Here is a 461,373-nt window from a genome sequence, read left to right on the forward strand (position 1 = left end):
GATAACCCAGGGTTATCAAACGGAACGTCCTGGCGCCCGATAAACAACAGTGTTCCAATAGCGGCATGAACCCTCTCCCTGACAAGCGCGACCTGGTCGACGCCGCCGGCCAGTTCCACCCACCCGCGCCGGATGCGCGCATCGTCTGCCTGGTGCCTTCGATTACCGAACTGCTGTGCACGCTCGGCCTGGCCGGCAAGCTGGTCGGCCGCACGGGCTTTTGCATCCATCCGCACGAGGTGGTCGCGAGCATTCCCAAGGTCGGCGGCACCAAGGACGTCAACGTCGAGAAGATCCGCAAGCTCGCGCCGACCCACGTGGTGGTCAATATCGACGAGAACGAAAAGCCGACCGTCGAGCGCCTGGCCGAATTCGTGCCGCACGTGGTGGTCACGCACCCGAATGCGCCGAGCGACAACCTGGCCCTGGCGCGCCTGCTGGGCGGCATCTTCGGGGCGCAGGAGGCGGCCGAACGCTGGTGCGCGGCGTTCGAGGACGCTCATGCACGCCTGCGCGCGGACCTCATCGACACGAACTCGCGCGCACCCGCGCCCGCGCCCGCGCGAACGGTCCTGTACTGCATCTGGCAGGATCCGTGGATGACGGTCTCGAAAGACACGTACATCGCGAACATGCTGGCTGAGCTCGGCTGGCAGGTGCCGCACCTTGGGGAGTTGCGCTATCCGCGCTTCGACTGGTCGCAGGCGCTGGTGGACGGCCTGGATGCGGTATTGCTGTCGACCGAGCCGTACCGCTTTACCGAGGCGCATGCGGATGCGCTGGAAAAGCAGATCGGGATTCCGGTGCTGCTGGTCGATGGCGAGATGATGTCCTGGTATGGCAGCCGCGCGCTGGCGGGCTTGGACTACCTGCGCGAATTGCGTGCGCAGGTCGAAGGCCAGGCCGGCTCGGTCAGCTGACCATGCCGGCCCGGCCGGGGCATTACGCGTTGTCGGTCAAGCCCTTGTACGACTCGGGAGCGACGTCCTCATCCATCGGTTTCGGTTCGCGCTTGTTCTTGTCGTTCAGGCGGCCCAGCGAGTGGTCGAGCGCGCGCTGCAGCTTGCTGGCGGCGTTCGAGATCGACAGGTGCAGGTTTTCCGCGTGGGCGTGCACCACCACCGGCGCGTAGCCGGTCACGCGCGCTTCCATCATGCAGCCGTTGCTGCCGTCTTCCTGCTTTTGGCTGTTTTCGTTGCTCAGGTGAACGTCAACGCGGCGGACGTGGTCGCCGAAACGGCCGATGGCCGATTCGACGGCGTCGCGCACGCGTTCGTCCAGGCCTTGGTGACGGTCGATAGTGTTGTCAGTATTGATATTGATTTCCATATATTCCTCCAATGTGGTGCCATTGGGGCCGATGTTACACGCTTTGCATGAAAACGCGCGTCCAGTAGGGTGCGCTCGGCCTCCAGGCTGGCAATTCGGCGAGGAATTCAATGGCTCATCAGCTATTCACCAGGCTGGCCGCGATGTTGACCGACAGCCCCAGGATCACCAGGTTGAAGAAGAAGGACAGCAGGCAGTGGCCCAGCACCAGCTTGCGCATGCCGCGGTTCATGATCTGCACGTCCGAGGTCTGGACCGCGATCGACAGCGTGAACGAGAAGTACAGGAAGTCCCAGTAGTTCGGCTGCACGTGGCCTTCGGGGAACTTCAAGGGCAGCGTGTTCTTGTTGGCCGTGTAGTATAGGTGGGCGTAGTGGAAGCAGTACATCACGCCGACCAGCAGCCAGGAGCCGATCACGGTCAGCGCGGTGAAGGCGTAGCGCAGCGCCGCCTGGTGTCCCGATGCGTCCTTCATGTTCGACAGTTCGGACACGATCGCGTACACCGAGAACATGGCGCCGATGATGACCGCGGTGAGCACCACGCCGCCGGTTTCGTCCTGGCGCTCGGCGATCGAGCGCACCTGGCTGTGGTCGGCGCGGATCATGGTCCAGCCCATCGTCATCAGGTAGGCCCAGGCGCCGCTGTTCCAGCCCATCAGGGCGCGCTGCAGGCCGCTATGCTGGCCCGGCGCCAGCAGGGCCACCGCGATCCCGAGCAGGGCCGCGGCCAGCAGGTAGGGACGGCTGCGGATGAAGCGTACCAGCCAGTTGTCCTTGTGACGCTCGCCGCCGCGGTTACGTTGGGGGATCGGATTGTCCATGTCAGCCGGCCTTTTGCGCGGCTTCTTCGGCCGCATGGTGGGGGAAACGGTCCATCCGCGACAGGACCGTGAACAGTTTCATCCAGATACCGGTGACGGCCAGCGTGGCGGCGCCGCCGATGACGATCGCGCGCACCAGGCCGAACCAGCTGGCGGTCAGGCCCGATTCGAATTCGCCCAGCTCGTTGGACGCGCCGATGAACACCGAGTTGACCGCGCTGACGCGGCCGCGGATCTCGTCCGGCGTCTCGTACTGCACCAGCAGATGGCGGATGTAGACGCTGACCATGTCGCCGCAGCCGAGCAGGAACAGCGCCACCAGCGCCACCGCGAACTGGCCCGTCAGGCCCATCACCACGGTGGACAGGCCGAACAGCGCGACCCCGCCGAACATCCACTTGCCGACGTGGCGCTTGATCGGCCAGAAGGCCAGCGCGATCGAACACAGGGTGGCGCCGGCGCCGGGCGCGGTGCGCAGCCAGCCCAGGCTGGTCGGGCCGGCGTGCAGGACGTCGTGCGCGTAGGCCGGCAGCAGGGCGGTGGCGCCGCCGAACAGCACCGCGAACAGGTCGAGCGAGATCGCGCCCAGCACGATCGGGCGCGACCAGACGAAGCGGATGCCCTCGAACAGCGTGTGCCAGCTGACCGGCGCCGTGCTGCGCGCCTGCGGGGCGCTCTTGGTGCACGACATCAGGATCACGGCGAGCACCAGCAGCGTGCTCGATACCGCATACACGACGTTCGGGCCGAAGCGGTATATCAGGCCGCCCAGCACCGGACCGAGGATGATCGCCACCTGCATGCTGGAGGAGGCCAGCGCCACCGCCTGCGAGAAGTCCTTGGTCGAGACCAGGTTGCGCAGCACCGCCTGCTGCGCCGGCATCATGAAGGCGCGTGCGCTGCCATAGATGACCAGCACCGCGTACACCGGCCACACCGTGTGGCTGCCGGACAGCGTGAAGCCGACCAGCAGCAGGCTGCACAGCAGCTGGGTGGCCTGGCAGGCGATCACGATGTTGCGGCGGTCGTGGGTATCGGCGACGTGGCCGGCCCACAGGATCAGCACCAGGAAAGGCGCGAACTGCGCCAGGCCGATCAGGCCGAGGTCGAACAGGCTGTGGGTGATCTGGTAGACCTGCCAGCCGACCGCCACGCTCTGCATCTGGACGGCGAGCGTGCCGAGGAAGCGCGAGGACAGGTAGAACGAGACGTTGGGGATGCGCAGGACGCCGAGGCGTCCCGTGGAAGAAGGCACGGACATAGAAATGGAGAGGTGGCAAGAATGCAAACTCCATTGTGCCCGAACTATTCGATATACGCTGTCTTGACAGGGCCAACGTAATGCAGCGGTAATGCGCGGACGGCGTGGCCGCCCGCGCTGCGGCGTCCGATCACGCCGCGGCGGCCCTTATGGCTTGACGAAGCGGAGCGCGAACTTGTCGTCCGGCGCGCCGTTCATCTTGAAGAAAGGCTGGTCGCGCGGGTCGGACGGGGCGCGCAGGTAGTCGCTTTTCGCGTCGACCTTGAAGCCGGCGCGCGTGAATTCCTCGACCACGCTGTCCTCGTCGATGCGGTGCAGGGTCTTGGTCGCCGACAGGCCGCTGCCTTTCTTGGCGGCGTTGTCGATGACGACCACATGGCCGCCCGGCTTGAGCGCGTCGAACAGGTGCTTGTCCATCGCCGCCCGGTCGGTCGGGGTGTTGACGATGTCGTGGTAGTTCATGTTGATGGTGATGAGGTCGAGCGGCGGCGTGCCCTTCGGGATCGGGTCGTCGAAGCTGCTCACCACGGCGTGCAGGTTGGCCACCGTGTTGTCGGCCAGACGCTCGCTCAGCTTGGTGTTGGGCTTGGTGTTCTGGGCCCAGACTTCGCCTTTCGGGCCGACCGCGGCGGTGAGCAGCGCGGCGGTGCTGCCGCCGGCCGAGACCAGGTCGAACGCCTTCATGCCGGGCTTGACCTGGGCAAAGGCGAGGAATTCGGCCGGCTTGCGGCGATCGTCGTCCTTGCGGTCGTCGCCGTTGCGGATCGGGCTGTTGATGGCGGCGGCGTACGGGCCGGCCGGCGCGCTGGAGGCGGCGGCTGGCTGCGTGGCCGACTGGGCAGAGACGCCGCCGGCCGCGAGGGCGGTGCACAGGGCGAGCAGCACTGGAGCAAAGACGGGAGCGAAGACGGGAGCTGAGCGAAGCGAGGTAGGCATGGTTGACCCTTGTTGGTTGTCGGGAAGCCGGCCGGCGCCGGCGCGGCTCCACCATACCTCAAAATCGCGTCGCTATACGGCTGTGACCGCGCTTTGTTACGGCTGGGCGGCGTCGGCCTCGGTGGTGAAGGCGTCGGCGTAGAACTCGTCCGCCGGCAGGCCGCATTGTCCGACGTAGTCGCGCCGCGCCGAATCGACCATGACGGGTGCGCCGCAGGCGTACACCTGGTGCTGCGACAGGTCGGGGATGTCCTGCATCACGGCCGCGTGCACGTAGCCGGTGCGGCCGGTCCAGGCATCTTCCGGCAGGGCGTCCGAGATCACCGGCACGTAGCTGAACCAGGGCAGCTCGCGCGCCCACTGTTCGCACAGTTCGTGCATGTACAGGTCTTGCGGACGGCGTCCGCCCCAGTAGAGTACGGTCGGACGTTCGGAACCCAGGTGGATCATGTGCTCGACCAGTGCCTTGACCGGCGCGAAGCCGGTGCCCGATGCCAGCATCACGATCGGCTTGTCGGAATCCTCGCGCAGGAAGAAAGTGCCCAGCGGCCCTTCGAAGCGCAGGATGTCGCGCTCCTTCATGGTCGAGAACACGTGGTCGGTGAACACGCCGCCGGGCAGGTGGCGGATGTGCAGCTCGAGCGGCCCGCTGTACGAGGGCGCGTTCGAGATGCTGTAGGCGCGCCGTTTGCCGTCCCTGAGCAGGAATTCGAGGTACTGGCCGGCGCGGTAGGCCAGCGCCTCGTTGGCCGGCAGCTGCAGCGTCAGGACGACGACGTCGGGCGCGGCGCGGCGGATGCCGGTCACGCGGGTCGGCATCTTGCGGATCGGGTATTCGGTGCTGCCGCCGACTTCGCGCGCCTCGATCACCAGGTCGGACTGCGGCACGGCGCAGCAGAACAGCGCGTAGCCCTGCAGCTTTTCCTGGTCGGACAGGGCGCGCGGCTGGTGCGGCATGTGGCGGATCGTGCCTTCGACGACCTTGCCCTTGCAGGAACCGCAGGCGCCGTTCTTGCAGCCGTAGGGCAGCCCGATGCCATGGCGGATCGCAGCCGCGAGCACGGTGTCGTCCTGCTCGCACTCGTAGTGGTGGCTGCTGGGCTGGACAGTGATCTGGAACGTCATACAATCCTCGGAATGAAAATCTTCAAAAACAAAACTCTTGGGCTCGGCAAGCCGCGCCTGCTCGTGGTCGGTTGCGGCGACGTCGGCATGCGCCTGCTGCCGTATGTGGCCGGACGCTTCCGTGTCTTTGCGCTGACCAGCCAGCCTGAACGGCGGCAGGCGCTGCGCGCGGCCGGGGCGATCCCGATCGTGGCCGACCTCGACCGCCCGCGCACGCTGGCGCGCCTGAAGGGGCTCGCGCAATACGTCGTGCACCTGGCGCCGCCGCCCGCGCAGGGCGCGTTGGATTTGCGTACACGCAATTTGACCGCCATTCTACCCGAGGGGGCGCGCGTCGTTTATATCAGCACCACCGGCGTGTACGGCGACCGCGCCGGCGCCTTGACGCCGGAAACCACGCCGGTGGCGCCGCGCAACGCCCGCGCCGGGCGCCGCGTCGACGCCGAACGGGTGCTGCGCGCCTGGGCGCTGGCTTCGAAAGGAAAGGTCGCGATCCTGCGCGCCCCGGGCATCTACGCGCTCGATCGGCTGCCGCTCGAGCGCCTGCAGCGCGGCACACCGGCCTTGCACGCGCAGGACGACGTGTACACCAACCACATCCACGCCGACGACCTGGCGCGCCTGGTCGCGCTGGCGCTGTTTCGCGCATTGCCCGGCCGGGTCTACAACGCCTCCGACGACACGCGCATGCGGATGGGCGAGTACTTCGACGCCGTCGCCGATGCATATGGCCTGGCGCGTCCGCCGCGCCTGGCGCGCGCCGAGCTGGCGGCGGCGGTGTCGCCGATGCTGCTGTCGTTCATGTCGGAGTCGCGCCAGCTGGTCAACAACCGCATCAAGCGCGAGCTGCGCGCGCGCCTGCGCTACACGCGGGTGGAGGATTTCCTGGCGGAGCAAATAGCTGGCCGAGGGAAATAAGAACGGCTTAAGAAAACGATAACGGGCCTGCGTATGATTCGATTTCGCCAAAGAGCGGTTGAAATTACAAGACGCCGTCCCCAAACCTACCGTATGTCCCGTTATCCGAAAGTTGACCATGGCCTTCAAACTCATCCCTGACGTCGCTGCCTATGACCCGAACCGGGTCCTCGACGCCGTCATCAAGAAACTCAAGCTCAAGAACGACGCCGCGCTTTCGCGCGTGCTGGAAGTCGCCCCGCCGGTGATCAGCAAGATCCGCCACAACACGCTGCCGATCGGCGCTACCATCCTGCTGCGCATGCATGAGGTGTCGCATTTCAGTATTCGCGAGCTGCGTGCGCTGATGGTGCGCCAGGATGGCGGCTCGCCTGCTGCGGCTTGAGGCGAAATGAAAAAAGCCCGTCCTGCAAGGGACGGGCTGGCATGAGCGGCTGATGTCAGGCACGCAGCGCGGATCGGCTGCGCTGGGGCGGAACGGTGCTGGCGCAATACGCGGCGCTGGCGCTGTGTTTCAAGCTTTTCCTGGGCCCGGACTGGCGCAGTAGGCCATAGCCTGTGCCTGCTCATCGAGCGTGGCGGGATAAGCCTCGGCAAAGCTGGCTTCGTACAGTTCACGCATGCGATTGCCGCTGTCGAGGCGGACCTGCTGGCCGTCGCTGCCACGCATGCCGACATAGGGCGAGTAGTGCAGGAAGTAGCCGAACACCTGTTCACAGTCGGCGGCGTACTTCATGGTGTCGAGGATGTGGTAGTGCCAAAAAGAGGTCGACGTCCATTGACGGTGCAATATACGCATCTGGGAACAGCTTCATCACGCACAGGAAACGACGGTATTCTTTTTTCACGGCATTGGCTTTATCCAGGCTCCAGCCGTCTCCCGAGTTCACGTGCATCAGCTTGCTTTTGATCCGGGTCAAGTCGAGTTTCGTGACTGCCATATTTGCTGTGGTAAACCCGTCATTCGCGTTCATGCTTCTCCTTGTCAAACACTGCCAACGTGATTAATCCTCGGTTATGGCGTTTCAACATGAGTGAACGAAGGAAGCGCTATCGGAGCATCGGTCTGTTCCTTTGGTCATTCCTCCATTTTTTGCGTCAATTCGGCCGCGTCCATTATTGGTCCTTTTTAAGGTAATAGACAATGGTAGCCAAAAACCTACTTGATTTATAAGCTTGCGCAATGTCAATTTGCGTTAAGCCAATAGTGGATGAGCGGATCAGAGAATCCGAGAAACTACGCTAGCAAAAATATGTCGATCCGGCGGAAAAAGGACGCGGATCGTGCGATGAGTGAGGTAAATGTCGCGAAACCAGCAATAACGGAATGGATACAGATGGCTACTCGATCAAGTCATGCGTTCCATGACGCGCTGGGTGCGTTGCCGCTTGCGCGTGTTGCGTGCCGCGTGCGCCGGGCGAATCAGGCCGGCCTGGTAGAGCACAGCATGTCTATCCCCATCGCACTGAAATTCGATCGACCAATAAAAAGGCCCGTCCTGGAAAGGAACGGGCCAGTTCGATGCGGCCGGCAGCGGAGAGCGATCTTATCGGATGATCGACGTTCGCAGGTTCGCGATCAAGCCTGAAGCGCCAATCGGGTGTGCTGGACGGGCTGGTTCAAGTGCTTGCCGGGGCCGCTCGAACAGTAGGCGATCGCTGCCGCCGGGTTCAAATGCTTGCCGGGACCGCTCGAGCAGTAGGCGATCGCTGCCGCCGGGTTCGAATGCTTGCCGGGGCCGCTCGAGCAGTAGGCGATCGCTGCCGCCGGGTTCGAATGCTTGCCGGGACCGCTCGAGCAGTAGGCGATCGCTGCCGCCGGGTTCGAATGCTTGCCGGGGCCGCTCGAGCAATAGGCGATCGCTGCCGCCGGGTTCGAATGCTTGCCGGGGCCGCTCGAGCAATAGGCGATACCTGCCGCCTGGTTGGCGTGTTGGCCGGGGCCGCTGGAGCAGTAGGCGGTGCCGGCGACAGATGGCGTGATAGCCTCGAGCGAATCCGGGTAGGCGTCGCCAAAGACGCTTTCATAGAGTTCCTGCATGCGCTTGCCACTGCTCAGGCGGTATTGCGCGTCCTCTTCGGAGCCGTCCATGCCGACGTAGGGATAATGGTGCAGGAAGTAGCCGAACACTTGTTCGCAATCGGCGGCGTATTTCATTGTATCAAGGATGTGGTAGTGCCAGAAGGTGTCGACATCCACGATCGGTGCCGTGTCCTCGTTCGGAAATAGTTTCATCAGGCACAGGAAACGGCGGTATTCCTTTTCGACGGCGGCAGCCTTGTCCAGACTCCATCCTTCTCCCGATATATGCATCAGCTTCATTTTGATGGGTTCCAGATCGAGTTGCATTACGGCGTTGAGCAGGTCGTTGGCGTTCATGATCATCCTCTGTAGTTGATGTCTTGTATTAACTGCTTCCCTAGTTTTGGTAATGGCTCATCAGGCCATCAGCTAACGCATATTTACTTCTTGAATGATGACGTCAAGTGACATTTGCTGAGTTCTTGACGTGCGTTGCATATAGTCAATGTATTGTATACAACTAATACGGTTATTGATATTTTTCAATCTTTCAACGAGGTCAGTAAAGTCCTACAAAATGTGATGTGCAATCACATCATTGATTTCGGGCAAGAGGCAAAAGAGGGAAGTTGTAAGGTAAAAATGGCTTGATCGCACATGCTTTTTCTTCAGATGACGGCTGAGCCGGCGCTGTGCGCCTGCTGGAGGGACAGGGAGTAAGGCGGGCTGTCGACGACCGGCGCCGATACGATGACGGTCGTGCCGGCGCCGGGCTCGCTGAACACGGCGCAGGTGCCGCCCAGGATCACGATGCGCTCTTCGATCCCGACCAGGCCGAACGAGCCGAATTTGTTACGCACGCCCGGCGGCAAACCGCAACCGTTGTCCTTGACGCTCATCGACAGCCAGCCCGCGCTCAGGCGCAACTCGACCACCACCTTGGTCGCGTGCGCATGACGCACGACGTTGGTCAGCGACTCCTGCAGGATACGGAAAAACGCGGTGGCGCAATGGTCGGGTAATTCAATCTCGCCATGATCGTCGCGCACCTCGCATTGGATGCCGGTGCGGCGCTGGAATTGGTCGACCTGCCATTCGACCGCGGCCGACAGGCCCAGGTCGAGCACGGTCGGACGCAAATCGTTGATGATCTGGCGCACGCTCTTGATGATGGTGTCGATCTGCTGCAGCGTTGCGCGTGCGCGCGCATGCAGGATGCGGTGCGTGGGCCCGGTGCGCGAGGCCAGGATCTCCGCCTCGATGCGCAGCGCCAGCAGGTTCTGGCCGAGGTCGTCGTGGATCTCGCGTGCGATGCGTTTGCGCTCGAGTTCCTTGATCTGGTAGGCGTGATCGGCCAGGCGGCGCAGCTTCTGGTGCGACAGCTGCAATTTGTTCTGGCTTGCGCGCAGCTCGCTGGTCATCTCTTGCGCGAGCTGGAGGGCGGCGCGACGCGACGAGGTCAGGGTGTGCAGCAGGGCATACAGCAGCATCGTGCCGATGAAGCCGAAGACCATGATCAGCTTTGGGTAATAGATGTCGAACTCGGTATAAAGTGCGGACTTCGGCACGCTGTACACGGTTTTCCAAAGCCGGCCATTGAAGTTGATTGGCAGCGTGACGGAAAATGTATCGTCGCCGCTATCCAGCGCTGGCTTGGGATTGGCGGCAGAGCCGCGACTGTCAAATAAGGTTTGCACGTATTTGATCGGATGCCCGTCATAATCGAGGCGGGGCCCCACGTTGAAAAGGGTCATGCGCACGCCGGAAATCGGCATCTCGTCGAGCACGCCATGCAGCAATTTGGGAAGGCTGAACGCGATTCCGAGCGAGCCGATATAGGCGGCCCGGCGTTGTTCCACGGTGTCATGTGCAGCGCCAGGACGGTAGACCGCAATGCGCATGCCGAGGTGGGCGTCATTCGGTCTGGAGAGCGGAGGAATCGGTGTGCCGGCGGCTTGCACGGTACCTTCGTCGCGCTCGATCCTCAATTGGTCTCCGAAACTGAGATTGGCCATCAGATCGACGCCATAGTGGCCGGGACTGAACAGATCAGGTTCGATGTAATAAACGACCAGGTAGGCAGGACGAATGCCACGCGGAGTGATATCGAGCGGCTCGGTGGAATGGGTAAAAGCTTGCATGTCCTGCCGCAGTCTGGTCACGAATGCCTGTTTCTCTTCATCGGTCACGTAGACGGCGACATTGAAATTGTCAAACGCAGGGTAGTGCTTTTTCAAGTCGAGGCGACAAACGTATTCGTGGAACTGGCGGTGCGAAAAGTTGTGTGAACTCTGGATCATGCTGGCAGTGCGCCGCAGCAGGTCGGTATAGGACTTGACGCGCAGGGCGATCACGTTCTGTGCATAGGCAGCATCGTTGACAAAGCGCTGGCGCGCATCGCTCTCGATCGAACGGTCCATGACGACATAAGCCAAGCCCCCGATTACGGACGATAACAGCACGCCGGTCCAGAACGAGAGCCGGGTGATCAAGAACGCGTCTCGCAATAACGTCGACATTGGAATTCCTGATGCGTGATTCGGCCATAACTGCCGTTGCAATATTGATTATTCGAACGTACGAAATTTGGGTAAGCCGCGAACCTAGCTGTTCTTATAGTTGCAGCGGAAGATGAATTTCGGTCAGGGGGCGCAGACCCAATCCTTCCTGTCAGATGACGGCCGAGCCGGCGTTATGCTCCTGATGGTTCTGCAGAAGATGGCCAGGCGCATCGAGCACCGGCGCCGATACCATGACGGTCGTGCCGGCGCCGGGCTCGCTGAATACCGCGCAGGTGCCGCCCAGGATCATGATGCGCTCTTCGATCCCGACCAGGCCGAACGAGCCGAATTTGTTACGCACGCCCGGCGGCAAACCGCAACCGTTGTCCTTGACGCTCATCGACAGCCAGCCCGCGCTCAGGCGCAACTCGACCACCATCTTGGTCGCGTGCGCATGACGCACGACGTTGGTCAGCGACTCCTGCAGGATACGGAAAAACGCGGTGGCGCAATGGTCGGGCAATTCAATCTCGCCATGATCGTCGCGCACCTCGCACTGGATGCCGGTGCGGCGCTGGAATTGGTCGACCTGCCATTCGACCGCGGCCGACAGGCCCAGGTCGAGCACGGTCGGACGCAAATCGTTGATGATCTGGCGCACGCTCTTGATGATGGTGTCGATCTGCTGCAGCGTTGCGCGTGCGCGCGCATGCAGGATGCGGTGCGTGGGCCTGGTGCGCGAGGCCAGGATCTCCGCCTCGATGCGCAGCGCCAGCAGGTTCTGGCCGAGGTCGTCGTGGATCTCGCGTGCGATGCGTTTGCGCTCGAGTTCCTTGATCTGGTAGGCATGATCGGCCAGGCGGCGCAGCTTCTGGTGCGACAGCTGCAATTTGTTCTGGCTCGCGCGCAGCTCGCTGGTCATCTCTTGCGCGAGCTGGAGCGCGGCGCGACGCGACGAGGACAGGGCGTGCAGCAGGGCATACAGCAGCATCGTGCCGATGAAGCTGAACGCCATCATCAGCTTCGGATAGTAGGCGTCGAGTTTCGTGTACAGGGCAGTCTTGTGCACACTGTAGATGGCTTTCCACAGGCGGCCGTTGAATTCCAGCGGCAACGAGACGGAAAATACATCGGCGCCGGTGTCGAGAGGAGGACTTGGATCGCGCACGGTCCCGTGACTGTCGAACAGCGTGAGCAGGTGGCCCGGGTTATCGAGGTTGGGCGGAAGAGGGTGCCAGGTATCGTGCAGGGTCATTCGCAAGGGCGCGAGCGAGATTTCTTCCATCACGCTTTTCAGCAGCTTGGTCACGTTGAGTGCAATACCCATCGAACCACGGTAGGCAGCACGGCGTTGCGCGACGTTGTCAAGCGGCATACCGATCCGATAAACGGGCATGCGCATGCCCAGGTAGGTCTCGTTCGGGTGGGACATGTGCGGGACCGGCGTGCCACTGGACTGTAAGCTGCCTTCGTCACGCTCTCGCGACAGCATATCGCCGAAATAGGGATTGGCCAGCAGGTCGAATCCGTACATTGCGGGAACCTGTGCCTGCGGCTCGATGTAGGCAACCGCGAGATAAGCCGGACGGATGCCCGGCGGCAGGATATCGAGATCGGCAGCCCGCGGCCCGAGGAAGCCCTTTTCCGCACGTAGTTGGCGAACGAAGGCCTCGCGTTGGTCGGCGCGTACATAAGTCGCAAAATTGATGAAGTCGAGCGCCGGATAGTCCCTGGGCAGATTCAGTCCCTGCACGTATTCGTGGAACAGGGTCTGGGTCAGGCTGTCCGAGCTTTGCATGGCGCTGGCGCTGCCGCGCAGCAGGTCGGCGTAGGACTTGGTGCGCACTGCGATCACGCTTTGCGCGTACTTCGCGTGGTTGAGGAAACGCTCCTGCGCATCGCTTTCGATCGAACTCGCTGTCGCAAGATAGGCCCCGCCGCCGACGATGGACGACAGCAGCAGTCCGGTGCGGAACGAAAACCGGGTGAGTGAAAATGCGTTTCTCAGTACTGTCAACATCACCATCCTGAGCTTGCAGTAGTCATCCACTGCAACTTACGCACTTCGGATGTGCAGCGAACCTATCTATCCAACTAGTTGTGGCTTTGCGGGTTCCGGACAGGTGTAAGATGCAAGCCAAAAAAAAGCCCGGCAGGCACCGGGCTTCGATGGGCAGGGGACTTACTTGCCCCAGCTGTCCTTCAGCGTCGTGACGCGGTTGAACACCGGCTTGCCCGCTTGCGAGTCGACCCGGTCGGCCACGAAATAACCGTGGCGCTCGAACTGGAAGCGCTCGTCCGGCTCGGCCTGGGCCAGGCCCGGCTCCAGATACGCGGTAACGGTTTCCAGCGCGTTCGGGTTGAGCACGCTCATGAAATCCTTGCCGCCGCCGTCCGGCTGCGGGTCGAGGAACAGGCGGTCGTACAGGCGCACTTCCGCTTCCAGGGCGTGCGTGGCGCTGACCCAGGTGATGTTGCCCTTGACCTTGTAATTGTCGGCGCCCGGCGTGCCTGATTTCGAATCCTCGAAATAGTTCACGTGGACCGCGGTCACGTTGCCGTCCGCATCCTTGTCGAAACCGGTGCACTCGGCCACGAAGCCGTACTTCAGGCGCACGCGCGCGCCCGGCTTGTCGGCCGTCGGCGGGGTGAAGCGGAAGTAACCCTTGGTCGGGGTTTCCATGAAGTCTTCCTGCTCGATCCACAGCTCTCTCGTGAACGGGAACGAACGCTGGCCCATTTCCGGATGGTGCGGGTGGACCGGCGCGTTGCACTCGACCGTCTGGCCTTCCGGGAAGTTATCGACGATGAGTTTCAACGGGCGCAGCACGGCGATCGCGCGCGGGGCCTTCGGATCGAGGTCGTCTCGCAGGGATCCCTCCAGCGTGCTCATGTCGATCCAGCCGTCGGCCTTGGACACGCCGATGCGCTCGCAGAACAGCTGGATCGATTCCGGCGTGTAGCCGCGGCGGCGCAGGCCGACGATGGTCGGCATGCGCGGGTCGTCCCAGCCGCTGACGACGCCGGTGTCGACCAACTGGCGCAGCTTGCGCTTGGAGGTGACGACGTAGGTCAGGTTCAGGCGCGCGAACTCGTACTGGCGCGGCACCGGGCGTTCAAAAAAGCCGCCCTCGGCCAGCGTGTCGACCAGCCAGTCGTAGAACGGACGGTGGTCGGTGAACTCCAGCGTGCACAGCGAATGCGTGATGTTCTCGATCGCATCCGAGATCGGGTGCGTGTAGTCGTACATCGGGTAGATGCACCACTTGTCGCCGGTGCGGTGGTGATGCGCGTGGCGGATGCGGTACAGGGCCGGATCGCGGTTGGTCATGATCGGCGAGGACATCGCGTCTTCGCTCATCTTGGCGCGCAGGATGTGGGCGCCGTCCGGATATTTGCCGGCCTTCATGTCGCGCAGCAGCTGCAGCGATTCCTCGGCAGGGCGGTCGCGGAATGGCGAGTTGGTGCCCGGCGTGCTGAAGTTGCCGCGGTTTTTCGCCATCTCTTCGGCGCTCTGGCTGTCGACGTAGGCCTTGCCGGTCTTGACCAGGTACTCGGCCATCTCGTACAGGCGGTCGAAGTAGTCGGACGCGTAGTGCAGGTATTCCTGGCCGCCTTGCTCCCAGGTGAAGCCGAGCCACTTGACGCTGTCCATGATGGTGTCGACGTATTCCTGGTCTTCCTTTTCCGGATTGGTGTCGTCGAAGCGCAGGTGGCAGCGGCCGAGGTAGTCGCGCGCCAGGCCGAAGTTCAGGCAGATCGATTTGGCGTGGCCGACGTGCAGGTAGCCGTTCGGTTCCGGCGGAAAGCGCGTGATGACCGAAGGCATGCCTTCGCGCTTGTGGGTGCCGGACGCGAGGTCGGATTCGACGATCGCGCGCACAAAGTTCGACGACAGGGGCGGGACGCCCGCCGTGGCATTCTTGTCGTTGCTCATGAAATGGTGTTTTGGATGGGTAATATTCCGCGCATTTTACCGTAGATGGGCAGCCCTCAGGAAACCAGCCGGCGCTATGTTGGCAAGCGCACGGTCCGCGCCGATGCGCCATCCGATACTTGGGGCTAGCGACGCTGCCTGTCAAGATGTCGTTTTCTATAGGATAATCTCGCCCTTACCGTTGTTTTCGGCCACTGCCGGGGAGTTCCAATTGGAAAATTTATACGCGATCCTTGGTGTCGCGCCCAACGCCACGGACGACGAGATCAAGAAGGTCTACCGCTCGCTCGCGATGCGCTACCACCCGGACCGCAACCAGGCCCCGGGCGCCGAGGCGCGCTTCAAGGCCGTCACCAAGGCTTATGAAGTCCTGTCGGACCGCGCGCAGCGCGCCGAGTACGACCAGAGCGTCAACCACCGCATCGTGCTGGACGCAGAAGGCGAGGCCTTCGAGCTCTGGCGCTCCTTGTTCGCCCTCAACGGCGTGAATCTACAGACCTGATTTTCAGATCCGAATTACAGACCGACTACGAGCCCAACATGAAAAAAGTACATCCCGAATTCGCATTCCAGTCGCGCGAACTGGAAGGCCAGATCGAAGGCACCCTGGGCGACCCGCCCAACCGCAAGAACTACGACATGATGGTGCAGGCGCTGGTGTCGGAATACGCCAACGGCGACGGCCTGGACGACGTCAACATGATGGCCTTCGCGCTGGTCGATTGCATCCGCTTCACCGACCCGAAGGGCCTGGTGCGCGAAGCCGTCGACTATGAAGGCAACGGCGATCCCGCGCGCGTGTTCGCGATGGCCAATTGCGGCGACGATGGCGAAGGGAAGGCCATGTACGAGGCCATCTGCGCCAACCATCCGGAGCTGGCGCGCCAGGCGATCGTGACCGCCTTCCTGTACAAGAACCAGCAGCGCTGGGAAGACGACGACCAGTCGCTCGACCAGCTGGCGCGCGACGACGAGGGCGACGACGACGAGCTGGATGAAACCGCCGTCGGCGACGATTTCACCCAGATCTTCGACCAGGAAGGCGGTGAGCGCGAATGAGCGACGACGACAAATCCGGCGACAACAAGGCCAACCTGCCGGCGCTGACCAAGCAGGTCGGCGACCTGGTGCTGGCCGGCTCGCTGCAGCACGCCGAGGAAGCGCTGTCGCACGCCGCCGACGAGCACGGCGACTACGCGGTGGCCGAGGTGCTCTCGACGCTGCCGCCGCAGGTCACCGCGCTGCACCTGGCCGGCTTCGACGGCGCCAAGACCTCGCTGGCGACGCTGCTGGTGCCGCCCAAGGCCTGGGCCGAGAGCCTGGCCTACATCGCCGCGACCTGGCCGGACAACATGATCGAGGACGACCCCGAGCGCATCGCCGAGGGCCTGTTCAACCACATCCACGCCGTGGTCTACGCGACCGACGACGAGGAGCGCCGCCGTGAGCTGCTGAGCGAGGCATCGAGCACCGACTTCGGCGCCACCGCCTTCGGCATCCTGTGGTCGCTGGCGCCGCACGAGATCCTGGAAACGGCGCGCGAGATCAACGAGCGCGGCCCGCACGCCAACATCCACACGACGTCGGACAGCGACGTCGTGCCGCTGGCGATCGACCTGGCCAAGGCCAGCGAGGATGGCTGGCAGCGTTCGCTGCTCGAGCTGTTCCCGCAATTTCGCAATACCCATGACCTGGCCGACCTCGAACTGCCGGACGATCCGGACGAAGAGACGGAGTTCGAACAGCGCGACACGCGCGAACTGCTGTACCGCCTGCGCAAGCAGGTGCCGTCGGTGCGCAGCCAGCCGCGCCGCAGCAGCCGCCGCAGCCTGGGCACGGACATCTTCTCGTGAGCGGCGCCTCCATGCTGCCAGCGATCGTCATCGAAAAACCGCCGCGCCTGGTGCGCGCGATCAGGCTCATCCCCGGCAAGGCCGACGCTGAAGAAGCGGCGGCCCTGGCCGACGAGCTGTCCGGCATCACGGCGATGGTGGCCGAGAAGTTCACCAACGACCGCACCGCCGAAGGCATCCAGCGCGCCCAGCTGCTGACCATCGGCGGCGTCTCGCTCGGCCTGGAGCACCTGCTCGAGGACGAAACCGACGATGCGGTCGGCGACGAAGCCGCCATCGGCCTCCTGGTCTCGGAAGGCGCGGAGCTGGTGTTCCAGCAGGGCTTCCGCCTGATCAAGGAACTGGCGGCGATGCCGGAAGACACCCTGGTCGGCGAATACGACGCCGACCCGGTGTATTCGCAGCGCCGCCTGAAGGAGCTGTTCGTCGACATCTGCACGGCCGACCCCGGGGAAACCTGGTCCGGCTGGCAGCGCTACCTGGGCCAGCTCGAGCAGCGCCAGCAGGTGCAGGCGATCGTGCGTGCGGCCCAGTGGCTGCGCCGCCACCATTGGGACGGTGCGATCAAGGACCCGGACATCAACGCCGAGGGCGTGATCGCGCTGGCGATCGTGTTCGGCGTCGAGGGAACCGGACGCATCGTCGCGCGAACCGGGCAGAAGGAGTTCGAGCGGCTGGTCCAGGACGTGCGCAAGAAGTGGAAGGATGGCGCGCCCGACTTCGAGAGCGGCTGGGCGGCCCTGCTGGAGGCGATTCCGGCGCCGCACAAGGCGATCGTGGCCGAGCGCATCGACAGCTACCGCAACAGCCTCCTCATCAAGCACCTGGCCGACAAGACGCCGCTCAAGCAGCTGGTCGTCGAGCTGGAAAACTTTGCCGGCTCGGAGCTGGACGCGGAGTATCCGTAACAAGCGTTCTGGTGCGGGCCTGTATGGACAGGCTCGTCATCGATCGGCGTTATCATAAGGCGGTCTGTTCCTGGATTCCCTTATGTCGCACCCCCGGTCTCACACCCGCATCGCCGCCGGCAGCCCGGCATTCCGGCGCATCAACCGCGCCATGGTCTTCGGCGGCTTTTCCACCTTCGCCCTGTTGTACTGCGTGCAGCCGCTGATGCCGCTGCTGGCCCACGAGTTCCGCCTCACCCCGGCCCAGAGCAGCCTGGCGCTGTCGGTCGCCACCGGGGCGCTGGCGGTGTCGCTGCTGGCCTCCAGCGTGCTGTCCGAGCGCTACGGCCGCAAACCCCTGATGGCCGCGTCGATGTCCTGCGGCGGCGTGCTGACGCTGCTGGCCGCGTTCGCGCACAACTATCCGCAGCTGCTGGTGCTGCGCTTCCTGCTCGGGCTGCTGCTGGGCGGGATGCCGGCGCTGGCGATGGCTTACCTGAGCGAAGAGATCGAAGGGCCGTCGCTGGGCCACTCGATGGGACTGTACATCGGCGGCAGTGCGTTCGGCGGCATGGCCGGACGCGTGCTGTCGTCCGTGATCAGCGATTTCTACGACTGGCGCATCGCCATGGGCGCGATGGGCGTGGCGGGGCTGTACGCGGCCTGGGAATTCAACCGCAGCCTGCCGGCTTCGAACAACTGGCGGCCGGGGGAGGGCGGCGTGCGCGCCCTGGTCAGGGGCACCGCGCAACACATGCGGGATGCCGGGCTGCCCTGGCTGTTCACGCTGTCGTTCCTGCTGATGGGCGCGTTCGTGAGCATGTACAACTACATCGGCTACCGCCTGCTGGCGCCGCCGTACGCGCTGCGCCAGAGCGCGGTCGGGGCGCTGTCGGTGCTGTACCTGCTGGGCATCTTCAGTTCGGTCTGGGCCGGCAAGCTGGCCGACCGCCTGGGCCGGCGCAACGTGCTGTGGATGGTGATGGCGGCGATGCTGGCCGGCTTGCTGCTGACGCTGGCGCCGTCCCTGATCCTGACCGTGGCCGGCATGGGCCTGTTCACCTTCGGCTTCTTCGCCTCGCATTCGGTGGCCAGCAGCTGGGTCGGACGGCGCGCACGGCCGCCGCAGGCGCTGGCTTCGGCGCTCTACCTGTTCTTCTATTACCTCGGATCGAGCGTGGTCGGCTGGCTGTCGGGCGTGATCTGGAGCCATGCCGGCTGGAGCGGCGTGGTCGGCATCCTGGGCGGCGTACTCGGCCTGGCGATGCTGGTGGCGCTGCGCCTGCGTTCACTGGCGCCGGCCGCGCCGCCGCCGACACCGGCGGCGCCCGAGGCGCAGTGATCCCGCTTACTTGAGCTTGGCGGCCGCCTCGCGGTAGCGCGCCGCGTTCGGGACCTGGGTCCAGTGCGGCGGGGCCGGGTCGTCGGCGATCGCTTCCAGGCCGAGCGCCACCATGCGGTCGACGCGCGCCATGTTCTCGTAATCGACCTTCGGCCACTTGTCGTCCTTGCCGTGGTAGTCCGGGAACTCATAGGCCACCGACAGCGTGTGCGCCGGGACGCCGGCATCGGCCAGCGACTGGTTGTCGCTGCGTCCGAAATAGGCGTCGCTGGCCTGCGGATGCTTGACCAGCCTGACGCCGACCTTGTCGCCGGCGCGCTGCAGCGTGCTCGCCACCGTCGAGTAATCGAAGCCGGTCAGGTTGGCCATGTTCACGTGCGGGCCTTCGCTGTCGTCGGTGCGGCCGATCTGTTCGAGGTTGATGCCGGCCACGGTGTCCTTGAGCGGGAAGACCGGGTGCTTGCCGTAGTAGCGCGAGCCGAACAGGCCGAGTTCCTCGCCGAAGAAGGTCATGAAGACGATGCTGCGCTTCGGATGCCGCTTCTGCGCCGCCAGCGCGGAGGCAATCTCGATCACCGAGACCGTGCCGCTGCCGTCGTCGTTGGCGCCGTTGTAGATGTCGCCGTTGCGGATGCCCAGGTGGTCGTAGTGCGCGCTCAGGATCACGTAGCTGTCCTTGAGCTTGGCGTCGCTGCCGCGCAGCACGCCGACCACGTTGCGCAGCTTGACCGGACGCGTGGTCGGGGCCGGCACGTTCAGGCTTACGGTGACGCCGTTGGCGGCCAGCGCCGTGGCGGCCTGGGCGTCGTACAGGACGATGGTAGGGCGGGGCGCCGCGGGCTTGGCGCCGTCCTGCGGCAGCAGCCAGCCGTTGACGCCGCTGCCCTGCTTCTGGCTGGCGTCGACCAGGACCAGCAGCGCCGGCTTGCCGCTGAACTTCTGCAGCGCGCCATACGCGGCGCGGCGGTCCGCCGGCAGCGTCAGCACCAGCACCTTGCCGTCGGCGCGCGCCGCATTGGCCATCGCCTCGTCCCAGGGCAGGGCCACGACCGGCGCATCCTTCAGGTTCAGGCCATCCTGCAGGCGCAGGTCGAGCGCGCTCGCCGGCACCTCGAACGCCTTGCCCATGCCGTGCACGGCAAAAGCGAAGCGGCTCATGTCGCGCTCGGCGTAGGTCCAGGTCGAGGTCTGGAAATAGCCGTCGTCGCCGGCCGGTTCCAGGCCGGCGCGGCGGAACTGGGCGGCGATGTATTCGGCCGCCAGGTCCTGGCCGCGCGACGGGGTGGCGCGGCCTTCGAGCAGGTCCGAGGCCAGGAAGGACAGGTGGCCGCGCAGCGAGTCGGCGCTGATGCGGCTGACGATGGCGTCGGCGGCCGGATCGGCGACGGCTTTCGTGGCCGGTTCGGCGGCCTGGGTGGACGACGCCAGCAGCGCCAGCGCGAGCGAGGGAAGGAAGGAACGCATGCAAGAACTTTCGTGGCGAAAAGGAAAGGCACTATTGCATGCCAAAGTGAGCGGGTCAACTCCAGGGCAGGCCTGCGTTGAATTCGTCAATTTTGCGCGCTCCCAGAGGGGAAGTTACCAACTCGTGGATACCGTTCGTGCGACGTCCGGTCGCGATCGGGGCTACCATGGAGTCACTGTTGCGCGTTCATCAATGTGCTAATCAGCATCAATGAGCATGAACGAGCGCGCTTTTGTTCCATTACGTGTCATCAATGCAAAGGAGTACGCCATGTTGCAAGCAAACGAAATCCAGCAGCGATTCACTCAAATCCAGCAAAGCATCCAGGCCGCGGAACAGGCCTGCCGTAGCGGCGACGCCCCGGACGAGATCCGCAACGTCATCGAAAAACTGTCGCAGCAGTCGCAGCAGGCGCAAAGCGTCGTGCAGGGCAGCGACCAGCAGCAGATGGTGCAAGCCATCGACAGCCTGGAATCGATCGGCGACGAAGCCAAACGCGTCAGCCGCTCGCTGCCGACCATGCCGGCCGAGCTCGAAACCGCCGTCACCCGCGTGCACGCGGAGCTGTCCGACCTGAAGCACCAGCTCCACTAAAAGGCCTCATAAACCTACTGCGCGTTGCATTTTCGGCCTGCGATGCTCGCCGTACCGGATGTACGGCTGCGCTTCTCGGCCGAAACTGCCGCCGCTCGCTACGGTTTCTGAGGCCTTCGATGCTCTACTACAGGGCAGGAGGTAAGGACCGTAACTGGTTTTTGCAAAGCCGGCCGCTTTGGTCGGCTTTGCCGCATCTGCGCCCAGCCTCAAAGCACCCCACGCGAGCGCAACGCCGCGATCTCTTCCTCGTCCTTGCCCAGCAGTTCGCGCAGCACCTCATCGGTGTGCTGGCCCAGCAGCGGCGGCGCCCCTGTGCTGGTGCTGGCCAGCGTCGACATGCGCACCGGGCTGCGCACCAGTTTCACCTTGCCGGCGCCCGGATGCGGCAGCTCGACCTGCACGCCGCGCGCACGCACCTGCTCGTTGTCGAACACTTCGTCCAGGCTGTTGATCGGCCCGCACGGCACGCCGACCGCCTCCAGCCGCGCGATCCATTCGTCGCGCCCGTGCTGGCGCACCATGGTCTCCAACAGCGGCACCAGCACGTCGCGGTGCTTCACGCGCAACGGATTGGTGGCGAAGCGTTCATCATGCGCCAGCTCGGGCCGGCCGCCGGCTTCGACGAACTTGCGGAACTGGCCGTCGTTGCCGGCCGTGACGATGATGTGGCCGTCGGCGCAGGCGAAGGTCTGGTAGGGCACGATGTTGGCGTGCGCATTGCCCCAGCGCTGCGGGCGCTTGCCGCTGTTGAGGTAATTGCTGCCGACGTTGGCCAGCATCGCCACCTGGGTGTCGAGCAGCGCCATGTCGATGTACTGGCCTTCGCCGGTGCGGTCGCGGTGGGTCAGCGCCGCCAGCACGGCGACGGTGGCATACATCCCGGTCATCAGGTCGGTCAGGGCCACGCCGACCTTTTGCGGGCCGCCGCCCGGCACGCCGTCGCGCTCGCCCGTGACCGACATCAGGCCGCCCATGCCCTGGATCAGGAAGTCGTAGCCGGCGCGGTGCGCATACGGCCCGTCCTGGCCGAAGCCGGTGATCGAGCAATAGACGATGTCCGGCTTGATCGCCTTGAGCGACTCGTAGTCCAGGCCGTAGCGCTGCAGCTGGCCGACCTTGAAGTTTTCCAGCACCACGTCGCAGTGGCGCGCCAGTTCGCGCAGCAAGGCCTGGCCCTCGGGCGCGGCGATGTCGACCGTGACCGAGCGCTTGCCGCGGTTGGCCGACAGGTAGTAGGCGGCTTCACCGGTCGGCTCGCCGTCGCGGTCCGGTGCGTAAGGAGGCCCCCAGGCGCGCGTGTCGTCGCCCGCGCCGGGACGCTCGACCTTGATCACGTCCGCGCCGAGGTCGGCCAGGTTCTGCGAGCACCACGGCCCGGCCAGCACGCGCGACAGGTCGAGCACGCGGACGTGGCCGAGCGCCTTGGGCATGGCGGTGGGATTGGCGGTCATCGTGTCTCCATTGGCTGTTTGTCATGGCGACGATTATACGGCCGCGCCCGCGCCGCCGATTTGCGCTTATTGCCCCTCGCCGCCGGGCATTTCGAGCGCGGCGGCGAACAGTTCGCGCTCGTCGTCGACGATGCGGTCGACCAGGCGCTCGTCCAGGCCGATCGCTTCCAGCACGAAGGCCGACAGCTGCAGGCTGGCTTCCAGGGTCTCGGGCACGACCACCGTGGCGCCGGCCAGGCGCAGGGCGCGCGCATGCTTCTCGTCGCGCGAGCGTACGAACAGGCGCGCGTGCGGGAACTCGCGCCGGATCCCGCGCACCGCCTGCAGCGCGGAGGCCGGGTGGTCCATGGTCAGCACGATCGCCGGGGCGGTGTCGGCATGCACGTGGCGCAGCAGTTCGGGGCGCTCGGCGTTGCCGAAGAAGACCGGCACGCCATCCTTGTGCAGGCGCGCCGCCAGCCTGGCGTTGTTCTCGAACGCGACCCAGGGAATGCCCTGGCTGTCGAGCAGCTTGGCCAGCTGCTGGCCGACGCGCCCGAAGCCGGCGATGATCACCCGGCCCGGGGCGCCGTCGCCGACATCCGCGGCGGCGTCGGCATCGTGCGCGGCCTGGCGCGCATGGTCGGCGTTCTCCCAGCGCTCGCCGATCGTGCGCCCGATGCGCGCCAGCAGCGGCGTGACGAACAGCGACAATCCGACCGCCAGCATTACGCGCCCACCCAGCGCCGCGTCGAGCAGCTTGCTCGAGACCGCGTAACCGACCACGATGAAGGCGAATTCGCCGCCCTGGCCGAGCAGCAGGGCGCCCTCGATCGCGCGGCCCCAGTTCAATCCGCCCAGGCGCAGCAGCGGTGCGATGACAAAACCCTTGACCAGCACCAGCAGCGCCAGCGCGGCGCCCAGCCACAGCGGCGCCTGGATCACCTGCAGCGCGTCCATGCCCATCCCGACCGTCATGAAGAACAGGCCCATCAGCAAGCCCTTGAACGGCTCGACCATCAGCTCGACCTCGTGCTTGAACTCGGTCTCGGCCAGCAGCAGGCCGGCGATCAGCGCGCCCAGCGCCATCGACAGCCCGGCCATGTGCGACAGCGCGGCGATGCCGAAGGTCGACAGCAGGATCAGCGCCATGAACACGTCGGGCTGGCGGTGCCGCGCAAAGGCGCGAAACAGCGGATGCACGACGCGTCCCCCGGCCAGGTAGATCAGGGCGATCGCGCCGGCCGCCTTGGCCATCGCCAGCAGCGCCAGCACGGCGATGTTCGGACCGCCGTCGCTGCTGCCCCGGCCCAATGCGCCGATCAGGATCAGGATCGGCACCACCGCCAGGTCCTGCAGCATCAGCAGCGCGAACGCGGCCTGGCCCAGCGGCGTGCCGGTCTCGTGGCGCTCGCCCAGCAGCTGCATCACCACCGCGGTCGAGGACAGCGAGAGCACCAGGCCGAGTACCAGCGCCGCGTCCATCTTCTGGCCGAGCAGCAGCCAGACCGCGCCGCCCAGCAGCGCCGCGCACGCGGTGACCTGGGCGCTGCCGACGCCGAACACCATCCTGCGCATCGCCCACAGGCGCGCCGCCGACAGCTCCAGGCCGATCATGAACATCAGGAACAGCACGCCGAGTTCGGCCAGCATGGCGACGTTGTCGTTGTTGGGGAAGGTCAGCCGGCCGAGCAAGGGAAAGTCTTGCGCCAGGCGGCCCAGCCCGAAGGGGCCGAGCAGGGCGCCGGCCGCGAGGAAGCCGAGCACCTGGTTGATGCGCAGGCGCTGCAGCAGCGGGATCAGGATGCCGGCGAGGCCCAGGAACAGCAGGACCTCGCGCAGGAAGGGGAATGCGTGTTGCTCTTGCACGGAACGGCCTTGGACGAAACACAATCCCGGCCATTGTATACGGATATTTACAAAGTATTCATGCCGATCGATACCGCCGGACGATGAAGACGGACGCCCCGCCGTTCGGGGCGGGGCGTCCGGCCGCGCGTTCCGCGCGTCTTACGAGCCTTGCGCCTGGAACGCTTCCGGCGCCGCTTCCTCCATCTGGCGCTCGCCGCCGGCCTGCGGCTGGCGCGATTCCATGGTGCGGATCAGCTCTTCCATTTCCGGGTCATGCTGGTTGCGCAGCTCGAGGTAGCGGCTCAACGCATTGTCCAGCGCGGGGAGCAGTTGCCCGCGCTCGCTGCGCAGCGGGACGCTGCCCGGACGGGGGGCGCTCGAGCCGAGCTCCGCGCCCGCCACCGCTTGCAGCGAAACGGCGTCGATGCCGGCGGCGTCGGCCGCCTTCTGCGCCAGTTCGGCCCAGCTGACTGCGCCGGCGTTGGCCAGGTGCCAGATGCCGGATTCGGCGTCGATGGCGAGGTCGAGGCAGGTGTGCACCAGGTCCGGCACGTAGGTCGGCGAGACCACCTGGTCGGCGGCGGCGCGGAACGGCTCGCCGCGCTCGAAGGCCTGCAGCGCCAGCGTGACGAAGTTGTGCTTGTCCCAGGGCCCGAAGAAGGCGCTGGTGCGCACCACCAGCGCGCCCGGGTGCCTGTCCAGCACGCGCTGCTCGGCGTCCGCCTTGCTGCGGCCGTAGACGTTGAGCGGCGCGGTGGCGTCGCCCTCCACATAAGGCTGGCCCTTGGCGCCGTCGAACACCAGGTCGCTCGAGAAGGTGGTCAGGTGGATGCCGTGGCGCGCGCAGGCGGCGGCCAGGATCGCCGGGCCGATCGCGTTCTCGCGCAGGCAGCGTTCGACGTCGCCCTCGGCATCGTCGACGCGCACGTAGCCGGCGGTGTTGATCACGGCCCAGGGACGATGCTGCGCCAGCGCGCGCTCGACCGACTCGGCATCGGTGATGTCCATGTCCTGGCGCGACAGCAGGCGATAGGCCAGGTTGCGCTTGCGGCAGATGCGGGCAAAGGCGCGGCCCAGCGTGCCGGAAGCGCCGGTGATCAGGATCGGCGCGGCGTCCTTGCCGACCAGGGTGTGGCCGTCGGCGGTGATCGAGCCGACCGCGTCCGGGGTCGCGACCGGCTGGCACAGGAAGCGGTCCGGACGGCGCCACCAGCCCTGGCCGCGCAGCACCGGGTGCGACAGCGGCGTGCCGGCGGACAGCTCGCGCATCATCCGCGCGAGCGCGGTCGGGCGCGGCTGCGGCGCGCGCACGTCGAACGGCCCCGGCTCGTAATAGCCGCGGTTCTGTGTCACCAGGCTGTTCCAGTCGAACGAGCCGAGCAGCGACCACACGGTCACGGCGCGCAGGTCGACGCCGCTCTCGCGCGACTCCTGCGCCGCTTCCCAGATCTCGAGCAGCCAGCGCAGCTGGTCTTCACGGTTGGCGTCGATGTGGGCTTCGGTGATCGCGAGCGGAATCCGGTAGCGGTCCCAGACTTCGGACAGCAGCGGCGCGATGCCGGCGGTCGCGGTCGCGAGCGCGCGCGAGGCTTCGATGTCGGCGCAGGGGATGCCGTTGGCCACGCCGCGGTGATGCGCCGGATAGCGCTCCGGACGGTGATCCAGCCAGCGCTCGCTGGTGACGTAGTAGTTGACGCCGATGATGTCGGGCGGGCAGGTGTTATCGCGGAACCACAGGAATTCTTCGGCCGGGATGCCGGTCTTGATCAGGTAATTCCACAGCGCGTGCTCGGGCCCGACCATGCCGCACAGCAGGTCCCAGGCCAGCCAGCGGCGCTCGTTGTAGAACTCGGCGACCTTGGCCATCTCGGGTGTGCTGTAGGTCTTGCCGAGGTCGTCGGTCTGAACCAGCTTGGCATTCGGGTTGACCGCGCGGATCGCGCGCATCGACAGCACCACGGCGCGGCATTGCACCAGCAGCGCTTCGATGAAGGTGCGATCGTCGCGGCCGTGCGGGTACCACACGCCGTACAAGCCGGCGAAGCGGGCGGTGGTGCAGGGTTCGTTGACCGGGGTGTAGTACTCGAGCCAGGGGTAGCGCGCGGCCACCGCGCCGGCGTATTCGGCCAGCTGTTCGGGGAAGGCCGGGTCGACCAGGCTGGTGTGCTTCGGGCCGCTGCCGTGGTGGACCAGCCCGGCGATCGGCGTGACGCCGCTGGCGCGCAGCGCGTTCAGGCGCTCGTCCGGCCAGGACCAGTCGGCCTTGTCGACGCCGTCCGGGGCGGTGCGCTCCCAGATCACCGGATAGCGGATCGCGCGGATGCCGAGCGAAGCGAAACGTTCGATGTCGTCCGCGCGTTTGGCGTGGCCGTTGCGGTCGAGCTGGTGGAAATACGTGTCTTGCACGCGGTTGGTGGTGCATTCGAGTCCGCCCCAGAGTTCCAGCGGGCGGGTTGGGCTGTTCGTGCTCTTCGTTGAATCCATGAAATCACCATTTTATTAGTTTTATTGCAACAAAAAATCCGTGGGAGCTCCCGAGTGGTCTATGAAACGGGAGAGCTTGGCGTTGCGGCCGCGGTTGACAGCCTTGCTTCAACCTGCAACCATGCCGTCCATGAATTTTTCGTATCCACATCCCGTCGCTCCGACTTGGTGGCGCTGCTGACAGCGCGGCCGGGACGAGCTACTGCGGATGTAGTTTTCCTTTAAACGCCGCCTCGACTCCGAGCGGCGTTGGCATGGCGGATCGAGGCAGAACCAGAGAAACTCGATGAGTCTGCAAACCCCTACCACCACGCCCATCATCCTGACCGGCGACCGTCCGACCGGACCGCTGCACCTGGGCCACTACGTCGGCAGCTTGCGCAACCGCGTCGCTTACCAAGATCAATATCGCCAGTTCATCATGCTCGCGGACGCCCAGGCGCTCACGGACAATATGGATGACATAGGTAAGGTACACCGGAATGTTGTCGAGGTGGCGCTCGATTACCTTGCCGTAGGGATCGACCCGGCCAAATCGACGATCCTGATCCAGTCGCAGATTCCGGAGCTGGCCGAGTTGACCTTTTATTACCTGAATCTGGTAACCGTCGCGCGCCTCGAGCGCAACCCGACCGTCAAGGCCGAGATCGTGCAGCGCGGCTTCGAGCGCGACATCCCGGCCGGCTTCCTGACCTACCCGGCCAGCCAGGCCGCCGACATCACCGCGTTCAAGGCCAGCATCGTGCCGGTCGGCGACGACCAGATCCCGATGATCGAGCAGTGCAACGAGATCGTGCGCAAGTTCAACCGCACCTACGGCCAGGACAAGGAAATCCTGGTCGAAGCCAAGGCGATCGTGCCCGAGGTCGGCCGCCTGCCGGGCACCGACGGCCGCGCCAAGATGAGCAAGTCGCTCGGCAACACGATCAACCTGGGCGCCTCCGCCGACGAGATCCGCGCTGCGACCAAGATGGTCTACACCGACCCGCTGCACCTGAAAGTGTCGGACCCGGGCCACCTGGAGGGCAACGTCGCCTTCATCTACCTGGACGCGTTCGACACCGACAAGGAAGGCTTGGCGGAAATGAAGGCGCATTACGTGCGCGGCGGCCTGGGCGACTCGATCGTCAAGAAGCGCCTGGAAGGCATTCTGCAGGACATGCTGGCGCCGATCCGCGCCCGCCGTGAAGAGTTCGCCAAGGACAAGGGGCAGGTCATGCAGATCCTGAAGGAAGGCACGTTCAAGGCGCGCGAAGTGGCGGCGCAAACGATGGACGAGGTGCGCAAGGCGCTGGGGCTGTCCTACTTCTAAAGGGTGGCGGGTATCGCTTGGGGATACCTGCGGTAGCGCAAAGCATTGCCCTTGAGATTTCGTAGTGTCGGCGGCCTTTGTTGGTGGCAACCTGCGGTTTTTGCCACCACGGAGGTCTCGACATGAACAAGGGTTTGCGTTTGACCGAGCGCTGGATGCAGCTGGCCTTGTGGCTGGTTGCCTTGCTGTTCGCGGGTTTCCTGATCGGCCTGGGCGGGAAAGTCGTCGACAACCTGGCCGATGTCGAGCCGGTACCGCCTGCCGAAAGCCTCATCGAGCCAGCCAGGCTGGCCGTGGTCAAGGCGCAGATCGAGGCCGCCGACCAAGCCAAGGACGCGGCAACCGAGGCCGTGCAACAAGCCGAGCATGCGCACCAGGTCGCTGCGTCGAACACAGCGAGCGCACGCCAAGCCTTCGATAACTGGATCGCCACGCGCCAGGCAACCCTGCGTCCCGAGCAGGACAACGAGTTGATAAAGCGCACGCGTGATCTCGACAAGCTGGTCGCGGCGGAGCGCGTTGCACTTGCGGCGGTCCAGGCGCAGAAGAAGGCGATGCTGGATGCATCGGAAGCGAAGGGGCATGCGTACGATGCCTATCGAGTGCTCGAGGAGCCTGCCGAGCAGCAAGCACATGCGATCGCGCAACGTGCCGCGCGCAAGGTGTTTTATTACCGGGTCAGCGTCACGCTGCCGCTGCTGCTCGTCGCCGGCATCCTGTTCAAGTACAAGCGCAATGGCATCTATTGGCCCTTTACATGGGGCTTCATCTTCTTCGCCCTGTTCGCGTTTTTCGTCGAACTCGTGCCCTATCTGCCCAGCTACGGCGGCTACCTGCGCTATGGCGTCGGGATCGTGCTGACGGTGGTCGGCGGACGTCATGCGATTCGCTGGCTGCAGGGCTGGCTCGAGCGCCAGCGTGCGGCCGAAGCGCTTCCGGATGCCCAGCGCCGCCGCACCATGCGCTACGACGTCGCGATCCAGCGTATCGGCAAGAGTGTCTGTCCGTCGTGCGAACGCCAGACCGATTTCAAGGACATGCATATCTGCCATTGCCCGCATTGCGGCATCGGTCTGTTCGACCGTTGCCCGGCGTGCAGCAGCCGCAAGAACGCGTTCGCGCGCTTCTGCTTTTCCTGCGGCACACCGGCCAACGCCAGCCTGGCGGACTGACGTTCGGCCGAAGCCATCGGCTGATCGCTTTAGCGGATGGCTTCGGCCGAACGCATCAGCCCTGCAGATCCGCCGGCACCTTGCCGCCGTTCTGCGCCAGCTTGGTCATGACCTGCTTGTGCAGCCAGATGTTCATGCTGGCCGAATCGTTGGTGTCGCCGCTGTAGTGCAGCTCGGACGCCAGTTCCTTGCGCGCCTGCAGGCTGCTGTCCAGGTTGAGCAGCTTGAGCAGGTCGACGATCGAGGTGCGCCAGTTCAGCTGCTGGCCCGATTGCTGCTGCATGGTGGTCAGGATCTGCTCGACGTCGACCGGTTCGGCCGGCGCGGCGGGCGTTGCTGCAGGTGCCGGTGCGGCGGCCGGCGCGGCGGCTGCCGTCGGTTGCTGTTGCGGCGCGGCTTGCGGGGCCGAAGCCTGCGTCACGGCCGGATGGTGGGACGGGAAGATTTTGTGGAAGATGTCGCTCAGCATACCCATAGGGTTCTCCTTGTTGGTTCGATTCGTTGATGATTCGTTGATTATTGACGCTGCATGCCCTGGGCCATGTGGCCGAGCGCGATCGCCAGCGCGGCGCCGCCCAGTGCCTTGACCAGGCTCGGGTGCTCCGAATAAAAGTCGCCCATGCGTTCGACGATGCCGGGGTTTTGCTGCTGGGCCTGCTCGGCCAGCTCGCGCACCGCCGACGGCGGGATCTGCTGGGCCTGCTCGGGCGAGATGCGCGCCTGGTCGGCACCGGCCAGGTTGCCCAGCGAGCCGCCGGCGATGCGCGACAGGATGGCCGGACCGACGTTGGCGATCAGCTGGTTCAGCATGCCGGCGCGCTGGTCCGGGCTGCCGTTGTTGAACAGGTGCTCGACCATGTTGCCGAACGGCGGGGTCTGGTCCGAGCGCAAGGCTTGGGTCACACCCTGCGCCAGGTCGCCGCGCGGGGCGTTCTGCGCCACGCGGTCGAAGTCGTCCGAGGCCTGGGTTTGGTTGACGTTGTTGGCGCCGCCCAGGTATTGCTGCAACAGGTTTCCTAAATCAAAGCCCATGATCGCTCCTTGTTCGATGAGACAGTCGAATGGCGAGGGTAGGGCTTCGCGCCGATTCGCTCCGTACGTCAGCTAACCGTCCGGCCCAGGCGGCGATTCCCCATGGACACTGTCGATGGACACATTAACCGGTAGCACGTAAGCTTGCCGCCATGATTCCTTTCCTGCCGGTCTTGCTGTTCCTGTGCGCGCTGCTGGGCGCGATCCTGGCCGGGCGCCTGCCGCCCGCGTTGGCGCTCGTCTACCTGCTCGCGAGCGCCGTCTGCTTTGCCGTGTACGCGCTGGACAAGTCGGCGGCGCGGCGCGGCGAGCGGCGCACGCCCGAGCGCACCTTGCTGCTGCTCGGCCTGGCGGGCGGCTGGCCGGGCGCCGTGCTGGCCCAGCAATGGCTGCGCCACAAGACGCGCAAGCAGCCATTCCAGAACCTGTTCTGGCTGACGGTCGCAGCCCACCTCGGCCTGGCCGGGGCAGTCGCCTGGAAACTCTAAGGAGCGGCCATGTGGCGCTATCCCCATCACATCCTGGCGCACCGCGGCGGCGGCACGCTGGCCCCGGAAAACACGCTGGCCGGCCTGAAGGCCGGGATGGCGGCGGGCTTTTGCGCGGTCGAGTTCGACGTCATGCTGGCGCGCGACGGTGTCCCGGTGGTGATGCACGATCCCTGGCTGGGGCGCACGGTGCCGGGTTCGGGCAACGTCTACGATTACGACGCCCACGAGCTTGCGCAGATGGATGCGGGCAGCTGGTTCTCGCGTACGCACCATGGGGAACCGGTGCCGCTGTTCGTCGAATTCGCCCAGTACTGCAAGGCGCAAGGCATCTGGATGAACATCGAGATCAAGCCGGCCGCCGGCTTCGAAGAGGAGACCGGCGCCCTGGTCGCGCGGCTGGCACAGGCGATGTTTGCCGACGAGCTCGCCAGCGGCCAATGGGACCGGGTGCCGCTGCTGTCCTCGTTCAGCGCGGTCTCGCTCGATGCGGCCCGCGACGCTGCGCCGATGCTGCCGCGCGCCGCCCTGATGGAACGGCTGGCGCCCGAGTGGCGCGAGCGCGCGCAGACGCATGGCGTGGTGGCGCTGCACGTCAATCACAAGCAGCTGACGCAAGAGCAGGTGATCCAGGTCAAGACGGCCGGCTATGGGCTGTTCTGCTACACGGTCAACACACCCGCGCGTGCACGCGAACTGCTGGGCTGGGGCGTGGACGCCTTCTGCACCGACCGCATCGACCTGTTCACGCCGGATTTCGCCTAAAAAATTGGCAAATGTGTATCGCCGGGTGGACGGCACAGCCAGCAACCGTAGGCTATAATCGATTTTCTCTATATAGCATGCTGCCTGATTCCGCCCCTACGACATGAAATCCACCGAAATACGCGAAAAGTTTCTCAAGTTCTTTGAGTCCAAAGGCCATACGATCGTCCGCTCCAGCCCGCTCGTGCCGGGCAACGACCCGACGATGCTGTTGACCAACAGCGGCATGGTGCAGTTCAAGGACGTGTTCCTGGGCCTGGATACGCGTCCGTACAAGCGCGCTACTACCGTGCAGCGCTGCGTGCGCGCCGGCGGCAAGCACAACGACCTGGAAAACGTCGGCTACACCGCGCGTCACCACACTTTCTTCGAAATGCTGGGCAACTTCAGCTTCGGCGATTACTTCAAGCGCGATGCGATCAACTTCGCCTGGGAACTGCTGACCAAGGTCTACCAGCTGCCCGCCGAAAAGCTGACCGTCACCGTCTACTTCGAAGACGACGAAGCCTACGACATCTGGGCCAACGAGATCGGCGTGCCGAAAGAGCGCATCATCCGCATCGGCGACAACAAGGGCGCACGCTACGCATCGGACAATTTCTGGCAGATGGCCGACACCGGCCCGTGCGGCCCGTGCACCGAAATCTTCTACGACCACGGCGCGGACATCTGGGGCGGCCCCCCGGGCTCGGCCGAGGAAGACGGCGACCGCTTCATCGAGATCTGGAACCTGGTGTTCATGCAGTTCAACCGCGACGAAGCCGGCGTCCTGACCCCGCTGCCCAAGCCGTCGATCGACACCGGCATGGGCCTCGAGCGCCTGGCCGCGGTGCTGCAGCACGTGCACAGCAACTATGAGATCGACCTGTTCCAGGCACTGATCAAGGCCGCCGCCCGCGAAACCGGCACCACGGACCTCGAGTCGAAGTCGCTGCGCGTGATCGCGGACCACATCCGCGCATCGAGCTTCCTGATCGTCGACGGCATCATCCCGAGCAGCGAAGGCCACGGCTACGTCCTGCGCCGCATCATCCGCCGCGCGCTGCGTCACGGCCACAAGCTGGGCCAGACCAAGCCGTTTTTCTTCAAGCTGGTCGACGACCTCGATATCGAGATGGGCGACGCCTACCCGGAACTGCGCGAAGCGAAAGAACGCGTCAAGCAGGTGCTGAAGGCCGAGGAAGAGCGTTTCGGCGAAACGCTGGAAAACGGCATGAGGATCCTCGAAGCCCAGCTGGCCAAGGATCCGAACAACCTGGATGGCGCCACCGCCTTCACGCTGTACGACACCTACGGCTTCCCGCTCGACCTGACCGCCGACATCTGCCGCGAGCGCAACGTCACGCTCGATGAAGCCGGCTTCACGGCTGCCATGGAGCAGCAGAAGAAGACGGCCCGGGCCGCCGGCAAGTTCAAGATGGCGGCCGGCGTCGAGTACGCGGGCGAAAAGACCAAGTTCGTCGGCTACGAATCGCTGGTGCATAACACCCACGTGCTGGCCCTGTATGCGGGCGGCGTGTCGGTGCAGGAACTCAAGGCCGGCCAGGACGGCATCGTGGTGCTCGACACCACCCCGTTCTACGCCGAATCGGGCGGCCAGGTCGGCGACAAGGGCGTCATCAAGACCGGCGAAGGCCTGTTCGAAGTCGAAGACACGCTCAAGATCCAGGCCGAAGTGTTCGGCCACCATGGCGTGCTGCAATCGGGCGTGCTCAAGGTCGGCGACACCGTCGACGCCCAGGTGGACGAGGTCAAGCGCGCACGCACGATCCGCAACCACTCGGCGACCCACCTGATGCACAAGGCGCTGCGCGAAGTGCTGGGCGGTCACGTGCAGCAGAAGGGTTCGCTGGTCGATCCGGACAAGACCCGCTTCGACTTTTCGCACAACGCCCCGATGACGCTTGAACAGATCGCCCAGGTCGAAGCCATCGTCAACCGCGAGATCCTGGAAAACCACGCGACCCAGGCCCAGCACATGTCGATGGATGACGCCATCAAGCATGGCGCCATGGCCCTGTTCGGCGAAAAGTACGGCGACACCGTGCGCGTGCTCGACATCGGCTCATCGAAAGAGCTGTGCGGCGGCGTGCACGTGAACCGCACCGGCGACATCGGCCTGTTCAAGATCGTGTCCGAGTCGGGCGTGGCCGCCGGCATCCGCCGCGTCGAAGCCGTGACCGGCGAAGGCGCGCTGGCCCTGGTGCAATCGATCAACCGCAAGCTGAACGAAGCCGCCGGCGCCCTGAAGACCAGCCCGGACGAACTGCCGGGCCGCATCGCCCAGGTGCAGGACCAGGTCAAGTCGCTGGAAAAGGAAATCGCCACACTGAAGTCGAAGCTGGCCGCAGGGCAGGGCGACGAACTGGTGGCCAAGGCCATCGACGTAAACGGCATCAAGGTGCTGGCCGCAACGATGGAAGGCGCCGACGTGGCCGGCCTGCGCGAGACGATGGACAAGCTGAAGGACAAGCTCAAGACCGCCGCGATCGTGCTGGCCTCGGTCGCTGACGGCAAGGTCAGCCTGATCGCCGGCGTGACCGCGGATGCGACGAGCAAGGTGAAAGCCGGCGAGCTGGTCAACTTCGTCGCCAAGCAGGTCGGCGGCAAGGGTGGCGGCCGTCCTGACATGGCGCAAGCCGGCGGTACCGATCCGCAGGCGCTGCCGCAGGCATTGGCCGGCGTGGCGGACTGGGTCGGCGAACGCGTCTCCGCGTAAGTCGATCCTCGCATAGAGGATAGGCCGGGGTAGGTGGCGCAACAGCGTCAACCACTCCGGCCTTTTCAATGTCGTCAAGCTAAGTTTCGGTTGGTCAATAGCTTGCCGTTGTTACAACGCAACATATGTACCATATTTTGGTGCGGCGCGTCATAATCCTGTAATTGGAGTACTATGCGGGCATCTGCCCCACCATTTAGCAGGCAATCGATGAGCGAAACTACAATCGACACCGGCACCATCGAAATCCGCAAGGATCTCGATGCGCGTGGCTTGAACTGCCCGCTGCCGATCCTCAAGGCCAAGAAGGCGCTGGCCGAACTCGCCAGTGGCGAAGTGTTGCGCATCGTCGCAACGGACACCGGTTCGGTGCGCGACTTCCAGGCTTTTGCCAAGCAGACCGGCAATGCGCTGCTGGCGCACACCGTCCTCAACGGCGAATTCACCTTCTGGCTTCGGCGCAAATAAGCGGCCCCAGCACGAGCGTTCGAGCAATCGTTTTACCGCGCCGGCGCAAGACTGGCGTTGCCAACTGATCAAGTAGTGAAACAACACCCGACGGGGCAGCTTCATGGCTGCCCCGTTTGTTTTGTGGCCGCCATGTGGCGTCGCACGATTAGGGGCCTCCCTCTAAAGTAAAACCGCACAGAAATCGCACGATCGTGCTTTAATTCTGTGTTGAAGCAGTTTTGCTCTTATAATTCGGAGCATTTTGGTCAGATTCACTCCATTTTCAAAGGCACACTATGAAAGTCCTGGTACCCGTCAAGCGCGTGGTCGACTATAACGTCAAGGTCCGCGTCAAGTCCGACGGCAGCGGCGTCGATATCGCCAACGTCAAAATGTCGATGAACCCGTTCGACGAGATCGCCGTGGAAGAGGCGACCCGTCTGAAGGAATCCGGCAAGGTGACCGAAGTCGTGGCGGTGACCTGTGGCGTGACCCAGGCCCAGGAAACCCTGCGCACCGCGATGGCGATCGGCGCCGACCGCGGCATCCTGGTCGAGACCGGCCCGGAAATCGAACCGCTGGGCGTGGCCAAGGTGCTCAAGGCCCTGGCCGACAAGGAACAGCCGCAGCTGATCATCCTCGGCAAGCAGGCGATCGACGACGATTCGAACCAGACCGGCCAGATGCTGGCTGCGCTGCTGGGCTGGCCGCAAGCGACCTTCGCTTCGAAAGTCGTGCTGGAAGACGGCAAGGTCACCGTGACACGCGAAGTCGACGGCGGCCTGGAAACCGTGGCGCTGAGCCTGCCGGCCATCGTCACCACCGACCTGCGCCTGAACGAGCCGCGCTACGTCACCCTGCCGAACATCATGAAGGCCAAGAAAAAGCCTCTGGAAAACGTCAAGCCGGAAGACCTGGGCGTCGACGTGGCCCCGCGCCTGAAGACCGTCAAGGTCGCCGAGCCGGCCAAGCGTTCGGCCGGCGTCATGGTGCCGGACGTCGCGACCCTGGTGCAGAAGCTGCGCACCGAAGCCAAGGTCATCTAATAAAGAATATCAAGGACACATCATGGTCGCACTCGTCATTGCAGAACACGACAACGCCACGCTGAAAGGCGTGACCCTGAACACCGTGACCGCGGCCGCCCAGTGCGGCGGCGAAGTTCACATCCTGGTCGCCGGCAGCAATTGCGGCGCCGTCGCCGAGCAAGCCGCCAAGGTCGCCGGCGTTTCGAAAGTGCTGGTCGCCGATGCGCCGCATTTCGCCGATGGCCTGGCCGAAAACGTCGCCGAGCAGATCCTGGCCGTGGCCGCCCCGTACTCGCACATCCTGGCCCCGGCTTCGGCCTTCGGCAAGAACGTGCTGCCGCGCGTGGCCGCCAAGCTGGACGTGGCGCAGATCTCGGAAATCACCAAGGTCGATTCGCCCGATACCTTCGAGCGTCCGATCTACGCCGGCAACGCGATCGCCACCGTGCAATCGACGGATAACGTCAAGGTGATCACCGTGCGCGGCACCGGCTTCGACGCCGCCGCGACCGAGGGTGGTTCGGCTGCGGTGGAAACCGTGGGCGCCGTGGCCGATTCGGGCAAGTCGTCGTTCGTGGGCCGCGAACTGGCCAAGTCGGACCGTCCGGAACTGACCGGCGCCAAGATCGTCGTCTCGGGCGGCCGCGGCATGGGTTCGGGCGACAACTTCAAGATCCTGGAGCCGCTGGCCGACAAGCTGGGCGCCGCCATGGGCGCCTCGCGCGCAGCCGTCGACGCCGGCTACGTGCCGAACGACTGGCAGGTCGGCCAGACCGGCAAGATCGTCGCGCCGACGCTGTACATCGCGGTCGGCATCTCGGGCGCCATCCAGCACCTGGCCGGCATGAAGGATTCCAAGACCATCGTCGCGATCAACAAGGACCCGGAGGCGCCGATCTTCTCGGTGGCCGACTACGGGCTGGTCGGCGACCTGTTCGAGGTCGTCCCGCAGCTGGTCAAGGAACTGGGCTGATCGGCCTCCAGGTGGGTTGCATGCCCGTCCACCTGGGTCAAACATGCCGTTGCCCGGTGTCGCCGGGAGCGGCGTCCGCGCAGGCGGGAATCCATGCCGGCGTGCCATCGCGCGACAAGGGTTTCCGCCTTTTTTGCGCCTTGTGTTTGACGTTTACGTAAACTGAAGAACGAGGAGACCCCCGTGAGCTACAACGCCCCCCTGAAAGACATGCTGTTCGTGATGAACGAATTGGCCAATCTGAACGAGATCAACCAGCTGCCCGGCTGCGAAGATGCGACCCCGGACACCGTCGAGGCGGTGCTGGAAGAAAACGCCAGGTTCTGCGGCGAAGTCATCGCCCCGCTGAACCATCCGGCCGACAAGGCGCCGAGCTTCTGGCACGACGGCCAGGTCACCACTTCCAAGGGCTTCAAGGAAGCCTTCCGCGCCTTTGCCGACGCCGGCTGGCAGGGCGTGCAGCACCCGTCGGAATTCGGCGGCCAGGGCTTGCCCAAGCTGGTCGCGACGCCGTGCATCGAGATGCTGCACGGCGCCAACCTGGCGTTCGCCCTGGTGGCGCTGCTGACCGATGGCGCGATCGAGGCGCTGCTGACCGCCGGCACCGATGAACAAAAGGCGCGCTACATCGAGCCTTTGATCACGGGCCAGTGGACCGGCACCATGAACCTGACCGAGCCGCAAGCCGGTTCCGACCTGGCGGCGGTGCGCACGCGTGCGGTGCCGCAAGGCGATGGCACCTATAAAGTGTTCGGCACCAAGATCTACATCACCTACGGCGAGCACGACATGGCCGAGAACATCATTCACCTGGTGCTGGCGCGCACGCCGGATGCGCCGCCGGGGGTGAAGGGCATCTCGCTGTTCATCGTGCCGAAGTTCATGGTGAACGACGACGGTTCCCTGGGCGAGCGCAACGATGTGCATTGCGTCTCGATCGAGCACAAGCTCGGCATCAAGGCCAGCCCGACCGCGGTGCTGCAGTTCGGCGACGGCGGCGGCGCGATCGGCACCCTGGTCGGCGAAGCAAACCGCGGCCTCGAGTACATGTTCATCATGATGAACGCGGCCCGCTTCGGCGTCGGCATGCAGGGCGTCGGCCTGGCCGAGCGCGCCTACCAGCAAGCCGCCGCTTTTGCCAAGGAGCGCGTGCAGTCGCGCGCGGTCGAAGGCTCGAGCGGCCCGGTGGCGATCATCAACCACCCGGACGTGCGCCGCATGCTGATGTCGATGCGTTCGAAAACGGAAGCCGCGCGCGCGCTCGCGTACGTGGGCGCGTCCCTGTCCGACCTGGCCCACCATCACCCCGACGAGGCGGCGCGCAAGGAAAACCTGGCGCTGTACGAATACCTGGTCCCCATCATCAAGGGCTGGTCGACCGAGATGAGCGAGCAGGTCGCGCGCGACGGCGTGCAGGTGCATGGCGGCATGGGCTTCATCGAGGAGACCGGCGCTGCCCAGCACTACCGCGACGCCAAGATCCTGACCATCTACGAAGGCACGACCGCGATCCAGGCCAACGACCTGGTCGGGCGCAAGACCGTGCGCGACGGCGGCGCGGTGGCCCGGTCGCTGATCGAACAGGTGCGCGCCACCGCGGCGGCGCTGGGCGATGCACAGGGCGGCGCGCATGGGGCCGACCTCGGCGCAATCGGCGCCCAGCTGGAGCAGGGCGCCGCCGCCCTGGCCGCCGTGGTGGAGTTTGTCGTGGCCAACACCAAAGCCGATCCACGCGCCGTGTTCGCCGGCAGCGTGCCGTACCTGAAGCTGGCCGGCATCGTACTGGGCGGCTGGCAGATGGCGCGCGCGGCCCTGGCGGCACGGCGCAAGCTCGATGCCGGCGAAGGCGACGCCGCTTTCTACCGCGCCAAGATCGCCACCGCGCGCTTTTTCGCCGACCACGTGCTGGCGCAGGCGGACGGCTTGCGCCATGCGATCGTGGCGGGCAGCGCAGGCGTGCTGGCGCTGGACGTCGAGCAGTTCTGAGCGGCGCCTGGCGCTGGCGGACGAAGCGGCCTGCGGGCCGCTTTTTTATTGGCTGTGTTCGCGTTAAGTCGACGTTTTAGCCTACCTTGACTGAGCTTGACGTACCGCAGCACACAGCCATTGCGCTGGTGTCTCCAATTCGTGTGCATCGAGTAGCCGCTGCCAGCCGGAATAGTTCGCCAGGTAACGACTGGCGACACCCTTGAAGCGCATCAGCCAGCTTTTGAAACGGCTGTGCCAACCATTGACGTTCTGGAGATGGATCGCGCCGCGTGCACGCCGGCCCGCGCGCAGGTTGACGGGCGCGTGCGTGATCCCGGTCTCGGCGGCGAAGCGGGCATACGCCGCTGCACTGTCGCTGATCAAGAGCACGTCTGGAGAAAGCACGGGTGTCAGGCGCGAGCGCAATTGTGCTGCCGTCACGGGACCGCGGCCGGTATGAAAGTCCAGCGTAAGCCCACTGCGATCGCGCACCACCAGCAGGCAGTCGTGCTCGCGGTTGATGCCGCGCCGGCTGGCCGCGCCGCCGCGTCGCCGGGGCGGACGCGTCAACTGGCGCGCGCCCTTTTGCGATTCGAGGCGATAGGTTTCGTCGGCTTCGACGATCGCCGACAACGTCGACGGCCGATGGCGCGCGGCGCCCGGTCCGAACCGGTGGCGCCAGCGAAAACTCGTGGTTCGGTGCACGCCGGTGTCGCGCGCGGCCTGGCGTACGGTACGCGACTCGAGCATGCACTGGAGATAGGGCAGCCAGCGCTCGCGCTTGCGCAGCCGCGCCAGCGGCGTGCCGGTGAGGGCATTGAAAGAGCGGGCACAGCCGAGGCAGCGAAACCGTTGCAAGCCGCTGGCGCGGCCGCAGCGGTGCAGCCGCACAGCGCTGCAATGCGGACAGGGCCGGCCTGCCGCGGCCGCTTCGACCAGCGCCAGGCACTCGGTCGGGTCGCGGATGCCGGCGATCCAGGCGCGCAATTGCGCCAGCTCGCTGCTGGACAATGTTGCGCCAGAAAGCAGGGCGAACAATTCGCTGAAGGTGGGCCGTTGCATCGTCACTCCCGATGGGCTAACTCGACAATGCGTAAGACTTCGGCAACGCCGTTTGGTTCACTTAACTAACGCGAACACAGCCTTTTTATTGACCGCATGCATCGGTGCCGCCGCATTTTCCCCATCGCTCGTCATCCGGCGAAGTCTCCTCCGGCAAATTGTTGTGCCATGCAGACCGCTTTGCGCGCATGGGCCCGCACTTGAGCTTCCTTAACCTTCCCGCTTACCCGCGATGACTAGAATCGCTCATCTTTGACCGAGGAGCGACGATGTTTTCGATGAAGCCGAGCAGTGTGCTGCAGATGACGATCACTCTGGCGATGCTGTCCGCGCTGGGCGCCTGCGACTACGAGATGCACACGCACGACGGCTCCGGGGTGGTCCACATCGAGACCCACAAGGAAAGGAATTTCACGCTGGCGCAGTTCTTCGCCGGTGGGGCCAGCCCTTGGGCGCGAGCGCGGTCGCCGGCTTGCCGGGCGCCTCGACTTTCTACGTGATCGACAAGGAAAAAGTCACGCGCTTCACCGGCGACCCGGCCACGCTGGAATTGGCGGCGCACCGCGAAATCGTGATCGTCACCGGCATGGCGCCGACCCAGGTGCGGCGCTACGGCTGGAACAATAGCGGCTTGTGACGCGGCTCAGGACGCGCCGTGAAACCGCTCAGCCGAAGGCGCCGCCCGTGAACAGCAGGTCGAACAGGCGCGAGATGGTGGCGATCAGCAGGGTGGCGCCGACCAGCATCGTCAGCACCAGCAGCAGCACCAGCACCCAGTGCGAGCGCGACGCGTGGGCCGTGCCGGCGTTGTAGGCGGCGTCCCATTTCTCGTCCGGTGTCAGGCCGATCACCAGCGCCTCGATGTGGGCGACGATCGTGGACACCAGGATCGGCAGCAGCACCCAGAACGGATTCGGGCCGCGGCCGACCCCGTAGATGATGCCGGCGAGCGGCAGGCTGCAGACATGCAGCAGGCCGAGCCGGTCGACGCTGCCCTTGAGGTAGAAACGGTGCGCGCCGACCGCGCCGAGCAGGAAGGCGAGGGCGGTGGCGAGGGTCTTGTTCTTGTGTCGCTTCATTGATGTCTTGTTCGATGTCTTATGCGCGATGTCGGATGCGGATTGTTGTTGTGTAAAGGGCACGCCAGTATCGGCGAAAACGCCTGGGCTCGCACCTGATTTCGCGTTCCCTGGCAGCGGTGGCCGTGCGAGCAGGTAGCGCTGCGGGATTAAATCAGCGATAATGCGCAATTCGGCCGGACCGCGCGCCCAGGTTTGCTGGTTCGTAGGTTAACGCTTGCCCTCATGCGGCATGGCGCGCTATAATCGCCGGCTTTCTCCGTCCAATACAACTTTTGGAAATATTATGGTCGTTATTCGTTTAGCTCGTGGTGGTGCCAAGAAGCGCCCGTTCTACAACATCGTCGCAACCGATTCGCGCAACCGTCGCGACGGCCGCTTCATCGAGCGCATCGGCTTCTACAACCCGATGGCTTCGGGCGCCGCACAAGGCCTGAGCATCACCGCTGAGCGTCTGGCTTACTGGCAAGGCGTTGGCGCACAGCTGTCGCCGACCGTTGCCCGCCTGGTCGCTTCGCAAAAGGCAGCTGCCTAAGCACAAGGTAAGTCAGTTTGACCGATTCAGCAGACGTACCCGCCGACCTGATCCAGGTCGGCTACATCACCGGCGCCTACGGGCTCCGGGGCGGCATCCGCGTGACGCCGCATTCGACGGACGCGGATGCGCTGCTGAGCGTCAAGACCTGGTGGCTCGACAAGCCGACCCTGCGCCCCGTCCAGGTGCGCATGGCCAAGCAGCACAGCGGGGACATCACCGCGACGCTGGTCGACGTCACCGAACGGGACGTGGCCGAAGCGCTCAAGGGCGCGACGGTGCAGGTATCGCGGGGCGACTTTCCGGCATTGCCGGAAGACGAGTATTACTGGACCGATCTGATCGGTCTGGATGCGGTGAACCTGCAGGGCGAAGCCCTGGGCAAGGTCATCGACATGATGAGCAATGGACCGCAATCGATCCTGCGCATTCTGCCGGCAGTCGAGCCGAGTGCGGACCCGGACGCGCCGGAGGCCAAGGCCGAGGAGCGTCTCGTGCCGTTCGTCGATGCCTTCGTCAAGACGGTCGACCTGCAGCAGAAACGCATTACCCTGGACTGGGGACTCGATTATTGACCCGGTCCGCATGAAGCGAGGTCCCGATGCAGTTTGACGTCGTGAGCTTGTTTCCCGAAATGTTTGCCGCGTTGACGCAGTCCGGGGTGACCCGGCGCGCGCACGAGCAGGGCTTGTGGCAGTTGTCGATCTGGAATCCGCGCGATTTCACGACCGACCGTCATCGTACCGTGGACGATCGCCCTTATGGCGGCGGTCCCGGCATGGTGATGCTGGCCAGGCCGCTCGAAGCGACGATCAATGCGGCAAAGCAGCGCCAGATCGACTTGGGGCTGCCCGCGCCGCGGGTGGTGTTCATGTCGCCGCAAGGCAAACCGCTGACGCACGAACGCGTGATGGCCCTGAAGGACGAGCCCGGTCTCGTCGTCCTGTGCGGCCGTTACGAAGCGGTCGACCAGCGCCTGCTCGACCGCGTCATCGACGAGGAAATCTCGCTCGGCGATTTCGTGCTGTCCGGCGGCGAGTTGCCGGCGATGGCGCTGATGGATGCGGTGGTGCGGCACATCCCCGGCGTATTGGGCGACGATGCCTCGGCGGTCGAAGACTCGTTCGTCGACGGCTTGCTGGATTCGCCGCATTACACGCGTCCGGAAGTCTACGAAGGCGAGGCCGTGCCGCCCGTGCTGATGGGTGGCAACCACGCCGAGATCATGAAGTGGCGCCGCCAGCGACAGCTGGAGGCGACCGCGAAGAAACGGCCTGACCTGCTGGACAAGGCGCGCAGCGCCGGTCTGCTCACCAAGGCCGACGAAAAGTTTTTGGCAAGCCTGGAAGGGCCTGCCATTTAAAGGCGGACGCAAGTCCGCATGTTCAACCCCATCCTCTACCGGGCAACCAGTACAGCGCCGGCAAGATGGCTACAGGAGTCCCAAATGGATCTGATCCAGCAACTCGAGCAAGAAGAAATCGCGCGCCTCGGCCGCAACATCCCTGATTTCGCACCGGGCGACACCGTCGTGGTCAGCGTCAACGTCGTCGAAGGCAACCGCAAGCGCGCCCAGGCATACGAAGGCGTCGTCATCTCGCGTCGTAACCGCGGCCTGAACTCGAACTTCATCGTTCGCAAGATCTCGTCGGGCGAAGGCGTCGAGCGTACTTTCCAGCTGTACTCGCCGCTGATCGCTTCGATCGAAGTCAAGCGTCGTGGTGACGTGCGTCGTGCGAAGCTGTACTACCTGCGTGAGCGTTCGGGCAAATCGGCACGTATCAAAGAAAAACTGCCGAACCGCAAGGTCGCTGCCGCTGCTGCTGAGTAATTGCCGATTCGACGGGCTGGTTCCTGGCAATGGGACTCAAGCTCATCGAGCTCGTTCAGCAAAATGTGGTATGAAAGGGCATCCTCCGGGATGCCTTTTTCTTTTGGAGTCTGTCTTTTGGCAAAACTGCACATCGATCCCCAGCGCTTGCCCGTCGACGCCATCGCGGGCGAACCGGCTTTGTCACACGAACGCCTGAGCCCGGACTGGCTGCGCGAGCGCCTGGCCCGTCCGCCGGCCTGGGAGCCGGAACTGCCGGAAGACTTGCGCGAACGTTTTCCGAACCTGCGCCACGCCGCCGTGCTGGTGCCGATCGTCGAGCGTCCGTTCGGGCTGACGATGCTGCTGACCCAGCGCACCGCGCACCTGAGCGCCCACCCCGGCCAGGTCAGCTTTCCCGGCGGCCGCACGGAAGAGAGCGATGCCTCGCCGGTCGAGACCGCGCTGCGCGAAACCGAGGAAGAGATCGGCCTGGACCGGCGCCACGTCGAGATCATCGGCGCCTTGCCCGAACACGTCACCGCCTCCGGCTACCTGGTCCAGCCGATCGTCGGCCTGGTGCAGCCGCCGTTCGAGCTGACGGCAGAATCGAACGAAGTCGCCGAGATCTTCGAGGTGCCGCTGTCCTTCCTGATGGACGGCATGAACCACCAGCGCATGTCCTTCGAGCTGCCGAACGGCGCCGGGCGGCGCAGCTTTTATGCGATGCCTTACGAGCGCTTCTTCATCTGGGGCGCGACGGCGGGGATGCTGCGCAACCTGTTCCACTTGCTGCGGGCTTGAACAGCGCTGGCGCGCTACCCGCGCGGCGTCGCCAGCGTGCCGGTCACCGGTCCATTGCTTCTCTCGGTCCTCTGCGCTATCGTAGCGGGAAATGAAGTATGGCAATAAAGCAAGCGCGCCCGACGCGCTCGATACCAAGGACCGTGCATGACCTTCTTTTCCATTCTGTGCGCGCTGCTGATCGAACAGCTGAAACCGCTGCGCGCAGATAACCAGATCTACGCCGAGATCAAGCGCTTCGCGATGCGCATCGAGGCCTGGTTCAACGCCGGCCACGCCAGCAACGGCCGGCTCGGCTGGTTCCTCATGGTCGGCGGCCTGATGCTGCCGACCGCGCTGATCTACGGCGTCCTGCTGCACTACGGCTGGGTCTTCGCGGCCTTCGCCTGGAACATCCTGATCGTCTACCTGACGCTGGGTTTCCGCCACTACAGCCACTATTTCACGACGATCCAGTTCGCCCTGAACGCCGGCGACGACGCCACGGCGCGCACCTTGCTGGCCGAGTGGGCCAAGATCGACACCGTCGGCATGGACAGCGGCGAAATCGCACGCCTGGCCGTCGAAAAGTCCTTGATCACGACCCACCGCAATGTATTCGGCGTGTTCTTCTGGTTCCTGATGCCGCTCGGCCCGGCCTGCGCCGTCATGTACCGGGTCTCGGAATACCTCGCGCGCGCGTGGAACGAGCCGGACCACATGCGCAACGAAGCGTTCGGCGAATTCGCCGCGCGCGCGTTTTACTGGATCGACTGGATTCCGGTGCGCCTGACCGCGATCGCCTTTGCCGTGGTCGGCAATTTCGAGGACGCGATCTATGCCTGGCGCAATTTCGCCCATCGCTGGAGCGACGAGTCGAAAGGCATCATCCTGGCCGCCGGCGGCGGCGCCATGGGTGTGCGCCTCGGCACTCCGCTGGAGACCGCATCGCGCTACGTGACCCCGGACGCGGCCACGGTCGACCTGTCCAGCGCCGAGGCCGACGTGCTGCCGGGCGAGGAACCGAGCGTGCGCGCGTTGCAAAGCACCGTCGGCCTGGTCTGGCGCGCACTGTTATTATGGATGCTGCTCCTGCTGCTGCTCTCGGGCGCGGTCTTGCTGGGCTGAACCGCACGGAGACATGCACTTAGTTGTCACTAAGTTCATGTCTCCTAGACAGGTCTCGTCCGCAGGTCTTCTATAAGATATAATACCCAGGTCGTTCTCATCCACGCTTCATGTTTCAGTACGCTGCACTATGGCCGAGTCACCGCAAAACGGGAAGGAACACGCCGACGAGTTCGTCATCCTCGGCGTCACAAGTCAGGGGCGGCAATTCCGCCCGAGCGACTGGGCCGAGCGTCTGTGCGGGGTCATGTCGTGCTTTCGTCCCGAAGGCAGCGGCGGCCGCAATGCCTACATGCAGTTCTCGCCCTACGTCTACCCGACCGTCATGAACGGCGTCAAAGCCGTCGTGGTGAACAACGCGATCAAGAATGTCGAGCCGCTGGCTTACCACTTCGTGGTGAATTTCGCCAAGGACAACGACCTGCAAATCATCGACGACGCCACTGTCGTTCCCCCGCCACCCGGCGACAAGAAACCGGCTGCGTGAGCGGCGCCTGCGTCGCTGATGCCTCCCTAAGCACGACGACTTTGATCTGACACAAACTCCTATCACCTGCCTGCGAAAGCATGATCGTCCGCACACGGAGGTCGAGATGGAAGTCGGGAAACTTTGCACCCTGGACACAGTCTGCTGTACGCGCGACGAAACCGTGCAGGGCGCGGCCCTGCTCATGCACAAGCATCACGTCGGCGACCTGGTCGTGATCGACGAACCCGACGGCGAGCAGTGACGCAAGCCCCGCGGGTAAGCGGGCCCTAAGTCTCGCCATGTCTTCGTCTGTTACCATGTCCTTCAAGACATAACGGACGAAGTCACATGAGCTTGAGGTTTTTCCAGCGCGGCCTGGCCGCCTATGCCGTCGTTACGGCTGTATCCTGCGCAACCTTGACCCAGGCCTGGGCCGGCGACGCGCCCACCGCGCCGCCCACTGCAACGCTCCCCAAAGGCGTCACCCTCGGCCCCTCGGTCGAAGGCATCACCGAATACCGCCTGCCGAACGGCTTGAAAGTGCTGCTGTTCCCGGATTCCTCGCGCCCGACGATCACCGTCAACGTGACTTACCTGGTCGGCTCGCGCTTCGAGAACTACGGCGAAACCGGCATGGCCCACCTGCTCGAGCACATGATGTTCAAGGGTTCGCCCAAGCATCCGGACATCACGCGCCAGTTCCAGGACCGCGGCATGCAGTTCAACGGCACGACGTCGTTCGACCGCACCAACTACTACGAAGTCTTCCAGGCCTCCCAGGACAACCTCGACTGGGCGCTGCAGATGGAAGCCGACCGCATGACCCATTCCTTCATCGCCAAGAAGGATCTCGATTCCGAGATGACGGTCGTGCGCAACGAATACGAAAACGGCGAGAACTCGCCGACGTCGGTCTTGATGAAGCGCATGCAAAGCGTCGCCTACGACTGGCACGCCTACGGCCGCTCGACCATCGGCAACAAGAGCGACATCGAGAACGTCAAGATCAGCAACTTGCAGAACTTCTACCACCAGTATTACCAGCCCGACAACGCGGTGCTGCTGGTGGCGGGCAAGTTCGACGCGAACCAGACCCTGCGCACGATCGGCAAGCTGTTCGGCGCGATCCCGAAACCGACGCGCAAGCTGCCCGAGTTCTGGACCGTCGAGCCGACCCAGGACGGCGACCGCAGCTTCACGGTGCGGCGCCAGGGCGACGTCCAGATCGTCGCGGTGGCGTATCACGTGCCCTCGAGCCTGCACGACGATTCCGACCTGCTCAGCTTCGCCTCGACCATCCTGGGCGATTCGCCCACCGGCCGCCTGCACCACCTGCTGGTCGACAGCGGCAAGGCCAGCGACGTGTTCGCCTTCGGCCAGACCGGCTACGCGCCCGGCCTGCAGTACTTCGGCGCCGTGATCAAGAAGGGCGAGCCGATCGAGCCGGTACGCGCAGCCTTGACCGATGCGGTCGAAAGCTTCGCCAAGAACCCGCCCACGCCGGAGGAAATGGAACGTACCCGGCGCGGCTACCTGAACAGCATCGAACGCAGCCTGGACGATCCGCAGCAGGTCGGCCTGGCGCTGTCCGAAGAGATCGCGCTGGGCGACTGGCGCCTGTTCTTCGTCGGGCGCGACCGCGTCTCGACCATCAAGGCCGACCAGGTCGCGGCGGCGTCGGCGCGCTACTTCAAGCGCGACAACCGCACGACCGGCACCTTCCTGCCGGACGAGAATCCGCAGCGCGCGACCGTGCCGCCGGCCCCGGCAGTCGCCAGCCTGCTCAAGGACTTCAAGCCGCAAGCGTCGAGCTTGAGCGCCGAGGACTTCGATCCGACCCAGGCCAACATCATGAAGCGCACGACCTTGACGACCGCGGGCGGCGTGAAACTGGCGCTGCTGCCCAAGAAAAACCGCGGCCAGACCGTGACGGTCGACCTGCGCCAGCACTTCGGCGACGAGCAGAATCTGTTCGGCAAGGGCGCGCTCCCGGGCCTGACCGCCGCCATGCTGATGCGCGGCACCACCCAGTACAATCGCGTGCAGCTGGCCGACGCCTTCGACAAGCTGAAAATCGCCGGCAGCCTGACGCATTTCCAGACCACGCGCGAAAACCTGCCGGAAGCGCTCAAGCTGGTGGCCCACGTGCTCAAGGAGCCGAGCTTCCCGGCCAACGAATTCGAGCAGCTGCGCCAGCAATCGCTGGTCGGGCTCGACGCCAGCCGCAGCGAGCCGACCACGGTGGCCTCGCGCGCGCTCAACGAACACTTCGATCTGTATCCGAAGGGCGATATCCGTCATGAAACCACGCTCGCGGAAGACGTCGCCGACCTCAAGGGCGCCACGCTCGAGCAGGTGAAAGCCTTCCACCGCGACTTCTACGGCACGGTGCCGGCCGAGATGGCGGTCGTCGGCGACTTCGATGCCGGCACCATCGTGCCGCTGATCGACTCGCTGTTCGGCCAGTGGAAAGCCCCGATGCACGTGGCGCCGGTGACGCGCAAGTTCGCCGACGTCAAGCCGATCCATGAAGTGCTGAACACGCCCGACAAGGAAAACGGCTTTTATACGGCGCGCATGAACCTCGACCTGAACGTCGAAGACCCGGACTATCCGGCGCTGATGCTGGCCGATTACATCTTCGGCGGCGGCGGGCTGAAATCACGCCTGATGGACCGCATCCGCCAGAAGGATGGCCTGTCCTACGGCGGCGGTTCCAACCTGGCGCCGGGCGACATCGACCGCGCCGGCCTGTTCGCGATCAGCGCGATCGCTGCGCCGCAGAACCTGGCCCGGGTCGACGCCGACGTGCGCGAAGAACTGGCGCGCGTGCTCAAGGATGGCTTTACCGCGGCGGAACTCACGGGAGCAAAGTCGGGTCTGATGCAGCAGCGCATCCAGAACCGGGCCGAAGACGGCGCACTGGCGGCCGGCTGGACGTCCTACCTGTATCGCGACCGTACTTTCGAATGGTCGGCCGACTTCGAGCGCCGTTTGATGGCGGTGACGCTGCCGCAGTTGAACGCCGCATTCCGCAAGGCGATCGATCCATCCAGGATGTCGGTCGTGATGGCGGGCGACAAATCGAAGATGAAGCCCTGAAAAGCAACAGATGAGCAACGCCGAGCCCTCGAAAACTGGTCAATGCCCGGTCCTGACGCTATGATGTTGCCTATGAGCAGCATTGCTTTTATGCAGCAAACATTGCGTCGGGATATTGTAAAGGAAGCATGATGAAGGGCATGACCAAGGCAACGCCGAGTGAACCCGCGTTCGCCGGCAAAGTGGCGCTGGTGACCGGCGCCGCGAGCGGGATCGGACGCGCGACGGCGCTGGCGTTCGGGCGCGCCGGCGCCAGCGTCGTCGTGGCGGACACGTCGGTGGACGGCGGCCACATGACGGCGGCGCTGATCGTCGAGGCGGGCGGCAAGGCGCTGTTCGTGAAGACCAACGTGACGGTGGCGGCCGAAGTCGAGGCGCTGGTCGACAAGGCGGTCGCGCACTACGGCCGCATCGATTGCGCGGTCAACGGCGCCGCCACCGAGGAAGAATACCTGCCGCTGGCCGAAGGCGAGGACGAGCAGTTCGACCGCATCATGGGCGTCAACGTCAAGGGCGTCTGGCTGTGCATGCGCGCCCAGCTGCGCCAGATGCTCAAGCAGGAAGGCGGCGGCACGATCGTCAACGTGGCCGACGTTGGCGGCCTGGTCGCCGCCCCCAACCGCGCGATCTATTCGGCGTCCAAGCACGCCGTGGTCGGCCTGACCAAGACCGCGGCCGTGGAATACGCCAAGGATGGCATCCGCATCAACAGCTTGTGCCCGGGCGCCGTGAAAACCCCGCTGCTCGCGCGCATGCTCGAGCGCGAGCCGGGCCGCGACAAGAAGCTCAAGGCCGCGCACCCGATGGGCCGCATCGCCGATGCGTCGGAAGTCGCCAACGCGGCGCTGTGGCTATGCTCGTCGCAGGCCTCGTTCGTCACCGGGCACCAGCTGGCGATCGATGGCGGCTTGACGGCGATCTGAACGTTGACGGTCATTTCCGCCTTTCAATGGTAGGCTGTCAGAAGCCCACTCTTGCATTGCCGGACCGGAGGAACTGCCGATGACCATCAAAGTCTACCGCTATGCGCAGCACGCGCCCGAACAGGACGACACCCTGGCGCATGCCTATGCGACGATGGATTTCATCGTCCTCAACAAGCTGACTGCCGTACCGGACAGCGCAATGGACGTCGATCCGGCGCACGTCGATGCGGACGGGCGCTACCTCGGGCTCAACGGCGGCCAACCCGGCTGATACGGGCGCGGATCAGCGCTGCCCCGGCGTCGGCGCCTGCACGCGCGCCTTCCACTGCCCACCCTTGCCGGTCCAGTAGCGCAGCGCCGAGCCGAACGTCGCGCTCACGTAGAACAGCGCGATCAGCGGCAGCAGCGGCGCCCACAGGAGCGACCTGCGGTAATAGCGCAGCATCGGGGCGTAGGCGATGGCCATCAGCAGCCACGCGGCCCAGGCCGGCCATGCCGGCGCGTGCAGCGCCAGGCCAGCCAGTGCGAACAGCGGCGGCGCCAGGTAGATCACGAACATGCCCACCAGCGTGCCCGCCAGAAGCAATGGCGAATACCGCAATTGCGTGAACGCCGTGCGCGCGATCATGTTCCAGATCTCGCGCCAGGAATCGTAGGGCCGCAGCGACACGCTCGCGTCGGCCAGGTCGAGCCGGATCGGGCGCGCCATCCCTTTGCCGTGGCGATGCTTGATGCGCGCCGCGAGGCTGCAATCGTCGATGAGTTCTTGCCGGATCGATTCGATGCCGCCGGCTTCGACCAGGGCCGCACGCCGCACCAGCATGCAGCCGCCGGCCGCGCCCGCCGTCGCCTTTTTCACGTTGCCGACCCAGGCGAACGGATACAGCTTGGCGAAGAAAAACACGAAAGCCGGGATCAGCGCCTTTTCCCACGGCGAATCGCAGCGCAGGCGCACCATCAGCGACACCAGGTCGCGGTCTTCCAGGATCGTGCGCGCGACCAGCTGGGCGGCGGCGTCGCGCGGATGGTGGATGTCGGCGTCGGTCAGCAGCAGGAAATCGGCCTTCAGGCCGAGCGTCTCGATCGCTTTGATACCCTGCGACTGCGCCCATACCTTGCCCGACCAGCCGGGCGGCAGCGGCTCGGCTTTCAAGACGCTCAGGCGGTCCGCGCGGCCGAGTGCGCGCGCCTCGGCCTGGGCGGCAACGGCGGTACCGTCCGTGCTGTGGTCGTCGACGACGATGACGTGGAAAGGCCCGGATAGTCCTGCGCCAGCAGCGAGCCGACCGCGCGCCCGATGACGTCGGCTTCGTTGCGCGCCGGGACCACCGCCACCAGCGCCGGCCAGGCGCCGCTTCCCGAGGCCGCAGGGCGGCCGACGGCCGCGATGTCAGCCGCAGCCAGCGCCGGCGCCGGCCGCGCGCGCCAGAAGCCGCCGCGGGCGAACAGCAGGACGAGCCAGATCAGGAGGGACAGCCAGGCGATAAGTAGCATGCGATCGAGGTAGCTGGGATGATGCGGTCACTGGACTGTGTCTTTTGCCTTGTCCAGGGCTGCGCTCACTTTACGGTTGTTCGGATAACGCTTGCGCACGACAGCTTCGTCGCGGTCCAGCCGGTCGCATTTCAGGTCGCGCAGCGCTTCACGGATTTCCTTTTTCCGATCGGCGTCGTAGCCTTCCTCGCCGCGCCAATGATTGCAGTCGACGATGCGCCCGATCAGAGCGGCCACGTCCTGCGGCTGGCCTCGCGTCAACGCGTCCACGGCCTCTTGCCCCTGGGCGCCGGACTGCAGCCCGGCGGCGCAGGCGAAAAGGCAGGCGAGCAGACAGGCAGGGCGACGCATCGTTGCCTTATTTCCGGCCCGGCCCCTTGGCCTTGCCCGCCTGTGGCCCGGCCGAGCGCGCCTGCTGCTGGCGTTTCTGCTGGTGCTGCTGGGTCGCGACGCGGTTTTGCTTGGCCTTGAACAGCGCCACCGCGTCCTCGCGCGCGCGCGTGAGGGTGCGCATGTCGGGGTGGTCGTCGTGCGGCGAAAAGTACTCGGCATCCTGGGCGTCGACCACCAGCTTGATGGCGGCCTCGTCCTCGAGGTCGTAGAGCTCGGTGAGCAGGGTGGCGACTTCGTCGAGGTAGGCTTCGTAGGTCAGTTGGGTCATGGGCTTGGTCAGGGTGAAAGTGAGGTGGATGCCAGCGCGGCGATGCGTGCGCCGATCCAGGCGTGCGTGCGCGCGGTGATCCGCTGCGCCATCGGGATCGGGAAGTGGATGACGCCGTGCGGCACCTCGGGCAGCAGGTGCAGCTGGACGTTGACATGCGCGTCGGCGTGCGCGCCGTCGTGGGCGTTGGCCGTGCGCCAGCGCGCCGCCATTTCGATGCTGTCGTCGCGCAGCGGGTCGAGCTGGCCGGCGAACAGCAGCGCGGGCGGCAGGCCGGACAGGTCGCCGAACAGGGGCGAGAGCGGCGCCTGGCGGCGCTCGGCGTCGGTCAAGCCGGGCGTGAGCATGCGCAGGCTTGAGACCATGCCGGGGCCGTGCAGCACCAGCGTGTCGGGGCCGGCGCTGTGCACGCTGGGTGTGCCGGCCAGGTCGTACACGCCGTAGTAGAGCACCGCGCCGGCGATGCGCGCCAGCAGTTCGGGCCAGGCTTTCAGGCGCAGCAGCGTGGCCGCGGCGAGGTGGCCGCCGGCCGATTCGCCGACCAAGAACACCGGCAAGCCGTCGAATCCGCCGAAGCTGTCACCAAGGCCGCCTTGCAACAGCCAGCGCGCCGCCGCCAGGCAATCGTCCATCACGTGCTGGATCGGCGCGCGGGTGGCCAGCCGATAGTCGACCGAGACGACCGCCACGCCGCAGGCCTGCACCAGCGCCATGTTCAGGGCGTCGTTCATGCGCGCATTGCCGATCACCCAGCCGCCGCCGTGGTAGTCCAGCACCACGCCGCGCGGTGCACCGGCCGGGCGCAGTACCCGTACCGGCACGCGCAGGGCGTCCATCGTCGCGGTCATCGATTCGACCTGGATGCCGGCGCGCGCGACCTTGCGGTCGGCATTGAACTGCGACAGCCGCATCAGCGCCTGGATCAGCATCGGCGTGAAGCGGTTGCGGACCTTGAAGCGCGGCGCGTGCGCCAGCTTGCGGTTGAACTCGCGCGACGCCTGCAGGGTGGCCTCATCGATGTCCATGGCGATCTCCATGCTAGACGGCGCTCAGCTCGGCGACGAAATCGTACATGTCGCCGCGGAAGTAGGAGCGGCAGAACTCGACCGCCTGGCCATCGCGCAAAAAGCCGAGGCGCTCGACGCACAGGCCGGCGTCGCCTTCCTTCGATTGCAGCAGCCTGGCCTGCTCGGCGTTGAGCAGCAGGGCCGACAGGCGCTGCAGCGCGCGCACGGGGCGGTGGCCGGACGCTTCCAGCGCCTCGTACATCGAGCTGTCGACCGCGTCCAGCGAGGGCAGGGCAAACGCGGCGATCGTCGCGTATTCGATGCACATCGGCATGTCGTCGGCGTAGCGGATCCGGTTGAAGCGGTACACCGGCGCGCCCGGCGACAGGCGCAGGCGCAGCGCTTCTTCCGGCGTCACGGTGCCTTCGGAGCGCTTGATCCAGACGCTTTTCGGAGTACGGCCGCGTGAGCGCATGTCCTCGGAAAACGAGGTCAGCTTGGCGAAGTTCTTTTCGATGCGGGTGTTGATGAAGTTGCCCGAACCCGGGCGGCGCACCAGCAGGCCTTCCTCGACCAGGCCGTCGATGGCCTTGCGCACGGTGATGCGCGAGATGTCGAGTTCGCTGGCCAGCTGGCGTTCGGCCGGCAGCGCCTCGGCCGGGCCGTACACGCCGCGCTCGATCAGCTCGCGCAGCGCGCGCTGCAGCTGCTGGTACAGCGGCAGGTGGCTGGTGGCGGACAGGTTGTGCATCAGCTGCGCGAGAGGCGACATCGGCGGGAGGGTGGTGGCGTGATCGAGGCGCAGATCATACCAAAAAAGGACCGCCTGCTCCTTGTCGCCCCGGCGCCGGCTTCCGGCACTGGCTTCCGGCGCTGACTTCGGGCTCTTACTTCTTGCGCGGATTGCCCATCCCGCGGTTGGCCGGCAGCGACTTGCCCGAGCGGATGTCGCGCACCGCCGTGCCCACCGCGCGCGCCACGTTGCGCACTTCTTCCTGGAAAGCGGTGTCCTCGTCCAGCGTCTCGTGGCTGTCGGCGTACGAGCCGTAATAGCCGACGAAGCGGTCCAGCTGCGAGGTCGGGCTGGCCGAGATCAGGCCCATCCAGTCGAGCCAGTCGGACAGCGAGCGCCGCGTCGATTCGATGCCGGCCACGTCGCCGTGCACCACCAGGCCGTAGGCGCGGCCGGCCAGGTGCTTCGGATAATCCCAGTTTTCCTCGAGCGCCTTGGCCTCCTCGGCTTTCTTGCCGTGGGTCGAGCTGGGGTCGGGGTTGCCGCCGTCGGCGCAGACCAGGCGGTCGATCATCAGCTTGAGCGTGGCCGGCACCTGGTACCAGTACACCGGGGTCAGGATGATCACGCCATGCGCCGACACCCATTTCTCGTAGATCTCGTTCATCCAGTCGTTGTTCTGGTTGAGCGAGTGGTTCGGGTAGCAGCTGCACGGCCAGTGGCACAGCGGCATGGCGGTCGAGGCGCAGGCCTTGCACGGGTGGATGTGGCGGTCGTAGTCGGAGGTCAGCAGCGAGAGGTCGAGCAGGTCCGGCTCGAAACCCTCGGCCAGCAGCAGTTCCTCGCACAGCTTGGACAGGCGCCAGGTTTTCGAGATCTCGCTCGGGCAGCTGCCGTCGTTGCGCGCCGAAGCGCAGATGATCAGGACGCGGCTCTGGGTGTCGCGGTCCATCTGGCGCGCGGCAGCGGCTTTCAGGCGGTCGCTGGCTTCTTTCCACTCGACCGAGAGATCGTAGTCGGGATCGGCGGCGCCGGGCCCGGCCTTGACGGTGACCGGCGACTTCTCGGAATTGACGTAGTTTTCCCAGGCCACCTGCTCGACCGCGGCGAGTTCCTTGCCGACTTTTTCGAAGCTGGGATTGAAGAAATTGCGCGAGAAAACCAGGCGGAATTCGTCGCGGTTGAGTTTGGCGGGCGCTTGCCCTTTGCGTACGGTGCTCATGCCGGCCTTTCGATAGGGATATCGACCGATTATCGGCCCGGGCATTGGAACAGCGCGTTAGGGAACTAACATTGATAACAAAAAAGCGGTTCAGGCCGCGAGACCTGAACCGCTTCGATGATGTCGCTGAGGAAGATCAGCTGGCCGAAGCGCCGCCCGTGTTCGGGTGGTTCAGCAGGATGATCCAGCAGCGCGCGATGTCGGCCGCGCCGCCCTTGCCGGTGACGCCCTGGAAGGTCTGGATCGCCTTGTCCTTCTGGCCCGCGCGCGCGTAGGCCATGCCCAGGCGCAGCTTGGCTTCGTCGGTCGACTTCAGGCTGCCCTTGGCGATACCCTGCTCGATGAAGGGGATGCCCTTGTCGAACTGGTCCATGGTGACGTAAGCCCAGCCCAGGTTGACCAGGCCGGCGCCGGTCTTCGACTTGGTGGCCGAGGCTTCGCCGCTGGCGATATTCTTGGCGTCGCTGGCGGCTTCCTTGGTGGCGCGGTCGCGCAGCTGGCGCTCGGCGGCGGCGCCCGAACCGGTGCCGAGCACGTTGGCGGCGAAGCCGGCGTCCATGACCTTCTTGGCTTCGGTCGGGAAACCGTCCTTCAGCGCCAGTTCGGCCAGGTCGGTGTACACCTCCGGCGACATCTTCTTGACCGCGGCGAATTCGAGGCGCAGCGTGTCGGTGTCGAAGCTGCGGTCATAGCCGGCCTTGCGCAGCACGGCGCGGTTGATCAGGTCGCTCCAGTAGTCGTCGTTCGGGTAGTAGGTGGCGAGCAATTCCAGGCCGCGCATGTAGGCGGCATCGTCCTTGGCCTTGTTGGCCGACGATGCGTACATGCGCAGTTCGGCGTCGGCCGGGGTCTTGCCGGCCTTGACTTCGGCGTCCAGCTGCGGGCCCTGCATCTTGACCACGGTGGCGTAGTCGCCGCTGAAATAGTACGAACGCATCAGGCCGTTGTTGACCTGGTCGGTGTTCACGCCGCTGGCTTGCAGCTGCTTGTACAGCTCGATCGCCTTCGGATAGTTCTTGGCGTTGTAGTAGGTGGTCGCCAGCGCCAGCGTGAAGTTCGGCTTTTCGGCGTCCGACAGCTTGCCCGAGGCGAGCACGGCTTCCAGGGCGCTCTGCTGCATCTGCTCGTTGTTGGTCGCGGTGCCCAGCGACAGCTTCATGCGGTTCACCACGTAGGTTTCATACGGGGTCTTGTCCGCGATCGCGTCGGCCTGGGTGATGCGGCTCTGCACTTCGGTGTAGTTCTTGGCGTCCATCAGCGGCTTGATCGTGGCCGGATCGAGCAGCTTGAGCAGTTCCGGACGCACGCCGTCCGGCTTCGGCTGGGCGGCGCCATTCGCGGCACCCGGGGCTTGCGGCGCGGTCGGGATGGTGGCGCTCTTCGATGCTTGTGCGGCGGCGGTCTGCGTCAGGGCAGGGGCAGCGTTCAGGCCGATGGCGGCGAGCATCAGGGCGAAGCGGGCAAGACGAATCTGGGACATGTCAAATCCTCTATTGGTGGGGCCGTTTGATCCTGGCCCCGATACGTTCGTAAAAATGATAGTTGGCAATTTTGCCAACATAATCAAAGCGTGCATTTTGCCATAAAGCGGCAGCACCGGGCGCGACGATTGTGACGCAAGCCGGACTGTCCGGGATGGGTCGTTACAATGCGTTACCGCCGGACGGCCAGGGTGGCGGTCGGCGCTGTCAAAAGCCGGGCACCGGGCAGCGGCCGTCGGCCTCGATCTCGCCGGCCAGCCAGGCGTTGACCGCCTCAAGCGCGGGCGGCGCGAAGCCGTAGGTCATCAGGGCCGGTGCGTCGATGTCGAGCGCCTGGTAGGGGTTCCACAGCGCCAGGTGCAAATCGGGCTTGAAGGTCGCGCGCGCATGCGGACCGTAGCGGCGGCGCGAGGTCGATGCCAGTAGCGTGAAGCGGCCATCGATGGGCAGTGCGCTCCAGTCGAAGGTCTCGGCGTCCTGGAACGTGACGAGTTCGACGTCGTACAGCTTGCCGAGCGACGCGGCGATCGCGCTTGCCGGCACGCCCGCTTCCGAGACGCCGTCGCTGACCACGTCCTGGCGCGCCAGCAGGCGCACGCGCGCACGCGCGGCGGGGCGCCGCGGCTGGCCCAGCGCGCTCAGGGCGCGGCGCCAGGCTTGCGCCATCAGCGCGCGATCCTCGGGCTCGGTCAGGTAAGGCCGGGCGGCCGCTGGATAGCGCGCGGCCAGGCGGTCCAAGCGCTCCAGGCGCAGCTGGACCTCGGCCAGCGGCAGGCGGCCGTCGGCGATGGCCGCGGCGATCGCATCGAGCGTCGCTTCCTGGCTTTCGCGGCTGCCGATCGCCATCACCATGTCGGCGCCGGCCAGCAGCGCGTTCACGGCCGCTTCGCCGACGCCGTAGCGGTGCGCGATCGCGTGCATGTCCATGCCGTCGGTGATGATCACGCCGTCGTAGCCCCATCGATCGCGCAGCAGGCCGTGCAGGATCGGGCGCGACATCGTCGCCGGATTGGCCGCATCGAGCGCCGGATAGACGATGTGCGCGGTCATCAGCGCGGGCGCCGTCGGCAGGGCGGCGCGGAACGGGGCGAACTCGAAGCGCTCCAGCTCGGCCAGCGGCTTGGCCACCGTCGGCAGGTCGCGGTGCGAGTCGACGTGGGTGTCGCCGTGGCCGGGGAAGTGCTTGACGCAGCAGGCCACGCCTTGCTCCAGGCTGCCGTCCATCCAGGCCTGGGCCAGCGCGCCGGCGCGCTCCGGATCGGCGCCGAACGAGCGCTCGGCGATGACCGGATTGAGCGGGTTGTTGTTCAGGTCCAGCACCGGCGCGAAGTTCCAGTTGAACCCCATCGCCGCGAGCGCGCGCGCCACCGCCGCGCCGACCTCGTGCGCCAGTTGGGCATCGTCGGCCGCGCCCAGCGCCATGGCCGACGGCGGCGGCGGCACCCACAGTGCGCGCACCACGGCACCGCCTTCCTGGTCGAGCGCGATCAATGCCTGCGGCCCCATCGCCTCGCGCAGCGCGCCGGTGAAGCCGGTCAGTTGCGCCGCGTCCGTCATGTTCTGGCGGAACAGGCAGGCGCCGCGGATGCCGTTGGCGCGGATGAAAGCGGCCGTGTCGGCGTCCAGCGCGGTGCCGAACAGGCGGATCATGATCAGCTGGCCGGCCAGCCGGCGTGCATGGTGCATCGTCATAAATCGTTTATCTCATTTCAGCGCATGTGCGCTCAGCGCCGGCTCCAGCCGGCATCTTCCAGGGCGTTGGCCGGATCCTCGAGGCTCCAGCGGTCGGCCGTCAGGCGCACGCCGTTGACGTGGTCGGCCTCGGGCGACACCAGCCACAGCAGCGGGGCCGCGACGATGTCGGCGCGCAGCAGCTTGGAACGCACCTCCTGCGGCAGGCCGGGCGGGATCATGCCGGTGTCGGTGGCGCCGCCGGGCAGCAGGGCATTGACGGTGATGCCGCTGCCTTCCAGGTCCTGCGCCCAGATCACGGTTTCCGACTCCAGCGCCGCCTTGGACGGGCCGTAGGGCGAGAAGCCGCGGCGGCGCATGGTGTCGTGGTTCATCGAGATGTTGACGATGCGGCCCCAGCCACCGGCCAGCATGTGCGGCACGACGGCGCGCGCCATCAGGAACGGGCCGTTGACGTTGGTGTCGATGACCATGCGCCAGGTGTCCGGCTCGACTTCCCAGAAGCGCGTCGGCTCGGTCAGGAAGCGCTCGCTGACGTATTTCATGCCGCGCCCGGCGTTGTTGACGAGGATGTCCAGGCGCCCCCAGCGCGACATCGCCAGCGCGGCCACGCGCTCGCAGTCGGCGGGCGCGCCGACGTCGGCCTGCAGCGCCAGCACGCGTTCCTCGCCGCATTCCGCGTTGGCGTCAAAGGCGACGCGCTCGACTTGCGCGCTTTCCCTGGCGGCGGTGGCGATCACGCGCGCGCCGGCGCGGGCCAGCGTCAGCGTCATTTCGCGGCCCATGCCGCGGCCGCCGCCGGTGACGACGGCGACGCGGCCGGTGAGGTGTTGTGTATCCATGGCGGGCTCGGTTGGCTCAGTGGCTCAGTGGGCTCAGTTGGTCTTGGTGACCTTGCTCAGGTGGCGCGGCTGGTCCGGATTCAAGCCGCGCGCCTGGGCCAGTTTAGCAGCCATCACATAAAAGGTCTGGATCGCCACGATCGGGTCGAGATCGGGGTTGTCCGCCACCGGCAGTTCGAGGTCGCGTCCCGCCACGTCGGCGGGCGCCGCCAGCAGCACGCGCGCGCCGCGTCCGCGCATCTCCTCGGCCAGCGCAACCTGGGCCGCCTGGGCCGGGCCGCGCGTGGCGAACACCAGCAGCGGGTAGCCGTCCTCGATCAGCGCCATCGGTCCGTGCTTGATCTCGGCGCCGGAAAAGGCTTCCGCCTGCAGCGCCGAGGTCTCCTTGAACTTCAGCGCCGCCTCCAGCGCGATCGGAAAACCGATGCCGCGTCCGACCACCATGATGTTGCGCGCCGGGGCCAGCACGTCGATGGCGGCCGACCAGTCCACCTGGGTGGCGGCGCGCAGCGCGTCGGGAAGACGCGCCAGGCCATCGCGCAATGCGTCGTCGTCCTGCCATTCGGCGACCAGGCGCGCGCCGGCGGTGAGACTGGTGATGAAGCTCTTGGTGGCGGCCACGCTTTTCTCCTTGCCGGCGCGTAGCGGCATGGCCCATTCGGCGGCCTGCGCCAGCGGCGAATCGATCTCGTTGACCAGTGCGACCGTGGTGGCGCCGCCCTCGCGGAAGTAACGGATCGGCTCGACCACGTCCGGGCTCTGGCCCGATTGCGAGACCGAGATCGCCAGCAGGCCCTCGCTGGCCAGCGGCGCCTTGTACAAGGTCACCAGCGACATCGGCAGCGAGGTCACCAGGCGGCCCAGGCGCGCCATGATCAGGTAGGCCAGGTAGCCGCAGGCGTGGTCCGAGCTGCCGCGCGCGACCGTCACGGCGTTGTGGAAGCTGGTCGAGCGCAGCGTGGCGCCGAGCTGGGCGTAACGCCCGGTGTCGTCGGCGAGCTGTCCGGCGACGCAATCGGCGGCGGACAAGGCTTCTTCAAGCATCATCGAGTTCAACGGCTTCTCCTTCGATCGTGACGGCTTTGAGATTGAGGTTGCGGTCCAGGACCACGAAGTCGGCGAAGCAGCCCGGGGCCAGGCGCCCGCGCCGCGTTTCGCCGAGATAGTCGGCGGCGTTGGTCGACACCCGGCGCGAGGCGTCCGCCAGGTCCAGGCCGATCGCCACCAGGTTGCGCAGCGCCTGGTCCATGGTCAGCGTACTGCCGGCCAGGGTGCCGTCGCCGAGGCGCACGCCGCCCATGCACTTGTGCACCACCTGGCGGCCCAGCATGTACTCGCCATCCGGCATGCCGGCGGCGGCGGTCGAATCGGTCACGCAATACAGGTGCGGGATGCAGCGCAGCGCGGTCCTGATCGCGCCCGGGTGCACGTGCAGCAGGTCCGGGATGATCTCGGCGTATTGCGCATGCGCGAGCGCGGCGCCGACCATGCCGGGATTGCGGTGATGCAGGCCGGGCATGGCGTTGAACAGGTGGGTGAAGCCGTGCGCGCCGTGTTCGAGCGCGGCGACGCCGTCTTCGTACGAGCCGGTGGTGTGGCCGATCTGCACGCGCATGCCGGCGTCCGCCATCCGGCGCACCAGCTGCAGGTGGCCGTCCATCTCCGGCGCCACCGTCACCAGGCGCAGCGGGGCCTGGGCGTCGAAGCGTTTGACTTCGTCGAAACGGGCTTCGCGCGCGAACGGCGGCTGGGCGCCCAGCTTGCCCGGGTTGATGTACGGGCCTTCCAGGTGCACGCCGAGGATGCGCGCCTCGTTGCGGCCGCGTTCGCGGCAGGCGGTGCCGACCGCGGCCAGCGCGCGGTCGATGTCTTCCAGCGGCGCGGTCATCGTGGTGGCCAGCAGGCTGGTGGTGCCGTGGCGCGCGTGCAGGCGTGCGATCACGTGCGCGGCGTCGCCGCCTTCCATCATGTCGCGCCCGCCGCCGCCGTGCACGTGCAGGTCGATGAAGCCGGGCAGGATGTAGTCGTCGCCGTTGGACGCGGGGTCCGCAGCATCGCCTTCGATGGCGGCGATGGTGTCCGGTTCGCCCGGCACGCACTGCAATCGGCCGTGGATCCAGCCGTCCGGGGTGAGGATGTTGCCTTTCATTGCGGATCCTTGTCCAGTTCAAGCCATATCATCTTCAGGGCGCCGGCAGCCGAGTCGCCTTCGGGCGCGCGCGCGCGCGCGGCCAGGGCCGGCGGCAGCCAGTCTCGCAGCGCCCCGCCGAGGCCGCCGCACAGCGCCAGCGGCAGCGTCCCGGTGGGGTCGAGCGCGTGCGCGACGGCGCCGATTTCCTCGCCGGCCGCCTGCAGGATGGCGCGTGCGGCCGGGTCAATCGCATGGTGCAGCGCGAGCGGCGCCAGGGTGGCGTAATCGGTCTGGGTGGCGCGGCCGAGCCAGACCTGGATCGCGTCGCGGTTGCCGCCGCAGGCTTGGATCACGGCGTGGGCGAACGGGCCCGGGGCGGCGCGCCCGTCCAGCACTTTTTGCGCCAGGCCGATGGCGCGCAGGCCGATCCAGCCGCCGCTGGCTTCGTCGCCGGCCGGGAAGCCCCAGCCGCTGACTTCGTGGCGCGAGCCGTCCGGCCGCCAGACCTCGCCGACGCTGCCGGTGCCGATCGCGACGATCGCGCCCGGCCGGCCGCCGTGCGCACCCATCAGCGTGGTGAAGCCGTCGGACTCCAGCCGCAGCGCGCCGTAGCCGGGATCGGCGGCGGCGAATTCGCGCGCCCATGCCTTGTTGTGCACGCCCGCCAGGCCGAGGCCGATGGCGATGCGCGCCGGCGGCGGCGGTTCGACGCCGGCCGCGCCGAACGCCTTGGCGACGCCGTCCCGCACCGCGGCCCAGGCCGGCGCGATACCGAGGCCGAGGCCGGACGGGCCGCTGGCGGCCGTGGCCAACTCCTGAACCTGGCCTTGCGCGTCCGCGCGCGCGAGACGCACGCGCGTGCCGGTGCCGCCGCCGTCGACGCCGACGAGATAATCGATGGATGAAATGCGCATGCGTGCCCTTGTGCCTGGAAGGTCAGGGCACTATAGGAGCGCGGTGTAGGGTTGTCAACAGGTATTTAACTGGTATTGATGGCGGGTAGGAAGATGACAGTTTTGTGACGGAGTCTCTCGAGGTTGCGTGCAATACGACACCGTGGATTGGTATTTCAACTGGTATCGTAGAGCCGCGCTCTAGTGGTTGCCGCGCCCGTGCAGCATCGGTACGTGGCACGACCCTGGATGCACACGCAACGCGCTGCTTGTCGTTCATGGGCCGGCCCGGGCAAAGACCGTTCAAACCGGCCGCGCGGCGGCGATGCCGGCCACGATCAGGTCGATCCCGGCCAGGAAATCGGCGCGGTCGTCGTGTTGCGCCAGGCGTGCGGCGGCGGCGCGCGTGAAGGGAAAGGCGTGCGCATCGAGCGCCGACCATTGTCCGGCCACCTCGGCCAGGAAATCCTCGCGCACCAGCGCGTGCGTGCGCGCGAACTGCGCGTTGGCCGCGTTCTGGCCGGCCACGCCGAGTACGTAATGCAGCAGCGTGGAGGCCCCGGTCCACAGCGCATCGGGCGGCACGCCGAGCGCCTGCACCTGGCGCCCGATGCCTTCCATGATGCGCACCATCGGCATCTTGCCGGGACTGCGCATCAGCGCCGCGCCGATCCAGGGGTGAAGGTCGAGCGCATCGAACAGCCCCAGGCCGATCGCGCGGATCGCCGCGCGCGCGGGCGCGCCCGCGCGCGCCTCGGCCAGCGTCGCGGCCACGATGGCGTCGCAGGCGGCGCCGACCAGGTCGTCCTTGTCGGCGACGTGCCAGTAGATCGCTCCGGCGCCGGTGGACAGCCGTTCCGCCAGGGCGCGGAAGGTCAGGCCGGCTTCGCCGCTCTCGTCCAGCAGCGCGATGGCGGTATCGATGATGCGATCGCGCGAAAGCGACGATTCTCCCCGTTGGGTACGGCGTGTGTTGGTGACCATGGCCCATCTTGACACGGATGAGAAGCTGTTTCAATATGAATGGAACGCTGTTCCATTGAGGTCATCAAGGAGAAACCATGGCACCATCGATCGCGATCATCGGCGCGGGACTGGGCGGTCTGATGCTGGCGCGCGTACTGCTCGTCAACGGCATCGCCGCCACCATCTACGAAGCGGAGGCGTCCGCGCAGGCGCGTGCGCAGGGCGGGATGCTCGACATCCACGAATACGACGGCCAGCGCGCGCTGGCGGCGGCCGGTCTGCTCGACGAATTCCGCGCCATCGTCCACGCCGGCGGCCAGGCCACGCGCGTGCTCGACCGCCACGGCACCCTGTTGTTCGACCAGCCGGACGACGGCAAGGGTGGGCGGCCCGAGGTGCTGCGCGGCGAGCTGCGCCGCATCCTGCTCGAATCGCTGCCGCGCGGCGCGATCCAATGGGGGCGCAAGCTCGCGAGCGCGACCCCGCTGGACGACGGCCGCCATGCGCTGGTCTTTTCCGACGGCACGCACGCGATGGTGGACCTGCTGGTGGGCGCCGACGGCGCCTGGTCGAAGGTGCGCCCGCTGGTGTCGGATGCGCAGCCGGTCTACGCCGGCACGGGCTTCATCGAGACCTGGATGTTCGACGTCGAGCGCCGCCATGCCGCCAGCGCGCAGGCGGCCGGCGGCGGCGCGCTGTTCGCGATGGCGCCCGGGCAGGGCATCTTCGCGCACCGCGAGCCGGACGGCGTGCTGCATGCCTACCTGGCGCTGAACCGGCCGCTCGCGTGGTTCGACGCCATCGATTTCGGCGATGCGGTGTCGGCCCGCGCGCAGCTTGACGCCGAATTTGCGGACTGGGCGCCGCCGCTGCGCGCGTTCATCACCGACAGCGACAGCAGCCTGGTCCCGCGCCCCATCCATGCGCTGCCGATCGGACACCGCTGGCCGCGCGTGCCGGGCGTGACGCTGCTCGGCGATGCGGCCCACCTGATGCCGCCGTCCGGCGACGGCGCCAACCTGGCGATGCTCGACGGCGCCGCGCTGGCGCAGGCAATCGCCGCGCACCCGGGCAAGCTCGAAGCCGCGCTGAGCGAATATGAAGCCGCGCTGTGCCCACGCGCCACCGCCGCGGCCGAGGGCGCCGTCGAGGTGTTCGACGCCTGCTTCGGGGCACGTGCGCCGGACAGCCTGCTTGAATTCTTTGCACGGTCGGAGGACCGCCCAGCGCAGTCCCCCAATGTCGGCGCGACGTAATCTGTGTCACAGCATCGGTGCGCGATCTGGACGCGGGTGGTGGGCAGCTTGTTGCAAACCATTAACGATATATGGACGGCAACGGACGGCGGGGGTAAGCTTGCTGGATCATTAGCTCTTTGACCACGGAGGTGCGCAAGGACATCGACAACGGCGACTGCAAGGGCGCGGTGGCGGCCCTCAACCGGGGCCTGGCGGCGCACTATCCGGAAATGCAGCTGCTGGCCGGCAGCCTGTACGAAAACGGCGTGTGCCTGAAGCCCAGCTGGGACCGCGCGATCAACTTCTACACGCAAGCCTACAAGAATGGGCAGGAGGAGGCCGGCTACCGCCTGGCCGCCGGTTTCGCCGCGCCGGAGCGGTCCGACGTCGCCTCGGCGCTGTGGTGGGCCAGCCGCGTCAAGCTCAATTACGGCGGGTGCGTGCCGACCGGGGACGCCGCCAACGATCCCGACAAGTTCCTGGCTGACGTGAAGACCTGGTCGGACGAGCGCATCGGCATCTGCGCCTACGAGGTCGGCGTCATGGCCACCATCGCCGCCGAAGTCCTGTATCCGGTTCAGGCCAGCCAGTGGTCCACGGACGGCAAAGTGCTGATCACGTTCAAGCCGGCCGTGCCGCGGGTCGACCTGACCCTGAACGGCACCGAAACCCACGCGTTGTACGGCGTGTTCAACGGCGACCGGCTGTGGGAGCAGGACGACCGCGCCGCCGGAAAGGCCTTCATCAAAAGCGTGCGTACGGTGGCCGATCGGGCGCTCAAGCGCTACCCCAAGCCGGACGGCATCCGGTCCGACTTGCCCGACGTGTGCTTCGAGATGCGCTTCGGGATGACGGACGCGAACCTGCCGCATTTCCACTGAACCGCGCCGCGTTCATTCCCCGGTGTCGTCGGCGCCGCCCAGCCAATCGCGCCCGCCGGCCTTGAGCGCGGCCTCGATCACCTCGGGCGCAAGGCTGTAGACCGTCGCCCAGGTGGCGCGGCCGTCGGCGGCATTCGATGGGAAGCTGGCGGTCTCTATCGGCCAGTGGTACTTGCGCTTGAGGGCGCGGACGATCGCGGCCAGCGTGATGCGGCCGCGCAGCGGTTCGGCCCCGGCCTGATCCTGATTGGACAACAGGACCGCCAGGACGGCGCCGCGGGCCGTGCGCCGGCCGGGGAAGAGGGGAAGTTTTTTGGTCGATGTGCGTGGCATGCGGCCATTCTAGCCGCAGCCACGCAGCGCCGGGTCACGCTGCTTGCAGGGCGGCGATGCGTTCCTCGGTCGACGGGTGGCTGGCAAACAGCGAGGCCACGCCGCCGCCCGCGATGCCGGCCGCCGTCATGTTCTTCGGCAGGCTTTCAGGGCCATTCGCAGCATGCGCCAGGCCGTCCAGGCGGCGCAGCGCGGCGATCATCGGACGCGCCGTGCCGAGCAGCTGGGCGGCGCCGCGGTCGGCGCGGAACTCGCGGCGGCGCGAGAAGTACATGACGATGATGCTGGCCAGGACGCCGAACAGCAGCTCGCAGACCAGCGCCGTGATGCCGTAGGCCAGGCCGGGACCGGCGGACTCGTTCTCGTCGCGGCGCAGGAACTGGTCGACGAAATAGGCCACCACGCGCGCCAGGAAGATCACGAAAGTGTTCACCACGCCCTGGATCAGTGTCAGGGTCACCATGTCGCCGTTGGCCACGTGCGAGACTTCGTGCGCCAGCACCGCTTCGACTTCATCGTGCGTCATCGATTGCAGCAGGCCGGTCGACACCGCGACCAGCGACGAATTTTTCGTGGCGCCGGTCGCGAAGGCGTTCGGCGCGCCTTCGTAGATCGCGACTTCCGGCATCGCGATGCCGGCGCGCCGGGCCTGCGCAGCCACGGTGTGCATCAGCCAGGCTTCGGTCGCGTTGGCCGGCTGCTCGATTACGCGCGCGCCGGTGGTCCATTTGGCGATCGGCTTGGACAGCCACAGCGAAATGAAGGCGCCGCCGAAGCCCATCAGGCCGGCGAAGGCGAGCAGCATGCCCAGGTGCAGGCCGCGTGCGGTGAGGTAATGGTTCACCCCCAGCAGGCTGGCCGACACGCTCAGCACGAGCATGATGGCCAGGTTGGTGGCGAGGAAAAGAAGGACGCGTTTCATGATTGGACTCCGTCAAAATGCGATGCGGTCGAATGGCCGCATTTCTATGACGGTAGGATAGGGCAGAGCGGGGATCGGAAAAAGCGAAGTTTTTGGAAGATTAACTTCGTAATTTACGAAGTCATCGTTGAGGCGTGCTTTCCTTCCTTGCTTTCCGGTCGACCCTATCCATACACTGGCGCCGGCGCGCCGGCTTTCTTAATGGCTGGCGCCGCTTTCGTTCATTGGATTGGAGTCGTGCATGCTGGATGTACCCAGGTTGTTGATGGTGGTGGGTGGTCTCGGACTGGCGCTGATTGGCGTGCGGCGCAAGGACCGCGTGGAAATCGGGCTCGGCCTTTGTTTCATCGGCAGCGCACTGGCCGGCCAGCTGGCGATGTCGAACGAGATCTATGCCTGGATTCAGTTGCTGTTCGTGATCGGGATGGCGGTGCTGCTGGTGGTGAAATTACGGGCTTCGAAAAAACGGAATCGGGATGATGGGAATGTGAAATAGCGGGCGAGACATGACTCGCAACCGGAAGTGACGTGTCCGGTGGCCGATGTCCGCCATCGGCTGACGCCGGATGGCGTGCAGCAGCCCTGGCGGCGTACCGGCGGCGCCGGCCGAAGCTGCTGCACCTTTGCTTGCAGCCGGAAGCTTAGCGCTGCGGCTCAGGCGTGGCGCCGTCTGCCGTCTTCTTCGGCAGCGCCTTGCGGATCTTCGCCACCATCGATGCGGTCACCGCGGGCGCGTGGTTTCCCCAACTGCCGCGCACGAAAGTGAGTACGCTGGCCACCTCCGCGTCCGACAGCCGCGCTCCGAACGCGGGCATGGCGAATTCCGTCGGCGCCGTCGTCGTGCCCGGCATTGCGCCGCCTTGCAGGACGATGCTGATCAACGAACTCGGGTCGTTCGCATTGACGGTCGGGCTGAGCGCCAGCGTGGGGAAGGTTTCCTTGTAACCCTTGCCGCTGGTGCGATGGCAGGCTGCGCAATTATTCAGGAAGTCGAGCGCGCCTTCGCTTTTGTCGGCGCCCGTGCGGAGTGCCTGGTAGGTGGCGTTGCTGTAGGCCGGCGCGGTTTGCCCGGCCTGCACGGGCTTGAGCGTCTTCAGGTAGCTCGCGATCGCATGGAGGTCGGCGTCGCTCAGGTGCTGGGTGCTGTTTGCCACCACGTCGGCCATGCCGCCGAAGGCCGCCGAGTGGCCGTTGCGGCCACTCTTGAGGAACTGCACGATGTCCTGCTCCGACCAGGCGCCGAGGCCATCGCGCACGTCGCCGCGCAGGTTGTTGGCGAGGTATCCGTCGACGATAGCGCCGGCCAGGAAGTCGCTGCTCGAATCGGTGAGCGATTTTTCCTGCAGCGTCACGCCGCGCGGCGTATGGCAGGCACCGCAGTGGCCGAGACCTTCGACCAGGTAACGGCCGCGTGCGACCTGGTCGGCGGCGGCCGGTTGCGGCGCGCTTGGCGCCACCGCCGGCGCGAACTTGGCGCGCCAGACGCGCAGCGGCCAGCGCATCGACAGCGGCCACGGGATGCCCACGGCGCGGTTGGGTGTCGGCTGGGCCGCGACGCCGTGCATGAAATAGGCGTACAGCGCCTGCACGTCGGCCGGCTGCAATTTTGCATAGGACGGGTAGGGCATCGCCGGGTACAGCGAGACGCCGTCCTTGCGCACGCCATGGCGCAGGGCCTGGTCGAAATCGGCCAGCGTGTAATCGCCGATGCCGTGCGCCTTGTCCGGCGTGATGTTGCTCGAGTAGACCGTGCCGATCGGCGTGGCCAGCGCCAGACCGCCCGCGAACGGCTTGCCGCCGGCGGTCGTGTGACAGGCGATGCAGTCGCCGGCGCGCGCCAGGTAGGCGCCGCGCTGGACGAGTTGCGGGTCGGCGCCGGCGGCGACATCGGCGGCGCGGCTGGCGCTTGCCCCGAATACGAGTGCCAGCGCCGCGGCGGTCATTGCGATTCGTTTCATCGGATTCATGTTCGTCATGCCTGCACCAGCGGACCCGGGTTTTTCAGATACTGCTCGCGGATGGCTTTCGCCGACCAGTAGGCCAGGGCGGCGAGCAGGCCGGTCGGGTTGTAGCCCATGTTCTGCGGGAAGGCGCAGGCGCCGTAGACGAACAGGTTGGGCACGTCCCAGCTCTGCAGGTAACGGTTGACCACACTGTTGCTCGGGTTCGTGCCCATGATCGCGCCACCGGTGAGGTGGGTCGATTGGTAGGGACGGGTGTCGTACAGCTTGCCGCGCTTGAGCACCGACTTGAACACGTTTTCGGCGTTCATCGCGTGGCCGACGGCTTCCATCTTGCCGCTGACGTGCTCCATCATGTTGAATTCGTTCTCGTGCCAGTTGAAGGTCATGCGCAGCAGCGGCTGGCCGTTGCTGTCACGGTAGGTCGGGTCGAGCGACAGGTAGGCGTCGCGGTAGGCCATGACGGTGCCGGACAGGGCGACGGTCAGGTAGCGCTGGTAGGTGTCCTGGATGGCGGCCTTCCATTCGGTGCCCCAGGTCGCGCTGCCGGGCGGGGTGGGCGCTTGCTTGATGGGGCGGCCGCCGGTACGGATGTGACGTACGCTCGCACCGCCGAGGAAGCCGAGCGGGCCATGGTCGAACTGGTCGCCGTTCAGGTCGTCCATGGCGACGCCGCCGGCGCCCGAGCCGATGAAGGGATTCAGTTCCGTGCCCTTCGGCAGCAGGACGTTCATCGCACCCTGGAACTGGTACGCCAGGTTCTTGCCGACGACGCCTTCGCCGCTGACCGGATCGTAGGGCTTGCCGATACCGGACAGCAGCAACAGGCGCACGTTATGCATCTGGAACGCGGTCAGCAGCACCAGGTCCGCCGGCTGTTCCACCTCGCGTCCCTGGGCGTCGATGTAGGTCACGCCGGTGGCGCGCTTGCCGGAGGCATCGAGGTTGACCTTGATGACCGTCGCGTGGGTGCGCAGCTCGAAGTTCGGCTTTTTCGTCAGTACCGGCAGGATCGTCGTCTGCGGCGATGCCTTGGCATACATGTAGCAGCCAAAATCCTCGCAGAAGCCGCAGAAGTTGCAAGGGCCGAGACGCACGCCATACTGGTTCGTGTAGGGCTGGGACGCGTTGGCCGCCGGCGCGGGAAAGGGGTGGAAGCCGACGTCGCGCATCGCCTTCGCGACCATCGTCGCGCCGTAGTTGTAGGGCAGCGGCGGCAGCGGAAACTCGGCGCTGCGCGCGCCTTCGAGCGGATTGCCGCCGTCAACGATCTTGCCGTTGATGTTGCCGGCCTTGCCGGACGCGCCCATCATCTGCTCGACGGTGGTATAGAACGGTTCCAGTTCGGCATAGGTCACGCCGTGGTCCTGGATCGTCATCTCCTTCGGGATGAAGTTCTTGCCGTAGCGGTGCTCGTAGTGGCTGCGCAGTTCCAGCTCTTCCGGCAGGTTGCGGTAGATCATGCCGTTCCAGTGGAAGCCGGCGCCGCCGACGCTATTACCCAGAAGAAAAGATCCGTGCTGGCGGTAGGGAACGGCCACGTCGTTGATGCCGTGGCGGACCGTCACGGTCTCGCGCGACAGATCCTGGTAGAGGGCGCCGCGCACGCCGTACTTGAGTTCGTCGACTGCCTTCGGGTAGGGCGTGTCGCGGTCGGTGTCGCGCGGTCCGCCGCGTTCCAGCGCCAGCACGTGCAGGCCCTGTTCGGTGAGTTCCTGCGCCAGGATGGCGCCGGTCCAGCCGAAGCCGACGGTAACGACGTCGACTTTTTCTTTTTTGATCGCCATGTTCAGCCTTTTGCTCCGGAAATCGAAACGGGGCCGTACGGATACTTGGCGCCATGTTGCTCCACCCAGTCGGCGTAGTCGGCGCGTGCGCCGGGGAAACCGAGCATTTTCCAGCCAGCCATGTGCTGGTTGCCGCCGTAGATCGGATCGGCAAAGTAACCTTCCTTGGTGTTGGTCAGCAGGAAGCTGAAGAAGGTCTTGGCGGGCAAGGTGTCGAACTTGATGGTCGCCTTGTCCATGCCTTTCAGCACTTCGGCGCGCTTGTCCTTGTCGAGTTCGGCAAACGGCTTGCCATACTGCTTGCGGCACCAGTCGTCGCAGGCCGCGATGCCGTGACGGTAGATATCGCGCGGCGCCAGGCTGAGCTGGTAGCCGAGTTCCGGGACTTGGTCCGTGTGGAAAGGACCTTGCATGTACCATAGTTTGCCGAAACCATATTCGGTTTGCATCTGCCGGTCGATGAATTCGGGCACGCCGGTCTCGATCGCGCCCGCGCCGAACTGGTCGGAAGGAATGAGCAGGTCGACGGCTTTAAGCACAAAGGCCCATTCCTCTTTGTTGAAGTAGGAAGGCTCGTATTGACGAGCGCCGGCCTGGCTGGCCTGATGGGCCGGCGCACAGCCGGACAAGCTTGCCGTCGAGGCGGCGCCACCGACGGCTGTCGCCGGAACGATGGAGAAGACCTGCCGCAGGAAACGGCGGCGAGGTACGGGCTTCGGGTCTTGGGACATAATATTCCGTTCGAAACTTCTCGACAGGATGGTCGAGGTGGGAGGCACGCCGCCATTCGTCACGCGCGATCGCCCGCGGGTCAATCGGGTAGTCAAAACCTGTTGACCGGCACCGTTGATGGCGCGAGGGTTTCAAAAACATTTCTGAAACACATGTATATATGATTACTCAGAACTTACACGGTTGCAAGTTCAATATCTATTGTGCTCTGTATGGACGGAAATGCCGGGAAACGAAATAGAGATTCCGGACAGCCTGGAAACCGCAGTGAGCCGCAATGCAGGCACCGGCGTACTGACGGTCTCATTTGTCCGCTACGGCACAGCCGTGGCGGGACAACGAGCGCAGCCTGTTCGTGCTATGGTTGCCACAACATTGGCTTCGATAGGGTGAACGAGCATGAATTTCAGCCTGAACTTTTTTGAACATAACGTATCGGTCGCCGAAGACACCTGGACTGCTTTATCGACGACCGGCAGCGATGCGTCGCTTGCGAGCGTCCGCGCCGTGATTCAGGGTGTATTGGAACGTGACGGAACTTTTACCGTGGAAGACAGCAACGACCAGGTCGTGCGGCGCATCGAGACGCCGTCCGAGTTCGAAGGTTACATGCAGGAGATCGAAATGCAGCGCAAGCAGTTTCAGCAGGACCAGGCCTAGTATCGGCGCCGAAACTCAGCGCGGATCGGCAGGCAGCGGCGCCCAGCCGCCGCTACGGCCATCGAGCAGCGTAACCGGCGCTGCCGCCGCTTCCTCGGCCGGGACGTCATCCAGGCAGGCCATGCTCACCGCGACGTAGTCTCCCCAGCGCGGCGACACACCCGTGTGAAACACACGCACGCCGCACACCGAGCAAAACCGGTGCGCCTCGGTGCGCGTATTGCAGCGGTACGTCGACAGCGACTCCGCGCCCGCCAGCAGGCGAAACGCCGAGGCGGGCACGATCGCCACCCAGCTGCGCTGCTTGGTGCACAGCGAGCAGTTGCACTGGATCGTGCCTTGGCCGAGATCGAGGTCGGCCGCGAAGCGCACCGCGCCGCAATGGCAGCTGCCGTGACAGGTGCGCAGCGCAGCCATGCGCTCAGCGCGCCGCCGACGCCGAAGCGGACGCCGAAGCCGCCTGCACCACCGGCAGCTCCACGAAGCTGGTGTGATACACGCGCTGGGTCGCCTTCTTGTAATCGGCAGGCTTGGCGAAGAAGATGTTCTCTACGTACGTCTGCGGATTGCGGTCGTACAGCGGGAACCAGCTCGACTGCACCTGCACCATGATGCGGTGGCCCGGCAGGAACACGTGGTTCGCGGTCGGCATGCCGAAGCGGTAGGACAGCGCCTTGTTGGCCGCCAGCGGCTTCGGCGTGTCCGGACCTTCGCGGTAGCGGCCGCGGAAGATGTCGGCCGACACCATCAATTGGTAGCCGCCCATCGCCGGCTGGCTGCCCACCTGGTCGGGGTAGACGTCGATGAGTTTGACGACCCAGTCCGAATCCGTCCCGCTGGTCGAGGCGACCAGGTTGGCGACCGGCTCGCCGCTGATTTTTACAGGTACGGTAAGCACGTCGGACGTGAAGGTGGCGACGTCGGTGCGGCCCGAGGCTTCGCGCTGGTCGTCGGCCAGCCAGCGCGGCCAGGTCTGGCCCTTGGCTTCGTCGTAGCCGTAAGGCGGGATCGGACGCTGGCGGAACGGCACCGGTTTCGACGGATCGGACACGTATTCCTCGAAGCCTTTATCGTCGCCCGAGCCGCCCAGCACAGCCTTGGCGCCCGCAGCCAGGTGCAGCGCCACTGGCTGGATCGTGCATGCGCGCGCGTCCGCGCAACCGCTCGGCCACGACGACAGCTGGCGCCATTTGTTGGTGCCGGTCTCGAACGCGGTGACGGTGGCGATCTGCGGCGCCGACGTGTCGTCCTTCAGGTAGCGCGCGAGGAAGGGTTTGAGCACTTCCTGGCGCCAGTACAGCGACGTGTCGCTGCCGAAGCGCAGCGTGCCCAGCGTGCTGCCGTTCTCGATCGCGCCGCCGTGCACCCACGGCCCCATCGCCAGGTGCACCAGGCCCTTCTGGTCATGCGGCTTGATCGCCTTGTAGACCGCGATCGCGCCGTAGATGTCTTCGGCGTCCCACAGGCTGTGCACCAGCAGCGTCGGCACCGTCACCGGCTGCCGGGCCAGGATCTTGTCCATCGCCTGCTGCTGCCAGAAGCTGTCGTAGCTCGGGTGCGCCGTCAGCTTGCGCCAGAAGCCGCTTTGCTCCAGGCCGCGCTGGCGTCCGAGTTCGCCGGCCGACCCGGCGCGCATGTACATGTCGTAGTCGTCGTAGTTCGAGGTGTACCACTTGGCGGTGTTACCGCGCGTGACCACCTGTTCCATCACATACGACATGTTGATCTGCCTGAAGGCGCCGTTGTGGAACCAGTCGTCGCCTTTCCAGCCGTCGACCATCGGGTTCATCGGCACCGCCACCTTGAGCGCCGGGTGCGGATTCACCAGCGCCATCAGCGGCAGGAAGCCGTCGTAGCTGATGCCGATGATGCCGACCCGGCCATTCGATTCGGGGATGTTCTTGACCAGCCAGTCGATCGTGTCGTACGTGTCGGTCGAGTGGTCGACCGGGGTCGGGTTCAGCGGACCGTGCAGCGGGCGGTTCATCACGTAGTCGCCTTCGGAACCGTACTTGCCGCGCACGTCCTGCACCACGCGGATGTAGCGCTCCTCGGTGATCACGTCGGCCGCGTTGTCGTAGCCGGTCAGGATGGTCTCCAGGTCCGAGCTGCTGGCCTGCGAGACCTGGGCGCTGGCGTCGTACGGCGTGCGGGTCAGCAGGATGCCGGCATGCTTCGCGCCCTTCGGGATCACGATGACGGTGTTCAGGCGGGTGCCGTCGCGCATCGGGATCATCACGGTGCGCTTGACGTAGTTGAAGTCGGCGGTCGGGCCGACGAATTCGGCCGGGGTCTCGGACGGCAGGGCAGGGTATTGCGGGGCGGGCGCCGCCGCGGCCGGGGCGGGCGCGGACTGCGGCTGGGCGGCGTCCTGCGCGTGCGCGAGGCCGGCCAGGGCCAGGGCGATCGGCGCCAGCGCGGCGGGGACGATACTGGACTTGATGCGGGCGAGGGACTTCATGGGCGGCTTGGTCCTGATCAGGGTTTGGTTTTTTTGAGAAGATTTCTGCGTCGATACATTAGCACAAGGGCAAGCCCGCAGTATTCGCAGCGTAATTTGGAGTAAAGCCTCGAAACCGCAGGCGCCGCCCGGTGTATAGTGAAAATATTTCTTTTCACATCCTCGCGAGGAGAACCATGTCCACGCTCACCGTCCGCAAACTCAACGTCGACCTGTCCAAAGGCTTCGAGCGCTACTGGCTAGCCGGCGACGTCTACCGCACCGCCTTCATGAACGCCTTGTCGATGAGCTTTCCGCTCGGCGAGCAGATGTTCATCGACAGCGTGCGCGCGGTGCCGCTCGAGACATTGCCGGACGCCGCGCTGCGCGCCGAGGTCAAGGACTTCGTCGGCCAGGAGGCCAGCCACCGCTTCGTGCACCAGCAGTACAACAACCAGCTAGCCAGGCAGGGCTACGACTACACGCTCGAACCCTCCGTCAAGGTGCGCGTCGGCCGCATCGCCAGGCTGCCGGTGCTGGACCGCCTGGCGATCACCTGCGCGCTCGAGCACTACACGGCGATGCTGGCCGACTTCGTGTTGCGCCATCCCGGGTTCTTCGACGGCGCCGACCCGCAGATGCGCACGCTGTGGTCCTGGCACGCGGCCGAGGAGACTGAGCACAAGGCGGTCGCCTTCGACGTCTACCAGGCGGCCGGCGGCGGCTACGCCAGGCGCGCGCTGTGGTACCTGCACGTCAGCGTGATCTTCTGGCTCGACACGATGCGCCAGACCCACTACAACCTGGCGCGCGACGGCCAGCGTTTCAAGCTCGCCAACTGGGCCAGTGCGGCGCGCACCTGGTTCGGACGCCGCGGCCTGGTGTGGAACCTGCTCAAGCCCGGCCTGGACTACCTGTCGCCGCGCTTTCACCCTTGGCAGCATGACAATCGCGCGCTGCTGGGCATGTGGCTGGAGCGCAACGACGACAGCTTCCGTGCGATCGGCAGCACGCCGTCCTGAGCCCGCCAGCGGGACGCGAGGGGCGCGCGGGTGTCATAATGCACGTCCATCGGAGGAAAAACATCGTGATTCGTTATCTGGGCACGCGCAAGAATGCGGAAGGCGCGGCTGTCTATGTATTCATCGTCAACGGACTGGAAAAGGAAGTCCGCGAGCATTCGCTCAAGCAGCATCCCGGCTGCTACGAGGCGCTGCCGGCCAGGGTGAAGGCGCAGATCGCGGCCAACCGGGCCTGGCTGTCCAAGTTGTGAGGCCGGCGCGGGCCTTCCTGCTTGCCCCCATGCTGGCCGGCGCGCTGGCCGGTATGCTGACGACCTCGGGCATCGTCTCGGCCCAGACCGCCAGCGGCAAACCACCGTCGACCTTCGGCCCCGTCATCGGCGCGGCGCTGCTGTGCCACGACCAGCTCGACAACGCCTATTTCTATCGCTACCTGCAGACCTCGTTCGGCCCGCCCTACAAGCACGCCGGCGGCGCGTACTGGTTTCGCACCGACGACGCCCAGCTGTGGGGCGCGCCGGTGTCCGAGGTGATGGTCAGCGACGACACCAGCGAACTGGTGTTCGTGGCGGCGGTGGCCGACGTCCCGCCCGACGAACTGGAACAGGCGATCCGCAAGTCGGCCGGCCTGGCCCATCCGGCGGCGGATGCATCCGCCTATCCTTTGCGGATATCGGCACCCGGCAGTACGATCGCCTATTACAATGCGAAAAGCAAAATATACTGTGCGAAGTTCAAGCCGCTGCCGCAGGCCAACCGCTGATCGCTGACCACTCATCGCAGACGAATGTACGTCGACTATTTCAATCTAAAGCAGGCCCCTTTCTCGATCGCGCCGGACCCGCGCTACCTGTTCATGAGCGAGCGGCACCGCGAGGCGCTGGCCCACCTGCTGTACGGGATCGGCAGCGGCGGCGGGTTCGTGCTGCTCACCGGCGAGATCGGCGCCGGCAAGACCACCGTGTGCCGCTGCTTCATCGAGCAGGTGCCCGCCAACTGCCGCCTGGCCTACATCTTCAACCCGAAGCTGACGGCCCTGGAGCTGCTGCAGACGATCTGCGACGAGTTCCGCATCGACTTGCCGGCCGGGGAGCGGATCGGGGTCAAGGGCTACGTCGACGCCATCAACGCCTACCTGCTGGCCAGCCACGCCCAGGGCAACAACAACGTGCTGGTGATCGACGAGGCGCAAAATCTCTCGGCCGAGGTGCTCGAACAGCTGCGCCTTTTGACCAACCTGGAAACCAGCGAGCGCAAGCTGCTGCAGATCATCCTGATCGGCCAGCCCGAGCTGCGCACGATGCTGGCGCGGCCCGAACTCGAACAGCTGGCCCAGCGCGTGATCGCGCGCTACCACCTGGGAGCGCTGTCGGCGCAGGAAACCGCGGCCTACGTCGGGCATCGCCTGGCGGTGGCCGGTGCGCATGCGGCCACGCCGATTCCCGCCGCGCTGGCGCCGCTGATCCACCGCCTGACCGGCGGCGTGCCGCGCCGGATCAATCTGCTGTGCGACCGCGCGCTGCTCGGCGCCTACGCCGAAAACAGCGCGCAGGTCACGCCCAGGATCCTGCGCCGCGCCGCCCAGGAAGTGTTCGCCGACGACGCCGCGCCCGCGCGCGCGCCAGTGCGCTGGCCGCTGGTCGCAGGCGGCGTGCTCGCCGGGGTGGCGATCAGCGCGGCGGCCTGGCAGGCAGCGCCGCGTGGACCGGCGGCCGCTTCGGGTGTCGTGCAGGCGGCGCCGGCATCGGCTGCGGCAACGGGCAACGCCAGGACCGTGGCATTGGCCAAGCCGGCCGCGCACGCGAGCGCCAAGCCTGCGGCCACGCCGCCCGCCGCCGCTGCCGCTGCCGATCCTGCGCCGGCCCAGCCGCTGGTGCTGGCCAGCCAGGACGACGCCCTGCGCGCGCTGGCCGGCCTGTGGGGCCAGGCGCTGCCGGGCGGCGAGCCGTGCCAGAGCGCGCCGCGCTTCGGCCTGCGCTGCTACCAGGGCCGCGGCGGGCTGTACGAACTGCGCCTGCTGGACCGCCCGGCCATCGTCGCGCTGCACGACGGCCAGAAGGTCGGCTACGCGCTGTTGTCGAACCTCGACGCCGATGGCGCCACGCTCACCGCCGGCGGGCGCCACGAAAAGGTCAGCCTGGGCGCGCTGGCCACGCGCTTCGATGGCGAATTCACCACGCTGTGGAAGGCGCCGCGCGCATTCCGCGATGAAGTCAAACCGGGCGACACCGGGCCGGACGTCGACTGGATCGCCGCGCGCCTGGCGCAGATCAACAAGAGCGCGGCGCCTGCAAGCGCCCAGCCGCTCGACGAACCGACCCGGCGCCTGCTGCGCGCCTTCCAGGCCGGCCAGAACCTGAAGGCGGATGGCGTCGCCGGTCCGCGTACCTACATGCGCCTGAACCAGGTGAGCGGCGTCGACGAACCGCGCCTGCTGGCCGGGGGAAAATAATATGTCCTATATCCTCGAAGCCCTGAAGAAGGCGCAGGCCGAACGCCAGCTCGGCAACGCGCCGACCATCCACGCACCGCAGCCGGTGCAGGCTTCCGCCGCTGCCGGTAACGAGCTGGCGGGCAGCCGCAAGCCGCTCTTGCTCGGTGTCGGCGCCGGCGTGGTCGTGGCGCTGGCCGGCGCGGCGCTGCTGTGGCATCGGGCGCCGGCGCCCGGGGTGCAGGTCGCGCAGGCGCCGCAGGCGGTGGCCGCGGCGCCATCGGCGGCCTCATCGGCGCCAAGCTCCACGACCTCATCGGCGATGCACCCGGCGCCATCGGCCGCCGGCGGCACCGCCGCGGCCACGCTGGCGGTACGTGCACCGGAATCGCTGCCTGCGCCGCTGTCCGCGCCGCCGCGCGCGGCGCAAACGCGCGCAGGCGCGCCCGCGTCGCCGCCGGCTGGAGCCGTCGGTGGCGCCGATGCGCGCAACGCCGCGCCGGCGCCGGTCAATGCCGCCCCGGCGCCGCTCCAGGCGCAGGCCGCGCCCGCCGCCCCGGTGTCCGCACCCGCGGCCGCGGCCGAAGGCAGCCTGCCCTTGCTGCAGCAGTTGCCCGAGTCGGTCCGGGCGCAGATCCCGCGCGTGAGCTTCGGCGGCTATATGTATTCGGCCAACCCGGCCGACCGCCTGGTGCTGGTCGACAAGGGATTGCGCCACGAAGGCGAGGAGGTCGGGCCGGGACTGGTGCTCGAGAAGCTGCTGCCGCACGCGGCCGTCATGAATTTCCGCGGGGTGCGCTACCGTGTCGCGTACTGAATCGCCGCTTACTGAAGAATATTGAAGAATCGAAGATGGAAGTTGCAGAAGTTGCAGGCGTTATAAAAACGCCCGTGCTGGGGGTGATCGGCTGGTCGGGCAGCGGCAAGACCACGCTGCTGGAATACCTGGTGGCCCAGCTGGCCGGGCGGGGCGTGCGCGTCAACGTCGTCAAGCACAGCCACCACGACATCGTGCTGGAGCCGCCGCACAAGGACAGCGCGCGCCTGCGTACGGCCGGCGCGGCCGAGGTGATGATCGCCTCGCCGTACCGCATCGCCATCATGCGCGAGCTGCGCGGCAACGAGGAGCCGCCGCTGGCCGAACTGCTCGAGCGCCTCGCGCCGGCCGACCTGACCCTGGTCGAAGGCTACAAATGGGAGCCCCTGCCCAAGCTGGAAGTGTTCCGGCCGGAAGTCGGCAAGGCGCCGGTGTACCCGGACGATCCGCACATCGCCGCGGTGGCGTCGAACGCGCCGCGGCCGGCGCAGCTGGCGGCGCACGTGGCCTGGCTCGATCTCGACGACCCGGAAGCCGTGCTGCGCTGGGTCATGGGACGGATCGCATCAATCGCCTAAAGTTCGCGCGGGTATTGACGTTAACGGTGGATCACCCCCAACAGGAGAGCAGCATGGACGTCACCGGTATCGCCAAACTCGCCACCAGCATCGCCGACACCGGCTTGCGCCAGGATGTCAGCATGACGATGCTCAAGAAAGCCCAGGACATCCAGTCCACCACCGCAACCCAGCTGCTGGCCGCGCTGCCGCCGGTGACGCCGGCGCAGAACCTGCCGCCGCACCTGGGCAACCACATTAATACGACTGCCTGAGCCCGACCGCCCGGACACCGGCGCCCGAGCGATCCGCAAAAAAATTCGCGGCCGCTGTCAACAGGCGCTCCCGTCGACGCGTTATCGCACCACGTACCCGGCGCACCGGGGCAGGCCACATAATCGGAATCGCAAGGAAACAGCGCGCTTCGTTGCGATTCCAGCCGCTCCAGCCCTGCCATATCGCTGTCGCGCATGCGCGCGCAGTCCACAAGGCCGCCCCTCGCCGGTGTACGAACCCCGCCCGCCGGGCGGACCGATCCGAAGCGGCTCCCCCCGCACCGATTCCACACCGATGTTAGTATTGCGGGCGCGCATGCCTACGTGCAGCTCATCAACAGGAGAAACCATGAATAAACGTCACGCACTGATCGCCGCCGCACTCGCGAGCGTGTGCGCGGCCAACGCTTCGGCCGGCGGCCAGATGGATACGCAGGGCAAGAGCGACCAGGACAAATGCTATGGCATCGCCAAGGCCGGCCAGAACGATTGCGGCACCGCCGTGCATGGCTGCGCCGGCATGGCCGCGACCGACAGCGACCCGGGCGAATGGAAATACGTGCCGAAGGGCACATGCGACAAGGTCGGTGGCAAGCTCAATCCTCCCCAGCAGCAGGACAAGCCGGCAGCGCAGACCGCGCCGGGTGCGCAGGTCGAGTCCCAGGGCCGCTGAACCGCTGAGCCGCTTCATCCCCGGACATACGGCAGGCAACCCATGACCATGCCCGAGACCCGGGCCACGGGCGGCATCGACACCGGCAACGCCATCGGCATCGGCATCGGCATCGGCCTGCGCGCCCCGCACTACCGTGCCTTTCTCGAGCGCCGGCCCAAGGTCGGCTGGATCGAAGTCCACAGCGAAAACTACCTGGCGCGCGCCGGCTGGGACTGGCACGTGCTGCGCACGCTGCGGCGCGACTATCCGGTCAGCCTGCACGGCGTCGGCCTGGGGCTGGGCTCGGCGCACGGCTTTTCCGACGACCACCTCGCGCGCGTGCGCGCCCTGGTGCGTGCGATCGAGCCCGCCCTGGTGTCGGAACACCTGAGCTGGGGCGCGTTGCGCGACCGCCAGCTGAACGATCTGCTGCCCATGCAGCTGGACCGCGCCGCGCTCGGCCTGGTGGCGGCGCGCATCGGGCGCGTGCAGGACGCGCTCGGCCGGCGCATCCTGATCGAGAACGTCTCGGCCTACCTGCGCTTTCGCGGCGACGCGATGAGCGAGGCCGAGTTCCTGGCCGAACTGGTGCGCTCCACCGGCTGCGGCGTGCTGCTGGACGTGAACAACCTGTACGTGAACGCGGTCAACCATGGCGAGGATGCGCAGGCCGCGCTGCGCACGCTGGCGGCGCTGCCGCCCGGCAGCGTGGGCGAAATCCACCTGGGCGGCCACCTGGACGACGACGGCCTGTTGATCGACCACCATGGCGACCGCGTCGCCGCGCCGGTGTGGGACCTGTACCGCACCGCCCTCGAACTGCTCGGCCCGACGCCGGCGCTGATCGAGTGGGACAGCGCGCTGCCGCCGCTGGCCGTGTTGCTCGAGGAAGCGGCCGCGGCGCGCGCGATCGAGGCGCAGGTGCGGGGCGGGGCGGCGGCCGGGGTGGGCATCGTGGCGGTCCATGCACAAGAAGGCGGGCCGGCGCAGCGTGCCGGGCAGGCGGCGCCCGCGCCCGCGCCGGCGGCGCGATCCGGTATCGCCGGGCCTAGCCGGGAACACGCCATGCACGCCGCGCCCGCATCGGCGCATGATCACGAGCACGTCGCCCGCTGGCAAGCCGCCTTCGGCGCGGCGCTGTTCGACGCCGGCGCGTCTGCAGCCCTGGCGCCGCTCTTGAAAGGTAGGCCGTCGCGCCTGGCGATCTATCGCGGCAATCTCGGCGCCCACTGGAGCCGCGCGCTGACGGCCAGCTACCCGGTGCTGCGCCAGCTGGTCGGCGACGATTTTTTCGAAGCCCTCGCGCGCGCGTACGGACGCGCACACCCGTCGCTGGACCCCGACCTGAACCGTTTCGGCGCTGCGCTGCCGGCCTTTCTGGACAGCTTCGCGCCGGCCGCCGCGCTGCCGTACGCGCCGGACCTGGCGCGCCTCGAATGGCTGGTGCACGAAGCCGGCTATACCCCGGATGCCGACGCCGACCCCGGCATCGATCCCTCTGCCGTCTTGCAGACGCTCACGCCCGAGGCTTTCGAAGCGGCGCGCGCGGGCCTGCATCCGGCGCTGCGCCTGCATGCCTCGCGCTGGGATACGCCGGCCCTGTGGCTGGCGCACCAGGAGCCGGATGGCGCGTTCCCGGCGGCGGTCGACGCGCCCGGCCACGCGCGCGTGCTGCGCGCGCACTGGCAGAGCGAGGTCAAGCCGATCGATGCGGCCGAACACGCGGCGCTGGCATGCCTGGCTGCAGGCGGCACCTTCGGCGCCGCGTTCGACGCGGCCTTTGCGCTGGACGAGGCGTTCGACGTCGGCGCACGCCTGCGCGACTGGCTGGGGGCGCGGGTCGTGATCGAGGTCAGTGCGGGGTGATGGCAGGGCAGGGCGCCCGGCCTCGGCGACAACCGGGGTAACACTGCGCGGCGCGGCGCAGCGCAGCGCCATGCGGCGCGCCCCGCGCTCAGTGATAGCGGAAGGCGCGCAGGATGCGGGCTTCGCCGCTGTCGTCGTGATGCAGTTCGTTGGCGGCGCGCGTCGCTTCCATCATGCGCGACAGCTGTTCCTCCTCGAAGCGCGCCAGTTCCTCGTTGGCGGTATTGAGCGCCGTGGCCAGCTTGGCCCGGGCGTTCTGGTACACGACGCCGGTGTAGTGGTCGGTGTTCTTCAGCAGTTCTTCCGCGTTTTCGATGACGAGACGCAGATCGCCGATCAGCCTTTGCTGCGTCATGGAGCTGTGGTCTGGGGTTTCCATCTTCCTCACCTTAAGCCGTATGTTACGTCTTCAATATAGAGAAGGAGGACTGCCCAAGTTTGTCAGTGCGCAAACCTGATCCCTAGGGTTGGGAACGGCTAACGCAGTGCGCCTGCAGGGTTCGCCACATGCACCCCGAGTACGCCGCATTGCAGCATCAGTGCAGTATCAGCGCACCGTGATCTTCACGTCGCCCAGCGTCACCACCTGGCCGGCGCGGATCTTGGCAGTCTTGCGCAGTTCCTTCTTGCCGTCGACTGACACCGCACCGCTGGCAACGACGTGCTTGCCGGCGCCGCCGCTGTCGACCACGCCGACGAGCTTGAGCAGCTGGTTGAGTTCGATGAACTCCGATGTCAAATCGAAAATTGTTGTTTGCATTTTATCCTCGGTCAAAAATAGGTGCCGTACTGTTGGGTTTGCTTGTGCGGCGCCGTAAAAACAGTCGTCCCGGCGCAGGCAGTGCCTGGGCCGGGACGACGTATCAAGCGCTGACGGTCAGCTCGGGTCAGCTCGGCTCGGCTCGGCTCAAGCCGGGCTCGGCCGCGTCATCTCGATCGGCACGATCCACTGGTCGAACTGCGCCTCGTCGAGGAAGCCCGACTGCAGCGCCGCCTGGCGCAGCGTCAGTCCCTCGTGCTGGGCCGTCTTGGCGATCTGCGCGGCGCGATCATACCCGATATGCGGGGCCAGTGCGGTCACCAGCATCAGCGACTGCTCCATCAGTTCGCCGATGCGCTTGCGGTTCGGCTCGATGCCCTGGGCGCAGTGCTCGTCGAACGAGCGCATGCCGTCGGCCAGCAGGCGCGCGCTCTGCAGGAAGTTATGGGCGATCATCGGCTTGAACACGTTCAGCTCGAAGTTGCCCATCGAGCCGCCGACGCTCAGGGCGACGTCGTTGCCCAGCACCTGGCAGCACAGCATCGTCATCGCCTCGCACTGGGTCGGGTTGACCTTGCCCGGCATGATCGAGCTGCCCGGCTCGTTTTCCGGGATCGTGATCTCGCCCAGGCCCGAGCGCGGCCCGGACGCCATCCAGCGCACGTCGTTGGCGATCTTCATCAGCGCCGTGGCCAGCGTCTTGAAGGCGCCGTGGGCGGCGACCATGGCGTCGTGGCCGGCCAGCGCCATGAACTTGTTGGGGGCGGACTTGAACTGCAACCCGGTGCGCGAGGAGATCTCGGCGGCGATGCGGTTGGCGAACTCGGGATGCGCGTTCAGACCGGTGCCGACCGCGGTGCCGCCGGCGGCCAGCAGCAGCAGGCCCGGCAGCGCCGACTTGATCGCGTGCTCGGAAAATTCCAGCTGGGCGACGTAGCCGGAGAATTCCTGGCCGAGCGTCAGCGGGGTGGCGTCCTGCAGGTGGGTGCGGCCGATCTTGACGATGTCGGCGAAGTCGCGCGACTTGACCTCGAGCGTGCCGCGCAGCCTGGCCAGCGCCGGCAGCACTTCTTTTGCCGTGGCGATGGCGGCGGCCACGTGCATCGCGGTCGGGAACATGTCGTTGGACGACTGGCCCATGTTGACGTGGTCGTTCGGGTGCAGCAGGCGCGCTTCGCCGCGTTCGCCGCCCAGCAGTTCGGAGGCGCGGTTGGCCAGCACCTCGTTCATGTTCATGTTGCTCTGGGTGCCCGAGCCGGTCTGCCAGACCGACAGCGGGAATTCGGCCGGGTGGCGGCCTGCCAGGACCTCGTCGGCGGCCTCGATGATGGCGTTGGCCTTGTCCGCCGGGAGCTTGCCGAGCGAACGGTTGACCGCGGCGGCGGCGCGCTTGACCTGGGCCAGCGCGGCGACCAGCTCGGGCGCCATCTTCTCGGTCGAGATGTGGAAGTGGTGCAGCGAGCGCTGGGTCTGGGCGCCCCACAATTGGCCGGCCGGCACCTCGATCGGGCCGAAACTGTCCTTCTCAATCCTGTTTTCCATACAAGGTCCTGTGGTGTCGATAGGTTGGGTCGATAAGTTGGTGGCGCGTGCGCTAAAGAGTGTACCGCAATGGCCGTTAACGACGCTGAGGCTTCGAATTCACCTATTTATGCAGCGCCGCATCCCTTACTTTCTCATCCTGCCGATCGCCATCGCCGCCGCCGGCGTTTCCTGGGCTACCGCCGCCGGTGCGGCCGAGCTGGGCGACGCCAGGGTGTCGTCGCACATCGGCCAGCAGCTGGTCGCCGACATCGAGCTGACCATGCTCGAGGATGCGCACGCGCCGGTCCAGGTGCGCCTGGCCGATCCCGAGGTCTACAGCGGCGCCGGGATCGCGCTGCCGCCGGCGCTGTCGACCTTGTCCCTGTCGGTGATGCGGCGCGACGGCCGCCAGTTCCTGCATGCGACCACGCTGCGCCCGGTCGACGCCGACCACCTGCACCTCTACCTCGAATTGCTCGACCACGGCCAGCGTGTGGTGCGGCTGGCGACGCTGTGGCTGACGCCGGATCCGCGTCCGGCGCCCGCGTCCGTGTCTGCGTCCGTACCTGCGCCCGTACCTGCGCCGGTCGCGGCCCCGGCGGCCGCGATCGCGCCTGCGGCGGCGTTCGCCCAGGCGGGCGGGCCTGCGCACGTGTTCACGCCCGCGCACGCGCGCGGGACAGGGGCGGCGACGCCGGCCGCGCCATCCGCGCCGGAGGTCGCGCCGGCGCGGCGTTCGCGTCCCAGCGAAGCGCCGGCAGCCGACGCCGGCCCGGCATCGGCACGCGCATCCGAGCCTGCACCGGTGCGGGCGCCGCATGCGCCGCTCGCCTTGCCGCTGCCGCTGCCAGCGCCGGCGCCGCTGCACAGCGCCGTGCCGGCCGCCTGCGCGCCGCAGGATGGCGGCGCCCAGTCGTGCGCCGCTCTGGGCGCCAGGAATGCCGAGCTGCGCACTCGCATCGGCCATTTGGAAGAGCGGGTGAAAGGCTTGCAGGCGCGCCTGGGCGTGACGCCAGGCGTGGACGGCCCCAAGCCGGCAGGTGCAGGTGCAACCCCAGCGGCAGCGGCAACGGTAGGACACCTGGCCCCCACGCCGATACCGGCGCCGGCGCCGCACGGCCCCGTCAAGCCGGACACGACCGCCACTCCGCCCGCCGAAGCCAAGCGCGAACCGAAGCCCGAGCCGAAGCCCGAGCCCCAGCCCGAACCGAAGTCCGAACCCAAGCCCGAGGCCAAGCCGGCTGCGCCGCCCGGTCCCAAGCCGATCTCCTCGATCAAGCCGCTGGTCCCGCACAAGCCCAGGACCGCGCCGGCCGACGACGACCTGCCGCTCGGCGCGATCGGCGCCGGGCTGGCGCTGCTGGCGCTGGCCGGCGCCGGCGTCGCGCTATTGAAGAAAGCGCGCGCCAAGCGCGCGCGCAATGTCGACATCCCGGGCGAGCCGGGCCTGCTGGACAAGCTGCGCCGGCGCTTGCGCAAGGGCGCCGGTGCTCAGCCGGCACCCGCCGCCAGGGCTGAACCGGCGGACGCGGCGGTCGTCGAGCCGAGCCTGGAATAAGTTGCGCCGATGACAAAAATAATCCCGATAAACACTTGTCAACGACGAATCATTCTGGGTTATACTCATCCGCATGTGATCGAAAAAATCACGAAAAACGGGTCAGGATCCGGCGCAGCCACCACCGATGGCGTGGCGCGGACACCGGATGACCGCTGAATAAGCGCCTGTCCCCGGAAGCGGTCCGCTTGCCTGCCATGTGCATGCGGACGCCGGATGCAACCGGCAAGAGGCGACGCCAGGGGATGCCTGGTGATCGCTCTCCCCATTCCAAAAAGCCCGCACAGACGATCGTCGTGCGGGCTTTTCCATTTGTCCCCATGTGTGTTGCCCTTATGGTCGAGTTGTCGTTACCATGAGGGTCGGCTATCGATCGACGAAGGAGGGGACATGAGCGACACGCCATTCGGACGCTTGCAGCGCGCCGAGCCGGGAAACGAGCAGCGGGCCGAGACCCTGGACGACGCACGGGGCAGCGCCGGCGCCGAGGTCCGCGCTGACGTCCGCGCTGACGTCCGGCCCGAAACCCGCGGCGACATCTTTTCCGAGCACTGCCCCTCGCGCGACGTGCTGCGCCACGTGACCGGCCGTTGGGGCGTATTGCTGCTGGCGGCCCTGATGGACGGCGCGCAGCGCTTCGGCGAGCTGCGGCGCCGGGTCGGCGGGATCAGCGAAAAGATGCTGGCCCAGACCCTGGTCTGGCTGGAGCAGGATGGCTTCGTGCAGCGCATCGTGCATGCGGCGGCGCCGCCGCGCGTCGAATACCGTCTGACGCCGCTGGGCGAGGAAATCGGCCGCCGCGCGCGGGCGCTGGCCGACTGGATCGAAGGGAATCTGTCCGCGATCCAGGCCGCGCAGCGCGAGGTCGCGGCCAAGGGATAGACGCGGGCATGAAAAAACCCGCTTCGACTTGCGTGGAAGAGGGCTGGTCGGGGCGCCGGCGCAGGCCGGCTGGCGCAAGCTTCAGTGCGCGGCCATCGCGCGATCGAGCTGGCCATGCCACGGCTCGGTGATCTCGCGCACGGCGCGGTCGTTGGCCATCATTTCCTTGAGCAGGTCGATCTTGCGCTTGCGCTGGGCGCCTTCCAGGGCCGGGACGCCGGCGCGGGCGCCTGCGGCCTGCAGCGCGCACTGGGTTTCCAGCTGGGCCAGGCGGTTGAAGTCCCCGTCGTGTGCGGCAAGCGCCATGCGGCCGCTCAGGGCAGCGATATTTTCATACATATCAAGGACTTCGTTGGACGTCATGTTCGCACCGGGAGTGAAGATTTACGGCCGGATTACCGGGTATCTAAGCACTTAACGGCTGGGCTTTCGGGAACTTTAGGGTTTTCTGAAAATATTTTGAAGTTTTTTCGCGAGCGCCAGTCTGGACATTCGTACAATATCGGGATTCTTATAACGCGACTTATGACTGAAGGGACATCAATGACTATTCGCTGGACCCCCATCAAAACCGCCATCGTCCTGGCCCTGTACGGCGCATCGTTCGCCGCCGGCATGGCGGATGCCGCGCAAGCGGCCCAGTCGGCGCCCGCCGCGCCCGCCGCCCAGCAAGCTGCACCGGCGGCACCGGCTGCACCGGCGGCACCCCAGGCCGCCGCGGCGCCGAAAGCCGCACTGCGCCCCGGCGACGATTTCTTCACCTGGGCCAACGGCGACTGGCTGGCCAAGACCGAGATCCCGGCCGACCGCTCCGGCTGGGGCGCGATGGCCAGCCTGGCCGAGGACACCAACCAGCGCATCGTCAAGCTGATCGAAGACACCGCCGCAGACAAGAAAGCCGGCGGCGAGGCGCGCAAGGTGGCCGACTTCTACACCACCTACATGAACGAAGGCCAGATCGAGTCGCGCGGGGTAGCGCCGCTCAAGCCGCTGCTGGCCAACATCGACGCGATCAAGGACAAGGCCGGCCTCACGCGCGCGCTGGGCGAGACGCTGCGCGCCGACGTCGACCCGCTCAACAACACCAACTTCCAGACCGAGAACATCTTCGGCCTGTGGGTGGCGCCGGGCCTGCACGATCCGGCGCACAACATGCCCTACCTGCTGCAGGGCGGCATCGGCATGCCGGACCGCGCCTACTACCTCGACAACAATCCGAAGATGGCCGAGCTGCGTACCAAGTACCAGCAGTACATCGCCACGATGCTCAAGCAGGCCGGCTTCGCGGATGCCGAAGCGCGCGCGGCCAAGGTGTTCGCGCTCGAAGTCGACATCGCCAACAGCCACGGCACGCGCGCCGATTCGGCCGACGTGCTCAAGGCCGACAACCTGTGGACCGTGAAGGACTTCGAGACGAAGGCGCCGGGCATGGACTGGAAAGCCTTCTTCAAGGCCGCGCACCTGAGCGACCAGGGCAAGTTCATCGTCTGGCACCCGAGCGCGACCGTGGGCGAGGCCGCGCTGGTCAACAAGATCGACCTGGCGACCTGGAAGGATTACCTGGCCTTCCACCGCATCAACCAGATGGCCAGCGTGCTGCCGAAAGCCTTCGCCGACCAGAAGTTCGATTTCTACGGCAAGGCGTTGAGCGGCACGCCGCAGCAGTCGGCGCGCTGGAAGCGTGCACTGGGCGCCACCAACGGTGCGCTCGACGAGGCGGTCGGCAAGATCTACGTGGCCAAGTACTTCCCGGCCGAGAACAAGGCGCGCCTGCAGCAGATGGTGGCCAACATCGTCGACGCTTTCGGCAAGCGCATCGACAAGCTCGACTGGATGGCCCCGGCCACGCGCGCCCAGGCCAAGGAAAAGCTGAAGGTGCTGTACGTCGGCGTGGGCTACCCGGACAAGTGGAAGTCGTATGCCGGCCTGAAGGTCGTGCCGGGCGACGCCTTTGGCAATGCACTGCGCGCCGAGGAGTTCTACACCGCCCGGCAGATTGCCAAGCTGCGCCAGAAGCCGGACCGCACCGAATGGTCGATGCCGCCGCAGCTGGTCAACGCCGTCAACCTGCCGCTGCAGAACGCGCTGAACTTCCCGGCCGCGATCCTGCAGCCGCCGTTCTTCGATCCGAAGGCGTCGGACGCCGCCAACTACGGCTCGATCGGCGCCATCATCGGCCACGAGATCAGCCACAGCTTCGACGACCAGGGCTCGCAATTCGACGCCCAGGGCCGCCTGCGCAACTGGTGGACCAAGGAAGACGGCGAGCACTTCCAGCAAGCCACCGCCAAGCTGGTCTCGCAGTACAACAGCTACAAGCCGTTCCCGGACCTGGCCGTCAATGGCCAGCTGACCCTGTCCGAGAACCTGGCCGACCTGGCCGGCCTGTCGGCCGCCTACGATGCCTACAAGGCCTCGAGCGCCAAGGATGGCGGGAAGGACAGCGCCAAAGCCGCCGGCGAAGAGGGCGACCGCCAGTTCTTCATCGGCTATGCGCACAGCTGGCGCACCAAGATGCGCGAAGCGGCCGAACGGCGCGGCATCCTGACCGACGGCCACGCGCCGCCGGAATACCGCACTGCGACCGTGCGCAACATCGACGCCTGGTACAAGGCCTTCGACGTGCAGCCGGGCCAGGCGCTGTATTTGCCGCCGGAGGAGCGCGTGCGCGTCTGGTAAGCATGTCCCCGCGCGTGAGTGCGCCATGACAAACGGGTGCCGGGCTAGAATGGTCCGGCACCCGTTTTGCATGGAGGCGGTCATGAACGAGTCATTCCGCACGCACGACTTCCACGGCGATTTCGAAGAAATCTCCCGGCGCACGCTGCATCACTACGACCGCGTCGCGCAGCGCTTCTTCCACGGCACCGTCGACCACGACGTCAGCCAGAACATCCATGCCCTGCTGGAGGCGATCGACGCGCCGGGTCCGCTCACCATCCTCGACTTCGGCTGCGGCCCGGGACGCGACCTGAAAACCTTCAGCGCCCTCGGCCACGTCGCGATCGGCCTGGACGGCAGCCGCAACTTCGTTGACATGGCGCGCGAATACAGCGGCTGCGAGGTCTTGCACCAGAACTTTCTCGAGCTGCGTCTGTCTGAAGGGTTGTTCGACGGCGTGTTCGCCAACGCCTCGCTGTTCCACGTGCCGCGCAGCCTGCTGCCCGCGGTGCTGGAAAAGCTGCACGCGGCGCTCAAGCCCGGCGGTGTGCTGTTCAGCTCGAATCCGCGCGGCGACAACCAGGAAGGCTGGCATGGTCCGCGCTGGGGCTGCTTCCACGATTATCCGGCGTGGGAATCCTACCTGGTCGGGGCCGGTTTCGTTCCGCTGCGTCACTACTACCGCCCGAGCGGCTTGCCGCGCGAGCAGCAGCCCTGGCTGGCGAGCGTCTGGCGCAAACCTGAAGCCTGACAACGACTTTTATATTTGTGTTAATCGCCGAACAGAATCATTGCGATGGCAAGCTTAATATGAAGTCATACCGCATGCAGTCATGCAGCGGATTTAAACCGATAGGAGATTCAACATGAACAGCGACCAAATCAAAGGTAAGGCCAAAGACATCGGCGGCAAGATCCAGGAAGAAGTCGGCAAGGCCGTCGGCAGCTCCGAGCAGCAGGCCAAGGGCCTGGCCAACCAGGCCGAAGGCAAAGTGCAGGAAAAATACGGTGATGCCAAGGACGTTCTGAACTCGAACTCGTCCGACACCGTCGATCGCGGCAACCGCTGATCCTTGTAGTCCATTCTGCAGTGCCCATAAAACAGCCGCCGCGTGCGGCTGTTTTTTTGCTTGATGACCTAGGCCGCGTCGCGAGACGTCAGCACCCGGTCCACGATCCCATATTCCGCCGCCTGCTGGGCCGGCATGTAATTGTCGCGGTCCGAATCCTTCTCCACCTGCGCCAGCGTTTGTCCGGTCCGTTCCGCCAGCAGGCTGTTGAGCCGATGGCGCTGGTAGATCACTTCGCGCGCCTGGATGTCGATATCCGAGGCCACGCCCTGCGAGCCGCCGTGCGGCTGGTGGATCATGATGCGCGCATTCGGCAATGCATAGCGTTTGCCGATCGCGCCGGCCGCCAATAAAAACGAACCCATGCTGGCGGCAAAGCCGGTGCACAGCGTCGACACATCCGGTTTGATGAACTGCATGGTGTCGTAGGCCGCCATCCCGGCATACACCGATCCGCCCGGCGAATTGATGTACAGCGAGATATCCTTGTCCGGATTGTCCGATTCCAGAAACAGCAATCGGGCGACGATCAGGTTGGCCGATTGATCGGTCACTTCGCCGACCAGGAACACAACGCGCTCCTTCAGCAGGCGCGAATAAATGTCGAAGGCGCGTCCGCCGTGTCCGGTCTGTTCGACAACGGTGGGCACCAGGCCCAGGCCTTTTGGAAAATGTGAAGTCATGCTCGTCCTTTCGCGGTAGAGTGGAATCGCTGTGCCGATTCACTGTCCGCTTGACGTTTGCAGGGCGGCACGACGTGACGCCGAAAATAAATAGAGCCGCCTTGTCACATCCGCACGCCGCCGCACGTCAAGCGAGCATCCGATCCCTATCCGCTCTTGCCAGGAGACCACGATGCGCCGTATGCCAGATGCGCACGACTTGCACGACCCGGGCTGCGCCTTGTTCGAGCAGCTGCGCCCGCGCCTGACCGCGATCAGCCGCCGCATCGTCGGCAGCGATGCCGACGCCGAGGACGTTGTTCAGGACTGTTTCCTGAAGTGGCATGGCGCCGAGCAGGCATCGCTGCAGACCCCGGCCGCCTGGCTGACGACGGTCGCGCAGCACGGCTCGATCGATGTGCTGCGCCGGCACCTCGCGCGCGCGCGCCGGCGCCTGCGCGAGGCCGGGCCAGAGGACGCGCCGTCGAACGAAAAGCTGTGCCGCGAACTGGTGCGCCAGTTCCAGGCTGCCATCAACGGGATGGACGTGCCGACTGTGGTGACGCTGCTGGCCGATGAACAGCCAGTGTCGGTGCTGGACGCGCCGCGCGTGCCGGCGCAGGCGTGCGCGAACGATGGCGTGTATGCGCTGCTGCTGGCGGCTTAGCGATCGACGCGCGCAGCCAGGGGATTCGTCGTTTCATTGGACACTGACGCCAGTCATTGCATCGATTTGGGTCGATGGGGATCACATCAGCGACTTCTGGTTTGCATCCTTGATTGACCGTCTATCCTAAACAGATGTCATTCAGGAGGTGCAAAGTGAAGCGCATCTTGTTCAACAAAGCCTCGTTCATCCTGGCTGCAGTTGCAGTATTCCTTTTTGGAATGCTGCGCGATCCCGACATGGCCAATGCCGACGATCTGGACACCCAGCCGGTGGCGCAAGACCGCATGCCGGGTTACCAGTGCCTGCACGACGCTGAACAATCCAGTCGCCTGACCGAAGCCGACATTCGCAAGCTCAACCCGCCTGCGGAAGAATGGGTCGCCACGTTTTGACGGAGCAGTGGGCTGCAGCGTCAGATCACCATACCTTCCACCAGCGTTTTGCTGTCCCGGGATCGGCGCCGGAATCGGAAGCCGGTTCTGCGCTGGATGCGGTATCCGAACCGGATGGCCGTCCAATCGGATGCAGCGGTTCGTCGTAATCGAATTTGAGTGTGAAACGCGTGCCCTCGTAGCGCAGGACCGCTTCACGCCAGCGGTCGCCGTTCTTCCACATCAACACCGCGAGTTCTTCGCACAAAGCCTTGAGGTGTTCGCTGATCGACGCGATGTTGTTGGACCAGGCATTCTTGAGTGAGTATGCCAGCCAGTTGCCGTCGTACTGGATCGTCAGCGTGCCCGATTGCCGGTCATGCGGCGAACAGGCGACGCATTCCGCTGTCACCTGTTGAATCCCGTGGTCGATTGCGTGGCGTACCCGCTCGTCCCGGGCGGGCAGCTCGGGGGCCAGGTTTTCCTCACGCCCGTCCAGCAGCAGGATTGCGCCGGCGGGAACGCGCAGACGCTCGAGCAGGTCGCGCAAGCGCGGCAAGGCGCTGTCGAGGTCGACGACGCCGATCACCAGGACGTCATCCTCGTCTTCCAGGATGTCCACGTCGAGCACCATGCCCTCGAGCGCCGGTTTCAAGAGCGCGTCGATCGCCGCTTTGACTTGCCAGCGGTTTTCCGGACACGGCATGCCGTAGTCGCGGTCGCGCAGGATGAGGCGCAGGCGCGGCCGGTCTTCGAGCATGGCACGCAGGGCGGCATCTGGATGGATGTCGTTCATGGCGCGTCAACCGGCGACACGGCGGCGGGTGACGCCGGCACTGCGCTTTGCGAGGAGGTCGTTCATGCGAGAGAGGAAGGATGCAAAACGTCATCCTATCAACTTCTCAATTAATTTCCAATAGGTAATATTTATGACATTCGGTGCAATGCGCATTTACGATGGCCGCGGCTGCGCATGCCCGGACGTGTCCTTGTCGTGCGGCTCCGAATCGTCCGAGCGGTCGCCCAGGATGTCCTCGACGTACAGCATGTTGACCAGCTTGACCAGCACCGCCGTCAAGGGTGTCGCCAGCGCCACGCCGGCAAAGCCGAACAGGGTGCCGAAGATCAGCTGCATGATGATGGTCAGCGCCGGCGGCAGGTTGACCGAGCGCGATTCGATCACCGGCAGCAGCACGTAGCCGTCCAGCATCTGGATCGCCAGCAGCAGCAGGCCGGTGTACAGCGCCAGGTCGGTGCTGGTCGAGAGCGCGATCAGCACGGCCGGCACGCCGCCCAGGATCGGGCCGACGTAGGGGATGAAGTCCATCAGGCCGGCGATGATGCCCAGGATCAGGCCGAGCGGCACGCCCAGCATCGTCAGGCCGGTCGACAGGATGGCGGCGACGATCAGCATCGAGGCGCCCTTGCCGAGCAGCCAGCGCGCCAGCGAGGTGCCGATGGTGTCGAGCACCTCGCCCGCGCGCGCGCGCCGCGGCTGCGGGATCAGCTTGATGAAGCCGTGCGTGTAGACGCGCGGCGAACTCGCAAAATAGATGCCGACCGCGATGATGATCACGATGTTGGCCAGCGTGCCCAGCACGCCGCCGAACAGCAGGCCGGCGTCCGGCGCGAAGCGCTGCAGCGAGCCGACGATTTCCTTGGTCGACGGCATCTGCTGCGCCACGTGCTGGAGCATCGGATGCGCCTTGACCATGTCCTGCACGCGTTCGATCGAAGCCGGCAGCTGCTTGGCCAGCGCGCTCGACTGCTCGGCGATCTGCGGCGCCATGGCCCAGCCGCCCAGGCCGATCACGGCGACCAGCAACAGCAGTACGACCACCAGCGCCAGCTGGCGATTGATCTTGAGACGGTCGCGCACGATCACGCTCAGTTCATACAGCAGCACCGAAAACAGGATGCAGGCGAAGATCAGCAGCAGGGCGTCGGCGGCGAACCAGATCGCGGCGCCGAGCGCCAGGAACAGCACGGTGATGCCTTCGATCATGACGACGCGGCGCATCAGGTTGCGCTGCGGCGGCGTTGGCCCGAGCGTGCTGGCGGGCGCGGAGGAAGGGCCGGACTCGAGGCCGGGTGAAGGTAGGTGTTGGGAATCGTTCATGGATAAAATGTTATCAGTTCTCGTGCGCAACCGTCGCGCGGCATCAGGTATTGCCGCACAGCCCAGCTTATGTGCGTGCGCTAACTGAGCCGTACGAAATTTTTTCTTACCATTGAGTCAAACATGAGCAGCGAGCCCCCACCGGGTAAGCGCATTGACTTCAATCGATACAAAAGGAGATCACCATGAATTCGGATCAAATCAACGGCAAGCTGAAAGACATCGGCGGCAATTTTGCGGACAAACAGTAGTGTGTGTCAGTTGAACCTTCATCCAATACTGGCCTTCCCCCATCGTCACGGACACTTCCGTTAGGCGCATTTTAGATTTTCAAACTGTACCGGGCTGATGTAGCCGATAGTGGAATGACGCCGGCGTGGATTGTAGAACCTTTCGATATAGTCGAACACATCGGCACGTAAATCATCCCTGGTCCGGTAGTGCTTTTTGCTTAAGCGCTCAGTCTTGAGCGTCGAGAAGAAACTCTCCATTGCAGCGTTGTCCCAGCAATTACCGCGTCGACTCATGCTGCAAACGATGCCGTGAGACTCGAGCAAGCGCTGGAAATCCTCACTCGTGTATTGCGAGCCCTGGTCGGAGTGATGCACCACTGCGCGAGGACGACCGCGTCGGAAAATTGCCATCAGCAGAGCATCCATCACCAGTTGTGCCGTCATCGTCGGCTGCATCGACCAGCCCACCACACGCCGCGAATACAGGTCGAGGACAACAGCGACAAACAGCCAGCCTTCGCCAGTCCACACATAAGTAAAGTCGGCCGCCCATTTCTGGTTCGGCCCTGTCGCTTCAAACTGCCGGTCCAACAGATTCGGCGCGATGGCGTGGACTGGCGAATCGAGCTGTCCTGGCGCACGACGTCGCTTGTGGCGGGCCTTGATGCCGGCCGCTTTCATCAGTCGCGCTACGCGGTTCTCGCTGCAGGACAAACCGGCGTCGATAAGGTCTCGCACTACCCGCGGTGAACCATATGTGCCATCGCTGGCATCAAAGCTGTGCTTGATTGCCTTGAGAAGCTGGGCATTCTCGCGTTCATGCGCACTTGCAGGCCGTCCAAGCCAGTCGTAAAAACCGCTGCTCGATACGCCGAGTAGACGGCACATCATTCGCGTTGGCCAGATGGTTCGATATTTGGCGATGAAGCCGTACTTCACTTGAGGTCGGCTGCGAAGTAGCCGAGCGCCTTTTTTAATATGTCGCGCTCCGTCTTGACCTTCGCCAGCTCGCGTCGCATACGCTCGTATTGCTGGGCCGACACTTTCTCGCTCCGGACGGCGACCTCTGCATCGACGTCGGCATCTCTGCACCACCGTCCCAGCAAATTGGCGCCAATGCCAAGGTCACGGGCTATCGCCGCCTTGCTCGCACCAGGCTGGCCTACCAGCTTGACTGCTTCGCGCTTAAACTCTTCTGAAAATACCCGTCTTTCACGTGCCATGTAATACCTCCGATAGGGACATCATACCTATCGAAAGTGTCCGTCGTGGTGGGGGAAGGCCAGAAGTAACCTATGACTACGGAGACGGTGCAGTAGTTTCCGGATGGGTGTACACCCGCTATCTGCAGAAATTTCGTCGATAGTTTCCTCTAGCGGCTCTAAACCCGAAGGTCGGCGACGGCTAGTTGGTCTTCCGTAAGGCGAATGATAACCGCCGGCGACTACCGCGATGTTATTTGGCGGCCGATTAACCAATGAGAAAGCCGGTGTTCTCGAGAATGCCAAACCAGCATAGTGCTCGACCTGGTCGTCCAAGCTTTACCAAGAACGAGTCCCCGCATTGAACGCGAACGTTATTCCATTGTCGTCGTCAAGGGCTCTGCCCTAAGTGATGCTCCTGCTTGTACCATCCTAGGATTTTTCATGTCTCATAGCCGTAGCCGCAAGATGCGTCGCAAGTTCAAAGGTTTTTCGTCACGCTCAGTGTATCTGCTCGTCAGATAATCTGTACGGTCTCGCCAAGTGCGCATGAGCTGCGCGGCATTTACCGGCCACTAGGAAGCAAGTGGCGGCACTTGACCTTCGGCCGCCTGCACCCGGTTTCGCCCAGCGTCCTTAGCGGCGTACAGCGCGCTGTCGGCGGCTGCCAGCAGCTCGTCAGCGCTGCTGAAGTTCACAGCATCCGTGCTAGCGACGCCGAAGCTAGCAGTCACAATGGAACTTGCATTAGAAGACGCGTGCGGAATGCCAAGCGCCTCTACCTGCCGGCGCATTTTTTCTGCGACTAGCAGGGCACCGTCGTGACCGCAGTCGAGAAGCGCAACGAATTCCTCGCCTCCGTAGCGAGCAACTACATCACTCTGCCGGTTCAAACTGTCCTCAATCGCTTGCGCTACCTCACGCAAGCAGGCGTCGCCCGCCTGATGACCGTAGCGGTCGTTGAAGAGCTTGAAGTAATCGACATCGATGAGCACCAGCGATAATGGTGCACCACTACGACAGTGCTTACTCCAATCATGCTTGAGCATCCGTTCGAACATCCTACGGTTACCAATTCCGGTAAGAGCATCGCGGGAAGCCAAGTCGTCTAACTGGACGTTCTGCTTCCGTAGGATTGATTTTTCGATAAGAGCCCGGTAAGCGATGAATAGTGTTGCCCATATAAGCGCAAGCATCCCGGCGATAATCGTCGCCAAGCGCATCGAGCGAGTCTTCCAGTAAGCAAATGCAGCTTGTCGTTCGATTCCGACAAAAATTACAAGGTCGAGGTCAGGCAGGGCTCTATACGCCGCAAGCCTTCGCTTGCCATCCATTTGTGAGGTCGAGTCATACGTGCCAGACGGTGCATGCGGCAGCAGCTTAGTAAATATCGAGCTCCGTGCATTGCTCTTCCCGACGTACTTGGCCATGCCTGGATTCCGTGCTACGAGGCTTCCATCGTTCCTGTAGATGCCGACCGTTGGCGCGACTGAAAAGCCGAACAGTGAGTAGAAAGAAGTGAGCTGGCTGGTGTCCATACCGACCGCGACAATTGCGAGCAGATTTCCCTTCTGGTCATACACTGCTTTCGAGATAGTGAAGAGAATTGGCGAACCTGGGATTCGAGCAACGATAGCCTTGTCGATGTATCGCTTGTGCGTATCTTTCGCTTGCCGAAAATAGTCTCGGTCGGAAACGTTCGTTTTAACAAGAGACATTGTTCTCGTTTGCGCAACGACGTTGCCGCCCGGGTCGACAATCCAAATTTCACGGCAACCGATAAGAGTCCTGCAATACGAGCTCAGTAGCTTCCAGCGGTTGGGTTCACGAAGGTTCGCCAGTGGACCTGCTCCCTCAACGACAGTTGACACTGCGTCAAGGGTCTCATCGACATACGTAACGGTATCCCGTGTGTGCCGCTCAACAACGCGAGTGATGTCGGCTGCCGTTTCGTATCGTCGCTCCTCAGTATCTTGATAGTCAAGGAAGACTTCTACTGCCGTGGCGCCAACCGCGACGAAGGTGATGAACAGGGCCAGCAGCCCCAATCGAAATTTACGTGCGCGTCTCATCAAGGGGGCCACATCTCTCGCAAAACACCACCCCTGGGGCAGAGGAGGCCCGATTCTACCCGAGCGCTAGCTTTGCATCCGGAAATCTATCTCGGTCATCCTCGCCCAGACCGCTGTATCGCTGACACTGCAAGAAGCAGACATTGTTGCCATGATGATTGAAACGGGTGGTGCGCCGGTGTTCTGCCCCCAACAAAACGTAAATCAGATATTAAAGTGTTTGTATCGCAACGAACACCCCGAGTACACTTAACAAACAGCAATACTTCATGTGCGCTCGCCGTAGGCCGCTGGCAGAGCGGTGCTGTAAGCGCGTGTCGAGTAGTCCTTAAACGTTTTTCTTGCCTCAGGCATCAGCCACCGCGCCTAATCCATTTTCTAAAGAAGCAACGAATGCAATCCGACATCGCCGACGTCGTCACGTCTCGCTCAGCAAGCGAAACTGTTCCTAGCCTTAAAATCGAGATTACTGCAGACCCGACGACCGGCTACGCGGCGATTCAGAACAACATCCCGGTCATCCGGTCGATTACCGTTCTAAACACGGGGTCAGAAGCACTTCGCGATGTCGAGGTTGATGTTTCATGTTCACCTCGCTTTGCCATGGGGGTGAAGCTGAAGTTCGACCTGTTGGCATCTGGGGAAGCTCGAACCATCTCTCCGGTTGACCTGCAGCCGGAACATGCTTACCTGAGCCAGCTTGACGAGTCTGAGAGAGCAACAATATTGGCTAAGGCCGTGCTCAGTGCGGAGCAGGTAGCTCAAACCAGCCGACCTATCGAAGTGTTGGCGTACGACCAGTGGGCCGGGACTCGTTCCCTGCCTGAGCTGCTCGCCGCGTTCAGTATGCCGAACTCACGGGTTGTCGACCGTATCGTTTCAAACGCTTCAACGTTACTTCGTGGTGCGTCGGAAAGCCTCTCGATGAACGGCTATCAGTCGAAGAATCGAGCTAACGTCTGGAAGCAGGTTTCGGCAGTCTATAGCTCGATTCTGGCAGAAAAACTGCACTACTCGAACCCTCCAGCGTCCTTCGGTTCGGATGGCCAGAAGATTCGGACTCCGGAGCGAATCCTCGACGGTAAAGTGGCGACTTGCCTGGACACTGCAATGCTGTTTGCATCGTGCTTTGAGCAGGCGGGTTTGCACCCGGTGGTACTCTTCAAGGAAGCTCATGCTTGGGTTGGAGTCTGGCTAACTGAAACCAGTTTCCCAACCCCCGTCATCGACGATGTCCAGTCGGTTCGCAAACGTGTTAAGTCTGGCGAATTCATCGCCTTTGAGACGACGGGTGTTGCAGGGGGAAACAATCCTTCATTAAGGTGGGCCAGCAGCACGGCTGAAGAGTACCTGGCCGATGGGGGAAGCTTCCTTTACGCGGTAGACATTCGGCGTGCACGAGAAGTGCAAATCCGTCCGCTGCCTTCGCGCTCGACGGTTGTCGAGGTTGCGCCGGCAGATGTGAACATCTCGCTCCCTTCAATCGAAGATGTGCCGCCTCTGCCGCCGCTTGACCCTGCCGTTATCCAGGTCAATGACTCGGCAGTGCCAGACACGCCAGAAGGGCGTCTATCGCGTTGGAAAAGCAAATTGCTCGACCTTACACTTCGCAACAGGCTTCTGAACTTCAAGCCGGCTAAATCTAACTTGCGTGTTATCTGTCCCGACCCAGGTGCGCTCGAGGATGTCCTCTCAGAAGGTAAAGAGTTCAAAATTCGACCGTTGCCGTCCGTCATGGTAGGCAGTGACAACCGGGATGCGGCAGTGTTTTCCGCGCGCACTGGCAACGCGCCGCTGGACGCCATCGCGGCAGAGGCTTTAAGCCGTCGCGAAATCATTGTCGACGCTACGGAAGAGACGCTTGACGCTCGGCTCCTTGAGATATTCCGCACAGCTGGAACCAGCTTGGAGGAGGGCGGTGCGAACACGCTATTTCTTGCATTTGGACTCCTACAGTGGCAGGAAGAAAAGGATGCCGAAGTCCAGCATCTGGCGCCGATACTCTTGATACCTGTGACGCTAACGCGGCAGTCGGTTCGTAGCGGCTTTCGCTTGACTCGACACGATGACGACGCGTTGGTTAACCCGACGCTCGTGCAGAAGCTTTGGCAAGACTTCGAGATGAAGCTGCCTTCGTTTGACGTGCTGCCTTTGGATGAGAAAGGCATCGACGTTCCCAAAATCTTGCAGGTCTTCCGCTTGGCAGTGGGTGAGCTAAAGGGATGGGAGGTCAAGGACGAAGTCCACCTGGGCATCTTCTCGTTCGCTAAATATTTGATGTGGAAAGACCTGCAGGACCGTCAAAAGCAGCTTCTGGAGAACCCGGTCGTCGCGCACTTGGTCAACCATCCAGGAAAGGCGTTTGCTGACAGCGAAATCGGGTATGAGGCTTCTACTCTCGACAGCACGTTTCGACCGCAGGACCTCTTTGCTCCACTGCTATCTGACTCATCACAGCTTCGTGCAATATGTGTCGCGAGTGAAGGTAAGAACCTCGTGGTGGAGGGGCCACCCGGCACTGGTAAAAGCCAAACAATCACGAACCTCATCGCACACCTGTTGGCTTCCGGCAAAACCGTGCTGTTCGTGTCAGAAAAAATGGCCGCGCTTGAGGTCGTCCATCGGCGACTGAACTCGCTCGGCCTCGGCGCCTTCTGCTTTGAGCTGCATTCGTCAAAAGCCAAAAAGTCAGAGGTACTGAAGCAGTTGGGCGCGGCGCTTGACGCCAGCGGCAATCGGACGGTCAAGGACTGGGAGGCTGAAGCAGAACGGCTTTCTAACCTTCGCACGGAACTTAACGGCTTAGCACAGGCACTGCATCGAATTCATCCGAATGACCTTACAGTCTACGACGCGATAGGTATTTGTGTTCGGTATGGCGATACGACGCCGGCAACGTTGAGCTGGCCGGACTTGAACGCCCACAGCCGAAAAGACCTGGACGAACTTCGACAAATATCGCGACGAATGGCGGCACTGGGTGCGCAGATTTCTGAGATGCCGGCACATCCACTGGCGGCGATTAGGAAAACCGACTGGACCCCAAGTTGGCAATCGACCTTGCTCGATGAGGCTGCGGAATTAAGCAGAATGGCAGCTGCATTGCAGGAAGCCTCGAAGCCAATTTTGCGCAAGATTGGACTGGCCGAGGTTGGTCTGTCGATGACTGAGCTCGGGCTTCTCGACCAACTGGCCGACACACTCATTCTAGCTCCGAAAGTGCCTCTGGGCGTCGCGCGAGCAGCCCACGATGAGGCGAGCCGAGCCCGGCTCTTGTTCTTGAGTCAGCACGGGCTAGCACGTACCCAGGCATGGGAAACATTAGACGGCAAGTACCGTGAGGATGTCACTTCGCTCAGCGCTGCAGAACTGCAGCTCCAATGGGCGGCAGCGCAAACAACTTGGTGGCCACGAAATTGGTTTGCCAAGCGAGCGGTGCTTAATCGCTTGAGGCTGTATCGAAACGACGGTGTTCGTCCGACTGAGGCAGAAGTGGGTGACATGGCTGCCTCGCTTGCGCGCATCAACGCGGAGGACAAAGTCATTTTGCCTCTTGCAAGCGAGGCCCAGCAGCTTCTTCAAGAACACTTCGTCGGAGAGAAGACTGACTGGGCGTCGGTTGGAGAGAATCAGGAATGGGCGGCAGCATTTGCGGACGTCGTTAGCCGGCTAGTAGGTCGGGATGATGAGGTAGCGAAAGCCCTAAAAGCCAACCTTGAAAACCTTGTAACGGATGGGCGTGCAACACTCAAGCGTGACGGAGCAGTTGGAAGCGCATTGCTCAGTTACCGCGACGCCTACCGTGAGCTCGTCGACCAAGTACATAAGCTGGTGGTAACTGCTAACTCGGCCGTGGGCCTCGGCCTTGACTCCAACGAAGACGGCTTTTTGCCAAGGTTGCAGAGCATGCTGCAGGGGTGGAAAACCTCGGCTAGGCAGCTGCAGCCCTGGAGCTTGTGGCAGCGCGTTCGCTCGGATGCCATAGCACATGGTTTGCTCGGGCTGGTATCGCCTTTGGAAGCCGGCGAGGCCGCAATGAGTGACGCAGCTGAGTTTTTTGAATTCAGCTACCAAAATTGGTGGCTTAAGAAAGCGGTAGACGCTGAAAATGTTCTCTGCACTTTCTCGAGCGCCGACCATGATAGAAAGATTTCTGAATTTCGGCAGGCTGATGAGCGTTTCCAGGAGCTGTCGCAGCAATACATCGTCGCGAAGCTCTCTGGGAAAATTCCGTCGAGCGCGGGTGTCGAACCTGGCGCTGATTCAGAACTCGGCAAGTTACGTAGGGAACTACAAAAGCAACGCAAACACACGCCGATTCGCCAGCTCATGCAAAGCCTTCCAACGCTGCTTCCCAAGCTCAAGCCTTGCATGCTGATGTCGCCGCTGTCCGTCGCGCAGTACTTAGACCCGGCCCATGCTCAGTTTGACGTCGTAGTTTTCGACGAGGCATCGCAGATTCCAGTTTGGGATGCAGTCGGTGCGATTGCACGAGGTCGACAGCTTGTCTGCGTGGGTGACCCTAAACAGCTTCCTCCAACAAACTTCTTCAATCGTGTCGACGATTTACAAGAAGTGGCAGGGGACGACAGCATCCAAGACCTCGAGAGTATTCTTGACGAGTGCTTAAGTATCGGTATGCCAAAGCTCAGCCTCACCTGGCACTACCGAAGCCGTAATGAGAGTCTCATCACGTTCAGCAATGTGACATATTACGATAATGAGCTCGTAACGTTTCCTTCGCCGACGACCAGAGATGAAGGCGTGCGATTTGAACACGTGCGAGGGGTATATGACCGCGGCGGGTCGCGTACAAATCGTGCTGAGGCTGACGCTATCGTAGCCTCAATTGAGAAACACTTCCAGAACTCAGCGACCAATAAACAGACGCTAGGGGTTGTGACGTTCAATCAGGCACAGCAGAACCTCATCGAAAAGCTGTTAGACGCGCGCCGGCGGATTTCGTCGACACTTGACCAAGCGATTGCGTCCACGGCTCGAGAGCCGCTGTTTATCAAGAACATCGAAAATGTACAAGGTGACGAACGCGACGTTATCTATTTTTCGATAACGTATGGCCAGGATGCAGCCGGCAAACTGAACATGAATTTCGGTCCGCTGAACCTTGAGGGTGGCCATCGTCGCCTGAACGTTGCGGTGTCGCGCGCCCGTCAGAACGTGGTCATATTCAGTACATTGCTGCCTGAGCAAATCGACTTGTCGAAGGTCCGCGCGGCAGGTGTGCGCGACCTTAAGAACTATCTGGACTTTGCACTGCGCGGCCCACGTGCCTTAGTCGAGCAAAGCACTCCTACAGGCATGGAGCCGGACAGTCCATTTGAGCGAGAAGTCATTTCCGTATTACGCAACAAAGGATGGGTAGTGCACCCCCAGGTCGGGGTTTCGGGCTACAGGATAGACATTGGCGTCGTAGACCCGCGGGCGCCCGGCCGGTACCTCTTAGGGGTCGAGTGCGATGGCCGTACCTATCACTCAGGCGCGACCGCGCGAGACCGCGACAGACTGCGTCAGTACGTCTTAGAAGGGCTCGGGTGGGAGCTTTTCCGCATTTGGTCGACAGACTGGTGGCTCAACCCTCAAGAGCCGATACGAAAGCTAGAGGCGAGGCTCGCGCAACTGCTGTACACCGACGAGCCGTCCCAAGATGCAGGCAACTTGGAAGAGGTCCCCTCGGCGCCTGTCGAGCCAGATGAAACTGCCCTGGAGGAGCCGGCTGAAGCGTCGGCATCATCCGAAGTCGAGCGGCCACAGGCTCTCGTAGAGTATCGCGTAGCTGAGCTTGAGGTGATGGATGGTAACGACTTCTACGCTGCTTCTTCCGCAACCACACTGCGTTCTCAGCTTGTACAGATTATCAACGAAGAGGGGCCGGTAGCTAGTCACATCGTTTTCAAACGAGTAGCACGTGCTTGGGGTCTATCGAAAACGGGCCGGCGGATTCAGGAGGTCCTTACCAACCTAGTTCCCTTAGATATCGTTAGGACTGAAGAGGAAGGTACGACGTTCTATTGGCCTCAAGCTAGCGAGTCAATCGACTGGACAGGTTTCCGAGTGCCCAATAGTAATGCTGAGTCTAAGCGGTCATTAGACGAGGTCGCGCCCCAAGAAATCGCTAACGTCGCGTCTTTTCTGATATCCCAGCAGGGGGGTATGTCATTAGACGGACTTTCGCGTTCTATTTGCCGTCTCCTGGGAATTTCGCGTACATCAGCTGATGCCGAACGCCGCGTTGCAAGTGCGTTAAAACTGGAGTTGGCGACGTCCCATTTTGCTGTCGTTAATGGGATGGTTCAACCCCGTGCAGTACATTAGCAGCGTTGGTCCTTCGTAGGTTATCAAATTGCCATCTGCGAATGTCGGAGGACATTTGGGGCAAACATACTCATGTCTGATTTCAACAGGGACTATGGGTAGTCTGCAAGGGGGGAGCGTCTTGATTTACTATCTCATCCTATCGGTCCCCAAAGGCGGCCGCTGCGTTCAACACATCGACCAGGCGACCCTGCCTCAGGGCGCCTAGTGGTGTGGTACCGAGCACGTTCGATTTAGTCGTGAAAAAGCTGTATTTAGAAGCGCCGGGAAGTGCTCCGAGGGATTTCGTCACTTTCTCAAGCGCGCGGCGGTCGAAATCTGGGTCAGCGTAGAAGGTTGGGTAGTAATTTTCACCGGACGGTCCGACCAACGCCAACAGCCGGTGTGACTTCACTGCTTCGCTCACTGACTGCCGGCGAATCTTGAGTGCGTCTTGAAGCTCAGCCGAAGTAATGAGCTCTTTACGTTCGATGCGAGAGGCCAGCGCCGCGGCTGACCCGGCACGAGATTCCAGCATGAAAGCTTCGCCGTCGACTTTCGATTTCTTGGTAGCCATCGGACTCGGCTTGCGGGTCAGAGCTGCGTCAAGGTCTTTGTCGAATTGAGCATCAGCTGCCTCGTCAGTCTTGGGTCCGACCTTGCCACGACCCGGCGCCAAGCCGTCGCGCAGCGTGGTGCGCAAGCAATCATCCCGACACGGAAAAATGCCAAGCCATGGAAGGACGAACGTCCGGGGGCAAAAGCGCGTAATGCCATCCTCGCAGCCACGTGCCGCCTTGGTCGCAAAATATGGAAGAAGTGGGCGGGCTATCATCGACGCAGTCTTGTTGAAACGAAAATGCGCTGCTTCAAACTATTTGGCGAGAGGGTGATGGCTCGCGACTTCGACCGGCAGGTAGCAGAGCTGCAGGTTCGGGCGGCCATCCTGAATCGCTTTACTCGCCTTGGCACGCCCACGACGGTGACCATGCCATAAATCCGTCTCGGGTTTGGGGTATTACGTGCTCAAATTATTCGTGCAACAAAGCCTAATCGAGCCTGACATTAAAATTCGCAACGGCTACCGGACCTGTTTCTGATGAGTTACATTATGCCCCCGCCGAGCACATGCCCTCTCGATGGACTTTTCGAGCAAGAACCGCCGGCATTCGTTGTTGCGGAGCAGTAAATACATTTCTTGGGTCCGTTATCCACGACGTGGCTCTTCGACGGACTTTTGGAGCACGAGCCCCCGCCGTTACAGCTGGCTCCGCAAAATATACACTTGCCGATGGTATAGACAACGTGTCCCCCTGAGGGACTCTTAGTGCATGAACCGCCCGCGTTCGTAGATGCTCCACAATACTTACATTTCCCCATTTTCGCCTCTGTGTCATTGCAGCGTTCAAACGCTACGCCAAATACTAAAGATGGTATGTTACCTGTATTTCCACAAGGAAATCTATCTTATTTCCACGGTGCTTCGTGAAAATTTAGTTCAAGGCCCGCAAGCTCTGTTTACAGTGGCGCCTCGGCAAGCCTGAACTAGTAACTGTTGTCGCGAAAGCAAAAGGGCGTAGTGGAGTTGCTACCGATATCAATATACGCGTGCTGTGCTTCACAGGTTGCACATTCGGGCGAGAAATCCGCGCAGTGAAGAAATGTGGTTTAGCTTGGGCTTGGGACGTCTGGACGCTCGACGGAAACGCTTAGTGGGCAGGGAAAGCGCTGTAGCCCTGTCCGCAGGCGTGATTTACCAGTGCACGCGTCAGCTAGGTCTTGCGACACGCCGGTTGGGCTAGTGACCAACACGTCCTGTTCGTCGGACAGCAATTGGCTTGTCAGCAGTCGTTCGAACAGTACCCTCTTAAGTCGACGCGCGTGGCGTAGTCCGTGTCTTCGGCAGCCATGTTGGGCTTTAGCTTGGCGCGCTCCAGGCGCAGGACCAGCGTCTTGCCACCGAGTTTGGTCGCCTTGTGGCCCACTGCCAGGTCAAGCCATTCTTCGAAGCCAAGACGGGCTAGGTCCAGCATGGGCTGTGCGGCGAAGGCGCGTGTCATGCCGAGCAGTTTCAGCAAGGTCAACTTGTCGTGGGTTTGGGTGATGCAACACGGGTCATCCTCCATGAAGCGATGAGGCTGTGTCTAAATACACCTTTGCTCCAAAAAACATTTCCACAAAGAAATTGTTGGGCTTATAATGTTGAGTGATGGCCGGTCAGCCAAAGATGTAACTTATAAATCAGCGCACTTGAGGATTGGATACAGATGATTAATGTAAAGGTAAAGTACCAAATTAAGGTCAAAGGCAACTCCCTTATGACTGTCGGACCAACTACCATCCAAGCCAAAGCGAAAACAGAGAGCGCTGTGATGGAAGCGATACGTAAACATGTTTATGCGGAAACTCGTCCTGTTGAGAGTATTGTGATACTTAGTATCCTTTAAGCGTTGAAGTGCTAATTATTAAATAGCTCCCATAACTATTAATTAAGCCAGATATGGCAAAACTTACCTTAAAAATCAGGCAGGATATTGAAGTAAATAAGATTGACAGCGTACTCGAAGTTTCTGGGAACGCTGGTAAATTGGGTGACCTTGCATTCAGTAAGGGAGGCGTTGACTGGTGGCCGGCCGATAGTAAGGTGAACTGTCAATCTTTTACATGGGCCCAATTGGCTGGGTTACTGACCGCTAACGGTACTAAAAAGCGGAAGGACAAACCTAAGTGACTTAAAAAGCGGGCTGCTATAGAGCAGTCAGAGATTTGAACAGCGACAACAAAGTAGATTACGAAGATGCAAAAATCACTATCAAGCTCTGCGAGGTTGCTGGGGCCACCGCTGCAGAGCTTGGCCAACTGGACAGAAATGCCCTTCAATCTTCACTCGTCACGGATGCAACTGCCGGGGCCGTCGTGTGCGGCGTCACGTGTCCATTATTCGGATTCCGATAATAAGCACTATGACCTGCACAACGGTTGGTGCCGCTCGGTGTCTACAAAGTATCGGGAAGAAGTGAACTGCCGTTTTGCGGACTTCTGACGTGGAAAGCGCAGTAGCAGTCCTTCAGCATGAAGTGCAACGCAAGCTCGGCTGCTGCATGCTACGCCTGCAGCAGTACGAGCGTCTCCTGAAGGCAGTCCTCCCAAGTATGGCCGTCGCGGGTCCGCCTGAGCAACTCCAAGCTGTGCAGGGCAAGCAAGCGCTCAGCATGCGTAACAGGACTTTAGGTTCGTTAGTAGGAATGTTCACCGAGCAGCACCTGACTGCGGCCTCGGCAGACATCCAAGTCGGACCAGATGAGGACACAGGTGCCAACGGCCAGACTTCTGATGCGTCCTGGGCCAGCATACGCTTCACAATCTCGATGTCGCCTGAGCGTCACGCGCAAACCAAGGCGGGACTTGTTGAACTCGTTAATTTGCGCAACGACTTAGTCCACCACCTCATCGAACGTTTCGACATTTCCGACGCAAGTGGCTGCCGTGCCGCATCCAGCCACTTGGACAGCTGTTACCAGCGAATTGATGGCCACTGCCAGCTCCTGAAAACTTGGGCTAGTAACTTAGGTGAGTTCAGGACGCGCGTCTCTTCACTCGTACAGTCAAAGGCTTTTGAAGATGCCTTCGTACACGGCGCCAACCCCGACGGCTCGGTATGTTGGACAAGGAGCTCGATAGTTGAATGTCTGCGCAACGCAGAGGCAGCTTACCAAACCGACGGCTGGACGCCGCTTGATGCTGCGATAACGTTCATTTCGAAGGAACACCGAGACCAGACACCTAGAAAATATGGCTGCAGGACTTGGCGACAGGTCTTGAAGAAATCAGGGCTGTTTGAACTCCGGAGCAGCGCCAGTCCAGTTGGCAAAAGAGGACAGACTTGGTATCGCAGTCAAACGGCGCCACGCTGAGACTAGCAACGACTATCGCCGCGGACCACCTAATTAGCTGCCTCAGATTTTGTCGTACGTTTTTAAAATTGAATCGCCAGTTCCGTGGTACTTAATATCTGATTCGAATGACCAACATGACTTCGAGCACAATGTACGACCAGCAGTTTTCCCGAATTGGTCACTTTCAACTGTACCCTGAGTTATACCCTTGGGTCGGCCAATCCTTTCATAAGCATTGCCTTCGGATTCTCGTGCTAGGGGAGAGCCACTACTTGGACCGGGCCAGCGACTATCATCACGATGCTGCCGGGTGGTATGCCGGCATTGACATCCAAGGGAAACCCGACAGGACTTGGACAATCACGCGCAATATTGTCGCCAACGGTCTCGCAAATCAGTGGAAGGAGAAGTCGAAAACCATTTATCGCAACATCGAAGCCGCTGCAGTTGATGCCGGCGTTGGCACATCAAAGGCAGACTCTCCTTTTCACAGCATGGCCTTCATGAACTACTTCCAGCGACCAGCGCAAGTCTCGGGGAAATCTATTGTGGTTTCGGCGCTCGATAAAAGCCATAGTTCGATGGTGTTGAACACTGTCCTGGAGATTCTAAGTCCGCAGATTGTCATTTTTTGTAGCGTCCTGGCATGGAGAGCCGCAAGGGAGTCAGTTCAAGGACACCAACACATTCGATTCGCTTTTACGCCGCATCCAGCTACTCGTTGGTGGCACACTCCCATGCGCAAGTACAAGCACAAGAGTGGTCGGCAAATCTTCATCGAGGCTTTGCAAACGGACTGCCGAATTGCCGGAAGACCAGCGTAGGGGCTTTTGGAACAGTCAAGTCAATTAGAAATTTTGATGACGGGCCCCTTTGCATATTACGTGGCGACGAGCCCTCACCAAAGCTGGGCAGTTGGAGCTTCGGAGCGCCGCGATTCCCGGTGGGACGGGGGTGACTCACTATCAGCTGTGCTAAAAGTCGGCACTCGAGGCGAAGCAAGTCGTCAGTATGAATAAACTTCAACCAGGCAAACGCCCAGCCTTCGAAAGCTCTTCAATGGCTTCAAATACTCTACACAACCGAGTCGACCCTTGGGGCCGATTGTGCGCAGTCCCATCTAGGGGAACCCTGATGGGAAACCGTGGCATCCTTCACGATGATGAAAACAGAATCGTTAGGCCTTGGGCTCACAAGGGGTGGGTAACCTGCCTGCTTGAGTTCAAAGGTATCAAGCGGCCGAAGCCGTTTTCGAAAGGGAATTACTCCGAGCTTTTTTTCCTCGACGAAGCGACAGCCTTTGCGGCGGGACATCGGCCGTGCGCGTACTGCCAGCGGGTGCGGCACTTAGAGTTTAAGGACGCGTGGCTACGCTCGAACGTCGAGCCAGAACATCGCGCCTCGACCTCTATGCCCGATATTGACAAAGTCCTGCATGCTGAGCGTGCAATTTCTGGCGGTGGCAAAGGGACGTACGATGCACCGCTGGCTGAGCTGCCCCAAGGTGCGATTTTCGAGCACGAAGAAATTGCCTACCTTGTCGCTACGGATAGTTATCTGCCTTGGTCGTTCGAAGGGTACGGCACACCGTATCGTATTGACCCGAGAGCAACTGTGAAAGTACTCACGCCGCGCTCTGTCGTTCGAGCCTTTACAGAAGGCTTTATGCCGAAACTTCACCCGTCCGCAACTGCAGCAGCGTTCTTGTAACTACAAGCACACCTTGGGGTCAGACGCGTCGCAGACTGGCACCTCCTCTCAACAATGCTGTTTCCAAAAAGAACAAAATACCAGTCATAATCAGGTCTTCTGCACCACGGTTAAGAATTCCAAATGCTTGACGATATCAAGAAAACACTATGGGCGACGGCTGACAAGCTGCGCGCGAACATGGACGCGGCCGAGTACAAGCACCTCGTCCTCGGCCTCATTTTTGTGAAGTACATCTCCGACACCTTCGACGCACGTCGCGTCGAGCTGACGAAGCGGTTTGCCGACGAGTCTGATGAGTACTTCTTGCATGACTCCGATGCCGAGCTGGTTGCAGAGGAGCTGGAAGACCGCGACTACTACAAAGCGGCCAACGTGTTCTGGGTGCCCGAAGCAGCACGATGGGAGGCGTTGCGCTCGGCAGCTAAGCAGGTAGACATCGGCAAGCGCATTGACGAAGCGCTGACCTTGATAGAAGCAGAAAACCCCAAGCTCAAAGGGATTCTGGACAAGCGCTATGCGCGGGCGCAGCTTCCGGACGGGAAGCTGGGCGAGCTAGTCGATTTGATTTCCACCATCGGTTTTGGTGACAACCCCAACGTTGCTCGCGACGTCCTGGGGCAGGTGTACGAGTACTTCCTCGGCATGTTTGCAAGCGCCGAGGGCAAACGCGGCGGGCAGTTCTACACTCCCGCAAGTATCGTGAAGACCTTGGTCGCCATCCTCAATCCGCACAGCGGCCAGGTATACGACCCCTGCTGCGGGTCGGGCGGCATGTTCGTGCAGTCCGAAAAATTCATAGAGGCTCACGGCGGGAAGCTAGGTGACGTGTCTATTTACGGGCAGGAGGCCAATCCTACGACTTGGCGCTTGGCTGCAATGAACTTGGCCATCCGCGGGATTGACTTCAATCTTGGTAGAGAGCCAGCAGACACATTCACACGTAATCAGCACCCAGACCTACGGGCGGACTTCATCTTGGCCAACCCACCGTTCAACATCAGTGATTGGTGGCACGGCAGCCTGACTGGTGACCCTCGGTGGCTCTACGGGGACCCGCCGCAAGGCAACGCGAACTATGCTTGGTTGCAGCACATGCTGTACCACCTCAAGCCGACCGGGCGTGCCGGCATCGTGCTGGCGAACGGTTCCATGAGCTCCAGTCAGAACAATGAAGGCGTGATTCGTGCTGCGATGGTCGATGCCGATGTCGTCGAAGTGATGGTAGCGCTGCCAGGCCAGTTGTTCTTCAATACACAGATTCCAGCTTGTTTGTGGTTCTTAGTCAAGAAGAAGACCCATCGTAAGGGCAAGGTGCTGTTCATTGATGCCCGTAAGGTCGCTACGATGATTAGTCGTGTCCAGTCCGAGCTGAGCGACGAGGTGATTGAGCGCATTGCGAACGTTGTTGCGGCTTGGCGCGGTGAACCGGATGCGGATGAATACCAGGATGTTGCCGGCTTCTGCCGCAGCGTCAAACTGTCCGAAATTGCTGAGCACGGCCACGTGCTTACGCCTGGTCGCTATGTCGGCGCGGAAGAAGTCGATGACAACGATGAGGACTTCGCTACCAAGATGCGGCAGCTTACTGAGAAGCTGGGCGAGCAGATGGCTAAAGGAGCGGAGCTGGACCAGTTGATTCGCAAAAAGCTAGGGGTGGTCGGCTATGAGTTCTGAGTGGACCAGCGGCAAGCTCGGCGACTTCATAGAGCTAAAGCGCGGGTACGACCTCCCGCAAGCAAAACGTCTAAAGGGTTCAGTCCCCCTCGTTTCCTCATCTGGCATAAGTGACGAGCACAATGTCGCGATGGTTAAAGGGCCTGGCGTTATAACCGGACGATACGGAACAATTGGTCAAGTATTCTATGTTGAGGATGACTTTTGGCCTCTCAACACTACTTTGTATGTTCGTGACTTCAAGGGAAACCATCCGAAGTTCATTCAATACTTTTTGAGGACCATCGATTTTCAAGCTTACTCTGACAAAGCAGCGGTTCCTGGCATAAATAGGAATCACCTGCACGAAGCGTTAGTGGTGATGCCATCCCTAACCGAGCAAGAGAATATTGCACAGTTTCTAGGCGCGCTGGACGACCGCATTTCCCTTCTAGGTGAAATCAACACCACGCTCGAATCCATCGCCCAAGCCTTGTTCAAGTCTTGGTTTGTCGATTTCGACCCGGTTCACGCCAAGGTGGAAGGTCGCGTTCCTGAAGGCATGGATGAGGCTACGGCAGCGTTGTTTCCAGATGGGTTCGCGGAGTCGGAAGTGGGGCAAGTGCCACAGGAATGGAGTGTAGTGTCGCTATCAACGCTAATGGACATTGCTGGCGGTACGCAACCCCCAGCGAATGAATTCATTGGGAATATGCGAGACGGCTATGTTCGACTTATTCAAATTCGGGACTATGAAACCGACGCGCATCTTACATATGTTCCGTTGACGCCGAAGTTGAAAACTACGTCAAGAGAAGACGTGATGATTGCAAGGTATGGTGCGTCGGTGGGGAGAATCTGCTGGGGGCTTGAAGGCGCATATAACGTTGCATTGGTGCGAGTAGTTTGTGAATTGCAGGCTCGCGAGTTCCTTCGAACATATTTGATGTCAAATGTTTTCCAAGCTAGGCTAGCCGCCCTAAGTGGCAGAAGTGCCCAAGCAGGGTTTAACAAGGGCGATATTGCAAGTTTCAAGCTGGTCTCACCGACAAAAGAATTGCTAGCAGCTTACCATCGCGCCGTCTGGCCTATGCGGGAAACTATTTTGCACAACAGACAGCGTGTCGGAATCCTGTGTACTCTGCGCGACACACTACTGCCTCGTCTCATTTCTGGCCAGTTGCGCATCTCCGAAGCAGAAGCACAAATTGACGCTCTTGCAGCCTAAAGCGATACGATGACCGAAGACCAACTCGAACAAGAAGTGGTAGGCTGGCTGCACGACGTCGGCTACATCAATCTCTATGGGCCCGATATCGCTCATGACGGCCTTCAGCCTGAGCGTATCAGCTACCAACAGGTTCAGTTGGTCTATCGCCTACGCGAAGCGATTCAGAAGCTAAACCCAACTATTCCGGTTAGTGCTCGGGAAGACGCGTTGAAGCAGGTTCTCGACTTGAGCATCCCGTCGTTGTTGTCGGCTAATCGGTATTTCCACAAGCTTCTGGTCGGTGGCGTACCGGTCCAGTATCAACAGGACGGCGAATCAAGGGGCGACTTTGTGCGATTGATTGACTGGGCGAACCCTGAGCGCAACGAATGGCTGGCGGTGAACCAGTTTTCCATCAAAGGTTCGCACCATACCCGTCGTCCCGACATCGTCTTGTTCGTTAATGGTCTTCCTCTGGTGCTCATCGAGCTCAAGAACCCCGCTGACCAGAAGGCTGACATATGGAAGGCCTACGACCAGATACAGACGTACAAAGAGCAAATCCCGGATGTGTTCCAGTACAACGAAGTGCTCGTCATCTCCGATGGCACCGAAGCACGCTTAGGTTCGTTGTCGGCCAGCGGCGAGCGCTTCATGGCCTGGCGCACCATTGATGGTGTGACTTTGGACCCGCTGGGCGAATTCAACGAGCTACAGACCCTGGTGCGCGGCGTGCTGGCGCCGGCCTACATCCTAGACTATCTTCGCTACTTCGTGCTTTTTGAAGATGACGGCCGCCTTGTCAAGAAGATTGCGGGCTACCACCAGTTTCACGCGGTGCGCTCAGCCATAGGTCATGTCGTAGCTGCGTCACGGCCTGGCGGTACGCGCAAAGGCGGCGTAGTTTGGCATACCCAAGGAAGCGGCAAGAGCATTACCATGACCTGCTTTGCAGCTCGTGTAATGCAAGAGCCCTTGCTGGAAAATCCGACCATTGTTGTCATCACTGACCGCAATGACCTGGATGGGCAGCTCTTTGGCGTGTTTAGCCTAGCTCAGGACCTATTGCGAGAGCAGCCAGTGCAGGTTAGTACTCGCCAGGACCTGCGCGCCAAACTGGCGAATCGTCCGTCAGGCGGCATCGTGTTTGCCACTATCCAGAAATTCATGCCAGGGGAGGACGAGGACACATTCCCTGTACTTTCCGACCGACACAACATTGTGGTGATTGCCGATGAAGCGCACCGAACTCAATACGGATTCGAGGCGAAGCTGAAAGGTAAACCCGGCCACGAAACGTACCAAGTTGGCTACGCTCAGCACCTGCGTGACGCACTTCCTAATGCCACGTTTGTGGCGTTTACCGGTACACCAGTCAGTAGCGAAGACCGCGATACCCGGGCAGTATTCGGGGACTACATCTCGGTGTACGACATGCAGCAGGCTAAGGAAGATGGCGCCACCATAGCCATTTACTACGAATCCCGTCTGGCTAAGCTAAAGCTGAAAGAAGAAGAGCTGCCGCACATTGACGACGAGGTCGACGAGCTAGCTGAGGACGAAGAGGAAAGCACCCAGTCCAAGTTGAAAAGTCGCTGGGCTGCGCTCGAGAAGGTCGTCGGGGCTGGGCCCCGGGTCGCCAGCGTGGCAGCTGACTTAGTTGCACACTTTGAAGAACGCAGTAAGGCCCAGTCAGGTAAAGCCATGGTGGTGGCGATGAGCCGTGACATCTGCGTGCATCTGTACGACGAGATTGTGAAGCTTCGTCCTGAGTGGAATGACAAAGACCCTGAAAAGGGCGCTGTCAAGATTGTCATGACCGGCTCGGCAAGCGATAAAGCCTTGCTGCGTCCACACATCTACAACGGCCAGGTAAAGAAGCGCCTTGAGAAGCGGTTCAAAGACCCGGCGGACCCGCTGCGGTTGGTTATTGTCCGGGATATGTGGCTCACCGGCTTCGATGCCCCCTGCGTCCACACGCTGTATGTAGATAAGCCAATGAAGGGCCATAACCTGATGCAGGCCATCGCCCGCGTGAATCGGGTATTCAAGGATAAGCAAGGCGGCCTTGTTGTCGACTACATCGGCATCGGCAACGAATTGAAGGCGGCGATGAAGGAGTACACGCAGTCGAGCGGCCGCGGGAAGCCAACCGTGGATGCTCGCGAGGCCTACAGTGTGCTGATGGAGAAGATGGATGTCCTCAGGGGGATGCTGCATGGCTTCGACTACAGCGACTTCCTGACGGCCGGGCATAAGGCGTTAGCAGGAGCTGCCAACCATGTGCTCGGCATCAAGGACGGCAAGAAGCGCTTCGCAGACACAGCTTTGGCAATGAGTAAGGCGTTTACCTTGTGCTGCACCTTGGATGAGGCCAAGGAAGTACGTGAGGAAGTTGCGTTCCTCCAAGGTGTGAAAGTCATTCTGACCAAGAAGGACCTTACTGCCCAGAAGAAGACTGATGAGCAACGCGAGCACGCCATTTGTCAGATTATCAATTCTGCTGTCGTGTCTGAGAGTGTGGTGGACATCTTTGATGCAGTTGGGCTGGAAAAGCCGAACATAGGACTGCTGTCGGACGAATTCCTAGCGCAGGTCAAGAATCTGCCCGAAAAGAACCTGGCGGTAGAGCTGCTGGAGCGTCTCTTAGAAGGTGAAATCAAGAGCCGCTTCGCCAGCAATCTGGTTCAGGAGAAGAAGTTCTCTGAACTCCTTTCCAACGTGGTGACTCGCTACCAGAATCGTTCGATTGAAACGGCTCAGGTCATGCAAGAGCTGGTTGAGATGGCAAAGAAGTTCCGCGATGCCGCCAGTCGCGGAGAGCAACTAGGCCTAACAGACGATGAAGTCAAGTTTTACGATGTCTTGGCGACGAACGAATCTGCTGTTCAAGAGCTGACCGATGAGACACTGAAGAAGATTGCGCACGAACTCACTGAGAACCTCAGGAAGAACATCACCGTCGACTGGTCAGCGCGAGAGAGTGTTCGGGCTACTTTGCGTCTAATGGTTAAGCGGGTTTTACGGAAGTACAAGTATCCACCGGACCGGCAAGAGGTCGCGGTAGAGCTGGTGTTAAAGCAGGCGGAGGCGTTGGGGGAAGTTTGGGCTTAATTCCGTTTTAGGACGGAATTCCCGCATCCGATAGGGGCCTTCAGAGGTGCGATTCAAAATAGATGAAGTACCGGAAGTTGCCTGTTCGGCTGATATCGCATGTCTTAGTTAAGAAACTTAGAAAATATTAAAAAAGTATGAAACTTTGTGTCCTTCATCTTAGTGATATTCATTTTCACACTACCGGAAACCCGGTCCTCGAACGAGCTTCTGCAATCGCGGCTTCGGCGTTTTCGGCTGCACGCAGCGCAGATGCTTGCCTTATCGCCGTAACTGGCGACATTGCCTTTTCGGGCAATTCGCTAGAATATCAGGTTGCACGTTATTTTTTCGATGAAATAAAGCGAGAAATTTCGAGCGAAACGGGGCGTCCCGTGTATGTTATTTTGGTTCCTGGTAACCACGATTGCGCGCTGAAGCCGGTTGACGAGATTCGCGAAATCGTGATACAGCAGATGGTCCAGAAGCCGGAGCTCGCTGAGAAGACGCAAATAATTTCTCAGTGCGTGGCGGTGCAGAAAGAATTTTTCGCCTTCCGCGAAGCTATTGGCTTTCCTAGTCCTTTATTCGATGAGCCGCAGTGGTCAGAGTACGAGCTGGACGTTCTAGGAGAAAAAATTCGTGTTTCCGCAGTAAACGCGGCTTGGATGTCACGTCTTCCAGAAACCCCAGGGAATCTGTTATTCCCAGTACGGCTATATGAGGGACAGTTATCTGCGCCGTCCGATTTGCGTTTGGTAATGCTCCACCAGCCTTACCACTGGCACCAACAACGTTCCTACCACGAGATGAAAACGTTACTCCGGCGTCATGCGACGGCGGTGCTAAATGGCCATGAGCATGTCAGCAATTCTGGCACGGTCGATGATACATTGTCTGGGAACTCGTTGTACTTTGAGGCAGGCGCCCTTCAGCCACATGAATCTGGCCTGGAGCCACAGTACGCAATTTACCAGTTCGACACAGACAACCACAACGTCGCTATCACTCGTCTTGTAATAAAGTCCAATGAAATCACAGAGGTCAACGCTACCGAGATTCGCGACCTCCCTTCGGCAAGCGATAAGAACAGCGCCCTCATCGAGTTTCGTTCCGAATGGCTGGCAGATTTGGATAACCCTGGTGGTTATTTCACGCATGCTGACAAGCAGAATGTTCTGATTGATGATATTTTCGTTTACCCGGACTTAAAGGATTGGGGTAACGATGAAGCAGGGAAGGTACTGAACTTCTCTTCTGAGCGCTTGCTGAACCAAGTACATGAAAGCGGAAAATTTCTGCTGTTGGGTGAGGAACGTGCCGGCAAAACGACGCTGCTGCACGTTTATGCTAAGCAGTTAATGAATGCCGGCTTCGCTCCCGTTTATGTTAGGGCGACTGATATGAGCAATGTACGTCGCGCCGACGATGTCGGCGCCCGACTTGCTCGCTCAATTGAAAAGCAATACACTTCTCCCCGTTCATTAGACGGATTGCCGAAAAACAAGCGCGTCCTTTTGGTGGACGACATCGACCATTTCAAGTCTGGTGTCGCTGCGATACCCGTGTTTCTGGAATATGCCGAACAGCACTACGGCAGTATTGTCATGACTGCCGATAAGGCTTTCGAAGCCACGGCCTTGGCCTCCCATACAGCGAGCGAGGCATTTGGTCGGTTCCCAAAATTCGAAATTCTTAGGTTTGGGTTGAAGCTTCGTCACCGCCTCATCAAAAAGTGGTGTGGGATGAGCCAGCTTACATCGTTGGCTGAACTGGACAGGCGTGTTGACCATGCTGAAAATATCGTCAATTCGGTAATTGGCCGGAATCTCGTACCGCAGCTGCCTATTTATCTTCTAATCTTGTTGCAGAGCTGCGACCAGCACCAACAGGGAGAAATTCAGAACAGTGGTTTTAGTCATTATTATCAGTTCCTTATCACTCGCAGCTTGGGACAAGTGGGGGTCAAACCGCAGGAAATTGACGAACATTACAATTACCTTTCGCACCTTGCTTGGTTTATGCAAAGTAAGGAACTCCGAGAACTCGACATCGAATATTTCCGGGTCTTCAACAATGAGTTTTCTGCCACATTTACTTCCGTGGAGCTGCAGGCTCGTTTGCGCTTACTGGTGGAAGCGAGGGTGCTCAGCAAACGGGGCGATTGCTATAGTTTCGCCTATCCCTACGTGTATTTCTTCTTTGTGGGGAAATACCTGTCAATGAAGATTTATACCGACCCTAAGGTCGAGGCCTGGGTCGTTGAGGCGTGTTCGAAGCTGTACGTCCGCAGTAATGCAAATGCAGTCTTGCTCCTAACTCACCACGACAGTAATCCGTGGGTCATCAAGAAAATTGCGGAGGTGATGAAGAGTTGCTTCCACGAGAAGAAGCCGATGGAGCTGAATGGTGACACTGGCGCGGTTAATAAGTTGGTGACCAATGCGTCGCAGCTTGTATTAAAGGCTTCCAGCGTCGACAAGAACCAAGAGGAACTCCGCGGCCTGAACGACGAGATTGATAAATCTGAGGATGAGGTGCCTGATGCTTGTCCTGACGAAAACGGTGAATTGGCTTTTGTTGCAAAGTTCACACTTCTCTTCAAAACTGCAGAAATATTGGGGCAAATTCTCAAAAATTACTATGGCTCCTTGGAAAAGCCGTTCAAAGCCGAACTATTGCGTGAGGTTTTCGATGGACCGCTACGTGCGCTGGGGCTCCTGCTAGAGGCAATTGATGAAGATATGGAGGCCTTTGTCTCTTACATCGGAAATGTCGTTTTGAAGGATGATAAGAGCCTTTCGCTGGAGGGCCGGTCGCAGCTGGCGCGCAAGACGTCGTTCAATATCCTAGGATGGCTGGGTACCAGTGTCGTAAGTGCATCGGCCTACTTTGTCGCGACGGACAAGTTGAGAGAAGATGTTGCCGCGTTAGTGCGAAGCAACCCCACAGTTGCATACCGTTTAATTGACATGGGTACCCGTCTCGTACGTCCAGGCCATATGCCGCTCGAAGAAATCGACAAGTTGGCGAAAGAACTGAAGGATAACCATTATGCGTTTGGAATTCTTCAGGCGCTCGGGGTGAACCATCTGTATCAATATCACACGGACGCGGCTGAGAAACAGCGTCTGTGTAACATACTTAAAATCTCGATGGACGGAGCAAAGACGATTGAGCTCCAAGGACGTGACACGAAACTAATTTCCAAAAAATGAACTTATGTCGATTTGCTTGAGGCAGATGCAAATTTAAGTCAGTAAATAGCGTGAGAGAGAGCAAGAACGATGAGAACTTTACCTTACGCCGGGAGCGACGGCGATTCCGTGCCCATTGCTGTCGGTGACCGCACAAATGTCTTGCAACGGCCCTTGCGGCCCGCAAAGGATGACCTTGAGTCGGTCCGCGACTACGCGCAGCGCGCCTTTGGTGAGGCCCTCGGTTATTTCGCTCAGATGCAAGGCGACGAAACACGCACAACCGGAGCCGCCCAAATGCTTGAGGACATAAACTGGCTTTCGGCCAGGGCTGAACAGTTGCAGGATGCCTACTTGTACATAGCGGTAGCTTCAGCGTGGCGAAACTTTGCATCATGGTACCGCCACAAACGCCGAGGGGAGGACAAAGGTGCAGCCCTACGACAGGCCGCCGCAATGGTGGAAAAGGCTCTGCAGCTGAGGCTAGACGATATCGAAATGGTTAGCCGGCTTGCTTGGCTCCTTTCAGCGTCACCGGAGGTTCGGGACTTGGCTCGTGCGAGACAGTTAGGACTCGAAGTGCTCGCAAGGGGACCGCATCCGCTAATGAAAGCAATGCTTGACGGGCTTGACCGTAAGGAGGGAAATATCAAGCTTGACGAAAATTTTGCCTATCACGAAATGCAATATATCCCGTTTGGTTACTTTATTATTGAGCAGAAGAAGTGCCGTGAATTGTTGCGCCAAGCAAAGCGATTAAATGAGGTGATGTTGATGACTCCGGCTCTCGAACACATGTATCGACTGGGGTTGATTCATGATTGCGCGCGGGAAGTGGACCTGATGAAGTATCGTGACCCCATTACGTCGGAGACAAAAATGAAAAAACTCCGGCATGTCGCTAAAAGCGTTGCGCAGTATTCTTACTCTACCCACGGCCGAATTGCAGGGCGCTCGGAAAATCTGTCATTTATTTCTCCCAAAGACTACCGTTATTTTGTCAGTGCGTATGGCGAGACGGACAAAATCATTAATGCGATGTCGTTGGTGGAATAACGTTGTTCGCAGCGAATCAACTTCAGTTCAGAGCCCGCTGGATACGGTGTTTAAAGCGCCGGACGTAAAGTAAGCAAAATTGGACGTCGCCTACTTCGCCTCAACCGCTTCGAGCGCGGATGCCTCATCCGAGAATCCGCAGTCGAGCAGAACGCTCTCGCAGAACACAGCAACGGTCGTCAGTGGTGCGTTTAAGCCCTTTGAGTCTTGAGCATACCGAATGGCCTCGTCGCCGTTTCCATCTGGGCTCATGCCTTGGCGCCCATTATCCTGTAATGCGGCAACTCGTCGTGACGGCCAGTGACATAAATCGCGCTTAGGCACGTGGTCGTGCTACCTGAACGCCCTTGCGGGTGCGAGCGCACTTGTATTGCTATCGGGCAATCTTCACTTGGCGCCCCGGCCGGCAGTCGGGAACGTGCCAATTTTTGTCCGAATCTTGACCCATGTGTTCAGCTAGTCCCGTTGTGTAAGCGTCTAGTTTCACTCGACGCCGATATCAACAAGCTTATCGGGTAACTCCTTCAATGACCCACCGATGTTGACGCACGTCAACTGATAGAACTTGCGCATTTGTCCATCTCAAGAATATACTGTACGGATATACAGTGATATTGTGACAAGGACGCCATGCTAACTCACTCACTTGCCGTAACCGACTTAGCACACGACGCTCTTCACGATGCCATGCGCAACGTGTGGCGCGCAAGTGAACTGGCAGTGTCGAGAGCTACAACATGCTCGACAGGCGATGAAGACCTGGACAGTGAGCTACCAAATCGCGGATGGCCTCGGTCGTCGTTGGTAGAACTCCTAGTGCAGCAAGCCGGCATCGGCGAAATCCAGTTACTTAGGCCAACGCTTAAACGCCTTTCCGCAGATAGGCGGATAGCGCTCGTGCAGCCACCGTATTTACCTCAGGCGATGGCACTACGGGAGTGGCAGTTCAATGAGAAAAACATTTTCTGGGTTCGGCCAGAGACCTCAGCCGATGCGCTGTGGTCGACAGAGCAGATTTTGAAGAATGGCTCATGCGGCGCGGTCGTGCTGTGGCAGCGAGATATCCGGCCTGAAGCCCTGCGGCGCCTGAACTTAGTGGCGCAAGGGGCAGACACGTGGTTCTGGCTAATTCGGCCGCTGACACATTGTTCTGATGCGTCGCCCTCGCCACTCAGACTTGCTTTGAGGCCGGCGATTGGCGGGGTCAGCGTGGACATCGTCAAACGACGCGGCCCGCACTGCGACGCTCCTATTTTCGTACCTCTGGAAGGCCTGCCGGCTGGCCGCAAGCACCTGGACACTGAACATGAAACTAATGTTGTGCGTGTACCTGCCGTTACTACCGCTCGAAGCGTTGCGGCCGCGTTGGTCTGAGCCTGGGGCGTACGTCGTCGTCCATGACGGTGTCGTATGCTCACGGTCACTCGAGGCAGCGCAGGCAGGCGTTCATGTTGGTATGCGGGCAGCCGGAGCAGCTGCTGTTGCACCTTCAACCATCCAGCTTGAGCGCAAGCTGGACCTGGAGCAGCAGAGATTGGATGCTGTGGCGATGGCTCTAATGCAGTACACGCCGGAGGTGACGTTTCTAGACGCGGAAAGTGTTTTGCTGGATGTCACCGCGAGCCTTCGCCTTTTCAACGGACCTGTTGAAATCTGCCATCGAGTTATAAAAAGCGTGTCGACACTGGGATTCAATGCTCAGCTCGGCGCGGCGCCGACTGCTAAAGCTGCTTGGCTCTTTGCGCGACAGCAGCGGGTAAAGCAGGTTGTTCTGCGAAGGCGTGCGCTATCAAACGATACGACGGAGCGCTTTCTCAATCGCCTACAGGTAGAACTACTGCCGTCAACTCGCCAGCATCACGCATGGTTCGATGGCATCGGAGCGCGGTCACTAGGCGCTCTCCGCCGACTGCCTAGGGCAGGCCTGATACGGCGTACCAGCAAAGACCTTGTTCACGACTTGGACTGCGCATATGGTTTGACGCCCGAGCTACATAAGTGGATTCAAACTCCCGATGTGTTTTCGGCGCGCATCGAGACGTTCGAGAGGGTTGAGCATGCCGATGCATTGCTCGACGGCGCGAAAGGTCTCCTGCTTCAGCTGATAGGTTGGCTGACTTCGCGCCAGCTCGCGGTGCGCCGCTTTACGCTCGCTCTTGAACACGAGCGCGGACGGGCCGCGGTCGCGCCAACGTTGTTGGAGGTCGCGCTAGCTGAACCTGCCTGGCGCGACGAGCATCTCGTCCGGCTACTGAAAGAGCGTCTAGCGAAAACCGAGCTCAAAGCCCCAGTCATCGCGGTCCGGTTGGAAGCCAACGACGCTGAGCCGATGCTGCCCGCTAACGCAACTTTGTTCCCTGAGCCGGGCGGTACGCCTGCAGATTTCCGACGTCTGCTTGAACTACTCACTGCACGCGTCGGCGCCGACAACGTAATGGTGCCAACGGCCGTTGACGACTACCGGCCGGAAGTGTGCAATAGCTGGACCGCAGCAACGGCGAAGCTTCCAAAGGCAGATAGTGCCGATATCCAGGAGGGAAGGCCGTTCTGGATGCTAAAGAAGCCAATCGCTTTGGTGATGCGGAACGAGCGGCCTTTTTACGGTAGTGAGCTACGCATGATGAGCGGGCCAGAGCGGCTCGAAGCGGGCTGGTGGAACGACGAACTCGCACTACGGGATTACTACGTCGCTCAAGCGGCTGACGGCACGTGCTACTGGGTGTATCTCGAGCGTACCGCTGAGGCCCGCTGGTATCTGCATGGGCTGTTCGCATGACAGCCAAACAGACAAGTGCGACGACACTGCCGCAGTATGCGGAGCTGCAAACCTACTCGCATTTCTCATTTCTTAAAGGGGCTTCGTCGCCCGAGCATCTTGTTGAGCGCGCGCACGAGTTAGGCTACGCGGCCTTAGCGCTTACTGACGAATGTTCGCTTGCCGGCGTGGTCAAGGCCCACATTCGGGCCAAAGAGCTCGGGTTACCGCTAGTCATCGGCAGCCAAATGGTTGTTACTCCAGAAGATGGGTCTCCAGCGTTCTGGCTCATCATCTTGGCAATGACAAAAAATGGGTATGGCAACCTCAGTGAACTCATCACGACAGCACGCATGAGGTCAGAGAAGGGCACATATCTCATCCATCCGCGAGACATAGCTGCGCCGGTCGGAGACCTCGTGCATCTTCGTGGTCTGCCAGATTGCCAGGTAATCCTGGCGCCGCGATACAACGCCCCCTTAGAGGAAGTAGAACGCCAAGCCGCTTGGCTCGTGCAGTGCGCACCGGGACGAGCGCGAATCGCGCTGTCACTGCATCACCGCGCCAAGGATGAAAATCACAAAGCGATGGTGAGAGCAGTCGCTGAAGTCTACGGACTTCCGATAGTCGCAACAGGTGACGTCTGCATGCACGTGCGCTCGTACAAGCCAGTCCAAGACGTGATGACCGCTATCCGCCACGGACTGCCAGTTTCCGATTGCGGCTACCGGCTCTTTCCAAACGCCGAGCAGCACCTTCGCTCTATCGTTCGCTTGGCCAACCTGTATCCTCGCGAAGCCCTCGAGGAAGCTGCGCGCGTAGCAAGGGTTTGTACGTTCTCGCTGGACGAGCTCCACTACGAATACCCGCACGAGCTAGTGCCCGAAGGCGAAACAGCGACTAGCTACCTACGAAGCGAAGCTTACATTGGCGCTCACTGGCGATATCCCAACGGAGTTCCCGCAAACGTCGTTGAGTTGCTTGAGCGCGAACTTGAGCTCATCGCAGAGATGCAGTACGAACCGTACTTCCTGACTGTCTACGATATCGTCCGGTTCGCCCGTTCGAAACATATCCTCTGTCAGGGACGCGGCTCTGCAGCGAATAGCGCTGTTTGTTTTTGTCTCGGCGTCACCGAAGTCGACCCCTCGCGAGGCACCTTGCTGTTCGAACGATTCATATCTAAAGAGCGGAACGAGCCGCCCGACATCGACATCGACTTCGAACATCAGAGGCGAGAAGAGGTCATTCAGTACGTCTACGCTAAGTATGGGCGCCTGCGCGCCGCGCTTACTGGCGTCGTCATCTCGTATCGGCCGAAGAGCGTTGTGCGCGACGTCGGCAAGGCGCTGGGAGTAGACCTATCGATTGTCGACAAGGTCGCCAAGGTTAGCCACAGCTGGAGCGGCACTGCCGGCCTAAAGGAACGTCTTGCTGCATGCGGCTTTGGCCCGGAGTCTAGCGTCGCAGACAAGTGGGCACACCTGTCAGAAACGCTGATGCGATTTCCTCGGCACCTGAGCCAGCATCCGGGTGGGTTTGTCATCTCGCACAATAAGCTGTCACGCCTGGTACCCATCGAAAATGCGTCGATGGCGGAACGCTCAGTCATCCAGTGGGACAAAGATGATATCGATGCGGTTGGACTGCTGAAGGTCGACATCCTGGCGCTCGGAATGCTGTCCTGCATTCGACGGACGCTCGAGCTGGTATCGGACCAGCGGGGTTCCCGTTTCGAGCTTGCCGATGTCCCTGCAGAGGACCCGGCCACGTACGAGATGATTTGCAAGGCAGACACCGTAGGCGTCTTTCAAATCGAATCCCGCGCTCAGATGAGCATGCTTCCGCGGCTACAGCCACGAACCTTTTACGACCTGGTCATCGAAGTGGCAATCATCCGACCTGGCCCTATTCAAGGCGGCATGATTCATCCGTTCCTCCGCCGGCGCCAAGGAATCGACCCCATCTCATATCCAGGCCCCCAGATTGAGTCCGTGCTCAGCCGGACACTTGGCATTCCCATCTTCCAGGAGCAGGTCATGCAAATTGCCATGGTCGCAGCGGGATTCTCAGCTAGTAAGGCAGACGCGCTGAGGCGCGCGATGGCGGCTTGGAAGAGAAAAGGAGGTCTGGAACAGTTCGAGGATGACCTCATGGCGGGCATGGCACAGCGGGGCTACACCGTGGAGTTCGCTACCTCAATCGTTGGCCAGATACGAGGTTTTGCTGAGTATGGCTTTCCAGAGTCGCATGCTGCTAGTTTTGCCCTTCTTGCGTATGCCTCTAGCTGGCTCAAGTGCCATGAACCGGAAGCCTTCCTATGCGCGCTGCTCAATTCGCAGCCTATGGGCTTTTACTCATCAAGCGCTCTCGTTCAGGACGCGAAGCGCCATGGTGTCGAGGTACTGTCCGTCGATGTCTGTGCCAGCGGTTGGGAGTCAAGCTTGGAGCCGCGCGAGAACAAGCGACCGGCCGTGCGACTTGGCCTCAATGTCATTGAAGGTATGGAACAGGAAGCCGGACTAAGGATTGAAGAAGCGCGCCTAGTGGAGACTTTTCGCGATGCGAGAGACCTAGCTACTCGGGCAAGCTTGAACGCCGGGCACCTCAACGCGTTGGCAGGCGCAAACGCGTTGGCTGCATTGTCCGGCAACCGCCGCCAGGCGCTGTGGCAAGCAGTCGCCAGCGTTCCGGAAAAAGGGCTGCTGAGGCCGGCTGAGATTGTCGAAGAATTCGTGGCGCTCGATGCGCCGACGGAGGCTGAGAATGTCGCTGCAGACTACCGCAGCATTGGTCTGACGCTTGGGCGGCATCCACTGTCGTTCCTGCGTGAACGCCTGTCGGCAATGAGGTTCATCCCATCAGATGTGCTTTATGGGTTCGCGAACGGACAGCTTGCACGCGGCTGCGGCATCGTAACCGTGCGGCAGAAGCCGGAAACCGCTAACGGCGTCGTGTTCATCACAATCGAAGATGAGGCAGGCACGGTCAACGTCATCTGCTGGTCCAGTTTGGTCGAGAGCCAGCGTCGGGAAGTGTTGGGCTCCCAACTGCTCGGCGTCTACGGTGTATGGCAGTGTGAGCACAACGTGCGGCATTTGGTGGCCAAAAGGCTGGTTGACCTTACGCACTTACTCGGCGACCTTTCAACGCGAAGCCGAGACTTTCACTAGCAGATAACGTTTTGTGCAGCTAGGCTTGCCTTCTACTAACCACATCATTGTGGCGCAAAACAACGCGCGCACGACTATAGGGCGTCCGACCCATGGCGCCTTAATACACCCTCGAACGCGCATTAACCGGTTAGTTTACCTATTTCAATATCCTCCTTGCCCGAAGCAATAATTGCTCCCAATTTAATCGCGATGTCATCAACGAACCGTTTTGTGGCAGGGGGAGCTTTTGTTACCTCAAGCTCGCGTTTAAGGTTTAATAAGTCGTCGAATAGGCGGTCTGCAGCATGCAATCGGTCTATGGCTGCGTCGACACCACCCCAAACGTTAATTTCCTTCCATGCAAGGTCAATGTAATTCCAGAGACTTTCAATTGAACCATGGCCAGTTTTGGTCGCCACTCTTTTAAGAATCGACTCATAGTCTGTTTTGGTCATGAGTTGAGCCGTCTTCTTAGACGAAGCCATGAATTCTTTAAGGTGGACGATAACCTCGTACGTGATAAACCTATGCCGAAACATGCTCAGACATGCCTGAATGTCGCTGAAACCTGCTGCCACGACCAGCCGCGCAAAGTCGCGTTCGAGGGAGGACTTTTTAATGGGACGCCCGCTGAGGCCAAGATACAATGCATCCGAAGGCACCACTAACTGCCCATTTCGCTCTAGCTCCGCGCAGTATCTGGTGCGGGAGGTAAGATACCTTTGAAAAACGGCGGCGTCCTTCAGAGTAATAGGGAAGTTTCGCAGCGGAGCGTTCTCACGTCTACGCTTTTTGGTAGGAATAAGCAGTCGTTTCGACTGCAGCACGTGCAAATGTTCGCGAAGGCTCATCTCTACCATTTCCGAGGGGCGCAGACCTGTTCGCTTCATGAGCCACACCATGAAATGCCGCCGGCTGCGAATGTACTCAAGATGCGCAATCAATAGACTAGGGCGGTTTCGGTAGCGCCGCAGAAACTTTTCCGATTGCGCATCCAACACGCTGAGTGAATCGATGCATTGCTCAATCGCCTCAATTACTGGTAATGCAATTGGCCTTTTGGGGTCCGCACTCTCCGGGGAAGGCATTGCACGATGCGTATAATAAAATTCTGAACGTCGGCGTTTGTATTTTTGATTTTCAATTCGTTCGACGATAATGCTGGGTGATACGGTGGCGACTCCGATTAACGGAGCGGCCGTCGCTAGGACAAATTTTTCTTGGTACCATAAGAGAAATCGGATGGTGCGACTAAGGATTTTACGAACCGTATTATTATTTCTTGCTCGTTGCATCTCGCGGCGGATAGATTTTTCTTTCTGAAGCTCAGCTGAGAAGTCAAAGATATGAACGTCTGCGATTTTTGCTATCGACAATTTTTTGTTGTAGCAATAACGTACTAAGTGACTAAGTTCGCTAGCAATGGTTTTTAGTGAGTCGCCTGTCGTGAGGTGTGCAATGTCCAAGAAATACATGTTGAGCGCGTCGCACGGACTTCCATTGGGCCAATGCATAAACGGATACGAGTTAATATGCTGGCTCGAGATATGCGGACCATCCGGCATCGGTATTACAGAATATGGAACGGCAACCGCTCTTGATTTGAATAATTGCGACGACATTATTTCTCGCGATTGCGTGGCCACGCTAATAGAACTGCGCTATCCCCGCCAGAATTTTCGCTGGGGGAAGCGAACAAAGAACCATAGAGTATATGATGGTCCTCGAGAAGATTAAACAGTCGCAATCGCGTCGCGTCGTCGATAGTGGCCACTTTGATAAATGCGTTGACTTTTCCAAAAAGGTCTAAGTATGCCTTAGAGCGGAAGATGTTCTGGCGTTCGACTGCCTGCAGTCGGCCTTCCAACTCTTCTTTATGCTCATTTTGCCGAGAAGCTTTTGCTTCAGCAGACCGCCCTCGCTGTGTGCCTTCAAGAAGTGTTTTCAGGCTAGTTCGCAAGTCGTCAAAATAGTGGAAGCCATCGACCTTCTTATCCCCATCCCGCGAGTACAGTTCACGGGTCAAAGATTTCAAGGTGTTGAGAGATAGTGGTTTAATTTTGGAGCCATGAAGAGTCAATGCGCAAAACGTACGCTGTCCCCCCATTGTCTTCGCTACGGATTGGCTAATTTTCTCTGGCGACTTTAAACCTGTAACAAGTAGGTCGTGTCGAGCCTTTACATTTTCTATATTTTGAGCTTTCCTTTGGTAAGCGCCCAGTTTATTCATTGCACAGTTTCCCGTAGGACGAACGATATGTTGATACCTACGACTTCCGTTGCACTGTTTTCAGCGTAAATGGAATGCGGCTCAAGTACGAAGCCTTCTGTCTCTCTCAAGACGACAACGTAATCAGTCCATTCTGACTCTGGAACCAGTGATAGCGACTGTACATGGAAGTGGTCGAGAACTGCCTCATAGAGGGCATCGAGTCCAGGTTCAACAGAAGATTGATTACCGTCTGCCGACTCTAAGGTTCTTAAGCGGTCAATAGCATATTCTGCCTCCAGTTTAGGCAACTCCTCGCCTGGAAACTCCCGCTCGATGTACGCATAGACGTGAGCAGCGTCAGTGTGCCCGGCAATCCAACGTGCGGCGTCGAGCACATCATATTTTCCCGACCAGAACAGCAGAAGCAAAAACCACTTACGCATTTCGTGGATGCGCACGTACCACCGGCGGCCAAGATGGTCCGGGGCAAGACCCACATAGTCGCAGAACACATCAAGATGGTCGTTTAATAAACTTGGGTCAGCCACACGAGCTCCATTGCCTTCGCGCTTCGGAAGGTAAAAGAGATTGTCCGAAATTTTTCGGGTATCGCCGAAACATGCAACTAACCCTTCACCAACCTTCTGCAACAGCTGAATCGCTTTTGCTGTTATCACCGGGATAGGTCTATCAGCATCTTGGTAGGCCTCGCCTTGGTTGCTCTTTCCTAACGTAAAGTGGAGTAGGTAGCCGTTGGCATCCAAGCGCAAACAGTCGCGTTTTAAATGCGTAAGTTCGTTCTCCCGCGACGGTTTCATAAGGGCGATGCAAATGATGCATGCCCCAACTAAAACTCGCAAGGCCTCGTCAAGGGTCGGCTCGCTGCGCAACTGCTGGAAATCGCCATCAATTACGAATTTAGTGAATTTCCTAATGCCCAGAACAGTGCTGATAGAGTTTTCGGTTCCGTTATCGTTAACTTTAAATTGACATCCTAAATTAGCGCATGCGTCATCAAACGCAGCAGGAGCAAGAAGGCTCCATTGACTGTTGCGTTGAGCAGAAACCACTGCAATATAATACTCTACAAGAGCATCACCAAAAACATGAACAAATCGCATGGCCTGGTTAAAGTAGGCTAATCCAATGTCCATAGGGATGAATTTGTGGTGCGTTGATTGACGAGTAAGCTGTTCAGCGTTTTTTAATGCACTCTTAACAGAAATTAGTGAAGGTTCCGGCAGCAAATCAGGGTCGTGTCGATGGGCTGAAAGAATGGTGCTGAGCCCACTGGCCACGGAAAGCAGCGTCTTCTCAGAGCTTTTGGAGTCAACAACCTCTTGAATTGTCTTCGTTTTGTGGCTGGGCTTTTCTGTCAGTTGGAAGATATTTACGAGAAGCGGGCCGAACTGTAAATCTGGCTCAAACTGCCGACAGAACGCATTCAGCTTCAAGCTGCCTCGCATAGATTCCACGGGCTCGCTTATGCTGTCGGCTAATCGCTCTCGCTTCAAGTAAGCCTTGTTGATGTATGCTCCCTGTCTCGGCTTGCCGTAATACCCATTTGTTGTTAACCAATCTGTGATGTCAGACCGAATGGTTGATGGAAGCCTATAGGTCGATTCAAAGAGATACTGTGGGCAGGGGGCGTTATATTTGTTCTTGTAGAAATATGCAAGGAGCCGCTGTGGAACCTGCTGAGCTTCTGCCCAAGCACCCTCAGCTATCGCTCGAAGTAATGAATCAATTGCAAACTGGTCGACGAGTTTGAAGCCGAATTGCTCTGGGTAAAATTTGGATTCATGCAGTACTAACCAACGTGTTAGCTGCAGCAAAACAGAGACAACTGCTTTCCAAATCACTGGTGCCACAATATTGCTTATGTGGCCGGAGCGAATAAGAAAGGCTATGCGCTTAGTTAAAGTGAGAAGCTTGTAATACTTTTTGTCTGTCAAGTAGCTTCCGTTCGGCAGACGCATTGCCCAATTGACCGTAACTACGTTACGCCAAGTTCCTTCTATCATCTCTTCACGGCCACGATTTGTTGTGGCCCACTCTACTGCATTAAAGTCAGATAGTAGCCAAGGCGCTTTAAATTCTCCTGAATACGGTCTGGCTAGCTGTTTTGCGGTAGCTATCGCTAGTAAAATGACCTTGCGCTCGTTGTCGCCAATACCCTCAGGAAGTAGGGGGGCTGGTAGATTATCGATTAACAATGCTAGGTCAGACATTTTAACTCTGCCATTTTTTACTAAGGGTGAAGCGAGAAAACTTTGTTGCCAAGGTTATCTGCTCAGTTGTGGCGCGCTCGTGCATTAAACGTAAGCGACCCAGGTCGAGCAGCTCACGCATACTGGCTGCTATATCGTCATTCTCACATGCATGCCGGATTAGACGCGCAAGGTCCACAAACTGGACAGGAGCGAGTTTGGTTTGTGAGTCCACAACGACAAGTTCCGCTGGCGTTAAGTTTTTCACTACAAAATCGCTAAACGCATATAGGTAACTTAGACCCTTTGATGATAATTTAATATTTAAAACACTGTCACCAATAGGCTGCTTTAAGCTGGTGTCTGTCAGCTGGCCATTTAGATTAAGTCGCGTCTGAACTTCTTTTGCCAATAGAGTAGAGTTTCCCGGATATTCCAGCACCAACTGCGCAATAAAATGCTGCAAGGCGGCGACCGATTTGAAATCCGTTACCTCGAGCAAATAATCCGCGCCATGGGCTGCGAGAACAATTAACGTGTTTTGGAAACGCCGGATGATTCGCGTATTCCATGCGCGGAGTAAGGCTGGTGGTAGGTAATGCTCTAAAACGACACGCGTTGTATTCCCGAGGCGCCGGCTCATCTCCTGAATTGACCCGCTTTCAAACCAGCGGAGTACGCCCATCGTAGTGCGGATGCGGCGGTAGTCGAAGCTTCCTTCAGTTAAGCCTTGCTCAGCTAGAACTGGGTATAAACGGATTAAACTGTGACCTACACTATCGCTGTTTAAGTGTCGCGCGGAGGGTGCCAATGGTCCTAATTTTCCACCTTGGCCGCAGCCGAGGAACAGGTAGCGCCAGCCTTTGTGGCCTGCGCGCCGAAGCACTTTTCGCACAGGGGCAGTCCAGGCAAGAATGTCCATCATGAGTTGCTGGGCGACCGGAGTCAAAGCTACGGATTTCCGTCGACCAGCTCGCGGTTTATCTAAGCTCAGAATTGATGACTGAGCGTTGTCAGTGATGAGCAAGTGCGATTTACCTCTCGAGTTCAGTAGTCTGGCGCTTTGAAGTGCATCAGAAGTGAACTCTGGATGCTCGATTGTCAATAAACAGCAGGCGGCGGCAGCGTCTAACGAGGATAAAATGCCGGCAAAACGGTAGAACTGGCCCTTCCCGGTCAGTTGGTCGAATGCGTGTGACGGCATCGCCGTATGGTGGGCGAGAGCTCCGAAACCGCCCTTGTCAAATGTTCTTTGCGCAAAGAATTTGGAGTCCAGAAGAGACTGAATTGATACGCAATCTTGGTTGGCACCGCTCAGAAGCAGTGATTGAGTAACAGCCAGTGCCCACGCATGACCGCGAGGGTGAGCGTTGCTTGCTAGGAGAGTGGGACTTCCGCCCCGAAGTTGTTGCGAACGTACACCGGTCTGTACTGCCTCCTTAAACTCATCTGTATGGACCGTAGACCTGAGCTCTGCGCCAGACCTCCCGTCACTCATCAGAGCATCCCAATGTGCCTGGCACGTCTGCTGAATCACACGCACTTTCTCGCGACAGGCGCGTTCAATAGTGTCTAGGTATTCCGCTGCAGGCGACGCGAATTCGATACTAGCCAACAGTTTTTGAGGTGGAGTGCCGACGGGGGCAGTGGTCATAGTACGCTCACCCAGTAGTCGCTCACTACCAGCCGCACTTTGAATCCGCTTTAACCGAGCAGACGGGATTTTTACATCGCACGGAATCAGTTCGTCCAACATCCAAAACTCGAAAACACCACTGACGAGCGTACTCCAGTAGCGCATCCTTGTAGTTACCGAGGCCATCGACCAGCTCGTGTCAATGAGGTAGTACTGGAAAAAGCACAGTAAGTACAGCTGCCACTCGTTAGAGGTACGTGGAAATGTTGTACCTGCAGTTCGAAAATATGTCAGGAGAGGGCGCAAGACATGGCTAAGGTAGTTGCGTTGTGTCGTTGGTTGATGACCAAGCGCTTGTCGAGTTATCGCACCGCAGATGCAATCTAGCGTTGCTTCGGTAAGATTTATCTCTGCTGTCGAAAAATTGACATTAGACTCGGCCTCACGTTTTGGGTTGTTGAGAAAAAACGTAATGCTCTCTTTGCTAATTTCGTAACGCATTTAGCAAGAAACTCCAGACGACTTAAGGGTGCCTCGTGGAGTCGGAGCCGATGCCAATTCACATACCGCAGATTGCATAAGTCTTGCCCGTGTTGTTCTATCAGGACCATTCGAGTTTTTAACTCGGCCGTTTTTTCTACCGCGTTACGATACATCGAGGCCACATCACAGTCAATCAAAACGTGAGAAAAACTGAACAAAATCAATGACTTGCGAATTTTTGCTATAGTAATCAACACTGGCTGTAACGCGCAGCCGGCAGCAGTTAGATGCTGCCCAATCTTGATGAAGCGCTAACCCTGGTGCCATCGCTTTCGCTAAGTGGCCAGATGGTCGGTTGGGAACCCTTCTTTACATCCTCCCAGTGTCAACAAAAGGGTATCAATTAATCCTCTTACAACGCGGCAGAGTAGCTAGTCTTGCTTGGAGACGAAGTCCTATTTCGGTTACTTGACACGTTCGGTATGTCGGTAAAATCGTTAGATTCAGGAAGAAGCCGGCAAGCTGGTCGGCAGCTCGGAGCAGCAAGTCAAAGGCCTGCAAAACCAGGTCGAAGGCAAGACCCAGGAAAAGCTGGGCGACGCCAAGCAGACCATCCACGACGCGACCAAGTAAATCGCGTGATCGTGTGATGGCGGCATGACGGCCGCCAAATGAAAAACAGCCGCGGGTGCATGCACCACGCGGCTGTTTTTATTTGGCAGAGACCAGTCTTACTGGGTCTGTTCCGGATGCAGGTTCTTCTTGAAGAACGCCTCGATCATGCCGTACACGTGACGCTGGCCCGCGCGCGAGGAAATGCCGTGCTTGGCGCCCGGGTAGGTCATCAGCTGGAATTGCACGTCGCGGTTGACCAGCGCGTCGATCAGGCGCGTCGAGTTGGTGAACAGCACGTTGTCGTCGGCCATGCCGTGCACCAGGAACAGCGGCGACTTCAAGCCGTCCAGGTGGGCCAGCACGCCGCTCTGCTCGTAGGCCTTCGGGTTGCTCTGCGGCGTCGCCCCGACGAACTGTTCGGTGTAGTGGGTGTCGTACAGCGCCCAATCGGTCACCGGGGCCACCGACACGCCCATCGCCAGCTTGTCCGAGCCCGCTTCCAGCAGGCGCAGCGTCATGAAACCGCCATAGCTCCAGCCGAACACGCCGACGCGCTTCGGATCGACGAAGGACTGCTTGGCCAGCCAGTCGACGCCGGTCAGCTGGTCTTCGACTTCATGCGCACCCAGGTTGCCGTAGATGACGTCGGTGAACACGCGCTCGCGGCGCGAGGAACCGCGGTTGTCCAGCGTGAACACCACGAAGCCTTGCTGCGCCATGTACTGCTTGAACAGGTTGCCCCAGCCGCGCGTGACCTGCTGCGAGTGCGGGCCGCCGTAGACGAACAGGAACACCGGGTAGCGCTTGGCCGGGTTGAAGTTGGCCGGCTTGATCATCGAGTAGTACAGCGCCTGGCCGTCGTGCGCCTGGATCGTGCCGAATTCGGTCGGCAGGTGGTTCGCCATGTACTTGGCGTACGGGTGGCTGGCGTTGAGTTCGTTGTGCTCGACCCACTCGACCATGCTGCCGTCGGCGCGGCGGATCGAGGTTTGCGGCGGCGTATTCGGGTCCGAGAAGGTGTCGACGAAGATCTTGCCGTTGGCGGCGAAGCGGTCGTCGTGCCAGCCGTCCTGCTTGGTGATGCGCACCGGCTTGTCGGCGTTGCTGCCGTCCAGGTTCAGCACGTAGGTCTGCTTGTCGATGACCGCATCCTTGTTGGAAGCGATGTAGATCTTGCCGGCGGCTTCATCGATGGCCAGCACGTTGTCGACGCCCCATTCGCCGCGCGTGATCGGGTGCAGCAGCTTGCCGTTCATGTCGAACAGGTACAAGTGCTTGCGGCCGCTGCGCTCGGACGCCCAGACGAAGGCGTTCTGCTTCTTGAGGAAGCGCAGGTCGTCGCCCAGCGCGACCCAGGTCGGCGAGGTCTCGGTCAGCAAGGTGCGTTCGGCCAGGGTGTTGCCGTCGACGGCGACCAGGTCGAGGCGCTTCTGGTCGCGCGACTGGCGCTGGAACACCAGCGTCCTGCCGTCCGCGCTCCAGTCGGCGCGCACCAGGTAGATGTCCTTTTCCGGGCCGAGGTCGACGGTTTTCTGCGCGCCGGTGGCCGGGTTGACGATCTTCAAGTCGACCAGCACGTTCTTGTCGCCGGCGGCCGGGTAGCGCTGGTCGATGACGTCGGTGCGGTCGGCGAAGATCTCGAAGCGGCGCGCCACCGGCACCGGCGCTTCGTCATAGCGCTTGTAGGCGATCGTGGAATCGTCCGGCGCCCAGTAGTAGCCGGTGCGCTGGTCCATCTCTTCCTGCGCCACGAACTCGGCTTCGCCGTTGTGCACGGTGCCTTTGCCGTCCGTGGTCAGCTGGCGTTCCTGGCCGTTGGTGAGATCGATCACGAACAGGTTCTGGTCGCGCACGAACGAGACGTAGCGGCCCTTGGGCGAAATCTTCGGATCGGCGACGTTGCCCGACGCGACCTTGCGCGCGGCATCCGGATGGGCGACGTCGACGAGGTACAGGTCGCCGGCGATCGGCACCAGCAGGCGCTTGCCATCGGGCGACCAGCTGTAGCCCAGGATGCCGGACAGGCTGGCGGTACGCGCGCGTTCGCGCCGCGCCTTTTCTTCCAGCGACAGGTTTTCGTTCGGGACCAGCTGCTTGGAGTCGACCAGGCGATGCGTGGTCTTGTCCTTCATATTGTATTCCCACAGGTCGAGCTGGAACTGGTTGTCCGGCCGGCCGCGCAGGAAAGTGACGCGTTCGCCGTCGGGCGACACGGCCAGGTTGCGCACGCCCGGGCCGGTCAGCGCCGGGTCGGCGTGAATGCGGTCCAGGGTCAATTGATCCGCGCAAGCGGGCGCGGCTGCCAATGCGGCGGCCAGAAGACTGATAAGAAGGCGCATGGAAGGTCTCGAGGGAAGGAATTAATTTTATGCAACTAGCGCACGATACCAGAGTCCCTCGGGGAATGCTGTACATACACTTCGGGGCTGGCGTCGAAACTTGTATGTATGAAATTACAATTGATTACAAAACATGGATTATCAGTAATGTATAGACAGGCAAATTCATATATTATTGATTCGTCGCCAGTATCTGGCGAAGATTGTTTAGTTCTCTCCACAGGGTTTGCCGATGGACTTGTCCATCGGCATTTTTTTTATTTTTCGCGCACGCGCGCGCAGGCGAGCCGATGCAGGGTCCAGGCCAGCAGCACCGCCGCCACCGTCAATCCCAGCACCAGGCCGATCCAGAAGCCGGTGGCCGCCATCGGCTGGGCCGGCGACCATGGGAACCAGCGCGGCGCCAGGCCGAGGATCCAGCCGACCGGCAGGGCCACGCCCCAGAACGCGATCATCTGGATCACCATCGGCGCGCGCGTGACCTTGTAGCCCCGGATGCTGGAGGCGGCGGCCACCTGGGTCGAGTCCGACAGCTGGAACAGGGCGGCGAACAGCAGCAGCATCGCGCAGGTCGCCTGCACCGCCGCGTCGGAGGTATACATCGCCGCGATGTGCCAGCGGAAGATCGCGATGAAGATCGCCGACAGCAGGCCGAATGCGATGCACATGCCGGTGCCGACCCAGGCCACGAAGCGCGCCTTGACCGGATTGCCTTCGCCCATCGACTGGCCGACCCGGGTCAGCGCACCGATGCCGAAGCTGAGCGGCACCATGAACACCAGCGACACGAAGTTCAGGGCGATCTGGTGCGCCGACACCTGCACCACGCCGAAGCGCGCGACCAGCAGGCTGACCATGCCGAAGGCGCTGACTTCCGCGAAGTGGGTCACGCCGATCGGCAGGCCGAGCTTGAGCATGCTGCCGATCTCGCCCCAGTTCGGCCCTTCCCAGTGCGTGAACGGATACGTGAGGCGATACGCGGACGCCTTGCGGATCCACAGCACCATCGCGCCCAGCATCAGCCACATGCCGGTCGCGGTCGAGACGGCGCAGCCGAGCGCACCGAGCTTGGGCAAGCCGAAACTGCCGAAGATGAACAGGGTGTTCATGACGACGTTGTACAGCAGGCCGCAGATGGCGATGACCATGATCGGCTTGGTCTGGTTGATGCTGGTCGTGTAGCCGTACAGCGCGCGGTAGCAGGCGAAGGCCGGCATGCCCAGGCTGATGATGTGCAGGAAGGTCTTGGCGCGCTGGGCCACCGCGGGGTCCAGGCCAATGTGGTCGAACAGCAGCGCGCATAGGTTGGCCGCCACGCAGCCGGCCAGGCCGACGCCCAGGCCCAGCCACAGCGATTCGCGCACCGAATGCGAGATCTTGTCGAAGCGGCCGGCGCCCATCTCGTGCGAGACCACGGAATTGACTGCCATCATGACGCCCATCACGGTTACCAGGATGATCGACCAGACCGAGGTGCCGAGCGACACGGCGGCCAGCTCGGCCGCGCTGACGTGGCCGGTCATCGCGACGTCCGCCACGCCCATGCCGACCGTCGCCAGCTGGCCGACCAGCATGGGCCAGGACAGGCGCCACAGGGTCGCCACTTCGAGTCGGATCGGGGATTGCGAATGGCTTGCGGATACGGTGGACGTCATGGAAGATCGATGGTTCGGGTTGCGCTCGAAGACCTGCGATTGTACTGCCTGATTGTCAAGGCCGTAGCGATGTTGACCCAGGGCGCGCGTCGTGCCGCCGTCTGCTATAGTCTTCGGTCCGTCCAACTTGTCTTCGTCGCATTGTCCGCTTATGAGTAACTTCTGGAGTCCCCGCGTCCGCGAACTGACGCCTTACGTGCCCGGCGAGCAGCCGCGCATCGAGCGTCTGATCAAGCTCAACACCAACGAAAACCCGTATCCGCCTTCGCCGAAGGTCATCGCCGCCATCGCCGCGGAGAACGACGAGCGCCTGCGCTTGTATCCGGACCCGCAGTCGCTGCGCCTGACGCAAGCGCTGGCGGCCTATCACGGTGTCGCCGCGGACGAGGTGTTCGTCGGCAACGGCTCGGACGAGGTATTGGCGCACGCCTTCCACGCGTTTTTCCAGCAGGATAAGCCTATCCTGATGCCGGCGATCAGCTACAGCTTTTATAAAGTGTATTGCCGCCTGTTCGGCATCGAGGCCGACTTGCAGCCGCTCGACGCCGCCATGCGCGTCGATCCGGCCGGGTACAAGTCGCCGTGCGGCGGCGTGGTGATCGCCAACCCGAACGCGCCGACCGGTATCGCGCTGTCTCTGGCCGAGATCGAGGAAGTGCTGCAAGCCCAGCCGGAGCGCGTGGTGCTGATCGACGAAGCCTATGTCGACTTCGGCGCCGAGTCCGCCGTCAAGCTGGTGGCGCGCTACCCGAATTTGCTGGTGGTGCAGACGTTTTCGAAGTCGCGCGCGCTGGCGGGTTTGCGCGTCGGCGCCGCGTTCGGCCAGCGCCACCTGATGGAAGGCCTGGAGCGGGTCAAGGACAGCTTCAATTCCTATCCGCTCGGCCGCCTGTCTGTGGCGGGCGCCGTGGCGTCGCTCGAGGACGAGGACTACTTCCAGGCGCGCCGCGCCCAGCTGATCGCCACGCGCGAAACCCTGGCCGGCCAATTGCGCGAGCTCGGTTTCACGGTGCTGCCGTCCAGCACCAACTTCCTGTTCGTCAGCCATCCCAAACGGCGCGCCTTTGATCTGGCCCAGGTCCTGCGCGTGCGCGCGATCCTGGTGCGCCATTTCAGCACCCTCGAGATCGAGAACTACCTGCGCATCACGATCGGCACCGACGAGGAATGCGAGCAACTGCGCAGCGCGCTGGCGGAGATTTTGGCGCACTGAGCGGGTCCAGCCACGGCCTCACCCGACCAGTGCCAGCGTGGGTGAGCCGTTGTGGCGGGACGAGGTCAAAAGTTCGATCGTGCCTTGTATCTGGTCGATCGAAAACGGCTTGGCCAGGATGTCGTCGAACGGCTCGGCATCGTCCAGGATCATGTCCTGACCGGTCACCAGGACCAGGGCGGTGTTGGCGTAAGTCGCGCGGATCACCCAGGCAAGCACCTGACTGGAGTGGAGCTCGAAATAGCCCCGGCCGATGAACACGATGTCGAATCCGCATTGTGCCAATGGTTCGAACGCGGCGTTGGGCCACTGGACCGCGACGATCGTATGCCCTTGTGACTCGAGCATGGCTTGGATCGTGAGGCGGACCGCATCGTCGCGCTCCACGATAAGAACCCGTTTCGATCGCATGTGTGAATCCGTTTGTTGCGGTGAATCCATGCTAATGAATGTTGGTTACAGCAGCAATGGGTTTTGCGCTGAAACAAGGATAAATCGGAGATATTCGTAAATACGTGTCGATTCTGATGCGTAATAACATCGAACCCCATATTTCGTTTCCTGAGCAACAATTCGGTTGATAGTTGAAAAGCAAGCCCTGCACCGCCACATAGGGCGCAACACTCAACTCACCGATCCAGGAGCAAGCTCGTGGAATACAAAGACTATTACGCCGTCCTCGGCGTCGACAAGACGGCGACCCAGGACGAGATCAAGAAGGCATACCGCAAGCTGGTCCGGCAATACCACCCGGACGTCAGCAAGCACAAGGACGCCACCGAAAAAACCGCCGAAATCAACGAAGCCTACGACGTGCTGGGCGACGCCGAGAAACGCGCCGCCTACGACGAACTGGGCCGCGGCCGCCGCGCCGGCGAGCAGTTCACGCCGCCGCCGGACTGGGGCTCGCAGTTCGACTTCGGCGGCGCCGACGCCAACGATTTTTTCGCCGACCTGTTCGCCCACGCCGGCCGCGGCGCCCGCAGCGGTGGCGGCGCACGGGGTTTCGGCGGCGGCATGGGCGGCGCCGGTTTCCAGATGCGTGGCGAGGACATCCACGCCGCCATCGCGATCGATTTGCGCGATGCCTACCAGGGTGCGTCGCGCACGATCAGCCTGCGCGTGCCGCAACAGGATGCGCAAGGGCGCACCGTGATGCAGGACAAGACGCTCAGCGTGACGATTCCGAAAGGCGTCACGCCCGGCCAGCAGCTGCGCCTGGCGGGGCAGGGCCATCCGGGCATGGGCGGCGCCGGTCCGGGCGACCTGTACCTCGAAATCCAGCTGAACGAGGATGCGCGCTTCCGCGTCGAAGGCACGCACGTGTATGAAAACGTGCCGGTCGCGCCGTGGGAAGCGGCGCTGGGCGGCAGCGTGTCGGTGCCGACGCCCTCGGGCGCGGTCGAAGTGACGATTCCGCCGGGATCGCAGAGCGGCCGCAAGCTGCGCCTCAAGGGACGCGGCATCCCGGTCGCGCAGCCGGGCGACTTGTACCTGATCCTGGACGTGGTGCTGCCGCCGGCCTCGAGCGAGCGGGCGCGCGCGCTGTACGAGCAAATGGCGCGCGAGATGGCCTTCAATCCGCGCGAACAGATAGGAGCTTGAGACGATGGCCGATAACAAGAACCTCATCACCGGCGTACTTCTGGAGGACGTCGCCCTGACCCTGGAAGAACTGGCGCGCGCCTGCGAGGTGGCGCCCGACTGGGTGGTGCGCCACGTGCGCGCCGGCACGCTCGGCAACGCGGTCGCCGTGCAGGTCACCGAATGGCGCTTCGCCAGCGCCGACCTGGTGCGTGCGCGCCGCCTGCTGCGCGTCGAGCGCGACTTCGACGCCAACGAAGACCTGGCCGCGCTGGTGGTCGACCTCGGCGACGAGGTGCGGCGCCTGCGCACCCGGCTGCGCGCGCTCGGCTTCGAGGGGTAAGCACCAGGCCTGACCCGGCGCGCGACCCGGTTTTCGATTGCGCGCCGGGCTCAGGCAGCTTTGCTGCTTTGCGATAGAATCAATCAAAATCATTGAATCTATGCGCAAGCTACCCAGAACCGCCACCGCCCCGTTTTGCCCGTCCGAAGTCTCCGGCACCGTCAACGTCCCTGAGAGCTTGCCCCTATGGAGGAAGATCCTGCGTTTCGCAGGTCCGGGATTGCTTGTTTCCGTTGGCTACATGGACCCGGGCAATTGGGCAACTGCCATCCAGGGCGGGTCGCAGTTCGGCTACGACCTGCTGTTCGTGGTCGTGCTGTCGAGCCTGGCCGCGATCGTGCTGCAATGCCTGAGCATGCGCCTGGGGATCGTCACCGGGAAGGATCTCGCCGTGCACTGCCGCGAGCAGTACGATCCGCGCCTGAACAAGGTGCTGTGGCTGTTCGCCGAACTCTCGATCATCGCCTGCGACCTGGCCGAGGTGCTGGGCTGCGCGCTCGCCTTCAAGCTGCTGCTCGGCGTGTCGCTGCCGACCGGCGTGGCGCTGACGGCGCTCGACACCATCATCGTGCTGACCCTGAAGGGACGCGGTTTCCGCCAGCTGGAGGCGATCGTGCTGGGGCTGATCGCGACGATCGCGGTCTGCCTGTTCTCGGAACTGGCGCTGATCCGGCCCGACTGGCACGCCGTCGCCGCCGGCGTGGTGCCCTCGTTGCAAAAGCTCGAGCCGCGCGACGCGCTGTACCTGGCCATCGGCATCCTCGGCGCGACCGTCATGCCGCACAACCTGTATCTGCATTCCTCAGTGGTGCAGACGCGCGTCATGCCCTTCGACGTGATCCGCAAGACCGAGGACAGCCGCGGCCGCCTGGCCGAAGCGATCAAGCTGTCGCGCATCGACACCATCGTCTCGCTGGCGCTGGCGCTGTTCATCAACGGCGCGATCCTGGTGCTGGCCGCGGCCGCGTTCTACAAACCGGGCGGCGGCGGCGTGATGGAGATCGACCAGGCCTACAGCCTGCTGGCGCCGATCGCCGGCACCGCCTTCGCGGCGATCCTGTTCGGCCTGGCGCTGCTGGCCTCGGGGCAGAGCTCGACCTTCACCGGGACGATTGCCGGCCAGGTCATCATGGAAGGCTTCATGAAGTGGAAGATCCCGTGCTGGCAGCGGCGCCTGATCACGCGCGCGCTGGCGCTGGCCCCGGCGATGATCGGCGTGCTGACCTTGGGCGAGCACGCGGTCGGGCGCATGCTGGTCGGCAGCCAGGTCGTGCTCAGCATGCAGCTGCCGTTCGCGATGTACCCGTTGATCCGCCTGACCGGCAAGCGCAGCCTGATGGGCGGTTTCGCCAACGCCTGGTGGACCTCGGCGCTGGCATGGTTCCTGTTCGTCGTCATCAGCGCGGCCAACATGTGGATGGTGTGGCAGGCCATCGTCGACTGATGCCCGGACGATGCCGCGTTTGATATCGCGTTTGATATCGTATTGACATCGCATGCGCGCGCCGCTTCCCTGCTGGCGACGCTACAATCGGTATTCCAGGCTTGATTACTTATCATCGATATCAAGGCGACGCCGACCTCGTCAACGGCAAGCGCATGACCAGCTGGCCGACGCTGCAGATGGACTTGCAGAACGCGGGCGCCGAATGGGTCGACGAACAGGTCGTGGTCGACGGCAAGCTGGTCACCAGCCGCAAGCCGGACGACATCCCGGCCTTCAACCAGGCCATCCTGAGCGAGCTGCAGGGCGCGTCGCAAGCCAAGCACTAACGGACGCGGGCGGGAACTTCCTGAAAACGAAAGATGCCATGGACGACTTAGCGTTCGATCAAAGCTCGTGCTGATCAGCACTGGCAGAGTGATCGACAGTTGTCCCAGCAGCTTGACGTTTTCTGCGGAGGTCCCATGGAAAAGAGGAAGATCGCGCGTTCCATTGCGCTCGGGCTCGTGCTCGGGTTGGCGCTCGGTGCAGGACGCATCGACGGCGCGCGCGCGGCGCCATTGCCGTTCGGCGCCCAAATCACGTTCGGCGACAGCCTGTCCGACGTCGGCAGTTACACGGTCGGCGCGGTGGCGGCCGGTGGCGGCGGCAAGTTCACCGTCAACGGCAACGCCTTCGCCCGGCATCCCGAGCTCACCGGCCAGGTCTGGCCCGAAATGGTCGCCGCGCTGGCCGGCCTGCCGCCGCCGTGCGCGGCCCAGACCGGGCTGCTCGGCGATCCCGACCTTGGCCTGTTCGCGCCGGTCCTGAACCACCCGGGCTGCTTCGATTATGCGCAGGGCGGGGCGCGCATCGTCGACCCGATCGGACCGGGCAACGTCGCGGCGGGCTCGCCGATCGGCGAACTGACGGTGCCGGTGGCCGGCCAGGTCGCCAGCCACCTGGCCGCAGCCGGCGGCCGCTTCCAGGGCAACGAACTGGTGCTGGTGATGGCCGGGGCGAACGACGTGGTGACGCAGTGGCGCCAGCTGGTCAAAGGCGCCAACGACGCGGTCCGCGCCGCCGGCACCACGGGAACCGCGGCAGACGACGCGCGCATCGCTTACTGGAGCGCGAACCGCCCGGCCGCGCTGGCCGCGATGAGCAGCGCCGGCAACCAGCTCGCCGCCATCGTCCAGCAGCAGATCGTCGGGCTGGGCGCCAACTTCGTGGTGGTCAACAACGTCCCCGACCTGTCCGGCACCCCGCTTGGCGGCATCCAGGCGCCGCCGCTGCGCGCACTGGTGCAGGCGATGGTGCAGAGCTTCAACGCGGCGCTGAAAGCCGGGCTCGATCCGCTGCCGCAGGTGGTACAGGTCGACGTGTTCGCGCTCAGCCAGGACGAGCTGGCCAATCCTGCGGCGTATGGACTGACGAATACGACAGCGCCGGCCTGCGGGCCGAATGCGCTGGACGGCAATTCGCTGGCCTGCAACGTCTTCAACGTCTATCCGAACGTCGACATCAGCCACTTCCTGTTTGCCGATACGGTGCATCCGACACCGTATGGGCATTGGCTGATTGCGACCAGGGTGGCGGCGGCGATGGCGGGGCGGGGGTGGTTGTGAGGCTTCGGCGGTAGCCACCGCGTGGTTGCGGCCTGATTGGGCCCGGACTTCGGCGACATCAGGGCACGATCGCTGCGCGATCGCTTGAACGGGCGAATCGGAGAGCCTTTGCGCTTGCAAGCGCAAAGTCGCTTCGCCGGCTCGCCGCATGCGGCGAGAAACCCCGGCTACGCCCCTCGTCCGTTCCGGACGAGGATTCGATTCATCGGGTCTCATGCAGGTATTCAAAAACAAAGCCCCACCAGGCTTGCGCCTGGCAGGGCTTTGTTTTTGAATACTGGTGGAGGCGGAGGGAATCGAACCTCCACCATCTCGTCTGATAACCCGTTGACTGTACTGGGCGCGCGTTCCGGTCAGGCTCAACAAAGGTGTCCCGGTTGGGACACCTACTTGGGATTTTAGCATCGCCAGCGTCAGCGCTGGTCATGAACGGTCTAGCCCCTGAAGTTTATTGCTTCAGGGCCATTTTTTCCTTATATAAGATATGGCGGCAAAACGTTCCCAGTTGATGAACGGTAGCCCTTCGCGTGGACCTTATGGTTCTAGGGGTTTTACTTTTGAGGAGGGCGGCGGCGCCGCGAGCGGGAACCGCGATTCGGTGCGCCAGCGCGGGATTTCGTTTCACCAGGTCCGCGTTAGGTCAGCATTGGGTCAGCAACGTCTGTTCGTGAAACAGGTATAGGTTGTATGTGTAGTTATTAGGATTTTTCGGTGCTCTCACTATGAGAACCGGGGATCAAACGTCTATTTTTCATTCCAATTTTGTGTGAAAAACTGGGTGAGGTCGTGCAGCCGGTTGCGTACCAGCTGGTTCAGTTCGGCGTCGGCGGTGGTGTGCGTCGAGTGTTTGCGCAACTCGGGGTGCCCACCGTTGCGCGGCTTGCCGGCGTGCTTGCCAGTGTTGTACCGGCGATAGGCATGCAGCCCAAATGGGTAGAGCGAGATCATGTTCCGGTCGCGTCGGGTTGCGTGCTGCACCAGCTGCGCCAGTTCTGGTTTCATGTTGGCGATCAGGTCGGGCAGCGGCTTGAACTGGCGGAAGTGCAGCAGGTGCCCGAAGTCGCCAAAGTCGAGCGCCGCCAGGTCGTCGACGGTGTTGATGCCGTACTGATGCAGCCCGACGCCCTGTAGCGTGAACTCGACGCGCGCGCGGTGCTGGTCGCGTGGCAAGGTTTGGTCGCGGTCGGTGATCTTGTAATAAACGCGCCAGGCCAGCGGGTCTAGCTTGTTGTTGATGTAGAGCGTCCGGCGAGGGTCTGGCGTGTCGGTGCTGTCCAGGTGTTCTGCCCGCTTGGTCGGGCCGACCAGACGGTGAGAGGTGCCGCCCGCCGCTTCAAGAGACGTTTGCAGGCGCGCCACCAGCAGCGGAAGGTACGCGCGTGCCTGGTCGTCTTTCGGGTAGAAGTCGAGCGACACTTCCAGCAGCTTGACGAGTGCCGGGCCGACCAGGGTGTGACGTTGATCAAGAGCCGCCAGGGCCGCGCGCACGGTGTCGACGGTCCGGCAATGGTCATCGTTCAGTCGAACCAGGAACCGGGTTGTGGCGCCGCTGGCGTCAGCGTCGATGGAGTCGATGTACGTCCGCTTGCCATCGCCGAAGTGGTCCGCCAGGGTGCGCTGGAGCCACTGAAACTGGGTAGGGCGGGCGGTTTCAATCTCAAGCGCCAGCCAGTCGACGACCGCTTGCGTGCAGTACGCCGCCCGGATGGAGCGCAATACGGTCGACATGATCAGACAGCCAGATAGCCCGCCGTGGGCGTGAAGGTCGAGCGGGCCACCAGCAGCTTGCGCGTGTACCAGGGCCGGGTGTCACCTGGGAGCGTATGCGCGGTCTTGACCAGGTGCGGCACGCCGCGCACGGTGCCGGGCGTGGCCTTGCGTACAGCTTCGATGAAGGCTTCGACGTCGGGCACGGCGTACATTGGGCGCCAGGCGCCCCGGTGCTTGCCCATGCACTTCGGCAGGAGAGTGCAGCCCTGCACCTTGGTTTTGCCGCGCCGCATGTCGGCGAGCGCGTCTTCCCATGCCCGATCAGGGCCGAGTTCCATTCGCAGTTTGTAGGCGACTTCCGGTGCCGGGATCACGTTGAATTTCATGGTCGGCTCCAGTGGTCAATTGGGAGCGTGGAGCACAAAGTTCAGGCCCCCGGCGATTCTGTTCTTGACCACGACGAAATCGGCGCCGTGCTCATCGAAGCCGAACAAAACCTCGAAGCCACCGAAATCCGAGCCGCCTTGCACCTTTGCGCGCTTCAAGGTTGCGTTCAGCAGCTTGTCGTCCATCGTGCCGCTGTTGCGCATCAGGGCGTTGGCCTCCTGGAGCGCCAGCTGTTCGGCGCGGTCCTGGAAGTCCGGCATGATCGTCGCGCCGAGCAGGCCAGCCATCGCAGCTTCACGCACGGCGGCGGTCTGGTTGTCGTCGCCGTCGACGTTGACAAGGACGTTCCGGCACCACTCTTGCCAGCTTTGCCCGCGCTCGTGGGCCAGGAACTCCACCGCGTGCCAGGTCGGCTGGTCCAGCTTGATTGACGCCCGCTTGCCAGTGGTCACGGTTAGGGTTCGTTGCGAAATGGATGACATATTTGCTCTCCAGTAAGTGAAAGCAAGAGCATGCTCCAGTTCACATGTGCGAGCCAGAAAATTACCAGCTTCTTTTTGTAATGTTAAAAAACGACCGTTTTTCAACATGTTCAGGTAGGGATGCCGCGCACTGTTGGAAAAATAGGGCTTGCACTTTCTAACAGGGGGGTGATATTCTGACATCGTTTTCTAACATGTCTAAAACTTAACGGGAGCAGCAAATGGCCACCTTCGGATACACCCGCGTCAGCACCAAAGAACAAACGGTCGAGAACCAGCGCCATGAGATTTTGGCCGCTGGCCACCAGGTCGACTTCTGGTTCGACGATGCAGGCGTGTCGGGCAAGGTGTCGGCCATGCAGCGCCCCCAGTTCGCCGCCATGCTCGGGAAAATCCGTGACGGTGAGACGCTGGTCGTGACCAAGCTCGACCGCCTGGGCCGCGACGCGCAGGACGTCGGCGCGACGATCAAGCAGCTGGCCGCGCGCGGCATCAAGGTCGTCGTGCTCCAGCTGGGCGGCGTCGACCTGACCAGCGCGCCCGGCAAGCTCATGCTGACCATGCTGGCCGCCGTCGCCGAAATGGAGCGTGATTTGCTGGTCGAGAGGACCCATTCGGGCCTGGAGCGCGCGAAGGCCGAAGGCAAGACGCTCGGGCGCCCGGCCAAAACGACCGACCAGCAGCGCCAGGAAATCAAGGCCGCGCACGGCGCCGGAACGTCGGTGAGCGCGCTGGCGCGTGAGTACGGCATCAGCCGGGCCAGCATCTTGAACATCGTGGCGTAGTCGACGCCGCAGACTTGACTAGATCGACGTCTGGTTCGCAAACGAGGCCTGTAGGCTTCGTTCGTGTTTTGAGTGACGCAGACTGCGTACGAGCGCAGAAAATGGCGCCAACGGCCGATTTTGGGCCTTGCCGGGCCTGTTGGAGCTGGGCTCGAGCGCCAGCTGTTCCTGGTGGGCGGGTTTTCAGGTAGTCACCGATCTGGGTCGAGCCTGGCGCCGCGTCTTAAAATGGCGTAGGCTCGTCTAACGATCTAATGCGCAGCTACATCAAGTGTTGGCACTAATCACTAGACTAACGCCACGCAATTAAAGCCGCGCATGCCGCTGGGACTTCGGGGTACGCTGGCGCGTGAGTACGACATTAGCCGGACGAGTATCTTGAACATCGTCGGAGAGTGCATCGTATAGGTCTACTCCTGCCGACCAGCGAAAGAGCAAACCCGACCTATAGCAGGGAACGCAATACAAGCGCATAACAGCTGGCTAGACAATGCTTTACTGCACAGCTTGTTTAATCAGTCAATTAACTATGGATATCATGTCAGCGCGCTTCGAGCACTTCTCGTATTTTCAAAGGAAGCTGAAGGAAGTTCTCAGCAATGGCGGTAGAGAAGGGTAGATTACATTCGCTCAGCTGACTTGCCATAAATCTATCTGCGCGAAAGATGTCGACATAAGGTAAATAGATAGCTTGATAAATATCTGGAAAATCGCTGTGCGATGGCGCACGCGGTGGAGAGTGCAAAACTGAACGGTGACCCACCTGTATTGCTAATCTAATTGAACAACTGGTGCCGGGTGCGACCTGCCACGGATCAATCATTGATCTCGGCACGATTCCCATACTGTGGGCAACTTCGGTGGCAATTTTCCCAATGCGTGCGTCCATGACCTTCTTTGTTACTTGAGAGGGAGAGGGTAGAGATTTTTTTAACGTGCTACCTAAACCGCTATCAGGTGTAATCAAATGATCGAACTGGCGACGTGCCTCAAGTAATGTGCTTTTGAAATTTTCGCCCGACTTGCGCACGTGCTTTAACAAATCCGATGCAGCTGACCATTCTCTCTCATGCCAATGACCAAATATCACAAGGTCAGTTACTGAATCTTGCACCGCCTTTAGAGCGTCATTACGGGAAGCCTTTCCTAACATATAGCGTTCGAATACGCGTGCGGCATCAATAGAAAGCGGTAATTTTTTTGCGAGTTCAGCTATGTCTCCATTGTAGAGTTGCGTTAGCTCTGTATACGCGTGCGAAGTCGGCTTGCCACTTTTCGAGTATTTCCGTCGAGCTGCCCGGCTCAAATTTTCCAGCTCGGCCATGATAATTTGCTCAACATTGGGAACGATTTCAGAAACATCAAAAGATGAAGGAATCCACGTACCATCACTGCGTACAACACTAACGCTGTCCAAGCTATTTTCTTCTGACAGCTCATTTCTACAAACATCAATTGGATGCGTTACGCAGTTTTTCCCACAAAGCTCTTTAATCGTCCTAAGTCTACCAATTGCTGCAGGAATCGCGCTGGGCGAGATAGGAGCGGCTTCCAATACATGTACCTCGCTGAAATACATGTTAATTACACCTTCGTTGCGCTGCCTGACCAAGTAATCCCGCACCTGCGCGTATTCGGGAGATTGCTTTGAAAGATCACTTAACTTCGAAAAATCACTACTGTCGAGATAGATTTTAATTGGTCGCATTGCTTTAAAGGTCAGGCTGGGTTCATAAAAGATTGGCGCGCTTAATGGCCGCCCCTGGCCGGTTTAGGCTTCGTTAAACCCAGTGTAAGACGTATATTGAGCTAACGACAAGCAGAAGTTTGGAGGCGATGCGAATGACACATCCACTGTGTTTCGAGACCCCAGCTTAACTAAGTGCACTGGGGCACAGATCGGGGTCTGTAGACATTGTTTGAGTTGGAGACTGGCCGCCTACGTCTGAGCGCAAAAACTCGCTATACAAGCGATTTTGCCCGGGTGGCTTGCTTAATTCGGGGAGCATGTGCCAGTCGTATTCATCAGACGAGTGGCTTGTTTACGGTGCGCACTCGACTTCGCGCGCGTGCTAAAGCTTCTCGCACGTCGACCAAGGTCGAGCGCAACTTTTTCAAGCCAGCATAGTCAAGCACGCCGTCGTATCTGAGCGTGTCAATGGCGCGCTTGCGATCGGCGATGCTGAAATCGTTTTTGATGTCGCCGTACGTGTCGTGCACGTCATCGCCGGGAGTGTGTCCGACCACAACCATACTCAGTTCCTTCGCTATGCCCGCCGTACGCATACGGCTGACTGCACCATGACGGAAGCTATGGAATACGAGCGCAGGGTCGTCTAAGCCGACCCGGTTACAGTACCGGGCGAACTGCTTTGACGCGGCCTGGCCGGGGCCATCGCGCCCGCCAATTAGTTCAGGGAACAACACACTACGTCCAGCGTGGCGGACTGTTTGCAAGTAGTCGAGTAACCCTAAGCTAATCAGGGAATCATGAACTGGAACAATGCGGCGCCCGGCATCGGTTTTTACTCGTTTCTCACGACGGCCATCCGTCTCGTCGCCGTCGCCGTTGTCCGTCACATGAAAACAAGCGATGCCGTCGCGCGCACCGACGTCGGCAAGCGCTAGCTGCGCGATTTCGTTAATGCGCATGCCGCTGTGTAAGCCGATTAGAGGCAACCAATACATGTAGGGGCTTTGTTGACGGCCTTGCGCGTACGTTGTCGGGCTGAACAGCGTGCGCAGCTCGTCGTCTGTGAACGCGCGGCGCTGCACCTTCCTTGACCGCGCCGTGATGCGCACGTTGCCCATCAGCTCGAACGGCGGCTTGCTGCCCTCGCGCCGGAACGCCCACTTGAGGAAATTGTTCGTGCGCTGGGCAGTGTTCTTGGCGCTCTGCGCGCTAAGCTTTGCCACGTCGAGGGAAACCATATCGTCGATGCTCAGGCCACGCGCCGCCGCGATCTTGGTGCGGTTCGTCGGTATCTCACTGATCGTGTCTTCAAAGCGGTTCTGGTCGGTCACGGCCAGGGTGCTAAGCGGCTTGTCGCCGACGATGTCGACGAACAAGGCGATCGCCGCGCGATACGATTCGAGCGTTTTCTCGGTCGGTTTGTTGGCCGTGAGAACGTGCGACAAGTACGGCTCGATGTAGTCGGACAGAAGCTTGGATGCATGGCTGACCGCGAGCGCGGGCGTAACTTCAATTGGACGCTCGGCCGGGGCGTTTAACATGGCCGCCATCGCCTGTACCGCTGACTGCACCATTGCCGGAGTGTCGCCAGGCTCAGTGGTTATCTTGCCTTTCGGGCGCCGGAACTCATCAAGGCTGAGTTCCATAATCATGCCGACCTTCGGGACGGCGTTACTGGATCGTTTTTTGGTCGCGCACATTGAGTCTTCCCTAAGCTGGCGAAACAAGTTTTTGAACGACAGCGCCAGCGTCTGGGCCGATAGTGCAGCGTCTATAACTTTCGCCGTATCGAGCGAGCGGTACACCTCGGCCTGGCCGAAGTGTACGCGCAGGTCAGCAGGGATAGCAATTCGGAAGTAAAGGATGCCGCACCGGTTGCGGTGAAGATGTGAGGGTAGGCGTATAGGCATGGTTTCGGGGTTCTGGTTTGGGACACCGGAGACCGAAACACGCGCTAGAAAAGAAAAAGCCGTTGACGAATCAACGGCTTAATCAGAATTATGGTGGAGGCGGAGGGAATCGAACCCTCGTCCGCAAGCACTCTACAGACAGTTCTACATACTTAGCACTATCTTTTAATTTAACCAGTACAACGGGGATGTGCACCCTTTGTACAGGCTAGTTACCTTAAATTTCGGAAGCGACCAAGTAACCCGATCGATTCCTAGCCTCTGTAAATGACTCTACGAGCCTTGCGGCACACCCCAGAGGCGAGGTGATGTAGAGCTAGCAGCGATTAGGCTGCGAGTGCGTACGAGTTATCGTTTGCAGTTATTGATTTCTGGATGTATTTACGAGGTAACCAGTCCTCGGTATGCCCTGCGCTGCTTTGCAACCCACGTCGAAACCAGGTCGCCCCCCAACGAAAGAACCATCATTGTACCCCAATCCGGTACGAAGTGCAGATACGTCAGGACCCGCACGATTGACCGGGGTGAAGCAGATGGATGCGCTTCTGTGCTGCCATATGCGGCGCGGATCCCGGTTTTCAAGACCGCGCCGCATGTTTTGCCAAATCGACCGGTCAGCGGCCCTGGTTGGCGATCTGGTTGCCCAGGAAACCGCCGCCGATGATGCCGGCCACCGTTGCCAGCTTGCGGCCGTTGCCGCCGCCGACTTGGTTGCCGATCAGGCCGCCGACCACGGCGCCGGTGCCGATCGCCACGTAGTTCGGCTGGGCCGGCGCCGGTTCGTAATAGGCCGGCGCATCGTTGCGTGCGTAGCTGGTGTGGTGCACGGTCCTGTGAACCGGCTTGGCCGGCACCGGCACTTCCTTGATCACGGTTTTTTCGATCACCACCGGGGCAGGCTGGACGCTGGCGACTGGCTGCGCATAGTTCACCGGCATCGGCTGGGCCTGCGCGAGCTGCGCCGGCTGGGCGTAGGCGGCTTGCACCGGCTGCATCGCCGGCGTGTAGCTGACCGGCGCGCCGGGCAGGGCGGCCTGGGCCAGCGTAGCGTTGCCCGGTACCGCCTGGGCGGTGGCGACCGGCGCCTCGGGCGCACCATGCGAGCTCGGCAGCATGCCGGTAATCGCGGCCGTGCCAGCCAGGCTGACGACGATCACCGACACCGCGGCGGCGGCCATCAGCGGGTGGATGCGATTGGTGGTCTTGGTGGTTTCCATGTCTCTGCTCCTGCAGTGTTATGCGTTGTGCGTTGTCTTGTGCTGCAGGGGTAGATTAACCAGCCCGCTGGGGCAGAGATAGACGGGCGGCTGTATCAATCGTAAATATGTGTAAGTGCCGGGCGGAAAAGATGGATGTGGCGTCGCCGTGTCGCGCAAGCGCTACGCTGATCAGTTCGCGACCAGCGAGGCCAAGCCCCTCACACGCGAACGTCAGGTAAATTGCAACTAACCGACAAAGGAGCCGCAAACGCGACACAAACCAGCCACCAAGCCGGGCGGCGGTAACCTGATACCAGCCAACGAAACCCGAGCCGCGGTACAGCAGCCCGGAACAGATCAAACCGCCTCTGCCGCCCGCACCGACGCCACCACGGCATTCAGCGTCGCCAGCAGATCCGCCGGCGTATCGAGCTGGAAATCCGCGCCCCAGGTCGACGGGTCGATCGCCCCGCAATACCCCCAGTTGCAGGCCACGGTCACCATGCCGGCGGCGCGTCCCGCTTCGATGTCGCGCAAATCGTCGCCGACGTACCAGCAGTGGGCCGGATCGATGCCCAGCCTGCGCGCTGCTTCTAATAGCGGGGCAGGATGCGGCTTGGCGTGCGGCGTGGTGTCGCCGGAGACGATGCAGCCGGCATGCGCCAGGCCGATCTGCGGCACCAGCGGATCGGTGAAGCGCATCGGCTTGTTGGTGACGATGCCCCACTCCATGCCGGCCGCGCGGATGCCCTCGAGCAGCTCATTGACGCCGTCGAACAGCGTGCTGTGCACCGCCATCGCCGCCTGGTAGCGGTCGAACCAGGCCAGGCGCAGGTCTTCGTAGCCTTCGTCGCCGGGCGCCAGGCCGAAGGCGGCGCCGATCATGCCGCGCGCACCGGCCGAGGCGGTCGGACGCAGGATGGCGTACGGCGTCGGCGCCAGTCCGCGCTCGGTGCGCAGCACATTGACGGCCGCGGCCAGGTCGGGCGCGGTGTCGGCCAGCGTGCCGTCGAGGTCGAACAGGATGGCGCGCGGCGCGCTCAGGCGGGAAGGAAAGTTCATAAACGGCTGATGGAGTACGCGTTGGAGCGGTATCAAAGTGGCTTGCTGCAGGCGACCATGTAGTTCACGTCGGTGTCCTGGTTCAGCGAATAAATCTTGGTCAGCGGATTGTAGGTCAGTCCCTTCAAGCCGTCGACCACCAGGCCTGCCTCGCGCGCGTAGTTCGAGAGCTCGGCCGGGGTGATGAACTTGCCGTAGTCATGGGTTCCGCGCGGCAGCATGCGCAGTACGTACTCGGCGCCGATGACCGCGAACAGGTAGGCTTTCGGGTTGCGGTTGATGGTCGAGAAGAACACGTGGCCGCCCGGCTTGACCAGGTTGAACGCGGCGCGCACGATCGCGGCCGGGTCCGGCACGTGCTCGAGCATCTCCATGCAGGTGACGACGTCGTACTGGCCGGCTTCCTCGGCCGCCATGTCCTCGGCGGCGATCAGCTTGTAGCGCACCTCGACACCGGATTCCAGGCTGTGCAGGTCGGCGACCTTCAGCGCTTTCTTGGACAAGTCGATGCCGGTGACCTTGGCGCCCTTGCGCGCCATCGATTCGGCCAGGATGCCACCGCCGCAGCCGATGTCGATCACGTTCTTGCCCGCGAGCGGGGCGCGTGCGTTGATCCATTCCAGGCGCAAGGGATTGATGTCGTGCAGCGGCCGGAATTCGGACGTCGGGTCCCACCAGCGATGGGCCAGTTCACTGAATTTCTGGATCTCGAGAGGATCGGCGTTGGTCGTCGTAGTCATAGGTCGGAATAATAGCGGAAATGCCGTAGCGCGACGGCTGGGCCCGAAAAATAAAGAACGCTTCTCGGCCGCGCGTGCGCGTCCGAGGCAGATAAGTCGACAGGCGTAAAAAAACCCCGCCGCAGCGGGGTTTTCTCGATGCAGGCGCCAGCTTACTGCTGCTGGGTGCTGCGGGTACCGACGACTTCGATCTCGACGCGGCGGTTCTTGGCGCGGCCGGCGGCGGTCGTGTTGTCGGCGACAGGCTGCTTCTCGCCCTTGCCTTCGGTGTAGATGCGGTTCGATTCCACGCCCTTGCCCTGCAGGTAGGACTTGACGGCTTCGGCGCGGCGCACGGACAGCTTCTGGTTGTAGGCATCGGTGCCGACCGAGTCGGTGTGGCCGACGGCGATGATGACTTCCAGGTTGATGTCCTTCAGCTTGCTGACCAGGTCGTCCAGCGATGCCTGGCCGGCCGGCTTCAGCACGGCCTTGTCGAAGTCGAAGAAGGCGTCGGCCGAGTAGCTGACTTTTTCCGAGGTCGGGACCGGAGCCGGAGCCGGGGTCGGGGCCGGGGTCGCTTCAGCCGGCGGCGGTGGCGGTGGCGGCGGTGCGACGCACTTGCCGTTTTCCAGGTGCTCGGGCTCGACGCACAGCGGGGCGTCGCAGCCGGGGACCGCATCGGCCGGGGTCCAGTAGCCGGTACGCCAGCACAGGCCGAAAGGATCGCGGGCCACGACGCCGCGGGCATCCTGCACGTAGGCGCTGTAAGGCTTCGGAGCCTGGATGTCCGTGGTCAGCGGCGCATACGGAGGCGCGCTTTGCGCCGATGCGGTGCCCGCTACCGCTGCCGAAGCGGCGAGCATGAGGGTTGCCAGTTTATTCATATTTTTTATTCCTTTCGGTAAATTCTTCGCGATGTGAAACCGTGCAGGTCATCACTCCGAGTAGGCAAAATAATAACATTCGTCTTGGATGACCGCCGCACTGTTGCGTCTGGTTCCACATTGTGAAACAAGCAATTAACTTCTCGGCCATTTTGCCACATACGCTACAGCCGCACGACCGCCGGCCGCTCAATTACGGTGCATGGGTTTTGCCGCGTTGTTTCTGCGCAACAACGTGTAGTGAGCGATGCGCAAGCTTGACGAATGTTTATGACAAGCATGTGTCATAAAGTTAAGCGTGCGTATTTTTCAACCATTGGGATTGCCTACGATTACGCTCCTATATAAGGCGCGTGGTAAAATCTCTCTCTTAAACAACCCTAATCGACCACGAGCAGCCGACCCGCAATGGATCAATTTGCAAAAGAAACAGTTCCAATTTCATTGGAAGAAGAGATGCGCAAGAGCTACCTCGATTACGCCATGAGCGTGATCGTCGGCCGCGCTCTGCCGGACGTGCGCGACGGCCTCAAGCCGGTGCACCGCCGCGTGCTGTACTCGATGCATGAAAGCAACTACGTGTTCAACCGCCCGTACGTGAAGTGCGCACGCGTGGTCGGCGACACGATGGGTAAGTACCACCCGCACGGCGACGCCTCGATCTATGACACGCTGGTGCGCATGGCGCAGGATTTCTCGCTGCGCTACACCCTGGTCGACGGCCAGGGCAACTTCGGTTCGATCGACGGCGACAGCGCCGCGGCGATGCGCTACACCGAGTGCCGCCTCGACAAGATTTCGAACGAACTGCTGGCCGACATCGACAAGGACACCGTCGACTTCCAGCCGAACTACGACGGCAAGGAAAAGGAGCCGACGGTCCTGCCGACCCGGATCCCGAACCTGCTGATCAACGGTTCGTCGGGCATCGCGGTCGGCATGGCCACCAACATCCCGCCGCACAACCTGTCGGAAGTGATCAACGGCGCGCTGCACGTGCTGCGCAACCCGGACTGCACGATCGACGAGCTGATCGAGCTGATCCCGGCGCCGGACTTCCCGACCGCCGGCATCATCTATGGCGTCTCGGGCGTGCGCGACGGCTATCGCACCGGCCGCGGCCGCGTCGTGATGCGGGCCAAGACCCACTTCGAGGAATACGGCCGTGACGGCGGCCGCGTCGCCATCATCGTCGACGAGCTGCCGTACCAGGTCAACAAGAAGTCGCTGCTCGAGCGCATCGCCGAGAACGTGCGCGACAAGAAGCTGGAAGGCATCTCCGACATCCGCGACGAGTCCGACAAGTCGGGCATGCGCGTGGTGATCGAGCTCAAGAAGGGCGAAGTGCCCGAGGTGGTGCTGAACAACCTGTACAAGCAGACCCAGCTGCAGGACACCTTCGGCATGAACATGGTGGCGCTGGTCAACGGCCAGCCCAAGCTGCTGAACCTCAAGCAGATGCTGCAGTGCTTCCTGTCGCACCGCCGCGAAGTGGTCACGCGCCGCACCGTGTTCGAGCTGCGCAAGGCGCGCGAGCGCGGCCACATGCTGGAAGGCCTGGCCGTGGCGCTGGCCAACATCGACGATTTCATCGCGATCATCAAGGCCGCGCCGACCCCGCCGGTCGCCAAGACCGAGCTGATGCAGCGCGCCTGGGATTCGTCGCTGGTGCGGGAGATGCTCAACCGTACCGAAACCGGCGCCGCCGGCGGCATCGACGCCTTCCGTCCGGAGCACCTGCCGAAGCACTACGGCATGCAGGAGGACGGCCTGTACAAGCTGTCCGACGAGCAGGCCCAGGAAATCCTGCAGATGCGCCTGCAGCGCCTGACCGGCCTTGAGCAGGACAAGATCGTCAACGAGTACAAGGAAGTGATGGCCCACATCGCCGACCTGCTCGACATCCTGGCCAAGCCGGAGCGCGTCACCCAGATCATCGTCGACGAGATGGGTCAGATCCAGACCGACTACACCGCCAACGGCAAGGACGTGCGCCGCTCGGCCATCGAGCACAACGCCTCCGACCTGGAAACCGAAGACCTGATCACGCCGCAGGACATGGTCGTGACGCTGTCGCACACCGGCTACATGAAGTCGCAGCCGATCTCGGAATACCGGGCGCAAAAGCGCGGCGGCCGCGGCAAGCAGGCGATGGCGACCAAGGACGAGGACTGGATCGACCAGCTGTTCATCGCCAACACGCACGACTACATGCTGTGCTTCAGTAACCGTGGCCGGATGTACTGGCTGAAGGTGTGGGAAGTGCCGCAGGGTTCGCGCGCCTCGCGCGGCAAGCCGATCGTCAACATGTTCCCGCTGCAGGACGGCGAGAAGATCACCGTGATCCTGCCGCTGTCGGGCGAGAACTCGAGCTTCCCGGAAGACCATTACGTCTTCATGGCGACCAGCCTCGGCACCGTCAAGAAGACGCCGCTGCGCGACTTTTCCAATCCACGCAAGGCCGGCATCATCGCGGTCGACCTGGACGACGGCGACGTGCTGGTCGGCGCCGCGCTCACCGACGGCAAGCACGATGTGATGCTGTTCTCGGACGCCGGCAAGGCCGTGCGCTTCGACGAGAACGACGTGCGCCCGATGGGCCGCACCGCGCGCGGCGTGCGCGGCATGAACCTGGACGAAGGCCAGAACGTGATCGCGCTGCTGGTGGCCGAGAACGAGCAGCAGTCGGTGCTCACGGCCACCGAGAACGGCTTCGGCAAGCGCACCCCGATCGGCGAGTACACCCGCCACGGCCGCGGCACCAAGGGCATGATCGCGATCCAGACCACCGAGCGTAACGGCCGCGTGGTGGCCGCGACCCTGGTCGAGGAAAAGGACGAGATCATGCTGATCACCACCGGCGGCGTCCTGATCCGCACCCGCGTCGCCGAGATCCGCGAGATGGGCCGCGCGACCCAGGGCGTGACCCTGATCGCGGTCGAGGACGGCACCAAGCTGTCCGGCCTGCAGCGCGTGGTCGAGAGCGACATCGAGGAAGTCGAGCTGGAGGCGGCGCCGGAGTAATTCCGCCGCTCCGAAACAAAGGCCTGCACAGTCGATGTGCAGGCCTTTTTTGTTTTTGCTGCGCTGCGGTGCAAAAATGGCCGGGAAGAGGATTTTTTGCAAGTTTCGTGCGAAAATCGGTAGTGCCCCACCGACCATGCCAAGGAAGACCGTGAAAACAACCCTCGCCGCCATTGCCTTCTTCGTGACCTGCGCGCCCGCTTTTGCCCAGAGCGCCGCGCCGCTGCCGTCCGCCGACCCGCAAGTCGTCGCGGCGACCCGGCAGATGCTGGCGACCATGAAGGTGCGCGACACCATGGCGGCGACCATGCGCCAGATCGAAATGCAGATGCCGGCGCAGGTCAAGTCGTCGGCGACGATGACGATCAAGAACAATCCGAAACTGAACGAGCAGCAGAAAGACGAGGCCCTGCGCAAGCTCGACCAGGATCTGCCGAAGATCAGCGCGCAGATGCACACGGTATTGGGCGACCCCACGCTGATCGACGAGATGATCACGGAGATGGTGCCGCTGTACGCCGAGACCTTTACGTTGGACGAGATCCGTCAGCTGACGGCGTTTTACGCGTCTCCGGTCGGGCAAAAGACCCTGGAAGTGATGCCGGCGCTGATGGGCCGCGGCATGGAAATCGGCAACCGCATCATGATGCCGCGCATGCAGAAGATCATGACGCAGAACGCGCACGTCGCGGCTGGCCAGTGAGGACGCAGGTACGATGACCCAGGTTTCACACCCAGTATTCAATTTCTCCGCCGGTCCGGCGGTCCTCCCCAAGGAAGTCCTCCAGCAAGCCGCCGCCGAAATGCTGGACTGGCATGGCAGCGGCATGTCGGTGATGGAGATGAGCCACCGCGGCCCCGAATTCATCTCGATCTACGAGCAGGCCGAGCTTGATCTGCGCGAACTCCTGGCCGTCCCGGCCAACTACAGGATCCTGTTCATGCAGGGCGGGGGGCTGGGCCAGAACGCGATCGTGCCGCTCAACCTGGCCGGCCGCGCGCCGCAGCAGCCGGCCACCGTCGACTTCGTGCAGACCGGTTCCTGGTCGAGCAAGTCGATCAAGGAAGCACGCCGCTACGTGAACGTGAACGTGGCCGCCTCCAGCGAAGCGAACGGCTTCACCGCCGTGCCGCCGCAATCCGAATGGAAGCTGACGCCGGGCGCCGCTTACCTGCATGTCTGCACCAACGAGACCATCGACGGCGTCGAGTTCAACTTCGCGCCGAGCGTGCAGGGCGACGTGCCGGTGGTGGCCGACATGTCCTCGCACATCCTGTCGCGCCGGATCGACGTGTCGAAGTACGGCGTGATCTTCGCCGGCGCGCAAAAGAACATCGGCCCGGCCGGGCTGACGCTGGTGATCGTGCGCGACGACCTGCTCGATGCCGCGCTGCCGATTTGCCCGGGCGTGTTCAACTGGCGCGCCGTGATGGAAGCCGACTCCATGCTCAACACCCCGCCGACCTATGCGATCTATATCGCCGGGCTGGTGTTCGCGCACCTGAAAAAACTGGGCGGCGTGGCCGAGATGGAACGCCGCAACATCGAAAAAGCGCGCCTGCTGTACGCCGCGCTGGACGCCGACGATTTCTACAAGAATCGCGTGGCGCCGGAATATCGCTCGCGCATGAACGTACCGTTCTACCTGCGCGATGAAAGCCTGAACGACAAGTTTTTGGCCGGCGCCAAGGCGCGCGGGCTGCTGCAACTGAAGGGCCACAAGTCCGTCGGCGGTATGCGGGCATCGATCTACAACGCGATGCCGATCGAGGGCGTGCAAGCCCTGGTCGATTATTTGAACGAGTTCGCGGGCCGTTGATCATCGACGGCGGCTCGCAGGCGCCTGCGCGTGCGAGCCGCGAATGACCGGGTCACGAACGACCATCATGAGCAGACAATGACAGACAAACTCCAACCCCTGCGCCAGCAGATCGATGCGATCGATGCGCAAATCCTCGACCTCCTGTCCCGGCGCGGCAAGATCGCCCAGGAAGTCGGCCACGTGAAGGCCGAAACCAACGCGCCGGTGTTCCGCCCCGAGCGCGAAGCGCAGGTCCTGCGCAAGGTCGCCGACAACAACCCGGGCCCGCTCAGGGACGGCGACGTGCAGACCATCTTCCGCGAGATCATGTCGTCCTGCCGCGCGCTGGAAAAGCGCGTGACGGTGGCCTATCTCGGCCCGACCGGCACCTTCAGCGAGCAGGCCGTGTTCCAGCAGTTCGGCAGCGCGGTCGAAGGGCTGCCCTGCGTGTCGATCGACGAGGTGTTCCGCGCCACCGAGGCCGGTACCGCCGACTTCGGCGTGGTCCCGGTCGAGAACTCGTCCGAAGGCGCGATCAACCGCTCGCTCGACCTGATGCTGTCGACCACCAGCATCATCAGCGGCGAAGTGTCGATCCCGGTCCACCACAGCCTGATGACCAGGACCGGCAGCATGGACGGCGTCACTGTCGTGTGCGCGCATTCGCAGGCGCTGGCGCAGTGCCAGGCCTGGCTCAACCTGCACCACCCGAACGTCGAGCGGCGCGCCGTCGCCTCGAACGCCGAGGCGGCCGTGCTGGCCAGCCAGGACCCGACCGTGGCGGCGATCGCCAGCGAGATGGCGGGCGAGCAGTACAAGCTGGGCGTGGTGCAGGCCCACATCCAGGACGATCCGCACAACCGCACGCGCTTCGTCGTGATCGGACGCCAGGCCACCGGCCCGTCCGGACGCGACCGCACCTCGCTGGTGCTGGCGGTGCCGAACAAGGCCGGCGCGGTCTACAACCTGCTGGCGCCGCTGGCCAAGCATGCCGTCTCGATGACGCGCTTCGAATCGCGCCCGGCGCGCATCGGCACCTGGGAGTACTACTTCTACGTCGACGTCGAGGGCCACATCGCCGACGCGAACGTCGCCGCCGCGCTGGAAGAGTTGAAAGACAACGCCGCATTTTTCAAGGTTCTAGGCTCCTACCCCGTCGGCCTGTAGTGGGGATCTCGATAAACCTACTGCGCGTCGCATTTTCGGCCTGCGATGCTCGCCGTACCGTCAGTACGGCTGCGCTTCTCGGCCGAAACTGCTTCCGCTCGCTACGGTTTCTCGAGATCCCGTTAAGCTAACTGTTTTTAAATTGATTGTAGAAAAATTATGTCGCAATTCGGTCCCGATTACGTCCGCGCCATCGCCCCTTACCAGGCCGGCAAACCCATTTCCGAAGTCGCGCGCGAGTTCGGCCTCGACGAGGCCAGCATCGTCAAGCTGGCCTCGAACGAAAACCCGTTCGGCGTGCCCGACTCCGCCAGGAAGGCCATGGCCGAGGCGGCCGCGGAACTGGGCCGCTACCCGGACGCCAGCGGTTTTGAACTGAAGGCCGCACTGGCCAAGCGCTACGACGTGCCGGCCGACTGGATCACGCTCGGCAACGGCTCCAACGACATCCTCGAGATCGCCGCCCATGCCTTCGTGCAGACCGGCCAGTCGGTGGTGTTCTCGCAGTACGCGTTCGCGATCTACGCGCTGGCCGCGCAGGGCGTGGGCGCGCGCGGCATCGTCGCGCCGGCCAAGGGCTACGGCCACGACCTGGATGCGATGCTGGCAGCGATCGAGCCCGATACGCGCCTGGTCTACATCGCCAACCCGAACAACCCGACCGGCACCTTCATTCCGGCCGCCGAGATCGAAGCTTTCCTGTCCAGGGTGCCGGCCGGCGTCGTCGTCGTGCTGGACGAGGCCTACAACGAATACCTGGAGCCGAAGGACCAGTTCGAGTCCGCGCAATGGGTGCGCAAGTACCCGAACCTGATCGTCTCGCGCACCTTCTCGAAGGCCTACGGCCTGGCCGGCCTGCGCGTCGGCTTCGCGATCGCCCAGCCGGTCGTGACCGACCTGATGAACCGCATCCGCCAGCCGTTCAACGTCAATTCGCTGGCCCAGGCCGCCGCCATCGCCGCGTTGACCGACAAGGCCTTCCTGGAGAAGGGCGCGCAGAACAACCGCGAAGGCTACCGCCAGCTGACCGCTGCCTTTGATGAGCTCAAGCTCGAGTACGTGCCGTCGTATGGCAACTTCGTGCTGGTGAAAGTCGGCGAGGACGACGGCGCCGGCGCGCGCGTCAACCTGGCGCTGCTCAAGCAGGGCGTGATCGTGCGCCCGGTCGGCGCTTACGGCTTGCCGCAGTGGCTGCGCATCTCGATCGGCCTGCCGGAAGAGAACGCACGCTTCGTGGACGCACTGCGCGAAGCCCTGAAGGCAGCGCTGCGCTGATGTTCGACAAGGTCGTCATCGTCGGCGTCGGGCTGATCGGCGGCTCGTTCGCGCTCGGCCTGAAGGCGGCGGGCGCCGTGCGCAACGTGGTCGGGCTGGAGAGATCGAGCACGGCGCTCGCGCGTGCGCGCGCGCTCGGCATCGTCGACCAAGCCAGTACCGATCCGGAACAAGCGCTGCAGGGCGCCGACCTGGTCCTGCTGGCCGCGCCGGTCGCCCAGACCGAAACGGTGCTCAGGCAGCTCGCGCCCTGGCTCGAGCCGCATACCATCGTCACCGATGCCGGCAGCACCAAGTCGGACGTGGTCGCGAGCGCGCGTGCGGCACTGGGGGAGAAAATCGGCCAGTTCGTGCCGGGCCACCCGATTGCCGGGCGCGAGTCGAACGGGCCGGATGCGGCGCTGCCGGATCTGTTCCGCGGCAAGAAGACGGTGCTGGCGCCGCTGCCGGAGAATCCGCCCGCCATGGTCGAGCGCGTCGCCGCGGCCTGGACGCTGTGCGGCGCGGTCATCCACCGTCTCGGCGCCGAAGAGCACGACCGCGTGTTCGCCGCGGTCAGCCACCTGCCGCACCTGCTGGCCTATGCGCTGGTCGACGACATCGCCAACAAGGCGCACGCCGACCTGCTGTTCCAGTACGCCGCCAGCGGCTTTCGCGACTTCACCCGCATCGCCGGCTCGTCGCCGGAAATGTGGCGCGACATCAGCCTGGCCAACCGGGAAGCGATCCTGGGCGAGCTGGATGCCTATCTGGCACAATTGGTAAATATACGCGCGCGCCTGGCCGCCGCGGACGGCCCGGCGCTCGAAGCCGTGTATGGCAATGCCCAGCGCGCGCGCCGCGCGTGGATCGAAGCCATCGAGGCGATGGAGCCCACTGCGACTGCAGAATCCGGAAAATGAAATGACAGAATCCAAACACTACCCCCAGCACATCGACCTCGAACCCGTGATGCATGCGCGCGGCACCGTGCGCCTGCCGGGCTCGAAGAGCATCTCCAACCGCACGCTGCTGCTGGCCGCGCTGGCGCAGGGCGAAACCACGATCCACGGCCTGCTGGCGTCGGACGACACGCTGGTGATGCTCAAGGCGCTGCAGGAGCTGGGCATCGGCTGGCGCCAGCTCGACGACCATACCCACGTGGTGCAGGGCGGCGGCGGGGCGTTCCCCAACCAGAAAGCCGATCTGTTCATGGGCAATGCCGGCACCGCGATCCGTCCGCTGACCGCGGCCCTGGCCGTGGTCAAAGGCGACTACACGCTGCACGGCGTGAGCCGCATGCACGAGCGTCCGATCGGCGACCTGGTCGAGGCCCTGAACGAAGTCGGCGCGCGCATCGAGTACACCGGCAACCCCGGCTACCCGCCGTTGCACATCCGCCCCGGCCAAGTCGAAACGCGCCGCATGTCGGTGCGCGGCAACGTCTCGAGCCAGTTCCTGACCGCGCTCCTGATGGCGGCGCCGCTGATGGCGCGCACCCAGCCGCTCACCATCGAGGTGGTCGGCGAGCTGATCTCCAAGCCCTACATCGAGATCACCCTCAACCTCATGCGCCGCTTCGGCGTCCAGGTCGACCAGGACGGCTGGTCGGCGTTCACCGTGCAGCCGGGCCAGCAATACAAGAGCCCGCGCAGCATCCGGGTCGAAGGCGACGCCTCGTCGGCATCGTACTTCCTGGCGGCCGGCGCGATCGCCGGCGGTCCGGTGCGCGTGGAAGGCGTGGGGCGCGACAGTATCCAGGGCGACGTGCGCTTCGCCGACGCGCTCGAGCTGATGGGCGCGACCATCACCCGCGGCGAAGACTGGATCGAGGCGCGCGCCGACGCGCCCCTGAAAGCGATCGACGCCGACTTCAACCACATCCCGGACGCGGCGATGACGATCGCCGTGGCCGCGCTGTACGCCGACGGCCCCAGCACGCTGCGCAACATCGCCTCCTGGCGCGTGAAGGAAACCGACCGCCTGGCGGCCATGGCCACCGAGCTGCGCAAGCTCGGCGCGACGGTGGAGGAGGGGCCGGACTACCTGCGCGTGACACCCCCCGGCGAACTGTCGCCGGCCACCATCGACACCTACGACGACCACCGCATGGCGATGTGCTTCTCGCTGGCCTCGCTGGACGGTCAGGCGCGGCGCGGCAATGCGATGCGCATCAACGATCCGAAGTGCGTGGCGAAGACCTTCCCGAATTATTTCGAGACCTTCGCTTCGATCGCCAAGGACGAACTGTTCTGACTAACTAAGACAAGCATGTCAAATTCGACCATCCCCGTCATCACCATCGACGGACCGACCGCCTCCGGCAAGGGCACGGTGGCCCACAAGGTCGCCGACAAGCTGGGCTACCACCTGCTCGATTCGGGCGCGCTGTACCGCCTGACGGCGCTGGCGGCGCTGCGCCGGGGCGTCGACCTGCGCGACGAGCATGCGCTGGCCAAGACCGCCGAGCACCTGACGGTGCGTTTCAACGGCGACCGCATTTATATGGGCACGGAAGAGGTTTCGCACGCGATCCGCGCGGAAGACGTCGGCAACACGGCGTCGAAGATCGCGGCGTTGCCGGCGGTGCGCCAGGCCCTGTACGCCCTGCAGCTGAGTTTCCGAGAGACGCCGGGCCTGGTGGCCGACGGGCGCGACATGGGCACCGTGATCTTCCCCGGAGCCAAGCTGAAAGTGTTCCTGACAGCAAGTGTTGAGGCACGTGCGCAACGCCGGTATAAGCAATTGATTGACAAAGGATTTTCTGCTAATATGGACGATCTGCTGGCGGATTTGCAGGCCCGCGACGCGCGCGACACACAGCGCGCCGTGGCGCCGCTGGTCCCGGCAGAGGGGGCGCACCTGCTCGACACCTCGCGCATGACCGTGGACGAAGCGGTCGCGCAAGTGCTCGAATGGTACGCACACGCATGACGTAGGTGCCCGGCCGTGCTTCATTGCACGCTGGGTGGGTTTCAACTTGACCCAGTTCAGATCGCGTATGGTCGATCTGCTGGCTAACTTCAAAAATCTCATGGCTACTGCAGCAAATCAAGAAATGGGCGGTATGGAAAGCTTCGCAGCACTCTTCGAAGAGTCGCTGTCGCGTCAAGACATGCGTTCGGGCGAGGTCATCTCGGCTGAAGTCGTGCGTCTGGATCACAACTTCGTGATCGTCAATGCCGGCCTGAAGTCGGAAGCCTTCATCCCCATCGAAGAATTCAAGAATGACCAGGGCGAACTGGAAGTCAAAGTCGGTGACTTCGTTTCCGTGGCCATTGAATCGCTGGAAAACGGTTTCGGCGATACCATCCTGTCGCGCGACAAGGCCAAGCGCCTGGCATCGTGGCTGGCGCTGGAAAAAGCAATGGAGTCGGGCGAGATCGTCACCGGCACCGTGAACGGCAAGGTCAAGGGCGGCCTGACCGTCCTGACCAACGGCATCCGCGCATTCCTGCCGGGTTCGCTGGTCGACACCCGTCCGGTCAAGGACACCACCCCGTTCGAAGGCAAGACCCTGGAATTCAAGGTCATCAAGCTGGACCGCAAGCGTAACAACGTCGTGCTGTCGCGTCGCGCCGTGATCGAAGCCTCGATGGGCGAAGAGCGCGCCAAGCTGATGGAAACCCTGAAAGAAGGCACGGTCGTGACTGGCGTCGTCAAGAACATCACCGACTACGGTGCGTTCGTCGACCTGGGCGGCATCGATGGCCTGCTGCACATCACCGACCTGGCATGGCGCCGCGTGCGTCACCCGTCGGAAGTGCTGACCGTCGGCCAGGAAATCACCGCCAAGGTCCTGAAGTACGACCAGGAAAAGAACCGCGTCTCGCTGGGCGTCAAGCAACTGGGCGACGATCCGTGGACCGGCCTGTCGCGTCGCTACCCGCAAGGCACCCGCCTGTTCGGCAAGGTCACCAACCTGACCGACTACGGTGCGTTCGTGGAAGTCGAGCAGGGCATCGAAGGCCTGGTGCACGTCTCGGAAATGGACTGGACCAACAAGAACGTGGCCCCGAACAAGGTTGTCCAGCTGGGCGACGAAGTCGAAGTCATGGTTCTGGAGATCGACGAAGAGCGTCGCCGTATCTCGCTGGGCATGAAGCAGTGCAAGGCCAATCCTTGGGACGACTTCGCGGTCACCCACAAGAAGGGCGACAAGGTCAAGGGTTCGATCAAGTCGATCACCGACTTCGGCGTGTTCATCGGCCTGCCGGGCAACATCGACGGCCTGGTGCACCTGTCGGACCTGTCCTGGACCGAAGCCGGCGAAGAAGCCGTGCGTCGCTTCAAGAAGGGCGACGAGCTGGAAGCCGTGGTCCTGGCCATCGACGTCGAGCGCGAGCGTGTCTCGCTGGGCGTGAAGCAGCTGGAAGGCGACCCGTTCAACAACTTCGCATCGCTGAACGACAAGGGCACCCTGGTCACCGGCACCGTGAAGTCGGTTGAGCCGAAAGGCGCCGTCATCGCGCTGAGCGAAGAAGTCGAAGGCTACCTGCGCGCTTCGGAAATCTCGCGTGACCGCGTGGAAGACGCCGGCACCCACCTGAAAGTGGGCGACAAGGTCGAAGCCCTGGTGATCAACATCGATCGCAAGGCACGCAGCATCCAGCTGTCGATCAAGGCCAAGGACAACGCCGACACCCACGAAGTCATGCAGAAGCTGGCTTCGGACAACAGCGCCGCTTCGGGCACCACCAGCCTGGGCGCACTGTTGAAGGCTAAGTTCGATAAAGGCTAATTCCTTAGGGAAGCGCAGATGACCAAGTCCGAGCTGATCAACCGTCTGGCCGAGCGTTATTCGCAGCTGGTCGCGAAAGACGCCGAGTTTGCCGTCAAGACCATTCTCGACGCGATGACCAACGCCCTGGCGACCGGGCAGCGCATCGAGATCCGCGGTTTCGGCAGCTTCGCGCTGAACAGCCGGCCGCCCCGCATCGGACGCAACCCCAAGTCCGGCGACAAGGTGATGGTGCCCGAAAAACGGGTGCCGCATTTCAAGCCGGGCAAGCAGTTGCGCGAACGGGTCGACGCGATGGTCGGGCAACCGATCATCGAGGACTGAAGTCGTCTGCGACGCAGACAGAAACGGCGTCCCCGCGGGGATGCCGTTTTTTTTCGCCTTTTGAAATCTCCTCCCAAATGTGCGACACTGCGCGTTTGTAGCTTTGCGGCAGGCCTGCTGATGAAATTCGTATCGACCATCATTGGATGTATCCTGTTCGTCCTGTTTTTCAGCTTCGCGCTGAAAAATACGCACCAGGTCGACCTGCATTTTTTCCTGAACTACGAAGTGCGCGGCCCGCTCGTGCTGATGCTGCTGGCATTTTTCGTCGCCGGCGCCTTTCTCGGCATCGTCGCGGTCACGCCGACCGTGTTCCGCCATCGCCGCGAAAGCTCGCAGCACAAGAACACGATCCAGGCGCTGCAGAGCGCTGCCGGCACCGTGTCCGGCGCCCCGCAACCGGATGGCGTGAGCCAGCGCAACGAAGCGTAATCGAGCTGAACCCGGCCGTACTCAGCGCGGCAACAACGAATAAGAACATATGGAATTTGAAATCTGGTGGCTGCTCGGCATCCCCGTCTTTTTCGCCCTCGGCTGGATCGCCGCACGGGTCGACATCAAGCAACTGGTCTCGGAATCGCGCAGCCTGCCGAGCGGTTACTTCAAGGGTCTGAACTTCCTGCTCAACGAGCAGCCCGACAAGGCCATCGACGCCTTCATCGAGATCGTCAAGCTCGATCCCGAAACCGCCGACATGCATTTCGCGCTCGGCAACCTGTTCCGCCGCCGCGGCGAGACCGAACGCGCCATCCGCGTGCACCAGAACCTGCTCTCGCGTCCCGACCTGCCGATCGAGCAGCAGGTGCACGCCCAGTATGAGCTGGGCATGGACTACCTGAAGGCGGGCCTGCTGGACCGCGCCGAGGAAACCTTCAACCTGCTGGTCGACACCCAGTACGGCGTGCAGGCGCGCCGCGCGCTGCTCGAGATTTTCCAGCGCGAGAAGGAGTGGCGCCGCGCGATCGCCGCCGCCCAGGGCCTGCAGGAATCCGGCGCCGGCGCCCACCACAAGGAAATCGCCCAGTTCTATTGCGAGCTGGCCCAGGACCAGCTGGTGCAGATGCAGCCGGAAGAGGCCAAGGCCCTGCTGGACAAGGCGCTGCAGGCCGACCGCAAGAGCGTGCGCGCCACCATGCTGTACGGCGATGCCCTGGTGGCCCAGGACGACATCGAGGGCGCATTGAAGACCTGGCGCCGCGTCGAGCAGCAAAGCGTGCCCCACGTGGCGCTGGTCGCCAGCCGCTTGATGGACGGCTACCGCAAAGTGGGTCGCGCGCAGGAAGGCGTCAACCTGCTGCGTTCCTACCTCGAAGAAGCGTCATCCATTGATCTGATCGAGGTCGTGTTCAAGGCCGTGATTGAACTCGACGGCGTCGACGCTGCCAAACAGCTGGTGGTGGAAGAGCTGCGCCGCAACCCGACCCTGCTCGGCCTGGACAAGCTGCTCGAGGCGCGCCTGATGGACGCCCCGGCCAACGTCTGGGAAGAGCTGTCGATGGTAAAAAACCTGGTGCACGGGTACACCCAGAAGCTGGCGCGTTACCAATGCAGCCATTGCGGCTTCAAGGCGCGCCAGTATTATTGGCACTGCCCCGGATGCAACCGGTGGGAGACCTACCCGCCGCGACGCACCGAAGAACTGAATGTCATGAACTAAGGTCCTGAAACAATGAAAATTACGATTATCGGCACAGGCTATGTCGGCCTCGTGACCGGCGCATGCCTCGCGGAACTCGGCAACGACGTGTTCTGCCTCGACGTCGACCAAAGCAAGATCGACCTGCTCAACAACGGCGGCATCCCGATCCACGAGCCGGGCCTCGAGGAAGTCGTGGCGCGCAACCGCGCAGCCGGCCGCCTGCAGTTCTCGACCGACGTCGCCGCCAGCGTCAAGCACGGGCAGCTGCAGTTCATCGCGGTCGGTACCCCGCCCGACGAAGACGGTTCCGCCGACCTGCAATACGTGCTGGCCGCCGCGCGCAACATCGGCCGCCACATGGACGGCTTCAAGGTCATCGTCGACAAGTCCACCGTGCCGGTCGGCACCGCAGACCGCGTCGCGGCCGCGGTGCGCGAGGAGCTGTCCGCGCGTGGCGCGGGCCATGAATTCTCGGTCGTGTCCAACCCCGAGTTCCTCAAGGAAGGCGCCGCGGTCGAGGACTTCATGCGCCCGGACCGCATCGTGATCGGCCTGGACGACACCCCTGCGGGCTCGCGCGCGCACGAGCTGATGAAGCTGCTGTACGCACCGTTCAACCGCAACCACGAGCGCACCTACTGGATGGACGTGCGCTCGGCCGAATTCACCAAGTACGCGGCCAACGCGATGCTGGCCACGCGCATCTCGTTCATGAACGAACTGGCCAACCTGGCCGACCGCGTCGGCGCCGACATCGACGCGGTGCGCCATGGCATCGGCTCGGATCCGCGCATCGGCCACAGCTTCCTGTACGCCGGCGCCGGCTACGGCGGCTCGTGCTTCCCGAAGGACGTGCAGGCGCTCGAGCGCACCGCGCGCCAGTACGACCAGGACCTGCTGATCCTGCGCGCCGTGGAGGCCGTCAACGACCGCCAGAAGACCGTACTCGGCCGTAAGGTCGTGGCGCGCTTCGGCGACGACCTGGCGGGCAAGCGCTTCGCGGTCTGGGGCCTGGCGTTCAAGCCGAACACCGACGACATGCGCGAAGCGCCGTCGCGCGTGCTGCTCAAGGAACTGGTCGAACGCGGCGCCACCGTGGCCGTGCACGACCCGGTCGCGATGGCGGAGGCCAGGCGCGTGCTGAAGCTCGACCTGAACGAAGGACAGCTGGCGCGCATCGAATTCAAGGACGTGCCGATGGCGGCGCTGGACGGCGCCGAGGCGCTGGTCATCGTCACCGAGTGGAAGGCCTTCCGCAGCCCGGACTTCGAGCAGATCAAGTCGCGCCTGAGGAACCCCGTCATCATCGACGGCCGCAACCTGTTCGAGCCGGTCCAGATGACCAACCTGGGCATCGAATACCACGGCATCGGCCGCTCGGTCCTGACCAGCAAGTGAGACCCGGATGAGCACTGCCAACGTGAAAGACATCCCGAGCCGCCTGCTGCCGACCGACAGCTATCGCCACGCCGAGGCGCCGCCGCTCGAGAAGGTCCGCCTGCTGGTCGTGGGTGACGTCATGCTCGACCGCTACTGGTTCGGCGACGTCTCGCGCATCTCGCCGGAAGCGCCGGTGCCGGTGGTGCGCATCGAGCGCCGCGAGGAGCGCCTGGGCGGCGCCGCCAACGTGGCGCGCAACGCGGCCGCGCTGGGCGCGCATTGCGGCCTGCTGGGCGTGGTCGGCGCCGACGAAGCCGGCGACCAGGTCGAGCGCATCCTGCACGAATCCAGCATCCACAGCTACCTCAAACGCGATGACGCCATCTCGACCATCATCAAGCTGCGCGTGATCGGCCGCCAGCAGCAGATGGTGCGCATCGACTTCGAGGAAGCGCCCACCGAAACCATCCTGCGCGACAAGCTGACCAGCTACAAGGCGCTGCTGCCGGACTACGACGTGATCGTCCTGTCCGATTACAACAAGGGCAGCCTGGTCGACGTGGCCGAGATGATCCGCGCCGCGCGCGCGGCCGGCAAGACCGTCATGGTCGACCCGAAAGGCGACGATTTCTCGCCCTACGCCGGCGCGACCATGCTGACCCCGAACAAGTCGGAACTCAAGCGCATCGTCGGCAGCTGGAAGAACGAGGAACAGCTGACCGAGAAGGCGCAGAACCTGCGCGTCGAGCTCGGCCTGGAAGCGCTGCTGCTGACGCGCTCGGAAGAGGGCATGAGCCTGTACACCGGCGACGAGGTGCTGCACGTGCCCGCCGACGCGCGCGAGGTGTTCGACGTCTCCGGCGCCGGCGACACCGTCATCGCCACCATGGCCGCGATGCTGGGCGCGGGCGCGCCGCTGGCCGAGGCGCTGGCCACCGCCAACCGCGCCGGCGGCATCGTGGTCGGCAAGCTCGGCACCGCCACCGTCACCCGCGACGAGCTGTTCGCCCACCGCCGGCGGACTGACGATTTGCAGAGTTAACCTCTGCAAATCGAGCAGAGTTGAGCTCTGCAAATCGAGCAGAGTTGACCTCTGCAAACCGAGCGCGGGCGTTTGCGCATCCTCAAACGCCCGCCGTCAACCCGGCCATACCGGCGTCCGTTATCACATCAGGTCGGCACCATGCCGCCCGCTTTCCAACACGACGGAGATAACGAGATGATCAAGAAACTGATGCTTGCAGTTGCTGTCCTGGCCGCTTCGATGAGCTGCGCGTTCGCCCAGGTGGACGTCAACAAGGCCGATGCCTCGGCGCTCGACGGCGTCAGGGGCGTCGGCCCCGCCACGTCCAAGCTCATCCTGGATGCGCGCACCAAAGGCGGCGATTTCAAGGATTGGGCCGATTTCGAAAAACGCGTCAAGGGCGTGGGCGAAAAGCGCGCCGCGAAGTTGTCCAAGGCCGGCCTGCAGGTGAACGGCAAGTCGCTGGACGGCGCCCCGATGGACGCTGACGGCAGCGGCGCCGGCGCCAAGTCTGCCGCCAAGCCGGCCAGGGGCGCCAAGGGAGCCGCGGCACCTGCGGGCGCCAAGGCCGCTTCCTGAGTCCAGCCAGCCTTCGGACTGCCACCCCGGCTCAGGCTGGGGTGCATATCCAACTTCCAGCATCGGAAACCACCTGTCGCCCGACCTTCGGGGCGACGGCGTTTGTACTGGCCGCCGGCATGAACGGGTGTACCGTACGCCGTGGCGCGTCTCGGATTAGAATGGCGTTTTCGAGTCAGCAAGGAAGTAAGCACAATGGCATACAAGACCATCGAAGACACGATCGGCAATACCCCGCTGGTGCAGCTGGTGCGCATCCCCGGGGCCGACGCGGCCGCCCGCAATAACATCATCCTGGGCAAGCTCGAGGGTAACAATCCAGCCGGTTCGGTCAAGGACCGCGCTGCGATGTCGATGCTGCGCGGCGCCGAAGCGCGCGGCCAGATCAAGCAGGGCGACACGCTGATCGAAGCGACCAGCGGCAATACCGGCATCGCGCTGGCGATGGCGGCGGCGATCCGCGGCTACAAGATGGTGCTGATCATGCCGGACAACCTGTCGATCGAGCGCCGCCAGAGCATGGCCGCCTACGGCGCGCAGATCGTCCTGACCCCCAAGACCGGCGGCATGGAATACGCGCGCGACCTGGCCGACCAGATGCAAAAGGACGGCAAGGGCATCATCCTCGACCAGTTCGCCAACCAGGACAACCCCCGCGCCCACTACGAGACCACCGGCCCCGAAATCTGGCGCGACACCGACGGCCGCGTCACCCATTTCGTCAGCGCCATGGGCACCACCGGCACCATCATGGGCGTGTCGCATTACCTGAAGGAGCAGAACGAGGCGATCCGCATCATCGGCGCGCAGCCGGAAGAGGGTTCGTCGATCCCGGGCATCCGCAAATGGCCCGAGGCCTACATGCCGCGCATTTTCGACAAGGCGCGCGTCGACCAGGTCGAAAGCGTGAGCCAGGCCGCAGCCGAGCAGATGGCGCGCCGTCTGGCGGCTGAAGAAGGGATTTTCTGCGGCATTTCCGCCGCCGGCGCCTGCGAAATCGCATTGCGCGTTTCGCAGACTGTGGAGAATGCGACGATCGTGTTCGTCGTATGTGACCGCGGCGATCGTTATCTGTCGACGGGTGTGTTCCCCGCCTGATCGGCCATCACTGCATCCGGCACAGCGCTTGGGCGCCGGAGCGTTTCACTACCTGTCCTCGTTGCGAGGAAAAACGATGGGCGCGGCGGCGCATGGCCGCCGTCAGCCCTGACACCATGATCAATCTGCCAGGCCGGACTTGTTGTCCTTGTCCTTCGGCTTGAACTGCTTGTCGCTGATACGGAACTTGGCGCGACGGTCGCCCATCAGGTAGCGCAGGTCGCGGATCGAGAGGTCGCTGACTTCGTGCATGCGGATCAGCAGCGAAGCACCGACCGGCAGGCGGTGGTGGCGAATCTTCGAGATCACCGGCGGCGCCACTTCCAGGGCGCGCGACAGGGCTGCGTCGTTCTTCAGGCGCAGGTTCTCGATCAGGGTATCGAGCAGGCGGTTCGGGTTGTACTGCAGCAGTTCGTCGTTTTCCGAATCGCTGTTGATGTCGATGCCGACTTGGTTGGTCATGATGTCAAAATCCTTATCTGGTTTACAGTGCTCGCGGGGATTTCGATTCTCAAAAAGAGTTTCGAAAATTTCTACTAAATTATATAACAAAATTTAATTTAGTACTTAAGAGCAATAAAATTCAAAGGCTGTCGTTGATGTCGTTGTCTTCTCGCAACAATAGCCACAATGCAATTCTCTCACAAACTCACTGAAAAAATAATTGTTTTTTATTTAAACTTAAGTCTAAAGCAATTAACAATGCGTCGCCGCACGCTTCATCATTGAGTGTGGGAATGACAACTTGTGAGGGGGTATCGCGTCTACGGCGATGTTTCTACGGAGAACTGCCAAGCTGATTTCTGCATACCCCTGGGGGGTATATTATTGCTCAGCTCACAACAACACGGGTGAAATGTGATAACTCGGTTACAAATAGATACAAACTTTCTACGATATCAATAGCCGCCATCGCGGGCGCTGCGAACCGCACGGCCCAGCTCCAGTACCGACATGGCGTAGAAGTAACTCCGATTGTATTTTGTAATAGCAAAGAAGTTAGCATTCGCAACCCAGTACTCGGTCGGGTCGGCGCCGTTTTGCAGGTCGACCAAGCCGTACAGGCGGTTATCCGGCAGGCTGCCCGCCACCGCGACGCCGGCGCCGGCCAGCTCGTCGGGACGGTAGCGCGCCTCCAGGCCGCCGCCCAGCAGGCTTTGCCAAGCCTGGCTCGGCGCAACGTTGGCCGGCACCGCCGCCGGGGCGGTGTTGTCGCGTTCCCAGCCGTGCTGGACCAGGAAGTTGGCGACGCTGCCGATCGCATCGGCGGCCGAGTTGCGCAAGTCGATGACGCCGTCGCCATCGAAGTCCACGCCGAATTTCAAAATATTGCCCGGCATGAACTGCGGCATGCCGACTGCGCCGGCGAACGAGCCCTGCAGCGAAAACGGATCGATGCCTTCCTTGCGCGCCAGCAGCAGCGTGCTTTCGAGTTCATCGCGGAAGAACGCCTTGCGGTCAAGCTGGTTGGGCGCCTCGGGGTAGGCAAAAGCCAGCGTGGCCAGCACGTCCATGATGCGGAAGCGCCCGGTGTCGCGGCCATAGATGGTTTCGACGCCGATGATGCCGACGATCACCTGGGCCGGCACGCCGTAGGTGCTTTCCGCGCGCGCGAGCGCCTCGGCGTTCTCGTTCCAGAAGCGCACGCCGGCGCCGACGCGGATCGGTTCGATGAAGCGCGCGCTGTAGGCTTGCCAGTTCTTCGGCTTGCCCGGCGGGGCCGGCTTGACCAGCTGGACCGCCGAGTCGAGGTAGCGCAGCTTGCCGGCCACGGCATCGAGTTCCTCGCGCGTAAAACCGTCGCGCGCGGCGATCTCGTCTTCGAAGTCGCGCACCGCCTGCCACTGCGCCAGGCCGATGTCTTCGCCGTCGTAGTCGATGCCGGGACGCGCCGCGGCGGCCTGCGCCTTGGCCTTGATTTTGTCTTTGGCGGCGGACTTCGTCTTGGCCTTGGCGGCGACGGCGGTTTTGCCGCCGTGATGCGGCGTCGAAGCGAGGGCGGGGAAGGCTTGCGCGGCGAAGGCCACGGCAAGCGAGAGGGAAACGAAGGCTTTCATCGAACTCGGGACAGCAAATCTTTCAGGGTCGGGACCAGCGCCGGCGGCACGGCAGGGCCGGCTTGCGGGCCGTAGCGATACGCGCTGTAGCGGCGCAGGAACTCGCCGGCCGCGCTGGCGCTCTCTGGCGCAACAGCGGAGGCAAGCCCTGAGGCGACCCCGGCGCCATCATGCGCTGTTGCGGGCGCTGCGGCACAGGCTGCAATGCGCGCCGCGTAGGCAGTCGGACCTTCGTCGGCCGCGCGCGGCAGGCCGAGCTGGCCGAGCCGCTGGCATAGCGCCGAGTATAGCGCATCGACCGGATCGACCCGGCGCCGCAGCGACAATTTTCGGGCGCCCAGCAACAGCAGCACGGCGGCCACGGCCGCGGCCAGCGCCGGCCAGCGCAGCAGCGTGTGCTGGAGCCGCTCGACCAGGTCGTGCTGGCGCGCCGGGTTGTAGTTCAGCACCCACTGGTTCCAGCCGTTGTTGGCGGCGCCGATCGCGTAATGCACCTTGGCCAGCAGCGAATCGGGGCTCGGCTGCATCAGGCGGCCCAGCCGACCCAGCCCGGGGAGGCCGAACGGCGCCGGCGGCAGCGCTTCGGACACGCTGCGCTGCACGCGCTCCGGCGCGGCCATCGCGGTCGGATCGACGCGTACCCAGCCGCGCTGCGGCAACCAGACCTCGGCCCAGGCGTGGGCGTCGGACTGGCGCACGGTCAGGTAGCCGTCGAGCGGATTGAGCTCGCCACCCTGGTAGCCGGTCACCACGCGCGCCGGCACCCCGGCCGCGCGCATCAGGAACACGAAGGCGCCGGCATAGTGACCGCAGAAGCCGGCGCGGGTCTGGTACAGGAATTCGTCGACCGCGTCATCGCCCAGCAGCGGCGGCTGCAGCGTGTAGACGTAGCCGCCGGTGGCGAACTGGCGCAGCACCAGGTTGACGCGCCGCGCCGGATCGGCTTCGCGCCGCAAGGCCTGGCCGGCCGCCAGCGCGCGCGGGTTGCGCCCGTATGGCAGCAGCAGCCACTCGGCGGCGTTGTCGAGCGTGTCGACCGCCTGCAGGCTGAAGTCGGTGTACGAGGCCATGTCGTAGCGCACGCGCTCGCCCACCGGGGCGTCGGACTGGATCTCCAGCTCCTGGCTCAGGCTGACCAGGTGGCCAGGCAGCATCGGCAGCGATTGCGGCAGCTCGAGCGCGAACAGCCAGCGCGTATTGGACGGCTCGAGCGTCACCTGGTAGTGGCGCGGGGCGCCGCGCACCGAGATCGACATCGGCTGCGGCCGCTGGCGGTGCGGCAGCGGATGCACGCGGGTCCAGGTGCGCCCGTCGTAGCTGCCCAGCACCGGGCCGCGCCAGTACAGCTGGCGCTGCGGCGGCGGCGCGCCGTCGAACTTGACGCGGAACGCGACCTCCTCGGACTGCGCCAGGTCCGATATCTGGCCGGGAGACATGCTGTCGGACAGGCCGGTGTGCGGACCCTGGGCGTCCTGCGGCATGCCCCACAGCGGGCCTTCGATGCGCGGGAACAGCACGAAGGCGAGCGCCGCCAGCGGCAGCGCCAGCAGCAGCGTGCGTGCGCCCATCCACAGGCGCGTGCGCAGGGGCGGGACGGCGCCGGTCAGCTGGAACGACATCTGCGTGGACAGCAGCAGCGCCAGCGAAGCCAGCATCAACAGCGCGGTGCCGATCCCCTGCGAATAGAAGAAGTTGGTCAGCACCAGGAAGAAGCACAGGAAGATCACCACGAACAGGTCGCGCCGCGCGTGCATCTCGAGCATCTTGAGGGCCACCAGCAGCACCAGCATGGCCACGCCGGGATCGCGCCCGAACAGCGTGTGGTAGCTCTGGTGCACGCCGAACATCGCCAGCGCCGCCACCGGCACCAGCACGATATTGCGCGGCATGCGCCGTCCGCGCAGCGTCAGCGTGGCGCGCCAGGCCAGCGTCGCGCCGCACAGCAGCGACACCCACGGCGGCAGGTGCGCCGTATGCGGCAGCAGCACCAGCACGGTGCTGGCGATCAGCAGCAGGGTGTCCTGCTTGTCGCGCGAGAGCGGCGTCGACATGCGCAAGAACGGCAGATTCAGCGCTTTCATTCGGCGTCCTCCGCGGTGCCGTACAGCGCCAGCGCGCGCAGGCAGGCTTCCTGGTGCGCGCCGCCCAGCGCCGGGTTGAGGCTCAGGTGTCCGAGCCGGAACGCGTAGGGCAGGGCGCGCTGTTCGGCGTCCAGCACCCAGCGTGTCATGCGCGACAGGCGCAGCTCGAGGTCGAGCTGGGGTGGGAGGGCGTCGAAGTCGAGGAACAACTCGTCGATCGCGCCGCCGTCGAACTGCTTGGTGACCAGCTGGCCGCCATAGGCCGGATCGAGGCGCGCGATCTGGCGCCAGGCAAGGTGGCGCAGCGGGTCGCCCGGCTGGTAGCTGCGCACGCCGCCGAAGTTTTCGTAGTTGTCGGCGTTGACGGTGTTGCTCAGGCCATCCGGGCTGGGCCGGCCGCCCAGCGGCAGCGGCGGCGCCTCCTGCTCGGGGAAGGGATAGACCAGCGCGCGGCTGTCCGGGCGCCAGTAGCTCCAGGCGCGGAACAGGCCGAGCGGAAAACGCGTCACCAGCTTCACGCGCGGCGCGCGCATCCACCCGCGTGCGCGCGAGGGTGCCGAGAGCAGCACGCTGGCGCTGGCGCCGCCGGCGACGTCGGCCGGGTGGCGCGGCTCGGGCGCGCCGTCGAAGTCGACCCAGACGGCGTAGCGGTCGAGCGCCGTGCGGTTGACCAGCTGCAGTTCGAACGACGCTTCCTCGCCGGCGAACACCGTGGGGGCGCGACCCGGACGCAGGCGCAGGTGCGCCAGGTTGCGCCAGGTGGCGACCATGTCGACCACGCCGCAGGCGGCGGCGACGAAGGTCAGGCCGAAACCCAGGCCGAGGCTGTAGTTGATCGAGCCGATCAGCAGCGTCAGCAGCAGCGCGCCAAAGCCCAGGCCGGCGCTGGTCGGGAGGATGTAGACGCGGCGCTGGCCCAGCACGACCTCGCCGCCGTCGCTCGCGGTGGCCTTGCTGCGCCAGACGCTGCGCTTGCGGTCGAACCAGCGCGCGCGCCCGCGCGCCGCCCTGGCTTCGGCGGCCGCATCGGCGTTCCTGCTGGCCGGCGCGGTGAGCGGCTCGGCGATCGGTTCGGTGGCGGCGTCGCTCATGGATCGCACGACGGGATCAGACCGGCACCGACTTCTGCAGCTGCAGCACCAGGTCGCGGCTGGCCATCGCCGCGCCCTGGGCCGATTTCAGGGGCCGCAGGCGGTGCGCGCACACCGGCACCAGCAGCGCCTGCACGTCTTCCGGAATCACGTGGTCGCGGCCTTCCAGCGCGGCCCAGGCGCGCGCGGCCTGCAGCAGGGCCAGCGTGGCGCGCGGCGACAGGCCTTCGGCGAACAGCTTGCCCGAGCGCGACGCCTGGGCCAGCGCCTGCAGGTAGTCGATCAGCGCGCTTGACGCGTGGATCGAACGCAGCGAGCGCTGGGCATCCATCAGCTCTTCCGGCCGCATTGCCGGCTGGATCGTGCGCAGCATGGCGCGCCGGTCCTCGCCCATCAGCAGGGCGCGTTCGGCGCTGGCGTCCGGGTAGCCGAGCGACAGGCACATCAGGAAGCGGTCGAGCTGCGATTCGGGCAGCGGGAAGGTGCCGATCTGGTGCGCCGGGTTTTGCGTGGCGATCACGAAGAAGGGCTCGGGCAGCGGCCGCGTGACGCCGTCGGCGCTGACCTGGCGCTCTTCCATGGCTTCGAGCAGGCCGGACTGGGTCTTGGGCGTGGCGCGGTTGATCTCGTCGGCCAGCAGCACCTGGGTGAAGATCGGGCCGGGATGGAACACGAAGCCGTTCTGCTCGCGCTCGTACACCGAGATGCCGGCGACGTCGGCCGGCAACAAGTCCGAGGTAAACTGGACGCGGTTGAACTTCAGGCCCAGCGTCAGCGCGAGCGCATGCGCCAGCGTGGTCTTGCCGACTCCGGGCACGTCGTCGATCAGCAGGTGGCCGCCGGCCAGCATGCAGGTGAGGGCGAGGCGCACCTGCTGGTCCTTGCCCACCACGATCTGACTGACCTGGCGGGCGGCGGCGTGCAATTTGTTGAACATGAATGCGGTCCTGTCTGGTTCGAGTAGGGCAACGGTAAGGCGAGGGTAAGGCGAGACACGGGGCATTGCTGCGCCGGCTGGTCGCGCATGGTAGATTAGCACCATGGGAAACCATTTTATTCACGCATCAACATGCTTTGCCGACGATTCTATGCGAGAACGGCCGCGCCGGGCATACGGATGAGCAAGCCAGGATACGCATCACGATGAGCACCGCGATCTACAGCCACCCCGACTGTCTTCTGCACGAGATGGGCGATTGGCACCCGGAAGCCCCGGCGCGCCTGCGCGCGATCGAGGACCAGCTGATCCTGGCGCGCCTGGACGGCCTGATCGAGCGCTGCATCGCGCCGCTGGCCGACGAGGCCGCGATCCTGCGCAACCACACGCAAGGCGCGCTCGACCTGGTGCGCGACAACCTGCCGGCGTCCGGCCATTACCCGCTCGACGGCGACACCCTGCTGTGCAAGGACAGCTACCGCGCCGCCCTGCGCGCCGCCGGCGCCGCCGTGGCCGCGACCGACGCGGTGATCGCCGGTTCGATCGACAACGCCTTCTGCGCAGTGCGCCCGCCGGGCCACCACGCCACGCCGGATACGCCGATGGGCTTTTGCCTGTTCAATAACGTCGCGATCGCGGCCCGGCATGCGCTCGAGGCGCACGGGCTGGAGCGCGTCGCCATCGTCGACTTCGACGTCCACCACGGCAACGGCACCGCCGACGCCTTCCGCGACGATCCGCGCGTACTGATGGCCAGCTTCTTCCAGCATCCGTTCTATCCCTACACGGAGCCGGAGCCGCTCAGCCCCACCTGCGTCAACATTCCGGTGCCGGCTGCTACCTCCGGCGACGTCGTGCGCAAGCTGGTCGATGACCACTGGCTGCCGGCGCTGCACGCCTTCCGTCCGCAGATGATCTTCGTCTCGGCAGGCTTCGACGCCCACAAGGAAGACGACCTGGGCGGCATGGCGCTGGTCGAAGCCGACTATGCCTGGATGACGCACCGCCTGGTCGAGGTCGCGCGCACGCACGCGGGAGGGCGCATCGTCAGCTGCCTGGAAGGCGGCTACAACCTGTCGGCGCTCGGACGCAGCGCCGTGGCCCACGTCAAGGCGCTGGCGGAACTCGACTGAATTCGCCGGCCGGGCCCGAACCGGCGCGGCGCGGCGCTATCTAATCTCCACGACGACAACCCGTGGAGACATCATGAGATTGCTGCGCACCCTGGCCGCGCTGTGCCTTGCCGCATTCGGCGGCATCGCATCCGCCACCGACTACACGCTGTGGATCAATGGCCGCGGCGGCGGCGCCATCGTCGGCAACTACAACGACTGGAGCTACTGGGGACCGGCCTCGGCGGCCGCCGGCGTCAATCCGAAATCGGTCAACTGGGACGGCCGCAACAGAACCGCGACCCAGAGCGTGCACATCCGCGACGCGCTCGACTGCTTCTGCACCGGCGCCAACTGGTGCACGGTCGCCACCCACAGCGCCGGCGACCTGATGATCGGCTACGTGCTGGCCAACTACGGCGGCTCGCTGCGCCTGGCGCGCAACACGGTGGCGGGCGCCGATGGCGTCTGCGGCTCGGCCGGTGTCGGCGTGCAGACCGGCTGGAACATCCGCTCGGTGCGCTCCGCGGCCGGTTCCGGCGGCGGCTCGGAACTGGCCGACGCCGGCGCCTGGGCCACTTCCGAACCGCTGGTGCAGGACCTGAAAACCACCACCGCGCGCGCCATGTACAACCACAACGAGACGCGCGGGATCTGGTTCTACATGTACGCCGGCGCCAAGGGCGCGCTGACCTCGGCGATCCTGCCCGGCCAGGACGACGGCGTCGAGGCCTACCACAGTGCCGGCGCCGTCTCCGGCAGTTCCGGGCGCTCGCTGTGCAATCCCGGCGACTGGTTCTGCAAGGACCTGACCCTCGGCACGGCGCCCAACCAGGGCGGCAGCACCAAGTGGAATTTTCACTCGGTGGCGTTCCGCGACGACCGCGAGGATTACGACCATCACCTGAACGGCAACTGGGAAGGCATCGTCGGACTGATGCGGGCGCGGATCGCCAGCGGCGGCGCGCCTTGAGCAGATCAAGGCGAATCGCGCTGCCGCTGGCGATCCTGGCGGCGCTGCTGGTGGCCGCGTGGGCGCTGTTCTGGCATGAGCCCGCGCCCGCGCGCACCGCCGCGCAGGCGCGCGCGCAAGCCGAACACGCTTTCTTCGCTCCGGTGCAAGGCGGCGCCGGCCTGCCGCTGCCGGACGGGCGCGCCCAGCGCCGGCGCGCGCTGCTCGGCAATGTTCAGCTGGCCGACCACACCTACTGCAGCTACCGCCAGAGTACGCAATACCCGTTCAATTCGCGCCCGATGTCCGAAAACGCCGACCGCGCCAATCCCAACGCGCCCGTCACCGAGATGCGCCCGATGCACCTGCAGGACGGCGGCGCCAATCCCGCGGTGCAGCTGCAGACCTCGCAATCGCGCGTCTACATGGCGGCCAACGAGGCGGTGGCGTTCTCGATCCGCGCGGTCGACGCGAACGGCCGGACTCTGCCGCTGGTGATCACGCGCGCGCTCGCGCAAGGCATCACCTACGCCGGCACGCGCGCCTCGAGCCAGGTGTCGGTGCCGTTCGTCGACGATGGCAGCGGCGCCGACCCGGTGCCGAACGACGGCGCCTTTGCCGCCATCCTCGCACCGGCCCAGAGCGGCCTGGCGGGCTTTGCCGGCACGATCCGCACCGAGGTGCGCTACAGCGTCGGCGGCAAGAACGGCGCGCTGCTGTTCGACGTGATCTACACGCCCGAGCTGCCGGCGGTCTGGTCCGGCGCGCCGCGCGAAGCCATCGAAAACGGTTCGCTCGAGTTCCTGCTGCCCGCCGAGGTGCGCATGCCGGGCCGCTACGTGATCGAAGGCCGCGTCGACGATGCGAAAGGACGACCCTTCGCGCTGCTCACCTTCAACGATGTGCTCGGCCCCGGCCCGAACGTCGTCAAGCTGGCCGTGTTCGGCAAGCTGATGCGCGACCAGGACGCGGCGCTGCCGCTGACGCTGCGCGACGTCGACGGCTACCTGCTCAAGGAAAACGCCGACCCCGACCGCGCGATGCTGCCGCGCCTGGAGGGCAAGGTCTACACCAGCAAGGCCAGCTCGAACAAGGGTTTCTCGAGCGACGAGTGGCAGAGCGAGGAAAGGACGCGCTACCTGACCGAGTACGCCAAGGACGTCACGCAGGCGAAGAACGCGCTGGCGCGCTTCGATCCGTTCGCCCCTTTGCCGGCGAGCGAGTGCGCTTTCAAGGCGCCGTAGACGTTGCAAACAGCTGGCATGGCGTGTGCGAACGCGACAGTACAGGGCTTGCCGCCGACATCTGCCGGGTCTGGGGAGGCGCAGCAGCGTAAAATAGCGTTTTGCATGCAGATTTGAGATAAGAAATGTCGATTCAATGGTTCCCGGGCCACATGGCCGCCGCCCGCAAACAGGCGGCGGAGCAGATGGAAAATACCGATGTGGTCATCGAGGTCCTCGACGCGCGCCTGCCGCAGGCGAGCAGCAACCCGATGGTGGAAGAGCTGCGCAAGTTCCGCCAGCGCCCCTGCCTGAAGGTGCTCAACAAGACCGACCTGGCCGACCCCGCCGTCACCGCGCAGTGGGCTGCCTGGTACGACGCCCAGCCGGGCGTCACCGCCTACCCGATGACGACCAAGAAGCCGTCGGACGTGGCCAGGATCCCCGACCTGTGCAAGCAGCTGGCCCCGCACCGCGGCGTGCCGACCAAGCCGCTGCGCATCATGATCATGGGAATCCCGAACGTCGGCAAATCGACGCTGATGAACGCGCTCTTGAAGAAGCGCGTGGCCAAGGTCGGCGACGAGCCGGCCGTGACCAAGGCCCAGCAAAAGCTCTACCTCGACAAGTTCACCGTGCTGGTCGACACCCCCGGCATGCTGTGGCCGAAGATCGCCATGGACAGCGACGGCATGATGCTGGCCGCCAGCCACGCGGTCGGCACCAACGCCGTGATCGAGGAAGAAGTCGCCGAGTTCCTCGGCACGCTGCTGCTCGAGCGCTACCCGCACCTGCTGCGTGAACGCTACGGCATGAAGACGGACGGCATCGATGGCTTCGGCGTGATCGAAGGCGTGGCGCTGCGCCGCGGCTTCCGCGTGCGCGGCGGCGAATTCGACTACGAAAAGGCGGCGCACGTGTTCCTGCAGGATTATCGCCAGGGCGCGCTGGGGCGCATCAGCCTCGAGACCCCGGAGACGCGGGCGGCGGCGCTGGAGCAGCATCGCATCGCGATGGAAGAGAAGGCGCGGATTGCGGCCGAGAAGGCGGCGGCGAAGGCGGAAGAGGCGGCGCGCGGGAAGCGCGGTACGTGATGGAGCCTTGATAAACCTACTGCACGTTGCTGAGGCGGTCTGCGATGCTCCGCTACGGCGGACCGGCCGTACCGTCGGTACGTCTGCGCTTCTCGACCACCTCTGCGGTCGCTCGCAACGGTTTTCCAGGGCCCGTTAATCAGTCGGTCTGCCCGAACCTGAAGCTGGACACCGTCAACGCCCCAAAAAAACTATCCTCGTGATACACGCACGCGGCCGCTTCCTGCTCGGCCGCCCCGAGCGCCACCCACAGCGGCACCAGGTGATCCTCGCGCGGGTGCGCGACGCGCGCGTGGGGCGCGGCGCTCCAGTCCAGCATCGCCTGCTCGCGCTCCGCTGGCGACAATTCCAGCAACGCATACTGCAGCCAGGCGTCGAAGTTGTGCGAGGCCAGGGCGCCACCCGGGCCGAACTGGCGCAGGTTGTGGAAGGACAGGCCGCTGCCGATGATCAGCACGCCCTCGTCGCGCAGCGGCGCCAGCGCGCGGCCGGCGGCCAGGTGGACGGCCGGGTCGTAGCCGTGGCGGATCGACAGCTGCACCACCGGCATGTCGGCCTCCGGATAAACCGGTGCCAGCATCGAAAAGGTGCCGTGGTCGAAGCCGCGCTCCGGATCCAGGCCGGCTGGCAGGCCCGCTGCGTTCAGCAGCTCGGCAACCCGCGCCGCCAATACAGGATCGCCCGGCGCCGGGTACTGGATCTGGTAAGTGTGCGGCGGGAAGCCGCCGTAGTCGTAGATCATGCCGGGCCGTGTGCCCGACGACACCATGAAGCCGTCGGTCTCCCAGTGGCTGGTCACGACCAGCACGGCCTTCGGGCGCTGCCCGACCTGGCGCTTGATATCGACCAGCGACGCTTCCAGCTTGTCGTAGGCCTGGCCGTACTGGGCCTTCATCCACGGCCAGGGGCCGCCTCCGTGCGAGACGAAATAGGTGGGCAGGCGGGTGGACATGGTCGCTCCTTCAGTGATCGGAGCGGCCATGGTAGCTGATCCGCTGTTCAACCGTGCGGCGCGATCCACACCCGCTTGTCGCGCGCCAGCGCCATCAGCGCGAACAGGCGCGCGCTGCGCGTCCAGCCGAGCACCAGTACACCCAGCTGGGTCAGCACGATCGCGCCCAGCGTGCCGCCACCGCCCAGCGCGGGCACATGCAGGCGCGCCAGCGCGATCAGGCTTGCCGCCGCCAGGCCGAGCGCGGTAGTGATGAAGTAGGTGCCGAGCACCGCCAGCGGACGGCGCACCAGCAGCTTGCTGCCGTGCCACCAGGCCAGCCAGGCCGAGCGGCGGCGGCGGTCGTTGCCGAGCAGGGCGCGGCCGTTGTCGACGGTGGCGTGGGCCAGCAGCAGCAGCACCGCGCTGATGCCCAGCGCGACGTGCGAGGCGTGCACCGCGTCGCCTTCCAGCAGCGCGGTCTCGGCGCTCTTGCTGGCCAGGTGCGTGACCACGCCGGCGAGCACGGCGGCGATGCCGAGCGGGACGATCGCCACGATCAGCATGCGCAGCATGCGGCCGTAACCTTGCGCACCCGACGCCAGCAGCGGCAGGAAGCCGAGCCGGTCGCGCGCGCGCGCGGCCGCAAGGGTCATCGAGGCCAGCAGCGGCGACAGCAGCAGCGTCAGCAGCGCGGCGACGATGGCGCCGGCGCCGAGCGCGCTGGCGTAGTGCTCGCGCGCGCCGGTCATCAGGTCGGACACGGCCAGGCCGTCGAGCGCCTGGGCCAGCCGGGGCGCGTAGATCGAGTGGTCGAGAGAATCGCCCAGCATCTGCCACATCGGCAGGCTGGCGACGAAGGTCGGCAGCGCCAGCAGGAGCAGCCACCACAGCAGCAGGCGCCATTGCAGGGCCGAGCGGATCGCCGCGACGACGGTGCGCAACGCGGTCGGCCGGCGCAGGTTGCCGGCGTGGTGCGGGGCCATGGAGGGGGTATCGAGGGTGTGCAGGCTCATCATACGCTCGCGATCAGGGAGAACAGGGCTTCGACGATGGCCGAGAAATCCCAGCCCCAGCGGCGCGACGCGCTGGCATCAAGCTCGACGGTGCGGCTGTCGTTCAGTTTGCTGACGTCGAGGTAGTGGATGCGCTGCGGGTCGAGCTCGGCCGACACCGCCTTGGCCGGCTTGATCCAGCTGAACTTGTGCCAATTCTCGCTGGCGTCCCAGCGCACGATCTCGCTGGTGCCGTCGGCGAATTTCACGAGCAGCGTCTGCGGCACGCTGGCGCCATTGCGGCGCACCGTCACTTCGGTGCGGAACGGGTAGGGGCCCGTGCCTTCGGCCGCCTTCGGATGCGCCTTCTTCCAGTCCTCGCGCGCCTTGTCGATGCGCTTGTCGAGGTCTTTCTGCTTGTCCTCGACCCAGGCGCCGCCGACCTGACGGGTGCCGGGCAGCGGCAGTTCCTCGCGGCTGGTGAGCGCCGCGATGCGGTCGTCGACGCGGGTGGCGGCGGTCACCTGCTGCGCGAACACCTGCTCGACCGCGGCGCGCTGGCCGGTGACTTCGGCCAGGGTCTCGCGCAGGTCGGCGATGCCCGGGTGGCGGAAGTGCCAGCGGCGGTAGTACTCCTTGAAGGCGCGCTCCATCGGCTCCTTGCCGATGCGCGCTTCGAGGTCGCGCATCGTGACCGCGGTACGCGAGTAGACCGGGCCGATGTCCTGCAGCCGGTCCCAGGCGTTCTGGCCGAGCGGGTCGGCCGGCTCGAGGCGAGGCATGCCGCCGCGCTCCATGGCGAAGGGCGTGACCGCGGGCGCGAAGCCGATCTTTTTCAGGAAGGGGGTGGCGAGGTGGAGGTCCTGGCCGCGCGCGCGCAGCATGCGCAGGTCCCAGTACTCGTTCAAGCCTTCGTCCAGCATCGGCTCTTCGAACTCGTTCGAGGCCAGCAGGCCGTAGAAGTAGCCGTGGCCGAATTCGTGGATGGTGACGAAGTCGAGTTCGAAGCGCGTGGCCGTGTCCGGGTCGGCGTTGCGATAGCCTTCGGCGGTGAAGAAGGTCGGGTATTCCATGCCGCCGGCTTCTTCCGCGTTGTAGGGCGGGATCACCACGGTCACGGTCTTATAGGGATAGGGACCGAGCGTGTTGGAGAAAAAGGTCAGCGAATCCTTGGTCGCCTGCAGCGCCGGGCCGGCGCTGGCCGCGTACTCGGGCGGATACAGCACGGTGATGTTCACCTTCGGGCTGCCGGGGCCGGTCCAGGTGTCGACGATCGGCTTGGCGGTGCGTTTGTCGGCGGTCCAGGCGAAGTCGTGCACGTCGCCCTGCACGAAGCGGCGCGTGACCATGCCGTTCTTTTCGACCGGGGCGCCTTGCAGTTCGCCGACGGCGCCGACCGTGTACGCCTTGGGCGTGGTCAAGCGCACGTCGTACAGGCCGAAGTCCGCATAGAACTCGGAATTCAGGTGGAATTCGTGCACGTTCCAGCGCGGGGCGGTGGCGCCGCGCTCGCCCGGCAGTTCCAGCACGCCGATCTTGGGGAACCACTGGCCGACCAGGTGGAAGCTGCCGAAGTAGCCGGTGCGCGCCATCACGCGCGGCAGCTGGGTGCGAAAGTCGATGTCGAGCAGCGTCGATGCGTTAGGCAGAACCGCGGCCGGCAGGTCGAAACGGACCACGGTGTGGTCGCTGGCCGGGCCGTTGTCGGGGTGGACGAACATCCACGGCACCGGCGCGCCGCCCTGGCTGACGCGGTTCAAGGCGATGTGGCCCCATTCGCCTTCCTTGATGTCGACGCCGGAGCGGAACTGGCTGTCGCGCACGCGCTTCTCGGTCAGGAAGGTCGAGCCCATCCCTTCGAAGGCGTTCATGTACAGGTGCAGGTAGACGCTTTTCACCGGCACGTTGCTGCGGTTGCGCCAGGTCAGCTTTTCGCGGCCGTCGACCACGTGCTTGTCCGGGTCGAGGGTGGCGTCGATGTCGTAGCTGACCACGCGGTCCGACAGCGTCGCTTCCTGGCCGGTGCGCGCGCCGCCCCAGGCATCCGGGCTGCTGGGCACGCTGACCACGGCGGCGTCGGGCGCGGCCAGTGCGATGCCGTCCGGCGACTGGGCCGGCAGCTGTGCCGGTACGGTGGCCGGGGGCGCCGCGGATGGGGCGCCGCCCTGGGCCAGCAGGTCGGCGGTAACCGCCCCGCCGGCTGCCAGCAGGACGTACACGGCGCCCGCTTTGATTCGCTTGAAACGCAATCTCATTCGCAAACCCCCAAACAAAGATATTGTTATCGCGACACTATATGCGAGATTGCTGCAAAGTTTCCAAAATTTACGTGAATTGACGGCGAAAAAGCGCAACACCGCCGGCCCTCCGGCTTGGCAAGGTTATAATTGCCCGGTTCTGGTGCCCGCGTGCGCGTTCTGCGCGCGCAGCCTCATCAATATAGTGAGCGGGAAACACGGCGCGCCGCCCCACGGGCGAACGCCAACGTGTGCTGCCCCCGCAACGGTAAGCAAGCGCCGCGCGTCGTATGCGGCTGGCCGTTCCGACGACCACTGTGCGCAAGCATGGGAAGGTGGAACGGTCCGTCTTGCAAGCCCGGATACCGGCCAGGACAGGGGGAAGCGGCTTCATGAAGGAAGCGCTTCCGTTCGAGCCAGCATGCGGGGACGCGCGCCGGCCAACTTGTCACTTGTAAAGCATCCAATGAATTCTGCTGTTGCCACCGGCGCCAAGCCGGCCATCAGGCCGCTCGCGCTGGCCTGCGCCATCTCCATGTCCATCCTCGCAGCCCAAGCCGGCGCCCAGGATTTGGCCCCCTCGTCGGCCCCATCGACCGTCGTCGTCACCGGTGCGCGCTTCCCGGGCGATGCCGCATCCACGCCGATCGGCTCGACCGTGATCACCCAGAACGACATCCGCCGCGCCGGCGTGAACGACGTCAATGCCGCCATCCGCAAGATCGGCGGCGTGTTCGGCCGCCAGAGCCTGGACGGCTCGCCCGACTTCGGCCTCGACCTGGGCGGCTTCGGCACCAACAGCGCGCAGAACATGGTGATCTTCGTCGACGGCGTGCGCCTGAACGAGAACGAGCTGTCCAACACCGTGCTCTCCACCATCCCGATCGACACCGTCGACCACATCGAGATCACGCGCGGCGGCAACAGCGTGCTGTTCGGCGAAGGCGCGACCGGCGGCGTGATCCAGATCTTCACGCGCCGCGCGCAGCAGCCGGGCCTGCACGGCTCGGTGTTCGCGGAAGGCGGCCAATTCCACGAGCACGACGTGCGCGCCGCGCTGTCGCAAGTCACCGGACCGATCGCGGCCGACCTGTCGGTGATGCGCCAGGGCACCCAGAACTACCGCGCCAACAGCGCCTTCGACCAGGACAGCATGAGCCTGGGCCTGCAGACCCGCTTCGAAGGCGGCCGGGTCGGCATCCGCGTGGAAAGCGCGCGCCAGGATTCGCGCCTGCCGGGTTCGCTGACCCTGGCCGAGTTCGAAGCCGATCCGCGCCGGACCAAGACGCCGCTCGACTTTGGCGCGCTCAATACCGACCGCATCACCGCCTTCGGCGAAGTCCGCGCCGGCGACGTCGACCTGGCCGCCGAGCTGTCGCACCGCGAGCGCAACGCGCGTTCCAACTACCTGTCGACCGACTACCCCTCGGTCGGCGCCTACGACAGCCGCCAGGACCAGCTCTCCCCGCGCGCGCGCTGGCGCACGCAGGTGGCCGGCATGGGCAACGAGCTGGTCGGCGGCATCGACCTGATCCGCTGGAAGCGCAAGACCACCTCCGACTACTCGCTGGCCGACGCCAGCCAGAGCTCGAAAGCGGTCTACCTGCACGACGCGCTGCGTTTCGACCCCGCCCACGACGGCCGCCTGGCCATCGGCGCGCGCCACGAACTGTTCGACAAGGACTACAGCGATGCGCTGTCGCCCGGCTCTGCGCAAAGCACCGCGCAGTCGCAGAACGCCTGGGAAGCCCAAGCCAGCCTCAAGCCGCTGCCGCTGCTGGAAGTCTACGGCAAGGCGGGGCAGAGCTACCGCGTGGCCAACGTCGACGAAAACAGCTACACCGCCAACGGCGCCATCCTGAAGGGACAGACCTCGCACGACGTCGAGCTGGGCGCCAGCGTCGGCGACGAGGCACGCAAGCTGACCCTGCGCGCCTTCCGCCACAAGCTGGACAACGAGATCTTCTTCGATCCGACCCCGACGGCGTACGCCCCGTTCGGCGCCAACACCAATTTGGATCCGACCGAGCGCGAAGGCTTCGAGCTCGACGGCGAAGCCCGGCTGGCCGCCGGCTGGCGCGCCACCGCCCACCTGCAGCACGTGGTCGCCCGCTTCACCGATGGCCCGAACGCCGGGCGTGAAATGGTGCTGGTGCCGAAGAACGTGCTGACCGTGCGCCTGGCCTGGCAGCCGACCGCCAACCAGACCGTGGACGCCGGTGCGCAATTCGTCGACCACCAGCGCTACGGCAGCGACTTCGACAACAGCTGCCCGGCGCACGTGCCCGGCTACGCGACGCTGGACGCGCGCTATGCGCTACAGCTGAACCGCTGGGAACTGGCGCTGTCAGGGCTGAACCTGGCCGACCGCCATTATTTCAGCAATGCGTTCGGTTGCCAGGACGGCATTTATCCGAGCGATGGGCGCCAGATGAAGCTGTCGGTGCGTTACGCGTTCTGAGCCCGAACGGGGGCAAACTAAGCCAGGACTAAGGCGGAACGCATAAAAAGTGGTAATCTCGCGGTCGTTTCCCAACTTAACACCACCAGAAGGATTACTATGCGTGCCCTGCGTTTCGCCCTGATCGCCGCCAGCCTCGTCGCCAGCACCGCGTTTGCCTCGCCGACCGACCCGAAAAACGGTGTCGAGTACGTGACGCTCGCCCAGCCGCAACCGGTGCAGCAGGTCGGCAAGAAGGTCGAGGTGATCGAGTTCTTCATGTACCACTGCCCGCACTGCAATCGCCTGGAACCGTCGTTCGAGCAGTGGGTCAAAAAGCAGGGCGACAATATCCTGCTCAAGCGCATCCCGCTGCCGGCCCAGGGCGCCAACGATCCCGAGGCGCACCTGTACCTGACGCTCGAAGCGCTGGGCCGCCTGGGTGACATGCACCAGAAGGTGTTCAACGCCGTCCACGTCCAGCACGTCCGCCTGTTCGACGACAAGGCGATCATCGACTGGGTGTCCAAGAACGGCGTGGACCAGAAGACCTTCCTGAACGCATGGAATTCGTTCGGCGTGATGACCAGGCTGCACCGCCTGCCGCAGATCGTGAACGACTACAAGATCGACGGCGTGCCGGCCGTGGTCATCGACGGCAAGTACATGACCTCGCCGTCGGTGCTGCAGGGTTCCCTGAAGGTCAACGACGAGATGCAGCTGTTCCCGGCAACCCTGCAGGTGATGGACGTGCTGGTGGCGCGGGCGGCCAAGACCAAATAACCCTTAACGAAGTCGAGAAGAGCAAGCGATGAGCAATGTCGAAGGCAAGATCCTGCGGATCTACGACAAGTCCAAGCCGGAAGACGAGGATTTGTACGAGACCAGCCACGTCAACCACTGGGCCTGGGGCCTGGCGGTGCTGCTGCTTGGCGTCGTCTTCTGGCTGTGCGTCGCGCTGGTGAACGCCGAAAACCAGCGCTACGCGATGATGACGAACAAGTGCCCGGATCCGGTGTTCGCCGGCTCGATCGACAAGCAATGCCTGGTCACCGTGCGTTCGCGCGATCACTGGTGGGAACACCTGGGTTACGCGATCACGCACGTGTCGCCGGAAGGCCCGCCGAAGCCGCCGGTGGTGCGCCGTCACTGAGCCGTCACTGAGCCGTCACTGAGCCGTCACTGAGCCGCCGCCCGGTTCTTCACTCAGCCATCCGTTTCATCTATCCTTCGGTGGACCCCACCACCGAAGGATGATTCATGCGTTCTCTGCATTCTCTGCGTTTCGCCGCCGCCGGCCTGTGCCTGCTGGCTGGCTCCGCCGTCTTCCACACCACATCCGCCTCGCCGTCCAACCCGGCCAACGGCATCGACTACATCACGCTGGCCCAGCCGCAGGCCACGCAAGCGGCCGGCAAGAAGGTCGAGGTGATCGAGTTCTTCATGTACCACTGCCCGGTGTGCAATGCGCTCGAGCCGCAGCTCGAAGCGTGGGCAAAGCAGGAAGGCGAGCGCATCCAGCTGCGCCGCATCCACATTCCCTTGCGCGGCGCCAGCGATCCCGAAGCGCACCTGTACCTGGCGCTGGAAGCGATGGGCAAGCCGGACGCCATCCATGGCCAGATCTTCGACCTGGTGCACAAGCAGCACGTCAATCTGCATGAGGATGGCGCCATCCTCGACTGGATGGGCAAGAACGGCGCGAGCATCGGCGTCGATCCGGCCAAATTCCAGGAGGCCTGGAATACCTTCGGCGTACAGACCCGCCTGCGCCAGCTGGGCAAGGTGATGGCCAGCTACCAGGTCGAGTCGGCGCCGACGCTGGTGATCGACGGACGCTACCAGACTTCGCCGGCCACCGTGAGCGCGCACTTCAATCCGCCCGACCGCAACGACCTGTTCAAGGCCACGCTGGAGGTGGCGGACGGCCTCGTGACCAAGGCCGCGCAGGCGAAGTAGCCGAGCCGCCCTGATTCACTGCGCCAGCACGCCGTCCGGCAAGCGCATCACGAAGCGCGCGCCGCCCAGCGGAGAGCCCTCGACCGCCAGGCTGCCGCCGTGCAGCACCACCGCCTTGCGCGCGATCGACAGGCCCAGCCCGAAGCCGCCGGTGGCGCGGTCGCGGCTGCGGTCGAGCCGGTAGAAAGGCTCGAACACGCGTTCGCGCTCGGCCTCGGGGATGCCGGGGCCATCGTCGTCGACCGCGATCTCGACCATGCCGCCGACGCGCTGGGCGCTCAAGGCCACCTGGCGTGCGGCGTACTTCTGGGCGTTGCGCAGCAGGTTGCCGAGGGCGCGCGCGAGCAGCCGGCGCTCGCCGTCCAGGCTGCCCAGCATCGGGCCGAGGTCGACGTGTAGCTGCGCCGGCGGCGGATGCAGGGCGCCGGCGCATTCGCGCAGCAGCGGTTCGAGCTCGAACAGGGCGCGCTGCGGTCCGTGCGCGTCGTCCAGCTTGCTCATCGACAGCAGTTCGGTGACCAGGCCGTTCAGTTCCGCCAGGTCGCCTTCCATCGCCGCGATGCGTTTCACCAGCTGCGGGTCGGGCATGCGCTCGGCCAGCAGCTCCATGGCGAACTCGAGGCGCGCGATCGGCGTGCGCAGCTCGTGCGACACCGAGTGCAGCAAATTCTTCTGCGATTCCAGCAAGCCCTGGATGCGTTCGGCCATCGCGTTCATGCGCTCGGCCAGCGGGTAGACCGCCTCGGACGGGCGCATGTGCGCGCGCGCGGACAGCTGGCCGGCGCCGAACTCGTCGGCCACGCGCGACAGCCGCTGCAAGGCCTGCCAGTGCGCGCGCGACCACAGCGCGATCGGCACCAGCAAGGCCAGCGCGACCACGACGTAGCGCAGCACTTCCATCGCCAGCGCCTGGCCGAGATCGATCGGCAGCCTGGACACGCGCAGCACCTCGTCGTCGCTGCCGATGTAGCGCTGGCCCGCCAGGTCGACGCGGCGCAGGAACGCCTTGTGCGACGGGTCGAGCACGATCTCGCCGCGCGCCAGGGCGGTGCGCTGGCGCGTCGACAGCGCCTCATTCACCTGGGACAGCGGCACCAGGTCGAACTGGGCGTCCGACACTTCGCGCACCTTGTTCAGGCGCACCAGCCATTCGTCGGGCGGGGCACGGTCGACGTACTGCTCGAGCAGGAAGATCTGGGCCGAGGCCTGGCGCCGCGCGATGTCGTCGAGCGGATCGCCGAACAGGCGCGCGAACAGGAAATAGATCACGAAGGTGGCCGCCGTGATCGACAGCATGACCAGCACGAAGAAGCGGAAGAACAGGCGGTTCACGTCACGGCCCCGCCGCGCCGGCGTGATAAAAAAATAATGGTTCCGTTTTGATCATGACCGAAATTTTAATGGAGTGTCCGGTCAAAAAACCGCGCCTTACAAATTGACGACAATTGGCCGACATTCCTCGGCGGATTTGGCGGCGCCGGCTGGGTAGGATGTGTTCATCAGGGTTTTCCGTTTGCCCACCTGATGCGCAAGCAGGGTGGGCTTTTTTTATTCCGACAGGGCAGAGGTGTGAATGCTCGAACGCAAGCACGTAAAATGCTGTGTTCCGCAATCCTTTGCCTTATGACATGAACAAGCCCCTCTTCGTTTCGCTTGCCGTGCTCTGCACCCTGGGTTCGATGTTCGCTTGCCGCGCCAGCCGCGCCGAGACGCCTGCGCTCAATCCGATGCCGGACGGCAGCCGCGACATGTATGCGGGCCTGGGCGTGCAATCGGCGCCGCGCTACGATGGCACCGGGGTGCGCCGGGTACGCGCGCTGCCGGTGCTGCAGGTCGAATGGAGCAACGGGCTGTTCGTGTCCGGCATGAACGCCGGCTGGCACCTGTCCAGCAGCCCGACGCTGGAATACGGCCCCTTGCTGGGCCTGGTCCCCAGGCGCGATGGCGGGGGCGACGGCAACACGGTGGGTGGAGTCGGCACGTTCGCGCGGGGGCCGCTGTTCAGCGTCCTGAAGCGCTCACCGAAGGGCCTGGACGGCATGGACGAGATCGGCGCGCGCCTGCAGGCCGGCGCTTTTGTCAACGTCTACCTCGACCCGCAATGGCGCCTGAGCGCCAGCCTGTCGTACGGCTCGGGACGCGAACGCGACGGCGCGCGCCTGACGATGGACGTGCAGCGCCTGGCGGCGGCGATCGGCGAGCGGCACCGGGTATCGCTGGTGGCTGGCGTCACCGCTGCCAACCGCAACGACAACGTGAGCTATTTCGGCGTCAGCGCCGAGGAATCGCTGCGCAGCAGGTTCGACGAGTACGCGCCGGGCGGCGGCCTGCAGGATGCGCACCTGGACGCGCGCTGGAACTGGAGCTGGTCGCCATCGTGGATGCTGGCCACCGACCTGCGCGCCAAGCGCCTGCTCGGCAGCGCCGCCCACAGCCCGCTCGTCGAGCGGTCCAGCAACTTGACGGTCTCGACCGCCATCGCCTACCGTTTCTGAGATGCGTTCAATCCGCCCCATCGTCGCTTCCCTCGCTCTGCTGCTGGCGGCCGGCGCGATGGAGCTCGCGCGCGCGCAGGCGCCTGCGGGGGCGGGCGCGTGGGCGAGCTACCGCGACGCCTACCGCGCGATGGTCGTGTTCGAGAAATACGGCGGGCCGAAGAATCTGCTGCAAAGCGAGCTGGAAGTGCAGAGCGCCGATCCCGGCCCCGGGGCGCAGCCCTTGCAGCTGGTCTTGTCCGGCAAGGCGACCCAGCTGATGCTGCCGCTGGATGCGCTCGGTCGCACCGTGTTTCCGCTGCAAAAGGCCGCCTACGACGAAAACGCCGCGTTGGCCCTGAACCGCAAGGGCGTCGATTTTGCGCTGCGCCCGCGCGTGACGATCGCGCCGCGCGCCGACGGCCTGTACGACGTCGCCGAGCTGCTCGAAGCCTGCCGCCAGGCGCTCGGCTTTGCGCGCTGGGTCGACGCGTCGCAGCGCGCGCGCCAGTGCGCCGGCGTGCGTTTCGTGTATCCCAAGAAGACCGACGTCGGCGCGCGCCTGCGCCGTCCCGACGGCAGCGAGCTGCCGCTGCAGGTCGCGAATGGCGCGGCGTTTGCGGGCGACATCGACGACGCGTTCCCGGTCGTGACCCTGCGCCTTCCCGCCGAGCGCGGCCAGGTCATGGCCTACCACGCGCCGCTGGCGATCGTGCCGCTGTTCGAGTAACCAGCATTGAGCCACCGGTTCCTCAGATGCGATGCATCGGCCGCTTGCAACAATGAAGTCTGCGGCCGAATCACGCAGACAGTGCAATTTTCTTCGTAATCTCGATCAACTCGGCCTCGACTTGATTCAGTGAGACCTCGAGATGCCTGGATATAGGCGAGTCCACGAAAGTTTGAGCGACTTCAAATGTGTCGATCATCGGAACGATGCTGTTCAGCTTCGAGAAGTGACCAGCGACATATTTGGCAAATCTGGCGGAAGCTCAGCGAAGCTGGCTTTGCCCGGGCGGCTGCATCATCGCGCGCACCGTGGCGTCTTTTTGCAGCACGAAGTCCTGGCCCGCCAACACGAAGTTGCTGGTTGGCTGGATCACCTTGACGTTGACGAACACGGCGTCGGGCGTCTCGGCGTAGGAACCGACGACCACGGCCTGGGCGTCGTGGGTATGCGCCACCTCGCCGATTTCGCGCGTGAGCATCAATTCGCCCTGGTTGCGTTTCAGGTACACGCTGTTGCGCAGTTTCATTTCAAGCATTTTCAGCCCACCTTGCGCGAGCCGGGTCGAGACCTGCTCCGACACCAGCCGCCCGAGCGTCGAGGTCTGCTCGAGCGCATCGATGTTGACGATGGTCGCCATGATCAACGGCTTGTCGTCGGACAGCTTGCCTTTCAATTGCGCCAGCAAAGCATCGGCCGCGGCGTAATTGGCACTGACGACCGCATTGGCTGGCTGCGCCGGAGAGTAGCCATCGTCCTGCCTCTCGTATGCGCAGGCCGTCAGCATCAAGGGGACGAGCAACAGGGCAAGCGCTTTCTTAACGCACTTCATTTCGTCTCCCCGGTTACCGCGAACGTTTTCACCGGCTGCGCCGGCGGCAGGGGCACCGTTTCATACAGCCAGCGGTCGCTGTCGACCGTGTAGTACACCGAGGTCTGGCGCGCATAGTAGCGCTGGTCGTCGGACACGGCCACGGTGACGATGATCTCGGTTTTCGGCGTGTCGCTGGACGAAAACTGGGACCGGAACCAGGCATACGCATCCTCGCCGAAAACGGCGGCCGTAGCCAGGCCAAGGGCGCTGTGGTGCACTTCCGTCAGCGCCCATACGCCGGCAACCAGGGCGGACCGCTCTCCATGGTACTTGTATTGCGGGCGATCGCCGGAAAACGCAACCACTTGCGTGTCGACTTCAACCTTCAAGGCATCGCGCGGCGTCTTCGCCACGACGTATCCGCCATTGACGAGCGAGGTCATCAGTTGGCCGGCGACCGCACGGTTGAAGGGCGTGTCCTGCAGCGGCTGCACGTACAGGGCCCCGCGCGGGCCGTTGTTAAGCGTCGGCACCAACTGCTTTTCGATGTGTTCAGTAATTGCCGTCCAGTGCGCCGCAGCCTGCAATTTCTGCTGCTGGCTGGTCGGGAAATGGGTGGCGACCGGGACTGGGCTGTAAGGGGTGGCGCATCCCGTGGCAAGCACGGTCACACCGACTATCGCCGCGATGCGGCCAAGCTGTTCTCTCATCTTCTGCGATCTCGTTGCCGCACCGGCGAGCCTGGTGCCTGAAGCCGAAACTCTAGCATGTCAATTTCCTCAATGCAATTTTTTGCAAAGAGGGTGAGGATGGGACACAACATCATTCACGTCAGTTTCCTGAGCTGCCGGCGCTACCATGGGCACGCGGGCGTCGAGAAATGATTGCTGTCCTCGTCAGTGCCATGCCGACGGCGAGAACAAATAGCCTTCGCCCCACACCGTCTTGATCTTTTCCGAGTTCGCATCGTCGAACTTGCGGCGCAGCTTGGAGATCGAATTGTCGATGCTGCGATCGAGCCCGTCGAACTCGATGCCGCGCATCTTCTTGAGCAGCTCGTCGCGCGAGAGCACGCGGCCGGCTGCCTCGGCCAGCACCAGCAGCAGCTTGTATTCGGTGTTGCTGAGCACGCAGGGCTGGCCGCGCCAGCTGACGCTGCGCTCGGTGGTGACGATGCGCAGGGCGCCGAATTCGAGCATGCGCGTATCCATGCCTCCCTTGGGCTGGGCGCGCCGCAACAGGGCGCGCAGGCGCGCCAGCAGCACGCGTGGCTGGACCGGCTTGTTGACGAAGTCGTCGGCGCCTTGCTCCAGGCCGGACACTTCGTCGTAGCTGTCCTCGCGCGCGGTCAGGATCAGGATCGGCACGTCGGACACGTCGCGGATCTGGCGGCACACGACCATGCCGTCCATCCCCGGCAGCATCAGGTCGAGCACGACGATGTCGGGCGCCGCCGCCTTGAAGTGCTCGAGCGCGACGTCGCCGCGCGTGACCAGGTCGACCGAGAATTCATAGCCGGAGAGGTATTCCGTCACCAGCTCCGCCAGGCGCGGATCGTCTTCCACCAGCAGTACGCGATACATGGGCTTCTCCTTGACCGGCTATTGTATAAGAGCAAATGTCAACGGAGACCGATTGCCGCCCGGCGACGACAAATCGAGACAGTTTTCAGACAAAGCGTCGCGGCGTGCTCACTGTGTGCCGCCGGCTTCGTCGGATTGCGCCCGGGTGGCGCCCATCGCTTCGTTGATGGCGGCCACGATGGTCGGCAGGCTCGACGCGTCATAGCCGCGGAATACCTGGACGATCCTGCCGTCGCGCCCGATGATGACCATGTGCGGAATCCCTTTGACGCCGTAGGCTTTTTGCGCCTTGTCGTCGGGGTCGTAGGCCGCGACGAGCTCCATTTTGCCGATCGGCCGGCGCACCTTGTCGAACACGTCGCGCTCTTCGGTGTTCACGGCGATGACCTGGACCTTGCCCTTGGCCGCTTTCTGGATGTTGGCCAGGATCGGCAGCTCCTTCATGCAGTAGCCGCACCAGGTCGCCCAGAACGACATCACCACGGCCTTGCCCGCATACTGGCTGAGCTGGACCGGCTTGTCGTCCGAGTTTGCGCCGACGTAGTCGGGCGGGACGTCGCCCGCGGCGGGCGCGCCGGGCGCCGCAAGCGCGGTGCCGACGGCGGTGCACAGCAGCAGGGTGGCGGCGCAGCGGCGCAACAGGGAAGATGGGCGCATCGATCGTGTCCAGAGAGAAATGGGACTTCAGTCTAGACAGCGATGTGGAACATGTCCAGACAAATGTTGCTAGATTGAGAACTGTGGAGGATGGAAAATCTGTCGCTGGTTGGACAAAAACGTCAGTGCATGAACCGTGTTGTCACCTGCTGTCATCTCCTGTGCCGGTAACTGCGCTCTTACAATATTCGCTGATTGAATTGTTCAATGTTCCCCGCTAACACCCATCGATGGCAACTTTGTTGCTGGTGTCGAGCATTGTTCCATCGCCATACTTCTCAATCACCGGATCCAGGTTTTCGGGCGCATGAAGGATTGCAGGGCCCCTCGAACACGCTTGCCGCGTCAGGTACGCCGTCAAGCCCTCGGCCTGAATTTCTGGCGGGATCGCTGCCTGCATTTCCTCCAGCAATTCAACAGCCGCTGTCACGATCCATCCGACCGAGCGGAATTTGGGGCTGACGATCTGAATATTCTGCGAGTCGGTCTGGTCGAAGAAGCCGTGCTGCAATTTGTGCCGCACATAGGAAAGCGCAGTAATGCCACTTATGATGCGTCGCTCCAGATAGGCCGGGCCTTCCTCGTCATCGTAGCGAACGACATTGTCCGGGAACTCGTAGCCCTCGGCTTCCAGCAGCGTCTCGGCGATGATGGCTGGCAGTAGCGGCCGCCCATCTTCGTGGCCGACTTCGAACAGCAGAATCTTCTTGAGTTTCTTGATTTCTTTCTGCAACTCGGTATCGGATTTTTGAACGGCGATCGTCGCCAGATAGTCGTGGATGAAGCGGTTGGACGTCCCCATGAATTCGTGCCTGCTCATGTCTGGATGGGCTTGCAAGAATCTGTCATCCATATCGAGCATCTTCCATGCGTGGTTCAGGTCATGGATGAGAAATTCAAGCGGCGATTGCCAGAACTCATCGACATACACGGGGTCGGTCGACACGCCGACCAGGTAGAGGCCGGTGCCCCGGACCTTAAGGAGGTCGGTCGCAGAGATGTTATCGAAGGTCGGAATGATGATGGCTTCCGGTATCCGACCCATCAGGCTTTCGTAGCGGTACCAGTAATGCCTCTGAAAGTGAGTGCTCAGGTGTTTTCTGGTGCGCCATACCACGTCGAAGAAGGCGACAGCTTCGAACAAGACGCGCAAGGTCGGCGCATACGGGCACATCGGTCCATTCTCGATCGTGACATGATGAAGCTTGTGCAGCACCTGGTTGCGCAGGATCTCGAGTGCCGCATTGCCGCGGCAACTTTCATCGATCGTCGGGGACATCATCTGGCTGCGGACGTAGTCGACGACCGGCAAGAGTTCGATGACCGGCGTGTCCGGCCTGTCGTTATTCCGGCGGAACCGCGCCCTGATGCCACGGTACACGTCCAGCGGACTCGTTACCGTTTTGCGGATCCATTCGTGATGAGAAACGCCTTCGGTCTTCGTGAAATTCTTTGCCAGGAGCGCGGCAACAATCTGCTTGTGATGTCGAAAAGCGAATGTGCCTTGTTTCGTGTCGGGCGTGGTAACCAGGCTCTGGGCGATCCATCGGCCCTGAACCCCATCCGTATCCGGGATTTCGACCAGGAAGCCGATTGTGTCGACGATATGGCGTGGATCCGATGGGGCGGTAATGTCCCTGAGATGATCGCGAAACCCGTTCGATATGGTCCTGTCCATGTAGACGCGGGCTTCCTGGCCAGTCTCGGTGGCGGAAAAATAGTATTTTCGTCCCTTGCGTTCCGAGATTCCATAACGGATGGTGGCTGCTCGCAGGACCTTTGATGCGGTAATCCTTAGCGCGGCAAAAATGTTGCCAGGAATTCCGATGTCGTTCAGCTCGTCTTCGTCCTGGAGCAAGCCGCCCGGCAGCGCCATGCCTGTTGGGAAAAAGGTCCGGTCCAGGATCAGAAATTCCTTTTCGCTCGGCCCTTCGCGCATGACAAGTACGTCGACGGTCCTGCGAACGAGGGTGCCCTGTTCAATATGGTCCTTTGCTCGCGTCTTGAGCGCTTGATCGGAGAGCAGTGCAGCGATCACCGCGGATCGAGGCTCGATGTTCAGATATCTGGCGATGTCGACTTCGATACGATTCTTGCGAATCGGGTCACGCAGCCGATGGAACCAGTAGAGCATGTACATCAGCGACTCGGCATACAGCGTTGCCGGAAAACTCTGCGTATCGAGCGCCACCCGATAGCGGCCCAGTATGTCGAGGACGATTTCAGTCGAGATGTCGGCATGTTCCGCCGAACAAGAAGGCGACGGCGTTGTTCCTGAAACTTTTCCAGTATTCTGCAACCCAAGTCGCGGCGCGGGCGCGTCAAGTGCCATTCCATCTTCCCCAATGTCGTAGTCGTGTCGAAACTCGTCGACAGCGTTGCGAAGCTCGGCAAGCACTTACTCTCCCTTTGAACAGGGAAAAGCCGAACTTTAGTTCACGGTGCTGTCGCGCTTAGTATGCCCAAGAAGCAACTGAACTGCTCGAAGATTTTGTTTGGCGGCAATCGTAATGATCCAAGACGTTTTCGCGCGACCTTCGCTTGCCGTGAGAGCAACGTGCCCGCTGACACAAAAGAAAACGGCGAGCCCGGATGCGATCCGGACCCGCCGTCGGGTCGTGCTGGCCGGCGGGACGCCGGCCCATCAAATTACGCCGATCAGCCCTTGACCGACGCCAGCGCAGCGTTGAAGGTCGCGCTCGGACGCATCACGGCTTGCACCTTGGCGGTGTCCGGCTTGTAGTAGCCGCCGATGTCGGCCGGCTGGCCTTGCACCGCCAGGAGTTCGGCGACGATCTTCTGCTCGTTCTCGGCCAGGTTCTTGGCCAACGGCGCGAAGAAGGCGGCCAGTTCGGCGTCTTCGGTTTGCGCGGCCAGTTCCTGGGCCCAGTACATCGACAGGTAGAACTGGCTGCCGCGGTTGTCGAGCTCGCCGGTCTTCGGCGACGGCGACTTGCGGTTGTCCAGCAGCTTGCCGGTGGCGGCGTCGAGCGTCTTGGCCAGGATCTTGGCCTTGGCGTTGCCGGTCTTGATGCCGAGGTCTTCGAAGCTCACCGCCAGCGCCAGGAATTCGCCCAGCGAATCCCAGCGCAGGTGGTTTTCTTCGGTCAGCTGCTGCACGTGCTTCGGCGCCGAACCACCCGCGCCGGTCTCGTACATGCCGCCGCCGGCCATCAGCGGGACGATCGACAGCATCTTGGCGCTGGTGCCCAGTTCCAGGATCGGGAACAGGTCGGTCAGGTAGTCGCGCAGGATGTTGCCGGTCACCGAGATGGTGTCGATGCCGCGCCACACGCGCTCCAGCGTGAAGCGCATCGCACGCACCTGCGACATGATCTGGATGTCCAGGCCGGTGGTGTCGTAATCCTTCAGGTAGGTCTGGACCTTCTTGATCAGCTCGGCTTCGTGCGGACGGTAGGCGTCCAGCCAGAACACCGCGGTCATGCCCGAGTTGCGCGCGCGCGTGACGGCCAGCTTGACCCAGTCGCGGATCGCCGCGTCCTTGGTCTGGCACATGCGCCAGATGTCGCCCTGTTCGACGTCCTGGCTCATCAGGACTTCGCCGGTGGCGATGTCGACGATGTTGGCGACGCCGTCTTCGGCGATCTCGAAGGTCTTGTCGTGCGAGCCGTATTCCTCGGCCTGCTGGGCCATCAGGCCGACGTTCGGCACGGTGCCCATGGTGCGCGGATCGAACGCGCCATGCCATTTGCAGAAGTTGATGATCTCCTGATAGATGCGGGCGAAGGTCGATTCCGGCAGCACGGCCTTGACTTCCTTCAGGCGGCCATCGGCGCCGTACATCTTGCCGCCGGCGCGGATCATGGCCGGCATCGACGCGTCGACGATCACGTCGTTCGGCGAGTGGAAGTTGGTGATGCCCTTGGCCGAGTCGACCATGGCCAGCTCGGGCTGGTGTTCCTGGCAGGCGTGGATGTCGCGGATGATTTCTTCGCGCTGCGATTCCGGCAGCTTCTCGATCTTGTTGTACAGATCGGCCATGCCGTTGTTGACGTTCACGCCCAGGCTGTCCAGCACGTCCTGGTGCTTGGCGAAGGCTTCCTTGTAGAAGGTGCGCACGGCGTGGCCGAACACGATCGGGTGCGAGACCTTCATCATGGTTGCCTTGACGTGCAGCGAGAACATCATGCCGGTCTTCTTGGCGTCTTCGATCTCCTTCTCGTAGAAGGCGATCAGGGCCTTGCGGCTCATGAACATCGAATCGATGATCTCGCCGTCCTTCAGCGCCACTTTCTGCTTGAGCACGACGGTCTGACCGCTCTTGGCGACCAGTTCCATGCGGACGTCGCGCGCCTTGTCCAGCGTCATCGACTTCTCGCCGTGGTAGAAGTCGCCGCTGGTCATGTGCGACACGTGGGTGCGCGAGGCCGGCGACCATTCGCCCATCGAGTGCGGGTTCTTGCGGGCGTATTCCTTGACGGCCTTCGGCGCGCGGCGGTCGGAGTTACCTTCGCGCAGGACCGGGTTCACGGACGAGCCGATGCACTTGCCGTAGCGCGCCTTGATGTCTTTTTCTTCGTCGGTCTTCGGGTCGGCCGGGTAGTCGGGCAGGTTGTAGCCCTTGCCCTGCAGTTCCTTGATCGCCGCCTGCAGCTGGCCCACCGAGGCCGAGATGTTCGGCAGCTTGATGATGTTGGCTTCCGGGGTCAGGGTCAGCTTGCCGAGGTCGGCCAGGGTGTCCGGCACACGCTGCTCCGGGCTCAGGCGGTCCGCGAAGTTCGCGAGGATACGCGCGGCGACCGAAATGTCGCTCTCTTCGATGGTGATGCCGGCCGGCTTGGCAAACGTGCTGATGACGGGCAGGAAGGCGTGGGTCGCCAGCAGCGGCGCCTCGTCGGTTAAGGTGTAGATGATGGTCTGATCACTGCTCATGCGCTTTTCCTCGGTGTTCGCGAAGGGTTCGGGTACTGTTGTCCTGGTGCCAAGTCTTCTATAAGACATAAGACGGCGCTATATTATGCACGACCTTTCGAGCGGACACCACCTTTACGTGGCCGGCATCCGGGGATGATACGCCGGACCGGGGCGAACCGGTGCGAAATCGGCGCTCGCGCGGGCACGCGCGGGGGCGCGGGGGCGTGCGCGTCAGCGCGCCGGTGCGCGTGCGGCGTACGCGGTGAGGGCGGTGAGGGCGGCCGCCGCCAGCAGGATCGCGGCGCTCGCCGCGAAGGTGGCGCGGTAGCCGCTGCCGTCGAACAGTACGCCGCCCAGGGTCGAGCCGAGCGCGATCGAGAGCTGGACCACGGCCACCATCAGCCCGCCGCCGGCTTCGGCATCGTCGGGCAGCGTGCGCGCCAGCCAGGACCACCAGCCGACCGGCGCCGCCGTTGCCACCAGGCCCCACAGCGCCAGCAGTCCTCCGGCGACGCCAGCCTGCCCGCCAAAGCCGACCAGGCACAGTGCGATCGCCGCCATCAGCACCGGAATCACGGTCAGCGTGCGGTACGGCCCGTCCCGCAGAAAGCGGCCGACGCCCACCGTGCCGACGAAGCCGGCGATGCCGAGCACCAGCAGGATCGTCGACAAGGTGCGCAGGTCGACGCCGATGACGGTTTCCAGGAAGGGCCGGACGTAGGTGAACAGCACAAACTGGCCCATGAAGAACAGCCCGACCGCCAGCATGCCCAAGCGGACCACCGGCCGCCGGAGCAGCGCGAGCACGTTGCCCGAGCCTGTTGGCCGCGCCGTCGTCGAGACATTTGCGCGCAGTGGCGGCATGCTGATCCACTGCCAGGCCAGCGCGGCCAGCGCCACCGGCGCCAGGCAATAAAAGGCGCCACGCCAGCCGATGATGCCGCCGAGGTAGCTGCCCAGCGGCGCCGCCACGATGGTCGCCAGCGCATTGCCGCCGTTGAAGATGGCCAGTGCCTTCGGCACGCTAGCCGGTGGCACCAGGCGCATCGCCACCGCCGCCGACATCGACCAGAACCCGCCGACCACGACGCCGATCAGCGCGCGCCCGACCAGGTACATGGCATAGCTGTGCGCCGCGCCGATGACCAGGCCGGAGAAGCACATCAGCGCGGTCAGCCCCAGCAACAAGGTCTTGCGGTCGAGCGTACCGGCCAGCGCCGGAATCGACAGGCTGGTCAGCACGGCAAGCGCGCCGGAGATGGCGATGCCGTAGCCGGCCAGCCCTTCGCTGACGTGCAGGTCCGCAGCCAGCGGCGTGAGCAGGCTGACGGGCATGAATTCGGAGGCGATCAGGGCAAACACGCACAGCGTCATCGCGAACACGGCGCTCCAGTGGGCGGGTGCTGCGGTGGCGCTTGCGTGGCGGGCGGGAAGGTCGGGAGATTGGATGGTCATGACAGGCATTGTCCCGGACCCGGACCACCATGATAAGTGCGAGCAATCTGGATGCGCTTGTGAGAAAATTTCAGCAATGAGCATTGCTAAAATTGCCAAGATAGATGATCTGCAAGCTTTCGTCGCGGTGGCGCGTGCGCGGAGCTTCACCAAGGCTGCCGTCCAGATCGGCGTCACACCCTCGGCTCTGAGCCACACGATGCGTGCGCTCGAGGCGCGGCTGGGTTTGCGCCTGCTGTCGCGCACGACGCGCAACGTGGCGCCGACCGAAGCCGGTGAGCGTCTGCTGCGTTCGCTCGCGCCGCTGTTCGACCAGATCGGCCTTGAGGTCGAGGCGCTCGGCGAATTGCGCGACAAGCCGGCCGGCACGATTCGCATCACCTGTACCGACGATGCCATCGAGCTGTACCTGCGGCCCAGGCTGGCGCAATTCCTGGCCGACTACCCCGACGTGACGCTGGAGTTCATGGTGGACTACGGCTTTACCAACGTCGTCGAAGAGCGCTTCGACGCCGGCATCCGCCTGGGGGAGGCGATCAGCAAGGACATGATCGCCGTGCGCATCAGTCCGGACTGGCGCCTCGCGGTGGTGGGTTCGCCAGACTACTTCGCGCGCAATCCGGCGCCGCAGACGCCGCAGGAGCTGACGCGCCACCGTTGCGTGAATATCCGGCACCGGCCGGCGGGCGCGATCTACGCCTGGGAATTCGAGAAGGATGGCCATGCCTTCAGTGTGAAGACCGAAGGGCAGCTGGTGTTCAACAGTGTCGTGCATATGCTCAACAGCGCCGTCGACGGGATCGGGCTGGCGTATGTGCCGCAGCAGCTGGCTGCGCCTTACCTGGCGGATGGGCGCTTGGTGGAAGTGCTGGCGGACTGGTGCCCGTACTTCGAGGGCTTTCACTTGTATTACCCGAACCGGCGCCAGGCCTCGCCGGCGTTTGCGGCGTTCGTCGACGCTTTTAGATACCGGGACGGGGCCTGAAGCGACGGCGCAGGGCGGCGCATTGCCCGCGCCCTGCCGGTTCAGCCTGGCATCTCACCCGGGCGGGTTGCGCTGGCTGCTCGCGATGTCGCCGACCAGCACGGCGGTCATGTTGACGATCCGGCGCACCGTTGCCGATGGCGTCAGCACCTGTACCGGCTCGGCCGCACCCAGCAGGATCGGACCGATGGCCACATTGTTGCCCGCCGCGACCTTCAACAGGTTGTAGGAAATGTTCGCCGAGTCGATGTCGGGAAGGATCAGCAGGTTCGCATCGCCTTCGAGCGTGGACGCCGGCAGGTACTTGCGCCGCAGCGCCGCGTCGAGCGCGACGTCGCCGTGCATCTCGCCGTCCAGTTCGAGCTCAGGCGCGCGGGCGCGCAGGATAGACAGCGCTTCGCGCATCTTGCGGGCGGAAAGCGCATCGCTCGTGCCGAAATTCGAGTGCGACAGCAGCGCGACCTTGGGAACGATGCCGAAGCGCCGGACTTCCTCGGCCGCCAGCAGGGCGATCTCGGCCAGTTGCGCGGCGCTCGGGTCGACGTTGACGTGCGTGTCCGCGATGAAGATCTGCCGGCCCGGCAGGATCAGCGCGTTCATGGCCGCGTAGACGGTCGAGCTTTCCTTCTTGCCGATGACCTGGTCGATGAAATGCAGGTGGCGATGGGTGGTGCTGATCATTCCGCATAGCATGCCATCCGCTTCGCCTTTACGCACCAGCATCGCCCCGATCAGGGTCGTGCGGCGGCGCATCTCGAGCCGGGCCATCTGCTCGGTGATGCCGCGCCGGCACATCAGATCATGATAGGTCGTCCAGTAATCGCGGTAGCGCGGATCGCGGTCGGTATCGACGATCGTGAAGTCGCGGTCTTTCGCCATGCGCAGGCCGAGCCTGGCGATGCGCTCCTCGATGACCGCCGAGCGGCCGACCAGGATCGGTTGCGCGATGCGCTCGTCGACCACGATCTGCACAGCGCGCAGCACCCGCTCGTCCTCGCCCTCGGCGAAGACGATGCGCTTTTCATCGGCGCTGGTGGCGCGCGCCGCCTCGAATACCGGCCGCATCATGCTGCCGCTGTGATACACGAACTGTTGCAGGTGCTGTGCGTAAGCCTCGAGGTCGTCGATCGGTCGCGTCGCGACGCCGCTTTCCATCGCGGCCTGCGCAACCGCAGGCGCGATCTCGACGATCAGGCGTGGATCGAAAGGTGTCGGGATCAGGTAGTTCGGACCGAACGACAGGTCGCCGGTGCCGTAGGCAGTCGCCACGATGTCGCTTTGTTCCTGGCGCGCCAGGTCGGCGATCGCATTCACCGCTGCGATTTCCATTTCGCGCGTGATCGTGGTCGCGCCGGCGTCCAGCGCGCCGCGGAAGATATAGGGGAAGCACAGGACATTGTTGACCTGGTTCGGGTAGTCGGCGCGCCCTGTTGCGAGGATGGCGTCGGGCCGTGCTTCCAGCGCCGCCTCCGGCAGGATTTCCGGCGTGGGATTGGCCAGGGCCATGATCAGCGGCCGGCTTCCCATGCGCTTGACCATGTCCGGCTTGAGCACGTTCCCAGCGGACAGCCCGAGGAAAATGTCGGCGCCTTCGATCACTTCGCCGAGGGTGCGGGCGCTCGTCTGGCGCGCATAACGGGCCTTGTTCGTATCCATCAGCTCGGTCCGGCCCTGGTACACCACGCCTGCCAGATCGGTCACGAAGATGTTGTCGAGCCTCATGCCGAGATCGACCAGCAAGTCGAGGCAGGCCAGGGCGGCGGCGCCGGCGCCGGACGCGACCAGATTCACGTCCTCGATCCGCTTGCCGACCACCTTCAGCCCATTGGTGATCGCCGCGGCGACGACGATGGCCGTGCCGTGCTGGTCGTCATGGAATACCGGGATCCTCATGCGCGCCCGGCATTCGCGTTCGACGGTAAAGCAGTCTGGCGCCTTGATGTCTTCGAGGTTGATGCCGCCGAACGTCGGCTCGAGCGCGGCGATGATCTCGACCAGCTTGTGCGGATCCTTCTCGTCGATCTCGATATCGAAAACGTCGATGCCGGCGAATTTCTTGAACAGTACGGCTTTCCCCTCCATGACGGGCTTGGAGGCCAGCGGTCCGATGTCGCCCAGGCCCAGCACCGCCGTGCCGTTCGAAATCACGCCGACCAGGTTGCCGCGCGCCGTGAAGCGTGCCGCGCTCAAAGGATTGGCGACGATCTCTTCGCACGGAAAGGCGACGCCCGGGGAATACGCCAGCGACAGGTCGCGCTGATTGAGCATCTGCTTGGTCGGGACGGTGGTCAGCTTGCCCGGCCTGGGGAACTCGTGGTAGTCGAGTGCTGCCTGGCGCAGCACGGAGGCTTCGGTCGTCATGATGGTCTTCTCGTCGATGGTGGGTGGATCGGCATGGCGCTCGAGACTGCTAATTGCCCAGCGAAGCGGCGGACTTGGCCGGGGCTTCGGCAGGGTTGTCTTTCGGGGCGTCGACAGGCAGTGCCGACCCGCGCTCGAGCACGGCTCTTGCCTGCCGGAGGTCGAGCACCTTCTCCCAGCGCGCGACCACGACGGTGGCGACGCCATTGCCGATCAGGTTGACGATGGCCCGCGACTCGTTCAGGAAGCGGTCGACCCCCAACAGCAGCACCAGTCCCGCCACCGGGATCTTGTGCATCGACGCCAGCGTGGCGGCCAGGGCGACGAAACCGGCACCCGCGACGCCCGCCGATCCCTTGGACGTGAACAGCAATACGCCGAGCAGGATCAGCTGGTCCCACAGCGACAGGTCGATGTTCATGGCCTGGGAAATGAAGATCGCCGCCATGGTCAGGTAGATCGCCGTGCCGTCGGCGTTGAACGCATAGCCTGTCGGCAGCACCAGGCCGACCACGGGTTTCGGAATGCCCATGTTCTCGAGCTTGACCAGCATTTGCGGCAGCACCGATTCGGTCGACGCCGTGCCGAAAGTGACCAGGAGTTCGTCCTTGATATAGCGAAGGAACTGAAGCAGCGACAGCCCGCACAGGCGCATCACGATACCGAGCACCACGAACACGAAGATGGCCGAGGTCAGGTAGAGGCAGAGGATCAGCTCGCCGTACGAGGCCAGCGTACCGATACCATATTTTCCGACCGTGAACGCGACACCGCCGAAGGCGCCGATCGGGGCAACATACATCGCGATACGCACGACACCGAACATCCCCTGCAGGAACATGTCGAGCATGTCGACGAACGGCTCGACCGGCTTGCCCAGGCGCGCCAGGGCGACGGCCAGCAATACCGAGAAAAAGATGATCGGAATCATGTCGCCATTCGCGAACGCCCCCACGACGCTGTTCGGGACGATGCTCATGAGGAAGTCGATCGCACCGCCGTGCTGGTGGGCTTTCTGCGTATAGCTTGCGATGGCTCCCGCATCGATATGCGAGGGATCAATGTTCATGCCGCTGCCCGGCTTGAACAGGTTGACGATCAGCAGGCCGATGGCCAGGGCGAGGGTCGAGGCGAATTCGAAGTACAGGATGGCCTTGAGGCCCACGCGTCCCGCTTCGTGGACGTTGTTCATACGGGCGACGCCAACGACGATCGACGCGAAGATGATTGGCGCCAGCAGCATCTTGATCATCTTGATGAACAGGTCGCCCAGCGGTTTGGCCTGGGTGGCCAGGTCCGGCATGTAGTGTCCGAGCAGGATGCCGGCGATGATGGCGATCACGACCTGCACGTAGAGTTTGGAGAGGTATTTCCCGGCTAGAGTGGATCGCATGCTTGTCTCCTCGTGCGACTTTTTATGCTGAACGACATGGGGCCGCAGCGACGGTGCCGACAGGCGCCGTCGCGGTGATCCTTCCCTGTCGATGGATTTGCTCGGCCTCGCCTCTTTTGTACAGGGCGCTGCGGCCGGATGTCGATTAGCTCGACAGCTTCTGCATCTCGGCGTACAGGTCCGCCTTGCCCTCGAAGCCGATGCCCGGCAGGTCCGGCATGGTGATGTAGCCGTTGTCGACCTTGACGCCGTCCGGGAACCCGCCATACGGCTGGAACAGGTCGGGATAGGACTCGTTGCCGCCCAGGCCGAGGCCGGCCGCGATGTTCAGCGACATCTGGTGGCCGCCGTGAGGGATGCAGCGGCTCGGCGACCAGCCATGTTCGCGCAGCATGTCGAGTGTGCGCAGGTACTCGACCAGGCCGTAGCTCAGCGCGCAGTCGAACTGCAGCCAGTCGCGGTCGGCGCGCATGCCGCCGTAGCGGATCAGGTTGCGCGCGTCCTGCATCGAGAACAGGTCTTCGCCGGTCGCCATCGGGTTCTTGTAGTAGTTGCGCAGCGTTGCCTGCAGTTCGAAGTCGAGCGGGTCGCCCGGTTCCTCGTACCAGAACAGATCGTATTGAGACAGCGCCTTGGCGTACTGGATCGCGGTGTCGAGGTCGAAACGGCCATTGGCGTCCACCGCCAGCTTCTGGCCATCCTGCAGCACCGACAGGATGCTGTCGATGCGGCGCAGGTCTTCGTCGAGCGAAGCGCCGCCGATCTTTTTCTTGACCACCGTGTAGCCGCGGTCGATATAGCTGCGCATCTCGTCCTTGAGCTTTTCGTGGTCCTGGCCGGGATAGTAGTAGCCGCCGGCCGCATACACGAAGATCTTGCGATCGGGCGTGCCGTTGCCGTAGCGGTCAGCCAGTAGCTGGAACAGCGGCTTGCCCTCGATCTTGGCGACCGCATCCCAGATCGCCATGTCGATCGTGCCGATCGCTACCGAGCGCTCGCCGTGGCCACCCGGTTTTTCGTTCTTGAACATCGTCGCCCAGATCTTGTGCGGATCGAGGTTGGTGCCGGCGTCGTCCACCAGCGATGCGGGATCGGCTTCGAGGATGCGCGGAATGAAGCGCTCGCGCATCAGCGTCCCTTGGCCGTAGCGGCCGTTCGAGTTGAAGCCGAAGCCAACCACTGGCTTGCCGTCGCGGATCACGTCGGTGACCACGGCGACCAGGCTCAGCGTCATCTTGCTGAAGTCGATGTAGGCGTTGCGGATCGGCGAGCTGATCGGGACGGTTTTTTCACGGATTTCTAAGATTCTCACGGGGGGCTCCTGAGGACAATCGCATGACATGGATGCGACCAAGTTTCGGAAAGCCATAGATTAAGACGCAAAATGATGCCTATAATTCGCCAGCATTCAATTATGAAATGAGTTAAGGTGAAGAACGAACCCACTTCCGACATGCAGTTCTTTATTCTCGTCGCCAAGCACGGCAGCCTGGCGGCGGCGGCGCGGGCCATCGACCTGACACCGCCGGCGGCCACCAAGCGCTTGGCGACGCTCGAAAGCCGGTTGGGCGTACGGTTGCTGAACCGGACCACGCGCACGCTCAGCCTGACCAGCGAAGGCGAGACCTATCTGCAGCATGCGACGCGCATCCTCGCCGAAATCAAGGAAATGGAGGACATGGTCTCGCAGGGCCGCTCGACGCCGCGCGGCCTGCTGCGCGTCAACGCGACGCTGGGTTTCGGGCGTACGACGATCGCGCCGCTGGTGTCCGCGTTCACGGCGCGCTATCCGGAAGTCGAAGTCCAGATGGAGGTGACGGACAGGCCGATCGACCTGGTCGAGACAGGCTTCGACCTGGCGATCCGGTTCGGGGCGTTGCCAGACAAGCGGCTCAATGCGCGCAGGATCATGTCGAACCGGCGCTTCCTGTGCGCTTCGCCAGGCTACCTGGAGCGCCACGGCACCCCGAACAGCCTGGCGGACCTGGCCACTCACCGCTGCATCATCCACCGCCAGAATGACGACGCCTACGGCATCTGGCGTTTCATGCACCATGACCATAGCGAAGTGATCAAGGTGCACGGCATGCTGTCGAGTAACGATGGCGATATCGTGCTCGGTTGGGCGCTGGACGGTCACGGCATCCTGATCCGGTCCGAATGGGACTTGGCCAGGTACCTCGACAGCGGACGGCTGAAAATCGTCTTGCCCGAGTTCGAACTGCCGACGGCGGACCTGTTCGTCTACTATCCCAGCAAGCGCAACCAGACGATTCGCGCGCGCGCGTTCATCGACTTTCTCGTCGAGCAGTTCCAGGGGCCCGAGGATCGTCCGGGCGGACGTACGAAAGGACGCGAGCACTCTGGCAAGGCGCCTTGAATATCGGGGCCGCCGCTTATACACCACTACGGCTTTCCGGTTATTCACTCAAGGTGAAAAGTCAAATAAATCTCACCAATACTACGTTCGCGGCTCAGGTCATATATATTGGTCCAAATGCGATTGATGCACATCAGTCATTTTTACTTGGACGATAGGGTAGCCCGAGACGGCACCTGTCTGGACAACGTTAACGAATAACGAAGCGGGCCAAGCCCCAACAAGGAGACACAGCTTGAAAAAAATAGCATTGATCGCGCTCAGCCTGGCTGCAGCGGGCGTTCACGCGCAATCCAGCGTGACGATCTATGGCATCGCCGATGCCGCCATCGTCGGCGAAAGCGGCGGCAAGACCAGCATGACCAAGGTCACCAGCGGCGCAGCGTCAGCCTCGCGCCTGGGCTTTCGCGGCAGCGAAGAGCTGGGCGATGGCATGTCGGCATTCTTTACCCTCGAGACCGGCGCCAAGATCGATACCGGCGAACTGGACGCAAGCAACACCATCTTCAACCGCCAGGCCTTCGTTGGCCTGAAGACGGAGGGCGGCTCGGTTGCCCTGGGCCGTCAGTACACGCCTTATCACCTGGCGCTGATCCAGGCGGTCGACCCGTTCGGCACCGGTTACGCCGGCACTTCCAAGAACCTGTTGCCGGACAATGGCACCAATGTCCGGGCCAGCAACAGCGTGACCTATTCCTCGCCCAGCGTGAGCGGGGTGAACGTCGACCTGTTCTACAGCGCGGGCGAGCAGTCGGAAATAGCGGCGGGACGCCAGTTTGGCGGCGGTATCAACTATGCAAAAGGCCCGCTGTCGTTGCGCCTCATTTACAACAGCAGGAACACGGACGTGGCGGCGACCGGGGTGAACCATGATCTCGGCCGCAACCTCCTTCTGGGCGGTAACTACAAGTTCAAATGGTTCGCGCTCTATGCGGGGTTCGAAGTGGACAAGGGCTACAACAGCGCACCGCTGGGCAATCCGAACAATCCGTATGGCGGCGTGGCGCCGACGGCGTCTACCGATGGCCGCGATCTGCTGCTCGGCCTGAAGGCGCCGCTCGGTCCGGGTACGCTCATGTTCTCGACCCAGTACAAGGACGACCGTACCCACTTCAACCAGGACGCAAGCGAATGGGGCATCGGGTATCTGTACAGCCTGTCGAAGCGCAGCGGGCTTTATCTGGCGTATGCCCATATCAACAACAGGAACGGTGCCGGGTACACGGTCGCCAACAATACGGAAGCAGGCACCGGCGACAGCGCCTTCAACCTGGGCATACGGCATACTTTCTGAGCCTGTTTCTGAGCCTGTTTCTGAGCCTGTTTCTGAGCCTGTAAACGGGAACAGCCCGCAAGAGCGGGCTGTGGATCAGTGACTGGTCGTCACTTGCGATTACGCGAAGTTCTGGTTCACGAAGTCCCAGTTGACGATGTTCCACCACGACTCGACGAACTTCGGACGGGCGTTGCGGTAGTCGATGTAGTAGGCGTGTTCCCAGACGTCGCAGGTGAGCAGGGCCTTGTTCTCGGTGGTCAGCGGGGTGCCGGCGTTCGAGGTGTTGACGATGTCGACGGTGCCGTCGGTTTTCTTGACCAGCCAGGTCCAGCCCGAGCCGAAGTTGCTCACGGCCGATTTCTGGAACTCTTCCTTGAACTTGTCGAACGAGCCCCACTTGGCGTTGATGGCGTCCAGCACCGGGCCGGTCGGCGCGCTGCCGTTCGGGGTCATGCAGTTCCAGAAGAAGGTGTGGTTCCACACCTGGGCGGAGTTGTTGAACACGCCGCCCTGCGATTTCTTGATGATCTCTTCCAGGGGCATGTTCTCGTACTCGGTGCCCTTGATCAGATTGTTCAGGTTGGTGACGTAAGCCTGGTGATGCTTACCGTAGTGGAACTCCAGGGTCTCAGCGGACATCGTCGGCTGGAGGGCGTCCTTGGCATACGGCAGCGGCGGCAGAGTGTGTTCCATGTCTTGTTCCTTGATTGGTTGGAAACGGGTTGGTTCTTCCTAAGCGGCGCTTATTCTAAACCGTATGCGTGAAGGTTGCATGTCTGGCTTTACGAAACGATCAGAGCCGGTCCTGAACGCCCGCCACGCTGACCTCCGCGCTGCCTTCGGCCAGGCGCACCAGCAGCACGTCGCGCGGCTTGATCTGACCCGGCGACGTGAGCACCTTGCCCTTGGCATTGCTGACGATCGCGTAGCCGCGCTCGAGCGTGCGCTGCGGGTTGAGCAGCTCGAGCTGGGCGGCCAGCGCGCTCAGGCGCTCGCGCCGCTGGCGCAATATCGCCGCCATGCTGGCCGCCAGGTGGCGCTGGTCAGATGCGAGCTGGGTGCGGATGCTGCGCAGGTCCGGCCGGTGGCGCGCCCAGCGCTGCTGCAGCTGGGCCAGCAGCACGCCCTTGCGGTTGAGCGGGCCGCGCACCGCGTGGGTCAGGGTGCTGGCCATGCCGAGCAGGCTCAAGCGCTGGTTGGCGATGCGCGAGGACGGGCTGACCAGGCGCCGGCCGAGGTTGTCGAGTCCCTGGCCGGCGTCCCCCAGGATGCGTTCCATGGCGCGCTGCAGGTCGCCGGCGTCGGCGCGCAGCGAGGACAGCCAGTCGGTGCGGGCGGTCGCGGCCAGCTCGGCGGCGGCGGTCGGCGTGGCCGCGCGCAGGTCGGCGGCGAAGTCGGCGATGGTGAAGTCGGTCTCGTGGCCGACGCCCGAGATCACCGGCATGGGCGCATCGGCGATCGCGCGCGCGACGACTTCTTCGTTGAAGCTCCACAGGTCTTCGATCGAGCCGCCGCCGCGCGCGACGATCAGCACGTCGACCTCCGCGCGCGCGGATGCGGTGCGGATGGCGTCGGCGATTTTGTCCGCCGCGCCCTGGCCTTGCACCGGCGCCGGATACAGCACCACGCGCACGTGCGGCGCGCGCCGCCTGAGGGCGGTCAGCACGTCGCGCAGCGCCGCCGCCTGCAGGCTGGTGACGATGCCGATGGCGCGCGTGAACAGCGGCAGCGGACGCTTGCGCTCCTCGTCGAACAGGCCTTCCCGGGTCAGCTTTTCCTTCAGGCGCATGAAGGCTTCGAACAGGGCGCCGACGCCCGCGCGGCGGATCGCCTCGACGTTGATCTGGTAGTCGCCGCGCGCGCCGTACAGCGTGACCAGGGCGCGCACCTCGACCTTGTCGCCTTCGCGCGGCGTGAAGCCGGCGTACTGGGCGCGGCCGCGGAACATCACCGCGCGCACCTGGGCCGCGTCGTCCTTCAGCGTGAAGTACCAGTGGCCGGAAGCGGCGCGGGTGAAGTTCGACACTTCGCCGGCGATCCAGACCAGGGGGAAGGAGCGCTCGAGCAGGCGTGCGACCTGCTGGTTGAGGCTGGTTACGGTGAGGACCGGAGGCGATGCATAGGCCGGATCGGCGTCGTCGGAGCTGAACATAGGAATGCGCTGGTGTGAAGCTGTCCACAAAAACAGGAGCGTCACGGATGAGGCGCGCTTCTGCGGTAAAACTGCAAATAGCTTTTGTAAGCCACTGATTTTTAATAAAAAAACACTATGCCCGATTTCGATGCAGAAATAAAATTTCCTTACGGATCAAAGACTTCGGTGTCGTCATGCGTACTTGGCCACAATCTTATCCACAGAATTTGTGGGAAAGTGGATAAGCTCATCTGTTTAAAAATCAAGCAGCGTGTGTTTTATTATGGAAATCAAGGACTTGCCCTGCAGTTCTGGCTTTTGCTCACATTGTTTTCCACAATTAATGTGCAAAGCTGTCTCGGCGACCTGCATCAAGCGCGGCGCGTAAGCGCTGTGTATGACCCCCGCCGACATGCCTAAAAATGCTGCAGTGAGAAAAAATCCTTCAATTTCAACAGCTTGGGTAAAGCTCAATCTCCTTGCTAACAATCTTTTCCACAAAATTTGTGAAGAAGCGCCGAATGCGGAATCAGTCAGCTTTTCATCAAACCGATGAGCGCCAGCTTGTGGGTAACCCTTCCGCATACTCTGGGCAAGAACCGCACTATACCAGCAGGGCAGGGCGCAATACCTGTGAAGCGTCGCGAACGTGGTTGCTTAAAACGGAGGCATGACGGCGATCTTCTTGCAGAATCAATGACTTAACCCACAGTTTAGAGGCTTGCGCACATTGTTTTCCACAATTAATGTGCATACCCACGCGACATAACAAAGTTCAGCCGCAATTCTTGTTTATTTGATACGATCAGTGTGTTCCGCATCGGGAAACAGGAATGTGCTTCAAAAATGTGCAGGGGGAATTTTCCCTTATAAATCAAAGCGCATAGTCACAGCCGCGCACCTTGCGCACAATTTTGTCCACAAAATTTGTGCAGAAGCTCGGTGCGGTCAGGCCGTTTGTAGTCGGATGAAACGCTGCCGTTTTTTTAATCTTGAAATTTTCCTGCTGTAAATCAATGGCTTAGCGGCGGGTAGGGGGTTTAACCCCATCTTTATCCACAGAAATTGTGGGCAACTACATGCCGGCAACATCCCAGAATTTTGCAGTTGAGAAACCTCCTGCGCGTCTGCCGTGTTTTTGCGCAAGCAAAAATATCCTTTAAGAATCAAAGGCCTTTCCAATAGGAAGCACCCTTGCACACACTTTTATCCACAGAAAGTGTGCAGAACTCTACTTGCCGCAAAGCTGGCAACACGTTACATTGCGCAATCTCAACCCGCTTGATTTTTTACCTATTCAGGAGTCCCTCTTGCTCGCCATTCTTCAAGCCGCCGGCTGGCCCATCTGGCTGTTGCTGATTGCCTCGATCATTGCCCTGGCACTCATCATCGAACGCCTGATCTATCTGCGCCGGGAAAAGATCCTGCCGCGCCAGTTGCTCGATGAAGTCATCCAGGTCTACCGAGGCGGCCGCGTGACCCCGGACATCATCGACAAGCTGCAGCAGAATTCGCCGCTGGGCGCGGTGCTGGCCTCGGCCCTGCGCAACGTCGACGCGCCGCGTGAAGTGATGAAGGAATCGATCGAAGAGGCGGGCCGCGGCGTCGCCCACATGCTCGAGCGCTTCCTGACCACCCTTGGCACGATCGCTTCGCTGGCGCCGCTGATGGGCCTGTTCGGCACCGTGGTCGGCATGATCGAGATCTTCGGCGCCCAGAACGCCAGCGGCACCAACCCGGCCCAGCTGGCGCACGGGATCTCGGTGGCGCTGTACAACACCGGCTTCGGCCTGGCGATCGCGATGCCGACCCTGGTCTTCTACCGCCACTTCCGCGCGCTGGTGGACAGCTTCATCATCGACATGGAGCTGCAGGCGGTGAAATTCGTCGACGTCGTCCACGGTGCGCGCAAATGATGGACTTCCGACGCGGCCGCAAGCGCGAGGATCCGGAGATCAACCTGATCCCCTTCATCGACGTGCTGCTGGTGGTGCTGATCTTCCTGATGGTCACGACCACCTACAGCAAGTTCACCGAACTGCAGATCACGCTGCCGACCGCCGACGCCGAAAAGGCGGTCGAGCGCCCGTTCGAGATCAACGTGACGGTCGACGCCAAGGGCAACTACACGGTCAATAACGTGCCGGTGTCGTTCCACGGCGTCGACGGCCTGGCCGAAGACCTGAAGCACGCGGCCGCCACCGGTCCGGACGGCCAGCCGCTGGCGCAGCCGGCGCGCGACCCGGTCATCATCGTCAATGCCGACCAGTTCGCGATGCACCAGATGGTCATCAACGTGCTGGAAGCGGCGCGCCTGGCGGGCTACGACAAGCTGACGTTTGCGGCCCAGACGGGCGGGCAGAAGTAATACCGGCCGGCGCGTCGGCGCCGGCCTTCGTTTTCATGGCATCTTCCCTCGAATCCACTCTCACCCGCGCCTGGCTGCGGCGCGGGCTCCTGGCCTGCGCCTTGTGGCCGGTGTCCATCCCGTTCCGCCTGCTGGCGGCCCTGCGGCGCGGCCTGTTCCGCGCCGGCGTGCTGAAGTCCGAACGGCTGCCGGTGCCGACGGTCGTGGTCGGCAACATCTTCATCGGCGGCACCGGCAAGACCCCGCTGACGATCTGGCTGGTCGAGCAGCTGCGCGCGGCCGGCCTGCGCCCAGGCGTGATCTCGCGCGGCCATGGCAGCGCGGCCGCCCATCCGCGCGAAGTGGGCGCGACCGCGCGTGCGCGCGAGGTCGGCGACGAGCCGCTCCTGATCGCGGCGCGCACCGGCTGCCCGGTGGTGGTGGGGCGGCGCCGGGTCGAGGCCGGACGCCATCTGCTGGCGCTGCATCCGGAGGTCGACGTGATCGTCGCCGACGACGGCCTGCAGCATTACGCCTTGCGGCGCGACGTCGAGATCATCCTGTTCGACGGCCGCGGCGCCGGCAACGGCTGGACGCTGCCGGCCGGTCCGCTGCGCGAGCCGCCGTCGCGCCGGCGCGATTTCACAGTGGTCAATGCGCCCGACCTGAGCCCGGCGCTGGCGCGCGCCGTGGGCGGGGAGCCCTGGCAGATGCGCCTGGCGGGCGACGTCGCCGAACGCCTGAGCGATCCGGCGCAACGCCTGCCCTTGAGCGCGTTCAAGGACCAGCGCGTGCTGGCCGCGGCCGGCATCGGCAATCCCGGGCGCTTTTTCGGCATGCTGCGCGCGGCCGGGCTGGAGGTGACGGAACAGGCGCTGCCCGACCACCACGACTTCCTCGACGATCCTTTCCGCAGCGCCGATGCCGATGTCATCCTGATCACCGAGAAGGATGCAGTAAAATGTCGGCAACTTGAAAACATTAACAACGATCTGCGCCTGTGGGTCGTGCCGGTGGCTGCGCGGATCGATCCCGCGCTGGCTGCCCAAATCGTGGAGAAATGTCGTGGACGCCCGACTGCTTGATATCCTGGTCTGCCCGTTGTGCAAGGGACCGCTCGAATATGACAAGAAAGCGCAGGAACTGACCTGCCGCCCGGACCGCCTGGCGTATCCGATCCGCGACGGCATTCCGATCATGTGGGCCGACCAGGCGCGCAAGGTCGAGCCGAGCATCTGAGGCGGCGCTGAACGCATGAGATTCGCATGAGCTTCGTCGTCATCATCCCGGCGCGCCTGGCGTCGACCCGGCTGCCGAACAAGCCGCTCGCCGACCTGGGCGGCAAGCCGATGGTCGTGCGCGTGGCCGAGCGCGCGCGCGAATCGGGCGCGGCGCGCATCATCGTCGCCACCGACCACGCCGACATTTTGGCGGCCTGCGCCGCGCACGGTATCGAAGCCTGCATGACCCGCGCCGACCATCCGTCGGGCACCGACCGCATCGCCGAAGTCGCGCGCACGCTGGCGCTGCCCCCGGGCGCGGTGGTGGTCAACCTGCAGGGCGACGAGCCGCTGATCGACCCGGCCCTGCTGGCGGCCTGCGCCGCGCGCATCGACGCCGCCACGCCGATGGCCACCTGCGCCCATCCGCTCTCGAACGTGGACGAAGTCTTCAACCCGAACGTGGTCAAGGTCGTGCTCGACAAGCTGGGACGCGCCTTGTACTTTTCGCGCGCGACGATTCCCTGGCATCGCGACGGCTTCGCGCGCGACCGCGCGACCCTGCCGGCAGGCTATGCGCCGCTGCGCCACGTCGGCCTGTATGCATACAGCAACGCATTCCTGCAGCAGTATCCGCAGCTCGAGCCGGCCCCGCTGGAAGCCATCGAAGCGCTCGAACAATTGCGCGTGCTGTGGCACGGCTACCCGATAGCGGTGCACGTGACGGACTCGGCGCCGCCGGCCGGCGTCGACACGCCGGAAGACCTGGAACGCGTACGCCATTACTACACGTCTTGATCCTGCTGGAAACTTTGTGGCAGGCGGCCTGCGCTACATCAAGCGGCCTGTAGATAAGGGCCGCGCAGTGGCATTGGGCCTGCCTTTTATGGTAAGTTTCGGGTCAAGCTAGTCACATTTGCATCAAACTAAGCATTAACAAAACTATTAGGAATCCTTCATGCGTCTCATTCTGTTAGGAGCCCCCGGTGCCGGTAAAGGTACCCAGGCGAATTTCATCAAAGAAAAATACAACATCCCCCAGATCTCCACGGGCGACATGCTGCGCGCGGCGATCAAGGCTGGCACCGAGCTCGGCCTGGCGGCTAAAAAAGTGATGGACGCAGGGCAACTGGTGTCGGACGACATCATCATCGGCTTGGTGAAGGAGCGCCTGAAGGAAGCGGATTGCGCCAGTGGCTACCTGTTCGACGGCTTCCCGCGTACGGTCGCGCAGGCCGACGCCATGAAGGACAGCGGCGTGAACATCGATTACGTGCTGGAAATCGACGTGCCGGACGAGATGATCCTGGAACGCATGACCGGCCGCCGCAGCCACCCGGCCTCGGGCCGCGTCTACCACGTCAAGTTCAACCCGCCCAAGGCCGAGGGCGTCGACGACGTGACCGGCGAGCCGCTGGTGCAGCGCGAAGACGACAAGGAAGAAACCGTCGCCAAGCGCCTGTCCGTCTACCACAACCAGACCGAAGTGCTGCTCGGCTACTACAACAAGTGGGCGCAATCCGGTCTGCCGGGCGCGCCGAAATACCGCAAGATCTCGGGCGTCGGCCCGGTCGAGCAGGTGCGCGACGCCGCCTTCGCGGCGCTGTCCGAGTAAGTTCTATAGGTAGTTCGAGGCGATGCGGTCTTCACCGCACGCCTCCGGCTCCGGATGACAGCAAGCCATCCGTCCAGTTTTCAGATCACTAGTCGTCACAGCAGGGCTGGGCCCGTGTTGAACCGGTTTTTTGATCAAGAAACGAGGGGGACGATATGGCAGTCACGCAGTTCATCTTCGCCGTCGCCTGCGGCGTCATCGCCGTGTTCTATGGCCTGTGGTCGCGCAGCCGGGTGCTGCTCCAGGACCCGGGCAATGCCCGCATGCAGGAAATCTCGCTGGCCAAGCCGGCGGCGCCGTCGGTTGACGCGCCGGCGGCGCTGCCGGTCGCCGCGGCGCCAGGCGTGGCGGAGGGGGCCAGGCCGCCGGGGCGTTGACGCCGCGCGCCGCCCTCACGCGGGGATGCGCGCGGACTCACGCCCGCGTGCGGCTAGCGCCCTGCAGCCTCGCGCAGCGCCGCCTCGAGCGAGTCGATGTCCGAATCGCCCGGGTAGTGCTGGCCGTTGATGAAGAAAGTCGGCGTGCGGTCGGCGCCGTCGTGGCGGCCGCGCTCGATGTCGCCGTGCACCCGCTGGCGCAAGCGCCGTTCCTGCACGTCGTCGCGGAAGCGCTCCATGTCCAGGTCCAGGCTTTCGGCCAGCACGGCCAGGTCCTGCGGCTCGAACACCTGGCGCTGCTGCTCGAACAGGCTGTCGTGCATTTCCCAGAACTTGCCCTGCTGGCCGGCGGCTTCGGCGGCCTCGGCGGCCAGCTCGGCCAGCGGGTGCAGGTCGGACAGCGGGAAGTTGCGGTACACCAGGCGGATGCCGCCGAGCTGCTCGCCGATCCCATCGGCCAGGTCGCTCAGCGCCGCATGGGCGCGCGCGCAATAGGGGCATTGGAAATCGCCGTACTCAATCAGCGTCAACGCGGCGTTCTCGGGACCGCGCACGTGTTCGTCCGGTCCGATCTCGTCAACTCGTTTCATTCGTCCTCCTGTTCATGATGAGGGAATGATGGCATGTCGGGCGGATCGTCGCCGCAACGTTCGAATAGGCAATTTATTTTCAGAATGACATCCATCGATGCGCCGTAATTATCCGCGCTGCGGTACAGTAGCGTCATCCGCTGCGCCGCACCATCGCTGGCGCTGCACGCATTTATCACGATTTCACTACCAACCTTTCTATTCACTTTATGGAGTTCAACATGATTAGCTATCAAGGAAGAATGGGCGCCGCCGCCCAGGGCCCCGAGCCGAACCTGCCGCAGCGCCAGGACAGCGCACAGCATGCCGTCCAGCTGTCCGACCCGGACGAGCTGCGCCGCGCCTTCCTGCTGTACGGCACGGCCGGCCTGACGCTGCGCAGCGAGGAAGCGTCCACGGCCGCCTGAGTCACCGGGGCAAACGGCCGCGTCGCAGGCGCGGTCGTCACCTCAAGGCGAACCTGTCACCTCAAGGCGAACCCCGATCGCGCTGCGATTGCGGTTCGCCTTTCCACATCATCACGCCAAACGGCGCGCCCGCCAGCGTCTCATCCAAAGCATCTCATCCAAATACGCACATCCGCCTGGCCTCGTCGCGCAGCCACGACCGGAAGTCCGGGTGGGCGATCGCGATCAGCGCCTGCGCGCGCTGGCGCGCCGGCTTGCCGCGCAGCTGGGCCACGCCACACTCGGTCACCACGTAGTCGACGTCGTTCTTGCTGGTGGTCGCGTGCGTGCCCGGCGACAGCGTCGGCACGATGCGCGACACCGTGCCGTCCTTGGCCGTGGAGGGCAGCACGATGAACGATTTGCCGCCGCGCGAGCGGTTGGCGGCGCGCATGAAGTCGACCTGGCCGCCGGTGCCGGAATAGGGCAGGTGGCCGATGCTCTCGCTGCCGCACTGGCCGAGCAGGTCGACCTGCAGGCTGGCGTTGATCGTCACCAGCTTGTCGTTCCGGCCGGCGACGTAAGGGTCGTTGGTGAAGTTCGACGGGTGCATCTCGAGCATCGGGTTCTGGTGCATGAACTCGTACAGGCGGCGCGAGCCGAGCGCGAAGGTCGCCACCATCTTGCCCGGCAGGAGCGTCTTCCTGCTGTTGTTGACGGCGCCGGCTTCGACCAGCTTGAGGATGCCGTCGCCGATCATCTCGGTATGGATGCCGAGGTCGCGCTTGCCCGTCAGCTGCATCACCACCGCGTCCGGGATGCCGCCGTAGCCGATCTGCAGCGTCGAACCGTCGTCGATGTGCTCGGCGACCAGGCGCCCGATCGCCTCCTGCACCGGGCCGATGGCCGGCAGGCCGACTTCCAGGATCGGATCGATGCTTTCGACGATGGCCGTGACTTGCGACACGTGCACGTGGCACTGGCCGTGGGTGAAGGGCACGTGCGGGTTCACTTCCAGCACCACGGCGCGCGCCTTGGCGATTGCGGCCATCGTGTAGTCGCAGCCCAGGCTGAGCGCGAAGTGGCCGGAGGCGCTCATGGTTGATGCCATCGCGAACACCACGTCGGCCGGCATCAGGCCGCGCTCGATCAGCGCCGGGATCTCGGAAAAATAATTGGGGATGAAGTCGCACCAGCCGCCTTGCCCGCCGCTGCGCGAGGCGCCCCCGAAAAACAGGGCGGCGTGGCGCACGTGGTCGCGGCATGCCGGCTCGAAGTAGCCGAACTTGCGCATCGCCAGGATCTGCGCGACCTTGACGTCGGCAAAGCGCCGGTGATGTTCGGACAGGGCGCCCAGCAGCGTGGGCGGTTCGCCGACGCCGGTCGGCACGACGATCATGTCGCCGTCGCGCACGTGATCGAGGGCGGCCAGCGCGCCGGCGCGCCTGGACTCGTACAGTTGCGGCGCAGTTTGCATCGCCGTCTCCTGATTTTATCGTCGGATGCTGCACTGATCTCCAGCATAGCAGAGGCGTAGACGAGCGGCGAGGGGAGGCGGCAACGCGCCGGCTCAGGTTGGGGCGGCGGGCATCGCGCCGAACAGCGCCGCCGCGAATGCCGGCAGGACCAGCCGCAGGAAGGCCTTGCGGGCCAGCGGCGAGCAGCGGATTGGGCAGGATGTCGATAGAGCCCAGGCGCGCGCCGGCCTGCGCGGACGCGGCCGATAATGGAGCCATCGAATGCAGGAGGAACGATGAAACGGACCGCATTACCGAGCGCACTCGCGCTCGCCGCCCTGACCGCCGGCGCCTGCCTGCCGGGCCTGGCGCAGACATCGGCACGCGCCGGCGTACAAACCGGCACGCCCCCGCCACGCAGATGACGCCGCAGGCCGGTGCGCCGACGCCGCAGCAGGCGCAAAAGGCACAGGAAAATCGCAGCGACGCCGAAGCCTACCTGCAGCGCGCGGAAGCGGCCGCCACCGGCAGCAGCGGCAGCGCCAGCGCCAACCTCGACGCCGGCATGCCCGGCCAGGCCAGCGGCGCCAGCGCCGGCGGCAGCACCCGCGCCGGCACGCCGGCGACCACGCCGAGTGTCCCCACCGCCGACGCACCCCCGCCGTATGGCCCGGTGCTGCAAGCGCGCCAGCCGCAGGCGGCCGATCCGGCACGCCGGAACGGGGCCACGCAGCGATAAGTGCTTGCGGCGCCGGCCGTCGGTGCAAGGCGCCCGCGCGCGGGCACGGCCGATAATGGCGTCATCGAACGCAGGAGTCGAACCATGAGACGGACCGCATTCCTGGGCGCATTCGCATTCGCGCTCGCCGCGCTGAGCGCCGGCGTCTGCCTGCCGTCCCCGGCCCAGGCGCAGGCAGCGACGCAGATACCGCCGCAGCCCGGCGCGCCGACCGCGCAGCAGGTGCAAAAGGCCCAGCAGAACCGCAGCGACGCCGAGGCTTACCTGCGGCGCGAGGAAGCGGCCGCGACCGGCAGCCGTACCCAGGCCACCGACCGCGCCAACCGCAATGCCGGCGTTCCCGACGAGGCTGCCGGCGCCAGTGCCGCGGGCAGCACGCGCGCCGGCACCCCGGCCACCACGCCGACGGCGCCGAGCGCCGACGCACCACCCGCCTATGGCCCGGTCCTCGATCCGCGCCAGCCGCAATCGAACGATCCGGCGCGCAGGCACCCGGCCGAGGTGCACGACGAGGCCGACGCCGGCGCCAACCCGGCGGTGCTGCAGCAGCCGCCGCAGCAGGGACCGAAGCGCAACAACCCGCAGGCGTCGCGCCGCCATCCGGCCTGGCAGAACGCCGCCGAGCCGATGGCGCCGCGCCCGCTGCGCCGAAGCGGCGTCGACGAGCGCGCCGCGGCCGCCAGTCCCAAACCGGTGCCGGCCCCGGCCGCCGCCCCACAGCCGGTGGTGCCGAGCTCCAGCGCGCTGAACGGCTGCATCGGCGGCAGTTGCACCGATGCCGCCGGCAACCGCCTTAACGGGATAGGCCCCAGCGGGATAGGCCCCAGCGGGATCGGAACCAGCGGGATCGGCAGCGGCGGCAACGCCGGCGTCAGCGCCAGCGGGCGCCTGTGCAACCGCAGCGGCGCCACGGTGCAATGCTTCTGAGCTGATGCGGCGCAGCACGTGGCGCATGGTGTTTCCGGCAAAGCCGGGCTACAATCGTCGAGATTGACGTTTACGTAAACTGTGCAGGCAGCGGCGCGACGTCGACAACAACGAGGAGACACCATGCAAATTCAAGACAATGTATTCATCGTGACCGGCGGCGCGTCCGGCCTGGGCGCGGCCACCGCGCGCATGATCGTCGACAACGGCGGCAAGGTCGTGCTGGCCGACGTGCAGGCCGAGGCCGGCGAAAAGCTGGCCGACGAGCTGGGCGAAGGCAAGGCACGCTTCGTCAAGTGCGACGTCACGCAGGAAGCCGACGGCCAGGCGGCCGTGGCCGCGGCCCAGCAGATGGGCCTGCTGCGCGGGCTGGTCAACTGCGCCGGCGTGGCGCCCGCCATCAAGACCGTCGGCAAGGACGGCCCGCACCCGCTCGACGCCTTCCAGAAGGCCATCAACATCAACCTGGTCGGCACCTTCAACATGTGCCGCCTGGCGGCCGACGCGATCGCCAAGCTCGATGCGCTCGCCTACGACGAACGCGGCGTGATCATCAACACCGCCTCGGTGGCGGCCTTCGACGGCCAGATCGGCCAGGCCGCCTATGGCGCCTCGAAGGCCGGCGTGGCCGGCATGACGCTGCCGATGGCGCGCGACCTGTCGCGCAGCGGCATCCGCGTGATGACGATCGCCCCCGGCATCTTCGAGACCCCGATGCTGATGGGGATGCCGCAGGAAGTGCGCGACGCGCTCGGCAAGATGGTGCCGTTCCCGCAACGCCTCGGCATGCCGCAGGAGTACGCCCACCTGGCGCGCGCCATCATCGAAAACGTGATGCTCAACGGCGAGACGATCCGCCTGGACGGCGCGATCCGCATGCAGCCGAAGTAAGCCGCGCTGCTCGCGCCGGCGGCATTTGTTGTACGATGCTCTGTGCTAACTGGCGTGCGGCTATGGCCGCGCGCTAATTTTTTGCCCGGAGAATCGAATGAAGTTGAAGTTGCTCGCCCTTGCCGGCGCCCTGTGCGCGCTCGCCCACGCTCCCGCTTTTGCCCAGGACGCGTCGCATTCCTCGCTGCAGCAGGCCCCCGAAGCCGCCACCGGCTACACCGAGAAGTCCGGCTGGACCGCGCGCAAGTACATGGTCGCCGCGGCCAACCCGCTGGCGGTGCAGGCGGGCTACGAGATGCTCAAGAAGGGCGGCACGGCGATCGACGCCGGCATCGCGACGCAACTGGTGCTGACCCTGGTCGAGCCGCAATCGTCGGGCATCGGCGGCGGCGCCTTCCTGGTCTATTACGACGGCAAGAAGACCCATGCCTACGACGGTCGCGAGACCGCACCATCGAAGGCCGACGAGCACCTGTTCCAGCACGCCGACGGTTCGCCCATGTCGCGCACCGAGGGCATCGTCGGCGGTCGTTCGACCGGCGCGCCGGGCGTGCTGCGCATGCTGGCGCTGGCCCACCGCGCCAACGGCAAGCTGCCCTGGAAGACGCTGTTCGAGCCGGCGATCCGCCTGTCCGAGCAGGGCTTCAAGGTCAGCCCGCGCCTGCACAGCCTGCTGGAGGGCGATCCCTTCATCGGCAAGGACCCGACCGCGCACGCCTACTTCTATGGCCCGGACGGCAAGCCGTGGCCGGTCGGGCACGTGCTGAAGAACCCGGCGCTGGCCAAGACCCTGCGCGAGATTGCCGCCGGCGGCGCCGACGTGTTCTACACCGGCCACATCGCACGCGACATCGAAGCCAAGGTCAAGGGCCACCCGACCAATCCGGGCCTGCTCACGGCCGCCGACATCGCCGCCTACCAGGCCAAGGAGCGCGACCCGGTGTGCAATGACTACCGCAGCTACGAGATCTGCGGCATGCCGCCGCCATCCTCGGGCGGCATCGCCGTGGCCCAGATGCTGGGCATGTTCGAGAACTTCGACATGAAATCGCTGGGGCCGGCCGACGGCCTGCTGCCCGGCACCCAGGCCGTGCACATGTTCTCGGAAGTAGGGCGCCTGGCCTACGCCGACCGCGACCGCTACGCCGCCGACACCGACTTCGTGCCGCTGCCCGGGCGCGGCATCCCGGCGCTGCTGGACAAGAACTACCTGGCCGAGCGCGCCAAACTGGTCGATCCGGAGCGCTCGATGGGCGTCGCGCCGGCCGGCCATCCGCCGGGCGTGGAGACGGCCTGGAACTGGGGCCTGGACAATTCGATCGAGGCCCATTCGACCTCGCACATCGTGGCGGTCGACCAGTACGGCGCCGGCCTGTCGATGACCACCAGCGTCGAGGACGCGTTCGGCTCGCGCCAGATGGTCGACGGCTTCATCCTCAACAACCAGCTGACCGACTTCTCGTTCGACTCGCGCGACGCCAGCGGCCCGATCGCCAACCGCGTCGAGGCCGGCAAGCGGCCGCGCAGCGCGATGAGCCCGACCATCGTGTTCGACAAGCAGACCGGCAAGTTCGTCGAGGCGGTCGGTTCGCCCGGCGGCCCCCTGATCATCAACTACGTGGCCAAGGTGCTGGTCGGCACGCTCGACTGGGGCCTGAACATGCAGCAGGCGATCGCGTTGCCCAACTTCGGCAGCCGCAACGGCCCGACCGAGCTGGAAGCCGGGCGCTTCCCGGACAGCGAGATCGAGCAATTGAAGGCGCGCGGCCACAAGATCCGCATCGGCGAGCAGACCTCGGGCCTGCACGGCGTGGAGCGGATCGACATCCATGGGGTGCCGATGTGGTTCGGCGGGGCGGATCCGCGCCGGGAAGGTATCGCCAAGGGCGACTGAGGGGTGGTGGGGGCCTCGGCAAACCTACTGCGCGTCGCATCTTTGGCCTGCGATGCTCGCCGTACCGTAAGTACGGCTGCGCTTCCCTGCCAAACCTGCTTCCGCTCGCTACGGTTTTCCGAGGCCCCGATACAACGCGGAAAATTTCAGAAACGACAATTTTTCGAGCCATAACCGACGGATTTTGTTAATCTTGCCGGGTGGACATTGAACAACAAGCTGATACACGCCCCGGCGCCCGCCGGCGCCACCTGAACCTGCTGGCGGCGCTGGCGATCGCATGGCTGCTTGCGCTGCTGGCCTGCGCGCCCGCGCGCGCGGAGACCGCGCCGACGCCGCGTTTCGAGCAGCTGTCGGTCGACGACGGCCTGGCCCAGGAATCCGTGCTGGCCATCGTCCAGGACCCGGACGGTTTCATGTGGTTCGGCACCCAGTCGGGCCTGTCGCGCTACGACGGTTACCACTTCACCAACTTTCGCAACGTCATCGGCGACCCCAAGACGCTGGTCAACAACTGGGTGCGCGTGCTTTACGTCGACCCCAAGGGCCGGCTGTGGATCGGCACCGACGGCGGCCTGGACCGCTACGAACCCGCAACCGGCACCTTCAGCCATTTCCAGCCGGACGAGCCGGTCAAGCGCGGCAACGGCAACCGCCACATCGCCGCCATCATCGGCGACGGCCGCGACGGCCTGTGGCTGGCCACCAACGACGGCCTGCAGCACTTCGACATCGCCAGCGGCCGCTTCGCGAGCTGGCACCACGTGCCGGGCGTGGCGGCGAGCATCGCCTCGGACAAGGTGAGCGCGCTGGCGCTGGGCCCGGGCGGGCGCCTGTGGATCGGCACCTCGGCCGGCCTGGACAGCCTGGATCCGGACCTGATGCGCTTTCGCCACCACCCGTCGCTGCGCGGCGGGAAGTACGACGTCATCCAGTCGCTGCTGGCGGACGACCAGCAGGGCCTGTGGGTCGGCAGCCTGGGTGGCCTGGACCGCCTGCCGCTCGGCCAGAAGGGCCAGCCGCGCAGCTTCGGCGAGGCGGAGGGGATCGATGCCGGCGAGATCCAGGTGCTGTACAAGGACGCCGCCGGCGAGGTCTGGGCCGGCAGCCAGGACGCCGGGCTGTTCCGCTGGCAAGACGCCGAGGGCCGCTTCAAGCATCACGGGCACCGCATCACCGACCCGTTCAGCCTGGGCGACAGCCACGTCACGGCGCTGTACGCCGACCGGGTCGGCACGTTCTGGGTCGGCACCTGGTATGGCGGCGTGTCGCGCACCGACATGGGCAACAGCGGATTCACCCGCATCGTGCGCGGGGTCGATGCGCCGATTACGCTGGAAGACAACAAGGTGCGCGGCATCGCCGCCGGCGCCGATGGCCGCCTGTGGCTGGCCAGCCAGGGCGGACTGCACCTGTTCGATCCGGCCGGTGGCGAGGAAAAGACCTGGCGCCTGGCGCCGGTCGACAAAGGCGCGACCGGCGCCGCGGCGGCGATGACGGTCGCGGTCGGGCCGGACGGCGCGGTCTGGGGCGGCACCCACAATGGCCTGGTGCGGCTCGATCCGAAGACCGGCAAGCTGACGCGGCGTGCGCTGGCGCCGGACAGCGTCGACGCCGGCAACGTGCGCAACCTGCTGTTCACGCGCGACGGCACGCTGTGGGTCGCCACCCGCGGCGGCCTGCACAAGCTCGACCCGGCCGGCCGCCTGACCACCTACCAGCACGACCCGGCGGTCGGCGCCAGCCTGGCCGACAACGTGGTGCGCCCGATGCTGGAAGACAGCCATGGCCGCATGTGGGTCGGCACCTTCGACGGCCTCGACCTGCTGGACCGCGCCACCGGCAAGTTCCGCCACTTCCGCCACGACCCGCTCGATCCGGCCAGCCTGTCCAACGACGAGGTGCACTACCTGCTCGAAGACCACAAGGGCACGCTGTGGGTCGGCACCGCGGTGGGCCTGAACCGGATGGTGATCGGCAGCGATGGCGCGCTGCGCTTCCAGCGCTACACCAGCCGCGACGGCCTGGCCGACGACGCGGTCGCGGCGATGCTCGAAGACGAGGGCGGCGACATCTGGGTCAGCACCTCGAGCAGCGTGTCGCGTCTCGATCCGGCCAGCGGCGCCTGGCGCAACTACAACTCGACCGACGGCACCATCGAAGGCTTCTACTTCGACGCCTCGGCCTACCGCGCGCAGGATGGCACGCTCTACTTCGGCGGCAACAACGGCATCACCGCCTTCAATCCGCGCGCGCTGCACGACAACCGCGTCGCGCCGCGCGCCGTGATCACCGGCCTGCAGCTGTTCGGCCAGCCGTGGCAGCTGCGCCACCCGGGCTTGCTGCCGGGCCCGATCGAACGCCTCGGGGAAATCACCCTGAGCCCGGAAGACTCGATGTTCACGCTCGAGTTCTCGGCGCTGCACTTCGCCGCGCCGGGACGCAACCGCTTCGCCTACCGCCTGGTCGGCTTCGACCAGGACTGGATCGGCGCCGACGCCACCAAGCGCTTCGCCACCTATACCAACCTCGACCCGGGCCGTTACGTGTTCCAGGTGCGCGCCGCCAACAAGGACGGCGTCTGGAGCGACAGCGCGGCCAGCATCGCGATCACCGTGCTGCCGCCGTACTACAAGACCTGGTGGTTCCGCGCCGTGTGCGCTCTGCTGGTGGTCGGCATCGCGTATTTTGCCTACCGCCTGCGCCTGGACGGCCTGCAGCGCCAGAAGGACATGCTGGAGTACCAGGTCAGCGCCCGCACCGAGAAGATCGAGCAGCAGAACCGCCTGCTCGAGCGCCAGACCCACGAGCTGCGCGAGCAGCAGCGCCAGGTCCGCCGGCGCACCGACGAACTGGCCCAGGCCAACGGCGCGCTGCAGGAGAACGAGGAGCGCCTGTACCTGGCCAAGCAGCGCGCCGAGGACGCCACGCGCCAGAAGTCCGAGTTCCTGGCCAACATGAGCCACGAGATGCGCACCCCGCTGGCCGGCGTGATCGGCATGCTCGGCTTCGCGCTGCGCGACGGCGGCCTGCGCGACGCGACCCGCGAGCAGATCCTGCGCGGGCAGGGCAACGCCCAGTCGCTGCTGGCGATCATCAACGACCTGCTCGACTTTTCCAAGATCGAGGCCGGCAAGCTGACCATCGAGAACATCGACTTCGCGCTCGACGAGACCATGGGCCACGTGGTCACGCTGTTCGAGGAGCAGGCCGGGGCGCACAGCGTCGGCTTCGCGGTGCACCTGGACGACGACCTGCCGCGCTTCGTGGTCGGCGACCCGACCCGGCTGCGCCAGATCCTGGTCAACCTAGTCGGCAACGCCTTCAAATTCACCCGCAGCGGCAGCGTCACGGTGCGGGTCGAGCGCCGCGCCGAAGACCAGCAGGATCCGGCCCGGCGCAACATGATCCGCTTCTCGGTCGAGGACACCGGCATCGGCATCGAGCCTTCGGCCCTGCCGCGCCTGTTCCAGAAATTCGAGCAGGCCGACGCCACCACCACGCGCCGCTACGGCGGCACCGGGCTCGGGCTGGCGATCTGCCGCCAGCTGGTCGAGCTGATGGGCGGCAGCATCGGCGCCATCAGCACGCCGGGCGTCGGTTCCACCTTCAGCTTCGTGCTGCCGCTGGCCGACGGCGTGCAGCCGTCGACCGTGATCGACGCGCCGCGCGAGCCGCACACCCATCGCCTGCGCGTACTGTGCGCCGAGGACTACCCGACCAACCAGATCATCGTGCGCATGATGCTGGAAGAACTCGGGCACCAGGTCGACGTGGTCGAGAACGGCGCGCTGGCGGTGGCCGCCTGCGCGCGCACGCGCTACGACCTGATCCTGATGGACGGGCGCATGCCGGAGATGGACGGCGCCAGCGCCACGCGCCTGATCCGCGCCGGCGGACCGCTCGGCGCGCCGGTGCTCGACCAGCAGCTGATGATCGTCGCGCTGACCGCCAACGCCAGCGAGGAGGACCGCGCGCGCTACCTGGCCTGCGGCATGGACGCCTTCCTCGCCAAGCCGATCGACGAGGCCCAGTTGCATTACCACCTGACGCGCGCGATCGAGCGCCAGCTGCAGCGCGGGTTCAGCCTGCCGCCGCTGCCGGCCGCGGCGCCTGCGCACGAAGCCGGTGCGGGGACGCCGTCGACGGCCGAGCTGGACGCGATGTTCGGCGTGTTCACCGGGCCGCCGCCGCTCAGCGTCGCCGCGGCGCGCAACGAAGGCCGGCGCGCGGGCGACCTCAAGGCGCGCATGCGCAGCGCCTTCCTGGCCGACCTGCCGCGCCGGCGCAGCGAGCTGGATGCGGCGCTGGCCGCCGGCGACCTCGACGCCGCCGGACGCCTGCTGCACGGCATGCGCGGCAGCGCCGGCTACCTGGACGAGGGCGCGCTGTACCAGCTGTGCGGCGAGCTCGAACGCGAGGCCGATGCCGGCCGCCTGGAGGAGGTGCGCGACGGCGTGCCGCGCCTGCTCGAACTGCTGGCGCGTGTCGACGAAGCGACAGCCTGAAGCGTGCGCGCCTTCGATGTCGGTATAATAATTTCCTTAAGACAACATTTGACACTGACGTCTTCGATGACGCCTGGGCACCGAGGAGATGACATGAAAATTCTGATCGTGGACGACGACGTGGTCGCGCGCATGGTGCTGATGCATCTGATCGATAGTGCGCTGGCCGGCCGCTGCGTGGTGCTGGAAGCCGAGGACGGCGAGGACGCCTGGGGCAAGCTCGAAGCCGGCGCCGCCGGCGGCCTGCCGGCGATGGTGTTTTGCGACCTGCGCATGCCGCGCCTGTCCGGCATGGAGCTGCTGGCGCGGATCAAGGCCGACGCGCGCTTTGCCGCGCTGCCCTTCGTGCTGGCCTCGGCCGCGGGCGACGCCGCCACCATGCAGCAGGCGCTCGACCTGGGCGCGCACGGTGTGATCGCCAAACCGTTCGACGGCGCCGCCGTGGCGGCGCAGCTGGCGCGCCTGGAGACGATGGGCGGCGCCGGCATGCTCGACGAGGGCCCGCTGGCGAGCGCGCGCCGGCTCGGCATCGGCGTCGAGCGCCTGCAGGTCTACCTGGGCGGCCTGGAACGCCAGCTGGGGGCGGCCGGCGCCGACATCGATGCGCTGCTGGCGGCCGGCCAGCCAGACGCCGCGCGCGCCGTGCTGGACAAGCTCGGCGAGGGCTGCCGCACGCTCGGCCTGCATGGCGCCGCCGCCGCCCTCGCGCGCGCCCCTGTGCCGGCGGACGCGCAGGCGGGCGTGCCTGTGGGCGTCGCGCTCGCGGACGCGCGCACGGCCGTGCTGCGCCAGGCCGAGGCGGTGCGCAGGCTGCGCGCCGGCGACGAGCGCGCATGAGCGCACGGACGGCGCGCGCCGACTGGTGCAATCGGCCGCGCCGCCGCGCCGAATCTCATTAGAATGGTCGACTTTGCACGACCGTGGATCGTATCGGCACGCCGGCATGCCGGCGGACCACGGTAACGCGAGCGACCATGATGACCAACAGCGCGATGCGCACCGGCGCGACGACCAGCAGCGAGCCATCCAGCCTGACTTTCCTGACTGGCGGCGGCGAGATGGCCGCACGCATCGCCGGCCACGACTGGGCCGCAACAAAGCTCGGCCCGATCGAGCGCTGGCCGGCGTCTCCGGCCACCTCGAGCTGATGAAGCTGCGCCTGCGCATGGGCCAGGCCCAGGACCTGCCGGCGCGCATCGACGCCGCGCTCGGCCCGACCATCTCCGTGCGCACGCGCCTGACGGTGGGCCTGTGGACCACGCTGTGCGATCCCAACCAGCTGGGAAGCGCGCTGCTCAATCTGACCAACAACGCGCGCGACGCCATGCTCGAGGGCGGATCGATCGACATCGAGACCGGCAACGCCACCGTCACCCCTGGCCAGGCCGGCGAGTACGTGCTGGTGAGCGTGCGCGACAGCGGCGCCTGCATGCCGCCGGACGTGCTGGCGCACGCCTTCGATCCCTTCTTCACCACCAAACCGATGGGGCAGGGCACGGGCCTGGGCCTGTCGATGGTGTACGGCTTCGCGCGCCAGTCGGGCGGCGCCGTGCGCATCGAATCGGCGCCCGGCCAGGGCGCCGAGGCGCGCCTGCTGCTGCCGCGCCACGTGCACGAGGTCCCTGCACCGGCGGCGTGCGAGCCATGCGAGACGTACGATGGCGCAGCGCCGCTGGCCGCCCAGTCGCAAGGGACTTGTGCTGGTGGTCGACGACGAGGAAGACATCCGCACCGTCACGGCCGAGGTGTTGCAGGTGCCGGGCTACACGGTGCTGCAGGCGGCCGACGCGCCACAGGCGCTGCGCCAGCTGCAAGAGCAGGGCGGACAGAGGCTGCCGGACATGCTGGTGACCGACATCGGCCTGTCGAACGGCATGAACGGGCGCCAGCTGGCCGACCAGGTGCGCACCCAGTGGCCGCAGCTGCCGGTGCTCATGGTCACCGGCTACGCCGAAAGCACGGTGATGAAGAACGAGACGCTGCCGGCGCAGGTGGAGCTGCTGACCAAGCCGTTCGCCATGCACGCGCTGGTGGGCAAGGTCGAGGCAATGCTGGCCACGGCCGCGTCGGCGCCGGAGCCGGCTTGAGCGCCGGCTGAGCGAAGTTCGATCCGGCATGCGCGAGCGCGGCATCCTGTTCTCGAACCCGATGGTGCGCGCGCTGCTGGCCGGGACCAAGACCCAGACGCGGCGCGCCCTGTGCGCCCAATCCGCCGGCCCGCTAGATGATGCGGTCCTGGCTACACTGCGGCGCCGCTTCGGCGCGCCGGGCGACCGCCTGTGGGTGCGCGAAAGCTACGTGGCCTTCGGGCACTGGCAGAGGCGCCATAACGCAGGCAAGGGGCGCGAGGAGTGGTTCTTCACCGACCTGACACTGGCGTCCGGCTTCGCTTACCGTTTCGACGGCGCCGACCCGCATGCGGCGCGCGGCCTTGACGCCGCACCGACTTGGCATCCGCGTCCGGCGCTGTTCATGCCGCGCGCGGCGTGCCGTATCCTGCTCGAGGTGACCGACGTGCGCGCCGAGCGGCTGCACGAGATCGGCCCGGCCGATGCGATCGCGGAGGGCATCCTGCGCGCCGGCGACGGGTTCGCGCCGGCGGACGCGCCCGCAGGCCCGGACGCGCCGGCGTGCACGACGCCGGATCCGGTGCTGGCCTATCGCGCCGTGTGGGAAAGGATCAACGGGGCGGGCAGCTGGGACGCCAACCCATGGGTGGCGGTGGTGACGTTTCGGCGGCTGGCGCGGTGATCAGGGCGCGCTGGTCCGGCGCCGCCTGCCCGCTGCAAAGATCGCCGCCGCCGCGAGCACCAGCCCAACCACCGAAACCAGCTTGCCGGCACGCTCCTGCAGCGTTTCCGGCATCGCGAGTTCGATGTCGTGGCGGCCAGGCGCGACCTGCACGCGCACCAGGTCGCCGCTGCCGGTCGACAGCATGCGGCAGCTTGCGGCGGTGCCGGCAGGGTCGCCGGCGGCGCGGCACGTCCAGCCGGTATAGTTGAACTGCTTGGCCAGTACCTCGGTCGGGGCGGCGGCGTCGATCCGGAACACGATGCTGCGCGGTTCCCAGCGCAGCAGGTCGAGCGAGGCGCTGCGCGCGCCGCCGCCGGCGCCGGCGCCGAGCGCCAGCCTGGCGCCGCCGGCGAAACGGCCGGCGTTGCCGATCGTGTCACCCAGCGTGTATTCGGGCGTCTCGTGGGTGTCGGCCAGTCCCGGCATGCCGAATCTCGACGGGGCATGCTGGAACATGGCGATGTTGATCGCGGCCAGGGCCAGCAGCGGCAAGATGTCGCGCCACGGTGAACGCGGCCGCAGTGCGCGCAGGAACAGCACGCTGGACAGGGCCAGCAGCAGGGTTTGCGCGGTCTGCAGGCGCCACGGAAACTGGATCTTCTGCGCGAACGGCAGCAGCGTCCAGATGGGGGCGCTGAAGCGCGTCATCATGAACGACAGGAGGACGGTGCCGATCACAGTGGCCACGGCAAGCCGGCGCCATGTGGCGCGCGCATCGTCGCGCCGGCCCGGCGCGGACAGGGGGGCGCTGGCCAGCACGAAGGTCAGCGTAGCCTGCAGCAGGCCGGACATGTCGAATGCGCGCTTGGACACCGGATTGGGCGCGAACATCAGCCAGTTATAGAAATTGTAGTAGCCGGTATAGAGTTCGCTGGTGTGGATGTACTTTTGCTGGGTCAGCGCCGTCGCCAGATACAGTCCGGCGATCAGGACCGCGCTGCAGGCGGCGGCGCCCGCCCACGCCAGCACGTCCCAGCGCCGCGCAGGCAGCGCCAGCAGGCCGGCGTAGACCAGCGCCGTCGGCACCAGGATCAGTGCCGACGGCGCGTGGCTCAACAGCAAGCCGCTCACGCCCAGGATGGTGAGTGCGACACCGGCACGGCGCCGCGACGCCAGCAGATGCAGCCCGGCGAAGGCGAACGGCGCCCAGGCGAGGCCCCACAGTTCGGCGTAGGCGGTGCGGAAATAGGTATCGACGAACAGGTGATAAGGCGCGAGGGTGTACACCATGGCGCCGATCAAGGCCGTGTTGCGTTCGCGCGTCACCTGCTTGAGCCAGGTGAACGCGCCAACGGCGCCGACGAAGCAAGCCAGGGTGATGGCGATTGCCAGGCGTCGATGCAGCCATGCGATGCCGTCCGAGGCGGGCGCCAGCAGCGCCGCGACGAAATGCGGCAGCGGCGGATAGATGAAGAACGCCGGGCTGCCGAAACCATCGGCGAGGTCGCGGATCCAGCGCGGGAACGGGTCGCTGTCCCACATCTGGCGGCTGTAGAAGTATTGCCAGCGCAAGTGCGACGCGCTGTCGTCGCCGGTGCTCGGCAAGCCCCAGATCAGCATCGGCAGCAGCAAACCCAGCGACACGAAAAAAAGCAGCAGGACCGGACGCGGGCGGCGCGCGAGCCCCGTCGTCAATCGCTCAATGCCTTGGGTGCCGATGGCGATATCGGCGGTTTCTGCTTCGACGACGACCGGAGGAGCGCTCATGAACGTGACCTCAGCCTGGGCGGCTGAATTTATTAGTATATTTCAATAATCATATCGGAACATAACCGTTGGATGTCAATGATTTTTGATTTTCGGTAACCCTACCTATTCATTGTGTCAGGTAAAGCCATCGGGCCTGACGGCCAGGTAAACCGTGCTCCACAACTGCGCGGCGCATGCTTCGTCGCCCTCGGCGCTTTCCCAGCTGGCCAGGAAGGGCTGGCCGCCGCGCGGCTGCCAGCTCCACAGCTCGCCCGCGCTGCCGGCCTGCATCGCCAGGATCCCTTGCCACAGCGCGCGTCCGGCCGCAAGCAGCGCGCTGCGCGTGGCCGCAGGTAGGTCGGCACGCGCCAGCTGGCGCCGGATGCCCGAGGCCAGCATGGCTTGCTGCCACGACCAGACCACGGTGCCGTGGTAATCCTTGCGCGTGAATAACCGTTGCATGCCGTCCGGCGCGTAAGCCGGATTGGCGACGACCACGCCGACCGGCGTGCGCAGACCGGCGGGGAAGGGCATCAGGATTTGGGCGGCGACGGCGTCGAGATAGGCGGGCGCGGGGTCGAGAAATTGCAGCACGAAGCTGGAATCGGTATGCATCACCGGGACCGGCTGGCCGTCGGCGCCGAGCGCCAGCGCATCGAAGCGCACCGGCCCTTCGATCGCCTGCAGCGCCGGCGCCGGGTCGAGCGCCGAGGCGCGCGCGTACGCGCCCGCCTGCGTGCGCGCCTGCGCGGCCGGCGTCGTGACCTGGAATAGGCGCCCGGTGTCGCTCCAGGGCCCGGCCAGGCCGGCGGCGCGCGCCGCCGCCGCATCCTGCTTGCCGAGCAGGCCACTGCGGTACAGCCGCTCGGCCGCACGCAACGCCGCCGGCGCCAGGGCCACGTTGACGTCGAACGGGTAGCGCCCGCCGCCGAGGCCATTGCTCGAATCGCGCCAGTTTCCGACCGGGGTGTTGAACTTCAGGGCGATCAGGTTGGAGAAATGCGGCCTGGCCGCGTACGGCGCCGCCAGGCGCAGCACGCGTTCCAGGTTGGCCGCCACCAGCGTGTCGTAGCGCTGCCCGGATGCCGTGCGGCGCGCCAGGAAGGCGGCGGCGCGCGCGGCGCCGCTGGGCTGATCCAATACATAAGCGGCCAGCACCGGCGCCAGGATGAAGTCGCCGTCGATCATCTTGTAATCGCGTACCGGCGTTTCATGCTCGGCCAGCGGGCGCGCGGCGCGGCGGTTTTCCAGCACGGCGAACTCGCCGATCGCATCCTCGTGCGCCACGCTGCCGTCCGGCGCCAGCCGTTCCAGGACCGAGGCCAGCGCCGCTTCGATCGCGGGCGGCTGCAGGACCGGCATCAGCATCGCCGTCGAGAGCAGCGTGTCGCGGCCGAAGTAGGTGAGAAAGCGCCACGATCCAGCCGAAAAATTCTCCGCCGACGCCAGGAAGGCCAGCGCCTGCCGGTCGCGCGGACGGTCGGCGGCATCGGCGGTGAGCAGGTCGGCCATGGCGAACGGCGTCAGCGGCGCATAGTCGAGCAGGGCGGTGACACGCAGGTGGATCGCGCCGTCGGGGCCGGCCAGCAGCGCATGGTTGCCGTCTTCTTTTACCAAGCGGGTACCGCGTTCGGGCGCGACGCGCAGTTCGAGCCGGTGCTTGCCCTCGATCGAGCGGCGGTGGAAGACCAGTCCGGCCTGCCCCTTGTCGTCAGTGCGGTCCACCCGGCAGGCCAGCTCGGGCGGCAGCGTTCTGGCGCCGCCGGTGACGTAGTCGCGCAGGTTACGGACGTTCGCCAGCACCACGCCGGCGACGTCGAGCCGGCGCGCGTCGCTGCGCAAGTGGGCGCTGACGCCGCGCAAGCCGTCCGGCTGCTCGACGCCTTCGGGGCGCGTGCCCGGCGCGATGCCGAGCGCGGCCGGTTTGCCGGCGCTCTCGAACCACAGGCCCATGCCGGTGTTCCCGGCCGGGAAGGCGACGATCAGGCGCGGACGCGCGCCGTGGTTGGCCTGGAGGTGGGCGGCAATGCGTTCGTGACGGTAGAAGTGGTGCTCGACGCCGGGTTCGGTGATATCGAACTGGAGCAGTTCGCCGGATGGCGGGGCGGTGGGAGTGGACGGGTCGGCGTTTGCCGCGCAGGGTGAAACGGCGAGCGCCAGGCTCAAGGCGAGGAAATCGCGGCGCGACGCACCGGCTGCAGGTAAGTGTGATTCGATCTCGGTCAACTGAATGGTCCCCCCGACTGGAATCGAACCAGTATCCCACGCTTAGGAGGCATGTGCACTATCCATTGTGCTACGGGGAGGACGCTGCGGTCCGGCGAGCGAGCCCTGCGGGCAGGTCGTTATCGTGAACCGTCCGCAATTATAGCCGAGGAATAGGGGAAGATTGGAAGTGCCGGGCCTACAGTCGGTACAATGGCCGTTTTCTTCACTCGTTCATTGACCGTGCGCTCGCGCGTGCGGCGCGCATACTCAACATGGCTGTCATCTCTCTCTCCAACGCGCAATTGGCCTTCGGCCACGTGGCGCTGCTCGACCACGCCGACTTCTCGCTGGAAGCCGGCGAGCGCGTCGGCCTCATCGGTCGCAACGGCACCGGCAAGTCTTCGCTGCTGAAAATTATCTCCGGGCGCTCGAAGCTCGACGACGGCCTGCTGGTCCAGCAGCAGGGCGTGACCATCGCCTACGTCGAACAGGAGCCGTCCTTCGATCCGGACAGCACCGTGTTCGAAGCGGTCGCCGGCGGCATGGGCGAACAGCAAGCCATGCTGGCCGAGTACGAGTCGCTGACCGGCCAGTTCGGCCAAGGCGACGATGACGCCCTCATGGAGCGCATGCACGTGCTGCAAGCCAAGCTGGATGCAAGCGACGCCTGGAATTTGCAGAACAAGGTCGCCACCGCGCTCGACCGCCTCGGCCTGAACGGCGAGGCGAAGATGGGCACGCTGTCGGGCGGTATGCAAAAGCGCGTGGCGCTGGCGGTGGCGCTGGTCGCCGGCCCCGACGTGCTGCTGCTGGACGAGCCGACCAACCACCTCGACTTCACTTCGATCCAGTGGCTCGAAGGCCTGCTGCGCGAATTCCGCGGTTCGGTGCTGTTCATCACCCACGACCGCCGTTTCCTCGACAACGTCGCGACCCGCATCATCGAGCTCGACCGCGGACGTTTGTTGTCGTTCCCCGGCAACTTCAGCAAGTATCAAGAGCGCAAGAAAGAGCTGCTGGCCAACGAAGAAGTCGAGAACGCCAAGTTCGACAAGTTCCTGGCCCAGGAAGAGGTATGGATCCGCAAGGGCGTGCAGGCGCGCCGCACGCGCGACGAAGGCCGTGTACGGCGCCTGGAAGCCTTGCGCGTGCAGCGCAGCGACCGGCGCGACCAGCAGGGCCAGGTCAAGCTCGACGTCGGCACCGGCGAGCGCTCGGGCAAGATCGTCGCCGAGCTGGAAAATGTCTCCAAGCATTACGGCGAGAAGGTGATCATCCAGGATTTCAGCGGCATCATCCTGCGCGGCGACAAGGTCGGCTTGATCGGTCCCAACGGCGCCGGTAAAACGACTTTGCTGAAGATCATCCTTGGCGAAGAAACCGCCGACAGCGGCACCGTCAAGCTCGGCACGAAGTTGAACGTGGCCTATTTCGACCAGATGCGCGCGCAGCTGAACGAGGAAGCCTCGCTGGCCGACACGATTTCGCCGGGCAGCGACTGGGTCGAAGTCAACGGCCAGCGCAAGCACGTGATGAGCTATCTGGGCGATTTCCTGTTCGCGCCGGAACGCGCGCGTTCGCCGGTGAAATCGCTGTCCGGCGGCGAGCGCAATCGCCTGCTGCTGGCGCGCCTGTTCGCCAAGCCGGCCAACTGCCTGGTGCTGGACGAGCCGACCAACGACCTCGACATCGATACCCTCGAACTGCTCGAGGAACTGCTGGCCGAATACAGCGGCACCGTGTTCCTGGTCAGCCACGACCGCACTTTCCTCGACAACGTCGTGACCCAAGTCATCGTGTCCGAAGGGCAGGGCGTGTGGCGCGACTATGTTGGCGGCTACAGCGACTGGGAGCGGGTCAGGTCGAGCGCGCCTGCGGCGCAGGCGGCCAAGCCGGCGCCGGCGCCGGCGAAAAGCGCGGATCCGTCCGCCAGCGCACAGAGCAGCGTTGCCAAAAAGGTAAAGATGAGCTACAAAGAGCAGCGTGAGCTGGAAGAACTTCCCAAGCTCATCGCCAGCCTGGAAGACGAGCAGTCGGCGATCACGGCGCAGCTGAACGCGCCGGATTTCTACAAGACCAATCCGGCCGATGGGCGTCGCATGAACGCGCGTTTCGCCGAGATCGAGGAATTGCTGCTCGACGCGCTGGAACGCTGGGAACGCCTGGAGGCGCGCAGCCGGGGCGAGTGAGCACTCATTAGTAAACAGCGACGCGAACGAGCGGGCCTGCCCGCCATGGAGACAGATGAGCGAACATGACGACCGCTACGCCACGCCTGCCGCGCCGCGCGTGGCGGCAAAGCCAGGCGGCGCGCCCATGTTCAATCGCGCCGCCTGGCTGCGCATCCTGCCGTTCGCCGTCTACATGGCGTTCATCGCCATCGCCGAGCTCCTGACGCGCGCCGGTGCGCCTCCCGGCGTGCTGCGCTGGCTGTACCCGCTCAAGGTCGGCCTGGTCGCGGTGCTGCTGGCGCTGTTCTGGCGCCGCTACGAAGAACTGAAGCGTTTTTCGCTTGCCCCTGCCGCCATCCTGACGGCGCTGGCCACCGGCATCGTGGTGCTGGTCCTGTGGGTCAGCCTGGATGCCGGCTGGATGGTGGTCGGCGCCTCGCCCGGCTACGACCCGCGCGTGGCCGGGCGCATCGATTGGCTGCTGGTGGCGATCCGCATCGCGGGCGCCGCGCTGGTCGTACCCATCATGGAAGAATTGTTCTGGCGCTCTTTCTTGATGCGCTGGATCGATGAGTTGGACTTCCAAACCGTTGAGCCACCTCAACTCAGCCTAAAAAGCTTTTCTATTGCCGTACTCCTGTTCGGTTTCGAGCATAACCTTTGGCTGGCCGGCATCGTCGCGGGCGCAGCCTACAGCTGGTTGTACATGCGCTTTCGCAATTTGTGGACGCCAATCCTGGCCCATGCCGTGACCAACGGCCTGCTGGGACTATGGGTGGTCCAGACCGGCAACTGGTCGTTCTGGTAATCCGCCAGATCCCCACAAACTCGAAAGCGAAGCTCAGCCATGTCGATTGCCTATGCGGGCGTGCGTCCGCTCGTCCTGTTGTCGTGCATCGTCATCGCGGCCACGGCCACGGCCAGCGCCGGACCGGACGATGCCTTGCACCTGTATGCCGGCCTCGGCTATGGCCACGACGATAATCTGCTGCGCGTACCGGACAATTTTCCGGGTTTCGATAACACACGCGCCGATTCGTGGTGGTCGCGCGAAGGCGGTTTGATCTTCGATAAGACTTATAGCCTCCAGCGGATTTCGCTCGTTGCGAAATTGTCGAAATACGACTTCGACCATTTCAAGCAACTGAATTATGACGGCAAGGACATTCAAGCCAGTTGGTACTGGCAGGTCGGCAATCATCTCAACGGCAAGATCGGCGCGACCTATAACCAGACGCTGGCCCCCTACACCGACTTCGCCAGCGACCAGCGCAACCTGCGCCGCTCGCGCAGCCGCTACGCCGAAGGCACCTGGCGCTTTCACGCCGCGTGGCAGGCGCGCGCCGGCTTCCAGCGCGACGTCTACGCCTACGAGCTGGCCGGGGAGCGCTACAACAACCGCAGCGAGAACACGACCGAGCTCGAACTCGACTACATCGCCCGCAGCGCCAGCACGGTCGGTCTGGTCGCGCGCCGGGTCAAGGGAGCGTATCCGTTCCCGCGTCCGATCGGCAACGTGCTGCTGAACGACGACTTCACCCAGGACGAACTCAAGGCGCGCGTGAAGTGGAACGTGACCGGATCGAGCAGCATCGACGCACTGATCGGCTATCTCTGGCGCGACCAGCCGTCCTATGGTCCCGGCAGGACCCGCGGCGGCGCCGGCCGGGTCAACCTGAGTTACCAGCCGGGCGGCAAGACCAGCTACACGGCGTCCGTGTCGCGCGACTTCGCGCCGCTCGAAAGCACCCTGGTCAGCTATACCCTGAACAATGGCGCCGCGGTCGGTGCGCAGTGGGACGCGACCGCCAAGATCCATGTCAATGCCGATTTCTCGGCCGAGCGCCGCAACTACAATGCGCGCCAGGCCCTGAACGTGCCCGGCGGCGCCAACCTGCGCGATTCGATCCGCAACGCCAGCGTGCGCGCGACCTGGACGCCGCGTCCGCTGCTGCACCTCACGGCCGGCGTGGCGCATCAGTCGCGCAGCGGTTCGATCGTGATCGGCACCGGCAGCTTCCGTTCCAACAGCATCACGTTGTCGGCCAGCGCGCAGTTCTGAGCATCGCGTCATGACCGTCAACGACATCCCGCTGATCTCGTTCTTCCAGCGCGTGCTGGATCCATTGATCGTCATGGGTACGCTGTATCTGTCGGCCGTGCTGTACCACGAGCCGTTCTCCGGCTACATGCTGGTGCTGATGATCCTGGCCTTCTTCATTTCGTCCGCGGTGTACCAGCACATCGATCCCTACCGTACCTGGCGCAGCGGCCGCATGTGGGCGTACGCGCGCGATACCGTGTTCGGCTGGTGCGTGACGATCGCGGTGCTGCTGTTCCTCGGCTCGTCCAGCGGCCTCAAATACTATTACGACGAGCGCGTGGTGCTGGCCTGGTTCGTCGCCGTACCGGTGGTGCTGCTCTCCAGCCACATCGCCGTGCGCCTGGCCAAGCGTCCCGAGCGCAGCAAGGAAGTGCGCTCGGCGGTGGTGGTCGGCGTCAACGACGTCGGGCTGAAGTTCGCCGGCATCTGCGAGCGCCACCCGAACCTGTTCATGCAGGTGCGCGGCTTTTTCGACGACCGCACCGACGACCGCCATCCCGCCGGCCTGCGCCACCCGGTGCTGGGCAAGACCGGCGAGCTGACGGAATACGTGCGCGCGCACGGCATCAAGATGATCTTCATCAGCCAGCCGATCTCCGCCCAGCCGCGCATCCGCCGGTTGATCAACGAACTGCAGGACACCACGGCGTCGGTCTATTTCCTGCCCGACGTCTACATCTTCGACCTGATGCAGGCGCGTTTCGACAATGTCGGCGGCATGCCCGTCATTGCCATCTGCGAGACCCCGTTCATGGGCGTGAACAGCACGATCAAGCGCGCCTCGGACGTCTTCCTGGCAGGCGTGATCCTGCTGCTGCTGTCGCCGCTGATGCTGGCGATCGCACTGGCCGTGAAGCTCAGTTCGCCCGGGCCGGTGATCTTCCGCCAGCGCCGCTACGGACTGTACGGCGAAGACATCGTGGTCTACAAATTCCGTTCGATGACGGTCATGGAAAACGACGGGAACGTGGTGCAGGCGCGCCGCAACGACGGGCGCGTGACCCGCATCGGCAGCATCCTGCGCCGCACCTCGCTCGATGAGCTGCCGCAATTTATTAACGTGCTGCAAGGGCGGATGAGCATCGTCGGCCCGCGCCCGCATGCGGTCGCGCACAACGAACAATATCGCAAGCTGATCAAGGGCTACATGCTGCGTCATAAAGTCAAACCAGGCATCACGGGTTGGGCGCAGGTCAATGGCTTGCGCGGAGAAACCGCCACGCTGGACAAGATGCAAGCGCGTATCCAGTACGACCTCGATTATCTGCGCAACTGGTCGTTGTGGCTGGACCTGTGGATCGTGATCCGGACAGTGAAGGTGGTGCTCAAACGCGAAAACGCGTTTTGATCACGCTCGAAGAGAATGACCGGCGCTGAGCTGACTTGTATCGGGGTTGAGGGGGCAGTTCCGATCTACATCAACTAACTGTTGGGATGGGATACATGAAAAAGGCGCTGATCACGGGAGTCACTGGACAGGATGGTTCCTACCTGGCCGAACTGCTGCTCTCCAAGGGCTACGAAGTGCACGGCATCAAGCGGCGCGCATCGCAATTCAACACCGAGCGTATCGACCATATCTACCAGGACCCGCACGCGGAGAATCAGAACTTCTTCTTGCATTACGGCGACTTGTCCGATCCCTCGAACCTGAACCGCATCATGTACGAGGTCAAGCCGGACGAGGTCTACAACCTGGGCGCGATGAGCCACGTCGCGGTCTCGTTCGAATCGCCCGAGTACACCGCCGACGTCGACGGCATCGGCGCCTTGCGTCTGCTGGAAGCGATCCGATTTCTCGGCCTGGAAAAGACCACGCGCTTCTACCAGGCCTCGACCTCCGAGCTGTACGGCCTGGTGCGCGAGACGCCGCAGCGCGAAACCACGCCGTTCTATCCGCGCAGTCCTTATGCGGTCGCAAAACTGTACGCGTATTGGATTACGGTCAATTACCGCGAGGCGTATGGCATGTATGCCTGCAATGGCATCCTGTTCAATCACGAATCGCCGCGGCGAGGCGAGACCTTCGTCACCCGCAAAATCACGCGCGGGCTGGCCAATATCGCGCAAGGTCTTGAGCGGCAACTGTTCCTAGGCAATTTGGACGCCTTGCGCGACTGGGGTCATGCGCGCGACTACGTCGAGATGCAATGGCTGATGCTGCAGCAGGATACACCCGAGGATTTCGTGATCGCGACCGGACGCCAGTATTCGGTGCGCCGCTTCGTCGAACTGGCTGCGCGCGAACTCGGTATCGAGATCGCCTGGCAGGGGGAGGGCGTGCACGAGCGCGGCGTGGTCGCGTCCGTGAATGGAGACAATGCGCCTGGGGTTGCGACAGGCCAAGCGATCATCGTCGTCGATCCTCAATACTTCCGCCCGACAGAAGTCGAAACGCTGCTGGGCGATCCGGGCAAGGCGCGCGAGCGCCTGGGCTGGGAGCCGCGCACCAGCTTCGAGTCGCTGGTGCAGGAGATGGTAGCCCGCGACCTCGACACGGCGCGTCGCCACAAGCTGTTGGCATCGCATGGTTACAACGTTGCAATTTCATTGGAGTGAACGTTGAATACTCAAGCCCGCATCTACGTGGCCGGCCATGCCGGTCTGGTCGGCTCGGCCATCGTGCGCGCGCTGCGCGCGCAAGGACACACCGATATCGTAACGCGCAGCCATGCCGAGCTGGAACTGACCGACCAGGCCCAGGTCCGCGGCTTCTTCCGCAGCCAACGCGTGGACGAGGTCTACCTGGCCGCCGCCAAGGTCGGCGGCATCCACGCCAACAATACCTATCCGGCCGACTTCATCTACGACAACATGATGGTGGAAGCCAACGTCGTGCACGAGGCACGCGCGAGCGGCGTGCAAAAGCTGCTGTTCCTCGGCTCGTCCTGCATTTACCCACGCCTGGCGCCGCAGCCGATACGGGAGGAGTATCTGATGGGCGGCGCGCTGGAGCCGACCAACGAGCCGTACGCAATGGCCAAGATCGCCGGCATCAAGCTGTGCGAGAGCTACAACCGCCAGTACGGCACCGACTACCGCAGCGTGATGCCGACCAATCTCTACGGTCCTGGCGACAACTACCACCCAGAAAACAGCCACGTGATTCCGGCCCTGCTGCGGCGCTTCCACGAAGCCCGGCAGGGCAATGCGCCGGAAGTCGTAATCTGGGGCAGCGGCAAGCCGATGCGCGAATTCCTCTACGTCGACGACATGGCCGCGGCTTGCCTTCACGTGATGAACCTCGACCGCGATACCTATGTCGCGCACACCGATCCGATGCATTCGCACATCAACGTCGGCACCGGCGAAGACGTCACGATCGCCGAGCTGGCGCGCCTGGTCGGCGAGACCGTCGGCTATCGCGGCCGCATCGTGTTCGATACCAGCAAGCCCGACGGCACGCCGCGCAAGCTGCTCGACGTGGGCAAGCTCAAGCAGCTCGGCTGGCAAGCCAGCACGTCACTGCAGGAAGGTCTGCGTCGTACCTACCAGGCTTTTGCCATGCAGGCGGCGGAGCAGGACAAGCTCGCCCCAGCCTGAAGACGCGCGGCCGTGCAGCGTGCCTGCGTGGCCGTGTGCGTGCGGACGCCGCGTTCATCCGAGTCACTACCTTGAACAATATTCACCAGGCTGCCATGAAGACGATATCGTTTCCCTCACTACCCAAGCGTGCGCTGTGCGCTGCACTGATCCTGGCCACCGCCACCTTGAGCGGCTGCGGCGACAAGGTGAAGGAAAGAAAGCCGGGGCAGGCCCTGGCGAGCGTGAACGGCGAGGAAGTCACGATGCTCCAGCTGAACGAGGAAATGCAGCGCGCCAGCGTGCCCGCTACCCGGCAGGATACGGCCAGCAAGCAATTGCTGCAGGTGCTGATCGACCGCACGCTGCTGGAAGAGGCGGCGGCCAAGGAAAGCCTCGACCGGGACCCGAAAGTCATGCAGGCGATCGACCGCGCGCGTGCGCTGATCGTCGCCCAGGCTTACCTGCAAAAGCGCATCGGCAACGTGGCGCGGCCGACGCCCGCCGAGGTGGAAGATTACTTCAACAAGCACCCGGGGCTTTTCTCTAACCGCAAACAGTTCAGCATGGACGAACTCGTGATCGCCACCAACGACCTGACGCCCGAAGTGCGCGGCGCAGCCGACCGTGCGAAGTCGCTGGAAGAAGTGGCGGTCTGGCTGGATGCCCGCAAGATCAAGTATGGCCGCAGCCAGATCACGCGCAGCACGGCTGACGTGCCCGAACCGCTCTCGAGCAAGCTGCTTGGTCAACCGAAAGGGCAGCTGTTCGTGATCAAGGAAGAGCCGCGTGCGGTTTTCATTGCCGTGACCGAAATCAAGGATGCGCCTGTCAGTCTGCAGGCGGCTTCGAGCCAGATCGAGCAGTACCTGATGGCCCAGAAAAACAGGGAGCTGGCTGCGGCGGAACTGCAGCGCCTGCGCGCCAACGCCCGGATCGAATACATCAACAAATCGATGATGCCCGACACCGCGCCGGGGGCGCTGCCCGCCGGCGCTCCGCCGAGCAGCACCGTGGCCGGCGCAGGGCCGGCGGCGGCGCTCGGCACGGTCCCGCGCATCGCGCCGGCCGGCAACGTCGGCGCGGACAAGGACGCACTGGCCCGTGGTGTCGCCGGCATGAAGTGACAAAAAAGCAGATTTATCTTGACGAGCACGAAGGAGCAGACATGAAACGATTCGTACACTGGATGATGGCGACGATGTTGATGCTGGCGGCCGGGCTGGCCGCGAACGTGGCCGATGCGGGCGAGGTGCTGCTCGGGCCCGGCGACGTGGTCAAGGCATCGGTCTATGGCAGTCCGGACTTGTCGCTCGAGACCCGGGTATCGGAAAGCGGCGGCATGACCTTTCCCTTGCTGGGCAACGTCCAGGTCGGCGGCCTGTCGGTGCAGCAGGCCGAAAAGAAAATCGGCGGCTTGCTCGAGAAGGGCGGCTACCTGAAGAAGGCCCAGGTCAACCTGCTGGTCACCACGCTCGCCAGCCAACAGGTGTCGGTACTGGGCCAGGTGAACCGGCCGGGCCGCTACCCGATCGACGGCACGCGCAAGGTGCTCGACCTGCTGGCGCTGGCCGGCGGCATCGGCGTCGACGGGGGCGACATGGTGACGCTGGTGCGCAACCGCAACGGCAGCGTCTCGCGCGAAACCATCGACGTGGTCGACATCGTGCGCAAGGGCGAACTGAACCGCGATTACGAAGTCGCCGGTGGCGACATCATCTTCGTGGAGCGTGCGCCGCGCGCCTACATCACGGGCGAAGTGAACCACCCGGGCGCGTTTCGCCTCGAGCGTGCGATGACCGTGCAGCAAGCCGTGTCGGCCGGCGGAGGGCTGACGCCGCGCGGCACCCAGCGCGGGCTGCGTATCGTGCGCCGCGGTGCGGACGGGACGATGCAGACGATCGATGCCAAGACGGACGATCTCGTACAAACCGACGACGTCATCACCGTCAGGGAGTCCTGGTTCTAAGCAGTCGGCGCCCCAGCTTTTGTTCCACTCCGGTTAAAGGTTCATCATGAACGTTCATCAATTCCTGTTGATCTTGCTTGCTCGGAAAAAGATCATCCTGACGACCCTCCTGCTGACGGTCGCGCTGGCGCTTGGCTTCAGTCTGATCCAATCCAAGACCTACAAGGCCACGGCGTCCGTTCTGCTGAACTACAAGGGCGTCGATCCCCTGACCGGCCTGACGATGCCCGGCCAGCTGATGCCAGGCTATATGGCAACGCAGATCGACATCATCGGCAGCAAGAACGTGGCATTGCGCGTGGTGGATGCGCTGCACCTGGCCAGCAGCCCGGCGGTGGTCGAGCAGTTCAACCAGGCCACCGGTGGCCGGGGCACGGCACGCGATTGGCTGGCCGACCTGCTGGTCAAGAAACTCGAGATCGTGCCTTCGCGCGAATCCTCGGTCGTCGAGATCAGCTTCAAGGGCGCCGACCCGCAATTCGCGGCCGCGGTCGCCAACGCTTTCGCCGACGAATACCAGAAGCTCACGGTCCAGCTCAAGAACGAGCCGGCCAAGAAGGCCTCGTCGTATTTCAACGAACAGACCAGGCAACTGCGCGACAACGTCGAAGCGGCGCAGGCGCGGCTGTCCAAGTATCAGCAGGAAAAGGGCATCGTCACGCTCGACAATAACCGCATCGACGTGGAGCTGCAGCGCCTGAACGACCTGTCGTCCCAGCTCGTCGCGGCCCAGACCGCCGCGATGGAAGCGAACTCGCGCCAGGCCGCTGCCGACAGCTTGGCGATGAGCTCGCCGGACGTCGCCAACAACGCGCTGATCCAGCAGATGCGCGGCAATCTGGCGATGGCAGAAGGCAAGTTCGCCGACAATTCCGAGCGCTACGGCAAGAACCACCCGCAATACCAGGCGGCCCAGGCCGAACTGAACAAGGTGCGCAGCGAACTCAACGCTGCGCTCGGCACGGTGTCGCGCAGTGTCGGCAGCAACGCACAAGTGCTGCGCCAGCGCGCGGACGAACTGCGCCAGGCGGTCGCCGACCAGAAGACCCGGGTGCTCGAGCTGAACCGCACCCGCGACGAGCTCGGCGTGCTGCTGAAGGACCTCGACAGCGCCCAGCGTGCCTTCGACGCGGCCTCGCAGCGCTTCTCGCAAACCCGTATCGAATCGCAGTCCGAGCAATCCGACATCTCGCTGCTGAACCCGGCCGTGGCGCCGACCGACCCGTCCGGCCCGCGCGTGCTGCTCAACACGCTGGTCTCGGTCCTGATCGGCACCATTCTCGGCGTCGGCCTGGCGCTGCTGCTGGAACTGCTGAACCGCCCGCTGCGCGCCGCCAGCGACGTCAAGGACATGCTCGGCATCCCGGTACTCGGCACGATCGACTGGACGCCGGCGCACGGCCGCAGGGGCGGCATCCGCGGCCTGATGGCGCCACGCCGCCTGCTGCGACTGAATTGAACGAGGGGCTCGACCATGAATTCACCAGTGCTATCCACGCTCTCGCCCGAACACGCCGCCGAAATGAGCATGGGCGCGCTCCTGCTCGATGCCGGTAAGCTCAAACCTGAAGACGCCGAGCGTGTGCTGCGCATGCAGAAGGAAACCGGCATTCGTTTCGGCGAGGCCGCGGTCCGGCTCGGCCTGGTCAGCGAGAGCGACGTCCAGCAAATGCTGGCGCGTCAATTCTCCTATCCCTATCTGCAGAAAGGACAGGCTGGCCTGTCGCCCAAGCTGATCGCAGCCTACGAGCCGTTCTCGCCGCAGGTCGAGTCGCTGCGCGCGATCCGCAGCCAGCTGATGCTGCGCTGGTTCGCGCGCGGGCGGCGTGCGCTGACCATCGTCGGCGTCGACCAGGACGACGGCGCCACGCTGTTCGCGGCCAACCTGGCGATCGTGTTTTCCCAGCTCGGCGAGCAGACCCTGCTGGTCGACGCCAACCTGCGTGCGCCGCGCCAGCATGACGCGTTCGCGCTCAAGCCGCGCCAGGGTCTGTCCGACCTGCTGGCCGGGCGCGCCGACCTGGACGTGATCGCGCGCGTGCCGGCCTTCGTCGACCTGTCCATCCTGCCTGCCGGGACGCTGCCGCCCAATCCGCAAGAGCTGCTGGCGCGCGAAGGCTTCCGCAACCTCAACACGCAGCTGGAAAGCCGCTACGACGTAGTACTGTACGAAGTCCCGCCGTTCCAGGCCGGGGTTGATTCGGTGGCGGTGGCCAGCCGCGCCGGCGGCGCGTTGCTGGCGACGCGCAAGAACCACACCCGGATCGCGCACATCGGCCGCGCCGCGGAACAATTGTCGGACGCGGGCTGCGAGATCCTGGGCTCGGTGGTGATGGAGTTCTGAGCATGGACACCGGCGTACGCTCCAGCGCCATCCCGCCGCCCTCCGCGCGTGCGCGCGTGCGGCGCGCGATGCGCGAGACGATACCGGAATGGTGGCCGGTATGGCTCGGCCTGGCTATGCTGCTGGGTCCGACCTTCTACGACCTGTTCACTGGCGCGTGGGTCAGCGAGGAGCAGGGCCACGGGCCGATCATACTCGGCCTGGCGCTGTGGCTGATCTGGCGTCGCTGGCCCGAGGTGCGAGCCGCGACCACGCCGCCTGTCGGCGCCTGGGCCGGCTGGCCGGTGCTGGCCCTCGGTTTGCTGGCCCACCTGCTCGGGCGCTCGCAAAAGATCCTGATGCTCGACATCCTGTCGATCATCCTCGTGATGGCGGCGATCATCCTGGTCAAGCGCGGTGGCCGCGCGCTGGCGATGCTGTGGTTTCCCTTTTTCTTCATGATCTTCATGGTCCCGCTGCCAAGCGAATTCGTGGCCGCGGTCACGATGCCGATGAAGATGGCGGTGTCGTGGGCGACCGAACACATCCTGTATGCCGTCGGCTATCCGATCAGCCGCTCGGGCGTGATCCTGCAGATCGGCCAGTACCAGTTGCTGGTGGCCGACGCCTGCGCCGGCCTGCAGACCCTGCTGACGCTGGAAGCGCTCGGCCTGTTTTACCTGAACCTGATGCGCCATCCCTCGGCCTTTCGCAACATCGGACTGGCGGCGTTCATCATTCCGATCTCGTTTTCCGCCAACGTGATCCGCGTCATGGTGCTGACCCTGATTACTTATTATTTCGGCGATGCGGCCGGGCAGGGCTTCCTGCACGGCTTCGCCGGCATGGTGCTGTTCGTGACGGCGCTGGTATTGATCCTGTCGGTCGACAATGCATTGCAGTGGACCGTCCGCCGCCGCCAGCAGCGCGCCGCCGCGTCGCAGTCCAGGGAGGCGGCATGAAACGCAGCGCGAACCGGAAATTTGCCGCCAGCCTGATCCTGGGGCTTGCCATGGCGGGCACGTCCGCCCTGACCGGGGCGCTCACGCCGACGCGCAAGGTCGCGGCGGCGCGGACGCAATTCAGCCTGGATCAGATGATTCCCAAGCGCTTCGGTGGCTGGACAGTGGACGACGGCGTGGCCCCGCTCACGCCCGACGAGACGCAAAAGGAACTCATCGCGGCGCTGTACGAGCAGACGCTGGCGCGCACCTACGTCAACGGTGCCGGAGAGCGGGTGATGCTGTCGATCGCCTATGGCGGCGACCAAAGCAAGCAGTTGCAGCTGCACTTGCCCGAGGTCTGCTACGTGGCCCAGGGCTTCGACATGATCAAGGACCGGCAGGGCGAGCTCGGCACCCGCTATGGCCAGGTTCCGGTCAAGCGCCTCGTGATGCGCCAGAACACGCGCAACGAGCCGATCACCTACTGGGTCACGATCGGCGACAAGGCGGTCATGTCCGGCCTGGGCCAGAAATACCAGCGCTTCGTCTACGGCTTGAGCGGCAGAATCCCGGACGGCATGCTGGTGCGCGTCTCCACCATCGGCGCCGACGACGCGACGGCGTACCGGGTCCAGGCGCGCTTCGTGAACCAGATGCTCGATGCGCTCGCGCCGCGCGACCGGATCCGCCTGCTGGGCGCCGCCACCAAGCAGGGCTAGCCCCGCGACAGGACCGCCGATGGATACTTTGCTGCTCGTGCTCTACACCTCGCTGCCCTGGGCGGCGGTCGTCGTGCTGTCGCTGATGGCGGTTGCCGGCGCCGGCGTCGGCATGGTGTGGCCGCGCTTTCTCGCCTATGTTTATCTTGGGGTGTTTTTCTTCCGCAATTCGACCAGCTACGGCTCGCTTGCAACCTTCGACACCGTCAGTGTCTACAGCCGCGGCTCGGGCGTGCTGCTGTTCCCGCTGCTGCTGTGGATGATGTTCGCGGTGTGGTGCTGCGCGCGCGTCTCGGCCAGCTTCCAGCGCTATCCGGCGCCGCCGTGCAACCTGCGGCCGTGGCTGCTGGGCTGGCTGCTGCTGCTCGGTGCCCACGTGGCCGCCGGCATGCTCACCGGCGTCAAGTTGTCCGCAGCCGTCGCGCCGTCCGGCTTTTCGCACATTGTCTGGATGGCGCCGCTGGTGTCGCTGATGCTGCTGTCGTTCCGTACCAGAGCGCATGCGATCGAGCTGTCGCGCTTCATCCTGCTGTCCGGCCTCGTGCGCGCCGGCTTCGGCCTGGCGCGCTGGGCGCTGGCGGGCGGCGACCCGAACAACGTCTACGCCAACATGAACGACATCAAGATCAAGCTGACCTTCTTCGACATCAACGACAGCCTGTTGTGCACGGTCGCCTTCGCGATCGCCGCGGTCAACCTGTTCCAGATCGCCAAGCATCAACGCTCGCAATTCTGGATCCTGGTCGACTGGGCCACCTTGCTTGCCACCGCCGCCTGCGTGGTGCTGTCGTTCCGCCGCACGGCCTGGATCGGCTTCCTGCTGACGGGCCTGGTCGTCATGATGCGCTTCCCGCTCCAGCGCCGCATGCAGCTGGTGGCGCTCGGTTTGCCGGTGGTCGGCGCCGCCTTGCTGGTCGCGGCCGTCAAGCGCCTGGGCCAGACCAAGGGCGCCGGGCACGGCATCGGCAGCCTGTTCTACGACATGGAATCGCGCCGCTTCGGCGCCGAAAGCGAACGCGTGCTCGAACTCAAGCTGGCGCTGGCCGACTTCATCTCGCACCCGTTTACCGGGATCGGCGCCTGGGGCCGCTATACCGGCTACCAGCAGATCGCGTGGCAGGACGGCCCGGACGGCGGCCTGTTCCTGCACAGCGGCGTGCTGCACATCGCGCTCAAGGCCGGGCTGCCCGGACTGGTACTGCTGTTCGGCACGATCTGGGCTTTCGTGGTCTTCGCACGACGCGCGCTGCGCGAGGCGCCGCCGGATCTGCTCGGCCTGGCGACCGCGGGCGCCGCCGGCCTGGCCTTCATGCTGCCCGACCTGCTGGTCGGCACGCCGTTCCCGCAGGTACGCACCACACAGATGCTGGCCATTTGCATGGCGCTGCCCTATGTCGCGATGGCGGTCGCAGCCGGCGTGCCGGCCGCCGGAACGGCGCCGATGGCCGCGCGCCGGCGCTTCAACATCCCGCCGGCGCCCGCATCGAGATCGACCTCGGCAGCCGCATCGGGGCCGGCATCTCCCGGCGCGCGCGCATGAATCTGAGCCTGGTCCGCAACGCCTTTTCCAACCTGCTCGGCGCGGTGATCCCGGCCCTGGTGGCGCTGGGCACCGTGCCGCTGGTGGTCAAGGGCCTGGGCGACGCCAGCTACGGCGTGTATTCGCTGGTCACGGCCATCGTCGGCTATTTCGCGGTGATCGACATCAACGTCACCGCCGGCTCGGTCAAGTACATCGCCGAATACCACGCCCGGCGCGAGCACGGCGCCGACCGTGCCAACGCGCAGGAAAGCATCGACGAGACCGTGTTTTTCGGCCTCGCCGTGTATTCGCTGCTGGGCCTGGTGGGCGGGCTCGGCCTGTTCTTCGGCGCGCGCCTGCTGGTCACGCGCGTGTTCGCCGTGCCGCCTGTCCTCGAGGCGGAGGCGATCGCCACGCTCGAGCTGGCCGCGCTCGGCTTCTTCATCGGCCAGGTGCAGAATTACCTGCAGAGCGTCCCGCAATCGCTGATGCGCTACGACATCGCCAGCCGCATCGAGATGGTGTTCGGTATCGGCGTGCCGCTCCTGACCGTCGGCGTGCTGATGCTGGGCCATGGCCTGTTCGTGGTGATCGGGGCGCGCGTGGCGGCCAGCGCCATCAATTGCCTGGTGCTGTGGCGCTGCATCCGCCGCCTGATGCCTGAACTCGTCTGGCGCCGGCCCGGCGCCGCGATCCGGCGCGAGCTGCTCGGCTTTTCCGCCTATTCTTTTCTCAGCCGCTTCGCGACCATGTCGTATGCGTATGCGGATAAATTGATCATCGGCTCGCTGGTCGGTGTCACCGGGCTGGCTTATTTCACGGTGGCCTCGACGCTGGCCAACCGCATCCTGAGCCTGACGTATCGCCTGTCCGGCGTGCTGTTCCCGGCGGCCAGCGCGCTTGCCGCGCGCGGCGAACTCGAGCGCCTCGGCCGGCTCTACCTGAAAGCCAGCCGCTACGTGGTGTTCATCAACGCGTCGGTGCTGGTCTTGGTGGCGGTGTTTTCGTATCAAATCTTGTACTACTGGATGAACCCGGCTTTCGCGCGCGCCGGGCAGGTGGTGCTGGCCGTGATGGCCTTGTCGCAGTTCATCGATTCGCTCACCAGCCTGCCGTCGCTGGTCAACGACGGTATGGGCCACCCGCGCTTTTCCGGCATGTTCGCACTGGCGCGTGCGTTGGTCGGGCTGGTCGTGGTCTACCTGGGCGTGGCCGGCTGGGGCATTGATGGGGCCGCCTGGGGACACCTGCTGGCGTCGATCGTGCTGACCGGCGCCTTCCTGGCCGCGGTGCATGGACGCACGGTGCCGGCGCGGCTGGGCGAGCTGGGGCGCCACGCTTACTTGCCGAGTGTGTTCGGCGTCGGTGCGGTGGCCCTGGCCGCCTACGCCGGCAATCGGTTGTTCGAGGCCGGCGTGCCGCAATTGCTGCTGCTGGTGCTGGCGACGATGGCGTTGCTGTTCGCTTACGGCACGTTGGTCGTGATCGAAAAGGACGACAAGATCCTGGCCCGGGCCCGGATCAAGAGCGTGCTCAAGGGGCTGCCGTCGGTGCGGAGGACGGTTTGAAGATTTTGATGGTGTCTGAGGATCTGCCCGGCGCCCAGGTCGGCGGCCTGGGCAAGCACGTGGTCACGCTGTCGAACGCGCTGCTCGAACTCGGGCATCAGGTCGACATCATGGGGCGCAGCGACTGTTTTCACGCGGACAGCGCGCGCGAGGTCGGCTTCCGCGGCCGCCTGCTGCCTGCCTTCAGTTTCGCGCGGCCCGGCTGGAAAGAGTTCCAGCTCGGCTTTTTCAATCCGGTCAAACGGCCCTGGTTCGCGCGCCGGGTTGCGCGTGCGCTGCTGCGCGAGGCCGCCAAGTACGACGTGGTCCACTACCATGGCCACCTGCCGATGGCGGGCCGCTACGTGCCGGACGGGATCAACTTCGTCCAGACCCGCCACGACCAGGGCAGCGAATGCGTCACCCACCTGCGCTTCAAGCAGGAGCAGGTGTGCCAGACGCGCGACGTGCGCGATTGCGCGGCATGTATCCACCCGGCGCCCAATTCCCTGCGCCGCACCGTCTCCGGCATGGCGGTGCGGCGCTACCGCTTCGAATCGGCCGAGTCCTTCGCGCGCCACAAGACCGTGTTCGTGTCCGATTTCCTGCGCCGCGCCTTTTTGCGCTCGGTGCCCGGCGCCGATTTGTCGCGCGCGCGCGTGATCCACAACTTCATCCGCTATCCGCTGCTGCGCGCGCATGCCGCCGCGCCCGAGGAGGTGAGGGCGGGCGAGATCATGCTGGTCGGGCGTATCGATGCCGGCAAGGGCTTCGGCGAATTCCTGGCCCAGGTCCAGGGCTGGCTGCCGGCCCACGCGCGCGTGCGCATCGTCGGCGACGGGCCGCTGCGCGATCCGCTCCAAGCGCGCTACGGCGGGCCGCAGGTGCGCTTCCTGGGCTGGCAGCCGTACGAGGAGGTGATCCGCATGTCGGCGCGCAGCCACGTGCTGGTCGTGCCCTCGGTGTGCGAGGAAGCCTGCTCGACCACCGTGCTGGAAGCGCTCGCGCTCGGCAAGCCCTGCCTGGCGCTGGCGCGTGGCGGCACGCCGGAACTGGCCGCCTACCAGTACTACGACGGCCAGCTGCAACTGGCCGAGACCATGCCGGGCCTGGTCGAGCACCTCGTCGGCCTGCTCGGGGCCGCCCCGGTGACGGTGGCGCTGCCGCCGGCCTATCCGATGGACGTGTTCCGCGCCATCCCGAAACTGCTCGATTTCTACGGCGAATGAGATGAGCGACTCGCCTTCGATCCCGGCCCTCGACACGCCGACCTTCTCGATCGTCACCTGCACCTGGAACAGCGTCGCGACGCTGGCCGACACGCTGGCTTCGGTGCAGCGCCAGAGCTGCCGCGACGTCGAGCATATCTTCGTCGATGGCGGCTCGACCGACGGCACGCTCGAGATGATCGCCGCTTATCCGGGCCGCAAACGCGTGCTGCGCGACGTCAAGGGCGGCATCAGCCGCGCCATGAACCAGGGCATCGAAGCGGCCAGCGGCGAATTCCTCGCGCACCTGCATTCGGACGACTACTACGCCGGCGACGACGTCCTGGCCAGCGTCGCCGAACGCTTCGCCAGCGAGCGCGTCGACTGGGTGGTCGGCGCCGTCCAGGTGCTCAAGGACGGGCAATTTATTCCACCCTATAAAGTGCTGCCCTTCACCTACCGCTCGTTCGCAGCCGGGCACGCCTGGGTCGCCCATCCCGCCGTGTTCATCCGCCGCAGCGCCTTCGGCCAGGTCGGCATGTTCGACGAAGGGCTGAAGTACGCGATGGACGTCGACCTGTGGTTGCGCCTGGGCCGGGTCGCGCGCCCGGCCACGCTGGACCGGGCGCTGACGATCTTCCGCGACCATGCCGGCAGCGTGTCCTCGGCCAACAAGATCAAGGCCCGCCAGGAGGAATTCCAGGTGCGCAAGCGCTACCTCGGCCACGCGCCGCTGGCCTTCGGCATTTATTGCTTGCGCTACCTGAAGCGCATGCGTGCGCTGCGCGCAGAAGCGGCCTGAAAATCCCGCCGTCCCTCCTGATTGTTAAATCGTGGCTGATGGATGAAAACCGCTTGTCGGGTTTTCGCACAGTCTTTTGCGTTCAAAAACTTTTTATTTGAACAAGAATATTTACAACTAATAGTTGCCTCGGAAAACGTTGCTTTCAGGCGATGTTCAATAAAAGCTGTTGATTTCTAAGGGAAATTTTTTTCTTGTCGGAAATCTTTCTGCGCTACTATAAGTCACCGCAGACCCCGCTTCCCGATCGATCGGAAGCGATCAACAGTTTTGAGCCGGTCGTCATGACGGCGGCTCGTGCAGCAAACCACGCCACACTTTTCGGAGCATCAACATGGAATTTCATCGAAAGGGCATCGTCCTGGCCGCCGCTTTGTCATCGCTGCTGTGCTCGTTCAGCGCACATGCCGACTGGGCGCAATCGACCGATCCCCTGATCGTACAACCGGCGCCGACCAACAACCAGGTCCAGGCGCAGAACCCCCCGGCGTTCACCTGGGCCCGTTATCCAAGCGGCCCGGCCAGCTACGACATCCAGATCATCCCGGCCGGCGGCGCGGCGGTAACGTACACCACCGACCGCAACTGGTACCTGCCGACCAAGGCGCTGGCGCTGGGCAACTACACCTGGCGTGTGCGCCCGACCGGCTCGAGCGACTGGTCGAACGCGCGCGCGTTCTCGATCACCAGCAATTCGACCGTGTTCGAGGTGCCCGACAACGCGACCCTGCGCAACCGCATTCTCGCCAAGGCGCGCCCGCGTTCGTTGCCGGCTTCGTTCACGCCGTATTCGACCTGGAACACCGCCAAGAAGAACGACCTCGAATCGTATCTCAGCCGCCTGACCAACGAAGTCAAGCTGCAGATGACCGCGCTGCCCAACCTGTCCGACTCGCGCTGGCCGATTGCGATCACGTCGCCGCTGACCGCAGCCATGGCCTCGCAGCAGACCGACGTGCGCAATCGTATCAACGAAGCGACGCGCCAGATGGAAGCGGCCGCACTGCTGTGGCGCGCCAAGAAAGACCCGGCCTTCCTGACCGAAGCGCTCAAGCGCGGTGACCAGCTGGCCTCGCTCAATCCGGCCGGCCCGACCAGCTACGCCAACCAGGACCAGGCCACGCGCCAGATCGCGGTCGCGATGATCAAGGCGGTCGACTTCCTCGCCACTGACCTGGACGCGACCCGCCGCGCCAAGTGGCTGAGCGTGGTCGGTGCGCGCGGCAACGACATCTACAACAACCTGGCCGGCGACAACGGCCGCCTCGACCAGTATCCGTTCGACTCGCACGGCAATACCGCGATGATCTACATGGCGCTGATCTCGGCGCTGAGCCTGGGCGACGTGCCGGACGCGCAGAAGTGGTTCGATTTCGCGTTCCGCGCCTACATCAACAGCCCGTCGCCCTGGTCGGGTCCGGAAGGCGGCTACGCCAACGGCACCGCCTACGCCGAGTACGCCGCCGGCTACCAGCTGGCGCTGTGGGATCCGATCTTCCAGGCGACCGGCGTCAACCTGTACGCCAAGCCGTCGACGCTCGGCTTCCTCGACTACGCGATCGAGTTCATCCCGCCGGGATCGAAGGTGCATGCCTTTGGCGACGGCGACGACACCAGGCCGGATCCGCGCGTGTTCCACGCCTTCGCCGCGCGCATGAGCTCGCCGCGCGCCGCCTGGTACGCGGCCAACCTGCCGGGCCTGGAGGATTCGATGTCGCTGCTGGAAGCGCCGTATCCGATGCCGGTGACCGCGGCCACGGTCAAGGCGCCGCCGTCCAACTCGGCGTACTACCCGAGCAGCGGCTGGGTCGCGATGCACAGCGACATTGCCTCGACCAGCCGCACTTCGTTCTACTTCAAGTCCAGCCCGTACGGCTCGTTCAACCACGAACACGGCGACCAGAACGGCCTGCTGCTGTCGGTGGCCGGCCAGCCGCTGCTGGTCAAGGCCGGCTGGTACGACTGGTACGGCTCGCCGTACTGGACCGACTGGTACCACCAGACCAAGTCGAGCAACTCGATCACCTTCGACGGCGGCAAAGGCCAGAACGTGGACGGCTACCGCGAGCAGCTGCAGCACAACGGCAAGATCACCACCTTCTCGGCGCAACCGGCCTACGACTACGCCGAAGGCGATGCGACGCCAGCCTACGCCGGCGCCCTGACGCAGGCCCGCCGCCAGGTCTGGTACCTGCACGGCCAGAACGCGGTGCTGGTGCGCGACAAGCTGTCGGCGACCGTGCCGCACACCTACGAGTTCAACGTCCACGCACAGGTTGCGATGAGGGTCGAGAACGCGTCGAGCGTGCAGATCGCGGCCGGCGGCCAATCGGTCTGCCTGCGCGACCTGAACGGCAATGCGCCGTTCGCCAGGTGGGCCGGCGCCGCGCCCAAGGGCGGCGTGACCGAAGACCACGGCGCCTTCTACCTGAAGAACGACGGCAGGTCGACCGCCGAGTTTCTGGTGCTGCTGGACGTCGGCTGCAAGCGTCCGGCGGTCAAGGTGTCGGCCGTGGGCACGACCCGCACCGTCACCGTCGGCGCCCAGACCGTGACGCTGCCTTGATCTGCATCGTCTGACCGGACACCGGGCCGGTCCTTGGTCCCTGTCGCCTGCGATCGCCGTGCTACACTCGGCGCGCAGGCGATGTTCTTTCCGGGGACGGCCGACGATGAAACAGGTGTTCCTGATCCAAGCGCACAAGGACCTCGGCCAGATCAATCAGCTGGTCGAACAGCTGCGCGATGACGATTTCCTGATCTACCTCAATCTCGACCGCAAGTCCCACATCGAGCCGGTCGGCGTCCACCCGTACGCGCGCCAGGTCCTTGATCGCATCGACGTGCATTGGGGCACGTTCAGCCAGGTGCAGGCGGTGCTCAACTCGCTGGCGCAGATCGTCGCCGAGGTGCCCGAGTTCGACAAAGTCATCTTCCTGAGCGCGCAGGATTTCCCGCTGCTGTCGAACGCCGCGCTCAAGGCGGCGCTGGCCGTACTGCACGGGTGCGAGCTGCTCGACACGGTCCCGATCGGCCCCGCGCCAGGCGAGTGGGCGGCCGATTACCGCTACCAATATTTCTATCGCGGCCACGTTGCCGCGCCGGCGCGCCTGGCCTGGTCGCTGCTCAACAAGACGATGCGCGTCGTCGGCGTCACGCGCCGCATCCCGGGCGGCATGCAGCCGTATGGCGGCTCGTCGTGGTGGGCGCTCTCGCGTGCGTGCGTGTGCGCGCTGCTGGCGCGCGTGCAGAGCGAGCCCGGCCTGGTGCGGTTTTTTCGCAGCGCGTCCTGTCCCGACGAATTGTTCTTCCAGACTCTGGTCATGAACTCGCCATTCCGCGCGCGCGTTCTGGGCCACAACTTCCGCTACGTGCAGTGGCCCGGGAACGGCGCCCGCAATCCCGAAGTGCTGGTCGAGGGCGACTTCGAACGCATCCTTGCGGCGCGCCAGGCCGGCAGCGCGCATTTCTGCCGCAAGATCGACAGCGGCGCCAGCGCCGGGCTGGTGCCGCTGCTGCTGGCTATGCGCGCCGCCCAGGCATGACACGCCAGCCGGGCTTTGCAACGCGTCGCGCAGCGTCGCGGCAGACGGCGTCGGCGCTTCCTCAAGCGCATTGACCCTTTCGCAAACGGCGCGCCAAGCGCACGGCGTAAAATCGGCAACGACTAGTTGCTCTTTTGTAAATTACCGTGCCAAACGCCTCGACCGCATCGTCCATCCTGTTCATCGTGCGCGATCCGCTACCGCCGGTGCGCGCCGACGTGCTGACCCTGTTCGGCACCGAAATGCCGCGCTACGGCGTCAGGAGCGAACTGGTGGGGCAGTGCGACCTGCCCGGCGCGGGCGCGCCATGGCCGGCCGGCGCCATGCACGTGATCGGTTCGCTGCAAAGCCGCTGCGCCGGCGTGTGCGCGCCGCTGTGGGACCTGCTCGGCCTGCTGCGCGCGCTGCGCGCCTTGCCCGGCCGGCGCCCCGCCTGTATACAAGTGCGCGACAAGATCGCCAGCGGCGTGCTGGGCCGCCTGGCCGCGGCCGTGCTGCGCGTGCCCTTTCTGTATTGGATGTCGTTCCCGATCGTCGAAGGATTCGAGGTGCGGCGCGACGAGCTCCGCCGCCGCCGGCGTGGCCTGCGCAGCCGGCTGCTGTGGGCTGCGCATGCGCTGCGCGCCGCCGCCTCGCGCCGGGTCATCTACCGCCTGGTGCTGCCGGGGGCGCGCCACGTGTTCGTGCAGAGCGACGCGATGGCCGACTGGCTGGCCGCCAAGGGGTTCGAGCGCGCGCGCATGACGGCCGTGCCGATGGGCGTGGACGCCGACCTGTTCGATCGTGCGCGCATCGAGCCCGTGCATGATGCGCGCCTGGACGGGCGGCGCGTGCTGATCTACCTGGGCCGCATCGCCCAGGCGCGCCGATCGGACTTCCTGCTCGACGTGGTCGACGAACTGCGCGCCGGCATGCCGGAGGTGCTGCTGGTGATCGCCGGCGACGCGCCTTCGAACGACGAGATGGCCTGGATGCGGCGCCAGATCGCCGGGCGCGGCCTGGAACGGCACGTGCTGCTGACCGGCTGGCTGGACCAGCGCACTGCGCTCGGCTACGCGGTGCGGGCCGAGGTCGGGCTGTCGCCGATCCCGCGCGGCGTGCTGTACGACGTGTCTTCGCCGACCAAGCTGGTGGAATACCTGGCGCTCGGCATTCCCAGCGTCGCCAACGACATCCCGGACCAGCAACAGGTGATCGAACGCAGCGGCGCCGGCCTGTGCGTGCCGATGCAGGCGCGCCCGTTCGCCGACGCGGTGCGCGCCTTGCTTGCCGATCCGGCGCTTGCGGCCGGGTTTGCCAGCCGCGGCCCGGCCTGGGTCAGACGCCACCGCACCTATGCCGTGCTCGGGCGCGACGTGGCGGCCATCTACAAGACCATCCTGACGGAGTGACGCCAGCCATGTCGATGTGGAAGTATTCCTTGAGAGTCTCGCTGCGCTCGCTGGCGCGCGAGCTGGTGCGCAACCTCTGGGGACGCCTGTTCGTCTACCCGGCGCTGGCCGCCAACGAACGCTCGCGCGAAGCGCTGGCCGCCTACATCGCGCGGCGCGCACACAAGGTCGGGGTGCCGCTCGACGGCGACGGTGTCAACCTGCAGCGCCTGCCGCCCAGCGCGCGCCTGCTGAGCAAGCACGAGGTGCGCCAGCATCCCGGGCGCCTGGTGCGCCGGCGCCGCCCCGGCTCCTGGCTGCGCACCACGATCAAGACCAGCGGCACCTCGGGCACCCCGCTCACCATCGTCCAGTCGATCGGCACCATGGTGCGCGAAGAAGGCTTCATCTACCGGCAATTGCGCTGGATCGGCTATCGCCACGGCCAGCGGCGCGCCTGGATCCGCGGCGACATCGTGTGCGACGACCGGCCGCGCGACGGCCGCTACTGGTGCCGCGACTGGGTCGGCAACATGCTGCTGATGTCCTCGTACCATTTATCCAACAGCAGCATCGGCGGCTACGTCGATGCGCTGGAGCGCTTCGACCCGGTCGTGATCCACGCCTATCCCTCGTCGATCGCAGCGCTGGCCATCTGGCTCAACGCCGCCGGGCGGCGCTACCGCGGCGCCAGCCTGCGCGGCGTAATGACCTCGTCGGAAACGCTGGCGCCGGACGTGCGCGCCGCGGTCGTGCAGGCGTTCGGCGTCACCGTGTTCGACTGGTACGGCCAATCCGAGCGGGTGGCGGCGATCGGCACCTGCGAGCACGGCAGCTATCACGTGCTGACCGACTACGGCAGCGTCGCGCTGCTCGAGTCGGCGCCGGAACGCGGCGGCGCCTGCGAACTGGTCGGCACCACGCTCGGCAACCCGGCGATGCCGCTGGTGCGCTACCGTACCGGCGACGCCGTCGTGCCCGCCAAGCACCCGCACGACTGCCCCTGCGGCCGGGTCTTTCCGACGGTCGAGGCGGTGATCGGGCGCCAGGAAAGAACCGTGTCGCTGCCGGACGGGCGCCTGATCGCCCGGCTGGACCGCATCTTCCAGGGCCACGACCGTTGCCTGGTCGAGGGCCAGGTGCTGTACCGCGGCAACGGCCGGTTCTTGCTGCGCGTGGTCGCACTCGAAGGCTTCGGCGACCGCGACGCCCAGGCGCTGGTCGACCAATTCCTGCTGCGCGTGCCTGGTGTGCAGGTCAGCGTGGAGCGGGTGGGGGCGATTCCGCGTGGGCCGAACGGCAAATTCGAGTTCATCGCGTTCGCCGCCGACGCATGAAAACGGACCTGAAACGTGCGCGCATCGGGAAACTGATGATGTATCATCGAAACATTGCCCATTTTATAAGAGCGTGACAATTGTTACAGCGACCGATAGCCAAGGCACAGGCGCCACGTGTCCTGATGGTCGGCACCGCGCTCGAAGGGCGGGGCGGGGTCGCGGCCGTGGTATCGGTGCTGCGGCGGCATGGCTTGTTCGAACGGGAACGGGTGCGCTACGTCGCCACCCATGCCGAGGGCAGCCGAGGTGCCAAGCTGAAAAGCGCGCTCTCGGGCCTTTCGGCCACGGTGCGCATCTGCCTGGGCCAGCGTCCGGCGGTGGTGCACGCGCATGCATCCTCGCATGCCAGCTTCCTCCGCAAGTCGGCGCTGCTGCTGATCGCGCGCCTGGCCGGCTGTAACACCATCTTCCACCTGCATGGCGGCGGCTTTCGCAAGTACGCGACCGAGGAAGCCGGTCCCGTGCTGCGGCGCTGGATCGGCCACACGCTCGCGCGCAGTTCGGTGGTGATCACGCTGTCCGAGGGCTGGGCGGATTTCGTGCAAGCCTTCGCGCCCTCGTCGCACGTGGCCGTGGTGCCCAATTCGGTCCCGCTGCCGGCGCTGGCCGACCCGGCGCTGGCGCAGCCGCAGCGCGTGCTCTACCTGGGCCGGCTGGAAGCGGCCAAGGGCGTGTTCGAGCTGCTCGCGGCCGGCGCCCAGCTGGCGCCACGCTTTCCGCTGCTGCGCCTGGTGTTCGGCGGCGAAGGCGATGCCCAGGCGCTGCGCCGGCGCGCCACCGAGCTGGGATTGGACGAACGGATCGAGCTGCCCGGCTGGCTCGGCGCGCGGGAACGCGATGCCGAACTGGCCAAGGCCGAACTGTTCTGCCTGCCGTCGCACGCCGAAGGCTTGCCGATGTCGATGCTGGAGGCGATGGCGGCGCGCAAGGCCGTGGTCGTGACCGAGGTCGGTGCGGTCCCCGAAGCGGTGCGCGACGGCGACAACGGCTTGCTGGTGCCGCCGCGCGACGCGCAGGCGCTGGCCGGGGCGCTGGCGCAAGTGATGATGGACCCGGCCCTGCGCGAGCGGCTGGCCGGATGCGCGCGCGCCACCATCGAACGGCATTACTCGACCGAAGTGGTGTGCGGGCAATTGTCTACGATCTACCGTGAACTGGCGGGGGTAGGACGATGAGCGAAACGACAGGCATGGTGTGGCTGGTCAACCGCTTGCGCTGCATGTCGGTGACCGAAGTCGGCTACCGCATCCAGCAGGCGGCCGCCAAGGGCGTGGTCAAGCGCATGCGCCCGCGCACCGCGCCGCCGCTGCCGCGCGCGCGCAACTTCGCGGTCGAAGGCGCGCCCGCGCTGGCGCCGGAAGAGCGCGAGCGCCTGCTGCTCGACGCCGCCAGCATCGAAGCCGGCCACGTCGTCCTGTTCGCCGAGCGCCGCTTCGACGTCGGCATGCCGCCGGTCTGGAACCGCGACCCCGACACCGGCGTCGTCGGCCCCGCCATCTACGCCGGCGACATCGACGTGTCGGAGCGCGACAAGGTCGGCGACATCAAGCACGTCTGGGAACTGAACCGCCACCTGCACCTGGTGTCGCTGGCCCAGGCCTGGGCCGTGAGCCGCGACCCGGCCTGGCTGCGGACGCTGCACCACCAGCTGCGCAGCTGGCTCGACCAGTGCCCGCCCTTGACCGGCCCCAACTGGACCAGCTCGCTGGAACTGGGCATCCGCCTGATCAACTGGGCGCTGGTGTGGCAACTGATCGGCGGCGACGATGCGCACAAGGGCAGCGGCCTGTTCAGTGGCGACGACGGCCAGCGCCTGCGCGCCGACTGGCTCGACTCGATCCACGCCCATTGCAGCGCGATCGCGCGCCACCTGTCGCGCCATTCGTCGGCCAACAACCACCTGATCGGCGAACTGGCCGGGCTGTACGTCGGCGCCTCGATCTGGCCATGCTGGAAGGCGTCCGGCGCCTGGCTGGAGCAGGCGCGGCGCGAACTCGAACACGAAGCCCAGGCCCAGTTCTCGCGCGACGGCGTCAACCGCGAACAGGCGTTTGCCTACCACATCTTTTCCTGCGAATTCCTGTTCGTGGCCGGCCTGGTCGGGCAAGCCTGCGGGCAGCCGTTCTCGCGCAGCTACTGGACCAGCCCGCAGCGCGCGCTGCGCTTCCTGCGTTCGGTGCGCGACGTCGGCGGCAACGTGCCGATGGTCGGCGACGCCGACGACGGCATCGTGTTCCGCCTCGACGCGTCCGGCTCGGACCGCGCCGCCCAGCTGCTGGCGCTGGGCGACGCGGTGCTGCGCCGGATCGAGCCGCAGCACCCGGGCGTGCGCTGGCTGCTGCATGCGCTGCCGGGCCGGCGCCCCGAGGCCGATCCGCACGAGTCGGACACCGGCTGGGCCTTCCCCGACGGCGGCTACCTGCTGTTCGGCGCCCATTTCGACGAGCCCGAGGAAATCAAGGGCATGGTCGATTGCGGCCCGCTCGGCTATCTCGGCATCGCGGCGCACGCGCACGCGGACGCGCTGGCGCTCACGCTGTCGGTCGCCGGCGAGCCGTGCCTGGTCGATCCCGGCACCTATTCTTACTGGCAAGAACACAAGTGGCGCGATTACTTCCGCGGCACCTCGGCGCACAACACGGTGCGCATCGACGGCCTCGACCAGTCGGTGCCCGGCGGACGCTTCATGTGGCTGAGGAAGGCCCGGGCAGCGATCGAGCGCATGCCGCAATCGCCGCAGGAATTCGATTTCCGCGGCTCGCACGATGGCTACATGCGCCTGGCCGATCCGGTGCGCCACCTGCGCAGCGTGCGCTTCGACGCCGCCACCTCGACGCTGACCGTGCGCGATGAGGTTGCAGCCAAGAAACCGCACCAGGTCGAGCTGTTCTGGCATTTCGCGCCCGAGCTGTCGGTACGCCTGGACAGCGCCGGCCTGCACGTGCGCGGCAAGCGCTTCGCGCTGCAGATGCACGTGCAGGGCCATGATCTCAAGCTGGAACTGGTGCGCGCCAACGAAAATCCGCCGCTCGGCTGGTTCTCGCGGCGCTATGAAAGCCGCCAGCCGTGCGACGTTTTGAAGGTCAGCGCCGTATCGTCCGCCGTCCCAGTCGAGTGCAGGATTACAATAGCGATTATTTAATGAAAACATTGCAAAAAATCCTGCTGCGCGTTTCACTGTCGTGCGGGGGCGCCGAGCCCTGCGATGCGCGCTGTACCTCCGTACAGCTGCGCTTCCCGGCCAACATTGCCGCCGCTCGCGACGGTGTTGCAAGGTCTTTAATAATTACTAGGGATTGTTTTTAATATGCTGATTTACCTCGTCGCGGGCGCCCGCCCCAACTTCATGAAGATCGCACCGATCGTCCGTGCCCTTCAGGACCAGCAGGCGCTTTCCTTCAAGATCATCCACACCGGCCAGCACTACGACCGCGAGATGAACGACGTGTTTTTCGAAGAGCTCGGCATCCCGCAGCCGGACGTGTTCATGGCCGCCGGCGGCGGCAGCCACGCCCAGCAGACTGCCAAGATCATGATCGGCTTCGAGGAACTGTGCATCAAGGAGCGCCCGGACGCGGTGCTGGTGGTGGGCGACGTGAATTCGACGCTGGCCTGCTCGATCGTCGCCAAGAAGCTGAACATCCCGGTCGCCCACGTCGAGGCCGGCCTGCGTTCGGGCGACATGGCGATGCCCGAAGAAATCAACCGCCTGGTCACCGACAGCATCTCGGACTGGTTCTTCGTGACCGAACCGGCGGCGCTCGAGCACCTGCGCCGCGAAGGCAAGGACGAGAAGGCGATCCACTACGTCGGCCACGTGATGGTCGACAACGTGCTGTACCAGGCCGACAAGCTCGGCCATACCGACACCTCCGGCTTCGAGACCTCGGCCTGGAAACGCGCGCGCCAGGATGCCGGCGAGCGCTACGGCGTCGTCACGCTGCATCGCCCGAGCAACGTCGACGATGCCGCCAGCTTCGCCCGCATCGCCGGCGCCCTGAAGGAAATCGCCACCGAGCTGCCGCTGATCTTCCCGGTGCACCCGCGCACGCGCGCGAACCTGGAAAAGTTCGGCATCGACCTGGGCCCGAACATCACGCTGGCCGGGCCGCAAGCCTACATGGCCTTCCTGAACCTGTGGAAGGACGCCGCGGTGGCGCTGACCGACAGCGGCGGCCTGCAGGAGGAAACCACGGCGCTGGGCGTGCCGTGCGTGACGATCCGCGAGAACACCGAGCGCCCGGTGACGGTGGATGAAGGTTCGAATGTGCTGGCCGGCACCGATCCGGCCGTGATCGTGCAGGAAGCGCGCAAGATCCTGCGCGGCGAAGGCAAGCAGGGGCGCCGTCCGCATCTGTGGGACGGCCAGGCGGCGCAGCGCATCGTCGCGGTATTGGCGAAGGAGCTGGCCAGGTAACGGAGCTGTAACCCGAGGGGGTTAACAATGAGCGAGCGGATTACATTGATGGGATGCGCCATCGACAACCTGTCGATGGAAGAGACCTTGCAAACCGTCGAGGGCTGCATCCGGACAGGACAGCCCCATCAGCATGTGGTGGTCAACGTGGACAAGCTGGTCAAGGCCAGCCGCGATCCCGAGCTGCGTCGGATCATCAACGGCTGCGCCCTGGTCAACGTCGACGGCATGCCGGTCGTGTGGGCTTCGCGCCTGCTCGGCAGGCCGCTCAAGGAAAGGGTCGCCGGCGTCGACCTGTTCGAGGCGCTGATGCGACGCGCGGGCGAGAAGGGCTGGCGCGTGTTCCTGCTCGGCGCCCGCGAGGAAGTGGTGAGCCAGGTGGCCGCGACCTACGCGCGCAAGTATCCGCGCCTGGTGCTGGCCGGCTGGCGCAACGGCTACTGGAGGGGCGAGGCGGAGGAAGCGCAGGTGGTCGAACAGATCCGCGACGCCCGCCCCGACCTGTTGTTCGTGGCGATCAGCTCGCCCAAGAAAGAGCAGTTCCTCGGGCGGTATCAAGCCGAGATGAAGGTCCCGTTCGCGATGGGCGTGGGCGGCACCTTCGACGTGGCGATCGGGCGCGTCAAGCGCGCGCCCATGTGGATGCAGAAGTCGGGGCTGGAATGGTTCTACCGGTTCCTGCAGGAGCCGCGGCGGATGTTCCGGCGCTACTTTATAGAAGACATGGCCTTCTTTTGGTTGTTCATCAAAGAGGCCGCCCGGCGTTAGAACCGGGCAGGCAGGACAGGGATGTGGCGGTTACGCCAGACAAGTGTCTAAGAAGAATGCGCTGGCCGTAAGGCATGGCGCCAACCCTTAACGATAGAAAGATACGAGATGAAGATTCTGGTTACTGGCGGCATGGGTTACATCGGTTCCCACACGGTCGTGGAACTGCAAAACGCGGGCCACGAGGTCCTTGCGTACGACAACCTGTCCAACGCCAACCGTTCGGTGCAGGAACGCGTACAGAAGATCACCGGCAAATCCTTCGAATTCGTGGAAGGCGACATTCGCGACCGCGCGGCCATGGAAGCCGTGTTCGCTGCCCACAAGATCGATGCGGTGATCCACTTCGCCGGCCTGAAGGCCGTCGGCGAATCGGTCGCGCAGCCGCTGCGCTACTACGACAACAACGTCTATGGCAGCGTGGCGCTGTTCGAGACGATGGCCAAGTTCGGCTGCAAGACGCTGGTGTTCTCGTCGTCCGCCACGGTCTACGGCGATCCGGCCTCGGTGCCGATCAAGGAAGACTTCCCGCTGTCGGCCACCAATCCGTATGGCCGCAGCAAGCTGATGATCGAAGACATCCTGCGCGACCTGATCAAGGCCGAGCCAGACTGGCGCATCGCCCTGCTGCGCTACTTCAACCCGGTCGGCGCGCACGACAGCGGCCTGATCGGCGAGGAGCCGAACGGCATCCCCAACAACCTGGTGCCTTACATCGCCCAGGTCGCCAACGGCCAGCGCGAAAAGCTGTCCGTGTTCGGCGGCGACTACCCGACCCCGGACGGCACCGGCATGCGCGACTACATCCACGTGGTCGACCTGGCCATCGGCCACGTCAAGACGCTCGACAAGCTGGCGACCGGCCCTGGCCTGGTGACCTACAACCTCGGCACCGGCAACGGCAATTCCGTGCTCGAAATGATCCACGCGTTCGAGAAAGCCAGCGGGAAACCGATTCCGTACCAGATCGTCGACCGCCGCCCGGGCGACATCGCCAAATGCTACGCCGACCCGACCCGCGCCCGAGAGGAACTCGGTTGGACCGCACAGCGTGATATCGCGCAAATGTGTGCTGATTCCTGGCGCTACCAGACTACCGCAAAATAAACTTCGAGGATAAAACGATGAAAGCAATGATTCTTGCAGCAGGCAAAGGGACGCGCGTTCGTCCACTCACCTACGACCTGCCGAAACCCATGATCCCGGTGCTGGGCAAGCCGGTCATGGCTTACCTGATCGAGCACCTGCGCAAGCATGGCGTGACCGAAATCATGGTCAACGTCGCGCACCTGCATGAAAAGATCGAGGAATACTTCGGCGAGGGCGAGCAGTTCGGCGTCCAGATCGGCTATTCGTTCGAAGGCTACACCAAGGAAGACGGCGAAGTCGTGGCGGTGCCGATCGGTTCGGCCGGCGGCATGAAGAAGATCCAGGAGTTCGGCGGCTTTTTCGACGACACCACCATCGTCCTGTGCGGCGACGCGCTGATCGACCTCGACCTGAAAGCCGCGCTGCTCGAGCACCGCCGCAAGGGCGCGATGGCCACCGTCATCACCAAGGAAGTGCCGTGGGACAAAGTGTCGAGCTATGGCGTGGTCGTCACCGACGCCGATGGCCGCATCAGCCAGTTCCAGGAAAAGCCGAAGCAGGAAGAAGCAAAATCCAACTTCATCAGCACCGGCATCTACATTTTCGAGCCGGAAGTCATCGACCTCATCCCGTCGGGCGTCGAGTTCGACATCGGTTCGCAATTGTTCCCGCTGCTGGCCGAAAAGGGCATGCCGTTCTACGCCCAGGGCCGCCCGTTCAACTGGCTCGACATCGGCAGCGTCAGTGATTACTGGGAAGTGTTGCAAAACGTCCTCACCGGCGAAGTCAACCACATGGACGTGCCGGGCATCCAGATCGAACCGGGCCTGTGGACCGGCCTGAACACCAGCATCGACTGGAATGGCACCACGATCAAGGGCCCGGTCTACATCGGTTCCGGCGTCAAGATCGAGGCTGGCACGACCATCATCGGACCGACATGGATCGGCCATGGCAGCCATATCTGCGAAGGCGCGGAAGTCGTCCGCAGCGTGCTTTTCGAGTACACTCGCGTATTGAACGATGTTACCTTGCATGAAATGATCGTGTTCAAAGACTACAGCATCGATCGCGGTGGGGAGATGAAGCATTCGTCCGAATACAGTTCCGACGAATGGCTCAATGCCCGCGATCGCCGCCGCAGCCGCCGCAAGGAAGTCGACGAAGAGACCCTCACCACCTAATTACAAATAAAGCAAGAAAGCCAACGCATGAAGATCTATCCAGTCATCCTCTCCGGCGGCGCCGGGACCCGTCTGTGGCCTCTGTCGCGGGCAGTCATGCCCAAGCAGTTGCTGCCTTTGGTCACCGACAAGACCATGCTGCAGGAAACCGCGCTGCGCGTGCACGGTTGGCCGGGGTTGATGGCGCCATTAGTGGTGTGCGGCAACGAGCACCGCTTCATGGTCGCCGAGCAGATGCGCGAAGTCGGCATCACCCCGCAGAGCATCCTGCTCGAGCCGATCGGCCGCAACACCGCCCCGGCCGTGACGGCGGCGGCGCAGCACCTGCTGGCCCAGGATCCGGACGCGATCATGCTGGTGTTGCCGGCTGACCACGTGATCGAGAAGAACGACGCATTCCGCCAGGCCGTCGAGCGCGCCACCAGGCTGGTGCAGGAGGGCGCCCTGGCGACCTTCGGCATCGTCCCGGGCGCGCCCGAAACCGGCTATGGCTACATCCGCCGCGGCGAACCGCTGCCGGGCTGCGACGACTGCTACAAGCTCGAGCGTTTCGTCGAGAAGCCGGACCGCAACACCGCCGAAGGCTTCGTCGCCGATGGCGGCTACTACTGGAACAGCGGCATGTTCATGTTCCGCGCCGACCGCTTCCTGGCCGAGATCGAAAAGCATGCGCCGGCCATCGCCCAGGCTGCGGAAAACGCAATGCAGAACGCTTACCGCGACCTGGACTTCTGCCGCCTGGACGAAAAGGCGTTCACCGCCTGCCCGTCGGACTCGATCGACTACGCGGTCATGGAACACACCCGTGACGGCGTCGTGGTGGCGAGCGACATCGGCTGGAGCGACGTCGGTTCCTGGACCGCGCTGGCCGACGTCCAGCAAAAAGATGCCAACGGCAACTCGCTGCGCGGCGACGTCTACCTCGACAACACCAGCAACACGCTGGTGCGTGCCGAGAGCCGCATCGTCGCCGTGGTCGGCATGAAGGACGTGGTCGTGGTCGAGACCCCGGACGCGGTGCTGGTCGCGCACAAGGACGAGGTCCAGCGCGTCAAGAACGTGGTCGAGCACCTGAAAGGCAAGGAGCGCACCGAGCACCTGCACCACACCAAGGTCTACCGCCCGTGGGGTTCCTACGAGGGCATCGACCATGGCGACCGCTTCCAGGTCAAGCGCATCACGGTCAAGCCGGGCGAAAAGCTCAGCCTGCAGATGCACCACCACCGCGCCGAGCACTGGATCGTGGTGTCGGGCACCGCGCGCGTGACCTGCGGCGACAAGGTGATGCTGCTGGCCGAGAACGAGTCGACCTACATCCCGCTGGGCACCACGCACCGCCTGGAAAACCCGGGCAAGCTGCCGCTGCACCTGATCGAAGTGCAGTCGGGCAGCTACCTCGGCGAGGACGACATCGTCCGCTTCGAGGACGTGTACCAGCGCGCATAAGCGCAATCCAGTTGGTTCGAGGCCAGGCGGTGGCGACACCGGCCTGGCCTTTTTCATGGCGCAGCCGGGTTTCTCCAGCGTCTTTTCCCAGGTCTACCGTGCGTGCGCGCCCTCGCACGCGGCGTGACAATGCACCGTCAAACCCCATCCGGGGTATCGGGGCATACCATGAAGACGATCATTGCGGCAGCCGGCCTGGCCACGGCGCTGGCGCTGGGCGCCAACACGGCGTCGGCGCAGGCCGACCATCTCGGCGTCGACGTCAGCGGCGGCTCGCGCCTGCTCGACGCCAGCCGCGCAGCCCAGCTCGGACGCTGGCTGGGCGCCGGCGACATCAAGCTCAGCAATGTGTACACGCTGCGTCCGGGCGACACTGCGCCCGGTTTCCACCAGGCGGCCGACGGCAACGGCGCGACCTTCACGCTGCTGGAGGTGACCAATCCGGCCGGCCGGACTTACCTGGTGGGCGGCTACAATCCGCAAAGCTGGAGCGCCGGCGGGACCTGGAACGAGACGCCGCGCGATTACCAGCGCACCGCCTTCCTGTTCAATATGACGGCGCCCGCCGTGTACCGCCAGACCCTCTCCGACTACGTGTTGCCGAGCCAGGGTTTGCGCCAGACCTTCAACGACCTCAATTTGGGGCCGGAGTTCGGCTCCGGTCCCGACCTGTTCGTCAATAACTTGCTCGATGGCGCGGTGTCCTGGCAGCTCAGCTACGGCAATCCGGCGGAGGAGGGCTTGAGCATCGTCGATCGCACGCGGCGGCGAAATCGTGCGCGTGGACGGGATGGAAGTGTTTGCGATCTCGCCGGTGCCCGAGCCGGGTGCGGTGGCGATGCTGCTGGCCGGCGCCGCCGTGCTCCTCGCGCGGCGCGCATGCGCGCGAGGGCGCACACGCACACGCACGTGCACGCGAGGATCTGAGCCTGGCGCAGTGGCCGCGGTCGAGGTCCGTGGCATGATGGCCGGGAGCCCATCCGCCCACCGACTGCGATGACCGTGACCTCTTGCCTGCGCCGCGCCCTGGCGGCTGCGCTGCTCGGCGCATTGCTGATTGCAAGCCCGGCCCGGGCGCAGCTGGCCGGCGCCGGGCGCCTGCAGCCGCAGCAGCTGGCCATCGTCGTCAACGACGCCGAGCCGAACAGCGTCGCCATCGGCGCCTATTACCGCGAGCGGCGCGGCATCCCCTCGGCCAACGTGGTGCACGTGCGCATCCCCGGCAAGCCGCACGGGCTGAGCGCGGCGCGCTTCCAGGCGCTCAAGGCGCAGATCGACGCCCGTCTCGATCCCGCGGTCCAGGCCGTGCTGATGGTCTGGACCGCGCCCTACAAGGTGGAATGCAACTCGATCACCGGCGCCTACAGCCTCGGCTTCGATGCGCAGCAATGCGTCCGCACCTGCGCGCCCGGCCGGCCCAGCCCCTATTTCAATTCGGCATCACAACGCCCGTTCACCGATCTGCACGTGCGCCTCTCGATGCTGTTGCCGACCGAATCGGTGGAACAGGCGAAAGCGCTGATCGACCGCGGCGCCGGCGCCGGCTTTCGCCTCGTTCCCGCCAGCGCGTATTACCTGGCGACGTCGGACACGGCGCGCAATGCGCGCGCGCCGTTCTTCCCGCCGCCGGGACGCATCGACGCGCGTGCGCTGACCGTGCGCCAGCTGCATGCCGACGTGCTCGACGACGCGCACGACATCATCGTCTACCAGACCGGCATGGCTGAAGTCGCCAAACTCGACACCCTCGGCTTCCTGGCGGGCGCGCTGGCCGACCATCTAACCTCGCTCGGCGGCGACCTGCTCGGCAACCAGCAGATGAGCAGCCTGCGCTGGCTGGAGGCGGGCGCTACCGCCAGCTACGGCACCGTCAGCGAACCGTGCAACCACTGGCAGAAGTTCCCGAATCCGACGGTGTTGCTCAGTCACTATGTCCGCGGCAACAGCGCGATCGAAGCCTACTGGAAGAGCGTGGCCTGGCCGGCACAGGGTCTGTTCATCGGCGAACCGCTGGCGGCGCCCTATGCCGCACCGGCCGCCGTGCACAGTGCCCGGCGCTGATCGACGGCGCATGCGATGCCACAAGCATTAGTCCATCTGGACTAACGGGTGGTCATGATGTTGTCAATATAGGCAATTAATATTCGTCCGTTAAGTGTTTTCTCGACAACTCCGCTCTTCACCCCAGGACACTACATGAAACATCGCGTTGCCATCCATTCTCCAGGGCGCCTGACCGTGCTCGCCGCCTTGATCGGAGGCCTGAGCGCCGGCCTGGGCGCGCCGGCGTTCGCCGACCCGACCGTTCCCGTCGTCATCAGCCAGGTGTACGGCGGCGGCGGCAACAGCGGCGCGCAGTACAAGAACGATTTCATCGAGCTGCACAACCGCGGCACGACGGCGATCGACCTGAGCACCTGGAGTGTGCAATACGCTTCGTCGGCCGGTACCAGCTGGCAGCTGACCAAGCTGAGCGGCATCCTGCAGCCGGGCCACTATTACCTGGTCCAGGAAGCGGCCGGCAGCGGCGGCACGGCCGCGCTGCCGCAACCCGACGCGAGCGGCAGCCTGGCCCTGAGCGGCACCAGCGGCAAGGTCGCGCTGGTCAACAACGCGAGTGCGCTGAGCGGCGCCAACCCGACGTCGGCGTCGCTGGTCGACCTGGTCGGCTTCGGCAGCGCCGCCACAGGCTACGAAGGCAGCGGCCCGACCGCGACCCTGAGCAACACCACCGCCGCGATCCGCGCCAATGGCGGCTGCACCGACACCGACGACAACGCCGCCGACTTCGCGACCGGCGCGCCGATCCCGCGCAACAGCGCCAGCGCCGCCAAGTCCTGCGGCACGACCACGACCGACGCCGCCATCGTCACGAACTGCCCGGCCAGCGTGTCCGGCACCCAGGGCAGCGCGATCATGGGCCTGCTCCAGGCCAGCGACGCCGACAGCATCGTCAGCAGCGCCTCGATCGTCAGCGGCGCGCGCGCCGGCATCGCGCTCGGCCCGTTCACCCCGGCCGCAGGCAAGGGCGGCACCGCCTCGGTCCAGCTGCAGGTCGACGGCAGCCTGGCCGCGGGCAGCTACCCGGTCGGCATCACGTTCACCAACGACACCAGCCAAAGCGCCAGCTGCACCGTGACGGTCCAGATCGCAGGCAGCGTGACGATTCCGCAGATCCAGGGTTCCGGCCCGACCAGCCCCTACGCCAACACCGTGCAAAGCACGCGCGGGGTGCTGACCGCCAAGGTCGGCAGCGGCTTCTTCATCCAAGACCCGAAAGGCGACGGCGACCCGACCACCTCGGACGGCATCTTCGTGTTCGGCGCCAGCACCGACGCCCAGCCGGGCGAAATGGTCGAAGTCACCGGCACCGTCACCGAATACACTCCGACCGGCGCCGCGCGTTCGTACACGGAGTTGGGCAACGTGACCAAAGTCACCCGTCTGGGCGGCAGCTACACGATCGCCCCGACCAACATCGAACTGCCTTACCCCGACCTGGGCCGCGTCGAAGGCATGCTGGTGCACATCACCACGCCGCTGACCGTGAGCGGCAACGGCTACCTGGGCGACCGCGGCGAACTGGTGCTGTCGAACGGGCGCCTGGAGCAGCCGTCCAACCGCTATGCGCCGAGCTCGCCTGAAGCCAAGGCCTTGAGCGCCGCCAACGCCAGCAACATGATCGTGCTGGACGACGGCATCTTCACCACGCCGAACCCGATTCCGTACATCGGCCAGGACGGCACCGTGCGCTCCGGCGACACCGTGACCGACCTGACCGGCGTGGTCGACTTCGGCGCCGCCGGCGGCCTGAACCCGTCGTTCAAGCTGCAGCCGACCCAGGCGCCGAGCTTCTCGCGCACCAATCCGCGTCCGCCGGCGGTGCAGGGCACGCCGGGCAACCTGCGCGTGGTCAGCGCCAACATCGAAAACTTCTTCACCACCTTCACCGACGGCACCAACTACCTGGGCCAGACCGGCCAGGGCTGCAGCCTGGGCAGCTCGGTGAGCAAGAGCAACTGCCGCGGCGCCGACAACCTCAAGGAATTCCAGCGCCAGAGCACCAAGCTGGTGGCCGACCTGAAGGGCCTGGACGCCGACGTCGCCGCCCTGATGGAAGTCCAGAACAACGGCGACATCACGCTGTCCTACATCGTCGACCAGCTCAACACCGCCTACGGCAGCAAGGTCTACAACTACGTCGCCAACGTGCCGGTCACCGGCACCGACGCGATCCGCGTGGCGATGATCTACAAGCCGGCAATGGTCACCCCTGTCGGCGCGCCGATCACCGACGGCGACAGCGTCAACAATCGTCCGCCGCTGGCCCAGACCTTCAAGCTCAACAGCAATGGCGCCAAGTTCACGCTGGTCGCCAATCACCTGAAGTCGAAAGGCAGCTGCGGCAGCGCCGGCGCCGGCAACAGCGACAGCGGCGACGGCCAGGGCTGCTGGACCGGCACTCGTGTGCTGCAGGCGCAGCGCTTGCTGAACTACCTGGTGCCGCAGATCAAGCAAGCCTCGGGCGACGACCGCATCCTGCTGGTCGGCGACATGAACGCCTACGGCCACGAAGATCCGATCGCGACCCTCACCTCGAACGGCTTCGTCAACGAAGTCGAGCGCTTCAAGCGTCCGGAAGGTACGCCGTACTCGTACGTGTTCGCCGGCCTGAGCGGCTACCTCGACCACGCGCTGGCCTCGACCGCGCTGGACGGCCAGGTCGCCGGCATCCTCGAGTGGCACATCAACGCGGACGAGCCGGATGCGCTGGGCTACGACCTGAATACCGGCCTGAGCCAGGACCTGTACCAGGCCAACCAGTTCCGTGAGTCGGACCACGATCCGCTGGTGATCGGCCTGAACCTGGCGCCGGCCTTCGTGGATGTGACCGGCGGCGTGAAGATCGCGCAGACGGCGCCGGTCCCAAACCGCATCACCGGCAAATACAGCGCCACCGTGACGTTCACCAACACGAGCGGCGCGGCCCTGAGCGGTCCGCTGCAGTTCCGTCTCGACGGCTTGACCGCCGGCGTGACCTTGGATAACGCCAGCGGCAGCCAGAATGGCGCACCGTACATCACACTGCCGTCCGGTTCGCTTGCCGTCGGCGCCAGCGCGACCGTCACCACCACGTTCTCGAACCCGGCGAAAACCGCCATTACCTACAAGCCGGCGCTGATCCAGGGCGCGTTTTAAGTCTCAAGAAAAGGAAACGTCATGAACCTCAAGAAAATCCTGTCGCGCTCGCTGCTGGCCCTGGCGCTGAGCGCCTGCGGCGCGGCCTTCGCCGGCCCGACCTACCACGTCGCGATCGACACCACGACGCTGAATAGCAGCACCGCCTTCCTCGACCTTGGCCTGGCCAATTTCGGCGACTCGGCGCCGGTCACGGCGACCCTGAGCCACTTCAGCGGCGCCTTCGGCGAGTACAGCGAGCTCGGCAACGGCGCCAGCGGTTCGGTGGCGCAAGGCGACTCGGTGGTGCTGCACACTAACGGCAGCGGCTTCAGCGACCTGTTCCAGAGCATCCTGCTGGGCGGCCTGTTCAACTTCGACGTCAGCTTCGACACCAGCGGCGCGGGCAAACCTTCGACCTTCGTCGGCCTGCTCTATCGCGGCGACTTGAGCGACAGCCTGTTCGAGATCACCCTGGCCCCGGGTGAGGCCGACATCGTCTCGCCCGCCAATGCCTACGCCAGCGTCGGCCCGGCCGCCGTCTCCGCCGTCCCCGAGCCGTCGACCCTGCTGAGCATGGCCACCGGCCTTGGCCTGCTGGGCTTCGGCCTGCGCCGCCGCACCCGCTGATCCGCCACGCAGCGCAGCACCCACGACCATCTGTCCCTGCCGGGGCAGATGGTTTTTTGTATCCTTTCCGCCACGCATCCTTAACCGGATTGCATCATCCCCCGTCGGCCCGCGCGCCGCATGTCCCTAGGGTTCGAGCCGAATTCGCATTTATTCGGGAAAGCTCTGAATCTGCACATCAAATCATATTGTTCAGCGCCTCGGACTCGGTGCATATTACAATCCGCCTGCCGTAAAGATATGCTGTAGAGATAAGCCATCCAGGAACGCCATGGCCGCACACATCCTCGTGCTCGATCCCGACTCCGCCGTTCGTCAACTGCTGGAACTGAACCTGACGCGCGCCGGCTACCAGGCCGCCGCCTGCCGCGACGCCGAAAGCGCGCTGGCGCTGCTGGCTCAGGACCGGCTGCCCGACATGCTGCTGCTCGAATGGGACTTGCCGGGCCAGCCGGGCGAGGCGCTGATCCGCCGCCTGCGCGCGCAGGCGCGCACGCGCGAGCTGCCGATCATCATGGTCTCGAACCGCAGCGACGAGCACGACATCATCCTGGCGCTCGAATCCGGCGCCGACGACTATCTGACCAAGCCGTTCAATCCGCGTGCGCTGCTGGCGCGCATCCACGCGGTGCTGCGCCGGCGCATCCCGCACGTGGCCAGCGACACCGTGCAGATGGCCGGCCTGCGCCTCGACCCGGGCACCCAGCGCGTGATCGCCGGTACGCGCCAGGTGGCGCTGGGGCCGGTCGAGTTTCGCCTGCTGAACTTCCTGATGCACCATCCGGAACGGGTGCATACGCGCTCGCAGCTGCTCGACAAGGTATGGGGCCGTCACGCCGTGCTCGACGAACGCACGGTCGACACCCACGTCGGCCGCCTGCGCAACGCGCTGCAGCCGAGCGGCCACCAGGAACACATCGAGACCGTGCGCGGTACCGGCTACCGCTTCGTGACGCGCCACGCGCGCCTGGCGCTCGACTGGAGCCACGCGTTCTAGCGTGGAACCGGTCGTCATCCTCAGCCGGCAGGAACAGGAATACCTGCTGCGCGTGATCGAGGCGGGCGTGCGCGCGGCGGGCCTGCACGGTTTTTTCCTGTGGACCCAGGGCCAGCTGCAGGCGCTGTTGCCGCACCAGGTGCTGGTCGCGATGCAGTTCGCGCCGGGCGGCAACCTGCAGCGCCTCGAGTGCGTGCACGGGACGGTGCTCGACGCCGCCGCGCTGGCGCTGCTCACCGATGCGCGTGACGGCTTGGCGCCGCGCCTGGCGCGTCATTGCCTGCAGGGCGGGCGCTTGCCGGCGCTGGGCGACTTCGGCGGCGCAGCGCAGCCAGGGCTGGAGCCTTTCCGCGCCGAGCTGGGCCGCGCCGGCTTCGACAACCTGCTGGTGCACGGCACCGGCCAGACCGCCGGCGGGGCCAGCGTATTCGCGTTGTTCGGGCTGCCGCAGCGGCCGAGTGCGCGCCATGCCTATTTCCTGGAACTGCTGGTCCCGCACCTTCATCTGGCGCTGATGCGCCTGCCGTCGCCAGGCGCCGGCGCGGCGGCGCCGGCACGGCCGCTGAGCACGCGCGAAGCCGAGATCATGGGCTGGCTGCGCGAGGGCAAGAGCAACGACGAGATGGGGCAGATCCTCGGCATCAGTGCGTTGACGGTGAAGAACCACCTGCAGCGCATCTATCGCTTGCTCGGGGTCAGCAACCGCGCGCATGCGCTGGCGCGCTGCATCGAATTGCGGCTGCTCGAGGGGTGGGCCGCCGGATGAGGCGGGGGATTAGTACTGCGGCGTAGCGGCTTGCTGCATGGCCTGGTAACGGAAGGTCTCGGCGTTGCCATCGATGATGCGCAAGCCCTTGCAACCGTCGGCGGCGCAGTCCGGCCGCGGCATGTTGGCCGCAGCGACCTGGGTGGCCATGTAGGTGGCGGCAGCCGGCTGGGGGGCAGGATCGGCTGCGGCCGTCGAGGCGCCTGGCATGGCGATCTGGACGTTGTCGCCGCCGCAGGCGCCGAGCAGGACGGCGAGGCTGAGGCTGGCAAGAATCGGAAGGCGATGAAGTTTCATGGACTGGCGACTGAAGAAATGGATGAGCTATTCTAACTACGAATCCTTTCCTATGGTCAATTATTTTGATGTACTGTTCGTTAACAGCGATGTTCAACAAGTTTTAGTCGAAATTAGCTGAACTTGACCAACGATGGTGCAGGGAAATATCTCCATGGAAATGCTCGGCATTGGCAGCAGCGTCGCGGTAAAGCGACGTCTTGTGGTGACCAGTTCACGCAGGCCTCGATAAGATTTCACACAGCAAAGGGGCTTGTGCCAGGCGATGCGAAGCGTGCGAGGACGCTTGACGCTGAGGCCAAGCCCCGCGATGATGGCTCATGCAAAAAATTGTTTTCTTATTATTGACCGCGCTGTCATGCGCTGCGCTGACGGCATGCGCCGCCCATCCCGATCCGGCCGGCGCCGCGCCTACCGCAGCTGCCGCACCAGCGGCGCAAACGCGGCCGGCAGTGGCCGGGCAGGTCGGCGACACCCTGGCGCGCATCCACGCCCTGGTCGGCGTCCCGTCCTGCAGCGCAGATGCGCAATGCAAGACCCTGGCGCTCGGGGCGCGGCCCTGCGGCGGACCCGAGGGCTACCTGGCGTACTCCACCGCGCGTACGCCCGAGGCCGAGCTGCACGCGCTGGGCGGCGCTTATGAGGGCGAACGGCGTGCGGCCAACAGCCGCGCGGGCATGGTTTCGACTTGCCTGTTCCGGCCCGATCCCGGCGCGGTGTGCCGTGCCGGGGTCTGCGCGCTGGATGCGGGGCCGGGGGCGCCGGTCGCACGCTAGCCGAGACTGGTCGCGGCGCTGTCACATTCATCTGGCATGCTGACGGCGCCCATGAGGGGAATACGACAGTCCTGGGCGGCGTGCATAAAAAAATTGTCGCCGCAACAAGCGCATGGTAGCCTTTCGGCAAGGGTTTTTATAGAACATCAAGGAGTGGGGATGTCTTTCGTGTTGAATCGCGGCGCCGCCGGGCGCGTGCGCCGGGCGGGCTTCACGCTGCTCGAACTGCTGGTCGTCATCGTCATCATCGGCCTGCTGGCGGCGTATGTCGGGCCCAAGTATTTCTCGCAGCTCGGCAAGTCCGAAGTGACAGTCACGCGCGCCCAGATCGAAGCCTTCGAAAAGTCGCTCGACACCTTCCGCCTCGACGTCGGCCGTTATCCGACCACCGAAGAGGGCCTGAACGCGCTGATGACCGCGCCGCCGGCCGTGGCCGCCAAGTGGAGCGGTCCCTACCTGAAAAAGGGCGTGCCGCTCGACCCCTGGGGCCACGCCTACCAGTACCGCGCACCGGGCACGAAAGGCGACTACGAGATCGTTTCGCTCGGCAAGGACGGCCAGCCGGGCGGCAGCGGCGAGGCCGCCGACATCAGCTCGCAATAACACGCATACGCGCCGCCGGCCCACCGTCCCTTCACCAGCCCCTTCTCCTTTTCCGGTCCGACTCCCGCCATGCAGTTCGCGGTACGCACACTCGCCCCCGACATGACCATCGCCAGCCTTGTGGTCGACGCGCCCAGCGAGGCCGCCGCGCGCCGCCTGGTCGAGGCGCGCGGGCTCTACGTCAGCGCGGTCGAACCAGCGCGCGGTCCGCTGCTGGGCGCGCGCCGCGCCGGCAAGCTGTCGCTGGTGCTGTTCAGCCAGGAGCTGCTGGCGCTGCTCACGGCCGGCCTGGGCATCGTCGAGGGCCTGGAAGCACTGCTCGAGAAAGAAGGCAGCGCCGGCACGCGCGCGGTGCTGGACAGCCTGCTCGCAAGCCTGCGCGAGGGCAAGCGCTTTTCCAGCGCACTGGCCGAGCAGCCGGCGCTGTTCCCGCCGCTGTACGTCGGCATCGTGCGCGCGGCCGAAGGCACCAGCGACCTGCCGCGCGCACTGGAACGCTATATCGAATACCAGCAGCGCATCGATATCGTGCGCGCCAAGGTGGTCAGCGCCTCCATTTATCCGGCGATCCTGCTGCTGGTCGGTGGCGGCGTCAGCCTGTTCCTGATGACCTACGTCGTGCCGCGCTTCGCCGAGGTTTACCAGGGCGCCGGGCGCGAGTTGCCCGCGCTGTCGCGCCTGATGCTCGACTGGGGCCAGTTCGCAGCCGCCCATACCGGGCCGCTGCTGCTGGCGATCCTGTCCGCGCTGGCGCTGGCGACCTGGAGCGTACGGCGCGCCCTCGAGCGCGGCGGCGTCACGCGCCTGCTGGGACGCCTGCCGGGCATCGGCGAACGCGCGCGCATCTATGAACTGTCGCGCCTGTACCTGACGCTCGGCATGCTCAGCGAGGGCGGCATCACCATCGTCTCGGCCATCGGCACCGTGCAGGCCATGGTCTCGCCCGGCATGGCGCAGGGTTTGCAGGCAGCGCGCGCGGCGATCGAGTCGGGCCGCCCGCTGTCCGATGCGTTCGACGCCAATGGCCTGACCACGCCGATCTCGCTGCGCATGCTGCGCGTGGGCGAGCGCACCGGCGAGATGGGCACGATGCTGACGCGCTCGGCCGCGTTCTACGACGGCGAGATCGGGCGCTGGATCGACCGCTTCACGCGCACCTTCGAGCCGCTGCTGATGGCGGCCATCGGCCTGGTGGTCGGCGCCATCGTGGTGCTGCTCTACATGCCGATTTTCGACCTGGCCGGAGACATGTCATGAACGCGCCGCTCGACGCCGAGCTGCTCGCCCGCGCGCGCGCGCAAAGCCGCCAGACGCGCCGCGCGCTGGTCGAGGAGCTGCAAGGCTTGTCCGGGCTGGACGCGCGCGAGGTCGCGCGCCAGCTGGCCGAGCTGTTCGGCCTGAGCGTCATGGAAACCCCGGAGATGTTCGGCCAGCAGCCGGCGTTCGATCGCCTGCCGCTGGCCCAGGCGCTGGCGCGCCAGTGCGTGCTGCTGCGCGACCGCTCCGGCGATCCGGGCAGCGGCCAGGTCACCGGCGTGATCGCCGACCCGTTCGACCTCGACCTGCAGACCTGGCTGCAAGCGCAGGCCGGCTGCACGCCATCGAACCCGCTGCACCTGCGCCTGGCTTTGCCGTCCGACATCCTGGCCTACCTCGGCAAACAGGAAGAGTCGGCGCGCGCGGTCGACACGCTGGTCAAGGAAGGCGAGGGCGCATCGAGCCGGCGCGAGGGCAGGACGGCGTCGGTGCTGTCGTTCGCCAGCGTGTCTGAAGCGGCCAGCCCGGCGGTCAAGCTGGTCAACTCGACGCTGTACGATGCCTTGAAAGCCGGGGCGTCGGACATCCACCTGGAAAGCACCGCGGGCGGCCTGGCCGTCAAGTACCGCGTCGACGGCGTGCTCGATCACGCCGCCTCGGTCGGCGGCATCGAGCTGGCCGAGCACATCGTCTCGCGCCTGAAGGTGCTGGCCGAACTCGACATCGCCGAGCGCCGTATCCCGCAGGACGGCAGCTTCCGGGTCGAGTCCGGCGGACGCGAGATCGATTTGCGCGTGTCGATCATGCCCAGCATCCACGGCGAGGACGCCGTCATCCGTATCCTCGACAAGCGCGCCATGATCGAAGCCTACGGCGCGCTCACGCTGGAAGCGCTGGGCTTCGACGCGCCTTCGCTTTCCACCCTGCGCATGCTTGCTAAGGAAGCCTACGGGATGCTGCTGGTGACCGGCCCGACCGGCTCGGGCAAGACCACGACGCTGTACGCGGCCCTGACCGAGATCCACAACGGCCGCGAAAAGATCATCACCATCGAGGACCCGGTCGAATACCAGCTGCCCGGCATCCTGCAGATCCCGGTCAACGAAAAGAAGGGACTGACCTTCGCCAAGGGTTTGCGTTCGATCCTGCGCCACGACCCCGACAAGATCATGGTCGGCGAGATCCGTGACCGCGAGACCGCCGAGATCGCGGTGCAGTCGGCGCTGACCGGCCACCTGGTCCTGACCACGGTCCACGCCAACAACGTGTTCGACGTGTTCGGTCGTTTCACCCACATGGGCATCGATCCATACGCTTTCGTGTCGGCGCTGAACGGCATCTGGGCCCAGCGCCTGATCCGCATGAATTGCCCGCGCTGCGCCGTGCAGTACGTGCCGGGCGAGGCGGAGCTGGCGTCGGTGCACCTGACCTTCGACGACGTGCACGGCTACCGCTTCATGCGCGGCCTGGGTTGCGGCGATTGCCGCGGCACCGGTTACAAGGGCCGCCGCTCGATCGCCGAGATCCTGACGCTGAACGACGAGATCCGCGAGCTGATCGTCGACAAGCAGCCGATCCGCCGCATCAAGGCCGCGGCCGCCGCCAACGGCACGCGCAGCCTGCGCCTGGCCGCGCTCGACCTGGTCGCGCGCGGCGCCACCACGATCGAAGAAATCCGTCGGGTGACCCTGCATGCTTGATTTCCTCGCACCCTCCGTTTTCGGGCCCTGGACCGGGCACGCGTTGCGGGTCGGCGTCGCGCCCGATGCGCTGGCGCTGCTGCGCACCAGCATCTGGCCGCACGAGCGCACGCTGCTGCTGGGCGACGTGCGTTTCGATGCGGCCGGCGGCCCGGCCGCGATGGGGGCGGCGCTGGAAAAACTCCTGGGCGAGCAGCGCACGCGCGGCTGGCCGCTGACGCTGGTGCTGGCCGACGAGCTGGTGCGCCTGTGGCAAGTCACGCCGCCGGAAAACGGCACGCACCTGGCCGACCTGCACGGCGCCGCCGCGCTGCGCTTCCAGGCGCTGTTCGGCGCCGGCGCGGCCGACTGGCAGATCCAGGCCGACTGGAGCGCGACCCGGCCCTTCCTGGCGGCGGCGCTGCCGCGTGCGCTGCTGGGCTGCCTGCTCGAAGCGGCGCGTGCGCGGCGCTGCCGCGTGGTCGAGGTCGTGCCGCAATTCGTCGCCGCGCTGAACCAGAGCCGCAACGAGCGCCGCCCCGGGGCCTGGTTCGGCCTGGTGCATGGCGGCGTGCTGAGCCTGGCCGCGTTCGACGGCAAGCTGCTGGCCGCGGTGCGCACCGCGCCGATCCCGCCGGGCGCCGACCGCGACTGGCTCGAGGGCCACGTCGCGCGCGAGGCGCTGCGCGTCGGGCTGGGACGGCCGGAACGGCTGCAGGTGCGCGGTCCGGCCCCCAGGAGCTGGGCGAGCAGCGCCGGGCGCCTGAAGTTCGCCTGCACCCTGTTCGACGACAAGCTCGAGCCGTTGTGGCCGGACGTGGCGCGCCTGGCGCTCAGTGGAAGCCGCGCATGAACGGGAGCCGGCCATGAGAAAGGTGCGCATCGATTTCGCCCCGCCCAGCCTGGGGCGGGCGCTGTTTCGCGGACCGCGTCCCGCGCTGATGCTGCTGTGCGCGGCGTTGGCGCTGACGCCGCTGCTGGCCTCGAACATCGCCCAGTACCGCCGCCTGCTGCGCGAGCAGGAGGCCGCGCAGGCGCAGGCCCTGGCCGTGGCCGCGCGCGCGCAGGCGGCCACGCGCGCGCCGGCGCCCGCGCGCGCGCCCGTGCCCCCGGCCCAGGCGGACGCCGTCAACGCCGCGGTGCTGCAGCTGAACCTGCCCTGGCGCGCGCTGCACGACACCGTGCAATCGGCCACCCCCAGCGCGATCGCGTTGCTGGCCCTGGAACCGGACGCCAGGCGGCGCAGCCTGCGCATCACCGCCGAGGCGAAAAGCAGCGACGACATGATCGGCTACGTCGAGCAGCTGCGCCGGCAGGACTGGTTCGACGCGGTCGCACTGGTGCGCCACGAGATCAACGAGCAGGACCCGAACCGGCCGATCCGCTTCCAGATCGACGCCGCCTGGAGGGCTGCGCCATGAGCAATCCGAACCTCGGTGCGCTGGCGGCGCGCGCGCTGCTGCGCCTGCGCCTGGCGCTGCTGCGCGCCAATCCGCTGACCCTGGCGGCCGCCTTCCTGCTGCTGGCGGTGGCGGGTGGGGCGTGCTGGACCTCGTATGCGGTGGGCGCGCTGCAGGCCCGGCGCGCGGCCCAGAACGCACAGGCGGCGCGGGCGCCTCGGGCAACGCCTCCGGGCGTGGCCGCGCTGCCTGCGTCCGCACCGGTACCCGAACAGGACAACCTGGCCGCGTTCTACGGCGCGCTGGGTGAGCGCCGCCATGCCGAGCGGCAGGTCAAGACCCTGTTCGACCTGGCCGCGAAAAGCGGCCTGAGCCTGGCGCAGGGCGAATACAAGAGCGCCTACGACCGCAACGCCCACGTCTGGACCTATCAGGTGAATTTGCCGGTCAAGGGCAGCTACGCGGCGATCTGGCAGTTCGCATTCGGCGCCCTGCGTGCTATTCCGTTCGCTTCGCTGGACGACATCGGTTTTCGCCGGGATGCCATCGGCGACCCGCAGGTCGAAGCGCGCCTGCGCCTGACGCTGTATCTGTCCGAACTGCCTGCCGCGCGGCCGGACCGCCTGGCCGGAGGTGCGCCATGAAGCCGCGCCACCTCTTGCTGGGCGCTGCGCTGCTCGGCGCCGCCGCGCTGGTGGCCTTCGGCGACCGCACGCCGTCCGGCGATGTCGCGGAAGCGGTCGAGCGCCCGGCTGCGCGCACGCCGGCATCGGCGCCCGCCGTGGGGCCTGGCGCGGAGGCTGCCGGTGCGCGCGCGACGGCGGTGCTGGTGCCGACGGCCTCGCGCCCGGCGCCGGCACGCCGCACCGCCCCGGGCGAGGCGCCCGCAGCGCCCGCAGCCAACGGACAAGCGATCCTCGCGCTGGTGCCGCGCGAATCGCTGATCGGGGACAGCGACACGCAATTCGCCCAAGCCGAGAATGGCGCTGGCGGTCAGGGCGATCCGTTCGGCCGGCATGACTGGACGCCGCCGCCGCCACCACCCGGGCCCGCGGCGGCGCCGCCACCGCCATCGGCGCCGCCGCTGCCGTTCACCTTCATCGGCAAATCCGTCGCGGACGGCGCCTGGGAGGTGTACCTGACGCGCGGCGAGCGCACCTACGTCGTGCACGACAAGGAGACGATCGACGGCACCTACCGCGTCGACGCGATCGCCCCGCCGGTCATGACCCTGACCTACCTGCCGCTGAAGCAGATTCAGCAGCTCAATATTGGAGTATTCGATTGATCGTTCGTGCATCGACCGCGCCGCGGGCCCTGACACTGGCCCTGACGCTGCTGCTGACCGGCTGCGCGGCGGAACACGCCTACCGCGAGGGCAACGAGCTGCTGGCCCAGGACAGGCCCGAGGCCGGGCTGGTCAAGTACCAGGAAGCGCTGGCCGCCGACCCCGCCAACGTCGTGTACAAGGCGGCCTACCTGCGCGCCCGCGACGGCGCCACCAACCGCCTGCTGACCCAGGCCGACCGCGAGCTGGCCGAGAACAAGGGCGACCTGGCGCTGCAGGACTACAAGCGCGTGCTGGCGCTCGACCCGGGCAACGACCGCGCGCGCGCCGGCCTGTACGGGGTCGATGCCGACCGCCGCCAGGCCGCCATGCTCGAGGAAGCGCGCGCCGCGGCCGAACGCAAGGAGTTCGACACCGCGCGCCAGAAGCTCGGCGCGATCCTGACCGAGCGCCCGACCTACGAGCCGGCGCGCCGGCTGCTGGCCGAGGTCAACGAAAAAGCCGGCGCCTCCTCGGCCACGGCGGCCCTGAGCGATGCCTTCCGCACCCCGATCAGCCTGGAATTTCGCGATGCGCCCTTGAAGCAGGTGTTCGAGGTCATCTCGCGCCATGCCGGCCTGAACTTCCTGTTCGACAAGGACGTCAAGACCGACCAGCGCACCTCGATCTTCCTGAAGAACAGCACGGTCGAAGCGGCGGTCTACTACCTCCTGATGACCAACCAGCTCGATCGCCAGGTCATGGACGGCAACACGATCCTGATCTACCCGAACCTGCCGGTCAAGCACAGCGAATACCGCGACATGACGGTCAAGACCTTCTATCTCGCCAACGCCGAGGCCAAGAACGTCGCCAATACCCTCAAGACGATCCTCAAGTCGCGCGACGTGGTGGTCGACGAAAAGCTCAACCTGCTGATCCTGCGCGACAGCCCGGAAGCGGTGCGCCTGGCCAGCCAGCTGATCGCGCTGCAGGACGTGGCCGAGCCCGAGGTGGTGCTGGACGTCGAGGTGCTCGAGGTCCAGCGCAACCGCCTGCTCGACCTGGGCGTCGACTGGCCGACCTCCCTGAGCTTCGCGCCGCTCACCACCGGCGCCGGCGCCGCGCTGACGATCGACGACCTGCGCCACCTGAACGCCGCCACGATCGGCGTGACCGGCGTGAAGGGCGCGATCACCGCCAGCAAGACCGACGGCGACTCGAACCTGCTGGCGGCGCCGCGCATCCGCGTGCGCAACCACGAGAAGGCCAAGGTCGTCATCGGCGACAAGCTGCCGACCATCACCACCACCATCTCGTCGGGCGTGGGCGGCTTCGCGTCGGAGTCGGTCAACTACGTCGACGTCGGCCTGAAGCTCGACGTCGAGCCGACCATCTACCTGAACAACGAGGTCGGCATCCGCATCTCGCTGGAAGTGAGCAACCTGGTCGACACCATCACCACCAGCACCGGCACCACCGCGTACCGGATCGGCACGCGTTCGGCCAGCACCATGCTGCAGCTGAAGGATGGCGAAAACCAGGTGCTGGCCGGCCTGATCCAGAACGAAGACAGGAGCGCCGGCACCCATCTGCCCGGCCTGGGCGACGTGCCGGTGCTGGGCCGCCTGTTCGGCAGCAGCCAGGACACGCGCAACAAGACCGAGGTCGTGCTGTCGATCACGCCGCACCTGGTGCGCAACATCCAGCGGCCGGCGGCGGCGACGTCCGAGTTCAGCGCCGGCACCGAGGTCGGCTTCCGGCGCCGTCCGGACAGCGTCGTGCGCGCACCCGTGCGCGCGGCGGGGACGCCGCAGCCCGCGGCCTTGCCGGCGCCGCTGCCGCCATCCCAGGCGCCGCTGCCGCTCCAGCGAGCGCCGGCCGGCGTGCCCGGTGCGCCGCTATCGGGCGCACCCGTCGGACCAGGCATGACGGTAACGCCGGTCCCGCCGCCCGCACCGATGATGGTGCCGGCCACCAGCGTCAACACCAGCGGCACGCCACCCGCGGCGGCGCCCTCGGTGCCGGCCACTTCGCTGCCGAGCACGCCGGAAGTGCAGGTCAATCCGCTGCCCGCGCCGGCGCCGCCCGACCGCCGCGAGAACAACTGGCCATGAACACGCACGGCGCAGCGGCAAGGATCGTGCGGCCGATGATGTGGCCGATGATGCAACGGCGCGGCGGCTTCACGCTGATCGAGCTGCTGGTCACGCTCGCCATCCTCGCGCTGCTCGGCACGGTGGTGGCGCCGGTGGCCCAGGTGACGATCCAGCGCCGCCACGAGGGGGAGCTGCGCACGGCGCTGCGCGAGATCCGCAGCGCCATCGACGCCTACAAGAAAGCCAGCGACGAGGGCCGCATCGCCAAGGCCGTCGGCGCGACCGGCTATCCGGTCAAACTGGAGCTGCTGGTCGAGGGCGCGGTCGACCTGCGCAGCCCGAAAAAGGCCAAGATCTACTTCCTGCGCCGCCTGCCGCGCGACCCGTTCAACGCCGACCCCGGACTGAGCGACGCCCAGACCTGGGCCAAGCGCAGCTACGCCAGCGAGGCCGAGGAGCCCAAGGAGGGCGACGACGTGTACGACGTGATGTCGGCCTCGAACCGGGTCGGCCTGAACGGCATCCCCTACAAACGCTGGTGAGGACCGCATGAACGACCGGGCGGCGCGGCCGCGGCTTCCCCCCCTCGCGCGTGCGCGTGCGCGTGCAGGCAGGCGCGCGCGCAAGGGCTTCACGCTGATCGAGCTGCTGGTGGTGCTGGGCATCGTCGCGCTGCTGCTGACGCTGGCGGTGCCGCGCTTCTTCCCCAGCATCGACGGCGCCAGGGAAACCATCCTGGCCGAGAACCTGCGCAACACGCGCGCCGTGATCGACCAGTTCCATGCCGACACCGGACGCTATCCGGAATCGCTGGACCAGCTGGTCGAAAAGAAATACCTGCCGTCCCTGCCGTTCGACCCGGTGCTCGATTCCGCCACCGGCTGGACGATCGTGGCGCCCGAGGATCCATCCAGGGGCGGCGTCTACGACCTGCACAGCGCCGCGCCGGGCAAGGGCCGCAACGGCACGCCGTATACCGAATGGTGAGCAGACCAGGCCGTGAAAGCGGGTTCACTTACCTCGGCCTGATCGTGACGGTGGCGATCATCGGCCTGGTCGGCGCCGCCACGCTGAAGGTCGACGCGCTGCTGCGCCGCGCTGCCGCCGAGCAGGAGCTGCTGGAGATCGGCGCCGCCTTCAGCGACGCGCTGCGCAGCTACGCCGACGCCACCCCGCGCGGCCAGCCGCAGCTGCCGCCGGCGTCGCTGCAGGACCTGTTGAAGGACCCGCGCTACCCCGGCGTGCGGCGTCACCTGCGCAAGATCTTCGTCGATCCGATGACGGGCAAGGCGCAGTGGGGCATCGTGTATGCCAACAATCCGAACGGAACGGGCGGGGGCGCTGGCGGCGGCACCACCGGCGGCAATGGCTGGGGCAGCGGGGCGGGCGGCAGCGGCGTGCTGGCGGTCTACAGCCTGTCGCAGGCCAGGCCGCTGAAGGTGGCGAACTTCGACGCGCGCTTCCAGAACTTCGAGAACAAGGAACACATCGCCGACTGGAAGTTCGCCGCGAGCGGGCAGGCGCTGGCGCAGCCGGGGCAGCGGCTGGCCGGGCAAACGGCGCCGGGCCAGGCGGCGCCGGGCCAAGCGCCGGCGTCGCTGTTCGCGCCGCTGTCGGGGCAGGGCGCCGGCCAGCCGGCGCAGCAGGGGCAGCCGGGGGTGGCCGATCCGCCATCGCTGTTTCGCAATGCGCCGCCGCTCCCGCAGCCGCAGCCGCAGCCGCAGCCGCAGCCGCAGCCGCAGCCGCAGCCGCAGCCCCAGCGGCAGCAGCCGCCGCAGATCAGCCAGACGCCCGGCGATCCGGCGCGGCAAACGCCGCCCGAGCCGCAGGGCGCGAACGCCGCACCGGACAGCCAGGAGAGTGCGCACGAACCGCCGGCGACGGACAGCGACAGCAATTAGTTAGGCGCCGGCGCTGGCGAGCAGGGCCGCGGCGGGCGCCGGCGTGACTTGCCGGCGCCCGCACGTTCATTTGGCGCGGCGCATGAAGTCGCGCGGACGGAAGCCCAGTGCGAACAACACGGCAAAGTAGGCGACGGCGCTGGCGCCGATGATCAGGAACAGGGCGCCGATGCGCAGCAGCGCGTGCGCGCGCAGCGCGGCCCAGTCGAGCTGCGCCTGGCTGAACCAGGACACGGCGCCCATCACGGCGACGGCTGCCACCACTTTCAGGAAGAACGCCAGCCAGCCGGCGTGCGGCACGTAGATGCGGCGCCGGCGCAGGCCGGTGAACAGGAAGGCCGCGTTGATGCACGCGCCCAGGCCGATCGACAGCGCCAGGCCGGCCACGCCCAGCACCGGTACGAACACCCGGTTCATGAGCTGGGTGGCGGCCAGCACGCCGATCGCGATCTTGACCGGGGTACGGATGTCCTGGCGCGCATAAAAGGCAGGCGCCAGGATCTTGATCAGGATGATGCCGAGCAGGCCGGCTGCGTAGGCCATCAGCGGCGCGGTGGCCGCGGCCACGTTGGCCGGGTCGAATTTGCCGTAATTGAACAGGGTGGCGATCAGCGGGCGCGACAGGGTGGCCAGGCCGACCGCGGACGGCAGCGCCAGCAGGAAAGTCAGGCGCAGGCCCCAATCGAGCAGGGCCGAGTATTCGAGCGGGTCGCCGTCGGCGTTGGCTTTGGATAGGCTCGGCAGCAGGATGGTGCCGAGCGCCACGCCCAGCATGCCGGTCGGGAATTCCATCAGGCGGTCGGCGTACTGCAGCACCGAGACCGCGCCGGCGCCCAGGTGCGACGCGATATTGGTGTTGATCAGCAGGCTGATCTGGGCAGCCGAGACCGCGAACACGGCCGGCCCCATCTTCTTGAGGATGCGCCGCACGCCCGGATCGTGCAGGCCGGCGAGCGGATTGAACGACAGGCGCGGCAGCATGCCGAGCTTCTTGAGCGCCGGGATCTGCAAGCCGACCTGCAGCACGCCGCCGACCATCACCGCCACCGCCATCGAATAGATCGGCACGTCGAAATACTTGACCATGAACAGCGAAAAGAAGATCGACGACAGATTCCACAGCACCGGGGTGAAGGCCGGGATCTTGAATTCGCGCCAGGTATTGAGCACCGCGCCGGCCAGCACCACGAACGACATGCACAAGATGTAAGGGAACATCAGGCGCGTCATGACCACGCCGGCGTCGAACGCCTTGCCGGCTTTCAGGCCGCTGGCGATCGCATACAGGATCCAGGGGGCGCCGATGATGCCGAGCACGCTGACCACCAGCGTGGCCCACACCAGCGTGTTGGCGACGTGGTCGATCAGGGTCTTGGTGGCGGCTTCGCCCTGCTGGGTCTTGTACTCGGCCAGGATCGGCACGAAGGCTTGCGAGAACGCGCCTTCGCCGAACAGGCGGCGCAGCAGGTTGGGCAGGCGGAAGGCGATGGCGAACGCGTCGGAATAGGCGTCGGCGCCGAAAGCGCGCGCATACAGGCTTTCGCGCAGCAGGCCGGTGATACGGGACAGCAGCGTCATGCCGGAAATGGCTGCCAGGGTGCGGAGTAGGTTCATAGCCCGCGATTATAGCTGTGCTTGCTGTTGTATAAACCTGTTCCGCAATCCTTTTCCCGAGTGCGGAGGCGACGATGGATCAATTCGGAATTGCTCTGCGATGAAACCTTCGCTATAATCGAGGGCTGTATTGAATTCTGTTGGCAGACACGCATCGTTTGACAGGCGCCATCGGGCCGGTTTGACAGACGCTCATGTTTGCAGACGCAACTTGACCACGATTAGGAAATTCCATGGCAAATACCGCACAAGCACGCAAGCGCGCTCGTCAAGCAGTTAAACAAAACGCCCACAACTCGGCTCAGCGCTCGACCCTGCGCACCGCGATCAAGGCTGTCAAGAAGGCCATCCAGGCTGGCGACAAGGCCGCTGCGACCACCATCTTCCAGCAGTCCGTGTCGACCATCGACAGCATCGCTGACAAGAAAATCATCCACAAGAACAAAGCAGCGCGCCACAAGAGCCGCCTGGCTGCCGCGATCAAAGGCCTGTCGGCCTAACAGCTTCGACCGGCGCGGCCTGCTTCGCCAGGCCGGCGCGGCTTCGATCGCTGGATGAATGACCCGCCCGACTTCGGTCCGGCGGGTTTTTTCGTTGGCGCCGCATGTTGCGCCGATAACCTTGCGCGCATAAAAAAAGGCAGGCTCGCGCCCGCCTCCGATGCCTGTGCGGCAAAAGGCTTACTTGCCGGTGCTGGCGTCGCTCGAACCGGCGTCCGCAGCCGCGGCTTTCTTGGCTTTCTTGTGCTTTTTCGACGACGATTTCTTGGCCGGCGCCGAGCCGGTGTCGGTGCTGGCGGCAGCAGTCGGGGTCGACGAGCTGGCCGGCGCGGCTTGCGTAGCGGCGAAAGCGGAAACGGCGAACAGGGAAGCAACCAGACCAGCGATGAGTTTGGACATTTCAGTTCCTTTTCGAAAAAGTGATCCACAAAGGTGGATCTGGTCGCTTAACGGCCGACATTCAGTTGCGGTTGACACCTGCGGCTTTGACCGCATCGGCCGGCACTTCGCTCCATTCGCCCGGCATCAGCGGATGCGTGGCGAGCGAAAACGGGCCGATGCTCGAGCGCACCAGGCGCAGCGTCGGCAGGCCGACCGCGGCCGTCATGCGCCGCACCTGGCGGTTCTTTCCTTCTTCGAGCGTGACCGCGATCCAGCTGGTCGGCTTGTCCTGGCGCGCCCGGATCGGCGGATTGCGCGGCCACAACCATTCCGGCTCGGCGATCCGTACTGCGCGGCAGGGCTTGGTGACGAAGTCGCCCAGGTCGATCGGGGCCTGCAGGCGCGCCAGCGCGGCCGGGTCGGCGACGCCGTCGACCTGCACCAGGTAAGTCTTGGCTTCCTTGTGGTCCGGATGGGCGATCTTGTGCTGCAGGCGGCCATCGTCGGTCAGCAGCATCAGGCCTTCGCTGTCGGCGTCGAGGCGGCCGGCCGGATACACGTTGGAAATGTCGATATAGTCGGCGAGCGTCTCGCGCCCGTCTTCGCGCGAAAACTGGCACAGCACCTGGAACGGCTTATTGAATAAGATGAGGGACATGCGGAATGAGAGACATGGAGCTTGATTTGGGAGCAGAATAGCGAGTCATGCAACGTTGACGACTGCGCTACAATCGAGTGCCTCTAATAAAAGACCGGCAAAGCGCTCATTGTAAGCGCATCGACTACGCATCGAGCAAGATCTCGACCGACCGCCGGCCCGCATTGCGTCCCGCATTGCTTCCATTTCGGAGAACACGATGTACGAACATATCAAAGTACCCGGCGAGGGTCAAAAGATCACCGTCAACGCCGACTTTTCGCTGAACGTCCCGGATCGTCCGATCATCCCCTATATCGAGGGCGACGGCACCGGCATCGACGTGACGCCGGTGATGCTGAAAGTCGTGGACGCGGCCGTGGCCAAGGCCTATGGCGGCGCGCGCAAGATCAGCTGGATGGAAGTGTTTGCTGGCGAGAAATCGACCCGCGTCTACGGACCGGACGTCTGGCTGCCGCCGGAAACCCTGGAGGCGGTGCGCGACTACGTGGTCTCGATCAAGGGACCGCTGACCACGCCGGTCGGTGGCGGCATCCGCTCGCTCAACGTCGCGCTGCGCCAGCAACTCGACCTGTACGTCTGCCTGCGTCCGGTGCGCTATTTCGCCGGCGTGCCGTCGCCGCTGCGCGAGCCGGAAAAAACCGACATGGTGATCTTCCGCGAAAACTCGGAAGACATCTATGCCGGCATCGAATGGCCTGCGGGCAGCGATGGCGCCAAGAAACTGATCGACTTCCTGGTCAAGGAAATGGGCGTCAAGAAGCTGCGCTTCCCGGAAACCTCGGCCATTGGCGTCAAGCCGGTTTCGCAGGAAGGCACCGAGCGCCTGGTGCGCAAGGCGATCCAGTACGCGATCGACAACGACAAGCCCTCGGTCACGCTGGTTCACAAAGGCAACATCATGAAATACACCGAAGGTGGTTTCCGCGATTGGGGCTATGCGCTGGCGCAAAAAGAATTCGACGCCGAATTGATCGACGGCGGCCCATGGTGCAAGGTCAAGAACCCGAAGACGGGGCGCGACATCATGATCAAGGATTCGATCGCCGACGCCTTCCTGCAACAGATCCTGCTGCGCCCGGCCGAGTACAGCGTGATCGCCACCCTGAACCTGAACGGCGACTACATCTCGGACGCGCTGGCGGCCCAGGTCGGCGGCATCGGCATCGCGCCGGGCGCCAACATGTCCGATTCGGTGGCGATGTTCGAAGCCACCCACGGCACCGCGCCCAAGTACGCCGGCAAGGACTACGTCAACCCGGGTTCGCTGATCCTGTCGGCCGAGATGATGCTGCGCCACATGGGCTGGGTGGAGGCCGCCCAGCTGATCATCAGCGCGATGGGCAAGTCGATCCAGTCCAAGAAGGTCACCTACGATTTCGCACGGCTGATGGAAGGTGCGACCCAGGTGTCGTGCTCCAGCTTCGGCGACGTGCTGATCGATAATATGTGACCGCGGCCATTGCCTGCGCCTAAGTCCTGTCCGGCCGGACAGGGCTTTTCTTTTTACGGTCTCTATTTATATAGCATGGACAGGGGAGGGCAACCATGAGCGACACGCCGACGCAAAACGGAGCGAACCGATACGATAGGGTGGGGCGGCTGATCTATGGCATACAGCGCTTCGGCGGAGCTGAAGGCTTGCGTGGACTCAAGAGCGATCCGGGCGTCGCGCCCGACACTGCGAAACGCGCCGCCGTGCTGGCGGATCGCTACGATGCCTTGATGGCGCGTTTCCAGCTCGACATCGACGCGGTCGGCGCGGACGAAGTCCAGTCCTTGCTGCGGGATGCGGCCGGACTGTTCGGAGAGAGTGGTGCCGAGGGCTGACTCGGCGCAGAACGATGCGCCAATAAAAAAAAGCCCCGCCGAAGCGGGGCCTTTGGCTTCCGAGGGGTTACTTTATGCGCCCACGATGTTGGAAGCTTGCTTGCCTTTAGGGCCTTGCGTGACTTCGAATTGGACTTTTTGACCTTCTTTGAGGGTCTTAAAGCCGTTCATGTTGATTGCGGAGAAGTGTGCGAACAAATCCTCGCCGCCATCATCTGGGGTGATGAAGCCAAAACCTTTGGAATCATTGAACCACTTAACGGTACCTGTTGCCATAAAATAACTTTCGATTAAAAACAAATCACACGAGCCATAAAAGCAAGAAGCTTCTTGCCCCCTCCTCAGCCTGCTCACTTCTTATCAACAAGTACATAAGTCCCTGTCAATAGATGCATTGTTGGTGCAATAATCTTCCAAGTCAAGCGCTTTTGAGAGGGTGTTGTAAAAACTTCCACTATCGTTCGGAAAACCTACCCTTGATTTTCCCAATCGGACCGCCATCTGCGCTTCAATCGGAAAACGCGTAAGATGAAAAGCAATTGGAATTACCCTGATTGTTAACGTACGCACGAACGACGAAAGCATTTTAGAATACCCTTATGGCAACCAAGCACGATACGGAACAGCTGCTGGAGCGGCAGACAGTCAAACCACCTCCTCTGTACCAGGTGGCGTTGCTCAATGACGACTACACGCCCATGGAGTTCGTAGTCGCCATTATCCAGGAGTACTTCAACAAGGATCGCGAAACGGCTACACAGATCATGCTTTCCGTACACCGTCATGGCAAAGGCGTGTGCGGCGTGTTTTCCAAAGATATAGCGTGTACCAAAGTGGAGTTTGTATTAACGCATGCGCGCAAGGCAGGCCACCCCCTGCAGTGCGTGATGGAGGAAGTATGATTGCGCAGGAATTAGAAGTATCTCTACACATGGCCTTTGTCGAAGCGCGGCAGGCTCGGCACGAGTTCATCACGGTCGAACACCTGCTGTTGGCGCTGCTCGACAATCCGTCGGCCGCTGAAGTCCTGCGTGCGTGCGCGGTCAATATCGAAGACCTGCGTAAGACCTTGACGAATTTCATCGGCGACAACACCCCGACGGTGCCAGGCACCGGCGAGGTCGACACCCAACCGACGCTGGGCTTCCAGCGCGTGATCCAGCGAGCGATCATGCACGTGCAGTCCGCGTCCAACGGCAAGAAGGAAGTGACCGGCGCCAACGTGCTGGTCGCGATCTTCGGCGAGAAGGACTCGCACGCCGTCTACTACCTGCACCAGCAGGGCGTGACCCGTCTCGACGTGGTCAATTTCATCTCGCACGGCGTGCGCAAGGACCAGCAGATCGACAGCCAGAAGGCGTCGGAAGGCGTGGAAGAGGCGCAGGTCGAAGGCCAGGCCAAGGAAAGCCCGCTTGATCAGTTCACCACGAACCTGAACAAGTCGGCTGCCGATGGCCGCATCGATCCGCTGATCGGCCGCGAGGAAGAAGTCGACCGCGTGATCCAGATCCTGTGCCGCCGCCGCAAGAACAACCCGCTGCTGGTGGGCGAAGCCGGCGTCGGCAAGACCGCGATCGCGGAAGGCCTGGCATGGCGCATCGTCCAGGAAGACGTGCCCGACATCCTGCAGAACGCCGTCGTGTTCTCGCTGGACATGGGCGCGCTGCTGGCCGGCACCAAGTACCGCGGCGACTTCGAGCAGCGCCTGAAGGCCGTCCTCAAGCAGCTCAAGGACACCCCGAACGGCATCCTGTTCATCGACGAGATCCACACGATCATCGGCGCCGGTTCGGCCTCGGGCGGTACGCTCGACGCCTCGAACCTGCTGAAACCGGCCCTGGCCAACGGCCAGCTCAAGTGCATCGGCGCGACCACGTTCACGGAATTCCGTGGCGTGTTCGAGAAGGACCATGCATTGAGCCGCCGCTTCCAGAAGGTCGACGTGAACGAGCCTTCGGTCGAGCAGACCGTGCAGATCCTGCGTGGCCTGAAGTCGCGCTTCGAAGAGCACCACGGCGTGAAGTATTCGTCGTCGGCGCTCTCCACCGCGGCCGAACTGGCGGCACGCTTCATCAACGACCGTCATCTGCCTGACAAGGCGATCGACGTGATCGACGAAGCGGGCGCGGCCCAGCGCATCCTGCCCAAGTCGAAGCAGAAGAAAACCATCGGCAAGACCGAGATCGAGGACATCATCGCCAAGATCGCGCGGATTCCACCGCAATCGGTCAACCAGGACGATCGCAGCAAGCTGCAGACCATCGACCGCGACCTGCGCAACGTCGTGTTCGGGCAAGACCCGGCCATCGACGCGCTGTCGTCCGCGATCAAGATGGCCCGCGCCGGCCTGGGCAAGCAAGACAAGCCGATCGGTTCGTTCCTGTTCTCCGGTCCGACCGGCGTCGGCAAGACCGAGGTGGCCAAGCAACTGGCCTTCATCCTCGGCATCGAGCTGGTGCGCTTCGACATGTCCGAGTACATGGAACGCCATGCGGTGTCGCGCCTGATCGGTGCGCCTCCGGGCTACGTCGGCTTCGACCAGGGCGGCCTGCTGACCGAGGCCATCACCAAGAAGCCGCATGCGGTGCTGCTGCTGGACGAGATTGAAAAAGCCCACCCGGACATTTTCAACATCCTGCTGCAGGTGATGGACCATGGCACGCTGACCGACAACAACGGCCGCAAGGCGGATTTCCGCAACGTGATCATCATCATGACCACCAACGCGGGCGCCGAAAGCCTGACCAAGCGTTCGGTCGGCTTCGTGGATTCGAAGGCGGCAGGCGACGAGATGGCCGACATCAAGCGCATGTTCACGCCGGAGTTCCGCAACCGCCTGGATGCGATCATCAGCTTCCGTGCGCTGGACGAGGACATCATCCTGCGCGTCGTGGACAAGTTCCTGATGCAGCTGGAAGAGCAGCTGCACGAGAAGAAGGTCGATGCCATCTTCACCGAGAAGCTGCGCAAGTTCCTGGGCCAGAAAGGCTTCGATCCGCTCATGGGCGCGCGTCCGATGTCCCGCCTGATCCAGGACATGATCCGCAAGGCGCTGGCCGACGAACTGCTGTTCGGCCGCCTGGTCAGCGGCGGCCGCGTGACGGTAGACCTGAACGACAAGGACGAAGTGTTCCTCGAGTTCCAGGAAGGCGACGTCCCGCCGCCGCCGGAGCCGGTCGAAACGGTCGAAATCGAGTAAGCATCCCATGCGCCGGCTTGTCGGCCATGATCGAAAACCCCGCCTCGTGCGGGGTTTTTTTTCGTCCGAACCATGCGCCGGGCGCCATGGAATACGTCAATGCCAAGACGCGGGTGTTCATGAGGTTGTCATGGTGCAACCCTATACTCATCAATATTCACAGCAACCGCTGCCATCCCATGCGCATCCCGCAACTCCAGACCGGCACCAAAATCCTCGGCGCCTTCGCCCTCGTCTCGGCCGCGATCGTGATCATGTCGATCGTCTCGCTTTGGCGCATGCAGAGCGCCGATGCCGTCACGAGCGACCTGGTCAACAACAAGCTGGCGCGCCAGCAACTCACCTCCGAGCTGCTGGGCTTGGTACGGCTGAACGGCGTGCGCGCCATATCGATCGCGCGCAGCGACAGCCTGGAGGCCGGCGACTACTTCCAGGGCCAGCTGGCGCAGGGGGAAAAAGAAGCCGCCGCGCTCGAGTCGCGTCTCGGCAAGCTGGCGACGAGCGCGGGCGAACACGCGCTGGTCGAGCGTGTCAACCTGGACAAGGTGGCCTACCTCAAGGTGCGCCAGCAGGTTTTCCAGGCCAAGGACCTCGGCAAGACACAAGATGTCTAACAGATGACGGCGAACCAGCTGGCCAGGTCCTTCGATGCCTACACGGGTTCGCTGGACAAGCTGCTGGCGGCGCAAACGCGTCAGGCCCAGGCGATGGCCAGCGCGTCGAGCGGCGCGTTCGCGCTCAGCCGTGTGCTGTTGCTGGCGCTTGGCGGCGCAGCGCTGCTGGCCGGCGGCGCGACCGGCTGGCTGCTCACGCGCAGCATCGTGACCCCGCTGCAGCATGCGGTCGCGCTGGCCGAACGTGTCGCCGCGGGTGACCTCAGCACCACCATCGCGCATGCACGCGGGGACGAGATCGGCAGGCTGTTCGACGCGCTCAACCATATGACCGGCGGCGTGTCCGCCACGGTGGTGCGGGTGCTGGACAGCGCGCGTCTGATCGATGGCGCATCGGCCGAGATCGCGGCCGGCAACCGCGACCTGTCGGAACGTACCGAGCGCCAGGCAGGCAGCCTGAATGCGACCGTGCAGTCGATGGTCGAGTTGACCGAGGCGGTGCAGAAGAACCACCTGAACGCCCACGACGCCAACATGCTTGCGCTGGCCGCCTCCGACGTGGCGCAGGCGGGCGCGAATGCGGTCGCACACATGGTCGAGCGCATGGACATGATCCGTTTGTCCGCCGCCAAGATTGCCGATATCACGACGATGATCGACGGGATCGCGTTCCAGACCAATATCCTCGCCTTGAACGCGGCGGTTGAAGCGGCCCGTGCCGGCGCGGAAGGTCGCGGCTTTGCGGTGGTGGCGAATGAAGTGAGGAATCTCGCCCAGCATTCGGCATCGGCTGCCAGGCAGATCAAGACGCTGATCGGGGAGTCGCTGGGCGCCATCGAATCCGGCGCCGACATTGCCGGTGCGGCGGGCAGCACCATGCGCCAGATCCTCGAGCGCGTGCGTCAGGTGGCAGACTTGCTGGCGGCAATCGATGCGGCCAGCGCGGGACAGGCGCAAGGCATTGCCCAGGTGCGCCGCGTGATCGCCGAGATGGACCAGGCGACCCAGCAGAACGCCGCCATGGTCGAACAGGCCGCCGCTGCTGCCGAATCGATGCGTTCCCAGGCCGAACAGTTGACCGAAGTGGTCGGCACGTTCCGAGTCAACGCCGATGGGGCGCATGCCGCGTTCTTGCCGCCCGACGAGCTTGGGGCGGACTGGGAAGGGCATGAGCACGACGCCACCGCTTCGAGTCCGCCGGCGCGCAAGCTGGCGCAGGCGGTGCCTGCCCACGCCTGAGCCGCCGCGCGGCTAGATCGCGGCCAGAGCGCGCGCCAGGTCGGCACGCTGGTCGTCGACGTGCTCGATGCCGACCGAGAGCCGGATCAGGCCGTCGCCGATGCCCAGGCGCGCGCGCTGCTCGGGCGGGATGGTCGCGTGCGTCATGATGGCCGGGTGCTCGATCAGGCTTTCGACCCCGCCCAGGCTTTCGGCCAGCGTGAAGATCGCGCAGGCTTCCAGGAAGCGGCGTGCGCCGGCAATGTCCGTGTCGAGGTCGATCGAGACGATGCCGCCGTAGCCGTGCATCTGGCGCCGCGCCAGCTCGTGCTGCGGATGCGAGGCCAGCCCGGGGTAGACCACGCGCGCGACCTTGACCTGCTCTTCCAGCCACTGCGCCAGCGCCAAAGCGTTCTGGTTGCTGCGCTCGACGCGCAGCGCCAGCGTCTTGATCCCACGCAGCACCAGGAAGCTGTCGAACGGTCCCTGGATTGCGCCGACCGCGTTCTGGATGAAGCCGAGGCGCTCGCCCAGGCTCTGGTGGTGCGCTTGTTTGCCGACCACGGCCACGCCGCCGATCACGTCCGAGTGGCCGTTCATGTACTTGGTGGTCGAGTGCACGACGATGTCGATGCCCAGTTCCAGCGGACGCTGGTTGATCGGGCTGGCGAAGGTATTGTCGCACACCGAGAGGATGCCGCGCTCGCGGCACAACTGGCCGATGGCGCGCAAGTCGGCCAGTTTGAGCATCGGGTTGGTCGGGGTCTCGACCCAGACCAGCCTGGTCTCGGGACGCGCCGCCGCGGCCAGCGCCTGCGGGTCGGCCAGGTCGACGTAGCTGAATTCGTGGCCGGCGCTGTGGCGGCGCACGCGCTCGAACAAGCGATAGGTGCCGCCGTACATGTCGTCGCCGGCGACGACGTGCGAACCGGCCGGCAGCAGCTCGAGCACGGCCGAGATCGCGGCCAGGCCGGAGGCGAAGGCGAAGGCGGCGCCGCCGCTTTCGATGTCGGCCACGCAGCGCTCCAGCGCCCAGCGCGTCGGGTTGTGCGAGCGCCCATAGTCCAGGCCCTTGTGCACGCCCGGGCTGTCCTGGACAAAGGTCGAGGTCGCGTAGATCGGCGGCATTACCGCGCCGGTGCTGGGATCGGGCGCCTGGCCGCCATGGATCACGCGGGTGGCGAGCCGGCGCTTGCCGGCCTGGTCGGAATCGTCGCTGTGGTTCACTTGATCGCTCACGTCAGTGTCCTGCGCAGGTGGTTGAGAAGGTCGAAGCGGGTGATCAGCCCGTAGAAATGGTCGCCGTCGGCGATGACGGCGGTCAAGCCGCGGTCGAGGATGTCGCGCAGCTCGCGCATGCGCGCGCCCGGGCGCAGGGTTTTCAGCTCGGTGGTCATGGTCGCCGACACCGGGGTCTGGAAGCGCTCGCCGCCGTTATCAAATGAGCTGGCGACGTGCAGCAGCAGGTCCGACTCGTCGATCAGGCCGACCAGCTTGCCCGCGTCGATCACCGGCAGCTGGGCCAGATCGGCGCTCCTCATGCGGTTGAAGGCGGTGAGCAGGGTGTCGGACGGCGTCACGGTGACGACTTCGCCGTCGTCGAAGCGGCGCCCGATCAGGTCGCGCAGGTCGCCCAGCCGGGGCCGGTGCACCAAGCCCTGGTCGACCATCCAGCCGTCGCTGTAGACCTTGGTGAGATAACGGGTGCCGGTGTCGCACACGAAGCTGACCACGCGTTTCGGCCTGGCTTGCGCGCGGCAGTAGCGCAACGCGGCGGCCAGCAGCGTACCGGTCGAGGAGCCGGCCAGGATGCCTTCCTGGCGCAGCAGTTCGCGCGCGGTATTGAAGCTTTCCTCGTCGTCGATCGAGTACGCCGTTCTGACGCGCGACAGGTCGGCGATGGCCGGGATGAAGTCTTCGCCGATGCCTTCCACCGCCCACGAGCCGGACACCTCGTTCAGTTTCCCAGTGTTGATATAGTCGGCCAGGATCGAGCCCTGCGGGTCGGCCAGCACGAATTCCAGGCCAGGCGCCACCTGCGCGAAATAGCGCGAGAGGCCGGTCAGCGTGCCGGACGAGCCGACCCCGACGACGATGGCGTCGACCTGGTGCCCCATCTGCGCCCAGATCTCGGGGCCGGTGGTGGTCTCGTGCGTGCGCGGGTTGTCGGGGTTGTTGAACTGGTCGGCGAACCAGGCGCCGGGAATGTCGCGCGCGATGCGCGCCGCCATGTCCTGGTAGTACTCGGGATGGCCCTTGCCGACGTCCGAGCGGGTCAGGTGGATCTCGGCGCCGAGCGCCTTGAGGTGCAGGATTTTTTCGGAGGCCATCTTGTCGGGCACGACCAGCACCACGCGGTAGCCCTTGATGCGCGCGACCAGGGCCAGGCCCAGGCCGGTGTTACCGGCGGTGGCCTCGACCACCGTGCCGCCGGGCTGCAGGCGGCCGTCGCTTTCGGCCGCTTCGATCATGGCGCGGCCGATGCGGTCCTTGATGGAGCCGCCGGGATTCTGGGATTCGAGCTTGAGGAACAGCTGGCAGGGGCCGGTGTCGATGCGGGTGACTTCGACCAGCGGGGTGTTGCCGATCAGCGAAAACAGCGCAGCGGACGACGAGGACGGAACTGAAGCGGGAATTGAAGCCGTTTGGGCAGCTTGCATGGTGCCTCCGATAACAGGACGTGCCGTATGAACAATGCATGATACGGCGATTCGGATCCACTTGCTTTGGCATGCCGCAAAGCCGGCACAGCGGTAATGTGCTGTGCCGGCTTGGACCGCGCGCGGTCAGGAGCGTTGAAAGCGCATCACTCGGCCGGCTTGAATTTCCACAGCTGCGTCGGCAGCGACGGCGGCGCATCCTTCTTGAAGAAGGCGGAATCCTGGATGTGCGAGGTGGTCACGTAGATCGTACCGTCCGGGCCCTGGCCGAAGGTGTCCGGCCAGCGCAGGCGCGCATCCTGGACCACGGTGCGCAGGGCGCCCGACGGTCCCTGCGACAGGTCGCGTACCGAGACCGCATTGGTTTCCGGCGACGTCACGTACAGCAGGTTGCCGTTGCCTTTCGTCGCCTTGTCGCCGATCCAGAAGCCATCCGAGATGCCGACCTCGCCGAACGGCTGGACGTCGCCCGCCACGTCCTGGCCGGCGAAACCCTTGGACTCCAGGGCCGAGGCCTGGATGCGGTACAGCTTGTGGCCGGTCAGCGGCTTCCAGTACAGCCAGCCATCCGGCGCGAGGGCGATGCTGTCGGCGGAGAACTGGACCTTGCGCCCGTCCGGATAGTGCAGCTCCTTGCCGTCGGTGTGCACCTGCACGCCTTTCTCGATCTGGGTCGACGAATGGCCGTCGAGCACGCGCTTGGCCTTGCCGCTGGCCAGTTCGAGCACCACCAGGGCGCCGCGCTGGCCGGAATCGGTCATGAAGGCGAACTTGCCGTCACTCGAGAAGCGCACGTCGTTCAGGTAGGAACCGGGAATCGCGACCGACTGGTCGAACGCGTACACCTTGGCCACTTTATTGGTCGCGAGGTCGATCCGGACCAGCTTCGGCCCGCCCGGCACCAGGGCCTGGGTGGCCGGCGCGGCCGGATCGAGCACCCACACGCTGCCGTGACCGTCCGCCACCACGCTCTGCACGCAGACGAAGTGGTCGGCCGGGCTGATCTCGTCGCCGGAAGCGTTGCGCCAGGCGTTCCAGCCGGCGTCGGGGTAGGGCTTGATCGAACCGTCCTTCATGACTTCGGCCACCGAGACCGGCGCGTCCTCGGTCCAGCGCGGGAAGTTGACGAAGATGCGGCCGGTTTCGCTCACGGTGACGCCGGTCACCTGGTGCCCGAACTTGGCGACCTGCTGCAGTGCCGGAGCGGCCGCTGCGGCCGAGGCGGGCAGGGCGGCCGTCATGCCGGCGCCCAGGCCGGCCAATGCGAAGGCGGCGATTACGGATTTAAGTTTCATTATTATTTCCTCCCATAAAAATGCGACACGTGGTCTTGTCGAATTAATATTATGGTTGGGATCGCAATCCGGCTGGCGCACGCTAACCGTCCAGCCGGACCCGGCCTTCAGGCGCCGGCTTTCAGGCGGCGCCACAAGGTCGTGCGGCTGATGCCCAGGTGGCGCGCGGCGGCGTCGCGCTGGCCCTGGAATCGCGCCAGCACCGCGGCCGCGCTTTCCTCGCGCGCGGGCGCATGGGCGGGCGCGGGCGCCTGCGCGGGCGCGACGGCCGGCGCTGGAATCGGCGCTGCCATCGGCGCCATGTTGGCCAGCTCGGGCGCCAGCGACAGCACGAACGCCGGCGTCAAGGCTTGCAGCGGCTCGGCCGCCAGGAACAGCGCCAGCCGCTCCATCAGGTTGCGCAGTTCGCGCACGTTGCCCGGCCAGGCGTAGGCTGCCAGCAGCGGCGCGCAGGCCGCGATCTCGGCCGCCAGGTTCGGATGCGGGCGAGCGTCGAGCGCGGCCAGGGCGTTCTTCAGCGACCATTCGGCCAGCTGGGGGATGTCCTCGACGCGTGCGCGCAGCGGCGGGAGCAGCAGGCGCAGCACCGCCAGGCGGTAGAACAGGTCGGCGCGGAAGCGTCCCTCGCGCACGCGCGCCTCCAGGTCGCAGTGCGTGGCGCTGATGATGCGCACGTCGATCGGCACCGGGCGCGTGCCGCCGACCCGCATCACCTCGCGTTCTTCGAGCACGCGCAGCAGGCGCGTCTGCAGCGCCAGCGGCATCTCGCCGATCTCGTCGAGGAACAGGGTGCCGCCGTTGGCCGCCTCGAACAGCCCGGCGTGGCCGCCGCGCCGCGCGCCGGTGAAGGCGCCTTCCTCGTGGCCGAACAGCTCCGACTCGAGCAGCGATTCGGCGATCGCGCCGCAATTGACCGCCACGAACGGGCGCTGGGCGCCGCGGCGCGGGCTTTCGCGGTGGATGGCCTGGGCCACCAGCTCCTTGCCACTGCCGGTCTCGCCCTGGATCAGCACCGTCGCCGGCGAGCGCGCGTACAGCACCACGCTCTGGCGCAGGCGCTCCATCGCCTTCGACTCGCCGCGCAAGTCGTTCAAGCCGCGCCGCACCCGGCGCGCATCGGGACCGGGGCGCCGTCCGCGTCCCGCTTCCAGGCGCGTCAGGCGCGCCAGCTCGAGCGCGTCGTCGAAGGCATGGCGGATCGAGTCGGCCGAATACACGAACACCGATTTCAATCCGGCTTCCTCGGCCAGGTCGGCGATCAGGCCGGCGCCGACGATCGCTTCGATTCCGAGCGCCTTGAGTTCCCCGACCGCGGCGCGGGCATCCTCGCGCGTGGTGTAGGTGCGCTGCTCGATCTGCAGGCCGAAGGTGCGCGCGAAGTCGTCCAGCTCGGGTGCGAGCGCGTCGTGCTGGACCAGGCCGACGCGCGGCGAAATGCGGCGCGCGCGCGCCAGCGCCCGCATCACGTCGAAGCCGCTGGCCTCGGCCACCACCACCGGCGCCGCGACGCGGCCCTTCAGGTAGGCGGCGTTCGAGCCGGCCGCGATCACCACGTCGCAGTGTTCATTGGCCATGCGCTCGCGGATGTGGCGCGCGGCTTCGTCGAAACCCAGGTGCAGGGCTTCGATCCGGGCCAGGTGGTCGTATTCGAGGGTGATGTCGCGGAACAGGCCGGACAGGCGCGAGACCGAGACGGTCCAGATCACGGGTTGGTGGGCGGTGGCAGCATCGATCATGTTTCAAGTGTAGTGCATTCCAGCCGCGCCATGTTTCAAGTGAAACGCTCGCGGGCTTTCCGGGAAGCTGACAAAACAGTGCCCGCCGTAAGAATCGGGTAAGCGGACCGCCGTAGGATCACCTCAGCCTGTCAATAAAGGCACTACTAAAAATCACGAGAATGATTGGAGACAAAAGTGGAACAAGATCTCGTTCAACGGGTCAAAAGCGACCCGAATTACCATAAGCTCGTCACGACGCGCTCGCGCTACGGCTGGACCCTGGCCGTGCTGGTGCTGATCGCCTACTACGGCTTCACCCTGCTGAACGCCTTCGCCAAGTCCTTCATGGGCTCGCGTGTCGGCGAAGGCGCCATGTCCTGGGGCATTCCGCTGGGCCTGTTCGTGATCGTGTTCACGGTCGCCGTCACCGCCATCTACGTGCGCCGCGCCAACCGCGAATTCGACGCCCTGACCGAAGCGATCCAGCGCAACGCCGGCGCCGCCACCACCACCACCGCCACCGGCGCCGTCAAGCAGGAGAAAGCCGCATGAAGAACCTGCTGCGCACCTGCTCCGCCCTGGCCCTGACGGCCGCCGCCGGCGCCGCCCTGGCCGCGCCCGACGTCGGCCAGACGGTCAAGCAAGCCACCAACTACACCGCGATCATCATGTTCGCGGTGTTCGTCGTGCTGACCCTGTTCATCACCAAGTGGGCCGCCGCGCGCACCCGCTCGGCATCGGACTTCTACACCGCCGGCGGCGGCATCACCGGTTTCCAGAACGGCCTGGCGATCGCCGGCGACTTCATGTCGGCCGCATCCTTCCTGGGCATCTCGGCATCGGTGTTCGCCAACGGCTTCGACGGCCTGATCTACGCGATCGGCTTCCTGGTCGGCTGGCCGATCCTGACCTTCCTGATGGCCGAGCGCCTGCGCAACCTGGGCCGCTTTACCTTCGCCGACGTGGCCGCCTACCGCTTCGCCCAGAAGCCGGTGCGCAGCTTCGCCGCCGCCGGCACCCTGGTCACCGTGCTGTTCTACCTGATCGCGCAGATGGTCGGCGCCGGCCAGCTGATCAAGCTGCTGTTCGGCCTGGACTACTGGATCGCGGTCGTCATCGTCGGCGTGCTGATGATGGTGTACGTGCTGTTCGGCGGCATGACCGCCACCACCTGGGTGCAGATCATCAAGGCCGTGATGCTGCTGGCCGGCACGAGCTACATGGCGTTTGCGGTCCTGTCGCTGTACCACTTCAGCCCGAACGAACTGTTCGCCAAGGCCGTTGAAGTACACAGCAAGCACGAGGCGATCATGGGCCCGGGCACCTTCATCAAGGACCCGATCTCCGGCATCTCCTTCGGCATGGCGCTGATGTTCGGCACCGCCGGCCTGCCGCACATCCTGATGCGCTTCTTCACCGTTCCAAGCGCCAAGGAAGCGCGCAAGTCGGTGCTGTGGGCGACCACCTGGATCGGCTACTTCTACATCCTGGTGTTCGTGATCGGCTTCGGCGCGATCGTGCTGGTCGGCACCAACCCGGCCTTCCTGGACGCCGACGGCAAACTGCTGGGCGGCGGCAACATGGCGGCCGTGCACCTGGCCAAGGCCGTGGGCGGCAACGTCTTCCTCGGCTTCATCTCGGCCGTGGCCTTCGCCACCATCCTGGCAGTCGTGGCCGGCCTGACCCTGTCCGGCGCCTCGGCGGTGTCGCACGACATCTACTCGGTCGTCATGAAGCGGGGCCAGCCGGCCCCGGGCAGCGAACTGCGCGTCTCCAAGATCACGACGATGGTGCTCGGCCTGGTCGCCGTGTTACTGGGCATCGTGTTCGAGAAAGTCAACGTCGCCTTCATGGTGTCGCTGGCCTTCGCGATCGCGGCCTCGGCCAACTTCCCGGTGCTGTTCCTGTCCCTGCTGTGGAGCAAGTGCACGACCCGCGGCGCGACCATCGGCGGCTTCCTCGGCCTGGTCACGGCGCTGGGCCTGACCATCGTCTCGAAGTCGGTGTGGGTCGACGTGTTCCACAACAAGGATGCGATCTTCCCGTACACCTCGCCGGCGCTGTTCTCGATGATCGTCGGCTTCGTGGGCGTGTGGCTGTTCTCGATCACCGACAAGAGCCCGCGCGCGGCCATCGACAAGGCCGGCTTCGAGGCGCAGGAAGTGCGTTCGGAAACCGGTATCGGTGCTTCGGGCGCGACCGCGCACTAATCGATAAGCCATCTGAAACCGTCGTCCCGGCCCATGCCGGCACGACGGTTTTTTTACGTCCTAGCTTCTCTTTGCTGTTTCGCTGTGCCGTTTCGGTGTTCCAGTTTGAAACATCGTGAAACGCTGCCACGCTCGCCTTGCTTGCCGCGTGCGCCCAAGTCCTTGAAAATCCAGCCTGTCGTGCCGTCGCGGCGATTGGCACGGTCCTTGCAAATACTGGGTGGTCATCCACGAATGCATCGAGAAAGGCAAGACCATGAGCCAACCATCCGCAGGCGCCCGATTCCGCCTGGCCGTGCAGGAAGAGCACCCGCTGCAAGTCGTGGGCGCGATCAACGCCAACCACGCGCTGCTGGCCAAGCGCGCCGGCTACCGCGCCATCTACCTGTCGGGTGGGGGCGTCGCGGCCGGGTCGCTGGGCCTGCCCGACCTGGGCATTTCCGGCCTGGAAGACGTGCTGATCGACGTGCGCCGCATCACCGACGTGTGCGACCTGCCGCTGCTGGTCGACGTCGACACCGGCTTCGGCGCCTCGGCCTTCAACGTCGCGCGCACCGTGCGCTCGCTGGCCAAGGCCGGCGCCGCCGCCTGCCACATCGAAGACCAGGTCGGCGCCAAGCGCTGCGGCCACCGCCCGGGCAAGGAAATCGTCAGCCAGGGCGAGATGGTCGACCGCATCAAGGCCGCGGCTGATGCGCGCCTCGACGACGACTTCGTGATCATGGCGCGCACCGACGCGCTGGCGGTCGAAGGCCTGGACAAGGCGGTCGAGCGCGCGGTGGCCTGCGTCGAAGCCGGCGCCGACATGATCTTCCCGGAAGCGATCACCAGCCTGGAGATGTACAAGCGCTTCAAGGAAGCGGTCAAGGTGCCGATCCTGGCCAACATCACCGAGTTCGGCGCGACGCCGTTGTTCACGGTGGACGAGCTGCGCGGCGCCGACGTCGACATCGTGCTGTACCCGCTGTCGGCCTTCCGCGCGATGAACAAGGCGGCCGAGAACGTCTACACCGCGATCCGCCGCGACGGCACCCAGCAGAACGTGGTCGACACCATGCAGACGCGCGCCGAACTCTACGACCGCATCGACTATCACAGCTTCGAGCAGAAGCTCGACGCGCTGTTCGCCCAGAACAAGACGAAATAAGCCAACGAGGAGACACGACATGAGCGAAACCAACAAGACCGAAGCCGCCACGTTCAAACCGAAGAAATCGGTCGCGCTGTCCGGCGTCGCCGCCGGCAATACCGCGCTGTGCTCGGTGGGCCGCTCCGGCAACGACCTGCATTACCGCGGCTACGACATCCTGGATGTGGCCACCAACAGCGAGTTCGAGGAGATCGCCTACCTGCTGGTGCACGGCAAGCTCCCCAACGACGGCGAACTGCGCGGCTACAAGGCCAAGCTGAAGTCCTTGCGCGGCCTGCCGCAGGCGGTCAAGGCGGCGCTGGAAACGCTGCCGGCCGGCGCCCACCCGATGGACGTGATGCGCACCGGCGCCTCGGTCCTGGGCTGCGTGCTGCCCGAGAAGGACGACCACAACGTCGCCGGCGCGCGCGACGTGGCCGATCGCCTGATGGCCTCGTTCGGCTCGATGCTGCTGTACTGGTACCACTACAGCCACAACGGCAAGCGCATCGACGTCGAGACCGACGACGACTCGATCGGCGGCCATTTCCTGCACCTGCTGCATGGCTTCAAGCCGCCCGAGGCCTGGGTCAAGGCGATGCATACCTCGCTGATCCTGTACGCCGAGCACGAGTTCAACGCCTCGACCTTCACCGCGCGCGTGATCGCCGGCACCGGCGCCGACATCCACTCGGCGATCACCGGCGCGATCGGCGCGTTGCGCGGCCCGAAGCACGGCGGCGCCAACGAAGTCGCGCTGGACATCCAGAAACGCTACGAAAACGCCGACGAAGCCGAGGCCGACATCCGTGCGCGCGTGGCCAACAAGGAAGTGGTGATCGGCTTCGGCCACCCGGTCTACACCATCTCGGATCCGCGCAACAAGGTAATCAAGGAAGTGGCGCGCTCGCTGTCGCAGCAGGGTGGATCGATGAAGATGTTCGACATCGCCGAGCGCCTGGAATCGGTCATGTGGGAAGTCAAGAAGATGTTCCCGAACCTGGACTGGTTCTCGGCCGTGTCGTACCACATGATGGGCGTGCCGACGGCGATGTTCACGCCGCTGTTCGTCATCGCGCGCACCTCGGGCTGGTCGGCCCACGTGATCGAGCAGCGTATCGACAACAAGATCATCCGTCCGAGCGCCAACTACGTCGGCCCGGAAGACCTGCAGTTCGTGCCGCTTGCCGAGCGTAAATAAGCCGATGGACAGCGGCGCCATCGACGTCCGCCGGCTCGGCCCCGCCGACGTGGCCCAGTACCGCAGCCTGCGCCTGGCCAGCCTGCGCGAGCATCCGTATGCCCACGGCCCGGACTATCGCGAGGCGATGGCGCAGGACGAGGCCTGGCATGCCAGGCGCCTGGCCAGGCAGGATTACACCTGGTTCGGCGCGTTCGACAATGCGCTCGAGGCCCCATCCTTGGTCGGCGCGATCTGCCTGCGCGCCAAGGAAGGCAGCCGCCTGCACCACACGGCCAGCCTGAACAGCCTGATGGTCGCAAGCAGTCACCAGCGCGCAGGCATCGGCCGCCTGCTGGTCGCGCACCTGATCGAGCACGCGCGCGGGTGCGCGCACCTGCGCCGCCTGACGCTCTCGCTCATCGACGGCAACGCACCGGCCCTGCGCCTGTACGAGCGCGCCGGCTTCACCCAGTTCGGCTTCGAGCCGGACGCCATCTTCCACGAGGGCGGGTACCGCGCGCAGCGCCACCTGCACCTCTCATTGATTGCACCTGAATGACCGCATCGAATTAATATGAATTCCCAATATCGCAAGCCCCTGCACGGCACCAATCTGCACTACTTCGACGCGCGTGCCGCGGTCGAGGCCATCCAGGTCGGGACCTGGGATGGCCTGCCGTACACCTCGCGTGTGCTGGCCGAAAACCTGGTGCGCCGCTGCGAGCCGGCCGCGCTCGTCCCGTCGCTCAGGCAAATCATCGAGCGCAAGCGCGACCTCGACTTTCCCTGGTTCCCCGCGCGCGTGGTGTGCCACGACATCCTCGGCCAGACCGCGCTGGTCGACCTGGCCGGCCTGCGCGACGCCATCGCGCTGCAAGGGGGCGACCCGCGCCTGGTCAACCCGGTGGTGCCGACCCAGCTGGTGGTCGACCACTCGCTGGCGGTCGAATGCGGCGGCTTCGATCCGGACGCGTTCGAGAAGAACCGCGCGATCGAGGACCGCCGCAACGAAGACCGCTTCGACTTCATCAACTGGACCAAGCTGGCGTTTCAAAACGTCGACGTGATCCCGCCGGGGAACGGCATCCTGCACCAGATTAACCTGGAGCGCATGAGCCCCGTCGTGCAGGTCAAGGATGGCGTGGCTTTCCCGGACACGCTGGTCGGCACCGACTCGCACACGCCGATGGTCGATGCGCTGGGCGTGATCGCGATCGGCGTCGGCGGCCTGGAAGCGGAGAGCGTGATGCTGGGCCGCGCTTCCTACATGCGCCTGCCGGACATCGTCGGCGTCGAGCTGACCGGCAGGCCGCAGGAAGGCATCAGCGCCACCGACATCGTGCTGGCGCTGACCGAGTTCCTGCGCAAGTCGAAAGTGGTGTCCGCCTACCTCGAGTTCCATGGCGAAGGCGCAAGCAACCTGACGCTGGGCGACCGCGCCACCATCTCGAACATGGCCCCGGAATACGGCGCCACCGCGGCCATGTTCGCCATCGACGAGCAGACCATCAAGTACCTCAAGCTCACCGGGCGCGACGACGATCTCGTCAAGCTGGTCGAGAGCTATGCGAAGGAAACCGGGCTGTGGGCCGACACGCTCGAGAACGCGCAGTACGAGCGCAGCTTGCGCTTCGACCTGTCGAGCGTGGTGCGCAACATCGCCGGCCCGTCCAATCCGCACAGGCGCGTGCCGACGTCCGAGCTGGCGGCCCAGGGCATCGCCGGCACGGTCGAGAACGAGCCGGGCAGGATGCCGGACGGCGCCGTGATCATCGCCGCCATCACCAGCTGCACCAACACCAACAACCCGCGCAACATGATCGCCGCGGGCCTGCTGGCGCGCAACGCCAACCGGGCCGGCCTGCTGCGCAAACCCTGGGTGAAGTCGTCGCTGGCGCCGGGGTCCAAGGCGGTGGCGCTGTACCTGGAAGCGGCGGGCCTGCTGCCGGAGCTGGAACAGCTGGGCTTCGGCATCGTCGCCTTTGCCTGCACGACCTGCAACGGCATGTCGGGCGCGCTCGACCCCGTGATCCAGCAGGAGATCGTCGAACGCGATTTGTATGCGACCGCGGTCCTGTCCGGCAACCGCAACTTCGACGGCCGCATCCATCCGTACGCCAAGCAAGCCTTCCTGGCCTCGCCGGCGCTGGTGGTGGCGTATGCGATCGCCGGCACGATCCGCTTCGACATCGAGAAGGACGTGCTGGGCACCGACGCCAATGGTAAGGAGATCCGCCTGGCCGACCTGTGGCCGAGCGACGCCGAGATCGACGCCGTGGTCGAGCAATCGGTCAAGCCGCAGCAGTTCCGCAACGTGTACGACGTGATGTTCGCGCGCCAGGAAAGCGCCGCCACGGAAGTCAGCCCGCTGTACGACTGGCGTCCCATGAGCACCTACATCCGCCGTCCGCCTTACTGGGAGGGCGCGCTGGCCGGCGAACGGTCGCTCGAGGGCATGCGGCCGCTCGCGGTCCTGGGCGACAACATCACCACCGACCATTTGTCGCCATCCAACGCCATCATGTTGGACTCGGCCGCCGGTGAATACCTGCATAAGATGGGCTTGCCGGAAGAGGACTTCAATTCCTACGCGACCCACCGCGGCGACCACCTGACCGCCCAGCGCGCGACCTTCGCCAACCCGACGCTGAAGAACGAGATGGTGCGCGACATCGCCGGCGCCGTCAAAGCCGGGTCTTTGGCGCGCATCGAGCCGGAAGGGAGAATCACGCGCATGTGGGAAGCGATCGAGACCTACATGGAGCGCAAGCAGCCCTTGATCGTGATCGCCGGCGCCGACTACGGCCAGGGTTCCTCGCGCGACTGGGCCGCCAAGGGGGTGCGCCTGGCCGGGGTCGAGGCCATCGTCGCCGAAGGCTTCGAGCGCATCCACAGGACCAACCTGGTCGGCATGGGCGTGCTGCCGCTCGAATTCCAGCCGGGCGTGACGCGCCTCATGCTGGCCATCGACGGCAGCGAGACCTTCGACGTGGTGGGCGAGCGCACGCCGCGCGCGACGCTGACGCTGCGCATTCACCGCAAGAGCGGCGAAACCGTCGAGGTGCCGGTCACCTGCCGCCTCGACACCGCCGAGGAGGTGTCGATCTACGAGGCCGGCGGCGTGCTGCAGCGCTTCGCGCAGGACTTCCTGGCGACCACCAAGGTCGCGGCATAAGGAAACGACATGGCCTATACCCCACAAATCAAGATTCCCGCCACCTACATGCGCGGCGGCACCAGCAAGGGCGTGTTCTTCCGCCTGCAGGACCTGCCCGAAGCCGCGCAGGTGCCCGGCGCCGCGCGCGACCAACTGTTGATGCGCGTGATCGGCAGCCCCGACCCCTACGGCAAGCAGATCGACGGCATGGGCGGCGCCACTTCCAGCACCAGCAAGACCGTCATCGCGGCCAGGAGCACGCGTCCCGGCCACGACGTCGACTACCTGTTCGGCCAGGTCTCGATCGACAAGGCCTTCGTCGACTGGAGCGGCAACTGCGGCAACCTGTCGGCGGCGATCGGCCCGTTCGCGATCGCCAGCGGCTTCATCGACCCTGCGCGCATCCCAACCAACGGCACGGTCACGGTGACGATCTGGCAGGCCAATATCGGCAAGACCATCGTCGCCCACGTGCCGATCGCGAACGGCGAGGTGCAGGAGACGGGCGACTTCGAACTCGACGGCGTGACCTTCCCGGCGGCCGAGGTCCAGCTCGAATTCATGGACCCGGCGGCGGAAGCCGAAGGCGAGGGCGGCGGCGCGATGTTCCCGACCGGGAACCTGGTCGACGCGCTGGAAGTGCCGGGCGTCGGCACGCTCGAGGCCACGCTGATCAATGCCGGCATCCCGACCATCTTCGTCAACGCCGCCGACATCGGCTACAGCGGCGCCGAACTGCAGGACGCGATCAATGGCGACCCGAGGGCGCTGGCGATGTTCGAGACGATCCGGGCCTATGGCGCGATGCGCATGGGATTGATCGAGCACGTGGAGGAAGCCGCGCGCCGCCAGCACACGCCCAAGGTGGCCTTCGTGGCCCCGCCGGCCGGGTACACGTCGTCGAGCGGCAAGCAGGTGCAAGCCGAAGACATCGACCTGCTGGTGCGCGCGCTCTCGATGGGCAAGCTGCACCACGCGATGATGGGCACGGCCGCGGTCGCGATCGGCACCGCCGCGGCGATTCCCGGCACCCTGGTCAGCCTGGCCGCGGGCGGGCGCGCGCACGAAGCCGTGCGCTTCGGCCACCCGTCCGGCACCTTGCGCGTCGGCGCCGAAGCGAAACAGGAGGGCGGCGACTGGATCGTCACCAAGGCGGTGATGAGCCGAAGCGCCCGCGTGCTGATGGAAGGCTGGGTGCGCGTTCCCGGGGATACGTTCTGAATCGACACGAGTGAGCTGGCGTCAAAGCGCAGGAAAGGGCAATGGATGTTGCATAAAGGCATCATCCGTTGCCCTTTTTTTGTTGTTCAGTTAATGTCCTGACAGATGTCGGTTATCATCCTGGCCACACCGAGCGGCCCGGGTACGCGGGCCTCAGCATGGAACTGGGATGGATCGTGTAACGAGCAAACCGGCCGTCGTGGCCGAGGCGTTGGCGTTGATCGCAGCGCCGGCATGCGCCTGCGATGCGCAGGGCGTGGTGTGGTCGGCGAATGCCGCCATGCGGGAGCTGGTCGGGGCCGAAATCGAAGGGCGCAACCTGGCCGCGCTGTTCCACGTGCCGGCCGTGGCCGCCTCCGAGATGCGCCTGGCGCTGGCTGGAGAGCGGCACTGGAGCGGCCTGCTTGCCGGCGGCGCCGACATGCCCGAGGCGCGTGCGGTCGAGGTGCACGCGCGCCCGTTGCCGCTCGCGGCCGGCGGCGCCGGCGCCACCTTCGTGTTCTCCGAGATGAGGGCGCCGGCCGAGGTCCAGGCCGGCCTGAGCGCGCGCCTGCTGGAACAGGCCACGGTGCTCGAGCATGCGCCGGTCGGCATCGTCGTCTCGCTGCCGCACCTGATCAAGTCGTGCAATCCGCGCATGGCCGGGATGCTCGGCTACACGGTCGAGCAGCTGGTCGACAGCGATCCGGCCGACGTCTTCATGACCCCGGCGGCTTACATGGGATTCGTCGAGGAGGCGGTCGCCGTGCTGACCACCGGCGCCCTGTTCGAGAAAGCCGAGATCCAGCTGCGCCGGCGCGACGGCAGTGCGCTCTGGTGCCGCATCCGCGCCAAGGCGGTCGACATGCGCTCGCGCCAGGCCGGCACGGTCTGGATCGTCGAAGACGTCAGCGAGGCGCGCCAGGCGCTGATCGAGAACCGCGCGATCATGACCAATGCCGCGATCGCCATCATCTTCACGCGCGATCGTGTGATCACCCGCTGCAACGGCAGCTTCACCGAAATGTTCGGCTACGCCGGCGACGAGGCGATCGGCATGTCCACGCGCGCGCTCTACCCGAGCACGGACGACTTCGACAGGCTGGGCACGCACGCGTATGGCGTGCTGGGGCAGGGCACGCCGGTGCACGTCGAACTGGACGCGGTGCGGCGCGACGGCACCCGCTTCTGGGCCAAGCTGATCGGTTACGCGGTCAATCCGCACGACCCTGGCCAGGGGACGATCTGGATGATCGAGGACCGCACGCGCCAGAAGCGCGACGAGCAAGCGCTGCGCAACGCGCTGCTGGAAAACCGCGCCATCCTCGACAACGCCGTGCTCGGCATCGCCGTGGTCGAGGACGGGCGCACGCTGCACTGCAACCGCAAGATGGAAGCGCTGTTCGGCTACGACGCCGGCCACGTCGACGGGGTCAAGGTGCGTGCCCTGTATCCGGACGACGCCACCTGGATGGCGGCGCGCGCGCAGAGCCGGCGCGACTTCGAGGCCGGACGCGTGCACATGGCCGAGCACCAGATGGTGCGCGCCGACGGCACCCGTTTCTGGGCGCGCCTGTTCGGACGGCCGTTCGACCTGGCCGAGCATGGCGGGCGCAGCGTCTGGCTGATCGACGACGTCACCGCCCAGCGCGAAGCCGCCGACGCCTTGCGCCAGGCGCGCGACGAGCTCGAAGTGCGGGTCGGCGAGCGCACCGCCGAGCTGCAGGCCGAGATCGTCGAGCGGCGCCAGGCCGAGGCGCGCGTGCACCACATGGCCTACCATGACGCGCTGACCGGGCTGCCCAATCGCGCGCTGCTGTCCGAGCGGCTCGATCGCGCACTGCTGGCGGCGCGCCACGACGGCCGCAAACTGGCGCTGCTGTTCATCGACCTGGACCGCTTCAAGACCATCAACGATTCGCTCGGCCACCCGGCCGGCGACTACCTGCTCAAGGAAGTCGCCGCCCGCCTGGGCCGCGTGGTGCGCGCGACCGACACCGTGGCGCGCCTGGGCGGCGACGAATTCGTGGTGCTGGTGCCGGGCGTGCGCGCGCTCGACGATTGCGGCGTGGTCGGCGACAAGATCATCGAGGCGCTCGCCGACCCGGTCGAATTCGAGGGCCGCAGCCTGCACATCTCGCCCTCGATCGGCATCTGCCTGTACCCGGACGATGGCGAGGACGTGGCCAGCCTGATGCGCAAGGCCGACGCCGCGATGTACCAGGCCAAGGCGGCCGGCCGCAACAATTATCAGTTCTATGCCGAGCGCGAGAACGTCGCCGCCGAACGCCATTTCGAGCTCGAGACGCGCCTGCGCGGGGCCTTGGCCCGCGACGAATTCGAACTGTTCTTCCAGCCGATCGTGGCCACCGGCGATTGCCGCGTGCGCGGCCTGGAAGTGCTGCTGCGCTGGCGCGGTCCGAACGGCGTGCTGGTCGCACCGGACGACTTCATCCCGATCCTGGAAGAGAACGGCCTGATCGTGCAGGTGGGGGAGTGGGTGATCCGTGCGGCCTGCGAACAGGCGCTGGCCTGGCGCCGCGCCGGCTTGCCGCCGGTGCCGCTGGCGATCAACCTGTCGGCGCGCCAGTTCATGCACCGCGGCCTGCCGCTGGCGGTGCGCAGCATCGTCGACGAGACCGGCATCGATCCGGGCCAGCTCGAATTCGAGATCACCGAGACCGCGCTGATGCAGCACGGCGGCCACACGCTCGAGACGCTGGGCCAGATCAACGCCATGGGCATCCGCCTGTCGATCGACGATTTCGGCACCGGCTACTCGAGCCTGGCCTACCTGAAGCGCTTCCCGGTCCACAAGATCAAGATCGACCGCGCCTTCGTGCGCGAGCTCGAGGCCAGCAGCGAAGACCAGGCGATCGTCGCGGCGATCATGGCGCTGGCCGGCAGCCTCGGGCTGTCGGTGGTGGCCGAGGGCGTCGAGACCGAAGGCCAGCTGGCGCTGCTGCGCCATCATGGCTGCGAGTATGCGCAGGGCTACCTGTTCGCGCGGCCGGTGCCGGCGGCGCAGGTGCCGGCGCTGCTGGCGCCGGCCTAGGGGTCACTCGATGGTCGCGATGACCGGGGTGTGATCGGACGGCTGCTCCCACTTGCGCGGTTCGCGGTCGATGGTGCAGGCGGTGCAGCGCGCGGCCAGCGCCTTTGAGAGCAGGATGTGGTCGATGCGCAGGCCGCGGTTGCGGCGGAACGCCATCTGGCGGTAGTCCCACCAGCTGTACTGTTTTTCCGGCTGCTCGAACAGGCGGAAGGCGTCGCTCAGGCCCAGGCCCAGCAGGGCGCGCAGCGCCTCGCGCTCCGGGTCCGAGCAGTGGATCTGGCCGGCCCACTCGGCCGGGTCGTGCACGTCGCGGTCGTCGGGCGCGATGTTGTAGTCGCCCAGGATCGCGAACTGCGCGTGCGCCGCCATCTCTTCCTTGACCCAGGTGCGCAGCGCGTCCAGCCAGGCCATCTTGTAGACGAACTTGTCGGAGTCGAGCGCCTGGCCGTTCACGACATAGGCGCAGATCACGCGCACGCCCTGCACGGTGGCGGCGATCAGGCGCTGCTGCTCGTCCGGGAAGTGCGGGTTGTTGCGCACCACGTCGGTCAGTTCATGCCTGGACAGGATCGCCACGCCGTTGTAGGTCTTCTGGCCGGTGAACGCGACCTGGTAGCCGGCCGCGTTGATCTCGTCGACCGGGAATTTGTCGTCGGTGAGCTTGGTCTCCTGGATGCAGAGCACGTCGACCGGGTTGGTTTGGAGCCACTGCAGCAGGTGCGGCAGGCGCACTTTGAGGGAGTTGACGTTCCAGGTTGCTATCTTCATGTTGTGTAGTCTCTTTCAGGTCGTGCGGCCCGCTTGCGGGCGCCGCGCATGATACCAGCTTGCTCGACGCCCGCCGGCCGGCACGGCGGCTCCGGCCGGCAGCACACTCCATGTGGCGGCTTCTCAAGGCTGCGCCTGTTAACGGTGCAACACCCGGTGCACGATTGCCACTATTTGCGCGAATTACAACGAAATTGGCGTAGAATTATTGCTCGGTGGTTAGATTGCATGTGTGGGTGTGGTCAAGCGGTCCGAACTGTGACATGATGTAACAATGCCGGCAAGTAATGAGGCGTGTCAGTATCGTTTGCTGCCGCAAGAGAAAAATTGCAGTAAGCCAACGTACCTTGTAGTATTGGCATAAGACAAGCCAAGTATCCGTAAGCACCCAACCGTGCTTGTTAGGTAACGATCAGCTTTATAAAAGGACAGCAATGCGCCAAGCATTCGAAGCATGGGCCCAACGCGATGGCCATATTGTCCGGCGCCGCGAGGACAAGCCGGAAGAGTATCTGGTATATGAAACCCAGCGCCGCTGGTTGATCTGGCAAGCTGCGCTGACCCATGGCCAGAAGCCGGCCGACGCAGTGCAGAAAGCCGGCCCGGCCGCCGAGCCGCAAAAGATGCTGGCCGACGAGGCCGCGGTGCGCAACAGCGTGCTCAATGAAGTGCTGGACGCATTCAGCGAGCTCGACGACAACGCCGGCGTGGAAGGCATCGTCAAGGTCATCCAGAACCTCAAGAAAAAGACCCGCCCACAGGTCGAAGAGAAAGTCTGACGCGTCGCCGCCGATGCGTTATCGCCACTACAAGGGCGGCATCTACGACCTGGTCTGCGAAGCCGAGCTGGAAGCGGACCACGCGCCCGTGATCGTGTATCGCGGGCCGGACGGACGGACCTGGGTTCGCCCGAAGGCCGCGTTTTTCGAAACGGTCGAGGTCGACGGCGCGCAGGTCGCGCGCTTTGCTCTCCTCGATACGCCGGCCGATGCATCCGCAGCGCCCTGAGCGCTCATGTCTTTCCGAATGCTGCCGTAAACAGCCAGACATGCATTCCGGATGACGCCATGTCCCATCGATTTTTCCCTCGCGCCTGCGCGCACGCGTGCGCGCCTGCATTGTTCGCTGCACTGGCCGCTGCCCTGGCCGGCTGCGCCAGCATGGGCGAGCTCCCGACCCAGCAACTCGAACTCCACGCCATCCTCGATCACCGCGAAGTCGCCGGCGTCGGCTGCGTGCTGGCCAACAGCGCCGGACGCTGGTTCGTGGTGGCGCCGGGCCGCATCACGGTGCAGCGCAGCCGCGATCCTTTGACGGTCGATTGCGCGCGCGACGGCGCCAGCGCGGTCGAAGTCGCGCCGGCGCGCGCCACCGGCCTCATCGACGGGGACAAGCTGATCGGCAAGCTGGTCGTCAAGGCCGGCCTGGATGGCTACGTCAGCCGCTTCGACGGCGCCGGCGTCGCGTATCCCAACGTGCTGACCGTGCTGCTGCGTCCGGCCAGGCCGCAGTCCCGGGAGCAGGCGGCGCAGGCGGATGCGGACCAGGGCAACGTGATGTTCTGATCAGCCGCCGGCAGGAACGATTTCCACTTCCAGTTTGTCGACGACGGTCTTCACCAGCCGGCTCCTGGGGAGGGCATTGCCCTTGTCGATTTCGCCGCGCGCCCAGCCCGTGAAAAGCGTTTGCATCGCCGCATCGACGGCTTTCCCGTCCGGACGCATGATCGTCAGCACTCTCACGGCAGGCTGCTTGCGGTAGTTCGTGTGCAGCACGGCCAGCGCAACCACGGCGCCGCCGCGGCCTTGCGTGATCACGGCCGCTTCCTGGCTGGCGTTGTGGGCTTCGGCGCCGGAATAGAAATATTCGCCATGGTCCAGCGCGACCTCCGGTCCGGGAATGCCGAGCAGGTGCGGCACGTAGTCGCCCAGCAGTTTGCTGTCGTCGGAGACGGCGCCCGGCGGCGAGCCGGCGGTGGGACCGAAAGGATTGGCCTGCTTGCCCAGTGCCTGCTTGAGGTGGACCGCCACGGCGTCGCGCGTGCCGTCGTAATGCCATTGCAGGTCGCTTGCCGGGTGAGCGCGGCTGCCGAACGCGCCGTCAGGGGCGGCGCCGGCGGCGGCCCCGGCCAGCAGGGCTGCCAGCGTCGCCGGCACGAGCATTGCAAGTTTCATGGACATCTCCAGGGCGGAAATCGTTCAGGAATTATATTGAACGACGACCCGCGCGCGCAGGCTGCGCCACGAAAAACGGACGCCGCAGCGTCCGTTCGATCATGCCTCGCGCCAGCCGCTCATACGCGGTTGAGCAGGAAGGTGGTCAGCAGCGGCACCGGACGGCCGGTCGCGCCCTTGGCCGCGCCCGACTTCCAGGCGGTGCCGGCGATGTCCAGGTGCGCCCACGCGTAGTTGCGCGTGAAGTTTTCCAGGAACGCCGCGGCGGTGCAGGAAGCGCCGCCCGGGCTGCCGATGTTGGCCAGGTCGGCGAAGTTCGACTTCAGCTGCTCGTTGTACAGCTCGCCGATCGGCAGGCGCCAGGCGGTGTCGCCGGCCTGGCGGCCGGCATCCATCAGCTCCTCGGCCAGCGCGTTGTGCTGGTCGTCATGGCGCGTGAACAGGCCGGAGTTGTGGTGGCCCAGGGCCACGATGCAGGCGCCGGTCAGCGTCGCGATGTCGACCACGGCGGCCGGCTTGAAGCGCTCGGCGTAGGTCAGGGCGTCGGCCAGCACCAGGCGGCCTTCGGCGTCGGTGTTGAGGATCTCGATGGTGGTGCCGTTCATCGCGGTGACGATGTCGCCCGGCTTGGTGGCGCGGCCCGACGGCATGTTTTCGCAGGCGGCGACGATGCCGATCACGTTCAGCTTGATGTTCATCTCGCCGATCGCGCGGAAGGTGCCCAGCACCGAGCCGGCGCCGCACATGTCGTACTTCATCTCGTCCATGCCGGGACCCGGCTTGATCGAAATGCCGCCGCTGTCGAAGGTGATGCCCTTGCCGACCAGGACGGTCGGTGCGTCGCCCTTTTTGCCGCCCATGTGCTTGAGGACGATGAACTTCGGCGGCTCCTCGCTGCCGCGGGTGACCGACAGGAAGCTGCCCATCTTGAGCGCCTCGAGCTGCTTGCGGTCCAGGATCTCGACGTCGAAGTTGTAGTCCTCGGCCAGCTTGCGCGCGGTATTGGCGAGATAAGTCGGGGTGCAGACGTTCGGCGACAGGTTGCCCAGTTCCTTGGTCAGGTTCATGCCGTTGGCGATCGCAATCGATTGCGCCAGCACGGTTTTCAGGTGCGCGCCGTTCGCACCGGCTGCCGGCACGGCGATGGTCAGCTTGCGCACGCCGGCAATCGCCGGATCCTTCTTGCTCTTTTGCGCGTCGGTGCGGAATTCGGCTTCGTTGGCGGCGATGACCATCGCGCGGATCGCCCAGTTCAGGTCGCGGCCTTTCACATTCTCCAGCGGGAATGCGATAATGCCATCCTGCGCGCCCAGCGTGGCGAAGGTTTTCAGGGCAGCGCCGACGGCGCCCGTAAAGCTTTTCTCGCCGATCGCACCGACCGCGTCGTCCGCGCCCATGCCGACCAGCAGGACGCGCGCGGCGGTCACGCCGGCCACGCCGCGCAGCAGCAGGGTGGAACCGGTCTTACCGGAGATGTCGCCCGACTTGACGGCCGCGCTGATGTCGCCGTTCAGGTCGAGGGCTTTGGCTGCCTCCGACAATTTCTTGTTCTCGAACACGGCCACCGCCACGCAGCCGGACTTGGCTGCGGTCAGCGTGTTTTTTGTGTCGAATGCTTTTATGCTAAAGTCCATTTTGTTCTCCGTGTGTGCTTGACTGCCTAACCTGCAATTATAACTAGCGAATGATTTTCCGACGCGCCCTACAGCGTGAATTGGCCAGCGTGGCCGGCGCCACCTTCACCATCCTGTTTTCGATCCTCGTGACCTGGACCCTGATTTCGATCCTGGGGCGGGCCGCGGGCGGCAAGGTCGCATCGAGCGACGTGCTGGCCCTGATCGGTTTCGCGGTGCTGAATTATCTGCCAACCATCCTCGTCCTCACCAGTTTTATTTCGGTGCTGGCCGTGGTCACGCGCAGCTACCGCGATTCCGAAATGGTCGTCTGGTTTGCCTCCGGCCAGTCGCTGAGCCGCTGGGTCCGCCCGGTGATGGTGTTCGGCCTGCCGATCGCGGCGGTGGTCGCGGTGCTGTCGCTGGTGGCGGTGCCCTGGGCCCAGCTCAAGAGCAACGAATTCACCGAGCGCTTCGAAAAGCGCGAAGACCTCAAGCGCGTGGCGCCCGGCCAGTTCCGTGAATCGGCCGCGACCAACCGCGTGTTCTTCGTCGAAAGCGCCGGCGGCCACACCAACACCATCGTGCAGAACGTGTTCGTCAACACGGTCGACAATGGCGTGGCCACCACCGTGGTCGCCAAGCAGGGCCAGATCGAGCCGGACGGCAAGGGTGGCCAGTACCTGGTGCTGCGCAACGGCCGGCGCTACCAGGGTACGCCGGGCAAGGCCGATTTCCAGGCGATGGAGTTCGAGCGTTACCGCATGCGCGTCGGCAGCGCTGGTCCGGTGCTGGGCGATTCCGGCGTCACCGGCTTGTCGACCGCGGCGCTAGTGGCCATGCCGCACAACCGCTACGGCGACGCCGAGCTGCAATACCGCGTGACCGCGCCGATCATGTGCGTGGTGCTGATGCTGCTGGCGATCCCGCTCGGCTTCGCCAACCCGCGCGCGGGCGCGGCCGCCAACCTGATCCTGGCGGTGCTGATCTTCTTTACCTACCTGAACCTGACCAAGGTGGCCGAGAACGCGGTCAAGCAGGGCAAGCTGCACCTGGCCATGTCCTGGTGGCCGCTGCACCTGCTGGTGCTCCTGATCGTGGCGGGCCTGTTCGCCTGGCGCTTGAACGTGCACAGCCGCTGGCATCCGAGCATGCTGGCCAATGCCTGGAAACGCCGCCGCCTGCTGCAAAGCGGCGCCGCGCCGGAGGGCCGCGCATGAAGACCCTGCAGCGCTACTTCTTCGTCAGCATCACCCAGGCCGTGGCCTTCGCGCTGGTCGGCCTGATCGGCCTGATCGCCTTCATGGACCTGACCCAGGAGCTGCCGTCGGTCGGCAAGGGCGGCTACCTGCTGCAGCATGCGATGCTGTACGTGCTGCTGCTGTTGCCGGGCCATATCTACGAGGTGATGCCGGTGGCCGCGCTGTTCGGCACCATCTACACGATGGCGCAGTTCGCCCAGAGCTCGGAATTCACGATCATGCGCGCGTCCTCGATGTCGACCCAGATGGCGGCCTGGATGCTGGCCAAGATCGCGGTGGTGTTCGTGGTGATCACCTTCATCTTCGGCGAGCTGGTCACGCCGCGCACCGCGCCGCTGGCCGAGCGCGTGCGCCTGTCCGCGCGCGGTGCGACCGTGTCGGCCGAATTCCGCTCGGGGATGTGGACCAAGGACGTGGTCCATGCCGGCGGCCTGAAGAGCGCCGTCACCGGCTCGCGCTTCTTCAACGCTCGCCAGATCCAGCCGGACGGCTCGCTGCGCGACGTCCACATCTACGAGTTCGACAACAGCATGCGCATGCGCTCGCTGCTCACTGCGGCCAGCGCCAACTTCATGGGCAACGGCGTCTGGCGCCTGCAGGACGTGACCGAGAACGTATTTTCCAACAGCCGCGTGCTGCCCGAGCCGGGCGCGCCGGTGCCGAGCGGGCAGACCGTCCAGAGCACCTTCGGCCTCGATACGGCGGCGGTCGCGACGCGCAAGCTGCCGTCGTTCGACCTGACCTCGGAAATCACCCCGAAGATCCTGTCGGTCTCGCGTTCCGACCCGGAACGCATGTCGGCCAACGAGCTGGCGGTCTACACGCGCCACCTGGCCGAGAACCGCCAGGAGACCGAGCGCTTCAAGATCGCCTTCTGGAAGAAGCTGATCGCACCGCTGTCGATCTTCGTGATGATGGCGATCGCGCTGCCGTTCGGCTACCTGCAGACGCGCAGCGGCGGCGTCAGTCTCAAGATCTTCATCGGCATCATGATCGGCGTGAGCTTCATGCTGATCGACTCGCTTTTTTCTCATATCGGCCTGCTGTCGACCTGGCCGGCTTTCCTCACGGCCGCCGCGCCCAGCCTGCTGTTCCTGCTGCTGGCGATTGCGGCGCTGCGATGGGTGGAGCGTCACTGATGGAGGTATCGATGGACAAGGCCCTGATTTTGTTCGCGCATGGCGCGCGCGCGCCCGGCTGGGCGGCGCCGTTCCAGCGCCTGCGCGAGCTGACCGCGGCGCGCCGCCCGGACGTGACGGTGTCGCTGGCGTTCCTGGAGCTGATGACGCCCAGCCTGCCGGACGAAGTGGCCGGCCTGGTCGCGCGCGGCGTGCGCGAGGTGACCGTGGTGCCGGTGTTCCTGGGGCAGGGCGGGCATCTGCTGCGCGACCTGCCGCAACTGCTCGAAGGCTTGCACACCGCCTACCCCGGGGTCGCGTTTACGACCGTGGCGGCGGTCGGCGAAGACCCGGGCGTGCTGGCGGCGATGGCCGAATACTGCCTGTCCGCGCTCGGCGCCACGGTTTAGCACGGGGTAACGTCAAGCGGCGACGCATCCTTGCGCCGCATCATGTCGGTAGCCGGTAGCCGCCGTTTGACAGTCTCGGCAGCAACGCCGACACTGCCCCGTCATGTCTTCCCCACTCAAATTCAAGGTCTGGTTCGACGCCGCCGCGCGCGCGTTCGGTGGGCGGCTGCGGCGCTCAATCTGGTTGCCGCGGCGGCTGGTCGAGCTGCGCTGCGCACATCGCCTGGACCGCATGGGTGCGCGCCTGCAACGCATGCGCACGCGCATCGACGCGATGTCGGCGCATCTCGACGGCGGCGCGCCGGACCGCCCCGCATGGGATGACCGGTCCGATGGCGCACCGGTCGGCGCAACGCGGCGCCTGCCGGCCGAGCGCGAAGGCAACCTGCGGCGCATGCTGGCCGGCCTGCGTGAGGAAATCGCGACCATGCGGCGCGAGCTGGCGCGCTGGCATCTGCAGGAATGCGGCGGACGCACCGGCGCACGCCTTGGGCAGGCCCTGGAACGGGTGAACGGGATCGCGGTCGCCACCAGCAGCGCCGCGCTGGCGCTGGAAGCCAGGCTGGCCGCGCACGCTGCGGCCGATTGATCTAATCGCGCAGGGGGTTCAAGCGTCGCGCGCCGCATCGTCCGGCTGGTGTTCGCGCCGCGACAGCGCCTCGCCGATCATCACCAGCACCGGGCCGCCCGCCGCATCGGGGCCCGCATCGAGTCCCTGGGCCAGGTCGGCCAGCGTCAGGCGCAGCACGCGCTCGTCCGGGCGGCTGCAGTTTTCCACCGCGATCACCGGCAGGCCGGGACGGCGTCCCTGAGCCAGCAGGCGCTCGGCGGTGGCGGCGGCTTCGCGCCCGCCCATGTACTGCACCATGGTGTCGGTTTCCGGCAGGGCAGGGTGCTCGGGATGGTCCGGCGCTGTGCTGGAGGTGAAAAAGGCGACGCTGCGCGCCACGCCGCGCTTGGTCAGCGGCTGTTTGGTCGCGGCGGCGGCGGCCACCGCGGTGGTGATGCCGGGGACGACCTCGACCTCGATGCCTTCAAGCTCGAGCGCGCGTAATTCCTCGTCGGCGCGCCCGAACAGCATCGGATCGCCGCCTTTCAAACGCACGATGCGTTGGTACTTGCGCGCACACTCGACCAGCTGCTCGTTGATGACCGCCTGTGCGGTCGAGCGCTGGCCGGAGCGTTTGCCGACCGAGATCTTGTCGGCGTGCTCGCACAGGGCGAGCATCTCGGGCGTCACCAGCGCGTCGTACAGCACCACGTCGGCCTGCGCCAACAGGCGTGCGCCACGCACGGTGATCAGGTCAGCTGCGCCGGGACCGGCTCCAACCAAGTACACTTTTCCCAGCCCAGCCATATTCCCTCTTGTTTTCGTTTGCACACACGCGACGTCTCGGGGCATCGAGAAACCGTCGCGAGCGGCCGCAGATTTGGCCGAGAAGCGCAGCCGTACTTAGGGTACGGCGAGCATCGCAGGCCGAAGCTGCAACGCGCAGCAGGTTTATCGAGCCCCCATCAGAGACGTATCATACCGGCGGCAACAGTCTGGTGGGTGATTTCATCGATCAGGATGAATGCCCCCGTCGCACGGATCGCTTCATACGCATCCGCCGCCAGCGGCTGCTGCACCGTCAGCTCGATGCGCGCGATGTCGTTCAGCTTCAGGCCGGCGGCCGGATTGTCCGGCGTGCTGCGCTGCTGGGTGTTGACGTCGAGGATGCTCTGCACCGCCTTGACCTTGGCCATGGTCGACCGCGTGCCGTGCTTGATCCAGTACTTGCGGCGCACGTCGAGCGGCTCGTCGGCCATCCAGCAGACGTCGGCCTGCACCTGCTTGAGCAGCGTCGCCGGTTGCTCCGCGCCCGCCAGCACGTCACCGCGCGAGACGTCGACGTATTCGTTCAGCAGCAGCGTGATCGACTGTCCGGACACGGCGCTTTGCAGCTCGCCATCGAACGTATGGATCGCCTTGACGGTCGCCTCGACGCCGGACGGCTGCACCACCAGCTTGTCGCCGACCGATACCTTGCCCGACTCGATCCGCCCCATGTAGCCGCGGAAGTCGTTGGCCTCGTGGCCGTTGTGGCGCGCCACCAGCTGCACCGGAAAGCGGAACGGGGCGGTGTGCGCCTCGTCATACACCGAGATGCCTTCCAGCAGTTCGATCAGGGTCGGGCCTTCGTACCACGGCATGTTGTCGCCGCGCTCGACGACGTTGTCGCCGGCCAGCGCCGACAGCGGGATCGCGGTGATGTCGGTCAAGCCCAGGCTGCCGGCGAACTCGGTGTAGGCCGCGACGATGCGGTCGTACACGCTGCGGTCGTAGTTCACCAGGTCCATCTTGTTGACGGCGACGATCACGTGCTCGATCTGCAGCAGCTTGGCGATGGTCGAGTGGCGCTTGGTCTGCACCAGCAGTTCCACGGAACCGTCGCCGCTGTCTCCATCATTCAGCTTCACTTTCGACACGTCGACCAGGATGATGACCGCGTCGGCGGTCGAGGCGCCGGTCACCATGTTGCGGGTGTACTGCTCGTGCCCCGGCGTATCGGCGATGATGAACTTGCGCTTCGGCGTGGCGAAATAGCGGTAGGCGACGTCGATGGTGATGCCTTGCTCGCGCTCGGCTTCCAGGCCGTCGGTCAGCAGCGACAGGTCGATGGTGTCGCCGACGGTGCGCTTGTGCTTCGAGCGCGAGACGGCGGCCAGCTGGTCGGCGAAGATGCCTTTGCTGTCGAACAGCAGGCGGCCGATCAGCGTGCTCTTGCCGTCGTCGACGGAGCCGGCGGTGATGAAGCGCAGCAGCGAGGCTTGCCCCGACTGGTCGGCGGCGTGGTTCAACTCGGTTTTATGTTCAGCGGTAGCGGCGTTCATCAGAAATATCCTTGCTTCTTGCGTTTTTCCATCGACGCTTCCGAGGTCTGGTCGTCCATGCGGGTGGCGCCGCGCTCGGTGATCTGGGTGATCGCGGTCTCGGCGATGATGGCGCCGACCGTGCTTGCATCGGACGACACCGGGCAGGTGCACGAGATGTCGCCGACGGTGCGGAAGCGGACCGTCTGCGTCTCGACCGTTTCGCCCTCGCGCGCGGGCGTGATCGGGGTCAGCGGCACCAGCAGGCCATTGCGCGGGATCACCTGGCGCTGGTGCGCGTAGTAGATCGAGGGCAGGGCCAGTTGTTCGCGGGCGATGTACTGCCAGACGTCCAGTTCGGTCCAGTTCGAGATCGGGAACACGCGCATGTTCTCGCCCGGGTGGACGCGGGTGTTATACAGGTCCCACAGTTCCGGACGCTGGGCCTTCGGGTCCCACTGGCCGAATTCGTCGCGGAACGAGAAGATGCGCTCCTTGGCGCGCGCCTTTTCCTCGTCGCGGCGGGCGCCGCCGATGCAGGCGTCGAAGCCGTGCTCGGCGATGGTTTCCAGCAGCGTCACCGCCTGGGCGGCGTTGCGCGAGTCCGTCTGCGGATTGCGCAGGCGCACGGTGCCCTTCTTGATCGAATCCTCGACCGAGCCGACGATCAGGCGCTCGCCGAGTTCCGCCACGCGCGCGTCGCGGAAGGCGATGACTTCGTCGAAGTTGTGGCCGGTGTCGATGTGGACCAGCGGGAAGGGGAATTTGCCGGGGCGGAAGGCCTTTTCGGCCAGGCGCAGCAGCACCACCGAGTCCTTGCCGCCGGAGAACAGCAGGGCCGGGTTCGAGCATTCCGCCGCGACTTCGCGCAGGATGTGGATCGCTTCGGATTCGAGGGCGTCGAGGTGGCGCGCATTCACATCACCGAGCGCCGGAGTGTCACTGAAGGTCGTCATGTTGTTGCCTTGTTGTGGGCCGCAAGCCTATGCAGCCACGGATTTGATGCGAATGAGTTTGCCGTCGACCAGGTGCAGGCCGCATTCCTTGGAATCGGCGCTTTCCCACCACCAGCGGCCGGCGCGCACGTCTTCGCCCGGCTGGATCGCGCGGGTGCAGGGTTCGCAGCCGATCGACGGGTAGCCGCGGTCGTGCAGGGCGTTGTAGGGCACGTCGTTGGCGCGGATGTAGTCCCACACGTCGGCCTCGAGCCAGTCGGCCAGCGGGTTGAACTTCTGCATGCCGTGCGCCGCGTCGTCTTCCTGCACGGCCAGTTCGGCGCGCGTGGTCGACTGGCTGCGGCGCTGGCCGGTGATCCAGGCCTTCTTGCCCTCCAGCGCGCGGCCCAATGGTTCGACCTTGCGCACCTGGCAGCACGCCTTGCGCATCTCGACGCTGTCGTAAAAGGCGTTCAGGCCGTTCTTGCTCACGTACTCGTCGACCAGTTCCGCGCGCGGCTGGTAGATCGCGATCTCGTGGCCGTACCTGGCCTTGACCGCGTCCAGCACGGCCAGCGTTTCCTTGTGCAGGCGGCCGGTCTCGAGCGAGAAGATGCCGATGGGGAGGCCGGCTTTCAGAATCAGGTCGGTCAGCACCATGTCCTCGGCGGCCAGGCTCGATGCGAACACGGCCGGCGAGTAGTCGCGCGCCACCCGCTCGAGGATGGCGCGCGTGGCGGAGACCTTGGCGTTCAGGTCGCTCATGATGTTCCCGGGGTTCAGATGCCCGCGCCGGCGTCGCTGTGCTCGGGCGGCACGTCGCGGTGATGGCGGCGGAACAGCGGCAGCGGCTGGTCGACCGCGGCCTGGTAGGTTTCGGAAAACACGCTCAAGCCCTTGAGCGCGTCATGGATGTTGCGGTCCGGGCGCGTGGCGTAGGCGTCGAAGCCGCAGCGCTGCATTTGGAACAGCTGGTCGCGCAGCACGTCGCCGATCGCGCGCAGCTCGCCGCGAAAGCCGAGGCGCTTGCGCAGGTTGTAGGCGATCGAGTAACCGCGGCCGTCGCTGAACTTGGGGAAGTCGACGGCGACGACGGCGAACTTGGCCAGGTCGTCCTTGATCGTGGTGGCGAGCTGGTCGGAGGCCAGCCAAACGCCGATTTCCGCACGTGCCGCCAGCGTCTCGCGCTGGGCCAGCCAGACCGTGCTCGGCACGATCACGCGGCCGGCCGGGACCTCGACCGCTTCCGGGGTTTCACCCTCGGCCAGGCGCAGGACGGTCCAGTCGTCGCTGACGACGTCGCGTCCCTTGATGATCTGCGGATGCTGTTGAAACTCAGGCATGTTGGTCTTCTCCGACGGCCAGTTCGCCCGCCGCGATCGGCGTGGCATACACATATTCCTTGAACGGGTTGACCCCGAGGCGCGCTGCGACGTCGATGAAGCGCTCGCCATCGACGCGGTTCTTGACGTACACGTCGAGCAGGCGCCCGACCACTTCCGGCATCTGCGTGGCCGAGAACGACGGGCCGATGATCTTGCCGATCGACGCCTGGTTGCCTTGCGCGCCGCCGATCGAGACCTGGTACCACTCGGCCCCGTCCTTGTCCACGCCCAGCACGCCGATGTGGCCGACGTGGTGGTGGCCGCAGGCGTTGATGCAGCCCGAGATATTCAGTTCGATGTCGCCGATGTCGTGCTGGAAGTCGAGGTCGTCGAAGCGCTTGGCGATGGCGGCCGCGATCGGGATCGATTTCGCGTTCGCCAGCGCGCAGTAGTCGCCGCCCGGGCACGAGATCATGTCGGTCAGCAGGCCGATGTTCGGCGTGGCCAGGCCTTTGCTCTTGGCCTGTTCCCACACTTCGAACAGTTTGCCCTGCTCGACGTCGGCCAGCACCAGGTTCTGCTCGTGGGTCACGCGCAGTTCGCCGAAGCTGTACTTGTCGGCCAGGTCGGCCACGAAATCCATCTGCTCGGCGGTGGCGTCGCCCGGCGGCACGCCGGTTTTCTTGAGCGACAGCACGACCGCGGCATAGCCCGGCACCTTGTGCGGCTTGACGTTGCGCTGCAGCCAGTTGGCGAAGGCGCGGTTGTCTTCGTGGCCGGCGTTCAGCGCCTGGTTGCCCAGCTGCGCGTACGGCTTCGGATCGAAGTAGGCGGCGACGCGGTCCAGTTCTTCCTGGGTCAGGGTTTCCGGGCCACCCTTCAGGTCGGCGAATTCGGCTTCCACCAGGCGCGCGAATTCCTCGGCGCCCACGGCTTTCACCAGGATCTTGATGCGCGCCTTGTACTTGTTGTCGCGGCGGCCGAACTGGTTGTACACGCGCATCACGGCTTCGGTGTAGGTCAGCAGGTCTTGCCAGGGCACGAAGGTGTTGATCACGCTGCCCAGGATCGGGGTGCGGCCCAGGCCGCCGCCGACCATGAACTTGAAGCCGATGTCGCCCGCCTCGTTGCGCACCGCGGTCAGGCCGATGTCGTGCATCGCGATCGCGGCGCGGTCTTCCACGGCGCCGTTGAAAGCGATCTTGAACTTGCGCGGCAGGGCGATGAATTCGGGGTGGAAGGTGCTCCACTGGCGCATGATTTCGCAGAACGGACGCGGATCGATGATCTCGTCCGCGGCCACGCCGGCGTACTCGTCGGTGGTCGTGTTGCGGATGCAGTTGCCCGAGGTCTGGATCGCGTGCATCTCGACCGACGCCAGGTCGGTCAGGATGTCCGGCGTCTGCTCCAGTTCGATCCAGTTGAACTGGATGTTCTGGCGCGTCGTGAAGTGGCCGTAATTGCGGTCGTACTTGCGGGCGATGTGGGCGAACATGCGCATTTGCGCAGTCGACAGCAGGCCGTAAGGCACGGCGATGCGCAGCATGTAGGCATGGCGCTGCATGTACAGGCCGTTCTGCAGGCGCAGCGGCAGGAATTCTTCTTCGGTCAGCTCATCGGCGAGGCGGCGCTGGACCTGGTCGCGGTACTGGGCGATGCGTTCGCGTACGATGAGATGGTCGTATTTGTCGTAACGGTACATGGTTTGATCCTGGTGGAACCTGTCGGGCCGAACTTGGCACGATCCGGCAAGGTAGGCTGGATATTAATAAAATAGAGCTTTATTCCAAACTACTGAGAATTTATTTGCTTATATGAGCCAGAGGCATAAGCTAGCTTGTAAAATGCGGCTAAGGTCTTCATCAATACAAGAAGGGCAATGAACCTACACCAATTACGCTTCGTACGCGAGGCGGTCCGCCAGAATTTCAACCTGACCGACGCCGCCAAGGCGCTGTTCACCTCCCAGCCCGGCGTCTCCAAGGCCATCATCGAACTGGAAGAAGAGCTCGGGGTCGACATCTTCACCCGCCACGGCAAACGCATCCGCGGGTTGACCGAGCCGGGCCGGCTGGTGCTGCAGTCGGTCGAATTGATCATGCAGGAGATCGACAGCCTCAAGCGTATCGGCAAGGAATACGCCGCCCAGGACAGCGGCAGCTTCACGATCGCCACCACGCACACGCAGGCGCGCTATGCGCTGCCCAAGGTCGTGCAGGCGTTCATGACGCGCTTCCCGAAAGTCAGATTATCGCTGTTGCAGGGTAATCCGCGCCAGATCGCGGAGATGGTCAAGAACGACCAGGCCGACCTGGCCATCGCGACCGAATCGATCGCGGCGGTGGAAGGCCTGATCACGCTGCCGTGCTACCAATGGGAGCACGTGGTGGTGGTGCCGCACGAGCACCCGCTGACGCGCTCGAAGGCGATTTCGCTGGAAGAGATCGCTTCGTATCCTTTGATCACGTACGACAGCGCATTTGCCGGACGCAGCAAGATCGACCACGCGTTCGAGCTGCGCCACCTCAAGCCGGACGTGCTGCTGGAAGCGATCGATGCCGACGTCATCAAGACCTATGTCGAGCTGGGCATGGGCATCGGCGTCATCGCCGGCATGGCCTTCGATCCGGAGCGCGACCGCAACCTGCGCGCGATTCCGGTCGGGCACCTGTTCGGCATGAACATATCGCGTGTGGCGGTGAAGCAGGGCGCCTACCTGCGCAGCTATATTTATACTTTCATTGAATTGCTGGCGCCGACGCTCAACCGCAAGATGGTCGAGTCGGCGATGCGCGGCACCAGCGAGAACTACGAGTTGTAAGCATGATGATGATGGATCAAGACGATTACGAAGGCGGCTACGAACACGAAGAGGGCCACCAGTCCGACCAGGGCGCCGACCTCGACGAAGTGCGCGCCGAGTTGGCGCGCCTGACCGCCGGGCACAAGGTGCTGGAGCTGGGCTGTGGCCATGGCGATGCAAACGAGGCGCTGGTGCCGGGCGCGACTTGCGTGGCGACTGACAAGCCGGGCGACGTGCCGGCTGAGCTGGGCGGCTTCGACACGGTGCTGCTGGCCTTTACCTGGTCGCGCTTGAAACGCGACGAGCAGGAGCCCTTCCTGAAGGCATTGCGCGCGCGCGTGGGCAAGGACGCACTGCTGGTGCTGCTCGACGACGAATACGTCGAAGGCAGCAGCCCGACCGTGGCGCGCACCGACGCCCATGGCAATACCTATCACATGGTGGCCGGGCCGGACGGCAAGCAGGTCGAGCAGCCCAAGAGCTACCCGACCGACAGCGCGCTGCGCAAGCGGATGGGGGGCAGTGTGCGCGAGATCAAGATTGCGCGGTGGGAGTACTACTGGGTCCTGACCTGCAGGTTGAAGTGACCTCGATAAACCTACTGCGCGTCGCACTGGCTGTCTGCGATGCTCACCGTACCGTAAGTACGGTTGCGCTTCTCGACAGCCATTGCTTCCGCTCGCTACGGTTTCTCGAGGTCACGTGACGATCGTAGCCAGATCAAACCTGCTGCGGGTCGCGTGAAGATGCAGGCCAAATAAAAAGACGCCATTTTCAGGCGTCTTTTCAGTTCACCGATCAGCAATCAGAAGGTGTGGCGCAGGCCGATCGCGAACACCGACGGGTCGGCGCCCACCAGGGTGACGGCCGGGGTCACGCTGGTGTTTTGCGGCGCCACGTTGTTCGACGACGAGTTCAGCGCAAAGCTGGCCAGGTTGTTGTTGTTCATGCTGGCGTAGGTGGCGTACACGTTGGTGCGCTTCGAGAACGCGTAGGTGTAGGCGAGCGCCCATGCGTTGCCCTTGGCACCGTTTTCCAGCTTGTCCTGCTTCACGTTGACCAGCACCTTGTTGGCGCCGAACGGGTAGCCGGCGCCCAGGTTGTATTCCTTGAAGCGGTTGTTCGCACCAGCCGGATCCGAGCCCAGGTAGTTGGCCTTGATCTCGAAACCGTTCAGTTGCGAGAACACATAGGCGGCGCCGGCACCGTATTCCTTGTCGTTGACGGTCGCGTTGTTCTTGATGTTGTGGTAAGCGGCGCCCAGGTACAGGCCGCCGTTGGTGTATTCGAGGCCGATGCCTTTCAGGTCGCCGTTCGGGCCGGTGGTCTTTTCGCCGGCAGAGTAGGTGGCCAGCAGCTTGAAGCCCATGAAGTCGGCGCTGCGGTAGTTGACCGAGTTCGCCAGGCGGCGCGTCACGCGGCCGGTGCCGAAGGCCGACAGGTTGCTGCCGTAGAAGCCCTGGCCGAATTCGTCGGTGGCGGCGCCGATCGAGGCGATCGGCGAGTATTCGCGGCCCAGGGTCAGCAGACCGAAGGCGCCATCCAGGCCGACCACGGCGCGGCGCTGGAACAGGCCGGACGAGTCGCTCACGCCATTGTCGGCGGTGAAGCCGCTTTCGATGTTGAAGACGGCTTTCAGGCCATTGCCCAGGTCTTCGGTGCCGCGGAAGCCAAAGCGGCTGGTCGACTGGTCGCCCGAGTTGACGAAGGTATGACGGCCGCTGGGGCCGCCGTTGTCAGCCGATTCGACGGCCATGTCGACGACGCCGTACAGGGTCACGTTGGTTTGGGCGGCGGCGAACAGCGGGGTCGCAGCGATCAGGGCGGCGGCCAGGCGTTTGACTTGCATTGAGATTTCTCCAATTAAATGTCGGACGATTCATTCGACGCGATATTGTCGTGATCGCATCGTGATCGGCACGGATCTTATCGAACGCTTATGTCGCTTTGATGACATAACGAAATGTTGGCTTTTTGCCACAGCCTGAATCGATGCAAGCAATTTGTGCGTGTTACTCCTCCGGCTACAGCCCCTACCGACTTACGGCTTCAGTTTGTTTGTAAAAAAATTATTGAACGGTGGTAATTGTCGAAGTACTTACGGTAACATTACGAAGTTGCGCAGAATCAATTAATGGTCCCCATCGACACCATGGTTCGCAGACGCAGGCTGGCGACGGCCGGGGCATGCGGTCTCGGTCCACTATCTATGTTGGAGAATGGTTTTGAAAGTCATGCAATTTCGTAGCAAGCGAGCACAGGGCGGTTTTACCCTGATCGAGCTGATCGTCGTCATCGCTATCCTGGGTATCCTGGCCGCCGTTGCGCTGCCCAAGTTCGCCGACCTCGGCGGTGACGCGCGCAAGGCTGCCGTCCATGCGGCCGGCGGTTCCCTGACGGCAGTCAGCACGATGACCCATGGCAAGTCGCTGATCAAAGGTGCCCTCACCACGCCCGTCGACATGGAAGGCATCAGCGTGCCGATGGTCATCGGCTACCCGTCGTCGGCTACCACCACCACGGATGCGGCCGGCTTGGGCAGCGACGAGTGGAGCATCAAGGTCAACGGCCGTGACCTGATCGTGTCGCCGAAGGGCGCGGTGACTCCAACAAACTGCACGGCGACGTATTCCGAAGCGACCTCGGTCGACGGCGTGGTGACGCCGGCGAAGGTGGTAGTGGTCGATACCGGCTGCTGAAGCGAAGTCGAGCTGAGCTAAGCTAAGCCAAGCGCGCTCTCAGACCAGGTGTTCCTGCACCGGCATGACGATGTCGATGCGGGTGCCCGGCAGCTCGTCGGCGCTGACGGTGATCTCGCCGTTCATGGCCCAGACCCGTTCGCGCATGCCGATCAGGCCCAGCGACTCGGCCTTTTCCATGTCTTCCGGACGGATGCCGACGCCGTCGTCACGGATCGTGACCAAGAGGTCGCCGTTCAGGCGGAACAGGTTCATGGTCACGCTGCTGGCCTGGGCGTGGCGTGCGATGTTGGTCAGCGCTTCCTGCACGATGCGGAAGATCGCGGTGCTGGCCGCGTCGTCCAAACGCAGCTCGGCCTCGTCGGCCAACAACGTGCAGGGAATGCCGTAGCGCTCGACGAAATCGCCGCGCAGACCCTGCAGCGCAAAATACAGGCCGCCTTCGTCGAGCGCGCGCGGGCGCAGGTTGGTGGCGATGCGGCGCAGCGACGTGATGGCCGTCAGCAGGTTCTGTTCCATGCCGTGGATCAGGCGCAGGCTGTCGTCCGGCGCGCGGTCGGCCTGCTGCAGCAGCGTCAGGTCCATGCGCAGCGAGGCCAGCATCTGGCCGAGGTCGTCGTGCAATTCGCGCGCGATGTGGGTGCGCTCTTCCTCGCGGATGGTCTGCAGCGCGGCCGACAGCTGGCGCAGCTGGTCGTGCGAGCGCGTCAGTTTTTCCTGCACGCGCTGGCGCTCAGAGACGTCGCGCACGATCACGGTGTAGAAGGGCGCGCCGCCGTTGGGGCGCGAGATCGAGCCTTCGATCGGGAAGCGGCGGCCGTCGGCGCGCATGCCGATGACGGCGTAGTCGGTGGCGCGGCGGCCGGCGCGGCCGTCGCCAGCGCGAAAATACTCGGCCGGCCCGTCCTCCGCATGGTCGCCGCCGTCGATGAAGCGGCCCAGCGGGCTGCCGATCATGTCTTCGACACTGGTGCCGAACAATTGCGCCGCGGCCGGGTTGGCCATGACGACGACATTGGCCGTGTCCGCCGAGATGATGGCCTCGTGGGCATGTTGGACGATCTGGCGGTTGGCCTGCACGGTTTTCAGCTCCTGCTGGGCGCGCTGCGTCAGCCAGCGGCCTGCCGCCAAGCCAAACAGAAAGCAGGCTGCAGACCAGCCAGCGGACCGGCCGGACGGACGTGCGCGGCGCGAAAGGTTCATCGGTTAAGGCAAAGGACGTCCCGTGGCACGGAACCGGCATCTACCTTACCCGGCATGGCTTGAACTCGGTTTGAGGCTCGACAACCGGGCCAAACCGCTTCTTTCACATCTGCTTGAACAGATGCAAGAAGCTGCGGCTGACCTCGAGCTTTTCAGGACGACCTTTGATCAAAACCAAATGGCGACCGCGAATATCGCGCGTTACGCCTTCGATTGCGTTCACGTTGACCAGGGTCGCGCGGTGAATCTGCCAGAACAGCGAGGGATCGAGTTCGTCGGCCAGGTCGCGCACCGGCTTGCGGATCAGGGCTTCGAAACCGGCGGTCTGGACGCAAGTATATTTCTCGTCTGAACGGAAGAACAGGATGTCCTCGACCGGGATCATGCGCAGGTCCTGGCCGATGCTGGCCTGGATCCACTGCAGGTGCTTCGGCTTGGGGGCGGCGATCTTTTCGGCCAGCTGGGACAGCATGGCGCTCACGGTCTGGCTGACGTCGGCCGGGGCCCCGTTCGGCGAGGCAAGGCGCTCGCGCAGCCGCTCTTTCAAGCGCTCGATCGTGATTTTCAGGCGCTCGGGCTCGGGCGGCTTGAGCACGTAATCGATGGCGCCGCGCTCGAAGGCCTCGACCGCGTACTGATCGTAGGCCGTCACGAACACCACCTGGCTGGCGTCGCCGATGTCGCGCGCGGCTTCCATGCCGGTCTTGCCGGGCATGCGGATGTCGAGGAAGGTCAGGTCCGGCTTGAGCTCGTTCACCAGTTGCACGGCCTCGTCGCCGTTCTTGGCTTCGCCGAGGATCTCGAGTTCCGGCCACACCTGGGACAATCGGGTGCGCAGCAGGTCGCGCATGAGTCTTTCGTCATCGGCAATGATTGCGGTAGGCATGGTCGGAGAGCCAGAAGTTGAATATGTCGATTATTCAACGAAACTTCAGTCGAGGCAAGCTTTGGGTATTTACTTTGCCAACTTGTAAGGAACCTCGATCGTCGCGATCACGCCGCTCGGGCTGTTGGCCCCGATGTGCAGGTGGCCGGCGTCGCCGTGCAGCAGTTTCAGGCGCTCGCGGATGTTGGACAGGCCCAGGCCGGTGCCCTTGCTGGGCGCCACGCCGAAGCCCACGCCATCGTCCATGACGGTCACGCGCAGCTTGCTGTCGACGATCTCGGCGCCGACTTTCAGGTAGCCGCCGTCGGGCTTGGTTTCGAGACCGTGCTTGATCGCGTTTTCGACCATTGACTGCAGCATCATCGGCGGAAAGGCGGCGCTGCGCAAGCCATCGGGCACGTTGATCTCGACCGTCAAGCGTTCTTCCATGCGCATCTTGAGCAGGTCGAGGTAGGACGTGACCATGTCGAGCTCGCGGCCAAGGCTGGTGACCAGGTTGGCGTCGCGCATCTGCGGAATGACGGCGCGCAGGTACTGGATCAGGGTGCGCTGCATGGCCGAGGCGCGCGGCGGGTTGGTCTCGATCAGGTGCTCGACCGAGGCCAGGGTATTGAACAGGAAATGCGGCTCGACCTGGGCCTGCATTGCCTGCATCTTGGCCTCGGACAATTGGCGCTGCATCGATTCGCGTTCGGCGGCGGCGGTGGCGCTTTGCATCTCGGCTTCGGCGCGCTTCTTGCCCCCGACCAGCGCCTTGGTGCCGAACAAGGCCAGGATCAGCAGCCACACGAAGCTGGTGAACCAGGTCGAGGCCTGCTTGTGGTAGCTGCGCGCCTTGGCTTCGGCGGCGTCGTCGATGGTGGCTTCGATCGCATTCGACAGCTCTTCGCCGATCTGCGGCGGCAGGTCGATGTGGACGGCGTCGCCGTTGACCCCGGCGACGGCCCTGGCGACGGGCGCGGCGGGAGGGGCGGGGGCAGCGGCCGGGGCAGCAGGCGCGCCGGGGACTGCAGGCGCGGCAGGCGCCCCGGGTGCCCCGGGTGCTGCGCTGGCGTCGCCGTCATCGCCGTCCTTGTCGCTGTCCGCATTGTTTTCGGTATCCTCCGCGCCTTTTTCGATCGTGCGCCCGGCTTCCTGGGCTGCCTTGGCCTGCGCCTTTGCCGCCTCGGCCAGCTTGGCCGCGGCTTGTGCTTGCGCCTTGGCCTGGGCTTTGGCCGCGATGTCGTTCGGATTGATCGCGATCGGCTTCTTGCCGCGCTGGTTGATGTAGATGCCGCTGTCGTCGATCGTCACGCTGGGTTCGGCCTTGTGGCCGTTGCGCTCGATACGGATGTTGTCGTCGTCGCTGGCGGAAAACAGCTCGTCCTGCAGGATCTTGCCGGCCACCAGCAGCAGCGCCGCAAACAGGAAAAACTTCCACCATGACAGCTGCGTCACCCAGGTCGCCACTGCATCGAAGACGTGGTAGAGCCGGGAGAGGGCGGTCGAGACGGCAGGCGGGGATGGGCGCGATGTTTGCATGAAACTAATATTAAGGGAGCGGTCAGCGGCGCGTGGTGAGCAGTCCGACTGTGCTGTTGGGATGATGCAACTCTACCCGTATCCAGCACGGATCGCCACGGCCATGCGACAGCCTGCAGGATAGCGGCCCTGGACTGCGCAGCGGTGGCGCCCGTGTGTCAATTTGCTGTGAGGTTGGTTCCTTTTAGAAATATGTCAGGTTATCATCAGCGACATCCTCCTGAGATGAAAGGGTGTGCCGATGTCTACCGTTTCCAAACGATACCGCCTCGTAACCCGCAGCGATTTCGACGGCCTGGTGTGCGCCGTGCTGCTCAAGCATCTGGACCTGATCGACGAGATCCTGTTCGTCCACCCGAAAGACATGCAGGATGGCAAAATCGCGATCAGCGCGCGCGACATCACGACCAACCTGCCTTACGTCGCCGGCGCCCACCTGGCGTTCGACCACCATCTGTCCGAAACCATCCGCAACACCGGCAAGCGCGAGAATCACGTGATCGACCCGAGGGCGCCCTCGGCGGCGCGCGTCGTGTACGACCACTTCGGCGGGGCGCGCACCTTCCCGGCCGCCTGGCGCGACATGATGGATGCGGTCGACAAGGGCGACGCTGCGCGCTTTTCGCGCGAGGAGGTGCTCGATCCGAAGGACTGGAACCTGCTCAACTTCCTGATGGACGCGCGCACTGGCCTGGGCCGCTTCCATGATTTCCGCATCTCGAACTACCAGCTGATGACGGACTTGATCGCGTACTGCGGCAACCACACGATCGAGCAGATCATGGAATTGCCGGACGTGCTGGAACGTACCGCCCTGTACTTCGAGCACGACGCGCTGTGCAAGCAGCAGATCCGGCGCTGCGCGCGCGTGCACAAGAACCTGGTGGTGCTCGACTTGCGCGAAGAAAAGGTGATCTTCGCCGGCAACCGCTTCATCATCTACGCGCTGTTCCCGGACACGAACATCTCGATCCACGTGCTGTGGGGCCTGAAGAACCAGAACACCGTGTTTGCGACCGGCAAGTCGATCCTGAACCGCACGTCCAACACCAACATCGGCACGCTGATGCTGGAATACGGCGGCGGCGGGCACGAGAATGCCGGCACCTGCCAGGTGTCGAACGACATGGCCGAGGACGTGCTGGGGGCGCTGATCCAGCGCATCACCGCCGAAGGCTGAGCTCAAGCAGGGTAGCGTTCTTCCAACAAGCGCTGCGCGGCTTCGGCCGCCAGCGGCTCGCAAAACCAGGTCCCCTGCATATGGTCGCAGCCATGCGACTTCAGGAACTCCATCTGCGCCCGGGTCTCGACCGCCTCGCCGATCACCTCCATGTCCAGGTTGTGGCCGATGTCGATCAGGCTTTTGGCGACTGCGCCGCCACCGTCCGCGCTCTGGTGCACCGCGCCGTGCGCCAGCTTGATCTGGCTGGCCGCCAGCTGCTGCAGGTAGAGCAGGTCGCACAGGCCGGCGCCGACGCCGTCGACCGACAGCGCCACGCCCAGCTCGCGCAGCTGCGCCGCCAGCTCGCGCCCGAGCGCGGGGTTGCGGATCAGGCCGTCGAGGCGCAGGTCGAGCGCCAGGCCGTGCGCGTCGAGCCGGTGGCGCGCCAGGCAATCGCCCAGGCTGGCCATGAAGCCCGGCTGGATGTATTCGCGCTGCGACACGTTGACCGCGACCGGCAGCACGAAGCCCAGCGCCCGCAGCCGCGCCGCGAAGGCGCAAGCCTGGTCGAGCACGCGCTGGCCGATCTGTACGATCAGGCCGCTTTCCTCGGCCTCGGCCAGGAAGCGCGCAGGCGGCAGCACGCCGTCCTCGGGGTGGCGCCAGCGCAGCAGCGCCTCGAAGCCGGTGATCTTGCCGCTGTCGAAGGACATGCGCGGCTGGTACAGCAGGAACAGCTCGTCGCGTTCGAGCGCGTCGCGCAAGCTGGTTTCCAGCCTGAGCTTGGCCTCGCTGCTCGATTTCATGTCGGCCGAAAAGAAATGCACGTTGCTGTGGCCGCCACCCTTGCCGTGGTACATCGCGACGTCGGCCGCGCGCACCAGATCGGCCGCGCTGGCGCCGTCGTGCGGATACAGCGAGACGCCGACGCTGGCCCCGACCGGGATCTCGCGTCCGCCGAAGGCCACCGGGATCGCGAAGCTCTGGCGCAGCCGCTCGATCATGCGCAGCGTGAAGCGCAGCGAAGGCTGGTTGGACAGCACCAGCACGAACTCGTCGCCGGACATGCGCGCCACCGTGTCGCTGTCGCGCACCGAGGCCTGCAGGCGGCGCGCCACCACCTTCAGCACGACGTCGCCGGCTTCGTGGCCGAAGGTGTCGTTGATGGCCTTGAAGTTGTTCAGGTCGAGCAGCACGGTGGCCACCAGGCTCTTCTGGCGCTGGGCCAGGTGCAGCGCCTGTTCCAGCCGGTCCCACAGCAGGTTGCGGTTGGCCAGGCCGGTGAGCGGATCGTGGTTGACCTCGTGCTCGAGGTGGGCGGTGCGCTGCCTGGCCGCGGTGACGTCGTTGATCACGCCGATGTAATGGGAGACCTTTCCGTGCTCGTCCTGCACGGGCGTGATGTTCAGGTCGTTCCAGAACAGCTCGCCGTTCTTGCGCAGGTTGCGCAGCACCACGTTGAGCGGCCGCTCCGCCGCCACCGCCTGGCGCAGCTGGGCGCGCTCGGCGGCGTCGATGCCGGGCGCCGCCATGAAGCGCGGATCCTTGCCGATCACCTCGCGCGCCGGGTAGCCGGTGATGCGCTCGAAAGCCGGGTTGACGTACTCGATGAGATTGTCGGCGCCTTGGTGGCGGGTGATCAGGATGCCGTTGGAGGCCGCGTGCAGCGCGCGCTCGCGCAGGCGCAGCTCGCGCTCGCGCGCGCGGCGCGCGGCGATGTCGATGCCCATGCCGAACAGGTACTCGCCGCCGTTGCAGCGCACCTTGTTGCCGCCCAGTAGAACCGGATATTCGCGCCCGCTCTTGGACACGTAGTCGACCTCGAGCCGCATTTCTTCGCCCAGCTCGAAGGTGCGCCGCATCGCGTCCAGCATCAGCGCGCGCTGCGGCAGGTCGAGCAAGTCGGGACCGCGCGCGACGGCCAGCTCTTCCGGCGTCATCTCCGTGATGCGCTCCAGGTTCTGATTCCAGAGCATGAAGCGGCCTTCGCGGTTGAGCACGTAGAAATTGCCCGGGAAGGTGTCGACCACGGCCGCCAGCGGGGTGCGCGCGACGTGCTGGGATTCGGGCGCGTCGCGGTCGAACTCGGTGGCGATCGCGACCGCGCAGCCGGTCAGGAAGCCGCCGGCATCGAATTGCGGCGCCAGGGCCAGGCTGGCGGCGCACACGCGCCCCTGCGCGCACTGGAGGTCGAGATGCAGCTCGGCGCCCTCGAGCCGGGTCGCCAGCGCGCCCCAGCCGGCGCTCCAGGCGTCGCGCCCGGACGGGGTGAGCAGGGTGGTGATGGAACGGCCGAGCACCTGCTCGGCTTGCAGCCCGAACAGGGCGCTGCAGCCGGCGTTCCAGGTGGTGATGGCGCCGGCGTCGTCGGTGAGCAGGACGGCCCTGGCGGAGGGCTCGAGTTCGAACATGCGGCGCTCCCTGTTGCAAGGTCACCTGTCTTTCGACAGCGGCCCGGGAGTTTCGTTCCGTCCGGAACTCGAGTGGGTGATGACGCGGCGGCTATGCAGCCGTTTATGCGGCCGCTTATGCAGCCACTTCGGCGCGCGCCGGCAGGGCGACCTGGTTGTCGACGCTGAACTGGTAATCCTCGAACACGTGCCTTGCGGACAGGACCTGGTAGCTGCCATCGGCCAGCTTGTGGGTCGTGTCCTTCAGGCGGTAGGTGGTCGAACCGCAGGTCCAGCAGTTGAAGTTGCGCATGTGCGTGCACAGGCAGGTCTTGTCGAACACCTGGATGTTCTTGGTGTCCGGATTGGCCTGCACCTCGCGGTTGTACGAGTTGATGTAGGCACAGTTGCCGGTCGCGTCCAGCAGGTAGCCGTAGGACTCGCAGCCCGGGCGGATGCCCGAACCGATCGCCGGCGTGCTCTTGAGCATGCGCATCGGGTAGCCGGTCGGCGAGACGCCGTTGACGATGATGTCTTCCTCGGAAGCCCGGAAGTATTCCTGCTTGACGCTGTCCGGCAGGCCGCACTCGTGGGTGACGGTGAAGCGGGTCGCGACCTGCACGCCGCCCACGCCTTTTTCGAGGAACGCGACGGCGTCGGAACCGGTGAAGATGCCGCCGGCCGCGATCAGCGGGATGTCGAGATTCTCGGCCTTCGTGTAGGCCAGGATTTCGTCGATGATGGTGTGCAGGTCATAGTTTTTCCAATCCTCGGCGCCGAAGCCGAGGTGGCCGCCGGCCAGCGGGCCTTCGACGATGATGTAGTCGGGATTGCGGTTCAGGCGCGCGACCTTGCGCAGGAACAGCTGCAGCGCGCGCACCGACGAGACGATGATGCCCAGCTTGGCTTCGCGGAAGCGCGGGTGGTCCTTGATCAGCTCGAACGAACCCAGGTGCAGGCCGGCCGACATGGTGATGCCGTCGATGCCGGCGTCCAGGGCGGCCGACAGGCGCACGCGCAGCGTTTCCTTGGGCGCGTTCATGGTCAGCTTTTCCATGCAGTTGACGAACACCAGGCCGTCGCCCTTCTTGGCGGCCATGGTGGCGCCGACGTGCAGGCGGGTCGCCTCGGCCAGGCGGTCGAGGTCGAACTGCACCACCGACTTGTCCATGTTGTTGATGTTGAACTTGTAGAGCTTGGTCTTTTCCTTGACGAAGCTGGTGTCGAACTTGCGGTCCGACACGTCCGGCACCATCGCATCGGAGATGTGGCCGATACCACCGAGACGGGCGGCCTCGAGGGCCAGCTCGGACGTCGAAATGTCCACGCCCATTCCGCCGATCATGATGGGCACGTACTCCTTGTTGCCCAGTCGCAGGCGGAAATCATCAACACGTTTCATTGCTATCCTTAGACTACCCTACCGAAAAGTATGATTCTACCGCAAGCAGCAGGCCTGGCCGAAGGGCTCGACCCGCCTTTGTTGCTGCGTGGTTGCTGCTTGTCGACGACTCAGTCGCGGAAATTGTTGAACGTCAGCGGCAGGTCCTTGACGTCCTTGCGCAGCAGGGCGATCGCTTCCTGCAGGATGTCGCGGTCCTTGCCGGTCACGCGCACCGATTCGCCCTGGATCGAGGCTTGCACCTTCGTCTTGCTTTCCTTGATCAGCTTGGTGATCTTCTTGGCGTCCTCGCTCTCGATGCCGTTGCGCACCTTGAGCACCTGCTTGACCTTGTCGCCGCCGATTTTCTCGATCTTGCCTTCGTCCAGGAAGCGCACGTCGACTTTCCGCTTGGTCATCTTGTTCAGCAGGACGTCCTTGACCTGGCTGATCTGGAAGTCGGAGTCGCCGAACAGCGTGATTTCCTTGTCCTTCTGCTCGACCTTGGCCGAGGTGCCCTTGAAGTCGAAGCGGGTCTCGATTTCCTTGCTCGAGTTCTCGACGGCGTTCTTGACTTCGACCATGTCTGCTTCGCAGACCACATCAAACGATGGCATCTTGAATGTTCCTTTTTCTTGCTCGATAACGAATATGGGTATTGTAGCGGACAACGGGCATGCGGGGCAGGCCGGTATTTACCTGTGGCAGCGCTCTGGAGGCCGCCGTGAGCCTTTATAATCGGCCACTAACCACCCCTGTACCAGCCATGCAAGCCGACCTGCCCATCCTCGACGCGATTCTCGCCGACTATCCGCTCCAGCCGCTCAACACCTTCGGCCTTCCCGCCCGCGCCCGGCGCTACCTGCGCGTCACCGACCCGGCCCAGCTGGCCGCCGTGGCCGCCGACCCGTCCCTGGCGGCGCTGCCGCGCCTGGTGCTGGGCGGTGGCAGCAACCTGCTGCTGACCCGGGACGTCGACGCGCTGGTGCTGCACATGGCGCTCGACGGCAAGGCCATCGCCGGCGAGGACGACGGCCACATCCTCGTGCGTGCGCGCGCCGGCGAGAACTGGCACGGCTTCGTGCAGTGGACGGTGGCGCAAGGCCTGGGCGGCATGGAAAACCTGTCCTTGATCCCGGGCACGGTGGGCGCCTCGCCGATCCAGAACATCGGGGCGTATGGGCTGGAGATCAAGGACGTGTTTCATTCCTTGGCCGCATTCGACTTCGCCAGCGGGACCACGCGCACGATGACGGCGCTCGACTGCCGCTTCGGCTACCGCGACAGCGTGTTCAAGCATCCGGAGGGCGCGCAGCTGGTGGTCCTGGACGTGACCTTCGCGCTGCCGCGCGCCTGGACGCCGAACCTGCGCTACGCCGAGCTGGCGCGCGAACTGGAAGCGCAGGGCATCGCGCAGCCAGGCAATGCGCCGACGCCGCGCCAGGTCAGCGACGCCGTGATCGCGATCCGCCGCCGCAAGCTGCCCGATCCCGCCGAGATCGGCAACGCCGGCAGCTTCTTCAAGAACCCGGTGGTCTCGAGCGAGCATTGCACGCGCCTGCTGGCCCGATGGCCCGAGCTGGTGCACCACCGCCAGCCGGACGGCAGCGAAAAGCTGGCCGCGGGCTGGCTGATCGACCAGTGCGGCTGGAAGGGCCGCACCCTCGGCCGTGCCGGCGTGTATCCGAAGCAGGCGCTGGTGCTGGTGAATAACGGCGGCGCGACCGGCGCCGAGGTGCTGGCGCTGGCGCGCGCGATCCAGCACGACGTGCGTGAGCATTTCGGGGTCGAGCTGGAGCCGGAACCGGTGATGGTCTAGAAAGCGGCTCGGTCATCCGGTCTGGTTCAATCCAGGCGTGCAGCCAGCCATGCCATTATTTAAGGCTGTGTTCGCGTTAAGTCGACGTTTGCACCTGCCTCGACTGAGCTTGACGTACCGCAGCACACAGCCATTGCGCTGGTGTCTTCAGCTCGTGCCCATCCAGCAGCCGCTGCCACCCCGAATAGTTCGCCAGGTAACGGCTGGCGACACCTTTGAAGCGCATCAGCCAGCTTTTGAAACGGCTGTGCCAGCCATTGACGTTCTGCAGATGAATCGCGCCGCGTGCACGCCGGCCCGCGCGCAGGTTGACGGGCGCGTGCGTGATCCCGGTCTCGGCGGCGAAGCGGGCATACGCCGCTGCACTGTCGCTGATCAAGAGCACGTCGGGAGAAAGCACGGGTGTCAGGCGCGAGCGCAATTGTGCTGCCGTCACGGGACCGCGGCCGGTATGAAAGTCCAGCGTAAGCCCACTGCGATCGCGCACCACCAGCAGGCAGTCGTGCTCGCGGTTGATGCCGCGCCGGCTGGCCGCGCCGCCGCGTCGCCGGGGCGGACGCGTCAACTGGCGCGCGCCCTTTTGCGATTCGAGGCGATAGGTCTCGTCGGCTTCGACGATCGCCGACAACGTCGACGGCCGATGGCGCGCGGCGCCCGGTCCGAACCGGTGGCGCCAGCGAAAACTCGTGGTTCGGTGCACGCCGGTGTCGCGCGCGGCCTGGCGTACGGTACGCGACTCGAGCATGCACTGAAGATAGGGCAGCCAGCGCTCGCGCTTGCGCAGCCGCGCCAGCGGCGTGCCGGTGAGGGCATTGAAAGAGCGGGCACAGCCGAGGCAGCGAAACCGTTGCAAGCCGCTGGCGCGGCCGCAGCGGTGCAGCCGCACAGCGCTGCAATGCGGACAGGGCCGGCCTGCCGCGGCCGCTTCGACCAGTGCCAGGCACTCGGACGGGTCGCGGATGCCGGCGATCCAGGCGCGCAATTGCGCCAGCTCGCTACTGGACAATGTCGCGCCAGAAAGCAGGGTGAACAATTCGCTGAAGGTGGGCCGTTGCATCGTCACTCCCGATGGGCTAACTCGACAATGCGTAAGACTTCGGCAACGCCGTTTGGTTCACTTAACTAACGCGAACACAGCCTTATTTAACGGCGTTGCCCCTCAGTGCGCGCGAGTTGGCATCGGTGCGGAACAGGACCGGCTGTTCGTTGCGGGTATCGAGGCCCGACTTGGCGGCGTGCGCGACGAAGGCGATCACCTGGTCGACCTCCTGCCGGCGCGGTGACTTCGCGCAGATGGGATCGGTCGCGGCGGCGTCGCCCGCCAGCATGAAGGCCTGGCAGCGGCATCCGCCGCGGTCGCGCCCCTTTTCGTCGCAGCTGCGGCAGGGTTCCTGCATCCAGTCGTCGCCGCGGTAGGCGTTGAAGGCGCGGCTGTCGCGCCAGATGGCCGACAGCGGCATGTCGCGCACGTTCGGCAGGTCGAGCCCGGGCAAGTCGCGCGCGTTGTGGCAGGGCAGGGCCACGCCATCGGGCGCGACGCCGAGGAACACCTCGCCCCAGCCGCTCATGCAGGCCTTGGGCCGGTCTTCGAAGTAGTCGGGCACGACGAACAGGAGCTTGCAACGGTCGCCGATGCGTTCGCGGTAGTCGGCGACCACCCGTTCGGCTTCGCGCACCTGCTCGAGCGTCGGCATCAGCTGGTCGCGGTTCTTCATGGCCCAGCCGTAATACTGCGTGTTGGCCAGTTCCAGGTATTCCGCGCCCAGGTCGAGCGCCATCTCGATGATCTTGCCGACGTGCGGCAGGTTGTAGCGGTGCAGTACGCAGTTGACCACCATCGGGTAATCGTACTGCTTGATCAGCCTGGCGACTTTCAGCTTGAGGTCGAAGGTCTTGGTGCTGCTCAGGAAATCGTTGAGTTCGCGCGTCGAGTCCTGGAACGACAGCTGGATGTGATCGAGTCCCGCGGCCTTCAGGGCGGCGATACGCGTTTCCGTCAGGCCGACGCCGGAAGTGATCAGGTTGCTATAGAAGCCGAGGCGGCGCGCTTCGGCCACGAGTTCCTCGAGGTCGTCGCGCACCAGTGGCTCGCCGCCGGAAAACCCCAGCTGCACGGCGCCGAGCGCGCGCGCCTGGCGCAGCACGTCGACCCACTCGCCGGTCGTCAGTTCGTTGCGCACGCCCTCGTAATGCAGCGGGTTGTAGCAGAAGGCGCAGTGCAGCGGGCAGCGGTAGGTCAGTTCGGCCAGCAGCCAGTAGGGCGGCGGCGCCGTCGGGGAAGGTTCGCCGATGTCCATCATACGACCCACTTCTGCTCGCTCGCGTAGGCCAGGAAATGCTCGATGTCGGGGCGCAGGCCTTCGGTCTGGAACTTCGCTTCCAGCGCCGCCACGATCGCCTCGACGCTGCGCGCGCCATCGCAGCAGGCGAGGATCTCGCCGGCGCTGGCGTTGAGCTTGACCATGCCTTCGGGGTAGAGCAGGACGTAGCTTTCCTGCGCCGCTTCCCATTGCAGGCGAAAACGGCGGTTGATGGCCGGGGTGGCCGGGATTGCGGGGGAGGTCGTCATTCCGGATAGGCCTTTTCGATCGCATCCAGCATGGCCCACAGGATGTCGAGCTTAAATTTCAGGATGTCCAGCGCGCGCTGCTGCTGCGCGCGTGTCTTGAACCAGTCGAGGGTCACCGCCAGGCCGTGCTCGACGTCGCGCTGGGCCAGCGGGATGCGGGTACGGAAGTAGGTCAATCCCTGCGCCTGCACCCAGGGGTAATGCTCGGGCCAGCCGGCCAGCCTGTCCTTGTGGATCTGGGGGGCGAACATTTCCGTCAGCGACGAGCAGACCGCTTCCTGCCAGGGCGAGCGGCGCGCGAAATCGACGTAGGCGTCGCAGGCGAAGCGCACCGCCGGCACCACGTGCCGCAGCGACCACAGTTCGGCGCGCGGGATGCCGGCGGCTTCGCCGAGCTGGGTCCAGGCTTCCATGCCGCCCTCGGCGTCGCCCTGGTAGTCGCCATAGCCGTCGTGGTCGAGAATGCGCGCGATCCACAGCCGGCGCGTGGCGCGGTCGTCGCAATTGGACAGGATCGCCGCATCCTTCTTGGGGATGATGAACTGGTAGTAGAAGCGGTTGGCGATCCAGCCGCGGATCTGCGCCGGCGAGCACAGCCCCGCGTTCATGCGCACGTTGAACGGATGATGGATGTGGTAGCCCTTGCCCATCGCGCGCAGCTGCGCTTCGAATTCCGCGCGCGTCCAGGGTTGTTCGGTGTCGATGCCGATGACGTCGTTCATAAGTCGATTTCCATGCCGTCGACAGCCACCTCGATGCCGTGCGCGGCCAGCACCGCGCGTTGCGGCGCGTCCTCGCGCAGGATCGGGTTGCTGTTATTGATGTGAATCAGAATCTTGCGCTGCGCCGGCATGCGGTCGAGCAGCTCGATCATGCCGCCCGGTCCCGATTGGGCCAGGTGGCCCATCATGCGCGCCGTCTTCTTCGACAGGCCCAGGGTGATCATCTCGTCGTCGCTCCAGCAGGTCCCGTCCACCAGCAGCACGTCGGCGCCACGCATCGCCGCTTCCACCTCGGGCGTGATCTGGCCCAGGCCGGGGGCGTAAAACAGGCTTTTCCCGCTGGCGCTGTTGCGGATCGTCAGGCCGATGTTGTCGCCCGGATGCGGGTCGTCGCGGTGCGGCGAGTAGGGCGGCGCCTTGCTCAGCAGCGGCACCGGCAGGATCGTGGTGGTGGCCAGGGGCGCAATCGTCAGCGCGGCGCCGTCGATGGCCAGCGGATGCGCCTCGACGCCGCAGTAATGCCCGAGCACGCGCGTGATGGGCAAGGCCTGGGCCAGGTCGGCCAGCACGGGCTCGGTGGCGTACAGCGGCAGCGCGCTACCGCGCTCGCGCAGCATCAGCAGGCCGGTGACATGGTCGATCTGTGCGTCCATCAGCAGCACCGCGCCGATGCCGGTGTCGCGGATGGCGCGCGCCGGCTGCAGGGCGGGCGTGGCGCGGATCTGCGCCAGGATGTCGGGCGATGCGTTGATGAGCAGCCAGTCGACGTCGTTTTCGCTGACGGCGATCGAGGATTGGGTACGAGCAACGGCGTCGATCGTGCCCTTGCGCACGCCATCGCAATTGGCGCAATTGCAATTCCATTGCGGGAAACCGCCGCCGGCGGCGGAGCCGAGGATACGTATTTTCAAATGCAGTACCAGAAATGGGACGGGACGGCGCCGGAGCGAATCCGGGGCCGTCCCGTGGGGCCGATCAGCGGTTCGAAATGTACATCGTGATTTCGAAGCCGAGGCGGACATCGATCGCTTGCGGGGTTTGCCAGGTCATGATGCTTCTCCTTTGGTTGGCGTCGTAATGACGGTAAGCCAGCCTTGCTCGAGGCGAGGCCGTGGAGCATTGTGACAAAATCCCGGCAATCATGCTTGTTTCCAGGCCCGCAAACGTGCGCTGTCTTGACGCAGCACAAAGCATTACGATTCCATCGCTGCCCGCAATTCGATCGGTTCGAGTCCGGCCAGGTCTTGTCCCGGAATGCCGACGAAGGCGGCGCGGCTGGCGCCGGCCGGCGCCAGCCAGGCGGCGACCGCGGCCCTCACCTGGTCCGGCGTGCAGGCCAGTACCGCGGCGCGCAAGGCTTCGCGCGCCGCCGCCGTGATGCCCGCGCGCGCCATCCGCCAGGCATGCAGGGCGTCGCGATAAGGTGGAAGCGGCCGGTCCAGGTTCCGGATCGCGCCGACGATGGCGTCATCGAAGGCATCCGCGGCGATGGCGCGCCGGCCCACGGCATCCACTGCGGCGTCGAAGTCGGCATACGTGGCGGCCAGGCGCGGGTCGTGGACGGAACCCATGGCGAACAGGCCCGCATCGCCGTCGTACTGCGCGTACGCACCGTAGGCGCCGCCGCCTTCGCGCAGCGAGCGGTGCAGCGCCGCCGCCAGCAGCTCGGCCGCCACCGCCAGCGCGCCGGCATCCGGATGACCGATCGGCGGCGCGCGCCAGGCGATCGTGCAGTGGTTGACCTGTCCGCCGGCCAGCAGCGCCAGATTGGCCGGGGCGCCTGCCGGCGAAGGGGGCGCGGGCCGCGTCGAAAGCGGCGCCGCCGCGCCGAAGGCGGTGGGCGCCGACAGCAGGCGCGCCAGCGTGGCCGTGGCGGTCTCCGCCCCGACGCACAGTGTTGCCGGCACGGTCGCCGTCACCTGCGCATGCAGCGCGGCCAGGCGCGCGGCCAGTTGCGCCACCCCGTCCTCGCTGCGGCACAGCCGGCGCAGCGCCGCGCGAAACGCCAGCGCCGGCGCACCTTCGACCGCGTTGCGGAACCGGTGCGCGGCCGACAGCGGCGCTGCCGCGGCCAGCAGCGCGTAGTGGCGTCCAGCGCCCGCCAGGCCATCGAAGCGCTCCTGCACCAGGCGCTCGACCAGGTAGGCCAGGCGCGTGGTCTCGTCGAAGCGTACCCCGGCAACGCTGGCCGACAGCAGCTCGGCCACCGACGCCTCGTCGCCTTCCAGTCCGGCGGCGGAAAAGGCGACGTCGAGATACATGCCGCCGTCCGGCGTCGGCGCCGCGTCGACGGCGATCCCGAACGCCGGCGCCGCCGCCCGGCGCCACGCCACGGCATCGGCGCTGTCGAGCGCGCCGACGCCCAGTCCCGGCAGCACGCGCACGTACAGGTCGAGCCATGGCCAGTCGTCCGGGGCCAGGCGCGTCACGTCGTACAGCACGCCGGCATGGACGATGCCATTCGTGGCGGCACGAAAAACCGTGGCGCCGTCCGGCTGCCGGACGCCACCGGGCAGCGCGCGCGGGGAGGGACCAATGTCGCAGGGACGGATGCGCGGCAACAGCGCATTGTCGTCGGGCTGCGCCTGGCGCGCGGCGAGCGCTGCACTGTCTTGTTCGATGCGCGCGCGCGCGCCGTCCGAAAGGCCGGCCTGGTGCGCGGCCAGGATGCGCTGCTCGGCCGCGGCGCGCGTCGCGAAGAAGCCGCTGTCGGGCACGACATGGGTCGCCAGGCGGGTCGGATTGTCGAGCAGCGCACGGACCAGGTCCTTGAAGAAGCGCGGATCGCGGATGCGCGCGTCCAGCTTGCGCAACACCGCTTCATTGTCGAAGCCGGCCAGCACGTCGCCGCCGTACAGCGCCAACGGCAAGGCCTGCAGCAGGCGGCGCAGCGCGAACGGCGTGTGGCCGCCACCGTCGGTATCGCGCTGGCGATAGCGCATGTCGCGCAGCGCCGCTTGCAGGTCGGCGACCGGTACGCCGTCCCGCGCGACCTGCTCCAGAGTCGACAGGATCAGATGCTGCGCCTGGTCGACCTGCGCGCCGTGCAATCCGTCCATGCCGACATGGAACACCATCAGCCGCATGTCGGTATCGACGCCTTGCAAGCGCGCAGGACGACCGAAGCGCGCCGATTCCAGCGCCAGCCGCAACGGTGCGCCGGCGTTGAGCAATCCCGCCGACAGCAACCCGGCGCAGCAGCGGGCGAAGGCGTCGCTCGTCTCCTCAAGCAGCCACGCCATCTGCACGCCATGCAGTGCCGGCTGGGCCTGTAGCGAGGGAACCCGCACCTGCTGGCAACGCGGCGCGTCCCATGCAGCGGGCAGGGCAGGCAGCGGGGGCAGCGGGCGCGCTGCCTGGTCGCGGCTGTCACCCAGCACGCGGGTGCCGATCCGTTCCTGGATGGCTGACGGCGCCATCGCGCCCGCGCTCATGAAGACCGCCTGCGCAGGCCGGTAATGCTGCGCATGAAACGAACGCAGCATGGCGTGGCTGAGGCCGGGTATCAGCAGGGGATCGCCGCCCGGATCGGCTTCGTACGGCGTGCCGGAAAACAGCTGGGCGATGATTTCGCGACGCAAGGTGTGCATCGGATCGGCCATCGCGCCCTTCATTTCGTTGAGCACCACCCCCTGGAAAGCCAAGTCCCCATCCTCGAGCACATGACGCCAGCCTTCCTGCATAAAATCCAGGCGGTCCAGGGTGGGAAAGAAGCATGCATCGAGGTAGACGTCGAGCAGGTTGAAGAAATCCAGCTGGTGGGTGCTCGCGAAAAAATAGGCTGCGCGATCGGCCTCGGTCCTGGCGTTCATATGCGTCGCAAGCGAACGGCGCAGCATCGAAAAGAATGGCGCACGCACCGGGAAACGCTGCGAGCCGCTCAAGGCGAGATGTTCGAGGATATGCGCGCGGCCGTCGCTGGCGCCAGGCAAGCTGGGAAAACCGGCGAGAAATGCGTTTTCCTGCGTGGCGCTCGCCATGTGGATATGCCGCGCGCCGGAGTGCGTATCGACATACTGCTCAATGGTTGCCCCCAGTGCGGGAACGACATGGCGACCGGTTTGTTCGAAGTTGTACATTGGCAGGGTATGCGTCTTCGTGCATGTCGTCTGCGGGCCCCGACCCTATCAGTCAGTCCGACTGGCCTTCATGGCAAGATCACGTCGATCTCGACCTGTGCGCTGCCTTTGCCCGCGTAGCCGAGCTTGGCTGCTGCCACGTACGATAGATCGATGATCCTGTCGGAGAGGAAGGGCCCGCGGTCGTTCACGCGGACGATGATCGATCGGCCATTCTCGAGGTTCGTCACCCTGACATACGACGGGATGGGAAGAATCGGATGCGCAGCCGTCAGCTTCATTGCGTCGTAGAGTTCACCGCTTGACGTCGGCAATCCCTGGTAGCGGGTTCCATACCAGCTTGCCACGCCACGCGCATGGTAGGGCGCCAGCTTGTTCATCGGCCGGTAGCTGTTTCCCATGGCAACATAAGGCTTGAGCGTACCAGTGACCAGGCGCTCAGCCCTGGGCACGGGCTCCTTGACCGCATCGATCTGCGCCTGCGTAATGCCTTTTGGCGGACCATCGTTGAGGTAATAACGCCCCCCCGATTTCGATGGCTGGACTTTTGTCGTCGAGCAGGCTGCAAGAGACAGCGCCAACACCGCCACCAGGCCCGGTCTGGAACAGATACGTAAAATGCTTCTCATAATGGCTTTCCACACGTTGTTCATCGCGCCCGATGCTCGGCGGCCTTGTCAGGCTCGAAGCCGAGCTCGTGGATCATACCTGTGGAACGGCAGAACAGGAAAATCCTTTGCTTGCAGTCCCGGATCAGCGCCCGCTGCGGCCTTGGAGGCACCACAGCGAGCGCAATCGGGACTTAGGGCTTGACGAACTTGAGCGTCATGCGGTCGCTCTCGCCGATTGCCTGGTATTTGTCGCGGTCCTGGTCGCGGTTCGTGAACGTCGGCGGCAGGGCCCAGACGCCGCCCTTGTGGTCGGCCTTGTCGTTCGGGTTGGCGTTGATCTCCGACTTTGCGGCCAGCTTGAAGCCGGCGCTTTCGGCCATCTTGATCACGTACGACTCGTGCACGTAGCCGGTCGAGGTCTTGGCGTCCTGCGCCATCGCTTCCGGCAGGCGGTGTTCTTCGATGCCGAGTACGCCGCCCGGCTTCAGGCTGGTGTAGATCGCCTTGAACACGGCCTTGAGTTCGGCGTCGCCGCCATCGTCGATCCAGTTGTGCAGGTTGCGGAAGGTGAGCACCATGTCGGCGCTGCCGGGGGCCGCGAAATCGTACTTCGACGGCGGCTCGAACACGCCCTGCACGACCTTGCCGAACACCGCCGGGTTGGCGTCCAGCTTCTTCTTGAACGCGACGGTGCCGCGCCTGGCCGGGTCGTAGGCCGCGCCCGCGGCGATCAGCTTGCCGTTGTCGCGCAGGTAGGGCGCCAGGATGTCGGTGTACCAGCCGCCGCCCGGGGACAGCTCGACCACGGTCATGTTCGGCTTGATGCCGAAGAAGGTCAGGGTTTCATAGGGATGGCGCCAGGTGTCGCGCGCCGCGTTGGCGCTGCTGCGCTGGCTGCCGGCGATCGCCGCGCGCAGCTGGGCATCGTCGGTCTTGTCGGCGGCCTGCGCCAGGCCGGCCACGCCGCCCGCGAGCAGAGTGGCAGCCAGGATGAATCGTTTCATTGTGTCGTCTCCGAGGTCGTTGGCAGCGGCGCCATGCCGTGCCTCCCGGCAATCATCGGCGACGCCCCCGTTATCGTCAAGCGAATCTCAGCGCTGCGCCGCCACCGCTACCCGGTTGCGGCCGCTGCGCTTGGCCTCGTACAGCGCCTCGTCGGCCTGGGCCACCAGCTCTTCGAGCATCATGTGATCGCCCGGGACCGTCGAGGCCAGGCCCATCGACATCGTGACCGTGCCGTGGTTCGAGCCCGGATGCGGCAGCGCCAGGCGCTCGAGCGCGCCGCGGCAGCCTTCGGCCAGCTGCAGGGCGCCGTCGACCAGGGTGTCGGGCAGCAGCAGCGCGAATTCCTCGCCGCCGTAGCGCGCCGCCAGGTCGGCCGGCCGCTTGAGCTGGCCGGTCAGCACGGCGGCCATCTTCTTCAGGCACAGGTCGCCGGCCGGGTGGCCGCAGTGGTCGTTGTACAGCTTGAAGTAGTCGACGTCGCACAGCAGCAGCGACAGCGAGTTCTTCTGGCGCCGCCCGCGCTGCCACTCCAGGCGCAGCGCCTCGTCGAAGCGCCGGCGGTTGGCGATGCCGGTCAGGCCGTCCAGCGCGGCCAGCTTGTGCAGCTCGAGGTTGGCGCGCGCCAGGTTCTGCTGGCTGGCGCGCAGCGAGCGGTAGGCGGCGTCGCGCTGCAGGCCGCTGATGTAGCCGCGCGAATGGTGGCGGATGCGCGCCACCAGTTCGAGCTGGTCGGGCAGCTTGACCAGGTAGTCGTTGGCGCCGAGTGCGAAGCCCTTCGCCTTCAGGCACGCCTCTTCCTTGGCCGACAGGACGATCACCGGCACCTCGGCCAGCGCCGGCTGGGCGCGGTAGGCGCGGATCAGGTCGAAGCCGTCGGCCCCGGGCATGACCAGGTCCTGCAGGATCACGGTCGGGCGCAGCGCCAGCGCCGCCCGGCTGGCGTCCTCGGCCCGGGTGACGATGTGGCACTCGATGTCGGGATGGCCGGCCAGCATGCGCCGCACCGCCTCGGCGATGATCGGCTGGTCGTCGACCAGCAGCACGCGCACCTTGTCGTCGGGGACGGCAAACGTATCGCTCTGGAGGGGAGGGTTTTCAAGCATCGATTCAGTCGTCAGTTCGCAAAATGGAGGACGCGCCGGATGCGGCGGATGCGCCGGGCAGGACGGCGGCGATGGCGTCCGGCGCCAGGATGCGCTCGGCGGCGCCGAGTTCGGCGGCGGCGCGCGGCATGCCGTACACGGCGCAGCTGGCCTGGTCCTGGGCGATGGTCGCCTTGCCGGCGCGGCGCAGCGCCAGCAGGCCGGCGGCGCCGTCGCGGCCCATGCCGGTCAGGAGGATGCCGATCGCGTCGCGCTCCCAGTGCCGCGCGACCGAGTCGAAGAACACGTCGATCGACGGCCGGTAGACCGCGTCGCGCGGATGGGCATCGTAGTGCAGGCGCTGGCCGGGCGCAAGGCGCAGGTGGTCGTTGGTGCGCGCCAGCTGCACCACGCCGCCTTCGAGCGCGTCGCCGTCGCAGATCGGGCGCACCGGCGAGATGGCCTGGCCGTCCAGCCACTGCGCCAGGCGGCCGGCAAACGCGGCGTCGATGTGCTGCACCACCACCGCCGCGGTGTCGGGCGGCGGGCGCCAGCGCGACAGCAGGCGCGCCAGCACGACCGGGCCGCCGGTCGAGGCGCCGATCGCCACCAGGCGTTTGAGCGGTCCGGTCGGGGCCGCGGCCGCGGCCGCTGCCCCGGCCGTGGCCGCGCCAGCGTGCGCGGCCGCGCCGGCCACCAGCTTGCCGATGGTGCGGATCTTGGCCAGCAGCGCGGCCGCGCCGTCGGCCTGGCCGAGCAGCACCGGGGTCGCGGTCACGTCGAGCGCGCCGGCGCCGAGCGCGCGGAACACCTGGCCAGGCTGGTCCTGCGGGTTGGCGGTCACGATCAGGATCGCGCATGGATGCGCGCGCATGATCTGGCGCGTGGCTTCGATCCCGTCCAGCACCGGCATCGCCAGGTCCATCAGCACCAGGTCGGGCGGCAGGTCGGCGCACAGGCGCACCGCGTCCCTGCCGTTGCGCGCGATCCAGGCCACCTGGTGCTCGCTGGCGGCGATCACGCGGCGCAGCGCCTCGGCCGCCATCGCCGAATCGTTGGCGATGCCGATCTTCATGCGTCCTCCTGCGGCGCGCCGATCAGGTCGCGCACCGCGTCGAGCAGCGACGCGTCGTGGAAGGCGCCCTTGGCCAGGTAATGGTCGGCGCCGGCTTCCAGGCCGCGCGCGCGGTCCTCGGCGCGGTCCTTGTACGACACGATCATCACCGGCAGGCGTCCCAGGTGGGCGTCCTGGCGGATCCGCTTGAGCAGGCCGATGCCGTCCAGGCGCGGCATGTCGACGTCGCTGATCACCAGGTCGTAGTCGCCGGACTTGAGCATGTTCCAGCCGTCGATGCCGTCGATCGCGGTGTCGGCGCGGTAGCCGTGCGCGGCCAGGATCTTGCGCTGGGTCTCGCGCACCGTCAGCGAATCGTCGACCACCAGGACGCGCAGCACGGCGCGCGCCCCGTCGGCATCGGCGCCGGGGCTTGCCCCCGCGCCCGGCTGCAGCGCGGCGCCGGCATCGAGCAGGCGCGCGATCGACTGCAGCAGGTCGGGCACGTCGAGGATCAGCGCGGCGCTGCCGTCGTCGAGCAGGGCGGCGGCGGCGACGTCGCGCAGCTTGCCGAAGGTCGGCTCGAGCGGCTGCACGGTCAGGCTGCGCTCGCCGAGGATGGCGTCGACCACCAGGCCATAGCGCTCGCGCCCGGCGCCGATCACCACCACGGCCAGCTGCGCAGCGGCGCCCGGTTCGCCCAGGTCGAGCACGCGCGCCGCCGCCACCAGGCCGACCTGTTCGCCGCCGATGTCGAGCACCTGGCGTCCGCCCAGCGTGCGCACCTGCGCCGCATTCACGCGCAGCACCCGTTCGATGCGCGCGATCGGCAGCGCATACGCTTCGCCGACGATTTCGACCAGCAGCGCGCGCATGATCGACTGGGTCAGCGGCAGCGTGATCGCGGTGCGAAAGCCCTGGCCGGGCCGCGATTCGGCGCGCACTGCGCCGTGCAGGGCCTGGACCGCGTCGTGGACCACGTCCATGCCGACGCCGCGGCCGGAAATCTCGTTGGGCTGCTCCTTGAGCGAAAAGCCGGGCAGGAACAGGAAGGCCATCAGCTCGGCGTCGCCCAGGGCCGCCGCGAAGCTCGGCGCGGCCAGGCCGCGCGCGATGGCGGCGCGGCGGATGCGCTCGGGGTCGACGCCGCGGCCGTCGTCGAACACGTCGATGTCCAGCATGCCGCCGCGGTGGCGCGCCTCCAGCACGATGGTGCCGGCCGCCGGCTTGCCCGCCGCGATCCGCTCGTGCGGCAGCTCCATGCCGTGGTCGACGGCGTTGCGCAGCAGGTGGCCGAGCGGGCTCTCCATGTCGGCCAGCAGCGCGCGGTCGACCAGCACGTCGGCGCCGCGCACCTCGAGGCGCACTTCCTTGCCCAGGCTGCGCGCCAGGTCGCGCACCATGCGCGGCAACGCGTGCACGCCGTCGCCGAAGCGGCCCATGCGCAGCGCCAGCACGCCGTCGACCATGCGCGTGGCCAGCGAACCGGCGCGCTGTTCGTAAGCCTCGGCCTCGGCGATGCTGCGATGCAGGCTGTCCTTGAGCGGACGCACGCGTTCGAGCACCGTGCGCGCCTGTTCGCGCAGCGCCGGGTCGCCGTTGGCGGCGATGGCGTCCGCCAGGGCGTCGAGCGCCTCGAACGCGCCGCGCTGCTGGCGCCGGTAGCGCTGCATCCCGGCGATCCAGGGCTGCAGCCGGTGAGCGTGCAGGCGCGCCTGCGAGGCCAGCGCCAGCAGCTCGTCGTCGACCGTGGCGGCGAAGGCCGGCGCCGTCGACGACGCAGCTGGCGAAGCGGCGTCCTGTGCGGACGGCAGCGCGGGTGCCGGTGCAGGCGCGGGCGCGGGTGCGGGCGCGGGAGACGACAGCGCGGGCGCGGCCGGCGCGGCCTGATCCTGCAGCGCGGCCAGCGCCGCCAGGGTGGCGTCCAGGCGCGCCGCCTCGGCCGCGGTGGCGTCCGCCGGCGCATCCGGCTCGGCCAGGTGCGGCATCAGGTCGACCGCGGCCAGCAGCGCATCCACCGCGCCGGGGCCGAGCGCCAGGCGGCCGCGCTGGGCGGCGACGAACACGTCTTCCATCGCATGCGCCAGGCGCACCACCGGCGCCAGGTCGACGATCGCGGCCGCGCCCTTGATCGAGTGGGCGGCGCGCATCAGGGCGTCCAGCGTGGCCGGGTCCGCGCGGTCCGACTCCAGGTGTTCCAGCCGCAGCAGGCCTTCGGTCAGCACGCGCGCGCCGTCCTGCGCCTCCATGCGGAACAGCTCGAGCATCGAGTACTGGCTCAGGTCGTCGCCGAAGTCGTTGCCGAAAGAATCGTCGATGCTCATCGCAGCAAGTCCCGCAGGCGTTGTTCGAGCAGGGCGCCGTCCAGCAGGCCGACGCCATGGGCGATGCCGGGCGCGGCGCTGGACCCTGCAGCGGCTACCGCACCCGAGGCGCCGGCGTCGATCACGCCGGCCAGCAGCGGCGATGGCGTGCGTTGCAGCGTCGCGGCCGGCGCGCGCAGCGCGATGGCGGCGTAGCGCAGCACCCCGTGCACCTCGTCGACCGGCAGCGCATACGACTGGCCGCTGGAGGCCAGCACCAGCAGGCGCGCGAAGGCGTGGCGCCCGGCCGGCGTTGCAGTGCCGGGGCCGCCTGCGCCGTCAGCGTCCGCAGCGTCGATGCCGAGCAGCGCCGCCAGCGAGACCGCCGGCAGCAGGCGCCCGTCGACGTTGACGATGCCGAGCAGGCCGTTGGCGCCGCTGCGGTGCGGCAGGCGGTGCGGCGTGGCCAGCGGCGCGACCGCGGCGACCAGCGCCATCGGCGCGGCCAGCCACTCGGCGCCGACGCGAAACACCAGCGCCGCGGCGTCCAGCACGGGCCGGGGCGGATACGGACGCGCCAGCTCGAGCGCCCAGGCCGCGCGGTATGCCGGATCGACCGGGCGCTGCAGGCGGCGCTGCGCGGCATCGGCATAGACCGGGCAGTTGCGGCAGTGGACGTGCTCGAGCAGCGCCGCGCAGCTGCGGTCGCCTGCCACGCCGACGCGGCGCCAGCAATCGTCGAGTTCGAGCGCGGGGCTGGCCGGATGCGTCATGGCTGGCCTCCACCACCTTTGCCGCCGGCGGCAAACACGCGCGCCGCGCGCTGGCGCAGGCTGGCGCCGCGCGCGCCATCGCCGCGCTGCTCGTGCAGCAGCGCCAGGCTGCACAAGGCCGCGTAGTGGTCGGGCTGCAGGTACAGGCAGCGCCGCCAGTAGCGTTCGGCGGCGCGGACGTCGCCGGCGCAGTCGCTGGTCAAGCCGAGCAGGAACCAGGCGTCGGCGTGCGCGGGGTGCAGGGCCAGCACGGCGCGGCAATCGGCTTGCGCCTCGGCCAGCTGGCCGGCATCGGCCAGGCGCTGGGCGCGCGCCAGCAGCTCGGGTGCGACCGGCGCCGCCGCCGCCGCCGGCTGCCGTGACGGCTCGGGCGCGACGCGCGGCGCCGCCGGCCTCACGCGCGCGGGCACGCGCAGGCGGGCGGGCGCGGGCGCGCGAGCGGGCGTGGGCGCATGCCCGCCCACGGGCGCGGCGGCCTTGTGCAGCGCGAACACGGGCCCTTGCGGCGCCGGCGTGTAGCCATGGCGGCAAAACGCCGGGGTCTCGGCATAGCCCGACAGCAGCAGGCCGTCGTCGGCCAGCACGGCGGCGATCGCCTGCGCGGCGCGCCCTTGGTCGGCGTCGTCGAAGTAGATCAGCAGGTTGCGGCACAAGACCAGGTCGTAGCCGCCGTGCGCGCCTTGCGCGCCCAGCGCGAACAGGTTGGCCTGCTGGAAGTTCACGTAGGCGCGCAGCTGCGGATCGATCAGGTACTCGTCGCCCTCAACCGTGAACCAGCGTTCGCGGAAGGCCAGGTCGGCGCTGCGGAAGGCGTTGCGCGTGTAGCGCCCCAGATGGGCGCGTTCGATGGCGCCGCGCGACAGGTCGAAGCCGTCGATGCGGCAGCGCTCCGGCCCGATGCCGGCGTCGGCCAGCGTCAGCGCCATCGAATACGGTTCCTCGCCGCCCGCGCAGGGCAGGGACAGGATGCGCAGCGCGACGCCGGGCCGCTGCGCCAGGCGCCGCTGCACGAAGTCGAGCGCGGCCGCGAATACGGCCGGGTCGCGCAGCATCCACGACTCGGGCACCACCACCAGGTCGAGCAGGGCGTCGAATTGCGCCGTGCCGGGCGCCGGCGCCGCACCCGCGCCGGCAGCGCCGGCATCGTTGGCGCCGCGCTGGCGCAAGTCGCGCAGCGCGCGTTCGAGCGCGGCCTCGGCCAGGTCGAGGCCGGCGCTTTGCTTGATCAGTGCGCGCAGGTTCATGGCGCGCCCGTCTCGCCGAACAGCAGCGCCTCGGTCTCGGGCGCCAGCAGGCGCGCCGGATCGAGCAGCTGCAGCAGGCCGCCGTCCAGCCCTGGCGCCGGAGCCGCGCCGCGCGCCAGCGCGCCCAGCCAGGGCGCCGCCACGACGCCCGGAGCGAACGGTTCAGCGGCCAGTTCGAGCACGCCGGCGACATGTTCGGCCTGCAGCCCCAGGCGGCGCATCCTGCCCAGCGCCGGCACCTCGACCAGCAGGATGCGCGTGTCGTAGCGCACCGCATCGGGCGGCGTGCCGGCCAGGCGCGACAGGTCGATCACGGGAATCGCCTCGCCGTGCAGGTCGAGCAGGCCGGGCACGAAATACGGCGCGCCCGGCAGCGGCGCAAGGCGCGCCAGCGGCAGCACGCGCTCGACCGCGCTCAAAGGCAAGGCAAAGCGCCCGGGTCCGATGTAAAACACCAGTACCTTCATTGCCGTGCGCCCGCCTAGGTGCTGACCGAGAAGGTCGCGACCGATTGCTGCAGGTCGCCGGCGGCATACTGCAGCTGGTGCACCGCCTCGCTGGTGGCCTTGAGCGAGTCCACGGTCTGCTGGCTGGCGTCGGACAGCTGCATCATCGTCTCCGAGATCTGCGTGGCGCCGACCGCCTGCGACTGCATCCCCTGCAGCACCAGGTCGAAGCGCGGCGCCAGCTGGCGCACCTGGTCCACCATCTCGGACAGTTGCGAGGCCACGCGGTGCGCCTCGTCGACGCTGCGCCGGATCTCCTCCGAAAACTTGTCCATGCCCATCACGCTGGCCGACACCGCCGACTGCATATCCTTGAGCATCTGCTCGATGTCCCAGGTCGAGACCGAGGTCTGGTCGGCCAGGCGCCGGATCTCGCTGGCCACGACCGCGAAGCCGCGCCCGGCCTCGCCGGCCTTTTCGGCTTCGATCGCGGCGTTCAGCGACAGGATGTTGGTCTGGTCCGCGACCTTGGTGATCGTGGTCAGCACGCTGTTGATGTTGCTGGCTTTTTCGGACAGCGCGGCCAGCTTGGCGCCGATGGTGTCGGTCGCCGCCACCATCTGGTGCATGCTCTGGTCCATGCGCTTGAGGTTGTCCTGGGCCTCGGCGGCGGCGGCGGTGGTGTAGTCGGCGACCTCGGTCGCTTCCTCCATCGTGCGCAGCAGCTGGGCGGTGTTGGCCGAGATCTCCTTGGTGGTCGAGAGCACCTCGACGCTGGTCTGGGCCTGCTCGATGCCGGTGGCTTCCTGCTGGCGCGCCGAGGCCGCGATCTGGGTCGCCGAGGCGGTCACCTGGATGCCGGCGCGCTGCACATTGGTGAGCAGGCTGCGCAGGTTGCCGACCATCGCCTCCACGCCTTCGCCGAGGCGCCCGATGGCATCCTCGCCGTGCACGCCGCTGGTGCCGGTCAGGTCGCCGCGCGCGGCTTTCGAGACCACGGCGAGCAGGGCGCCGACCTTGGCGCGCAGCGCGTTGCTCGCGGCCAGCTCCTTGGCCTGGCTGTCTTCGATGGCCTGGGCCATGCGGTTGAATTCCTGCGCCAGGCGGCCCAGTTCGTCCTCGGACAGCACCTCGGCGCGCGCGCCCACCTGTCCGCCCGCGATCCCGCGCGCCGCTTGCAGCAGGCTGGCCAGCGGCCGCGACACCGAGGCCAGCAGGCCCCCGGCGACCAGCGCGCCCAGCACCACGCTGGCCAGCGCGCCGCCGATCAGCACGGCCGCCATGCGCTGGTCGCGCGAGCTCGATTCCTCGTTGCGTGCGGCCCGCAGGCGGCTCTCGTCGGCCTCGACCTCGGCGACCAGGCTGCGGATGCCGCTCATCGCGCTGCTGCCGGCCAGCACCTTCTTGTTGATCTCGGGCGTGATCGTGACCGGACCGGCGTCGCCGAGGCGGCGGCGGGCGTCGATGTTGGGCTGGATCGCATGCGCCATCCAGTCGGCCAGCATGGCCTGCAGGCGCGTGATGCGCTCCTGCTGGGGCGGGTTGTCGACCGTGAGCGCGAGCGCGCGCTCGACGTGCTGGCGCGCGCCCGCGTAGTCGGCCTGGATCGGGGCCAGCAGTTCGTCGTTGCCGGTAAGCAGGAAGCCGCGCGTCGACGACTGGATCTGCAGCACCGCGGTCGAGACGTGGTTGGTCTCGAGCAGTACCTCCAGCGTGTGGCGGTCCCAGCGGTTGGCGGCGGACAGGCGGGCGTAGTGATCGTAGGCGAGGGCGAGCACCAGCAGACTCAGCGTGACGATCGTGCCCAGACCGAGGCTGAGTTTGGTCTTGATGCTCGAATTGCGAAACATACTTGCTCCAAAGCAGGGTATTTGTCCCCGAACTGTAACATCGCTGGGCATCTTCCGCCCGAGAGTTGCTGTAGGGATGCAACATAAATGTAACTTCGGGTCACATTGAGTGATGTTCAGTTATCAAAACGCCGACAGGGCATGGCGCGCGACGGAAACGATGGCGATCAAAGGAACGCAAATGATAATGATTCGCGTTTACATTCGTCGAGAAGCTTGCTAGAGTGCGTGACGTTCCGATAACCGATCAATAACAACACGACCTCGACCATGACCACGACCCAGAACACGATCCGCAGCCGCAAACATGCCGCCTTGCCGCGCAGCGCCGGTGCCGGCGCCGCCCTGGCGCTGCTGATGCTGCCGTTCGCCGCGCACGCGGCCGAGCCGGTGGCGCCTGCCGGCACCGCCGCCGCCACGTCCCAGGAACGCAGCGACAGCGACGACCACGCGCGCCGCGATGGCGACCACGACCGCGAGCATGACCGCGACCATCGCGCCCAGCGCGTGCACGTCGTCGGCGAGCGCGAAAACGACTTCAAGGCCGACCACCCGCAGTCGGCCAAGTACACCGAAAAGCTGGTCGACACCCCGCAGAGCATCATCGTGATCAAGAAGGAGCTGTTCGAGCAGCAGGGCGCGACCACGCTGACCGAGGCGCTGCGCAACACACCCGGCGTGGGCACCTTCTTCCTTGGCGAAAACGGCAGCACCAACACCGGCGACGCGATCTACCTGCGCGGCTTCGACACCTCGGGCAGCCTGTTCGTCGACGGCATCCGCGACATCGGCTCGATCTCGCGCGACATCTTCAACATCGAGCAGATCGACGTGCTGAAGGGGCCGGCCGGCACCGACACGGGCCGCAGCGCCCCGACCGGCTCGATCAACCTCGACACCAAGCAGCCGCAACTGCGCAGCTTCGCCGACGCCTCGCTGCAGGCCGGCACGCAGACTGCGCGCGGCGCCGCCGACCTGAACCAGGTGATCGACCGCGAGCGCGGCATTGCGTTCCGCCTGAACGCGCTCGACCAGGACAACGGCAACCCGGCGCGCGACTTCGTGCGCGACAAGCGCTGGGCGGTGGCGCCGTCGCTGGCGTTCGGCCTGCGTGGCCCGACCCGGCTCTACCTCGACTTCCTGCACGTCAAGCAGGACAACCGTCCGGACGGCGGCGTGCCGACCGTCGGCCTGCCCGGCTACAGCAGCCCGGACCCGAAGCGTCCCTTCATCGCGGCTGCGCCGATGGTCGATCCCGACAACTTCTATGGCGAACTGTCGGACTACGATCACGTGAAGGCCGACATGGCCACCGCGATCCTCGAACACGAGTTCCGCGACGGGCTGCGCCTGCGCAGCACCACGCGCTACGGCAAGACGAAACAGGATTACCTGCTCAGTTCCTTCATGAGCTCGGCCACGACGGTCGCCACGCCGAGCGCCGACCCCTCGACCTGGACCTTCACCCGCACCCTGCGCACCGTGAAGGACCAGGAAAACAAGGTGCTGGCCAACCAGACCACGCTGACCGCGGATTTCAGCACCGGCGCGCTGCGCCACACGCTGGTGTCGGGCCTGGACCTGGTCAGCGAGAAGCAGAAGAACTATGGCTACCTCGGCGCCGGGGTGCTGCTGCCGTCGAATTTCTACCACCCGGATCCGAACGCTCCGGTCGGCGGCCTGAACCTGGTGCGCAGCGGCGCCCGCACCCAGGGCCAGATCGACACCGAGTCGGCCTACTTCCTGGACACGATCAAGCTGGGCGAGCAATGGCTGTTCGGCGCCTCGGTCCGCATCGACCACTTCGACACCAACTACGACGCCGTCACGCTGGCGACCGCCACCGCCAATCCAACGCTGCCGGCCGGCACGCCGGTCCCGTCGCATATCGAGCTGTCGGATAACCTCGTCAGCGGCAAGGTTTCAGGCCTGTACAAGCCGACCGAGAACAGCAGCGTGTACGCGCTGTGGGCGACCTCCAAGAACCCGCCGGGCTCGAACCTGACGCTCAGCGCCAGCGCCAACAGCGCCGCGAATCCGATCTACCAGCCGCAGGTCAGCACCACCACCGAAATCGGCGGCAAGCTGGAACTCATGCACCACAAGCTGGGCCTGAACGCGGCGCTGTACCGCACCGACGTCAAGAACGACGTCGAGCAGGACCCGGTCACGCTGCTGTACTTCCAGAGCGGGCGCAAGCGCGTGCAGGGCGTGGAGCTGTCCGCCACCGGCGAGATCACCAAAGCCTGGTCGGTCAACGCCGGCTACGCCTACATGGACACCAGCGTCGAAGCGGGCAAGGTCGTCACCGCCAGCGGCGAGAACAACCTGTCGTACACCCCGAAGCAGTCGTTCACCAGCTGGACCACCTATGCCTTCCCGTTCGGCCTGAAGGTCGGCGGCGGGGTGCGCTACCAGGGCCGCCTGCTGCGCGGCACCGACGGCGCGGTCGGCACCCCGGCCTATGCCGATGCCTACACGGTGGTCGACGCGATGGCGAGCTATCGGGTGGCGCGCTGGCTGGACTTGCAGCTGAACCTCTACAACCTGTTCGACACGCGCTACGTCGCGGCGATCAACAAGAGCGGCTACCGCTACACGCCGGGCGCGCCGCGCTGGGCCAGCGTGACGGCGAACTTCCACTTCTGATCGCGGCGGCATCACGACTTCATCGCTGCGTCGTCCCGGCGGAGGGCGTCTCGCTGCGCGAGACCCCAATTTTTACTCGGCGTTATGTCTGTTTCCGCACTGAACCAATTGGTGGGGGCTTGTATGCTGCAGTCAATACAGCAATCGAGCAACAACCATGAGCAAGCCTTCACCCAGCACCGCCGCATCCGACCACGACACCCCGCCACGCAAGAAACGCCGCCGCGCCTCCCTGTCGCTGGCGGCCTGGAAGCAATTCGTCCGGGTCGCCAAGCCTTACTGGCAGGGCGAGGAAAAGGGCAGGGCCTGGAGCATGCTGCTGCTCCTGATCGTGCTGATGCTGGTCGAGACCAAGGTCGCCGTGATGCTCAACGACCAGGCCGGGGAAATCACCTCGGCGCTGGCCGACAAGGATGGCGACCGCTTCTGGACCTCGGTGCGCGCCTGCCTGTACATCCTGGCCTTCGCGGTGCCGAGCTACGCGTTCTACTATTACATGCGCGACGTGTTCGCCAACCAGTGGCGGCGCTGGCTCACCGGCCGCTTCCTGGACGGCTACCTGAACGGGCGCAAGTACTACGCGCTCGAATCCGACGCCGAGATGGACAACCCGGACCAGCGCATCTGCGAAGACATCGACACCTTCACCGGCCGCTCGATCAACTTCCTGCTGATCTTCCTGAGTTCGATCATGCAGCTGGTGGCGTTCAGCGCGGTGCTGTGGAAGATTTCGCACGTGCTGGTGGCGGTGCTGGCGGTGTATGCGCTGACCGGCACCGTGGTCGCGCTGACCTGGTTCGGCAACCCGCTGATCCACCTGAACTTCTGGCAGCTGCGGCGCGAAGCCGATTTCCGCTTCAGCCTGATGCGCGTGCGCGAAAACGCCGAGTCGATCGCGTTTTACCGCGGCGAGGCGCAGGAGCGCGCCCACATCGACAACCGCTTCGGCAAGGTGATCCATAATTTCGCCCGCCTGATCAAGAAGCAGCGCACGCTCAACCTGTTCCAGCGCACCTTCAGCCAGCTGACGCTGGTGCTGCCGAGCGCGATCCTGGCCAAGAGCGTGCTGGCCGGCGAACTCGAAGTCGGGCAGGCGATCCAGGCCGCCGGCGCCTTCACGGCGGTGCTCGGTGCGGTCGGCGTCATCGTCGACAATTTCGAGAGCCTGAGCCGCTTCGTGGCCGGCATCGACCGCCTGCAGGCGCTGTCCGAGCGCGTGCTGCCGGGCATGGCGCCCGCCGCTGCCGGCGCGGGCGCCGGCGCCGACAGCGGGAGGCCGCCGCGCATCGAGCGCCGTCCGGGCGAGCAGCTGGCGCTGCAGACGCTGACGCTGCATCCGCCGCGTTCCGGGCGCGTGCTGATCAAGGACCTCGACCTTTCGCTGGCGCCCGGCGACGCCTTGCTGATCACCGGCGACAGCGGCTGCGGCAAGAGCTCGCTGCTGCGCGCGATCGCCGGCTTGTGGGACACCGGCAGCGGCACCATCCACCATCCGCCGATCGAGGACTTTTTCTTCCTGCCGCAAAAGCCTTACCTGCAGGCGGGTACGCTGCGCAGCCAGCTGATCTATCCCGGCACCCACACCGACCTGAGCGACGAGCAGTTGCTGGCGATCCTGGACGACGTCCACCTGCCGCAGCTGGTCGAACGGGTCGGCGGCCTGGATGCCGTGCAAGATTGGGAAAAGCTGCTGTCGGTCGGCGAGCAGCAGCGCCTGGCGTTCGGGCGCGTGCTGGTGCACGCCCCGCGCATCGTGATCCTGGACGAAGCCACCAGTGCGCTCGACAGCGCCAACGAAGCCTCGCTGTATGCGCGCCTGCGCGCGAGCGGCACGACCCTGATCAGCATCGCCCACCGCGCCGCCGTGCTGCGCCACCACACCCACGTGCTGCGCCTGCTGGGCGAGGGCGCCTGGGAAGTGCACGACGCGGCCGTCTACGATTTCGACGCGCCCCCTGCGACCGGCGCCCGTGCGGGCGGCGCGCCTGCCCAGGCCGCGCCCGGGAAGACGGCGCACGCGCAGCGCGCGATGGCGAGCGCCTAGCGCGGCTCCGCCTGGCGCCCGGGCGCTGGCCGCGCCAGCGCCTCGCCCAGCGCGTCGATGTTGACCGGCTTGACGAAGTAGTCGTCGAAGCCGGCCGCCAGCGCGGCCCGGCGGTCGACCTCCTTGCCGTAGCCGGACAGCGCGATCAGCACCGCGCCGCGCGTGCGCGGGTCCGCGCGCAAGGCGCGCGCGAGCGCGAGGCCGTCGATCTCGGGCAGGCCGATGTCGAGCACGCAGGCGTCCGGCGGATGGGCGAGGGCGTAACCCAGCGCCGCGCGTGAGCTGGTAAAGGTGGTGACGCGGTGGCCGAGCGAGGCCAGCAGCGGCTGCAGCATCGTCACGGCGTCTTCGTTGTCGTCGACCGCCATGATCGCCAGGCCTTGCTGCGCCGCGGCCGCGGCGCCGGCGGCAGCGCTGGCATCCGCATCGGCCGGCCGTGCCGGCGCGGGCGGCTCGGCCTTGGGCAGGCAGATCGTGAAATGCGAGCCCTGGTCCGGACCGGCGCTCTCGACGCTCGCCCGGCCGCCGTGCAGCTGGACCACGCTGCGCACCAGCGCCAGGCCGATGCCCAGGCCGCCCTGGGAACGGTCGAGCGTGCGTTCGCCCTGCGCGAACAGCTCGAAGGCGCGCGCCATCAGCTCGGGCGTCATGCCCTGGCCGTTGTCGCTCACGCACAAGCGCACGTGATTGGGATCGATCTCCAGCTCGACCTGCACCAGCCCGCCCTCGGGCGTGAACTTGGCCGCATTGTGCAGCAGGTTGGCCAGCACCTGCACCAGGCGCTTGTGGTCGCCCAGCACGAAGGCGGGCAAGGGCGGCTGGCTGACCTGCAGCGTGTGGCCGCGCGCCTCGATGCCGGGCCGGGCCTGCTCGATCGCCTCGGCCACGATGCGCTTGGCGTCCAGGATTTCGCGGTCGAGCGCGATCAGGCCGCGCGTGACGCGCGCGACGTCGAGCAGCTCGTTGACCAGGCTGCTCATGTGCTGGACCTGGCGCGTGATCACCTTGCTGGTGCGCTGCACCTGCTCGTCCTCGCCGTGGCTGCGCGCCAGCAGCGAGGCCGCCGCGCCGATCGGCGCCAAGGGATTCCTCAGCTCGTGCGCCAGCATTGCCAGGAATTCGTCCTTGCGCCGGTCGGCTTCCTGCAAGGCCTGCTCGGCGCGGATGCGTTCCTCGATGTCCATCGCCACCGCGACCGCGCCGACCACCTCGCCATCGGCGCCGTGGATGGGCGCCGAGGACACCAGCATCGTGCGCACCGCGTCGGCGTCGAACGATTGCACGCGCAGCGGGCAGTGGTCGACGGTTTCGCCGGCGAGCGCGCGCTGCAGCGGCCAGTCTTCGAGCCGCAGCTTGTCGCCGGCGCGCGGCCCGCCGACCAGCCAGCCGTTCCAGACGTCCAGGTCGATGCGCGCGCCGATATCGGCGAAATCGTTGCCGAACAGCCTGGTGTAGGCTGGGTTCTTCTCGATCACGCGCTGCGCGCGGTCCACCACCAGGATGCCGACTGGCGCTGCGCTCAGCACCGCCGCCAGGTTGGCGCGCTCCGCCTCGGCGCGGCGTGCGCTGGCCAGCGCTTCCTCGCGGCTGCGTTCGAGCGCCTGCTCGGCCAGCACCTGGGCGGTGATGTCGATGGTGGTGTGCGAGACGCACAGCAGGCGGCCGTCGTCGCCGTAGACCGGGGTGTTGGTGGCGCTCCAGTACATGATCTCGAACCAGCGCCGGCCGTCGCGCTCCATCTCGATCGGATAGCGCTGGGCCGCCATCTTCTGGCTGGCGCCGGCCTCGATCGCGTCGCGGATCGAGCGGGCGAGATCCTGTACGCCGGTGTCGTGCGGGTCGGTCGGGTTGTTCGGGAATACCTCGAACAGCGGCCGCCCCAGCACGTCCTCGCGCCGGCGTGCGACCGAGCGCAAGAAGGCGTCGTTGACGGCCAGGATCTCGAGCTGGTCGGTGGGCGCGAGCAGGTACTGGCCGATCGGCGAACCGTGGAAGGCCACTTCGAAGATTTTGTCGATTAACATCTGGAGCACATGAGTTGTAGCGCCATTGTGCCTGCTTTGGTCCTGGCCGGGCGCACCGTCGATGACCCGCGTCTGCGACAACGTTTGAACGCCAGCTTTGGCATGGAAACGACAACCTATCCGGTTTTCTACGAATGCATGAATCGCAGCCGCCGTTTTCCGGACGCTTGTGGACTGAGTGGAACGCAGTCGAGTAGCATTTCCATAGTTGCGCGGCTCCGATCAATGAAGCAAGGGAGAAAACCATGAAAAGCCGCGATTTCTTGTCTTTGACGACCGTCGGCGCCGATGAAACGTTGAACCGCTTCCATCAGACGCCGGGGGCGCGCGAACTGGCAGGCAAGGTGCGCGGCGTGCTGATCTTTCCGTCGGTGATCGCCGCGGGGCTGGGTGTCGGCGGCGAGTACGGCCAGGGCGTGCTCCGGGTCGGCGGCAGCCCGGTGACTACCACTCGATCGGCGCGGTGTCCGTCGGCCTGCAGATCGGCGCGCAGTCGAAGGGCATGATGTTCCTCTTCATGACGCAAGACAGCCTCCGGAAATTCCAGGCCAGTCATGGATGGTCGGCCGGGGCCGACGCATCGGTCGCGCTGCTGCATACCGGCGCCAATGGCGAACTCGACCTCACGGGCGTGACCAGTCCCGCGCTGGCCGTGGTGATGACCAACGCCGGGTTGATGGAGAACCTCGGCCTGGAAGGATCGAAGATCACCCGGCGGGCGCGCTGAGGCTTTTCCGCCGCGGGCAGGCCGGAAGCGGCGGAATTGGGCGCGCAGGAGCAGGGTGACCGCGAATCGAAGCGTCCACTTCGGGTTGCCGCGCAGGCCGCGGCGGGAAACCGGTCGCTCGACACCGGCTACCGCGCTTGGAGTGCCGGCATGAGCGGGCGCGGCTATACAATCAAGCGAAGGCCGGCACGAAAAAAAAGCCGCCGGCCCAACAGGACCAGCGGCTTCGGTCGCCGCAAGGCGCGGCCGGCTTACTGCCCGCCTTATTGGCCGCGCTTGGCGCGCGCCTTGGCCGCGATCCGCATGCGCAGCGCGTTCAGCTTGATGAAGCCGCCCGCGTCCGCCTGGTTGTAGGCGCCGCCGTCTTCATCGAAGGTCGCGATGTTCATGTCGAACAGCGAATCGGTCTTCGAGTCGCGCGAGACCACGATCACGTTGCCCTTGTACAGCTTGACACGCACCCAGCCGTTGACGTTCTTCTGCGTGTGGTCGATCAGGGTCTGGAGCGCGACGCGCTCCGGGCTCCACCAGTAGCCGTTGTAGATCAGGCTGGCGTAGCGCGGCATCAGGTCGTCCTTCAGGTGCGCCACTTCGCGGTCCAGCGTGATCGATTCGATCGCGCGGTGGGCGCGCAGCATGATGGTGCCGCCCGGGGTTTCGTAGCAGCCGCGCGACTTCATGCCGACGTAGCGGTTTTCCACCAGGTCGAGGCGGCCGATGCCGTGCTTGCCGCCCACGCGGTTCAGCTCGGTCAGCACTTGCGCCGGGCTCATCTTGGTGCCGTTGAGGCCGACGATGTCGCCGCCCGCGAACTCGATGTCGAGGTATTCCGGCTCGTTCGGCGCCTGTTCCGGCGACACGGTCCAGCGCCACATCGATTCCTCGGCTTCCGCGCTCGGGTTTTCCAGGTGGCGGCCTTCGAAGGAGATGTGCAGCAGGTTGGCGTCCATCGAGTACGGCGCGCCGCCGTTCTTGTGCTTCATGTCGATGTCGATGCCGGCGTCTTCCGCGTACTTCAGCAGCTTCTCGCGCGACAGCAGGTCCCACTCGCGCCACGGGGCGATGATCTTGACGTCGGGTTTGAGCGCGTAGGCGCCCAGCTCGAAGCGGACCTGGTCGTTGCCCTTGCCGGTCGCGCCGTGCGAGATGGCGTCGGCGCCGGTCTGGTTGGCGATCTCGATCAGGCGCTTGGCGATCAGCGGACGCGCGATCGAGGTGCCCAGCAGGTATTCGCCTTCGTACACGGTGTTGGCGCGGAACATCGGGAACACGAAGTCGCGCACGAACTCTTCGCGCACGTCGTCGATGTAGATGTTCTCAGGCTTGATGCCGAACTTGATGGCCTTGGCGCGCGCCGGTTCCAGCTCTTCGCCCTGGCCGAGGTCGGCGGTGAAGGTGACGATTTCGCAGTTGTAGTGATCCTGCAGCCATTTCAGGATGACCGAGGTGTCGAGGCCGCCGGAGTAGGCGAGGACTACTTTTTTAATGTCGCTCATGGGGATTCCAATGAATGAGGAGGGGGTGATGGTCAGCCGGCCCGAAGGCCGACGATCAAGCTCAGGGTGGTGATGGTAATGCTTATTTATCTTCGATGCGGCCGAGCAGCAGGTATTCGATCAGCGCCTTCTGCACGTGCAGGCGGTTCTCGGCCTCGTCCCAGACCACCGACTGCGGTCCGTCGATGACCTCGGCCGCGACTTCCTCGCCGCGGTGGGCCGGCAGGCAATGCATGAACAGCGCGTCCGGGCTGGCTTTCGCCATCTTCGGCGCGTCGACCATGAAGCCGTCGAAGGCTTTCAGGCGCTCGGCGTTTTCCTTTTCAAAACCCATGCTGGTCCAGACGTCGGTGTTGATCAGGTGCGCGCCGGCGCAGGCGTCCGAGGGGTTCTCGAAGAAGGTGTAGTTGCCGGTGGCGACCAGCGCCGGGTCCATGTCGTAGCCCTTGGGCGTCGACACGTTCAGGTGGAAGCCGAATACTTCGGCCGCCTGCAGCCACGAGTACAGCATGTTGTTGGCGTCGCCGATCCAGGCCACCGTCTTGCCGGCGATCGGGCCGCGGTGCTCGTAGAAGGTGAAGATGTCGGCCAGCACCTGGCAGGGATGGTGCTCGTTGGTCAGGCCGTTGATCACCGGGACGCGCGAATGCGCCGCGAAACGCTCGATGATGTCGTGGCCGAAGGTGCGCACCATCAGGATGTCGCACATGCGGCTCATGACCTGGCCGGCGTCCTCGACCGGCTCGCCGCGGCCGAGCTGGCTGTCGCGCGTGCTCAGGAAGATCGCGGCGCCGCCCAGCTGGTGCATGCCGGCTTCGAAACTCAGGCGGGTGCGGGTCGAATTCTTGTCGAACACCATGACCAGCGTGCGGTCGACCAGCGGGTGGTAGATCTCGTAGTTCTTGAACTTGCGCTTGATGATGGCGGCGCGTTCGATCAGGTACTCGAACTCGTCGCGGGTGAAGTCGGAGAACTGCAGGAAGTGTTTGATGTTCGTTGGATTCGTGCCAGCCATGTTGTTTCGTGGGATGCGATGATCCCGTCTACCGTGGTTCGAAGCGATTGATTATAAGCGGTTTCGTTTGCCATTCGGTAAATTAAGTTCCGGCATGGCGGTTTTTTGGTCAGTACCCCCTCAGTACAATGTTTGCGCCGATTCGTGCAGCAGCTGCGCGTACAGCTCGTGGCGCAGCCTGGCGATCTTGCCCTCGGCGACCGCCTCGAGGATCGCGCATTGCGGCTCGGCTAGGTGGCGGCAGTTGTAGTACTTGCAGCCGCCAAGATACGGCTTGAAGTCGACGAAAGCGCGCTCCAGCATGCCTTCGCTCAGGTGGTACAGGCCGAATTCCTGGAAGCCCGGCGAGTCGATGATGTTGCCGCCGGCGGGCAGGCGGTACAGGCGCGTGAACGTGGTCGTGTGCTTGCCGGTGTCGAGCACTTCCGAGATCTCGCGCGTGGCGATGTCGGCGTCCGGCACCAGCAGATTGATCAGCGAGGACTTGCCCATGCCGGACTGGCCGATGAAGATCGACGACTGGTCCTGCAGCAGCGGCTCGAGCACGGCGACCGCCTCTTCGGGGCGCGCCCTGGCCGAGACTTCGTGCAGCGGGTAGCCCATGCCGGTGTACAGGCTGGCACGCTCGCGCGCACGCGCCAGGCCCTCTTCGACGTCGACCTTGTTGAGGATCAGGTGGGCTTCGATGCCGGCCGCCTCGCACGCGACCAGCGCGCGCGAGACCAGGTCGTCCGAGAAGCTCGGCTCGGTCGCGATCACGATGAACAGGCGCGTCAGGTTGGCCGCCAGCAGCTTGCTCTTGTACTGGTCGGAGCGGTACAGCAGCGTGCTGCGCTCGGCGATCTTTTCGATCACGGCCTGGTCGTTCGAGGTGCGCTGCAGGTGCACGACGTCGCCGACCGCGACGTTGGTCTTCTTGCCGCGCGTGACGCATTGCAGGAACTCGGGGTGGCCGTCCGAGCCGACGTCGGCCAGGTAGTGGCGCCCGTGGGCGGCGACCACGGTGCCGGTCAGCGCGTCCTGTTGGTTCATCGGCCTGGTGGGTTTGTTCATTTTGCTCATGCGCCGGTCCGTCCCGCGTAGATCGCGTCGGCCCGGGCCGCGCAGATGAAGTCGTTCTCGGACAGGCGGTTGCCGGCCGAGTGCGTGGTCCAGCTGGCCGTACAGCGCCTGTAGCCGACTTGCAGGTCGGGATGGTGGTCTTCACGGTGGACCATCCAGGCCAGCGCGTTCACGAAGGCGATGGTTTCCATGTAGTCGAGGAAGGCGAAGTCGCGCACCAGGCGCACGCCGGTGTCCGGCGCGGCCTCCATGCGCCAGCAGGGCACGGCCGGCAGCAGCGCTTCGACGGCCGCATCGTCCAGCGCCGCTGCGCCGTGGGTGGCGTGGCGGGCGAGGAGATCGGCGCTCATGCCGCCCCCGCCGTCTGCAGGTGGCGGATGCGCACCGAGGCCGGCGGATGCGAATCGTAGAAGGCCGAGTGGATCGGGTCCGGCGTCAGCGTCGAGGCGTTGTCCTCGTACATCTTGACCAGGGCCGAGACCAGGTCGCCGGCATCGGCGTGGCTGGCGGCGAAAGCGTCGGCTTCGAACTCGTGCTTGCGCGAGCTGATCGAGGACAGCGGCGCGAACGGGAAGGTGAACACCGGCAGCGCCAGCATGAACAGCAGCAGCGCCATCGCATCGTTGGCCTGGCCCAGGATCGGGTGCACGCCCAGGCCCTCGTAGAACCAGACCTGCTCCTTGAGCCAGCCGAGCAGCGCCAGGAAGGCCAGCGACAGCGCGAACATCACGACGATGCGCTTGACGATGTGCTTGAGCTTGAAGTGGCCCAGCTCGTGCGCCAGCACGGCCTCGATCTCGGACGGTGCCAGGCGCTCGAGCAGGGTGTCGAAGAACACGATGCGCTTGTTGGCGCCGAAGCCGGAAAAGTAGGCGTTGCCGTGGCTCGAGCGCTTGCTGCCGTCCATCACGAACAGGCCCTTGGAGGCAAAGCCGACGCGCGCCATCAAGCCTTCGATGCGGGCCTTGAGGCTGTCGTCGGACAGCGGCGTGAACTTGTTGAACATCGGCGCGATGACGCTCGGGTAGAGCACCATCGCCAGCAGCTGGAAGCCGCACCAGACCGCCCAGGTGTAGAGCCACCACAGGCTGCCGGCCTTGTCCATGAGCGTCAGCACGAGCCACAGCAGCGGCAGGCCGATCACGGCGCCCAGCAGCGTGCCCTTGACCATGTCGGCCAGCCACAGCCCCACGGTCATCTTGTTGAAGCCGAAGCGTTGTTCCAGCACGAACTGGAACCAGTAGCCGAACGGCAGGTCGAGCATCCCGGCGACGACGGTGTACGCGACCACCAGCCCGATCTGGTGCATCATGCCGGGTCCCAGCAGGTGCAGGATCGTGTTCGAGAGGGCCTGCAGGCCGCCCAGCAGCGTGAAGCCGATCAGTACCGCGCTGCTCCACAGCGTATGGATCAGGGCGTAGCGCGTCCTGGCGACGGTGTAGTCGGCGGCTTTGCGGTGGGCGTCGAGCGGGATCCTGGCGGCGAATTCGGCCGGCACGCGGTCACGGTGCGCCAGCACGTGGCGGATGTGGCGGCGCGCCAGCCAGTAGCGCAGCGCCAGCGTCAGCAAGAAAAAAACGACGAACAAAACCGAAAACGCGGATGAAAGCATTCTGTGCCTGTGAGAAAATGCAGGATTGGCAAAGCCGAGCAACGTAAAGAGAGATTATGTCACAAGCTAACGAAACCCAAGCGCAGGGCGCAAGCACTGCGACGCCGCGTCCGAACGACTTCAACCTGGTCTGGATCGACATGGAAATGACCGGCCTCGATCCGGACAACGACCGCATCATCGAAGTCGCGGCCGTGGTCACCGACCCTGACCTGAACGTGCTGGCCGAAGGCCCGGTGTTCGCGATCCACCAGAGCGACGAGACGCTCGACAAGATGGATGCCTGGAACAAGGGCACGCACGGCCGTTCGGGCCTGATCGACCGCGTCAAGGCATCGACCGTGACCGAAGAGCAGGCCGCCGAGCAGCTGATCGCCTTCTTGAAGCAGTGGGTCCCGGCCGGCAAGTCGCCGATGTGCGGCAACTCGATCTGCCAGGACCGCCGCTTCATGGCGCGCGGCATGCCGAAGCTGGAAGAGTTCTTCCACTACCGTAACCTGGACGTGTCGACCCTGAAGGAATTGTGCCGCCGCTGGAAGCCGGAACTGGCCTCGGGCTTCAAGAAGCACCAGAAGCACACGGCGCTGGCCGACATCATCGAGTCGATCGAAGAGCTCAAGTACTACCGCGAGCACTTCATCAAACTGTAAGCGCACGTCGGGGGCGCGCTTGTAATAGTTGTAAAACGCACACTTGTCACATTAGTGTGCGAAAATCCCCGCCATGGTTGACATTTTGCGCATGACCGCCGGCGGCGGCGACACCGAGACCAGGCGGCTCCTGCGCGAACGCGACTGGAGCACGTCCCCGCTCGGCCCGCCCCAGTCCTGGCCGCCCGAGCTGGCCACCGCCGTATCTATGGTGCTCAGCTCGACCTTTCCGATGTTCGTCGCCTGGGGGCCGGAACTCGCCTTCCTGTACAACGACGCCTACGCCGTCGTGCTGGGCAACAAGCACCCGGCCGCCTTCGGCGAACGCTTCCAGCAGATCTGGCACGAGATCTGGGCCGACATCGTGCCGATCGTCGACCGGGCGCTGTCCAACAAGTCGGCGTATTTCGAGAACCTGCCGCTCACGATGGAGCGCAAGGGCTATCCCGAACAGACCTATTTCACGTTCTCGTATTCGCCGCTGCACGACGGCCAGGGCCGGGTAATGGGCATGTACTGCACCTGCATCGAGACGACCGAGCGCGTCCAGTCCGAGCGCCGCGCCGCCTTCGAGCTGTCGCTGACCGATGCGCTGCGCCAGATCCGTTCGGCCGAGGAGCAGATCGCCACCGCCTGCGCCTTGCTGGGCGAGGAACTGGGCGTCGAGCGCGTCATGTACGGCGAGGTCGACGACACCCGCAACACCTTCTTCGTACCGCGCGACTGGAACCGGCACGGCCCGTCCCGGCTGGTGGGCAGCACCTTCCCCATCGACGCGTTCGGCCCCGAGATCGCGGCCGCCGGCCGCTCCGGGCAGATCATCGCGATCAACGACGTCCGGACCGACCCGCGCAGCGCCGCCGCCCACCACGCTTACCTGCAGTTCATGGGCGTCGAGTCCAGCCTGCTGGTGCCGCTGGTGCGCAACGGCCGCCTGCTGGCCTTCCTGGGCCTGGGGCAGGCGCGGCCGCACCACTGGGGCGAGGCCGAGATCGAGCTCGCGCGCGGCGTGGCCGGACGCATCTGGAACACGGTCGACCTGGCGCGCATCCAGGCCGCGCTCGACGCCGAACGCGACCGCAGCCAGCTGATCCTCGATTCGATCGCCGAAGGCTTCCTGCTGATCGCGCCCGACTGGACCGTCCTGCAGATCAACCGCGCCGGCGAGCGCCTGGCAAACCGCCGCGCCGACCAGGTGCTCGGGCGCCAGCATTGGGCGGTCTGGCCGGAGAACCAGGACAGCGAAACCGGGCGCATGTTCGAGCGCGTCATGCGCACGCGCGAGCCCGGCATCACCCAGCTGCATCACGTGGGCGACGGCGGCAGCGGCAACTGGTTCGAAGTGCGCGCCTATCCGACCCGCGACGGCGGCATGGTCTCGGTGTTCCGCGACATCTCGGCGCGCAAGCGCGTCGAGGAGCAATTGCAGGAAGCCGACCGCCGCAAGGACGAATTCCTGGCGATGCTGGCGCACGAGCTGAGGAACCCGCTGGCGCCGATCAGCGCCGCCGCCGACCTGCTCAAGATCGGCCGCCTCGACGAGACACGCCTGCGCCAGAGCAGCGCCATCATCGCGCGCCAGGTGCGCCACATGACCAGCCTGGTCGACGACCTGCTCGACGTCTCGCGCGTCACGCGCGGGCTGGTGACGCTGGCGCGCGCGCCGGTGTCGGCCCGCACCATCGTCGAGGAGGCGATCGAGCAGGTGCGGCCGATGTTCGACGCCCGGCGCCAGCAGCTGCAGGTCGACCTGCGTGACCCGGAGGCCACCGTACCGGGCGACAAGGCGCGCCTGGTGCAGGTGCTGTCCAACCTGCTCAACAACGCCGCCAAGTACACGCCCGAGGAGCGCCGCATCGAGGTCGAGGCGCGCGCCGACGACGACCGCCTGGTGCTGGCGGTGCGCGACCAGGGCATCGGCATGGAGCCGGCCCTCACCGGGCAGGTGTTCGACCTGTTCACCCAGGCGACGCGCTCGGCCGATCGCGCCCAGGGCGGGCTCGGTCTCGGGCTGGCGCTGGTCAAGCACCTGGTCGAGCTGCACGGCGGGGGCGTCGCGTGTTCCAGCCCGGGACTGGGGCAGGGCAGTACATTCGTTGTGATGCTGCCGCTGATGCAGCCGGCGCCGGGCCAGGCCCAGCGCGAGCTCGATGCGGCGCCGCAGGCGGCGGGTGCGCGGGCGCTGCGCCTGCTGGTGGTGGACGACAACGTCGATGCCGCCGCGACCCTCGGCATGCTGCTCGAGGCATGCGGCCACGAGGTCGCGGTGGAGCACGAGTCGCCGCGCGCGCTCGAGCGGGCGCGCAGCCTGCGCCCGGACGCGGCGCTGCTCGACATCGGTCTGCCGGAGATGGATGGGAACGAACTGGCGCGCCGTCTGCGCCTCGACCCGGCCACGAGCGCGATCGTGCTGATCGCCGTGACCGGCTATGGCCAGGAACAGGACCGCCGCAACGCACTCGAGGCCGGCTTCGACCATCACCTGGTCAAGCCGGTCGACCTGGACCGGCTGGCGGGACTGCTGGCCGAGGTTCAGGAACGCCGCGGCGTCTGATGCTGCCGGGTCAGCGCATCCGGGTGTAATTCACCGGAATCCAGCGATACGCCTTGCCCTGGGCGACGATGTGGCCCAGGCCCGGGAACTGCAGGTGGGCGCCGGCCACCAGGGTGCCGTTCTTGGCGGCGTCGTCGAACACCTTCTTGCGCGAGGCGAAAGCGGCCTTGTCGTCGCTGTCGAAGCCGATGGTCACGGTCGGGTTGTCGAACTGGACCGAAGCCACGTGGATCAGGTCGCCCATCAGCACCAGCTTCTGGCCGTGGCTTTCGACCACGTAGCTGGTGTGGCCCGGGGTGTGGCCGTGGGTGGCGATGGCCGAGATGCCCGGCACCAGCGCGCCATCGCCTTCGATCGCCTTGAACTTGCCGGCCTGGACGTAGGGGTTCAGCGCCGTCATCGCGCCCTGGAAGAAGCCTTTCTTGTCGGCAGGCGCCTTGTCCATGTTGGCCTGGCTCAGCCAGAAGTCGGCGTCGCCCTTGCCGGCGCGCACTAACGCGTTCGGGAACACGCGCTGGCCGTTGCTGACCAGGCCGCCGACGTGGTCGCCGTGCATGTGGGTGATGTAGATCTCGTCGATCTGCTCGGGCTGGTAGCCGGCCGCTTTCAGGTTGTTGACGAACTTGCCCAGGGTCGGGCCGAACAGGGCGCCGGCGCCGGTGTCGATCAACACCAGCTTGCTGCCGGTGTTGACCAGGTAGGCGTTGTCCGAAGTCTCGAGCGGCGCTTTCAGGAAGTTCTTCGACAGGATGGTGCGGGTGGTGTCGGCGTTTTCGTGCAGCAGCTGGTCGACCGGCAGGTCGACGGTGCCGTCGTTGATCGGGGTGACTTCGAAGTCGCCGACCATCAGGCGGAAGTAGCCCGGGGCCGGGCTCTTGACCATCGGTGCGGCCGCTTGCACGGCGGGGACGGCGGCGAAGGCGGCAGCCAGGCCGGTGACGGCGGCGGCCAGCAGGGTGCGCTGGAATTTGTTCATGTTGTTATCCTCGACAGGGTGAAGTGAGCGCAGCGGTCGACCTGTGCGCGACTTTCTTATCGTACATGAACATCCGGCATCTTGCAGATAGGCAGCATATTTGCAACGCCCGGCTTGCTCAGGCGCGCCCGCGTGCGCGTGCGCCGCGCAGGGCGGTGCGCTCGTGCTCCTCGGCATGCAGGCCGGCGGTTGCCTGGATCAGGTCGCTGCGGCTGACCAGGCCCAGCAGTCTGGGCGCTGTGGGGTCGGCCACCACCGGCAGGCGCTCCAGCTTGTGCACCGCCAGGCGGGCGGCGACTGCGCGGCAGGTTTCGCCGGGCAGGGCGACCAGGGGCGGATTGAGGCCAACCAGATCGCGGATGCGGGCATCGGGCGCCAAGCGCGCCAGGGCATGTTCGAGCGACCCCCGGTCGACCATGCCGGCCACCAGGCCGTCGCGCAGCACCGGGAAGGCGCGGTGGCGCTGGCCGGGGCCGAAATGCGAGGCCAGCACCTGGGCGGCCGTCGCGTCGGCGTCGACCCACTCGACGTCCGTCGTCATCACCTCGGCCACGGCGTGGCGCTCGAGCGGATCGATGCCGTATTCGCGATAGATGTGGCGGCCGCGCCGGGCGATCTTTTCGGTCAGGATCGAGCGGCCCATGCTCAAGACGGTGAAGCCATAGGCGCCGGCGCAGGCCGCCAGCAGCGGCAGCAGGGCATTGCCGTCGTGCGTGACTTCGAACGCGAACACCGCCGCCATCACCGGCGCGTTCATCATGCCGGCCACGGCGCCCGCCACCAGCAGCGTCTTGCGCTCGCCGCCGGTCAGGCGGACATGCTGGGCGACCAGCGAGCCGATCGCGCCGCTGGTCATGATGATCGGCCCTTCGGCGCCGAACGGGCCGCCGCTGCCGATCGCGATGCCCGAGGCGAGCGGTTTCAGGAGCGCGACCTTGGGCGACATCGCACTGTTCTTGAACAGGATCGCCTCGATCGCTTCCGGGATGCCGTGGCCGCGGATCTGCTCGGTGCCGAAGCGCGCGATCAGGCCGATGAGCAGGCCGCCGATGGCCGGCACCAGGATGACCCAGGCGCCGAGTCGGTTGTCGGCCGGCGAGAGTTCGGCCAGCGAGAACCGTCCGTAGAAGAACAGGTCGGTGAAGAAGCGGATCAGGAGCAGCAGCACGCGCGCGGCGAGCGTGCTGAAGGCGCCGATCACGGCGGCGAGGGCGGCGATGCGCAGCAGCCGGAGGTCGCCGGAAAAATCGCGGCGCGGAAGCGAAGCTTGCATGATGGATTCCTGGAAGATGCAGGGAAGCTCAGGGCAGGTGAGGGACGGTGAATTTGCCTTGCAGCGCGCGCAGTTCGGCGCGGTGGATCGCCGCCAGGTGCGTCAGGATCGCCTCGCCGGCGGGCAGCAGGTGGACTTCGACGCGGCGCCGGTCCTGGGCGTTGGCGCGCCGCTCGACCAGGCCGCCCGCTTCGCAGCGCGACACCAGCGCGACCACGCCGTGCTGCTTGGCCTGCAGGCGTTCGGCCAGCTCGCCGACCGTGGCCCATTCGCGGCCCGGAAAGCCCTTCACGTGCAGCAGCAGCAGGTACTGCAAAGGTGTGATGCCCTCGGCCTGCACGGCGTTTTCGGAAAAGCGCTCGTAGCGCCGCATCTGGTAGCGGAATTCCGAGAGGGCGGCGAAGTCGGACTTGGTCAGCGCGGTCTGGGCGGGGGGAGGTGGTTTCACTGGGATGTAAGGATCGACAAGCTAGAATCCGAAAAATATATCATAATGTGATCCTTTTCGCGAAGCGCGATCGACGACGTCTACAATCCGGTTTGAACGAGTGCGAGATTGAATAAGAGTGTGGAATGGCTGCGCAGCTTCGTGCCGCAGCCGAATACGGTGCCGCCGACCGAGCGTCTGCGTGCGGTGGCGGGCGCGCTGGTCGGCCTGCTGGTGACGGTGATCCTGAGCGGCCCGCTGGCCGCGGCCGGCGGCACGCCGGTGCTGGTGGCGCCGATGGGCGCGTCGGCGGTGTTGCTGTTTTGCGTGCCGGCCAGTTCGCTGGCCCAGCCCTGGTCGGTGATCGGCGGGAATACCATCTCGGCGCTGGTCGGCATCACGGTGGCGCATGCGGTGCACGACCCGGTACTGGCGGCGCCGCTCGCGGGCGCGCTGGCGATCCTGGTGATGTTCCTGCTGCGCTGCCTGCACCCGCCCAGCGGCGCGGTGGCGCTGACGGCGGTGCTGGGCGGTCCGGCGGTTTATGCGGCCGGCTTTCACTTCGCCTTCCTGCCGGTGTGCCTGAATTCGACCTTGATCGTGCTGGCCGCGCTGGTCTTCAACAACCTGACCGGGCGCCGCTATCCGCACCCGCAGGGTTCGAACCTGAAGACCAGCGTGCACGCGACGCGCGACCCGGCGCCGACGGCGCGCCTGGGCTTTACCGCCGAGGATCTGGACGCCGCGCTGGCGCACTACGGCCAGGTGCTCGACATCAGCCGCGACGACCTGGAAACCATCCTGCTCGAGACCGAGCAGCGCGCCTTTGGCAGGCGCTTCGGCGTGATCGATTGCGCGGCCATCATGTCGAAGGATGCGGTGACGGTGACGCCGGATACGCCGCTGCACGACGCCTGGCGCCAGCTGCGCGGCCACCGGCTCGACGCGCTGCCGGTGCTCGACGCGCTAGGCCGCGTGGCCGGCGTGGTGTCGCTCGGCGACTTCGTCCAGCATGCCGGCCTCGATGCGCCGACGCTGGGCCAGCGCCTGCGCGCCCTGCTCGGCCACCTGCTGGGCACCTTGCCGCAGCGCCCCGGGACGGTGGGGCAGGTCATGCACGCGCGCGTGACGTGCGTGCGCGCGGACGCGCCGATCGCCGACCTGGTGCCCTTGATGAGCAACCGCGGGCTGCACCACATCCCGGTGGTCGACGCCGACGGCAGGTTCGTCGGCGTGGTGGGACAGTCGGATTTGCTGGGAGCGCTGTTCGAGAACAGCCTCCATGCCTAGCGCCGAAAAAAAGCCGTCATGGCTGCGTTGCATCGTCTCGCCGTACCAGCGTACTGTCTTCGCCGATGCGCCTTGCCCTGAGGGTTTTGTTCGACGCTATTACTATCAGGCTTCGTTCGCCCCGCAGCACTTCTTGAACTTCTTGCCGCTGCCGCACGGGCAATCGTCGTTGCGGCCGACCTTGGGCTCGTCGCGGCGCACGGTCTCGACCGCGGCCTTGCGGCGCGGCAGCCAGAAGCGGTGGATGCCCGGCAGGTTGGCCTCGATCTCGAGCGCCAGCTTGTGCGCCAGGCGCGGGTCTTCGACTTCCTTGAGCTCGCTTTCCTCGATCTCGTCGGCGCCCAGCAGGTAGATCGGGCGCATCAGCGGGCCGGCATCGGATTCCCAGATGTCGTCCCAGGAGCCCGGGCGCAGGTCCATGCCTTCCCAGAAGCCCCAGCACCAGGCCTCGGCGTCGATCAGGGTCTCGCCGTCGTGCTCGTGCTCGACGTACAGCGGCTCGAATTCCTTGGGCGCGACTTCGAAGGTGATCAGGACTTCGTTCATGAAGCGCATGATCAGGTTGACGATGCGCTGCTCTTCCTTCGGGTTCTTCCACTTCGGGACGGCGCCTTCCTCGCCCCACACGCGCGGCAGCCACTCGGCCGGCATGATGGTCTCGGGGCCGATCGCGATCGCGGTGAGGTAGCCGTGCAGCGTGTCCAGCGTCATCGCGCCTTCGGGGCAGCGCTCGGACAGCAGGAAGTTGTCGAGGTCGTCGAATTCTTTGTCGGAGAGGGGTTGCTCGAGTTGCATGTGATACGTGATTCCAGTCGGTTGAAGGCGCCAGTGTAACGCTTGCGCGTGCGCCCGGCGAAAAAAAGGCGCATGCCGCCCCCGGCATGCGCCTGTCCCGCAACTGGAGGCTGGATTACTTGGCGAAGGCTTTCTTCAGGCCGTCGGCGGCGAACTGCTCGGCGTCCTTGGCCTCGGGCACCACCGCGCCCATGCCGAAGAACTCGTGCGTCACGCCCTTGTACAGCTTGTAGTCGACCTTGACGCCGTCTTTCTTCAGCTTCTCGGCGTAGGCCCGGCCTTCCGACATCAGCGGGTCGATCTCGGCGGCGACGATGGTCGCCGGCGGCAGGCCTTTCAGCGAAGCCGCCTTCATCGGCAGCGCGTACGGGCTGGCCGGATCGGCGCCGTAGTGCTTGAAGAACCAGGCCATCATCGGCTTGTCGAGCGGCTTGGCATTGGCGTTGCGCTGGTAGGACGGGGTGTTCATGTCGTTGTCGACCACCGGGTAGACCAGCAGCTCGTGCACCGGCATCTGGGCCTTTTTATCGCGCGCCATCATCGACACCACGGTGGCCAGGTTGCCGCCGGCCGATTCGCCGCCGACCGCCACGCGCTTCGGATCGCCGTTGAATTCGGCCGCGTGTTGGGTGGTCCACAGGTAGGCCGCGTAGGCATCGTTCGGGGCGGCTGGGAATTTATGTTCCGGCGCCTGGCGGTAGTCGACCGCGACCATGATCGCCTTGGCCATCTTGGCCAGTGCGCGCGGCGAGGCGTCGTAGGTCTTGGTGTCGGCGATCACGAAGCCGCCGCCGTGGTAGTAGACCATGACCGGGAACGGACCCTTGCCCTCGGGCGTGTAGATGTGCACCGGGACGCTGCCGCCGTCGACCGGCACGCTCATGTCCTTGACGGTCACGCCGGCTTCCGGCGCGGTGCTCTTGCCCATGTCGGTCAGCACTTTCTTGACTGCGTCGGCCGGGGTCGGCTGCTGGCGCGCTTCCTGCGGGCTCAGGGTCTCGATCGGCTTGCCGTTCAGGGACTTGAGGGCGTCCAGCACCTTCTGCATGTGCGGTTCGGCCTTGGGCGGCTGGGCCGCGTCCTGGGCCAGGGCGGCGCCGCAGATCATCGAAGCGGCGAGGGCGGTAAGGGTCAAGGTGGTCTTCATCGTGTTCTCTCCTGAATTGAGGCGAGGGCGCGTGTGGGTGCGCCCGCTTGCCGTTGGCTCCATCAGACCCCAGCCGAGCCCTGCCGTTCGGTGCGTGCGCGCACCTTGCGGCCGCAATCATTGAATGTTTTGCTCAAATCCGCCGATTTTATCGCTGATCCGTGAGCGAGAGGAAACGAATAATGCCGTGAGGTGCTGATGAGCACATAAATTCGGCGAATCATCGGGCGCAAGCGGATTGCCATGGCGCGCCTTACAATGGCGGCATGGATCATCCTCACGACACTCATCCGTATTCCCGGCTCGACCCGCAGATGGTGCTGGAAGCCGTCGACAGCGTCGGCCTGCGCGGCGACGGCCGCCTGCTGGCCCTGAACAGCTACGAAAACCGCGTCTACCGCGTCGGCCGCGAGGAAGGCCAGCCGGTGGTGGTCAAGTTCTACCGCCCGGGGCGCTGGAGCGATGCCGCCATCCTCGAAGAACACGCGTTCTTGCAGGAGCTCGAGCAGCAGGAGGTGCCGGTGGTGCCCGCGCGCGTGCTCGACGGCCGCACGCTGCACGAGTTCGGCGGCTTCCGTTTCACCGTCTTCCCCAGCCGCGGCGGACGCGCGCCCGAGCTGTCCGATCCCAGCGTGCTCGAATGGATCGGGCGCTTCATCGGCCGCATCCATGCGGTCGGCGCCGTCAAGCCCTTCGCCGAGCGCCCGGCGCTGAACCTGGATACTTTTGGACGCGAGCCGCGCGCCTGGCTGATCGGGCACGGCTTCATCCCGCACGAACTGCTGACCGCCTACACCAGCGTGCTCGACCAGGCGCTCGACGGCGTGGCGCGCTGTTTCGAGCGCGCCGGCACGCTGCCGCTGCTGCGCCTGCACGGCGACTGCCACGCCGGCAACGTGTTGTGGACCGGCGACGGCCCGCATTTCGTGGACTTCGACGACAGCCGCATGGGACCGGCCGTGCAGGACCTGTGGATGCTGCTGTCCGGCGAGCGCCAGGAGATGGTGAGCCAGCTCGGCGACGTATTGGCCGGCTACGAAGACTTCTGCGAATTCGATCCGCGCCAGCTGTACCTGGTCGAAGCCTTGCGCACCCTGCGCCTGATCCATTATTCGGCCTGGCTGGCGATGCGCTGGCACGACCCGGCCTTCCCGGCGGCCTTTCCCTGGTTTAACACGCAGCGCTATTGGCAGGACCGCATCCTCGAGCTGCGCGAGCAGGTGGCGCTGATGGACGAGCCGCCGCTGTGGCCGGTGTAATTCTTTGCGCTGTGGCCGGTGTAATTCTTTGAATTGACGCCGTTTCGCGCCCCAGCTCGGCGCGACAACGGCGGCGCGACTGAGGCATAATCAGGCTACGGGCCAGTCCGGCCCGCCAGCGTGACCTTCAACCGAGATGCCCATGACCACCCGTCCCGACCCGCACCAGCTGAGCGATCCGAGCACCGATTTCACCATCGACATGCCGTCCTCTGCGGGCGCGCCGGGCTCGGTACAACAGGCCGTGCAGCAGGCGGCCCCGCAACGGGCGCCGCAGCCGGCGCCGGAACGCGAACCGCAGCGCGCGCAGCTGGAAGAGCGCGCGATCAAGGAAGGCATCGCCCGCGTCGAGGCCGAAGCCAAGGCGGCGGTGGCGGCCGAAAACCGCGCCCACGCCGAGGCGCGCGCGCGCAGCCTGGCGCAGGAGCGCGCCGCGATCGACGCCGAAGCCGCCGCCGCCGCGCAGGCCAACGCCCAGGCCTCGGAAGAAGCGATCGAAGCCAACCGCGGGCGTATCGAAATCCTGCGCGCTTCCGCCCGCGCCGCCGCAGAGCGCCTGGAAGCGATCCGCCAGGAGACCGCCGAGCTGCGCGCGCGCGTCCAATCCGAAACCCAGATCCGCCTGGCGTCCGAAGCGCGCGCCCGCGCCGAGGAAGAAGCGCGCCGCCGCGCCGAAGAACAGGCCCGGGCCGACGCCGAGATCGCCGAGCGCGCCGCGCGCGAAGCCGACGAGCTGGCGCTGCATTCCGAGCAGGCGCGCCGGCAGGCGGCCGAGCGCACCGCTGCCGTGCATGCGGCGCGCGAGGAAGTGCTGCACAGCGCCAGCGCCGACGCGCGCGTGGCCATCCTGGCGCGCGAACGCGAGCGGGCCGAACGCGGCGCGCGCCAGACCGCCGAAAAACTCGCCGAAGCCGAGGCCGAGGCGCTCGAGCTGGCGCTGCAGCGCGAACGCGCCGACCAGGTCGCGCTGGCGTCCAGCTTCGCGCGCGCGGCCGCGGAGGCGCGTGCGATCGAGGAGGCGCGCGCGCTGGCCCACATCGAGCAGGAGCGCGAGGCGATCGCGCTGGCCCAGGCCGAGTCCGAGCGCACCGCAGCCCAGTCGCTGCGCCTGCGCATGCAGACCGAAAAGGAATTGCGCGATGCCGCCGTGCACCGCGAACGCGTGGAGCAGAAGGCCGCCGCGGCGGCGGATGCGCGGCGCGAGGCCGAAGCGCGCATCCTGGCCGCGACCGAAGCGCGTATCGAGGCCGACCGCAAGCTGCGCGCGGTGTCGATCGAGCGCGCCAGCGCCGAGGAGCTCGAGGCCCAGCAGGCGCAGGCGCGGCTGGACGCCGAGCAGGCCGCGGCCGAGGGGGCGCGCCAGCGCGCCGCCGCCGACGCCCTGGCCGAGGAGGCGGCGCGCCGCGAAGCCGAGCAGCATGCGCACGAGCGCCGGCTGGCGCAGCAGCGCGCCGAGCTGGCCCAGGCCGCCGCCGATGCGCAGGCTGCCGAGAACGCGGCGCAAGCCGAGGCTCAGGCCGCGCTGCAGGCCCAGGCCGAGGCCCGCCAGGCCGCCGCCGCGCTGGCCGAACGGCGCTTGCGGGAAGCGCAGGCGCTGCTCGAGGCCGAGCGTGAACGCCTGCGTCTGGAGGAACAGGCGCTGGCGCGCCAGCAGGAACGCATCGAAGCCGAGCACGCATTGGCCGCCGCGGCCGAGGCGCACGCCCGCGCGGAACAGGAGCGCGCGCATCAGCTGCACGCCGAGCTGCAGGTCCAGCAGGATGCCGAGGCCCGCGCCCAGGCCGCGCAGCAGGCCGCACAGCAAGCCCAGCGCCGCGCCGCCGATGCCGCCCTGGCCGGGGCCGCGCACGAGGAAGCCACCGCCGCCGCCGCGCGCGCGCAGGCCGACCAGGCGCTGGAACTGGCGCGCCTCCAGCGCGAGCGCCTGGACGACGAACGGCGCCAGCAGGCGCTGGCCGACGAGCTGCTCGTGGCCGAACGCGTCGGCGCCGATGCCGCGCGCGAGGCCTTGCGCCTGCTCGAGCAAAAGCTGGCTGCGCAGCGCCAGCAGACGGCGCTCGACATGCGCGCCAACGAAGCCGCCAATGCACGCCTGGCGTCCGAGCGCGCCGCCGTCGCCGCGGCCGAGGCGCGCGCGCTGGCCGAAGAGGAACGGGCGCAGCTGGCGCGCACGCGCGAGCTGGCCGAGCAGGCCGCCGCACGCGCCGCGAGCGACAAGCGCGAAGCCCAGCGCGCCCTGCTCGAGCACGCCCAGCAGGCTGCGGCGATGCAGCGCCGCGCGCTCGACGCGACCCAGGAGATGGCCGAGGCCAAGCGCCGCATGGTCGAACTGGAAGCGGCGCGCCACGAAGAGCAGGTCGCCGAGCTGGGCCTGCTGCGCGAGCAGATCGAGGCGCGCCAGCACGAAGCCAAACAGCGCGCCGAGTCGGCCGACCTGGCGCGCGAGGTACTCGGGCGCTTCTCGCAACTGCCTTCGGCCCAGCAGGCCGCGGCGCGCCTGGCCGAGGCGGTGGCCAAGCAGCGCGGCGAAAGCTGACGCGCGCTCGCAGGCGCGCCGACCCCGTTTACTGGCGGTTCGAGGCGCGCTTGTCGCGGAAGAAGATCCAGGCTTCCTCGGCGGCGTCGACGTCATGGTTCATGTTGCCGGCGAGCTTGCGCAGGATCCAGGGCAGGTCGTCGGCCTTGGACGAGGGCGCGTGGCCGCCGCCTTCGATGCGCATCAGTTCGATCTGCACGCGCGCCGGGTCCTGGCCCCAGATGTAGCGCGTGGCGAAGGTCGGATCCGACGACTGCAGGTGCGGGATGCGGTAGCGGCCGGCCAGCTCGGTCAAGCCGTCCACGCGGCGCCACAGCGCCACCGATTCGTCCACGCCGATGCCGCTGCCGCGTCCGCGCAGCAGCCAGTTGCCGAGCTTGCCGCCTTCGTAGGGCACGATGCGGTCGGCGGTGCCGTGCATGACGAACACCGACATCGGGCGCGACGGCGCACGGCAATGGCTCTGGGCCGGCATCAGCGCGCTCTGCACCCCGATCGCGGCCAGGCGCGGCGCAAGTTCGATGCCGAGCCGGTAGGCCATGCCGCCGCCGTTCGAGCTGCCGAACACGTACACCCGTTCGGGATCGGCCCCCAGCTCGTTGACGGCGACGTTGATCAGATCGGAGATGAAGCCGACGTCGTCGCCGGTCGGGTTGGTCGGGGCGTCGCCGCGGCAATCGTTCCAGGATGTACGGCCGTCGCCGGCCTTCATGCCGTCCGGCGCGATCAGGAGCACGCGCTCGCGCTCGGCCAGGCGCACCCAGTCGAGCGATCGGTAGCCGGCGAAGGAATCCATGCCGACCATCATGGCGCCGTTGGTGCCGTGGCCGTGCAGCAGGATCACCAGCGGCCGGTTGCTGCGCGCCAGGCGGTCCGGCTCGACCACCATGTAATGGCGCATCCCTTCAGGACGTGGCAGGGTACGTTCGGTGATGGTCGAGGCGTGCGCGGGCGATCCCGCCATGCCGGTTCCCAGAAGCGCCGCCGCCAACACCATCACCGCCCGTAATCGCATACGCCAACCTCAGCTTTCTCAGCTTGATTCACTGAACAGCTTGCATGTTGGCACAGGGTTGGCAAATTGTCATCCCTGTTTCGTGCGCCGTGGCTTATCGGTTGTTATGGGTTGCTGGGCGCGGTCGGGTGATCGCCGCCGACGATGACCTTGTCGGCGTAGTACTGGGTGTCGCCGAAGCAGGTGGTGGGCACGCCCACGTGTTGCGAATAGCTGATCTGGACGCGCCGGCCCATGGCGTTTTGCAGCTGTTGGGCCAGGGCGTCGTCGCGCACCGTGAAGGCGAAGCGCTCGGGAATCGCGCCCGGCATGCTCGAGAGCAGGATCTCGCCTTCCCAGGTCTTGCACAGCCAGCCCTTTTTCGACAGCTTCTGCAGGTAGCCGGCGCGTTCGCCTTCCGAATACGACCAGTGCAGGACGGTCCACAGGTAGAGCGCGCACAGCACGGCGGCGGCGACGATGACGGAGGCGAGGATGGCGCCGGCGCGGCGCGGGAAGGTCGATGCCATGGGTGTCAGGAGTGGGTGGTGGTGGACAGTTCGGGCGCGTTGCGGCGGCGATGGCGGATCGACGACCACAGCGATACCAGGATGAAGGCGACGCCGGACAGGCCGGTGAACCATTCGGGAATCTCGTATTCGACGCTGGCGAACATGATCAGCGCCAGGATGCCGATCGCGTAGTGGGCGCCATGCTCGAGGAAGACGAATTCCTGCAGCGTGCCCTTGTGGACCAGGAATACGGTCAGCGAGCGCACGAACATCGCGCCGATCGCCAGGCCGAGCATGATGGTCACGACGTCGTTGGTGATGGCAAACGCCCCGATCACGCCGTCGAAGCTGAACGAGGCGTCCAGCACTTCCAGGTAGATGAAGCCGCCGATACTGCCCTGCGACACCAGCTTGCCGACGCCGCCCGCGCCTTCCTCTTCCTTGTCTTCGAGCAGGCCGCTGAACCAGTTGACGGCGACGTAGACGATCACGCCGACCACGCCGGCGATCAGCACCGGCAGCTTGCGCGCCTCGGGCATCAGGTGCATGCAGCCGAATACGGCGAGCAGGGTCAGCAGGATGGCGAAGCCTTCGTTGCCGATGTCGCCGACCTTTTCCTCGATCCAGCCCAGCCAGTGCAGTTCCTTTTCGTCGTCGAACAGGAAGTTCAGGAACACCAGCAGCAGGAAGGCGCCGCCGAAGGCCGCCACCTCGGCGTGCTTGGCGGTCAGGTTGCGGGCGTACACCTCGGGGGTATTGATCGCCATGTGCCAGACGTCGACCAGGCCCAGGCCGGTGGCCACCGCCACGATCAGCAGCGGAAACAGCAGGCGCATGCCGAACACCGCCACCACGATGCCGACCGTGAGGAACAGGCGCTGCCAGAACGCGTTCCAGTGGCGCAGCACGGAAGCGTTGACGACCGCGTTATCGAAAGACAACGAAACTTCGAGCACCCCGAGCACCGCCGCGATCCACAGGCTCCGCAGCAGGCCGGCGCTGCCGCCGTGCCCGAACCCCCACCAGGCAGCCAGCGCCAGCAGGACGGCCGTGACCACGAACGACAACTTGAAATGCTGCATCAATAAAACTCCGTGCGAAATTGAGCGACCAGGCCGCGATATTGTCTGAAATGCCAGATTGGCGCCATCTTACCTGTATTGCTCCATGGCGGGCGCAGCGGACGGCGAGTCCGGGGCTATCGCGGCGGTGCATGGCGGCATTACAATGTCCGTTTTATTAATTCTGGATGTGGCATGGACCTGACTTATCTGCTGACACCGTTGCTGACCTGGCTGGTGGTCGGCCCGATCAAATTCCTGATCAATAGCGCGCGCCAGCGCCGCTGGGCCTTCAACCTGGTCGGCAACGGTGGCTTCCCGAGCAACCACAGCGCCACCGTGACCAGCATGGCCACGCTGATCGCCCTGCGCGAGGGGATGGGCAGCCCGGCCTTCGGCGTCGCCGTCACGCTGTGCTTCATCGTCATGATCGACGCCAACAGCCTGCGCCAGCACGTCGGCCGCCAGGCCGCGGCGATCAACCGCCTGGCCGGCCGGAGCGGGGCTGAGCAAGGCGGCGCCGGCGACAAGCCGCTGCGCGAACGCATGGGCCACACGCTGGTCGAGATCGGCGGCGGCATCGTCACCGGCATCATCATGGGCAACCTGGTCTACCACGTGTTCGTCAAATAAGTTTCCCGGACGGCAGGGCGGACGTCCGTCCGCTGTCCACCTGTCCGCGCGGCATGCATTTCAGCCCCGTCCAGCCGCATTTCATCCTGCAAAAACGCAGTTCATCCCACCAAAACCACGGTATGCCGATCGGCGATTGACCTTGGTGACAGGCTCACGGATACTGCGCGCTGGCCTTTTCCATCCTAGATAAATAACAGAGCCGGTCCACTCGGGAGAATCACGACATGCTGCGCAATACTCTTATCATCCTTGCCATTGCCTCGACGCTGAGCGCTTGTGGCAAGGGGCCCAAGGATCCCGCCGCCGAGGCCGGCAAGGACGCCAGGAACGCCAAGACCGTCCAGCTGCTGGTCCAACCGGAAGACGTGCTGACGGTACAGAGCAATGCGCTGGCGTCCGGCCCGGTGATTACCGGTTCGATCCAGCCCGAGCGCCGCGCCGACCTGCGCGCGGAGATCTCGGCCGTCGTGCTGCAGGTGCTCAAGGAAAACGGCGAGCCGGTCAAGAAAGGCGACGTGCTGGTCAAGCTCGACCCGACCTCGATCCGCGACAGCCTGCAATCGGTCGACGACGCCATGCGCGCCTCGACCCAGGCGCTGGACCAGTCGCAGCGCGCATTCGACCGCCTGAAAACCCTGCGCGCCGAGGGCATGGTCTCGGCCCAGGCGCTGGACGACGCCGAAGTCAAGCGCAACAACGCCCAGAGCGACGTCTCGGCCGCGCGCGCGCGCGTGGTGGCGGCGCGCCAGCAGGTCGACCGCACCGTGGTGCGCGCGCCGTTCGACGGCATCGTCTCCGACCGCAAGGTCTCGAACGGCGACACCGCCGCCATCGGCAAGGAACTGCTGAAAGTGATCGACCCGGCCAGCATGCGCTTCGAAGGCGCGGTCTCGGCCGACAAGGTGAGCGTGGTCAAGGTCGGCCAGCCGGTGCTGTTCCGTGTGAACGGCTACGGCGAGCAGCAGTTCCAGGGCGTGGTGCGCCGCGTCGACGCCTCGGCCAACGACGTCACGCGCCAGGTCGAGGTGCTGGTCGGCTTTGCCGGCAGCAACCAGCCGCACGTGTCCGGCCTGTACGCCGAAGGCCACATCGATTCGGAAACCTCGGACGCGCTGACCCTGCCGGAATCCGCCATGGTGCGCAACGGCGACAAGACCTATGTCTGGAAGGTCAAGGGCAACACCCTGGCCAAGGCCGACCTGGCGGTGGGCACGCGCGACCCGCGCAGCGGCAACTACCAGATCACCGGCGGCCTGGCCTCCGGCGACATCGTGCTGCGCCACCCGAATTCGAGCCTGAAGGATGGCCAGAAGGTCGAACTGGCGGGCACCGCGCGCGTGGCCACTAAATAACAACTGGGAAATACCATGTTCCTGTCCAATTTCAGCGTCAAGAAGCCCATCGCCACCATCGTGCTGATCATCGGCATGATGTGCATGGGCCTGCTCGCGCTTTCCAAGCTGCGCGTGAACCAGAACCCGGACGTCGACCTGCCGCTGCTCGTGGTCCAGGTGCCGTATCCGGGCGCCTCGCCCGAGACCAGCGAGCGCGAGATCATCAACCGCCTCGAAAAGCAGATGCAGAGCATCACCGGCGTGACCGACGTCAACGCCAACGCCAACGAAGGCAGTGCCACCTTCCTGCTGTGGTTCGACTTCAAGCGCAACCTGATCGAAGCCGAGGACGATGTCCGTAATGCGATCAATTCGGTGCGCTACAAGCTGCCGGTCGAGATGCGCGAGCCGATGATCATCCGGGTCGATCCGTCGGCCCAGCCGATCATGAACATCTCGCTGTCCTCGACCACCCAGAGCCACGCCGAGATCTCGCGCCTGGCCGAAGACACGCTGGCCGACAAATTCCGCGCCATCGACGGCGTCGCCAACGTGCAGGTCAACGGCGCCCTGCAGCGCGAGCTGTCGGTGCTGCTGCACGCGCAGAAGATGCGTGAATTCAACGTCTCGGCCACCGACATCACCAGCGCGCTGCAGCGCCAGAACACCAACGCCCCGGCCGGCAAGGTGAGAAGCGAATTGGACGAGAAGGGCATCCGCCTGATCGGCCGCATCGAGCATCCGGAAGACTTCTCGCAGGTCGTGGTCAAGCGCAACGGCGACCAGATCGTACGCCTGAACCAGGTCGCCGATATCAAGGACGGCTTTGCCGACATCGACAGCGTGTCGATGCGCAGCGGTAAGCCGAACGTCGGCCTGGGCATCGTCCGCACCCGCGAGGCATCGACCGTGTCGATCGCCAAGAAGGTGCGCGAGGTGATCGACAGCATGAACAAGGAGCTGCCGCCCGGGACCAAGATGGAAATCACGCGCGACGGCGGCGACGAAGCCCAGCGTAGCCTGAACAACGTGATCGAATCGCTGGTCTATGGCGCGATCCTGACCATCCTGGTGGTGTACGCCTTCCTCAATTCCTGGCGCTCGACCCTGATCACCGCGACCTCGCTGCCGACTTCGGTGCTGGCGGCCTTCATCGCGGTGTGGCTGTGCGGCTTCACGCTCAACTTCATGACGCTGCTCGGCCTGTCGCTGGCGATCGGCGTGCTGATCGACGACGCCATCGTGGTGCGCGAAAACATCGTGCGCCACATGGAGATGGGCGAAGACCGCCGCACCGCCGCCCTGAACGGCACCGCCGAGATCGGCATGGCGGTGGCCTCGACCACCTTCTCGATCATGGCCGTGTTCATCCCGGTCGCCTTCATGCCGGGCATCTCGGGCGAATGGTTCCGTCCGTTCGCCCTCACTGTCGCCTGCTCGGTGATCGTGTCGCTGTTCATCTCGTTCACGCTCGACCCGATGCTGTCGGCCTACTGGGGCGACCCGCCGGGCCACCACCATGCGCCCAAGAAAGGCATCGAGCGCTACCTGGCGCGCTTCAACGCCTGGTTCGACCGCCAGGCCGACCGCTACGGCCACGTGATCGCCTGGGCGCTGCACCACCGCCGCTGGATGGCCATGATCGCAGTGGCGACCTTCATCGTCGCGATCGGGCTGCAGGGCAAGTTCGGCGGCACCGCCTTCCTGCCCAAGATGGACAGCGGTTCGCTGATCGTCGACGTGCGCACCCCGGCTTCGGCTTCGGTCGGCTACGCCAGGGCGAAGATGGAAGAAGCGGCCGCGCTGGCGCGCACGCTGCCGGAAACCAAGGACACCAACAGCTCGATCACCTCGGCCGGCGGGCAGGTCGTGGTCGACATCGGCAAGCGCACCGAGCGCAAGCGCGATGCCGCCACCGTGGCGGTCGAGCTGCGCCAGAAGATCGCGCGCCTGGTCGGCGCCGAGTTCACCGTGACCGACGACCTGTCGGGCAACGGCAAGCCGGTGCAGATCGAGTTCACCGGACCGGACACGCGCAAGCTGATGGAATTGACCTCCGCCTACATGGAAAAGCTGCGCAACGTGAAAGGCGCGGTCGACGTCACGCTGAGCCAGCAGGATCCGAAGGACGAGCTGCAGATCGAGCTCGACCGCGGCCTGTCGAACACGCTGGGCATCGCCGTCGGTGACGCCGCCAACGCGCTGCGCGTGGCCTTCGCCGGCATCCAGGTCGGCGACTGGGTCGACCCGACCGGCGAGGCGCGCGACGTCTCGGTGCGCCTGGCGCCGGAGGACCGCGTCGGCACCGACAACATCGCGCGCCTGCCGATCCCGATCGCGGGCACCAACCAGATGGTCCCGCTCGACCAGATCGCCAAGATCACGATGGGCAAGGGCCCGTCGCAGATCGAGCACAAGAACGGCAAGCGCATCATCACCGTCTCGGCCAACGTCGAAGGCCGTTCGAACGGCGAGGTGACCGAAGACGCGATGAATCTGGCCAAGTCGATGGACTTCCCGCCGGGGTACGGCCTGGCGCTGGGCGGTTCGGGCAAGGACCAGAAAGAGCTGTTCACCCAGATGACGATCGCGCTGGTGTCCGGTATCGGCCTGATGTACCTGATCCTGGTGATGCAGTTCGGCTCGTTCACGGCGCCGATCGGCGTGATGCTGTCGCTGCCGCTGTCGCTGATCGGCGTGGTAGTGGCGCTGCTGCTGACCAAGGGCTCGCTCAACCTGATGAGCTTCATCGGCATCATCATGCTGATGGGCCTGGTCGCCAAGAACGCCATCCTGCTGCTGGACGCCGCGCGTAGCCGCGAGGCCGAGGGCATGGACCGCGAGGAAGCGCTGATGGAAGCCGGACGCGCGCGCCTGCGTCCGATCCTGATGACGACCTTCGCGCTGATCGCCGGCATGCTGCCGGTGGCGCTGGCGCTGGGCGACTCCGGCCAGTTCTACCAGCCGCTGGCGGTGGCTATCATCGGCGGCACCATTACCTCGACCATGCTGACCTTGCTGGTGGTGCCGACTTTCTACGATAGCATCGAGATCGCACGCGAACGCATGTTCGCCAAGTTCCAGCGCCGCGCCGCCCGCCTGACGCCGCTACCGGCCTTCGTGATGACCTTCGTCGAAGCCTTGCTGACGCTGACCTTCGGGCGGTTCGTGTTCCGCATGCTGGTCAATGGAGTGCGCTTCGCCACCGGCCGTCGCCGCGGCCCGCGTGTCGACAGCGACGCCGACGCCAAACTGGGCAGCGGTCCGGCCTGATCCGGCCTGCAAGCGGACCTGTCCGCAAGCATGAAAAGGGCCTGCGTTTTGCAGGCCCTTTTTTTTGGACAAAAGAAAACGCACCCGACGCCGGAGCGTGGGTGCGTTTCGTATCTACGCGAAGCGGTATGCGCTGCCGCCGCGCTAACCGCGGCAGTGCATGCCGGAACGAACATCCGTCAGCCCGATTGGCTGGGGATGTGCGTGCAAAGGGCCTGTGCGACCCTTTGCCAGGTAGCCACCGTATTAATGGCCGCTGGTGCCCGAGGTGCCGCCCGACGAGCCAGCGCCCGAGGTGCCGGTGGACGAACCGCTGCCGGTCGAACCCGACATGCCCGACGAACCCGAGGTGCCGGTGCCCGAAGCGCCAGTGCCGGTTGCGCCCGTGCCGGTCGCGCCGGTGCCCGAGGTGCCGGTGCCGGTTGCGCCGGTGCCGGTGTCGCCGGTGGTGCCGGTTGCGCCGGTACCGGTTGCGCCGCCTGCAGCGCCGGTGGTGCCGCCGGTGGTGCCGGCTGCGCCTGCGCCGGTACCGGTGTCACCCGCTGCGCCGGTGCCGCCGGTGCCGCTGGTGCCCGAGCTGCTGCTCGGCGCGGTGGCCGACGTATCGCCGGCGCCGGTCGTGCTGGTGGTGTCGTTTTTCTTGCAAGCGGCCAGGGAGGCCATCAAGGCTGCGGCGAACAGAATTTTCGATGCGTTGTTAAGTGCTTTCATTTTTTTACTCCTCGTTCACGTCTATTGTGAGCCGCCGTCTCCAGGTGAGGCGCTGGAGGGTCGGCGGCGCCGGTATGGCTCTGAACGTGCGGTTAAACCTACTGTGCGTTGTTCTGGCGGACTGCGATGCTCGCCGTACTCCAGTACGGCTGCGCTTCTCGTCCACCAGTACTGCCGCTCGTTACGGTCTTCCCGCACGTTCATCCTTGCCGTGCGCTAATTTGGCGTTCAAATTAGACTGATGTGGTCCTTTTCGGTTCGCCGAACTGCACACGTCTTGCGTTATCCACGGTGTGGCTTGTGGATTAGATAAGGGTCGAACGTCACCATTCAACCCCCTAGCCACCGGCGATACTGCCGGATGGTCGGGTCGTCCCGTCGGCGCTGTCGCCGGCGGTTTGTTCCAGGAGCGCGGGAATCTCGTCACACAGTTCCCGCGCCAGATAGCCAAGTCTGCCGAGCCGCTCGGCCAGGCGTTCGCCGGCGCGCGCGTGCAGCGCCACGCCCCAGCTCACGGCCTGCGTCAGGTCGGCGCCGCGCGCCGCCAGTCCGGCGATGATGCCTGCCAGCACATCGCCCGAACCCGACGTGGCCAGGCCGACGTTGCCGCCCTCGTGCTGCCAGCGCTCGCCGGACGGTGCGGCGATCACGGTGCGCGCGCCCTTGAGCGCGACCACCGCGTTCCAGCGCTGCGCCGCTTCCAACGCATGGTGGTCGGTGGCATTGCCGATCTCGTCCTTGTCGATGCCGGTCAGGTGCGCCATCTCGCCCGCGTGCGGGGTCAGCAGCACCGGCACGTCGAAACGGAACGGGGCCGGATCGCCCGACTGCGGTCCCTCGGGCGGATACAGCAGCGCGCCCATGGCTTCGGCGTCGAGCAGCACGCGGGTGTCGGTGCCGCTCAATCGCGGCAGCAACGCGTGCACCAGGCGCGCGGTGGCGGCTTCGTCCTGCATGCCGGGGCCGATCAGGATCGCGCTGATCGCGTCGGCCAGCGGGTCGAGCGCGGCCACCGCCTCGACCGTGAAGCCGCCGCGTTCGTTCTCGGCCAGGCCGAGCACGCGCGATTCCGGGATCGCCAGCGCGACCAGCTGGGCCACGCTGTTGCCGGTGGCGATCGTGAGCTTGCCGGCGCCGGCGCGCAGGGCGGCGGTGGCGGCCAGGATCACGGCGCCCGGCATTTCGCGCGAGCCGCCCAGGATCAGCACGTGGCCGCGGCCTTCCTTGTCGGCGTCGTCGGATGGGATCGGCAACGGCCAGCTGCGCAGCAGGGCTGTGTCGACGTCGCGCGGGCGGGCATGGGTTTGCTGCGTCATGATGTCGGGAGTGGGTTCAGGCCTTGGCCGCGGTGGGAATGTCTTTGCCGACGGTGACCGGGGTGCCCGAGTCTTCCAGCGGCGCGACGAAATTGACCAGCTTCAGGACAAGCTTGCCGCGCTTGCCGAGTTGCGGGTCGAAGGAATAGGCGGTGACCGAGCAGTTCGGCACATCGCCGGCGCGGTCTTGTTCCAGGATCGCGGCTTCGTCCATGCGCTCGATCAGGTAGCGGAAGCAGTTGACGATCACCTGGTGGCCGACGATCAGCACGCGCTCGCGCGCGTACTCGCGGGTGAGGGTGTCGAGCACGCTGCGCAGGCGCAGGATGACGTCGCACCAGCTTTCGCCGCCGGGCGGGCGGAAATAGAACTTGCCGACGTGGCGGCGCTGCTCGTGCAGCTCCGGGTATTGCTCGGCGATGCCGCGCACGGTCAGGCGGTCGAGGATGCCGAATTCCTTTTCGCGCAGGCGCTCGTCGGCGTGCAGGGCGACCAGCTCGTCACGGTCGAAGCCGCCCATGACGATGTCGGCGGTTTGGGCGGCGCGCACGTAGGGCGAGTGCAGCACGACGGTCGGGCGCTCGTCCGGCGGCATGGCCGCGAACCAGCCGGCCAGGGCCTGCGACTGCCGGCGGCCGAGCGCGGACAGCGGCACGTCGACGTCGCGCTCGGCGATATCGATGCGCAACCCGGCGGCGGCTTCGGCGGCGTCACGCGCGACGTTGCCCGCGCTTTGCCCGTGCCTGACCAGCCAGATTTCTTGAGGCCACTTTTGATCCATCGCCTAACCGTATTTGATAATCAGATGACATCATCATAGACGGATTCGGCGGGACATCCGCGCACGATTCTTTTAGAAAACGTGCGCGTGAAAAACCTTGCGGATTTAAGCGGCGGCAGGGATCAGCTGACCAGTTCCTCGGCATCGAGATTGAGTTCGGCGTCGCTCTCGAACACGCGCATGTCGGTCTGGCCCAGCACCCGGCTGGCGACCGTGCCGGCGGCGATCGAACCGCTGACGTTCAGCGCGGTGCGGCCCATGTCGATCAGCGGCTCGATCGAGATCAGCAGGCCCGCCAGCGCCACCGGCAGGTTCAGCGTCGACAGCACGATCAGCGCGGCGAAGGTGGCGCCGCCGCCGACGCCGGCCACGCCCACCGAGCCGATCGTCACCACGCCGATCAGCGGCAGCAGGAAGCCGGTGGTGAACGGGTCGATGCCCACGGTCGGGGCGATCATCACCGCCAGCATCGCCGGGTAGATGCCGGCGCAGCCGTTCTGGCCCATCATCGAGCCGAACGAGGCGGCGAAGTTGGCGATGCCCTCCGGCGTGCCCAGGCGCGCGGTCTGGGTCTGCACGCTCATCGGGATGGCGCCGGCCGAGGTGCGCGAGGTGAAGGCGAAGGCCAGCACCGGAAACACTTTCTTCACGTAGCGCGCCGGGTTCAGGCCGAGCACGGCGACGATCAGGATGTGCACCAGGAACATCGTCGCCAGCGCGCTGTACGAGGCCATCACGAAGTCGAGCAGGTGCAGGATGTCCTGCAGGCTGGACTTGGCGACCATGCGCGCGATGAGCGCGAACACGCCGAACGGGGTCAGGCGCAACACCAGCGTCACCATGCGCATCACGATCACGTGGGCCACGTGCACGAAGCTGTTGAATTTCGCGAACACGTCCGGCTGCTTGGCGGCGATGCCGGTGGCCGAGACGCCGATGAACAGCGAGAACACCACCACCGCGATGGTCGAGGTCTGGCGCGCGCCGGTCATGTCCAGGAAGGGGTTCTCCGGGATGAACGAGAGAATCATGCTCGGCAGCGAGACCTGCTGGGCGGTCGACAGCTTGCCTTCGAGGTAGTGGCCGCGTGCGATCTCGGCCGCGCTCGAGGTCAGGCCGACCGCGCTCAGGTGGAACAGCTTGGCCATCAGGATGCCGATCGCGGCGGCGACCGCGGTGGTGATCATCAGGGTGCCGATGGTCAGTGCGCTGATCTTGCCCAGCGAAGACGCGTCGCGCAGCTTGAGGATGGCCTGGATGATCGAGACCATGATCAGCGGCGTGACGATCATCTGCAGCAGTTTGACGTAGCCTTCGCCGATGATGCCGAGGTAGCTGCCGGTGTCCGTGATGACCTGCGAGCCGGCCCCGTAAATGACCTGCAGCGCCGCGCCCAGCACGATGCCGAGCCCGAGGCCGCTGAACACGCGCTTGGTGAAGGACAGGTGGCGCTGCTGCATCGTGTAGAGCAGGGCGCAGACCGCCAGGGCGACGGCCAGGTTCAGGATCAGTGGCAGGCTCATAAAGTCCTTTTGGTTGTAACTTGGGCGCTTTATATGCGCACAGGAATATTAAAACGGGATTCTATAGCGAATTCCTCAGTATTGCATGACGGCCTTCAGCCTGCCGTTGGCTATTGCGATTTTCGCAACATCACAGGCGCAGCCGCAGCCGTGCGGCAATCGGCAAACCAGGGGGGTGGGGTAGGGCGTGGTGATGGAAGGGGCGGGGACGATGGCAACGCGGGCGCGCCGCAGGTCGTACGGCGCGCCCGCGAGGTTCAGGCGTCGAGCTTTTCGACCAGCAATGGCGGCTCGGACGCCATCGGCATGTACAGCGGCGAATCGGAGCGGTAGGGCACGCGTCCGGACGCCACGTGGCGCGCCACCGGATCGAGGTGCAGGTCCTGGTCGTCGAAGAAGATGTGGGCGCGGAAGGCCTTGACCACCTTCGACTTGGGCACGCCGCCGAGGAAGAAGATCTCGTTGACGTAGACACCCCAGTGGCGCAGCGTGTTGATGACGCGCATCTCGGCCGGCGCGCTGCGCGCGGTGACGATCGCGATGCGCACCGGCGACACGTCGGCGCCGAACGGCAGCCGCTCCTGCAGGCGCGCCAGCTTGCGCAGCAGGATCGCGTACGGGCCGTCGTTCATCGGTTCGTTCTGGCGCTCGTCCTCGACCGAGTGGAAGCGGTCCAGGCCTTCGGTCTTGTACACCAGCTCGCTCGAATCGTCGAACAGGACGGCGTCGCCGTCGAAGGCGAGGCGCACCTGGTCCTCGGGCGGCGCGGCGCCTTCGTGCGGCGGGGTTTTCAGCACGGCGGCCGCGCACGCCTTGGCGTCGATGATGCGCTGGGCATCGTCGACGTTGGTGGTCAGGAACAGGTCGACCGAGAACGCGTCGAGGTAGTCCACCACCGATTCGCCGCCGGTGAAGGCGTGGCGCGAGATCGGCAGCCCGCGCGAACGGATGTTGTTGAAGACGCGCACGCCGGTCTCCGGGCTGTTGCGCGACATCACGACCACTTCCACCAGCGGCTTCGAATCCGGCGTGGCATAGCGGTTCAGGCCGAGGAGGGCGCGCACCAGGGCCATGCCGGTGCCGTCGCGCAGCGGTTCGCTCTCGCGCTCGAGCATGTAGGCGCGGTATTCCTCCAGCGCGTTCTGCGGGTTCTTGACGTACTTCGCTTTGTAGACGGCATCGGCCTCGGCCAGGTCGAACAGGGCGGTGGCGGAGATGCCGACGATCAGGGTGTCACGCAGGTCGAGGGCCATGGCGGTCGGTGATGATGTTGGGTTACAGGGGGCAATCTTACCGGATGAGCATCGGAAGTCGCTGTTCTAGATAAGAATATTCCTCTAAGAAATTTTCTGTCGAGAAACTCGCGGGCATGCTGAGCTGTCGCAAGGAGCTTACCCGAAGCGGGTAGCAACACGGAGCTGCCCGTACAGCGAGGAGAATGAAGATGGACCAGCCGCTGCCGTCCCGGACACCCGCCGCGTCCTCTCCCGATCCCATGGCGCGGCTGCGCGAGATCCGTCGCCTGGTGCAGGCGAATAATCGCTCGAGCCTGCCGGATGAACTGATCGTTTGCCAGATCTACATGGAATCGCGCTTCGACGCCTGTGCCGAAGCCGACGGCAGCAGCGCGCGCGGCCTGATGCAGCTGCTGAAGGTGGCCAACCGCGAGCTGTTCCGGATCGACAACCTGGCCGCGCCTCCAAGCCAGCGCCAGCCCGAAACCGCGCTGTACGCGCGCGCCGACGCCTTCCACGACAGCCCGGCCTTCATCGACGATGCCGTCAACATCCAGGCCGGCACGCGCTACCTGCAGCTGCTGGTCGACCGGGCCCGGCGCGCGGGCAGCCCGGACCCGGTGGCGCAAGCGTTCAAGGATTATCGCGGGGTGCGTAACGGCATCTACTATCGGAAGATCCGCGCGGCGGCCGAGCACCTGAAGCGCCAGCCCGATTCGATGGCGGCGTTCAAGGTGCTGGCGGCGTAGGGGAGGACTGGAAACAAAAAAGCCACCTCAGTTGCCTGAGATGGCTTTTCTGCTACTACACATTCTGGTAGGCCGTGCGGGGCTCGAACCTGCGACCAACGGATTAAAAGTCCGCTGCTCTACCAACTGAGCTAACGACCCGGAAGAGGCCACATTATAGGGGCGGGCGGCCGGGCTGTCAAACGCACATCAACGGCGTCAGCCCAGGCCCGCGCCCGGGGTTACTTGAGCGAGGCCAGGCGGTCCTTGGCGGTCTGCGCGGCGGACGAATCGGGAAACTTGCTGATCAGCTGCTGCAGCGCCTTCTTGGCGGCTTTCTTGTCCTTCATCTCGTTGTAGCTGGAAGCGATGTTGAGCATCGCGTCCGGCGCCTTCGGGCTGGAACCGTAGTTGGACACCACGCTCTGCAGGGCGGTGATCGCGTTTTTGTAGTCCTTCTGGGCATAGTAGGCGTTGCCGAGCCAGTATTGCGCGTTCGGCGCGTAGGCCGATTGCGGATAGCGGCGGACGAAATCCTGCATCGACGCCGCGGCGCCCTGGTAGTCGCCCGTGGTGAACAGCTTCATCGCGGCGTCGTAGGCGCCTTTTTCGCTCGGCATCACTTCGGCGGCCTGGCCGTCGATGGTCTCCTGGCGCGGCTCGAGCTTCTTGATGCGGCCGTCGAGGTCGGCGTACAGGTCTTTCTGGTTCTTCTGGGCCTGGGCGATGTCGTTGGCCAGCACTTCGATCTGGCCGCGCAGGCGGGCGATTTCCTGCATCGTCTGATCGTGCTGGGCCAGGATGTCGAGCGTGGACGTCTTGTCGGCCTTGGTGTCGATGCGGGCGTTGAGGTCGCGCGCCATGGCGTCGACCTTGGCGCGCAGGTCCAGGATCGCTTTACGTGCTTCATCGTCGTCGAGGATGCCGGCGCTGGCGTGCAGCGGCAGCCAGGCGGCGAGGGCGATGGCGACGGCCGCGAGGCGGAACTGGGACAGTTTGATCATTGTTGACTCTTTCTAAACCTAATGGCTTGATTTTCAAATGAAAACAGGGCGGGAAGCAGTCTGCACTGCCCCCGCCCTGCTGTCAATCCACTGTCAGCCTCGCGCCGTTTACACGGCGGCGATGGCGTCGAGCTTATTGATAGACGATGTCGGCGCGGCGGTTTTCAGCCCAGGCCGCTTCGTCGTGACCAGTGGCCTTCGGCTTTTCCTTGCCCAGCGACACGGCTTCCATCTGGCCGTCGGCCACGCCCAGGGCGGCCATCGACTTGCGCACGGCTTCGGCGCGCTTCTGGCCCAGGGCCAGGTTGTATTCGGTGCCGCCGCGCTCGTCGGTATTGCCCTGGATCAGGACTTTACGGTTGGTGTGCTTGGTCAGGTAGCCCGAGTGGTTCGAGACCACGGCCTTGCCGTCGTCGCGCACCGAGTAGCTGTCGAAGTCGAAGTAGACGCTGCGGTTGGCCAGTACGCCGCCCGGTTGATCCAGTTCGTCGGTGGTGGTCTCGACCGGCGCGACGTTACGGGTGGTGTCGGCCGGGGCCTGAGCGGCGACCGGCGGCTTTTCTACGACCGGTGCCGGTTCGGCGACTTTGGTCGACGAGCAGGCGGACAGCAGGGCCGCTGCCGACGCAACGAGGGCTGCAATTTTCAGATTACGCATGGTTTTTCTCCTGGTCAAAAATATTTACTTCATAAACGGGCCCCAGCTGGGCTCCCGAATGTTTCCCGCTTGCGTCGACAGGTTTTGCTTGATGCGCCCGTCGACCGACACCACGGACAGCGCGGTACGGCCGCCACCCTTGGTCGCATACATGATGTATTTGCCGTTCGGCGAAAAACTCGGTTCGGTGGCCCCATCGGCCAAGCGTTGTTCCTGGCCGCTGGCTAGGTCCATCGCATACAGAGAAAAACCCCCGCTGCGTTGCGAGATCCACGCCAGCGTCTTGCCGTCCGGGGATACACGAGGGCTGATATTGTAGCTGCCATTGAACGTGACACGGGTGGCCTGGCCGCCGTTCGCGCTCATTTTGTAGATTTGCGGACCGCCGCTGCGGTCGCTGGTGAAGTAGAGAGACTGGCCATCGGCCGAAAAGCGCGGTTCGGTATCGATGCCGGAGCTGTTGGACACGCGGTGCATGCCGCTGCCATCCGCGTTGACCACGAAGATCTGGGTATTGCCGGTCTTGGACAGGGCCAGGGCCAGCTTGCTGCCGTCCGGCGACCAGGCCGGGGCCGAGTTGTTGCCCTTTTCGTTGGCCACCACGGTGCGCTTGCCGGTGATCAGGTCCTGCACGTAGATCACGGGTTTGCGCAGTTCGAATGAGACGTAGGCGACCTTGGTGCCGTCCGGCGACCAGGACGGCGAGATGATCGGCTCGCGGCCGTGCGCCGCCACTTGTTCGTTGGCGCCGTCGGCATCGGCCACGACCAGGGTATAGTCGCGGCCGGGGTTCTGCTTGACGTAGGTGATGCGGGTGCTGAAGATGCCGCGCACGCCGGTCAGCTTTTCATACACGTCGTCGGCGATGCGGTGCGCCTCCAGGCGGGTACCGTTGGCGCCGAACGAGCCGGCCAGCTGCGACAGCTGTTTCTGGTTGACGGTGTCGAGCAGCTTGTAGCGCACCTGGAAGCGGCCGTCGGCCAGCTTGCTGACCGAGCCGACCACCAGCGCATTGGCGCCGCTGGCCTTGAAGGCGTTCAGGTCGACGTTGGCGCTGTCCGAAATGGCCTGGTGCGCGTCGATGACCTTGAACACGCCGCTGCGCTCGAGGTCGGCGCGGATGATGGCCGAGACCTGGTCGGGCGCGACGCCTTCCTCGGCAAAGGCGGCCACCGCCACCGGGATCTGGTTGCTGCCCACGCCGGCGATGTCGATGCGCAGCTGGGCATGCGCGGCCGCGCCCATCAGCAGGGAGGCCGAAAACAGCAGGGTATGTAGTTTTTTCATAGTTCTCTCATTAGTTGGAGCCCGGCGATCACTGCATATCCTTCATCTTGAAGTTGATCTCCAGGGACCGGTCTACCGTACCATCCTTCTTCTTGGGCAGCGGCGAGGACGCCTTGATCGCGCGTTCGATCGCGTCGTCGAACGCTGGCACGCCGCTGCTCCTGGTCTTGCGGACCGAAATGATTTCACCGGTCGGCAATTGATCCACGTGGAAGGTTACGACAGGATTGCCCGGATCGTCGCCACCGTAGGATGAGTTGCCCTTGACCTTGGCCGTGATCGCGGCGACGTAGCCGGCGTCGCGGTGCGGTGCGCTCGATTTCTCGGCCGCACCGGTGCTGTTGGCGCTGCCGCTGCCGGCGGCGGCCGCCATCATGCGCTTCAGGTCTTCCTGGCGCTGCTTGTCGAGCTTGGCCTGTTCGGCCTTGTCCGCTTTCGCCTTGGCGAGCTTGTCGGCTTTTTCCTTCTCCAGCTTCTTCTTGGCGTCGGCTTCCTTCTGCGCCAGTTCCTTGGCCTTCTGTTCCTGGGCCGCTTTCTTGTCGGCCAGTTCCTTCTCTTTCTTGTCCTCGGCTTCGCGCTCTTTCTTCTCGGCCAGTTCGCGTTCCTTCTTCTCGGCCAGCTTGGCTTTCCTGGCGTCCTCGCGCTTCTGCTCGGCGATGCGGTCCAGGCGCTCCTGCTCGCGCTCGCGTTCCTCTTCTTCCTGCTGCTGTTGCTGCTTGCGCTTCAGTTCATCCTTGCGCTTCTTCTCGCGCTCGAGCGCGATGTCCGGCGGCGCCGGCTGCTTGACGACCGGCTGCTCGACCGGCGGCGGTGGCGGCGGCTCGACCGCTTTCGGGGTCGGCTCGGGCGGCGGTGGCGGAGGCGTGTCCGGCTGCGGTTCGGGTTCGGGCTGCGGCGGGGGCGGCGGGGCCGCGGTCTGGGTCTTCATGTCCCAGACTTCGGCCTCGACCGCGACCGGCTCGTGGTTCTGCCAGCTCACGCCGATCGCCAGGAAGGCCAGCAGCAGGGCGTGCACGCCCACCGCCAGGCCGATCGACGGCCAGCGCTTCGGTTCGGGCGGCACGTAGTGCGGACCGCCGTCGTGCTGGTCAGTCAGGTTGTGCTTCGTCGCCGACATTCGATGCACTCTTTACTTGGTCGCCAGGCCGACGCGGCTGATGCCCATCTTCTTGGCTTCCGAAATCAGCTGGATGACGTCGTCGTACTTGCTGTCGCGGTCGCCGGCGATCAGCACCGGCAGGTCCGGATTGCTCTCGTGCAGCTCGCGCAGGCGCTGCACCACCGCGGCGCGGTCGGACACGTCTTCGAACGGCTGCGGATGCTTGCCGGACACGCCGATCGACAGCTTGGCGTCGGGCTTGATCGCGACCTGGATGTAGTCGTCCGGCGGCTGGGTCGAGCGCTCGGCGTTCGGCAGCTTGATCTCGGCCGGATTCTGCGACGGCGGCACCGCCATGAAGATGATGAGCAGCACCAGCATCACGTCGATGTAGGGCACGACGTTGATGTCCGACTTGAGCTTGCGGCGGTTGCCGCGCATGCTGCTGTTGAAGGCCATGACTATTGCTCCTTGCCCGCTGCTCAGCGCGACTGGCGCTGCAGGATGTTCGAGAATTCCTCGACGAAGCTTTCGAAGCGGATCGCGAGGCGGTCGATGTCGTGGGTGAAGCGGTTGTAGGCCACCACGGCCGGAATCGCGGCGAACAGGCCGATCGCGGTTGCGATCAGCGCCTCGGCGATGCCCGGCGCCACGGTGGCCAGCGTTGCCTGCTGCACGCTGCCCAGGCCGCGGAAGGCGTTCATGATGCCCCAGACCGTACCCAGCAGGCCGATGTAGGGCGAAACCGAACCGACCGAGGCCAGGAAGTTCAGGTGGGTGTCGAGCGAATCGAGTTCGCGGTGGAAGGCGGCGCGCATCGCGCGGCGCGCGCCGTCCAGCACGGCGTTGACGTCGAGCGCATCGCGCGAAGCCTGCTTGCCCTTGATGAATTCGCCCATGCCGGCTTCGAAGATGCGCGCCAGCGGGCCGCTCTGGTCGCGCTGGCTGCTGGCGCTCTGGTGCAGCGTGTGCAGGTTGCCGCCGGCCCAGAAGTTGCGTTCGAACTGCTCGGTCTGGCGGCGCGCGGCGCGCAGCGCGAACAGCTTGCGGAAAATGTAGGTCCAGCTGAACAGGGAGACACCCAGGAGCAGGGCCAGGATCAGTTTGACCAGGATGTGGGCGTTGCTGATCAGTTCAATGAAGGAGAGGTCTTGGACTGCGTTCATCGGGTGCGGTGTGGTGTGGTCAGATGGGTTTCGAAGCGCTCAGCATTCAGGCGGCCTGCATTTTAGCAGCGACCATGTCGGGCAGGGAACGCGGCCGCATCGACGCCTTGTCGATGCAGCCGACTTTTACGTCGGCGCTGGAGAGCAGGGTGTCGCCGCGCCAGGCTTGCTGCGCGAACTGGATCGAAGCGCGGCCTAGCTTTTTCACGCTCAAGGTCAGCTTCAGTTCATCGTCGAGGCGGGCGGCGGAAACATACTCGATGACGGCGCTGCGCACCACGAAAGCGACGCCGTCGCGCTCCAACAGGTCTTGCTGGTGAATGCCGAGCGCGCGCAGCCATTCGGTGCGGACCCGTTCGAAGAACTTCAGGTAATTGGCGTAATAAACGATGCCGCCGGCGTCCGTATCCTCGTAATAGACTCGAACTGTCCAGGTGAAAACTGAAGGCATTTCAGCTGCCATAAATGAAAATGGGAAACATTTTACGCCATTTTTATGATTGATATGTACGCTGGCGTACATATGCCCGCAAGTTGAGCTGCAATTCGCGGCAGGCCCCGGCGTTCGGACCTGATGAAACGTGCAGTAGACTTGACCGGATCATGTCAAGCCAACCACTGTAACACTTTTTCACACCACATGGCGCTGCTGATACAAAGCGCAACAATACAGATTCGCCCACGGTCATGGCGCGTGCAGGCAGGCCGAGCGGCACCTGCCTCGTGTCGGCCGATCGGCTCAGTTGCGCTTGATGTTGAACGGCGCGAAGCCCTGGCAGGTCGGCATCAGCTCGATCAGGTTGACGTTGACGTGCGGCGGCAGGCTGGCGATCCAGAAAGCGGTCGCGGCGATGTCTTCGGCGGTCAGCGGCTGCGTGCCTTCGTAGACCTTGGCCGCGGCGTCGTCGTCGCCCTTCATGCGCACGTTCGAGAACTCGGTGCCGCCGCACATGCCCGGCGCGATGTTGGTGGCGCGCACGCCGGTGCCGACCAGGTCGGCGCGCAGGTTCAGCGTGAACTGCTCGACGAAGGCCTTGGTCGCGCCGTACACGTTGCCGCCCGGGTAGGGGTAGTGGCCGGCCACCGAACCGAGGTTGATCACCAGGCCGCTGCCGCGCTCGACCATCTGCGGCAGCAGCGCGTGGGTCATGGTCACCAGGCCCTTGACGTTAGTGTCGATCATGGTTTCCCAGTCTTCGAGCGGCACTTCGTGCGCCGGCTTGGTGTTCAGCGCCAGGCCGGCGTTGTTGATCAGGACGTCGATCTGGCGCCAGGATTGCGGCAGCATCGACAGCGCTTCCTCGATCGAAGCCTTGTCGGTGACGTCCATCTCGACCGGCAGCGCCGATTCGCCCAGTTCCGCCGCGAGCGCGTCGAGGCGGTCCTTGCGGCGTGCGGCCAGCACCACCTGGTGGCCATGCTTGACGAAGGTGCGCGCCATGGCGGCGCCGAAGCCGGCCGATGCGCCGGTGATGAAAACGATCATGATGAAGTCCTGGGAAGGTGGCTGCAATAAGATATGCGCTACGAACTGCGGGAAGCTGCAAACTGTCCGATTGTAGCCGAAATGGCCATCTTGAGTGAGCGGCAAGCCTGCCTCGGGCCGGCATCGAGCGCGCTGCGCGTCATTGACAGCAGGTCATCGGTTTCCTTGCCTGTCCACTGGGACATCACTTACAATCGCTTCTTCCTTTTACGTCTCACGTAACTGGCGAAAACCGCGCGCCGTGCCGGCGCGGCGAAGGTGGGGTTCCACCGGGGAACGTGAGATGCCGTTTGCCGTTCGCCTGGGCAGCCACCGATGGGTATGCGCCGATCGCAAGGTCTGTACGCGCGGCTGTCCGCATTGCGCGCGGTCCCGCCTTTCAGCGCCGCCTGTTGCCTGGTACTCGAATCGATTGGAGTTTTTTCATGTTTGCAAAAGATCACACGCTGGCCAAGGTCGACCCGGAACTGTGGGGCGCCATCCAGAAGGAAAACCAGCGCCAGCAGGACCACATCGAGCTGATCGCATCCGAAAACTACACGTCGCCGGCCGTGATGCAGGCCCAGGGCTCGCAACTGACCAACAAGTACGCCGAAGGCTACCCGGGCAAGCGCTACTACGGCGGCTGCGAATTCGTCGACGTCGCCGAGCAGCTGGCGATCGACCGCGTCAAGGAACTGTTCGGCGCCGAAGCCGCCAACGTCCAGCCGAACTCGGGCTCGCAAGCCAACCAGGGCGTGTTCTTCGCCATGCTCAAGCCGGGCGACACCATCATGGGCATGTCGCTGGCCGAAGGCGGCCACCTGACCCACGGCATGGCGCTGAACATGTCGGGCAAATGGTTCAACGTCGTCTCGTACGGCCTGACCGAGCAGGAAGACATCGACTACGAGGCCATGGAACGCATGGCGCGCGAGCACAAGCCGAAGCTGATCATCGCCGGCGCGTCCGCCTTTGCCTTGCGCATCGACTTCGAGCGCTTCGCCCGCATCGCCAAGGAAGTCGGCGCCTACTTCATGGTCGACATGGCCCACTATGCCGGCCTGATCGCCGCCGGCGAGTACCCAAACCCGGTCCCGCACGCCGACTTCGTCACCTCGACCACGCACAAGTCGCTGCGCGGCCCGCGCGGCGGCATCATCCTGATGAAGGCCGAGCACGAGAAGGCCATCAATTCGGCGATCTTCCCGGGCATCCAGGGCGGTCCGCTGATGCACGTGATCGCCGGCAAGGCGGTCGCGTTCAAGGAAGCGCTGTCGCCGGAATTCAAGGCTTACCAGCAGCAGGTCGTCAAGAATGCCAAGGCGCTGGCCGAGACCCTGATCGCGCGCGGCCTGCGCATCGTCTCGGGCCGCACCGAGTCGCACGTGATGCTGGTCGACCTGCGCTCGAAAGGCCTGACCGGCAAGGAAGCCGAAGCGATCCTGGGCCAGGCGCACATGACCACCAACAAGAACGGCATTCCGAACGACCCGCAGAAACCGTTCGTGACCTCGGGCATCCGCCTGGGCAGCCCGGCCTTCACCACCCGCGGCTTCAAGGAAGAGGACGCGGTCAAGGTCGGCCACCTGATCGCCGACGTCCTGGACAATCCGCATGACGCCGCCACGATCGAACGCGTCAAGGCCGAAGTCAAGGTCCTCACCGACAAGTACCCGGTCTACCAAGTTTGATGGTGGGGCCTCGACAAACCTGCTGCGTGTTGCAGCGACGGCCTGCGATGCTCACCGTACCGGATGTACGGCTGCGCTTCTCGGCCGCCGCTGCGGCCGCTCGCTACGGTTTTTCGAGGCCCGTTACGTTTCGGGCGTTTTAAAAATCAATTGCTCAGTAGCACTCAGCGCTTATGAAATGTCCGTTCTGTCAGCATGAAGACACCCAGGTGCTCGACACCCGGGTGTCCGAAGTCGGCGACGCCATCCGGCGCCGGCGCCGCTGCGTCCAGTGCGACAAGCGCTTCACGACCTATGAGCGGGTCGAGCTGTCGATGCCGATCATCGTCAAGAAGAACGGCAGCCGCACCGAGTTCGAATCGTCCAAGCTGAGCGGCAGCCTGCGCCTGGCGCTGCGCAAGCGCCCGGTGCCGGCCGCCGCGATCGACGCCGCCGTTGCCTCCATCGAAGAGAAGCTGCTCACCAGCGGCCGCCGCGAAGTCGACACCGGCTACGTCGGCGAGCTGGTGATGCAGGAACTCAAACGCCTCGACAACATCGCCTATATCCGCTTCGCCTCGGTGTACAAGAACTTCAAGGATTTGTCGGAGTTCCAGGAAGCCATCGCCGAAGTGGGGCAACCGCGCAAGCCGGCAGGCGAGTAAGCGGTTTAACCTGCGCCGCCGCTGCGGCACTCCATCCCCGATTTAGTTCCGTCTTTAAGCTTGAGCCAGCTCCCCGGCTCAGGTCGTCATGCCTGATACCTTCTCGGCTCGTTCAATCGCGTCGAAAGGATAGGCATGTTTCTGCGTTGCAAAGCACCGGCGGCGGTGGCGTACCGCGGCTTTACGCTGGCCGAGGTATTGGTCGCATTGCTGGTGGTCGCGGCCGGCATCGCCGGCGCCGTCGCCTTGCAGACGCGTGCGCTACGCGCTGCGCGCGAGGCCGAGCGCTTGTCCGGCGCCACCCGCCTTGCGGCAGCGCTGGCCGAACGCATGCGCGCGAACGCGGTATCGATCGCGCTCCCGGACGCCGCCAATCCCTATCTCCAGTTCGATTACGACAGCGCGGCCGGCGTGCTGCCCACGGCCGACGCCTGCTTTGGCGCCGACTGCACGCCGGCGCAACTGGCGGCTTTCGATTTGTCCGAGACCGCGCAGGCGCTGGCGCAGGTTCCCGGTGCGCGCATCCGCGTGTGCCGCGATGCGGCCGCGCCCGCGGATGGCGCCGCCTTGCCGCCATGGGCGTGTGACGGCCAGGGCGGGGCGCCGGTGGTGGTCAAGCTCGGCTGGCGCGAGGGTGAGGCGGCTGCCGCGCCCAGGCTGCAGCTGACGGTCGCAGGTGGCGCCGCCGTGGGTGCGGGGGCGCCATGATCGGCATGCGCGTGCGTGGCCTCAGTCTGGCCGAGATGCTGGTGGCGCTGGCGCTCGGCCTGGCCACGGTGCTCATCGCCGGACGCCTGCTGCTGCTCGCCACGCGCGCGCAGGCGGCGCAGGCGGAAGCGGCGGCGCTCGACGATGGCGGGCGCTACGCGGCCGAGTTGCTCGGGCGCGCCGTGCGCCAGGCCGGCTACGTCGACGCTGCGCTGCTGGCCGCGCCCGATGCCGCCGCCGCGGTCGACGCCATGCCCGCGGCCGTCGCCGGCTACGACGCGCGCTCGCTGAGCCGCACCGCCAACGCCCTCGACGACCCGTTGCCCGACCAGGTCAACGGCAGCGACGTGCTGGCGCTGCGTTTTCCCGGCGCCGGCGCGCTGCCCGGCGGCGACGGCAGCATGGCCAGCTGCGCCGGCGTCCCGGTCGCGCAAGGCGAGCAGGGCTGGAGCATCTTCTACGTCGCGCGCAACGCCGACGGCGAGGCCGAGTTGCGCTGCAAGTACCGCGGCGCCGCCAACTGGAGCGCCGATGCGCTGGTCAGCGGCGTCGACGGCTTCCAGGTGCTGTACGGCCTGGACACCGACACGCCGCCGGATGGCGTGCCCAACCGCTACGTCAACGCCGACGCCATCCGCGCGCTCGACGCCGCGCTGCCGGCCGGTTTGCCGCCCGGGCAGTTCAACCGGATCACGCACTGGAAACGGGTGGCCAGCGTACGCGTCGGCCTGCTGCTGCACGGCATCCGGCCGACACGCGCGGACAGCGCCGCCGGCGTGTATCGCCTGCTCGGTCCGGGCGCGTCGGATCCGGGCGACGCCGGCAGCGTGCTGGACGAAGCCACGTTCACGCCCGAACAACGGCGGCGCGAGCGGCGGCTGTTTTCGATGACTTTTGCGCTGGAACGTCCGCTGCCGGTGGCGATGCCGGCGGCGCCACCTCCATCGCCGGGAGCGTCGCCATGAAGTCGCACCTGTCGCGCTATCTTCCTTCCCAGCCGCCGCGCCAATGCTCGGGCAAAGGCCGGCGCGAGCGCGGCATGGTGCTGCTGTTCGCCTTGCTGCTGATGCTGGTCGCGATGATCGCCGCCCTGGCCGTGGCGCGTACCGGCTTCGCCTCGATCGCTGGTGCGCGCCATGAACGCGAGCGCCTGCTGGCGCACGGCGCGGCCGAAGCGGCACTGCGCGACGCCGAGCGCGACATCGCGGGCGCCGGCCCGCCGGCACGCGCGGCCATGTTCGCGCCAGGCGCGGCGCCGGCCTGGCCCAGCGGCTGCGGGCAGGGCGCCGCCGATCGTGGCCTGTGCGCACAGACCAACCCGCCGGCCTGGCAGGCGCTCGACCTGGCCGCGCCCGGCAACCCGGCGCTGGTTCCCTACGGCGGCGTCACCGGCGCGCCGATCGGTACCGGCGGCCTGCTGCCCGCGCGTGCGCCCGTCTACCTGATCGAACGGCTGGCGCCAGGCGCCCAGCCGGGCGCGTTGTACCGGATCACGGCGATCGGTTTCGGCGCGCAGGCGTCGATGCTGGTGGTGCTGCAGGCCCTGTACCGCACGCCCGCTGCGCCATCCGCTCCGCCGGCGCCTGCGCCAGCGCCTGCCGGTCCTGCCGGCGCTGCCGATGACCAGAACGATGACGGCGACCATGACGGGAGCGGCGGCGCCAGCCCGGCTGCGCCTTCTCAATCGTCGCCGCTGCCGGCCGGCCGCATCGGCGCGCGCGAGATCGTCAACTGGCGCCAGCTGCACGCCCAGGCCCAGCCTTGAATCCGGCATCGCGAACAACACCCGCATCACTGCACACGAACGAAGGAGACCCGATGGACGACACAAGAACGGACTGGGGCTTCACCCTGGTCGAAATGATGATCGTGATGGCGATCGTCGTGATCCTGGCGGCGCTGGCCTGGCCCAGCTACAGCCGCCAGACGGTGCGCGTCAAGCGCGTCGAGGGCCAGGTCGCGCTGATCGACGCCATGCAGCAGCAGGAACGTTTCCGCTCGCAGCACAACCGCTACCTCGAATTTTCCTCGACGGCCAGCGAGGACGAGGCGCAGGCCTTTCATTGGTGGTCCGGGCACGCTCCGGCCAGCAGCGCCTACGAGCTCGATGCGCACGCGTGCGCGGACACGCCGCTGGCCGAGTGCGTCGAGATACGCGCCCGGCCCGGCACCGCCAAGGTCGACGCGCGCTTTCGCGATCCCGACTGCGGCGTGCTGACGCTGGACAGCCTGGGCCGCCAGGGCGCCGAGCCGGCCGCGGGCGCCAACGTGCGCTGCTGGCCATGAGGCCCGGCCGCAGGGGCGCGATGACGCTGATCGAATCGCTGGTCGTGCTGGCGATCGCCAGTGTGGCCCTCGGCCTGGCGGCGCCCGACCTGGCTGCGCTGCTGCGCGTGCAGCGCTTGAGAGCGGCCAGCGGCGAGCTGTTCGCCGCAGTCGGCCTCGCGCGTGCGCAGGCGCTGGCGCGCGGCGAGATCGTCGTGCTGGCGCCGCACGATCCGGCCGGCCTGGACTGGCGCAGCGGCTGGACCGTGTTCGTCGACCGCGACGGCGACGGCCGGCCCGGCGCGGGAGAAGAGCGGCTGCTCGAGCACGGCCCGCTGGCGAGCGGCATCGCGGTCGACTACGCCTTCACGAGCCCAGCGCCGCCGCACTATATCGCCTACAATGGCGCCGGGCGCGGCTGCAGTGCGGCCAACGCAGCGCAATCGCGCCTGGGCACGCTGTCGCTGTTCGCCGGGATTGAGGGCGGCGACGCGATCCGCCGTATTAAAATCAACATGCTGGGCCGGGCGCGCTTGTGCGATCCGGCGCGCGACGCCGGTTGCGACGGCGCCGCCGCACCGTCCGGCCCATGACGCTTGCCCTTGACTCTTATCCCTTGATCGATCGAGACCGAACCACCGTGCAGACAGACACAGCGCAGATTCACGACGATGCCGCAGGCATGGCCCTGGCCCTGGCCTGGGCGGCGAAGGGCATGTACATCACCACGCCCAATCCGCGCATCGGCTGCGTGATCGTGTGCGACGGGGAGGTGATCGGCGCCGGCCACACCCAGCCGGTCGGCCAGGCGCACGCCGAGGTGCAAGCGCTGCGCGACGCCGCCGCACGCGGCAACGACGTGCGCGGCGCCACCGCCTACGTCACGCTGGAGCCGTGCAGTCACTACGGCCGCACGCCGCCGTGTTCGCTCGCGCTGGTGCAGGCGGGACTGGGCCGCGTGGTCTCTGCCATGGTGGATCCGAATCCGCTGGTGGCCGGGCGTGGCCTGGCCCAGCTGAGCGAGGCCGGCATCCAGGTGGCGTCGGGCACGATGGCCGAGCAGGCCTATGAATTGAACATCGGCTTCTTCCAGCGCATGCGCCACGGCCGGCCCTGGGTGCGCCTCAAAACCGCCGCCAGCCTGGACGGCGTCACCGCGCTCGAAAACGGCGAAAGCCAGTGGATCACCGGCCCGGACGCGCGCCTGGACGGCCATCGCTGGCGCGCGCGCGCGAGCGCGATCCTGACCGGCATCGGCACCGTGAAAGCCGACGATCCGCAGCTGACCGTGCGCGGCGTCGAGGCCGAGATCGGCCCGTTCGTGCCGCCGCGCCGCGTGATCGTCGACAGCCGCCTCGACATCGCCCTGGATGCGCGCATTCTGCAGGGCGAGCCGTGCTGGATCGTCGCCGCCCAGCCGGATGCGGACAAGGAAGCCGCCCTGCGCGCGGCCGGCCACGAGATCATCATGCTGCCGAACGCCAAGGGCAAGGTCGATTTGCCGGCGCTGATGCAGGAACTCGGCCGGCGCGAAATCAACGAACTGCACGTCGAGGCCGGCTCGAAACTGAACGCCTCGCTGGTGCGCGAGGGCTGCGTCGACGAATTGCTGGTCTACCTGGCGCCCAGCCTGATCGGGCCGGGGCAGGGCATGTGCGCGCTGCCGCCGCTGGCGCGCCTGGCCGACAAGAAGCAGCTGCGCTTCCACGCCATCGACCGCGTCGGCAGCGACGTGCGCATCCTGGCGCGCTTCGAAGACCGACAGCCGCCGGCGCGAGCCGTATCCCAAGAATCGAATTGAACTGAACCAAGAAGGAACAAGCATGTTTACTGGTATCGTCGCTGCCGTCGGCAGCATCCAAGCCGTCAAGCCGCTCGAAGGCGGCTCGTTCGCCGGCGTGCGCCTCGAGATCGACTGTGGCGGCCTGCCGCTGGCCGACGTCGCGCTGGGCGACTCGATCGCCATCAACGGCGCCTGCATGACGGTGGTCGAGAAAACCGCCCAAAGCTTCGCGGTCGACGTCTCGCGCGAAAGCCTGAACCGCACCGTCGGCCTGGACCAGCCGGGCGAAGTCAACCTGGAAAAGGCGCTGACGCTGGCCGAGCGCCTGGGCGGCCACCTGGTGTCGGGCCACGTCGACGGCCTGGGCGACGTGCACAGCTTCGAGCCGATCGGCGAGTCGTACCAGCTGGTGATCGACGCACCGGTGGAACTGGGCAAGTTTCTGGCCTACAAAGGCTCGGTGGTGGTCAACGGCGTCTCGCTGACCGTCAACAACGTCCAAGACCTGGAAGTCGGTGGGAAGAAGGTCTGCCGTTTCTCGATCAACCTGATCCCGCACACGATCGCCGTGACGACGCTGAAGCACCTGCACGCCGGCGCCAAGGTCAACCTGGAGATCGACCTGATCGCGCGCTATGTCGAGCGCATGCTGAGCGCGGCCAAGGCCTGAGGCGCTTCGGTGCCGTGAATGAATGAAGACGTCGCAAGGGAACGACGTCGAGAGCATTCTCGCCGGCCGGCGGAATGCTCGTATCGGCGCCGCGTCATGGACAAATAAAGCTTCCGGAAAGCGCTGGCGATAATGTCTGCTTCGCTCCGAAGCGTCCGGTCAGCAAAACGATGGAAATCGGTCGGGCACCGTGTACTTCATTTTGAGAACGATGCATAAACTGTCCATTCTGGATCACGAACAGCTATGCATTGCACGTCATGCGATGTCGTTTCGACTCTCAACCTCTCATGAATACCTGCGACAGACCCACCGTTTTGGATATGGAAAACAAATTCCTTGAAAGTACCGGTTGTTATCGTCAGTACATGAATGGCTGGGCCAGATAACTTGAGATACGAAAGGATTTTCTCCTCCATCTGATTCAGAACAGCGTTCTCGGATGAGAATGAGCCTTCATCAAAATTCGGATGCTCGAACGGTATCGCAAAGCCAACGCGTATTCCTAGTGACGGATGCTTCGACCAACGCTTCGCAGTTGTGTTGATTCTAACGAGCATTGGACCATCGGCCGTCGATGCTCGCATTACCGACCACAATTCCTCGTCTTCATTGAGGTCATCGATCGGTAGGTGTTTCTTGAAAGGCCACATAGCTATTCGTGAAGATTTTGTATGATGGCCGGGCCCAAGGGCCTGACCGTGCGGTGATGCTGCCGCCGCTCGTGGCCGAACGCGACCCTTCGTAAGCCTCAGGGCGCACGTCCACATCCAGCGGCACACGCCCAGGTCCGCCACGCAGGCGTATGCCTTCTAGTGTTCATCAAGGTGCAGTCGGAACGGAAACCGCATGGCGCACGGCTGGCCGCGGCATAGCGCGGGTTTGTATCGAAGCGAAGCCGCCCCGGCAGCCGCATAACGTCGCAGGTCGGGCGTGTCGAGACCGCCCAGGCCGATGGTGGACACCTTGCCGTCGGGGCCCACGTTCGCATAAATGATGACGTCGCCGCGCAGCCGCAACGCACCGCTGATTCTCGACATGATCTTGTAGAACTCCATCGGCCCGTCGAGAGGGTAAGGGGGCTCATCGCCTTCCTCTAGTGCCGGGTAATAGCTTTGAACCAGGCGCTTTTGCTCGGGCGTGAGTGCGGCGTACCCGACATCGGGCGGCACTACGCTCCCTCGTGCAACTTCGCGCGGTAGATATGCCCCATTCGCCGTCTCTGTGACCACTTCATACGTTCTTTCGGCTTTGGGCGGCGGCGCAGTGCCGGCGATGCGCCCATCCACGAATTCGCCCTCGAAATGACGGCCGCTGCCTGTGTAAGTCAGTACGCCATGCCCGTGCCGCTTGCCGCCATGCCACTGGCCGACATACTCGCCGCCGAGCGCATACTTGATGTGTCCCTGGCCCTCGTATTCGCCGTTCAGCCATTGACCCTCGTAGCGGTCGCCGACCGGCGATACGCCGATACCCGTCCCGGTACGCTCCCCATGCCGTACCTCGCCTTCGTACATTCGTCCGTCCGGATCGAGAAACGTCCCTTTACCATCGGGGAAGCCGTCCTTGAAGGTACCCGTGTAGAAGGCGCCGCCGCCCAGTGCCAGCGCAGCTTCACCGTCGATCGCGCCGCGCCGCAATGTCGCTTCCAATCGAATGGCCTTGCCGTCCTTGCTGCGCCAACCCAGTTCGCCCGGCCCTTCGGCGTAGCCGTTCGTGCAAGCGCCCTTCCAGTCGACAGCACCCGACGGGGGAGGGACCACTGAACTGATCTTGCAGTCGGGGCGTCCAAGCCCATCCGGTTGCGCCTGCTGGGCTGCAACCGGCGTGGCGCATAACCAGACGGCAGTGAATCCCGCGGCCGGCAGTGCCAAGTGGCCGGCAGCGTGCATGCATGCGGACGATATTGTCTTGAGCCCGACAAAGGATCCCGACGACGCCCCGGCGCCGAAATGGCTTGTCTTTTTCATTTTCCAGCTCCAGGTCTCTCAACAGTGTGCAAACGGTCCTCCGGCAATGGTTTGATTCGTCCTCCGCTGATGGCGGATGGCAGACGTTGTCGAGCAGACAGTCTACGGTTGAGTTGTCCTGGGAGCAAGTGCCCTGTTTATCTGCCTTCATTCAGCCCGGACACGACACGAAACAGTTCTCCCATTCTCGTCCATTTGGCGTAGACTGCCCGATGGCAATTTCGTCAACCATAGGCAAGACATTTGCCTGTCGGTGTGTTTACGCGAAAGCCCCATACCTACCCCTGATGGAAGAACCACGACAAAAATAGGACGTGAAATGACTCAGTTGAATGCAATCGTGCGCGGCGGCGCGCTGGCGGCGCTGCTGGCGGCAAGCGGTCTGTGCTCGGCGGATGCGGGCGGCATCCATAACTACCGCGGCCTGGCGATGAATGCCGCCGGCGACCGCATCGCCAGCATGGAATCAAGCGAGGGCGACCGCGCCGGCGGACGCATCGTGGTGCGCGCGAGCAGCGACGGCAAGATCGTCTCGAGCTACGAGCGCACCGCCGCTTGCGCCAACTGCCGCCTGGACGGCCTGGCCTGGTCGCCGGACGGCAAGGCGATGGCCATGATCGGCACCGACGCCAAGGCCGGCACCGCCACCGTCTACGTGCTGCGCGACGGTAAATTCAGCACCGTCACGACCGTCAAGGGCATCGCCAACACCGTGCGCTGGTCGCCGGATGGGCGCCAGCTGGCCTTGCTGGCCACGGTCGGCGCCAAGAAGCTGACCGGCGCGGTGGAAGCGGGTGAGCGCCAGATCGGTGAGATCGGCCTGTCCCAGAACGAGGACGAGCAGCGCATCGCCGTGGTGGCGGCCAGCGGCGGCGAGGCGCGCCTGGTGTCCCCGGGCGACACCTTCGTCTACGAGTACGACTGGACCCCGGACGGGCGCGGCTTCGTGGTCACCAGCGCCAAGGGTAACGGCGACAACAACTGGTGGGTCGCGACCCTCGGCCACGTCGACGCCGCCAGCGGCGCGCTGCGCGTGATCGCCGCGCCGAAGATGCAGATGAACATGCCGCACGTGTCGCCGGACGGTTCTACCGTCGCCTTCATCGGCGGCCTGATGAGCGACTTCGGCTCGATCGGCGGCGACGTGTACACCGTACCGCTGGCCGGCGGCCAGCCGGTCGACGCCACCCCGGACTACCGCGCCACCGTCACCGGCATCAGCTGGCGCGGTAAGACCATCCTGGCTTCGGTGCTGGCCGGCAGCGACGCCGCCATCGCCCAGATCGATCCGACGGCCAGGACCAACCGCACGCTGTGGCACGGCCCGGTGTCGGCATCGGCCTCGCGCGACGGCCACTTCGCCTTCAGCGCCGACGGCCAACGCGCCGCCTCGGTGCTGGAAGACTATGAGCACGCGCCCTACATCGTCGCCGGCAATTTGCCGGAGCTGAAGGCGATCACCACCGACAACGCCGGCTTCGCGGCCAACGTCAGCTCGAAGAACATCACCTGGACCAACGACGGCTACCACGTGCAGGGCTGGCTGATCGGCCCGCGCAAGGTCGACGCCGGCAAGACCTATCCGATGATCGTGATGGTGCACGGCGGCCCGTCGGCGGCGGTGACCCCGCGTTACGTTTCAAGCGGCGAGGGCGGCGGCCTGGCGCGCGACCTGGTCGAGCAAGGCTATTTCGTGTTCATGCCGAACCCGCGCGGCAGCTATGGCCAGGGCGAAGCGTTCACCAGCGCCAACCGCAAGGACTTCGGCCGCGGCGACTGGAGCGACATCCTGGCCGGCGTCGACGCCGTGATCAAGGCGGCGCCGGTCGACGGCAACCGCCTGGGCCTGATGGGCCACTCCTACGGCGGCTACATGACGATGTGGGGCGTGACCCACAGCACGCGCTTCAAGGCCGCGGTGGCCGGCGCCGGCATCGCCAACTGGATCAGCTACTACGGCCAGAACGGCATCGACACCTGGATGGTGCCGTTCTTCGGCGCCACCATGTACGACGATCCGGCCGTGTACCGCGCCGCCTCGCCGATCGAGAACATCAAAGCCGCGAAGACGCCGACCCTGGTCTACGTCGGCGAGCGCGATGTCGAGTGCCCGCCGGCCCAGTCCTTCGAGTTCTGGCACGGCCTGCGCGCGATGAACGTGCCGACCACGCTGCTGGTGTACGACGGCGAAGGCCACGCCTTCCGCAAGCCGGAAAACCAGAAGGACTTGCGCGCGCGCGAGCTGGCCTGGTTCGCCAAGTACCTGAAGTAAGTAGGTGAAACCGCTGGGTCAGGCGTCGAACGGACGCTGGCCCAGCACCGCCGCCACGTGGTCCACAAAACACGTGATGCGCGCGGCCAGCGCCGTGTTGCGGTAGTAGACCGCGTTGATCGGCTGGAGCACGTCCAGCGTCTGTTCGGCCAGCACCTGCACCAGCCGGCCGGTGGCGCGGTCTGCGCCGGTCATGAAATCCGATAGGCAGACGATGCCGAGGTCGGCCAGCGCCATCTGGCGCAGCGTCTCGCCGCTGGACGAGGCGATGGTCGGGCGGATGCGCAGCAGGCTGCCGTCGACGGCGCGCAGCGGCCAGTCGTTCAGGGTCTCGGGCCGGTTAAAGCCGAGCAGCACGTGGTCGGTGAGTTCGCACGGCATCGTAGGCGTGCCCTGGCGCGCCAGGTAGCCAGGGCTGGCCAGCACGCGGATGCGGCTGGTGCCCAGCAGGCGCGCATGCAGCGTCGAATCCTTCAGCACACCGATGCGCAGCGCCACGTCGGTGCGCTTTTCGATCAGGTCGGTGATGCCTTCGTTCGAATCCAGTTCCAGTTCGACCTCGGGATAGCGCTCCCGGAAGCCCGCGAGCAGCGGCACCAGCACGTGCAGCATGAACGGCGTGGCGGCGTCGACCCGCAGGCGGCCCGCCGGACGCATGCGCCGCGCCGCCATCTGTTCTTCGGCGGCGTCGACCGCATCCAGGATCGTGCGCGCGTGCTCCAGGAAGGCCGCGCCTTCTTCCGTCAATTCGAGGCGGCGCGTGGTCCGGCGCAGCAGCGTGGTCTGCAGCTTGTCTTCGAGCCGGCCGAGGGTGCGGCTGGCCGCCGACACCGCAAATATAAATCAAGGACAATACCTCCATCGAAAAACCGCTCTCTTTTCAAGGTAAGCCATGAAATCTTCCACAGCATTATTGGCGCTCGCCACCGGCGCCTTTGCCATTGGCACCACCGAATTCACGCCGATGGGCTTGTTGCCCGTGATCGCCCACGGTGTCGACGTCGACATTCCCAAGGCCGGCATGCTGGTGTCGGCGTACGCGATCGGCGTGATGGTCGGCGCCCCGATCATGACGCTGCTGTTCAGCCGCTTCGGCAAGCGCGCCGCGCTGATGTCGCTGATGCTGATCTTCACTGCCGGCAACCTGATGTCGGCGTTCGCGCCGGGTTACACGACGCTGCTGCTGTCGCGCCTGATCACCAGCCTGAACCATGGCGCCTTCTTCGGCATCGGCGCCGTGGTGGCGGCCAGCCTGGTCCCGAAAGAAAAGCAGGCCAGCGCGATCGCTGCCATGTTCATGGGCCTGACCGTCGCCAACGTCGGCGGCGTGCCGGCCGCGACCTGGATCGGCCAGCAGGTCGGCTGGCGCATGACGTTTGCCGGCACCGCCGTGCTCGGCCTGGTGACCATCGGCGCGCTGTGGCTGGCGCTGCCCAAGGGCGAACCGGGTGCGCGTCCCGACGTGCGCCGCGAACTGGGGGTATTGACCAGCCGCGAGGTGCTGATGGCGATGGGCACCACCGTGCTCGGCTCGGGCGCGATGTTCGCGTTGTACACCTACGTCGCGCCGATGCTCGCCGAGATCACGCACGCCAGCCCGGGCTTCGTCGCGCTTGCCCTGGTGCTGATCGGGGTCGGCTTTACGCTCGGTAACAGCCTGGGCGGACGCCTGGCCGACTGGTCGCTGGACGGCGCCACCAAGCTCATCCTGGCCGCGCTCGCGGTCATCATGGTCTTGCTGCCGCTGCTATTGAAAACCCACGTCGGCGCGGCCATCGGCCTGCTGGTGTGGGGCGCGGCGGCCTTCGGCATCGTGCCGCCGGTGCAGATGCGTGTGATGCAGGCGGCGGCCGGAGCGCCGGGCCTGGCGTCGGCGGTCAACATCGGCGCCTTCAACCTGGGCAACGCGCTCGGCGCCGCGCTCGGTGGCGTCGTGATCGCCCGCGGCCTCGGTTACGCGGCGGTGCCCTTCGTCGGCGCGGCGCTGGCGGCCGGCGGCCTGGCGCTGGTGTGGATCGGCCATGCGGCCCGCGCACGCGAGGCCGGCCGGCCTTCGGCCACCTCGCTGTAAGGCATCAAGGCCGCGCCGCCGTCTTCGGCCCGGCCATGGCGTCGAGCGGGGCCGCCGGCGTCTTGTCCTTGCCGGCTTCCGGCGCCAGCACCACCTGCACGTAGTTGGCCGGATCGAGGTAGTGCTGGGCTGCGCGTCTGACGTCGTCCACGCTCAAGGCGTCGATCTGCTGCTCGATGCTCAGGATCGTGGCCGGATCGGTGCCCTCAAGCAGCGAGGTCTGCAGCGCGGCCAGCCAGTAGCCGTTTTCCTGCAGCGACTTGCGGAAGTTCTGGCGCCAGTTGCGCTTGACCTTGTCCAGGTCGAGCGGGTCCGGGCCTTCGGTGCGCATGCGTTCGATTTCGCCGAAGGTGGCGGCGATCACCTTGTCGACGTTGGCCGGGCCGGTCGGCAGTGTCATGTTGGCGATGTAGTTGCTGTAGGGGATGCGCGTCATCGAGCTTTCCATGCCGCCGCCATAGATCAGGCCGAGCTTTTCGCGCAGCACGTCGATGATGCGGATGTTCATGATCTCGGTCAGCGCCGCCAGGCGCAGCTCCTCGGGCTCGCCGACCTCGGTCGGGCCGGTGAACACCAGCGACACCGTGCTGCGGTCCTCCAGGCCGATCTTGACCTCGCGCTTGACCACGCCGCGCACCGGGCGGATGCCGAGGTCGCGAAAGCCGGTCGGGATGTCCGGCGTCGGCAGGCTGCCCAGGTAGGTCGCCAGCAGCGGCTTGATCGCGTTCGCGTCGAAGCTGCCCACGAAGATGAAGGTGAGGTCGCGGGCAGACGAGAAGCGCTGGCGGTAGATCGCGATCGCGCGGTCGAGGTCGATCTTGCGGATGTCTTCCGGCCGCGTCGCGTGCGGCGCGCGTGGATTGTTGGCGTACAGCGTGGCCAGCACCGTGTCGCCGAACACCGCGCCCGGCTGCGACAGGCGGTTGCGCGCCAGCTCCATCTGCTTTCCGATAAACGATTTATACAGATTCTCGTCGCGCCGCACGCCGTCGAACTTCAGCCACACCATCTGCAGCATGGTCTCGAGGTCGGAAGCGCCGGCGCTGCCGGCCACGACGTCGGTGTTGGCGCCCAGGCCGGCGCTGACCGACGCCGCCTTGCCGGCCAGGACCTTGCTCATCTCGAGCGGCGAAAAATTCTTCAGGCCCATCGCCGCGACAATGCTGTCGGCGTAGCGCGCGCTGACCATGTCGCGCTCGTCGAACAGGTTTTGGCCGCCGTGGCGCGCGGCGCTCATCAGAATCTGGTCGTTGCGGAAGGCGGTCGGTTTCAGGATCACCTTGACGCCGTTGGACAGGCTCAAGCGCGTGATGCCGAGGCGCGCGTCCTGGCTCTCGGCGACGATCTTGCCGGGCGCGGGCGCGCGTTCCATCAGCGTGCCGGCGACGGCTTTTTCGTCGCGCGCCGTGACGTCGGCCTTTTCCGCGCCGGCCACCGCCGCCAGCAGCTGTTCGCCGCTCGGGGCCGGGGCGTCGGCCTTGGCCGGGCCGGTGTAGACCACCAGCTTGCCCGAGTCCGCGGGAATCGTGCGGTGCGCCCACGCGTTGATCTCGTCCAGCGTGATGCTCGGGATCATCTCGTTGGCGTAGCGGTATTCGTTGTCGATGCCCGGGATCGACTCGCCCTCCAAAAAGTTGCGCATATACTCGGCGGCGTGGTCGGCCGAGTCGGTTTTTTCGCGCTCGGCGTAGCCGCGTTCGTAGGCACGCAGCACGTTCTTCTTGGCGCGCTCGAGCTCGGCGGCGGAAAAACCGAACTTGCGGGCGCGCTCGTTTTCCTGCACCAGCGCGTCGATCGCCGGACCGGCGCCCTTGTCGCCCAGCGCGGCCATGGCGTTGTACGAGCGGTAGCGCGGCGTCAGCGGAGACAGTGCGCTGCTGGCGGCCATGAAGGGCGGGGCGGGCAGCTGCGACAGTTCCTGCAGGCGCGCGTTGAGCATGCCGGTGACGAGGATCTCGACCAGCTGCTCGCGGTAGCCGCCGAGGGTCTGGCGTTCCTGCCACGGCAGCACCGGATAGCGGATCAGCACCGAGGCCGGGCCGGCTTCCTTGTCGGTGACGACCACCGCCTCGGTGCCGTTGCGCGCCGGGATCCCGGCGTAGGTGCGCGGACGTTCGTGCTCCGGATTCTTCAAGCCGCCGAAGTGGCGCTTGATGAGTTGTTCGGCCTGGGCCGGGTCGATGTCGCCGACCGCCACCACCGCCATCAGGTCGGGCCGGTACCAGTCGCGGTAGAAGCGGCGCAGCGCGTCCGGCTGGAAGTCGTGGATGATGTCTTCCTGGCCGATCGGCAGGCGCTCGGCATAGCGCGAGCCGTTGTAGATCTTCGGCATCAAGACCTTTTGCATGCGGTTGCCGGCCCCTTTGCCCAGGCGCGCTTCCTCGAGCACGATGTCGCGCTCCTTGTCGATGTCGGCCGCGTCCAGCGTCAGGCCGTGCGCCCAGTCTTCCAGCACGAGGAAGGCCTTGTCGAGGTCGGCCGGGCGGTCGGACGGCACCGGCAGCACGTAGACGGTCTCGTCGAACGAGGTGTAGGCGTTCAGGTCGGCGCCGAACTTGACGCCGATCGACTGCAGGTACGACACCAGCTCGTGCTTCTTGAAGTGCGTCGACCCATTGAAAGCCATGTGCTCCGTAAAGTGCGCCAGGCCCTGCTGGTCTTCGTCCTCCAGGATCGAGCCGGCTTTCACAACCAGGCGCAGTTCCAGCTTGTGCTCGGGCTTGCGGTTGCGCTCGACGTAATAGGTCAGGCCATTGGCCAGCTTGCCGACCTTGACTTGCGGTCCGACCGGCAGCGGATCGTCCAGCTTCAGGGGCGCGCCGTGGCCGAGCGTAGGGACGATGAGTCCGGCAAGAGCTGCGACGAGGACGGCGGTGCTGCGGACGAAGCGGATCATCATGCTTACACTTTTGGTGACTGGAAATAAACCATTCTACTCTGCAGTCATGTGCGCACAGTTGGGTTCGGACGTGACGATTGAACCGGCGCAGTGAAAGGCGTCGTTGTCGTTGTGCAACGGAATTGTCATGCAGATGGCATCCGAATGCATCGCGGGGAGCGAGCGGGCCGAGGGAAGGCCGTCGCAGGCTGGCAAATCCATTAAAATAGCGGGTTTCCGCACCAGCTCATCCCCAGGAACACTCCATATGCCACTCTCCACCACCCAGGAAATCGTCGAGGAACTGCGCGCCGGGCGCATGGTCATCCTGGTCGACGAGGAAGACCGTGAAAACGAAGGCGATTTGGTCCTCGCCGCCGATTTCGTCACGCCCGAGGCGATCAACTTCATGATCACCCATGCGCGCGGCCTGGTCTGCCTGACCCTGGCGGAAGAGATCTGCGACCGTCTCGAACTGCCGATGATGACGACCCGCAACGGCACCTCCTTCGGCACCAATTTCACGGTGTCGGTCGAGGCGGCCGAAGGCGTCACCACCGGCATCTCGGCGGCCGACCGGGCGCACACGATCCGGGTGGCGGTCAACCGCAACGCCAAGCCGGACGACCTGGTGCAGCCGGGCCACATCTTCCCGCTGCGCGCGGTCAAGGGCGGCGTGCTGATGCGCGCCGGCCACACCGAAGCCGGCTGCGACCTGACCGAGATGGCGGGCCTGACCCCGGCCTCGGTCATCTGCGAGATCATCAAGGAAGACGGCAGCATGGCGCGCCTGCCCGATCTGCTCGAGTTCGGCAAGCAGCACAACATCAAGATCGGCACCATCGCCGACCTGATCCACTACCGCAGCCAGCACGAATCGCTGGTCGAGCGCGTGGCCGAGCGCGCGCTGTCGACCGAACACGGCGACTTCCAACTGGTCGCCTTCCGCGACAAGCCGAGCGGCTGCGCCCACCTGGCGCTGGTGCATGGCGAGCCGACGCTCGACAAGGAAGCGCTGGTGCGCGTGCACCAGCCGGTGTCGATCCTCGACCTGCTGGACAACCGCGCCACCTCGCACTCGTGGACCGTGGCGTCGGCGATGCAGGCGATCCAGGCCGCCGAATCGGGCGTGCTGGTGCTGCTCAACTGCGGTGAGACGGCGCCGGAACTGTTCGCGCAGTTCGACGACAAACCGGTCAAGCCCGCCGGCCGCGCGGCCACGCTCGACCTGCGCACCTACGGCATCGGCGCCCAAATCCTCAAGCAGCTCGGGGTGCGCCGGATGAAGCTGCTGGCCAACCCGCGCAAGATGCCCTCGATGACGGGCTTTGACCTCGAAGTCACCGGTTACCTGGCGAAGCCGGAAGACCGGACGGCCGCATAAAGCGTTACCATTCACCCCATTCAATCAACGAAACAACAGAACAAGAGGCATAGCCATGACGGTAGGAACTTTTGAAAGCAATATGGCGGGCGAAGGCCTGCGCATCGGGATCGTGCAGGCGCGTTTCAACGCCGATGTCGGCCACGGCCTGCTGTCGGCATGCCTGGCGGAACTGAAGAGCCTGGGCGTGGCGGACGAGGACATCCTGCACGTGACCGTGCCGGGCGCGCTCGAGATCCCGCTGGCGCTGCAGAAGATGGCCGAGACCCAGCAGTTCGACGCCCTGATCGCGCTGGGCGCGGTGATCCGCGGCGAAACCTATCACTTCGAGCTGGTCTCGAACGAGTCGGGCGCCGGCATCACCCGCGTCGGCCTGGATTTCGGCATGCCGATCGCCAATGCCGTGCTGACCACCGAGAACGACGAGCAGGCTGCAGTGCGCATGACCGAGAAGGGCGCCGACGCTGCCCGCGTCGCGGTCGAGATGGCCAACCTGCTGTTCGGCCTGGACGAACTGCAGGCGGAAGAAGAGTAAAACGAGGCGCAAAGACATGATTGAAAAAACCACGCACGCCAACCCGAACAAGAACCGCACGCCGCGTCACCGCGCGCGCGAGTTCGCGCTCCAGGGTCTGTATCAATGGCTGCTGAACAATGAGCCGGCATCGACCGTCGTCAACCACATCCGCAGCGCGCACGGTTTCGACAAGGCCGACGGCGAGTACTTCGGCGAGCTGCTGCACGGCGCGATCGCCCAGTCGGTCGAGCTGCGCGAAACGCTGGCTCCGACCGTCGACCGCCCGATCGCCGAGCTGTCGCCGATCGAGCACGCGGCGCTGCTGCTGGGCGCCTGGGAGCTGAAGAACAAGATCGAGATCCCGTACCGCGTCGTGATCAACGAAGCGGTCGAGCTGACCAAGTCCTTCGGCGGTACCGATGGCCACAAGTACGTCAACGGCGTGCTCGACCGCCTGGCCGGCAAGCTGCGTCCGGACGAGGTGGCGGCGGACGCGAAGCGCTGATCTGCATTACCTGTATATATTACGCAAAAGCCGCTTCGGAAGACCGGGCGGCTTTTTTTATCGGCAGTCCGGAACGTCGGGGACACTTCTCTCTATGCTTATGGATTCAAAACCACGGATGACATGGTGTACTTAGCATTAACCCCAGAGGGTCTGAAAGAAATTCTGGATGCATCCAAGGCCGGGAAGGATCCCGTATGGCGCAGTGCAGATGCATTGTCAAAGGCGGATTTTGAGAAGCTCGAGCGCGGCAATGTGACACGTTTTACCTACTCACTGGCAAATGTCGACAAGGCGACAATCGAGGGTGCGCTCGCGACCATCGAAGAGCATCACCCGGGAGAACGGGTCTGGATCGAGAGCACGCAAATGACAAGCCTTCAAAGGCGTCATCGTACATGGATAGCGTCGGGCCAAAAATGAAAGCCACCGCGGCTCCCGCCAACGGTGGCTTTCGACCAGGACCGGTCCAGCGCTGACACCATGCCAGCGCTATGTATATATTAGAGGCCGGCGACCGTCTCGCCGCCCTGGCTGGCCCCGCGTGCGGTCTCGGCCGATTCGGCGTCGTGCTTGGCGGCCGGCGTTTTCTGGGCCAGTGCGGTTGCCGGCGCCGGCGTAGCGGCCGGTGCCGGGGCCGGTGGGAAGTAGGTCGGCACGTTCTTGCCGCTGGCGACCTGCTTCAGGCGATGGTACTCGGTCAGCACCTTCGAGCCGTAGCCGCTGTCGTCGGTGGCGGCGCCGGCGCCCACGTAGCTCTTCAGGCCGGCTTCGACCGAGCCGGTGCGGGTCACGTAATCCTTCAGGATCAGGGCGCCGACACGGATGTTGGCGACCGGGTTCAGCGCGGCCTGGGCGCCGCCCACGCCTTCGAATTTGTCGCTGTGGACCTTCGACATGACCTGCATCAGGCCTTGTGCGCCCATCGGGCTTTCCGCGAACGGATTCAGGCCCGATTCGATGCCCATCACGGCCAGGATCAGCAGCGGGTCCAGCTTGATCTCGTGCGCCGTGCTGTAGGCGGTCGAGACCAGCATGTTGGCGGCGTCGCCGGCCACGCGGTAGCGGCGCGACAGCCAGTCGGTGACGTACTTCTGCTGGCGGCTCGGACGGGCCGCCTTGTCGTCGGCATTGGCGATCTCGACGGGCTCGGCGCTGACCTTCAGGAGGTTTTGCGACGGGCGCGCGGCGACGACGGCCGGGGCAGGGTGCTGCGGGCTCAAAATGTCCGACACCCGTTTTGCCAGATCGGGGCGGTGGTACAGCAGGGCAATCATTGCTACTGCAGAAAGACCGAATACGGTCAGCGTATGTTGTGCGGTGGTCATCACACCGCGTGCCGTTTTGATCACGGAAGACCACGTGACTGGCTGGCTGGCCATCTGTTGGACGAGCCTTGCGCTCGCACCGATGAATCGGTTGATCATCGTCGCTCCTTTGTCGCGGAAAAAGCTGCCCCTGGCGCGGCGTAAAAGCGCTGCGTGGTGGGTACTCATGCCGTGCATCAGATTACCGTTCGTCGCCGCGCACCAAGGGTTTGCGCGATCGAGGAACGCCGTCATTGCTTGCTTCAGCTGGGCCGCGCTGCGATGGAGGCGCCCAGTGGCTAACAAAGTCTAGGGGAGGATTGGGCAGACGCCCAGGGAAACACTCCTTACAAATGTCATTGGGGCCCCGACCCCGTGAAAGCAGGAGACCGGCTAAAATCACGTTCTGGACGTGCCCGGCTCACTCAGTACGGCGGATTGTAGAAGCTCGTTTATATCAAGTCAATACTAGCACTATCGTGCTTCATAACTTTTGAATCTAGCTTTTAGGCTCGAGCTCATCAATTCTTTGGCAAATCAATCACTTGCCAACACTTGCTCGAATTGCTCAAAAGATGTAAAAAAGAATTAAAAATAGATGAACTACTCAGATTTACGTGATTTTATTGCCAAGTTGCAAGACATTGGTGAACTAAAGCGGGTTTCCTTTCCGGTTTCGCCCAACCTCGAGATGACGGAAGTGTGCGACCGCACCTTGCGTGCCGGCGGCCCGGCTCTGCTGTTTGAGAAGCCGACCGGTCATCAAGTTCCCGTCCTTGGCAATTTATTTGGCACGCCGCGCCGGGTCGCACTCGGCATGGGCGCCGACGACGTCAGCGAATTGCGCCGCATCGGCCACGTGCTGGCGCGCCTGAAGGAGCCGGAGCCGCCCAAGGGATTCAAGGACATCATGGACATGGGCTCGCTCGTGAAAGCGGTGTGGGACATGGCGCCCAAGGAAGTAAAGGGGCCGGCCTGCCAGGAGATCGTCTGGGAAGGCAAGGACGTCGACCTGGCGCGCCTGCCGATCCAGCACTGCTGGCCGGGCGACATCGCGCCGCTGATCACCTGGGGCCTGGTCATTACCAAGGGGCCGCACAAGAAGCGCCAGAACCTGGGGATCTACCGCCAGCAGGTGCTGGGGCCGAACAAGGTCATCATGCGCTGGCTGGCGCACCGCGGCGGCGCGCTCGACTTCCGCGAGCATTGCATCGCCAACCCGGGCCAGCCCTACCCGGTCGCGGTCGCGCTCGGCGCCGACCCCGCCACCATGCTGGGCGCGGTGACGCCGGTGCCCGACACGCTGTCCGAATACCAGTTCGCCGGCCTGCTGCGCGGCCAGCGCACGGTGCTGGCCAAGGCCATCGGCAGCGAGCTGCGCGTGCCGGCCAACGCCGAGATCGTGCTGGAAGGGCATATCTACCCGGACCAGAACCATCCGTCCGGCTTCGAGCACGCGCTCGAAGGCCCCTACGGCGACCACACCGGCTACTACAACGAGCAGGACTGGTTCCCGGTGTTCACGATCGACCGCATCACCATGCGGCGCGACCCGATCTACCACTCGACCTACACCGGCAAACCGCCCGACGAGCCGGCCGTGCTGGGCGTGGCGCTGAACGAGGTCTTCATCCCGCTGCTGCAAAAGCAGTTCAGCGAGATCACCGACTTCTACCTGCCGCCCGAAGGCTGCAGCTACCGCATGGCCGTGGTGCAGATGAAGAAGCAGTACGCGGGTCACGCCAAGCGGGTGATGTTTGGCGTGTGGAGCTTCCTGCGCCAGTTCATGTACACTAAATTCATCGTCGTGGTGGACGAGGACGTCGACGTGCGCGACTGGAAGGAAGTGATCTGGGCCATCACGACCCGCGTCGATCCGACCCGCGACACGGTCATGGTCGACAACACGCCGATCGACTACCTCGACTTCGCTTCGCCGATCAGCGGCCTGGGCAGCAAGATGGGCATCGACGCGACCAACAAGTGGCCGGGCGAGACCAATCGCGAATGGGGTACGCCGATCGTGATGACGCCGGAAGTGAAGGCGCGCGTGGACGGGATCTGGCAGCAGCTGGGGCTGTAGGCGCGGCGTCTCGATGCTGCGCGGATACTCTCTATATATAGGCATCGCGCTTGCGATCGGGCTCCGGGGGAAGCTGGTTTGCCCCAGGGCCGCAAGTGCGCTATAATGGCGGCTGGCGGGCCCCTGCGCATTGTGGCATGGCTAACCTGGTCAGGTCGGGAACGAAGCAGCCACGGCCGTTCACCGCAAGTGCCGCAGATCAGGCTCGCCTTCTTATTCTTTCCCCCGTTTTACCCGTTGTGTCTTAAGCCTGCTGGAGTGTTCGCGGCAAGCCAACTGCGGTAAAATCGAGGGCATGTCCTATCAAGTCCTCGCCCGCAAATACCGTCCCCGGAACTTCGAAACGCTGGTTGGCCAGGAGCACGTCGTCCGTGCCCTGACCCACGCGCTGCGCACCGGGCGCTTGCACCACGCCTACCTGTTCACCGGCACGCGCGGGGTGGGCAAGACCACGCTGTCGCGCATCCTGGCCAAGTCGCTCAACTGCGTCGGGCCGGACGGCAACGGCACCATCACCGCCGAACCGTGCGGCGTGTGCGAACCCTGCCGCGCGATCGACGCCGGCCGCTTCGTGGACTACATCGAGATGGACGCGGCCTCGAACCGCGGGGTCGACGAGATGGCCCAGTTGCTCGAACAGGCGGTGTATGCGCCGAGCAATGCGCGCTTCAAGGTCTACATGATCGACGAGGTGCACATGCTGACCAACCACGCCTTCAACGCCATGCTGAAGACGCTGGAAGAGCCGCCCGAGCACGTCAAGTTCATCCTCGCGACCACCGATCCGCAAAAGATCCCGGTGACGGTGCTGTCGCGCTGCCTGCAGTTCAACCTGAAGCAGATGCCGCCGGGGCATATCGTCGGCCACCTGGAAAACATCCTGGGCCAGGAAGGCGTCAGCTTCGAGGTGCCGGCGCTGCGCCTGCTGGCGCAAGGCGCGCATGGCTCGATGCGCGACGCGCTGTCGCTGACCGACCAGGCGATCGCCTATGCCGCCGGCCAGGTCACGCTGGACGCGGTGCAGGGCATGCTGGGAGCGCTCGACCAGTCCTACCTGGTCCGCCTGCTCGACGCACTGGCGCGCCAGGACGGCGCCGACCTGATGGCGGTGGCCGACGAGATGGCCAGCCGCAGCCTCTCGTACAACGGCGCGCTGCAGGACCTGGGCACGCTGCTGCACCGCATCGCGCTGGCCCAGAGCGTGCCGACCGCGCTGCCGGACGACCTGCCCGAGCTGGCCGACATCCAGCGCCTGGCCACCACCTTCGATCCGCAGGAAGTGCAGCTGTACTACCAGATCGCCGTGATCGGGCGTAACGAGATCGGCCTGGCGCCGGACGAGTACGCCGGTTTCACCATGACGCTGTTGCGCATGCTGGCATTCCGTCCGGGGCAGGGCGGGGCCGAGCAGGTGGCCGGCCCGGCGCCGGCCGCGCTGGCGCGCCCGATGCCGCAGGGCGGGGCGCCGGCAGGGCGTCCGGCCGCTGCTGCCGCCGCTGCCGCCGCGGCTTCCTCGGCACCGCCGGCGCGTCCGGCCGCGGCCGGTCCGGCTGGCGCTGCGGGCGCCGCCGCTTCCGCACCTTCACATACCGCCGCACATGCCGCCGCAGCGGCGCCCGCCCATGCGCCCGCGCCAGCCCATGCGCCGGCTCCGGCCCCGGCCGGCGCCGCCCAGGGGATGAGCGCAGCCCGTGCGGCCATCAACGCCGCACTGGAAGCGGCGCGCGCCGCCGCCGGCCGTCCGGCTGGCGCCAAGCGTCCGCCGCCGGGACCGGCCGAGCCGCAAACGGCGCCGCCGGCTGCCGCGCCGGCCCCTGGCCCCGCAGCGCATGCCGGCCCCGCGGGCGGCGCCCCGGCGATGGCCGCGCCGTCGGCCCCGGCCCGAGCCGACCGAGCGCCGCGGCGCCCTGGGATACGCCGGCCGCACCGGCTGCGCACGCGGGCGCGCGTGCGCAGGCGACGGCCCAGCCGCAGCCGGGCATGGCCCAGGCGCAGCAGCCGGCCCCGCACCCGGTCCGGCAGCAGGCGCCGCAACAAGCTCCATACCAGGGCCAGGCGGTCGCCGACGACGAGCCGCCGGCCTGGGTCACCGAATTTTCCGACCATACCGCCGTGGCAGTCGCCGCCGAGGCCCGGCCGCCGTGACCGCGCCGGCGCCAAGCCGCCTCGCCGCCCCGAGTGCGGCGCCGCATGCCTACGTGATCACGCCGGTGCCGGCCATTGCTTGGGACGGCAACTGGCCGGCGCTGGCCGCCAGCCTGCCATTGCGCGGCGTGGCGCAGCAGCTGGCGCTGCAGACCGAACTGATCGAGTGCGTGCCCAGCGCCGGCGCCGTCACCTTCCGCCTGCGCGTGCCGGTCGACACCCTGCGCGCCAGCGGCAACAGCGAAAAGCTGTGCGCCGCGCTGCAGGAATGCTTCCCGGCGCTGCGCGTGAACATCGACACCGAGATCGGCCCGACCTGGTACACCGCCAGCGCCGAAGCCAAGGCGCGCCGCGAGCAATTGCAGCGCGAGGCCGAAGCCAGCGTGGCCGCCGATCCTTTCGTGCGCGACCTGGAGGGGCGTTTCGACGCCTTCGTGGTGCCCGGTTCGGTGCGCCCGCCCGGCACATAAGAGTCACCTGAGCGGCACGCATCGGGCCGCATATCGAGCTGTACCTCGCGCCGCGCGCTACAATTGACGTTTCAGATCGACCTTTTGGAGAACATACCATGATGAAGAACCAGCTCGCAGGCATGATGAAGCAGGTCCAGTCCATGCAGGAGAACATGAAGAAGGCCCAGGACCAGCTGGCCCTGATCGAGGTCGAAGGCCAGTCCGGCGCCGGCCTGGTGAAGGTCGTCATGACCTGCAAGAACGACGTCAAGCGCGTCAGCATCGACCCGTCGCTGCTGGGCGACGACCGCGACATGCTCGAAGACCTGGTCGCGGCCGCGTTCAACGACGCCATCCGCAAGGCCGAAACCACGACCCAGGAAAAGATGTCGGGCCTGACCGCCGGCCTGCCGATTCCGCCGGGCTTCAAGATGCCGTTCTAAGGACCGCACCCTCCCATGTCCAAATCGCTCGACTTCCTGACCGAGGCCTTGCGCCGCCTGCCGGGCGTCGGACCGAAGTCGGCGCAGCGCATGGCCTTCCACCTGCTGCAGCACGACCGCGAGGGCGCGGCGATGCTCTCGCGCGCGCTGTACCAGGCGGTGGATTCGGTGCACCACTGCGCCATGTGCAATACCTTTTCCGAAACCGAGGTCTGCGACCTGTGCGCCGACCCGGAACGCGACCATACGCTGCTGTGCATCGTCGAGACCCCGGCCGACCAGATGATGATCGAGCAGACCCTGACCTACAAGGGCCTGTACTTCGTGCTGATGGGACGCCTGTCGCCGCTGGACGGCATCGGCCCGAAGGACCTGCACCTCGAAAAGCTGGTGCAGCGCGCGGCCAACGGCGAGGTCCAGGAGGTGGTGCTGGCCACCAACTTCACCAACGAGGGCGAAGCGACCGCCCATTACATCAGCGAAATGCTCAAGGCGCGCGGACTGAAGGTCAGCCGCCTGGCGCGCGGGGTGCCCGTGGGCGGGGAACTCGAGTACGTGGATGCGGGAACCATCGCGCGCGCCATGCTCGACAGGCGCAGTGCATAATGGGCCTCCCGTGAGGGTGGCGGTACTCGCTTGACGGTGCGCAAACGAAGCGCACCGGGTACGCTGCTATCGTGGGGTTACATTGACCGGACCCCAGCATGCATCTCGTTGACATTACGATGTTTTACGCGGCCGAAGGAGGCGGCGTCAGTACCTACCTGAATGCCAAGGCCCACTGGCTCGCGCGCCGCAGCACCGTGCGCCACACCATCCTGAGCTCCAATGTCGAGACCAGCGCCGACGCCGTGCCGAACCTGGTCCGCATCCCGGCCGCAGGCCTGCCCGGTTTTCACGGTTTTCGCATGCCGCTGTCGGTGTCCGGCCCGGCGCGCGTGCTCGAATCCGTCCAGCCCGACCTGGTCGAAGCCGGCGACGCCGGCCACTGCGCCTGGGCCGCGCTGCGCATGCGCAAGCGCTACGACATTCCCGCCATCGCCTTTTACCATTCCGACCTGCCGCGCCTGATCGAGCCGCGCCTGGGCAGTTGGATCGCGCGCGGTTCGCGCAAGTACCTCGCCAACCTGTACCGCCAGTTCGACGTGGTGCTGGCGCCCAGCGCCGTCATGATCGAACAGCTCGACGCCATCGGCGTGCACGACGCCGTGCACCAGCCGCTCGGCATCGACAGCGCCATCTTCAGTCCGCAGCGCTGCGACGAGACCCTGCGCGAGCACCTCGGGCTCGACCCCGAGACGCGCCTGCTGGTCTACGCCGGCCGCTTCACGCCGGAAAAGAAGCTGCATGTCCTGATCGAGGCGGTGCGCAAGCTCGGCGCACCGTATCACCTGATCCTGATCGGCGCCGCGCCCGAAGGGGCCGAGCCGCTGCCGCAGTATGCCTGGCTGACCGTGATTCCGTTCCAGCGCGACCAGCGCCAGCTGGCCCGCTTGCTGGCCAGCTGCGACCTGCTGGTGCACCCGGGCGATTGCGAGACCTTCGGCCTGATCGTGCTGGAAGCGATGTCCTGCGGCCTGCCGGTGGTGGCCACCACCAGCGGCGGCGTGGCCGAACTGGTCGACGTCGAGACCGGCCTGCTGGCCGAGCCGAACAGCGTCGACAGCCTGGCCGGCGCGATCGAGGCGATCTACGAGCGCGACATGCAGCGCATGGGCGAAGCCGCGCGCCGCAAGGCGGTCGAACGCTACGACTGGAACGAGATCCTGCCGCAGGTGCTCGCCCGCTACGACGGCCTGCTGGGCGGGCGCCGTTTTGCCTACACCGAACCGGAGCGCATCTGCGTCTCAGACTATGTCGCCAAGTGAATTGCCAAACCAGTCTCCCAACCCCGTGAGCGCTGCCGCCGAGCCGGCGCCGATGCTGTGCGTTTCGATCCACGACGTGGCCCCGGCCACCTGGCCCGATTGCCTGCGCCTGGTGCAGGCGATCCGCGCGGTCGCCGACATCCCGCTGACTTGGCTGGTGGTGCCGCACTATCATTTCCGCCCCGAGCAGTCGCCGGCGATGGAAGCCTGCCTCGACGCCTCGGTGGCGCGCGGCGACGAACTGGCCCTGCACGGCTACAGCCACCTCGACACCGAAGCGGCGGGCGGTGGCGGCTTGCGCCAGCGTTTCCTGCGCAACGTCTACACGCGGCGCGAAGGCGAGTTTTCCGCGCTGGCCGAGGACGAGGCGCGGCGCCGCATCGAGCTCGGACTCGGATGGTTCGCCGCGCGCGGCTGGACCCCGACCGGCTTCGTGCCGCCGGCCTGGCTGCTGGGCGAAGGCGCGTGGCGCGCGCTGCGTGCCGGTCCGTTCGCCTACACGACCACCTTCAGCCACTTCCATTGCCTGCGCGACGAGGAGGGCAACAAGGTCGGCATCGACCCCTTGCTGTCGCCGTCGATGGTGTACGCGGCGCGCAACCGCAGCGGACGTTTCCTGTCGCCGCGTGTGGCCGACGCGACCGCGGCAATGTTCGCAAAGTCACCGCTGGTGCGTTTCAGTTTGCACCCGCCGGATGCGCGTTACCCGGAGCTGGTGCGTCACATCCAGGGCGTGCTCGAACGCCTGCTGGCGCGGCGCGAAGCCGTGACCAAGGCCGAGTGCGCGCGCCGCCTCACCAGTTCGGCCGTCACCATCCCGCGCCATTCCAGTAGCCCGGATGCCAGCCGCCATAGTAGCCCGGCGACATCTGATAGCGCTGCAGATCATCCCGCGCGTTGAGCTGCAGGACGCAGGCGCGCCAGGGGTCGGTATTCGGCGTGTAGCCGAGCCGGCTGCACGCCGGGCCGTATTCGGCCATCATCTGCTCGACCTCGGCCTGCCGGTGCGCGGCGCGTTCCTGCGGTGTGCTGCAGCCTGCCAGCGGTAACGCGATCAGCGACGCCAGGAGCGAAGCCGACAGCGTGGCCAAGGTGCGGGACAGCCAACGGAACGACGAGCCGCACGACCAACTGCACCGCAAGCTGCGCGAAGCGGAGCCGGCGACGCTGCGGTTTGCGCGTTCCTGCACAGAACCCATGACGTCCTCCCCAACGGTTGTCCTGCCCAGTTGTCCTGCCGCCAACCGATCCAGCTTAACGCGGCCTGGCGCAGTCCTGACCGATCCGCTCAAACGTCGAATGGGAACCGATTCGGGGAAGTGATGTCGTGGACTCGCCGGGTCATGGGTTTTTCTGGCAAGATTCAATTTTATTCATGAATCGAGCCGATGCGACGAGCGAACTGGAAGGTCTGGACCGTGCGCCTGCTGGCGTTGATCGCGGGCGTGCTGGCCCTGGCGCTGCTGGGCGTCTGGCTGTTCCTGCGCGCCAGCCTGGCGCAGCTGGAGGGCAGCCGGCGCACGCCTCTCGTCTCGGCCCCGGTGACCGTGGCGCGCGACGCCAACGGCGTGCCGACCATCAGCGGCGCCAGCCGGCTCGACCTGGCCTACGCGACCGGTTTCGTGCACGGCCAGGAGCGCTTCTTCCAGATGGACCTGCTGCGCCGCAGCGCCGCCGGCGAGCTGGCCGAGCTGTTCGGGCCGAAGGCCTCGCCGGTCGACCGCGCCCATCGGCTGCATCGCTTCCGCGCGCGCGCTGCCGTGATCCTGCAGCGCATGACGCCGCCCGAGCGCGCCTTTCTCGAGCGCTATGCGGCCGGCGTCAACGAAGGTCTGGATGCGCTGGGTGCGCGGCCGTTCGAGTATGCCTTGCTAGGTGCCGCGCCGCGCGCCTGGACGCCTTCCGATTCGCTGCTGGTGGTGTGGGCGATGTACTTCGATTTGCAGGGCAACCAGGAAGCGCGCGAGCTGGCGCGCGGCTGGCTGGCCGAGCACACAACGCTGGAGCAGCTGGCCTTCCTGCTGCCGTCCGGGAGCGCACACGATGCGCCGCTCGATGCGCCGCAGCTCGATCCGGCCGCCTCCTGGCGCGCCGCGCCGACGCCGGCCGCGCCCGCGTGGTGGGGCGCACGCACGCCCGCGCGCGCGCCTGCGCCTGCGCCCGCGCTGGCCGACCTGGCGGCGCTGGGCTACGGCGCCGCGCCGGCAGACCTGGTCGGCAGCAACAACTTCACGATTGCCGGCACGCGCACCGCGACCGGCGCGGCGATCGTCTCGGACGACATGCACCTCGGCCTGCAGCTGCCCAACATCTGGTACCGGCTGGCGCTGCGCTTTCCGGACGCGAAAGGGCAGATGCGGCGCGTGGTCGGCGTCAGCCTGCCGGGCGCGCCGCCGCTGGTCATCGTCGGCAGCAACGGCCACGTGGCCTGGGGCTTCACCAACAGCTACGCCGACACGCTCGACCTGGTGCGCCTCGGTGTCGACGCCGCCCACCCGGGCCAGGTACGGACCCCTGCCGGCTGGGAGACCCCTGGCGAATACGATGAAGCCATCCTCGTGAAGGGTCGGGCTGCCGAACGCATGGTCGTGCGCGAAACCAGCATCGGCCCGATCCGCGACGTGGGAGGGCGCCTGTATGCGGTGCACTGGATCGCGCACGCGCCCGAAGCGCTCAACCTCGAGCACCTGAAACTCGAGACCGCCGAGACCCTCGACGACGCCTTGGACGCGGCAGAGCGCGACGGCATCCCGGCCCAGAACATCGTCGTCGGCGACGATCGCGGCCACATCGGCTGGACGGTGGCCGGCGCGCTGCCGCAACGCCTGCCCGGCACGGCGCCGCCTTCGACGCCGATCTCGCCCGACGGCCCCGAGCTCACCTGGAACGGGGTGCTGGCGCCCGGGCAGCATCCGCGCGTGATCGATCCGCCCGGCGGCCAGCTGGTCACCGCCAACAGCCGCCAGCTGGCCGGGCATGGGGCACTGGTGTTGGGCGACGGCGGCTTCGACCTGGGCGCGCGCACGCATCAGCTGAGCGACGGCGTGCGCGCGCTCAACGGCGGGATCGGCGTGCCGGCCGCGTTCCAGGCCACGCTGGACGACCGCGCGCTGTACCTGGCGAGCTGGCGCCAGCGTCTGCTGACCCTGCTCGATGCGCAAGCGCTGGCCGGTCATCCACGACGCGCCCAATCGCGGCGCCTGCTGGAGACGGGCTGGGACGGCCATGCGAGCGTGGGATCGGTCGGCTACCGCCTGGCGCAGCAGTACCGGTTGACGCTGTACGAGGTGCTGTTCGCGCGCGTCAACGCCGAGATGGGCAAGCTCGATCCGAAGGCCGGCATGGGCGTCGCCACCTCGCGCTGGTCGGACGTGATCGAGCGCCTGCTCGATGCGCAAACCAACGCCGATGCCTGGCTGCCGGCGCCTTACGCCAGCTGGCGCGCGCTGCAACTCGATGCGGTCGACCGCACGATCGCCGCGCTCACCAAGGACGGGACGACGCTCGACCAAGCTACTTGGGGCAAGCGCAACACCGCCGACATCGCGCATCCGATCACGCTGGCCGCGCCATTCCTGAAACGCTGGCTGGGCGCGCCGCCCGATGCGCTGCCGGGCGACGCCAACATGCCGCGCGTGGCCGCGCCGAAGTTCGGGCAGTCCGAGCGCCTTGTCGTATCGCCGGGCCGCGAGGAAGAGGGACTGTTCGACATGCCGGGCGGGCAGAGCGGGCATCCGCTGTCGCCGTTCTTCCTGCGCGGGCACGAGGACTGGGTGAAGGGGGTGCCGACGCCGCTGCTGCCGGGGCCGGCCAGGACCACCTTGACGTTCACCCCGTGAACGTCGCGTCGAGCGCTAGCGCTCCGGCAGCAGCGGGACCCACAGCCTTTGCAGCGTCGAGGTGATCGCTTCGGCCGGGGCCGGGCGGCCGAGGTAAAAGCCCTGCACCAGGTCGCAGCCGTATTCCTGCAGCAGCACCAGCTGTTCGCCGGTCTCGACGCCCTCTGCCACGACCACCATCTTGAGGCCGTGCGCCATCGCGATGATGGCGCGCGTGATCGCCGCGTTCTCCGAATCCTGCGGCAGGCCGCTGATGAAGCTGCGGTCGATCTTGAGGGCGCGCACGTCGAAGCGCTTCAGGTAATTCATCGACGAATAGCCGGTGCCGAAATCGTCGATCGACAGGTGCACGCCGATGCCGCGCAACTGTTCGAGCGTGGCCAGCGTCGCCTTGGCGTCGTCCATCAGCGTGCCTTCGGTCAGCTCGAGTTCGAGCAGGCGCGGATCGAGCCCGGTGTCGTGCAGCGCCGAGAGCACGATCTGGCTCAGGTTCTCGTCCTTGAACTGCTTGGCCGATAAATTGACCGCCATGTGCACCGGCCGGCGCGCCAGCTTCTGCCACGCGCGCGCCTGGTTGCAGGCCGTGCGCAGCACCCATTCGCCGATCGGGACGATCAGGCCGGTCTCCTCGGCCAGCGGAATGAACTCGGTCGGCGAGATGACGCCGCGCTCGCCGTGACGCCAGCGCACCAGCGCCTCGACGCCGACGATCTCGTGCGAGCGCACGTCGAGCTGCGGCTGGTACAGCAGGTACAGCTCGTCGTTCTGCAGCGCCTTGCGCAAGCCGACTTCGAGCTTCACGTGGCTCATGATCTGCATCGTCAGCGACGACGAATACAGCTTGGCGTTGTTCTTGCCGCAGTTCTTGGCGTGGTACATCGCGGTGTCGGCGTACTTCAGCAGCGAGGTGCAATCGTCGCCGTCTTCCGGGAACAGCGAGATGCCGATACTGGCGGTCACGAAGATCTCGTTGCCCTCGATGAGGAAGGGCCGGCGCATCGCATCTTTTACACGATGGGCGACGTTGAGCGCGTGCTCGACGCGGTCGAGGTCGGGGATCAGGATCGTGAACTCGTCGCCGCCCAGGCGCGCCAGGTTGGTGCCCCGGCCATCGACGGCGCCGGCGGTTTCGCCGCGCGACACCATGTCGCTGGGGCGGATGGTTTCGCGCAGGCGCTCCGACACCATCTGCAGCAGCTGGTCGCCGACGTCGTGGCCGAGCGTGTCGTTGATGCGCTTGAACGCGTCCAGGTCCATGAACAGCACCGCGAACTTGCGGTTCCCGACTTTCGAGCGCTGCAGTTCGCGCTCCAGCATCTCGAGGAAGGCCTGGCGGTTCGGAATGCCGGTCAGGCTGTCGCAATAGGCCAGGCGCCGGATCTGCTCTTCGGCGCGCTTGCGTTCGCTGATGTCGCGCACCAGGCCGAGCACTTCGGACGGGCCCGTGGCGACCAGGCGCGCTTCGAAGTGCTGCGGTTCGCCGAAGCGCAGCAGCTCGTATTCGACCGAGCGCACCTGCTGGATCTGCAGCGCGACTTCGACTTCTTCCAGCATGCGTTCGGCGATCTCGCGCGGCAGCACGTCGGTGACGTGGCGGCCGACGCAATCGGCGCCGGCCAGCGCCGCGCGCGCCTGGCCGGCGGGGTCGCGCGAACGGCTCAGGCCGTCGTGTCCACTGCCGCGCCCGCCGCCGGTGCGCCCCGGCTCGTAATCCAGGTAGGTGCCGTCGCGCGACATGCGAAAGAACGTGTCGGGGATCGCCGCCAGCACCGCGCGGTTCTGGGCGTCGGCGATGCGCAGGCGCACGATGGCGTCGCTGGCGCGCAGCACGTACAGCACGCGGTGCCCCAGGATCGGCCAGTTGATCGGCTTGGAGACGAAGTCGGTGGCGCCGGCTTCGTAGGCGTTGGTGACGGCCTCCAGGTCGTCGCCGCCGGTCACCATCACGATCGGCACGGTGGCGCCGTTGGCCGAGTCGCGGATCGCGCGGCAGGCGTCGAAGCCGTCCATGTTGGGCATCTCGACGTCCATCAGGATCAGGTCCGGCGAGCACTCGCGCGCCAGGGCGACGGCTTGCGCGCCGTCCTCGGCCTCGATGGCGTCCAGGCTGACGCCGTCCAGCATCTCGAGCATCAGGAGGCGCATCACCGGATCGTCGTCGGCGACCAGGACAACGCCGCGTTTGTTGGCGTGGGGAGCGGGCATGTCAGGTTTCCTTCTCTAGGAGGGCGGAGAGCGAGTGGCGCACGGCCTGGAATTCGCGCTCCATGCCGGTCAAGATCGCGTCCGCGCCCTCGGTGGTGTCGGCGCGGCCCAGTTGTTCCATCTGCTTGCACAAGCCGGCCATCGCCTCGGCGCCGACGTTGGCGCTGGCCGACTTGAGCGTGTGCGCGATGCGCCGCAGGTTGCCGGTGTCGAGGCCGTCGATCGCGCGGCGCAGGGTGCTCAGCTGCTGCGGGGTGTCGTCGACGTAGGTCTCGATCACTTTTTGCACCAGGGCGTCGCCGCGCTCGCGCGACAGGGCCCGGATCTTTTCCAGCGCGACGCGGTTGATGACGTCGCGCTGGATCACCTCGACCGTTTCGCGCGGCAGGCGCGGCCGCTCGTCCTCGTGGTGCACGCTGGCCGCCAGAGGCAGGCCGATCCAGCGCCCGATCACGGCCGCCAGGTCCTGCTGCGTAAACGGTTTGGACAGATAGTCGTCCATGCCGGCCGCGAGACAGGCTTCGCGGTCGCCCTGCAGCGCGTTGGCGGTGATCGCGATGATCGGCAGAGTGCGCCCGCGCCCGGCTTCGCGCTCTTCGCGGCGGATGGTGGCGGTGGCGGCGAAACCGTCCATCACCGGCATCTGGCAATCCATCAGCACGCAGTCGTGGCCGCCGGCGCGTACCGCCTGCAGCGCTTCCTGGCCGTTGCGCGCGACCGCGACCTGCAGGTCCAGGCTTTCCAGCATCGCGCGCGCGACTTCGACGTTGACCGGGTTGTCCTCGGCCAGCAGCACGCGCCGGCTGCGCGGACGCTCCTGCTCGCCCAGCAATGGACGCGGCGGGATGAAGCGCGGCGCCGGCGCCACCTGGCCGCGCGGCCGGGTCGCCAGGCAGGCGAACAGGTCGGCTGCGCGCGCCGGCTTGATCAGCTGGTAGGCGACGCCGGCTTCGCGCCGTTGCACCGGGTCGGCCGCCAGGCGTTCGGGACTGAGCAGGATCAGGCGCGTGGCGCGCGTGGCGGGATCGGCCTTGATGCCGGCGGCCAGCAGCAGCCCGCTGCCCAGGTCGAGCTCCATGTCGAGGATGGCGGCGTCGTAGGGGCGGCCTTCGCGCGCCGCCTCGTGCAGGCGCTCGAGCGCTTCCGCGGCCGACTCGGCGCCGTCGCAATCGGCGCGCCAGGCCGCCAGGTGGCGCTCCAGGCCGACGCGGCTGGTATCGTGCTCGTCGACGACAAGAACGCGCAGGCCGTCGATGACGTGCTGGTGCTCGCCCGGCGCGTCCGGATCGACGCGGCGCTTGTCGAACGCCACCGTGAACCAGAACACCGAGCCCTGGGTCTCCAGCCCCTGGATCAGCGCGTTGTCGACGCCGATCGCGCCGCCCATCAGCTCGACCAGCTGCTTCGAGATCGCCAGTCCGAGACCGGTGCCGCCGTACTTGCGGGTGGTCGAATCGTCCGCTTGCGAAAAGGCTTCGAAGATGCGGCCGCGTGCCTCGCGCGAGATGCCGATGCCGGTGTCGTGCACTTCGAAGCGCAGCATCACGGCCTGGCTGTCCTCGCTGGCGATGCGCACCTTGGCCAGGATGCGGCCGTCATTGGTGAACTTGATCGCGTTGCCGAGCAGGTTGGCCATGATCTGGCGCAGCCGGTTCGGGTCGCCGCAGATCGCCACCGGGATGTCGTTGGCGATGTCGAAGTGCAGCGCGATGCCCTTGGCCTCGGCCTGCGGCGTGTAGACCGTGTGGATGTCGTCCAGCAGGTCCCACAGGTTGAAGTTGATGTACTCGACGGTCAGCTTGCCGGCTTCGATCTTGGAAAAGTCGAGGATGTCGTTGATGATCACCAGCAGGTGCTCGCCCGATTGCTTGACCAGCTGGGTGTAGTTGCGCTGGGTGTCGCTCAGGTCGGTCCCGAGCAGCATTTCGGTCATGCCCAGCACGCCGTTCATCGGGGTGCGGATCTCGTGGCTCATGGTGGCCAGGAAGGCGCTCTTGGCGCGGCTGGCGGCTTCGGCGGCGTTCTTGGCTTTTTCCAGCTGCTCGGTGCGCACCGAGACCTGGCGTTCGAGCTCGTCGCGGTGATGGGTGAGGGCGGCGCCGCGGCCTTCGATGTGGTCGAGCATGGTGTTGAAGCTGTCGATCAGCTGGCCCAGCTCGTCGTTGCGCTTGTGCGCGATACGCAGCGTGGTGTTATGGCTGGCCGAGACCTTTTGCGCGGCGCTGATGAGTTTCCCGATCGGGTCGGCGATGCTGCGCCGCACGCGCCGCGCCAGCACGTAGGCCACCAGCAGCGACACCGCCGCGGCGCCGCCCGCGACGCCGAGCGCGCGCAGCAGGTCGAGCCACATCGGCACCTGGTCGGCCTGCAGCATCACCACGCCGGCCGGTGCGGCGGCGGCGGCGGCGTCCGTGCCGACCGCGCGGTAGACCCGCATCGACGGCAGCCACGGCCGGCTGCCCTGGCGGCCGGCTTCGAGCAGCGCGGCCGGGGACAGGTCGGGCAGCTCGGGCACGCCGCGCAGATCGGCGTCCACGCGCGCGCGCGCGCGTGCACCCGCCGCGCGCCAGGCGGCGAACGGATGGCCGCGGCGGTCGTACAGCACGGCCGACTCGAGGCCGCCGGCGTTGCCCAGCGCGGCCAGGATCTGGCCGGCCAGCGCGCGGTCTTCGAATTGCAGGGCGTCCAGGCTGTTGGCGGCGGTGACGGCGGCCAGTGCGGCCAGCTGCGCGTTCTGCGCGCGCCGGTGATCGAGCACCGTGCCGCAGGCGAAGGCGAGGTAGGCGACCAGCAGCGCGCTGCTGGCGGCCAGCAAGCACATCGACGTCAGTTTCCGATTGAGGCTGGCACGCTCGAAATTCAGCATGGTCTGGCTGGTCCCGGCAGTCGGCGCTGCGAACGGGCCTGTCGGCGACAGACCCAACATGCAGGAAAGTAAATTCCCGCAAGAAAGGACTATAGGGGAGGGCTTGTGCCGCTTATTTGTGGTGGATCAATCCGGTGGGAATGCTACTCAGCCGTTGTAGGAAAAGGAGAGGAAGGGGAGAAGAGAATCGAGGGGAGGGAAGCAAGACGTCGCCCCAGCGCGCAGGCCGGGGCGACGGGTTCAGCACGGCGTACGGTTCAGCAGCATCCGCCGCGCTTGCCGTTGCCGTAGCGGGCCTGCTGGCGCTCGCGGAAGAATTCCTCGTAGCTCATCACCGGCTGGTCCGGATGGGTCTTTTCCATGTGCGCCACATAGGTATCGTATTCCGGCAGGCCGACCATCAGGCGCATGCTTTGCCCGAGGTAGCGGCCGGCTTGTGCGAGCGTGCTGAACATCACTGCACCTCGGCTGCGGCCGGCGCCGGCACGTACGGCGTCTCGTTGGCGCTCGGACGGCTGCTCCTGTTCGCCTGCAGCGCGGTGCGGATGCCGTACACCAGCACCGCCACCACCACGAACATGAAGAAGCCGCACAGCACCGCGTCGACGTAGTCGTTGAAGACGATGCGGCCCATCTGGTCGACCGACTTGGCCGGGGCCAGCACCTGGCCGGCGTCGAGCGCGGCCTGGAACTTGCGCGCATGCGCGACGAAACCGACCTTGACGTTCTCGTCGAAGATCTTTTCCCAGCCGGCGGTCAGGGTGCAGATCAGCAGCCAGATGGTCGGCACGATCGTGACCCAGGCGTAGCGGCCGCGCTTCATCTTGAACAGCACGGCGGTGCCCAGGCTCAGCGCGATACCGGCCAGCATCTGGTTGGCGATGCCGAACAGCGGCCACAGCGTGTTGATGCCGCCCAGCGGATCGACCACGCCCTGGTACAGGAAGTAGCCCCAGGCGGCCACGCACAGGCCGGTGGCGATCAGGTTGGCCGGCAGCGACTCGGTGCGCTTGAAGGCCGGCGCGAAGGCGCCCAGCAGGTCCTGCAGCATGAAGCGGCCGGCGCGGGTGCCGGCGTCGACGGCGGTCAGGATGAACAGCGCCTCGAACAGGATCGCGAAGTGGTACCAGAACGCCATCATGGCCTTGCCGCCGACCGCGTTGGCCAGGATCTGGGCCATGCCGACCGCCAGCGTCGGGGCGCCGCCGGCGCGCGAGATGATGGTGTTTTCACCGACGTCCTTGGCCAGCTGGGTCAGCTGGTCGGGGGTGATCACGAAGCCCAGGTGCGACACCGCGGCCGCGGCGCTCTGGGCGGTGGTGCCGAGCAGCGCGGCCGGGCTGTTCATGGCGAAGTAGACGCCCGGGTCGATGGTGGTCGCGGCCACCAGCGCCATGATGGCGACGAACGATTCCATCAGCATGCCGCCGTAGCCGATGAAGCGGGCGTGGGTCTCGTTCTCGATCATCTTGGGCGTGGTGCCCGACGAGATCAGCGCGTGGAAGCCCGACACCGCGCCGCAGGCGATGGTGATGAACAGGAACGGGAACAGCTTGCCCGACCAGGCCGGCCCGGTGCCGTCGATGAAGCGCGTGACCGACGGCATCTGCAGGTGCGGAGCGACGAACACGATGCCCAGCGCCAGCGCGCAGATGGTGCCGATTTTCAGGAAGGTCGACAGGTAGTCGCGCGGCGCCAGCAGCAGCCACACCGGGATCACGGAAGCGATGAAGCCGTAGCCGATCAGCATCCAGGTCAGCTGGGTGCCGGTGAAGTTGAACATCGGGCCCCAGGTCGGGGAGTCGTGCACGGCCTGGCCGCCGACGATGGCCAGGATCAGCAGCACGAAGCCGATGGCGGAGATCTCGCCGATGCGGCCGACACGGATGAAGCGCGAGTAGATACCCATGAACAGCGCGATCGGGATGGTCGCCATCACGGTGAAGGTGCCCCACGGCGAGCCGGTCAGCGCCTTCACGACGATCAGGGCCAGCACGGCCAGGATGATCACCATGATCATGAAGGTGCCGAACAGCGCGATCACGCCCGGGATCTCGCCCATTTCGGACTTGATCAGGTCGCCGAGCGAGCGGCCGTCGCGGCGCATCGACAGGAACAGCACCATGAAGTCCTGCACGGCGCCGGCGAACACGACGCCGGCCAGGATCCACAGCATGCCGGGCAGGTAGCCCATCTGCGCGGCCAGCACCGGGCCGACCAGCGGTCCGGCGCCGGCGATCGCGGCGAAGTGGTGGCCGAACAGCACGTAGCGGTTGGTCGGCACGAAGTCGAGGCCGTCGTTGAATTTATAAGCCGGGGTCTGGCGCTTGGGGTCCAGGCCCATCACCTTGTTGGCGATGAACAGGCTGTAGAAGCGGTACGCGATCAGGTAGACGCACACCGAGGCGACGACGATCCAGACTGCGTTGATGGATTCGCCGCGCCGGAGCGCGACGTAGGCGAGCGACGCCGCGCCCACGAGTGAAAGGGCAACCCAGCCGAGCTGGCTTGTAAGACGTTTCATGTGACTCCTCCGATAGGACGGTTCTGTTTGACCGGTCGTTGCCGGCCTTCCTTGCGCGCACTGCGCGAAGCTTACTGGTCAGTATCTGGCACGCAGCAGCGCACGACAAGCGCAAGAATACGCAGGCGGCTGCGTAGTACTACGTAGCGCCGCGTAAACACGGGACATTGCCGAGGCGGCCGCATGCGATCGGCCGTACAATTTCATGTTACGACAATTCACCACATGCATGGCATGAAGTTAAGGCAGAAGCTCATTTTCCTGGCGATCGCGCCGCTGATCCTGGCGCTGTGCGCGATCGCGCTGTTCGTGCGCCAGCAGGCGCTCGCGCTGGCCGAGCAGCAGCACGCGACCATCCAGCGCGCCTACCTGGCCAGCAAGCAGGCCGAGCTCGAACACTACGTCGAACTGGCTTCGCACGCGATCGCGCACCTGACGGCGTCCGGGCGCCACGACCCGGCCACGCTGCTTGAGGCCAAGCGCGTGCTGGCCTCGCTCAGCTTCGGCGATGACGGCTACTTCTTCGTCTACGACACGCACGGCCGCAACCTGATGCACCCGCGCCAGCCCGAGCTGGTCGGACGCGACCTGTGGAACCTGCACGATCCGTTCGGCGCGCCGACCATCCAGAACCTGCTGGCGATGGCCGCGCGCGGCGGCGGCCTGGTGCGCTACAACTGGGTCAAGCCCTCGACCAACCGGTCGGCGCCCAAGCTCGGCTACGTGGTGCCGATCCGGAACTGGGGCTGGGTCATGGGCAGCGGCCTGTATTTGGACGACGTGCAGGCCGCGCTCGACCAGGTCGACGACCAGCAGAACCGGAATATCGCCAGCACGATGTGGTGGATCGCCGCCCTGGCGATCCTGTCGTCGCTGGGCATCGGCGCCTGCGGGCTGGCGCTGAACCTGTCCGAATCGCGCGTGGCCGACGCCAAGCTCAAGGCGCTGGCCCAGCGCGTGGTCGATTCGCAGGAGCAGGAGCGGGCGCGCCTGTCGCGCGACCTGCACGACGGGATCAGCCAGTGGCTGGTGTCGATCAAGCTGCAGATCGAGGCCGGCATCATCCGCCTGCAGGGCGGCGACGCCCAGCGCGAACGCGCGCGCATCGCTTTCGAGCACACCGCCGGGGAGATCGGCGGCGTGCTGGGCGAGGTGCGCCGGATCTCGCACGACCTGCGTCCGGCGCTGCTGGACGACCTTGGCCTGGCCGCCGCGCTCGACCACCTGGCGCACGAGTTCTCGCTGCACAGCGGGATGCCGGTGGCGTTTTCCAGCGTCGGCGCGGTCGAGGCGCTGCCGGCCGCGGTGAGCACCACCCTGTTTCGCATCGCCCAGGAGGCGCTGACCAACATCGAGCGCCACGCCGGCGCGCACAGGATCGAGATCGCCCTGGCGTGCGCGCGCGCGCGCGACCGCGTCGTGCTGACCATCGTCGACGACGGCGCCGGCTTCGACCCCGAGCACGTGGCCGGCCACCCGCAGCGCGGCATCGGCCTGCGCAACATGAGCGAGCGGCTGGACGCGATCGGCGGCCGGCTCGACATCGCCTCGTCGAACGCCGGCACCACCGTGCGCGCTGCAGTCGACTTAAAGGATTGAATATGGAAGACCTGATCGAAGAGCGCGGCCGGGACCCGATCCGCATCATGCTGGTGGACGACCACCCGCTGGTGCGCGACGGCCTGCGCGCGCGCCTGGAAGCCGTGCCGCACCTGCGGGTCGTGGCCGAGGCCGATTCCGGCCCGGACGCGCTGGCGCTGGCGGGCAGCACCCACATCGACCTGGTGCTGATGGACATCACCATGCGCAGCGGGGGCGGGATCGACGCCACGGCGCAGCTGACCGAACGCCATCCCGGCATCGCGGTGCTGATCCTGTCGATGCACGACAAGATCGAATACGTGACCCAGGCCATGCAGGCCGGCGCGCGCGGCTACGTGCTCAAGGATGCGCCCGGGCGCGACATCGTGCTGGCGATCGACACCGTGATGGCCGGCGGTATCTACTACAGCGCCGCGCTGGCGCGCCAGCTGGTGCGTCCGGGGGCGCCGCAGAGCGAGCCCTTGAGCACGCGCGAACAGCAGGTGCTGCGCCACATCGCCAACGGCGAGTCGAACAAGCGCATCGCGCTCGAGCTCGCGCTGTCGGTGCGCACGGTCGAGACGCACCGCCTGAACATCAAGCGCAAGCTGGGCATCGAAGGGCAGGCCGAGCTGATCAAGTACGCGGTCGAGCACGCCACGCTGGGCAGCGCTGCGCCCGGAGCCTGACGAACGCATGGACTTGAATTATGTGTCCTTATGGCAACATAAAGGTTTGCTTTCCCGAAAGAAACGCTTTATATTAGTGAATACAACAAACATGCATATTCGCTAATGGCTGCTGCCCCGTTTCCGTTGGTTGATCTCCGCACCGTCGCCAACGCGCAAAACGAGTGGGTCGCACTGTCATTGCGCGCCGACAGCGGCGCCACGCTGCAGACGCTGTTCGGCACGACCGACCTGCTGGCCGCCATCGCGCCGCTCGACTGCATCGTCCAGTTCGACGATCCCGCCATCCTGACTCAGAACCTGCTCGCCGTGCTGCCGCCGAACCGCGTGCTGCTGGCGGTGCCGGTGCAGGCGCTCGCACAGGACGACGCGGCGCGCCACATGACCGAACTGCAGGCGGGCGGCTACCGCGTGCTGGTCGACGGCGTCGCGCCGCCCGGCGTGACGCTGCCGCCGGCCTTGCGCAGGCTGGCGCGCGACTGCAGCGCGGACGCGCCGCCGCCCGGTTCGCTGGCAAGCCTGTTCGGCCCGCACCTGGCCTACGGCGTGGCCACGCACGCGCGCCTGCGCGCCTGCGAAGTGGCCGGCTTCGGCTGGTTCAGCGGCGACTGGGTCACCGAGCACCGGCCCGCCGATGCGCAGTTCGAGACCGACGACGGCACCTCGCGCCGGCGCTTGCTGGCCATGCTGGCGCTGCTGGCGCGCGACGCCGACTCGTGCGAGATCGAAGACCAGCTCAAGCAGGATCCGGGGCTGTGCTACCACCTGCTCAAGCTGGTCAATTCGGCCGCCTTCTCGTGCGGTACGCCGATCACCAGCTTCGGCCAGGCGATCACCCGCATCGGGCGGCGCCAGCTGCAGCGCTGGCTGCAGCTGCTGCTGTATGCGCACCAGGCGCCGGACGGCCAGCCGAACCTGCTGCTGCTGGTGGCGGCGCTGCGCGGCGCGCTGCTCGAGGCGCTGGCGCGGCGTGACGGGCTCGATCGCAATGCCCAGGACCTGGCCTTCATGTGCGGCGTGTTCTCGCTGCTCGACCGCCTGTTCCACATGCCGATGCCCGAGGTGGTGCGCGGCCTGGGCCTGGTTGCCCAGGTCGAGGACGCGCTGCTGCGCCGCAGCGGCCTGCTGGGCCGGCGCCTGCGCCTGGCCGAAGCCGGCAGCGTCGATGCGGCCCTGATGGACGAGGCAAGGGTCGATCCGGCCGGCTGGTGGCAGGACCAGCTGCATGCCCATCACTGGGCGATCCAGGTGGCGCGCAATGTCTAGGCTGGCGCTTTCCTCGACCCTGGACTTCGTCGGCAGCAGCGCCGCCGCGTGCGACGCCATCCTCAAGCTGCGCGGCCAGGCCCTGTACCTGGAACTCGGACGCATCGCCGGCGCCATGCTGGCTTGCCCGCAGGGCGTCTTCGTGGAGATCCATGCGCCGGCGCCCGCGCCCGCGCGCGCGACGCTGACGGTGGAGGTCGGCCTGGACGGCCAGTCGTTCGGACGCTTCGAGCTGGCTGGACGGCCGTTCACGCTCGAGGACCGGCGCCAGCTCGAGGCGCTGGCCGGTGTCACCGCGACGCTGCTGCAGGTGCACGGCCTGGCCCAGCGCACCACGCACGCCTACGCCCAGGTCGAGGCCCAGCTGGCGCAGCAGGCGCAGATCCTCGACCAGATCCACGAGTCGGTCATCACGCTCGACCGCATGGGCTACATCACCAGCTGGAACCGCGGCGCCGAGCAGCTGTTCGGCTACACCCCGGTCGAAGCGGTGGGCCGCCACGTCCTGTTCCTGTACGCCGACGACGCCGACGACGACGCAATCCCGTGCAGCTACGCCGAACAGGGCGGCCGCATGATGGAAGTGCGGCGCAAGAAGAAGTCGGGCGAGGTGTTCTGGGCCAGCCTGTCGCTGTCGGCGCTGGTCGAGAACGAGGCCGCGCCAGGCGCGCGCCCGAGCGGCATGATCGCGTATCTCACCGACATCACCGAGCGCAAGCTGGCCGAAGAGCGCCTGCACCACCTGGCCTACTACCAGGAGCTGACCGGCCTGCCCAACCGCACGCTGTTCGGGCGCCTGGTCGACCAGGGCCTGCTGTCGGCCCAGCGCAACGAGTCGACCGCCTGCGTGCTGTACCTCGACCTGAACCGCTTCAAGCTGATCAACGGCACGCTCGGACGCCATGTCGGCGACGAGCTGCTGCGCCAGGTCGCCCAGCGCTTGCGCGGTTGCCTGCGCGACGAGGACGTGGTGGCGCACCTGTCCGGCGACGAATTCGCGGTCGGCCTGTTCGACATCCGCCAGCACTTCGAAGCCACCACGGTCGCACAGAAGCTGCAAGCCGCGCTCGAAGCGCCGTTCCTCATCGAGCGCCACGACCTGCGCGTCGGCGCCAGCGTCGGCATCGCCGTCTATCCGCAGGACGGCCAGGACGCCGAGACGCTGCTGCGCATGGCCGACATCGCCATGCAGCGCGCGAAGGAGGGCGCCGAGAACCCGGACCACAGCGTCGCCTTCTATCGCCTCGACATGAACCATGGCATGCAGCAGCGCATGCAGATCGAATCCGGCCTGCGCCACGCGCTCGGCAACGGCGAGCTGATGCTGCACTACCAGCCCAAGTTCGAGATCGGCTCGAACCGCGTGGTCGGCGCCGAGGCGCTGGTGCGCTGGCGCCATCCGCAGCGCGGCATGGTGCCGCCTTCGGAATTCATTCCGCTGGCCGAGACCACCGGCCTGATCGTGCAGGTGGGCGAGTGGGTGCTCGAGCAAGCCTGCGCCCAGGCCGCGGTCTGGCAGCGCGTCGGCCTGCCGCCGCTGCGGCTGGCGGTGAACGTGTCGGCGCGCGAGTTCGCCGCCTCGCTGCCGGCGCGCGTCGACGCGACGCTCAAGCGCTACGGGCTCGGGCCCGAGTGGCTGGAACTGGAGATCACCGAAAGCACGCTGATGCACGACATCGACGCCGTGATCGGCATCATGGACCGCATCAACGCGCTCGGCGTCGCGCTGTCGCTGGACGACTTCGGCACCGGCTACTCGAGCCTGTCCTACCTGAAGCGCTTCCCGATCGACACGCTGAAGATCGACCGCTCCTTCACCACCGGCATCCCGCTCGACGCCAGCGACTGCGCCATCGCCAGCACCATCATCGGCATGGGCCGCAAGCTCGGCCACCGCGTGATCGCGGAAGGCGTCGAGACGCTGGACCAGCTGGCCTTCCTGCGCGATGCGGGCTGCGACGAAGTGCAGGGCTACCTGTACAGCAAGCCGCTGCCGGCCGAGGACTTCGAGCGCTGCCTGCGCGAGAACTGGCTGCTGCTGGCCGACGACCGCCTGGACGACTACGCCGACTATCGTGGCGACGACCTCAGCTCGTCCGCACGCCTGCCCGGCGGCCGATGATTTATGTATAATGCCGGTTCCCCAAGGAAGCGTGGCCGAGTGGTTGAAGGCAGCAGTCTTGAAAACTGCCGACGGGGGAACCCGTTCGTGAGTTCGAATCTCACCGCTTCCGCCAAGCATACTGAACTAAAGCCCCACGCGTTGGGGCTTTTTTTCGTCTCCTAGCGGGACGCGGCCTGCCGCTGTAACGATCCTTGATAACCAGCGCGTGCGCTGCCGATCCATCGGTCGGGCTAGACTGGCCCCATGAAGATCACCAAACTCACGACCTACCGCGTGCCCCCGCGCTGGATGTTCCTGAAGATCGAGACCGACGAAGGCGTGGTCGGCTGGGGTGAACCCGTCATCGAGGGCCGCGCACGCACGGTGGAGGCGGCCGTGCACGAATTCGCGGACATGCTCGTCGGCCGGGACCCGGCGCGCATCAACGACCTGTGGACGATGATGTACCGCGGCGGTTTTTACCGCGGCGGCCCGATCCTGATGAGCGCCATCGCCGGCATCGACCAGGCGCTGTGGGACATCAAGGGCAAGGTGCTGGGCGTGCCGGTCCACGAATTGCTGGGCGGCCGGGTGCGCGACCGCATGAAGGCCTACAGCTGGGTGGGCGGCGACCGGCCGGCCGAGATCATCGCGGGCATGCGCACGCTGCGCGCGATCGGCTTCGATACCTTCAAGATGAACGGTACCGAGGAACTCGCGATGCTCGACACCTCGCTGCGGCTCGACAACGCCGTGCGGCGCGTGGCCGAGATCCGCGAGGCGTTCGGGTTCGACGTCGAATTCGGCATCGACTTCCACGGCCGCGTGGCCAAGCCGATGGCCAAGACCCTGATCCGCGAACTCGAACCGTACCGTCCGCTCTTCATCGAGGAACCGGTGCTGGCCGAGCACGCCGACGATTACGCGAAATTGGCCGAGACGACCTCGATCCCGATCGCGGCAGGCGAGCGGATGTACTCGCGCTACGAATTCAAGCGCGTGTTCGAGCGGGGCGGCCTGTCGATCGTGCAGCCGGACCTGTCGCACGCGGGCGGCATCACCGAATGTTTCAAGATCGCGGGCATGGCCGAAGCCTATGACATCGCGCTGGCGCCGCATTGCCCGCTCGGTCCGGTGGCGCTGGCCGCCTGCCTGGCGCTGGACTTCGTGTCGTACAACGCGATGCTGCAGGAGCAGAGCATGGGCATCCACTACAACAAGGGCGCCGAGTTGCTCGACTATGTCGTCAACAAGGAGGATTTCAAGGTGACGGATGGCTTCTTCTCGCCCTTGACCCGGCCCGGCCTGGGTGTGGAAATCGACGAGGCGCGCCTGATCGAGGCCAGCCGCGGCGCCGTCGACTGGCGCAATCCGCTGTGGCGCCACGTCGACGGCAGCGTGGCGGAATGGTGACGCCAAGCGTGGCCGGGGTGGATGGCGTGGCCGGGCGCGCACGGCTGCTGGCGCTGGATTGGGGCAGCACCCATCTGCGCGCCTACTTGCTCGGCGCCGACGGCGTCCGGCTGGACGAGCGCGATGCCGACGCCGGCGCCAGCACGATGAATGGCGACGCGCGCGCGTACGAGGCCGCGCTCGAGGACGTCGCAGGCCACTGGCTGGCGGCCCGGCCCGACTTGCCGATTGTCGCCTGCGGCATGGTCGGCAGCCAGCACGGCTGGCGCGAAGCGCCGTATGCGGCCTGTCCCGCCGGCGCCGCCGACCTCGCCGGCGCGCTGGCGCGGGTCGATGCCGGCGGGCGCACCGTCGCGATCGTGCCGGGCGTGTCGTGCCGGGGCGAGGACGGCGTGCCGGACGTGATCCGCGGCGAAGAGACGCAGATCGTGGGCGCGCTCGCGATGCAGCCCGACCTTGCGGCCGCGTCGACGCTGGTACTGCCCGGCACCCACTCGAAATGGGCGAGCGTCGAGGACGGACGCATCGTGCGCTTCTCGACCTACATGACGGGCGAACTGTTCGCGCTGCTGCGCGCGCATTCGGTGCTGGGCCGCCTGATGCAGGGCGAGGACGCGCCGCTGGAGCAAGGTTTCGATGCCGGTGTGCGCGCCGCCGCCGGGTCCGCGGGCCTCACGCACCAGCTGTTCGCGGTGCGCACACTCGGGCTGACGGGCGAGCTGGCGCCGGCGGCCTTGTCCGGCTATCTGTCCGGGCTGCTGATCGGCAGCGAGATCGACGCGGCCCTGCGTGCACGCGCACCCGACGGCGCGGCGGCGCCACGGCCCTTGTCGGTGGCGCTGGTCGGTGCGCCGGCGCTGACCGCGTTGTACGAACGCGCACTGGCCTTGCGCGGCGTGACGTCGGTGCGCCGGCTCGACAACACTGCGCCGGCCGGCCTATGGCGCCTGGCCGCCGCGGCCGGCCTGATCACGGATTTGGAGGGTTCCCCATGACTGAAGCAAGCAAGCAGGACGCGACGGCGTTCGACACGGCTTTTTCCAGCTTGCCGCTGGTCGCCATCCTGCGCGGCGTGAAGCCCGACGAGGTCGAGCCGATCGCGCGCATGCTGTACGACGAAGGTTTTCGGCTGATCGAGGTGCCGCTCAATTCCCCCGAACCGTTCGAGTCGATCACGCGTCTGGCGCATGCACTGCCGCGCGATGCGGTGATCGGCGCCGGCACCGTCATCGACCCGGCCGATGTGGCCCGGGTCAGGGACGCGGGTGGGCGCTTGATCGTCATGCCGCACGGCGACGCGGCCGTGATTCGCGCGGCCAAGGCGGCTGGCATGTGGTGTCTGCCGGGCGTGAGCACGCCGACCGAGGCATTCGCGGCGATCGCCGCCGGCGCCGACGCCATCAAGATTTTCCCGGCCGAAGTCATCACACCGGTCGTGCTGCGCGCCATGCGGGCCGTGCTGCCGCCTGGGCTGCGCACGCTCCCGGTGGGCGGCATCAAGCCCGACAGCATGGATGCCTTCCTCGCGGCGGGCGCGAACGGCTTCGGGCTGGGCTCTGCCTTGTACGCGCCGGGAATGGCAGCGGCCACGGTCGGCGAGCGCGCGCGCGCCTTCGTCGCCGCCTGGCATGCCCGATAAATAGCTTGATGGTCAGGTCGGCCGCTCGGCACCTCCATTGCATCCGACAGAATCGGCAAGGTCCGCATCGCTCCAAAAAGCACTGCCGCCTTGCCGATCGCCTTGGCTCAGGAATGCATCGCTCCACCAGGCACTGATCGCCTCGCTCGCCCGTTCCAGCGTAATCGGGAAGGGATGACGTCGACTGTCGTTCATCGAGCGAATGGCGCTTGTCATCTGCAACTTTCCCAATTTAGTTTCTTTGGCGCTACAGTTGTTCATGATATTTCCACAAAACACCTTTTCCAAGATAAATATATCCATTTGTCTGATATATTAGAATCGTACTTCTGATATATCAAAATGGAATAAGCCCCATTTGCTCCACGCTGCAGCCTGTCTCTGCCTTGCCCAAGCTCATCCGGGCCGCACCGAGACGAACCAACCTTCTGATAAAAACGAGAATCGAGGTAGATACATGAGTAAATTCCTTGCCACACTCGGCATGTCGACATCCGCCGTACTGCTGGCCGCTTGTGGCGGCAGCGACGACAATCCTGCCCCGCCCGTCGCCGCTACACCGACTCCGGCCACGACCGCCGCCGCCTACATGCCGACCAAGGGCGAGTCGGCCGCGTACATCGACACCCGGCTGCAGATTACCTTCGACGCACCGCCGCAGCCGGGCCGTACCGGCACGATCAAGGTCTACAAGGCCGATGGCACCCTGGTCGACACCATCGACGTCAGCAATGCAGTCGTGAACGCCGGTGGCGAAACCCAGACGGTGCTGCCGGCCACGAATACCGAGATCGACCAGATCGGCAAGGGCGCCGGCGCCAACCTGACTGCATGGCGTTATGTCTACTACCAGCCGGTGACGATCAAGGGCAATACGGCCACGATCAAGCTGCACGACGGTGTGCTGGCGTATGGCACCGACTATTACGTGACGATGGATCCGGGCGTGCTGGCCGGCAATGTCAACGGCCAGGGCTTCAATGCCATCACCGGCGCCAAGACCTGGGCCTTCCATACCAAGGCGGCCCCGAGCTCGAAGACGGCCGTGACGGTCGACGACGATGGCGCGGCCGACTTCCGCAGCGTGCAGGGCGCGCTGAACTGGATCATGGCCAACGGCTGCCTTTCTTGCACCAACGCCGCGGACCAGAAGACGATCACGATCAAGAACGGCGATTACAACGAGCTGCTGTTCCTGCGTAACGTCAACAACCTGACGATCACCGGCGAAAGCCGCACCGGCGTCGTCGTGCACGCCGAAAACTACGAGTCCTATAACCCGGGCACCGGCGGCAGCAAGACCTCGGTGCAGACGACGTTGACCGGCGAACCCAGCTCGAAATCGACCACGACCCGCCGTTCGCTGGGCGGCGGCCGTTCGGTGCTGCTGGTCGAAGGCACGGACATGCTCAAGCTGAGCAATTTCACGCTGAAGAACGATCACGTCAAGCAAACCATCTACGCCAACCAGGCCGAGACGATGTATTTCAACAACGCGACGCTCAACGGCAGCCGCTTCGTCGCGACCCAGATGAATTTCATCAGCACCCAGGACACGATCCAGACCAAGGGCTGGGCGTGGTATTACCAGTCGTATATCGCCGGTGACGTCGATTTCATCTGGGGTTCGCCATTTGCGGCCATGTTCGAGCAGAGCGAACTGCACACCGTGTTCGATCCGACCGGCGCCGCTGCAACCGGCACCTATTCGGGCGGTTATCTGTTCCAGGCGCGCGACGCATATGGTTATCCGGGCTTCGTGGTGCTGAACAGCTCCCTGACCGCGGATGCGAACGTGCCGGCGGGCAGTGCCTATCTCGCCCGTTCGGGTGGTCTGACCGTCGACGCCGGCTATTGCAATACGCTGTACACGACCGGCAGCTTCGGCAATCCGAATCTCGGCTGCGACAATATCGCCTATATCGGCAACAAGATCGGCCCGCATATCGCCAGCGTCGGCTGGTTCACGCAGCCGGCCGCGTCGCCGATTCCCGATCCTTCGGTGCCGACGGCAACCAGCGGCTGGCGCGAAAGCGGCAGCATGAATCCGGATGGCAGCCCGGCGGACGTGAGTGGCCGCACCGCTTACTCCGCCACCAATCTCGATTTGAGCGGCGCCAATACCCGTGCCAAAGTCTTCGCCAGCTGGAATAACGGCGCGGGCTGGGTGCCGCAGCCGTAATCGAAAGCACCGATCCGCTACGATCCCGCAGAAACGCCTGGCTCGCCCAGGCGTTTTTTTTATCATGAAGTCGGCAAGCGGATTCACCAGGCGCCAGGGCGCGCGCCGAGCGCAATCGCACATTTTTTATCGGAAAGTGGCCTATAGCCTGCCGAATTTGTGACAAGAACGTTCCTTGACCGGCGGAATAACATCGCCGACGATGGCTGCGCTGCTCATCCACATTAAAAATGATAACGGAGACTCGATGAACCGATCTTTTCCTTCGCTGGCAAGCGCGGCCCTCGCAATGCTGGCCGTATCGGCCGGCGCATTCGCCCAGCCAGTCGGCCAATTCAGCGCCCACCAGGATATCGGCGCGGTCAAGCGCGCCGGCGCATTCGCTTACGACGACCAATCGCAGCAATACCGCATGAGCGCGTCCGGCAAGAATATCTGGTTCGCCGACGACCAGCTGCATTACGCCTATAACCAGATGCAGGGCGATTTCATCGTGCGCGCGCAAGTGGCTTTCGAAGGCAAGGGCGCCGATCCGCACCGCAAGGTGGGCTGGGACGTGCGCTCGGGACTCGATAACGGCGCCAGCCACGTATTTGCCGTCGTCCACGGTGATGGACTGACGTCGCTGCAATTCCGCGAAAAATCCGGTGCCGACATGGACGAATACCGGATGGGCATCACGGCGCCGGACGTGATCCAGCTGGAGCGCCGCGGCGACGTATTCATCATGAGCGCGGCGCGTTTCGGCGAGCCGTTCCAGGTCACCAGCGTGTCGCACGTGAAATTGGGCGACAAAGTCTATGTCGGCCTGGGCGTCAGTGCGCACAATGCCGATGCCTACGAGACCGTCAGGATTTCGAACGTGCGCGTGGTGGTGCCGGCGGCAAAGAATTTCGTGCCCTACAAGGATTACATCGGCAGCGATATCGAAATCATGGACATGGCCACGCACAACAGCCGCGTCGTGCTGCGCTCGCCGGAATCCTTGCAGGCGCCCAACTGGACCCGCGACGGCAAGGCGCTGATCTACAATTCGAATGGCTTGATGCACCGCTTCGATATCGCCAGCGGCAAGACGGCGCCGATCAAGACCGGCATCGCCACCAACAACAATAACGACCACGTGCTGTCGTGGAACGGCAAGCTGCTCGGATTGAGCAGCCACGTCAAGCGCCCCGACGGCAGCAATTATTCGACCATCTACACGGTGCCGATCGGGGGCAGCGACAAGGCCACGCTCATCACCGATACCGACCAGGGCCATTCCTACCTGCACGGCTTTTCGCCCGACGACCGCACGATGATCTTCACCGGCCAGCGTAACGCGGCGATGCGCGCCAACAGCCCGAAAGTGCTGAACCTGTACACGATCGACGTGGCGAGCAAAAAGGAAACCCAGCTCACGACCA

At 65.3% G+C, this 461,373-nt stretch carries 399 protein-coding genes, 3 tRNA genes, 2 other RNA genes, 7 pseudogenes and 2 riboswitches (1 of these 413 running past the window's edge); of the genes and pseudogenes, 237 read left to right on the forward strand and 174 right to left on the reverse strand.

Annotated features, from left to right (window positions below):
* The first annotated feature begins 65 nt into the window (after positions 1-65).
* A complete protein-coding gene (locus tag FA90_RS00755) occupies positions 66-920 on the forward strand; it encodes a helical backbone metal receptor (RefSeq protein ID WP_036164826.1) in 855 nt (284 codons plus the stop codon).
* Between the two features lie 22 nt (positions 921-942).
* Here FA90_RS00755 and FA90_RS00760 read toward each other — a convergent pair whose 3' ends face one another.
* From FA90_RS00760 to FA90_RS00780, 5 genes are all read right to left on the reverse strand, one after another.
* Positions 943-1,329: an HPF/RaiA family ribosome-associated protein gene (locus FA90_RS00760; protein ID WP_036164830.1), complete on the reverse strand. Its 387-nt coding sequence runs from the start codon at positions 1,327-1,329 to the stop codon at positions 943-945.
* Between the two features lie 118 nt (positions 1,330-1,447).
* Positions 1,448-2,152 carry a DUF1345 domain-containing protein gene (locus tag FA90_RS00765; protein ID WP_051972065.1) on the reverse strand — a complete coding sequence of 235 codons (705 nt, stop codon included), beginning with the start codon at positions 2,150-2,152 and terminating at the stop codon, positions 1,448-1,450.
* A gap of 1 nt (position 2,153) precedes the next feature.
* Positions 2,154-3,413, reverse strand: coding sequence for an MFS transporter (locus FA90_RS00770; RefSeq protein ID WP_036164832.1), 1,260 nt, complete (start codon positions 3,411-3,413; stop codon positions 2,154-2,156).
* Between the two features lie 147 nt (positions 3,414-3,560).
* Positions 3,561-4,349: a class I SAM-dependent methyltransferase gene (locus FA90_RS00775; RefSeq protein WP_156116528.1), complete on the reverse strand. Its 789-nt coding sequence runs from the start codon at positions 4,347-4,349 to the stop codon at positions 3,561-3,563.
* A gap of 96 nt (positions 4,350-4,445) precedes the next feature.
* Positions 4,446-5,474 (reverse strand): CDP-6-deoxy-delta-3,4-glucoseen reductase, encoded by a 1,029-nt coding sequence (locus FA90_RS00780; RefSeq protein ID WP_036164835.1) that lies wholly within the window; start codon positions 5,472-5,474, stop codon positions 4,446-4,448.
* Positions 5,475-5,486: 12 nt separating this feature from the next.
* On the opposite strand from FA90_RS00780, the gene FA90_RS00785 reads away from it, so the two are divergent.
* Positions 5,487-6,392: an NAD-dependent epimerase/dehydratase family protein gene (locus tag FA90_RS00785; protein WP_036164838.1), complete on the forward strand. Its 906-nt coding sequence runs from the start codon at positions 5,487-5,489 to the stop codon at positions 6,390-6,392.
* Between the two features lie 118 nt (positions 6,393-6,510).
* Complete coding sequence (locus tag FA90_RS00790; protein WP_036164841.1) at positions 6,511-6,777, forward strand: hypothetical protein; 267 nt, start codon at positions 6,511-6,513, stop codon at positions 6,775-6,777.
* A 129-nt stretch (positions 6,778-6,906) separates the two neighbouring features.
* On the opposite strand, the gene FA90_RS24690 is transcribed toward FA90_RS00790, so the two are convergent.
* The 6 genes from FA90_RS24690 to FA90_RS00815 all read right to left on the reverse strand — a co-directional run bounded on the left by FA90_RS24690 (position 6,907) and on the right by FA90_RS00815 (position 14,853).
* A complete protein-coding gene (locus tag FA90_RS24690) occupies positions 6,907-7,128 on the reverse strand; it encodes a hypothetical protein (RefSeq protein WP_051971295.1) in 222 nt (73 codons plus the stop codon).
* Positions 7,106-7,366 (reverse strand): hypothetical protein, encoded by a 261-nt coding sequence (locus tag FA90_RS26085; RefSeq protein WP_156116529.1) that lies wholly within the window; start codon positions 7,364-7,366, stop codon positions 7,106-7,108. The genes FA90_RS24690 and FA90_RS26085 overlap by 23 nt, the downstream gene beginning before the upstream one ends.
* Positions 7,367-7,971: 605 nt before the next feature.
* Positions 7,972-8,772: a hypothetical protein gene (locus FA90_RS24695; RefSeq protein WP_197065219.1), complete on the reverse strand. Its 801-nt coding sequence runs from the start codon at positions 8,770-8,772 to the stop codon at positions 7,972-7,974.
* Positions 8,773-9,083: 311 nt separating this feature from the next.
* Positions 9,084-10,934 carry a CHASE domain-containing protein gene (locus FA90_RS00805; RefSeq protein ID WP_051971296.1) on the reverse strand — a complete coding sequence of 617 codons (1,851 nt, stop codon included), beginning with the start codon at positions 10,932-10,934 and terminating at the stop codon, positions 9,084-9,086.
* Positions 10,935-11,085: 151 nt separating this feature from the next.
* Complete coding sequence (locus FA90_RS00810) at positions 11,086-12,936, reverse strand: CHASE domain-containing protein (RefSeq protein ID WP_081934019.1); 1,851 nt, start codon at positions 12,934-12,936, stop codon at positions 11,086-11,088.
* Positions 12,937-13,098: 162 nt separating this feature from the next.
* Positions 13,099-14,853 carry a glutamine--tRNA ligase/YqeY domain fusion protein gene (locus FA90_RS00815; protein WP_036164844.1) on the reverse strand — a complete coding sequence of 585 codons (1,755 nt, stop codon included), beginning with the start codon at positions 14,851-14,853 and terminating at the stop codon, positions 13,099-13,101.
* Positions 14,854-15,064: 211 nt separating this feature from the next.
* On the opposite strand from FA90_RS00815, the gene FA90_RS00820 reads away from it, so the two are divergent.
* The 5 genes from FA90_RS00820 (at position 15,065) to FA90_RS00840 (ending at position 18,935) form a co-directional block, all read left to right on the forward strand.
* Complete coding sequence (locus tag FA90_RS00820) at positions 15,065-15,355, forward strand: DnaJ domain-containing protein (protein ID WP_036164847.1); 291 nt, start codon at positions 15,065-15,067, stop codon at positions 15,353-15,355.
* A gap of 38 nt (positions 15,356-15,393) precedes the next feature.
* Entirely contained in the window at positions 15,394-15,912 is a 519-nt protein-coding gene (locus FA90_RS00825; protein WP_036164850.1) for a hypothetical protein, read from the forward strand.
* On the forward strand, positions 15,909-16,706 hold the full coding sequence (locus FA90_RS00830) for a hypothetical protein (protein WP_036164853.1): 798 nt from the start codon (positions 15,909-15,911) through the stop codon (positions 16,704-16,706). Before FA90_RS00825 ends, FA90_RS00830 begins: the two co-directional genes overlap by 4 nt.
* An 11-nt stretch (positions 16,707-16,717) precedes the next feature.
* Positions 16,718-17,614 carry a hypothetical protein gene (locus FA90_RS00835; protein ID WP_036164856.1) on the forward strand — a complete coding sequence of 299 codons (897 nt, stop codon included), beginning with the start codon at positions 16,718-16,720 and terminating at the stop codon, positions 17,612-17,614.
* An 82-nt stretch (positions 17,615-17,696) separates the two neighbouring features.
* Positions 17,697-18,935, forward strand: coding sequence for an MFS transporter (locus tag FA90_RS00840; protein ID WP_036164859.1), 1,239 nt, complete (start codon positions 17,697-17,699; stop codon positions 18,933-18,935).
* A 6-nt stretch (positions 18,936-18,941) separates the two neighbouring features.
* On the opposite strand, the gene FA90_RS00845 is transcribed toward FA90_RS00840, so the two are convergent.
* Positions 18,942-20,399, reverse strand: coding sequence for a M28 family peptidase (locus tag FA90_RS00845; RefSeq protein WP_036164862.1), 1,458 nt, complete (start codon positions 20,397-20,399; stop codon positions 18,942-18,944).
* 271 nt (positions 20,400-20,670) lie between these two features.
* On the opposite strand from FA90_RS00845, the gene FA90_RS00850 reads away from it, so the two are divergent.
* Positions 20,671-20,994, forward strand: a complete 324-nt coding sequence (locus FA90_RS00850; protein ID WP_036164864.1) for a hypothetical protein — start codon at positions 20,671-20,673, stop codon at positions 20,992-20,994.
* Positions 20,995-21,203: 209 nt separating this feature from the next.
* Here FA90_RS00850 and FA90_RS00855 read toward each other — a convergent pair whose 3' ends face one another.
* From FA90_RS00855 to FA90_RS00865, 3 genes are all read right to left on the reverse strand, one after another.
* On the reverse strand, positions 21,204-22,448 hold the full coding sequence (locus FA90_RS00855) for a CaiB/BaiF CoA-transferase family protein (protein WP_036164867.1): 1,245 nt from the start codon (positions 22,446-22,448) through the stop codon (positions 21,204-21,206).
* A gap of 66 nt (positions 22,449-22,514) precedes the next feature.
* The gene (locus FA90_RS00860; protein WP_036164869.1) at positions 22,515-24,296 is read right to left on the reverse strand and encodes a cation:proton antiporter; all 1,782 of its coding nucleotides are present in this window, start codon (positions 24,294-24,296) and stop codon (positions 22,515-22,517) included.
* 141 nt (positions 24,297-24,437) lie between these two features.
* Entirely contained in the window at positions 24,438-26,762 is a 2,325-nt protein-coding gene (locus FA90_RS00865) for a family 1 glycosylhydrolase (protein WP_036164872.1), read from the reverse strand.
* A gap of 286 nt (positions 26,763-27,048) precedes the next feature.
* Between FA90_RS00865 and trpS the strand changes: the two genes are divergently transcribed.
* A complete protein-coding gene (gene trpS, locus FA90_RS00870) occupies positions 27,049-28,074 on the forward strand; it encodes a tryptophan--tRNA ligase (RefSeq protein WP_036164875.1) in 1,026 nt (341 codons plus the stop codon).
* Positions 28,075-28,196: 122 nt separating this feature from the next.
* A complete protein-coding gene (locus FA90_RS00875; RefSeq protein ID WP_036164878.1) occupies positions 28,197-29,246 on the forward strand; it encodes a serine endopeptidase in 1,050 nt (349 codons plus the stop codon).
* A gap of 55 nt (positions 29,247-29,301) precedes the next feature.
* Here the strand turns inward: FA90_RS00875 and FA90_RS00880 are convergent, their stop codons facing one another.
* Both FA90_RS00880 and FA90_RS00885 read right to left on the reverse strand, forming a co-directional pair.
* The gene (locus FA90_RS00880; protein WP_036164880.1) at positions 29,302-29,721 is read right to left on the reverse strand and encodes a DUF3597 domain-containing protein; all 420 of its coding nucleotides are present in this window, start codon (positions 29,719-29,721) and stop codon (positions 29,302-29,304) included.
* Positions 29,722-29,762: 41 nt separating this feature from the next.
* Positions 29,763-30,278 carry a hypothetical protein gene (locus FA90_RS00885; protein WP_036164883.1) on the reverse strand — a complete coding sequence of 172 codons (516 nt, stop codon included), beginning with the start codon at positions 30,276-30,278 and terminating at the stop codon, positions 29,763-29,765.
* Between the two features lie 152 nt (positions 30,279-30,430).
* Between FA90_RS00885 and FA90_RS00890 the strand changes: the two genes are divergently transcribed.
* The 7 genes from FA90_RS00890 (at position 30,431) to FA90_RS00920 (ending at position 38,687) form a co-directional block, all read left to right on the forward strand.
* Entirely contained in the window at positions 30,431-30,766 is a 336-nt protein-coding gene (locus FA90_RS00890) for a DUF1294 domain-containing protein (RefSeq protein WP_197065220.1), read from the forward strand.
* A gap of 9 nt (positions 30,767-30,775) precedes the next feature.
* Complete coding sequence (gene ugpQ / locus FA90_RS00895) at positions 30,776-31,531, forward strand: glycerophosphodiester phosphodiesterase (protein ID WP_036164886.1); 756 nt, start codon at positions 30,776-30,778, stop codon at positions 31,529-31,531.
* A gap of 103 nt (positions 31,532-31,634) precedes the next feature.
* A complete protein-coding gene (gene alaS, locus FA90_RS00900; protein ID WP_036164889.1) occupies positions 31,635-34,250 on the forward strand; it encodes an alanine--tRNA ligase in 2,616 nt (871 codons plus the stop codon).
* A gap of 210 nt (positions 34,251-34,460) precedes the next feature.
* The gene (locus FA90_RS00905; RefSeq protein WP_036164892.1) at positions 34,461-34,718 is read left to right on the forward strand and encodes a sulfurtransferase TusA family protein; all 258 of its coding nucleotides are present in this window, start codon (positions 34,461-34,463) and stop codon (positions 34,716-34,718) included.
* Between the two features lie 278 nt (positions 34,719-34,996).
* Entirely contained in the window at positions 34,997-35,746 is a 750-nt protein-coding gene (locus tag FA90_RS00910; RefSeq protein WP_036164895.1) for an electron transfer flavoprotein subunit beta/FixA family protein, read from the forward strand.
* Positions 35,747-35,768: 22 nt separating this feature from the next.
* Complete coding sequence (locus FA90_RS00915; protein WP_036164898.1) at positions 35,769-36,701, forward strand: electron transfer flavoprotein subunit alpha/FixB family protein; 933 nt, start codon at positions 35,769-35,771, stop codon at positions 36,699-36,701.
* A gap of 183 nt (positions 36,702-36,884) precedes the next feature.
* The gene (locus tag FA90_RS00920) at positions 36,885-38,687 is read left to right on the forward strand and encodes an acyl-CoA dehydrogenase (RefSeq protein WP_036164902.1); all 1,803 of its coding nucleotides are present in this window, start codon (positions 36,885-36,887) and stop codon (positions 38,685-38,687) included.
* 81 nt (positions 38,688-38,768) lie between these two features.
* Here the strand turns inward: FA90_RS00920 and FA90_RS00925 are convergent, their stop codons facing one another.
* Positions 38,769-39,731, reverse strand: coding sequence for an IS1595 family transposase (locus tag FA90_RS00925; RefSeq protein ID WP_036164905.1), 963 nt, complete (start codon positions 39,729-39,731; stop codon positions 38,769-38,771).
* 269 nt (positions 39,732-40,000) lie between these two features.
* Between FA90_RS00925 and FA90_RS00930 the strand changes: the two genes are divergently transcribed.
* Entirely contained in the window at positions 40,001-40,231 is a 231-nt protein-coding gene (locus FA90_RS00930; protein WP_036164907.1) for a hypothetical protein, read from the forward strand.
* The gene (locus FA90_RS26090) at positions 40,228-40,368 is read left to right on the forward strand and encodes a hypothetical protein (RefSeq protein WP_156116530.1); all 141 of its coding nucleotides are present in this window, start codon (positions 40,228-40,230) and stop codon (positions 40,366-40,368) included. The genes FA90_RS00930 and FA90_RS26090 overlap by 4 nt, the downstream gene beginning before the upstream one ends.
* 28 nt (positions 40,369-40,396) lie before the next feature.
* On the opposite strand, the gene FA90_RS00935 is transcribed toward FA90_RS26090, so the two are convergent.
* Positions 40,397-40,810: an NINE protein gene (locus FA90_RS00935; protein ID WP_036164910.1), complete on the reverse strand. Its 414-nt coding sequence runs from the start codon at positions 40,808-40,810 to the stop codon at positions 40,397-40,399.
* Between the two features lie 286 nt (positions 40,811-41,096).
* Between FA90_RS00935 and rpsP the strand changes: the two genes are divergently transcribed.
* From rpsP to FA90_RS00985, 11 genes are all read left to right on the forward strand, one after another.
* Positions 41,097-41,345: a 30S ribosomal protein S16 gene (gene rpsP / locus FA90_RS00940; RefSeq protein ID WP_036164914.1), complete on the forward strand. Its 249-nt coding sequence runs from the start codon at positions 41,097-41,099 to the stop codon at positions 41,343-41,345.
* Between the two features lie 17 nt (positions 41,346-41,362).
* Positions 41,363-41,920, forward strand: coding sequence for a ribosome maturation factor RimM (gene rimM / locus FA90_RS00945; RefSeq protein ID WP_036164917.1), 558 nt, complete (start codon positions 41,363-41,365; stop codon positions 41,918-41,920).
* A gap of 26 nt (positions 41,921-41,946) precedes the next feature.
* Positions 41,947-42,708, forward strand: coding sequence for a tRNA (guanosine(37)-N1)-methyltransferase TrmD (gene trmD, locus FA90_RS00950; RefSeq protein ID WP_036164920.1), 762 nt, complete (start codon positions 41,947-41,949; stop codon positions 42,706-42,708).
* Between the two features lie 84 nt (positions 42,709-42,792).
* Positions 42,793-43,176 carry a 50S ribosomal protein L19 gene (gene rplS, locus FA90_RS00955; RefSeq protein WP_036164923.1) on the forward strand — a complete coding sequence of 128 codons (384 nt, stop codon included), beginning with the start codon at positions 42,793-42,795 and terminating at the stop codon, positions 43,174-43,176.
* Between the two features lie 90 nt (positions 43,177-43,266).
* Positions 43,267-43,959 (forward strand): CoA pyrophosphatase, encoded by a 693-nt coding sequence (locus FA90_RS00960; protein WP_051971298.1) that lies wholly within the window; start codon positions 43,267-43,269, stop codon positions 43,957-43,959.
* A gap of 147 nt (positions 43,960-44,106) precedes the next feature.
* On the forward strand, positions 44,107-45,066 hold the full coding sequence (locus FA90_RS00965) for a CobD/CbiB family protein (RefSeq protein WP_036164930.1): 960 nt from the start codon (positions 44,107-44,109) through the stop codon (positions 45,064-45,066).
* 130 nt (positions 45,067-45,196) lie between these two features.
* Entirely contained in the window at positions 45,197-45,553 is a 357-nt protein-coding gene (locus FA90_RS00970) for a DUF3579 domain-containing protein (RefSeq protein WP_036164932.1), read from the forward strand.
* A 106-nt stretch (positions 45,554-45,659) separates the two neighbouring features.
* The gene (locus FA90_RS25365; protein WP_239700469.1) at positions 45,660-45,797 is read left to right on the forward strand and encodes a hypothetical protein; all 138 of its coding nucleotides are present in this window, start codon (positions 45,660-45,662) and stop codon (positions 45,795-45,797) included.
* Between the two features lie 86 nt (positions 45,798-45,883).
* Entirely contained in the window at positions 45,884-48,637 is a 2,754-nt protein-coding gene (locus FA90_RS00975) for a pitrilysin family protein (RefSeq protein WP_036164934.1), read from the forward strand.
* 140 nt (positions 48,638-48,777) lie between these two features.
* Positions 48,778-49,560 (forward strand): SDR family oxidoreductase, encoded by a 783-nt coding sequence (locus tag FA90_RS00980; protein ID WP_036173545.1) that lies wholly within the window; start codon positions 48,778-48,780, stop codon positions 49,558-49,560.
* Between the two features lie 79 nt (positions 49,561-49,639).
* Positions 49,640-49,834 carry a hypothetical protein gene (locus tag FA90_RS00985; protein ID WP_036164936.1) on the forward strand — a complete coding sequence of 65 codons (195 nt, stop codon included), beginning with the start codon at positions 49,640-49,642 and terminating at the stop codon, positions 49,832-49,834.
* Positions 49,835-49,846: 12 nt separating this feature from the next.
* On the opposite strand, the pseudogene FA90_RS00990 reads toward FA90_RS00985, so the two are convergent.
* The 13 genes and pseudogenes from FA90_RS00990 to FA90_RS01050 form a co-directional block, all read right to left on the reverse strand.
* Positions 49,847-51,057: pseudogene (locus tag FA90_RS00990) on the reverse strand (glycosyltransferase).
* A 27-nt stretch (positions 51,058-51,084) separates the two neighbouring features.
* The gene (locus FA90_RS00995) at positions 51,085-51,408 is read right to left on the reverse strand and encodes a hypothetical protein (RefSeq protein WP_051971299.1); all 324 of its coding nucleotides are present in this window, start codon (positions 51,406-51,408) and stop codon (positions 51,085-51,087) included.
* Positions 51,409-51,415: 7 nt separating this feature from the next.
* A complete protein-coding gene (locus FA90_RS01000) occupies positions 51,416-51,718 on the reverse strand; it encodes a hypothetical protein (protein WP_197065221.1) in 303 nt (100 codons plus the stop codon).
* Between the two features lie 8 nt (positions 51,719-51,726).
* The gene (locus tag FA90_RS01005) at positions 51,727-52,743 is read right to left on the reverse strand and encodes an alpha/beta hydrolase (RefSeq protein WP_036173552.1); all 1,017 of its coding nucleotides are present in this window, start codon (positions 52,741-52,743) and stop codon (positions 51,727-51,729) included.
* Positions 52,744-52,756: 13 nt separating this feature from the next.
* Complete coding sequence (locus FA90_RS01010) at positions 52,757-53,497, reverse strand: GntR family transcriptional regulator (RefSeq protein WP_036164938.1); 741 nt, start codon at positions 53,495-53,497, stop codon at positions 52,757-52,759.
* Positions 53,498-53,612: 115 nt separating this feature from the next.
* Positions 53,613-54,680 (reverse strand): flavodoxin family protein, encoded by a 1,068-nt coding sequence (locus FA90_RS01015; protein ID WP_036164940.1) that lies wholly within the window; start codon positions 54,678-54,680, stop codon positions 53,613-53,615.
* A 136-nt stretch (positions 54,681-54,816) separates the two neighbouring features.
* Positions 54,817-56,160, reverse strand: a complete 1,344-nt coding sequence (locus tag FA90_RS01020) for a tetratricopeptide repeat protein (protein ID WP_036164942.1) — start codon at positions 56,158-56,160, stop codon at positions 54,817-54,819.
* A gap of 208 nt (positions 56,161-56,368) precedes the next feature.
* Positions 56,369-57,853: a glycoside hydrolase family 3 protein gene (locus tag FA90_RS01025; RefSeq protein ID WP_036164944.1), complete on the reverse strand. Its 1,485-nt coding sequence runs from the start codon at positions 57,851-57,853 to the stop codon at positions 56,369-56,371.
* 32 nt (positions 57,854-57,885) lie between these two features.
* Positions 57,886-58,695 carry an SDR family NAD(P)-dependent oxidoreductase gene (locus FA90_RS01030; protein ID WP_036164946.1) on the reverse strand — a complete coding sequence of 270 codons (810 nt, stop codon included), beginning with the start codon at positions 58,693-58,695 and terminating at the stop codon, positions 57,886-57,888.
* Between the two features lie 33 nt (positions 58,696-58,728).
* The gene (locus FA90_RS01035; protein ID WP_036164962.1) at positions 58,729-59,742 is read right to left on the reverse strand and encodes an SIS domain-containing protein; all 1,014 of its coding nucleotides are present in this window, start codon (positions 59,740-59,742) and stop codon (positions 58,729-58,731) included.
* Complete coding sequence (nagA, locus tag FA90_RS01040; RefSeq protein WP_036164966.1) at positions 59,732-60,844, reverse strand: N-acetylglucosamine-6-phosphate deacetylase; 1,113 nt, start codon at positions 60,842-60,844, stop codon at positions 59,732-59,734. The genes FA90_RS01035 and nagA overlap by 11 nt, the downstream gene beginning before the upstream one ends.
* On the reverse strand, positions 60,841-61,740 hold the full coding sequence (locus FA90_RS01045) for a BadF/BadG/BcrA/BcrD ATPase family protein (protein ID WP_036164969.1): 900 nt from the start codon (positions 61,738-61,740) through the stop codon (positions 60,841-60,843). The genes nagA and FA90_RS01045 overlap by 4 nt, the downstream gene beginning before the upstream one ends.
* Positions 61,741-62,022: 282 nt before the next feature.
* Positions 62,023-62,703: a TetR/AcrR family transcriptional regulator gene (locus tag FA90_RS01050; RefSeq protein ID WP_036164972.1), complete on the reverse strand. Its 681-nt coding sequence runs from the start codon at positions 62,701-62,703 to the stop codon at positions 62,023-62,025.
* A gap of 77 nt (positions 62,704-62,780) precedes the next feature.
* Here FA90_RS01050 and FA90_RS01055 point away from each other — a divergent pair, with 77 nt between their 5' ends.
* Positions 62,781-63,941: an NAD(P)/FAD-dependent oxidoreductase gene (locus tag FA90_RS01055; protein ID WP_036164975.1), complete on the forward strand. Its 1,161-nt coding sequence runs from the start codon at positions 62,781-62,783 to the stop codon at positions 63,939-63,941.
* A 119-nt stretch (positions 63,942-64,060) separates the two neighbouring features.
* Positions 64,061-64,804, forward strand: coding sequence for a hypothetical protein (locus FA90_RS01060; RefSeq protein WP_036164978.1), 744 nt, complete (start codon positions 64,061-64,063; stop codon positions 64,802-64,804).
* A gap of 12 nt (positions 64,805-64,816) precedes the next feature.
* Here the strand turns inward: FA90_RS01060 and FA90_RS01065 are convergent, their stop codons facing one another.
* Positions 64,817-65,059 carry a hypothetical protein gene (locus tag FA90_RS01065; protein WP_239700470.1) on the reverse strand — a complete coding sequence of 81 codons (243 nt, stop codon included), beginning with the start codon at positions 65,057-65,059 and terminating at the stop codon, positions 64,817-64,819.
* Between the two features lie 112 nt (positions 65,060-65,171).
* Complete coding sequence (htpX, locus tag FA90_RS01070; protein ID WP_036164983.1) at positions 65,172-66,059, reverse strand: protease HtpX; 888 nt, start codon at positions 66,057-66,059, stop codon at positions 65,172-65,174.
* A 241-nt stretch (positions 66,060-66,300) separates the two neighbouring features.
* Here htpX and FA90_RS01075 point away from each other — a divergent pair, with 241 nt between their 5' ends.
* Positions 66,301-66,555, forward strand: a complete 255-nt coding sequence (locus tag FA90_RS01075) for a hypothetical protein (protein ID WP_036164986.1) — start codon at positions 66,301-66,303, stop codon at positions 66,553-66,555.
* A gap of 145 nt (positions 66,556-66,700) precedes the next feature.
* Here the strand turns inward: FA90_RS01075 and FA90_RS01080 are convergent, their stop codons facing one another.
* Genes FA90_RS01080 through FA90_RS01090 form a run of 3 tightly spaced genes read right to left on the reverse strand, consistent with a single transcriptional unit; the run spans position 66,701 to position 70,538 of the window.
* Positions 66,701-68,017 (reverse strand): cytochrome c, encoded by a 1,317-nt coding sequence (locus FA90_RS01080; RefSeq protein ID WP_156116531.1) that lies wholly within the window; start codon positions 68,015-68,017, stop codon positions 66,701-66,703.
* A gap of 14 nt (positions 68,018-68,031) precedes the next feature.
* Positions 68,032-69,807, reverse strand: a complete 1,776-nt coding sequence (locus tag FA90_RS01085) for a GMC family oxidoreductase (RefSeq protein ID WP_036164992.1) — start codon at positions 69,805-69,807, stop codon at positions 68,032-68,034.
* A 2-nt stretch (positions 69,808-69,809) separates the two neighbouring features.
* The gene (locus FA90_RS01090; protein ID WP_036164995.1) at positions 69,810-70,538 is read right to left on the reverse strand and encodes a gluconate 2-dehydrogenase subunit 3 family protein; all 729 of its coding nucleotides are present in this window, start codon (positions 70,536-70,538) and stop codon (positions 69,810-69,812) included.
* A gap of 400 nt (positions 70,539-70,938) precedes the next feature.
* Here FA90_RS01090 and FA90_RS01095 point away from each other — a divergent pair, with 400 nt between their 5' ends.
* Complete coding sequence (locus FA90_RS01095; protein ID WP_036164998.1) at positions 70,939-71,199, forward strand: hypothetical protein; 261 nt, start codon at positions 70,939-70,941, stop codon at positions 71,197-71,199.
* A 15-nt stretch (positions 71,200-71,214) separates the two neighbouring features.
* Here FA90_RS01095 and FA90_RS01100 read toward each other — a convergent pair whose 3' ends face one another.
* Positions 71,215-71,616, reverse strand: coding sequence for a GFA family protein (locus FA90_RS01100; RefSeq protein ID WP_036165001.1), 402 nt, complete (start codon positions 71,614-71,616; stop codon positions 71,215-71,217).
* 4 nt (positions 71,617-71,620) lie between these two features.
* The gene (locus FA90_RS01105; protein ID WP_081933555.1) at positions 71,621-73,660 is read right to left on the reverse strand and encodes a CocE/NonD family hydrolase; all 2,040 of its coding nucleotides are present in this window, start codon (positions 73,658-73,660) and stop codon (positions 71,621-71,623) included.
* Between the two features lie 176 nt (positions 73,661-73,836).
* Here FA90_RS01105 and FA90_RS01110 point away from each other — a divergent pair, with 176 nt between their 5' ends.
* The 9 genes from FA90_RS01110 to FA90_RS01150 all read left to right on the forward strand — a co-directional run bounded on the left by FA90_RS01110 (position 73,837) and on the right by FA90_RS01150 (position 81,262).
* Complete coding sequence (locus tag FA90_RS01110) at positions 73,837-74,661, forward strand: metal-dependent hydrolase (protein ID WP_036165004.1); 825 nt, start codon at positions 73,837-73,839, stop codon at positions 74,659-74,661.
* Positions 74,662-74,726: 65 nt separating this feature from the next.
* On the forward strand, positions 74,727-74,912 hold the full coding sequence (locus tag FA90_RS01115; RefSeq protein WP_036165008.1) for a hypothetical protein: 186 nt from the start codon (positions 74,727-74,729) through the stop codon (positions 74,910-74,912).
* A 29-nt stretch (positions 74,913-74,941) separates the two neighbouring features.
* The gene (locus FA90_RS01120) at positions 74,942-75,424 is read left to right on the forward strand and encodes a hypothetical protein (RefSeq protein ID WP_197065222.1); all 483 of its coding nucleotides are present in this window, start codon (positions 74,942-74,944) and stop codon (positions 75,422-75,424) included.
* A gap of 24 nt (positions 75,425-75,448) precedes the next feature.
* On the forward strand, positions 75,449-77,113 hold the full coding sequence (locus tag FA90_RS01125; protein WP_036165014.1) for an ExeA family protein: 1,665 nt from the start codon (positions 75,449-75,451) through the stop codon (positions 77,111-77,113).
* Between the two features lies 1 nt (position 77,114).
* Positions 77,115-77,909 carry a general secretion pathway protein GspB gene (locus FA90_RS01130; protein WP_036165017.1) on the forward strand — a complete coding sequence of 265 codons (795 nt, stop codon included), beginning with the start codon at positions 77,115-77,117 and terminating at the stop codon, positions 77,907-77,909.
* 35 nt (positions 77,910-77,944) lie between these two features.
* Entirely contained in the window at positions 77,945-78,487 is a 543-nt protein-coding gene (gene mobB, locus FA90_RS01135) for a molybdopterin-guanine dinucleotide biosynthesis protein B (protein ID WP_051971301.1), read from the forward strand.
* Positions 78,488-78,540: 53 nt separating this feature from the next.
* The gene (locus FA90_RS01140; protein WP_036165021.1) at positions 78,541-78,741 is read left to right on the forward strand and encodes a YjfB family protein; all 201 of its coding nucleotides are present in this window, start codon (positions 78,541-78,543) and stop codon (positions 78,739-78,741) included.
* Between the two features lie 349 nt (positions 78,742-79,090).
* Positions 79,091-79,414 (forward strand): DUF2282 domain-containing protein, encoded by a 324-nt coding sequence (locus FA90_RS01145; protein WP_051971302.1) that lies wholly within the window; start codon positions 79,091-79,093, stop codon positions 79,412-79,414.
* Positions 79,415-79,456: 42 nt separating this feature from the next.
* Positions 79,457-81,262 (forward strand): DUF692 family multinuclear iron-containing protein, encoded by a 1,806-nt coding sequence (locus tag FA90_RS01150; protein WP_307170282.1) that lies wholly within the window; start codon positions 79,457-79,459, stop codon positions 81,260-81,262.
* A gap of 88 nt (positions 81,263-81,350) precedes the next feature.
* Here FA90_RS01150 and FA90_RS01155 read toward each other — a convergent pair whose 3' ends face one another.
* The 3 genes from FA90_RS01155 to fumC form a co-directional block, all read right to left on the reverse strand.
* Positions 81,351-81,641 carry a DUF883 domain-containing protein gene (locus tag FA90_RS01155; RefSeq protein ID WP_036165024.1) on the reverse strand — a complete coding sequence of 97 codons (291 nt, stop codon included), beginning with the start codon at positions 81,639-81,641 and terminating at the stop codon, positions 81,351-81,353.
* A 168-nt stretch (positions 81,642-81,809) separates the two neighbouring features.
* Positions 81,810-82,022 (reverse strand): RNA-binding S4 domain-containing protein, encoded by a 213-nt coding sequence (locus tag FA90_RS01160; protein ID WP_036165026.1) that lies wholly within the window; start codon positions 82,020-82,022, stop codon positions 81,810-81,812.
* Positions 82,023-82,169: 147 nt separating this feature from the next.
* On the reverse strand, positions 82,170-83,564 hold the full coding sequence (fumC, locus tag FA90_RS01165) for a class II fumarate hydratase (protein WP_036165028.1): 1,395 nt from the start codon (positions 83,562-83,564) through the stop codon (positions 82,170-82,172).
* A gap of 109 nt (positions 83,565-83,673) precedes the next feature.
* On the opposite strand from fumC, the gene FA90_RS01170 reads away from it, so the two are divergent.
* Positions 83,674-85,104 carry a hypothetical protein gene (locus FA90_RS01170; protein WP_036165030.1) on the forward strand — a complete coding sequence of 477 codons (1,431 nt, stop codon included), beginning with the start codon at positions 83,674-83,676 and terminating at the stop codon, positions 85,102-85,104.
* 390 nt (positions 85,105-85,494) lie between these two features.
* Positions 85,495-85,986, forward strand: coding sequence for a helix-turn-helix domain-containing protein (locus tag FA90_RS01175; RefSeq protein ID WP_081933556.1), 492 nt, complete (start codon positions 85,495-85,497; stop codon positions 85,984-85,986).
* An 81-nt stretch (positions 85,987-86,067) separates the two neighbouring features.
* On the opposite strand, the gene FA90_RS01180 is transcribed toward FA90_RS01175, so the two are convergent.
* On the reverse strand, positions 86,068-86,325 hold the full coding sequence (locus FA90_RS01180) for a flagellar protein FliT (RefSeq protein ID WP_239700472.1): 258 nt from the start codon (positions 86,323-86,325) through the stop codon (positions 86,068-86,070).
* A 204-nt stretch (positions 86,326-86,529) separates the two neighbouring features.
* Between FA90_RS01180 and FA90_RS01185 the strand changes: the two genes are divergently transcribed.
* The 3 genes from FA90_RS01185 (at position 86,530) to FA90_RS01195 (ending at position 89,717) form a co-directional block, all read left to right on the forward strand.
* The gene (locus FA90_RS01185; protein WP_156116532.1) at positions 86,530-88,665 is read left to right on the forward strand and encodes a M13 family metallopeptidase; all 2,136 of its coding nucleotides are present in this window, start codon (positions 86,530-86,532) and stop codon (positions 88,663-88,665) included.
* A gap of 82 nt (positions 88,666-88,747) precedes the next feature.
* Positions 88,748-89,398, forward strand: coding sequence for a bifunctional 2-polyprenyl-6-hydroxyphenol methylase/3-demethylubiquinol 3-O-methyltransferase UbiG (locus tag FA90_RS01190; RefSeq protein ID WP_051972072.1), 651 nt, complete (start codon positions 88,748-88,750; stop codon positions 89,396-89,398).
* Positions 89,399-89,513: 115 nt separating this feature from the next.
* Entirely contained in the window at positions 89,514-89,717 is a 204-nt protein-coding gene (locus tag FA90_RS01195; protein WP_036165034.1) for a CsbD family protein, read from the forward strand.
* A gap of 68 nt (positions 89,718-89,785) precedes the next feature.
* Here FA90_RS01195 and clpP read toward each other — a convergent pair whose 3' ends face one another.
* The gene (clpP, locus tag FA90_RS01200) at positions 89,786-90,400 is read right to left on the reverse strand and encodes an ATP-dependent Clp endopeptidase proteolytic subunit ClpP (protein ID WP_036165036.1); all 615 of its coding nucleotides are present in this window, start codon (positions 90,398-90,400) and stop codon (positions 89,786-89,788) included.
* A gap of 172 nt (positions 90,401-90,572) precedes the next feature.
* Between clpP and FA90_RS01205 the strand changes: the two genes are divergently transcribed.
* Together FA90_RS01205 and FA90_RS26095 are read left to right on the forward strand one after the other, a co-directional pair.
* On the forward strand, positions 90,573-91,046 hold the full coding sequence (locus tag FA90_RS01205; RefSeq protein ID WP_081933557.1) for a sigma factor: 474 nt from the start codon (positions 90,573-90,575) through the stop codon (positions 91,044-91,046).
* Positions 91,047-91,201: 155 nt separating this feature from the next.
* Positions 91,202-91,441 carry a hypothetical protein gene (locus FA90_RS26095; RefSeq protein ID WP_156116533.1) on the forward strand — a complete coding sequence of 80 codons (240 nt, stop codon included), beginning with the start codon at positions 91,202-91,204 and terminating at the stop codon, positions 91,439-91,441.
* Between the two features lie 25 nt (positions 91,442-91,466).
* Here the strand turns inward: FA90_RS26095 and FA90_RS01210 are convergent, their stop codons facing one another.
* The 4 genes from FA90_RS01210 to FA90_RS01230 all read right to left on the reverse strand — a co-directional run bounded on the left by FA90_RS01210 (position 91,467) and on the right by FA90_RS01230 (position 97,046).
* Positions 91,467-92,216, reverse strand: a complete 750-nt coding sequence (locus FA90_RS01210; protein WP_036165042.1) for a hypothetical protein — start codon at positions 92,214-92,216, stop codon at positions 91,467-91,469.
* 156 nt (positions 92,217-92,372) lie between these two features.
* Positions 92,373-93,539 carry an AI-2E family transporter gene (locus FA90_RS01215; RefSeq protein WP_051971303.1) on the reverse strand — a complete coding sequence of 389 codons (1,167 nt, stop codon included), beginning with the start codon at positions 93,537-93,539 and terminating at the stop codon, positions 92,373-92,375.
* Positions 93,540-93,850: 311 nt separating this feature from the next.
* Positions 93,851-94,995 (reverse strand): IS3 family transposase gene (locus FA90_RS01220; protein ID WP_156116534.1). Its coding sequence is split into 2 segments (ribosomal slippage): positions 93,851-94,737 and positions 94,737-94,995, totalling 1,146 coding nucleotides; the frame shifts between segments, so codons are not numbered across the junction.
* 554 nt (positions 94,996-95,549) lie between these two features.
* Complete coding sequence (locus FA90_RS01230) at positions 95,550-97,046, reverse strand: sensor domain-containing diguanylate cyclase (RefSeq protein ID WP_081933558.1); 1,497 nt, start codon at positions 97,044-97,046, stop codon at positions 95,550-95,552.
* A 393-nt stretch (positions 97,047-97,439) separates the two neighbouring features.
* On the opposite strand from FA90_RS01230, the gene FA90_RS01235 reads away from it, so the two are divergent.
* A complete protein-coding gene (locus FA90_RS01235; RefSeq protein WP_051971304.1) occupies positions 97,440-103,379 on the forward strand; it encodes a DUF3320 domain-containing protein in 5,940 nt (1,979 codons plus the stop codon).
* A gap of 139 nt (positions 103,380-103,518) precedes the next feature.
* Here the strand turns inward: FA90_RS01235 and FA90_RS24700 are convergent, their stop codons facing one another.
* A complete protein-coding gene (locus FA90_RS24700; RefSeq protein WP_051971305.1) occupies positions 103,519-104,061 on the reverse strand; it encodes a hypothetical protein in 543 nt (180 codons plus the stop codon).
* On the opposite strand from FA90_RS24700, the pseudogene FA90_RS25370 reads away from it, so the two are divergent.
* A pseudogene (locus tag FA90_RS25370) lies at positions 104,035-104,355 on the forward strand (transposase); the annotation flags it as partial. The gene FA90_RS24700 and the pseudogene FA90_RS25370 overlap by 27 nt on opposite strands.
* An 844-nt stretch (positions 104,356-105,199) precedes the next feature.
* On the opposite strand, the gene FA90_RS01250 reads toward FA90_RS25370, so the two are convergent.
* Positions 105,200-105,436, reverse strand: coding sequence for a hypothetical protein (locus tag FA90_RS01250; RefSeq protein WP_156116535.1), 237 nt, complete (start codon positions 105,434-105,436; stop codon positions 105,200-105,202).
* A 966-nt stretch (positions 105,437-106,402) separates the two neighbouring features.
* Here FA90_RS01250 and FA90_RS25375 point away from each other — a divergent pair.
* From FA90_RS25375 to FA90_RS01285, 11 genes are all read left to right on the forward strand, one after another.
* Entirely contained in the window at positions 106,403-107,272 is an 870-nt protein-coding gene (locus FA90_RS25375; protein WP_156116537.1) for an OST-HTH/LOTUS domain-containing protein, read from the forward strand.
* A 254-nt stretch (positions 107,273-107,526) separates the two neighbouring features.
* Positions 107,527-108,078: a hypothetical protein gene (locus tag FA90_RS01255; protein ID WP_239700474.1), complete on the forward strand. Its 552-nt coding sequence runs from the start codon at positions 107,527-107,529 to the stop codon at positions 108,076-108,078.
* Between the two features lie 310 nt (positions 108,079-108,388).
* The gene (locus FA90_RS25380) at positions 108,389-108,964 is read left to right on the forward strand and encodes a hypothetical protein (RefSeq protein ID WP_197065223.1); all 576 of its coding nucleotides are present in this window, start codon (positions 108,389-108,391) and stop codon (positions 108,962-108,964) included.
* 123 nt (positions 108,965-109,087) lie between these two features.
* The gene (locus FA90_RS01260; protein ID WP_036165065.1) at positions 109,088-110,641 is read left to right on the forward strand and encodes a class I SAM-dependent DNA methyltransferase; all 1,554 of its coding nucleotides are present in this window, start codon (positions 109,088-109,090) and stop codon (positions 110,639-110,641) included.
* On the forward strand, positions 110,631-111,848 hold the full coding sequence (locus tag FA90_RS25385; protein WP_081933562.1) for a restriction endonuclease subunit S: 1,218 nt from the start codon (positions 110,631-110,633) through the stop codon (positions 111,846-111,848). The genes FA90_RS01260 and FA90_RS25385 overlap by 11 nt, the downstream gene beginning before the upstream one ends.
* A 9-nt stretch (positions 111,849-111,857) precedes the next feature.
* Positions 111,858-114,944, forward strand: coding sequence for a type I restriction endonuclease subunit R (locus tag FA90_RS01265; RefSeq protein WP_036165069.1), 3,087 nt, complete (start codon positions 111,858-111,860; stop codon positions 114,942-114,944).
* Positions 114,945-115,081: 137 nt separating this feature from the next.
* Positions 115,082-118,141 carry a metallophosphoesterase gene (locus FA90_RS01270; RefSeq protein WP_081933563.1) on the forward strand — a complete coding sequence of 1,020 codons (3,060 nt, stop codon included), beginning with the start codon at positions 115,082-115,084 and terminating at the stop codon, positions 118,139-118,141.
* Between the two features lie 69 nt (positions 118,142-118,210).
* A complete protein-coding gene (locus FA90_RS01275) occupies positions 118,211-119,176 on the forward strand; it encodes a hypothetical protein (RefSeq protein WP_036165075.1) in 966 nt (321 codons plus the stop codon).
* Positions 119,177-119,863: 687 nt separating this feature from the next.
* Complete coding sequence (imuA, locus tag FA90_RS25390; protein WP_239700475.1) at positions 119,864-120,550, forward strand: translesion DNA synthesis-associated protein ImuA; 687 nt, start codon at positions 119,864-119,866, stop codon at positions 120,548-120,550.
* Complete coding sequence (locus FA90_RS01280; protein WP_036173589.1) at positions 120,483-121,952, forward strand: DNA polymerase Y family protein; 1,470 nt, start codon at positions 120,483-120,485, stop codon at positions 121,950-121,952. The genes imuA and FA90_RS01280 overlap by 68 nt, the downstream gene beginning before the upstream one ends.
* Complete coding sequence (locus tag FA90_RS01285; RefSeq protein ID WP_036165078.1) at positions 121,949-125,104, forward strand: error-prone DNA polymerase; 3,156 nt, start codon at positions 121,949-121,951, stop codon at positions 125,102-125,104. The genes FA90_RS01280 and FA90_RS01285 overlap by 4 nt, the downstream gene beginning before the upstream one ends.
* A gap of 122 nt (positions 125,105-125,226) precedes the next feature.
* Here the strand turns inward: FA90_RS01285 and FA90_RS25395 are convergent, their stop codons facing one another.
* From FA90_RS25395 to FA90_RS01305, 6 genes are all read right to left on the reverse strand, one after another.
* On the reverse strand, positions 125,227-126,561 hold the full coding sequence (locus tag FA90_RS25395) for a tyrosine-type recombinase/integrase (RefSeq protein ID WP_197065224.1): 1,335 nt from the start codon (positions 126,559-126,561) through the stop codon (positions 125,227-125,229).
* A gap of 146 nt (positions 126,562-126,707) precedes the next feature.
* Positions 126,708-127,316, reverse strand: coding sequence for a hypothetical protein (locus FA90_RS26105; protein ID WP_156116539.1), 609 nt, complete (start codon positions 127,314-127,316; stop codon positions 126,708-126,710).
* Positions 127,313-129,529 carry a hypothetical protein gene (locus tag FA90_RS26110; RefSeq protein WP_156116540.1) on the reverse strand — a complete coding sequence of 739 codons (2,217 nt, stop codon included), beginning with the start codon at positions 129,527-129,529 and terminating at the stop codon, positions 127,313-127,315. The genes FA90_RS26105 and FA90_RS26110 overlap by 4 nt, the downstream gene beginning before the upstream one ends.
* Position 129,530: 1 nt before the next feature.
* Positions 129,531-131,645 carry a hypothetical protein gene (locus tag FA90_RS26115; RefSeq protein ID WP_156116541.1) on the reverse strand — a complete coding sequence of 705 codons (2,115 nt, stop codon included), beginning with the start codon at positions 131,643-131,645 and terminating at the stop codon, positions 129,531-129,533.
* Between the two features lie 713 nt (positions 131,646-132,358).
* The gene (locus FA90_RS01300) at positions 132,359-134,581 is read right to left on the reverse strand and encodes a S9 family peptidase (protein WP_036165087.1); all 2,223 of its coding nucleotides are present in this window, start codon (positions 134,579-134,581) and stop codon (positions 132,359-132,361) included.
* Between the two features lie 257 nt (positions 134,582-134,838).
* Positions 134,839-136,236 carry an MATE family efflux transporter gene (locus tag FA90_RS01305; RefSeq protein WP_051971306.1) on the reverse strand — a complete coding sequence of 466 codons (1,398 nt, stop codon included), beginning with the start codon at positions 136,234-136,236 and terminating at the stop codon, positions 134,839-134,841.
* 151 nt (positions 136,237-136,387) lie between these two features.
* Between FA90_RS01305 and hisC (FA90_RS01310) the strand changes: the two genes are divergently transcribed.
* Positions 136,388-137,449, forward strand: a complete 1,062-nt coding sequence (hisC, locus tag FA90_RS01310; protein WP_036165090.1) for a histidinol-phosphate transaminase — start codon at positions 136,388-136,390, stop codon at positions 137,447-137,449.
* An 18-nt stretch (positions 137,450-137,467) separates the two neighbouring features.
* Here hisC (FA90_RS01310) and FA90_RS01315 read toward each other — a convergent pair whose 3' ends face one another.
* Complete coding sequence (locus tag FA90_RS01315; RefSeq protein WP_156116542.1) at positions 137,468-137,860, reverse strand: hypothetical protein; 393 nt, start codon at positions 137,858-137,860, stop codon at positions 137,468-137,470.
* Positions 137,861-138,100: 240 nt separating this feature from the next.
* Between FA90_RS01315 and FA90_RS01320 the strand changes: the two genes are divergently transcribed.
* From FA90_RS01320 to FA90_RS01340, 5 genes and pseudogenes are all read left to right on the forward strand, one after another.
* Positions 138,101-139,054 carry a DnaJ C-terminal domain-containing protein gene (locus tag FA90_RS01320; protein WP_036165096.1) on the forward strand — a complete coding sequence of 318 codons (954 nt, stop codon included), beginning with the start codon at positions 138,101-138,103 and terminating at the stop codon, positions 139,052-139,054.
* Positions 139,055-139,058: 4 nt separating this feature from the next.
* Positions 139,059-139,376, forward strand: a complete 318-nt coding sequence (locus FA90_RS01325; protein WP_036165099.1) for a chaperone modulator CbpM — start codon at positions 139,059-139,061, stop codon at positions 139,374-139,376.
* A 100-nt stretch (positions 139,377-139,476) separates the two neighbouring features.
* Positions 139,477-140,820, forward strand: coding sequence for an Nramp family divalent metal transporter (locus FA90_RS01330; RefSeq protein ID WP_036165102.1), 1,344 nt, complete (start codon positions 139,477-139,479; stop codon positions 140,818-140,820).
* A 137-nt stretch (positions 140,821-140,957) separates the two neighbouring features.
* Positions 140,958-141,149, forward strand: a pseudogene (locus FA90_RS25400) (DJ-1/PfpI family protein); the annotation flags it as partial.
* Positions 141,150-141,284: 135 nt separating this feature from the next.
* Entirely contained in the window at positions 141,285-142,427 is a 1,143-nt protein-coding gene (locus tag FA90_RS01340; RefSeq protein WP_036165105.1) for an SGNH/GDSL hydrolase family protein, read from the forward strand.
* 744 nt (positions 142,428-143,171) lie between these two features.
* On the opposite strand, the gene FA90_RS01345 is transcribed toward FA90_RS01340, so the two are convergent.
* From FA90_RS01345 to FA90_RS01355, 3 genes are read right to left on the reverse strand one after another with little or no spacing between them, the layout of a single operon-like run.
* On the reverse strand, positions 143,172-144,155 hold the full coding sequence (locus tag FA90_RS01345; protein WP_036165108.1) for a hypothetical protein: 984 nt from the start codon (positions 144,153-144,155) through the stop codon (positions 143,172-143,174).
* Between the two features lie 2 nt (positions 144,156-144,157).
* On the reverse strand, positions 144,158-144,523 hold the full coding sequence (locus tag FA90_RS24705) for a hypothetical protein (RefSeq protein WP_051971307.1): 366 nt from the start codon (positions 144,521-144,523) through the stop codon (positions 144,158-144,160).
* Between the two features lie 15 nt (positions 144,524-144,538).
* On the reverse strand, positions 144,539-145,006 hold the full coding sequence (locus tag FA90_RS01355; protein WP_239700476.1) for a hypothetical protein: 468 nt from the start codon (positions 145,004-145,006) through the stop codon (positions 144,539-144,541).
* A gap of 221 nt (positions 145,007-145,227) precedes the next feature.
* On the opposite strand from FA90_RS01355, the gene FA90_RS01360 reads away from it, so the two are divergent.
* Complete coding sequence (locus FA90_RS01360) at positions 145,228-145,791, forward strand: recombinase family protein (RefSeq protein WP_036165113.1); 564 nt, start codon at positions 145,228-145,230, stop codon at positions 145,789-145,791.
* Positions 145,792-146,332: 541 nt separating this feature from the next.
* Here FA90_RS01360 and FA90_RS26120 read toward each other — a convergent pair.
* The 7 genes from FA90_RS26120 to ompA all read right to left on the reverse strand — a co-directional run bounded on the left by FA90_RS26120 (position 146,333) and on the right by ompA (position 153,261).
* Positions 146,333-147,499, reverse strand: a complete 1,167-nt coding sequence (locus tag FA90_RS26120) for a hypothetical protein (RefSeq protein WP_156116543.1) — start codon at positions 147,497-147,499, stop codon at positions 146,333-146,335.
* Positions 147,500-147,816: 317 nt separating this feature from the next.
* Complete coding sequence (locus FA90_RS01365) at positions 147,817-149,394, reverse strand: site-specific integrase (protein WP_036165116.1); 1,578 nt, start codon at positions 149,392-149,394, stop codon at positions 147,817-147,819.
* A gap of 91 nt (positions 149,395-149,485) precedes the next feature.
* Positions 149,486-149,844, reverse strand: a transfer-messenger RNA (tmRNA) gene (gene ssrA / locus FA90_RS25405).
* Between the two features lie 164 nt (positions 149,845-150,008).
* Entirely contained in the window at positions 150,009-150,611 is a 603-nt protein-coding gene (locus tag FA90_RS27455) for a glycine zipper 2TM domain-containing protein (RefSeq protein WP_036165119.1), read from the reverse strand.
* Positions 150,612-150,950: 339 nt separating this feature from the next.
* The gene (locus tag FA90_RS01375) at positions 150,951-151,655 is read right to left on the reverse strand and encodes an HAD family hydrolase (protein ID WP_036165122.1); all 705 of its coding nucleotides are present in this window, start codon (positions 151,653-151,655) and stop codon (positions 150,951-150,953) included.
* 32 nt (positions 151,656-151,687) lie between these two features.
* Entirely contained in the window at positions 151,688-152,395 is a 708-nt protein-coding gene (gene ubiG, locus FA90_RS01380) for a bifunctional 2-polyprenyl-6-hydroxyphenol methylase/3-demethylubiquinol 3-O-methyltransferase UbiG (RefSeq protein ID WP_036165125.1), read from the reverse strand.
* A gap of 152 nt (positions 152,396-152,547) precedes the next feature.
* Positions 152,548-153,261 carry an outer membrane protein OmpA gene (gene ompA, locus FA90_RS01385; protein ID WP_036165127.1) on the reverse strand — a complete coding sequence of 238 codons (714 nt, stop codon included), beginning with the start codon at positions 153,259-153,261 and terminating at the stop codon, positions 152,548-152,550.
* 408 nt (positions 153,262-153,669) lie between these two features.
* Between ompA and gyrA the strand changes: the two genes are divergently transcribed.
* The 16 genes from gyrA to cysM all read left to right on the forward strand — a co-directional run bounded on the left by gyrA (position 153,670) and on the right by cysM (position 171,293).
* Positions 153,670-156,285 (forward strand): DNA gyrase subunit A, encoded by a 2,616-nt coding sequence (gyrA, locus tag FA90_RS01390; RefSeq protein ID WP_036165130.1) that lies wholly within the window; start codon positions 153,670-153,672, stop codon positions 156,283-156,285.
* 151 nt (positions 156,286-156,436) lie between these two features.
* Positions 156,437-156,988: a DUF2059 domain-containing protein gene (locus FA90_RS01395; protein WP_197065225.1), complete on the forward strand. Its 552-nt coding sequence runs from the start codon at positions 156,437-156,439 to the stop codon at positions 156,986-156,988.
* A gap of 13 nt (positions 156,989-157,001) precedes the next feature.
* On the forward strand, positions 157,002-158,105 hold the full coding sequence (gene serC / locus FA90_RS01400) for a 3-phosphoserine/phosphohydroxythreonine transaminase (protein ID WP_036165134.1): 1,104 nt from the start codon (positions 157,002-157,004) through the stop codon (positions 158,103-158,105).
* Between the two features lie 78 nt (positions 158,106-158,183).
* Positions 158,184-159,254, forward strand: coding sequence for a prephenate dehydratase (pheA, locus tag FA90_RS01405; RefSeq protein ID WP_036165137.1), 1,071 nt, complete (start codon positions 158,184-158,186; stop codon positions 159,252-159,254).
* A 159-nt stretch (positions 159,255-159,413) separates the two neighbouring features.
* Positions 159,414-160,529, forward strand: a complete 1,116-nt coding sequence (gene hisC, locus FA90_RS01410; RefSeq protein ID WP_036165140.1) for a histidinol-phosphate transaminase — start codon at positions 159,414-159,416, stop codon at positions 160,527-160,529.
* The gene (locus FA90_RS01415) at positions 160,529-161,431 is read left to right on the forward strand and encodes a prephenate dehydrogenase/arogenate dehydrogenase family protein (protein WP_036165143.1); all 903 of its coding nucleotides are present in this window, start codon (positions 160,529-160,531) and stop codon (positions 161,429-161,431) included. The genes hisC (FA90_RS01410) and FA90_RS01415 overlap by 1 nt, the downstream gene beginning before the upstream one ends.
* A 1-nt stretch (position 161,432) precedes the next feature.
* Complete coding sequence (gene aroA, locus FA90_RS01420) at positions 161,433-162,764, forward strand: 3-phosphoshikimate 1-carboxyvinyltransferase (RefSeq protein WP_036165146.1); 1,332 nt, start codon at positions 161,433-161,435, stop codon at positions 162,762-162,764.
* A 15-nt stretch (positions 162,765-162,779) separates the two neighbouring features.
* On the forward strand, positions 162,780-163,442 hold the full coding sequence (cmk, locus tag FA90_RS01425) for a (d)CMP kinase (protein WP_036165149.1): 663 nt from the start codon (positions 162,780-162,782) through the stop codon (positions 163,440-163,442).
* 124 nt (positions 163,443-163,566) lie between these two features.
* Positions 163,567-165,249, forward strand: a complete 1,683-nt coding sequence (gene rpsA, locus FA90_RS01430) for a 30S ribosomal protein S1 (RefSeq protein ID WP_156116831.1) — start codon at positions 163,567-163,569, stop codon at positions 165,247-165,249.
* Positions 165,250-165,267: 18 nt separating this feature from the next.
* Positions 165,268-165,573 carry an integration host factor subunit beta gene (locus FA90_RS01435; RefSeq protein ID WP_027864826.1) on the forward strand — a complete coding sequence of 102 codons (306 nt, stop codon included), beginning with the start codon at positions 165,268-165,270 and terminating at the stop codon, positions 165,571-165,573.
* Positions 165,574-165,693: 120 nt separating this feature from the next.
* Positions 165,694-166,005, forward strand: a complete 312-nt coding sequence (locus tag FA90_RS01440; RefSeq protein ID WP_036165156.1) for a lipopolysaccharide assembly LapA domain-containing protein — start codon at positions 165,694-165,696, stop codon at positions 166,003-166,005.
* A gap of 49 nt (positions 166,006-166,054) precedes the next feature.
* Positions 166,055-167,230: a lipopolysaccharide assembly protein LapB gene (lapB, locus tag FA90_RS01445; RefSeq protein WP_036165158.1), complete on the forward strand. Its 1,176-nt coding sequence runs from the start codon at positions 166,055-166,057 to the stop codon at positions 167,228-167,230.
* A gap of 12 nt (positions 167,231-167,242) precedes the next feature.
* Positions 167,243-168,610, forward strand: a complete 1,368-nt coding sequence (locus FA90_RS01450; protein WP_036165161.1) for a UDP-glucose/GDP-mannose dehydrogenase family protein — start codon at positions 167,243-167,245, stop codon at positions 168,608-168,610.
* Between the two features lie 7 nt (positions 168,611-168,617).
* Complete coding sequence (rfaE1, locus tag FA90_RS01455; protein WP_051971308.1) at positions 168,618-169,634, forward strand: D-glycero-beta-D-manno-heptose-7-phosphate kinase; 1,017 nt, start codon at positions 168,618-168,620, stop codon at positions 169,632-169,634.
* Positions 169,635-169,811: 177 nt separating this feature from the next.
* On the forward strand, positions 169,812-170,195 hold the full coding sequence (locus FA90_RS01460) for a helix-hairpin-helix domain-containing protein (protein ID WP_036165163.1): 384 nt from the start codon (positions 169,812-169,814) through the stop codon (positions 170,193-170,195).
* 195 nt (positions 170,196-170,390) lie between these two features.
* Complete coding sequence (gene cysM, locus FA90_RS01465) at positions 170,391-171,293, forward strand: cysteine synthase CysM (protein WP_036165164.1); 903 nt, start codon at positions 170,391-170,393, stop codon at positions 171,291-171,293.
* Between the two features lie 120 nt (positions 171,294-171,413).
* Here cysM and FA90_RS01470 read toward each other — a convergent pair whose 3' ends face one another.
* The 5 genes from FA90_RS01470 to FA90_RS01490 form a co-directional block, all read right to left on the reverse strand.
* Positions 171,414-171,755, reverse strand: a complete 342-nt coding sequence (locus FA90_RS01470) for a hypothetical protein (protein ID WP_036165168.1) — start codon at positions 171,753-171,755, stop codon at positions 171,414-171,416.
* A gap of 437 nt (positions 171,756-172,192) precedes the next feature.
* Positions 172,193-173,350, reverse strand: coding sequence for a lytic murein transglycosylase B (gene mltB, locus FA90_RS01475; RefSeq protein WP_036165171.1), 1,158 nt, complete (start codon positions 173,348-173,350; stop codon positions 172,193-172,195).
* Positions 173,347-175,431 carry a DUF3488 and transglutaminase-like domain-containing protein gene (locus tag FA90_RS01480; protein ID WP_036165174.1) on the reverse strand — a complete coding sequence of 695 codons (2,085 nt, stop codon included), beginning with the start codon at positions 175,429-175,431 and terminating at the stop codon, positions 173,347-173,349. The genes mltB and FA90_RS01480 overlap by 4 nt, the downstream gene beginning before the upstream one ends.
* Positions 175,428-176,522: a DUF58 domain-containing protein gene (locus tag FA90_RS01485; RefSeq protein WP_081933568.1), complete on the reverse strand. Its 1,095-nt coding sequence runs from the start codon at positions 176,520-176,522 to the stop codon at positions 175,428-175,430. Before FA90_RS01485 ends, FA90_RS01480 begins: the two co-directional genes overlap by 4 nt.
* Before the next feature lie 16 nt (positions 176,523-176,538).
* Entirely contained in the window at positions 176,539-177,459 is a 921-nt protein-coding gene (locus FA90_RS01490; protein ID WP_036165177.1) for a MoxR family ATPase, read from the reverse strand.
* Positions 177,460-177,665: 206 nt separating this feature from the next.
* Between FA90_RS01490 and FA90_RS01495 the strand changes: the two genes are divergently transcribed.
* From FA90_RS01495 to ylqF, 4 genes are all read left to right on the forward strand, one after another.
* Positions 177,666-178,592, forward strand: coding sequence for a histone deacetylase family protein (locus FA90_RS01495; RefSeq protein WP_036165180.1), 927 nt, complete (start codon positions 177,666-177,668; stop codon positions 178,590-178,592).
* A gap of 73 nt (positions 178,593-178,665) precedes the next feature.
* Positions 178,666-179,544: a hypothetical protein gene (locus FA90_RS01500; protein WP_051971309.1), complete on the forward strand. Its 879-nt coding sequence runs from the start codon at positions 178,666-178,668 to the stop codon at positions 179,542-179,544.
* Positions 179,541-180,767, forward strand: coding sequence for a choice-of-anchor X domain-containing protein (locus FA90_RS01505; protein WP_036165183.1), 1,227 nt, complete (start codon positions 179,541-179,543; stop codon positions 180,765-180,767). The genes FA90_RS01500 and FA90_RS01505 overlap by 4 nt, the downstream gene beginning before the upstream one ends.
* A gap of 125 nt (positions 180,768-180,892) precedes the next feature.
* Positions 180,893-181,840 carry a ribosome biogenesis GTPase YlqF gene (gene ylqF, locus FA90_RS01510; protein WP_081933569.1) on the forward strand — a complete coding sequence of 316 codons (948 nt, stop codon included), beginning with the start codon at positions 180,893-180,895 and terminating at the stop codon, positions 181,838-181,840.
* A gap of 139 nt (positions 181,841-181,979) precedes the next feature.
* On the opposite strand, the gene FA90_RS01515 is transcribed toward ylqF, so the two are convergent.
* Genes FA90_RS01515 through FA90_RS01525 form a run of 3 tightly spaced genes read right to left on the reverse strand, consistent with a single transcriptional unit; the run spans position 181,980 to position 186,021 of the window.
* Positions 181,980-182,792: a class III extradiol ring-cleavage dioxygenase gene (locus tag FA90_RS01515; RefSeq protein ID WP_081933570.1), complete on the reverse strand. Its 813-nt coding sequence runs from the start codon at positions 182,790-182,792 to the stop codon at positions 181,980-181,982.
* 47 nt (positions 182,793-182,839) lie between these two features.
* The gene (locus FA90_RS01520) at positions 182,840-183,757 is read right to left on the reverse strand and encodes a hypothetical protein (protein ID WP_239700478.1); all 918 of its coding nucleotides are present in this window, start codon (positions 183,755-183,757) and stop codon (positions 182,840-182,842) included.
* A 29-nt stretch (positions 183,758-183,786) separates the two neighbouring features.
* Positions 183,787-186,021, reverse strand: a complete 2,235-nt coding sequence (locus FA90_RS01525; protein ID WP_239700480.1) for a M1 family metallopeptidase — start codon at positions 186,019-186,021, stop codon at positions 183,787-183,789.
* A gap of 126 nt (positions 186,022-186,147) precedes the next feature.
* Positions 186,148-186,392, forward strand: a riboswitch (cobalamin riboswitch).
* Positions 186,393-186,469: 77 nt separating this feature from the next.
* Here FA90_RS01525 and FA90_RS01530 point away from each other — a divergent pair.
* From FA90_RS01530 to FA90_RS01545, 4 genes are all read left to right on the forward strand, one after another.
* Complete coding sequence (locus FA90_RS01530) at positions 186,470-188,464, forward strand: TonB-dependent receptor (protein WP_036165191.1); 1,995 nt, start codon at positions 186,470-186,472, stop codon at positions 188,462-188,464.
* Between the two features lie 99 nt (positions 188,465-188,563).
* Complete coding sequence (locus FA90_RS01535; RefSeq protein WP_036165193.1) at positions 188,564-189,226, forward strand: thiol:disulfide interchange protein DsbA/DsbL; 663 nt, start codon at positions 188,564-188,566, stop codon at positions 189,224-189,226.
* Between the two features lie 28 nt (positions 189,227-189,254).
* Positions 189,255-189,596 carry a hypothetical protein gene (locus FA90_RS01540; RefSeq protein WP_051971311.1) on the forward strand — a complete coding sequence of 114 codons (342 nt, stop codon included), beginning with the start codon at positions 189,255-189,257 and terminating at the stop codon, positions 189,594-189,596.
* Positions 189,597-189,703: 107 nt separating this feature from the next.
* Complete coding sequence (locus FA90_RS01545; protein ID WP_036165195.1) at positions 189,704-190,402, forward strand: thiol:disulfide interchange protein DsbA/DsbL; 699 nt, start codon at positions 189,704-189,706, stop codon at positions 190,400-190,402.
* A 15-nt stretch (positions 190,403-190,417) separates the two neighbouring features.
* Here FA90_RS01545 and FA90_RS01550 read toward each other — a convergent pair whose 3' ends face one another.
* The gene (locus tag FA90_RS01550; RefSeq protein ID WP_036165196.1) at positions 190,418-191,734 is read right to left on the reverse strand and encodes an ATP-binding protein; all 1,317 of its coding nucleotides are present in this window, start codon (positions 191,732-191,734) and stop codon (positions 190,418-190,420) included.
* A gap of 296 nt (positions 191,735-192,030) precedes the next feature.
* On the opposite strand from FA90_RS01550, the gene FA90_RS01555 reads away from it, so the two are divergent.
* Both FA90_RS01555 and FA90_RS01560 read left to right on the forward strand, forming a co-directional pair.
* Positions 192,031-192,897 (forward strand): MipA/OmpV family protein, encoded by an 867-nt coding sequence (locus FA90_RS01555; protein ID WP_239700482.1) that lies wholly within the window; start codon positions 192,031-192,033, stop codon positions 192,895-192,897.
* A 1-nt stretch (position 192,898) separates the two neighbouring features.
* Positions 192,899-193,606 (forward strand): hypothetical protein, encoded by a 708-nt coding sequence (locus FA90_RS01560; RefSeq protein ID WP_036165199.1) that lies wholly within the window; start codon positions 192,899-192,901, stop codon positions 193,604-193,606.
* Positions 193,607-193,868: 262 nt separating this feature from the next.
* On the opposite strand, the gene FA90_RS01565 is transcribed toward FA90_RS01560, so the two are convergent.
* From FA90_RS01565 to FA90_RS01595, 7 genes are all read right to left on the reverse strand, one after another.
* On the reverse strand, positions 193,869-194,435 hold the full coding sequence (locus FA90_RS01565) for a FlgO family outer membrane protein (protein ID WP_036165202.1): 567 nt from the start codon (positions 194,433-194,435) through the stop codon (positions 193,869-193,871).
* Entirely contained in the window at positions 194,432-195,127 is a 696-nt protein-coding gene (locus FA90_RS01570) for a hypothetical protein (RefSeq protein ID WP_051971312.1), read from the reverse strand. The genes FA90_RS01565 and FA90_RS01570 overlap by 4 nt, the downstream gene beginning before the upstream one ends.
* 186 nt (positions 195,128-195,313) lie before the next feature.
* Complete coding sequence (locus tag FA90_RS01575) at positions 195,314-196,000, reverse strand: response regulator transcription factor (protein ID WP_036165204.1); 687 nt, start codon at positions 195,998-196,000, stop codon at positions 195,314-195,316.
* A gap of 108 nt (positions 196,001-196,108) precedes the next feature.
* Positions 196,109-196,657 carry a TlpA disulfide reductase family protein gene (locus FA90_RS01580; RefSeq protein WP_081933572.1) on the reverse strand — a complete coding sequence of 183 codons (549 nt, stop codon included), beginning with the start codon at positions 196,655-196,657 and terminating at the stop codon, positions 196,109-196,111.
* A 217-nt stretch (positions 196,658-196,874) separates the two neighbouring features.
* Entirely contained in the window at positions 196,875-199,055 is a 2,181-nt protein-coding gene (locus FA90_RS01585; RefSeq protein WP_156116545.1) for a hypothetical protein, read from the reverse strand.
* Between the two features lie 260 nt (positions 199,056-199,315).
* Positions 199,316-201,550, reverse strand: a complete 2,235-nt coding sequence (locus FA90_RS01590; protein WP_036165209.1) for an NADP-dependent isocitrate dehydrogenase — start codon at positions 201,548-201,550, stop codon at positions 199,316-199,318.
* Between the two features lie 213 nt (positions 201,551-201,763).
* Complete coding sequence (locus FA90_RS01595) at positions 201,764-202,987, reverse strand: MFS transporter (protein ID WP_051971314.1); 1,224 nt, start codon at positions 202,985-202,987, stop codon at positions 201,764-201,766.
* Between the two features lie 76 nt (positions 202,988-203,063).
* On the opposite strand from FA90_RS01595, the gene FA90_RS01600 reads away from it, so the two are divergent.
* Positions 203,064-203,972, forward strand: a complete 909-nt coding sequence (locus FA90_RS01600; RefSeq protein ID WP_036165214.1) for a LysR family transcriptional regulator — start codon at positions 203,064-203,066, stop codon at positions 203,970-203,972.
* Positions 203,973-204,026: 54 nt separating this feature from the next.
* Here FA90_RS01600 and FA90_RS01605 read toward each other — a convergent pair whose 3' ends face one another.
* The 3 genes from FA90_RS01605 to FA90_RS01615 form a co-directional block, all read right to left on the reverse strand.
* Positions 204,027-206,333, reverse strand: coding sequence for an NADP-dependent malic enzyme (locus FA90_RS01605; RefSeq protein ID WP_036165217.1), 2,307 nt, complete (start codon positions 206,331-206,333; stop codon positions 204,027-204,029).
* 49 nt (positions 206,334-206,382) lie between these two features.
* Positions 206,383-207,726 carry a C4-dicarboxylate transporter DctA gene (gene dctA, locus FA90_RS01610; RefSeq protein ID WP_036165219.1) on the reverse strand — a complete coding sequence of 448 codons (1,344 nt, stop codon included), beginning with the start codon at positions 207,724-207,726 and terminating at the stop codon, positions 206,383-206,385.
* A gap of 145 nt (positions 207,727-207,871) precedes the next feature.
* Positions 207,872-209,038, reverse strand: a complete 1,167-nt coding sequence (locus FA90_RS01615; protein WP_036165222.1) for a mandelate racemase/muconate lactonizing enzyme family protein — start codon at positions 209,036-209,038, stop codon at positions 207,872-207,874.
* 141 nt (positions 209,039-209,179) lie between these two features.
* Between FA90_RS01615 and FA90_RS01620 the strand changes: the two genes are divergently transcribed.
* Positions 209,180-210,106 carry a LysR family transcriptional regulator gene (locus FA90_RS01620; protein WP_373994627.1) on the forward strand — a complete coding sequence of 309 codons (927 nt, stop codon included), beginning with the start codon at positions 209,180-209,182 and terminating at the stop codon, positions 210,104-210,106.
* Positions 210,107-210,356: 250 nt separating this feature from the next.
* Entirely contained in the window at positions 210,357-211,400 is a 1,044-nt protein-coding gene (locus FA90_RS01625) for a porin (protein ID WP_239700484.1), read from the forward strand.
* Positions 211,401-211,499: 99 nt separating this feature from the next.
* On the opposite strand, the gene FA90_RS01630 is transcribed toward FA90_RS01625, so the two are convergent.
* From FA90_RS01630 to FA90_RS26125, 3 genes are all read right to left on the reverse strand, one after another.
* Positions 211,500-212,075 (reverse strand): superoxide dismutase, encoded by a 576-nt coding sequence (locus tag FA90_RS01630; RefSeq protein ID WP_036165228.1) that lies wholly within the window; start codon positions 212,073-212,075, stop codon positions 211,500-211,502.
* 100 nt (positions 212,076-212,175) lie between these two features.
* Positions 212,176-213,534, reverse strand: a complete 1,359-nt coding sequence (gene xseA / locus FA90_RS01635; protein ID WP_036165231.1) for an exodeoxyribonuclease VII large subunit — start codon at positions 213,532-213,534, stop codon at positions 212,176-212,178.
* A 237-nt stretch (positions 213,535-213,771) separates the two neighbouring features.
* Positions 213,772-214,101: a hypothetical protein gene (locus FA90_RS26125; RefSeq protein WP_156116546.1), complete on the reverse strand. Its 330-nt coding sequence runs from the start codon at positions 214,099-214,101 to the stop codon at positions 213,772-213,774.
* Between the two features lie 725 nt (positions 214,102-214,826).
* Here FA90_RS26125 and FA90_RS01640 point away from each other — a divergent pair.
* The 7 genes from FA90_RS01640 (at position 214,827) to FA90_RS01665 (ending at position 219,075) form a co-directional block, all read left to right on the forward strand.
* The gene (locus FA90_RS01640) at positions 214,827-215,432 is read left to right on the forward strand and encodes a MotA/TolQ/ExbB proton channel family protein (protein ID WP_036165234.1); all 606 of its coding nucleotides are present in this window, start codon (positions 214,827-214,829) and stop codon (positions 215,430-215,432) included.
* Positions 215,432-215,884 carry a biopolymer transporter ExbD gene (locus tag FA90_RS01645; protein ID WP_036165237.1) on the forward strand — a complete coding sequence of 151 codons (453 nt, stop codon included), beginning with the start codon at positions 215,432-215,434 and terminating at the stop codon, positions 215,882-215,884. The genes FA90_RS01640 and FA90_RS01645 overlap by 1 nt, the downstream gene beginning before the upstream one ends.
* Positions 215,885-215,919: 35 nt before the next feature.
* Positions 215,920-216,948 carry a tetraacyldisaccharide 4'-kinase gene (gene lpxK / locus FA90_RS01650; RefSeq protein WP_036165241.1) on the forward strand — a complete coding sequence of 343 codons (1,029 nt, stop codon included), beginning with the start codon at positions 215,920-215,922 and terminating at the stop codon, positions 216,946-216,948.
* Positions 216,929-217,102: a Trm112 family protein gene (locus FA90_RS25410; protein ID WP_081933573.1), complete on the forward strand. Its 174-nt coding sequence runs from the start codon at positions 216,929-216,931 to the stop codon at positions 217,100-217,102. The genes lpxK and FA90_RS25410 overlap by 20 nt, the downstream gene beginning before the upstream one ends.
* A gap of 26 nt (positions 217,103-217,128) precedes the next feature.
* Positions 217,129-217,881: a 3-deoxy-manno-octulosonate cytidylyltransferase gene (kdsB, locus tag FA90_RS01655; protein WP_036165244.1), complete on the forward strand. Its 753-nt coding sequence runs from the start codon at positions 217,129-217,131 to the stop codon at positions 217,879-217,881.
* Positions 217,882-218,041: 160 nt separating this feature from the next.
* Positions 218,042-218,698, forward strand: coding sequence for an adenylate kinase (gene adk / locus FA90_RS01660; RefSeq protein ID WP_036165247.1), 657 nt, complete (start codon positions 218,042-218,044; stop codon positions 218,696-218,698).
* 155 nt (positions 218,699-218,853) lie between these two features.
* The gene (locus FA90_RS01665; RefSeq protein ID WP_036165250.1) at positions 218,854-219,075 is read left to right on the forward strand and encodes a hypothetical protein; all 222 of its coding nucleotides are present in this window, start codon (positions 218,854-218,856) and stop codon (positions 219,073-219,075) included.
* A gap of 53 nt (positions 219,076-219,128) precedes the next feature.
* Here the strand turns inward: FA90_RS01665 and FA90_RS01670 are convergent, their stop codons facing one another.
* A complete protein-coding gene (locus FA90_RS01670) occupies positions 219,129-219,665 on the reverse strand; it encodes a thioredoxin domain-containing protein (protein WP_036165251.1) in 537 nt (178 codons plus the stop codon).
* A gap of 221 nt (positions 219,666-219,886) precedes the next feature.
* Here FA90_RS01670 and FA90_RS26130 point away from each other — a divergent pair, with 221 nt between their 5' ends.
* Entirely contained in the window at positions 219,887-220,072 is a 186-nt protein-coding gene (locus FA90_RS26130) for a hypothetical protein (RefSeq protein ID WP_156116547.1), read from the forward strand.
* A gap of 154 nt (positions 220,073-220,226) precedes the next feature.
* Here FA90_RS26130 and FA90_RS01675 read toward each other — a convergent pair whose 3' ends face one another.
* Positions 220,227-221,528, reverse strand: coding sequence for an acetyl-CoA hydrolase/transferase family protein (locus FA90_RS01675; protein WP_036165255.1), 1,302 nt, complete (start codon positions 221,526-221,528; stop codon positions 220,227-220,229).
* A 276-nt stretch (positions 221,529-221,804) separates the two neighbouring features.
* Between FA90_RS01675 and FA90_RS27460 the strand changes: the two genes are divergently transcribed.
* From FA90_RS27460 to FA90_RS01715, 10 genes and pseudogenes are all read left to right on the forward strand, one after another.
* On the forward strand, positions 221,805-221,933 hold the full coding sequence (locus tag FA90_RS27460; protein ID WP_275041305.1) for a hypothetical protein: 129 nt from the start codon (positions 221,805-221,807) through the stop codon (positions 221,931-221,933).
* Positions 221,930-222,247, forward strand: coding sequence for a hypothetical protein (locus tag FA90_RS01680; RefSeq protein ID WP_036165257.1), 318 nt, complete (start codon positions 221,930-221,932; stop codon positions 222,245-222,247). The genes FA90_RS27460 and FA90_RS01680 overlap by 4 nt, the downstream gene beginning before the upstream one ends.
* Positions 222,248-222,331: 84 nt before the next feature.
* On the forward strand, positions 222,332-223,174 hold the full coding sequence (locus tag FA90_RS01685) for a hypothetical protein (RefSeq protein ID WP_036165260.1): 843 nt from the start codon (positions 222,332-222,334) through the stop codon (positions 223,172-223,174).
* Positions 223,175-223,297: 123 nt separating this feature from the next.
* Positions 223,298-224,065, forward strand: a complete 768-nt coding sequence (locus FA90_RS01690; protein ID WP_036165262.1) for a 3-hydroxyacyl-CoA dehydrogenase — start codon at positions 223,298-223,300, stop codon at positions 224,063-224,065.
* A 97-nt stretch (positions 224,066-224,162) separates the two neighbouring features.
* The gene (gene ggt, locus FA90_RS01695) at positions 224,163-225,959 is read left to right on the forward strand and encodes a gamma-glutamyltransferase (RefSeq protein WP_036165265.1); all 1,797 of its coding nucleotides are present in this window, start codon (positions 224,163-224,165) and stop codon (positions 225,957-225,959) included.
* Positions 225,960-226,159: 200 nt separating this feature from the next.
* The gene (locus FA90_RS01700) at positions 226,160-230,467 is read left to right on the forward strand and encodes a hybrid sensor histidine kinase/response regulator (RefSeq protein ID WP_239700485.1); all 4,308 of its coding nucleotides are present in this window, start codon (positions 226,160-226,162) and stop codon (positions 230,465-230,467) included.
* Positions 230,468-230,560: 93 nt separating this feature from the next.
* Complete coding sequence (locus tag FA90_RS01705) at positions 230,561-231,304, forward strand: response regulator (protein WP_036165267.1); 744 nt, start codon at positions 230,561-230,563, stop codon at positions 231,302-231,304.
* A gap of 487 nt (positions 231,305-231,791) precedes the next feature.
* A pseudogene (locus FA90_RS27620) lies at positions 231,792-232,013 on the forward strand (ATP-binding protein); the annotation flags it as partial.
* A gap of 112 nt (positions 232,014-232,125) precedes the next feature.
* Complete coding sequence (locus FA90_RS24715) at positions 232,126-232,554, forward strand: response regulator (RefSeq protein ID WP_051971317.1); 429 nt, start codon at positions 232,126-232,128, stop codon at positions 232,552-232,554.
* Positions 232,555-232,582: 28 nt separating this feature from the next.
* Positions 232,583-233,218: a hypothetical protein gene (locus FA90_RS01715; RefSeq protein WP_036165270.1), complete on the forward strand. Its 636-nt coding sequence runs from the start codon at positions 232,583-232,585 to the stop codon at positions 233,216-233,218.
* On the opposite strand, the gene FA90_RS01720 is transcribed toward FA90_RS01715, so the two are convergent.
* From FA90_RS01720 to FA90_RS01730, 3 genes are all read right to left on the reverse strand, one after another.
* Positions 233,219-234,967, reverse strand: coding sequence for a hypothetical protein (locus tag FA90_RS01720; RefSeq protein ID WP_036165272.1), 1,749 nt, complete (start codon positions 234,965-234,967; stop codon positions 233,219-233,221).
* 117 nt (positions 234,968-235,084) lie between these two features.
* Positions 235,085-237,175: a hypothetical protein gene (locus FA90_RS01725; protein ID WP_197065228.1), complete on the reverse strand. Its 2,091-nt coding sequence runs from the start codon at positions 237,173-237,175 to the stop codon at positions 235,085-235,087.
* 5 nt (positions 237,176-237,180) lie between these two features.
* Positions 237,181-237,255: transfer RNA gene (locus tag FA90_RS01730), tRNA-Arg, on the reverse strand.
* Positions 237,256-237,429: 174 nt separating this feature from the next.
* Between FA90_RS01730 and FA90_RS01735 the strand changes: the two genes are divergently transcribed.
* The 34 genes and pseudogenes from FA90_RS01735 to epsA all read left to right on the forward strand — a co-directional run bounded on the left by FA90_RS01735 (position 237,430) and on the right by epsA (position 278,718).
* On the forward strand, positions 237,430-239,346 hold the full coding sequence (locus FA90_RS01735; RefSeq protein ID WP_036165274.1) for an ATP-binding cassette domain-containing protein: 1,917 nt from the start codon (positions 237,430-237,432) through the stop codon (positions 239,344-239,346).
* A 55-nt stretch (positions 239,347-239,401) separates the two neighbouring features.
* Positions 239,402-240,136, forward strand: coding sequence for a CAAX prenyl protease-related protein (locus tag FA90_RS01740; RefSeq protein ID WP_156116548.1), 735 nt, complete (start codon positions 239,402-239,404; stop codon positions 240,134-240,136).
* Positions 240,137-240,175: 39 nt separating this feature from the next.
* Positions 240,176-241,390, forward strand: coding sequence for an XrtB/PEP-CTERM-associated polysaccharide biosynthesis outer membrane protein EpsL (gene epsL, locus FA90_RS01745; RefSeq protein ID WP_051971318.1), 1,215 nt, complete (start codon positions 240,176-240,178; stop codon positions 241,388-241,390).
* 10 nt (positions 241,391-241,400) lie between these two features.
* Positions 241,401-242,780: an undecaprenyl-phosphate glucose phosphotransferase gene (locus FA90_RS01750; RefSeq protein ID WP_036165276.1), complete on the forward strand. Its 1,380-nt coding sequence runs from the start codon at positions 241,401-241,403 to the stop codon at positions 242,778-242,780.
* Positions 242,781-242,875: 95 nt separating this feature from the next.
* Positions 242,876-243,991: a GDP-mannose 4,6-dehydratase gene (gene gmd, locus FA90_RS01755; protein WP_036165279.1), complete on the forward strand. Its 1,116-nt coding sequence runs from the start codon at positions 242,876-242,878 to the stop codon at positions 243,989-243,991.
* Positions 243,992-243,994: 3 nt separating this feature from the next.
* Complete coding sequence (locus FA90_RS01760) at positions 243,995-244,975, forward strand: GDP-L-fucose synthase (RefSeq protein WP_036165282.1); 981 nt, start codon at positions 243,995-243,997, stop codon at positions 244,973-244,975.
* A 95-nt stretch (positions 244,976-245,070) separates the two neighbouring features.
* Entirely contained in the window at positions 245,071-246,081 is a 1,011-nt protein-coding gene (locus tag FA90_RS01765) for an EpsD family peptidyl-prolyl cis-trans isomerase (protein ID WP_036165286.1), read from the forward strand.
* Positions 246,082-246,122: 41 nt separating this feature from the next.
* Positions 246,123-246,923 (forward strand): polysaccharide export protein EpsE, encoded by an 801-nt coding sequence (gene epsE, locus FA90_RS01770; protein WP_036165289.1) that lies wholly within the window; start codon positions 246,123-246,125, stop codon positions 246,921-246,923.
* 46 nt (positions 246,924-246,969) lie between these two features.
* Positions 246,970-248,382, forward strand: coding sequence for a chain length determinant protein EpsF (epsF, locus tag FA90_RS01775; protein WP_036165292.1), 1,413 nt, complete (start codon positions 246,970-246,972; stop codon positions 248,380-248,382).
* Between the two features lie 15 nt (positions 248,383-248,397).
* The gene (epsG, locus tag FA90_RS01780) at positions 248,398-249,267 is read left to right on the forward strand and encodes a chain length determinant protein tyrosine kinase EpsG (protein ID WP_036165294.1); all 870 of its coding nucleotides are present in this window, start codon (positions 248,398-248,400) and stop codon (positions 249,265-249,267) included.
* A 68-nt stretch (positions 249,268-249,335) separates the two neighbouring features.
* Positions 249,336-250,208, forward strand: coding sequence for an exosortase B (gene xrtB, locus FA90_RS01785; protein WP_036173662.1), 873 nt, complete (start codon positions 249,336-249,338; stop codon positions 250,206-250,208).
* Positions 250,205-250,909 (forward strand): exosortase-associated protein EpsI, B-type, encoded by a 705-nt coding sequence (gene epsI, locus FA90_RS01790; protein ID WP_036173664.1) that lies wholly within the window; start codon positions 250,205-250,207, stop codon positions 250,907-250,909. The genes xrtB and epsI overlap by 4 nt, the downstream gene beginning before the upstream one ends.
* 19 nt (positions 250,910-250,928) lie before the next feature.
* Positions 250,929-252,449, forward strand: coding sequence for an O-antigen ligase (locus FA90_RS01795; protein ID WP_081933576.1), 1,521 nt, complete (start codon positions 250,929-250,931; stop codon positions 252,447-252,449).
* The gene (locus tag FA90_RS01800) at positions 252,446-253,999 is read left to right on the forward strand and encodes an oligosaccharide flippase family protein (RefSeq protein ID WP_036165296.1); all 1,554 of its coding nucleotides are present in this window, start codon (positions 252,446-252,448) and stop codon (positions 253,997-253,999) included. Before FA90_RS01795 ends, FA90_RS01800 begins: the two co-directional genes overlap by 4 nt.
* An 8-nt stretch (positions 254,000-254,007) precedes the next feature.
* Positions 254,008-255,207: a glycosyltransferase family 4 protein gene (locus FA90_RS01805; RefSeq protein ID WP_239700490.1), complete on the forward strand. Its 1,200-nt coding sequence runs from the start codon at positions 254,008-254,010 to the stop codon at positions 255,205-255,207.
* A gap of 1 nt (position 255,208) precedes the next feature.
* Positions 255,209-255,988, forward strand: a complete 780-nt coding sequence (locus tag FA90_RS01810) for a glycosyltransferase family 2 protein (protein ID WP_081933577.1) — start codon at positions 255,209-255,211, stop codon at positions 255,986-255,988.
* Between the two features lie 334 nt (positions 255,989-256,322).
* Positions 256,323-258,554 carry a heparinase II/III family protein gene (locus tag FA90_RS01815; protein WP_051971319.1) on the forward strand — a complete coding sequence of 744 codons (2,232 nt, stop codon included), beginning with the start codon at positions 256,323-256,325 and terminating at the stop codon, positions 258,552-258,554.
* Between the two features lie 106 nt (positions 258,555-258,660).
* A complete protein-coding gene (locus FA90_RS01820; protein WP_036165301.1) occupies positions 258,661-259,533 on the forward strand; it encodes a beta-1,6-N-acetylglucosaminyltransferase in 873 nt (290 codons plus the stop codon).
* A 146-nt stretch (positions 259,534-259,679) separates the two neighbouring features.
* Positions 259,680-260,924 carry a glycosyltransferase gene (locus FA90_RS01825; RefSeq protein WP_036165304.1) on the forward strand — a complete coding sequence of 415 codons (1,245 nt, stop codon included), beginning with the start codon at positions 259,680-259,682 and terminating at the stop codon, positions 260,922-260,924.
* 8 nt (positions 260,925-260,932) lie between these two features.
* Positions 260,933-262,240, forward strand: a complete 1,308-nt coding sequence (locus tag FA90_RS01830; protein WP_239700492.1) for a phenylacetate--CoA ligase family protein — start codon at positions 260,933-260,935, stop codon at positions 262,238-262,240.
* A gap of 80 nt (positions 262,241-262,320) precedes the next feature.
* The gene (locus FA90_RS01835; protein ID WP_373994581.1) at positions 262,321-263,418 is read left to right on the forward strand and encodes a glycosyltransferase family 4 protein; all 1,098 of its coding nucleotides are present in this window, start codon (positions 262,321-262,323) and stop codon (positions 263,416-263,418) included.
* Positions 263,415-265,385, forward strand: a complete 1,971-nt coding sequence (locus FA90_RS01840) for an alginate lyase family protein (RefSeq protein ID WP_051971320.1) — start codon at positions 263,415-263,417, stop codon at positions 265,383-265,385. Before FA90_RS01835 ends, FA90_RS01840 begins: the two co-directional genes overlap by 4 nt.
* Before the next feature lie 165 nt (positions 265,386-265,550).
* The gene (gene wecB, locus FA90_RS01845; protein ID WP_036165308.1) at positions 265,551-266,660 is read left to right on the forward strand and encodes a non-hydrolyzing UDP-N-acetylglucosamine 2-epimerase; all 1,110 of its coding nucleotides are present in this window, start codon (positions 265,551-265,553) and stop codon (positions 266,658-266,660) included.
* A 27-nt stretch (positions 266,661-266,687) separates the two neighbouring features.
* Positions 266,688-267,428 (forward strand): WecB/TagA/CpsF family glycosyltransferase, encoded by a 741-nt coding sequence (locus tag FA90_RS01850; RefSeq protein ID WP_036165311.1) that lies wholly within the window; start codon positions 266,688-266,690, stop codon positions 267,426-267,428.
* Positions 267,429-267,536: 108 nt separating this feature from the next.
* Entirely contained in the window at positions 267,537-268,535 is a 999-nt protein-coding gene (gene galE / locus FA90_RS01855) for a UDP-glucose 4-epimerase GalE (RefSeq protein ID WP_036165315.1), read from the forward strand.
* A gap of 17 nt (positions 268,536-268,552) precedes the next feature.
* The gene (locus FA90_RS01860; protein WP_036165316.1) at positions 268,553-269,701 is read left to right on the forward strand and encodes a sugar phosphate nucleotidyltransferase; all 1,149 of its coding nucleotides are present in this window, start codon (positions 268,553-268,555) and stop codon (positions 269,699-269,701) included.
* A gap of 27 nt (positions 269,702-269,728) precedes the next feature.
* Positions 269,729-271,147 (forward strand): mannose-1-phosphate guanylyltransferase/mannose-6-phosphate isomerase, encoded by a 1,419-nt coding sequence (locus FA90_RS01865; protein WP_036165320.1) that lies wholly within the window; start codon positions 269,729-269,731, stop codon positions 271,145-271,147.
* 168 nt (positions 271,148-271,315) lie between these two features.
* Positions 271,316-271,861, forward strand: a pseudogene (locus FA90_RS26845) (PEP_CTERM-anchored TLD domain-containing protein); the annotation flags it as partial.
* 124 nt (positions 271,862-271,985) lie between these two features.
* Positions 271,986-272,147 carry a hypothetical protein gene (locus tag FA90_RS27625; RefSeq protein ID WP_373994582.1) on the forward strand — a complete coding sequence of 54 codons (162 nt, stop codon included), beginning with the start codon at positions 271,986-271,988 and terminating at the stop codon, positions 272,145-272,147.
* Entirely contained in the window at positions 272,144-273,208 is a 1,065-nt protein-coding gene (locus FA90_RS01875; RefSeq protein WP_036165324.1) for a TIGR03790 family protein, read from the forward strand. The genes FA90_RS27625 and FA90_RS01875 overlap by 4 nt, the downstream gene beginning before the upstream one ends.
* 135 nt (positions 273,209-273,343) lie before the next feature.
* Positions 273,344-276,346 (forward strand): ExeM/NucH family extracellular endonuclease, encoded by a 3,003-nt coding sequence (locus tag FA90_RS01880; RefSeq protein WP_036165327.1) that lies wholly within the window; start codon positions 273,344-273,346, stop codon positions 276,344-276,346.
* A gap of 21 nt (positions 276,347-276,367) precedes the next feature.
* On the forward strand, positions 276,368-276,955 hold the full coding sequence (locus FA90_RS01885; RefSeq protein ID WP_036165329.1) for an NF038129 family PEP-CTERM protein: 588 nt from the start codon (positions 276,368-276,370) through the stop codon (positions 276,953-276,955).
* Positions 276,956-277,226: 271 nt separating this feature from the next.
* Positions 277,227-277,952, forward strand: a complete 726-nt coding sequence (locus FA90_RS01890; RefSeq protein ID WP_036165332.1) for a winged helix-turn-helix domain-containing protein — start codon at positions 277,227-277,229, stop codon at positions 277,950-277,952.
* Position 277,953: 1 nt separating this feature from the next.
* Positions 277,954-278,718, forward strand: a complete 765-nt coding sequence (epsA, locus tag FA90_RS01895) for an XrtB/PEP-CTERM-associated transcriptional regulator EpsA (RefSeq protein ID WP_036165334.1) — start codon at positions 277,954-277,956, stop codon at positions 278,716-278,718.
* A 9-nt stretch (positions 278,719-278,727) separates the two neighbouring features.
* Here epsA and FA90_RS01900 read toward each other — a convergent pair whose 3' ends face one another.
* Positions 278,728-279,015 (reverse strand): hypothetical protein, encoded by a 288-nt coding sequence (locus tag FA90_RS01900; protein ID WP_036165337.1) that lies wholly within the window; start codon positions 279,013-279,015, stop codon positions 278,728-278,730.
* Positions 279,016-279,335: 320 nt separating this feature from the next.
* On the opposite strand from FA90_RS01900, the gene FA90_RS01905 reads away from it, so the two are divergent.
* From FA90_RS01905 to FA90_RS24720, 12 genes are all read left to right on the forward strand, one after another.
* On the forward strand, positions 279,336-279,791 hold the full coding sequence (locus FA90_RS01905; protein ID WP_036165341.1) for a hypothetical protein: 456 nt from the start codon (positions 279,336-279,338) through the stop codon (positions 279,789-279,791).
* A 159-nt stretch (positions 279,792-279,950) separates the two neighbouring features.
* Positions 279,951-280,394, forward strand: a complete 444-nt coding sequence (gene gspG, locus FA90_RS01910) for a type II secretion system major pseudopilin GspG (protein ID WP_036165344.1) — start codon at positions 279,951-279,953, stop codon at positions 280,392-280,394.
* Between the two features lie 69 nt (positions 280,395-280,463).
* Positions 280,464-281,651: a type II secretion system F family protein gene (locus tag FA90_RS01915; protein WP_036165347.1), complete on the forward strand. Its 1,188-nt coding sequence runs from the start codon at positions 280,464-280,466 to the stop codon at positions 281,649-281,651.
* Positions 281,648-283,351, forward strand: a complete 1,704-nt coding sequence (locus tag FA90_RS01920; RefSeq protein ID WP_036165350.1) for a GspE/PulE family protein — start codon at positions 281,648-281,650, stop codon at positions 283,349-283,351. Before FA90_RS01915 ends, FA90_RS01920 begins: the two co-directional genes overlap by 4 nt.
* Positions 283,344-284,183, forward strand: coding sequence for a hypothetical protein (locus FA90_RS01925; RefSeq protein WP_051971323.1), 840 nt, complete (start codon positions 283,344-283,346; stop codon positions 284,181-284,183). The genes FA90_RS01920 and FA90_RS01925 overlap by 8 nt, the downstream gene beginning before the upstream one ends.
* 13 nt (positions 284,184-284,196) lie before the next feature.
* A complete protein-coding gene (locus FA90_RS01930) occupies positions 284,197-284,751 on the forward strand; it encodes a PilN domain-containing protein (RefSeq protein ID WP_036165357.1) in 555 nt (184 codons plus the stop codon).
* Positions 284,748-285,374 carry a hypothetical protein gene (locus tag FA90_RS01935; protein ID WP_036165359.1) on the forward strand — a complete coding sequence of 209 codons (627 nt, stop codon included), beginning with the start codon at positions 284,748-284,750 and terminating at the stop codon, positions 285,372-285,374. Before FA90_RS01930 ends, FA90_RS01935 begins: the two co-directional genes overlap by 4 nt.
* Positions 285,371-286,018, forward strand: a complete 648-nt coding sequence (locus FA90_RS01940; protein WP_036165362.1) for a hypothetical protein — start codon at positions 285,371-285,373, stop codon at positions 286,016-286,018. Before FA90_RS01935 ends, FA90_RS01940 begins: the two co-directional genes overlap by 4 nt.
* Positions 286,015-288,114, forward strand: coding sequence for a secretin N-terminal domain-containing protein (locus FA90_RS01945; RefSeq protein WP_239700494.1), 2,100 nt, complete (start codon positions 286,015-286,017; stop codon positions 288,112-288,114). The genes FA90_RS01940 and FA90_RS01945 overlap by 4 nt, the downstream gene beginning before the upstream one ends.
* 47 nt (positions 288,115-288,161) lie before the next feature.
* A complete protein-coding gene (locus FA90_RS01950; protein ID WP_036173678.1) occupies positions 288,162-288,638 on the forward strand; it encodes a type II secretion system protein in 477 nt (158 codons plus the stop codon).
* A 7-nt stretch (positions 288,639-288,645) separates the two neighbouring features.
* Positions 288,646-289,083, forward strand: a complete 438-nt coding sequence (locus FA90_RS01955) for a type II secretion system protein (protein WP_081933579.1) — start codon at positions 288,646-288,648, stop codon at positions 289,081-289,083.
* Positions 289,077-289,997 (forward strand): type II secretion system protein, encoded by a 921-nt coding sequence (locus FA90_RS24720; protein ID WP_239700496.1) that lies wholly within the window; start codon positions 289,077-289,079, stop codon positions 289,995-289,997. Before FA90_RS01955 ends, FA90_RS24720 begins: the two co-directional genes overlap by 7 nt.
* Before the next feature lie 66 nt (positions 289,998-290,063).
* On the opposite strand, the gene murJ is transcribed toward FA90_RS24720, so the two are convergent.
* The gene (gene murJ, locus FA90_RS01965) at positions 290,064-291,611 is read right to left on the reverse strand and encodes a murein biosynthesis integral membrane protein MurJ (RefSeq protein ID WP_036165365.1); all 1,548 of its coding nucleotides are present in this window, start codon (positions 291,609-291,611) and stop codon (positions 290,064-290,066) included.
* 233 nt (positions 291,612-291,844) lie between these two features.
* On the opposite strand from murJ, the gene rpsT reads away from it, so the two are divergent.
* Entirely contained in the window at positions 291,845-292,111 is a 267-nt protein-coding gene (gene rpsT, locus FA90_RS01970; RefSeq protein WP_036165368.1) for a 30S ribosomal protein S20, read from the forward strand.
* Between the two features lie 180 nt (positions 292,112-292,291).
* Here rpsT and FA90_RS01975 read toward each other — a convergent pair whose 3' ends face one another.
* A complete protein-coding gene (locus FA90_RS01975; protein WP_036165371.1) occupies positions 292,292-292,510 on the reverse strand; it encodes a hypothetical protein in 219 nt (72 codons plus the stop codon).
* A gap of 61 nt (positions 292,511-292,571) precedes the next feature.
* Positions 292,572-293,150 carry a pseudouridine synthase gene (locus FA90_RS01980; protein WP_036165374.1) on the reverse strand — a complete coding sequence of 193 codons (579 nt, stop codon included), beginning with the start codon at positions 293,148-293,150 and terminating at the stop codon, positions 292,572-292,574.
* A 199-nt stretch (positions 293,151-293,349) separates the two neighbouring features.
* Between FA90_RS01980 and icd the strand changes: the two genes are divergently transcribed.
* Positions 293,350-294,603, forward strand: a complete 1,254-nt coding sequence (gene icd, locus FA90_RS01985; protein WP_036165377.1) for an NADP-dependent isocitrate dehydrogenase — start codon at positions 293,350-293,352, stop codon at positions 294,601-294,603.
* A 95-nt stretch (positions 294,604-294,698) separates the two neighbouring features.
* Entirely contained in the window at positions 294,699-294,980 is a 282-nt protein-coding gene (locus FA90_RS01990) for a hypothetical protein (protein WP_036165381.1), read from the forward strand.
* A 72-nt stretch (positions 294,981-295,052) separates the two neighbouring features.
* On the opposite strand, the gene FA90_RS01995 is transcribed toward FA90_RS01990, so the two are convergent.
* Positions 295,053-295,256, reverse strand: coding sequence for a cold-shock protein (locus tag FA90_RS01995; protein WP_036165387.1), 204 nt, complete (start codon positions 295,254-295,256; stop codon positions 295,053-295,055).
* Positions 295,257-295,579: 323 nt separating this feature from the next.
* Between FA90_RS01995 and clpS the strand changes: the two genes are divergently transcribed.
* The 4 genes from clpS to FA90_RS02010 all read left to right on the forward strand — a co-directional run bounded on the left by clpS (position 295,580) and on the right by FA90_RS02010 (position 300,032).
* The gene (gene clpS / locus FA90_RS02000; RefSeq protein WP_027864722.1) at positions 295,580-295,882 is read left to right on the forward strand and encodes an ATP-dependent Clp protease adapter ClpS; all 303 of its coding nucleotides are present in this window, start codon (positions 295,580-295,582) and stop codon (positions 295,880-295,882) included.
* On the forward strand, positions 295,879-298,179 hold the full coding sequence (clpA, locus tag FA90_RS02005) for an ATP-dependent Clp protease ATP-binding subunit ClpA (protein ID WP_036165392.1): 2,301 nt from the start codon (positions 295,879-295,881) through the stop codon (positions 298,177-298,179). The genes clpS and clpA overlap by 4 nt, the downstream gene beginning before the upstream one ends.
* A gap of 179 nt (positions 298,180-298,358) precedes the next feature.
* On the forward strand, positions 298,359-298,793 hold the full coding sequence (locus FA90_RS27075; protein WP_239700498.1) for an MCP four helix bundle domain-containing protein: 435 nt from the start codon (positions 298,359-298,361) through the stop codon (positions 298,791-298,793).
* Positions 298,794-298,796: 3 nt separating this feature from the next.
* Positions 298,797-300,032 carry a methyl-accepting chemotaxis protein gene (locus FA90_RS02010; RefSeq protein WP_239700500.1) on the forward strand — a complete coding sequence of 412 codons (1,236 nt, stop codon included), beginning with the start codon at positions 298,797-298,799 and terminating at the stop codon, positions 300,030-300,032.
* Between the two features lie 12 nt (positions 300,033-300,044).
* Here FA90_RS02010 and FA90_RS02015 read toward each other — a convergent pair whose 3' ends face one another.
* The 4 genes from FA90_RS02015 to prpR all read right to left on the reverse strand — a co-directional run bounded on the left by FA90_RS02015 (position 300,045) and on the right by prpR (position 305,702).
* Positions 300,045-301,250, reverse strand: coding sequence for a PLP-dependent aspartate aminotransferase family protein (locus tag FA90_RS02015; RefSeq protein WP_239700501.1), 1,206 nt, complete (start codon positions 301,248-301,250; stop codon positions 300,045-300,047).
* Complete coding sequence (locus FA90_RS02020; RefSeq protein WP_051971324.1) at positions 301,247-302,671, reverse strand: cystathionine beta-synthase; 1,425 nt, start codon at positions 302,669-302,671, stop codon at positions 301,247-301,249. The genes FA90_RS02015 and FA90_RS02020 overlap by 4 nt, the downstream gene beginning before the upstream one ends.
* Positions 302,672-302,817: 146 nt before the next feature.
* The gene (locus FA90_RS02025) at positions 302,818-303,966 is read right to left on the reverse strand and encodes an L-dopachrome tautomerase-related protein (RefSeq protein WP_036165395.1); all 1,149 of its coding nucleotides are present in this window, start codon (positions 303,964-303,966) and stop codon (positions 302,818-302,820) included.
* Positions 303,967-304,073: 107 nt separating this feature from the next.
* A complete protein-coding gene (gene prpR / locus FA90_RS02030; protein WP_036165398.1) occupies positions 304,074-305,702 on the reverse strand; it encodes a propionate catabolism operon regulatory protein PrpR in 1,629 nt (542 codons plus the stop codon).
* Positions 305,703-305,879: 177 nt separating this feature from the next.
* Here prpR and FA90_RS02035 point away from each other — a divergent pair, with 177 nt between their 5' ends.
* The 8 genes from FA90_RS02035 to FA90_RS02070 all read left to right on the forward strand — a co-directional run bounded on the left by FA90_RS02035 (position 305,880) and on the right by FA90_RS02070 (position 317,618).
* Positions 305,880-306,236, forward strand: a complete 357-nt coding sequence (locus FA90_RS02035) for a DUF485 domain-containing protein (RefSeq protein WP_051971325.1) — start codon at positions 305,880-305,882, stop codon at positions 306,234-306,236.
* Positions 306,233-307,894 (forward strand): cation acetate symporter, encoded by a 1,662-nt coding sequence (locus FA90_RS02040; RefSeq protein ID WP_036165400.1) that lies wholly within the window; start codon positions 306,233-306,235, stop codon positions 307,892-307,894. Before FA90_RS02035 ends, FA90_RS02040 begins: the two co-directional genes overlap by 4 nt.
* A gap of 256 nt (positions 307,895-308,150) precedes the next feature.
* A complete protein-coding gene (gene prpB / locus FA90_RS02045; protein WP_036173694.1) occupies positions 308,151-309,041 on the forward strand; it encodes a methylisocitrate lyase in 891 nt (296 codons plus the stop codon).
* 19 nt (positions 309,042-309,060) lie between these two features.
* Entirely contained in the window at positions 309,061-310,224 is a 1,164-nt protein-coding gene (gene prpC, locus FA90_RS02050) for a 2-methylcitrate synthase (RefSeq protein WP_036165402.1), read from the forward strand.
* Positions 310,208-310,765: a GNAT family N-acetyltransferase gene (locus tag FA90_RS02055; protein WP_156116549.1), complete on the forward strand. Its 558-nt coding sequence runs from the start codon at positions 310,208-310,210 to the stop codon at positions 310,763-310,765. The genes prpC and FA90_RS02055 overlap by 17 nt, the downstream gene beginning before the upstream one ends.
* A gap of 15 nt (positions 310,766-310,780) precedes the next feature.
* Complete coding sequence (gene acnD / locus FA90_RS02060; protein ID WP_036165404.1) at positions 310,781-313,381, forward strand: Fe/S-dependent 2-methylisocitrate dehydratase AcnD; 2,601 nt, start codon at positions 310,781-310,783, stop codon at positions 313,379-313,381.
* Between the two features lie 9 nt (positions 313,382-313,390).
* Positions 313,391-314,584, forward strand: coding sequence for a 2-methylaconitate cis-trans isomerase PrpF (gene prpF / locus FA90_RS02065; RefSeq protein WP_036165406.1), 1,194 nt, complete (start codon positions 313,391-313,393; stop codon positions 314,582-314,584).
* Between the two features lie 169 nt (positions 314,585-314,753).
* Positions 314,754-317,618 carry an EAL domain-containing protein gene (locus FA90_RS02070; RefSeq protein ID WP_036165408.1) on the forward strand — a complete coding sequence of 955 codons (2,865 nt, stop codon included), beginning with the start codon at positions 314,754-314,756 and terminating at the stop codon, positions 317,616-317,618.
* A gap of 3 nt (positions 317,619-317,621) precedes the next feature.
* Here FA90_RS02070 and xth read toward each other — a convergent pair whose 3' ends face one another.
* Positions 317,622-318,386: an exodeoxyribonuclease III gene (xth, locus tag FA90_RS02075; protein WP_036165410.1), complete on the reverse strand. Its 765-nt coding sequence runs from the start codon at positions 318,384-318,386 to the stop codon at positions 317,622-317,624.
* A gap of 434 nt (positions 318,387-318,820) precedes the next feature.
* On the opposite strand from xth, the gene FA90_RS02080 reads away from it, so the two are divergent.
* From FA90_RS02080 to FA90_RS02090, 3 genes are read left to right on the forward strand one after another with little or no spacing between them, the layout of a single operon-like run.
* Positions 318,821-319,165, forward strand: coding sequence for a hypothetical protein (locus FA90_RS02080; RefSeq protein ID WP_036165412.1), 345 nt, complete (start codon positions 318,821-318,823; stop codon positions 319,163-319,165).
* A gap of 13 nt (positions 319,166-319,178) precedes the next feature.
* Positions 319,179-319,394: a DUF1653 domain-containing protein gene (locus tag FA90_RS02085; protein WP_036165415.1), complete on the forward strand. Its 216-nt coding sequence runs from the start codon at positions 319,179-319,181 to the stop codon at positions 319,392-319,394.
* A gap of 59 nt (positions 319,395-319,453) precedes the next feature.
* Complete coding sequence (locus tag FA90_RS02090; RefSeq protein WP_051971328.1) at positions 319,454-319,951, forward strand: hypothetical protein; 498 nt, start codon at positions 319,454-319,456, stop codon at positions 319,949-319,951.
* Here FA90_RS02090 and FA90_RS02095 read toward each other — a convergent pair whose 3' ends face one another.
* Positions 319,952-320,560: a hypothetical protein gene (locus tag FA90_RS02095; RefSeq protein WP_156116550.1), complete on the reverse strand. Its 609-nt coding sequence runs from the start codon at positions 320,558-320,560 to the stop codon at positions 319,952-319,954.
* A gap of 119 nt (positions 320,561-320,679) precedes the next feature.
* Positions 320,680-322,194: a leucyl aminopeptidase gene (locus tag FA90_RS02100; RefSeq protein WP_036165419.1), complete on the reverse strand. Its 1,515-nt coding sequence runs from the start codon at positions 322,192-322,194 to the stop codon at positions 320,680-320,682.
* A gap of 50 nt (positions 322,195-322,244) precedes the next feature.
* On the opposite strand from FA90_RS02100, the gene lptF reads away from it, so the two are divergent.
* From lptF to FA90_RS02120, 4 genes are all read left to right on the forward strand, one after another.
* A complete protein-coding gene (gene lptF / locus FA90_RS02105; protein ID WP_036165420.1) occupies positions 322,245-323,393 on the forward strand; it encodes an LPS export ABC transporter permease LptF in 1,149 nt (382 codons plus the stop codon).
* Positions 323,390-324,574 (forward strand): LPS export ABC transporter permease LptG, encoded by a 1,185-nt coding sequence (gene lptG / locus FA90_RS02110; protein ID WP_036165423.1) that lies wholly within the window; start codon positions 323,390-323,392, stop codon positions 324,572-324,574. The genes lptF and lptG overlap by 4 nt, the downstream gene beginning before the upstream one ends.
* A gap of 11 nt (positions 324,575-324,585) precedes the next feature.
* Complete coding sequence (locus FA90_RS02115; RefSeq protein ID WP_036173700.1) at positions 324,586-324,963, forward strand: sirohydrochlorin chelatase; 378 nt, start codon at positions 324,586-324,588, stop codon at positions 324,961-324,963.
* A gap of 103 nt (positions 324,964-325,066) precedes the next feature.
* Positions 325,067-325,552 carry a hypothetical protein gene (locus tag FA90_RS02120; protein WP_036165425.1) on the forward strand — a complete coding sequence of 162 codons (486 nt, stop codon included), beginning with the start codon at positions 325,067-325,069 and terminating at the stop codon, positions 325,550-325,552.
* 18 nt (positions 325,553-325,570) lie between these two features.
* On the opposite strand, the gene cobA is transcribed toward FA90_RS02120, so the two are convergent.
* From cobA to FA90_RS02150, 6 genes are all read right to left on the reverse strand, one after another.
* Entirely contained in the window at positions 325,571-326,320 is a 750-nt protein-coding gene (gene cobA, locus FA90_RS02125) for a uroporphyrinogen-III C-methyltransferase (RefSeq protein WP_036165427.1), read from the reverse strand.
* A 158-nt stretch (positions 326,321-326,478) separates the two neighbouring features.
* Positions 326,479-327,837 carry a sulfate adenylyltransferase subunit 1 gene (locus FA90_RS02130; RefSeq protein ID WP_036165443.1) on the reverse strand — a complete coding sequence of 453 codons (1,359 nt, stop codon included), beginning with the start codon at positions 327,835-327,837 and terminating at the stop codon, positions 326,479-326,481.
* A complete protein-coding gene (gene cysD, locus FA90_RS02135; RefSeq protein WP_036165446.1) occupies positions 327,837-328,772 on the reverse strand; it encodes a sulfate adenylyltransferase subunit CysD in 936 nt (311 codons plus the stop codon). The genes FA90_RS02130 and cysD overlap by 1 nt, the downstream gene beginning before the upstream one ends.
* Positions 328,773-328,799: 27 nt before the next feature.
* Positions 328,800-329,516, reverse strand: coding sequence for a phosphoadenylyl-sulfate reductase (locus tag FA90_RS02140; RefSeq protein ID WP_036165449.1), 717 nt, complete (start codon positions 329,514-329,516; stop codon positions 328,800-328,802).
* 14 nt (positions 329,517-329,530) lie between these two features.
* On the reverse strand, positions 329,531-330,094 hold the full coding sequence (locus FA90_RS02145; RefSeq protein ID WP_036165463.1) for a DUF934 domain-containing protein: 564 nt from the start codon (positions 330,092-330,094) through the stop codon (positions 329,531-329,533).
* Entirely contained in the window at positions 330,087-331,778 is a 1,692-nt protein-coding gene (locus FA90_RS02150; protein ID WP_036165466.1) for a nitrite/sulfite reductase, read from the reverse strand. The genes FA90_RS02145 and FA90_RS02150 overlap by 8 nt, the downstream gene beginning before the upstream one ends.
* Positions 331,779-331,955: 177 nt before the next feature.
* Here FA90_RS02150 and FA90_RS02155 point away from each other — a divergent pair, with 177 nt between their 5' ends.
* Together FA90_RS02155 and FA90_RS02160 are read left to right on the forward strand one after the other, a co-directional pair.
* A complete protein-coding gene (locus FA90_RS02155) occupies positions 331,956-332,897 on the forward strand; it encodes a CysB family HTH-type transcriptional regulator (RefSeq protein WP_036165469.1) in 942 nt (313 codons plus the stop codon).
* A gap of 2 nt (positions 332,898-332,899) precedes the next feature.
* The gene (locus FA90_RS02160) at positions 332,900-333,466 is read left to right on the forward strand and encodes a hypothetical protein (protein WP_051971329.1); all 567 of its coding nucleotides are present in this window, start codon (positions 332,900-332,902) and stop codon (positions 333,464-333,466) included.
* Positions 333,467-333,684: 218 nt separating this feature from the next.
* Here the strand turns inward: FA90_RS02160 and FA90_RS02165 are convergent, their stop codons facing one another.
* Complete coding sequence (locus FA90_RS02165) at positions 333,685-334,728, reverse strand: porin (RefSeq protein WP_036165472.1); 1,044 nt, start codon at positions 334,726-334,728, stop codon at positions 333,685-333,687.
* A 385-nt stretch (positions 334,729-335,113) separates the two neighbouring features.
* Between FA90_RS02165 and FA90_RS27465 the strand changes: the two genes are divergently transcribed.
* Positions 335,114-335,578 (forward strand): type II secretion system protein, encoded by a 465-nt coding sequence (locus FA90_RS27465; protein ID WP_036165475.1) that lies wholly within the window; start codon positions 335,114-335,116, stop codon positions 335,576-335,578.
* Between the two features lie 39 nt (positions 335,579-335,617).
* On the opposite strand, the gene FA90_RS02175 is transcribed toward FA90_RS27465, so the two are convergent.
* The 3 genes from FA90_RS02175 to FA90_RS02185 all read right to left on the reverse strand — a co-directional run bounded on the left by FA90_RS02175 (position 335,618) and on the right by FA90_RS02185 (position 339,188).
* On the reverse strand, positions 335,618-336,709 hold the full coding sequence (locus tag FA90_RS02175; RefSeq protein ID WP_239700502.1) for a PAS domain-containing sensor histidine kinase: 1,092 nt from the start codon (positions 336,707-336,709) through the stop codon (positions 335,618-335,620).
* A 175-nt stretch (positions 336,710-336,884) separates the two neighbouring features.
* Positions 336,885-337,667, reverse strand: coding sequence for a LytTR family DNA-binding domain-containing protein (locus FA90_RS02180; protein ID WP_036165478.1), 783 nt, complete (start codon positions 337,665-337,667; stop codon positions 336,885-336,887).
* Positions 337,668-337,736: 69 nt separating this feature from the next.
* Positions 337,737-339,188: a sensor histidine kinase gene (locus FA90_RS02185; protein WP_036165481.1), complete on the reverse strand. Its 1,452-nt coding sequence runs from the start codon at positions 339,186-339,188 to the stop codon at positions 337,737-337,739.
* Between the two features lie 241 nt (positions 339,189-339,429).
* Between FA90_RS02185 and FA90_RS02190 the strand changes: the two genes are divergently transcribed.
* On the forward strand, positions 339,430-340,368 hold the full coding sequence (locus FA90_RS02190; protein WP_036165484.1) for an exopolyphosphatase: 939 nt from the start codon (positions 339,430-339,432) through the stop codon (positions 340,366-340,368).
* Positions 340,369-340,370: 2 nt separating this feature from the next.
* Here the strand turns inward: FA90_RS02190 and FA90_RS02195 are convergent, their stop codons facing one another.
* The 3 genes from FA90_RS02195 to FA90_RS02205 form a co-directional block, all read right to left on the reverse strand.
* Positions 340,371-342,761, reverse strand: coding sequence for a bifunctional diguanylate cyclase/phosphodiesterase (locus FA90_RS02195; RefSeq protein ID WP_036165487.1), 2,391 nt, complete (start codon positions 342,759-342,761; stop codon positions 340,371-340,373).
* 115 nt (positions 342,762-342,876) lie between these two features.
* Entirely contained in the window at positions 342,877-344,142 is a 1,266-nt protein-coding gene (locus FA90_RS02200) for a nitronate monooxygenase (RefSeq protein ID WP_036165490.1), read from the reverse strand.
* 110 nt (positions 344,143-344,252) lie between these two features.
* Positions 344,253-344,738 (reverse strand): YajQ family cyclic di-GMP-binding protein, encoded by a 486-nt coding sequence (locus tag FA90_RS02205; protein ID WP_036165493.1) that lies wholly within the window; start codon positions 344,736-344,738, stop codon positions 344,253-344,255.
* A 149-nt stretch (positions 344,739-344,887) separates the two neighbouring features.
* On the opposite strand from FA90_RS02205, the gene murB reads away from it, so the two are divergent.
* Entirely contained in the window at positions 344,888-345,940 is a 1,053-nt protein-coding gene (gene murB, locus FA90_RS02210; RefSeq protein WP_036165496.1) for a UDP-N-acetylmuramate dehydrogenase, read from the forward strand.
* Positions 345,941-346,016: 76 nt separating this feature from the next.
* Here murB and FA90_RS02215 read toward each other — a convergent pair whose 3' ends face one another.
* From FA90_RS02215 to FA90_RS02285, 16 genes are all read right to left on the reverse strand, one after another.
* Positions 346,017-346,997, reverse strand: a complete 981-nt coding sequence (locus tag FA90_RS02215; protein ID WP_051971330.1) for an IS1595 family transposase — start codon at positions 346,995-346,997, stop codon at positions 346,017-346,019.
* Between the two features lie 82 nt (positions 346,998-347,079).
* Positions 347,080-348,240 carry a pyrroloquinoline quinone biosynthesis protein PqqE gene (pqqE, locus tag FA90_RS02220; RefSeq protein WP_036165499.1) on the reverse strand — a complete coding sequence of 387 codons (1,161 nt, stop codon included), beginning with the start codon at positions 348,238-348,240 and terminating at the stop codon, positions 347,080-347,082.
* Positions 348,237-348,509, reverse strand: a complete 273-nt coding sequence (gene pqqD / locus FA90_RS02225; protein ID WP_036165502.1) for a pyrroloquinoline quinone biosynthesis peptide chaperone PqqD — start codon at positions 348,507-348,509, stop codon at positions 348,237-348,239. Before pqqD ends, pqqE begins: the two co-directional genes overlap by 4 nt.
* Positions 348,506-349,231, reverse strand: coding sequence for a pyrroloquinoline-quinone synthase PqqC (gene pqqC, locus FA90_RS02230; protein ID WP_051971331.1), 726 nt, complete (start codon positions 349,229-349,231; stop codon positions 348,506-348,508). Before pqqC ends, pqqD begins: the two co-directional genes overlap by 4 nt.
* Positions 349,228-350,142: a pyrroloquinoline quinone biosynthesis protein PqqB gene (pqqB, locus tag FA90_RS02235; protein WP_036165506.1), complete on the reverse strand. Its 915-nt coding sequence runs from the start codon at positions 350,140-350,142 to the stop codon at positions 349,228-349,230. The genes pqqC and pqqB overlap by 4 nt, the downstream gene beginning before the upstream one ends.
* Positions 350,143-350,206: 64 nt before the next feature.
* Entirely contained in the window at positions 350,207-350,425 is a 219-nt protein-coding gene (gene pqqA / locus FA90_RS27630) for a pyrroloquinoline quinone precursor peptide PqqA (protein ID WP_081933583.1), read from the reverse strand.
* Positions 350,425-353,211 carry an insulinase family protein gene (locus tag FA90_RS02240; RefSeq protein WP_051971332.1) on the reverse strand — a complete coding sequence of 929 codons (2,787 nt, stop codon included), beginning with the start codon at positions 353,209-353,211 and terminating at the stop codon, positions 350,425-350,427. The genes pqqA and FA90_RS02240 overlap by 1 nt, the downstream gene beginning before the upstream one ends.
* A 167-nt stretch (positions 353,212-353,378) precedes the next feature.
* A complete protein-coding gene (locus FA90_RS27470; RefSeq protein WP_156116551.1) occupies positions 353,379-353,963 on the reverse strand; it encodes a septal ring lytic transglycosylase RlpA family protein in 585 nt (194 codons plus the stop codon).
* Positions 353,964-354,112: 149 nt separating this feature from the next.
* Positions 354,113-354,925 (reverse strand): class I SAM-dependent methyltransferase, encoded by an 813-nt coding sequence (locus FA90_RS02250; RefSeq protein ID WP_036165511.1) that lies wholly within the window; start codon positions 354,923-354,925, stop codon positions 354,113-354,115.
* Between the two features lie 87 nt (positions 354,926-355,012).
* Entirely contained in the window at positions 355,013-356,029 is a 1,017-nt protein-coding gene (locus tag FA90_RS02255) for a diguanylate cyclase (RefSeq protein WP_036165513.1), read from the reverse strand.
* Positions 356,030-356,033: 4 nt separating this feature from the next.
* Positions 356,034-357,083 carry a chemotaxis-specific protein-glutamate methyltransferase CheB gene (gene cheB / locus FA90_RS02260; RefSeq protein ID WP_036165515.1) on the reverse strand — a complete coding sequence of 350 codons (1,050 nt, stop codon included), beginning with the start codon at positions 357,081-357,083 and terminating at the stop codon, positions 356,034-356,036.
* Complete coding sequence (locus FA90_RS02265) at positions 357,080-359,386, reverse strand: hybrid sensor histidine kinase/response regulator (protein WP_051971333.1); 2,307 nt, start codon at positions 359,384-359,386, stop codon at positions 357,080-357,082. The genes cheB and FA90_RS02265 overlap by 4 nt, the downstream gene beginning before the upstream one ends.
* On the reverse strand, positions 359,383-360,138 hold the full coding sequence (locus tag FA90_RS02270; protein ID WP_036165518.1) for a chemotaxis protein CheW: 756 nt from the start codon (positions 360,136-360,138) through the stop codon (positions 359,383-359,385). The genes FA90_RS02265 and FA90_RS02270 overlap by 4 nt, the downstream gene beginning before the upstream one ends.
* Positions 360,135-361,382: a protein-glutamate O-methyltransferase CheR gene (locus FA90_RS02275; protein WP_051971334.1), complete on the reverse strand. Its 1,248-nt coding sequence runs from the start codon at positions 361,380-361,382 to the stop codon at positions 360,135-360,137. Before FA90_RS02275 ends, FA90_RS02270 begins: the two co-directional genes overlap by 4 nt.
* The gene (locus tag FA90_RS02280; protein ID WP_239700504.1) at positions 361,379-361,837 is read right to left on the reverse strand and encodes a chemotaxis protein CheW; all 459 of its coding nucleotides are present in this window, start codon (positions 361,835-361,837) and stop codon (positions 361,379-361,381) included. Before FA90_RS02280 ends, FA90_RS02275 begins: the two co-directional genes overlap by 4 nt.
* A gap of 26 nt (positions 361,838-361,863) precedes the next feature.
* On the reverse strand, positions 361,864-363,678 hold the full coding sequence (locus tag FA90_RS02285) for a methyl-accepting chemotaxis protein (protein WP_036165523.1): 1,815 nt from the start codon (positions 363,676-363,678) through the stop codon (positions 361,864-361,866).
* Between the two features lie 270 nt (positions 363,679-363,948).
* Between FA90_RS02285 and FA90_RS02290 the strand changes: the two genes are divergently transcribed.
* Both FA90_RS02290 and FA90_RS02295 read left to right on the forward strand, forming a co-directional pair.
* A complete protein-coding gene (locus tag FA90_RS02290; protein ID WP_036165526.1) occupies positions 363,949-366,327 on the forward strand; it encodes a catecholate siderophore receptor Fiu in 2,379 nt (792 codons plus the stop codon).
* A gap of 157 nt (positions 366,328-366,484) precedes the next feature.
* On the forward strand, positions 366,485-368,371 hold the full coding sequence (locus FA90_RS02295; protein ID WP_081933584.1) for an ABC transporter ATP-binding protein/permease: 1,887 nt from the start codon (positions 366,485-366,487) through the stop codon (positions 368,369-368,371).
* Here FA90_RS02295 and FA90_RS24725 read toward each other — a convergent pair.
* A complete protein-coding gene (locus FA90_RS24725; protein ID WP_051971335.1) occupies positions 368,368-370,395 on the reverse strand; it encodes an ATP-binding protein in 2,028 nt (675 codons plus the stop codon). The genes FA90_RS02295 and FA90_RS24725 overlap by 4 nt on opposite strands.
* 245 nt (positions 370,396-370,640) lie before the next feature.
* Between FA90_RS24725 and FA90_RS27575 the strand changes: the two genes are divergently transcribed.
* Positions 370,641-370,901 (forward strand): hypothetical protein, encoded by a 261-nt coding sequence (locus FA90_RS27575; protein ID WP_307170415.1) that lies wholly within the window; start codon positions 370,641-370,643, stop codon positions 370,899-370,901.
* Positions 370,859-371,122 carry a YSC84-related protein gene (locus FA90_RS27580; protein ID WP_051971336.1) on the forward strand — a complete coding sequence of 88 codons (264 nt, stop codon included), beginning with the start codon at positions 370,859-370,861 and terminating at the stop codon, positions 371,120-371,122. Before FA90_RS27575 ends, FA90_RS27580 begins: the two co-directional genes overlap by 43 nt.
* 263 nt (positions 371,123-371,385) lie before the next feature.
* On the opposite strand, the gene FA90_RS02310 is transcribed toward FA90_RS27580, so the two are convergent.
* The 5 genes from FA90_RS02310 to FA90_RS02330 form a co-directional block, all read right to left on the reverse strand.
* The gene (locus FA90_RS02310; RefSeq protein WP_036165528.1) at positions 371,386-372,618 is read right to left on the reverse strand and encodes an argininosuccinate synthase; all 1,233 of its coding nucleotides are present in this window, start codon (positions 372,616-372,618) and stop codon (positions 371,386-371,388) included.
* 82 nt (positions 372,619-372,700) lie between these two features.
* Positions 372,701-373,633, reverse strand: a complete 933-nt coding sequence (argF, locus tag FA90_RS02315; protein ID WP_036165531.1) for an ornithine carbamoyltransferase — start codon at positions 373,631-373,633, stop codon at positions 372,701-372,703.
* A 120-nt stretch (positions 373,634-373,753) separates the two neighbouring features.
* Positions 373,754-374,686 (reverse strand): ribosome small subunit-dependent GTPase A, encoded by a 933-nt coding sequence (rsgA, locus tag FA90_RS02320; RefSeq protein WP_373994583.1) that lies wholly within the window; start codon positions 374,684-374,686, stop codon positions 373,754-373,756.
* Between the two features lie 5 nt (positions 374,687-374,691).
* Positions 374,692-375,045, reverse strand: coding sequence for a 4a-hydroxytetrahydrobiopterin dehydratase (locus FA90_RS02325; protein ID WP_036165533.1), 354 nt, complete (start codon positions 375,043-375,045; stop codon positions 374,692-374,694).
* Positions 375,042-376,307, reverse strand: a complete 1,266-nt coding sequence (locus tag FA90_RS02330; protein ID WP_036165536.1) for a M48 family metallopeptidase — start codon at positions 376,305-376,307, stop codon at positions 375,042-375,044. Before FA90_RS02330 ends, FA90_RS02325 begins: the two co-directional genes overlap by 4 nt.
* Before the next feature lie 56 nt (positions 376,308-376,363).
* On the opposite strand from FA90_RS02330, the gene orn reads away from it, so the two are divergent.
* Both orn and FA90_RS02340 read left to right on the forward strand, forming a co-directional pair.
* Positions 376,364-376,957 carry an oligoribonuclease gene (gene orn, locus FA90_RS02335; protein ID WP_036165538.1) on the forward strand — a complete coding sequence of 198 codons (594 nt, stop codon included), beginning with the start codon at positions 376,364-376,366 and terminating at the stop codon, positions 376,955-376,957.
* A 73-nt stretch (positions 376,958-377,030) separates the two neighbouring features.
* The gene (locus FA90_RS02340) at positions 377,031-379,511 is read left to right on the forward strand and encodes an ATP-binding protein (RefSeq protein WP_051971337.1); all 2,481 of its coding nucleotides are present in this window, start codon (positions 377,031-377,033) and stop codon (positions 379,509-379,511) included.
* 10 nt (positions 379,512-379,521) lie between these two features.
* On the opposite strand, the gene FA90_RS02345 is transcribed toward FA90_RS02340, so the two are convergent.
* The 3 genes from FA90_RS02345 to FA90_RS02355 form a co-directional block, all read right to left on the reverse strand.
* Positions 379,522-380,487, reverse strand: a complete 966-nt coding sequence (locus FA90_RS02345) for an MBL fold metallo-hydrolase (protein WP_036165540.1) — start codon at positions 380,485-380,487, stop codon at positions 379,522-379,524.
* A gap of 118 nt (positions 380,488-380,605) precedes the next feature.
* Positions 380,606-381,760 carry a chloride channel protein gene (locus FA90_RS02350; protein WP_036165542.1) on the reverse strand — a complete coding sequence of 385 codons (1,155 nt, stop codon included), beginning with the start codon at positions 381,758-381,760 and terminating at the stop codon, positions 380,606-380,608.
* 28 nt (positions 381,761-381,788) lie between these two features.
* The gene (locus tag FA90_RS02355; protein WP_081934026.1) at positions 381,789-382,133 is read right to left on the reverse strand and encodes a MarR family winged helix-turn-helix transcriptional regulator; all 345 of its coding nucleotides are present in this window, start codon (positions 382,131-382,133) and stop codon (positions 381,789-381,791) included.
* Between the two features lie 183 nt (positions 382,134-382,316).
* Here FA90_RS02355 and FA90_RS02360 point away from each other — a divergent pair, with 183 nt between their 5' ends.
* Positions 382,317-383,477: an HPP family protein gene (locus FA90_RS02360; RefSeq protein ID WP_036165547.1), complete on the forward strand. Its 1,161-nt coding sequence runs from the start codon at positions 382,317-382,319 to the stop codon at positions 383,475-383,477.
* A gap of 105 nt (positions 383,478-383,582) precedes the next feature.
* Here FA90_RS02360 and FA90_RS02365 read toward each other — a convergent pair whose 3' ends face one another.
* Positions 383,583-384,272 (reverse strand): UPF0149 family protein, encoded by a 690-nt coding sequence (locus FA90_RS02365; protein WP_036165550.1) that lies wholly within the window; start codon positions 384,270-384,272, stop codon positions 383,583-383,585.
* Positions 384,273-384,387: 115 nt separating this feature from the next.
* Positions 384,388-385,419, reverse strand: coding sequence for an alpha/beta hydrolase (locus FA90_RS02370; protein ID WP_197065231.1), 1,032 nt, complete (start codon positions 385,417-385,419; stop codon positions 384,388-384,390).
* Between the two features lie 266 nt (positions 385,420-385,685).
* Between FA90_RS02370 and FA90_RS02375 the strand changes: the two genes are divergently transcribed.
* Together FA90_RS02375 and FA90_RS02380 are read left to right on the forward strand one after the other, a co-directional pair.
* Positions 385,686-386,678 (forward strand): serine/threonine protein kinase, encoded by a 993-nt coding sequence (locus FA90_RS02375; RefSeq protein ID WP_036165553.1) that lies wholly within the window; start codon positions 385,686-385,688, stop codon positions 386,676-386,678.
* 142 nt (positions 386,679-386,820) lie between these two features.
* Complete coding sequence (locus FA90_RS02380) at positions 386,821-389,214, forward strand: hypothetical protein (RefSeq protein ID WP_051971339.1); 2,394 nt, start codon at positions 386,821-386,823, stop codon at positions 389,212-389,214.
* A gap of 28 nt (positions 389,215-389,242) precedes the next feature.
* Here the strand turns inward: FA90_RS02380 and FA90_RS02385 are convergent, their stop codons facing one another.
* From FA90_RS02385 to FA90_RS02395, 3 genes are all read right to left on the reverse strand, one after another.
* Positions 389,243-390,178 carry a PHB depolymerase family esterase gene (locus FA90_RS02385; protein WP_036173738.1) on the reverse strand — a complete coding sequence of 312 codons (936 nt, stop codon included), beginning with the start codon at positions 390,176-390,178 and terminating at the stop codon, positions 389,243-389,245.
* A gap of 155 nt (positions 390,179-390,333) precedes the next feature.
* Positions 390,334-390,738, reverse strand: coding sequence for a hypothetical protein (locus tag FA90_RS02390; protein ID WP_051971340.1), 405 nt, complete (start codon positions 390,736-390,738; stop codon positions 390,334-390,336).
* Between the two features lie 5 nt (positions 390,739-390,743).
* A complete protein-coding gene (locus FA90_RS02395) occupies positions 390,744-391,802 on the reverse strand; it encodes a DUF475 domain-containing protein (protein ID WP_036165557.1) in 1,059 nt (352 codons plus the stop codon).
* 174 nt (positions 391,803-391,976) lie between these two features.
* Between FA90_RS02395 and FA90_RS02400 the strand changes: the two genes are divergently transcribed.
* From FA90_RS02400 to FA90_RS02410, 3 genes are all read left to right on the forward strand, one after another.
* Complete coding sequence (locus tag FA90_RS02400; protein WP_036165559.1) at positions 391,977-392,414, forward strand: divergent PAP2 family protein; 438 nt, start codon at positions 391,977-391,979, stop codon at positions 392,412-392,414.
* A gap of 227 nt (positions 392,415-392,641) precedes the next feature.
* Positions 392,642-393,769 (forward strand): efflux RND transporter periplasmic adaptor subunit, encoded by a 1,128-nt coding sequence (locus FA90_RS02405; protein ID WP_036165563.1) that lies wholly within the window; start codon positions 392,642-392,644, stop codon positions 393,767-393,769.
* A gap of 15 nt (positions 393,770-393,784) precedes the next feature.
* Positions 393,785-397,024, forward strand: a complete 3,240-nt coding sequence (locus FA90_RS02410; protein WP_036165566.1) for an efflux RND transporter permease subunit — start codon at positions 393,785-393,787, stop codon at positions 397,022-397,024.
* Positions 397,025-397,270: 246 nt separating this feature from the next.
* Here FA90_RS02410 and FA90_RS02415 read toward each other — a convergent pair whose 3' ends face one another.
* The 5 genes from FA90_RS02415 to FA90_RS02435 form a co-directional block, all read right to left on the reverse strand.
* Entirely contained in the window at positions 397,271-397,735 is a 465-nt protein-coding gene (locus tag FA90_RS02415; RefSeq protein WP_081933585.1) for a hypothetical protein, read from the reverse strand.
* A 338-nt stretch (positions 397,736-398,073) separates the two neighbouring features.
* Positions 398,074-399,051: an NAD(P)H-hydrate dehydratase gene (locus FA90_RS02420; protein ID WP_051971342.1), complete on the reverse strand. Its 978-nt coding sequence runs from the start codon at positions 399,049-399,051 to the stop codon at positions 398,074-398,076.
* A gap of 16 nt (positions 399,052-399,067) precedes the next feature.
* Entirely contained in the window at positions 399,068-399,832 is a 765-nt protein-coding gene (locus FA90_RS02425) for a histidine phosphatase family protein (protein WP_036165570.1), read from the reverse strand.
* A 122-nt stretch (positions 399,833-399,954) separates the two neighbouring features.
* Positions 399,955-401,355, reverse strand: coding sequence for an L-cystine transporter (locus FA90_RS02430; protein ID WP_036165573.1), 1,401 nt, complete (start codon positions 401,353-401,355; stop codon positions 399,955-399,957).
* A gap of 257 nt (positions 401,356-401,612) precedes the next feature.
* The gene (locus FA90_RS02435) at positions 401,613-402,608 is read right to left on the reverse strand and encodes a 5'-nucleotidase (RefSeq protein WP_036165576.1); all 996 of its coding nucleotides are present in this window, start codon (positions 402,606-402,608) and stop codon (positions 401,613-401,615) included.
* A gap of 191 nt (positions 402,609-402,799) precedes the next feature.
* Between FA90_RS02435 and FA90_RS02440 the strand changes: the two genes are divergently transcribed.
* The gene (locus tag FA90_RS02440) at positions 402,800-403,339 is read left to right on the forward strand and encodes a lytic transglycosylase domain-containing protein (RefSeq protein ID WP_156116552.1); all 540 of its coding nucleotides are present in this window, start codon (positions 402,800-402,802) and stop codon (positions 403,337-403,339) included.
* Between the two features lie 65 nt (positions 403,340-403,404).
* Here FA90_RS02440 and FA90_RS02445 read toward each other — a convergent pair.
* The 9 genes from FA90_RS02445 to FA90_RS02485 all read right to left on the reverse strand — a co-directional run bounded on the left by FA90_RS02445 (position 403,405) and on the right by FA90_RS02485 (position 410,018).
* A tRNA-Lys gene (locus tag FA90_RS02445) sits at positions 403,405-403,480 on the reverse strand.
* Between the two features lie 80 nt (positions 403,481-403,560).
* Positions 403,561-404,322, reverse strand: coding sequence for a tol-pal system protein YbgF (gene ybgF / locus FA90_RS02450; protein ID WP_036165580.1), 762 nt, complete (start codon positions 404,320-404,322; stop codon positions 403,561-403,563).
* Positions 404,323-404,455: 133 nt separating this feature from the next.
* On the reverse strand, positions 404,456-404,980 hold the full coding sequence (gene pal / locus FA90_RS02455; RefSeq protein WP_036165583.1) for a peptidoglycan-associated lipoprotein Pal: 525 nt from the start codon (positions 404,978-404,980) through the stop codon (positions 404,456-404,458).
* 24 nt (positions 404,981-405,004) lie between these two features.
* On the reverse strand, positions 405,005-406,267 hold the full coding sequence (gene tolB / locus FA90_RS02460) for a Tol-Pal system beta propeller repeat protein TolB (protein WP_036165586.1): 1,263 nt from the start codon (positions 406,265-406,267) through the stop codon (positions 405,005-405,007).
* A gap of 28 nt (positions 406,268-406,295) precedes the next feature.
* A complete protein-coding gene (tolA, locus tag FA90_RS02465) occupies positions 406,296-407,384 on the reverse strand; it encodes a cell envelope integrity protein TolA (RefSeq protein ID WP_051971343.1) in 1,089 nt (362 codons plus the stop codon).
* A 12-nt stretch (positions 407,385-407,396) separates the two neighbouring features.
* The gene (locus FA90_RS02470; RefSeq protein ID WP_036165588.1) at positions 407,397-407,825 is read right to left on the reverse strand and encodes a biopolymer transporter ExbD; all 429 of its coding nucleotides are present in this window, start codon (positions 407,823-407,825) and stop codon (positions 407,397-407,399) included.
* A gap of 23 nt (positions 407,826-407,848) precedes the next feature.
* Positions 407,849-408,532 (reverse strand): protein TolQ, encoded by a 684-nt coding sequence (gene tolQ, locus FA90_RS02475; RefSeq protein ID WP_036165591.1) that lies wholly within the window; start codon positions 408,530-408,532, stop codon positions 407,849-407,851.
* A 46-nt stretch (positions 408,533-408,578) separates the two neighbouring features.
* Positions 408,579-408,983, reverse strand: a complete 405-nt coding sequence (gene ybgC / locus FA90_RS02480; protein ID WP_036165594.1) for a tol-pal system-associated acyl-CoA thioesterase — start codon at positions 408,981-408,983, stop codon at positions 408,579-408,581.
* A gap of 288 nt (positions 408,984-409,271) precedes the next feature.
* Positions 409,272-410,018 (reverse strand): SDR family oxidoreductase, encoded by a 747-nt coding sequence (locus FA90_RS02485; RefSeq protein ID WP_036165597.1) that lies wholly within the window; start codon positions 410,016-410,018, stop codon positions 409,272-409,274.
* Positions 410,019-410,226: 208 nt separating this feature from the next.
* Positions 410,227-410,332, forward strand: a riboswitch (ZMP/ZTP riboswitch).
* 111 nt (positions 410,333-410,443) lie between these two features.
* On the opposite strand from FA90_RS02485, the gene glyA reads away from it, so the two are divergent.
* The 9 genes from glyA (at position 410,444) to FA90_RS02530 (ending at position 417,761) form a co-directional block, all read left to right on the forward strand.
* Positions 410,444-411,691, forward strand: coding sequence for a serine hydroxymethyltransferase (gene glyA, locus FA90_RS02490; protein ID WP_036165599.1), 1,248 nt, complete (start codon positions 410,444-410,446; stop codon positions 411,689-411,691).
* Between the two features lie 173 nt (positions 411,692-411,864).
* Positions 411,865-412,335 carry a transcriptional regulator NrdR gene (gene nrdR, locus FA90_RS02495; RefSeq protein WP_036165602.1) on the forward strand — a complete coding sequence of 157 codons (471 nt, stop codon included), beginning with the start codon at positions 411,865-411,867 and terminating at the stop codon, positions 412,333-412,335.
* A gap of 135 nt (positions 412,336-412,470) precedes the next feature.
* The gene (gene pilV, locus FA90_RS02500) at positions 412,471-413,043 is read left to right on the forward strand and encodes a type IV pilus modification protein PilV (RefSeq protein WP_081933586.1); all 573 of its coding nucleotides are present in this window, start codon (positions 412,471-412,473) and stop codon (positions 413,041-413,043) included.
* A 5-nt stretch (positions 413,044-413,048) separates the two neighbouring features.
* Positions 413,049-414,008 (forward strand): PilW family protein, encoded by a 960-nt coding sequence (locus FA90_RS02505; RefSeq protein WP_036173767.1) that lies wholly within the window; start codon positions 413,049-413,051, stop codon positions 414,006-414,008.
* The gene (locus tag FA90_RS24735; RefSeq protein WP_051971344.1) at positions 414,005-414,808 is read left to right on the forward strand and encodes a pilus assembly protein; all 804 of its coding nucleotides are present in this window, start codon (positions 414,005-414,007) and stop codon (positions 414,806-414,808) included. The genes FA90_RS02505 and FA90_RS24735 overlap by 4 nt, the downstream gene beginning before the upstream one ends.
* A 53-nt stretch (positions 414,809-414,861) precedes the next feature.
* The gene (locus FA90_RS02515) at positions 414,862-415,329 is read left to right on the forward strand and encodes a type IV pilin protein (RefSeq protein WP_036165605.1); all 468 of its coding nucleotides are present in this window, start codon (positions 414,862-414,864) and stop codon (positions 415,327-415,329) included.
* 20 nt (positions 415,330-415,349) lie between these two features.
* On the forward strand, positions 415,350-415,901 hold the full coding sequence (locus FA90_RS02520) for a GspH/FimT family pseudopilin (protein ID WP_239700506.1): 552 nt from the start codon (positions 415,350-415,352) through the stop codon (positions 415,899-415,901).
* Between the two features lie 89 nt (positions 415,902-415,990).
* Complete coding sequence (ribD, locus tag FA90_RS02525) at positions 415,991-417,109, forward strand: bifunctional diaminohydroxyphosphoribosylaminopyrimidine deaminase/5-amino-6-(5-phosphoribosylamino)uracil reductase RibD (protein WP_051971345.1); 1,119 nt, start codon at positions 415,991-415,993, stop codon at positions 417,107-417,109.
* Positions 417,110-417,131: 22 nt separating this feature from the next.
* Positions 417,132-417,761: a riboflavin synthase gene (locus tag FA90_RS02530; protein WP_036165611.1), complete on the forward strand. Its 630-nt coding sequence runs from the start codon at positions 417,132-417,134 to the stop codon at positions 417,759-417,761.
* A gap of 197 nt (positions 417,762-417,958) precedes the next feature.
* Here FA90_RS02530 and FA90_RS25435 read toward each other — a convergent pair whose 3' ends face one another.
* Both FA90_RS25435 and FA90_RS24740 read right to left on the reverse strand, forming a co-directional pair.
* On the reverse strand, positions 417,959-418,414 hold the full coding sequence (locus FA90_RS25435; RefSeq protein WP_197065232.1) for a DUF695 domain-containing protein: 456 nt from the start codon (positions 418,412-418,414) through the stop codon (positions 417,959-417,961).
* A 159-nt stretch (positions 418,415-418,573) separates the two neighbouring features.
* A complete protein-coding gene (locus FA90_RS24740; protein ID WP_081933588.1) occupies positions 418,574-419,731 on the reverse strand; it encodes a hypothetical protein in 1,158 nt (385 codons plus the stop codon).
* A 319-nt stretch (positions 419,732-420,050) separates the two neighbouring features.
* Between FA90_RS24740 and FA90_RS02540 the strand changes: the two genes are divergently transcribed.
* A complete protein-coding gene (locus FA90_RS02540) occupies positions 420,051-422,003 on the forward strand; it encodes a S9 family peptidase (protein ID WP_051971347.1) in 1,953 nt (650 codons plus the stop codon).
* An 18-nt stretch (positions 422,004-422,021) separates the two neighbouring features.
* Here FA90_RS02540 and FA90_RS02545 read toward each other — a convergent pair.
* Positions 422,022-422,834, reverse strand: a pseudogene (locus FA90_RS02545) (LysR substrate-binding domain-containing protein); the annotation flags it as partial.
* Positions 422,835-422,895: 61 nt separating this feature from the next.
* Here FA90_RS02545 and FA90_RS02550 point away from each other — a divergent pair.
* A complete protein-coding gene (locus FA90_RS02550) occupies positions 422,896-424,074 on the forward strand; it encodes an MFS transporter (RefSeq protein WP_036165617.1) in 1,179 nt (392 codons plus the stop codon).
* A 4-nt stretch (positions 424,075-424,078) separates the two neighbouring features.
* Here FA90_RS02550 and FA90_RS02555 read toward each other — a convergent pair whose 3' ends face one another.
* Entirely contained in the window at positions 424,079-426,973 is a 2,895-nt protein-coding gene (locus FA90_RS02555) for a pitrilysin family protein (protein ID WP_081933590.1), read from the reverse strand.
* Positions 426,974-427,220: 247 nt separating this feature from the next.
* Here FA90_RS02555 and ribBA point away from each other — a divergent pair, with 247 nt between their 5' ends.
* From ribBA to FA90_RS26140, 4 genes are all read left to right on the forward strand, one after another.
* The gene (gene ribBA / locus FA90_RS02560) at positions 427,221-428,336 is read left to right on the forward strand and encodes a bifunctional 3,4-dihydroxy-2-butanone-4-phosphate synthase/GTP cyclohydrolase II (RefSeq protein ID WP_036165620.1); all 1,116 of its coding nucleotides are present in this window, start codon (positions 427,221-427,223) and stop codon (positions 428,334-428,336) included.
* 55 nt (positions 428,337-428,391) lie between these two features.
* Positions 428,392-428,871: a 6,7-dimethyl-8-ribityllumazine synthase gene (ribH, locus tag FA90_RS02565; RefSeq protein ID WP_036165623.1), complete on the forward strand. Its 480-nt coding sequence runs from the start codon at positions 428,392-428,394 to the stop codon at positions 428,869-428,871.
* 16 nt (positions 428,872-428,887) lie between these two features.
* Positions 428,888-429,358 carry a transcription antitermination factor NusB gene (gene nusB / locus FA90_RS02570; protein ID WP_036165626.1) on the forward strand — a complete coding sequence of 157 codons (471 nt, stop codon included), beginning with the start codon at positions 428,888-428,890 and terminating at the stop codon, positions 429,356-429,358.
* 123 nt (positions 429,359-429,481) lie between these two features.
* A complete protein-coding gene (locus FA90_RS26140; protein WP_156116553.1) occupies positions 429,482-429,781 on the forward strand; it encodes a hypothetical protein in 300 nt (99 codons plus the stop codon).
* Between the two features lie 80 nt (positions 429,782-429,861).
* Here FA90_RS26140 and FA90_RS02575 read toward each other — a convergent pair whose 3' ends face one another.
* Positions 429,862-430,740, reverse strand: coding sequence for a transglycosylase SLT domain-containing protein (locus FA90_RS02575; RefSeq protein WP_081933591.1), 879 nt, complete (start codon positions 430,738-430,740; stop codon positions 429,862-429,864).
* A 523-nt stretch (positions 430,741-431,263) separates the two neighbouring features.
* On the opposite strand from FA90_RS02575, the gene ubiD reads away from it, so the two are divergent.
* The 7 genes and pseudogenes from ubiD to FA90_RS02605 all read left to right on the forward strand — a co-directional run bounded on the left by ubiD (position 431,264) and on the right by FA90_RS02605 (position 438,557).
* On the forward strand, positions 431,264-432,748 hold the full coding sequence (ubiD, locus tag FA90_RS02580) for a 4-hydroxy-3-polyprenylbenzoate decarboxylase (RefSeq protein ID WP_081933592.1): 1,485 nt from the start codon (positions 431,264-431,266) through the stop codon (positions 432,746-432,748).
* A 114-nt stretch (positions 432,749-432,862) separates the two neighbouring features.
* Positions 432,863-432,961: signal recognition particle sRNA small type (gene ffs, locus FA90_RS25440), an RNA gene on the forward strand.
* Between the two features lie 82 nt (positions 432,962-433,043).
* Positions 433,044-435,363 (forward strand): annotated as a pseudogene (locus tag FA90_RS02585) (DNA polymerase III subunit gamma/tau).
* Between the two features lie 98 nt (positions 435,364-435,461).
* Positions 435,462-435,788 carry a YbaB/EbfC family nucleoid-associated protein gene (locus FA90_RS02590; protein WP_036165631.1) on the forward strand — a complete coding sequence of 109 codons (327 nt, stop codon included), beginning with the start codon at positions 435,462-435,464 and terminating at the stop codon, positions 435,786-435,788.
* A gap of 15 nt (positions 435,789-435,803) precedes the next feature.
* A complete protein-coding gene (gene recR / locus FA90_RS02595) occupies positions 435,804-436,394 on the forward strand; it encodes a recombination mediator RecR (RefSeq protein WP_036165633.1) in 591 nt (196 codons plus the stop codon).
* Between the two features lie 98 nt (positions 436,395-436,492).
* Positions 436,493-437,656 (forward strand): glycosyltransferase family 1 protein, encoded by a 1,164-nt coding sequence (locus FA90_RS02600; RefSeq protein WP_051971349.1) that lies wholly within the window; start codon positions 436,493-436,495, stop codon positions 437,654-437,656.
* Between the two features lie 25 nt (positions 437,657-437,681).
* Positions 437,682-438,557: a DUF2334 domain-containing protein gene (locus FA90_RS02605; RefSeq protein WP_239700508.1), complete on the forward strand. Its 876-nt coding sequence runs from the start codon at positions 437,682-437,684 to the stop codon at positions 438,555-438,557.
* Here the strand turns inward: FA90_RS02605 and FA90_RS25445 are convergent.
* Positions 438,466-438,855 carry a hypothetical protein gene (locus FA90_RS25445; RefSeq protein WP_239700509.1) on the reverse strand — a complete coding sequence of 130 codons (390 nt, stop codon included), beginning with the start codon at positions 438,853-438,855 and terminating at the stop codon, positions 438,466-438,468. The two genes, FA90_RS02605 and FA90_RS25445, sit on opposite strands and share 92 nt — an antisense overlap.
* Positions 438,856-439,044: 189 nt before the next feature.
* Between FA90_RS25445 and FA90_RS02610 the strand changes: the two genes are divergently transcribed.
* Complete coding sequence (locus tag FA90_RS02610; protein WP_036165635.1) at positions 439,045-441,495, forward strand: penicillin acylase family protein; 2,451 nt, start codon at positions 439,045-439,047, stop codon at positions 441,493-441,495.
* 15 nt (positions 441,496-441,510) lie between these two features.
* Here the strand turns inward: FA90_RS02610 and FA90_RS02615 are convergent, their stop codons facing one another.
* From FA90_RS02615 to FA90_RS02630, 4 genes are all read right to left on the reverse strand, one after another.
* Positions 441,511-443,700, reverse strand: a complete 2,190-nt coding sequence (locus tag FA90_RS02615) for a bifunctional diguanylate cyclase/phosphodiesterase (protein ID WP_036165638.1) — start codon at positions 443,698-443,700, stop codon at positions 441,511-441,513.
* 1 nt (position 443,701) lies between these two features.
* Positions 443,702-446,566, reverse strand: a complete 2,865-nt coding sequence (locus FA90_RS02620; protein WP_036173799.1) for a response regulator — start codon at positions 446,564-446,566, stop codon at positions 443,702-443,704.
* Positions 446,567-446,823: 257 nt separating this feature from the next.
* Positions 446,824-447,021 carry a YbdD/YjiX family protein gene (locus tag FA90_RS02625; RefSeq protein ID WP_036165641.1) on the reverse strand — a complete coding sequence of 66 codons (198 nt, stop codon included), beginning with the start codon at positions 447,019-447,021 and terminating at the stop codon, positions 446,824-446,826.
* Positions 447,021-449,090, reverse strand: a complete 2,070-nt coding sequence (locus FA90_RS02630) for a carbon starvation CstA family protein (RefSeq protein WP_036165644.1) — start codon at positions 449,088-449,090, stop codon at positions 447,021-447,023. The genes FA90_RS02625 and FA90_RS02630 overlap by 1 nt, the downstream gene beginning before the upstream one ends.
* Before the next feature lie 234 nt (positions 449,091-449,324).
* On the opposite strand from FA90_RS02630, the gene FA90_RS02635 reads away from it, so the two are divergent.
* The 8 genes from FA90_RS02635 (at position 449,325) to FA90_RS02670 (ending at position 457,782) form a co-directional block, all read left to right on the forward strand.
* Positions 449,325-450,689, forward strand: a complete 1,365-nt coding sequence (locus tag FA90_RS02635) for a cache domain-containing protein (RefSeq protein ID WP_036173802.1) — start codon at positions 449,325-449,327, stop codon at positions 450,687-450,689.
* A gap of 2 nt (positions 450,690-450,691) precedes the next feature.
* Positions 450,692-451,360: a response regulator transcription factor gene (locus FA90_RS02640; RefSeq protein WP_051971350.1), complete on the forward strand. Its 669-nt coding sequence runs from the start codon at positions 450,692-450,694 to the stop codon at positions 451,358-451,360.
* 126 nt (positions 451,361-451,486) lie between these two features.
* Positions 451,487-452,626 (forward strand): HDOD domain-containing protein, encoded by a 1,140-nt coding sequence (locus FA90_RS02645; protein ID WP_239700510.1) that lies wholly within the window; start codon positions 451,487-451,489, stop codon positions 452,624-452,626.
* Complete coding sequence (locus FA90_RS02650; protein ID WP_081933593.1) at positions 452,619-454,748, forward strand: bifunctional diguanylate cyclase/phosphodiesterase; 2,130 nt, start codon at positions 452,619-452,621, stop codon at positions 454,746-454,748. Before FA90_RS02645 ends, FA90_RS02650 begins: the two co-directional genes overlap by 8 nt.
* A 25-nt stretch (positions 454,749-454,773) precedes the next feature.
* Positions 454,774-454,863 (forward strand) — tRNA-Ser (locus tag FA90_RS02655).
* Positions 454,864-454,994: 131 nt separating this feature from the next.
* Positions 454,995-456,143: a galactonate dehydratase gene (gene dgoD, locus FA90_RS02660; protein WP_036165650.1), complete on the forward strand. Its 1,149-nt coding sequence runs from the start codon at positions 454,995-454,997 to the stop codon at positions 456,141-456,143.
* A gap of 17 nt (positions 456,144-456,160) precedes the next feature.
* The gene (locus FA90_RS02665; protein ID WP_036165653.1) at positions 456,161-457,138 is read left to right on the forward strand and encodes a 2-dehydro-3-deoxygalactonokinase; all 978 of its coding nucleotides are present in this window, start codon (positions 456,161-456,163) and stop codon (positions 457,136-457,138) included.
* A complete protein-coding gene (locus FA90_RS02670; RefSeq protein ID WP_036165656.1) occupies positions 457,135-457,782 on the forward strand; it encodes a 2-dehydro-3-deoxy-6-phosphogalactonate aldolase in 648 nt (215 codons plus the stop codon). Before FA90_RS02665 ends, FA90_RS02670 begins: the two co-directional genes overlap by 4 nt.
* A gap of 12 nt (positions 457,783-457,794) precedes the next feature.
* Here FA90_RS02670 and FA90_RS26145 read toward each other — a convergent pair whose 3' ends face one another.
* Positions 457,795-458,085: a hypothetical protein gene (locus tag FA90_RS26145; protein WP_156116555.1), complete on the reverse strand. Its 291-nt coding sequence runs from the start codon at positions 458,083-458,085 to the stop codon at positions 457,795-457,797.
* A 154-nt stretch (positions 458,086-458,239) separates the two neighbouring features.
* Here FA90_RS26145 and FA90_RS02675 point away from each other — a divergent pair, with 154 nt between their 5' ends.
* Entirely contained in the window at positions 458,240-459,964 is a 1,725-nt protein-coding gene (locus tag FA90_RS02675; RefSeq protein ID WP_197065233.1) for a pectate lyase, read from the forward strand.
* 247 nt (positions 459,965-460,211) lie between these two features.
* Positions 460,212-461,373 carry the 5' portion of a TolB family protein gene (locus FA90_RS02680; RefSeq protein ID WP_036165659.1) on the forward strand. Its footprint extends 380 nt past the window's final position, so the window shows 1,162 of its 1,542 coding nt (coding positions 1-1,162); its start codon is at positions 460,212-460,214; its stop codon lies off the right edge, out of view.

This window comes from Massilia sp. 9096, from assembly GCF_000745265.1.
In the GTDB taxonomy this organism is placed as follows: Bacteria; Pseudomonadota; Gammaproteobacteria; order Burkholderiales; family Burkholderiaceae_D; genus Telluria.

Excerpts from the sequence above, each read along its gene's own strand:
- FA90_RS00755 (WP_036164826.1), top strand. The coding sequence starts at position 66 with ATGAACCCTCTCCCTGACAAGCGCGACCTGGTCGACGCCGCCGGCCAG.
- FA90_RS00760 (WP_036164830.1), bottom strand. The coding sequence starts at position 1,329 with ATGGAAATCAATATCAATACTGACAACACTATCGACCGTCACCAAGGC.
- FA90_RS00765 (WP_051972065.1), bottom strand. The coding sequence starts at position 2,152 with ATGGACAATCCGATCCCCCAACGTAACCGCGGCGGCGAGCGTCACAAG.
- FA90_RS00770 (WP_036164832.1), bottom strand. The coding sequence starts at position 3,413 with ATGTCCGTGCCTTCTTCCACGGGACGCCTCGGCGTCCTGCGCATCCCC.
- FA90_RS00775 (WP_156116528.1), bottom strand. The coding sequence starts at position 4,349 with ATGCCTACCTCGCTTCGCTCAGCTCCCGTCTTCGCTCCCGTCTTTGCT.
- FA90_RS00780 (WP_036164835.1), bottom strand. The coding sequence starts at position 5,474 with ATGACGTTCCAGATCACTGTCCAGCCCAGCAGCCACCACTACGAGTGC.
- FA90_RS00785 (WP_036164838.1), top strand. The coding sequence starts at position 5,487 with ATGAAAATCTTCAAAAACAAAACTCTTGGGCTCGGCAAGCCGCGCCTG.
- FA90_RS00790 (WP_036164841.1), top strand. The coding sequence starts at position 6,511 with ATGGCCTTCAAACTCATCCCTGACGTCGCTGCCTATGACCCGAACCGG.
- FA90_RS24690 (WP_051971295.1), bottom strand. The coding sequence starts at position 7,128 with ATGAAGTACGCCGCCGACTGTGAACAGGTGTTCGGCTACTTCCTGCAC.
- FA90_RS26085 (WP_156116529.1), bottom strand. The coding sequence starts at position 7,366 with ATGAACGCGAATGACGGGTTTACCACAGCAAATATGGCAGTCACGAAA.
- FA90_RS24695 (WP_197065219.1), bottom strand. The coding sequence starts at position 8,772 with ATGAACGCCAACGACCTGCTCAACGCCGTAATGCAACTCGATCTGGAA.
- FA90_RS00805 (WP_051971296.1), bottom strand. The coding sequence starts at position 10,934 with ATGTCGACGTTATTGCGAGACGCGTTCTTGATCACCCGGCTCTCGTTC.
- FA90_RS00810 (WP_081934019.1), bottom strand. The coding sequence starts at position 12,936 with ATGTTGACAGTACTGAGAAACGCATTTTCACTCACCCGGTTTTCGTTC.
- FA90_RS00815 (WP_036164844.1), bottom strand. The coding sequence starts at position 14,853 with ATGAGCAACGACAAGAATGCCACGGCGGGCGTCCCGCCCCTGTCGTCG.
- FA90_RS00825 (WP_036164850.1), top strand. The coding sequence starts at position 15,394 with ATGAAAAAAGTACATCCCGAATTCGCATTCCAGTCGCGCGAACTGGAA.
- FA90_RS00830 (WP_036164853.1), top strand. The coding sequence starts at position 15,909 with ATGAGCGACGACGACAAATCCGGCGACAACAAGGCCAACCTGCCGGCG.
- FA90_RS00835 (WP_036164856.1), top strand. The coding sequence starts at position 16,718 with ATGCTGCCAGCGATCGTCATCGAAAAACCGCCGCGCCTGGTGCGCGCG.
- FA90_RS00840 (WP_036164859.1), top strand. The coding sequence starts at position 17,697 with ATGTCGCACCCCCGGTCTCACACCCGCATCGCCGCCGGCAGCCCGGCA.
- FA90_RS00845 (WP_036164862.1), bottom strand. The coding sequence starts at position 20,399 with ATGCGTTCCTTCCTTCCCTCGCTCGCGCTGGCGCTGCTGGCGTCGTCC.
- FA90_RS00850 (WP_036164864.1), top strand. The coding sequence starts at position 20,671 with ATGTTGCAAGCAAACGAAATCCAGCAGCGATTCACTCAAATCCAGCAA.
- FA90_RS00855 (WP_036164867.1), bottom strand. The coding sequence starts at position 22,448 with ATGACCGCCAATCCCACCGCCATGCCCAAGGCGCTCGGCCACGTCCGC.
- FA90_RS00865 (WP_036164872.1), bottom strand. The coding sequence starts at position 26,762 with ATGGATTCAACGAAGAGCACGAACAGCCCAACCCGCCCGCTGGAACTC.
- trpS (WP_036164875.1), top strand. The coding sequence starts at position 27,049 with ATGAGTCTGCAAACCCCTACCACCACGCCCATCATCCTGACCGGCGAC.
- FA90_RS00875 (WP_036164878.1), top strand. The coding sequence starts at position 28,197 with ATGAACAAGGGTTTGCGTTTGACCGAGCGCTGGATGCAGCTGGCCTTG.
- FA90_RS00880 (WP_036164880.1), bottom strand. The coding sequence starts at position 29,721 with ATGGGTATGCTGAGCGACATCTTCCACAAAATCTTCCCGTCCCACCAT.
- FA90_RS00885 (WP_036164883.1), bottom strand. The coding sequence starts at position 30,278 with ATGGGCTTTGATTTAGGAAACCTGTTGCAGCAATACCTGGGCGGCGCC.
- FA90_RS00890 (WP_197065220.1), top strand. The coding sequence starts at position 30,431 with ATGATTCCTTTCCTGCCGGTCTTGCTGTTCCTGTGCGCGCTGCTGGGC.
- ugpQ (WP_036164886.1), top strand. The coding sequence starts at position 30,776 with ATGTGGCGCTATCCCCATCACATCCTGGCGCACCGCGGCGGCGGCACG.
- alaS (WP_036164889.1), top strand. The coding sequence starts at position 31,635 with ATGAAATCCACCGAAATACGCGAAAAGTTTCTCAAGTTCTTTGAGTCC.
- FA90_RS00905 (WP_036164892.1), top strand. The coding sequence starts at position 34,461 with ATGAGCGAAACTACAATCGACACCGGCACCATCGAAATCCGCAAGGAT.
- FA90_RS00910 (WP_036164895.1), top strand. The coding sequence starts at position 34,997 with ATGAAAGTCCTGGTACCCGTCAAGCGCGTGGTCGACTATAACGTCAAG.
- FA90_RS00915 (WP_036164898.1), top strand. The coding sequence starts at position 35,769 with ATGGTCGCACTCGTCATTGCAGAACACGACAACGCCACGCTGAAAGGC.
- FA90_RS00925 (WP_036164905.1), bottom strand. The coding sequence starts at position 39,731 with ATGCAACGGCCCACCTTCAGCGAATTGTTCGCCCTGCTTTCTGGCGCA.
- FA90_RS00930 (WP_036164907.1), top strand. The coding sequence starts at position 40,001 with ATGTTTTCGATGAAGCCGAGCAGTGTGCTGCAGATGACGATCACTCTG.
- FA90_RS00935 (WP_036164910.1), bottom strand. The coding sequence starts at position 40,810 with ATGAAGCGACACAAGAACAAGACCCTCGCCACCGCCCTCGCCTTCCTG.
- rpsP (WP_036164914.1), top strand. The coding sequence starts at position 41,097 with ATGGTCGTTATTCGTTTAGCTCGTGGTGGTGCCAAGAAGCGCCCGTTC.
- trmD (WP_036164920.1), top strand. The coding sequence starts at position 41,947 with ATGCAGTTTGACGTCGTGAGCTTGTTTCCCGAAATGTTTGCCGCGTTG.
- rplS (WP_036164923.1), top strand. The coding sequence starts at position 42,793 with ATGGATCTGATCCAGCAACTCGAGCAAGAAGAAATCGCGCGCCTCGGC.
- FA90_RS00960 (WP_051971298.1), top strand. The coding sequence starts at position 43,267 with ATGCCTTTTTCTTTTGGAGTCTGTCTTTTGGCAAAACTGCACATCGAT.
- FA90_RS00965 (WP_036164930.1), top strand. The coding sequence starts at position 44,107 with ATGACCTTCTTTTCCATTCTGTGCGCGCTGCTGATCGAACAGCTGAAA.
- FA90_RS00970 (WP_036164932.1), top strand. The coding sequence starts at position 45,197 with ATGGCCGAGTCACCGCAAAACGGGAAGGAACACGCCGACGAGTTCGTC.
- FA90_RS25365 (WP_239700469.1), top strand. The coding sequence starts at position 45,660 with ATGGAAGTCGGGAAACTTTGCACCCTGGACACAGTCTGCTGTACGCGC.
- FA90_RS00975 (WP_036164934.1), top strand. The coding sequence starts at position 45,884 with ATGAGCTTGAGGTTTTTCCAGCGCGGCCTGGCCGCCTATGCCGTCGTT.
- FA90_RS00980 (WP_036173545.1), top strand. The coding sequence starts at position 48,778 with ATGACCAAGGCAACGCCGAGTGAACCCGCGTTCGCCGGCAAAGTGGCG.
- FA90_RS00985 (WP_036164936.1), top strand. The coding sequence starts at position 49,640 with ATGACCATCAAAGTCTACCGCTATGCGCAGCACGCGCCCGAACAGGAC.
- FA90_RS00995 (WP_051971299.1), bottom strand. The coding sequence starts at position 51,408 with ATGCGTCGCCCTGCCTGTCTGCTCGCCTGCCTTTTCGCCTGCGCCGCC.
- FA90_RS01000 (WP_197065221.1), bottom strand. The coding sequence starts at position 51,718 with ATGACCCAACTGACCTACGAAGCCTACCTCGACGAAGTCGCCACCCTG.
- FA90_RS01005 (WP_036173552.1), bottom strand. The coding sequence starts at position 52,743 with ATGGACATCGATGAGGCCACCCTGCAGGCGTCGCGCGAGTTCAACCGC.
- FA90_RS01010 (WP_036164938.1), bottom strand. The coding sequence starts at position 53,497 with ATGTCGCCTCTCGCGCAGCTGATGCACAACCTGTCCGCCACCAGCCAC.
- FA90_RS01015 (WP_036164940.1), bottom strand. The coding sequence starts at position 54,680 with ATGAGCACCGTACGCAAAGGGCAAGCGCCCGCCAAACTCAACCGCGAC.
- FA90_RS01020 (WP_036164942.1), bottom strand. The coding sequence starts at position 56,160 with ATGTCCCAGATTCGTCTTGCCCGCTTCGCCCTGATGCTCGCCGCCATC.
- FA90_RS01025 (WP_036164944.1), bottom strand. The coding sequence starts at position 57,853 with ATGACGATGCACCATGCACGCCGGCTGGCCGGCCAGCTGATCATGATC.
- FA90_RS01030 (WP_036164946.1), bottom strand. The coding sequence starts at position 58,695 with ATGGATACACAACACCTCACCGGCCGCGTCGCCGTCGTCACCGGCGGC.
- FA90_RS01035 (WP_036164962.1), bottom strand. The coding sequence starts at position 59,742 with ATGATGCTTGAAGAAGCCTTGTCCGCCGCCGATTGCGTCGCCGGACAG.
- nagA (WP_036164966.1), bottom strand. The coding sequence starts at position 60,844 with ATGAAAGGCAACATCCTCACCCCGGACGGCTGGATCCACGGCCGATTG.
- FA90_RS01045 (WP_036164969.1), bottom strand. The coding sequence starts at position 61,740 with ATGCGCATTTCATCCATCGATTATCTCGTCGGCGTCGACGGCGGCGGC.
- FA90_RS01050 (WP_036164972.1), bottom strand. The coding sequence starts at position 62,703 with ATGGTCACCAACACACGCCGTACCCAACGGGGAGAATCGTCGCTTTCG.
- FA90_RS01055 (WP_036164975.1), top strand. The coding sequence starts at position 62,781 with ATGGCACCATCGATCGCGATCATCGGCGCGGGACTGGGCGGTCTGATG.
- htpX (WP_036164983.1), bottom strand. The coding sequence starts at position 66,059 with ATGAAACGCGTCCTTCTTTTCCTCGCCACCAACCTGGCCATCATGCTC.
- FA90_RS01075 (WP_036164986.1), top strand. The coding sequence starts at position 66,301 with ATGCTGGATGTACCCAGGTTGTTGATGGTGGTGGGTGGTCTCGGACTG.
- FA90_RS01080 (WP_156116531.1), bottom strand. The coding sequence starts at position 68,017 with ATGAAACGAATCGCAATGACCGCCGCGGCGCTGGCACTCGTATTCGGG.
- FA90_RS01085 (WP_036164992.1), bottom strand. The coding sequence starts at position 69,807 with ATGGCGATCAAAAAAGAAAAAGTCGACGTCGTTACCGTCGGCTTCGGC.
- FA90_RS01090 (WP_036164995.1), bottom strand. The coding sequence starts at position 70,538 with ATGTCCCAAGACCCGAAGCCCGTACCTCGCCGCCGTTTCCTGCGGCAG.
- FA90_RS01095 (WP_036164998.1), top strand. The coding sequence starts at position 70,939 with ATGAATTTCAGCCTGAACTTTTTTGAACATAACGTATCGGTCGCCGAA.
- FA90_RS01100 (WP_036165001.1), bottom strand. The coding sequence starts at position 71,616 with ATGGCTGCGCTGCGCACCTGTCACGGCAGCTGCCATTGCGGCGCGGTG.
- FA90_RS01105 (WP_081933555.1), bottom strand. The coding sequence starts at position 73,660 with ATGAAGTCCCTCGCCCGCATCAAGTCCAGTATCGTCCCCGCCGCGCTG.
- FA90_RS01110 (WP_036165004.1), top strand. The coding sequence starts at position 73,837 with ATGTCCACGCTCACCGTCCGCAAACTCAACGTCGACCTGTCCAAAGGC.
- FA90_RS01120 (WP_197065222.1), top strand. The coding sequence starts at position 74,942 with ATGCTGGCCGGCGCGCTGGCCGGTATGCTGACGACCTCGGGCATCGTC.
- FA90_RS01125 (WP_036165014.1), top strand. The coding sequence starts at position 75,449 with ATGTACGTCGACTATTTCAATCTAAAGCAGGCCCCTTTCTCGATCGCG.
- FA90_RS01130 (WP_036165017.1), top strand. The coding sequence starts at position 77,115 with ATGTCCTATATCCTCGAAGCCCTGAAGAAGGCGCAGGCCGAACGCCAG.
- mobB (WP_051971301.1), top strand. The coding sequence starts at position 77,945 with ATGGAAGTTGCAGAAGTTGCAGGCGTTATAAAAACGCCCGTGCTGGGG.
- FA90_RS01140 (WP_036165021.1), top strand. The coding sequence starts at position 78,541 with ATGGACGTCACCGGTATCGCCAAACTCGCCACCAGCATCGCCGACACC.
- FA90_RS01145 (WP_051971302.1), top strand. The coding sequence starts at position 79,091 with ATGAATAAACGTCACGCACTGATCGCCGCCGCACTCGCGAGCGTGTGC.
- FA90_RS01150 (WP_307170282.1), top strand. The coding sequence starts at position 79,457 with ATGACCATGCCCGAGACCCGGGCCACGGGCGGCATCGACACCGGCAAC.
- FA90_RS01155 (WP_036165024.1), bottom strand. The coding sequence starts at position 81,641 with ATGGAAACCCCAGACCACAGCTCCATGACGCAGCAAAGGCTGATCGGC.
- FA90_RS01160 (WP_036165026.1), bottom strand. The coding sequence starts at position 82,022 with ATGCAAACAACAATTTTCGATTTGACATCGGAGTTCATCGAACTCAAC.
- fumC (WP_036165028.1), bottom strand. The coding sequence starts at position 83,564 with ATGGAAAACAGGATTGAGAAGGACAGTTTCGGCCCGATCGAGGTGCCG.
- FA90_RS01170 (WP_036165030.1), top strand. The coding sequence starts at position 83,674 with ATGCAGCGCCGCATCCCTTACTTTCTCATCCTGCCGATCGCCATCGCC.
- FA90_RS01175 (WP_081933556.1), top strand. The coding sequence starts at position 85,495 with ATGAGCGACACGCCATTCGGACGCTTGCAGCGCGCCGAGCCGGGAAAC.
- FA90_RS01180 (WP_239700472.1), bottom strand. The coding sequence starts at position 86,325 with ATGTATGAAAATATCGCTGCCCTGAGCGGCCGCATGGCGCTTGCCGCA.
- FA90_RS01185 (WP_156116532.1), top strand. The coding sequence starts at position 86,530 with ATGACTATTCGCTGGACCCCCATCAAAACCGCCATCGTCCTGGCCCTG.
- FA90_RS01190 (WP_051972072.1), top strand. The coding sequence starts at position 88,748 with ATGAACGAGTCATTCCGCACGCACGACTTCCACGGCGATTTCGAAGAA.
- FA90_RS01195 (WP_036165034.1), top strand. The coding sequence starts at position 89,514 with ATGAACAGCGACCAAATCAAAGGTAAGGCCAAAGACATCGGCGGCAAG.
- clpP (WP_036165036.1), bottom strand. The coding sequence starts at position 90,400 with ATGACTTCACATTTTCCAAAAGGCCTGGGCCTGGTGCCCACCGTTGTC.
- FA90_RS01205 (WP_081933557.1), top strand. The coding sequence starts at position 90,573 with ATGCGCCGTATGCCAGATGCGCACGACTTGCACGACCCGGGCTGCGCC.
- FA90_RS01210 (WP_036165042.1), bottom strand. The coding sequence starts at position 92,216 with ATGAACGACATCCATCCAGATGCCGCCCTGCGTGCCATGCTCGAAGAC.
- FA90_RS01215 (WP_051971303.1), bottom strand. The coding sequence starts at position 93,539 with ATGAACGATTCCCAACACCTACCTTCACCCGGCCTCGAGTCCGGCCCT.
- FA90_RS01230 (WP_081933558.1), bottom strand. The coding sequence starts at position 97,046 with ATGAGACGCGCACGTAAATTTCGATTGGGGCTGCTGGCCCTGTTCATC.
- FA90_RS01235 (WP_051971304.1), top strand. The coding sequence starts at position 97,440 with ATGCAATCCGACATCGCCGACGTCGTCACGTCTCGCTCAGCAAGCGAA.
- FA90_RS25380 (WP_197065223.1), top strand. The coding sequence starts at position 108,389 with ATGGGAAACCGTGGCATCCTTCACGATGATGAAAACAGAATCGTTAGG.
- FA90_RS01260 (WP_036165065.1), top strand. The coding sequence starts at position 109,088 with ATGCTTGACGATATCAAGAAAACACTATGGGCGACGGCTGACAAGCTG.
- FA90_RS25385 (WP_081933562.1), top strand. The coding sequence starts at position 110,631 with ATGAGTTCTGAGTGGACCAGCGGCAAGCTCGGCGACTTCATAGAGCTA.
- FA90_RS01265 (WP_036165069.1), top strand. The coding sequence starts at position 111,858 with ATGACCGAAGACCAACTCGAACAAGAAGTGGTAGGCTGGCTGCACGAC.
- FA90_RS01270 (WP_081933563.1), top strand. The coding sequence starts at position 115,082 with ATGAAACTTTGTGTCCTTCATCTTAGTGATATTCATTTTCACACTACC.
- FA90_RS01275 (WP_036165075.1), top strand. The coding sequence starts at position 118,211 with ATGAGAACTTTACCTTACGCCGGGAGCGACGGCGATTCCGTGCCCATT.
- imuA (WP_239700475.1), top strand. The coding sequence starts at position 119,864 with ATGCGCAACGTGTGGCGCGCAAGTGAACTGGCAGTGTCGAGAGCTACA.
- FA90_RS01280 (WP_036173589.1), top strand. The coding sequence starts at position 120,483 with ATGAAACTAATGTTGTGCGTGTACCTGCCGTTACTACCGCTCGAAGCG.
- FA90_RS01285 (WP_036165078.1), top strand. The coding sequence starts at position 121,949 with ATGACAGCCAAACAGACAAGTGCGACGACACTGCCGCAGTATGCGGAG.
- FA90_RS25395 (WP_197065224.1), bottom strand. The coding sequence starts at position 126,561 with ATGTATTTCTTGGACATTGCACACCTCACGACAGGCGACTCACTAAAA.
- FA90_RS26105 (WP_156116539.1), bottom strand. The coding sequence starts at position 127,316 with ATGAATAAACTGGGCGCTTACCAAAGGAAAGCTCAAAATATAGAAAAT.
- FA90_RS26110 (WP_156116540.1), bottom strand. The coding sequence starts at position 129,529 with ATGTCTGACCTAGCATTGTTAATCGATAATCTACCAGCCCCCCTACTT.
- FA90_RS26115 (WP_156116541.1), bottom strand. The coding sequence starts at position 131,645 with ATGCGTTACGAAATTAGCAAAGAGAGCATTACGTTTTTTCTCAACAAC.
- FA90_RS01300 (WP_036165087.1), bottom strand. The coding sequence starts at position 134,581 with ATGCGCCTTCTTATCAGTCTTCTGGCCGCCGCATTGGCAGCCGCGCCC.
- FA90_RS01305 (WP_051971306.1), bottom strand. The coding sequence starts at position 136,236 with ATGACGTCCACCGTATCCGCAAGCCATTCGCAATCCCCGATCCGACTC.
- hisC (WP_036165090.1), top strand. The coding sequence starts at position 136,388 with ATGAGTAACTTCTGGAGTCCCCGCGTCCGCGAACTGACGCCTTACGTG.
- FA90_RS01315 (WP_156116542.1), bottom strand. The coding sequence starts at position 137,860 with ATGCGATCGAAACGGGTTCTTATCGTGGAGCGCGACGATGCGGTCCGC.
- FA90_RS01325 (WP_036165099.1), top strand. The coding sequence starts at position 139,059 with ATGGCCGATAACAAGAACCTCATCACCGGCGTACTTCTGGAGGACGTC.
- FA90_RS01330 (WP_036165102.1), top strand. The coding sequence starts at position 139,477 with ATGCGCAAGCTACCCAGAACCGCCACCGCCCCGTTTTGCCCGTCCGAA.
- FA90_RS01340 (WP_036165105.1), top strand. The coding sequence starts at position 141,285 with ATGGAAAAGAGGAAGATCGCGCGTTCCATTGCGCTCGGGCTCGTGCTC.
- FA90_RS01345 (WP_036165108.1), bottom strand. The coding sequence starts at position 144,155 with ATGTCGACCGTATTGCGCTCCATCCGGGCGGCGTACTGCACGCAAGCG.
- FA90_RS24705 (WP_051971307.1), bottom strand. The coding sequence starts at position 144,523 with ATGAAATTCAACGTGATCCCGGCACCGGAAGTCGCCTACAAACTGCGA.
- FA90_RS01355 (WP_239700476.1), bottom strand. The coding sequence starts at position 145,006 with ATGTCATCCATTTCGCAACGAACCCTAACCGTGACCACTGGCAAGCGG.
- FA90_RS01360 (WP_036165113.1), top strand. The coding sequence starts at position 145,228 with ATGGCCACCTTCGGATACACCCGCGTCAGCACCAAAGAACAAACGGTC.
- FA90_RS26120 (WP_156116543.1), bottom strand. The coding sequence starts at position 147,499 with ATGCGACCAATTAAAATCTATCTCGACAGTAGTGATTTTTCGAAGTTA.
- FA90_RS01365 (WP_036165116.1), bottom strand. The coding sequence starts at position 149,394 with ATGCCTATACGCCTACCCTCACATCTTCACCGCAACCGGTGCGGCATC.
- FA90_RS27455 (WP_036165119.1), bottom strand. The coding sequence starts at position 150,611 with ATGGAAACCACCAAGACCACCAATCGCATCCACCCGCTGATGGCCGCC.
- FA90_RS01375 (WP_036165122.1), bottom strand. The coding sequence starts at position 151,655 with ATGAACTTTCCTTCCCGCCTGAGCGCGCCGCGCGCCATCCTGTTCGAC.
- ubiG (WP_036165125.1), bottom strand. The coding sequence starts at position 152,395 with ATGACTACGACGACCAACGCCGATCCTCTCGAGATCCAGAAATTCAGT.
- ompA (WP_036165127.1), bottom strand. The coding sequence starts at position 153,261 with ATGAATAAACTGGCAACCCTCATGCTCGCCGCTTCGGCAGCGGTAGCG.
- gyrA (WP_036165130.1), top strand. The coding sequence starts at position 153,670 with ATGGATCAATTTGCAAAAGAAACAGTTCCAATTTCATTGGAAGAAGAG.
- serC (WP_036165134.1), top strand. The coding sequence starts at position 157,002 with ATGACCCAGGTTTCACACCCAGTATTCAATTTCTCCGCCGGTCCGGCG.
- pheA (WP_036165137.1), top strand. The coding sequence starts at position 158,184 with ATGACAGACAAACTCCAACCCCTGCGCCAGCAGATCGATGCGATCGAT.
- hisC (WP_036165140.1), top strand. The coding sequence starts at position 159,414 with ATGTCGCAATTCGGTCCCGATTACGTCCGCGCCATCGCCCCTTACCAG.
- FA90_RS01415 (WP_036165143.1), top strand. The coding sequence starts at position 160,529 with ATGTTCGACAAGGTCGTCATCGTCGGCGTCGGGCTGATCGGCGGCTCG.
- aroA (WP_036165146.1), top strand. The coding sequence starts at position 161,433 with ATGACAGAATCCAAACACTACCCCCAGCACATCGACCTCGAACCCGTG.
- cmk (WP_036165149.1), top strand. The coding sequence starts at position 162,780 with ATGTCAAATTCGACCATCCCCGTCATCACCATCGACGGACCGACCGCC.
- rpsA (WP_156116831.1), top strand. The coding sequence starts at position 163,567 with ATGGGCGGTATGGAAAGCTTCGCAGCACTCTTCGAAGAGTCGCTGTCG.
- FA90_RS01435 (WP_027864826.1), top strand. The coding sequence starts at position 165,268 with ATGACCAAGTCCGAGCTGATCAACCGTCTGGCCGAGCGTTATTCGCAG.
- FA90_RS01440 (WP_036165156.1), top strand. The coding sequence starts at position 165,694 with ATGAAATTCGTATCGACCATCATTGGATGTATCCTGTTCGTCCTGTTT.
- lapB (WP_036165158.1), top strand. The coding sequence starts at position 166,055 with ATGGAATTTGAAATCTGGTGGCTGCTCGGCATCCCCGTCTTTTTCGCC.
- FA90_RS01450 (WP_036165161.1), top strand. The coding sequence starts at position 167,243 with ATGAAAATTACGATTATCGGCACAGGCTATGTCGGCCTCGTGACCGGC.
- rfaE1 (WP_051971308.1), top strand. The coding sequence starts at position 168,618 with ATGAGCACTGCCAACGTGAAAGACATCCCGAGCCGCCTGCTGCCGACC.
- FA90_RS01460 (WP_036165163.1), top strand. The coding sequence starts at position 169,812 with ATGATCAAGAAACTGATGCTTGCAGTTGCTGTCCTGGCCGCTTCGATG.
- cysM (WP_036165164.1), top strand. The coding sequence starts at position 170,391 with ATGGCATACAAGACCATCGAAGACACGATCGGCAATACCCCGCTGGTG.
- FA90_RS01470 (WP_036165168.1), bottom strand. The coding sequence starts at position 171,755 with ATGACCAACCAAGTCGGCATCGACATCAACAGCGATTCGGAAAACGAC.
- mltB (WP_036165171.1), bottom strand. The coding sequence starts at position 173,350 with ATGAAAGCCTTCGTTTCCCTCTCGCTTGCCGTGGCCTTCGCCGCGCAA.
- FA90_RS01480 (WP_036165174.1), bottom strand. The coding sequence starts at position 175,431 with ATGAAAGCGCTGAATCTGCCGTTCTTGCGCATGTCGACGCCGCTCTCG.
- FA90_RS01485 (WP_081933568.1), bottom strand. The coding sequence starts at position 176,522 with ATGAGCGACGCCGCCACCGAACCGATCGCCGAGCCGCTCACCGCGCCG.
- FA90_RS01490 (WP_036165177.1), bottom strand. The coding sequence starts at position 177,459 with ATGTTCAACAAATTGCACGCCGCCGCCCGCCAGGTCAGTCAGATCGTG.
- FA90_RS01495 (WP_036165180.1), top strand. The coding sequence starts at position 177,666 with ATGAGCACCGCGATCTACAGCCACCCCGACTGTCTTCTGCACGAGATG.
- FA90_RS01500 (WP_051971309.1), top strand. The coding sequence starts at position 178,666 with ATGAGATTGCTGCGCACCCTGGCCGCGCTGTGCCTTGCCGCATTCGGC.
- ylqF (WP_081933569.1), top strand. The coding sequence starts at position 180,893 with ATGTCGATTCAATGGTTCCCGGGCCACATGGCCGCCGCCCGCAAACAG.
- FA90_RS01515 (WP_081933570.1), bottom strand. The coding sequence starts at position 182,792 with ATGTCCACCCGCCTGCCCACCTATTTCGTCTCGCACGGAGGCGGCCCC.
- FA90_RS01520 (WP_239700478.1), bottom strand. The coding sequence starts at position 183,757 with ATGGCCCCGCACCACGCCGGCAACCTGCGCCGGCCGACCGCGTTGCGC.
- FA90_RS01525 (WP_239700480.1), bottom strand. The coding sequence starts at position 186,021 with ATGAGATTGCGTTTCAAGCGAATCAAAGCGGGCGCCGTGTACGTCCTG.
- FA90_RS01530 (WP_036165191.1), top strand. The coding sequence starts at position 186,470 with ATGAATTCTGCTGTTGCCACCGGCGCCAAGCCGGCCATCAGGCCGCTC.
- FA90_RS01535 (WP_036165193.1), top strand. The coding sequence starts at position 188,564 with ATGCGTGCCCTGCGTTTCGCCCTGATCGCCGCCAGCCTCGTCGCCAGC.
- FA90_RS01540 (WP_051971311.1), top strand. The coding sequence starts at position 189,255 with ATGAGCAATGTCGAAGGCAAGATCCTGCGGATCTACGACAAGTCCAAG.
- FA90_RS01545 (WP_036165195.1), top strand. The coding sequence starts at position 189,704 with ATGCGTTCTCTGCATTCTCTGCGTTTCGCCGCCGCCGGCCTGTGCCTG.
- FA90_RS01555 (WP_239700482.1), top strand. The coding sequence starts at position 192,031 with ATGAACAAGCCCCTCTTCGTTTCGCTTGCCGTGCTCTGCACCCTGGGT.
- FA90_RS01560 (WP_036165199.1), top strand. The coding sequence starts at position 192,899 with ATGCGTTCAATCCGCCCCATCGTCGCTTCCCTCGCTCTGCTGCTGGCG.
- FA90_RS01565 (WP_036165202.1), bottom strand. The coding sequence starts at position 194,435 with ATGAAGTGCGTTAAGAAAGCGCTTGCCCTGTTGCTCGTCCCCTTGATG.
- FA90_RS01570 (WP_051971312.1), bottom strand. The coding sequence starts at position 195,127 with ATGAGAGAACAGCTTGGCCGCATCGCGGCGATAGTCGGTGTGACCGTG.
- FA90_RS01575 (WP_036165204.1), bottom strand. The coding sequence starts at position 196,000 with ATGTATCGCGTACTGCTGGTGGAAGACGATCCGCGCCTGGCGGAGCTG.
- FA90_RS01580 (WP_081933572.1), bottom strand. The coding sequence starts at position 196,657 with ATGCGCCCATCTTCCCTGTTGCGCCGCTGCGCCGCCACCCTGCTGCTG.
- FA90_RS01590 (WP_036165209.1), bottom strand. The coding sequence starts at position 201,550 with ATGAGCAGTGATCAGACCATCATCTACACCTTAACCGACGAGGCGCCG.
- FA90_RS01595 (WP_051971314.1), bottom strand. The coding sequence starts at position 202,987 with ATGACCATCCAATCTCCCGACCTTCCCGCCCGCCACGCAAGCGCCACC.
- FA90_RS01600 (WP_036165214.1), top strand. The coding sequence starts at position 203,064 with ATGAGCATTGCTAAAATTGCCAAGATAGATGATCTGCAAGCTTTCGTC.
- FA90_RS01605 (WP_036165217.1), bottom strand. The coding sequence starts at position 206,333 with ATGACGACCGAAGCCTCCGTGCTGCGCCAGGCAGCACTCGACTACCAC.
- dctA (WP_036165219.1), bottom strand. The coding sequence starts at position 207,726 with ATGCGATCCACTCTAGCCGGGAAATACCTCTCCAAACTCTACGTGCAG.
- FA90_RS01620 (WP_373994627.1), top strand. The coding sequence starts at position 209,180 with ATGCAGTTCTTTATTCTCGTCGCCAAGCACGGCAGCCTGGCGGCGGCG.
- FA90_RS01630 (WP_036165228.1), bottom strand. The coding sequence starts at position 212,075 with ATGGAACACACTCTGCCGCCGCTGCCGTATGCCAAGGACGCCCTCCAG.
- xseA (WP_036165231.1), bottom strand. The coding sequence starts at position 213,534 with ATGTTCAGCTCCGACGACGCCGATCCGGCCTATGCATCGCCTCCGGTC.
- FA90_RS26125 (WP_156116546.1), bottom strand. The coding sequence starts at position 214,101 with ATGCGGAAGGGTTACCCACAAGCTGGCGCTCATCGGTTTGATGAAAAG.
- FA90_RS01645 (WP_036165237.1), top strand. The coding sequence starts at position 215,432 with ATGGACTTCCGACGCGGCCGCAAGCGCGAGGATCCGGAGATCAACCTG.
- lpxK (WP_036165241.1), top strand. The coding sequence starts at position 215,920 with ATGGCATCTTCCCTCGAATCCACTCTCACCCGCGCCTGGCTGCGGCGC.
- kdsB (WP_036165244.1), top strand. The coding sequence starts at position 217,129 with ATGAGCTTCGTCGTCATCATCCCGGCGCGCCTGGCGTCGACCCGGCTG.
- adk (WP_036165247.1), top strand. The coding sequence starts at position 218,042 with ATGCGTCTCATTCTGTTAGGAGCCCCCGGTGCCGGTAAAGGTACCCAG.
- FA90_RS01665 (WP_036165250.1), top strand. The coding sequence starts at position 218,854 with ATGGCAGTCACGCAGTTCATCTTCGCCGTCGCCTGCGGCGTCATCGCC.
- FA90_RS01670 (WP_036165251.1), bottom strand. The coding sequence starts at position 219,665 with ATGAAACGAGTTGACGAGATCGGACCGGACGAACACGTGCGCGGTCCC.
- FA90_RS26130 (WP_156116547.1), top strand. The coding sequence starts at position 219,887 with ATGATTAGCTATCAAGGAAGAATGGGCGCCGCCGCCCAGGGCCCCGAG.
- FA90_RS01675 (WP_036165255.1), bottom strand. The coding sequence starts at position 221,528 with ATGCAAACTGCGCCGCAACTGTACGAGTCCAGGCGCGCCGGCGCGCTG.
- FA90_RS27460 (WP_275041305.1), top strand. The coding sequence starts at position 221,805 with ATGAAACGGACCGCATTACCGAGCGCACTCGCGCTCGCCGCCCTGACC.
- FA90_RS01680 (WP_036165257.1), top strand. The coding sequence starts at position 221,930 with ATGACGCCGCAGGCCGGTGCGCCGACGCCGCAGCAGGCGCAAAAGGCA.
- FA90_RS01685 (WP_036165260.1), top strand. The coding sequence starts at position 222,332 with ATGAGACGGACCGCATTCCTGGGCGCATTCGCATTCGCGCTCGCCGCG.
- FA90_RS01690 (WP_036165262.1), top strand. The coding sequence starts at position 223,298 with ATGCAAATTCAAGACAATGTATTCATCGTGACCGGCGGCGCGTCCGGC.
- ggt (WP_036165265.1), top strand. The coding sequence starts at position 224,163 with ATGAAGTTGAAGTTGCTCGCCCTTGCCGGCGCCCTGTGCGCGCTCGCC.
- FA90_RS01705 (WP_036165267.1), top strand. The coding sequence starts at position 230,561 with ATGAAAATTCTGATCGTGGACGACGACGTGGTCGCGCGCATGGTGCTG.
- FA90_RS24715 (WP_051971317.1), top strand. The coding sequence starts at position 232,126 with ATGGCGCAGCGCCGCTGGCCGCCCAGTCGCAAGGGACTTGTGCTGGTG.
- FA90_RS01715 (WP_036165270.1), top strand. The coding sequence starts at position 232,583 with ATGCGCGAGCGCGGCATCCTGTTCTCGAACCCGATGGTGCGCGCGCTG.
- FA90_RS01720 (WP_036165272.1), bottom strand. The coding sequence starts at position 234,967 with ATGAGCGCTCCTCCGGTCGTCGTCGAAGCAGAAACCGCCGATATCGCC.
- FA90_RS01735 (WP_036165274.1), top strand. The coding sequence starts at position 237,430 with ATGGCTGTCATCTCTCTCTCCAACGCGCAATTGGCCTTCGGCCACGTG.
- FA90_RS01740 (WP_156116548.1), top strand. The coding sequence starts at position 239,402 with ATGAGCGAACATGACGACCGCTACGCCACGCCTGCCGCGCCGCGCGTG.
- epsL (WP_051971318.1), top strand. The coding sequence starts at position 240,176 with ATGTCGATTGCCTATGCGGGCGTGCGTCCGCTCGTCCTGTTGTCGTGC.
- FA90_RS01750 (WP_036165276.1), top strand. The coding sequence starts at position 241,401 with ATGACCGTCAACGACATCCCGCTGATCTCGTTCTTCCAGCGCGTGCTG.
- gmd (WP_036165279.1), top strand. The coding sequence starts at position 242,876 with ATGAAAAAGGCGCTGATCACGGGAGTCACTGGACAGGATGGTTCCTAC.
- FA90_RS01765 (WP_036165286.1), top strand. The coding sequence starts at position 245,071 with ATGAAGACGATATCGTTTCCCTCACTACCCAAGCGTGCGCTGTGCGCT.
- epsE (WP_036165289.1), top strand. The coding sequence starts at position 246,123 with ATGAAACGATTCGTACACTGGATGATGGCGACGATGTTGATGCTGGCG.
- epsF (WP_036165292.1), top strand. The coding sequence starts at position 246,970 with ATGAACGTTCATCAATTCCTGTTGATCTTGCTTGCTCGGAAAAAGATC.
- epsG (WP_036165294.1), top strand. The coding sequence starts at position 248,398 with ATGAATTCACCAGTGCTATCCACGCTCTCGCCCGAACACGCCGCCGAA.
- xrtB (WP_036173662.1), top strand. The coding sequence starts at position 249,336 with ATGCGCGAGACGATACCGGAATGGTGGCCGGTATGGCTCGGCCTGGCT.
- epsI (WP_036173664.1), top strand. The coding sequence starts at position 250,205 with ATGAAACGCAGCGCGAACCGGAAATTTGCCGCCAGCCTGATCCTGGGG.
- FA90_RS01795 (WP_081933576.1), top strand. The coding sequence starts at position 250,929 with ATGGATACTTTGCTGCTCGTGCTCTACACCTCGCTGCCCTGGGCGGCG.
- FA90_RS01800 (WP_036165296.1), top strand. The coding sequence starts at position 252,446 with ATGAATCTGAGCCTGGTCCGCAACGCCTTTTCCAACCTGCTCGGCGCG.
- FA90_RS01805 (WP_239700490.1), top strand. The coding sequence starts at position 254,008 with ATGGTGTCTGAGGATCTGCCCGGCGCCCAGGTCGGCGGCCTGGGCAAG.
- FA90_RS01810 (WP_081933577.1), top strand. The coding sequence starts at position 255,209 with ATGAGCGACTCGCCTTCGATCCCGGCCCTCGACACGCCGACCTTCTCG.
- FA90_RS01815 (WP_051971319.1), top strand. The coding sequence starts at position 256,323 with ATGGAATTTCATCGAAAGGGCATCGTCCTGGCCGCCGCTTTGTCATCG.
- FA90_RS01820 (WP_036165301.1), top strand. The coding sequence starts at position 258,661 with ATGAAACAGGTGTTCCTGATCCAAGCGCACAAGGACCTCGGCCAGATC.
- FA90_RS01830 (WP_239700492.1), top strand. The coding sequence starts at position 260,933 with ATGTCGATGTGGAAGTATTCCTTGAGAGTCTCGCTGCGCTCGCTGGCG.
- FA90_RS01840 (WP_051971320.1), top strand. The coding sequence starts at position 263,415 with ATGAGCGAAACGACAGGCATGGTGTGGCTGGTCAACCGCTTGCGCTGC.
- wecB (WP_036165308.1), top strand. The coding sequence starts at position 265,551 with ATGCTGATTTACCTCGTCGCGGGCGCCCGCCCCAACTTCATGAAGATC.
- FA90_RS01850 (WP_036165311.1), top strand. The coding sequence starts at position 266,688 with ATGAGCGAGCGGATTACATTGATGGGATGCGCCATCGACAACCTGTCG.
- galE (WP_036165315.1), top strand. The coding sequence starts at position 267,537 with ATGAAGATTCTGGTTACTGGCGGCATGGGTTACATCGGTTCCCACACG.
- FA90_RS01860 (WP_036165316.1), top strand. The coding sequence starts at position 268,553 with ATGAAAGCAATGATTCTTGCAGCAGGCAAAGGGACGCGCGTTCGTCCA.
- FA90_RS01865 (WP_036165320.1), top strand. The coding sequence starts at position 269,729 with ATGAAGATCTATCCAGTCATCCTCTCCGGCGGCGCCGGGACCCGTCTG.
- FA90_RS27625 (WP_373994582.1), top strand. The coding sequence starts at position 271,986 with ATGCTGCTGGCCGGCGCCGCCGTGCTCCTCGCGCGGCGCGCATGCGCG.
- FA90_RS01875 (WP_036165324.1), top strand. The coding sequence starts at position 272,144 with ATGACCGTGACCTCTTGCCTGCGCCGCGCCCTGGCGGCTGCGCTGCTC.
- FA90_RS01880 (WP_036165327.1), top strand. The coding sequence starts at position 273,344 with ATGAAACATCGCGTTGCCATCCATTCTCCAGGGCGCCTGACCGTGCTC.
- FA90_RS01885 (WP_036165329.1), top strand. The coding sequence starts at position 276,368 with ATGAACCTCAAGAAAATCCTGTCGCGCTCGCTGCTGGCCCTGGCGCTG.
- FA90_RS01890 (WP_036165332.1), top strand. The coding sequence starts at position 277,227 with ATGGCCGCACACATCCTCGTGCTCGATCCCGACTCCGCCGTTCGTCAA.
- FA90_RS01900 (WP_036165337.1), bottom strand. The coding sequence starts at position 279,015 with ATGAAACTTCATCGCCTTCCGATTCTTGCCAGCCTCAGCCTCGCCGTC.
- FA90_RS01905 (WP_036165341.1), top strand. The coding sequence starts at position 279,336 with ATGCAAAAAATTGTTTTCTTATTATTGACCGCGCTGTCATGCGCTGCG.
- gspG (WP_036165344.1), top strand. The coding sequence starts at position 279,951 with ATGTCTTTCGTGTTGAATCGCGGCGCCGCCGGGCGCGTGCGCCGGGCG.
- FA90_RS01915 (WP_036165347.1), top strand. The coding sequence starts at position 280,464 with ATGCAGTTCGCGGTACGCACACTCGCCCCCGACATGACCATCGCCAGC.
- FA90_RS01920 (WP_036165350.1), top strand. The coding sequence starts at position 281,648 with ATGAACGCGCCGCTCGACGCCGAGCTGCTCGCCCGCGCGCGCGCGCAA.
- FA90_RS01925 (WP_051971323.1), top strand. The coding sequence starts at position 283,344 with ATGCTTGATTTCCTCGCACCCTCCGTTTTCGGGCCCTGGACCGGGCAC.
- FA90_RS01930 (WP_036165357.1), top strand. The coding sequence starts at position 284,197 with ATGAGAAAGGTGCGCATCGATTTCGCCCCGCCCAGCCTGGGGCGGGCG.
- FA90_RS01935 (WP_036165359.1), top strand. The coding sequence starts at position 284,748 with ATGAGCAATCCGAACCTCGGTGCGCTGGCGGCGCGCGCGCTGCTGCGC.
- FA90_RS01940 (WP_036165362.1), top strand. The coding sequence starts at position 285,371 with ATGAAGCCGCGCCACCTCTTGCTGGGCGCTGCGCTGCTCGGCGCCGCC.
- FA90_RS01950 (WP_036173678.1), top strand. The coding sequence starts at position 288,162 with ATGATGCAACGGCGCGGCGGCTTCACGCTGATCGAGCTGCTGGTCACG.
- FA90_RS01955 (WP_081933579.1), top strand. The coding sequence starts at position 288,646 with ATGAACGACCGGGCGGCGCGGCCGCGGCTTCCCCCCCTCGCGCGTGCG.
- FA90_RS24720 (WP_239700496.1), top strand. The coding sequence starts at position 289,077 with ATGGTGAGCAGACCAGGCCGTGAAAGCGGGTTCACTTACCTCGGCCTG.
- murJ (WP_036165365.1), bottom strand. The coding sequence starts at position 291,611 with ATGAACCTACTCCGCACCCTGGCAGCCATTTCCGGCATGACGCTGCTG.
- rpsT (WP_036165368.1), top strand. The coding sequence starts at position 291,845 with ATGGCAAATACCGCACAAGCACGCAAGCGCGCTCGTCAAGCAGTTAAA.
- FA90_RS01975 (WP_036165371.1), bottom strand. The coding sequence starts at position 292,510 with ATGTCCAAACTCATCGCTGGTCTGGTTGCTTCCCTGTTCGCCGTTTCC.
- FA90_RS01980 (WP_036165374.1), bottom strand. The coding sequence starts at position 293,150 with ATGTCCCTCATCTTATTCAATAAGCCGTTCCAGGTGCTGTGCCAGTTT.
- icd (WP_036165377.1), top strand. The coding sequence starts at position 293,350 with ATGTACGAACATATCAAAGTACCCGGCGAGGGTCAAAAGATCACCGTC.
- FA90_RS01990 (WP_036165381.1), top strand. The coding sequence starts at position 294,699 with ATGAGCGACACGCCGACGCAAAACGGAGCGAACCGATACGATAGGGTG.
- FA90_RS01995 (WP_036165387.1), bottom strand. The coding sequence starts at position 295,256 with ATGGCAACAGGTACCGTTAAGTGGTTCAATGATTCCAAAGGTTTTGGC.
- clpS (WP_027864722.1), top strand. The coding sequence starts at position 295,580 with ATGGCAACCAAGCACGATACGGAACAGCTGCTGGAGCGGCAGACAGTC.
- clpA (WP_036165392.1), top strand. The coding sequence starts at position 295,879 with ATGATTGCGCAGGAATTAGAAGTATCTCTACACATGGCCTTTGTCGAA.
- FA90_RS27075 (WP_239700498.1), top strand. The coding sequence starts at position 298,359 with ATGCGCATCCCGCAACTCCAGACCGGCACCAAAATCCTCGGCGCCTTC.
- FA90_RS02010 (WP_239700500.1), top strand. The coding sequence starts at position 298,797 with ATGACGGCGAACCAGCTGGCCAGGTCCTTCGATGCCTACACGGGTTCG.
- FA90_RS02020 (WP_051971324.1), bottom strand. The coding sequence starts at position 302,671 with ATGCAAGCTGCCCAAACGGCTTCAATTCCCGCTTCAGTTCCGTCCTCG.
- FA90_RS02025 (WP_036165395.1), bottom strand. The coding sequence starts at position 303,966 with ATGAAACTTAAATCCGTAATCGCCGCCTTCGCATTGGCCGGCCTGGGC.
- prpR (WP_036165398.1), bottom strand. The coding sequence starts at position 305,702 with ATGATCGATGCTGCCACCGCCCACCAACCCGTGATCTGGACCGTCTCG.
- FA90_RS02040 (WP_036165400.1), top strand. The coding sequence starts at position 306,233 with ATGAAGAACCTGCTGCGCACCTGCTCCGCCCTGGCCCTGACGGCCGCC.
- prpB (WP_036173694.1), top strand. The coding sequence starts at position 308,151 with ATGAGCCAACCATCCGCAGGCGCCCGATTCCGCCTGGCCGTGCAGGAA.
- prpC (WP_036165402.1), top strand. The coding sequence starts at position 309,061 with ATGAGCGAAACCAACAAGACCGAAGCCGCCACGTTCAAACCGAAGAAA.
- acnD (WP_036165404.1), top strand. The coding sequence starts at position 310,781 with ATGAATTCCCAATATCGCAAGCCCCTGCACGGCACCAATCTGCACTAC.
- prpF (WP_036165406.1), top strand. The coding sequence starts at position 313,391 with ATGGCCTATACCCCACAAATCAAGATTCCCGCCACCTACATGCGCGGC.
- FA90_RS02070 (WP_036165408.1), top strand. The coding sequence starts at position 314,754 with ATGGATCGTGTAACGAGCAAACCGGCCGTCGTGGCCGAGGCGTTGGCG.
- xth (WP_036165410.1), bottom strand. The coding sequence starts at position 318,386 with ATGAAGATAGCAACCTGGAACGTCAACTCCCTCAAAGTGCGCCTGCCG.
- FA90_RS02080 (WP_036165412.1), top strand. The coding sequence starts at position 318,821 with ATGCGCCAAGCATTCGAAGCATGGGCCCAACGCGATGGCCATATTGTC.
- FA90_RS02085 (WP_036165415.1), top strand. The coding sequence starts at position 319,179 with ATGCGTTATCGCCACTACAAGGGCGGCATCTACGACCTGGTCTGCGAA.
- FA90_RS02090 (WP_051971328.1), top strand. The coding sequence starts at position 319,454 with ATGTCCCATCGATTTTTCCCTCGCGCCTGCGCGCACGCGTGCGCGCCT.
- FA90_RS02095 (WP_156116550.1), bottom strand. The coding sequence starts at position 320,560 with ATGAAACTTGCAATGCTCGTGCCGGCGACGCTGGCAGCCCTGCTGGCC.
- FA90_RS02100 (WP_036165419.1), bottom strand. The coding sequence starts at position 322,194 with ATGGACTTTAGCATAAAAGCATTCGACACAAAAAACACGCTGACCGCA.
- lptF (WP_036165420.1), top strand. The coding sequence starts at position 322,245 with ATGATTTTCCGACGCGCCCTACAGCGTGAATTGGCCAGCGTGGCCGGC.
- lptG (WP_036165423.1), top strand. The coding sequence starts at position 323,390 with ATGAAGACCCTGCAGCGCTACTTCTTCGTCAGCATCACCCAGGCCGTG.
- FA90_RS02115 (WP_036173700.1), top strand. The coding sequence starts at position 324,586 with ATGGACAAGGCCCTGATTTTGTTCGCGCATGGCGCGCGCGCGCCCGGC.
- FA90_RS02120 (WP_036165425.1), top strand. The coding sequence starts at position 325,067 with ATGTCTTCCCCACTCAAATTCAAGGTCTGGTTCGACGCCGCCGCGCGC.
- cobA (WP_036165427.1), bottom strand. The coding sequence starts at position 326,320 with ATGGCTGGGCTGGGAAAAGTGTACTTGGTTGGAGCCGGTCCCGGCGCA.
- FA90_RS02130 (WP_036165443.1), bottom strand. The coding sequence starts at position 327,837 with ATGAACGCCGCTACCGCTGAACATAAAACCGAGTTGAACCACGCCGCC.
- cysD (WP_036165446.1), bottom strand. The coding sequence starts at position 328,772 with ATGACGACCTTCAGTGACACTCCGGCGCTCGGTGATGTGAATGCGCGC.
- FA90_RS02140 (WP_036165449.1), bottom strand. The coding sequence starts at position 329,516 with ATGAGCGACCTGAACGCCAAGGTCTCCGCCACGCGCGCCATCCTCGAG.
- FA90_RS02145 (WP_036165463.1), bottom strand. The coding sequence starts at position 330,094 with ATGCCTGAGTTTCAACAGCATCCGCAGATCATCAAGGGACGCGACGTC.
- FA90_RS02150 (WP_036165466.1), bottom strand. The coding sequence starts at position 331,778 with ATGTACCGTTACGACAAATACGACCATCTCATCGTACGCGAACGCATC.
- FA90_RS02155 (WP_036165469.1), top strand. The coding sequence starts at position 331,956 with ATGAACCTACACCAATTACGCTTCGTACGCGAGGCGGTCCGCCAGAAT.
- FA90_RS02160 (WP_051971329.1), top strand. The coding sequence starts at position 332,900 with ATGATGATGATGGATCAAGACGATTACGAAGGCGGCTACGAACACGAA.
- FA90_RS02165 (WP_036165472.1), bottom strand. The coding sequence starts at position 334,728 with ATGCAAGTCAAACGCCTGGCCGCCGCCCTGATCGCTGCGACCCCGCTG.
- FA90_RS27465 (WP_036165475.1), top strand. The coding sequence starts at position 335,114 with ATGCAATTTCGTAGCAAGCGAGCACAGGGCGGTTTTACCCTGATCGAG.
- FA90_RS02180 (WP_036165478.1), bottom strand. The coding sequence starts at position 337,667 with ATGCCTACCGCAATCATTGCCGATGACGAAAGACTCATGCGCGACCTG.
- FA90_RS02185 (WP_036165481.1), bottom strand. The coding sequence starts at position 339,188 with ATGCAAACATCGCGCCCATCCCCGCCTGCCGTCTCGACCGCCCTCTCC.
- FA90_RS02190 (WP_036165484.1), top strand. The coding sequence starts at position 339,430 with ATGTCTACCGTTTCCAAACGATACCGCCTCGTAACCCGCAGCGATTTC.
- FA90_RS02195 (WP_036165487.1), bottom strand. The coding sequence starts at position 342,761 with ATGTTCGAACTCGAGCCCTCCGCCAGGGCCGTCCTGCTCACCGACGAC.
- FA90_RS02200 (WP_036165490.1), bottom strand. The coding sequence starts at position 344,142 with ATGAAACGTGTTGATGATTTCCGCCTGCGACTGGGCAACAAGGAGTAC.
- FA90_RS02205 (WP_036165493.1), bottom strand. The coding sequence starts at position 344,738 with ATGCCATCGTTTGATGTGGTCTGCGAAGCAGACATGGTCGAAGTCAAG.
- murB (WP_036165496.1), top strand. The coding sequence starts at position 344,888 with ATGCAAGCCGACCTGCCCATCCTCGACGCGATTCTCGCCGACTATCCG.
- FA90_RS02215 (WP_051971330.1), bottom strand. The coding sequence starts at position 346,997 with ATGCAACGGCCCACCTTCAGCGAATTGTTCACCCTGCTTTCTGGCGCG.
- pqqE (WP_036165499.1), bottom strand. The coding sequence starts at position 348,240 with ATGATGGACATCGGCGAACCTTCCCCGACGGCGCCGCCGCCCTACTGG.
- pqqD (WP_036165502.1), bottom strand. The coding sequence starts at position 348,509 with ATGACGACCTCCCCCGCAATCCCGGCCACCCCGGCCATCAACCGCCGT.
- pqqC (WP_051971331.1), bottom strand. The coding sequence starts at position 349,231 with ATGAACGACGTCATCGGCATCGACACCGAACAACCCTGGACGCGCGCG.
- pqqA (WP_081933583.1), bottom strand. The coding sequence starts at position 350,425 with ATGCTTTGTGCTGCGTCAAGACAGCGCACGTTTGCGGGCCTGGAAACA.
- FA90_RS02240 (WP_051971332.1), bottom strand. The coding sequence starts at position 353,211 with ATGGCGAGCGCCACGCAGGAAAACGCATTTCTCGCCGGTTTTCCCAGC.
- FA90_RS27470 (WP_156116551.1), bottom strand. The coding sequence starts at position 353,963 with ATGAACAACGTGTGGAAAGCCATTATGAGAAGCATTTTACGTATCTGT.
- FA90_RS02250 (WP_036165511.1), bottom strand. The coding sequence starts at position 354,925 with ATGAAACGATTCATCCTGGCTGCCACTCTGCTCGCGGGCGGCGTGGCC.
- FA90_RS02255 (WP_036165513.1), bottom strand. The coding sequence starts at position 356,029 with ATGCTTGAAAACCCTCCCCTCCAGAGCGATACGTTTGCCGTCCCCGAC.
- cheB (WP_036165515.1), bottom strand. The coding sequence starts at position 357,083 with ATGAAGATCGGCATCGCCAACGATTCGGCGATGGCGGCCGAGGCGCTG.
- FA90_RS02265 (WP_051971333.1), bottom strand. The coding sequence starts at position 359,386 with ATGAGCATCGACGATTCTTTCGGCAACGACTTCGGCGACGACCTGAGC.
- FA90_RS02270 (WP_036165518.1), bottom strand. The coding sequence starts at position 360,138 with ATGACGCATCCGGCCAGCCCCGCGCTCGAACTCGACGATTGCTGGCGC.
- FA90_RS02275 (WP_051971334.1), bottom strand. The coding sequence starts at position 361,382 with ATGAACCTGCGCGCACTGATCAAGCAAAGCGCCGGCCTCGACCTGGCC.
- FA90_RS02285 (WP_036165523.1), bottom strand. The coding sequence starts at position 363,678 with ATGTTTCGCAATTCGAGCATCAAGACCAAACTCAGCCTCGGTCTGGGC.
- FA90_RS02290 (WP_036165526.1), top strand. The coding sequence starts at position 363,949 with ATGACCACGACCCAGAACACGATCCGCAGCCGCAAACATGCCGCCTTG.
- FA90_RS02295 (WP_081933584.1), top strand. The coding sequence starts at position 366,485 with ATGAGCAAGCCTTCACCCAGCACCGCCGCATCCGACCACGACACCCCG.
- FA90_RS24725 (WP_051971335.1), bottom strand. The coding sequence starts at position 370,395 with ATGTTAATCGACAAAATCTTCGAAGTGGCCTTCCACGGTTCGCCGATC.
- FA90_RS27575 (WP_307170415.1), top strand. The coding sequence starts at position 370,641 with ATGAAAAGCCGCGATTTCTTGTCTTTGACGACCGTCGGCGCCGATGAA.
- FA90_RS02310 (WP_036165528.1), bottom strand. The coding sequence starts at position 372,618 with ATGAGCGACATTAAAAAAGTAGTCCTCGCCTACTCCGGCGGCCTCGAC.
- argF (WP_036165531.1), bottom strand. The coding sequence starts at position 373,633 with ATGGCTGGCACGAATCCAACGAACATCAAACACTTCCTGCAGTTCTCC.
- rsgA (WP_373994583.1), bottom strand. The coding sequence starts at position 374,686 with ATGAACAAACCCACCAGGCCGATGAACCAACAGGACGCGCTGACCGGC.
- FA90_RS02325 (WP_036165533.1), bottom strand. The coding sequence starts at position 375,045 with ATGAGCGCCGATCTCCTCGCCCGCCACGCCACCCACGGCGCAGCGGCG.
- FA90_RS02330 (WP_036165536.1), bottom strand. The coding sequence starts at position 376,307 with ATGCTTTCATCCGCGTTTTCGGTTTTGTTCGTCGTTTTTTTCTTGCTG.
- orn (WP_036165538.1), top strand. The coding sequence starts at position 376,364 with ATGTCACAAGCTAACGAAACCCAAGCGCAGGGCGCAAGCACTGCGACG.
- FA90_RS02340 (WP_051971337.1), top strand. The coding sequence starts at position 377,031 with ATGGTTGACATTTTGCGCATGACCGCCGGCGGCGGCGACACCGAGACC.
- FA90_RS02345 (WP_036165540.1), bottom strand. The coding sequence starts at position 380,487 with ATGAACAAATTCCAGCGCACCCTGCTGGCCGCCGCCGTCACCGGCCTG.
- FA90_RS02350 (WP_036165542.1), bottom strand. The coding sequence starts at position 381,760 with ATGCAAGCTTCGCTTCCGCGCCGCGATTTTTCCGGCGACCTCCGGCTG.
- FA90_RS02355 (WP_081934026.1), bottom strand. The coding sequence starts at position 382,133 with ATGCGGCGCTACGAGCGCTTTTCCGAAAACGCCGTGCAGGCCGAGGGC.
- FA90_RS02365 (WP_036165550.1), bottom strand. The coding sequence starts at position 384,272 with ATGCAACTCGAGCAACCCCTCTCCGACAAAGAATTCGACGACCTCGAC.
- FA90_RS02370 (WP_197065231.1), bottom strand. The coding sequence starts at position 385,419 with ATGAAGACCACCTTGACCCTTACCGCCCTCGCCGCTTCGATGATCTGC.
- FA90_RS02375 (WP_036165553.1), top strand. The coding sequence starts at position 385,686 with ATGGATCATCCTCACGACACTCATCCGTATTCCCGGCTCGACCCGCAG.
- FA90_RS02380 (WP_051971339.1), top strand. The coding sequence starts at position 386,821 with ATGACCACCCGTCCCGACCCGCACCAGCTGAGCGATCCGAGCACCGAT.
- FA90_RS02385 (WP_036173738.1), bottom strand. The coding sequence starts at position 390,178 with ATGGCGGGATCGCCCGCGCACGCCTCGACCATCACCGAACGTACCCTG.
- FA90_RS02390 (WP_051971340.1), bottom strand. The coding sequence starts at position 390,738 with ATGGCATCGACCTTCCCGCGCCGCGCCGGCGCCATCCTCGCCTCCGTC.
- FA90_RS02395 (WP_036165557.1), bottom strand. The coding sequence starts at position 391,802 with ATGCAGCATTTCAAGTTGTCGTTCGTGGTCACGGCCGTCCTGCTGGCG.
- FA90_RS02400 (WP_036165559.1), top strand. The coding sequence starts at position 391,977 with ATGGACCTGACTTATCTGCTGACACCGTTGCTGACCTGGCTGGTGGTC.
- FA90_RS02405 (WP_036165563.1), top strand. The coding sequence starts at position 392,642 with ATGCTGCGCAATACTCTTATCATCCTTGCCATTGCCTCGACGCTGAGC.
- FA90_RS02410 (WP_036165566.1), top strand. The coding sequence starts at position 393,785 with ATGTTCCTGTCCAATTTCAGCGTCAAGAAGCCCATCGCCACCATCGTG.
- FA90_RS02415 (WP_081933585.1), bottom strand. The coding sequence starts at position 397,735 with ATGAAAGCACTTAACAACGCATCGAAAATTCTGTTCGCCGCAGCCTTG.
- FA90_RS02420 (WP_051971342.1), bottom strand. The coding sequence starts at position 399,051 with ATGACGCAGCAAACCCATGCCCGCCCGCGCGACGTCGACACAGCCCTG.
- FA90_RS02425 (WP_036165570.1), bottom strand. The coding sequence starts at position 399,832 with ATGGATCAAAAGTGGCCTCAAGAAATCTGGCTGGTCAGGCACGGGCAA.
- FA90_RS02430 (WP_036165573.1), bottom strand. The coding sequence starts at position 401,355 with ATGAGCCTGCCACTGATCCTGAACCTGGCCGTCGCCCTGGCGGTCTGC.
- FA90_RS02435 (WP_036165576.1), bottom strand. The coding sequence starts at position 402,608 with ATGGCCCTCGACCTGCGTGACACCCTGATCGTCGGCATCTCCGCCACC.
- FA90_RS02440 (WP_156116552.1), top strand. The coding sequence starts at position 402,800 with ATGGACCAGCCGCTGCCGTCCCGGACACCCGCCGCGTCCTCTCCCGAT.
- ybgF (WP_036165580.1), bottom strand. The coding sequence starts at position 404,322 with ATGATCAAACTGTCCCAGTTCCGCCTCGCGGCCGTCGCCATCGCCCTC.
- pal (WP_036165583.1), bottom strand. The coding sequence starts at position 404,980 with ATGCGTAATCTGAAAATTGCAGCCCTCGTTGCGTCGGCAGCGGCCCTG.
- tolB (WP_036165586.1), bottom strand. The coding sequence starts at position 406,267 with ATGAAAAAACTACATACCCTGCTGTTTTCGGCCTCCCTGCTGATGGGC.
- tolA (WP_051971343.1), bottom strand. The coding sequence starts at position 407,384 with ATGTCGGCGACGAAGCACAACCTGACTGACCAGCACGACGGCGGTCCG.
- FA90_RS02470 (WP_036165588.1), bottom strand. The coding sequence starts at position 407,825 with ATGGCCTTCAACAGCAGCATGCGCGGCAACCGCCGCAAGCTCAAGTCG.
- tolQ (WP_036165591.1), bottom strand. The coding sequence starts at position 408,532 with ATGAACGCAGTCCAAGACCTCTCCTTCATTGAACTGATCAGCAACGCC.
- ybgC (WP_036165594.1), bottom strand. The coding sequence starts at position 408,983 with ATGCCTTCAGTTTTCACCTGGACAGTTCGAGTCTATTACGAGGATACG.
- FA90_RS02485 (WP_036165597.1), bottom strand. The coding sequence starts at position 410,018 with ATGATCGTTTTCATCACCGGCGCATCGGCCGGCTTCGGCGCCGCCATG.
- glyA (WP_036165599.1), top strand. The coding sequence starts at position 410,444 with ATGTTTGCAAAAGATCACACGCTGGCCAAGGTCGACCCGGAACTGTGG.
- nrdR (WP_036165602.1), top strand. The coding sequence starts at position 411,865 with ATGAAATGTCCGTTCTGTCAGCATGAAGACACCCAGGTGCTCGACACC.
- pilV (WP_081933586.1), top strand. The coding sequence starts at position 412,471 with ATGTTTCTGCGTTGCAAAGCACCGGCGGCGGTGGCGTACCGCGGCTTT.
- FA90_RS02505 (WP_036173767.1), top strand. The coding sequence starts at position 413,049 with ATGCGCGTGCGTGGCCTCAGTCTGGCCGAGATGCTGGTGGCGCTGGCG.
- FA90_RS24735 (WP_051971344.1), top strand. The coding sequence starts at position 414,005 with ATGAAGTCGCACCTGTCGCGCTATCTTCCTTCCCAGCCGCCGCGCCAA.
- FA90_RS02515 (WP_036165605.1), top strand. The coding sequence starts at position 414,862 with ATGGACGACACAAGAACGGACTGGGGCTTCACCCTGGTCGAAATGATG.
- FA90_RS02520 (WP_239700506.1), top strand. The coding sequence starts at position 415,350 with ATGACGCTGATCGAATCGCTGGTCGTGCTGGCGATCGCCAGTGTGGCC.
- ribD (WP_051971345.1), top strand. The coding sequence starts at position 415,991 with ATGGCCCTGGCCCTGGCCTGGGCGGCGAAGGGCATGTACATCACCACG.
- FA90_RS02530 (WP_036165611.1), top strand. The coding sequence starts at position 417,132 with ATGTTTACTGGTATCGTCGCTGCCGTCGGCAGCATCCAAGCCGTCAAG.
- FA90_RS25435 (WP_197065232.1), bottom strand. The coding sequence starts at position 418,414 with ATGTGGCCTTTCAAGAAACACCTACCGATCGATGACCTCAATGAAGAC.
- FA90_RS24740 (WP_081933588.1), bottom strand. The coding sequence starts at position 419,731 with ATGAAAAAGACAAGCCATTTCGGCGCCGGGGCGTCGTCGGGATCCTTT.
- FA90_RS02540 (WP_051971347.1), top strand. The coding sequence starts at position 420,051 with ATGACTCAGTTGAATGCAATCGTGCGCGGCGGCGCGCTGGCGGCGCTG.
- FA90_RS02550 (WP_036165617.1), top strand. The coding sequence starts at position 422,896 with ATGAAATCTTCCACAGCATTATTGGCGCTCGCCACCGGCGCCTTTGCC.
- FA90_RS02555 (WP_081933590.1), bottom strand. The coding sequence starts at position 426,973 with ATGATGATCCGCTTCGTCCGCAGCACCGCCGTCCTCGTCGCAGCTCTT.
- ribBA (WP_036165620.1), top strand. The coding sequence starts at position 427,221 with ATGCCACTCTCCACCACCCAGGAAATCGTCGAGGAACTGCGCGCCGGG.
- ribH (WP_036165623.1), top strand. The coding sequence starts at position 428,392 with ATGACGGTAGGAACTTTTGAAAGCAATATGGCGGGCGAAGGCCTGCGC.
- nusB (WP_036165626.1), top strand. The coding sequence starts at position 428,888 with ATGATTGAAAAAACCACGCACGCCAACCCGAACAAGAACCGCACGCCG.
- FA90_RS26140 (WP_156116553.1), top strand. The coding sequence starts at position 429,482 with ATGGTGTACTTAGCATTAACCCCAGAGGGTCTGAAAGAAATTCTGGAT.
- FA90_RS02575 (WP_081933591.1), bottom strand. The coding sequence starts at position 430,740 with ATGGCCAGCCAGCCAGTCACGTGGTCTTCCGTGATCAAAACGGCACGC.
- ubiD (WP_081933592.1), top strand. The coding sequence starts at position 431,264 with ATGAACTACTCAGATTTACGTGATTTTATTGCCAAGTTGCAAGACATT.
- FA90_RS02590 (WP_036165631.1), top strand. The coding sequence starts at position 435,462 with ATGATGAAGAACCAGCTCGCAGGCATGATGAAGCAGGTCCAGTCCATG.
- recR (WP_036165633.1), top strand. The coding sequence starts at position 435,804 with ATGTCCAAATCGCTCGACTTCCTGACCGAGGCCTTGCGCCGCCTGCCG.
- FA90_RS02600 (WP_051971349.1), top strand. The coding sequence starts at position 436,493 with ATGCATCTCGTTGACATTACGATGTTTTACGCGGCCGAAGGAGGCGGC.
- FA90_RS25445 (WP_239700509.1), bottom strand. The coding sequence starts at position 438,855 with ATGGGTTCTGTGCAGGAACGCGCAAACCGCAGCGTCGCCGGCTCCGCT.
- FA90_RS02610 (WP_036165635.1), top strand. The coding sequence starts at position 439,045 with ATGCGACGAGCGAACTGGAAGGTCTGGACCGTGCGCCTGCTGGCGTTG.
- FA90_RS02615 (WP_036165638.1), bottom strand. The coding sequence starts at position 443,700 with ATGCCCGCTCCCCACGCCAACAAACGCGGCGTTGTCCTGGTCGCCGAC.
- FA90_RS02620 (WP_036173799.1), bottom strand. The coding sequence starts at position 446,566 with ATGCTGAATTTCGAGCGTGCCAGCCTCAATCGGAAACTGACGTCGATG.
- FA90_RS02625 (WP_036165641.1), bottom strand. The coding sequence starts at position 447,021 with ATGTTCAGCACGCTCGCACAAGCCGGCCGCTACCTCGGGCAAAGCATG.
- FA90_RS02630 (WP_036165644.1), bottom strand. The coding sequence starts at position 449,090 with ATGAAACGTCTTACAAGCCAGCTCGGCTGGGTTGCCCTTTCACTCGTG.
- FA90_RS02635 (WP_036173802.1), top strand. The coding sequence starts at position 449,325 with ATGAAGTTAAGGCAGAAGCTCATTTTCCTGGCGATCGCGCCGCTGATC.
- FA90_RS02640 (WP_051971350.1), top strand. The coding sequence starts at position 450,692 with ATGGAAGACCTGATCGAAGAGCGCGGCCGGGACCCGATCCGCATCATG.
- FA90_RS02650 (WP_081933593.1), top strand. The coding sequence starts at position 452,619 with ATGTCTAGGCTGGCGCTTTCCTCGACCCTGGACTTCGTCGGCAGCAGC.
- dgoD (WP_036165650.1), top strand. The coding sequence starts at position 454,995 with ATGAAGATCACCAAACTCACGACCTACCGCGTGCCCCCGCGCTGGATG.
- FA90_RS02670 (WP_036165656.1), top strand. The coding sequence starts at position 457,135 with ATGACTGAAGCAAGCAAGCAGGACGCGACGGCGTTCGACACGGCTTTT.
- FA90_RS26145 (WP_156116555.1), bottom strand. The coding sequence starts at position 458,085 with ATGGATATATTTATCTTGGAAAAGGTGTTTTGTGGAAATATCATGAAC.
- FA90_RS02675 (WP_197065233.1), top strand. The coding sequence starts at position 458,240 with ATGAGTAAATTCCTTGCCACACTCGGCATGTCGACATCCGCCGTACTG.